Source organism: Variovorax robiniae (assembly GCF_037889955.1).
Classification (GTDB): domain Bacteria; phylum Pseudomonadota; class Gammaproteobacteria; order Burkholderiales; family Burkholderiaceae_C; genus Variovorax; species Variovorax robiniae.
Genome location: NZ_JBBKZS010000006.1, coordinates 1 through 444,929, shown reverse-complemented (window position 1 = coordinate 444,929; position 444,929 = coordinate 1). Strand labels below are relative to the sequence as shown.

368 protein-coding genes, 2 tRNA genes and 3 pseudogenes are annotated in these 444,929 nt (G+C 66.4%); 170 read left to right on the top strand and 203 right to left on the bottom strand.

The window, feature by feature from the left end; translation table 11 throughout:
* Positions 1-685, top strand: a 685-nt coding sequence (locus WKW79_RS17330; RefSeq protein WP_340336411.1) for a TetR/AcrR family transcriptional regulator, incomplete at its 5' end; no start/stop codon positions are given.
* 160 nt (positions 686-845) lie between these two features.
* On the opposite strand, the gene WKW79_RS17325 is transcribed toward WKW79_RS17330, so the two are convergent.
* From WKW79_RS17325 to WKW79_RS17305, 5 genes are all read right to left on the bottom strand, one after another.
* The gene (locus WKW79_RS17325) at positions 846-1,181 is read right to left on the bottom strand and encodes an SMI1/KNR4 family protein (protein WP_340336410.1); all 336 of its coding nucleotides are present in this window, start codon (positions 1,179-1,181) and stop codon (positions 846-848) included.
* 190 nt (positions 1,182-1,371) lie between these two features.
* Positions 1,372-1,752 (bottom strand): RidA family protein, encoded by a 381-nt coding sequence (locus WKW79_RS17320; protein WP_340336409.1) that lies wholly within the window; start codon positions 1,750-1,752, stop codon positions 1,372-1,374.
* 173 nt (positions 1,753-1,925) lie between these two features.
* Positions 1,926-4,196, bottom strand: coding sequence for a xanthine dehydrogenase family protein molybdopterin-binding subunit (locus tag WKW79_RS17315; protein ID WP_340336408.1), 2,271 nt, complete (start codon positions 4,194-4,196; stop codon positions 1,926-1,928).
* Positions 4,197-4,198: 2 nt separating this feature from the next.
* Positions 4,199-4,669 carry a (2Fe-2S)-binding protein gene (locus WKW79_RS17310; protein ID WP_340336407.1) on the bottom strand — a complete coding sequence of 157 codons (471 nt, stop codon included), beginning with the start codon at positions 4,667-4,669 and terminating at the stop codon, positions 4,199-4,201.
* Positions 4,670-4,759: 90 nt separating this feature from the next.
* On the bottom strand, positions 4,760-5,260 hold the full coding sequence (locus WKW79_RS17305) for a DUF2306 domain-containing protein (RefSeq protein WP_340336406.1): 501 nt from the start codon (positions 5,258-5,260) through the stop codon (positions 4,760-4,762).
* A 122-nt stretch (positions 5,261-5,382) separates the two neighbouring features.
* On the opposite strand from WKW79_RS17305, the gene WKW79_RS17300 reads away from it, so the two are divergent.
* Together WKW79_RS17300 and WKW79_RS17295 are read left to right on the top strand one after the other, a co-directional pair.
* Positions 5,383-5,715 (top strand): hypothetical protein, encoded by a 333-nt coding sequence (locus WKW79_RS17300; protein WP_340336405.1) that lies wholly within the window; start codon positions 5,383-5,385, stop codon positions 5,713-5,715.
* 112 nt (positions 5,716-5,827) lie between these two features.
* Entirely contained in the window at positions 5,828-6,658 is an 831-nt protein-coding gene (locus WKW79_RS17295; protein ID WP_340336404.1) for an urease accessory protein UreD, read from the top strand.
* Between the two features lie 19 nt (positions 6,659-6,677).
* On the opposite strand, the gene WKW79_RS17290 is transcribed toward WKW79_RS17295, so the two are convergent.
* The 3 genes from WKW79_RS17290 to WKW79_RS17280 form a co-directional block, all read right to left on the bottom strand.
* Positions 6,678-7,193, bottom strand: a complete 516-nt coding sequence (locus WKW79_RS17290) for a DUF4124 domain-containing protein (protein ID WP_340336403.1) — start codon at positions 7,191-7,193, stop codon at positions 6,678-6,680.
* 87 nt (positions 7,194-7,280) lie between these two features.
* Positions 7,281-8,150 carry a plasmid replication/partition related protein gene (locus WKW79_RS17285; protein ID WP_340336402.1) on the bottom strand — a complete coding sequence of 290 codons (870 nt, stop codon included), beginning with the start codon at positions 8,148-8,150 and terminating at the stop codon, positions 7,281-7,283.
* Between the two features lie 65 nt (positions 8,151-8,215).
* Complete coding sequence (locus WKW79_RS17280; RefSeq protein WP_340336401.1) at positions 8,216-9,442, bottom strand: MFS transporter; 1,227 nt, start codon at positions 9,440-9,442, stop codon at positions 8,216-8,218.
* 140 nt (positions 9,443-9,582) lie between these two features.
* Between WKW79_RS17280 and WKW79_RS17275 the strand changes: the two genes are divergently transcribed.
* Complete coding sequence (locus WKW79_RS17275) at positions 9,583-9,966, top strand: tautomerase family protein (RefSeq protein WP_340336400.1); 384 nt, start codon at positions 9,583-9,585, stop codon at positions 9,964-9,966.
* A 3-nt stretch (positions 9,967-9,969) separates the two neighbouring features.
* On the opposite strand, the gene WKW79_RS17270 is transcribed toward WKW79_RS17275, so the two are convergent.
* Together WKW79_RS17270 and WKW79_RS17265 are read right to left on the bottom strand one after the other, a co-directional pair.
* Positions 9,970-11,097, bottom strand: coding sequence for a zinc-binding dehydrogenase (locus WKW79_RS17270; RefSeq protein WP_340336428.1), 1,128 nt, complete (start codon positions 11,095-11,097; stop codon positions 9,970-9,972).
* A 46-nt stretch (positions 11,098-11,143) separates the two neighbouring features.
* The gene (locus tag WKW79_RS17265) at positions 11,144-12,154 is read right to left on the bottom strand and encodes an aldo/keto reductase (protein ID WP_340336399.1); all 1,011 of its coding nucleotides are present in this window, start codon (positions 12,152-12,154) and stop codon (positions 11,144-11,146) included.
* A gap of 183 nt (positions 12,155-12,337) precedes the next feature.
* Between WKW79_RS17265 and WKW79_RS17260 the strand changes: the two genes are divergently transcribed.
* Complete coding sequence (locus WKW79_RS17260; protein WP_340336398.1) at positions 12,338-13,174, top strand: amidohydrolase family protein; 837 nt, start codon at positions 12,338-12,340, stop codon at positions 13,172-13,174.
* Between the two features lie 6 nt (positions 13,175-13,180).
* Here the strand turns inward: WKW79_RS17260 and WKW79_RS17255 are convergent, their stop codons facing one another.
* Positions 13,181-14,206 (bottom strand): HAD family hydrolase, encoded by a 1,026-nt coding sequence (locus WKW79_RS17255; protein ID WP_340336397.1) that lies wholly within the window; start codon positions 14,204-14,206, stop codon positions 13,181-13,183.
* Between the two features lie 261 nt (positions 14,207-14,467).
* Between WKW79_RS17255 and WKW79_RS17250 the strand changes: the two genes are divergently transcribed.
* Positions 14,468-15,001, top strand: coding sequence for a hypothetical protein (locus tag WKW79_RS17250; protein WP_340336396.1), 534 nt, complete (start codon positions 14,468-14,470; stop codon positions 14,999-15,001).
* Positions 15,002-15,026: 25 nt separating this feature from the next.
* Here WKW79_RS17250 and WKW79_RS17245 read toward each other — a convergent pair whose 3' ends face one another.
* Both WKW79_RS17245 and WKW79_RS17240 read right to left on the bottom strand, forming a co-directional pair.
* Positions 15,027-16,181 (bottom strand): hypothetical protein, encoded by a 1,155-nt coding sequence (locus WKW79_RS17245; RefSeq protein ID WP_340336395.1) that lies wholly within the window; start codon positions 16,179-16,181, stop codon positions 15,027-15,029.
* A gap of 246 nt (positions 16,182-16,427) precedes the next feature.
* Entirely contained in the window at positions 16,428-17,399 is a 972-nt protein-coding gene (locus tag WKW79_RS17240) for a LysR family transcriptional regulator (protein ID WP_340336394.1), read from the bottom strand.
* 74 nt (positions 17,400-17,473) lie between these two features.
* On the opposite strand from WKW79_RS17240, the gene WKW79_RS17235 reads away from it, so the two are divergent.
* The 9 genes from WKW79_RS17235 to WKW79_RS17195 all read left to right on the top strand — a co-directional run bounded on the left by WKW79_RS17235 (position 17,474) and on the right by WKW79_RS17195 (position 25,235).
* A complete protein-coding gene (locus tag WKW79_RS17235; protein ID WP_340336393.1) occupies positions 17,474-18,043 on the top strand; it encodes a GAF domain-containing protein in 570 nt (189 codons plus the stop codon).
* 2 nt (positions 18,044-18,045) lie between these two features.
* Complete coding sequence (locus WKW79_RS17230; protein WP_340336392.1) at positions 18,046-18,453, top strand: VOC family protein; 408 nt, start codon at positions 18,046-18,048, stop codon at positions 18,451-18,453.
* Complete coding sequence (locus WKW79_RS17225; RefSeq protein WP_340336391.1) at positions 18,450-19,241, top strand: alpha/beta fold hydrolase; 792 nt, start codon at positions 18,450-18,452, stop codon at positions 19,239-19,241. Before WKW79_RS17230 ends, WKW79_RS17225 begins: the two co-directional genes overlap by 4 nt.
* Positions 19,238-20,056, top strand: coding sequence for an ABC transporter ATP-binding protein (locus WKW79_RS17220; protein ID WP_340336390.1), 819 nt, complete (start codon positions 19,238-19,240; stop codon positions 20,054-20,056). The genes WKW79_RS17225 and WKW79_RS17220 overlap by 4 nt, the downstream gene beginning before the upstream one ends.
* A gap of 16 nt (positions 20,057-20,072) precedes the next feature.
* Positions 20,073-20,975, top strand: a complete 903-nt coding sequence (locus tag WKW79_RS17215) for an ABC transporter permease (RefSeq protein ID WP_340336389.1) — start codon at positions 20,073-20,075, stop codon at positions 20,973-20,975.
* An 87-nt stretch (positions 20,976-21,062) separates the two neighbouring features.
* Positions 21,063-22,160: an ABC transporter substrate-binding protein gene (locus tag WKW79_RS17210; RefSeq protein ID WP_340336388.1), complete on the top strand. Its 1,098-nt coding sequence runs from the start codon at positions 21,063-21,065 to the stop codon at positions 22,158-22,160.
* Between the two features lie 26 nt (positions 22,161-22,186).
* On the top strand, positions 22,187-23,329 hold the full coding sequence (locus WKW79_RS17205) for an FAD-dependent monooxygenase (protein ID WP_340336387.1): 1,143 nt from the start codon (positions 22,187-22,189) through the stop codon (positions 23,327-23,329).
* A gap of 128 nt (positions 23,330-23,457) precedes the next feature.
* The gene (locus WKW79_RS17200; protein ID WP_340336386.1) at positions 23,458-23,907 is read left to right on the top strand and encodes a MarR family winged helix-turn-helix transcriptional regulator; all 450 of its coding nucleotides are present in this window, start codon (positions 23,458-23,460) and stop codon (positions 23,905-23,907) included.
* A 20-nt stretch (positions 23,908-23,927) separates the two neighbouring features.
* Complete coding sequence (locus WKW79_RS17195; RefSeq protein WP_340336385.1) at positions 23,928-25,235, top strand: MFS transporter; 1,308 nt, start codon at positions 23,928-23,930, stop codon at positions 25,233-25,235.
* Here WKW79_RS17195 and WKW79_RS17190 read toward each other — a convergent pair.
* Both WKW79_RS17190 and WKW79_RS17185 read right to left on the bottom strand, forming a co-directional pair.
* On the bottom strand, positions 25,232-25,651 hold the full coding sequence (locus tag WKW79_RS17190; RefSeq protein WP_340336384.1) for a type II toxin-antitoxin system VapC family toxin: 420 nt from the start codon (positions 25,649-25,651) through the stop codon (positions 25,232-25,234). The genes WKW79_RS17195 and WKW79_RS17190 overlap by 4 nt on opposite strands.
* On the bottom strand, positions 25,648-25,941 hold the full coding sequence (locus WKW79_RS17185; protein WP_340336383.1) for a hypothetical protein: 294 nt from the start codon (positions 25,939-25,941) through the stop codon (positions 25,648-25,650). The genes WKW79_RS17190 and WKW79_RS17185 overlap by 4 nt, the downstream gene beginning before the upstream one ends.
* A gap of 57 nt (positions 25,942-25,998) precedes the next feature.
* On the opposite strand from WKW79_RS17185, the gene WKW79_RS17180 reads away from it, so the two are divergent.
* A complete protein-coding gene (locus tag WKW79_RS17180) occupies positions 25,999-26,589 on the top strand; it encodes a GNAT family N-acetyltransferase (RefSeq protein WP_340336382.1) in 591 nt (196 codons plus the stop codon).
* On the opposite strand, the gene WKW79_RS17175 is transcribed toward WKW79_RS17180, so the two are convergent.
* Entirely contained in the window at positions 26,586-27,563 is a 978-nt protein-coding gene (locus WKW79_RS17175) for a Bug family tripartite tricarboxylate transporter substrate binding protein (RefSeq protein ID WP_340336381.1), read from the bottom strand. The genes WKW79_RS17180 and WKW79_RS17175 overlap by 4 nt on opposite strands.
* Positions 27,564-27,670: 107 nt before the next feature.
* On the opposite strand from WKW79_RS17175, the gene cuyB reads away from it, so the two are divergent.
* From cuyB to WKW79_RS17155, 4 genes are all read left to right on the top strand, one after another.
* On the top strand, positions 27,671-29,125 hold the full coding sequence (gene cuyB, locus WKW79_RS17170; RefSeq protein ID WP_340336380.1) for a cysteate racemase: 1,455 nt from the start codon (positions 27,671-27,673) through the stop codon (positions 29,123-29,125).
* 103 nt (positions 29,126-29,228) lie between these two features.
* Positions 29,229-29,591, top strand: a complete 363-nt coding sequence (locus WKW79_RS17165) for a hypothetical protein (protein WP_340336379.1) — start codon at positions 29,229-29,231, stop codon at positions 29,589-29,591.
* The gene (locus WKW79_RS17160; RefSeq protein WP_340336378.1) at positions 29,591-30,688 is read left to right on the top strand and encodes a serine hydrolase domain-containing protein; all 1,098 of its coding nucleotides are present in this window, start codon (positions 29,591-29,593) and stop codon (positions 30,686-30,688) included. The genes WKW79_RS17165 and WKW79_RS17160 overlap by 1 nt, the downstream gene beginning before the upstream one ends.
* Before the next feature lie 115 nt (positions 30,689-30,803).
* Positions 30,804-31,043: a hypothetical protein gene (locus WKW79_RS17155; protein WP_340336377.1), complete on the top strand. Its 240-nt coding sequence runs from the start codon at positions 30,804-30,806 to the stop codon at positions 31,041-31,043.
* Here the strand turns inward: WKW79_RS17155 and WKW79_RS37050 are convergent.
* A complete protein-coding gene (locus WKW79_RS37050) occupies positions 31,027-31,197 on the bottom strand; it encodes a tripartite tricarboxylate transporter substrate-binding protein (protein WP_422823906.1) in 171 nt (56 codons plus the stop codon). The two genes, WKW79_RS17155 and WKW79_RS37050, sit on opposite strands and share 17 nt — an antisense overlap.
* 51 nt (positions 31,198-31,248) lie before the next feature.
* Positions 31,249-31,587: pseudogene (locus WKW79_RS37045) on the bottom strand (enoyl-CoA hydratase-related protein); the annotation flags it as partial.
* Positions 31,588-31,804: 217 nt separating this feature from the next.
* On the opposite strand from WKW79_RS37045, the gene WKW79_RS17145 reads away from it, so the two are divergent.
* The 5 genes from WKW79_RS17145 (at position 31,805) to WKW79_RS17125 (ending at position 37,482) form a co-directional block, all read left to right on the top strand.
* Positions 31,805-32,695 carry a helix-turn-helix domain-containing protein gene (locus WKW79_RS17145; protein ID WP_340336375.1) on the top strand — a complete coding sequence of 297 codons (891 nt, stop codon included), beginning with the start codon at positions 31,805-31,807 and terminating at the stop codon, positions 32,693-32,695.
* 123 nt (positions 32,696-32,818) lie between these two features.
* The gene (locus WKW79_RS17140) at positions 32,819-34,474 is read left to right on the top strand and encodes a flavin-containing monooxygenase (RefSeq protein ID WP_340336374.1); all 1,656 of its coding nucleotides are present in this window, start codon (positions 32,819-32,821) and stop codon (positions 34,472-34,474) included.
* Between the two features lie 41 nt (positions 34,475-34,515).
* Positions 34,516-35,568 (top strand): alpha/beta fold hydrolase, encoded by a 1,053-nt coding sequence (locus tag WKW79_RS17135; protein ID WP_340336373.1) that lies wholly within the window; start codon positions 34,516-34,518, stop codon positions 35,566-35,568.
* Positions 35,569-35,782: 214 nt separating this feature from the next.
* A complete protein-coding gene (locus WKW79_RS17130; protein ID WP_340336372.1) occupies positions 35,783-36,196 on the top strand; it encodes a helix-turn-helix domain-containing protein in 414 nt (137 codons plus the stop codon).
* Positions 36,193-37,482, top strand: coding sequence for a type II toxin-antitoxin system HipA family toxin (locus WKW79_RS17125; protein WP_340336371.1), 1,290 nt, complete (start codon positions 36,193-36,195; stop codon positions 37,480-37,482). Before WKW79_RS17130 ends, WKW79_RS17125 begins: the two co-directional genes overlap by 4 nt.
* 125 nt (positions 37,483-37,607) lie before the next feature.
* Here WKW79_RS17125 and WKW79_RS17120 read toward each other — a convergent pair whose 3' ends face one another.
* On the bottom strand, positions 37,608-38,621 hold the full coding sequence (locus WKW79_RS17120) for a LacI family DNA-binding transcriptional regulator (protein ID WP_340336370.1): 1,014 nt from the start codon (positions 38,619-38,621) through the stop codon (positions 37,608-37,610).
* A gap of 111 nt (positions 38,622-38,732) precedes the next feature.
* Between WKW79_RS17120 and WKW79_RS17115 the strand changes: the two genes are divergently transcribed.
* The 15 genes and pseudogenes from WKW79_RS17115 to WKW79_RS37040 all read left to right on the top strand — a co-directional run.
* Entirely contained in the window at positions 38,733-39,755 is a 1,023-nt protein-coding gene (locus WKW79_RS17115) for a Gfo/Idh/MocA family protein (protein WP_340336369.1), read from the top strand.
* Positions 39,756-39,763: 8 nt separating this feature from the next.
* On the top strand, positions 39,764-41,455 hold the full coding sequence (locus WKW79_RS17110) for an acyl CoA:acetate/3-ketoacid CoA transferase (RefSeq protein ID WP_340336368.1): 1,692 nt from the start codon (positions 39,764-39,766) through the stop codon (positions 41,453-41,455).
* Complete coding sequence (locus WKW79_RS17105; RefSeq protein WP_340336367.1) at positions 41,448-42,227, top strand: enoyl-CoA hydratase/isomerase family protein; 780 nt, start codon at positions 41,448-41,450, stop codon at positions 42,225-42,227. The genes WKW79_RS17110 and WKW79_RS17105 overlap by 8 nt, the downstream gene beginning before the upstream one ends.
* A gap of 22 nt (positions 42,228-42,249) precedes the next feature.
* Positions 42,250-43,758 carry an aldehyde dehydrogenase family protein gene (locus tag WKW79_RS17100; RefSeq protein ID WP_340336366.1) on the top strand — a complete coding sequence of 503 codons (1,509 nt, stop codon included), beginning with the start codon at positions 42,250-42,252 and terminating at the stop codon, positions 43,756-43,758.
* Positions 43,759-43,803: 45 nt separating this feature from the next.
* Complete coding sequence (locus WKW79_RS17095; RefSeq protein ID WP_340336365.1) at positions 43,804-45,048, top strand: ABC transporter substrate-binding protein; 1,245 nt, start codon at positions 43,804-43,806, stop codon at positions 45,046-45,048.
* Between the two features lie 8 nt (positions 45,049-45,056).
* Positions 45,057-45,923, top strand: coding sequence for a carbohydrate ABC transporter permease (locus WKW79_RS17090; protein ID WP_340336364.1), 867 nt, complete (start codon positions 45,057-45,059; stop codon positions 45,921-45,923).
* Positions 45,924-45,966: 43 nt separating this feature from the next.
* Positions 45,967-46,824, top strand: coding sequence for a carbohydrate ABC transporter permease (locus WKW79_RS17085; RefSeq protein WP_340336427.1), 858 nt, complete (start codon positions 45,967-45,969; stop codon positions 46,822-46,824).
* A 24-nt stretch (positions 46,825-46,848) separates the two neighbouring features.
* Positions 46,849-47,970, top strand: coding sequence for an ABC transporter ATP-binding protein (locus tag WKW79_RS17080; RefSeq protein ID WP_340336363.1), 1,122 nt, complete (start codon positions 46,849-46,851; stop codon positions 47,968-47,970).
* Positions 47,971-47,975: 5 nt separating this feature from the next.
* A complete protein-coding gene (locus tag WKW79_RS17075) occupies positions 47,976-48,743 on the top strand; it encodes a 3-ketoacyl-ACP reductase (protein WP_340336362.1) in 768 nt (255 codons plus the stop codon).
* Positions 48,740-50,359, top strand: coding sequence for a GMC family oxidoreductase (locus WKW79_RS17070; protein ID WP_340336361.1), 1,620 nt, complete (start codon positions 48,740-48,742; stop codon positions 50,357-50,359). Before WKW79_RS17075 ends, WKW79_RS17070 begins: the two co-directional genes overlap by 4 nt.
* Before the next feature lie 34 nt (positions 50,360-50,393).
* The gene (locus tag WKW79_RS17065) at positions 50,394-51,563 is read left to right on the top strand and encodes a dihydrodipicolinate synthase family protein (protein WP_340336360.1); all 1,170 of its coding nucleotides are present in this window, start codon (positions 50,394-50,396) and stop codon (positions 51,561-51,563) included.
* Positions 51,564-51,570: 7 nt separating this feature from the next.
* Complete coding sequence (locus tag WKW79_RS17060) at positions 51,571-52,062, top strand: heme-degrading domain-containing protein (protein WP_340336359.1); 492 nt, start codon at positions 51,571-51,573, stop codon at positions 52,060-52,062.
* Positions 52,063-52,899: 837 nt separating this feature from the next.
* Positions 52,900-54,153 carry a lactonase family protein gene (locus WKW79_RS17055; protein ID WP_340336358.1) on the top strand — a complete coding sequence of 418 codons (1,254 nt, stop codon included), beginning with the start codon at positions 52,900-52,902 and terminating at the stop codon, positions 54,151-54,153.
* A gap of 81 nt (positions 54,154-54,234) precedes the next feature.
* Positions 54,235-55,821, top strand: a complete 1,587-nt coding sequence (gene nadB, locus WKW79_RS17050; RefSeq protein WP_340336357.1) for an L-aspartate oxidase — start codon at positions 54,235-54,237, stop codon at positions 55,819-55,821.
* Positions 55,822-55,910: 89 nt separating this feature from the next.
* Positions 55,911-56,042 (top strand): annotated as a pseudogene (locus WKW79_RS37040) (DUF1090 family protein); the annotation flags it as partial.
* Positions 56,043-56,287: 245 nt separating this feature from the next.
* On the opposite strand, the gene WKW79_RS17045 reads toward WKW79_RS37040, so the two are convergent.
* A complete protein-coding gene (locus WKW79_RS17045; protein ID WP_340336356.1) occupies positions 56,288-57,139 on the bottom strand; it encodes a class I SAM-dependent methyltransferase in 852 nt (283 codons plus the stop codon).
* A gap of 161 nt (positions 57,140-57,300) precedes the next feature.
* Between WKW79_RS17045 and WKW79_RS17040 the strand changes: the two genes are divergently transcribed.
* Positions 57,301-59,307 carry a transcriptional regulator gene (locus tag WKW79_RS17040; RefSeq protein ID WP_340336355.1) on the top strand — a complete coding sequence of 669 codons (2,007 nt, stop codon included), beginning with the start codon at positions 57,301-57,303 and terminating at the stop codon, positions 59,305-59,307.
* Positions 59,308-59,364: 57 nt separating this feature from the next.
* On the opposite strand, the gene WKW79_RS17035 is transcribed toward WKW79_RS17040, so the two are convergent.
* The gene (locus WKW79_RS17035; RefSeq protein ID WP_340336354.1) at positions 59,365-59,706 is read right to left on the bottom strand and encodes an MFS transporter; all 342 of its coding nucleotides are present in this window, start codon (positions 59,704-59,706) and stop codon (positions 59,365-59,367) included.
* An 89-nt stretch (positions 59,707-59,795) separates the two neighbouring features.
* Between WKW79_RS17035 and WKW79_RS17030 the strand changes: the two genes are divergently transcribed.
* A complete protein-coding gene (locus tag WKW79_RS17030) occupies positions 59,796-60,743 on the top strand; it encodes a GlxA family transcriptional regulator (protein ID WP_340336353.1) in 948 nt (315 codons plus the stop codon).
* Positions 60,744-60,866: 123 nt separating this feature from the next.
* Here WKW79_RS17030 and nadA read toward each other — a convergent pair whose 3' ends face one another.
* Both nadA and nadC read right to left on the bottom strand, forming a co-directional pair.
* Complete coding sequence (nadA, locus tag WKW79_RS17025; RefSeq protein WP_340336352.1) at positions 60,867-61,988, bottom strand: quinolinate synthase NadA; 1,122 nt, start codon at positions 61,986-61,988, stop codon at positions 60,867-60,869.
* Positions 61,989-61,991: 3 nt separating this feature from the next.
* On the bottom strand, positions 61,992-62,867 hold the full coding sequence (gene nadC / locus WKW79_RS17020) for a carboxylating nicotinate-nucleotide diphosphorylase (RefSeq protein ID WP_340336351.1): 876 nt from the start codon (positions 62,865-62,867) through the stop codon (positions 61,992-61,994).
* Between the two features lie 203 nt (positions 62,868-63,070).
* On the opposite strand from nadC, the gene WKW79_RS17015 reads away from it, so the two are divergent.
* A complete protein-coding gene (locus WKW79_RS17015; protein ID WP_340336350.1) occupies positions 63,071-64,495 on the top strand; it encodes an MFS transporter in 1,425 nt (474 codons plus the stop codon).
* A 78-nt stretch (positions 64,496-64,573) separates the two neighbouring features.
* Complete coding sequence (locus tag WKW79_RS17010) at positions 64,574-64,933, top strand: SPW repeat protein (protein WP_340336426.1); 360 nt, start codon at positions 64,574-64,576, stop codon at positions 64,931-64,933.
* A 34-nt stretch (positions 64,934-64,967) separates the two neighbouring features.
* Here the strand turns inward: WKW79_RS17010 and WKW79_RS17005 are convergent, their stop codons facing one another.
* Positions 64,968-67,868 (bottom strand): TIR domain-containing protein, encoded by a 2,901-nt coding sequence (locus WKW79_RS17005; protein WP_340336349.1) that lies wholly within the window; start codon positions 67,866-67,868, stop codon positions 64,968-64,970.
* A 106-nt stretch (positions 67,869-67,974) separates the two neighbouring features.
* On the opposite strand from WKW79_RS17005, the gene WKW79_RS17000 reads away from it, so the two are divergent.
* Positions 67,975-68,157, top strand: a complete 183-nt coding sequence (locus WKW79_RS17000) for a DUF3606 domain-containing protein (protein WP_340336348.1) — start codon at positions 67,975-67,977, stop codon at positions 68,155-68,157.
* Positions 68,154-68,642, top strand: a complete 489-nt coding sequence (locus tag WKW79_RS16995) for an NUDIX hydrolase (RefSeq protein WP_340336347.1) — start codon at positions 68,154-68,156, stop codon at positions 68,640-68,642. The genes WKW79_RS17000 and WKW79_RS16995 overlap by 4 nt, the downstream gene beginning before the upstream one ends.
* Positions 68,643-68,662: 20 nt before the next feature.
* Here the strand turns inward: WKW79_RS16995 and WKW79_RS16990 are convergent, their stop codons facing one another.
* Genes WKW79_RS16990 through WKW79_RS16980 form a run of 3 tightly spaced genes read right to left on the bottom strand, consistent with a single transcriptional unit; the run spans position 68,663 to position 71,953 of the window.
* Positions 68,663-69,994 (bottom strand): MFS transporter, encoded by a 1,332-nt coding sequence (locus WKW79_RS16990; RefSeq protein ID WP_340336346.1) that lies wholly within the window; start codon positions 69,992-69,994, stop codon positions 68,663-68,665.
* An 18-nt stretch (positions 69,995-70,012) separates the two neighbouring features.
* Positions 70,013-71,131, bottom strand: a complete 1,119-nt coding sequence (locus WKW79_RS16985; RefSeq protein WP_340336345.1) for a M14 family metallopeptidase — start codon at positions 71,129-71,131, stop codon at positions 70,013-70,015.
* Between the two features lie 24 nt (positions 71,132-71,155).
* On the bottom strand, positions 71,156-71,953 hold the full coding sequence (locus WKW79_RS16980; RefSeq protein ID WP_340336344.1) for a gamma-glutamyl-gamma-aminobutyrate hydrolase family protein: 798 nt from the start codon (positions 71,951-71,953) through the stop codon (positions 71,156-71,158).
* Between the two features lie 103 nt (positions 71,954-72,056).
* Between WKW79_RS16980 and WKW79_RS16975 the strand changes: the two genes are divergently transcribed.
* Together WKW79_RS16975 and WKW79_RS16970 are read left to right on the top strand one after the other, a co-directional pair.
* A complete protein-coding gene (locus tag WKW79_RS16975; protein WP_340336343.1) occupies positions 72,057-73,049 on the top strand; it encodes a LysR family transcriptional regulator in 993 nt (330 codons plus the stop codon).
* Between the two features lie 69 nt (positions 73,050-73,118).
* Positions 73,119-74,282 carry a cytidine/deoxycytidylate deaminase family protein gene (locus WKW79_RS16970; protein ID WP_340336342.1) on the top strand — a complete coding sequence of 388 codons (1,164 nt, stop codon included), beginning with the start codon at positions 73,119-73,121 and terminating at the stop codon, positions 74,280-74,282.
* A 137-nt stretch (positions 74,283-74,419) separates the two neighbouring features.
* Here WKW79_RS16970 and WKW79_RS16965 read toward each other — a convergent pair whose 3' ends face one another.
* On the bottom strand, positions 74,420-75,319 hold the full coding sequence (locus WKW79_RS16965; protein WP_340336341.1) for a LysR family transcriptional regulator: 900 nt from the start codon (positions 75,317-75,319) through the stop codon (positions 74,420-74,422).
* A gap of 96 nt (positions 75,320-75,415) precedes the next feature.
* Here WKW79_RS16965 and WKW79_RS16960 point away from each other — a divergent pair, with 96 nt between their 5' ends.
* The 4 genes from WKW79_RS16960 (at position 75,416) to WKW79_RS16945 (ending at position 79,704) form a co-directional block, all read left to right on the top strand.
* Entirely contained in the window at positions 75,416-76,429 is a 1,014-nt protein-coding gene (locus tag WKW79_RS16960; RefSeq protein ID WP_340336340.1) for an aldo/keto reductase, read from the top strand.
* A 234-nt stretch (positions 76,430-76,663) separates the two neighbouring features.
* Positions 76,664-77,221 carry a dihydrofolate reductase family protein gene (locus tag WKW79_RS16955; RefSeq protein ID WP_340336339.1) on the top strand — a complete coding sequence of 186 codons (558 nt, stop codon included), beginning with the start codon at positions 76,664-76,666 and terminating at the stop codon, positions 77,219-77,221.
* Between the two features lie 32 nt (positions 77,222-77,253).
* Positions 77,254-78,627 (top strand): amidohydrolase family protein, encoded by a 1,374-nt coding sequence (locus WKW79_RS16950; RefSeq protein WP_340336338.1) that lies wholly within the window; start codon positions 77,254-77,256, stop codon positions 78,625-78,627.
* 33 nt (positions 78,628-78,660) lie between these two features.
* Positions 78,661-79,704 (top strand): AraC family transcriptional regulator, encoded by a 1,044-nt coding sequence (locus WKW79_RS16945; protein ID WP_340336337.1) that lies wholly within the window; start codon positions 78,661-78,663, stop codon positions 79,702-79,704.
* Between the two features lie 101 nt (positions 79,705-79,805).
* On the opposite strand, the gene WKW79_RS16940 is transcribed toward WKW79_RS16945, so the two are convergent.
* From WKW79_RS16940 to WKW79_RS16930, 3 genes are read right to left on the bottom strand one after another with little or no spacing between them, the layout of a single operon-like run.
* The gene (locus WKW79_RS16940) at positions 79,806-80,864 is read right to left on the bottom strand and encodes a beta-keto acid cleavage family enzyme (protein ID WP_340336336.1); all 1,059 of its coding nucleotides are present in this window, start codon (positions 80,862-80,864) and stop codon (positions 79,806-79,808) included.
* A 39-nt stretch (positions 80,865-80,903) separates the two neighbouring features.
* The gene (locus WKW79_RS16935; protein ID WP_340336335.1) at positions 80,904-81,746 is read right to left on the bottom strand and encodes a TauD/TfdA dioxygenase family protein; all 843 of its coding nucleotides are present in this window, start codon (positions 81,744-81,746) and stop codon (positions 80,904-80,906) included.
* Positions 81,747-81,779: 33 nt separating this feature from the next.
* Positions 81,780-82,748: a Bug family tripartite tricarboxylate transporter substrate binding protein gene (locus WKW79_RS16930; protein ID WP_340336334.1), complete on the bottom strand. Its 969-nt coding sequence runs from the start codon at positions 82,746-82,748 to the stop codon at positions 81,780-81,782.
* Between the two features lie 750 nt (positions 82,749-83,498).
* Here WKW79_RS16930 and WKW79_RS16925 point away from each other — a divergent pair.
* Both WKW79_RS16925 and WKW79_RS16920 read left to right on the top strand, forming a co-directional pair.
* A complete protein-coding gene (locus tag WKW79_RS16925) occupies positions 83,499-85,301 on the top strand; it encodes a sensor histidine kinase (RefSeq protein ID WP_340336333.1) in 1,803 nt (600 codons plus the stop codon).
* Positions 85,301-86,005, top strand: coding sequence for a response regulator transcription factor (locus WKW79_RS16920; RefSeq protein WP_340336332.1), 705 nt, complete (start codon positions 85,301-85,303; stop codon positions 86,003-86,005). Before WKW79_RS16925 ends, WKW79_RS16920 begins: the two co-directional genes overlap by 1 nt.
* Here the strand turns inward: WKW79_RS16920 and WKW79_RS16915 are convergent.
* Together WKW79_RS16915 and WKW79_RS16910 are read right to left on the bottom strand one after the other, a co-directional pair.
* Complete coding sequence (locus tag WKW79_RS16915; RefSeq protein ID WP_340336331.1) at positions 85,920-87,110, bottom strand: hypothetical protein; 1,191 nt, start codon at positions 87,108-87,110, stop codon at positions 85,920-85,922. The two genes, WKW79_RS16920 and WKW79_RS16915, sit on opposite strands and share 86 nt — an antisense overlap.
* Complete coding sequence (locus tag WKW79_RS16910; protein ID WP_340336330.1) at positions 87,107-87,493, bottom strand: response regulator; 387 nt, start codon at positions 87,491-87,493, stop codon at positions 87,107-87,109. Before WKW79_RS16910 ends, WKW79_RS16915 begins: the two co-directional genes overlap by 4 nt.
* Before the next feature lie 214 nt (positions 87,494-87,707).
* Between WKW79_RS16910 and WKW79_RS16905 the strand changes: the two genes are divergently transcribed.
* Positions 87,708-90,002: an arylsulfatase gene (locus WKW79_RS16905; protein WP_340336329.1), complete on the top strand. Its 2,295-nt coding sequence runs from the start codon at positions 87,708-87,710 to the stop codon at positions 90,000-90,002.
* A 193-nt stretch (positions 90,003-90,195) separates the two neighbouring features.
* On the opposite strand, the gene WKW79_RS16900 is transcribed toward WKW79_RS16905, so the two are convergent.
* From WKW79_RS16900 to WKW79_RS16870, 7 genes are all read right to left on the bottom strand, one after another.
* Positions 90,196-91,533, bottom strand: a complete 1,338-nt coding sequence (locus WKW79_RS16900; RefSeq protein WP_340336328.1) for a DUF1254 domain-containing protein — start codon at positions 91,531-91,533, stop codon at positions 90,196-90,198.
* A 50-nt stretch (positions 91,534-91,583) separates the two neighbouring features.
* Positions 91,584-92,579: a DUF1254 domain-containing protein gene (locus tag WKW79_RS16895; protein WP_340336425.1), complete on the bottom strand. Its 996-nt coding sequence runs from the start codon at positions 92,577-92,579 to the stop codon at positions 91,584-91,586.
* A 346-nt stretch (positions 92,580-92,925) separates the two neighbouring features.
* Positions 92,926-94,566 carry an AMP-binding protein gene (locus WKW79_RS16890; RefSeq protein WP_340336327.1) on the bottom strand — a complete coding sequence of 547 codons (1,641 nt, stop codon included), beginning with the start codon at positions 94,564-94,566 and terminating at the stop codon, positions 92,926-92,928.
* Positions 94,567-94,593: 27 nt separating this feature from the next.
* A complete protein-coding gene (locus tag WKW79_RS16885; RefSeq protein WP_340336326.1) occupies positions 94,594-96,054 on the bottom strand; it encodes a coniferyl aldehyde dehydrogenase in 1,461 nt (486 codons plus the stop codon).
* An 82-nt stretch (positions 96,055-96,136) separates the two neighbouring features.
* Entirely contained in the window at positions 96,137-97,060 is a 924-nt protein-coding gene (locus WKW79_RS16880; RefSeq protein WP_340336325.1) for a sterol desaturase family protein, read from the bottom strand.
* Between the two features lie 30 nt (positions 97,061-97,090).
* Positions 97,091-97,618: a hypothetical protein gene (locus tag WKW79_RS16875; protein ID WP_340336324.1), complete on the bottom strand. Its 528-nt coding sequence runs from the start codon at positions 97,616-97,618 to the stop codon at positions 97,091-97,093.
* Complete coding sequence (locus WKW79_RS16870; RefSeq protein ID WP_340336323.1) at positions 97,615-98,703, bottom strand: 2Fe-2S iron-sulfur cluster-binding protein; 1,089 nt, start codon at positions 98,701-98,703, stop codon at positions 97,615-97,617. The genes WKW79_RS16875 and WKW79_RS16870 overlap by 4 nt, the downstream gene beginning before the upstream one ends.
* 118 nt (positions 98,704-98,821) lie before the next feature.
* Here WKW79_RS16870 and WKW79_RS16865 point away from each other — a divergent pair, with 118 nt between their 5' ends.
* A complete protein-coding gene (locus WKW79_RS16865) occupies positions 98,822-99,730 on the top strand; it encodes a LysR family transcriptional regulator (protein ID WP_340336322.1) in 909 nt (302 codons plus the stop codon).
* A 92-nt stretch (positions 99,731-99,822) separates the two neighbouring features.
* Positions 99,823-101,022 carry an NO-inducible flavohemoprotein gene (gene hmpA / locus WKW79_RS16860; RefSeq protein WP_340336321.1) on the top strand — a complete coding sequence of 400 codons (1,200 nt, stop codon included), beginning with the start codon at positions 99,823-99,825 and terminating at the stop codon, positions 101,020-101,022.
* Positions 101,023-101,050: 28 nt separating this feature from the next.
* Here hmpA and WKW79_RS16855 read toward each other — a convergent pair whose 3' ends face one another.
* Entirely contained in the window at positions 101,051-101,599 is a 549-nt protein-coding gene (locus WKW79_RS16855) for an RrF2 family transcriptional regulator (protein ID WP_340336320.1), read from the bottom strand.
* A gap of 92 nt (positions 101,600-101,691) precedes the next feature.
* Between WKW79_RS16855 and WKW79_RS16850 the strand changes: the two genes are divergently transcribed.
* Positions 101,692-102,159 carry a DUF3565 domain-containing protein gene (locus WKW79_RS16850; protein ID WP_340336319.1) on the top strand — a complete coding sequence of 156 codons (468 nt, stop codon included), beginning with the start codon at positions 101,692-101,694 and terminating at the stop codon, positions 102,157-102,159.
* A 308-nt stretch (positions 102,160-102,467) separates the two neighbouring features.
* Here WKW79_RS16850 and WKW79_RS16845 read toward each other — a convergent pair whose 3' ends face one another.
* Positions 102,468-103,361, bottom strand: a complete 894-nt coding sequence (locus WKW79_RS16845) for a LysR family transcriptional regulator (RefSeq protein WP_340336318.1) — start codon at positions 103,359-103,361, stop codon at positions 102,468-102,470.
* A gap of 125 nt (positions 103,362-103,486) precedes the next feature.
* Here WKW79_RS16845 and WKW79_RS16840 point away from each other — a divergent pair, with 125 nt between their 5' ends.
* On the top strand, positions 103,487-104,485 hold the full coding sequence (locus WKW79_RS16840) for a Bug family tripartite tricarboxylate transporter substrate binding protein (protein WP_340336317.1): 999 nt from the start codon (positions 103,487-103,489) through the stop codon (positions 104,483-104,485).
* Positions 104,482-105,792, top strand: coding sequence for an FAD-dependent oxidoreductase (locus WKW79_RS16835; protein ID WP_340336316.1), 1,311 nt, complete (start codon positions 104,482-104,484; stop codon positions 105,790-105,792). Before WKW79_RS16840 ends, WKW79_RS16835 begins: the two co-directional genes overlap by 4 nt.
* 23 nt (positions 105,793-105,815) lie before the next feature.
* Here the strand turns inward: WKW79_RS16835 and WKW79_RS16830 are convergent, their stop codons facing one another.
* The 5 genes from WKW79_RS16830 to WKW79_RS16810 form a co-directional block, all read right to left on the bottom strand.
* Entirely contained in the window at positions 105,816-106,661 is an 846-nt protein-coding gene (locus tag WKW79_RS16830; protein ID WP_340336315.1) for a tetratricopeptide repeat protein, read from the bottom strand.
* Positions 106,658-107,611, bottom strand: coding sequence for an MlaD family protein (locus WKW79_RS16825; RefSeq protein WP_340336314.1), 954 nt, complete (start codon positions 107,609-107,611; stop codon positions 106,658-106,660). Before WKW79_RS16825 ends, WKW79_RS16830 begins: the two co-directional genes overlap by 4 nt.
* 211 nt (positions 107,612-107,822) lie before the next feature.
* Positions 107,823-108,455: a glutathione S-transferase family protein gene (locus tag WKW79_RS16820; protein WP_340336313.1), complete on the bottom strand. Its 633-nt coding sequence runs from the start codon at positions 108,453-108,455 to the stop codon at positions 107,823-107,825.
* Entirely contained in the window at positions 108,452-109,336 is an 885-nt protein-coding gene (gene yghU / locus WKW79_RS16815) for a glutathione-dependent disulfide-bond oxidoreductase (RefSeq protein WP_340336312.1), read from the bottom strand. The genes WKW79_RS16820 and yghU overlap by 4 nt, the downstream gene beginning before the upstream one ends.
* Before the next feature lie 26 nt (positions 109,337-109,362).
* Positions 109,363-109,611, bottom strand: a complete 249-nt coding sequence (locus WKW79_RS16810; RefSeq protein WP_340336311.1) for a DUF1272 domain-containing protein — start codon at positions 109,609-109,611, stop codon at positions 109,363-109,365.
* An 80-nt stretch (positions 109,612-109,691) separates the two neighbouring features.
* On the opposite strand from WKW79_RS16810, the gene WKW79_RS16805 reads away from it, so the two are divergent.
* Positions 109,692-111,275: a cation:proton antiporter gene (locus WKW79_RS16805; protein ID WP_340336310.1), complete on the top strand. Its 1,584-nt coding sequence runs from the start codon at positions 109,692-109,694 to the stop codon at positions 111,273-111,275.
* Between the two features lie 51 nt (positions 111,276-111,326).
* On the opposite strand, the gene WKW79_RS16800 is transcribed toward WKW79_RS16805, so the two are convergent.
* From WKW79_RS16800 to WKW79_RS16785, 4 genes are all read right to left on the bottom strand, one after another.
* The gene (locus WKW79_RS16800) at positions 111,327-112,577 is read right to left on the bottom strand and encodes an MFS transporter (protein ID WP_422823903.1); all 1,251 of its coding nucleotides are present in this window, start codon (positions 112,575-112,577) and stop codon (positions 111,327-111,329) included.
* A 121-nt stretch (positions 112,578-112,698) separates the two neighbouring features.
* Positions 112,699-114,246 carry an alkaline phosphatase D family protein gene (locus WKW79_RS16795; protein WP_340336309.1) on the bottom strand — a complete coding sequence of 516 codons (1,548 nt, stop codon included), beginning with the start codon at positions 114,244-114,246 and terminating at the stop codon, positions 112,699-112,701.
* Positions 114,247-114,295: 49 nt separating this feature from the next.
* Entirely contained in the window at positions 114,296-114,970 is a 675-nt protein-coding gene (locus tag WKW79_RS16790) for an anti-sigma factor family protein (protein WP_340336308.1), read from the bottom strand.
* A gap of 2 nt (positions 114,971-114,972) precedes the next feature.
* Entirely contained in the window at positions 114,973-115,545 is a 573-nt protein-coding gene (locus WKW79_RS16785; protein WP_340336307.1) for a sigma-70 family RNA polymerase sigma factor, read from the bottom strand.
* Between the two features lie 143 nt (positions 115,546-115,688).
* On the opposite strand from WKW79_RS16785, the gene WKW79_RS16780 reads away from it, so the two are divergent.
* The gene (locus tag WKW79_RS16780) at positions 115,689-116,939 is read left to right on the top strand and encodes a YVTN family beta-propeller repeat protein (protein WP_340336306.1); all 1,251 of its coding nucleotides are present in this window, start codon (positions 115,689-115,691) and stop codon (positions 116,937-116,939) included.
* Here the strand turns inward: WKW79_RS16780 and alaC are convergent.
* Together alaC and WKW79_RS16770 are read right to left on the bottom strand one after the other, a co-directional pair.
* Positions 116,917-118,119: an alanine transaminase gene (alaC, locus tag WKW79_RS16775; protein WP_340336305.1), complete on the bottom strand. Its 1,203-nt coding sequence runs from the start codon at positions 118,117-118,119 to the stop codon at positions 116,917-116,919. The two genes, WKW79_RS16780 and alaC, sit on opposite strands and share 23 nt — an antisense overlap.
* A gap of 221 nt (positions 118,120-118,340) precedes the next feature.
* Positions 118,341-119,573 (bottom strand): alpha/beta fold hydrolase, encoded by a 1,233-nt coding sequence (locus WKW79_RS16770; protein WP_340336304.1) that lies wholly within the window; start codon positions 119,571-119,573, stop codon positions 118,341-118,343.
* A 205-nt stretch (positions 119,574-119,778) separates the two neighbouring features.
* Here WKW79_RS16770 and truD point away from each other — a divergent pair, with 205 nt between their 5' ends.
* Positions 119,779-120,792, top strand: coding sequence for a tRNA pseudouridine(13) synthase TruD (truD, locus tag WKW79_RS16765; RefSeq protein WP_340336303.1), 1,014 nt, complete (start codon positions 119,779-119,781; stop codon positions 120,790-120,792).
* 142 nt (positions 120,793-120,934) lie between these two features.
* On the opposite strand, the gene WKW79_RS16760 is transcribed toward truD, so the two are convergent.
* Complete coding sequence (locus WKW79_RS16760) at positions 120,935-122,590, bottom strand: 2Fe-2S iron-sulfur cluster-binding protein (protein WP_340336302.1); 1,656 nt, start codon at positions 122,588-122,590, stop codon at positions 120,935-120,937.
* A gap of 359 nt (positions 122,591-122,949) precedes the next feature.
* Here WKW79_RS16760 and WKW79_RS16755 point away from each other — a divergent pair, with 359 nt between their 5' ends.
* A complete protein-coding gene (locus WKW79_RS16755) occupies positions 122,950-124,077 on the top strand; it encodes an OmpA family protein (RefSeq protein WP_340336301.1) in 1,128 nt (375 codons plus the stop codon).
* A 115-nt stretch (positions 124,078-124,192) separates the two neighbouring features.
* Here the strand turns inward: WKW79_RS16755 and WKW79_RS16750 are convergent, their stop codons facing one another.
* A complete protein-coding gene (locus WKW79_RS16750) occupies positions 124,193-124,429 on the bottom strand; it encodes a hypothetical protein (protein ID WP_340336300.1) in 237 nt (78 codons plus the stop codon).
* 54 nt (positions 124,430-124,483) lie between these two features.
* On the opposite strand from WKW79_RS16750, the gene WKW79_RS16745 reads away from it, so the two are divergent.
* Positions 124,484-125,545 (top strand): class I SAM-dependent methyltransferase, encoded by a 1,062-nt coding sequence (locus WKW79_RS16745; RefSeq protein WP_340336299.1) that lies wholly within the window; start codon positions 124,484-124,486, stop codon positions 125,543-125,545.
* Between the two features lie 88 nt (positions 125,546-125,633).
* Here WKW79_RS16745 and WKW79_RS16740 read toward each other — a convergent pair whose 3' ends face one another.
* Genes WKW79_RS16740 through WKW79_RS16730 form a run of 3 tightly spaced genes read right to left on the bottom strand, consistent with a single transcriptional unit; the run spans position 125,634 to position 128,653 of the window.
* Complete coding sequence (locus WKW79_RS16740) at positions 125,634-126,602, bottom strand: Bug family tripartite tricarboxylate transporter substrate binding protein (RefSeq protein WP_340336298.1); 969 nt, start codon at positions 126,600-126,602, stop codon at positions 125,634-125,636.
* A gap of 23 nt (positions 126,603-126,625) precedes the next feature.
* The gene (locus tag WKW79_RS16735) at positions 126,626-127,393 is read right to left on the bottom strand and encodes an SDR family oxidoreductase (protein ID WP_340336297.1); all 768 of its coding nucleotides are present in this window, start codon (positions 127,391-127,393) and stop codon (positions 126,626-126,628) included.
* A gap of 12 nt (positions 127,394-127,405) precedes the next feature.
* Positions 127,406-128,653, bottom strand: coding sequence for an enolase C-terminal domain-like protein (locus WKW79_RS16730; protein ID WP_340336296.1), 1,248 nt, complete (start codon positions 128,651-128,653; stop codon positions 127,406-127,408).
* 181 nt (positions 128,654-128,834) lie between these two features.
* Here WKW79_RS16730 and WKW79_RS16725 point away from each other — a divergent pair, with 181 nt between their 5' ends.
* The gene (locus WKW79_RS16725; protein ID WP_340336295.1) at positions 128,835-129,629 is read left to right on the top strand and encodes a GntR family transcriptional regulator; all 795 of its coding nucleotides are present in this window, start codon (positions 128,835-128,837) and stop codon (positions 129,627-129,629) included.
* 61 nt (positions 129,630-129,690) lie between these two features.
* Here the strand turns inward: WKW79_RS16725 and WKW79_RS16720 are convergent, their stop codons facing one another.
* The 12 genes from WKW79_RS16720 to ppk2 all read right to left on the bottom strand — a co-directional run bounded on the left by WKW79_RS16720 (position 129,691) and on the right by ppk2 (position 142,903).
* Positions 129,691-130,623, bottom strand: a complete 933-nt coding sequence (locus tag WKW79_RS16720) for an alpha/beta fold hydrolase (protein ID WP_340336294.1) — start codon at positions 130,621-130,623, stop codon at positions 129,691-129,693.
* Positions 130,624-130,721: 98 nt separating this feature from the next.
* Positions 130,722-131,414, bottom strand: coding sequence for an urea ABC transporter ATP-binding subunit UrtE (urtE, locus tag WKW79_RS16715; RefSeq protein WP_340336293.1), 693 nt, complete (start codon positions 131,412-131,414; stop codon positions 130,722-130,724).
* A gap of 626 nt (positions 131,415-132,040) precedes the next feature.
* Positions 132,041-132,916: an urea ABC transporter ATP-binding protein UrtD gene (urtD, locus tag WKW79_RS16710; protein WP_340336292.1), complete on the bottom strand. Its 876-nt coding sequence runs from the start codon at positions 132,914-132,916 to the stop codon at positions 132,041-132,043.
* The gene (gene urtC, locus WKW79_RS16705; RefSeq protein ID WP_340336291.1) at positions 132,913-134,163 is read right to left on the bottom strand and encodes an urea ABC transporter permease subunit UrtC; all 1,251 of its coding nucleotides are present in this window, start codon (positions 134,161-134,163) and stop codon (positions 132,913-132,915) included. The genes urtD and urtC overlap by 4 nt, the downstream gene beginning before the upstream one ends.
* A complete protein-coding gene (urtB, locus tag WKW79_RS16700) occupies positions 134,160-135,749 on the bottom strand; it encodes an urea ABC transporter permease subunit UrtB (RefSeq protein ID WP_340336290.1) in 1,590 nt (529 codons plus the stop codon). The genes urtC and urtB overlap by 4 nt, the downstream gene beginning before the upstream one ends.
* 174 nt (positions 135,750-135,923) lie before the next feature.
* Positions 135,924-137,192: an urea ABC transporter substrate-binding protein gene (gene urtA, locus WKW79_RS16695; protein ID WP_340336289.1), complete on the bottom strand. Its 1,269-nt coding sequence runs from the start codon at positions 137,190-137,192 to the stop codon at positions 135,924-135,926.
* Between the two features lie 132 nt (positions 137,193-137,324).
* Positions 137,325-137,696 carry a type II toxin-antitoxin system VapC family toxin gene (locus WKW79_RS16690; RefSeq protein ID WP_340336288.1) on the bottom strand — a complete coding sequence of 124 codons (372 nt, stop codon included), beginning with the start codon at positions 137,694-137,696 and terminating at the stop codon, positions 137,325-137,327.
* Complete coding sequence (locus tag WKW79_RS16685; RefSeq protein WP_340336287.1) at positions 137,683-137,892, bottom strand: type II toxin-antitoxin system VapB family antitoxin; 210 nt, start codon at positions 137,890-137,892, stop codon at positions 137,683-137,685. The genes WKW79_RS16690 and WKW79_RS16685 overlap by 14 nt, the downstream gene beginning before the upstream one ends.
* Before the next feature lie 69 nt (positions 137,893-137,961).
* Positions 137,962-140,394 (bottom strand): DNA/RNA helicase domain-containing protein, encoded by a 2,433-nt coding sequence (locus WKW79_RS16680; protein ID WP_340336286.1) that lies wholly within the window; start codon positions 140,392-140,394, stop codon positions 137,962-137,964.
* 15 nt (positions 140,395-140,409) lie between these two features.
* Positions 140,410-140,760, bottom strand: coding sequence for a nucleotide pyrophosphohydrolase (locus tag WKW79_RS16675; protein WP_340336285.1), 351 nt, complete (start codon positions 140,758-140,760; stop codon positions 140,410-140,412).
* 54 nt (positions 140,761-140,814) lie between these two features.
* Entirely contained in the window at positions 140,815-141,882 is a 1,068-nt protein-coding gene (locus WKW79_RS16670) for an extracellular catalytic domain type 1 short-chain-length polyhydroxyalkanoate depolymerase (RefSeq protein WP_340336284.1), read from the bottom strand.
* A gap of 109 nt (positions 141,883-141,991) precedes the next feature.
* A complete protein-coding gene (gene ppk2 / locus WKW79_RS16665; RefSeq protein WP_422823905.1) occupies positions 141,992-142,903 on the bottom strand; it encodes a polyphosphate kinase 2 in 912 nt (303 codons plus the stop codon).
* Between the two features lie 160 nt (positions 142,904-143,063).
* Between ppk2 and WKW79_RS16660 the strand changes: the two genes are divergently transcribed.
* From WKW79_RS16660 to WKW79_RS16625, 8 genes are all read left to right on the top strand, one after another.
* Positions 143,064-144,695 carry an inorganic phosphate transporter gene (locus WKW79_RS16660; protein WP_340336282.1) on the top strand — a complete coding sequence of 544 codons (1,632 nt, stop codon included), beginning with the start codon at positions 143,064-143,066 and terminating at the stop codon, positions 144,693-144,695.
* A 3-nt stretch (positions 144,696-144,698) separates the two neighbouring features.
* A complete protein-coding gene (locus WKW79_RS16655; RefSeq protein WP_340336281.1) occupies positions 144,699-145,730 on the top strand; it encodes a transporter in 1,032 nt (343 codons plus the stop codon).
* A 100-nt stretch (positions 145,731-145,830) separates the two neighbouring features.
* Positions 145,831-146,685 carry a 3',5'-nucleoside bisphosphate phosphatase gene (locus WKW79_RS16650; protein WP_340336280.1) on the top strand — a complete coding sequence of 285 codons (855 nt, stop codon included), beginning with the start codon at positions 145,831-145,833 and terminating at the stop codon, positions 146,683-146,685.
* A 92-nt stretch (positions 146,686-146,777) separates the two neighbouring features.
* Positions 146,778-147,701 carry a DMT family transporter gene (locus WKW79_RS16645; RefSeq protein ID WP_340336423.1) on the top strand — a complete coding sequence of 308 codons (924 nt, stop codon included), beginning with the start codon at positions 146,778-146,780 and terminating at the stop codon, positions 147,699-147,701.
* Positions 147,702-147,731: 30 nt separating this feature from the next.
* Positions 147,732-148,367, top strand: a complete 636-nt coding sequence (locus WKW79_RS16640) for an L-threonylcarbamoyladenylate synthase (RefSeq protein ID WP_340336279.1) — start codon at positions 147,732-147,734, stop codon at positions 148,365-148,367.
* Positions 148,368-148,380: 13 nt separating this feature from the next.
* Complete coding sequence (locus WKW79_RS16635; RefSeq protein ID WP_340336278.1) at positions 148,381-149,052, top strand: site-2 protease family protein; 672 nt, start codon at positions 148,381-148,383, stop codon at positions 149,050-149,052.
* Between the two features lie 6 nt (positions 149,053-149,058).
* Positions 149,059-150,387, top strand: a complete 1,329-nt coding sequence (locus WKW79_RS16630; protein ID WP_340336277.1) for a tryptophan--tRNA ligase — start codon at positions 149,059-149,061, stop codon at positions 150,385-150,387.
* A 75-nt stretch (positions 150,388-150,462) separates the two neighbouring features.
* On the top strand, positions 150,463-151,074 hold the full coding sequence (locus tag WKW79_RS16625; protein ID WP_340336276.1) for a response regulator transcription factor: 612 nt from the start codon (positions 150,463-150,465) through the stop codon (positions 151,072-151,074).
* 181 nt (positions 151,075-151,255) lie between these two features.
* Here WKW79_RS16625 and shkS read toward each other — a convergent pair whose 3' ends face one another.
* The 3 genes from shkS to serS all read right to left on the bottom strand — a co-directional run bounded on the left by shkS (position 151,256) and on the right by serS (position 154,495).
* Positions 151,256-152,692 (bottom strand): surface-behavior sensor histidine kinase ShkS, encoded by a 1,437-nt coding sequence (shkS, locus tag WKW79_RS16620; protein WP_340336275.1) that lies wholly within the window; start codon positions 152,690-152,692, stop codon positions 151,256-151,258.
* Positions 152,693-153,022: 330 nt separating this feature from the next.
* A tRNA-Ser gene (locus WKW79_RS16615) sits at positions 153,023-153,112 on the bottom strand.
* 51 nt (positions 153,113-153,163) lie between these two features.
* Complete coding sequence (gene serS / locus WKW79_RS16610; RefSeq protein WP_340336274.1) at positions 153,164-154,495, bottom strand: serine--tRNA ligase; 1,332 nt, start codon at positions 154,493-154,495, stop codon at positions 153,164-153,166.
* A gap of 122 nt (positions 154,496-154,617) precedes the next feature.
* On the opposite strand from serS, the gene WKW79_RS16605 reads away from it, so the two are divergent.
* Positions 154,618-155,034, top strand: a complete 417-nt coding sequence (locus tag WKW79_RS16605) for a VOC family protein (RefSeq protein ID WP_340336273.1) — start codon at positions 154,618-154,620, stop codon at positions 155,032-155,034.
* 3 nt (positions 155,035-155,037) lie between these two features.
* Here the strand turns inward: WKW79_RS16605 and WKW79_RS16600 are convergent, their stop codons facing one another.
* From WKW79_RS16600 to WKW79_RS16590, 3 genes are read right to left on the bottom strand one after another with little or no spacing between them, the layout of a single operon-like run.
* Positions 155,038-155,952, bottom strand: a complete 915-nt coding sequence (locus tag WKW79_RS16600) for a threonine/serine dehydratase (RefSeq protein ID WP_340336422.1) — start codon at positions 155,950-155,952, stop codon at positions 155,038-155,040.
* A 53-nt stretch (positions 155,953-156,005) separates the two neighbouring features.
* Positions 156,006-156,980: a 4-hydroxy-3-methylbut-2-enyl diphosphate reductase gene (gene ispH / locus WKW79_RS16595; protein WP_340336272.1), complete on the bottom strand. Its 975-nt coding sequence runs from the start codon at positions 156,978-156,980 to the stop codon at positions 156,006-156,008.
* Positions 156,977-157,432 (bottom strand): FKBP-type peptidyl-prolyl cis-trans isomerase, encoded by a 456-nt coding sequence (locus WKW79_RS16590; protein ID WP_340336271.1) that lies wholly within the window; start codon positions 157,430-157,432, stop codon positions 156,977-156,979. Before WKW79_RS16590 ends, ispH begins: the two co-directional genes overlap by 4 nt.
* 163 nt (positions 157,433-157,595) lie before the next feature.
* Here WKW79_RS16590 and radC point away from each other — a divergent pair, with 163 nt between their 5' ends.
* A complete protein-coding gene (gene radC, locus WKW79_RS16585) occupies positions 157,596-158,273 on the top strand; it encodes a RadC family protein (RefSeq protein ID WP_340336270.1) in 678 nt (225 codons plus the stop codon).
* A 63-nt stretch (positions 158,274-158,336) separates the two neighbouring features.
* A complete protein-coding gene (locus WKW79_RS16580; RefSeq protein ID WP_340336269.1) occupies positions 158,337-158,996 on the top strand; it encodes a Smr/MutS family protein in 660 nt (219 codons plus the stop codon).
* 12 nt (positions 158,997-159,008) lie between these two features.
* Here WKW79_RS16580 and WKW79_RS16575 read toward each other — a convergent pair whose 3' ends face one another.
* Positions 159,009-160,241, bottom strand: a complete 1,233-nt coding sequence (locus WKW79_RS16575) for an NAD(P)/FAD-dependent oxidoreductase (protein ID WP_340336268.1) — start codon at positions 160,239-160,241, stop codon at positions 159,009-159,011.
* 24 nt (positions 160,242-160,265) lie between these two features.
* On the bottom strand, positions 160,266-160,685 hold the full coding sequence (locus WKW79_RS16570) for a group II truncated hemoglobin (RefSeq protein WP_340336267.1): 420 nt from the start codon (positions 160,683-160,685) through the stop codon (positions 160,266-160,268).
* Between the two features lie 146 nt (positions 160,686-160,831).
* Here WKW79_RS16570 and WKW79_RS16565 point away from each other — a divergent pair, with 146 nt between their 5' ends.
* A complete protein-coding gene (locus WKW79_RS16565) occupies positions 160,832-161,659 on the top strand; it encodes an ABC transporter substrate-binding protein (protein ID WP_340336266.1) in 828 nt (275 codons plus the stop codon).
* A gap of 52 nt (positions 161,660-161,711) precedes the next feature.
* Here WKW79_RS16565 and WKW79_RS16560 read toward each other — a convergent pair whose 3' ends face one another.
* Complete coding sequence (locus WKW79_RS16560; protein WP_340336265.1) at positions 161,712-161,864, bottom strand: hypothetical protein; 153 nt, start codon at positions 161,862-161,864, stop codon at positions 161,712-161,714.
* 329 nt (positions 161,865-162,193) lie between these two features.
* Between WKW79_RS16560 and WKW79_RS16555 the strand changes: the two genes are divergently transcribed.
* Genes WKW79_RS16555 through WKW79_RS16535 form a run of 5 tightly spaced genes read left to right on the top strand, consistent with a single transcriptional unit; the run spans position 162,194 to position 166,645 of the window.
* Positions 162,194-162,889 (top strand): amino acid ABC transporter permease, encoded by a 696-nt coding sequence (locus WKW79_RS16555; RefSeq protein ID WP_340336264.1) that lies wholly within the window; start codon positions 162,194-162,196, stop codon positions 162,887-162,889.
* Positions 162,890-162,917: 28 nt separating this feature from the next.
* Positions 162,918-163,628, top strand: a complete 711-nt coding sequence (locus tag WKW79_RS16550) for an amino acid ABC transporter permease (RefSeq protein ID WP_340336263.1) — start codon at positions 162,918-162,920, stop codon at positions 163,626-163,628.
* Positions 163,625-164,368 carry an amino acid ABC transporter ATP-binding protein gene (locus WKW79_RS16545; RefSeq protein ID WP_340336262.1) on the top strand — a complete coding sequence of 248 codons (744 nt, stop codon included), beginning with the start codon at positions 163,625-163,627 and terminating at the stop codon, positions 164,366-164,368. Before WKW79_RS16550 ends, WKW79_RS16545 begins: the two co-directional genes overlap by 4 nt.
* Before the next feature lie 16 nt (positions 164,369-164,384).
* Entirely contained in the window at positions 164,385-165,398 is a 1,014-nt protein-coding gene (locus tag WKW79_RS16540; RefSeq protein WP_340336261.1) for an isopenicillin N synthase family dioxygenase, read from the top strand.
* 14 nt (positions 165,399-165,412) lie between these two features.
* Positions 165,413-166,645 carry a trans-sulfuration enzyme family protein gene (locus WKW79_RS16535; protein WP_340336260.1) on the top strand — a complete coding sequence of 411 codons (1,233 nt, stop codon included), beginning with the start codon at positions 165,413-165,415 and terminating at the stop codon, positions 166,643-166,645.
* 8 nt (positions 166,646-166,653) lie between these two features.
* Here the strand turns inward: WKW79_RS16535 and WKW79_RS16530 are convergent, their stop codons facing one another.
* From WKW79_RS16530 to WKW79_RS16440, 19 genes are all read right to left on the bottom strand, one after another.
* The gene (locus WKW79_RS16530; protein WP_340336259.1) at positions 166,654-169,170 is read right to left on the bottom strand and encodes an ABC transporter permease; all 2,517 of its coding nucleotides are present in this window, start codon (positions 169,168-169,170) and stop codon (positions 166,654-166,656) included.
* Between the two features lie 56 nt (positions 169,171-169,226).
* Positions 169,227-170,138, bottom strand: a complete 912-nt coding sequence (locus WKW79_RS16525) for a formate dehydrogenase accessory sulfurtransferase FdhD (RefSeq protein ID WP_422823901.1) — start codon at positions 170,136-170,138, stop codon at positions 169,227-169,229.
* A 41-nt stretch (positions 170,139-170,179) separates the two neighbouring features.
* Complete coding sequence (locus WKW79_RS16520; protein ID WP_340336257.1) at positions 170,180-170,473, bottom strand: hypothetical protein; 294 nt, start codon at positions 170,471-170,473, stop codon at positions 170,180-170,182.
* A 252-nt stretch (positions 170,474-170,725) separates the two neighbouring features.
* Positions 170,726-171,850: a serine hydrolase domain-containing protein gene (locus WKW79_RS16515; RefSeq protein ID WP_340336256.1), complete on the bottom strand. Its 1,125-nt coding sequence runs from the start codon at positions 171,848-171,850 to the stop codon at positions 170,726-170,728.
* Between the two features lie 13 nt (positions 171,851-171,863).
* Complete coding sequence (locus tag WKW79_RS16510; RefSeq protein ID WP_340336255.1) at positions 171,864-172,265, bottom strand: hypothetical protein; 402 nt, start codon at positions 172,263-172,265, stop codon at positions 171,864-171,866.
* A complete protein-coding gene (locus WKW79_RS16505) occupies positions 172,262-173,425 on the bottom strand; it encodes a formate dehydrogenase subunit gamma (protein WP_340336254.1) in 1,164 nt (387 codons plus the stop codon). The genes WKW79_RS16510 and WKW79_RS16505 overlap by 4 nt, the downstream gene beginning before the upstream one ends.
* Before the next feature lie 11 nt (positions 173,426-173,436).
* The gene (locus WKW79_RS16500; protein WP_422823900.1) at positions 173,437-173,673 is read right to left on the bottom strand and encodes a hypothetical protein; all 237 of its coding nucleotides are present in this window, start codon (positions 173,671-173,673) and stop codon (positions 173,437-173,439) included.
* A 5-nt stretch (positions 173,674-173,678) separates the two neighbouring features.
* Positions 173,679-174,302 carry a formate dehydrogenase FDH3 subunit beta gene (gene fdh3B, locus WKW79_RS16495; RefSeq protein ID WP_340336252.1) on the bottom strand — a complete coding sequence of 208 codons (624 nt, stop codon included), beginning with the start codon at positions 174,300-174,302 and terminating at the stop codon, positions 173,679-173,681.
* Between the two features lie 11 nt (positions 174,303-174,313).
* Complete coding sequence (locus WKW79_RS16490; RefSeq protein WP_340336251.1) at positions 174,314-177,283, bottom strand: formate dehydrogenase subunit alpha; 2,970 nt, start codon at positions 177,281-177,283, stop codon at positions 174,314-174,316.
* A gap of 14 nt (positions 177,284-177,297) precedes the next feature.
* Positions 177,298-177,537: a formate dehydrogenase gene (locus tag WKW79_RS16485; protein ID WP_340336250.1), complete on the bottom strand. Its 240-nt coding sequence runs from the start codon at positions 177,535-177,537 to the stop codon at positions 177,298-177,300.
* Between the two features lie 148 nt (positions 177,538-177,685).
* Complete coding sequence (locus WKW79_RS16480) at positions 177,686-178,309, bottom strand: TorD/DmsD family molecular chaperone (RefSeq protein ID WP_340336249.1); 624 nt, start codon at positions 178,307-178,309, stop codon at positions 177,686-177,688.
* Positions 178,306-180,396 (bottom strand): 4Fe-4S dicluster domain-containing protein, encoded by a 2,091-nt coding sequence (locus WKW79_RS16475; RefSeq protein ID WP_340336421.1) that lies wholly within the window; start codon positions 180,394-180,396, stop codon positions 178,306-178,308. The genes WKW79_RS16480 and WKW79_RS16475 overlap by 4 nt, the downstream gene beginning before the upstream one ends.
* The gene (locus tag WKW79_RS16470) at positions 180,356-180,982 is read right to left on the bottom strand and encodes a DUF3306 domain-containing protein (RefSeq protein ID WP_340336248.1); all 627 of its coding nucleotides are present in this window, start codon (positions 180,980-180,982) and stop codon (positions 180,356-180,358) included. Before WKW79_RS16470 ends, WKW79_RS16475 begins: the two co-directional genes overlap by 41 nt.
* Entirely contained in the window at positions 180,975-181,565 is a 591-nt protein-coding gene (locus tag WKW79_RS16465) for a DUF3305 domain-containing protein (protein WP_340336247.1), read from the bottom strand. Before WKW79_RS16465 ends, WKW79_RS16470 begins: the two co-directional genes overlap by 8 nt.
* 195 nt (positions 181,566-181,760) lie before the next feature.
* Complete coding sequence (locus WKW79_RS16460; RefSeq protein ID WP_340336246.1) at positions 181,761-183,164, bottom strand: MFS transporter; 1,404 nt, start codon at positions 183,162-183,164, stop codon at positions 181,761-181,763.
* Between the two features lie 60 nt (positions 183,165-183,224).
* Positions 183,225-185,126, bottom strand: a complete 1,902-nt coding sequence (locus WKW79_RS16455; RefSeq protein ID WP_340336245.1) for a bifunctional sugar phosphate isomerase/epimerase/4-hydroxyphenylpyruvate dioxygenase family protein — start codon at positions 185,124-185,126, stop codon at positions 183,225-183,227.
* 234 nt (positions 185,127-185,360) lie between these two features.
* Entirely contained in the window at positions 185,361-186,074 is a 714-nt protein-coding gene (locus WKW79_RS16450; protein WP_340336244.1) for a YebC/PmpR family DNA-binding transcriptional regulator, read from the bottom strand.
* Positions 186,075-186,123: 49 nt separating this feature from the next.
* Positions 186,124-187,227 (bottom strand): M14 family metallopeptidase, encoded by a 1,104-nt coding sequence (locus WKW79_RS16445; RefSeq protein ID WP_340336243.1) that lies wholly within the window; start codon positions 187,225-187,227, stop codon positions 186,124-186,126.
* Positions 187,228-187,488: 261 nt separating this feature from the next.
* Positions 187,489-188,448, bottom strand: coding sequence for an AraC-like ligand-binding domain-containing protein (locus WKW79_RS16440; RefSeq protein WP_340336242.1), 960 nt, complete (start codon positions 188,446-188,448; stop codon positions 187,489-187,491).
* A gap of 167 nt (positions 188,449-188,615) precedes the next feature.
* On the opposite strand from WKW79_RS16440, the gene WKW79_RS16435 reads away from it, so the two are divergent.
* The gene (locus WKW79_RS16435; protein WP_340336241.1) at positions 188,616-189,647 is read left to right on the top strand and encodes a carbon-nitrogen hydrolase family protein; all 1,032 of its coding nucleotides are present in this window, start codon (positions 188,616-188,618) and stop codon (positions 189,645-189,647) included.
* Here WKW79_RS16435 and WKW79_RS16430 read toward each other — a convergent pair.
* The 8 genes from WKW79_RS16430 to apbC all read right to left on the bottom strand — a co-directional run bounded on the left by WKW79_RS16430 (position 189,628) and on the right by apbC (position 199,867).
* Positions 189,628-190,023, bottom strand: coding sequence for a hypothetical protein (locus tag WKW79_RS16430; protein WP_340336240.1), 396 nt, complete (start codon positions 190,021-190,023; stop codon positions 189,628-189,630). The two genes, WKW79_RS16435 and WKW79_RS16430, sit on opposite strands and share 20 nt — an antisense overlap.
* A gap of 143 nt (positions 190,024-190,166) precedes the next feature.
* Positions 190,167-191,090 carry a fatty acid desaturase family protein gene (locus WKW79_RS16425; RefSeq protein WP_340336239.1) on the bottom strand — a complete coding sequence of 308 codons (924 nt, stop codon included), beginning with the start codon at positions 191,088-191,090 and terminating at the stop codon, positions 190,167-190,169.
* Positions 191,090-191,398, bottom strand: coding sequence for a Dabb family protein (locus tag WKW79_RS16420; RefSeq protein ID WP_340336238.1), 309 nt, complete (start codon positions 191,396-191,398; stop codon positions 191,090-191,092). The genes WKW79_RS16425 and WKW79_RS16420 overlap by 1 nt, the downstream gene beginning before the upstream one ends.
* Positions 191,395-194,385 carry a formate dehydrogenase subunit alpha gene (gene fdhF, locus WKW79_RS16415; protein WP_340336237.1) on the bottom strand — a complete coding sequence of 997 codons (2,991 nt, stop codon included), beginning with the start codon at positions 194,383-194,385 and terminating at the stop codon, positions 191,395-191,397. Before fdhF ends, WKW79_RS16420 begins: the two co-directional genes overlap by 4 nt.
* 79 nt (positions 194,386-194,464) lie before the next feature.
* Positions 194,465-196,309, bottom strand: a complete 1,845-nt coding sequence (locus tag WKW79_RS16410) for an NADH-ubiquinone oxidoreductase-F iron-sulfur binding region domain-containing protein (protein ID WP_340336236.1) — start codon at positions 196,307-196,309, stop codon at positions 194,465-194,467.
* Between the two features lie 49 nt (positions 196,310-196,358).
* Positions 196,359-196,739 (bottom strand): hypothetical protein, encoded by a 381-nt coding sequence (locus WKW79_RS16405; RefSeq protein WP_340336235.1) that lies wholly within the window; start codon positions 196,737-196,739, stop codon positions 196,359-196,361.
* A 52-nt stretch (positions 196,740-196,791) separates the two neighbouring features.
* Complete coding sequence (locus tag WKW79_RS16400; RefSeq protein ID WP_340336420.1) at positions 196,792-198,438, bottom strand: OFA family MFS transporter; 1,647 nt, start codon at positions 198,436-198,438, stop codon at positions 196,792-196,794.
* Between the two features lie 337 nt (positions 198,439-198,775).
* Positions 198,776-199,867, bottom strand: coding sequence for an iron-sulfur cluster carrier protein ApbC (apbC, locus tag WKW79_RS16395; protein ID WP_340336234.1), 1,092 nt, complete (start codon positions 199,865-199,867; stop codon positions 198,776-198,778).
* A 144-nt stretch (positions 199,868-200,011) separates the two neighbouring features.
* Between apbC and WKW79_RS16390 the strand changes: the two genes are divergently transcribed.
* Positions 200,012-201,193 (top strand): patatin-like phospholipase family protein, encoded by a 1,182-nt coding sequence (locus tag WKW79_RS16390; protein WP_340336419.1) that lies wholly within the window; start codon positions 200,012-200,014, stop codon positions 201,191-201,193.
* Positions 201,194-201,244: 51 nt separating this feature from the next.
* Here WKW79_RS16390 and WKW79_RS16385 read toward each other — a convergent pair whose 3' ends face one another.
* The 5 genes from WKW79_RS16385 to WKW79_RS16365 all read right to left on the bottom strand — a co-directional run bounded on the left by WKW79_RS16385 (position 201,245) and on the right by WKW79_RS16365 (position 206,598).
* Positions 201,245-202,612: a UDP-glucose dehydrogenase family protein gene (locus WKW79_RS16385; protein WP_340336233.1), complete on the bottom strand. Its 1,368-nt coding sequence runs from the start codon at positions 202,610-202,612 to the stop codon at positions 201,245-201,247.
* Positions 202,613-202,809: 197 nt separating this feature from the next.
* Positions 202,810-203,379, bottom strand: a complete 570-nt coding sequence (locus WKW79_RS16380) for an LbetaH domain-containing protein (protein WP_340336232.1) — start codon at positions 203,377-203,379, stop codon at positions 202,810-202,812.
* A gap of 108 nt (positions 203,380-203,487) precedes the next feature.
* Positions 203,488-204,714, bottom strand: a complete 1,227-nt coding sequence (locus tag WKW79_RS16375; protein WP_340336231.1) for an AI-2E family transporter — start codon at positions 204,712-204,714, stop codon at positions 203,488-203,490.
* Positions 204,715-204,745: 31 nt separating this feature from the next.
* Positions 204,746-205,495: a LytR/AlgR family response regulator transcription factor gene (locus tag WKW79_RS16370; protein WP_340336230.1), complete on the bottom strand. Its 750-nt coding sequence runs from the start codon at positions 205,493-205,495 to the stop codon at positions 204,746-204,748.
* Positions 205,496-205,509: 14 nt separating this feature from the next.
* Entirely contained in the window at positions 205,510-206,598 is a 1,089-nt protein-coding gene (locus tag WKW79_RS16365) for a sensor histidine kinase (RefSeq protein WP_340336229.1), read from the bottom strand.
* A 46-nt stretch (positions 206,599-206,644) separates the two neighbouring features.
* Here WKW79_RS16365 and argH point away from each other — a divergent pair, with 46 nt between their 5' ends.
* The gene (gene argH, locus WKW79_RS16360; RefSeq protein ID WP_340336228.1) at positions 206,645-208,042 is read left to right on the top strand and encodes an argininosuccinate lyase; all 1,398 of its coding nucleotides are present in this window, start codon (positions 206,645-206,647) and stop codon (positions 208,040-208,042) included.
* Positions 208,043-208,633: 591 nt separating this feature from the next.
* On the opposite strand, the gene WKW79_RS16355 is transcribed toward argH, so the two are convergent.
* Positions 208,634-209,617 (bottom strand): flavin reductase, encoded by a 984-nt coding sequence (locus WKW79_RS16355; protein ID WP_340336227.1) that lies wholly within the window; start codon positions 209,615-209,617, stop codon positions 208,634-208,636.
* A gap of 73 nt (positions 209,618-209,690) precedes the next feature.
* Positions 209,691-210,656 (bottom strand): LysR substrate-binding domain-containing protein, encoded by a 966-nt coding sequence (locus WKW79_RS16350; protein ID WP_340336226.1) that lies wholly within the window; start codon positions 210,654-210,656, stop codon positions 209,691-209,693.
* Positions 210,657-210,821: 165 nt separating this feature from the next.
* On the opposite strand from WKW79_RS16350, the gene WKW79_RS16345 reads away from it, so the two are divergent.
* Genes WKW79_RS16345 through WKW79_RS16330 form a run of 4 tightly spaced genes read left to right on the top strand, consistent with a single transcriptional unit; the run spans position 210,822 to position 215,049 of the window.
* Complete coding sequence (locus tag WKW79_RS16345; protein ID WP_340336225.1) at positions 210,822-212,222, top strand: acyclic terpene utilization AtuA family protein; 1,401 nt, start codon at positions 210,822-210,824, stop codon at positions 212,220-212,222.
* Positions 212,219-212,530 (top strand): DUF4387 domain-containing protein, encoded by a 312-nt coding sequence (locus WKW79_RS16340; RefSeq protein ID WP_340336224.1) that lies wholly within the window; start codon positions 212,219-212,221, stop codon positions 212,528-212,530. The genes WKW79_RS16345 and WKW79_RS16340 overlap by 4 nt, the downstream gene beginning before the upstream one ends.
* 25 nt (positions 212,531-212,555) lie before the next feature.
* Entirely contained in the window at positions 212,556-213,971 is a 1,416-nt protein-coding gene (locus tag WKW79_RS16335) for an LLM class flavin-dependent oxidoreductase (protein ID WP_340336223.1), read from the top strand.
* The gene (locus WKW79_RS16330; protein WP_340336222.1) at positions 213,883-215,049 is read left to right on the top strand and encodes a 3-hydroxyacyl-CoA dehydrogenase; all 1,167 of its coding nucleotides are present in this window, start codon (positions 213,883-213,885) and stop codon (positions 215,047-215,049) included. Before WKW79_RS16335 ends, WKW79_RS16330 begins: the two co-directional genes overlap by 89 nt.
* A 42-nt stretch (positions 215,050-215,091) precedes the next feature.
* On the opposite strand, the gene WKW79_RS16325 is transcribed toward WKW79_RS16330, so the two are convergent.
* The 3 genes from WKW79_RS16325 to hisD form a co-directional block, all read right to left on the bottom strand.
* Complete coding sequence (locus WKW79_RS16325) at positions 215,092-216,057, bottom strand: Bug family tripartite tricarboxylate transporter substrate binding protein (RefSeq protein ID WP_340336221.1); 966 nt, start codon at positions 216,055-216,057, stop codon at positions 215,092-215,094.
* A 264-nt stretch (positions 216,058-216,321) separates the two neighbouring features.
* Entirely contained in the window at positions 216,322-217,098 is a 777-nt protein-coding gene (locus tag WKW79_RS16320; protein WP_340336220.1) for an SDR family NAD(P)-dependent oxidoreductase, read from the bottom strand.
* Complete coding sequence (gene hisD / locus WKW79_RS16315; RefSeq protein ID WP_340336219.1) at positions 217,095-218,417, bottom strand: histidinol dehydrogenase; 1,323 nt, start codon at positions 218,415-218,417, stop codon at positions 217,095-217,097. The genes WKW79_RS16320 and hisD overlap by 4 nt, the downstream gene beginning before the upstream one ends.
* A gap of 221 nt (positions 218,418-218,638) precedes the next feature.
* Between hisD and WKW79_RS16310 the strand changes: the two are divergent.
* From WKW79_RS16310 to WKW79_RS16285, 6 genes and pseudogenes are all read left to right on the top strand, one after another.
* Positions 218,639-219,393 (top strand): annotated as a pseudogene (locus tag WKW79_RS16310) (ABC transporter ATP-binding protein).
* Positions 219,386-220,114 (top strand): ABC transporter ATP-binding protein, encoded by a 729-nt coding sequence (locus WKW79_RS16305; protein ID WP_340336218.1) that lies wholly within the window; start codon positions 219,386-219,388, stop codon positions 220,112-220,114. Before WKW79_RS16310 ends, WKW79_RS16305 begins: the two are co-directional and overlap by 8 nt.
* Before the next feature lie 50 nt (positions 220,115-220,164).
* A complete protein-coding gene (locus WKW79_RS16300; protein WP_340336217.1) occupies positions 220,165-221,391 on the top strand; it encodes an ABC transporter substrate-binding protein in 1,227 nt (408 codons plus the stop codon).
* A gap of 9 nt (positions 221,392-221,400) precedes the next feature.
* Entirely contained in the window at positions 221,401-222,285 is an 885-nt protein-coding gene (locus tag WKW79_RS16295; RefSeq protein WP_340336216.1) for a branched-chain amino acid ABC transporter permease, read from the top strand.
* A gap of 8 nt (positions 222,286-222,293) precedes the next feature.
* Positions 222,294-223,298, top strand: a complete 1,005-nt coding sequence (locus WKW79_RS16290; protein WP_422823899.1) for a branched-chain amino acid ABC transporter permease — start codon at positions 222,294-222,296, stop codon at positions 223,296-223,298.
* Between the two features lie 171 nt (positions 223,299-223,469).
* Positions 223,470-224,522: an amidohydrolase family protein gene (locus WKW79_RS16285; protein WP_340336215.1), complete on the top strand. Its 1,053-nt coding sequence runs from the start codon at positions 223,470-223,472 to the stop codon at positions 224,520-224,522.
* 643 nt (positions 224,523-225,165) lie between these two features.
* Here WKW79_RS16285 and WKW79_RS16280 read toward each other — a convergent pair.
* Complete coding sequence (locus tag WKW79_RS16280) at positions 225,166-225,720, bottom strand: DUF3455 domain-containing protein (protein WP_340336214.1); 555 nt, start codon at positions 225,718-225,720, stop codon at positions 225,166-225,168.
* 189 nt (positions 225,721-225,909) lie between these two features.
* Here WKW79_RS16280 and WKW79_RS16275 point away from each other — a divergent pair, with 189 nt between their 5' ends.
* The 3 genes from WKW79_RS16275 to WKW79_RS16265 are packed head-to-tail and all read left to right on the top strand — an operon-like array spanning position 225,910 to position 228,069.
* Complete coding sequence (locus tag WKW79_RS16275; protein WP_340336213.1) at positions 225,910-226,485, top strand: RNA polymerase sigma factor; 576 nt, start codon at positions 225,910-225,912, stop codon at positions 226,483-226,485.
* Between the two features lie 13 nt (positions 226,486-226,498).
* A complete protein-coding gene (locus WKW79_RS16270; RefSeq protein WP_340336212.1) occupies positions 226,499-227,263 on the top strand; it encodes an anti-sigma factor in 765 nt (254 codons plus the stop codon).
* The gene (locus WKW79_RS16265) at positions 227,260-228,069 is read left to right on the top strand and encodes an SGNH/GDSL hydrolase family protein (protein ID WP_340336211.1); all 810 of its coding nucleotides are present in this window, start codon (positions 227,260-227,262) and stop codon (positions 228,067-228,069) included. Before WKW79_RS16270 ends, WKW79_RS16265 begins: the two co-directional genes overlap by 4 nt.
* A 62-nt stretch (positions 228,070-228,131) precedes the next feature.
* Here the strand turns inward: WKW79_RS16265 and opgC are convergent, their stop codons facing one another.
* The gene (opgC, locus tag WKW79_RS16260) at positions 228,132-229,247 is read right to left on the bottom strand and encodes an OpgC domain-containing protein (RefSeq protein WP_340336210.1); all 1,116 of its coding nucleotides are present in this window, start codon (positions 229,245-229,247) and stop codon (positions 228,132-228,134) included.
* 121 nt (positions 229,248-229,368) lie between these two features.
* Between opgC and WKW79_RS16255 the strand changes: the two genes are divergently transcribed.
* The 5 genes from WKW79_RS16255 to WKW79_RS16235 all read left to right on the top strand — a co-directional run bounded on the left by WKW79_RS16255 (position 229,369) and on the right by WKW79_RS16235 (position 236,589).
* Entirely contained in the window at positions 229,369-230,028 is a 660-nt protein-coding gene (locus WKW79_RS16255) for a response regulator (protein WP_340336209.1), read from the top strand.
* Positions 230,025-231,371, top strand: a complete 1,347-nt coding sequence (locus WKW79_RS16250; RefSeq protein ID WP_340336208.1) for an ATP-binding protein — start codon at positions 230,025-230,027, stop codon at positions 231,369-231,371. Before WKW79_RS16255 ends, WKW79_RS16250 begins: the two co-directional genes overlap by 4 nt.
* A 142-nt stretch (positions 231,372-231,513) precedes the next feature.
* Positions 231,514-233,031: a DegQ family serine endoprotease gene (locus WKW79_RS16245; protein ID WP_340336207.1), complete on the top strand. Its 1,518-nt coding sequence runs from the start codon at positions 231,514-231,516 to the stop codon at positions 233,029-233,031.
* Between the two features lie 214 nt (positions 233,032-233,245).
* Positions 233,246-234,706 carry a rhomboid family intramembrane serine protease gene (locus WKW79_RS16240; protein WP_340336206.1) on the top strand — a complete coding sequence of 487 codons (1,461 nt, stop codon included), beginning with the start codon at positions 233,246-233,248 and terminating at the stop codon, positions 234,704-234,706.
* Positions 234,707-234,858: 152 nt separating this feature from the next.
* Positions 234,859-236,589 (top strand): dipeptidase, encoded by a 1,731-nt coding sequence (locus tag WKW79_RS16235; RefSeq protein WP_340336205.1) that lies wholly within the window; start codon positions 234,859-234,861, stop codon positions 236,587-236,589.
* 14 nt (positions 236,590-236,603) lie between these two features.
* Here WKW79_RS16235 and WKW79_RS16230 read toward each other — a convergent pair whose 3' ends face one another.
* The 6 genes from WKW79_RS16230 to WKW79_RS16205 form a co-directional block, all read right to left on the bottom strand.
* On the bottom strand, positions 236,604-237,155 hold the full coding sequence (locus WKW79_RS16230; RefSeq protein WP_340336204.1) for a hypothetical protein: 552 nt from the start codon (positions 237,153-237,155) through the stop codon (positions 236,604-236,606).
* A gap of 96 nt (positions 237,156-237,251) precedes the next feature.
* A complete protein-coding gene (locus tag WKW79_RS16225; protein ID WP_340336203.1) occupies positions 237,252-238,109 on the bottom strand; it encodes an HpcH/HpaI aldolase/citrate lyase family protein in 858 nt (285 codons plus the stop codon).
* Between the two features lie 28 nt (positions 238,110-238,137).
* Positions 238,138-239,133: a tripartite tricarboxylate transporter substrate-binding protein gene (locus tag WKW79_RS16220; RefSeq protein ID WP_340336202.1), complete on the bottom strand. Its 996-nt coding sequence runs from the start codon at positions 239,131-239,133 to the stop codon at positions 238,138-238,140.
* A 20-nt stretch (positions 239,134-239,153) separates the two neighbouring features.
* Positions 239,154-240,344: a CaiB/BaiF CoA transferase family protein gene (locus WKW79_RS16215; protein WP_340336201.1), complete on the bottom strand. Its 1,191-nt coding sequence runs from the start codon at positions 240,342-240,344 to the stop codon at positions 239,154-239,156.
* An 11-nt stretch (positions 240,345-240,355) separates the two neighbouring features.
* Positions 240,356-241,516, bottom strand: coding sequence for an acyl-CoA dehydrogenase family protein (locus WKW79_RS16210; RefSeq protein ID WP_340336200.1), 1,161 nt, complete (start codon positions 241,514-241,516; stop codon positions 240,356-240,358).
* A 24-nt stretch (positions 241,517-241,540) separates the two neighbouring features.
* Positions 241,541-242,395 carry an HTD2 family dehydratase gene (locus WKW79_RS16205; RefSeq protein ID WP_340336199.1) on the bottom strand — a complete coding sequence of 285 codons (855 nt, stop codon included), beginning with the start codon at positions 242,393-242,395 and terminating at the stop codon, positions 241,541-241,543.
* A gap of 103 nt (positions 242,396-242,498) precedes the next feature.
* On the opposite strand from WKW79_RS16205, the gene WKW79_RS16200 reads away from it, so the two are divergent.
* The gene (locus tag WKW79_RS16200; RefSeq protein WP_340336198.1) at positions 242,499-243,437 is read left to right on the top strand and encodes a LysR substrate-binding domain-containing protein; all 939 of its coding nucleotides are present in this window, start codon (positions 242,499-242,501) and stop codon (positions 243,435-243,437) included.
* Between the two features lie 53 nt (positions 243,438-243,490).
* On the opposite strand, the gene WKW79_RS16195 is transcribed toward WKW79_RS16200, so the two are convergent.
* The 3 genes from WKW79_RS16195 to WKW79_RS16185 form a co-directional block, all read right to left on the bottom strand.
* Positions 243,491-247,198: an AAA family ATPase gene (locus WKW79_RS16195; protein ID WP_340336197.1), complete on the bottom strand. Its 3,708-nt coding sequence runs from the start codon at positions 247,196-247,198 to the stop codon at positions 243,491-243,493.
* Positions 247,199-247,793: 595 nt separating this feature from the next.
* A complete protein-coding gene (locus WKW79_RS16190; RefSeq protein WP_340336196.1) occupies positions 247,794-248,705 on the bottom strand; it encodes a protein NO VEIN domain-containing protein in 912 nt (303 codons plus the stop codon).
* A 121-nt stretch (positions 248,706-248,826) separates the two neighbouring features.
* Positions 248,827-250,134 (bottom strand): tetratricopeptide repeat protein, encoded by a 1,308-nt coding sequence (locus tag WKW79_RS16185; protein ID WP_340336195.1) that lies wholly within the window; start codon positions 250,132-250,134, stop codon positions 248,827-248,829.
* 85 nt (positions 250,135-250,219) lie between these two features.
* On the opposite strand from WKW79_RS16185, the gene WKW79_RS16180 reads away from it, so the two are divergent.
* The 4 genes from WKW79_RS16180 (at position 250,220) to WKW79_RS16165 (ending at position 258,648) form a co-directional block, all read left to right on the top strand.
* Entirely contained in the window at positions 250,220-256,198 is a 5,979-nt protein-coding gene (locus WKW79_RS16180) for an alpha-2-macroglobulin family protein (RefSeq protein WP_422823898.1), read from the top strand.
* A gap of 204 nt (positions 256,199-256,402) precedes the next feature.
* Positions 256,403-257,419, top strand: coding sequence for a hypothetical protein (locus tag WKW79_RS16175; RefSeq protein ID WP_340336194.1), 1,017 nt, complete (start codon positions 256,403-256,405; stop codon positions 257,417-257,419).
* A gap of 51 nt (positions 257,420-257,470) precedes the next feature.
* Complete coding sequence (locus tag WKW79_RS16170; protein WP_340336193.1) at positions 257,471-258,103, top strand: hypothetical protein; 633 nt, start codon at positions 257,471-257,473, stop codon at positions 258,101-258,103.
* A complete protein-coding gene (locus WKW79_RS16165; protein ID WP_340336192.1) occupies positions 258,100-258,648 on the top strand; it encodes a cysteine hydrolase family protein in 549 nt (182 codons plus the stop codon). Before WKW79_RS16170 ends, WKW79_RS16165 begins: the two co-directional genes overlap by 4 nt.
* A gap of 36 nt (positions 258,649-258,684) precedes the next feature.
* On the opposite strand, the gene WKW79_RS16160 is transcribed toward WKW79_RS16165, so the two are convergent.
* From WKW79_RS16160 to WKW79_RS16145, 4 genes are all read right to left on the bottom strand, one after another.
* Positions 258,685-260,418 (bottom strand): cation acetate symporter, encoded by a 1,734-nt coding sequence (locus tag WKW79_RS16160; RefSeq protein ID WP_340336191.1) that lies wholly within the window; start codon positions 260,416-260,418, stop codon positions 258,685-258,687.
* Positions 260,415-260,723 (bottom strand): DUF485 domain-containing protein, encoded by a 309-nt coding sequence (locus WKW79_RS16155; RefSeq protein WP_340336190.1) that lies wholly within the window; start codon positions 260,721-260,723, stop codon positions 260,415-260,417. Before WKW79_RS16155 ends, WKW79_RS16160 begins: the two co-directional genes overlap by 4 nt.
* A 155-nt stretch (positions 260,724-260,878) precedes the next feature.
* Positions 260,879-261,625, bottom strand: a complete 747-nt coding sequence (locus WKW79_RS16150) for a response regulator transcription factor (RefSeq protein WP_340336189.1) — start codon at positions 261,623-261,625, stop codon at positions 260,879-260,881.
* A 10-nt stretch (positions 261,626-261,635) separates the two neighbouring features.
* Entirely contained in the window at positions 261,636-263,606 is a 1,971-nt protein-coding gene (locus WKW79_RS16145) for a hybrid sensor histidine kinase/response regulator (RefSeq protein ID WP_340336188.1), read from the bottom strand.
* A 153-nt stretch (positions 263,607-263,759) separates the two neighbouring features.
* Between WKW79_RS16145 and acs the strand changes: the two genes are divergently transcribed.
* The 9 genes from acs (at position 263,760) to WKW79_RS16100 (ending at position 269,833) form a co-directional block, all read left to right on the top strand.
* Positions 263,760-265,745 (top strand): acetate--CoA ligase, encoded by a 1,986-nt coding sequence (acs, locus tag WKW79_RS16140; RefSeq protein WP_340336187.1) that lies wholly within the window; start codon positions 263,760-263,762, stop codon positions 265,743-265,745.
* Positions 265,746-265,833: 88 nt separating this feature from the next.
* Positions 265,834-266,340 (top strand): hypothetical protein, encoded by a 507-nt coding sequence (locus tag WKW79_RS16135; protein WP_340336186.1) that lies wholly within the window; start codon positions 265,834-265,836, stop codon positions 266,338-266,340.
* A gap of 78 nt (positions 266,341-266,418) precedes the next feature.
* Positions 266,419-266,853 carry a GNAT family N-acetyltransferase gene (locus WKW79_RS16130; protein WP_340336185.1) on the top strand — a complete coding sequence of 145 codons (435 nt, stop codon included), beginning with the start codon at positions 266,419-266,421 and terminating at the stop codon, positions 266,851-266,853.
* Between the two features lies 1 nt (position 266,854).
* Entirely contained in the window at positions 266,855-267,436 is a 582-nt protein-coding gene (locus WKW79_RS16125; RefSeq protein ID WP_340336184.1) for a GNAT family N-acetyltransferase, read from the top strand.
* A gap of 3 nt (positions 267,437-267,439) precedes the next feature.
* Positions 267,440-267,913, top strand: coding sequence for a GNAT family N-acetyltransferase (locus tag WKW79_RS16120; protein ID WP_340336183.1), 474 nt, complete (start codon positions 267,440-267,442; stop codon positions 267,911-267,913).
* Complete coding sequence (locus WKW79_RS16115; protein ID WP_340336182.1) at positions 267,913-268,323, top strand: PaaI family thioesterase; 411 nt, start codon at positions 267,913-267,915, stop codon at positions 268,321-268,323. Before WKW79_RS16120 ends, WKW79_RS16115 begins: the two co-directional genes overlap by 1 nt.
* Before the next feature lie 45 nt (positions 268,324-268,368).
* Positions 268,369-269,202, top strand: a complete 834-nt coding sequence (locus tag WKW79_RS16110) for an SRPBCC domain-containing protein (protein ID WP_340336181.1) — start codon at positions 268,369-268,371, stop codon at positions 269,200-269,202.
* Positions 269,199-269,531 carry a DUF1161 domain-containing protein gene (locus WKW79_RS16105; RefSeq protein ID WP_340336180.1) on the top strand — a complete coding sequence of 111 codons (333 nt, stop codon included), beginning with the start codon at positions 269,199-269,201 and terminating at the stop codon, positions 269,529-269,531. The genes WKW79_RS16110 and WKW79_RS16105 overlap by 4 nt, the downstream gene beginning before the upstream one ends.
* A 26-nt stretch (positions 269,532-269,557) precedes the next feature.
* Positions 269,558-269,833 (top strand): DUF2277 domain-containing protein, encoded by a 276-nt coding sequence (locus WKW79_RS16100; RefSeq protein ID WP_340336179.1) that lies wholly within the window; start codon positions 269,558-269,560, stop codon positions 269,831-269,833.
* Positions 269,834-269,852: 19 nt separating this feature from the next.
* Here WKW79_RS16100 and WKW79_RS16095 read toward each other — a convergent pair whose 3' ends face one another.
* From WKW79_RS16095 to WKW79_RS16085, 3 genes are all read right to left on the bottom strand, one after another.
* Positions 269,853-270,170 (bottom strand): DUF1330 domain-containing protein, encoded by a 318-nt coding sequence (locus tag WKW79_RS16095; RefSeq protein WP_340336178.1) that lies wholly within the window; start codon positions 270,168-270,170, stop codon positions 269,853-269,855.
* 48 nt (positions 270,171-270,218) lie between these two features.
* Entirely contained in the window at positions 270,219-270,773 is a 555-nt protein-coding gene (locus tag WKW79_RS16090; protein ID WP_340336177.1) for a hypothetical protein, read from the bottom strand.
* Positions 270,774-270,923: 150 nt separating this feature from the next.
* Complete coding sequence (locus WKW79_RS16085; RefSeq protein WP_340336176.1) at positions 270,924-271,115, bottom strand: hypothetical protein; 192 nt, start codon at positions 271,113-271,115, stop codon at positions 270,924-270,926.
* Between the two features lie 93 nt (positions 271,116-271,208).
* On the opposite strand from WKW79_RS16085, the gene pbpC reads away from it, so the two are divergent.
* Together pbpC and WKW79_RS16075 are read left to right on the top strand one after the other, a co-directional pair.
* Entirely contained in the window at positions 271,209-273,416 is a 2,208-nt protein-coding gene (gene pbpC, locus WKW79_RS16080; protein WP_340336175.1) for a penicillin-binding protein 1C, read from the top strand.
* Between the two features lie 113 nt (positions 273,417-273,529).
* Positions 273,530-275,002 carry an MFS transporter gene (locus WKW79_RS16075; protein WP_340336174.1) on the top strand — a complete coding sequence of 491 codons (1,473 nt, stop codon included), beginning with the start codon at positions 273,530-273,532 and terminating at the stop codon, positions 275,000-275,002.
* 17 nt (positions 275,003-275,019) lie between these two features.
* Here the strand turns inward: WKW79_RS16075 and cynS are convergent, their stop codons facing one another.
* The gene (gene cynS, locus WKW79_RS16070; RefSeq protein ID WP_340336173.1) at positions 275,020-275,463 is read right to left on the bottom strand and encodes a cyanase; all 444 of its coding nucleotides are present in this window, start codon (positions 275,461-275,463) and stop codon (positions 275,020-275,022) included.
* A gap of 236 nt (positions 275,464-275,699) precedes the next feature.
* Between cynS and WKW79_RS16065 the strand changes: the two genes are divergently transcribed.
* Complete coding sequence (locus tag WKW79_RS16065) at positions 275,700-278,288, top strand: PAS domain-containing protein (protein WP_340336172.1); 2,589 nt, start codon at positions 275,700-275,702, stop codon at positions 278,286-278,288.
* Positions 278,289-278,333: 45 nt separating this feature from the next.
* Here the strand turns inward: WKW79_RS16065 and WKW79_RS16060 are convergent, their stop codons facing one another.
* Entirely contained in the window at positions 278,334-279,260 is a 927-nt protein-coding gene (locus WKW79_RS16060; protein WP_340336171.1) for an aminotransferase class IV, read from the bottom strand.
* Between the two features lie 94 nt (positions 279,261-279,354).
* Between WKW79_RS16060 and WKW79_RS16055 the strand changes: the two genes are divergently transcribed.
* From WKW79_RS16055 to WKW79_RS16045, 3 genes are all read left to right on the top strand, one after another.
* A complete protein-coding gene (locus tag WKW79_RS16055) occupies positions 279,355-280,146 on the top strand; it encodes a TetR/AcrR family transcriptional regulator (RefSeq protein ID WP_340336170.1) in 792 nt (263 codons plus the stop codon).
* Between the two features lie 38 nt (positions 280,147-280,184).
* Complete coding sequence (gene yccS / locus WKW79_RS16050) at positions 280,185-282,350, top strand: YccS family putative transporter (protein ID WP_340336169.1); 2,166 nt, start codon at positions 280,185-280,187, stop codon at positions 282,348-282,350.
* Positions 282,351-282,423: 73 nt separating this feature from the next.
* Positions 282,424-283,581, top strand: coding sequence for an alpha-hydroxy acid oxidase (locus tag WKW79_RS16045; protein ID WP_340336168.1), 1,158 nt, complete (start codon positions 282,424-282,426; stop codon positions 283,579-283,581).
* Positions 283,582-284,238: 657 nt separating this feature from the next.
* Here WKW79_RS16045 and WKW79_RS16040 read toward each other — a convergent pair.
* The 3 genes from WKW79_RS16040 to WKW79_RS16030 all read right to left on the bottom strand — a co-directional run bounded on the left by WKW79_RS16040 (position 284,239) and on the right by WKW79_RS16030 (position 286,881).
* Positions 284,239-284,871: a hypothetical protein gene (locus tag WKW79_RS16040; protein ID WP_340336167.1), complete on the bottom strand. Its 633-nt coding sequence runs from the start codon at positions 284,869-284,871 to the stop codon at positions 284,239-284,241.
* A gap of 223 nt (positions 284,872-285,094) precedes the next feature.
* A complete protein-coding gene (locus WKW79_RS16035) occupies positions 285,095-285,946 on the bottom strand; it encodes a class I SAM-dependent methyltransferase (protein ID WP_340336166.1) in 852 nt (283 codons plus the stop codon).
* 374 nt (positions 285,947-286,320) lie between these two features.
* Entirely contained in the window at positions 286,321-286,881 is a 561-nt protein-coding gene (locus tag WKW79_RS16030) for a putative glycolipid-binding domain-containing protein (RefSeq protein ID WP_340336165.1), read from the bottom strand.
* A gap of 59 nt (positions 286,882-286,940) precedes the next feature.
* Between WKW79_RS16030 and WKW79_RS16025 the strand changes: the two genes are divergently transcribed.
* Genes WKW79_RS16025 through WKW79_RS16015 form a run of 3 tightly spaced genes read left to right on the top strand, consistent with a single transcriptional unit; the run spans position 286,941 to position 289,531 of the window.
* Positions 286,941-287,561 (top strand): YiiX family permuted papain-like enzyme, encoded by a 621-nt coding sequence (locus WKW79_RS16025; RefSeq protein ID WP_340336164.1) that lies wholly within the window; start codon positions 286,941-286,943, stop codon positions 287,559-287,561.
* 22 nt (positions 287,562-287,583) lie between these two features.
* Complete coding sequence (gene dinB, locus WKW79_RS16020) at positions 287,584-288,846, top strand: DNA polymerase IV (RefSeq protein WP_340336163.1); 1,263 nt, start codon at positions 287,584-287,586, stop codon at positions 288,844-288,846.
* A gap of 7 nt (positions 288,847-288,853) precedes the next feature.
* Positions 288,854-289,531, top strand: coding sequence for a TIGR02117 family protein (locus WKW79_RS16015; protein ID WP_340336162.1), 678 nt, complete (start codon positions 288,854-288,856; stop codon positions 289,529-289,531).
* Between the two features lie 136 nt (positions 289,532-289,667).
* Here the strand turns inward: WKW79_RS16015 and WKW79_RS16010 are convergent, their stop codons facing one another.
* Complete coding sequence (locus WKW79_RS16010; RefSeq protein WP_340336161.1) at positions 289,668-290,816, bottom strand: acyltransferase family protein; 1,149 nt, start codon at positions 290,814-290,816, stop codon at positions 289,668-289,670.
* 247 nt (positions 290,817-291,063) lie between these two features.
* Here WKW79_RS16010 and WKW79_RS16005 point away from each other — a divergent pair, with 247 nt between their 5' ends.
* The gene (locus WKW79_RS16005; protein WP_340336160.1) at positions 291,064-292,209 is read left to right on the top strand and encodes a DNA topoisomerase IB; all 1,146 of its coding nucleotides are present in this window, start codon (positions 291,064-291,066) and stop codon (positions 292,207-292,209) included.
* On the opposite strand, the gene WKW79_RS16000 is transcribed toward WKW79_RS16005, so the two are convergent.
* The 15 genes from WKW79_RS16000 to WKW79_RS15930 all read right to left on the bottom strand — a co-directional run bounded on the left by WKW79_RS16000 (position 292,155) and on the right by WKW79_RS15930 (position 339,597).
* Positions 292,155-292,835, bottom strand: coding sequence for a hypothetical protein (locus tag WKW79_RS16000; protein ID WP_340336159.1), 681 nt, complete (start codon positions 292,833-292,835; stop codon positions 292,155-292,157). The two genes, WKW79_RS16005 and WKW79_RS16000, sit on opposite strands and share 55 nt — an antisense overlap.
* Positions 292,832-293,203 (bottom strand): response regulator, encoded by a 372-nt coding sequence (locus tag WKW79_RS15995; RefSeq protein ID WP_340336158.1) that lies wholly within the window; start codon positions 293,201-293,203, stop codon positions 292,832-292,834. The genes WKW79_RS16000 and WKW79_RS15995 overlap by 4 nt, the downstream gene beginning before the upstream one ends.
* Positions 293,204-293,277: 74 nt before the next feature.
* The gene (gene queF / locus WKW79_RS15990; protein WP_340336416.1) at positions 293,278-294,126 is read right to left on the bottom strand and encodes an NADPH-dependent 7-cyano-7-deazaguanine reductase QueF; all 849 of its coding nucleotides are present in this window, start codon (positions 294,124-294,126) and stop codon (positions 293,278-293,280) included.
* 5 nt (positions 294,127-294,131) lie between these two features.
* Complete coding sequence (locus WKW79_RS15985; RefSeq protein WP_340336157.1) at positions 294,132-295,028, bottom strand: alpha/beta fold hydrolase; 897 nt, start codon at positions 295,026-295,028, stop codon at positions 294,132-294,134.
* The gene (locus tag WKW79_RS15980; RefSeq protein ID WP_340336156.1) at positions 295,025-295,873 is read right to left on the bottom strand and encodes a 2OG-Fe(II) oxygenase; all 849 of its coding nucleotides are present in this window, start codon (positions 295,871-295,873) and stop codon (positions 295,025-295,027) included. The genes WKW79_RS15985 and WKW79_RS15980 overlap by 4 nt, the downstream gene beginning before the upstream one ends.
* Positions 295,870-296,655 carry a peroxide stress protein YaaA gene (yaaA, locus tag WKW79_RS15975; RefSeq protein WP_340336155.1) on the bottom strand — a complete coding sequence of 262 codons (786 nt, stop codon included), beginning with the start codon at positions 296,653-296,655 and terminating at the stop codon, positions 295,870-295,872. Before yaaA ends, WKW79_RS15980 begins: the two co-directional genes overlap by 4 nt.
* Positions 296,656-296,801: 146 nt before the next feature.
* Entirely contained in the window at positions 296,802-306,842 is a 10,041-nt protein-coding gene (locus WKW79_RS15970) for an Ig-like domain-containing protein (protein WP_340336154.1), read from the bottom strand.
* 70 nt (positions 306,843-306,912) lie between these two features.
* On the bottom strand, positions 306,913-311,910 hold the full coding sequence (locus tag WKW79_RS15965; protein WP_340336153.1) for a DUF4347 domain-containing protein: 4,998 nt from the start codon (positions 311,908-311,910) through the stop codon (positions 306,913-306,915).
* A 324-nt stretch (positions 311,911-312,234) separates the two neighbouring features.
* Positions 312,235-320,973: an Ig-like domain-containing protein gene (locus tag WKW79_RS15960; protein ID WP_340336152.1), complete on the bottom strand. Its 8,739-nt coding sequence runs from the start codon at positions 320,971-320,973 to the stop codon at positions 312,235-312,237.
* A 439-nt stretch (positions 320,974-321,412) separates the two neighbouring features.
* The gene (locus WKW79_RS15955; protein ID WP_340336151.1) at positions 321,413-323,581 is read right to left on the bottom strand and encodes a site-2 protease family protein; all 2,169 of its coding nucleotides are present in this window, start codon (positions 323,579-323,581) and stop codon (positions 321,413-321,415) included.
* Positions 323,582-323,585: 4 nt separating this feature from the next.
* Entirely contained in the window at positions 323,586-325,190 is a 1,605-nt protein-coding gene (locus WKW79_RS15950) for an efflux RND transporter periplasmic adaptor subunit (RefSeq protein ID WP_340336150.1), read from the bottom strand.
* 7 nt (positions 325,191-325,197) lie between these two features.
* The gene (locus WKW79_RS15945) at positions 325,198-326,124 is read right to left on the bottom strand and encodes an efflux RND transporter periplasmic adaptor subunit (RefSeq protein ID WP_340336149.1); all 927 of its coding nucleotides are present in this window, start codon (positions 326,122-326,124) and stop codon (positions 325,198-325,200) included.
* A 22-nt stretch (positions 326,125-326,146) separates the two neighbouring features.
* A complete protein-coding gene (locus WKW79_RS15940) occupies positions 326,147-327,694 on the bottom strand; it encodes a TolC family protein (RefSeq protein WP_340336148.1) in 1,548 nt (515 codons plus the stop codon).
* A gap of 804 nt (positions 327,695-328,498) precedes the next feature.
* On the bottom strand, positions 328,499-330,034 hold the full coding sequence (locus WKW79_RS15935; RefSeq protein ID WP_340336147.1) for a TolC family protein: 1,536 nt from the start codon (positions 330,032-330,034) through the stop codon (positions 328,499-328,501).
* Positions 330,035-330,531: 497 nt separating this feature from the next.
* Positions 330,532-339,597, bottom strand: a complete 9,066-nt coding sequence (locus WKW79_RS15930) for an Ig-like domain-containing protein (RefSeq protein ID WP_340336146.1) — start codon at positions 339,595-339,597, stop codon at positions 330,532-330,534.
* Between the two features lie 375 nt (positions 339,598-339,972).
* On the opposite strand from WKW79_RS15930, the gene WKW79_RS15925 reads away from it, so the two are divergent.
* Positions 339,973-342,858, top strand: a complete 2,886-nt coding sequence (locus tag WKW79_RS15925; protein ID WP_340336145.1) for a valine--tRNA ligase — start codon at positions 339,973-339,975, stop codon at positions 342,856-342,858.
* A gap of 137 nt (positions 342,859-342,995) precedes the next feature.
* Positions 342,996-343,883, top strand: coding sequence for a UTP--glucose-1-phosphate uridylyltransferase GalU (galU, locus tag WKW79_RS15920; RefSeq protein ID WP_340336144.1), 888 nt, complete (start codon positions 342,996-342,998; stop codon positions 343,881-343,883).
* Here the strand turns inward: galU and WKW79_RS15915 are convergent.
* The 5 genes from WKW79_RS15915 to cysM form a co-directional block, all read right to left on the bottom strand.
* Positions 343,864-344,985, bottom strand: coding sequence for an SGNH/GDSL hydrolase family protein (locus WKW79_RS15915; RefSeq protein WP_340336143.1), 1,122 nt, complete (start codon positions 344,983-344,985; stop codon positions 343,864-343,866). The two genes, galU and WKW79_RS15915, sit on opposite strands and share 20 nt — an antisense overlap.
* 239 nt (positions 344,986-345,224) lie before the next feature.
* Positions 345,225-346,304, bottom strand: a complete 1,080-nt coding sequence (locus WKW79_RS15910; RefSeq protein WP_340336142.1) for an SGNH/GDSL hydrolase family protein — start codon at positions 346,302-346,304, stop codon at positions 345,225-345,227.
* 72 nt (positions 346,305-346,376) lie between these two features.
* Positions 346,377-346,604, bottom strand: coding sequence for a sulfurtransferase TusA family protein (locus WKW79_RS15905; RefSeq protein ID WP_340336141.1), 228 nt, complete (start codon positions 346,602-346,604; stop codon positions 346,377-346,379).
* 93 nt (positions 346,605-346,697) lie between these two features.
* Entirely contained in the window at positions 346,698-347,243 is a 546-nt protein-coding gene (locus WKW79_RS15900) for an NUDIX domain-containing protein (RefSeq protein WP_340336140.1), read from the bottom strand.
* Between the two features lie 9 nt (positions 347,244-347,252).
* Positions 347,253-348,155 (bottom strand): cysteine synthase CysM, encoded by a 903-nt coding sequence (cysM, locus tag WKW79_RS15895; RefSeq protein ID WP_340336139.1) that lies wholly within the window; start codon positions 348,153-348,155, stop codon positions 347,253-347,255.
* Between the two features lie 43 nt (positions 348,156-348,198).
* Between cysM and WKW79_RS15890 the strand changes: the two genes are divergently transcribed.
* A tRNA-Leu gene (locus WKW79_RS15890) sits at positions 348,199-348,283 on the top strand.
* A 25-nt stretch (positions 348,284-348,308) separates the two neighbouring features.
* On the opposite strand, the gene WKW79_RS15885 is transcribed toward WKW79_RS15890, so the two are convergent.
* The gene (locus WKW79_RS15885) at positions 348,309-349,244 is read right to left on the bottom strand and encodes an SDR family oxidoreductase (RefSeq protein WP_340336138.1); all 936 of its coding nucleotides are present in this window, start codon (positions 349,242-349,244) and stop codon (positions 348,309-348,311) included.
* Between the two features lie 35 nt (positions 349,245-349,279).
* Here WKW79_RS15885 and WKW79_RS15880 point away from each other — a divergent pair, with 35 nt between their 5' ends.
* Together WKW79_RS15880 and WKW79_RS15875 are read left to right on the top strand one after the other, a co-directional pair.
* Positions 349,280-350,344 carry a CDP-6-deoxy-delta-3,4-glucoseen reductase gene (locus WKW79_RS15880; RefSeq protein WP_340336137.1) on the top strand — a complete coding sequence of 355 codons (1,065 nt, stop codon included), beginning with the start codon at positions 349,280-349,282 and terminating at the stop codon, positions 350,342-350,344.
* 131 nt (positions 350,345-350,475) lie between these two features.
* Complete coding sequence (locus WKW79_RS15875) at positions 350,476-351,447, top strand: Bug family tripartite tricarboxylate transporter substrate binding protein (protein ID WP_340336136.1); 972 nt, start codon at positions 350,476-350,478, stop codon at positions 351,445-351,447.
* A gap of 115 nt (positions 351,448-351,562) precedes the next feature.
* On the opposite strand, the gene WKW79_RS15870 is transcribed toward WKW79_RS15875, so the two are convergent.
* The 8 genes from WKW79_RS15870 to WKW79_RS15835 form a co-directional block, all read right to left on the bottom strand.
* Positions 351,563-352,327 (bottom strand): ABC transporter ATP-binding protein, encoded by a 765-nt coding sequence (locus WKW79_RS15870; protein WP_340336135.1) that lies wholly within the window; start codon positions 352,325-352,327, stop codon positions 351,563-351,565.
* Position 352,328: 1 nt separating this feature from the next.
* Positions 352,329-353,099, bottom strand: coding sequence for an ABC transporter ATP-binding protein (locus tag WKW79_RS15865; protein WP_340336134.1), 771 nt, complete (start codon positions 353,097-353,099; stop codon positions 352,329-352,331).
* A 19-nt stretch (positions 353,100-353,118) separates the two neighbouring features.
* Positions 353,119-354,324, bottom strand: coding sequence for a branched-chain amino acid ABC transporter permease (locus tag WKW79_RS15860; RefSeq protein ID WP_340336133.1), 1,206 nt, complete (start codon positions 354,322-354,324; stop codon positions 353,119-353,121).
* A 12-nt stretch (positions 354,325-354,336) separates the two neighbouring features.
* Positions 354,337-355,266, bottom strand: a complete 930-nt coding sequence (locus tag WKW79_RS15855) for a branched-chain amino acid ABC transporter permease (RefSeq protein WP_340336132.1) — start codon at positions 355,264-355,266, stop codon at positions 354,337-354,339.
* A 246-nt stretch (positions 355,267-355,512) separates the two neighbouring features.
* Entirely contained in the window at positions 355,513-356,826 is a 1,314-nt protein-coding gene (locus tag WKW79_RS15850) for a replication-associated recombination protein A (RefSeq protein WP_340336131.1), read from the bottom strand.
* A 279-nt stretch (positions 356,827-357,105) separates the two neighbouring features.
* A complete protein-coding gene (gene lolA, locus WKW79_RS15845) occupies positions 357,106-357,741 on the bottom strand; it encodes an outer membrane lipoprotein periplasmic chaperone LolA (protein WP_340336130.1) in 636 nt (211 codons plus the stop codon).
* Positions 357,742-357,758: 17 nt separating this feature from the next.
* Entirely contained in the window at positions 357,759-360,152 is a 2,394-nt protein-coding gene (locus WKW79_RS15840) for a DNA translocase FtsK (RefSeq protein ID WP_340336129.1), read from the bottom strand.
* Between the two features lie 101 nt (positions 360,153-360,253).
* Complete coding sequence (locus WKW79_RS15835) at positions 360,254-360,928, bottom strand: Crp/Fnr family transcriptional regulator (protein WP_213955000.1); 675 nt, start codon at positions 360,926-360,928, stop codon at positions 360,254-360,256.
* Between the two features lie 162 nt (positions 360,929-361,090).
* Between WKW79_RS15835 and trxB the strand changes: the two genes are divergently transcribed.
* From trxB to rpmG, 3 genes are all read left to right on the top strand, one after another.
* Positions 361,091-362,041, top strand: coding sequence for a thioredoxin-disulfide reductase (trxB, locus tag WKW79_RS15830; protein WP_340336128.1), 951 nt, complete (start codon positions 361,091-361,093; stop codon positions 362,039-362,041).
* Positions 362,042-362,329: 288 nt separating this feature from the next.
* Complete coding sequence (rpmB, locus tag WKW79_RS15825) at positions 362,330-362,563, top strand: 50S ribosomal protein L28 (RefSeq protein WP_007830293.1); 234 nt, start codon at positions 362,330-362,332, stop codon at positions 362,561-362,563.
* Positions 362,564-362,574: 11 nt separating this feature from the next.
* Positions 362,575-362,748 (top strand): 50S ribosomal protein L33, encoded by a 174-nt coding sequence (gene rpmG, locus WKW79_RS15820; protein ID WP_007830291.1) that lies wholly within the window; start codon positions 362,575-362,577, stop codon positions 362,746-362,748.
* Positions 362,749-363,045: 297 nt separating this feature from the next.
* Here the strand turns inward: rpmG and WKW79_RS15815 are convergent, their stop codons facing one another.
* The 3 genes from WKW79_RS15815 to WKW79_RS15805 all read right to left on the bottom strand — a co-directional run bounded on the left by WKW79_RS15815 (position 363,046) and on the right by WKW79_RS15805 (position 367,574).
* Positions 363,046-364,260 carry a DesA family fatty acid desaturase gene (locus WKW79_RS15815; protein ID WP_340336127.1) on the bottom strand — a complete coding sequence of 405 codons (1,215 nt, stop codon included), beginning with the start codon at positions 364,258-364,260 and terminating at the stop codon, positions 363,046-363,048.
* Positions 364,261-364,400: 140 nt separating this feature from the next.
* Complete coding sequence (locus WKW79_RS15810) at positions 364,401-365,672, bottom strand: RsmB/NOP family class I SAM-dependent RNA methyltransferase (RefSeq protein WP_340336126.1); 1,272 nt, start codon at positions 365,670-365,672, stop codon at positions 364,401-364,403.
* Between the two features lie 45 nt (positions 365,673-365,717).
* A complete protein-coding gene (locus WKW79_RS15805) occupies positions 365,718-367,574 on the bottom strand; it encodes a M48 family metallopeptidase (RefSeq protein ID WP_340336125.1) in 1,857 nt (618 codons plus the stop codon).
* A gap of 19 nt (positions 367,575-367,593) precedes the next feature.
* Between WKW79_RS15805 and WKW79_RS15800 the strand changes: the two genes are divergently transcribed.
* Complete coding sequence (locus WKW79_RS15800) at positions 367,594-367,830, top strand: DUF1653 domain-containing protein (protein ID WP_340336124.1); 237 nt, start codon at positions 367,594-367,596, stop codon at positions 367,828-367,830.
* Positions 367,831-367,962: 132 nt separating this feature from the next.
* Here the strand turns inward: WKW79_RS15800 and purN are convergent, their stop codons facing one another.
* The gene (gene purN, locus WKW79_RS15795) at positions 367,963-368,547 is read right to left on the bottom strand and encodes a phosphoribosylglycinamide formyltransferase (protein ID WP_340336123.1); all 585 of its coding nucleotides are present in this window, start codon (positions 368,545-368,547) and stop codon (positions 367,963-367,965) included.
* A 163-nt stretch (positions 368,548-368,710) separates the two neighbouring features.
* Between purN and WKW79_RS15790 the strand changes: the two genes are divergently transcribed.
* The 6 genes from WKW79_RS15790 to WKW79_RS15765 all read left to right on the top strand — a co-directional run bounded on the left by WKW79_RS15790 (position 368,711) and on the right by WKW79_RS15765 (position 376,911).
* Positions 368,711-369,892, top strand: coding sequence for an acyl-CoA dehydrogenase family protein (locus tag WKW79_RS15790; RefSeq protein WP_340336122.1), 1,182 nt, complete (start codon positions 368,711-368,713; stop codon positions 369,890-369,892).
* A gap of 13 nt (positions 369,893-369,905) precedes the next feature.
* A complete protein-coding gene (locus WKW79_RS15785; protein ID WP_340336121.1) occupies positions 369,906-371,021 on the top strand; it encodes an acyl-CoA dehydrogenase family protein in 1,116 nt (371 codons plus the stop codon).
* A gap of 347 nt (positions 371,022-371,368) precedes the next feature.
* A complete protein-coding gene (locus WKW79_RS15780) occupies positions 371,369-371,905 on the top strand; it encodes a fimbrial protein (protein WP_340336120.1) in 537 nt (178 codons plus the stop codon).
* A gap of 154 nt (positions 371,906-372,059) precedes the next feature.
* Positions 372,060-372,776: a fimbrial biogenesis chaperone gene (locus WKW79_RS15775; protein WP_340336119.1), complete on the top strand. Its 717-nt coding sequence runs from the start codon at positions 372,060-372,062 to the stop codon at positions 372,774-372,776.
* Between the two features lie 167 nt (positions 372,777-372,943).
* The gene (locus WKW79_RS15770) at positions 372,944-375,604 is read left to right on the top strand and encodes a fimbria/pilus outer membrane usher protein (protein ID WP_340336118.1); all 2,661 of its coding nucleotides are present in this window, start codon (positions 372,944-372,946) and stop codon (positions 375,602-375,604) included.
* A gap of 5 nt (positions 375,605-375,609) precedes the next feature.
* Positions 375,610-376,911 (top strand): fimbrial protein, encoded by a 1,302-nt coding sequence (locus tag WKW79_RS15765; protein ID WP_340336117.1) that lies wholly within the window; start codon positions 375,610-375,612, stop codon positions 376,909-376,911.
* Here WKW79_RS15765 and WKW79_RS15760 read toward each other — a convergent pair whose 3' ends face one another.
* On the bottom strand, positions 376,912-377,469 hold the full coding sequence (locus tag WKW79_RS15760; RefSeq protein ID WP_340336116.1) for an HNH endonuclease: 558 nt from the start codon (positions 377,467-377,469) through the stop codon (positions 376,912-376,914). It lies immediately after the preceding gene.
* A 172-nt stretch (positions 377,470-377,641) separates the two neighbouring features.
* On the opposite strand from WKW79_RS15760, the gene WKW79_RS15755 reads away from it, so the two are divergent.
* From WKW79_RS15755 to WKW79_RS15740, 4 genes are all read left to right on the top strand, one after another.
* A complete protein-coding gene (locus WKW79_RS15755) occupies positions 377,642-378,652 on the top strand; it encodes a bifunctional riboflavin kinase/FAD synthetase (RefSeq protein ID WP_340336115.1) in 1,011 nt (336 codons plus the stop codon).
* Between the two features lie 97 nt (positions 378,653-378,749).
* Positions 378,750-381,593, top strand: a complete 2,844-nt coding sequence (gene ileS, locus WKW79_RS15750) for an isoleucine--tRNA ligase (protein ID WP_340336114.1) — start codon at positions 378,750-378,752, stop codon at positions 381,591-381,593.
* Positions 381,593-382,102, top strand: coding sequence for a signal peptidase II (lspA, locus tag WKW79_RS15745; protein ID WP_340336113.1), 510 nt, complete (start codon positions 381,593-381,595; stop codon positions 382,100-382,102). Before ileS ends, lspA begins: the two co-directional genes overlap by 1 nt.
* A 184-nt stretch (positions 382,103-382,286) precedes the next feature.
* Positions 382,287-383,951: a Na/Pi cotransporter family protein gene (locus WKW79_RS15740; RefSeq protein WP_340336112.1), complete on the top strand. Its 1,665-nt coding sequence runs from the start codon at positions 382,287-382,289 to the stop codon at positions 383,949-383,951.
* A gap of 15 nt (positions 383,952-383,966) precedes the next feature.
* Here the strand turns inward: WKW79_RS15740 and WKW79_RS15735 are convergent, their stop codons facing one another.
* The 3 genes from WKW79_RS15735 to WKW79_RS15725 all read right to left on the bottom strand — a co-directional run bounded on the left by WKW79_RS15735 (position 383,967) and on the right by WKW79_RS15725 (position 386,629).
* Positions 383,967-385,004 carry a bile acid:sodium symporter family protein gene (locus WKW79_RS15735; RefSeq protein WP_340336111.1) on the bottom strand — a complete coding sequence of 346 codons (1,038 nt, stop codon included), beginning with the start codon at positions 385,002-385,004 and terminating at the stop codon, positions 383,967-383,969.
* Between the two features lie 71 nt (positions 385,005-385,075).
* A complete protein-coding gene (locus WKW79_RS15730) occupies positions 385,076-385,468 on the bottom strand; it encodes a response regulator (protein ID WP_340336110.1) in 393 nt (130 codons plus the stop codon).
* 174 nt (positions 385,469-385,642) lie between these two features.
* On the bottom strand, positions 385,643-386,629 hold the full coding sequence (locus WKW79_RS15725) for a quinone oxidoreductase family protein (protein ID WP_340336109.1): 987 nt from the start codon (positions 386,627-386,629) through the stop codon (positions 385,643-385,645).
* A gap of 125 nt (positions 386,630-386,754) precedes the next feature.
* Here WKW79_RS15725 and WKW79_RS15720 point away from each other — a divergent pair, with 125 nt between their 5' ends.
* The gene (locus tag WKW79_RS15720; RefSeq protein WP_340336108.1) at positions 386,755-387,402 is read left to right on the top strand and encodes a nucleoside/nucleotide kinase family protein; all 648 of its coding nucleotides are present in this window, start codon (positions 386,755-386,757) and stop codon (positions 387,400-387,402) included.
* A gap of 42 nt (positions 387,403-387,444) precedes the next feature.
* On the opposite strand, the gene WKW79_RS15715 is transcribed toward WKW79_RS15720, so the two are convergent.
* Positions 387,445-388,239 carry an SDR family oxidoreductase gene (locus tag WKW79_RS15715; RefSeq protein ID WP_340336107.1) on the bottom strand — a complete coding sequence of 265 codons (795 nt, stop codon included), beginning with the start codon at positions 388,237-388,239 and terminating at the stop codon, positions 387,445-387,447.
* Positions 388,240-388,482: 243 nt separating this feature from the next.
* Here WKW79_RS15715 and WKW79_RS15710 point away from each other — a divergent pair, with 243 nt between their 5' ends.
* From WKW79_RS15710 to WKW79_RS15690, 5 genes are all read left to right on the top strand, one after another.
* Complete coding sequence (locus WKW79_RS15710) at positions 388,483-394,095, top strand: discoidin domain-containing protein (RefSeq protein WP_340336415.1); 5,613 nt, start codon at positions 388,483-388,485, stop codon at positions 394,093-394,095.
* A gap of 209 nt (positions 394,096-394,304) precedes the next feature.
* Positions 394,305-399,941, top strand: coding sequence for a PA14 domain-containing protein (locus WKW79_RS15705; RefSeq protein WP_340336414.1), 5,637 nt, complete (start codon positions 394,305-394,307; stop codon positions 399,939-399,941).
* A gap of 90 nt (positions 399,942-400,031) precedes the next feature.
* Positions 400,032-400,481 (top strand): hypothetical protein, encoded by a 450-nt coding sequence (locus tag WKW79_RS15700; RefSeq protein WP_340336106.1) that lies wholly within the window; start codon positions 400,032-400,034, stop codon positions 400,479-400,481.
* Complete coding sequence (locus WKW79_RS15695) at positions 400,478-401,056, top strand: SCO family protein (protein WP_340336105.1); 579 nt, start codon at positions 400,478-400,480, stop codon at positions 401,054-401,056. Before WKW79_RS15700 ends, WKW79_RS15695 begins: the two co-directional genes overlap by 4 nt.
* Before the next feature lie 223 nt (positions 401,057-401,279).
* The gene (locus tag WKW79_RS15690; RefSeq protein WP_340336104.1) at positions 401,280-401,576 is read left to right on the top strand and encodes a hypothetical protein; all 297 of its coding nucleotides are present in this window, start codon (positions 401,280-401,282) and stop codon (positions 401,574-401,576) included.
* A gap of 71 nt (positions 401,577-401,647) precedes the next feature.
* Here the strand turns inward: WKW79_RS15690 and WKW79_RS15685 are convergent, their stop codons facing one another.
* The 3 genes from WKW79_RS15685 to WKW79_RS15675 all read right to left on the bottom strand — a co-directional run bounded on the left by WKW79_RS15685 (position 401,648) and on the right by WKW79_RS15675 (position 405,239).
* Entirely contained in the window at positions 401,648-402,547 is a 900-nt protein-coding gene (locus WKW79_RS15685) for a DMT family transporter (protein ID WP_340336103.1), read from the bottom strand.
* A 105-nt stretch (positions 402,548-402,652) separates the two neighbouring features.
* Positions 402,653-404,266, bottom strand: coding sequence for a gamma-glutamyltransferase family protein (locus tag WKW79_RS15680; protein ID WP_340336102.1), 1,614 nt, complete (start codon positions 404,264-404,266; stop codon positions 402,653-402,655).
* A gap of 10 nt (positions 404,267-404,276) precedes the next feature.
* Positions 404,277-405,239 (bottom strand): Bug family tripartite tricarboxylate transporter substrate binding protein, encoded by a 963-nt coding sequence (locus tag WKW79_RS15675; RefSeq protein WP_340336101.1) that lies wholly within the window; start codon positions 405,237-405,239, stop codon positions 404,277-404,279.
* Between the two features lie 133 nt (positions 405,240-405,372).
* Between WKW79_RS15675 and WKW79_RS15670 the strand changes: the two genes are divergently transcribed.
* Positions 405,373-406,275 carry a LysR family transcriptional regulator gene (locus WKW79_RS15670; protein ID WP_340336100.1) on the top strand — a complete coding sequence of 301 codons (903 nt, stop codon included), beginning with the start codon at positions 405,373-405,375 and terminating at the stop codon, positions 406,273-406,275.
* Between the two features lie 59 nt (positions 406,276-406,334).
* On the opposite strand, the gene WKW79_RS15665 is transcribed toward WKW79_RS15670, so the two are convergent.
* The 5 genes from WKW79_RS15665 to WKW79_RS15645 form a co-directional block, all read right to left on the bottom strand.
* The gene (locus tag WKW79_RS15665; protein ID WP_340336099.1) at positions 406,335-407,852 is read right to left on the bottom strand and encodes a tripartite tricarboxylate transporter permease; all 1,518 of its coding nucleotides are present in this window, start codon (positions 407,850-407,852) and stop codon (positions 406,335-406,337) included.
* A gap of 16 nt (positions 407,853-407,868) precedes the next feature.
* Positions 407,869-408,357: a tripartite tricarboxylate transporter TctB family protein gene (locus tag WKW79_RS15660; protein ID WP_340336098.1), complete on the bottom strand. Its 489-nt coding sequence runs from the start codon at positions 408,355-408,357 to the stop codon at positions 407,869-407,871.
* Between the two features lie 106 nt (positions 408,358-408,463).
* On the bottom strand, positions 408,464-410,266 hold the full coding sequence (gene tfpB / locus WKW79_RS15655) for a type IV pilus assembly ATPase TfpB (RefSeq protein ID WP_340336097.1): 1,803 nt from the start codon (positions 410,264-410,266) through the stop codon (positions 408,464-408,466).
* A complete protein-coding gene (locus WKW79_RS15650) occupies positions 410,263-411,018 on the bottom strand; it encodes a class I SAM-dependent methyltransferase (protein ID WP_340336096.1) in 756 nt (251 codons plus the stop codon). The genes tfpB and WKW79_RS15650 overlap by 4 nt, the downstream gene beginning before the upstream one ends.
* Positions 411,015-411,563 carry a DNA-deoxyinosine glycosylase gene (locus WKW79_RS15645; protein WP_340336095.1) on the bottom strand — a complete coding sequence of 183 codons (549 nt, stop codon included), beginning with the start codon at positions 411,561-411,563 and terminating at the stop codon, positions 411,015-411,017. Before WKW79_RS15645 ends, WKW79_RS15650 begins: the two co-directional genes overlap by 4 nt.
* A gap of 48 nt (positions 411,564-411,611) precedes the next feature.
* On the opposite strand from WKW79_RS15645, the gene WKW79_RS15640 reads away from it, so the two are divergent.
* Entirely contained in the window at positions 411,612-412,448 is an 837-nt protein-coding gene (locus tag WKW79_RS15640; protein ID WP_340336413.1) for a mechanosensitive ion channel family protein, read from the top strand.
* A gap of 49 nt (positions 412,449-412,497) precedes the next feature.
* Here WKW79_RS15640 and WKW79_RS15635 read toward each other — a convergent pair whose 3' ends face one another.
* Complete coding sequence (locus WKW79_RS15635; protein WP_340336094.1) at positions 412,498-413,091, bottom strand: hypothetical protein; 594 nt, start codon at positions 413,089-413,091, stop codon at positions 412,498-412,500.
* Between the two features lie 132 nt (positions 413,092-413,223).
* Positions 413,224-414,087, bottom strand: a complete 864-nt coding sequence (locus WKW79_RS15630) for a TatD family hydrolase (protein WP_340336093.1) — start codon at positions 414,085-414,087, stop codon at positions 413,224-413,226.
* 88 nt (positions 414,088-414,175) lie between these two features.
* Here WKW79_RS15630 and WKW79_RS15625 point away from each other — a divergent pair, with 88 nt between their 5' ends.
* From WKW79_RS15625 to WKW79_RS15605, 5 genes are read left to right on the top strand one after another with little or no spacing between them, the layout of a single operon-like run.
* A complete protein-coding gene (locus tag WKW79_RS15625) occupies positions 414,176-415,159 on the top strand; it encodes a S1C family serine protease (RefSeq protein WP_340336092.1) in 984 nt (327 codons plus the stop codon).
* A 15-nt stretch (positions 415,160-415,174) separates the two neighbouring features.
* Positions 415,175-416,176 carry an AAA family ATPase gene (locus WKW79_RS15620; protein WP_340336091.1) on the top strand — a complete coding sequence of 334 codons (1,002 nt, stop codon included), beginning with the start codon at positions 415,175-415,177 and terminating at the stop codon, positions 416,174-416,176.
* 13 nt (positions 416,177-416,189) lie between these two features.
* On the top strand, positions 416,190-417,170 hold the full coding sequence (locus tag WKW79_RS15615) for a DUF58 domain-containing protein (protein WP_340336090.1): 981 nt from the start codon (positions 416,190-416,192) through the stop codon (positions 417,168-417,170).
* Positions 417,167-418,210 carry a VWA domain-containing protein gene (locus WKW79_RS15610; RefSeq protein ID WP_340336089.1) on the top strand — a complete coding sequence of 348 codons (1,044 nt, stop codon included), beginning with the start codon at positions 417,167-417,169 and terminating at the stop codon, positions 418,208-418,210. The genes WKW79_RS15615 and WKW79_RS15610 overlap by 4 nt, the downstream gene beginning before the upstream one ends.
* A gap of 8 nt (positions 418,211-418,218) precedes the next feature.
* On the top strand, positions 418,219-418,977 hold the full coding sequence (locus WKW79_RS15605) for an SDR family NAD(P)-dependent oxidoreductase (RefSeq protein WP_340336088.1): 759 nt from the start codon (positions 418,219-418,221) through the stop codon (positions 418,975-418,977).
* Between the two features lie 18 nt (positions 418,978-418,995).
* Here WKW79_RS15605 and WKW79_RS15600 read toward each other — a convergent pair whose 3' ends face one another.
* The 4 genes from WKW79_RS15600 to WKW79_RS15585 form a co-directional block, all read right to left on the bottom strand.
* Complete coding sequence (locus WKW79_RS15600; RefSeq protein WP_340336087.1) at positions 418,996-419,958, bottom strand: Bug family tripartite tricarboxylate transporter substrate binding protein; 963 nt, start codon at positions 419,956-419,958, stop codon at positions 418,996-418,998.
* 173 nt (positions 419,959-420,131) lie between these two features.
* Complete coding sequence (locus WKW79_RS15595; RefSeq protein ID WP_340336086.1) at positions 420,132-421,115, bottom strand: NAD(P)-dependent oxidoreductase; 984 nt, start codon at positions 421,113-421,115, stop codon at positions 420,132-420,134.
* 19 nt (positions 421,116-421,134) lie between these two features.
* Positions 421,135-421,890 (bottom strand): SDR family NAD(P)-dependent oxidoreductase, encoded by a 756-nt coding sequence (locus WKW79_RS15590; protein ID WP_340336085.1) that lies wholly within the window; start codon positions 421,888-421,890, stop codon positions 421,135-421,137.
* Positions 421,883-422,671 (bottom strand): HpcH/HpaI aldolase family protein, encoded by a 789-nt coding sequence (locus WKW79_RS15585; RefSeq protein ID WP_340336084.1) that lies wholly within the window; start codon positions 422,669-422,671, stop codon positions 421,883-421,885. The genes WKW79_RS15590 and WKW79_RS15585 overlap by 8 nt, the downstream gene beginning before the upstream one ends.
* Before the next feature lie 172 nt (positions 422,672-422,843).
* Between WKW79_RS15585 and WKW79_RS15580 the strand changes: the two genes are divergently transcribed.
* From WKW79_RS15580 to WKW79_RS15560, 5 genes are all read left to right on the top strand, one after another.
* Positions 422,844-423,845 carry a TRAP transporter substrate-binding protein gene (locus WKW79_RS15580; protein ID WP_340336083.1) on the top strand — a complete coding sequence of 334 codons (1,002 nt, stop codon included), beginning with the start codon at positions 422,844-422,846 and terminating at the stop codon, positions 423,843-423,845.
* Positions 423,846-423,909: 64 nt separating this feature from the next.
* Complete coding sequence (locus WKW79_RS15575; protein ID WP_340336082.1) at positions 423,910-424,389, top strand: TRAP transporter small permease; 480 nt, start codon at positions 423,910-423,912, stop codon at positions 424,387-424,389.
* Positions 424,386-425,705, top strand: a complete 1,320-nt coding sequence (locus tag WKW79_RS15570) for a TRAP transporter large permease (RefSeq protein WP_340336081.1) — start codon at positions 424,386-424,388, stop codon at positions 425,703-425,705. The genes WKW79_RS15575 and WKW79_RS15570 overlap by 4 nt, the downstream gene beginning before the upstream one ends.
* On the top strand, positions 425,702-426,589 hold the full coding sequence (locus tag WKW79_RS15565) for a TauD/TfdA dioxygenase family protein (protein ID WP_340336080.1): 888 nt from the start codon (positions 425,702-425,704) through the stop codon (positions 426,587-426,589). The genes WKW79_RS15570 and WKW79_RS15565 overlap by 4 nt, the downstream gene beginning before the upstream one ends.
* A gap of 45 nt (positions 426,590-426,634) precedes the next feature.
* Complete coding sequence (locus tag WKW79_RS15560) at positions 426,635-427,330, top strand: hypothetical protein (RefSeq protein ID WP_340336079.1); 696 nt, start codon at positions 426,635-426,637, stop codon at positions 427,328-427,330.
* A gap of 13 nt (positions 427,331-427,343) precedes the next feature.
* Here WKW79_RS15560 and WKW79_RS15555 read toward each other — a convergent pair whose 3' ends face one another.
* From WKW79_RS15555 to WKW79_RS15520, 8 genes are all read right to left on the bottom strand, one after another.
* On the bottom strand, positions 427,344-428,810 hold the full coding sequence (locus WKW79_RS15555; RefSeq protein WP_340336078.1) for an N-acyl-D-amino-acid deacylase family protein: 1,467 nt from the start codon (positions 428,808-428,810) through the stop codon (positions 427,344-427,346).
* Positions 428,807-429,739, bottom strand: coding sequence for a MurR/RpiR family transcriptional regulator (locus WKW79_RS15550; RefSeq protein ID WP_340336077.1), 933 nt, complete (start codon positions 429,737-429,739; stop codon positions 428,807-428,809). The genes WKW79_RS15555 and WKW79_RS15550 overlap by 4 nt, the downstream gene beginning before the upstream one ends.
* A gap of 5 nt (positions 429,740-429,744) precedes the next feature.
* Positions 429,745-431,043, bottom strand: a complete 1,299-nt coding sequence (locus WKW79_RS15545) for an alanine racemase (protein WP_340336076.1) — start codon at positions 431,041-431,043, stop codon at positions 429,745-429,747.
* A 5-nt stretch (positions 431,044-431,048) separates the two neighbouring features.
* The gene (locus WKW79_RS15540; RefSeq protein WP_340336075.1) at positions 431,049-432,020 is read right to left on the bottom strand and encodes an ABC transporter ATP-binding protein; all 972 of its coding nucleotides are present in this window, start codon (positions 432,018-432,020) and stop codon (positions 431,049-431,051) included.
* 133 nt (positions 432,021-432,153) lie between these two features.
* Positions 432,154-433,194 carry an ABC transporter ATP-binding protein gene (locus WKW79_RS15535; protein WP_340336074.1) on the bottom strand — a complete coding sequence of 347 codons (1,041 nt, stop codon included), beginning with the start codon at positions 433,192-433,194 and terminating at the stop codon, positions 432,154-432,156.
* Complete coding sequence (locus WKW79_RS15530) at positions 433,194-434,033, bottom strand: ABC transporter permease (protein ID WP_340336412.1); 840 nt, start codon at positions 434,031-434,033, stop codon at positions 433,194-433,196. The genes WKW79_RS15535 and WKW79_RS15530 overlap by 1 nt, the downstream gene beginning before the upstream one ends.
* 11 nt (positions 434,034-434,044) lie before the next feature.
* Complete coding sequence (locus WKW79_RS15525; RefSeq protein WP_340336073.1) at positions 434,045-434,992, bottom strand: ABC transporter permease; 948 nt, start codon at positions 434,990-434,992, stop codon at positions 434,045-434,047.
* Between the two features lie 12 nt (positions 434,993-435,004).
* Positions 435,005-436,570, bottom strand: a complete 1,566-nt coding sequence (locus tag WKW79_RS15520) for an ABC transporter substrate-binding protein (RefSeq protein ID WP_340336072.1) — start codon at positions 436,568-436,570, stop codon at positions 435,005-435,007.
* 149 nt (positions 436,571-436,719) lie between these two features.
* Between WKW79_RS15520 and WKW79_RS15515 the strand changes: the two genes are divergently transcribed.
* On the top strand, positions 436,720-437,112 hold the full coding sequence (locus WKW79_RS15515) for a RidA family protein (RefSeq protein WP_340336071.1): 393 nt from the start codon (positions 436,720-436,722) through the stop codon (positions 437,110-437,112).
* A 251-nt stretch (positions 437,113-437,363) separates the two neighbouring features.
* Here WKW79_RS15515 and lolD read toward each other — a convergent pair whose 3' ends face one another.
* Together lolD and WKW79_RS15505 are read right to left on the bottom strand one after the other, a co-directional pair.
* A complete protein-coding gene (lolD, locus tag WKW79_RS15510; RefSeq protein WP_340336070.1) occupies positions 437,364-438,101 on the bottom strand; it encodes a lipoprotein-releasing ABC transporter ATP-binding protein LolD in 738 nt (245 codons plus the stop codon).
* Complete coding sequence (locus WKW79_RS15505; RefSeq protein WP_340336069.1) at positions 438,094-439,350, bottom strand: lipoprotein-releasing ABC transporter permease subunit; 1,257 nt, start codon at positions 439,348-439,350, stop codon at positions 438,094-438,096. The genes lolD and WKW79_RS15505 overlap by 8 nt, the downstream gene beginning before the upstream one ends.
* Before the next feature lie 149 nt (positions 439,351-439,499).
* Between WKW79_RS15505 and WKW79_RS15500 the strand changes: the two genes are divergently transcribed.
* The 3 genes from WKW79_RS15500 (at position 439,500) to WKW79_RS15490 (ending at position 442,744) form a co-directional block, all read left to right on the top strand.
* Complete coding sequence (locus tag WKW79_RS15500) at positions 439,500-440,462, top strand: hypothetical protein (RefSeq protein WP_340336068.1); 963 nt, start codon at positions 439,500-439,502, stop codon at positions 440,460-440,462.
* Positions 440,459-442,171 (top strand): single-stranded-DNA-specific exonuclease RecJ, encoded by a 1,713-nt coding sequence (recJ, locus tag WKW79_RS15495; protein WP_340336067.1) that lies wholly within the window; start codon positions 440,459-440,461, stop codon positions 442,169-442,171. Before WKW79_RS15500 ends, recJ begins: the two co-directional genes overlap by 4 nt.
* 81 nt (positions 442,172-442,252) lie before the next feature.
* Positions 442,253-442,744, top strand: a complete 492-nt coding sequence (locus WKW79_RS15490) for a Spy/CpxP family protein refolding chaperone (RefSeq protein WP_340336066.1) — start codon at positions 442,253-442,255, stop codon at positions 442,742-442,744.
* A gap of 4 nt (positions 442,745-442,748) precedes the next feature.
* On the opposite strand, the gene WKW79_RS15485 is transcribed toward WKW79_RS15490, so the two are convergent.
* Complete coding sequence (locus WKW79_RS15485) at positions 442,749-443,450, bottom strand: hypothetical protein (RefSeq protein ID WP_340336065.1); 702 nt, start codon at positions 443,448-443,450, stop codon at positions 442,749-442,751.
* Between the two features lie 198 nt (positions 443,451-443,648).
* On the opposite strand from WKW79_RS15485, the gene WKW79_RS15480 reads away from it, so the two are divergent.
* Positions 443,649-444,929 (top strand): type VI secretion system Vgr family protein (locus tag WKW79_RS15480; RefSeq protein WP_340336064.1); only part of this gene is annotated, 1,281 nt, incomplete at its 3' end.

Here is a 444,929-nt window from a genome sequence, read left to right as displayed (position 1 = left end):
GGCCGTGGAACTGGCGATGGACGAGCCCCTGAGCGACCTCTCGATCGTTGGACTCGCGCGCCAGTTCGGTGTCACGCCGGCGCTGATCCACTACTACGCAGGCAGCCGGGATGACCTGATCTCGGGGGTCATCAACCGCTACTTCATGGAGCGGGTGGAAAAGCTCAAGCCTCTCAATCGTGAGAACTGGCGAAGCAACGTCGAAGACCATGCGCACGCAATCTTCGATGTGATGCTCAAGTACGGCGGCGTACTGCGCTACCTCATGTCGCACAACCGGTTCCGGCTGTTCCAGCAGGTGGGCCCCGGTGAGACCGACTACGGCATGGTCTACCTCAATCGCATCGCGGACATTTTTCGAAGCGGGGGCTTCAGCCCGGAGCAATGCGCCCTCGGCTACCACCTCTTGATGCAGTACGTGATGACCTCCGCCTATGCCGAGGTGAACCGCCAGATGCCCGCGAAGCACGGCGACTACATCCTGGGCCGGATCCGCGCGACGTCTTCGGACCAGTACCCTGCCGCGCACTACTTCGCCGAAGCGTTCTCCCGACTCGACACCGATACAGCGTTCGACGCCGGGCTTCACATACTCCTTGATGGCATGCAAAGCTGGTTGCCTGCCGCGTCGGGAAACGACTCGACGGCGAAGAAGAGGGTCAAGATCCGCGGCGCCTCGGCTTGACGTTGTCGTACTTCAACCCATCGCAAGCACGCTGCAGCAGCGCCCGAGTAATCGCACACCACGCCGGTTGACCGCTTCACCCCGTATTGCTGCCGCGCGTTTCGGTCATCTGTCAGGCCGCAATGGGCCCAAACCGGCTGTACGGTTTTCTCCAAAGCAGTCACCTGCCAGGCGAATCCGTTCGCTGAAAGCCTTGCGCAAGTTCGAGAAAGTCGACTGCAACTTTGAACGCAGCGCCTGGCTCCATTCCGATCATAGGCAGCATGAAAACGGCGCCGGCTTCGTCGAAGGCGTAGATGTCGCCGCCGCCGTTTCCGGCGAAGGCCACGAAGCCTGGGGCGTACACGCCAACTTCCATCTCGGTGTTGGAGGTAGCCACCTCGTCCTCGCCCCAGAGGATGACGTACTGCTCCTCACCCGCCAACGAAATAAAGCCCTCGAACAACCCATTCGTGTCGATGAAGTCTCGGTAGATGGAGGGCAGTGGAATGGTCATCGGGAACGTCTCGTTATGGCCGTGCTCGCAAGGCAACGTGCGTCACCCGAACGGCAACTCCCGCTGCGCTGCTGCACTTGGCTGCGCGACAAGCACAGGCGTCATGGGCCCATCTGTGACAGCCGCTGCAACCGACAGGCAGATACGTTTCCGGACTGAAGCGTTCGCTTCCCGCGGCTGCCTGCCAGGACTATGCCTCAGCGATCGCTGCAATGGACACTTTAAGTCCCGGAATGCGAGCGGGTAGCTTTGCACCTTGGCGAGCAGGCGGGTCGGAGGGAAACCATCTCAGCCATTCCTCATTCATGCCAGCAAAATCGTCTTCATCGGCGAGCACCACTGTCATGCTCGCCACCTTGTCCATCGAGCTGCCGGCTTCTTCAAGGATGGCACGTATGTTCGTCAGGCATTGGGCAGTCTGCTCCTGGATGGTGGTGCCCCTGATTGCGCCGGTGTCGGCATCGATCGGCGCAGTTCCGGAGACGAACACGAGCCCGGCCGCCTTGACCGCTTGGCTGTAGAGCGCCGGCGGCTTGGCAGCCTTGGTGGTGAAGACAATTTGACGCGCCATCTCTTACTCCTCTTCGAAGGCAAAAGTCCTTGTAGGTTGACTCGTCGAACTCGTTCGCGCAAGGCTACCTGTCGTCCAACTGAAGGGGCTCAGGTGCCGACCAACCTTTGCGATCAACAGGATTCTGGCCGGGCAGCCACGAGTCGAAGCCAAAGACCAGAGCAGTTGCGAGATCAAGCCATCAACGCCTTCAACTTGTCGCTCAGGAACGGAACGCTCCGAATCCTCACCCCCGTCCCATCGAAGATCGCATTCCCCAGCGCCGCTGGCACCGGACTCGACGCGGCCTCGCCGGCCCCCAGCGGTGGATCGTCAGGACGATCGATCAATGCGATCTCGATACGCGGCACGGCAGGAAAGCGCAGCAGCGGATAGCTCTGCCAATCGACGCTCGTGACGCGCGAGCGGTCGAAGGTCGTCTCCTCGTACAAGGTGCGCGACAAGGTCTGCAGGATGTTGCCTTCCACCTGCGCACGCACCGCGTCGGGGTTGATCATCAGCCCGCAGTCGTGCGCGCAGCAGACGCGGCGCACGGCGATCCTTCCACTGTCGCGCTCCACCTCGACCTCCATCGCCACGGCGACATGGGTCTCGTTGTTCTTGTAGTGGATGAAGGCCATGCCGCGGCCCACCGCGACCTTGCCGCGCGCCGATGCGTTGCCGGGCGAAGGCCGCGGCTTCCAATCCATCATCTGCCCGACACGCCGAATCACCTCCGCGCTGCGCGGATTCGAGACCTTTCGCAGCCGGAATGCCAGCGGATCCACCTTCGCCTTCGCCGCCAACTCATCGACAAAGCTCTCCACTGCAAAGCAATTCGCCACCTTGCCCGGCGCGCGGATGTTCGAGGGCCGCAGCGGCGCCGGCCCGAGCCAGTGCGCCTTCACGGCCACGGCCTTCGGCGCATAGGGCGGATCGCCGTTCTGCGACACCAGGCCCGTCGCCTGGCCCACCGGCTGCCGCAGGCCTGCCGCGAGTGGCGACAGCAGCGGAATCCACTCGAGGTTCGCGGTTGCGCGCGGCACCCACATGTCGGTCTGCCAAGCGTCGATGTCGCCTTCGGGCGTGAGCGTCGCGGCCATGTCCAGCAGTTGCGGCGGACCCTTGGGATCCCAGCCGAGTTCGTCCTCGCGGCTCCACTGCACGCGCACCGGTTTGCCAACGGCGTTCGACAGCAAGACCGCATCGGCGGCGGCATCGTCGCTGCCGTTCATGCCGTAGCAGCCCGGGCCGTCGAGGTAGATCACCCGCAGCTTGTCACGCGGCACGTCGACCAGCGCGGCGAAGATGTTGAGGAAGCGGTGGCTGGCCTGCGATGCGGTCCAGACCGTGCCGGCGTCGGCGCGCACGTCGGCGACCGCGCATGACGGGCCGATGGAGCCGTGCGACTGGATCGGCCACGAATAGGTTGCGCGCAACACATCGGGCGCATCGCGCAAGGCATCGACACGCGCGGCATCGCCCTTGGCCGTGATGACTTCCTCGGCCACGAAGGGGCCGCTACGCGCCCAGTCGACGAGCGCCGCATGGCCGACCAGCGGCGCACTGTCGCTCCACTGCACCTTGAGCTCGCGTGCCGCGCGCACCGCCGGCCATTCGTCGGGACTCACGACGCCGACGAAGTCCACGATGCGAACCACGCGCACGCCTGGCAGCTTCGCGACGGACGACTCGTCCACGGCCAGCACCCTCGCGCCCACCGAGGGCGGACGCACGACGCGCCCGTGCAACATGCCCTGCACCACCAGGTCCTGCACATAGACATGGCGGCCCGTCACCTTGGCGGGCACGTCCGGACGCGGCAGCGACTGGCCGACCAGCTTGTAGTCGGCCGGCTTCTTCAACGGTGCCTTGGGGTTCATCTTCACGTCGAAGCTGCGACCGCCGACCAGCGTTGCGATGCCGACGCTGCGGCCATCGGCCGCCCGCACCTCGCCGCCGCTGAGCAACAGTTGCTCGGCCGGTGCTTGCAACTGTTGCGCGCCCAAGGCCAGCAGCGCCTCGCGCGCGGTCGCCGCGGCCTGGCGCAGTTCAACGCCGCCGCGCATGACGCCGGTGCTGCCGGCGGTCGGGCCCTGGTTGGGCGTGAGCGCGGTGTCGCCTTCGATGAGTTCGATGCGATCCACGCCGATGCCCAGTTCCTCGCCCACCATCTGCCGCATCGCGATGCGATGGCCGGTGCCGAGGTCGACCTTGCCGGAGTAGATGACCACGGTGCCGTCGGTGCCGACGGCCAGGAAAGAGTCGACGTTGTCGAGCGCCAGGCTGCGACCGGCGCCAGCGGATGCGGCAGCAGTCTGCGCCAGTGCTGCGCCCGCGGGTGCCAGGCAGAAGCCGACGAACAGCGCGCCGGCCTGAAGCGCGGCTCGGCGCGACAGCACGCCGAGAAGCATGGAGCCGTCTGCTGCGGCGTGCACTTCACGGGGTGCAAGGAGATGCGCCATGGTCACGCCCTCCCCGCATCCGCCGCGCGCTGCACCGCGCGCAGCACGCGGTCATGCGACCCGCATCGGCACAGGTTGCCGGCCAGCGCTTGCTGCGCCTGCTCGCGCGTCGGCTTGGGCGTGCGCGCAAGGAGTGCGACAGCGGACATCACCATGCCGTTGGTGCAATAGCCGCACTGCGCGGCCTGCTCGGCGATGAAGGCCGCCTGCACGGCATGCGGCTTCGCGGGCGAGCCCAGGCCCTCAGCGGTGACGATGCGCTTGCCGGCCGCGGAACCGACGCTGGTGAGGCATGAGCGCACCGCCGCCCCATCGATCAACACGGTGCAGGACCCGCATTGCCCCAGCCCGCAACCGAACTTGGCTGCGTGCAGGCCGAGGTCGTTGCGCAGGGCATGGAGCAAGGGCATGTCCGGGTCCCACGCGTCGATGGTTCGCGCGGCGCCATTGATGTCGAGCGTGATGTTCGGCATGAACCCACTCCTTCGTTGTTCATCGGGGGAGAGGCAGCGTGCCACGCTTCAACACCACCGGCAATGGCGCTTTCGAGCGCAGGGTTGTTGCTAGGCAGGCGCCGCCGCGCGCCCCGCGCCGCGCAGGCGCAGCACCTGCAGCACCACGCCGATCAGGAACAGCACGAACACCACGCCGATCACCGGTTGCAGGCCCGGATCATCCGCGCTGGAAAACACTGGCGAGCCGGCCGGCAGCCGCGTCAATGACTCGGTGAAGCCCGGGATCATGTGGAAGAAGAAGGTCGTCGAGTAGCAGATCGTCTCGACGTACTTCGACGAGCGCCCGAACAGCGCGGTGCGCCCGGCCACGGCGGCGATTGCCAGCACGAGCAAGGTCAGGATGCCCAGCGCATGCGGCTTGCCGAAGCCGCCATGCTGGAAGATGCCGAAACCGGTGAGGCAGGTCAGCACGGTGGTCCAGATGTAGATTTGCCCGGCCCGGGTGCCGGGCGGAATCTCCTTGTAGCGAAAGAAGGCGAGCACGCCCGCTCCCACCGCGACCAGGCTGATGGCGGTGTGAACGATGCCGAGGGAAGTCAGTCCGAACATGGGCAAGCTCCTGTCGTTGAGTGACCGGGGGATTGGAATCGGTCCGTCGGCTTCATGCAAATATCGCGCCGACGTGCGGGTTTTCCGGCGATCATCCGGACGAATCAGCGAGGCAGGAGATCATGAGAAACGGCATCTACGAATCGAGCTTCACCACCGACAAGGGCATGCTGGGCACCGGCGCCGTGCTGATCCGCAACCAGCAGGTCTACGGCGCGGACGACCTGCAGTTCTTTCGCGGGGAGATCACGCAGGACGGCGAGGACCTGCGCGTCATCATGGAAGTCAGCCGCCACAACTTCGCGGCCTCGTCCGCGTTCGGCGATGCGACGGTGTTCACCCTGCATTGGGTCGGCAAGTCGCTCGCCGACACGGGGTTCAAGATGAGCTGCCAGCCCGAGGGTGTGGGGGTGACGGTCTACGTGTCCGGACGCTTGCTGAAGGAACACGAGTAGGCCAACGCGGGCGGCGTGCCGCGCGCGAGGCGAAGCTGACGTGCCCCGGAGTCTGGTTACATTCGATCGGGCCCGATTCGCGCTTCGCTCAACGCTCCAGCCTCCCCTACCCATGCCTTGGCACGCCCGCCTCCAACTCGACTACCAACACGAATCCGGCCGCAGCGTCGCCCGCCATCGCCATGACGGACCTTTGCGCATCCTGCAGAGCCTGTACCCCGAAGGCGACGCAATCTGTCACAACGTGCTGGTCCATCCGCCGGGCGGCCTGGTCGGCGGGGACACGCTGACCCTCGACATCCACGGCGCGACGGGCAGCCACGGCCTGCTGACCACGCCGGGCGCCACGCGCTTCTATCGCTCCGAGGGCGAGGTCGCGCTGCAGGACACGCGCATCCGGCTCGACGCCGATGCGCGCCTCGAATGGCTGCCGCTGGAAGCGCTCTGCTACAGCGGCTGCAAGGCCGAGAACCGCCTCCGCATCGAGGCCGCGCCGGGCGCGGAGCTGATCGGCTGGGACGTGACCGCGCTGGGCCTGCCGAATGCGAAGCTGCCCTTCGAGCGCGGCTCGCTGCTGCAGCACATCAAGGTGCCGGGCGTGTGGCTGGAGCGCGGGCGCATCGACGCGAGCGACCAGCGCCTGCTGGCCAGCCCGATCGGACTGGCGGGGCATCGCTGCATGGCTTCGCTGTTCGTCGTGTCGGGCACGCCGATGGGCAAGGCGCGGCGCGATGCGCTGCTGGACATCGCTCGCCAGTTGGCCGATGCCGATGTGCTCGCGGAGAGCGCGGGTGCAACGAGCCCGCATGCGGAGATCGTGGTGTTGCGCGTGCTGGCACCGATGGTCGAGCCTGCCATGCAACTGTTGCGCCGTGTCTGGCAGGCGTGGCGTGCCGAGCTGTGGAAGCTGGCGGCATCGAGCCCGCGCATCTGGGCGATGTAGCTGCCGCTCTTGATCCGGCTCAGCGGCAGACGACCGTGGTGCCCGTCGGCGTGCAGGTCCTGCCGTCGAGGCTCTTGTAGCGGTTCAAGGTGCCCGTGCGGTCGTAATGGTTGCCTTGCGTGTCGCTGCAACCGGAGGCATCGCACTTGCGGAAGCGCGGGCCCAGGTTGCGCGGAGGAGCGGGCCGGTAGCCACCGGCGTAGGGATAGCCGTAGTCGGCCACGACCGGGTCACCGCCGTAGTCGCCAATGACGGGGGCTGGCGGTGCGGGCGCTGCGGCCTGCGGCGGTGACATGGGGGTGGGCGGCGGGGCCGTGGGACGGGGCTCGGCGGGTCGGACGAGCGGCACGACATCGGAATCGCCTCGGTTCACCACCATCGGTTCCGGCAAGTTCAGGCGCGTGACCTTGGTGCTCGCGGGGCACTTGCCATCGGTGTAGCTGACCTGCCCGGCAGCGTCGGTGCAGCGGTTCACCTCGGCACTGCACAGTGGGCCGAAAAGACTCAAGGCAACTATGACCAGGAAGCGTCGCATCGGAGCACGATTGTGCGCCGGGGCAACGCACCATGCATACCGTCAGGGGCATTGGACACGCCGCTCGGCGGCGCAGCGCTTGGGCGATCAGAACGGCGCGGACGTGTCCTCTGGCTCCGCCGCCGGCGCATCGGCACCACCCGGCCGCGCCAGCAGCTGGTTCAGCAGGTTCGCCACCTGCTTGCGCAAGGCGGTGTTCTCGCTGGTCAGTTCGGTCACGCGCTTGCGCAGGGATTCGACGGTGTCCTCGGAAGGGTCGGCCTGCTCCTGCTCCGCGTCCGCGGGCGCTTCCTCACGCGGCTTGCGCTTGGCCTCGCGCACCCGCTTGGCGGCCTGCTTGAGTTCGTCCTTGCCGGCCGCTGCAGCAGCGACCTGTTCTTCCGCCGGCAGGCTCGCGACGGCCGCGCCGGCGCTCAGCGAAATCGTGCCGGACTTGATCGCCTCCACCAACTCCGGCGTGGCCTGCTTGTGGATCTTCTCGATCATCACGACCTGGCTGCTGCTCAGGCGCGCGGCCCGGGCCAGGGCCTCGCGGGAATCGAGCGGCTCGGGCGGCGGCACCGCGTGGTCGGCGGCGGGCGCTTCAGGCGCCTTCGCTTCTTCCGTGGCCGGCGCCGCAGCCGGTGCTGCCCGTCGCGCGGCCACGATCTCGCGCTTGCGCAGCGCCAGCACGCCGCGCTGGAAATCGGAGATGCTGCGCCGTCCCAGGTGCTGGTCGATCATCCACAGGTGCACGTCCTCCATCGACTGGAAGCGCGTGTTCTGCACCGTCTGGAACGGCAGGCCGTGCTTCTGGCAGATGCCGAAGCGGTTGTGGCCGTCGACCAGCACATCGCCCCACAGCACCAGCGCGTCGCGGCAGCCCTCGGCCAGGATGCTGCGCTCCAGCGATTCGTATTCCTCCGGGGTCAACGGGTCGATATAGGCTTTGAGTTCTTCGTTGACGACGATGTCCATGGGGCGCGCGATCCGGGCAGTTGCAAAGGGGGCGCAATTGTAGAGAGACGCGCGGGACGGCCGTCTCAGGTGGCTGCCAGGGCGGGCCGGCGTCGCAGGAATTCGGTGGCATAGAAGACCAGGGCGACGGCCACGTAGCCCCCGCCCAGCAGGCACAGCCCCGTCCATCCATGGAACGCGTAGACCCCCGCTGCCAGGGCCGAGGCGATGGCCGCGCACAGGAAGATGAAGGTCATGAACAGCCCGTTGAGCCGGCCGCGCAACTCGGGCGCCAGCATGTAGAGGCTGCGCAGGCTCAGCACCTGGCACAACTGCACCGCACCGTCGAGCAGCACGCCGGCCGCCACAAGGCCGGCCATCGAGTGGAACCGGGCGGAGAGCCCGCCCAGCACGAAGGACAGCAGCGCCACCGTCATCGCGATGCCGGTCGCAGGCCGCGTCAGGCCACGGTCTGCCAGGCGGCCCGACAAGGGCGCGGCCAGCGCGCCCGCCGCACCCGCTAGCGCAAAGGCCGCGATGCCGCCCTGCCCCAGGCCGAACCCCTGCGCCAGCAGCAAGGGCACCGCGGTCCAGAAGGTCTGGAAGGCCGCGAACATCATCCCCTGGTACGCGGCGCGACGACGCAGCACCGGTGTGCGCCAGGCGATGCCCGGCAGCGAGGCCATGGTGCGTGCATAGCCGACCGAGCCATGCGGCTCGCGCCGCGGCAACGCGCGCCACAGCACGACGATCAGCACCGCCATCAGCACGGCGGAGATCGCGAACACGGCGCGCCAGCCGAACGCCGCCGCCACGATGCTGGAAAACGGCCGCGCCAGCATGATGCCGGCGAGCAGCCCTGCCATGACATTGCCCACCACCTTGCCGCGCGTGGCCTCGGGCGCGAGGTGCGATGCGAAGGGCACCAGCACCTGGGCCGCCACGGCACCCGCGCCGACCAGCAGCGAGGCCGCAAGGAATTGCGTGGCCGAAGTGGAGAGCGTGATGCCGACCAGCCCCAGCACCGTGCCCACCAGCGCCGTGGCGATCAGCCGCCGGTTCTCCACCACGTCCGCCAGCGGCACGATGAGCAGCAGGCCGAGGCCGTAGCCCAACTGCGTGAGGGTCATGATCAAGCCGGCAAGGCCCGCATGCAGGTCCAGGCTGAGCGCGATCGGACCGAGCAGCGGCTGCGCGAAGTAGATGTTGGCCACGCAGAGGCCGCAGGCGACGGCGAACAGCCAGGAAAGGCCCGCGGAGAGGCCGCTGTGAGCCGCAGCGCGGCCGGAATCGAGGGAGGGGGAATGGGACACGGGTGGCTTGTGGATGCGTTTCCGGGGGTTCACCTCGGGGGCGGCGACCTTATCACCGGTGCGATGACGACGCAGCGCGCGGGGAATTCACGCAAGGTCGCGCCCGTCGCCATAATTTCCTCCCACCCGAAGGACTCGTCATGCCACTCGTTCGCATCGACCTCGCCGCTGGCAAGAGCGCCGACTACCGTCGCACCATCGGCGACGTCATCTACGACGCGATGGTCCGCACCATCAACGTGCCGAAGGACGATCGCTTCCAGATCATCACGGAGCACGCGGCTGCGGATTTCATCATCGACCCGAGCTACATGGGGATCGTGCGATCGCCGGACTGCGTCGTCCTGCAGATCACGCTGAGCGACGGGCGCACCGTCGAGCAGAAGCGCGCGTTCTACAAGGCCATCGTCGATGGCCTGCACGAGCGGCTCGGCCTGCGCCGCGAGGATGTGTTCATCAACCTTGTCGAGGTGCGCAAGGAGAACTGGTCCTTCGGGAATGGCGAGGCGCAGTACGCCGTGTGAGGATTACGAGCCCTTGGCCGGATTGATCAGGTACTTCGTCCCCGTCGCCCGTTGGTTGTAGACCGCGATCGTGCCGAGGTCCAGCACTTCGGCCAGCGAGATCTCCTTCGAGTAGTGGCTCGCGAAGGTCGTCTTCAGTTCCGACGCCACGCGTTGCTTCAGCACCTCCGCCGCGGCCGGCCCGATCTTGTTCAGGAACGGGAACAGCAGCCAGCCGCCCATGCCCCAGGCCATGCCGAAGTTGCGCACGAACTCGGTCGGGCGCATGTCCAGGCCGCCGTAGAGGTACACCTGCTTGTGCGTGGCCGAGCCGTAGCGGCTGTATTCCTTGGCGGTGCGGTTGATCGCGGCTTCCATGCAGCCAAGGATCTGACCGCCGAGCTTGCCGCCGCCGGTGGCGTCGAAGGCGATGGTGGCGCCGGTCTCGGCCAGGGCGCCGGTCAGGTCCTGCAGGAAGGTGGGCGCGCTCGAATCGCAGATGTACTTCGCGCCCATGCCCTTGAGCAGGTCGACCTGCTCGGGCTTGCGCACGATGTTCACGAGCGCGATGCCGTCCTTCATGCAGATGCGGTTCAGCATCTGGCCGAGGTTGGACGCCGCCGCGGTATGCACCAGCGCCTTGTGGCCTTCGCGGCGCATCGTCTCGACCATGCCAAGGGCTGTGAGCGGATTGACGAAGGACGACGCGCCATCGACTGCCGTCGCGCCTTCAGGCAGCAGCAGCGTCTGCGCGACGGGCACGGCGCGGTACTGCGCATACATCGCGCCGCCGATGGCCGCCACCGTCTTGCCGAGCAGGGCCTGCGCGGCCGGCGAGGAACCGGCCTCGACCACCACGCCCGCGCCTTCGTTGCCGACCGGCATCGACTCGTCGAGCCGCGCCGTCATCGCGCGCAGCGCGGCGCCTTCGGGTACGGTCGCCGTGACGACGGGTCGTTCAGGCGTGCCCGATGCCTTGGCCGTTGTCATGTCGGCCGCGCCGAACAGCAGGCCCAGGTCGGAGGGATTGATCGGAGAGCCCTCGATGCGGATCAGCACCTCGTCGGGTCCGGGTGCGGGCACCGGCACGCTCGCCAGTGAAACTTCAAGCTGCCCGCTCTTGCTGATGAGCGAGCGGAGTTGCAGGGCCATGCGGTCTTTTGGAATGCTCATGAAACGTCTCTTGTGCTGAAGGAAATCAACGGGGGGCATCGCCCTTGCGGTATTCGGCGGTCAGCTCGTCGAGCTTCTGCTTGAGGTCGGCGGGCAGCTTGTATTCGGCCGCGGCCAGCGTGGCGTCGAGTTGCTCGGGCTTGCTGGCGCCAAGCAGCGGCGCGGTGATGAGCGGGTTGGCCATGACCCAGGCCACGGCCAGCGTGGACAGCGGCACACCGGCCTCTTCCGCGAGCTTCTGCAACTGCGAGACGGTGTTGAAGCTGCGCTCGTTCCAGTAGCGGTCCTGGTACATGTTGCCGGCGGTGCCGAGCGTGAAGCGGGTGTTGTCCTCCGGCTTGGCGCCGGGCGTGTACTTGCCGGTGAGCAGGCCGCCGGCGAGCGGGTTGTAGGGGATCACGCCCAGGCCTTCTTCGTTCGCCAGCGGCAGCAGTTCGCGCTCGATCTCGCGGAACAGCAGGCTGTAGCGCGGCTGCACCGACACGAACTGCGTGAGCCGGTTCAGCGCCGCGCGGCCGATGGCACGCGCCAGCCGGTACGACAGGAAGTTGGACACGCCGATGTAGCGCGCGCGGCCCGAGCGCACGATCACGTCGAGCGCCTCCAGGCTCTCGTCGAGCGGCGTGTTCGGGTCGTCGTGATGCAACTGGTACAGGTCGACGTGATCCATCTGCAGCCGCTTCAGCGAGACGTCGATGGCGTCGAGCAGGTGCTTGCGCGAGTTGCCCTGGTCCCAGGGGTTCGGCCCGACCTTGTTGGCGGCCTTGGTCGCGATGATGAATTCATTGCGGCGGCTCGCGCCCTTGTCGCGCAGCCAGCGGCCGATGATCTCCTCGGTGCGGCCGGTGGTCTCGACCGTTCCGCCGAGCGGGTACACGTCGGCCGTGTCGAGGAAGTTGATGCCGCCGTCGGTGGCCTTGTCGAGGATGCGGAAAGAGGTGGCCTCGTCGGTCTGCAGGCCGAAGGTCATGGTGCCCAGCGCAAGGCGCGAAACGGTCAGGCCGGTGCGGCCCAGGCGGGTGGTGGGAAGGCTCATGGGTTTGCTCGCAGTGGGAGGGGCGGCCATCTTAGTCAGCGCGGCGAAATCATGCTGGCGTCGTGCGAATCCGGGGACACGCATCCATGCGGCAGATGTACACGAACGCATTGTTCGTATGGAATTGTCCGGCCATGGCGACGGCACGATGTATTCGAGGGAAGATGTTCCCAAGGAGCGCAAATGAGCATCTTCAACGAACCCAAGATCGACTGTCACAACCACATCTTCGACCCCGTTCGTTTTCCGTACCGGCCCGACACGCACTACCGCCCCTCCGGCCAGGAGTGCGGTTCGGCGCAGCTGTTCATGCAGGTGCTCGATGCCTACGGTGTCGGGCATGCGCTGGTGGTCGGGCCCAACTCGGGCTACGACACCGACAACCGTTGCCTGCTCGATGCCATCGCGCAGAGCGGCGGGCGCTTCAAGGGCATTGCGGTGGTGGAGAACGACTGCACCTTGGAGACGCTGATGTCGCTGCAGGCGCAGGGCATCGTCGGCGTGGCCTTCAACCCGGCCTTCCTGGGCGTGTCCTACTACACCGGCACCGCGCCGCTGCTGAAGATGCTGCAGCAGTTGGGCATGCTGCTGCAGGTGCAGGTGGAGAAGGACCAGTTGCCGGACCTGCTACCCCTCCTGAACGAGTCGGGCGTGCGGATCCTGATCGACCACTGCGGCCGTCCCGAGCCGCGCGACGGGCTGTCGAACCCCGCCTTCCAGGCGCTCTTGACGCTGGGCCGCAGCGGGCGCGCGTGGGTCAAGCTGTCGGGACTCGCCAAGTTCTCGCACGAGCCGCATCCGCATGCGGACACCTGGCCCTTCATCCACGAACTGGTGCGCGCCTTCACGCTGGAGCGCTGCGTGTGGGGATCGGACTGGCCCTACCTGCGCGCACCGGAACGCGTCGAGTACGGGCCGCAGCTCAAGTTGATCGAGAAGCTGTTTCCGAACACGGTGGATCGCAACAAGCTGCTGTGGGATACGCCACGGCAATTGTTGGGATGGGCTTCGGACACCTGATCGTCGTCAGGGTTTCGGCTGGGCGAAGACGCGCTTCCAGTCGTTCTTCATGCTGACCACGACCCAATTCCTGCGCACCGCTTCATCCCAGGCCTTGTCGAGCTTGCCGAAGGGCGAGGTGCGGTCGTAGGCGAATTCGCGCGCGGCGTCGTCGTGGTGCACCAGCAGCGCCAGGCTGCGGCCGGGACCGGACACGGTGTACTGCAGCATCTGCAGGTCGCCGTCGGAATTGCCGAAGGCCAGGATGGGCCGCTGGCCGATGTGCATGTAGATGCCCACCGGCTTGCCCGGGCCGTCGTTGAGGAAGGCGAGGCTGGGTTCGCGCATCAGCACGCCGTTGTTGTCGAACTTGATGCCCTGCGACGAGCCGACCACCTGCTCGGGCGGAATGCCATACGCGGCCTGGGTCCAGGGGCGCATCACTTCCATCGTGCCACCGGAGACGATGAAGGTCTTGAAGCCCTTGGCGCGCAGGTAGGCCAGCAGTTCCAGTTGCGGCTGGTAGACCGTCTCGATGTAGGGCCGCTTGAGCACCGGATGCCGCGCCGTGGCCAGCCACTGGCGCACGGACTTGTCGTACTCGTCGACCGACATGCCGCTGTTGCCCTGCACCAGCAGTTCCAGCAGCGGCTTCTCGCCACCAGCCAGCGCGCCACGCAGGTCGTTGGCGGCCAGCGCCTTGTAGACGGCGTTGTTGGCCCATTCCGGATGCCTGGGCGCGGCGGCCTTGACCTGGTCGATCATGAAGGCGAACTGCGTGTACATGGGCTGCTCGGCCCACAGCGTGCCGTCGTTGTCGAAGGTGGCGATGCGCTGCGCCGGCGGCACGAAGCCTGGCGAGCCTTCGCGCGTCACGTCGTCGACAAAGGAGACGATCGCTTTCTTGGCCGGGCCATCGTTCCAGGACGGCAACGGGTCGCCGCCGGGAACGCTTGCACAGCCCGCCAGGAGCAGCGCGACACACGCCGCCGCAAACGCCGAAGCGGCGCGATGCCAGCCACGGGCCAATGGGTTGGAGCTTGTCGGGGTCATGTCGCAGACTAGCCCGCACGGAAAGTTCCGCCCATTGCCCTTTGGGGCAGAGCCGCGTCGTATCCCTTTGCCCTGGCGGGCCGAAGCGCCAGGCGCTATCACCCGGGCGCATCGCGGGAACATAATGCCAATTTCTTACTTGCATCAGCCTGGAATGCGCGCCTCCTGTGCCTGTCAATCGCCTGGTGAACAACACATTGCGGCGAGCGAGCCGGTGTTGAAGGCCGCGCCTGCACGTGCATCGTTCGCGGGACTTGCGCGATGACCAAGTTCTGCGAAGCGTGCCACACCCCCAACAGGGACAGCGCGAGGCACTGCGTCGGTTGCAAGGGCAGGTTCTCGGGCTTTCGTTTCTCCGCCAGCACCGTGGCCGCCGAGTTCGCCGATTCGCACGAGCCGACGACGGCGATGTACCTGCCACCGTGGAAGCCGGAAGATGAGCCGGACAGCGGCGGCATCCTCAAGGGCAAGGGCCTACTGGTGCTGTTCGTGCTGCTGGTCGTGGGCGCCTTCGCCTACTGGTATGCGCTGCGCCCTGAAGGCGGCCGCCTGCCTTCTCTCAAGAACCTCACCACCAACCTCGGGCAGACGACGACAACGCCGTCATCGGAACCCGGCCGCCCCGTGGTCATCATCGAGCACCGGGCCACATCGAGCCGGCTCGTGGAAGGCCCCGCGCCGGTGGATGCCGCGTCGGCTGCCCCTGCGCCAGCGAGTGTGGCTGCGCCGCCGCCGCCCAAGCCAAGACCTTGCACCGAGGCGACGGTGGCGCTTGGACTTTGCCCGAAGCGTTGAGCGGGCCTTCCTGCAGCAGCCAGGCCTAAACCTTCTTGGTCCTTTGCCGGTCCTCCGAGGATTCCTCCGGACTCTTTTCGTGCGGCTTCACCGTCGAACGGATCACCATCAGCTTGTTCATGACGTCGAACCAGAACGGCGCCCCGAACGACAGGGCGAACGCCGTCAAGAACCAGCCGACCACTGACCATGCGATCACCTGCCACTCCCGGGCTCTGAATTCTTCCCACCGAGTATGCGTCCAACCGATCGGCAGGCTCAATTTCACAAAGCGGTCGATCGCCTTGGTCACGTTCGCATCCGGGTCCGATGGCTTTGCTTGCTCGGCGGGCGTCCCCGGCTTGCCTTGGGCCTCCGGGGAAGCGCTCGCCGGCGCAGACGGCGTTTCCGCGACCCGAAGCCTTTCGACGCTGGCTTTCAACTCCGGAGACTTCCCACTGTCGACGGCAGTTGCGACCAGCCGGGTCCGAACCGCCTCATCGGAGGCCAGGAACTTCACCATGAAGATCGCATCGACGTTCAGGCCAACGGCCACGACCAGGCCCAGCACGAAAAGCATCTGCTGGGTCTCCCGCTTGAACCAGCCCGATACACGGTCCATCGAACCGTCATACCAATCCTGAACCGCCTTCACTCCCTTCTCCACATCCTCGCCGGACTCCGCCAGCGCTGCGAGCAGTGCTCGCGCAACCCTGGAATCCTTTTGTTCCTGCAGCGCCAAGCGCACCTCGCCCAGCTTGAGCTCACCGATGGCCACCACTGTGGGGTCGGTGCCGTTGCCTTGACCCAGCCGATGTGTACGCGCGAGATCCAGCAACGCGAGCGCTGCCGAGCGCGCAGGAATGTAGGCCGGCATCTTTGTCCGCCCCGTGACGAAGCTCATGAGGTACTTGGGGATCCAAAGGCCCAAGGTATTGCGCTTGTACTTGAGGAGGTTCTCGTCGAATGGTCCCGAGTAGAGCGACTCGATCAGCGGATGCCTGTAGAACTTCGCAATGAGTTCATCGCCCTGCACGCCTTTGCCTGTCTTCGACGGGTAGTCGCCGCCCAGCACCTCTTTCAGGCCGCGTCCCAGCAACTTGGCGCGATCCTGGAGTCGCGCCTCGATGGCCTCTCGAATCGCGGAGACCACAAGACTGAGCAGCAGGAAGATGAACACCATTCCGATGGCCATTTCCAAGGTGGCGGATCCAAGCATTTCGAACCTCCATCAAGACAGACGGGACTCCATTGGCGGACACAGCTTCCTTCTGATCGAAGCGTGCCTTCGCTTCTCCAGTGCGAGGCCATCATGCGCACCTTCCTTCCGGTACGCCTCCCCAACTGATGTGAGAGTCGCTGGCCAGGAGCCACATGAGAGCCGACGAGCAGTCCGGGAAACGAATGGGACCCTGAACCGCCCCGGATATTCAGGGGGCTCGCTTGATCAGGCCGCCGTGCCCTGCATCGACCGCGCGGTCTCGGTCACCGCGCTTCGCAGCGAGCGCACCATCGGGTGCCCCTCCAGTTCCTTGAGCGTGAAGAAGCTCACCGGCGGCAGGTTCCAGCTCATGCGGTAGGGCAGCGCCGCGCAGTTCCCTGAGAGCTCCATTTCGGCCACGACGTCGCGCGCCAGGATGGAGACCGCGTTGGGCTCCGTGCGCAACACCATCTCGATGCTGCGGATCGACGTGGTCTCCAGCATCGGCAGCGGCGGTTGCACGCCGGCGCCGACGAAGATCGCGTTGTAGGTGCGGCGCATGGGCGTGTTGGGCGGCGGCAGGATCCAGTCGAGCTTCGCCATCCGCGCCCAATCGAGCGGCCCGCGCGACAGCCGCTTGACGCTCTTGGCGCACACCACCAGGCAAGGCGCCTGCTCGTAGATCGCCTCCTGCACCAGGCCGGTCGCGTCGCCGTCGTAGGAACGCCCGATGGCGCAATCGAGTTCGCGTGCGACGAGGCCTGCGACCAGTTCATCCGTGGTGCCTTCACGCGTCATGACGGCCATGCGCGGCGTGCGGTCCAACAGATGCGTCAGTGCGGAGGACAGCAAGCGTTGCGGCACCTGCTGCGTCAGGCCCATGCGCAGGCGCCCGCTTTGGCCGGCCCCGAGCGAGGTGAGCACGCGCGAGGTGGCCTCCAGTTCGGCCAGCCATCGTTGGGCGTAGTGCAGCACGGCCTCACCGCTCGGCGTGGGCACCAGGCCCCGGCTGGTGCGCTCGAACAGCCTGCTGCCGAAGATGTCTTCCGCCTCGCGCAGCGCCTTGGTGATGGCCGGCTGGCTCAGGCGCATCTCCGCGGCCACGCGGCCGAGCGTGCGATGGCGGTCGATGGCCGCCAGCAAGGAAAGCTGGCGCAGCTTCAGGCGGGACAGCAAGGCGTGCTGCAGGTCGGAGGCGGGGTCGCGGACGGTCGGCAAGGCCATAACTCCCAGGTTATCGGGCTATCAGAATTTAGTGCATTTTGGTGATTCGGGATGCCTAGACTTTGTCCATGCCTTCAGACAACCCATCCACTCTCACGACCCGGATCGCCGGCCTGCTCGACGCGCTCGCCGATGCGCGTAACGCCGACGATGCCCTGCGCGAGGTGGACCGTTGCCGCCGCCAGATCGCAGGCGAGAGCATCTTCAGCATCCAGCAGAACGTGACGACGGCGCAGGACCCTGCCGACGAGATCCGGCTGAGCCGCTTCTACTCGTCGGAAGCCGAGCGTTACCCGGTGAACGGCGCCAAGCGCAAGACGCTCACGCCCTGGACCGAATGCCTGTTCGTGCAAGGCCGCGTGTTCGTCGGCGAGGGCGCGGACGAACTGGCGCGCCACTTCGATGACTTCGAGCTGATGCATGCCCATGGCCTGCAGAGCGTGGTCAATGTGCCGCTGCTGCAGGGCAATCTCTGCTACGCCACCTTCAACGTCTTCGGCACCCGCGCCCGCTGGCAGCCGCAGGAAGTCCTCGGCATCCGCCTGCTGGCGCTGGCCGCGGCGCGCTGGGTTCCTGTGGCGCCCGACCTGGCGCCGCGATTCATCGGCGCATCGCTGCGCAACCCCGTGGAGGCTTGACCATGCCTGTCACCGCACTGCACCACTTCACGATCCGCTGCACGCCGGACGAACTGCCGCCGCTGGTCGACTTCTACACGCGCGTGATGCGCCTGCAGGTCGGCGCGCGGCCGGAGATCCCGGCGCCGGGCGCATGGCTCTATGCGGACGGCCAGCCGATCGTTCACCTGTACGCACACCTTGCGAAAGCGGACGCGGCGGTGCAGCCCGTGACAGGCCACGTCGATCACATTTCTTTCCGCTCCCGCGGACTGAAGGAGATGCGCGAGCACCTTGCAGCGCTGGACGTTGCGTTCGCCGAGGCACCGATTCCCGGCTGGGACATCCACCAGTTGTTCCTGCACGACCCACGCGGGCTGAAGATCGAGATGACCTTCTGGATGGACCAGGAAGAAGGGAGCGCACGATGACCAACTTTGTCCAGGCCGGCGAGGTTCGCATCGCCTTCGAACGCACGGGCCAAGGCCCCGCGCTCGTGCTGATGCACGGCGCGGAAGCCTCGCGCACCATGTTCGCCGCGCTGGTGCCGCACCTGTCGAAGCATTTCACCGTGATCTGCTACGACCAGCGCGATTGCGGCGAGACCGAGGGCCCCGAACGCGCCGCCACGCTGGCCGATCTCGCCAACGATGCGCAGTTGTTCATCAAGGCGATGGGCTTCAAGCGGGTGCATGTGTTCGGCTCGTCCTTTGGTGGACGCGTGGCGCAGGCGCTGGCGCTGCTGTATCCGCGAGCGGTCGATCACCTGGTGCTCGCCAGCACCTGGCCGCTCCCGCGCCCCTACGAGGAACTGTGCCCGGATGCGCGCCGCTTGGCCGAGTTGCGCGGCGGCTTGCCTGGCACGGCGGAGGAGCTGGCGACCTGGTTCTTCCCTGAAGCCTTCCTCGCGCAGCGGCCGGAACTTCGGCGCATCTTTGCGAACGCACGACCCGCGACGGCGCGTTCCGCTCGCCGCGCTGCAACCGTGGCCAGCACGCTGGAGAACGGCGTGGCGGACATCGTCGCGCCCACGCTGGTGCTGGCCGGCGAACTGGATCGCGTGGTGCCTGCATCGGTGACGCTGGCCATGGCCGGCCGCATTCGTGGCGCGGATGCCGTGCTGCTGCCGGCCATCGGGCATGTGACCTCGATGCAGGCGCCCGAAGTCCTCGCACATCACATGGTTCGCTTTCTGAGCCCTCAAGGAGTCAAGGCATGAACACCACCCTACTGGAGCCCTCGCCCGCACGGTCCGCAGCCGGGAAGTCGGACTACATCCGCATCGAAGGCCTGTCCAAGAACTTCGGCGCAGGCAACGACGGCGTGCTCGCGCTGAAGCAGATCGACTGCACCATCCAGCAAGGCAGCTTCGTCACCATCGTCGGCCCCAGCGGCTGCGGCAAGAGCACGTTGCTGCGCATCCTGGCCGGTCTGCTCGACTACAACGTCGGCAACGTGATGCTCGACGGCCAGCCGATCCACGGCACGCGACGCGACGTGGGCGTGGTGTTCCAGAGCTCCATCCTGCTGCCGTGGCGCACCATCCTCGACAACGTGATGCTGCCCGCCGAAGTGCTCGGCATCGACAGGAAGCAGGCGCGCGAACGGGCCATGCAACTGTTGCAGATGGTCCGCCTCGAAGGCTTCGAGCACAAGCTGCCGCGCCAGTTGAGCGGCGGCATGCAGCAGCGCGCCTCCATCGCGCGGGCGCTGCTGCACGACCCCAAGATCCTGCTGATGGACGAGCCCTTCGGTGCGCTCGACGCGATGACGCGCGAGCGCATGAACATCGAGCTGCAACGCATCTGGATGGAGAGCGGCAAGACCGTGGTGCTGATCACGCACTCGATTCCCGAAGCCGTGTTCCTCGGCGACAAGGTGTTCGTGATGTCGCCGCGACCCGGCACGCTGGAGCGGGTGCTGCCCATCGACCTGCCACGACCGCGAACGATGGAGGTGATGTCGCACCCGACATTTGCCGCCGCGACCGCGTCGATCCGCGAGCGCTTCTCGCATGCGGCTTCGTTTGATTGAAGAAAGAGGTGCAGCCATGACCACTGCCACGATGATGAACGCCGAATCCGCCCCACAGCCTGACATCCGCAAGCCGAGCGCGGCAGTCTCCACGGCCACGCCGCAACGGCCGCGCCGCGCCAACCCGCTCGCCTCCACGCGCGTTCAATCCATCCTCCTGCTGTTCACGCTACTCGGCTCATGGGAAGCCGCCGTGCGCGTGTTCAAGTTGCCCAGGCATCTCGTCCCGCCGGTGAGCGACATCGCGGTCGCGCTGTGGCGCGGCTTGGCCACCGGGCCGATGGCCAAGGACGGCTTCTGGTACCACGGCGGCGTCACGCTCGCGGAGATCCTGCTGGGCTTCGTGATCGGCAGCGGCATCGGCCTGGCCATCGGCATCATCGTGTCGCAGATGCCGAAGGTGGAGGCGCTGGTGGAACCCTATGTGGCCGCGCTGCAGAGCGTGCCCAAGGTGGCGGTCGCGCCGATCATCGTGGTGTGGCTGGGCTTCGGCATCAGCTCCAAGGTGGTGATCATCTGCCTGCTCACCTTCTTCCCGGTGCTGGTCACGAGCATCGCTGGCTTCAAGGCGGTGGACCCGGACCGCATCGACCTGCTGCGCTCGCTGTCCGCCACGCCGTGGCAGATCTTCCGCAAGGCCAAGTTCCCGAGCGCCCTGCCCTACGTCTTCGCCGGCCTGAACATGGCCGCCGCCTTCAGCGTGGTGGGTGCGGTGGTGGGCGAGTTCGTCGGTGCGCAGGCGGGGCTCGGCGTGCTGATCCTGCAGATGGAGGCGCAGGCCGACACCGGCGGCAGCTTCGCGGTGTGCGTCGTGCTCTCGGTGATCGGGATCGCGCTGACCAGCATGCTGCGGCGTGTGCAACGGCGGGTGCTGCACTGGATGCCGGCCGACGCCTCGCAGCGCACCGTCAACGCTTGATCTCGCCTCGGAGCGGCAGGCGATCCAAGCCGCACGACTTGTTTTCTTGAACACATGACCGGTGCAGTACCGGCGAAGGAGTGGACCATGTTGACACGACGCAATTTCGGATTGGCCCTGGGCGCCCTCGGACTCACGGGCGGCCTGCCGGCCCTGGCGCAGAACGTGCGCATCATGCGGGTGGCGAACACCGCGGCGGTGAACGATCCGCAGCAGTGCTTCGTCACCGCCGGCCAGTCCCCCAGGCTCAACTTCTACAAGTCCGGCGGGGTCGATGTGGAATACGTCAACATGTCGAGCATGACGCAGGCGCTGCAAAGCCTGCGCGCGGGCCATGTGGAATTCGGCCCCGCCGTCCCCGGCATCCTGCTGCCCGCCATGGCCAAGGACCCGTCGCTGGACCTGGTCAGTGTCTACAAGTGGCTGCCGCGCAATGCCAACACGATCGTCGTGAAGCCCGGCAGCCCGATCAAGACCGCAGCCGACCTGGCCGGCAAGCGCATCGGGGTGCGCAGCCAGGGCGACGCCGGCGTCGTGATCACCAAGACCATGCTCGCCGAACTGGGCCTGAAGGACGACAAGTGCGAATACATCGCCATCGGCGACGGCGCGCCGGCCGGTGCGGCCATCGACAACGAGCGCGTCGATGCGATGGTGGCTTTCGACACCGCCACGGCGCGGATCGAACTGGTCGGCACCAAGCTGCGCTACGTGCCCCTCACGCCCAAGTTCGCCCAACTGGGGTCGGGCTGGATGTGCGTGCCGCGCAAGATGCTGAAGGACGAGCGCAAGAACCTCGTGGCCTTGTTTCGCGGCATCGCCAAGTCCACCATCTTCTCGAATGCCAACCTCGACGCCGGCATCGACCTGCACTGGTCCGTGTACCCCGAGAGCAAGCCCAAGGGGCGCACCGAAGAAGAGGCGCGCAAGGAACTGGCCTTCATCCTGAAGGATCGCAAGAACAGCTGGATGCGCCGCCCCGACGACCCGGACCAGCGCATGGGCGCTTCGTCCCTGGCCGAGTGGAAGGCCAACATCGAGATGGCGGCCGAGAGCAGCAAGAACCCCAAGCTGGCCGAAGAGCTGGGCGATCCCAACCGCCTGTTCTCCAACGAACTGATCGACGAGATCAATGCCTTCGACAAGCAGGCCATCGTGGAAATGGCCAAGTCGTTCAAGGGGTAGAAAAAATTCTATTAAGGAGCTGCACCATGAACGTCCTCATTTCCGGCGCCAGCATGGCCGGCCTTTCCGCCGCCTGGTGGTTCGCCAGTCTCGGCCACCGGGTGACGGTGGTGGAGCGTGCCGATGGCCTGCGCCCCGGCGGTGCGCCGATCGACGTGCGTGGGCGCGCGCTCGGCACGGCGCAGCGCATGGGCATCCTCCAGCAGATCGATGACCAGAAGGTCGTCATCACGGACCCTGCGCCGGTTCTCGATGGCACGGGAAAGCAGGTCGCGACCCTCGACCTGCGCTGGTTCGCCAACGAGACCGACGAGGACATCGAGATCTCGCGCGACCGGCTCAACCAGATCCTGCTGCGCGCCCTGCCGGACGGCGTCGAGTTCCGTTTCAAGACCTCCATCGCCTCGCTCGTCGACGGTCCCGATGGCGTGGACGTCGCCTTCACGGACGGCGTGCAGGGCCACTACGACCTCGTCGTGGGTGCCGATGGTCTTCACTCCAACGTGCGCAAGCTCGCCTTCGGCCCGGAGAAGAACTACGTTCGGCACTTCGGCTACTACGTTGCGCTCCTCGATCTCCCCAACGATCGTCCATGGAAGCGCGGCATGCTCAACGTGCCCGGCCTGACCATCGCGGTGCGTGACGCGGGCGACGGTCCGCAGGCCTTCGTGCTCAGCGCCAGTGCCGAGATCGACTACGACTACCGCGATGTGGCCAGCCAGCGGCGCGTCATCGATGGCCTCCTGTCGCGCGTCGACGCCTGGCAGGTGCGCGACATCCGAGCCGCATTCGCGGACCCCGATGCCAGGGGCTTCTACTTCGATTCGGTGAGCCAGACCCACATGCCCAGTTGGATCAAGGGGAACGTGGCCGTGATCGGCGATGCGGGCCACTGCGCCGCGCTGTTGTCGGGGATGGGCACCACGCTGGCCATGGTGGCCGCGGAGACACTGGCGACCACCTGGACGGACTGCGGCGGCGACATGGCCGCTGCATCCCCGACCTACCACGAGCGCCTGCGTCCCTATGTCGACCAGTGCCAGGCATTCGCGCACGAGGGTGGGCCGATCATGGTGCCCGCGACACAGGAAGCGCTTGACGAGCGCAATGCGACTTTTCGGGCGTATGCCGAGAAGTTTGCGGGAGGCTTGGAACCGGCTGGCGCCTGAAGGGTTGCCCAGAGGTTCGGGTTGCAGGGGGTGGCCGAGGGCAATGGTCGAGTGCCGGCCAAGGTCAATTTATGAAGTTAAACTTCGTAGTTGCCCTGTCCAACAGCCATTCGACCCAACCCAAGCGAATGCCCACCCCACTGGCCGATCCGTCAACCGAAGCCGCCCACGCCCTGGCGGTCGACCTGCGAATGCTGGCATCGCAGTTGCGGCGCCGGTTGCGCCAAGAAGCTTCCGTCGCCGGCTGGACGGAATCCCAGCGTGCCGTCCTGTTGCGACTGGAGCGGCAGGAAGCCGCCACCGTGACCGAACTGGCCACGGCCGAAGGTGTGCGCTCCCAGTCGATGGGCGCCACCGTGGCATCGTTGATCGAGGGCGGCTGCGTCAAGGGCGCACCGGACCCGGCCGACGGCCGGCGCACGCTGCTCTCGCTCACTCCGCAGGCACGCAAGATGATCCGCCAGGTGCGCGCCGCGCGCGAAGACTGGTTGCAGCGCACGATCTCCGCGCGCTACGCGCCGGCCGAGCAGAAGCAGCTCATTGCCGCGGTGAAGCTGCTCCAGCGCCTGCTCGATTGAACCCGCAATCGAAAGACCCCTTGAGCCAGACCTTCCGCTCGCTGCGCATCCGCAACTACCGGTTGTGGGCCGCCGGTGCGCTGGTGTCCAACATCGGCACCTGGATGCAGCGCACGGCGCAGGACTGGCTGGTCCTGACGCACCTCACCGACCACAACGCAACGGCCGTCGGCATCGTGATGGCCTTGCAGTTCGGTCCGCAGTTGGTATTGCTGCCCTTCACCGGTCTCGCCGCCGATCGGTTGAACCGGCGCAAGCTGCTGATGGTCACGCAGGCTTCAATGGGGGCGCTCGCGCTCGGCCTGGGGCTGCTCACCCTCAGCGGCATGGCGCAGCTGTGGCATGTCTACGTCTTCGCGCTGTTGATGGGTTGCGTGGCGGCATTCGATGCGCCGGCGCGCCAGACCTTCGTGGCCGAGCTCGTGTCGGACACCGAGCTTTCCAACGCGGTGGCGCTCAACTCGACATCCTTCAACGCGGCGCGCATGGTGGGTCCGGCCGTGGCCGGCCTGGTGATCGCGGCGACCGGCCCGGGCACGGCCTTCCTGCTCAATGCACTGTCTTTCGTGGCGGTGCTGATTTCGCTGGCCTGCCTGCGCAAGAGCGAGTTCTTCTCGCGGCATGAAGCGGCGGGGCGCCGGAGCGCGGGCCTGATGGAAGGCTTTCGCTACGTGTGGGCGCGGCCGGACCTGCGCGCGGTGCTGGCGATGCTGTTCCTGGTCGCGACCTTCGGGCTGAACTTCCCGATCTTCATCTCCACCATGTCGGTCGGCGCCTTCCATGGCGGACCCGGTCAGTACGGCCTGCTGTCCTCCACGATGGCGATCGGCTCGGTCACCGGCGCGCTGCTCGTGGCGCGCCGGGCGCAGCCGCGCCTCTGGCATCTGGTGGTGGGCTCGATGCTGTTCGGCTGCGCCACCTTCGCGGGCGCGTTGATGCCGAATGCCGTCGCCTTCGGCATTGCCCTCGTCGTCACCGGCGTCGCGGCGCAGACCCTCACCACGACTACCAACAGCCTGGTGCAACTCTCGACCGAGCCCGCGCTGCGCGGCCGTGTCATCGCGATCCTGATGGCGACGCTGCTGGGCAGCACGCCGATCGGCGCACCGGTGGTCGGCTGGGTCGCCGACACCTTCGGCCCGCGCTGGGCACTGGGCGTGGCCGCTGTCGCGGGGCTGGCGTCGGCGGTCATCGGGCTGCGTTACCTGATTCGATACCACGGACTGCGGCTGTGGGTGGAAAGGTGGCGGCTGCGCTGGAGCGTGCAGGCTGTGGCAAGCGCAGGGGCGACGGGACTGCAAGGCGCGCGGGCCCTTGCGGATCGCTAGTCAGTCCACGGGTTGATCACCCGCGCGTCCATCGCCCTGAAGGCTGCCTCGTCGCGCGTGGCGACCGCGAAGCCGCGTACTGCGGCGATGGCCGCAATCATCGCGTCCGGCGTTCCGACGTTGTACCCCGCCCGACGCGTGCGCTCCATGATCTGCGCGTAGCCCACAGCGGCCGTGTAGTCGAAGGGCAGGATACGGCCGTCATACAGTTGGATCGCGCCCGACATGATGGCGTCGAGTTCGGCCCGCGACTTTCCGCCGGGCGTGAGCCGACCAATGCCGTCCATGACTTCCATGACGGTGATGGCACTGATGAACAGGCTGCCGGGAAGCTGCGCGTCCACCCACGCCCGCACCTGCGATTCGGGCGTTCTCTTGTTGACCTCGGAAAGGACGTTCGTGTCGAGCAGGATCATTCTTCAAACGTTGCCGGAGGGAAGACTTCCTGCGAGCGCTTGAACAAGGCGTCCATCTCGTCATCGGTAACAGACTGCCCGCCCTGCACGGCGAACTCGGCTCGGATGCGCTCGGCGCGTTCAAACATCTGGGTGCCCAGGCCCTTCTTCGGCTGCGCGGCTTCGACCAGGAACTTGCGCGCAAGACCCTCGACGCTGCCGCGCCCACCTTTGGCCTTTTCGAGCTCGGCCAGCGAGCGCAGCGCCGTGAGCGTCTCGTCGGGCAGGTCTCGGATCAGAAGATTTGCCATTGATATCATTCTTTAAAAAATTGATCTCAAATATCATGATAGCAATGTGAGTGAGAAATGCAATCAAAAGCCGCGCGGCCGTCCGAAGCCTGCAAACTCAAGCAAACACAAGTGCAAGTCCTTCGAACAAAACGACTGGTGATTGGGCCTTACGGGCTCGCCTTGCGCAGCACGTTCCTGGCATGGATGCAGCACGCCGCCATCGAGTCGTTCCTGAGCCGCTCCTTCCCCGATCTGCCAAAGGGCGAACTGCTTTTCGATCGGCTGATTCGCCGTGGTTCGGCCGCACTGCCGGAAGCGCGTGTGTGGGCAGTGACGGATGCCGCCGATGGCGAATTAGTGGCGCATGTCGAGTGCAAGGCAACGCCGAAGACCTCCGGCGCTGAACGAGAACTCATCTACGCGGTGCGACGAGACTTCGAGGGCAGAGGCATCGCGACCGAAGCCGTGATGGCCATCGTATCCGACCTCATCGCGACGGGTGTGGACCTGGTGGCCTATGTCAACCCCGCCAACAAGGCCTCCCGGCGCGTTCTCGCAAAGGCTGGGTTCGACCTGACAGGCGAGGCAGTGCAGGGACAGGGCGAGCGATGGGTTCTTGCGAGGCGAGCATCGATGCAATCACCGAGCCCGCCACGACCAACCTAAAGCTTGATCCCCGCCCCCTTGATCGTCGGCCCCAGCACGCTCACCTGCTCCTTCACGAAGTCGTTGAACATCCCGACGGTCTCAGGCTTGGCCACGATCCCCAGGTCATTCAGCTTCTTCTGGATCTCGGGCATGACCAGCACCTCGTTGCACGCCGTATTCAGCCGCGTCACGACATCCGCAGGCAGCTTGGCGGGGCCCGACAGTCCGAAGAAGTTCTCGAGCACCAGCTTGGGCTGCTTGAGTTCCACGATGGTCAGAACATCCGGCATCAGAGGCGAGCGCTGGGTACTCGTCACAGCCAGCGGCACCAGTTGTCCGCTCTTGAAGAAGGGCACGTAGGACGTGATCACGTCGATGCCGATCGGAATCGTGTTGGCGATCAGGTCGGTGGTCATGGGTGCGCCACCCCGGTACGGCACATGCACCAGATTGGTCCCCGTCGTTTTCCTGAGCAACTCGCCGTAGATGTGGCCGATGGAGCCGGGACCGCCGGAGCCGAAATCAATGCGGCCGTCCTTGCGCGCGAGCGCCTCGAACTCCGCGAAGGTCTTGATGCCCGAAGGCTTGCTGGCCATGATGACCAGCGGCGCGGCACCCAGGTAGGCGATGTGGCTGAAGCCGGTCGCAGGGTCGTACGGTGGCTTGTCCAGCGTGAACGGGCCGAGCGCGATGGGCGTGGTGTTCGAGAGCATCAGGGTGTAGCCATCGGGCGCCGACGTGGCGACTTGCACCCCGCCGATGGTGCCACCCGCGCCGGGCTTGTTGTCGACCACCACAGGTTGGCCCAGCTTCTTCGTCAGTTGCTCCGCCATCAGTCGCGCCAGCACGTCGCTGGAGCCACCCGGCGGAAAGGTCACGATGATCTTGATCGGCCTGTCGGGCCACTGGGCGAACGCGGGGAGCGTCGCCGCGGCGGCGCCGGCGGCCAGGAACTGCAGCGCGGTGCGCCGCGTGGGGCGGAAGATGGGCATGGGGTTCTCTGCGGCAATGGAATGGGCATCGCCAAGCAGGAAGCGCGCCCGATCGCCCTCTGCTCTCTAAGATCGGACGGTCGCCACTTCATTCGCCCCCCCTCGACATGAACCCTCAGCGCAAACGAATCGGCATCATCGGCGGATTGGGCGCGCTGGGCGCAGCCGACATCTTCTTCAAACTGGTGCAAGCCACGCCGTCCGCGAGCGGTCGCGACCAGTACGACCTGATGTTCGAGCAGCGTCCCTTCGACGAGCCCGAAGCGGCCGGCTCCGACGAGGCGAGCCTGACGGCGCGCAAGCTGTATGTGTTCGACATGGTCCGGCACTTCGAGGCGCGCCAGGCCGATGCGGTGCTGCTGCCCTGCTTCATCAGCCACACCTTCCTCGACGAGATCGCCGGCGAGGTGCGCGTGCCCCTCCTCGACATGCGGGATGCACTGGTTTCGCACGTGCAGCGACGCCATCCGGAAGCGCGTCGCATCGGCGTGCTCACCTCGGACCGTGTGCGGCGGCATCGGCTATTCGAGATTGCCTTCGAGCGTGCCGGGCTGGCAGTGATCCAGCCTGCGCCGGATTTGCAGCGCACGGCCCTAATGCCCGCCATCTATGGCGCGAACGGCATCAAGTCGGGGCACCTGCAAGGCGAGGCGATCGACCTGCTGGAAGCCGCGTGCCGCAGCCTGCTGGACCAGGGCGCCGAATTGATCGTGCCCGGCTTCACCGAAATCCCGATCGTGATCGAGGCCTTGCGCGAGCGCGGGCTTCCGATCGTGGATTCCAACCGCGTGTACGCCGGCCATGCCGTCACGGATGCCGGCAACACCAAGGCGAGGCCGTTCAAGGTGGGCGTGGTGGGCGGCGTCGGGCCGGCGGCCACCGCCGACTTCATGCGCAAGATCGTGCTCAACACGACGGCGGCGCGGGACCAGGACCACATCAAGATCGTGGTCGAGCAGAACCCGCAGATTCCCGACCGCACGGCGAACCTGATCGGCGACGGCCCCGACCCGACCGTGGCGCTGTACGCCACCTGCAAGAAGCTGGAAGCGGGCGATGCGGACCTGATCGCGATCCCCTGCAACACCGCCCATGCCTTCGTCGAGCGCATCCAGCCCTACCTGTCGATACCGATCGTGAACATGCTGCACGAGACGGTGCGACACCTGCGCGAGCACCATCCCGGTTGCCGGCGGGTCGGCCTGCTGGCCACCTCCGGCACGCTGGGCAGTCGCGTCTACCACGAGGCCGTGGAAGGCGCCGGGCTGGAGGCCATCGCACCCGACGAGGCGAACCAGGCCCGGGTGATGAACGCGATCTACGGCGAGAAGGGCGTGAAGGCGGGCTACACCGAAGGCGAATGCCGTGACGACCTGATGCTGGCCCTCGCGCACCTTGTCGAGCGGGGCGCGCAGGCGGTGATCCTCGGCTGCACGGAGTTGCCGCTGCTGCTTGCGCAATCGGCGGCCTTCCCTGTGGCCCGAACGCACGTGGTGCTGCTCGACCCGACGGACATCCTTGCGCGCAAGTGTGTTGCGCTTGCGCACGGTGACTCGCCGTAGTCACCATCCCGGACGGCGCGTGCTCGATACCGGTCAAACCCGGGATCCGGGCCGACCATCGGCGGCATACAGTCGGCATTCAAACCTCCTGGAGAAACGAGCTTTGAACACGCTGCGCACCGCCGCCATGAGTGCCCTTGCCGTCCTCGCGATCGGCAGTGCAGTCGCCCAGCCTGCAACCCCGCCGGGGCCAGGGTCACAGGCACCCACGACGGTGTTCACGCGCGCACGCGTCACGTCCTTCCTGCAGGAGGCGGACAACAGGTTCTATGTCCGCCTGAAGCTCTTGCCACTCGCGAAGCTGCCCTTCACGACGCAGGCCTTCCGGGTGACCGACCGCTCGTTGCTGGCCGACATCCCCGAGGGCGCATGGGTCAAGTTCACCTCTCGGCGTGTCGACGGCGAGAACGTGTTGACGGCCATCCACGTGGTCGACGAGTGCAAGCGCTTCGATCCATGCGACTGATGCAGGCCCTTGCCCTGCCCCCACGAGTCGGCGGCCTGGCACGCAGGGCCGCCCGGGTGCTGGCAGCGCTCTGCATCGCCGCGCCCGCGCTCGTGGCCGCGGAGCCGATCTTCCCCGGCGCCTCGTGGAGCACGCCCGCCACCACGGGGCAGCCGAGTGGATGGTCCGCAGAGAAGCTCAAGCTCGCGGATGACTATGCCGACTCGGTTCGCTCCGACGCCTACCTCGTGATCCACCGTGGCGTGCTGGTGCATGCCTACGGGGACATCGATCGGCCGATGAACCTCGCGTCGGTTCGCAAGAGCGTGCTGAGCGTGCTCTACGGCATTCAGGTGGACCGCGGCGCCATCGACCTGAACCAGACCCTGGCGGCGCTCGACATCACGGACAAGGGCGGGCTGTCGGACGTCGAGCGGACCGCCACGGTCCGGCAACTGCTGCAATCGCGATCGGGGGTCTACCACGAGGCGGCCTACGAAACCCCTGATGCGAAGAAGCGGCGCCCCGAGCGCGGGAGCCATGCACCCGGCACCTGGTGGTACTACAACAACTGGGACTTCAACGCGCTCGGCACCATCTTCCAGCGCCGCACGGGCAAGGACGTCTTCCAGGCGCTGAAGACCGACCTGGCGGAGCCGCTGCAGTTCGAGGACTTCCGCTACCCGCGGGACACCAGGTTCGAGCAGGAGCGCGCCTCGGACCACCCCGCCTACCTGATGTTCCTGTCGGCGCGGGACCTGGCACGTGTCGGCCTGCTCGTGAGTCGCGATGGCCAGTGGAACGGTCGCCAGATCGTGTCGACAGCCTGGCTGCGCGAGAGCACGAAGTCGTACAGCGGGGTCTCGGGCGGCAACGGTTACGGCTACATGTGGTGGGTGCCGTTCACCGCCTTCGCCGCGTGGCGGCCCGCCAGCAACCCGCTGGTGCTTGCGGACGGGACTGGCGGCCAGTTCATGCTGGTCGATCGGACACGAGAAATCGTGGTCGTCCATCGTGTCGACAACAGCCGGCTCTGGTTCAAGCGCAACGCCGTGGATGTGGGGCAATTCAATGTGCTTGCCGCGCGCATCCTCGCTGCGGCGCCGGATGAGAAGTAGCCAGCGGCGCGCCACTCTTGCGCGCAGGGTGAACGCCGCATGTCAACCGCTGGCTTGCACGGCGAATTGATCAAAGCATCACCAACCAGACAGGGGGAATTGCATGAGAGCCATCGTGATCGCAGCCTTGCTTGCCACTGCGGCAGGTTCAGTCCTCGCTGCCGATGCAGCAGAGCGAAAATTCATCCGGGAGGGCATGGCCGAAGGCGAGGTCCTGGTCAAGATCGGCAAGCCGGACTATGAGAGCGTAGTCAGCGGCGGCGCGGCCACGGTGGTCGAGAAGAAGTGGACCTACATGCCGGCCCCGCGCGATGAACAGACGCTGACCACCGTGACCATCAAGAATGGACGGTGAGCGAACCCATGGTGGCGAACAACAGGGTGTAGACGTCGGGTGCCGAGGTCGCCACCGCTTCGGCGCCGATGCCGCCACCTGCACCGGCTTGTTTGTCGATGATCACCGCCTGGCCCAGTCGTTCTGCCAGCTTCTGGCCCACGGTGCGTGCCATGAGGTCTGTCGCGCCGCCGGCGGGGAACGGCACGACGAGGCGAATCGGCTTGGCCATCGCAACGCCGGAGCCCAGCGCGGCGCCGTTGATCGCGCAGATCACCGGCTTGGCGCATTCGCGGACCGCATGAAAGCATTCACGCGTGCGGCGCGAATGCGCGGGCAGGTCACCGGGGCCCTTGATGACCGACGCACGGCCCTTGAGGTCGGCGCCGGCACAGAACACCTTGCCTGCGCCGGTCAGCACGACGACACGCACTTCGTCCATCTCGGAGATACGGTCGAGCGCGAGCGTGAGTTCGTCGTTGAGCGCGTTCACTGGCGGCGCGTTGAGCGTGAGGGCGGCGACGAAGTTGTTCAGTTCGTAGTTCAGTTGGGTCAGGTCGTTCATCGTCTCCGTTCCGGCGCGAAGCGCGCTCGTCTTGTTCGGTAGGGCCAGTCCATGGACCGACCTGCCGCGACGAAGCCATGGCGTCGACAGGGCTGATATGCGGTTTTCGGCAAGTCGCTACGCCCGCATGCGCCTTGCAACCGCGTTGAAACGTCGAGCGCTCCCTCCTAGGGTTGTCCCTAGACGGACATGCCACCTCGCGCTCAAGAATCCGCCGGTGTCGCAGTTGCTCACTCCAGACGAACTCCCCAAGTGGGTGCCGGGGAAGCTGCTCGCGTGCAGCGACGACCTGGGCTGGAATGGCGTCGCGCTCCGCGCGTATCGCTACACGCCGCTGGATGTGCCCGTGCCGGCGCTGGCCGACTTCATGATCGTGTCCTACCGACGAGGCTGCACGCAGATGGAGCGTCGCTTCGAGGGGCGATGGACCCGGACCCAATGCCAGCCGGGCGACATCTCGTTGCTCACGCGTTCCCAGGGCTCGCACTGGCACTGGACCGAGGAGATCGACGTCGCACATGCCTACCTTTCCGAGGCGCTGGTCTCCAGGGTCGCGACCGAAATGCTCGAGCGCCAGGTTGCGGACATACGACTGCACGACCTGCTCCAGACACAGGACCCGGTGGTCTCGTGCATCGTCGACATCATGTTTCATGAATCGGGCAATCGGGGCGTGGGCGGCCCGCTGTACGTCGAGGCCTTGAGCACCCAGCTTGTCGTTCACCTGATCCGCAAGTACGCGTCGGTGACGTACCGGGAGGCGGCCGTTCGTGGCGGGTTGCCGCAGGCCGTGTGCCGCAGGCTCGTCGAGTACATCGAGACGCACCTGCACGAGGGCGTCACCATCGCGGACCTCGGCCGCGTCGCAGGCATGGGCACCTGGACGCTGGGGCAGCGCTTCCGACAATCCTTCGGCAAGGCGCCGCATGCCTGGATCATCGACCAGCGCGTGGCGCGCGCCCAGGGCCTGCTTGCGCAAGGAACGCTGCCGGTCAAGGCCGTGGCTGCGGCCTGCGGGTTCGCCGACCAGGCACACCTCACGCGCGTCATGCAGAGCAGGCTCGGCTTGACGCCCGCGGCCTTGCGGCGCGGCACAGCGGGAGATTGAAGGCCGACGGCTACACCACGCTTTTGTTCAAGAGTTTCACCGGGTCGTTCAATACCTCGCCGGACGCAATCGGTACCTTTGCTCCACGGTCGTCGCCCTGACCGGAACAAGGAGACAAAGCTCATGAATGCCCCCGTTCACCCGTCCCACCTTTCAGACCCGAACAGCCCCGATGGCGTGACACGGCTCGATGCCGTCGTCATCGGCGCCGGTGTCGCCGGCCTGTACCAGTTGCATCGCCTGCGCGAGATGGGTCTGGCCGTTCGTGCCTACGATGCCGCATCCGGCGTTGGTGGCACCTGGTACTGGAACCGGTATCCCGGCGCCCGCTTCGACTCGCAGGCCGAGGTCTATCAGTACTGGATCTCCGAGGAGTTGTACAAGGCGTGGAAGCCCAGCGAACGCTTCCCGGCCCAGGCCGAGACCGAGCAATGGCTGAACTTCGTGGCCGACCGGCTCGACTTGAAGAAGGACATCCAGTTCAACACCCGCATTGCCTCGGCGCACTTCAATGAAGACACAGAGCGCTGGGCCATCACCACCGAGCAAGGTGAGCGCATCGATGCGCAGTACCTCGTCGCCTGCTGCGGCATGCTGTCGGCGCCGTTGACGGAGCGATTCCCCGGGCAGGCCAGCTTCAAGGGCCGGATCGTCCACACGGGCCTCTGGCCGAAGGAAGGAATCGACTTGAAGGGCAAGCGCGTCGCCGTCGTGGGCACGGGCGCGACCGGCATCCAGGTGATCCAGACGATCGCCTCCGAGGTCGGCGCGATGAAGGTCTTCACGCGCACGCCGCAGTACGTGGTGCCCATGAAGAATCCCAAGTACAGCCAGGCCGACTGGGACCATTGGAGCCGCCAGTACGAATATCTCAAGCAACGCGTGCAGGGCACCTTCGCGGGCTTTCACTACGACTTCGAGAGCGGGCCTTGGATCGAGAAAACGCCCGAGGAACGCATCGCTGTCCTGGAGAAGTTCTGGGACGACGGATCGCTGTCGATGTGGCTCGCGACCTTTCCGGAGATGTTCTTCGACGAGGGTGTGAGCCACGAGGTGTCGGAGTTCGTGCGCGCCAAGATGCGCGTCCGCCTGAACAACGACCCGGACCTGTGCATGAAGCTGATCCCGAGCGACTACGGCTTCGGTACACACCGCGTCCCGCTGGAGAACAAGTACCTCGAGGTCTACCTGCAGGACAACGTCGAGGCGATCGACTGCCGCGCCGCGCCGATCGAATGCGTGGTGCCCGAGGGCATCCGCACGGCAGACGGAAAGGTGCATGAAGTGGACGTGATCATCCTGGCCGTGGGCTTCGACGCGGGCTCGGGTGCGCTGATGCGCATCGACATCCGGGGCCGCGATGGTCAATCGCTCAAGGCGCAGTGGACAGAAGAGATCCGTACCGCGATGGGCCTGCAGGTGCATGGCTTCCCGAACCTGTTCACCACCGGCGCGCCGCTGGCGCCATCGGCGGCGCTGTGCAACATGACGACCTGCCTGCAACAGCAGGTGGACTGGATCACCGGCTGCATCGCCTACGCTCGCGCGCACGGCAAGCACGTGGTGGAAGCCACGAAGGAATTCCAGGACGAATGGGTGGCGCACCACGACGAAACGGCAGCCCCGACGCTGGTGGTCAAGACGGACTCCTGGTACATGGGCTCCAACGTCGAAGGCAAGCCGCGGCGCCTGCTGTCGTACATCGGCGGCGTTGGCAACTACCGAAGCCGCTGCGACGATCTGGCTGCCAATGGCTATCCCGGATTCGCGATGCATTGAGCACACGGCAGCACTTCATTCAAACACCAGAAGGAGACGTCATGACCATCAACACCTACTACGGCCCGGAAGGGCATGGCCCGTACGAGCTGTACGACATCGGCACGCTGGACCTCGAGGAAGGCGGCGCCATCCCCAACTGCCAGCTGGCCGTCGCCACGCACGGCACGCTCAATGCGGCGAAGGACAACGCGATCCTGGTGCCCACCTGGTACTCCGGCACCAGCAAGATCATCGAGCAGGTCTACATCGGAACCGGCCGCGCGCTGGACCCGGCGAAGTACTTCATCGTCGTGGTCAACCAGATCGGCAATGGGCTTTCAACCTCTCCGCACAATGCCAGCGGCGATCAGTCGGGTCCCCGCTTCCCGCGCGTGCGCATCGGTGACGACGTTCGCGCGCAGCACAAGTTGCTGACCGAGCGCTTTGGCATCAACTCGCTGGCACTCGTCGTCGGTGGGTCGATGGGCGCCCAGCAGACCTACGAATGGGCGGTGCGATACCCGGACATGGTCAAGCGCGCAGCACCGATCGCCGGCACCGCGAGGAACACCGAGCACGACTTCCTTTTCACGGAAACGCTGGTGGACGCCATCACCACCGACCCGGGCTTCAAGGACGGGAACTACGGCAGTTCCGCCGAGGTGGCGGCGGGATTGAAGCGGCACGCCAAGATGTGGACGGTCATGGGTTGGAGCACCGAGTTCTTCCGCGCCGGCCGCCACCGGGCACTGGGCTTCGATTCGATGCAGGCTTTCGTCGACAACTTCATGACCGGCTACTTCGCGCCGATGGACCCGAACGACCTGCTGGCGATGGCGTGGAAATGGCAGCGCGGCGACGTCAGCCGGAACACGGGTGGCGACCTGCCGGCGGCACTGGGGCGGATCAAAGCCAAGACCTTCGTCATGCCGATCAGCCACGACATGTTCTTCCCGCCCGCGGACTGCCAGGCCGAACAGGCGCTGATCCCCGGCAGCGAGTTCCGTCCCGTCGCGAGCATCGACGGGCACCTGGCGCTGTTTGGAACAGACCCGGAGTTCCTGGCGCAGGTCGATACGCACTTGCGCGCGTTGCTTGCGATTTCCGATTGAGGTTGCCGCGTCCTGGACGTTGTCGAATCCCGTGAGCGCGAAGTCCGTCCCGGCGCGCATGCCGCGTTCTCTCGTGACTGACAGGGCGCCGAAGGCGAGGTTTCCCCTGCCGTGCTGGCTTGGCCTCGCTTCGACGCTCTTGGGAATTAAGGTGTCTCATAAGAGCGATATCAAATATTAAGCACTCTGTAAGGATCGATAAACATTCACATCCTTGCTTGATCCAATCGCTTTTGTGATAATCACTCTCATGGGAACTCTAAAGTCAATTAGTGGTTCTGAAAAGAACGCAAAAGCGGCAAACGTCTCACCGATTCCGCTGCCGGTCGAGCGCGCCCTCCTGAAGTTGGGAAGCGACATCAGCCTGGCCCGCCGTCGTCGGCGGCTGTCCCAGGAATCGCTGGCTGTGCGCATCGGCGCATCGCTGTCGACGGTGCGTCGCATGGAGAAGGGCAGCGCCAGCACGCCATTGGTCTTTCTGGCCAGGACGCTGCATGTGTTCAGCGAACTCCCCCGGTTCGAGAGCCTCCTTGACACGGCAAAGGACGACATCGGGCTCACACTCATGGACAAGGACTTGCCGCAGCGCATCCGGACGCGCAAGAAGCCGACAAGCGGGGCGCTGTGAAGGCCACCACGGACATTCGCGAGACAGTCGATATCTGCGTTGGCCAGGCGGGCATTCCCGTCGGCTCGCTGATCTATTCCCGCCAAGGCCGGCGGGAGAACTCGGCATTCGCCTATGGTCAGGGATGGCTTGCCAGTTCCGACCGATTCACAGTGTCTCCCGACCTCGAGTTGATTGCGGCACACCAGTTCCGAAAAGCACCCACGAAGGACGACTCGCCGTTCTTCCTGGCCCTTGCCGACACCGCGCCGGACGCATGGGGCCGTCGGGTCATCCTGCGCGACCATGCCAAGCGCCGCCAAAGTGGTGAAAGGCTGCGTGACCTGAACGAACTGGACTTTCTGCGAGCCGTCGACGACTTCAGCCGCGTTGGCGCGCTGCGCCTGCGCGACGGTGAGGGCACATACCACCGCTCAGTCGATGCCGGCAAGCGTGCCACGCCCCCTTTCGTGGACCTGGGCAAGCTCTATTCGGCCAGTCGCGCTGTGGAGACTGGCAGCGAAACTGCGCAAGACCTGCGCTATCTGCGCGGTAACGGTACGTCCCTGGGCGGCATGCGGCCCAAGGCAACCGTCATCGACCACAGCGGTCTCCTCGCCATCGGCAAGTTTCCGAGCATCAACGACGATCGAAGCATCACCTGCGGGGAAGTGCTGGCGCTGCGCCTGGCGGCCCTTGCCGGCATCGATGCGGCTCGCGCACGCATCGAGCTCATCGAAGATGCCCCGGTTGCGCTGATCCAGCGGTTCGACCGCACTGCCGATAGCGGCCGCATTCCGTACATGTCGGCAGGTTCGTTGCTCCAGGCGTCGCGCCAGGACGAGCATTCATATACCGAGATCGTTGATGCCATGCGCGCGAATTCCGCGGACCCCGTCGCGGACGCGCGGCAGTTGTGGCGCCGCATGGCCTTCAACCATCTCATCACCAACGTCGACGACCACTTGCAGAATCATGGCTTCCTCCATGTCGGCAGCGGGTTCTGGCGAATGGCCCCGGCGTTTGACATCAATCCCTTCCCGGACAAGGCGCGTGAGTCGAAGACCTGGCTCTCGGAGGCGGACGGGCCCATCGTGTCCATCGAACAACTCATGGGCAGAAGCGACTACTTCCACCTGAGCGCGAAGCAGGCCCATGCGGCACTGGCGGATATCTATGGGACGGTGATTCACTGGCGAGAGCTTGCGATGAGCGCAGAGGTCGGGCTGACCGCAGCCGAGCTTGAAGCCTTCGCGCCGGCGTTCGAGCATGAGGCGCTTGAAGAAGCGCGCCTGTTGTTGCGCTGAATGCGCCTGCGGCGCTCTCAAGGGGGCGCACTCAAGGGGGCGCACTCAGCGGCCCGGCGAAGCCGATTCCGCGGGTGCGCACGAACAAGCCATGCTCGCCTTGGTTTCCCTCTGGACCGCTGCATTCATCCCGACTGCCGAAGCACCAGTTGCGGATCCGCCAAGTACGTCTGCCGCGCACGCGCCGGCGTCTGGATGCGGTCCAGCAGGATCGCGGCCGCATGCTCGCCGAGCTCGCCGGGCCGGATGTCGATGGTGCTCAACGGCGGATTGGAATGGGCCGCGTCCTGCACGTTGTCGAAACCCATGAGCGCGAAGTCCTGGCCGGCGCGCAGGCCGCGTTCCCCCAGCGCTGACAGCGCGCCGAAAGCGACCACGTCGTTGTAGCAGACGGCCGCGGTGGGCCGCGGCTTCTTGTCCAGCAGCGCGCTCATGGTTTCATGGCCGCCTTTTCGTGTTGGCTGGGCAGCAACCAGCAGGTCTTCGTCGAACGCGATGTCGCGCTCCGCCAGCGCCGCCCTGAAGCCCTTGAGGCGCTGTTCGAGCACCACGCCCGTGCGCCCGCCAAGGAAGCCGATGCGCGTGTGCCCGGCGTCCAGCAGGTGCCGCGTGGCCGCATAGATGCCGCGCTCGTTGTCGGCCCCGGCGAAGTCGTACTTGCCTGGCCCGAGGGTGCGGACCATGACGACCAACGGCATGCCCCAGGACTCGACTTCCTTCGTCAGCGTCTTGGGCGTGCCATAGGCCGGGCACAGGACCAAGCCGGCGGCTCCCTGCTCGCGCATCGTCCTCAGCACCGTGTTCTGGCGCTCGACATCCTCGTTGGTGTGCGCCATCAGCACGATGTACCCCGCCTCGACGAGCTTGCGCTCGACGCCCACGAGGATCTCCGCAAAGAACGGATTGGTGAGGTCGTTGACGATGACGCCGATGGTCTTCGAGGTCTTGCCGCGCAGTTCGCCCGCACGGCTGTTGTAGACGTAGCCGATCTTGCGTGCCGCCTCACGGACGCGCTCCGCCGTTTCCGCCGGGATCAACGGGCTGTTCTTCAGGACCAGCGACACGGTGGACTTGGAGACCTCCGCTGCCGCGGCGACATCGAGGATCGTGACCGCTCGGGTCGTTTTTTCTTTGCCCATGGTCATTTCTAGGTGTTTTCCCGCACTTAAATAAAAGCGCTTGATCTTTTACTGGAACGTTCCAATAATTCATTCAACCGTTCCAACGAATGTATCCGCAAAGGGGACAACATGGTTAACAAAGCAGTGACTGGATGGGGCCTGATCGGCGCCAGCACGATCGCTTCCGAGTACATGATCGAGGCGATCCGCGCGCAGCCGGGCCATGAGGTCGTGGCGGTCGCCAGCAGCAATGCCGATCGCGCCAAGGCCTTCGCCGCGAAGCACGCCATCGCTGGCGCGTACGACAGCGTCGCGGACTTGCTGGCCAATCCCGCCGTGCACGTCGTCTACATCAGCACGACCAATGAATTGCACCGCGACCAGGTGATCGCGGCAGCAGCGGCCGGCAAGCATGTGCTCTGCGAGAAGCCGCTGGCCTTGAATCTCGCCGACGCGCAGCAGATGGTGCAGGCCTGTGCCGACGCCGGGGTGGTGATGGCCACCAACCATCACCTGCGCAACGCGGCAACACATCGCCAGATCCGCGAACTGGTCCAGGGCGGCGCCATCGGCCGGCCCCTCTTCGCCCGCGTCTTCCATGCCGTCTACCTGCCGCCGCACCTGCAAGGCTGGCGCATCGACAAGCCTGCGGCGGGCGGCGGCGTCATCCTTGACATTTCCGTGCACGACGCGGACACGCTGCGCTTCATCCTGGGTGCCGAGCCTGTCGAAGCGGTCGCCCTCGCCCAGTCCGCATCGCTGGCCCGCGAAGGCCTGGAAGACGGCGTGATGGCCGCCCTGCGTTTCGACAACGGCGTGGTGGCCCAACTGCACGACGCCTTCACGGTGCCCTTCGCCGGCACCGGCATCGAGATCCACGGCGACAAGGGAAGCGTGGTCGGCCGCAACGTCATGACGCAGAAGCCGATCGGCGAGGTGCTCCTGCGCGACGCGCAGGGCGAGCACGCCGTGCCGGTCGAACACGAAAGCCTCTACGAACGCGGCGTGGGCCGCTTCTGCGCGGCCCTGCGCGGTGAAGGCGAACCGGCCGCGACCGCACTCGACGGCGTGCGCTCGCTCGCCACGGCATTGGCCATCGCCGAAGCCAGCCACAGCGGTAAAGCCACCCGCGTGGCCACCCTCCAACCCTAGGAATCTCCATGAAAAAAGTAATCACCGCCGAGCAGGCGGCGGGACTCGTTCGTTCCGAAGATGTCGTGAGCATCAGTTCATCGAGCGGCCTGGGCTGCCCGGACAAGGTGCTGGCGGCCATCGGCGCACGCTTCGACAGCGAAGGCCAGCCCCGCAACCTGACCACACTGAACCCGATCGCCGCCGGCGACATGTACGGCATCAAGGGCATCGACCACATCGCCAAGCCGGGGCTGCTGTCCCGCGTGCTGGCCGGCTCCTACCCGAGCGGCCCCTCCTCCCTGCCGATGCCGGCCATCTGGCACATGGTGGTCGACAACCAGATCGAGGCCTACAACATCCCGAGCGGGATCCTCTACGACATGCACCGGGATGCGGCGGCCAAGCGCCCCGGTGTGCTGACCAAGGTCGGCCTCGGCACCTTCGTCGACCCTGAACTCCAGGGCTGCGCGATGAACGAGGCCGCCGCGGCCAACCCGGTGGTGCGCAAGGAGACCTTCGACGGCCAGGAGTGGCTCTACTTCCCGGCCATCGTGCCCGACGTGGCCATCATCCGCGCCACCACGGCGGACGAGCACGGCAACCTGACCTACGAGCATGAAGGCGCGCTGCTCGGTGGCCTCGACCAGGCGCTGGCCGCACGCAACAACGGCGGCATCGTCATCGCCCAGGTCAAGCGCGTGGTCAAGGAGGGCAGCCTGCGCCCGCATGACGTGCATGTGCCCTGCAACCTGGTGGACTACATCGTGGTCGATGCGGAGCAGTGGCAGACCACGCAGACGCCGTATGACCCGGCCATCAGTGGCGAGATCGCGCAGCCGCTGGCGACCTTCGAGCCGCAGGTGTGGGGGCCGGAGAAGGTGATCTCCCGCCGTGCAGCGATGGAACTGGCGCACGGCCACGCGGTGAACCTCGGCTTCGGCATCTCGGCCAACGTGCCGCGCATCCTGCTGGAAGAAGGGCTGCATGGCGAAGTGACCTGGGCCATCGAGCAAGGCGCCGTCGGCGGCATGCCGCTGCTGGGATTCGCCTTCGGATGCGCATCGAATGCAGACGCGATCATGGCCTCGCCGAACCAGTTCACCTACTTCCAGGGTGGCGGCTTCGACGTGACCTTGCTGTCCTTCCTGCAGGTCGATGGCAACGGCAGCGTCAACGTGTCGAAGCTGGGAGCCAAGCCGTATCTCACCGCGGGCTGCGGTGGCTTTGTCGACATCACGGCGCATGCCCGGCGCATCGTGTTCTCAGGCTTCTTCACGGCTGGCGCCAAACTGGAAGTCGGTAACGGCAAGCTGACCATCCTCAAGGAGGGAAAGACCCGCAAGTTCGTCCGGTCGGCCGAGCACATCACCTTCAGCGGTGTGATCGGGCGCCAGCGCGGGCAACGCGTGACCTACGTGACCGAGCGCTGCGTCATCGACCTGGAGGACGACGCGCTGGTCGTGCGCGAGATAGCGCCGGGCATCGACCTGCAACGCGACGTGCTGGACCAGGCGGAGATCCCGCTGCGTGTGGCGAAGGACCTGCGCGTGATGGACGCCGCGTTGTTCACCGATGCGCCCTTCGGGCTTCGGCTCAAGGCGGAGGAAGTGCGGCGCGGGGCATCGCTTCAGGTGGCAAAGGCGTCGCACCCAGTGGATGTGGCCTTGGCTGCTCCAGTGGTCAAGGAAGTCCTGGTGGCGGAGCTGCATCGTGGCTGAGTCGCTGATCCAGGTCGAGCGCGACGGCGCCGTTGCGACTGTCATGCTCAACAGGCCGTCCAAGCTCAACTCGCTGACGCCTGCCATGCTGGACCAGCTGGAACTGGCAGCACGTGAGCTGGATGCCGACACAACTGTGCGCGTCGTCATCCTTCTGGGCGGCGGCGAGAAGTCCTTCTGCGTCGGCGCCGACATCAACGAATGGGCGGCCCTGCAACCACTCGACATGTGGCGCCGTTGGGTGCGCCGCGGCCACCAGGTGTTCGACCAGTGGGCACGCCTGCGGCAGCCGGTCATCACGGCCATCAACGGACACGCCTTCGGCGGCGGACTCGAACTTGCAATCACGGGGGACATCCGCATTGCAGTCGACAGCGCGCAGTTCGCCCTGCCTGAAGCCTCCATTGCGACCTGCCCCGGATGGTCGGGTACGCAACGGCTGGTCCAGTTGATCGGTGCCAGCCGCGCGAAATATCTGGCGGTGAGCGGCATGCGCCAGTCGGCTGCCGAAGCCCTGAGCGCCGGACTGGTTCACGAAGTCGTGCACGCGTCCGAACTCAGGAGCCGCGCAAACGGACTGGCGCGCGAGATGACGACCAAGGCGCCCGTCTCCCTGCAACTCACCAAGCAACTCATCAACGCCGCCGCTGGCGAGGACGCCGCCGCCACGCTGGAAGCGATGGCCGGTGCGCTCGCCGCCACCACGCAGGACGCCAGCGAAGGCATCCGGAGCTTTCAAGAGAAGCGGGCTCCGAGCTACGCAGGCCTCTGACCCATCGACACAGGACAACGCAATGAACACCTCGACCCTCTCCCCCGCCGACGCGCTGACCCGCAAGCCGTATCAAGGCAAACTGCTCATCGACGGCGCCTGGTCCGAAGCCGCCGATGGCTCGACGCTCGACCGCAAGTCGCCCGCGCATGACAAGCTGGTCGCGGTCTACGCCCAGGCCGGCGCGGCCGATGCCGAGCGGGCAATCGCCGCCGCGCGCAAGGCCTTCGACAAGGGCCCGTGGCCCCGCATGAAGGGCGCAGAGCGCGCCCGCATCCTGCGCACGGTCGCCGAAGGCATCCTCTCCCGCAAGCACGAACTCGCGCTGATGGAGACGCTGGAGAACGGCAAGCCGATGGCCCAGTCTCTGGCCGAAATCGAAGGCGCCGCCGACCTGTGGCACTACGCAGCGACGCTGGCGCGCAACCTGCACGGCGACAGCTACAACACGCTCGGCGAGAACACCCTCGGCGTCGTGCTGCGCGAACCCATCGGTGTGGTCAGCATCATCACACCCTGGAACTTCCCCTTCCTCATCGTCAGCCAGAAGCTGCCCTTTGCACTGGCCGCAGGTTGCACCACCGTCGTCAAGCCGGCCGAGGTGACCTCCGGCACCACCGTGATGCTCGGCGAGATCCTCCAAGCCGCAGGCATGCCGAGCGGCGTGGTGAACATCCTGGTCGGGCGCGGCAGCGTGGTCGGCGAAGTGATGGTGACGCACGCCGATGTCGACATGCTGTCCTTCACCGGCTCCACGGCCATCGGCAAGCAGGCCGTCGCCAAGTCTGCGCAGACGTTGAAGAAGGTGTCGATGGAACTGGGCGGCAAGAACCCGCAGATCATCTTCCCCGACTGCGACTGGGACGCTGCAGTGGACGCGGCCGTGTACGGCATCTACTTCAATGCCGGCCAGTGCTGCAACAGCGGCAGCCGCATCCTCGTGCATGAGTCGATCGCGGAGCGCTTCACCGTCGCCGTCGTCGAGCGCTCGAAGCGGGTGAAGGTCGGCGACCCGCTCACGCAGGGCGTGCAAGTCGGCGCGATCACGACCGACAAGCAGCTCGAGACGATCCTGTCGCACGTCGAAGGCGCTCGTCGCGACGGTGCGACGGTCGCACTCGGCGGCGCACGCATCTCCACGACAGGCATGTACGTCGAACCGACTGTCGTGACCGGCGTCACCCGCGACATGGCCATCGCCAAGGAAGAGGTCTTCGGCCCGGTGCTCGCCGTCCTCACCTTCAAGGACCTCGACGAAGCCGTGGACCTCGCCAACAGCACCCTCTACGGCCTTTCGGCTGCCGTCTGGAGCCAGGACTTCAGCACCTGCCTCAGCGCCGCGCGCCGCATCCGGGCCGGCACGGTCTGGGTCAACACCTTCCTCGAAGGCCATGCCGAACTTCCCTTCGGCGGCTATCACGAAAGCGGCATCGGCCGCGAACTCGGCCGCTTCGCGACCGAGGACTACACCGAGACCAAGACCCTGCACATGCACCTCGGCGGCCGCACCGACTGGTACCTGCCGCGCTGATCCCTTCCCTCACCTTCACCACCCTCACTCATCCGGAGACACACCATGAAGAAGCAACTCACCAGCCTCGCGATCGCGGCGACCCTTGCAGTCCCCGCACTGGCCCAGCAACAGAGCGTCGAAGTCCTCCATTGGTGGACGTCCGGCGGCGAAGCCTCGGCGCTCAACGTGCTCAAGCAGACGTTGGAGAAGCAAGGCGTCACCTGGAACGACATGCCCGTGGCCGGCGGCGGCGGCGAGGCGGCGATGACAGCCGTGCGCGCACGCGTCACCGCTGGCAACCCGCCGACCGCCGTGCAACTGCTCGGCTTCGACGTGCAGGACTGGGCCAAGCAGGGCGTGCTGGCCGACCTCAACGACATGGCGGCCAAGGGCAACTGGGACAAGGTCGTCCCGCCGCAACTCCAGAAGTTCACCAAGTACAACGGCAAGTGGATCGCGGTGCCGGTCAACCTGCACACCACCAACTGGCTCTGGGCCAACAAGGAAGTGCTGGCCAAGGCCGGCGTGACCGGCGAGCCGAAGGACTTCGATGACTTCATCGCCGCCGCCGAAAAGGTCCAGAAGGCCGGCTTCATCGCCATCGCGCACGGCGGCCAACCCTGGCAGGACGCGACCGTGTTCGACAGCGTCGTGCTCTCGACGGGCGGAGTCGACTACTACAAGAAGGCTTTCATCGACCTGGACACCAAGACACTGAACTCGCCCACCACGCTGAAGGTGTTCCAGCGCATGTCGCAGATCCGCAAGCTGGTCGACAAGGACTTCTCGGGCCGCGACTGGAACGTGGCCTCCGGCCTGGTCATCAGCGGCAAGGCCGGCTTCCAGATCATGGGCGATTGGGCCAAGGGCGAGTTCGTGAATGCGAAGAAGGTGCCGGGCAAGGACTTCTTTTGCTACCGCTTCCCGGGCACGCAAGGATCGGGCGCCTTCAACACCGACAACTTCGCGATGTTCAAGCTGAAGGATCCGGCCAAGACCGCAGCGCAGATGAAGATGGCCGAAGACGTGATGGACCCCTCATTCCAATCGTCCTTCAACGTCATCAAGGGCGCAGCGCCCGCGCGCAACGACGTGTCGGATGCGGCCTTCGACGACTGCGGCAAGAAGGCCATCAAGGACGTTGCAGAGGCCAGCAAGAACAACACGCTGGTCGGCTCCATCGCCCACGGCCACGCGGTGCCGGCCTCGATGAAGAGCGCCTTCTATGACGTGATCACGCGCCACTTCAACGGCCAGATCGACGACAAGAAGGCCGTCGCCGAGTTGGTCTCCGCCGCCAAGAACTGAGCCCTGCCATGAAAGCCGGTTTCCTCCCCAAGTTGCTGTTCAGCCCCAGCGTGTTCCTCGTGCTGGTGTGCGTGTACGGCTACATCATGTTCACGGTCTACCTGTCCTTCACGACGTCGACCATGCTGCCGACTTTCGAGTTGGCAGGTACCGCCAACTACACGCGCCTGCTCGGGTTGGAGAACTGGCAAGTCTCCCTGTCCAACCTCGCGACCTTCGCCAGCCTCTACATCCTGATCGCGATGGTCATGGGCTTGGGCCTCGCCATCCTGATCGACCAGAAGATCCGCTCCGAAAGCGCCTTCCGCTCGATCTTCCTCTACCCGATGGCGCTGTCCTTCATCGTCACCGGCACGGCCTGGAAGTGGCTGCTGGACCCGGGGGTCGGGCTGGAGCGCACCGTGCACTTGCTGGGCTGGGAGAGCTTCTCCTTCACCTGGATCAAGGACAGCGAGATGGCGATCTACTGCGTCGTCATCGCCGCGGTCTGGCAGACCAGCGGCTTCGTGATGGCGATGTTCCTGGCCGGGCTGCGCGGCGTCGACAGCGAGCAGGTCAATGCGGCCAAGGTCGATGGTGCGAAGACCTGGCAGGTCTACCTGCGCATCATCCTGCCGCAGCTCGGCCCGGTGTTCGTCTCGGCCTTCGTGATCCTGGCGCACATGGCGATCAAGTCCTATGACCTGGTCATCGCGCTGACCAACGGCGGCCCTGGCCGCTCCACCTGGCTGCCCTCGGTGTTCATGTACCAGTACACCTTCACCCGCAACGAGATGGCGGTCGGCGCGGCGAGCTCCGTGCTGATGCTGCTGGCCATCGGTGCGGTCGTGCTCCCTTACCTCTTCAGTGAAATGCGGAAGGTCAAAAATGGCTAATGCAACTGCCCACCCGGCCGTGCATGTGCACGGCGCCAGCGGCATCGCGCCCAAGCTGGATGTCGCGCGCATCGCGCTCTACATCGTGCTGTTCGTGTTTGCGGTGGCGTTCCTGATGCCCGTCTACGTGATGGCCGTCAACTCCTTCAAGCCGCTCGACGAGATCCGCAACGGCAACATGATGTCGCTGCCGATCGACTGGACGATTGCACCGTGGCTCAGCGCCTGGAGCACGGCGCAGATCGGCGTGCAGCCCACGGGTCTCAAGCCCTTCTTCATCAACTCCTTCCTGCTGGTGATTCCGTCGGTGGTGCTGTCGACGCTGATCGGTGCGCTGAACGGCTACATCCTCACGCAGTTCAAATTCCGCGGTGCGAACCTGATGTTCGCGGCGATGCTGTTCTCGGTGTTCATCCCGTTCCAGATCGTGCTGATCCCGATGGCCAAGACGCTGGGCTTCCTGGGGCTGGCCGGTACGGTGAAGGGGCTGATCTTCGTGAACACGGTGTACGGCATCGGCTTCACCACGCTGTTCTTCCGCAACTACTACGCGGCCTTCCCGGCGGAGCTGATCCGCTCGGCCCGCATGGACGGCGCCGGCTTCTTCGGCGTGATGGGCCGCATCCTGCTGCCCAACAGCACGCCGATCATCGTCGTCACCGTGATCTGGCAGTTCACCAACATCTGGAACGAGTTCCTGTTCGGTGCGTCCTTCAGCGACTTCAGCTCGTATCCGCTCACGGTGGCCTTGAACAACCTGGTCAACAGCAGCACCGGCGTCAAGGAATACAACGTGCATTTCGCCGGCGCCTTCATCGCGGCCATCCCGACGCTGGTGGTGTACCTCGTGTCCGGCAAGTATTTTGTTCGTGGCCTCATGGCCGGCTCAGTCAAGGGCTAAGCGCCCAACCCCAAGGAGATAAGCATGGCATCCCTCGACCTCGTCAACGTGCAGAAGAGCTTCGGCCCCGTCAAGATCCTGCACGACATATCCATCGGCCTGCAGGACGGCGAGTTCCTCGTGCTCGTCGGCCCCTCGGGCTGCGGCAAGAGCACGCTGATGAACATCATCGCGGGCCTGGAAGAGCCGACCGCCGGCACGCTGAGCCTGCAAGGCCGCGACATCACGACGGTGGCGCCTGCGGAGCGCAACATCTCGATGGTGTTCCAGTCCTATGCGCTGTACCCGAACATGACCGTCGCCAAGAACATCGAGTTTCCGCTGGAGATGCGCAAGGTCGAGAAGTCGCAGCGTGCCGAGCGGGTCAAGTCGGTGTCCAAGCTCTTGCAGATCGAGCACCTGCTGGACCGCAAGCCGCGCCAGCTCTCGGGCGGCCAGCGCCAGCGCGTGGCGATCGGCCGGGCACTGGCGCGCGAGCCGCAGCTCTACCTCTTCGACGAACCGCTCTCCAACCTCGACGCGCAACTGCGGGTCGACATGCGCACCGAGATCAAGAAGCTGCACCAGCGGCTGAAGGCGACCATCGTCTACGTCACGCACGACCAGATCGAGGCCATGACGCTGGCCACCCGCATCGCGGTGATGAAGGGCGGCGTGCTGCAGCAACTCGGCACGCCGTACGAGGTCTACAACAAGCCGGCCAACACCTTTGTCGCGAGCTTCATGGGATCGCCGCGCATGAACCTGGTCAAGGCGAAGGTGTCCGGCACCGAAGGCGCGTTGAGCCTGGACATCCAGTCCGGCAACAGCCCGCGCGTGAGCATCCCGCTGCCGTCTTCCGTGGCACCGGCAGGCTTGCGGGCCTATGCCGCCCAGGAAGTCATCGCCGGCATCCGCGCCGAGGCCGTGAGCCTGGCGCGCGAGGGCATGGTGGCGGGTCCGATGCACTGCTTCGTTGATGCGCGTGTCGAGGTGATCGAGCCGACCGGCGCCGACACGCTGGTGGTGCTGAACCTCGGCGGCAGCGAATTCACCGTTCGCCTGGAACCCGACGCGCCGCTCAAGCCGGAGCAGAACGCGCGCTTCCTGGTGGACCTGTCGAAGCTCGTGTGCTTCGATGCGAAGACCGAATCGCTGATCGCCTGAGCGCCATGACGACGCCCCGCCCCCTGGCCGTGGTGACCGGCGCCCGACGCGGCATCGGCGCCGGCATCGCCATCGAGCTGGCCTCGCGCGGCTTCGACATCGCGCTCACCGACATCGACAGCACGGGCGCCGAGTCCACGCTGGCCGACATCACAGCACATGGCGCGTCATGCAAGCTCTTCGAATCCGACCTGGGCCGGGTCGAGGATCACGGCGCCGTGGTGCAACGCATCGTCGAATGGCACGGCCCCATCGCGTGCCTCGTCAACAACGCAGGCATTCCCGCGCCCAGCCGCGGCGACCTGCTCGACGTGACGCCGGCATCCTTCGACCGCGTGCTCGATGTCAACCTGCGCGGCACCTTCTTCTTCACGCAGGCCGTGGCGCGGCACATGGTCGGTACACCCTCGACGCTTCGGCGCGCCATCGTCACCGTCTCCTCGGTCAGCGTCGAGATGGCCTCGATCGAGCGCGGGGAATACTGCGTTTCCAAGTCCGGCCTCGGCATGCTGACCAAGCTCTTCGCGCTGCGCCTCGCACCGCTCGGCATCGGCGTGTTCGAAGTGCGGCCCGGCGTCATCCGCACGCCCATGACCGAGGGCGTGGCCGGCAAGTACGAGCAACGCATCGCCGACGGCCTGGTGCCCATGGGCCGCTGGGGCTACCCGGAAGACGTCGCGCATGCCGTGGCCGCATTGGCCAGCGGTCAACTGGGCTTCTCAACCGGCAGCGTCCTCCACGTGGATGGCGCACTTTCCGTTCCGACGCTATGACCACCGAAAGCTACGACTACATCATCACCGGCGGCGGCTCGGCCGGCTGCGTGCTGGCCAATCGCCTGAGCGCCGATCCGACCGTGAAGGTGCTGCTGCTCGAAGCGGGCGGCTCGGATCGCCATCCCTTCTTCCACATGCCCGCGGGCTTCGCGAAGATGACCAAGGGCATCGGCTCCTGGGGCTGGCACACGGTACCGCAGAAGCACATGAAGGACCGCGTGCTGCGCTTCACGCAGGCCAAGGTCATCGGCGGTGGCTCGTCGATCAATGCGCAGCTCTACACGCGTGGCGTTCCGGCCGACTATGACGAATGGGTCAGCGAAGAAGGCGCCACCGGCTGGTCGTACCGCGAGGTACTGCCGTACTTCAAGCGCTCGGAAAACAACCAGCGCTTCGCCAACGAATTCCATGCCTATGGCGGGCCGCTCGGCGTGTCGAATCCGATCAGCCCGCTGCCGATCTGCGAGGCCTTCTTCCAGGCGGGACAGGAGCTGGGCATCCCGTTCAACCCGGACTTCAATGGCGCATCGCAAGGCGGCCTCGGCTACTACCAGCTCACGCAGTTGAACGCGCGCCGGTCATCGACGTCGACTGGATTCCTGGACAAGCAAGTCCGCGCCCGCTCGAACCTCACGGTGATGATGCAGACGCGTGCCCTGCGCGTCGTCGTGGAAGGCGGTCGGGCCGTTGGCGTGGAAGTCGTGAGCGGGAGCAATGCGACCCCGCGGGTGATTCGCGCCGATCGTGAAGTCATCGTCTCTTCCGGCGCCATCGGATCGCCCAAGCTGCTCATGCAGTCCGGCATCGGGCCTGCGGCGCACCTGCGCTCGGTCGACGTGCGGGTGGTCCACGACCTACCCGGCGTGGGCGGCAACCTGCAAGACCACCTGGACCTGTTCGTCATCGCCGAGTGCACGGGCGACCACACCTACGACAAGTACAACAAGCCGCAGCATGCGGCACTGGCCGGCTTGCAGTACCTGCTGCTCAAGACCGGTCCGGTCGCATCCAGCCTCTTCGAGACAGGCGGCTTCTGGTATGCCGACCCGAAGGAAAACGCGCGCTCGCCGGACATTCAGTTCCATCTCGGCCTGGGCTCCGGCATCGAGGCCGGCATGGCCAAGCTCAACAATGCCGGCGTCACGCTGAACACGGCCTACCTGCGGCCCCGCTCGCGCGGCACGGTGCGCCTCGCCAGCAAGGACCCCGCGGCGGCGCCGCTGCTCGACCCCAACTACTGGTCCGATCCCTACGACCGCGAGATGTCGATCAAGGGCCTGCGGTTGGCGCGAGACATCATGCGCCAGCAGGCCATGGGCCGGTATGTGCAAACGGAGGTGCTACCCGGCACGCGCCTCGAAACCGACCAGGAACTCTTCGACTACGCCTGCGCCAATGCGAAGACCGATCACCACCCGGTCGGCACCTGCCGCATGGGCCTCGCAAGCGACCCAGACAGCGTCGTCACGCCGGACCTGCGCCTCATCGGCCTGCAGGGCCTTCGCGTGGTCGATGCCTCCGTCATGCCGCGCGTGCCTTCGTGCAACACCAACGCGCCCACCATCATGGTCGCGGAAAAGGCGGCCGACCACATCCTGGGCCGCATCGCCTGACGCGCCTACCCACTTCCACATCCAGAGACCCATCATGCAGATCACCCTCCCCCAAGCCGATGGCACGCTGATGCCCTACTCGCTCAAGGCCCGGCCGATCGTGCCGACCGGCAAGCCAGCGCCCTTCAACCGCACCGTGTTCGCTGCGGCGCATGTGGTCGTGAACCCACTGGCGACCGTCGACCCGTGGGACGCATCGCCCGCGATCGATTGGGAGCGCACGCTGGCCTTCCGCGAGCACCTCTGGTCGCTCGGCTTCAAGATCGCGGAGGCCATGGACACCGCCCAGCGCGGCATGGGCGTGGACTGGCCCGTCGCCCGCGAACTGATCCAGCGCAGCCTGCGCCATGCGAAGACCATTCCCGGCGCCGACCTCGCCTGCGGTGTCGGCACCGATCAACTGTTGCCAGGGCCTGACGTGACGCTGGCGCAGGTCGAAGCGGCCTACCGCGAGCAACTCGAAGTCGTCGAGGCCGAAGGCGGCCGCGCCATCCTGATGGCCAGCCGGGCCCTCGTGCGCTGCGCCCGCAGCGCCGATGACTACCTCGCCCTCTACGGCCGCCTGCTCAAGGACGCGTCCAAACCGGTCGTGCTGCACTGGCTCGGCGAGATGTTCGACCCCGCCCTGCGCGGCTACTGGGGCTCGACCGACCTGCCGACCGCGCTCGACACGGTCGCCCAACTCGTGCGCGACAACGCCTCGCATGTGGAAGGCATCAAGGTCTCCCTGCTCGATGCCAAATGGGAACTCGACCTGCGCCGGCGCCTGCCAGCCGGCGTGAAGATGTACACCGGCGACGACTTCAACTACGCCGAGTTGATGGCCGGCGATGAGCAAGGCCATTCGCACGGACTGCTGGGCATCTTCGACCCGATCGCACCGGTGGCCGCTGTCGCGCTCGGCGAGCTGGCCGCCGGCCGCACCGAGCGCTTCCGCGAACTGCTCGACCCCACCGTGACGCTGTCGCGCGAGATCTTCCGTGCGCCGACGCGCCACTACAAGGCCGGCGTCGTCTTCCTCGCCTGGCTGAACGGCCACCAGGACCACTTCTCGATGGCCGGCGGCCTGCAATCGGCACGCGGCGCGGCGCACTTCGCCAAGCTCTTCGAACTGGCCGATGGCTGCGGCGTGCTGACCGATCCGGAGTTGGCCGTGCTGCGCATGGAGCGCTACCTGTCGGTGGCCTGCGGCATCCAGAAATGAGGCCCGCATGAACATCGAACAGGACCTGGAGCGCATGGCGCTGCAGGAGCAACGCCTGTGCCTTTCGCATTTCGACCACGCGATGGCATGGGACCTCGGCACTCGGATCAAGACACGCAGCGAAGCGATGGGCATGGCGCTGACCATCGAGGTTCGGGTGGCACGGGAGACGGTCTTCCTGTTCGCGATGCCAGGCACCACGCCCGCCAACGCCGACTGGGCCCGGCGCAAGCGCAACACGGTCGAGTTGCTGCACCAAAGCTCCTACGCGGTCGGCAAGTCGCTTGAACGCGAAGGCAGGACCCTTGAACAAAAGATGGGGCTGGCGGTGCGCGACTACGCCGTTCACGGCGGCGCATTTCCGATCCGGGTGGCCGGAACCGGCTGCGTGGGCGTCGTCACCGTGTCCGGCGCGCCGGATCGGGAAGACCATGCGATGGTGGTCACGGTGTTGGCGGAGTTGTGCTCGGTGCCGCCTGCGGACTTGGCGTTCGACTGAAGAGAAAGCCCACAACCGAAGCGCCTGCGGCGCTCCAGGCGGCCGCCAGAGGCGGCTGCTCTTGCGGGCCGTCCGAGCCTGCGCAGGCAGGCTCGGAGCCGCGGCCCTCAGCCCTCAAGGGGGCGCACCCAGCGGCCCGGCAAAGCCGGCTCCGCGGGTGCCCACGAACAGGCACTGCCCGCGCCGGTTTCGATCCCGCCGGACCCGCCAGTCCTTGCCTTCTTATTTGGTACTGCATCGGTTGTTTTTCGAGACCAGCCTTCGCTTTCCGGAGAAGTGAGCAACAACAAATTTTTCAGTGCGCTGCGGGTTGTGGTCGTTAGACTTGTTCACATTCATTGACTTTTGCACTTGCAGGAGCCCGATGCCATGGACGAGCTTTTCATGCGGCGCGCCCACGCCGCCATCGGTGAGCGTTCGGTGTCCCCGTGCCCGAGCCCCCTCAGCTACGCCCTCGTAGCCGGCGCGACGCTGGCGCTGGCCGCGTGCGGCGGTGGAGGGGGCGGCTACTATTTCCCGGTGCTCCCGCCATCGTCCGCGGCGCCTGCCCCGGCCCCGGCCCCTGCCCCCGCGCCGGCGCCGTCTGCTGAACCGCCAGCGCCGGCACCCGCACCGTCGGCAGAACCGCCAGCACCGCCAGCGCCCCTACCGCCTGCCCCGCCGGCACCTGTGCCGCCGCCCCCTCCTGCACCCGTACCGCCGGCGCCTCCAGCACCTGTCCCGCCGCCACCTCCAGCGCCCGTGCCACCAGCCCCGGCGCCGGTACCGCCACCACCTCCAGCACCGGTGCCAGCCCCTCCGGCGCCCGTCCCCCCACCGCCGCCTCCAAGCTTCCCCGTGAGCGGCAACGTCACCGGCCTGCTCGGCACCGGGCTGGTGCTCCAGGCCAACGCCGCGGATGACCTGGTCGTCGCGGCCGACGGCAGTTTCAGTTTCGCGACGCCGCTGGCCGATGGCGCCAGCTACTCCATCACCGTCAAGTCGCAGCCCAAAATCCTGACCAAGGTCTGCACCGTCACCAACGGCAGCGGCACGATCTCCACGGCCGCGGTGACGAACGTGGAAGTGACCTGTGCCGCACCGCCGGCCCGCTTTGCCTATGTCGCGAATTCCGGCGACAACACCGTGTCGGTCTTCACCCTCGATCCCACCTTGGGCGCGCTCAGCCCGTTGGCCGTGCCGACGATCGCGGCAGGGCTCTTCCCCAGCGCCGTCGCGGTAGACCCCGGGGGCCGATTCGCCTACGTGGCGAACCGTGACGCCAACACCCTGTCGGCCTACACCATCAACATCGCCACGGGCGCCCTCGGCCCAATGGCCGTGCCGGCGGTAGCGACAGGGGGGGCGCCCTATGCCATCGTCGTGGATCCCACGGGCCGCTTTGCCTACGTCGCGAATGCCGGCAGCAACAACGTGTCAGCCTTCAACATCGACGCCTCCGGCGCCCTCAGCCCGATGGCCGTCGCAACGGTGGCGACAGGGATCAGTCCCCAAGCCATCACCGTCGATCCCCTGGGACGGTTTGCCTACGTCGCGAACTACATGTCCTCGACCGTGTCCGTCTACGCCATCGATGCCAACACAGGCGCGCTCAGCCCGATCGCCACACCGCCGGTGGCAACAGGGGTCAATCCCATCCACGTGGCCGTGCACCCCTCGGGCCGCTTCGCCTACGTCGCGAACTCCTCCGACAACACCGTGTCCGCCTACGTCATCGACGCTACGACCGGCGCTCTCACCCCGATGGCCGTGCCGACGGTACCGACGGGGGACCGCCCCTACACCGTCGCCGTGGAGTCGACGGGTCGTTTCGCGTACGTGGCGGATGCCAACGGTGGCGTCGTATCGGCCTACACCATCGATGCCAGTTCTGGCGCGCTCTCCCCAATGACCCCGCCGACGGTGCCGACAGGCGGTTCGCCCTACTCGCTCGCCGTGGACCCCACCGGCCGGTTCGCCTATGCGCCGAACATCGATGCCGGGACCGTGTCGGCCTTCACCATCGATCCCGCATCGGGCGCCCTCACCCCAATGGCCGGGTCACCCGTGACCGCAGGCGGCAATCCATTGGGCATCGCCTTGTCGAGGTAAATGCACGACGGCGTCACTCTGAAGTCCGGTATCGTTCGCCCCTTTTGACGGCATCTGGCCCGTCCTTCCAAGGGTTGAGTTTTGGCGCTTCACGACTTCGACGTTCTTATCGTTGGCAGCGGACTCTCCGGCCTCAGCGCCGCGGTCCACCTGGCCCGCACGCATCGCGTGGCCGTCATCACCAAGCGCGCGCTCAGCGATGGCGCGAGCCAATGGGCCCAGGGTGGCATCGCCGCCGTGCTAGCCGAAGGCGACAGCATCGAATCGCATGTGCAGGACACGCTGGTCGCCGGTGCGGGCCTGTGCGACCTCGCGGCCACGCGCTTCGTCGTGGAACACGCGCCCGAGGCCATCGCCTGGCTGCAGACACTGGGCGTCCCGTTCACCGAGGAAAACGGCCTGCTGCACCTCACGCGCGAGGGCGGCCACAGCGAGCGGCGCATCGTGCATGTGACCGACGCCACCGGCGCGGCGGTGCAGCGCTGCCTCATCGACGTGGTGCGGCGCACGCCCAACATCACGCTGTTCGAGGGCCACATGCTGGTCGACCTGATCACGGGCGCCAAGCTCGGGCTCGCCGACGACGCATGCCTGGGCGTGCATGTGCTGGACGTGGCGGCCGGCGAAGTCCTGACCTTTCGTGCGCAGCACACCATCCTGGCCACGGGCGGCGCAGGCAAGGTCTACCTCTACACGAGCAACCCGGACACGGCCACCGGCGACGGCATCGCCGCCGCGTGGCGCGCGGGCTGCCGCGTGTCGAACATGGAATTCATCCAGTTCCATCCCACCTGCCTGCACCACCCTTACGCCAAGTCCTTTCTCATCAGCGAGGCGGTGCGCGGCGAAGGCGGCCAGCTCAAGCTGCCCGCGTCGGCGGGCGGCACGCGCTTCATGCCCGAGCATGACGAGCGGGCCGAGCTCGCGCCGCGCGACGTGGTCGCGCGCGCCATCGATTTCGAGATGAAGAAGCACGGCCTGGACTGCGTGCACCTCGACATCTCGCACCAGAGCCCGGACTTCCTGGAGACGCATTTCCCCAACATCCTGGCGCGCTGCGCGACGCTCGGCATCGACATCACGCGAGAGCCGATTCCCGTGGTGCCCGCAGCCCACTACACCTGCGGCGGCGTGGTGGTGGACCTGGACGGACACACCGACCTGCCCGGCCTCTTCGCGATCGGCGAGACCGCCTGCACCGGCCTGCACGGCGCCAATCGCCTCGCCAGCAACTCGCTGGTCGAATGCATGGTGTTCGCGCGCGCGGCGGCGCAGGCCATCGCCGCCGAGGCGCCACGCGCCCTGCCCGACCTGCCGCCCTGGGACCACAGCCGCGTCACCGATGCCGACGAGGTCGTCGTCATCTCGCACAACTGGGACGAGTTGCGCCGCTTCATGTGGGACTACGTGGGCATCGTGCGCACCAACAAGCGGCTGGAGCGGGCGGCGCATCGCATCGCCCTGCTGTCGCGGGAGATCGACGAGTTCTACGGCAACTTCCGCATCACGCCGGACCTGCTCGAACTGCGCAACCTCGTGCAGGTGGCGGACCTCATCGTGCGCTGTGCGCAATCGCGGCATGAGAGCCGCGGGCTGCACTTCAGCCGCGACTATCCGGGGCTTACGGATACCGCCAAGCCGACCGTGCTGGTGCCTGGCGAGCGCTGACCCTGCTTTTGCCTCCCTCACGGCGGCAAGACGTCTTCCCAATTCCACCGAAAGGAAGTCCATGCGTGTCCTGATCCCGCCAGGAGAAGAAGGTCGCCGAGCGACAGCGTGATCTCGACAAGGCGAAGGCCCAGGGCAAGGCGGACAAGATCGCCGACCGCGAGGCCAAGCTGGCCAAGGAACAAGCCGAGCTTGTGGAACTGCACAACGGAGCGCGATGAGTGAATTCGCGGACGTTCGCTACCACGTGGCGGGCCACGGCCGGTTTTATCCGTAGCATCGCATCCCGCAATTTGCCTGTTCGTGGGCACCCGCGGAACCGGCTTCGCCGGGCCGCTGGGTGCGCCCCCTCGAAGGGGCTGAGGGCCGCGGCTCCAAGCCTGCCTGCGCAGGCTTGGACGGCCCGCAAGAGCAGCCGCCTCTGGCGGCCGCCCCGGCGCCGCAGGCGCTTGGGGGTGGGCTTCATTCACGCGCGCGTGACCACGACCTCGAGGTACTCGCTGGGGATCACCAGCGTCTGGCTGCCCTTGCGGGAGAACTGCTTCATCAGCGCCACGAGGTCTTCCGCCAATGCATCCTGCCCCGGCGCATCCAGCGCACCGAAAGCCTTGAGCATCGGCCCGTAATAGCTGCGGAACACTTCCAGCATGTGCTCTGGCGAGCGGTAGCGGAAGTTGAACTCGCGCGATTGCGTTTCCACCTGCGCTGCCGCCGCTCCGAACCAGTCGACGACGTGGCTGCGGCTTCCCCACAGCGCGGGCGAACTCACGCCGGCCGGTGGCGGCACATGCTTGCCGATGGTCTTGAAGACCTGCCCGATGAAGCCGGTCGGCGTCCAGTTGGCCATGCCGATCCGGCCGCCGCTGCGGCACACGCGCAGCAACTCCGAGGCCACGCGCGGCGGGTTGGGCGCGAACATGCAGCCGAAGGTCGAAAGCACGGCATCGAAGCTCGCGTCGTCGAAAGGCAGCGCCTCGGCGTCGGCCTCGCGGAAGTCGATGCCGTGCAGCCGTTCGGCCGCGGCACGCTCCCGTCCGCGCTCCAGCAGGGCCGGGACGTAGTCGGTCGAGGTCACCTCGCACCAGCGGCGCGCGGCGGCCAGCGTGGCGTTGCCGTTGCCTGCGGCCACGTCGAGTACACGCGCGCCGGCCTGCAGGTCGACGGCCTCGCACAGGGTCTCGCCGACGATTTGCAAGGTGGTGCCGACCACGGCATAGTCGCCCGAAGCCCAGGTGGCCTTCTGGCGGATCTTGATCGCGGCGAAGTCGGGTGCGGCGGCGGGCTCCGGGGTGGCAACGGCGGCGGACGATGTGCTCATGACGTGGCTCCAGGGTTCAGGGTTGAAGTGTGCGGCCCGGTCGGGCCAGCTTGACGGCCGTTGCGCTGGCGTGGTCCGGCCGTCGCGATCGACTTTGAAACGCGGGCGTGGAAGCCGGCGTGGTAACCGGCGTGGAAATTCAGTTGGAGCGACCAACGCAGATGCAAACGGACCGCGATCCCGTGCTGACGCTGCAACTGCTCGGCCCCCTGGCGGTGCATCGCGCCGGCGCGCCGCTCGCCCTTCCTGCCTCGCGCAAGGTGCGCGCGCTGCTGGCCTGGCTGGCGCTGGCGAGTCGCGACACGTCGCGCAGCCACCTGTGCGAACTGCTGTGGGATGTGCCCGGCGATCCGCGCGGGGAACTGAGGTGGTGCCTGAGCAAGCTGCGCGCCGTGCTGGACGAGCCCGGCCGGACGCGCGTGGTGACGAACGGCGACGGCGTGTCACTCGACCTTGCAGACTGCGGCGTCGATGCGCTGCAGGTGAGCGAAGCCCTGCAGCAGGGTGTCGCGGCGCTCCCGGCCGACCGGCTGCAGGCGCTGTCGGCCCTGTTCGGCACGCGCGATTTCCTGGAGGGTCTGGACCTGCCGCATTCGCCGGTTTTCACCGGCTGGCTGGTCGCCCGGCGGCGGCACTTCCGCGCGGCCCATGCGGCAGTGCTGGAGCATTGGGTGCGGGCACTGCCGCTGGCCAGCGACACCGCGACGGCGGCACTGGAACGCTGGCTCGCGATCTCGCCGTTCGACCGCCATGCCCACGAGCAACTGTTGGAGGCACTCGCTTGTCGCGGGCGCCTGCGCGAGGGCGACGAGCACCTGGCCGAAACCGCGCGCCAGTACGAAGCCGAGGGGCTGGACTGGGTACCGATCGGGCGCGCCTGGCAGGCTGCGAAGGCACGCCATGCCGTCAAATCCCCAGCGCCTTCCGTCGCCGCTGCGACCCACCCGGACGCAGCACTCCAGGAAGCCCCGTCAGTGGCCCGCCGCGCATCACTCGCCATCACGCCCTTCGTGGACCAGGCGCCGGGCGCCACGCTGCGCGGCGGCCTTGGCGACGGCATGACGCACGACATCATCACGCGGCTCTCCAAGCTGCGCAGCATGTTCGTGATCGCCGAGGGCACGATGTTCGCGTTGGCCGATCGGCGCGTGAACACCGAAGACGCCGGCCGACGGCTGGACGCGGACTACGTCGCCAGCGGCTGGCTGCGGCGCGGGCCCGGCTCGCGCCTCGCGGTGAGCGTGCAGCTCACGGCCACGCGCAGCGCGCAAGTCGTCTGGGCACAGGAGTTCGAAAGCAGGCTCGACGACACCTTCGCGGTGCTCGACGAGATCGGCAACCGCATCGTCACCGCCATTGCCAGCCAGATCGAGATGGCGGAGCGCAATCGGGCCATCCTCAAGAACCCCAGCTCGCTCGATGCCTGGGAAGCGCACCATCGCGGCCTCTGGCACATGGTGCGATTCAATCGCGAGGACAACGAACAGGCACGGCACTTCTTCCAGTCCGCAGTGCGACTGGACCCGACCTTCGCGCGGCCGCACGCCGGCCTGTCCTTCACGCATTTCCAGGACGCCTTCCTGGATTGGCGCGAGCGTGGCCCTGCCATCGAGCAGGCGTACCGCGCGGCGGCCGAAGGCGTCATGGCCGACGAGCTCGATCCCGCTTCGCACTGGGCACTCGGGCGCGCGATGTGGCTGAAGGACCGGCAAGGCGAGGCGCTCGGCGAGTTGCAGACCGCGATCGAGCTGAGCCCGAATTTCGCGCTGGGCCACTACACGCTGGCCTTCGTGCACGCGCAGTCCGGCGATCCGCACGCCGCCATCGGCGAGTCGGACCACGCGCGCGCGCTGAGTCCGTTGGACCCCTTGCTCTTCGCCATGCTGGCCTCGCGCGCGCTGGCACTGGTGCGCCTGGGCCGCCACGAGGAGGCGGCCGACTGGGCCGTCAAGGCCGTGGCGCGCCCGAACGCGCATGTGCACATCCGTGCGATCGCGATGTTCTGCCTGGCACTGGCAGGCCGCATGCCGGAGGCCAGGGCGCTCGCGGCGGCGATCCACGGCACACATGCGGCCTACGGCATCGAGGATTTCCTGCGAGCGTTCAAGCTCGACGCGCAGGCAGAGCTGTTGGTGCGCGAGGCGGCACGCCTTGTGGCAGCGCACTGAAAGGAGACGATCCCATCGAGGCAGACTTCGGCTTGACATCGCCCCTGCCGCAATCGCTCAGGCGCCAACAGCCGAAGAAACGTTGATCCGCCGCCCGGAGATCTCACGGCCAGCCATGTGCGACGTCCAGATGGCAAGCATGAAGACGCCGACGCTCAAGAGGCTCAACCAGTGCGCGCCGACGAGGTGAACCCCGATCGCGCCGAGAATGCCGGCCGTCGTGACGCCCAGGTACGTCGCCGCGGTGTTCAGGCCGAGCAGGACCGGCGCAATGGTTGGCGCGATGTTCACGAGCCGATATTGCTGCGGCCCCTGGATGCCCCAGCCCGTCGCGCCCCACACCGCGATGGCCAACACGGCGGGCCACAGCGAAGCGCTCGACCAGGGCAGGAACGCCATGTCCACCGCTTGAACGACATCTTCACGATAAAGTGCAATGGCGTTAAGGTCGTGTTTCCGTCTTTTCAAGCCATCGGCGAGGTGCTCCCATGATTCGTGTCGGCGTGGTGATCTATCCGGGTTTCCAGCTTCTCACCCTGGCCGTCATATCGGTGTTCGAGTACGCCAACATGTCGCTGGACAAGCCGCTCTACGAGCACACCTTGCTGTCCGAACATGGGGGACCTGTCGCGTCGTCCTGCGGCGTCGAGGTCGGCTCGGTCCCCTTCGGAAACGCGCGCTACGACACGGTGCTGGTGGTCGGCGACACGGTCGTGACCGTGGGCACGCCAGGGCTTCTCGGCTTCCTGCGCAAGTCCGCACGGCGCTCGCGGCGCCTGGGTGCGGCATGCACGGGCGCGTTCAACCTCGCGCAAGCCGGGCTGCTGGACGGCAAGCGAGCCACGACCCACTGGGCCCACGCGCTCAAGATGCGGCGCGACCATCCGGAAGTCCGGCTGGAAGAGGACAGCATCTTCGTGCAGGACGGCAGCGTCTGGACGTCGGCCGGGGCGACCGCGTGCATCGATCTTGGATTGGCGCTCGTCGAAGAAGATTGCGGCGCCGACATCGCCAAGTTCGTGGCAAAACGGATGGTGGTGTATCACCGGCGCACCGGGGGCCAGTCCCAGCATTCCGCACTGCTGGAATTGCTCCCCCGGACCGATCGCATCCAGAAGGCATTGACCTATGCGAAGAGCCACCTGACCAACGAACTGTCGGTCGAGGAGCTTGCGGAAGCCGTGCATCTCAGCCCGCGTCAGTTCGGCCGCGTGTTCCGGGAGGAAACCGGACAGACGCCTGCCAAGGCCATCGAGCGACTGCGAACCGAAGCAGCGCGGCTGATGATCGAATCACAGCTCCTGCCCATCGAAACGGTTGCCAGGGACACCGGCTTCGGCGACCCCGACCGGATGCGCCGGGCGTTCCTGCGGGCGTACGGCCAGCCGCCTCAGGTCATCCGCCGGGCCAATCGCTCCGAGGCACGGCACGACTAGCAGCAAGTCCTGGATGGGGGCGCCATGACTGGACAGTCGACAACCCGCGCTTGCAATGGGCGTTCGCCCCCGCATTCGACGAGCGGGGCGACATCGGTCGGGTCGAGGTCTCGGAAAGGGCGCTCAGGCCGCGCCGATTCCAGCCACAAGGGCCCCAGCCGGCAACCCCTTCTTGAGACCCGCGGTGAACGCCAGCATGCGGTCGATCGGCACCCGCGCACGCAGGCCCAGCGCCGGATCCACCTGGACTTCGCCGGCGCCGGTTTCGAGCGCATGCGCCACGCCGGCCAGACCGTTCATCGCCATCCAGGGGCAATGCGCGCAGCTCTTGCAGGTGGCGCCGTTGCCGGAAGTGGGTGCCTCGATGAAGGTCTTGCCCGGATTGAGCGTGCGCAGCTTGTGCAGCATGCCGGTGTCGGTCGCGACGATGAATTCCTTCGCATCCATCTGCCGCGCCGCATTCAGGATCGCGGAGGTCGAGCCGACCGCGTCCGCCAGCGCGATCACGTCGGCCGGCGATTCCGGATGCACGAGCACGCGGGCTGCGGGATGGTCCTTGATCAGCAGTTCAAGTTCGAGCGCCTTGAACTCGTCGTGCACGATGCACGCGCCCTGCCAGCTCACCATGTCGGCGCCCGTTTCGCGACGGATGTAGTCGCCCAGGTGGCGGTCGGGCGCCCAGAGGATCTTCTGGCCGTCCGCGTGCAATGCGCGCACCACATCCAGCGCGCAACTGGAAGTGACCAGCCAGTCGGCCCGCGCCTTGACTGCCGCGCTGGTGTTGGCATAGACGACCACGGTGCGATCGGGGTGCGCATCGCAGAACGCGCTGAACGCATCCGCGGGACAGCCGAGATCGAGCGAGCAGTTCGCGTCGAGGTCAGGCATCAGCACGCGCTTGTCGGGCGACAGGATCTTCGACGTCTCGCCCATGAAGCGCACGCCGGAGACCACCAGCGTGCGAGCCGCATGGTCGCGGCCGAAGCGCGCCATCTCCAGCGAGTCGCTGACCAGGCCGCCGTTCTCTTCCGCCAGGTCCTGCAGGTCCGGATGCACGTAGTAGTGCGACACCATCACCGCATCGCGTTCGCGCAACAGGCGGCGGATGCGCGCTTTCAGTTCCTCGCGCTCGCCAGGCGTCGGCTCGGCCGGCACGCGCGCCCATGCGTGGCGCGTGCCGCAGGCGCTGCCCTCATCCAGCGCCACGGGTTGTTCATAGTCGACGTCGATCACTTCCGCATCCATCGGTCAGTCCTCCTTGAAACGCATCGAGTAGTCGATGGCCTTCACGTCCTTCGTGAGCGCCCCGACCGAGATGCGGTCGACGCCCGTTTCCGCCAGTGCGCGGATGCTGTCCAGCGTCACGCCGCCGGAGATCTCGAGCACGGCACGCGCGTCGCCAACTGCCTCGTTGCGACGCACGGCTTCGCGCAGGGTCGGCAGGTCCATGTTGTCGAGCAGCACCATGCGGGCACCGTGGGCCAGCGCCTCGTCGAGTTGCGCCAGCGTCTCGACTTCGATCTCGACAAAGCTGGCGCGTTCCGCGACCTGCGCTGCGGCGCGCAGTGCGTGCGCGACGCCGCCGGCCGCAGCGATGTGGTTCTCCTTGATCAGGATCGCGTCGTAGAGGCCGATGCGGTGGTTCGTGCCGCCGCCGGTGCGCACGGCGTACTTCTGCGCCAGGCGCAGGCCGGGCAAGGTCTTGCGCGTGTCGACGATGCGGGCGCGCGTGCCCCGCACCGCGTCGACGTATCGCGCCGTGCACGTCGCCACGGCGCTGAGCAGTTGCAGGAAGTTGAGCGCGGTGCGCTCCGCGGTCAGCAGGCTGCGCGCATGACCCGAGATCGTCAGCACGGTCTCGCCAGCCGCGACATGCTGGCCCTCCACGTGGTGCCAGGTCACTTGCGCCTGCGGGTCGAGTTGCCGCAACACCGCTTCCACCCACGGCGCGCCGCACAGCACCGTGGCTTCGCGTGTCAGCACCTGCGCCGTGGCACGCTTTTCGGCATTCACGAGGCTGGCGGTCAGGTCGCCATCGCCGGCGTCCTCGTTCAAGGCGCGGCGTGCATCGGCCATCGCGAGTTCGGTCACGCTTGCGATGGAGAAATCAAACAGATCGGTCATGGGTGAGTGTCGCGCGGATGCGGCAACATGGCTTGGAGGGTCGACATTCTGACGCCTCGCAAAGTGCCGGCGACGTAGCTTTCTCATCGGCCCTTTCACCACCCATCCCACCGAGCGCGCTCCTTCGTGCCGACGAAGTCATTGCGTGAGCAATCGGCGCCTTTTCGTACACGCGCAAAGGGCACGCAGGCGCAACATAAGCCGTGCTCCAAACCGACATCCCCGCCCGCCTCGACCGCCTCCCCTGGTCGCGCTGGCATTGGCGCGTCGTGATCGCGCTGGGCGTGGCCTGGGTGCTGGACGGATTGGAAGTCACGCTGGTCGGCTCGGTCGGCAGCGTGCTGGAACGCCCCGACACGCTGGGCCTCTCGGCCGCGCAGATCGGCGGGGCGGGCTCGCTGTACATCGGCGGCGCGGTGGTCGGCGCGCTGCTGTTCGGCCGGCTGGCGGACAGGCTCGGGCGCAAGCGGCTGTTCCTGGCCACGCTGGCGGTCTACACGCTGGCGACGCTGGCCACGGCCTTTTCACCGAACTTCGCCTTCTTCGCGCTGTGCCGCTTCGTCACCGGCCTGGGCATCGGCGGCGAGTACGCGGCCATCAACTCGGCCATCGATGAACTGATCCCGGCGCGCGTGCGGGGCCGCGTGAACCTGGCGATCAATGGCAGCTTCTGGATCGGCGCGGCGCTGGGTGCGGGCGCGAGCCTGGTGCTGCTGGACCCGCACGTGCTGGGCCCGGTGTGGGGCTGGCGCGCAGGCTTCGCGCTGGGCGCGCTGCTGGCCATCGCGATCCTGCTGGTGCGTCGCGACGTGCCGGAAAGCCCGCGCTGGCTGGTGTCGCATGGCCGTGCCGACGAGGCCGAGGCGATCATTGCGCGCATCGAGGCGGAGGTGTCGGCGCAGCATGGTCCGCTGCCGCCCGTCACCACGCGCCTGAGCTTCGTGCAGCAGGCCGCGCCGACGATCCGGCAGGTGGCCGATGTGCTCCTGCATCGCTACCGCCGCCGCAGCGTGGTGGCGCTGTCTCTGATGATTTCGCAGGCCTTCTTCTACAACGCGATCTTCTTCACCTATGCGCTGGTGCTGACGCGTTTCCACGGCGTGCCGGAGGGGCGCGTGGCGCTCTACATCTTTCCGTTCGCGCTGGGCAATGTGCTGGGGCCCTTGCTGCTGGGGCCGCTGTTCGACCGGGTCGGTCGGCGGCGGATGATCGGGGCGACCTATGTGCTTTCCGGCGTGGGGCTGGCGCTGACCGGTGCGGCCTTCATGGCCGGGTGGCTCGATGCACTGAGCCAGGCGCTGTGCTGGTCAGCGGTGTTCTTCCTGGCGTCGGCGGCGGCGAGTTCAGCGTATCTCACGGTGAGCGAGGTGTTTCCGCTGGAGATGCGGGCGCTGGCGATTTCGGTGTTCTATGCGGTGGGCACGGGCGCTGGGGGATTCGCGGCGCCGTGGCTGTTCGGTGTGCTGATCGAGACGGGCAGCCGGGGCGCGGTGACGGTGGGCTATGCAATCGGCGCGGTGCTGGTGATCGTGGCGGGGCTGATCGCCTGGCGGCATGCGGTGGATGCGGAGCGGAGGCCGCTCGAAGATATTGCGCCGCCGATGGGGTCGGCGCCCGACACCCGCTGAACTCGCGAGTTTTCCAACGGTCCAACGCCTGTCGCCGCGAACATCGCTTTCATGCGGCGGCAGGAGGTCAACATCATGATGAAGCACGTGAAGCACTGGCAGGATCCGCTGAACGCGGCGCTCGGCGTCTGGCTGATCCTGTCGCCCTGGTTGGTGGGATTCCAGGACCTGGACACGCCGACGATGAACGCCGTGGCCGTCGGGATCCTGCTGGTCGCGGCTGCATTGGGCGCCACCTTCGTGCCCCGTGCATGGGAAGAATGGACCGAAGGTGCGTTGGGCCTGTGGATGGTCATTTCTCCGTGGGCGCTGGGCTTCGAAGCCATGCGCGATCCGATGATGAACGCCGTGGTCACGGGGATTGCCGTGATGGCGCTCGCCATCTGGGTGCTGGCGACCGACAAGGACTATGTGCACTGGCGCAAGCCGGCGCATTGATCGATGAGATTCGATTGAGACAGGGCGCCCGGCGTCAACGCTGGCAGGCTGCGGCCGGGAGCGCCGGGCAGGTCGCACGGTAGGGCTCGTCGCGCAGCCAGGAGCGCCATTCGCCGCAGTCCAGGTTGCGGCCGAGGCGCGTGCAGGCCTGGGCCACGACGTCATCGGCACGCCATGACACGACGCGCAGGCGGCGCCCCTCGGAGAAGGCCAGGCGCCGCCCGTCGGGGAGGAAAACCAGCGGCCCATCGTCTCCGGGCCGGGGGAAGCGCGCGACCTCCTCGCCGTCGGCCAGGCGCCAGAGCACGACGCGGTTCTTGGCACGCGAGACCGGGTCGGTCAGGCCGGCTGCCAGGTATTGCCCGTCCGGCGACAGCGCGAGGTGCGGCACCCATCCCTCGTGCCCGATGCCGCGCAGCTTGCGGCCCGCCAGGTCGACGATGTCCACGAACCCACCCGCCGTGGGGGCGACGAGCAGGCGCTCCGGCGTGAGCACGATGTGGTTGGCCTTCTGCGCCGGCAGGATCGACTCGCCCGTGCCAAGCGTGTCCCACACGCGCAATGAGGACTCGCGATTCGACGTGGCGTCGAAGGCCAGCTGCTTGCCATCGGCGCTGAAGAAGGGCTTGGCCTCGGTGAACGGGTCGAGCGGCAGTTCGCGGGTGACGCATGGCTGGTCGTCACCGCTGTTCGCAGGGACGGTGCACCGCTCGAGTCGCAGGTAGCCGCGCACGGATTTGCCGGTGGTGGCGACGAGCAACTGCCCATCCGGCGTGAACGCGCTCCCCACGATCGCCGAATACGGGAAGTCGCTCACGCGGCGGCTGACCGCTGCTTCCCCACCTGTCACCGGCAACACCTCCAACTGGCGCCCTTGCGGCACCGCGAGCAGTCGGCTGTCGGGACTGAAGGCCAGCCGGGCGACCCGCTGCGCAGGATGCGCCAACTCCCGTGCCTGTCCATCCGACACCCGAACCGCGATCACCTGCGCCTGCGGCTCCACGCCCGCGGCGGCGATCCATTGCCCGTCGGGACTCGCCGCGAGTGCCCAGATCGGCCCCGGAATCTCGGCCAGCAAGTCCGCCTGTTGCGCCAGCGGCCACAGGTACATGCCACCCATGCCGGCCGCCAGGATGCTTTGCTCGTCCGGCGCGAAGATGGCCTGGGTCATGTAGCCGGCGTGCGCGGCCCGCCAGACCTCTTGCCGATCGGCGATGCGCCAGATGCGCACGGTGGCGTCGTAGCTCGCGGTCAGCAGGCGATCGCCCTCGCGGCTGAAGTGCAGGCTGTTCACCGGCCGGTCGTGCGCGAGGTCGGCGAGCACGCTGCCGGTGCGGGCGTCGTGCAGGCGCGCGGCATTGCCGCAGGCCGTGGCCAACACCTTGCCATTCGGGGAGAACGCGGCATCGGCGTACGGGCCGTCGCAAGTCAGCTCGAACAGGCGCTGGCCGCTGTTCGTGTCGAAGAGTTCCAGCGCCTGGTAGCCCATCGCGACCAGCAAGTTGCTGTCAGGGCTGAAGCGCGGTTTGGCTTCGCGCGCGAGTTCCAATTGCTTCAGTGGCTCTCCTCCGTTCGCATTGAACAGTGCAAGCGCGCCACCGCGGTGCCGCGCCAGCAACTTGGCGGACGTGTCGAAAGTGATGTGTGCCTGCGGCTCCGGCGCCGCGTCGCGCAACACGGCGCCCGTCGTGACGTCCACCCTTTGCGGTCCTGCAGCGAGCCATCGCCCGTCCGGGCTGAATTCGAGGCGCCGCACACGCTCCGTCGGCAGCGACTGCAGCACCGGCAGGTAGGCGGGTGGCGGCTGCGTCTCGCCACCCCCGTCAAGGCGCAGCGCGCGCCAGCGCTTGCCGGCATCGAAGAACAGCACGCAGCATCCATCGGGCGTGGGCAGCGGCTTGCTGTCGTAGTGCTTGGCGGCGTCCCACAGGCGACGCCCCTCGGGCACGCTGAAGGCGCCCAGGCGATCCCCCTGGTCCGTCAGCGCGACACGGCCATCGCGGCTGTAGGCGACTGCCGCATTGGATGAGCCTTCCGCCAGGCGCACCGGACGTGGCGGCAGCAGCCTTTGCGCGGCCTGCAGTGCCTGTTGGGTCTCCAGCGTGTCCAGCCTCCGCGCGGACTCGATCGCGAGCAGGCTCGCGAGTTCGATCGCCGCGGGTTGCTCGACCCGGATGCGCGCGGACTGGGCCGCCAGTTGGCGAGCGAGCGCGATCTGCTGTCGGGTGTCGGCGAGATCGCGCTGGCGTTCGGCCTCCAGCCGCTGCGCATTCGAGTACCAGACGCCCGCGCTGAGCAAGGCGATCAATGCCGCCGCCGCAACGCCCCAGGCCTGGTTGCGGCGCCTGCGCCGTTGCTCGTCGCGGCGGCGCAGGACATCGAGTTCGACACCCAGCAGGCCGGCGAGCAGCTTGAGCAGCGCGCCGTGGCGGCCATCGGCAGCCGGGCGCGCATCGGCCGCCAGCGGCTCCGCGGGTTCATCGGTCAGTTCCCCATCGGCGCCCACCCTGAAGCGGATGGCCTCCGGAAAACATTCGCGCGCCGCGCCGCCCTCGACATCGCTGGCATGCGGCTCGCCATCGACGATGAGGCAATGGACGTGCTCCTCGCCATGCGTCGCCTTGAAGCTGCGGATCTCCTGCGCGACCCAGCGCGAGGTGGCTGCACGCGGCGAGCAGATGACCACCAGCGCCTGGGATTCGGCCAACGCCTCCCGGATGCGCGCCGGCAGGTCGGCTGAACTGGCGAGTTCCTCCCGGTCGCGGAACACCGGGAACAGGCGCTCCGGTAGCGCGCCGTGCCTGCCCGTGCCGCCGGCCAGTTGACGCGGCAGGCGATAGCCTTCCAGCGCGCGATGCAGCCACGCCGCCCAGCGCTCGTCCGCGTGGCTGTAGCTGAGGAAGGCCCGGTAGCGGGCCGAGGGGTGTTCCGGCACAGCATGGCACCTTGTTCAAGGGTGGCACGCTACCACCGAACGCGTGCTTGCAAGTGCGCGAATGCAGTCCTATAAGACTCGGAACGTATCGACCCAAGGAGATGCCATGTCAGACGATCTGAGCCATTTCAAGCCGCTCGACCCCGGCCGCGTCAACGGCCACGACCCGATCGAGATGCAGTACTGGTGCCAGCAGCTTCACTGCACCGAAGCGCAGTTGAAAGCCGCATTGACCCAGGTCGGCGACCACGTCACCGCGGTGCGCCAGCAGTTGGCCGAGCACAAGTGAAGGAGGGGTGGCCCGGGAAGCCAAGGTCTTGCGGCATCGTCATCCTGAACACCGCGCAACAGGTCCTGGTCTGCCGTGCGACCGGCAGGGGCCGATGGGACCTGCCCAAGGGGATGCCTGAACCCGGTGAGACGCCGCGCGCGACGGCGGTCAGGGAAGCGTGGGAAGAAACCTCCCTGGACTTCGAACCGCACGCCATCGAGGACCTGGGTCTCTTCGACTACCTCCCGCAAAAGAGGCTGCATCTTTTCGGATTGAAGGTGGCCGCGGAGGCGATCGACCTGGACGCCTGCCGCTGCCATTCCACCTTCCCCGACCACATCACCGGCCGGCCGGTGCCGGAAGTCGATGGCTACGCCTGGAAGCCTGTCGCCCGCCTGGAGGAATGGTGCGGCAAGAACCTCACCCGCGTCCTCCAGCGCATCGATTGGGCCCATCTCGAGGGGATGCCAAGCGTGATGGCGGTGGCTGTGCGAGGTTCTTGAACCGGCAAGCTTTTGGCGCCCTACTTCGTCACGTCCACGTCGCGCGACTCGGGCAGCATCCACATCGCGACCACGCTGACAGCGCACATCGCGACCACGTACCAGGCGGGCGCCATCGGGTTGTGCGTCACGGCAATGAGCCAGGTCACGACGAACTGCGTGGTGCCGCCGAACACCGAGGTGCCGATCGCGTAGACCAGCGACAGGCCCGTGCTCCGCACCGCGATAGGCAGCAGTTCCGGCACGGCTACCAGTCCTGCCGCGCCGAACATCGCCGTGAGTGCGGCCAGGATGGCGGAGACCGTCAGCAGCGTCGTGGCACTCGGTGCACCCGACATCCACATGAACAGCGGAACGATGGCCACCATCAGCACGATGCGCGGGAACTGGTTGGTGACCTTGCGGCCGAAGCGGTCGCACAGGATGCCGCCGGCCAGGCCGAAGACGAAGGTCATGAGGCCGCCCATCAGCACGCTGCCTTGTGCCAGCGCCGGCGGCAGCTTCAGCACCTGGACCGCGTAGGTCACCATGTAGTTGCCGACCTGCGATGCCACCGCCGTGGCGGCGGTGAGCAGAACGCCCAGCACCAGGATGCGGCGATGCTTCCGAAACACGGCGCCGACGATCTGCGAGCTGGTGCGTTCGCTGGTGCCTTCGTGGGTCTCGGGAAGGCTGCGGCGGATGTAGATCGCGATCGGGATCAGCACCAGGCTGAACAGGAAGGGCACGCGCCAGCCCCAGGACGCCAACTGTTCCTGCGTGAGCATCAGCGACAGCACCACGCCGAAGATGCCGCCTGCTGCAACAGCAAGCCCCTGGCTCGCGATCTGCCAGCTCGAATAGAACCCGCGCTTGCCGGCCGGCGCCGCTTCCAGCAGCAGCGCAGTCGCCGGGCCCACTTCGCCGCCGAGCGCCAGGCCCTGCAACAGGCGGCAGAACACGACGATGATCGGCGCCGCGATGCCGATGCTGGCATAGCTGGGCGTCGCGGCGAGGCCCAGTGTGCCGATCGTGATCAGCGCCACCGTGAGGATCATGGCCGGCTTGCGCCCCGCCCGGTCGGCAAAGGAGCCGATCAGGATGCCGCCGAGCGGCCGCGTGAAAAAGCCGACGCCGAAGGTGGCCACGGCCACCAGCAGGCTGCCGAATTCCCCGCTCACCGGGAAGAAGGTGCGGCCGATGTACACCGCGAAGTAGGCGTAGATGACGAAGTCGTAGAACTCGAGGGCGTTGCCCGCGACGGCGGCGGCTACGGCCTTGCGGCTGATGGTGGTGTTGGGTGCGGCATGCGCATTGCGGGCAGCCGCGGTGCCGAGGGGCATGCGCGCGGAGTTGAGGGTGGTCGTGTTCATGGATGTCTCCGTTATTCGTTATGCGGGGATCGCCTGGGGCGCGTCCTGCTGCAAGCCTTCGAGCGCACGCAGGCAGGCCTGCGAGCCCTGCCGCCACACCGCGAGCTTCCAGTCGGCGGCATCGGGGTAGAAGGCGTCCTTGAGTTCCTGCTTGATCGCGGCCGACTGGGCCGCATCGCCGTGCCCGTGCCGATGCAACCAATGCTCCGCGCGCAGTGCGGGGGTGACCCGCTCGCTCGGGTACGTGCCGTATTCCAGGCAGATGCCCACGTGCTGCGCGTCGGCGCACTCTTCGGTGATGGCCGTCTGGATGGGGCCGGTCAATGGAATGCTGGTCGAGGTGCCGGTGGTGACCGAGGTCAGTTCGCCCCACCAATCCCTGGCGCGTGCGAGCACGGCGGGGTCGTTGTCGAAGCTCGCGAAGATGCGCTCGCCGACGCCGTAGGGGCCGAGGCCGGTGTGGATGTCGATCGAGGCCAGCTGGCGCACTTGCGGCGCATGGCGCCGCAGGATCGCGCGGAAGGTGTCGTTGCTCCAGGTCGGCGCATGGCCGCCGAAGAACATGCCATCGGCAAAGACGTGTTGGCCGAGCCCGATGGCGCGTTGCAGGCCGCGTGCGCCGTGGCGCTCGCGGTACGCGGCCAACCCGGCTTCGACGTCTTCCTGCGGCGGCCATTCCCTGGGCAGCAGCAATTCGTGGATCTCCGCGTAGCCCGCGTTCACCGGCAGCGGCTTCGAGAAGTCGACGAAGTTGCGGTTGAGGTCCACGTTCTCCTGCGTGACGCGGCGCAGGTGCGAAAAGCCGAAGGGGTTGATCGCATGCACATGCAGCACGGCGGTGTCGCGCAGTGCGGCTGGCCGCTCGGCGGCATCCAGCAACAGCATGCCCGTCTGCACCGCCGAGCCGCAGAAGCCCTCGACGCCATGCACGCCGCTGATGACCAGCAGCATCCGCGATGCGTCGGCGGGGCCGTCCAGCACCACGTCGGTGGCCAGCGTTTCGCCGTGGGCACCGGTCATCGGCAGCACGTGCGACTCCACGGGCAGGCCACGCCGCGATGCAGCATCGAGGAATTTCCGGCGCGCTTCCGCGTAGCTCTGGCTGAAGAGCGCGTTGATCCAGTGGGGGTTGTCCATTTGTCTCCTTTGGTTGTGTAGGGGTCAGGCGAAGGCGCGCCGGCGCAGTTGTTGCCGCGCCCGGCAGGCATCGCCGAAGGCCTCGAAGATGGCGCGTGCGAACGGGCTGTCGTCGACGCGCATTTCGGGATGCCACTGCACGGCCAGCGTGAACTGGGAGGCGCCGGCGATGGAGAAGGCCTCCACCAGTCCGTCGGGCGCCGTGGCCTCGATGCGCAAGCCGGCACCCAGGCGCTCGATGCCCTGGTGGTGGAGGGAATTGACCTGCGTGCGCGTCGCGCCGGCCAGTCGTGCCAGCACGCCGCCTTCGACCAGGTGGATGTCGTGGCTGTCGTCATACCAGCGCTCGATCGGGCGATCGTGATCGCCTTCGCGATGGTCCAGCCGGCCCGACTGCTCGTGCACCGCCGGCTCCAGCGTGCCGCCCCAGGCGACGTTGACTTCCTGGAAGCCGCGGCAGACCGCCAGCAGCGGCACGCCGGCCGCCACCAGCGCCGGCAGCAAGGGCAGGATCGCGGCATCGCGATGTATATCGAGCAACATTTCGCGGTGCGGCGAAGGCGAGCCGTAACGCTGCGGCGAGACGTTCGACGGACTGCCGGTGAGCACGATGCCGTCGATCGACGCGGCCAGCGTGTCGGCATCCAGGCCGTCGGCCAGGGCCGGCAGCACCAGCGGCAGGGCTTGCGAAATCTCGCTGGTGGCGCGAACGTAGCCGTGCAGCGCCGCATGCGCCGGATGGCCATGCCGCTCGATCCGATCGGACGAGATGGCGACGATGGGTCGCAGGGTTGCGCGGGGGTTCGGGTGCGGGGTGTTCATGGCGGTTTCCGGGCTGTAGGAGGCAGTCTAGGAATTCGCCACGATTGCGTAAATTGCATAATATTCAGCATCAACTTGCATAACCCGCAAGTGAAAGGCCAGCATGAACATCCGTCAGTTGAAGCACTTCCTGGCCGTCATGGACCTCGGCTCGCTGGCCGCCGCAGCCGAGGTGGTGCACCTGAGCCAGCCTGCCCTGTCGCGCAGCCTGCGTGCGCTGGAGGACGTCCTGCGGGTGCCGCTGTTCGACCGGCAGGACCGTCGCCTGCGCCCGACGCCCTATGCCCTGGCCTACGTCGAGCGCGCACGGCGCATGGTGTTCGACGAGAACGAAGGGGCGCGCTCGCTGGCGCTCATGCGCGACGGCGAACTCGGTTCGCTGGCCTTCGGCATGGGTTCATCGATCGCGAAGTTCCTGCTCGCGCCGTTGATGCTGGAGATGCTCGCCAAGGCGCCGGGCCTGCGCATGAGTGCCATGGTGCAGAGCACCGACGTGCTCCATGCCGCCCTGCTGAAGGAACAACTCGATTTCTTCATCGGCGACGTCCGCATCGCGCGGCACGATCCCGACATGGCGACCGAGGCGCTCTACCCGTGCACCTTCGGCTGGTTCGCGCGGGCGGGGCATCCGCTCGCGGCAAGCCGCAACATCACGATGGCCCGCCTCACCGCGTATCCGCTGATCTCCGCGGGCTATGCCGACGAGACGGTCGAGCGCAGGATTGCCGACCTCTATGGACTGCACATGCCGATCAGCCAGCACTTCGCGCTCAGCACCAGCGATCTCTCCACGGTGCACGCCCTGCTCGCATCGAGCGACGCTGTCACGCCGTCGACGGCCATCGCGGTGCTCGACCCGCTGAAGGCCGGCGTCGTGGTGCCACTCGACGTGACGCCGGCGCTGGACCTGGACCTGACGCTCGGGATCATCCATCGGGCCGGGCGTACGCTGGCGCCTGCGAGTTCCCGCGCGTTCGAGTTCATCCGGGAGAGCTTTGCCAGTGCGGCCGTGGAGATCTCGCGGCTGGATGGACGCCGGGGCGCGTCGGGGGCGGCGCCGGCCCTCAGGAAGCGGGCACTCCGGGCCCGACGTTGAGGCCCGTGGCAGCGGCATATGCCGTCGGATACATCGCCGGCCGCGTTGTGCTGCGGGACACCTCGTGGCATGCTCTGCGCCTTCCGCAGGTTGAAGCGGCGCCCGGCCCCTACGAGGAGGACAAAAATGGACGTGAAAGGTGAGTTCGCGCGGCTCGAGCGCGAGAATCCCGGCAAGTCGATCGCGGCCTACCTCGAGCCTCCCGGCAGCGGCACCGCGTTGCCGGCGAACGCGGTGTTGAACTACTACGTGTCGACGAACGACAGCGTGCCGGCTGCGGCACATCTGCTGGATTCGGTCGTGGACAAGCGGGTTGTCTACACGAACCTGGCGACCGACCACTGGCTGACGACTTACATGTCGTCGCAGCTTGTGCACATGGGGAACCCGGGCGAATGCAAAGATCTGCGCAAGTGGCAGCGTGACTCGGCCGACTGGGTGATTGCGCGCACGGCGCTGGCTCCCGTGACGGCGCTGCGCATCGCCGGCCGCTTTCTCGGCGACGCCCCGGGCCCGATCGGCGGAGGTGGCCTCGGCGCGATGGCGAAAAAGGTCGCCGCCCGGTCCGCGCTCGCCGACGCGGGCGGCGGGCGCGACAAGGCGCTCGAGCGCGCCCTGCGCTACTACACGCTTGCGGCCTACGCCGTGATCTCTCGCGCGCGCTACAAGAGCACCATGCTTGGCAACTACGTCGGCGCGATCCTCGTCAGCGACAGCGGTCGCATCCTCGCGTGGGGTTTCAACAGCTCGGGCTTCCATCATGCCGAGGTCAACCTGATGCTCGCCTACTTCACCGCCAAGCCGGGCGAGCCGAAGCTGCCGGCGAACTCCGTCGTTTTCTCGAGCCTGACGCCGTGCCAGCAGTGCGCGAAGCTGCTTGAGACAGCGCGCGGCGAGTCGAACTCGATCTTCTACGGCCAGTTCGACAGCGGCGACTTCGGCAAGGCCGGCGCAGCGACGAGCGCGAAGATCGACGCCGTCACCAAGCCGGTCTCGGTCGGCCCCAAGGCGTCGCGCACATTCGTTGCCGGCAAGCTCGACACCGAGGTCGCGAAGAAGAACATCGCGGCGAAGATCGGCGAGTCGGAAGTGGCAAAGTCCCTGATTGACAGCACGTTCGACGAGATCGGGCGCCGCTCGTCGAAGGACAGGAAGCTCGATGACGAGGTACAGACGATGAAGGCGGCGGTGCTGAAGCACATCAAGGAAACGGTCGACGCGATCGCGATCTGAAGGCGCTTCACGCGAAGTCCACTGAAGTCGCCCTTGCCGATAGCGGCGTCACGTCGGCGAAGCGTGCCAGATCGGCGGCTCCGTGCCCCTGAGCGGCGCTGCGAGTTTCCCTTACGCGCGCAGCAGTAGCGGTTCACTCACAGCGACCCAGCCACCTCCGCCACCAGATCGCGCAGCCACACATGCGCCGGATCGTGCCGATAGCGCACATGCCAAGCCATCTGCATCGGAAAAGTGCCCAGGTCGACCGGCGCCGGCAGCACCTTCAACCTCGCATCGCCCGCCAGGCGCCGGCAGATCAGCTTCGGCAGCGTTGCACAGTAGTCCGTGGCGGCCACGATCTCAGGGATCGACATGAAGTGGGTGACGGTCACCGCCACGTCCCGCTTGAGCCCTCCCCGCTCCAGCGCCTGGAACAGCCCCGCGCGCAGGCGCCCGCCCGCCGGCAGCAGGTTCACGTGCTTCATCCGCTCGTATTGCGCCTTGGTGATCTTCGTGCCGACCTTCGGATGGTCGGCACGCACCACGCAGGCCAGGCCGTCCTCCGCAATGTGCTGCACGACCAGGTTGTCCGGCGCATCGGTGATGCGGCCGAGCACCATCGCCGTGGTTCCGGAAGTGACCCCCGTCGCGGCGATGTCGGCACCGAAGGGCAAGGTGCGCAGGCGAATGCCCGGCGCCAGCTCGCGCAGCCGCGCTGTCAGGGCCGGCACGAACACGAACTCCACGTAGCTGTTCGGCGCGATCGTGACCAGCTGATCGGCGCGGGACGGGTCGAAGGCCTGCTGGCCAAGGACCACGGTGTCCAGCGCCGCCAGCGCCGATGTCAGCGCCGGTGCCAGCGCTTCTGCCTTGGCCGTGGGCCGCATGCCGTAGCGCTCGCGGATGAACAGGGGGTCCTGCAGCATGGTGCGCAGGCGCGTCAACGCGTTGGACAGCGCCGATTGGGTCATGCCCAGGCGATCCGCCGCACGGGTCACGCTGCGCTCTTCCAGCAGGGCCACGAAGATGGGCAACAGGTTCAGGTCGTATCGCATCCAGAATTATTGTGAGCCATAAATCTGGAATGGAGAAAATACATTGGATCAATTTCTTGCGGACGGCCATCATTGCGCCATTCACAGGAGATCACCATGACTTTGAAGAGCCTTCTTCCCGGCAAGCTGGGTTTCGGTACCGCCCCCCTGGGCAACATGTTTCGCGCGATTCCCGAGGCGGAAGCACGGGCCACCGTGGATGCTGCGTGGAACGACGGCATCCGCTTCTTCGACACCGCGCCCTTCTACGGCGCGGGCCTGGCGGAAGCGCGACTCGGCGAGGCGCTGGCCGCGCGCAACCGCGACGAGTTCGTCATCAGCACCAAGGTCGGTCGCCTGATCCTCGATGAGGTGGAAGACGTCAACGCCCGCGACCTCGGCGAGAAGGGCGATGTGTTCCGGCATGGCCGCGCCAACCGCATCGTGAACGACTACTCGGAAGACGCGACCCTGCGCTCGATCGAAGACAGCCTGAAGCGCCTGAAGACGGACCGCATCGACATTGCCTGGGTGCACGATGTCGCCCAGGACTTCTATGGTGACGAGTGGCTCGGCGTGTTCGAGACCGCCCGCAAGGGCGCCTTCAAGGCGCTGGACCGGCTGCGCGACGAAGGCGTGATCGGTGCCTGGGGTCTGGGCGTGAACCGGGTGGAGCCGATCGAGCTGCTGCTGGGTCTGGAAGGGCCTCGTCCGGATGGCTTCCTGCTCGCCGGCCGCTACACGCTGCTGGACCACGCGCGGGCCCTGCAGCGCGTGATGCCGCAGGTGGCGGCGCGCGGCCTGGGCATCGTCGTCGGCGGTCCCTACAGCTCGGGCGCGCTGGTCGGCGGGCCGAACTTCGAATACGCGCCTGCCACGCCGGAGATCCTGGCCCGGGTCCAGGCCATCAAGACGATCGCGGATCGCCACGGCGTGACGATGAAGGCTGCCGGGCTGCAGTTCGCACTGGCGCACCCCGCGGTGGCCGCGGTCATCCCCGGGGCCAGCCAGCCGGGGCGCATCGTGGAGGACCGAGCCGCGCTGGAAGCGGTGGTGCCGCAGGACTTCTGGCGCGAGCTGCGACTGGCCGGTCTGGTGCAGATTGACGCGCCTCTGCCGCACGGGATCTGAGCCTGGACGTTTCACCTTCAGGACCACAGGACATGCTGAACGAAGCCTGTCAACCGCAGTGCGACTCGGTGGAAACACATTGCCCCGACACGCGGCAATCGATATCTATCGTTGCGCCGGACTCGAGCTGCTGGCAGAGTCGCTCCGACGGACGCCGCTGTCTGCATCAATCGGGCGCATGCCCTTGAAGCCAGACGACGAACGGCTCGTCGCGTATCTCGATCGGAGGACACCATGGGTCTCCTGACCTTCAGCATCAACGTCACCCTGGACGGCTGCGTCGACCACCAGGAAGGCATCGCCGACGACGAGACGCACGCCTTCTTCACCCGCCTCATGGACGAGGGCGGGGCGATGCTGTGGGGCCGCGTCACCTACGAGATGATGGAGAGCTACTGGCCAGCGGTCGCCCGCGGCGACGTGGAGGCACCGCCGGCGCTGCGCGAGTGGGCGGTGAAGCTGGAGGCCAAGCCGAAGTACGTGGTGTCCTCGACGCGAAAGCACTTCCCGTGGACCCACAGCCACCACATCGCCGGCGACCTGCGCACGGGTGTACAGAAGCTCAAGGACGCGATGCCGGACGGCGTGCTCCTCGGCAGTGGCAAGCTCGCGACCGAGCTGGACCGGCTGGACCTGATCGACGAGTACCAGTTGCTCGTCCACCCCAGGATTGCCGGCCACGGCCCGACCCTGTACGGGAGCGGGCTGCCCAACACGCGACGGCTCGAGTTGATCTCGGCGAAGGCGCTGCGCAACGGCGCGGTCGCCATGCACTACCGGCGCGCGCGCTGACTTCTGCTTCTCGATCAAACCGGGGGACCACCATGCATGACAGCGACCCTGAGGGCAAGCGCCTTCCCATCAAGCTCGACAGCGCCTCGAATGGCGAGTTCGCACCGGTGGCGCTGTGGCCGGCGAACATCGAGGCCAACCGCCTCGCGCACGAGGCCGCGGCAACCAACGCGAAGCGGCTGGGATGCTCCAAGCGAGCGTTCCTGACCTCGTCCTGTGGGGCAGCCAGCACACTGCTGGCCTTCAACGCGGCCAACGCCGCGGCCGGAAGGGCCGGCGGCTTCTTCGAACTGCCCCGCGACGCCGCGCAGGACATGCAGCTCGCGCGCGCGCAGGTCGGCCCCGTCAAGCAGGAGTTCATCCTCGACGTCCAGGGCCACTTCATCGACACGCCGAAAGGCAACTCGAAGAACGCGGAGGTCTTCCTCAAGGACGTGTTCATGGACAGCGACACCGACGTGATGGTGCTGTCCTTCGTGCCCTCCGCCCGGGACGCCGAACCGGTCACGATCCAGGCCGCCGACGAGGTCCGCAGGCTGGTCGACAAGCTCGAGGGAACGCACCGGTTGCTGTTGCACGGGCGCGTCAACCCGAACCAGCCCGGAGACCTCGAGGGCATGGACGAGTTGCACGAGAAGTGGCGCATCAGCGCCTGGAAGACCTACACGCAGTACGGACCGGAGGGCAAGGGCTACTTCCTGCACGACGACGTCGGCATCCGCTTCATCGAGAAGGCTCGCGCACTGGGCGTGAAGAACATCTGCATCCACAAGGGCCTGCCGTTCGGACAACGCTCCTACGAGCACAGCCAGTGCAGCGACATCGGCGTCGTCGCCAAGCTTTATCCGGACGTCAACTTCCTGATCTATCACTCGGGCTTCGTCACCACGGTGACCGAAAAGGCCTACGACGCGAGCGGCAAGAGCGACGGCATCGACACGCTGATCACGTCCTTGCGCAAGAACCAGGTCCAGCCGAACAGCAACGTCTATGCGGAGCTGGGCAGCACGTGGCGCTTCCTGATGCGTGACCCCGAACAGGCGGCGCACGCCCTGGGGAAACTGATCGTCGCATGCGGCGAGAACAACGTGCTGTGGGGCACGGATTCGATCTGGTACGGCTCGCCGCAGGACCAGATCCAGGCCTTCCGGACCTTCCAGATCTCGGCGGAGCTGCGCGAACGGCACGGCTATCCCGAGATGACGCCTGCGCTGCGGGCCAGGATATTCGGTCTCAACGCCGCGAAGGTGTACGGCTTGACGCCGACGGAAGTGAAGCGATACACCGCCCGCGACCCGGTCGCCCAAAAGCGCATGGCCTACCTGGAGAAACCCGACCCTCACTTCAGGACCTACGGGCCCAAGACGCGACGCGAGTTTCTCAGGGTGTTCGATCCCGCAGGATGAGCAGGAGAAAATCGGCGTCGACGTGACACCCCCATGAAGCATCTCGGTCGACTCATACGCAGCGCCAGCCTGAGCGGCTATGAGGAGCTGGTGCGATCACTCGGCCGGGATCCCCAAGCGTTCATGCGCACCGTGGGCCTGCAGGCCAGGCTGCTGGAGCATCCCGAGACGCTGATCCCCGGCGACGCCGTGCGCGAGCTGCTCGAGATCACTGCGCGCGCCACGCGCACTGAAGATTTCGCTCTGCGCCTGGCTGCCCACCGCAAGCTCTCTGCGCTGGGGCCGATCAGCGTCGTGCTGAAGGAAGAGCCCACACCCCTGGCTGCGCTCGACACGCTGGGCCGCTACCTGAAGCTGGTCAATGCCTCGCTGATCTTCCGGCTGGAGCAAGCGGGCGACACGATCATCCTCCGTGAAGACCTGGTGCCGAGCGCCGGGCTGCCGATGCGCCAATCGATCGAGCTCGCCGTCGGCATCATGTTCCGCATCCTGCGCGAGTTGACCGACCCGAACTGGCGACCGCTGCAGGTCTGCTTCACGCACCGCCCGCCGGCAGACCTGTCGGCGCACCGGGCCTTCTTCACGCGCAACGTCAAGTTCAACCAGGACTTCAACGGCCTGGTCTGCGCCGCGTCCGATCTGCGCAAGCCGCGCGGTCCAGGGGATGAGGGTGCAACGCGGTTCGCGCGCGAGTACCTCGATGCGGCCTTGAAGCGCCGTGGCGAGAGCACGCGTGACGCTTGCCGGGAACTGATACTCGCCCTGTTGTCCGGCGGTGGCTGCACCGTGGAGGAGGTGGCACGGCACCTGCGTGTCGACCGTCGCACGCTGGCCCGCCGGCTGGACGCGGAAGGGCTCACCTTCAGCGGTTTGCTCGACGACGCGCGCTCCGAGTTGGCCAGGCGCCACCTTCGCGACAGCGACCTGCCGCTTGGCGAGGTGGCCGAACTGCTGGGCTTTTCGGGACCCAGCAGCTTCAGCCACTGGTTTCGCAAGCACTTCGATTGCAGCCCCTCGCAGTGGAGCCGCAATGAGGCCGCCGGCGTGGCGGCTCAAGGCTCCGCCGTCGCCCTCTGAATGAGCGCTTCAAGGCGCATGGCGTGTGCCATGCGCTCTACGAGGCGCCAGAAGGTGTGGATGAAGGGGTGGGCGGGCATGGTCGGTCCGTTCACGACTGTTCAGGCGGCCTTCCGCAGGAACCCCTGGTTCGCCCCATGGCGATTGGGCGCGAAGCCGTTGGCCTGCAGCGATTCTTCCGCCGTGTCGTAGAAGACGCCGATCTTCGAGATCTCGCGCGCCTGCTGCGCCGTCGCGATCGGGCGGCCGAACTCGCGTGCGATGCGCACGAGTTGCTCGATCTGCGCGACGGTGCCGATCTTGGCCGAGCGCGTCTGGTTCCACAGCACGTCTTCCGTCCCGCAGCGCACGTGCAAGCCCATGGCAATCCCAAACATGTTCACGGGCAGCACGTTGCGCACCGAGCTTTCCACCGTGAGCACCGCGCCGTCGGGCACGGCGCGCACGAAGTTGGCCAGGTTGTAGATGTTGGGTGCATCCATGCCACCGCTGATGGCCACCCAGTTCATCACCAGCGGGCCCTTGTAGACACCGCGGCGCATCAGTCGCTCAACCGACTCGAAGCTGTTGATGTTGTAGCACTGGAAGGCACTCTGGATGCCGGCCTTGCTGAGGCGGCGGATGTGTTCCTCGACCCAGCCGGGTTGGGCCGGCACCGTCATTTCCTTGTAGGCCTCGAAGATGGCCGGGATCTCGCGCGAGGTGCCCTTGAAATCGGCCAGCTCGGCATGTTCCGTCACGTTCATCTGCGAGGTGTTGACGGTCACCGTCACCTGGTCGGGTGTCGGCTCGAGTTCCGCGAGCATGTGGCGCGTGTCGTCGCTCAGCCACTTGGCGGCCGCGCCTTCGCTCTCGGGCGCGAAGGAGATGGAGCCGCCGACCTGGATGATCATCTCGGGCACGGCCTTGCGCACACCGGCGATGAGTTCATTGAATTTCGACAGCCGCTTGCTGCCCTTGCCGTCGAGTTCGCGGACATGCAGGTGCAGCACGGTCGCGCCCGCGTTGTAGCAGTCCACCGCCTTCTGGATCTGCTGCTCCATCGTGACCGGGATCTCTTCCGGGAAGTCCGAAGGAAGCCAACCCGGCGCATAGGGGGCGGCGGTGATGATCAGCGGCTGCTGGTTTTCCGGGAACAGGTGGCCGTCGAGGAAGTTCATGTTCTTGCGTCTCCAGGTTGCAATGCGGATGTCGAAGTCTCAATACGGCACATCGCCGACGATGCCGGCACGTTCCATCTTGCGTGGCGCGGGCCAGTAGTCGTTCAGCGCGTAGTGCTGCGTGCTGCGGTTGTCCCAGACGACCACGTCGCCGGGCTGCCAGGACCAGCGCACCTGGTACTCGGGAATGCTGGCTCGGCTGACCAGGTAGTTCAGCAGCAGGGCCGCGCCCGGCGTCTTGTCGATGCCGTGCCGCACGTTCTCGGGCGTGCTGTAGTTCGCGAAGTGCGTGGTGAAGCTGCCGACGAAGAGCACCTTCTCCCCCGTCTCCGGGTGCGTGCGCACCACCGGATGCTCCACCGGCGGATGGTCCTGGCCCAGCTTGATGCGGGCCTCGGGCGCCATGACGGCACCGAAGGAATGCTCGATGCTGGCCTTGGCGCGCAGCTTGCCGATCTTCTGCTTGATCTCGTCCGGCAGTTCGTCGTGCGCCTGCACCATGTTGACCCAGATGGTGTCGCCACCGATCTCGGGACACTCGATGCAGCGCAGCACCGCGCCCATTGCGGGGGCGGAGCGCCACAGCCCGTCGCTGTGGTAGGTGTTCTCGTAGCTGTGCTTGTTGTCGCTGCGGTAGATGCGGACCAGGCCCGGATGCTCGGGGTCGCTGCCGACCACGGGGTGGTCTTCAAGCTCGCCGAAGCAGCGCGCAAAGGCGACGTGTTCGGCACGCGTGATGTCCTGTCCCCGGAAGAAAAGCACCTTGTGCTGGAGCAGCGCGGCGCGGATCTGCGCGAAACGTTCAGGGTCGCGCGAGGCCTCGCCGATGTGGATGTCCGAGACTTCCGCCCCCAGCGAAGGGGTGATGGGTCTGATCTTCATGAAAGGGTCTCCGGTGGAATGGGATGGCGCAAGTCAGTTCGCCTGGATGTGGAACTTCCGGACGATGGCGGCATTGCGCTCGAACATCGCCCGGGTCTCGCTGAGCAGCGCGGGCGTGTCGATGCTGAGTTCGGGCTCCAGGCCGACATCCGCCAGCTTCTGCTGCACCGCGGGCGCCTGCGCAGCCTTCTGGATCGTGGCGTGCAGCTTCGCAAGCACATCGGGCAGCAGCTTGCTGGAGCCGATGAAGCCGACCCAGCCGCGGAACTGAAGCTCCGGGTAGCCCAGCTCGGTGGTGGTCGGCACGTCGGGCAGGTAGTTCGAGCGCGTCTTGCCGCTGAAGGCATAGGGGCGCAGCTTGCCGGCCTTGATCAGCGGCATCGAGGTCAGCATGCCGTCGAACATCATGTCGACCTGGCCACCGAGCAGGTCCTGCAGCGCGGGCGGCGAGCCGGCATAGCCGACATGCTGCATGTCCAGCCCGGCGCGGTCGCTGAGGATCAGGCCGGCGTACTGCGACACGGTGCCGGGGCTGTAGCTGGCGAAGCTGGACTTGCCCTTGCGCGCCTTCAGTTCGGCGACCAGGCCCTGGAAGTCCTTGGCGGGGAAGCCGGCTGCCGTCACGAGCACCACGCCCGAGCGCGCCACCGCCGCGATCGGCACCACGTCCTTGAGCGGATCGAAGGGCATCTTCACCACCTGCGGCGTTTCCGCCAGCACGTTGCTGGCCGCCATCACGAGGGTGTTGCCGTCCGGCGGCGCCTGCAGCATGGCTTGAAGTCCAATGGAGCCGCCGGCGCCCGGGCGGTTCTCGACGACCACCGGCCGACCGATGTCCAGCGCCATCTGCTGCCCGACGACGCGAGCGACGATGTCCATCGTTCCGCCCGCTGGCGCAGGGACGACAAGCCTTACGGGCTTCTCGCCCAAAGCCCAGGCGCCGAGGGCCAGCGAGCATCCGACGAGTGCGACGGCAGCGCGTGCAAGGTGCGGCATTTTCATTTTCCTGTCTCCGGTGTTGGTGATGCGGGCCTGGGGAGCGACAACGCGAGTGTCCTGCGGATCGCGCCTTTGGTTCTTGCTTATCCGGGACATCGATTTGTCGATCCGGGACAGCGGTGCCTTCGCCATTCCTGTTGCCGCAGCCCGCTGCACGGTGCCTCCCGCCCGCCGCCGCTGCCGTCGTTCGCGCGTCGCCTTTGCCCGCTGATGGCGCTCAATATCGCCGGCCGACTGTCGAGACCTGCGAGTACGGCCATTTGCGGGTGTTGGGGCGAAGGCCGCGAACTAGCGCCGCGGACTGCTCTGCTGTCCTTCGAATTTTGCTACCCAATGACAGAGGTCGGCGATGCCAGAACTTGGCACTCTTCTCGACGAACGGGCCGATCTCACTTGGAACCCGACCGTCGCAGAGGTCGTCAGTTCGGATCGCAGGCGACAAAGTACGACCATGACGAAGTCGCGCGTGAGCGACTGCTTCTGAATGTCACGGAGAGCGATCTGGGCCCGAAGATGCGAGCAGTCACACTCGCTGTCGTGGCCGTTGCACCAAAGTGCGAAAGCCCGTGCACTGACGACCCATAGCCGACGCGATCCGAGGCCCTTAAGGTTCAGGCTCGAACCCAATCCACCATGACGGCCCTCGAGCGGACCCGCAATCACCGGTTTGGCTTTTGCGCGCGCGCTCTTTTCGCACTTCTGTTCGGAGCGATCGTTCTCGTTTCCGGCACCAGAGCCGAGCCATCAGCCCCCGTGCGCGTGCTTGTCATCCAGGGCGGAGACCCCTACCTGCCGTCGGCGGTCGAGCAGGTGAAGGGCCTTCGCCGCGTCTTCAACGAACGTTTGCCCAACGGCTTCGAGATGACCAGCGAGCCGCTCCAGGCGCTGCAAGCCGGTGCGCCGTACGACTCCGACGCACTGCTCGCGCCTCAACTCAAGACGCGCTACGGCAGCCAGCCTCCCGATGTCGTCATCGCCCTGCGCCGGCCTGCCATCGACTTCCTTCTCCGCACGCGCCAGTCGCTGTGGCCGTCAGCGCCCATCGTGTTCTGCGGCATTCCGGAAGACGAGATCAGTGACTTGACGCCAGGCCCAAACATCTCGGGCGTTGCGATGCGCTTCGATGTCCGCGGCACACTGGCTTTGGCACGCCTGCTGCAACCCGATGCGCGCAGGATCGCGGTGGTGGCCGGCAGTTCGACCTATGACAGGACCTGGGCCAACCGCGTCAGCAAGGCCCTTGCCACGGACGCGCGCGGCCTCGACGTGGTGTGGCTCGGCACGGGAGCGATCGAGGAGACTCTCGGCGACGTGGCACGCCTGCCGCCCGACACCATCGTGCTCTACACCAGCATCTTCAGGGACGGGCGCGGCAACGTCTTCATTCCGCGCGATCTGATCCCGCAATTGGCGGCCGCCTCGCGTGCACCGATCTACAGCTTCTTCGACACTTACTTCGGGCAGGGCATCGTCGGCGGCGCCATCTCCAATTGGCAGCAGCAAGGCGAAGAGGCTGCGGAGCTCGCGGTGCAGATGCTGGCTCACCCGGGCTCGGAAGCGCGCGGGATGGTCCGGCCGGCCCCGGCCGCCATCACGATGGTCGATTGGCGCGCAATGAGCAGGTATGCGCTCAAGGAGCAGGCACTGTCGCCAAGTACCCTGGTCGAGTTCCGAGAGCCAAGCTTCTGGTCGCGCTACAGGTGGCAGATTGCCATCGCGGTGGCGCTCACCGCGTTGCAAGCCGCGATCATCTCGGCGCTGCTGGTCCAGCGGGCTCGCGCCCGCCGCGCCGAGCGCCTGACGGTCACGCAGCGCGAGGCCCTGAGCCAGGTCGCGCAGCTGTCGGCCCTGGGCGAACTCACGGCGAGCATCTCGCACGAGGTGAATCAGCCGCTGGGTGCCATCGTCACGAGTGCCGACACGGCAGACCTGCTGCTGAGGCAACAGCCGCCCAATGTCGACGGCGCGCTCAGGCTTGTCGGCAACATCCGCAAGGCTGGAATCCGGGCGGGCGAGGTCACGCACCGCGTGCGCTCGCTGGTGCGGCGGCACCAGGTCAATACCGTGGCGCTGGACCTCAATGCGCTGATCACCGAGATGTGGCCGCTGGTCGAAGGCACCATCACGCGTGCCGGCGTGAGCTCCGAGCAGCAACTCGACAGCGCATTGCCGCTGGTGCTGGCCGACAAGGGTGAATTGCAGCAGGTGTTCCTCAACCTGATCCTGAACGCGCTCGACGCGATGCGTGCCTCGAACGGTCGCCGCCACCTGCTTGTCTCGACGCGGCGATTGAACGATGATTTCGCGCTGGTCGGCATCGACGACAGCGGACATGGCCTGAAGGTCGAGGAACAGAAGCTCTTTGAATCCTTCTTCACCACCAAGCCCGACGGCATGGGGCTCGGCCTGCCGATCGCGCGCTCCATCGTCGAGGCGCATGGCGGGACCATCACGGCGGCGAACAACGCGCAGGGCGGTGCCAGTTTCCGCTTCACCTTGCCCATTGCCAGGACGGAGATCGGTTCGGCGGGAGGCCTTCAGGAGCATGGACTGTGATGAAGAACCAATGTGTACACGTCGTCGATGATGACGACGACATGCGCGATGCCCTTCTAAGCCTGTTGCAGGCGCTGGGGCATGACGCGACCGGGCATCGCAGCGCCGGCGAGTTCCTGTTCTCTGCCTGGCAGTCCTTGCCGGGCTGCCTGCTGCTCGATGTCGACATGCCGGGCCAGAGTGGCCTTGACTTGCAACGCGTGCTGAACGAGCGCGGCCTTCGCATTCCGATCATCTTCCTGTCCGGCAAGGCGGATGTGCCCATGTGCGCGCGGGCGCTCAAGGCTGGTGCGGTGGACTTCCTGACCAAGCCGTTCCGGCGGGAAGAAGTCGAAGCAGCGATCGCCGCCGCCTTTGCCATGGCCGATGAGCGCCAGGCCATCGAGGAAGAGTCCGAGTCCCTGCGACATCGCTTTCTCACGCTCTCGCAGCGAGAACAGAGCGTGGCCAGGCAGATCGTGCAAGGGCGCCTCAACAAGCAGATCGCCGCCGACTTTGGCGTCTCCGAACGCACGGTGAAGAGCTACCGTGCACAGGTGATGGAAAAGATGAGCGTTCATTCGGTGCCTCAACTCGTGGAGGCATTGCTGGGCCTCCCCCGCATCCAGCCCGAGCCTTTCACAGGAACAAGCCGACCAACTGCTGAAGCACCTGGTCGAACGGCACCAGCGCAAGGGCCACCAGGCCGAACGGCAACGCGGTAGCCCCTGTCAGCGCCAACAGGCTGCGCAGGTCGATGGCGGTCAACCGTTGCGAGAAAGCCTTGTCGGCCGTTTGGAAGAGATCGGTTGCGGCCGAAAAGTCGCCGGTCGACAACGGATCGGTCGCGGACGGGTCCTGCGGTCTCCGCATCCACTTGTCTTCCAGCGCGACGCCGACGCGTTGCACCAGCGCGCCGTAGTCGACGGTCCCACGCTGCCAGTTGTGCAACAGTTGCCCGCTGAAGGCCAGCAGCGGCGCCACGCAGGCCACGAGGACGATGATGATGGTCACGAGGGCAAGGCGCGCGAGCATCTCCGGCCCACCTGCTCCACCGGCCCAGATGTGCGCGAGTGCCGTGGCCGCGACAACGGCGCCGGCTGCCGCAGCCGGAAGCGTGAAAGCGCGCAACGAATAGCCGACGAACATCAGCCCCGCAGCGCCATCCGGATGCGGCGCCAGCAGGCGCAGCGGCAAGCGCGAGACGAGCCACAGGTAGCGTGCCCAGAGGAACAGTCGCCAGACCCAGCCAACGACCAGCACCAGCAGCAGCGGCAGGCTGACCATCGCATGCCACCAGCTCGCCAGCGAGCGCGCGAGCGGCGCGTTGGCATCGCCGCGGTGCCAGTCGGGCAGGAAGCTCGCAGGCACATAGCGAACGATCAGCAATGCCGCCAGGTACGCCGCCAGCACGGCGAATGCCTCGACAAACCAGCTGTCACGCAAGCGCTGAATTCTGTTGACCGCGACGCGATAAGCAGGGACCACGGCCGCAGGCACGATGCCTCGCTCGCAGAAGGTGGAGGCCAGCGCGCCGAGCCTTGGAATGCAGATCGCCTCCGCCAGCACGAGCAGCGGCGCCGCAACCAACGACCGCGCATGCACCGACGCGTCGCGCAGGAAGGCCCGCCACACACCGTCCTGCCCGTTCGCCAGGGCAAGCGCGGCAAAGGCCAGCAAGGGTAGCCAGCCAAGGCACACGATGACCAGCGCGCGGCGCCAGAAGCGAGGGCGATGGTGGCCAAAGCGCCCCCAGAGACGAAGCAACCCGAGCGGCGGGCCGCCATCGAAGAGACGCGCATCGTCGCGCGGGTCGTCGCGAGGGGTCATTTGGAAGCAGCCCTGCCGGCGGTGGCGCGATCCACCGCATCGCGCAACGCGGTGGCGGTAAATGGCTTGAGCAGGTATTCGCCATGCAATGCGGCAGCCGCCGCACGCCCGCTCGCGTCGTCGCGGCCCGTGATGAACACCGCCGGCACGGCCGGTCGATCCTTGCAGAGGGACTTGTACAGTTCAAAAGCTGTCACGCCCGGCAAGCCGATGTCGAGCACCAGGCAGTGCGCATCCGGCGGCGGTGTCAGTCGCATCAGGCTTTGCGGCTCGGCGAAGCCACGCGCCTCGAACCCGAGCACGTCCAGCGCAACCAGCACGGCCGACCGAACGTCATCGTCGTCCTCGACGACGACCACCAGCGGACGCTCTCCAGATTCCACGCGAGCCCCTGTATTTGAATGCGTCAGGGTTATGGCGCCTGCAATCAATTTAGACCCTCGCCGCGCAGGTGCCAACCGGCAAATGGGGAAGGCCGCCCTTCCCCTTGGGGAAGCGTGGGATTCCCCCATGGACATTGGCACCGTGACATCGGCTGGCTAAGGTAGCCGATGGACGCCTGCGTGGGCGACCACCTTTCTGCAAAGGAGATCTACCGTGAGCTTTGACTACTCGAAGTACAAGCATGGCGAAGTGCTGCCGTTCCTGCCTCCGAAGCACGACCCGATCACGGAGCCGGACTGGCGCAAGGTGCCCCAGCCCAAGCCCTTCATCGTGCGCCCGCCCAAGGGCGCACCGAACGTGCTGATCGTGCTGCTGGACCAGACTTCCTACAGCGACCCCTCCACATTCGGCGGGGCGATCAACTTCCCTACCCTCGACAAGCTCGCTTCCGAGGGCCTGACCTACACCAATTTCCACTGCAACAGCCTGTGCTCGCCGAGCCGCACCGCGTTGTTGACCGGGCGCAACCAGCATCAGAACAGCCAGTCCGCCGTGGTGGACGGCGCGACCTCCTATCCCGGTGACACCGGCATCCGACCCAAGACCGTGGCGCCCTTGGCGGAGATCCTGCGCCAGTGGGGCTATTGCACGGCGATGTTCGGCAAGAGCCACGAGACCCCGCCGTGGGAAACCAGCGTGGCCGGACCGTTCGATCACTGGCCGGCACGCCAGGGCTTCGAGAAGTTCTATGGCTTCATCGGCGGCGAGAAGAACCTGTTCTCTCCATACCTCGTCGACGGGACGACCGAACTGGGCGTGCCCAGAGACCCTGACTATCACTTCAGCGTCGACATCACCAACAAGGCGATTGCATGGATTCGCGCCACGCGCTCGCTCGCGCCCGACCGTCCATTCATGATGTATTACGCCGCTGGCGGCTCACACCCGCCGCACACGCCGCCGAAGGAATGGCTCGACGTCTACAAGGGGAAGTTCGACCAGGGCTGGGACAAGCTGCGCGAGGAAATCCTGGAACGCCAGCTCAAGATGGGCGTGATACCACCCGGTACGAAGATGGCGCCTAATCCGCCGGACATCGCCAAATGGGATGACTTGCCCGATGACGCCAAGGAAGTGCTGTCGCGCCAGATGGAGGTCTACGCGGGCTACTGCGAGCACACCGACCGCGAGATCGGACGCTTGGTCCAGGCCATCGATGACCTCGGCGACAAGGACAACACCATCATCGTCTACATCGCGGGCGACAACGGTGGAACCGCCATCGGTGCGCTGAACGGGACTTTCAACGAGTGGTCGAACCTCAACGGCGCGCCTGAAGACATCGAGTACCTCAAGACGCGCATGCACGAGTACGGCGGGCCCAAGTCCTATCCGAACTACGCGGTGGGCTGGGCCATGGCCGGCTCGACGCCCGCCACCTGGTGCATCAACGCGTGCCAGGGCGGCGGCCAGAACCAGGGGATGGTGATCCGATGGCCGAAGGGCTTCAAGTCCAAGGGCGAGTACCGCACGCAGTACGCGCACTTCATCGACATCGCGCCGACGATCCTCGAGGCAGCCGGCATCCCTGAACCCAAGTGGGTCAACGGCGTCGAGCAGATACCGATTGCCGGGACGCCGATGGCCTACAGCTTCGACGATGCCAAGGCGAAGGATCGCCACACCGTGCAGTACAACGAGTGCACCGGCAACCGAAGCATCTACAAGGACGGCTGGATGGCCTGCGTGATGCACCGTGCACCGTGGGAGGACCGTCCGCGCGTGGACAGCTACGACAAGGACACGTGGGAGCTGTACTACCTCCCCGACGACTTTGGCCAGGCCAACGACCTCGCGAAGAAGGAGCCGGCCAAGCTCAAGGAATTGCAGGAGCTGTTCCATCAGGAGGCCATCAAGTTCGGCGTCTATCCGATGGACGACCGCTCCTTCGAGCGGCTGAACGCGTCGGTCGCCGGGCGGCCGGACATCATGGGGGACCGCAAGGAAATGGTTCTCTACGCCGGCATGGGCGGCATGGCCGAGAACGTCTTCATCGACACATTGAGCCGCTCGCTGACGGTGACTGCCGACATCGTGATACCCAAGGGCGGAGCCAAGGGCGTGCTGGTGTCACAGGGCGGGCTCTTCGGCGGATGGAGCCTGTACGTCAAGGACAACAAGCCCAAGCTGGCCTACAACTGGCTGGCACGCGAACTCTACGAGATCGAGGGGTCGGAAGCCCTGCCGGAAGGCAAGGTGCAGGTGGTCTACGACTTCGACTACGACGGGGGCGGGCCCAACAAGGGCGGCACCGGATCACTTTCGATCAATGGCAAGAAGGTGGGCGAAGGCCGCATCGAGAAGACGCACGGCGCGGTGTGGTCGCTCGCGGGCGAGACGGCCGATGTCGGTGTGGACGCGTATTCGCCGGTGACCGAGGACTACGACCCCTGGGACAACGCCTTCACCGGGGAGATCGTCGAGATTCGCATCCGGCACAAGGACTGACGCCGGTCAAGACCGCTGCGCGTCGAGGGGCTCGCAAGGGCTGCTCGGTCGCCATGTCATCAGTCATGCGCAACCGCACGACTGGAAGCTGCATGTGTTCGCGGTGCACCCCGTTCTGGACGTGTTCTATCCGCAGCTCTATGACGGCACGACTTTCATCGGCGTTCCGCCCGAAGCAAAAAGCGAACTCGTTCTACTGCGCGACCGGCGTCAACGGCGGCAGCTTCCAGGCACCGCTCATCGCAGCCTTGCTCGGTCCGTAGACCCGGGCGACAGCGCTGTACTTGCCCTCGGGCGTGGGCAACCAGTTCGATTCCTTATCCGCGCCAGGCGAGGCATGACCCAGATAGAGCGTGAGGCCGCCGTCGGCATCGCGCTTCAGGCCGGGCGTCCGGTCGCCGATCGAGTAGCGCTTGAGGTTGTTCGCATAGAGGAATCGATCGGGCAACGTGTAGAGCGTCATCGACCAGAAGAACTTTGCCGGCGGCAGTTGACCTGGCGCGAAGTGGACGGTCGAGAGCTTGCTGCCGTCGCCAACGTAGCCGCCATACCAGGCCTCGATCAGCGAATTGCCATACAGGCCCTTCTGCGCGCCGAGAGCCCGCTTCATGTAGTCGTTCTTCATGTCGGCGCGCGTGCCGAAGAGCCCGTTGGAAGACAGCGTGACTTTCCCCTGTTCGGCCATTGCCGTCTTGGCGTCCGCCACGCCGGCATCGATGGCGGCCAGCGAGTCCGGCGACAGCTTCGAAGCATCGAAAGGCACGCCAGGTCCGATACCGATCTCTGAAAAGCGCTTCATCAGGCCGACTTCGCTCGCATTCGGCGGCTGCGTGAACTGCAGCAGGAAGTTCAGGTAGCCAATGAAGTCGTGCGAGTGCCCTTTCGCCGGGTCATATGCAGGGAATTCGATCTGTGGGGCGGCCGGCGGCGCGGGCTTGCGGAGGAAGGCCGAAAGCGTTTGCAGCTTCATGCCCGCTTGCACCGCCTTCACCGCGGCTACGTCGTCCGGGCCATTCAATGCGGTGCGGGTCAGCGTCAGGATGATGTCGGTCTCGGACCTGAACACCTTCTTGATGCCGGCCGGCGTCTTGCCCTTCCAATGTGGGCCGACGAACATGTAGCTGCCGGCCTGGTTGCCAGTAGCGCGCGAGCCGATATAGGCGAAGTTGTAGGTGAACAGGTCGATCCACTGCTGCACGTAGTAGCGTTGATTCGGCACTGCCGGCACGCTCACCACCCAAGGTTCGGCCCGCAGATCCATCCATGCCCATGAATAGGGCGTGTCGTTGTTGGGCGTCACGATGTCGTGGTTGTCCGGGGTGAACGCCTCCGAGTAATGTCGGAACTTGCCCAAGCCGCCGACGTATTCGGGTGCCTGTGGACTTGCCACCTGCTTGTACATCGTGTTGTAGTTCTCGATCATCGGGAAGGCGTAGATGTAAGCCTCCTTGGCGATGGCTCGCACCTCGGAAGCCGAGGGAACTGAGTTCTGCGCAGTTGCCGGCTGCACCATGAAGGCGATCGTTGCCATTGCCCATGCCAACGAGGTTTTGAATAATTGCCGCATGGTGCTGCTCCGGTTCAACTTTGCGGTTGCGGTTCGGGGAATTTCCAGGCGCCGGAAAGGATCTCTTGCCGTGGCCGATAGAGCCGCACGGTGTAGTTCCAGCCCTTGACGATCGGCAGGCAGTTCGCCACCTGGGCGTCGCAGCCACCAAACTGGATTGCGATGCTGCCGTCCGCGCTCTTCTTTGCAGTCAAGTTGTTGAGCGAGTAGGCGTTGGTGGCATTCTTCTCGTAGTAGCCAGCGGCGTTGTACACGCTGACCGACCAGAAGCCGTCCACCGGGACATCCTTCACCGACAGCTTGTAGACCGTGCTGCCATCGTTCTTTGCCGGCGTGAAGTTCAAGTAGGTCGCATCCTTGTCCGGGTTGCCGCCCCAAGCCGCTGCAGCACCGACAAGCCGCCGCACGGGATCGACTTGCTCCTTGGTGCCGAAGGCGCCCTTGAAGTCGGGGATAGTGGTAGCGAGCACCAGCAGGGCATCGCGCACCTTCTTTTGGCTCACCGGATCCCAATTGGGCAACTCGAGAGTGCCGGGCGCCTTCTGGCTGACCTTGATCGCATCCTGCAGGCCGTGGACCTTCTGGATGTCCTGCGGGTCATTCGGGTCCACCAAAGTTCGGATCGCGGCAACGACGTAGCGCGTGCCAACGTTCTCGCGGGTCAGGGTGTAAGTGCCGGCGCCGTAGTAGACATTGGGCGTGTAGTGATCCTCGTTGATCACCTGGAGCGCCATGTAGCGTGCGCCCGAATCGGGCATGGTGATGGTGACAGGCCCGGCGTCGAGGTCGAAGGTGCCCGATGAATAAAAGGTGTCGCGGTTGAGCCGGATCACCGTCTGATGATCGATGGACGCCGGCTCGCGACGATGCAGCAACTTGCCGAGACCACCACCCTGTTTCGTGAGAGCGGCAACATATGTGTCACTCTCGGCGCGGACGAAGTTGTCCACTGTGACCGGGACCGCCGAAGTGGCGGCGGTCGCGGATTGGGCGTTTGAAGTGGTTGCCATGGCGAGGCCTCCCGATAGCAGCCACACGCAGATGGCGGCTCGCGCTGTGTTTGAAGATTGCATCGCACGATTCTGTGCGACAGCAAACGACTGCTAGGTAGGCAGTCTCCTACGACGAGTGCGTGTGAGAGGTGTCTTAAACGATGCGCCTCGCCAAAAGCCGCCGCCCCGTGGCCCAGATCCAACGAGTCATCGTCAGTCAAGGGGGATTCCCGGACGCTTGCGGCGAGCCACCCTTCTTTGACGAAGCGGTCCCCACCACGTTCAGCCGGTTGAATGCCTTCATCACGGTAGGGGCTGACGTCACATGGACAAGCGCCGACTGCAGGCTGCCGCCATTTGAGCCTCAGGCTGTGTCGCGCAGTTCCCGCCGCAAGATCTTGCCGACCGTTGACTTTGGCAGCGCGTCGACGAAGCGAAAATGCCGGGGCACCTTGTAGGCCACCAGCTCGCGCCGGCAGTGCTCGGCCAGTTGCTCCTCGGTAAGCGTTGCACCGGGCGCCGGCACCACGAAGAGCTTCACGGCCTCGCCGGTTCTCTCATCGCTGACGCCGACGCAGGCCGACTCCAGAACGCCGGGGCATCCGGCAACGACCGCTTCGATCTCGTTGGGGTAGACGTTGAAGCCGGACACCAGCACCATGTCTTTCTTGCGGTCCACGATACGCAGGAAGCCGCGATCGTCGAGCACGCCGACGTCGCCGGTGCGAAAGAACCCGTCATCGGTGAAGGCGCTTGCGTTGGCCTCAGGCTGCTGCCAGTAGCCACGCATGACCTGTGGGCCGCGCACGCACACTTCGCCCGCTTCGCCGATGGCCACCTCGTGGTCCTTGTCGGCCACCAGCTTGACCTCGGTCGAGGGCAAGGGCAGCCCCACCGTGCCAGAAAAGCCATCGACCATCTGCGGGTTGAAGCTCACGACCGGCGAGGTTTCGGAAAGTCCATAGCCTTCCTGGATGTCGAGCCCCGTCAGCTTTTTCCACTTCGCCGACGTGCTCGCCAGGATTGCCGAGCCACCACCAGCTGCCAGGCGCAGGTTCGAGAAGTCCACCTCGCCAATACGGGGGTGGGCCAGCATGCCGCCAAACAGTGTGTTCACCCCGGTGATCACGCTGCAACGGGCCTTGGCGAGGATGGCTACAAAGCCGTCCATGTCACGCGGATTGGCCACGAGCCAGTTCTGCGCGCCCAGCGAGAAATAGGTGATCAGGTTCACCATCAGCGCGAAGATGTGATAGAGCGGCAGGGCCGTGACCACCACCTCTTCGCCCGGGCGCATGGCATCCGGCATGAAGGGCTTGAACTGCTCGGTGTTGGCGACGACGTTGCGATGTGACAGGGCTGCGCCCTTCGACACACCCGTGGTCCCCCCGGTGTATTGCAGGAACAGCAGGTCGTCGCCTGCAAGCTCGACGCGGTCGAATTCGAGCATCGCGCCCAGTGCAAGCGCCTTGGAAAAAGGCATGGCGCCTGCAAGCCGCGTGTCGACGGGCGGGCTGGGCAAGTTGCCGGTGCCGCCATCGCCCACGTCAACCGTGATCACGGTCTTGACGCCGGTGTTGCCGATGATGTCGCCGAGCGTCGGCGTGCTGCCGCTGAAGATCACCAGCACTTCGACACCTGCGTCATTGAGCTGGTGCTCCAGTTCGCGCGGCGTGTAAAGCGGATTGATGTTGACCTGCGCCGCACCGGCCCGCAGGATGCCCATCATCGCGATCGGGAAGGCCAGCAGATTCGGCATCATCACGCCGATGCGGTCGCCGCGACGCACGTCGAGACGCTTTTGCAGATAGGCCGCAAATGCGCGCGAATGGCACTCGCAGTCAGCATAGCTCAGCGTGTGACCGAAGCTATGGAAGGCGGGCTTGTCGGCATAGCGCCGCATTGCATCTTCGAACAGGTGCACGACGGATGCATAGCGGTTGGGGTCGATTTCGGCGGGAATGCGGCTGCCATAGCTGGCGAGCCAAGGTTTGCTGGAAGTCATGGGATTCGGTCGTCTTGTTGGATTTGCTTACCTGCCCTTGAGCGAGCCGTCGGCGTCGCCGACGAACACCTTCATCACCAGGCGCTGCACGAAGGTTCCATACGGCGGATAGAACAGGCCGATCGGGAAGAAGCGGTGGCGCTTGAACACTGTCTTGGCATGCGACAGTTCGCGAAAGCCTTCTTCACCGTGGTAATTGCCCATGCCCGAGTTGCCGGTGCCCCCAAAAGGCGCGTCGTGGTTGATGAGGTGCCAGCCCCAGTCGTTGATGGTCACGCCACCGGCGTGCGTTCGGCGCAGCAGGTCCTGGCGCTCGGCCGCGTCGTGGCCAAAGCAGTACATCGCCAGCGGGCGCGGGCGGCTCTGGATCTGCGCCACGACATCGTCCATGGTGTCGTAAGGAAGCACGGCCAGCACGGGACCAAAGATTTCTTCCTTCATCACCAGCATGTCGTCCGTGCAGCCGGTCACGATGTGCAGGGGCATCTGACGGCCGTGTCCGGCGTCCGCGCATGAGAGCACCGTGGCGCCCTTGGCCCGCGCGTCATTGAGAAGCGCGAGTACGCGCCGGTGCTGGCGCTCATTGGCCACCGCCGTGTAGTCGTGGTTGCCCTCCACGTGCTCGCCATAGAGGGAGCGAAAGCCGTTCCTCACCTCGACGACGAAGGTGTCCAGCGATTCACGCGGCACAAGCGCATAGTCAGGCGACACGCAGATCTGGCCGGCATTGGCGCCCTTGCCGTGCACGATGCGCATCGCGGCTTCCCGCAGGGAATAGTTGCGCGTGACGACGGCAGGCGACTTGCCGCCCAGCTCCAGCGTGACGGGCGTGAGGTTCTCCGCGGCCGTGCGCATCACAACCTTGCCGACGGCTGGCGAACCGGTGAAAACGATGTGGTTGAAAGGCAGCGAGGTGAAGACGTTCGGGTCGCTCAGTTCCTCGCCGACCACCGCCACCTGCTCCTCGTTGAAAACTTCACCAAGCAGGCGCGCAATCACTGCGTTGGTGGCCGGTGTCACTTCCGGCATCTTGACCATGACCCGGTTGCCGGCCGCAAGCGCCGCGGTGATGGGGCCCATCGCCAGGTAGATCGGAAAGTTCCACGGCACGATGACGCCCACCACGCCCTTGGGCTGGTATTCCACGCGCAGGCTGTTGGACATGAACAGCAGTTCCGTGGAGCGGCGGCTCGGCTTCATCCATTTGCGCACGTGCCCGAGCGCATGGTTGATCTCGAGGATGGCCGACAGCACGTCGAGCATGCGTGTCTCGGCCGGCGAGCGAAAGCCGAAGTCCTTGCTGGCCGCCTCCGCCAAGAGGTCCTGGTAGCGGCGCAGCTGGTTCTTGAGCGCCTTGAGTTGCGCTCTCCGCTCGTTCAAGGAGGGATAGGGGTTGGCGTTGAATGCGGCCTGTTGCGCCGCGAATAGCCGCGCGACGCGCTCGGTCGCGCCCACGGCACGCCGTGACGCCAAAGTGGTGTCGTTCATGTTGTCTTGCTTGCTGTTTTGAAGTGCGAGTCGGCGCAGGCGCGGATTGCACGCCTGCGCCTTGTTGCGAGGAAGGTGTTGGTCAGCGCGCCGCAGCGCCAGCGACGACGACCGGCCGGCCGTCCGGCAGGTAGATCACCGCCTTGGCACGGGCCACTTCCTCCGCGCTGAACCTCGGCAGCTCGAAGGCACTCGCCGCCACGGTAGCCACCCGGCGCGAACCCCGGAACAGCGGCCACCACACCTGCTCGTACCAGGGCTCGGCCTCCACCCCCACCGGCAGCCCGTAGGCGTCCTGGTGCTTGCGCGGCGAACCCATGCTGGTGCCATGCAGGTGGTCCCAGAACACGAACATGTTCGCGTAGTTGGACGACGCATTGCCGTAGCGCCCGATGCCGTGGTGCACGTGGTGGTAGTCCTGCAGCACGAAGATCTTCTCAAGACCGTTGAGCAGCCAGCCCGTCGGGGCGAACTTGCGCAGCCACAGGTCCCAACGCACGCCCGTGTGCTGCAGGTTGAGGATCACGATCTTCAGGCCCAGGACGCCCATCGCCGCCTCGGTCGCGCCGAGGAAGTAAAGCAACGCCGCCATCGTCGTGTTGGGGATCAGCGCGTAGAAGATCCAGTTGTTGCGCATCGTCGCCAGCACGTTCAGGTTGGTGGCCGTGTGGTGCGCCTTGTGCAGTCGCCACATCCAGCGCACCGTGTGCCCCATGCGGTGCACCCAATAGTTGCCGTAGTCGTCGATCAGCATCGCGATCGGGAAGATCAGCCAGGGGCTGACGCCGCCAAGCGCGCCCTTCCAGGTCGGCAAGAAGGCATTGAGCAGCCAGGTGAGTCCGGCAAGCTGCGTCGCACGCACGAGCGCGAGGTTGGCGAAGCTGATGAGGCTCACACCGAGCTCGCCCATGGAGAAGGTGCGCGGCTTCCTGTACTCGCCGGCGGCAATTTCTGCCACCAGCAGCAGGACGAGCATCAGCAGCCCGAGTTTCATGTCAATGGTCATGGTGTCGTCCTCGTGGAAGCAGTCGCCGGCTTACTTGTCGCTCAACTTGCCCTTGCTGGAGGCACCGAAGACCAGCTTGCCACCGCTCAACGGCGGGCTCATCTCGACGCGGGCCGGGAGAACGCCCTTGAGTTCTGCCAGTTCACCGGTGCCGCCGGTGATCGTGAAATGACCGATCTGGTTCCAGCTGCCATCGGCTTCGAAGACCTTCTGGAAGTGGAAATACACATCGCCCGACTTGACGGTGCGCGCCTCGCAATCGGCAAAACCGTCGACCAGCTTGTTCTGGCCCAGCATGATGTCCGTGCCGTCGCAGCTGACGTACACCGGCAGTTCGCGGCCTGCGAGGATCAGCTTGCCCGCGCCTTCGGCGTTGTAGGTCATGCGCTGCTTGCCGCCGGGAATGCCGACGCGTGCGATGGTCTTGATGCCGACGCCCACGTCGAGGCTGGCATCCACTTCCTTGGCAGAAGCCTGGGTTACCGCCGCAGCGGCAAGGGCAAAGACGGCGAGGGCTGCTGCGCGGCCGCGGAAGGTCTTGAAGTTGTTGATGATCATGCAGTTGTCTCCTGGAGGTTGAGGGTGCTTCTGTCTAGGAAGCGGTCGTAGTGAATGTGGCGTGCGTCCGCCTGGCCTTCCAGCCGATGCACGAGGGCATCGACCATGGGCGGCGGACCGCAAAAGTAAAAGCTGCTGGAGGGCAAGTCGCAGAACTTGTCGAGGTGCTCGCCGCAGTAGCCTGTGAGGCCGCTCCAGCCGGAACTCACAGGCTCCAGCGACAGCACTGGCACGAAGATGAAGCGGCCGCGCCAGCGCGTTTGCAGCGTCTCGATCTCTTCGAGGCAGTACAGATCGGCCTGCGTACGGGCGCCGAAGAAGAGCGTGAGATCGGGCACTTGCGCCTGCGTTGCGAGTTCTTCGATCAAAGCCTTGATCGGCGCCAGGCCGCTGCCGCCGGCCACGCAGACCATCGGCCGCGTGGCGCTGCCGTCATGCGCGAAGTCGCCCAGCGGGCCGCTCACGTCGAGTGCGTGTCCGGTGCGATCGGATGCAAAGAGCCATTCGGTGAGCAGCCCGCCGGGGACGCGGCGTACATGAAAGGTGACGCGGGTCGAGCCACCCGCAACAGGCGCCTCGGAGAACGAATAGCAGCGCGGTTCGTCCGCCAGTCCATCGTGGCCGGGAACGGTGACCTGTGCATACTGGCCGGCGCGGTATTGCATCGGGGCCTCGAGTTCGACAACCACTTCGCGAATGTCGTGGTTCATGGGATCCGTCGACACGATGCGCCCCTTGAGATTGCGAAAAGCCAAGGCGTCCGAAGCCATGGGAGACAGTCCCGGCACCTCGAGCTGCACGTCGCTGCCTGCCAGTGCCTGGCAGGCCAGCAGATGGCCAGACGCGATGTCGCCCAGGTGGATGTGATTGCTGATGTCCTTCTTGAGCTGGACCTGCCCCGACACCAGCCGGCAGCGACATGAGCCGCAATCACCGACGAGGCATAGATGGGGGATGCGCAAGCCCTGGCGCAGACCGGCCTTCAGCAGCGTCTCGCCCGCCTCGACCATGACGGGGCAGTCCACTCCGTCGACCGAAAGGGTGAAGGCGCCCCGCGTTGCGCTGCTTGCTGTGGTGCTGTCCATGATGTCTTGTCTCCTCGTAGTCTTTTGAACAGTCAGGAGAATAAAAACTGGCGACCATTAACACCACTGCATTGTTGGTATTCAATACATGCATCAAGTGGATGATTCAAGGAAGACCATGTCCCTTCGCGCGCTCGACCTCAACCTCCTCACGCTCTTCGATGCCATCTACAAGGCCCGCAGCCTCACACGCGCCGCAGAAAATGCAGCCATGAGCCAACCGGCCATGAGCCGGGCGCTCGCGCGCATGCGCCACCAGTTCAAGGATCCGCTCTTCCTGCGCGACGGTCGCTCGATCAGTCCCACGCCGCGCGCCGACGAACTCGCGCTGAGCATCGACCGCATCCTGCGCGACGTTGGCGATACGCTTGCCGCCCGGCCGGCCTTCGACCCGGCGAAGAGCACTCGCGAGTTCAACCTCATGCTGACCGACTACGGCGAGACGGTCTTGTTGCCGCCGCTCATGGAGAAGCTGGAATCCCTGAATTCCACGGCGCGCATCAACGTGATTGCGCAGAACCATGCCGAGGCGCGCGAGCTCCTGCACTTCGGCAAGGTGGACTTTTATCTGTGGGCCTCCCCCATTCCAGACAAAGGCTTCAGGAGCCAGCTCGTCATCGAAGAGGAGTTGTGGTGCCTCGTGCGCGGCAACGGCAAAGAGCGCCGCCGGCGCCTGACCCTCGATCAATATCTGCGCTTGCCGCACATCGTGCTCGACTGGCCCGGCTGGCAAGGCCCGAGGCCGATCGAGAAATTCCTTCAAGACCGCGGTCTGAAGCGCGATGAGTACCTGTCGGTGCCGACCTTCTTCGACATGCCGCTCGTGGTAGCACGCACCGCCCTTGTAAGCACGATGCCCTCGCGCATGGCCCAGGGCTTTGCCGCGACGCACGCGCTGCAATGCTTCAAGGCGCCCCTGGACGGCCTCGAAGTGCCTGTCCACCTGCTATGGCACAGCCGGCAGGACAGCGACCCGGCGCACAGGTGGATGCGCGAGTTGCTGGTGGATCTGTGCGCCCACGTCTAGCCATGACGGCGCAAGCCGCATAACCAGTATGTGATTTGTTGCTTTAAAGCCGTGGCGGTTTTAAGATGCATGTTTTTTACATCTTTAAAGCCATGCTGACCGTTGCCCAAAAAGCCATCATCACCGCCACCGTTCCGCTGCTCGAAACCGGCGGCGAGGCGCTGACCACGCACTTCTATCGCATCCTGCTGGGCGAGCATCCCGAGGTTCGGCCGCTGTTCAACCAGGCGAGCCAGGCCAATGGCGAGCAACCGCGTGCACTGGCCAACGGCGTCTTGATGTACGCGCGGCACATCGACAGGCTCGAAGCGCTTGGCGATCTGGCGGCACAGATCGTCAACAAGCACGTCGCCTTGCAGGTCTTGCCCGAGCACTATCCGATCGTCGGCGCCTGCCTGTTGCGCGCGATCCGCGAAGTGCTGGGTGCCGAGGTGGCGACCGACGCCGTGATCGACGCCTGGGCTGCTGCCTACGACGAGTTGGCAAACCTGCTGATCGGTGCGGAGGCCGCTGCCTACGACCGCAACGCGAGCGCACCCGGCGGCTGGCGGGGCGCACGACCCTTCCGCGTCGCGCGCAAGGAAGCCGAGAGCGACGAGATCACATCGTTCTACCTGGAGCCTGTCGACGAACAACCGGTCCTCGATTTCGAGCCGGGGCAATACATCAGCCTTTGCCTGCAAGTGAACGGCCAGGAAGTGCGTCGCAACTACTCCCTTTCGGCTGCGCCGAACGGCCGCAGCTACCGCATCAGCATCAAGCGCGAGCCCGGCGGCGTGGTCTCCAACCACCTGCATGACGAAGTGCACGAAGGCAGCACGCTCGACGTTTTCCCGCCTTCGGGAGCCTTCACGCTGGCGCACAGCGAGCGGCCGCTGGTGCTGATCAGTGGCGGCGTCGGGATCACGCCCACCTTGGCCATGCTGGAATCGGCGCTGAGAACGGCGCGGCCGATCCGCTTCGTCCATTGCGCGCGTTCACACAAGGTCCACGCGTTTCGCGCGTCGATCGACGCGCTCGCCAAGAAGCATCCCCAATTGGAGCGCTTCTACTGCTACGAGGAAGCACCGCAGCCGCGTTCGGACGCGCAGCCGCATGCCGTCGGTCGACTTGATGCGCAAACGCTTTCGCAATGGATGCCCGCTGCCAAGCAGGACGTGCGCGACGTCGATGCTTACTTCCTGGGGCCCAAGCCCTTCATGCGGCAGGTCAAGCGCTCCCTCAGGGAGTTGGGGGTGCCAGAGCACCAGGTGCGCTATGAATTCTTTGGACCTGCGAGCGCCCTGGATTGACTTTGTACGCGGCGCCGGCGCGCTGGGCTTATTCCGATCGCCCTGCCTTTCGCCGTTTCGATGGCACGGGTTCGCTCAAGAGCGCTTGCGCCACGGCCGGCACGACCTCGATGCTCGGGCGCGTCATGCGGGGCTGCCACGTAACCTCCTGCCACAGCGGCAGCACCATCAGCGCAGGGCTCCCGTTGGCGATGTCTGCCAGGCTGTAGCGGTCGAGTTCGTCCAGGAAGGCCTGCATGGCGCGGGCCAGCACCGCGGCGAGTTCACAGCCGCCTGTCAGCACGCACCGGTTGTCTTCGCCGAAGCACTCGACCAGGGCGAAGTCGGTTTCAAGGTGGCGGACGATGGTGCCGAGCTTAAGCTTCGAGGGATGCATGGACAAGCGCATGCCCCCGTTTCGACCGCGCACCGTTTCCACCCAGCCGGATTTGCCCAGCATGTGGGTGACCTTCATCAGGTGGGCATGGGAGATGTCGAAGGCCTTCGCAAGATCGGCGATCGTGACCAGCGACTCGGTGCGCGTGGCCAGCACGAGCAGCACGCGCAGGGAGTAGTCGGTGAACAGCGTGAGTCGCATGGGTCCTTGAAAGCAATACGGTACATCCATTTTATCGGCCCACCGTTCGCGCAAAGTCCCGGGCGCGCGAGCCCCCTCTCGGGGAAGATGGCATGAAACGCCCGATCACCGGCTACACGCAGGACGAAGAAGGCCATTGGGTCGCGCTGCTTTCCTGTGGTCATCCACAGCATGTACGGCACGATCCGCCGATGGTGTCGCGGCCGTGGGTCGTCGGCGAGGAAGGGCGCCAAGCGCACCTGGGCTCGATGCTCGACTGCGTGCGCTGCGAACGCTTCGAGTTGCCAGAGCATTTCCAGGCTTACCGCAGCACCCCTGTGTTCACGCAAGACACAGTGCCCGGCGGACTGCGCAAGGACCACACGACACGCGCCGGTACCTGGGGGAAGATCCATGTACTGGAAGGTCAACTGCGCTACCGCGTGGACGAATGGAAGGTCGACACGGTGGTGACGCAAGCTGCGCCCGGCATCGTCGTGCCGGAAGTGCTGCACAACGTCGAGCCGCTCGGTGCGGTGCGCTTCTTCGTCGAGTTCTATGGTGCGCCAGAAGGAGAATGAACAAGCAACTCGCACAGATCACCGCTCGATGAGCGAGACCAGCATGCGCCTCGTGCGACGGCCGTGTAGGGATGCGACCGGCTACGACTCCAATACCTTCGAACCGGTCTTTCATACCGAGGCCGTCTTGGCCTTGGACGACAGGAATGGGCCTCACAGCGTGAGTTCATCGAGCGACTCGCAAATACGGCAGCCGCTGCGGACCCGCCGGACAGCGGTCGATCCCGACTGGCTGAGTTGGGCCCATGTGAGCCGCCCGCGAACTGCAAGCGAGGGTCCCCCTTCAGTATTGAAGCGACCTACATTCTTCAATCGCCGACGACCAACTTCAGCGAGGCAGTCACCAATTCGATCATCCGCTTGCAAAGAATCGAGGGCGCGAATCCCTTGTGCGTGAGCGCGTAGATACCCAGCGACTGGGTGCCGGCGATCGGCCGAAAGTCCAGTTCGTCGCTGCGGAACGCGCGTGCCGTCAAGTCGTCGACGATGGCGACGCCTACGCCGTTGCTGGCCAGGGCACAGGCCATCTGGCCCGCGCGCACTTCGACCGAGAACGCCGCTTGCACCTTGCTGGCGACGCACCATTCGTCAATGATTCGGCCTTGCGGCGTGTCTCGGCTGAAAGAAATGAGACGCTCGTTGAGCACGTCGCGCGGATGCAGCACGACTTTCGACGACAGCGCATGGCCCTTGGGAAACACGCAGACCAGGCGCCACTTGCCCACCGTCTTGGAGGCGAGCAGCGCGTTGTCGGTGGGAATGGTTGAAATCGCGAGATCGGCTTCGCGATTTGTCAGGCGCGACAGCATCTCACGCGTTGGCAATGTCTCGATGTAGATCCTGGCTGCCGGATATTCGTTCGCCAGCAGTGCCACGGCGCGCGGCACGGCGACGAGCCCCGTGCTCGGACTGGTCAGCACACGCAGCGACAGCCGCGCGCCGGACTTGAGTTCCTCGGCGAGTTCGGTCACGCGACGTATGCCGCCGTATACCTCGCAGACTTCCGCGTAGAGGGCTTGCGCTTCGGGCGTCGGCAACAGCCGGCCCTTCTTTCGCTCGAACAGCACCAGGCCGCCCTGCAATTCGATGTGCGCGAGCATCCGGCTGATGCCCGGCTGCGACACGTTGAGCAGTCGCGCCGCATCGGTCACGGAGCCCGCCAGCATCACGGCGCGAAATACCTCGATCTGTCTCAGGTTCATGGAAACCTCCACATAACGCGATGTTATGGGAGAGGCCCATCTTGGTATTGGCAATTCCTGAGGGCGCTTCCTAACATCCCTCCATCGATCAATCAATCAATCAATCAATCAATGGAGACAGGCAATTGAACAACACGCTTTCTGGAATCAACCGGCGCACGGTCATTTCGGGCATTGCGCTCGCCCTCGCATCGACGCATATCGGACAAGGCTGGGCAGCGGACGCGTGGCCGACCAAGACCGTGCGCATCATCGTGCCCTTCGCTCCGGGCGGCGGTGCGGACAGTTCGGCGCGCGTCCTGGCCGAAGTGCTGGCACCCAAGCTGGGCCAAAGCGTCATCGTGGAAAACAAGCCGGGCGCCGGCAGCGCCATCGGCGTGATGGCCGCAGCACAGAGCAAGGACGGCCACACGCTGCTGATGGGCAGCAACAGCATGGTGATCAACCCGGTCCTCAATCCTGCGATCGCCTATGACGTGGCCCGCGACTTCGACGCGGTGGGCATGGTGTCGGCCCAGCCGCTCGTGCTGGTGGTGCCGGCCTCGTCGAAGATCACGAGCTATGCCGAACTGGTCGCCGAGGCGAAGGCGAAGCCCGGCACGGTGACGGCGGGCAACAGCGGCAACGGGACGCTGGCCCATCTCACGGCCGAACTCTTCGCGGTGGAGACCAAGACCTCAATCACCAGTGTTCCGTACAAGGGCGAGAGCGCGCTGCTGCCCGATCTGATCGGCGGGCTGGTGTCGTGCGGGTTCCTGAACCTGCCCAGCGTCATCACGCACATCAAGTCCGGCCGGCTGCGTGCGCTTGCCGTGTCGTCGCCGACGCCGGTGGTCGAGCTTCCGAACGTGCCGACGTTGCGCTCGCTGGGCCAGCCGAGCCTCGAGGTGCAAGGCTGGGCAGCGCTCGTCGCACCGAAGGGCACGATCCCGAAGGACGGGCTGGCGCGACTGGAGGCGCTGCTGGCGCAGGCGCTCGCGACCGACACCGTGAAGACGCGCTTCGCCGCCATGAGCCTCCAGCCCGTGGCACGGTCGCGTGACGACACCGCCCAGTACCTGAAGGCAGAAGCGGCACGCTGGCAGCAAGTGATCAAGGCGCGTGGCATCAAGGCGGACTCATGATGGACAGCAAGAAATTCGGCTACGCGATTGCGTCGACGATCGAGGCGGAAGTCGTCGTTTGCGGCGGCGGGGTGGCGGGCGCCATGGCGGCGGTTGCCGCCGCGCGCGCCGGTGCGTCGGTGGTGCTGGTCGAACGCTACGGTTTCCTGGGTGGAAATGCCACGGCCGGTGCTGTCGCGCAGTTCAACAGTTGGCAGACCGCCAATGGGCGAAGGGTGGTGGCGGGTCTTGCCGATGAAGTCGTCGACCGGCTGCGACACCATGGCGGCGCCGGCGAGCATGCCACCTTCGTGATGTCGACCGGCCACAAGATGGACCGTGTCGAGTACGCACCTGAAGTGCTCAAGCTGGTGCTCGACGACATGCTCCAGGAGAGCGGCGTGCGCCCCCTGTTGCACGCTTCCGTGCTCGACGTCGCGGTGACCGGTCGGCAGATCGACGCATTGCACGTCCTGACCAAGAGCGGCGTCGTCGAACTTCGAGCGCGGGTGTTGATCGATGCTTCCGGCGACATCGATGCGCTGAAGCGCGCAGGCGCGACCTTCCTCGAGCTCGACGACGGAGAGGCGTTGCAGCCGGCCACGATGATGTTCCGATTCGGTCCGATCGACTTCGAGCGCTTCGATGCGTTGTCGAAGGACGAGATCGCGGCCCTGGCGCGGCGCGGCTACGACGACGGGCAACTCGCCCGAGCGGCCTTGCATTCCAGCCGTGATCCGTTCAGCAATGATGGCTGGTTCAACATCAGCCGCCTCGGGATCGACGCGACGGATGCGATGGCGCTGGGCGCTGCGGAGATCGAAGGCCGGCGCCAGGCCTGGAAGGCCGCCCAATACCTGCGCCAATGCGTGCCGGGTTGCGAGGAAGGCCAGTTGCGTGCGTTCGGCACCCAGGTCGGTGTTCGCGAGACGCGGCGCATCGTCGGCGATCACGTGCTGACGAGCGAGGAACTGCTGTTGCCGAAGCAGTTTCCGGATGCGATTGCCGCGGGTGCCTACCCCATCGACATCCATCCGGCCGCTGGCGGAGAGCTGCGCTACGAGGGGCTTGGCGACGATCATGCGTACCAGATCCCCTACCGCAGCCTGATCCCGATCGGCTTCGACAACGCTTTGGTCGTGGGACGCGGCGTCTCGGCCACGCACAGTGCGCACGCGGCGATCCGGGTCATGACCATCTCGATGGCCGTGGGGCAAGCGGCCGGCGTGGCAGCTTCGATCGCGGCGAAGGGCGACGGAAAGGTTCGCGCAGTGCCAATGCCGGTGCTGCGTGAACGATTGCTGGAAGATGGGGCGAAACTGGGCTGAGGAGCTCTGGCCAAGCGTTGATGCTATTGCGACGGCGCCGCCAGCCATGGCGGCTCCTTCTCGGACTCCGCCCCGTTGCCAGCCGCCATCGCCACGTCGCGCGCCCGGGTCCAGTAGTCCCTCGCGAGTTCCGGTTTGTCCGCAGACGCCTGGCCGAGGAGCAGCAGGTCCTGGTGGATCTTGCTGCTCGCGCCCGCGGCCTTGTCGATCTTGAGGGCTTCCTGCAGCAGGGGCACGGCCGCGGCGGGCGTCTTCAGGGCGATGTGGGCGCTTGATTGCAGGCGCAGCGCATTGGCCTTTTCCAGCAAATCGTTCTTGGCCAGCGCGGACTGCGCCTGCTGCGCGTAGCGCAAGCCCACCGCCGGGCTGCCGGCATCCAATGCCAGCCAGGCCTTCAGGTTGAGGATCTTCCCCCTGACGCTGCAACTGTTGCCACACAGCACGAGAGCGCGGTCCAGCGATTGACCGGCGCCTGCGCGATCGCTGGCCTGCAACGCCATCGCACGCCGCAAGGCGGCTTCGGCGCGCCGGTCGGGACTGAACGCCAGTCGGCGCTCGTCCATCACCAGGTCCAGTTGATTCAAGCCCTCGTCCTGATGGCCCATGCCGAGATGGACCATGGCCAGGTTCAGCCGCGTGGCGGCGATGGCGTCCTCGTCCTCGATGGACCGTGCGACCACCAGCGCCTGCTCGAAGTAGCCGAGCGCACGTGGCAAGTCGCCCGCCTTGTAGCGATCCAGCCCCTGCGTGTTGAAGCCCTGGGCACGGATGTCGGCCGCCGAGCGCGGAGGCGGCGTCGAGCATCCGCCAAGCAGACCCATGACCACCGCGAGCAAGCCACAGGTCATCAGTCGGCGCATGCCCTTCATCGCGTCTCCCCCGGCAGCGGCAGGCCGCCAATGCTGTCGATCGGCAAGGACTGCGGCGTGGTGGCGGTGCCAGTCAGCATGCTGATCGGCCAGGTCTGCCGCGCGTTGCTCACCATCTGGTTGGCCTGCGCCGCAGCGGCCTGCACCTGGTCCAGCACCGCGGGCAGTCTTTCCTGAGCCTGCGCGGCCATGGCCTGCACGTCGGCGCTGGCCTGTTGCGAGGTGGCCGCCGCCTGCTGCACCTTCTCGATCACGGCGGGCGCGGACTGCTCCACGACGTCGATGGTGCGGCCGGCCTTCTGCAAGGTCGCCCGCGCGCCGCTCTCGATGGACTTCACGCCTTCCTGGGCCTGGTCGATCACTTCACGCGTCTTCTCGGCCAGGGCGGGCAGCTTCTCGACAACCTCCTGGCCCGCCTTCAGCGATTGCTGCAAGGGCCCCTCGGGATCGTTCAGGCTGTCGGTCAGCTTGCGCGCATCGGCAATCACCGGCATCAACGCGGCCTGGATCTCCTCGACGATTCGGCTGTTGTCCTTGCCGCGTTCGAAGGCGATGACATCGCCGGGACTCACGGGCTCCGCCGGACCGCTCGAGGGCTGCAGGTCGATGGCCTGCTTGCCGATGTAGTACTCGCGCACCAGCTTTGCCGTGCTGCCCTTCGGGATGCCCTGCATGTGCTCGCGGCCGATGCGCAATTCGATCCGTGCGCCGTAGTCGGCAGACTGCTTCGCTGACGTGAGGGCAATGTGCCGAACGCTGCCGACCACCACGCCGCGGCTTGTGACCTGCATGCCCTCGGTCATTCCTGCGGCATCGGGGGCCTCGACGTAGAGCAGGTCATGGCGATCGAACCAACCGCGCTGCTGGGCCATCCAGGCCAGGCATGCGGCGATGACGACCAGGAGCGCAATGACGGCGACACGCGAGCGTCTGGAATCGGGTTTCAACATCGACATCCTCCAGCCAGGAACGAATGAGAGGGACGGTACGAAGAACGGGTTCACTGTAACGGGCGATCCCGACTAAAGCACCGAACACCTGCGGCGTCAGGCGTTCCGCGACGGCATGGCTCCAATCCGCGTCGTCCAGCAATTCGACCCTGCCCGCGGCGAGCGAATCCGGCGCTTCACAGCCGTCGAGGACGGCGTTTCACTGGTCGTACTACAGCGCAGTCGCCGGCCGCTGCGCCATGGCCTCCCGCCAGCGCTGCAGGTGCGGGTGCTGCTCCCCCGGCTTGACCTTCACGATCCGCGCGAAGTCGACGGCCACCACCGCCGTGATGTCGGCGATGCTGAATCGATCCGAGGCGATGAACTCGCGGCTCGCGAGGCGATCGTTCAACGTGACGAAGAACTGCTGCACGCGGGCCAGGCCGCGCTGCGCCAGCTCGGGAATCTGCCCGTAGTCGACCGGCCCCGGCAGCGCCCGGTTGGCCATGGCCGGCACGCTGTTGCGCAAGGCCTCGGCGATGGCGACCAGGCCCTCGAATTCCACGCGCCAGTTCCAGCTCGCGATCTCGGCCTTTTCCGCGGGCGTGCGGCCCAGCAGCGCAGGCTCCGGAAAACGCGCCTCCAGCCATGCCGTGATCGACGCGTTGTCGGTCAGCAGCAGTCCGTCGTCGGTCTTCAACACGGGCACGGTGCATTGCGGGTTGAGCTTGCGGAAGGCCTCGCCCAGTTGCTCGCCATTGCGCAGGTCCACCTGGACCGTCTCATGGGTCACGCCCTTCTCGGCGAGCAGGATGCGGGCGCGGCGCGGGCTGGGGGCGGTGGAACAGTCGTAGAGGGTGATCATGGTGCGTCCTGTGGGGTCAGCTTGTCCTGCGTTTGCGTGTCGAAGTCGGAAGCCTCATGGCGCTCGTGCAACTGGCTGGCCGGCTGGCCCCAGGTGCGGTTGACCATGCGTCCGCGCTGCACGGCCGGCCGCTTGGCGACCTGGTCGGTCCAGCGCAGCACGTTCTTGTATTCCTGCACTTGCAGGAACTCGCCCGCCTCGTAGAGCTGGCCCTTGACCAACGTGCCGTACCAGGGCCACACGGCCATGTCGGCGATCGTGTACTCGTCGCCGGCGAGGTACGGGCTTTCCGCAAGGCGCCGGTCCAGCACGTCGAGCTGGCGCTTGGTCTCCATCGCGAAGCGGTCGATGGCGTATTCGATCTTGCTCGGCGCATAGGCGTAGAAGTGACCGAAGCCGCCGCCAAGGTAAGGCGCGGCGCCCATCTGCCAGAACAGCCACGACAGGCATTCGGCGCGCGCCGCGCCATCGGCCGGGATGAAAGCGCCGCCGAACTTCCCGGCCAGGTACAGCAGGATCGCGCCGGATTCGAACACGCGCACCGGCGTCGTGCCGCTGCGGTCCAGCAGCGCCGGGATCTTGGAGTTGGGATTGACCGCGACAAAGCCGCTGCCGAACTGCTGGCCCTCGTTGATGCGGATCAGCCAGGCGTCGTACTCCGCGCCCTGGTGACCCAGCGCCAGCAGTTCCTCCAGCATGACCGTGACCTTGACCCCATTGGGCGTGGCCAGCGAATAGAGCTGCAACGGATGGCGACCCACTGGCAGGTCCTTGTCATGCGTGGCGCCGGCGATCGGGCGGTTGATGTTGGCGAAACGGCCGCCGCTGTCCTTGTTCCAGGACCAGACGGAGGGCGGCGTGTAAGGGACGTTCATGTTCATGCGGGTAGCTCTCTCTGGCGAAGAATTCAGGGTGTCCTGGCGCAGCCTTCTGGCTTGAAGACGCGCGTGGTCGAAGCCGGAAACTTCGCCAGCTTGTCGGCCGCCCGGCGTGGGCGCGGCAGCAGTTCACCGCCACAGTTGGGGCAGCGTCCGGCTAGGCGCTTGTCGGCGCAATCGCTGCAGAAGGTGCATTCGAAGGAACAGATGCGGGCGGTCGCATCGTCGGGTGGCAGGTCCCGGTCGCAGCATTCGCAACCTGGGCGCATTTGAAGCATGGCAGGCACTCCGGTCAGTGGGGTCGCTGCATTCTGCCTTTCGTTCGCGCAGCTTGCCGGAGCGCTTGGCAAAGCGGCGGATGGCTGCTACACAAGGCCGCATGGCCACCTTCGAATGGATCATCGTGCTGCTGCTCGGCGCCGCGATGCTCGCCGCGCTGGCACGCAAGCTCGGCGCACCTTACCCCACCTTCCTCGCACTCGGCGGCACGCTGCTCGCGTTCGTGCCCGCGAGCCCGAACTGGACGCTCGATCCGCACCTGGCGCTGACGCTGTTCGTCGCGCCCGTGCTCGTCGACGCGGCCTATGACACCTCGCTGCGCGACCTGCGCCTGAACTGGCGGCCCGTGGCGGGGCTGGTCATCGCGGCGGTCGGCACCACGGTGCTCGCGGTCGCGTTCGTCGCGCGCTGGCTGGTGCCCGACATGCCGTGGCCGGTGGCGATCGCGCTGGGCGCCATCGTCGCGCCGCCCGATGCGGCCGCGGCCACCGCGGTGATGCGACAGGTCAAGCTGCCGCACAAGCTGCTGAAGATCCTCGAAGGAGAAAGCCTGCTCAACGATGCAAGCGCCCTGCTCATCTACCGGCTCGCGATCATGACGATGATGGCCGGGCATCTCGGCTTCGGCAGCTTTGCACCGGTGTTCCTGCTGACGCTGTTCGGCAGTCTGGCAGCGGGCGTCGCATGCGCCTATGTGCTGCGGCCGATGATGGCCCTGATCCATGAAGTGCCGATCGCGCTGATCGTGCAGTTCGCGTTGGTCTTCGGCGTGTGGATCGCGGCCGAGGCGATCGGGCTCTCCGGCATCCTGACCCTCGTCGCCTACGCGATGACGGTCGCGCGGCGCGGTCCGCAAATGCCGGCGCGGATGCGGGTGCCGGTGTTCGCGGTGTGGGAGTCGGTCGTGTTCGTGTTGAATGCCTTTGCCTTCGTGCTGATCGGCATGCAATTGCGGCCGATCTGGACGCGGCTGGAGGCCAGTGGCGGGCAGGTCGGCGCGTTGATCACGGCCGCCGTCGTGCTGGGCGTGACGATCGCGGCGCGCTTCGCGTGGGTGATGGTCTATTACGCGTTCAAGCGTCGGCGGGCCGCTGCACCCGCCGACCCGCTGCGCCCCCGGCCCACCGTGGGTGGCGGCATTGTGCTGTCTTGGGCCGGGATGCGCGGCATCGTCACGCTGGCCGCGGCCTTTGCGATCCCGGAGACGCTGCCCGACGGTACGCCCTTCCCCTTCCGCGACCTGGTCTTGCTGTGCGCCTTCGCGGTCGTGCTCGGCACGCTGGTGCTGCAGGGCCTGACGATGGCGCCGCTGATCCGCGCGATGGGGCTGACCGACGACGACCCGGTCGGCCGCGAGATCCGGCTCGGCCGCACGCATGCGTACCGCACGCTGCTCGATGCGATCAAGGACGACGACACGCTGTCCGCCAAGCTGCTGCGCAAGGAATACGGCGCGGTGGTCGAGCTGAATTCGAGCGAGGCGCGCGACGGGCCGGTCGATGAGGTGCCCGGCGGGCCGCTGCGGCGCCGCGCGATTGCCGTGGCGCGGCAGCGCGCCTTCGAACTGCGGCGCGACGACGTGATCGGCGACGACGCCTACCGGGTGCTGGTGCAGGAACTGGATTGGGCGGAGCTGAGCGCGGGGGGCGGCCGGATGGGTTGAATGCCAACGGCACCGCCCCAGAGATTCGCCGCGACCGCCCTCGGCGCCTTGTCAGCCCGCCGAAGCTTCAGGTGCGGCCTTCGCCACCGGCCGCCCCGCAGCCCGCGCGCTGGTGATCGACCACCAGAAGATCCCCATGCCCACCACGGCCAGGAATGCACCGACCCAGCCCGTCGAAGTCCATCCGAAGCCCGCGCTGATGGCGAGTCCGCCAAGCCACGCGCCCAGCGCATTGGCCATGTTGAAGGCCGAATGATTCAGCGCCGCGGCCAGCGTCTGCGCATCACCCGCCACGTCCATCAGGCGGATCTGCAATGCCGGCCCGATGGCCACCGTGGTCCCGATCAGGAACACGCAGATACCGGCCGAAACCACGTGATGCGCCGCAAAGGTGAAAGCCACGAGCACGAAGAAGGCATACACCAGCAGCCCGCCGATGGTCTTCAGCAGCGACTTGTCCGCCAGCCGCGAACCCACCAGGTTGCCCGTGACCATGCCCAGCCCGAACAGCGCCAGCACGAAGGGCACGCCCGCCACCGACATGCCGGCCACTTCGGTCAGTGTCGGCTTGATGTAGCTGAACACCGAGAACATTCCACCGAAGCCGATGGCGCCGATGCCGAGCGTGAACCAGACCTGCTTGCGCTTCAGCGCGCCCAGCTCGCGCCACGGACTCGCGCCGATGGCCGGCTGGATGTCGGGAATGTCGCGCCGCAGCAGCGCCACCCCGATCAACGCGACCACGCCGACGAACACGAAGGCCGCGCGCCATCCGAATACCTGCCCCAGCCAGGCCGCGATCGGCACGCCGACCAGCGTGGCGCTGGTCAGTCCCAGCATCACCAGCCCCACCGCCCGTGCACGCCGGCCCGGTGGCGCCAGCGCCGCGGCCACCAGCGCGGCCACGCCGAAGTAGGTGCCATGCGGCAGCCCGCTCGCAAAGCGCAGCACGTTCAACGAGAAGTAACCCGGCGCCACCGCGCTCGCAAAGTTGCCGAGCGCGAAGAACGCCATCAGCGCGATCAGCAGCGTGCGCCGGTGCCAGCTCGCCGCCGCCACGGCCAGCACCGGCGCGCCGATCACCACGCCGAGCGCATAGGCGCTGATCACATGGCCGGCCTGCGGAATGCTCACGCTGATGTCGCGCGCCACTTCGGGCAGCAGGCCCATGATGACGAACTCACCCGTGCCGATGGCGAAGCCGCCGACGCCGAGCGCCAGGATCGCGCGCGTGAAATTGACCTTGTCGGGATCGATGGGCGGGGTTTCCACGCCGTCAGGCATGGGGTTGGCAGCGTTCAAGACCGGAGTCCTCCTGGAGGGCCCGGCCGACGTGGAGCGGGCAAGGCCCGAGTCTAGGGAGAAACCCTAGTCCCTTGCTTTTCCTCGGACAAGGCCCGCGGCGGCTTCCGCGCCAAAGTCCTCAAGTCGATTCGACATGCACACCCGGCGCACCCGGCTCGACAGAGAAACGCACGATGCGGTTCACCGGCGAATCCGCCAGCTTCACGTCATCGACCGCGCGGAAATCCACCGTGCATCCCCGCGCATCCAATGACATCAGCGCATAGCCGCGCACATCGCCGCGGCCGTAGCGCAGGTGCGGGTTCTTCGCGAGCAGGTTGGCGACGTTCGAAAGACTCGGGCCTTCGGAGGTGATGGAGCCGCCGACGAACTCGGTGGCCACGGCCTTGCCATCCGGCTCGCGCTTCAGCTCGGCCGCGAAGAAGGCATGCACGTCGCCGCTGATCACCAGCGGATTGCGGCGCGGGTCGGCGGCCAGCGCATCGAGCAACCGGGCACGGGCTACCGCATAGCCGTCCCATCCATCCATCCAGTAGCCATGCTCGGGGCCGGTCTTGCGATCGGCCTCGGCCATCAGGGTCTGTTGCGCGACAACCGTCCATCGCGTCGGCGGCTGCTGCAGTTCCTGCGCGAGCCAGGCCTCCTGCGCCATGCCGAAGTAGGACCGCCCCGGCGCCAGCCGATCGGCGCAGTCGGTCAGGGGCGAGGCGCTGCGCTTGAGCAGGCAGGCGTGATGCGAGCGGTACTGGCGCCCGTCCATCAGCAAGACGTCGAGCATCTGGCCGAAGCGGTAGCGGCCATGGATGGGCATGGCCGGGCCGCGCGGGCGCATGCGCATGGGCACGGGCATGTGCTCGAACCAGGCCTGGTAGGCGGCGGCGCGCATGGCCAGGAACTCCTCGGGGTCGACGGTGCGCGGGGAGACGTCGTCGGTGTAGTCGTTGGCAACCTCGTGGTCGTCCCAGGTCACGAGCCAGGGGTGCGCGGCATGCGCGGCCTGAAGGTCGGGGTCGGTCTTGTAGAGCGCGTGGCGGCTGCGGAAGCCGGGCAGGTCGACAGGGATGCCGCCCGGGTGCTTGCGCACGAGGCGCTTGCCCCAGGAGCTTTCGTAGATGTAGTCGCCGAGGTGGATCACCAGGTCGAGCGGTTGTGCGGCCATGTCGCGGTAGGCGGCGTAGAAGCCTTGCTCGAATTGCTGGCAGGAGGCGAAGGCGAAGCGCGCGGGCGTGGCGGTGTCGTCCTCTGCCGGCGCCGTGCGGCTGCGGCCGACGGGGCTGCGCGCATCGCCCGCGGTGAAGCGGTACCAGTAGAAGCGCGCGGGCGACAGGCCCTGCAACTCCACGCGCACCGAATGTGCAAGCTCGGCCGTGGCACGCACCGTGCCGCGTTGCACGATGCGACGGAAGCGTTCGTCCTCCGCGACTTCCCAGGCAACGTCCACCGGTGCATCGCCCATGCCGCCGACTGGCTGCAACGGGTCGGGCGCGAGGCGGGTCCACAGCACCATGCCGTCCGGTCGTGGACAGCCCGAGGCCACGCCGAGCGTGAAGGGGTCGCGCCCGCGCCATGCCTGGGCGTGCAATTGCAGGAAGGGTTGGCCGAGCGAGGCGGCTGCGAGGGCGCCACCGAGGACGCGTCGGCGCGAGAACTTGGGGAATGTCGTCATGGTGGATCACACCGGCGGGATGCCGGCAGCGCCAGTGTAGGGATCCGCTTTACTGCGGCGCCGTCACCATGCGCGCACGCACCAGATCGACGAAGGTCTGCAACTCGGTGGCATCCACATCCGAGACGGCCCAGGCGTTCATGCCGGCCACTGTCCAGTGGGCCAGGTTGTAGCCCTGGCGCGTCATGCGTCGCATGGGCTGGTCGCGCTGGCCCGGCGTTGCGGGCCAGACAAACAGGTTGATGACATGCGAACCATGCCCGTAGACCAGCGCGGCCACTGTCCGGCCATCGATGTAGTCGAGCCGGCCACCCGTCATCGGAAAACCCTGCTCGGCCAGGTCGATGACCGGCGGCGAGAAATCGATCTTGCCGGCGAACCACGGCTTGACGGTGTGATGGTTGGTGGCGCGGATGTCGGCCAGGTGATCGGCCAGCAGCGAGCGCACGTGGCTGGCGGTGACTTCATCCGGGATCTCGTTCGTTGGGGGGGTGACGAACAGGATGCTTGCGGCGATCCAGGCGGTGGCCAGGCCGGCGCCGAAGAGCGCCAGCGACTCGAGCGCGCGGCGCCAGCGCGTGAACAGGCCGGGTTGCGCTTGCACCGCCTGCGTCGCTTGCGGCAGGCTCGCGCGGATGCGCTCGGCCAGCGCCTCGTGCGGTGCATGGCGCACCGCATGCTGGCGAAGCAGTTGCGACAGTGCGGCGTCTTCGGCGGGTTCCATGTTCAGGCTTTCCTTTCGCGCAACGCGTTCGCACTTGCCGTCGGCGCGGGTCGCTCGCCTTGCAGGGACTTGCGCAACATCGCGCGCGCCCGCGACAGGCGCGACATGACGGTGCCCACCGGCACGCCCGCTACGCGGGCGATGTCCTCGTAGCTCATCTCCTCCAGCTCGCGCAGCACGATCACCTCGCGGAAGGCGGGGGCCAGGTCGGCGATGGCCTGGTTGACGCGCGCGGCCTGGTCGCGGTGGTCGAGCAGGATGAGCGGATCGGCATGGCTCCTGTCTTCGGACGAACCCAGCGTTTCGCTGTCGCGCACTTCGTCGAACTCGACCTGGTCGTCGAGGTGGCGGTTCTGCCGAAGCCAGTCGTGGCAGGCATTGCGCACGATGCCCAGCAACCAGGGCCGCACGTCGTCGCCCCGCACGTCCTTGAAGAAGCGGAAGGCGCGCAGGTAGGCCTCCTGCACCGCGTCCTCGGCGCTTCGGTCGTCGCGCAGCAACCAGCGCGCAAGGTTGTACGACGCATGCAGGTGCGGCATGACGGCGGTCTCGAAGGTTCTGGCGGTCGGGGTCAACGGCGGCTCTCGTTCTGATGACTGAGCGCAGCGCCGTTTTATTCCAATCCCGATCAAGGTGCACGGGCTTTGCACAGGCTGGGAATGCGGCGCGCTCGGGGCGCGTCATGCATCGGGTCCATCAACCACTGCGGGATTCACTCATGCGCTTCATCTCACATCCCTCTGTCCTGCTGCGCGGCGCCGTGGCCGCGAGCCTTGCCGCGCTGGCCGCGACTGCACTTGCCGCCGGCCCCAAGGTCTACGTCGGCAATTTCAAGGACAACACGGTCAGCGTCGTGGACATCGACACGGCCAAGGTCGTCGCGACCGTGCCGGTGGCGGCCGGGCCCGACGGCATCGTGGTCAGCGCCGATGGCAAGAGCGTGTTCGTGAGCGGCTCCAGTGCTTCATCGCTGAGCGTGATCGACGCAGTGAAGGACAGCGTGAGCAAGACCATCGAAGTCGGCAACGGACCGCAAGGCCTGGCGCTGGGTCCAGGCGGCAAGCAAGTGCTGGTAGCGGTCAACGGGGCGGACCGTGTCGCCTTCATCGAGACTGCATCCGGTGCGATCACCGACACGGTGCCCGTTCCCAAGCCTCACACGATCGCAATCAAGCCCGATGGCAGCCAAGCGTATGTGTCATCGCAACAGCCAGGCAGCTTCGCGGTGGCCATCGTCGACATGACGACACACAAGGTCAGCGGCAGCATCGCGCTCGACAAGCCGCCGCGCGACCTGGAGTTCGCGCCTGATGGCAAGCGGGTCTATCTCACGCTCGCCGGCACGCCCGCGGTGCAGGTGGTCGATGCCGTCGCCAACAAGATCGTCGCGCAGATCCCCACCGGCGTCTCGCCGCACATCGCGCAGCACTTCGCCTCGTTGGCGCAGGGCGTCGTCGTGGTGCAAGGCCCGGGCGAACTGCAGTTCTTCGACCCGGCGACGAATGCAGTGGCGCGCAGCATCGCGGTCGGCAAGCAGCCGCACTGGGTCGACATCTCGCCGGACGGAAAGCGGCTGGTCGTGAGCAACGAAGGCGGCAACAGCATCCACATCGTCGACCCGGCGAGCGGCCAGTCGCAGACCGTCGACGTCGGCAATGCGCCGCGCAAGGTCGCGATGCAGCATGCGCCGACGGCCGCCCAAACGGTTGGCGCCAAGGTGTCGATCGCCAACTTCGCCTTCGTGCCGGGCCCGACGACCATCACCGCCGGCCAGAGCGTGACCTGGCGCAACGACGACGGCGCGCCGCATGGCGTCGCCTTCAAGGACAACGCACCCGGCGCGCCGCTGCTGTTGCCCGGAGAGCAGTTCAGCCGCCGCTTCGACAAGCCCGGCAGCTACGAGTACGTGTGCTCCGTGCACGCGTACATGACGGGCGTGGTGGTGGTCAAGCCGGAGCGTCAGCTTTGAACATCTGCTTGATGCCGCGCACCGCCTGGCGGATGCGCGCCTCGTTCTCGATCAGGGCGAAGCGCACGTGCCCGTCGCCATGGTCGCCGAAGCCGATACCGGGCGAGACGCAGACCTTGGCCTCCTCCAGCAACTTGCGCGAAAAGGCCAACGAGCCCATCTCGCGGTACTGCGGCGGGATGCGCGCCCAGATGTACATCGAGGCCTTGGGCAGGTCGACCTCCCAGCCCGCTTCGATCAGCCCCTTATAGAGCACGTCGCGCCGCCGCTGGTACTGAGCGGCGATGTCCTTCACGCATTGCTGGTCGCCTTCCAGTGCCGCGATGGCCGCGACCTGCAGGGGCGTGAAGGTGCCATAGTCGTGGTAGCTCTTGATGCGTGCCAGCGCGGCCACGAGGTCCGGATTGCCGACCATGAAGCCGATGCGCCAGCCGGCCATGTTGTAGCTCTTGGAGAGCGTGAAGAACTCGACCGCCACGTCCTTCGCGCCGGGCACCTGCATGATCGACGGCGCCTTCCAGCCGTCGAACACGATGTCGGCATAGGCCAGGTCGTGCACCACGAAGATGTCGTGCTTCCTCGCGAGCGCGACGACGCGCTCGAAGAAGCCGAGCTCCACGCACTGCGCGGTCGGGTTCGACGGAAAGCCCAGGATGATCATCTTCGGCTTGGGGTAGCTGCCGCGGATGGTCTTCTCCAACTCGGCGAAGAAGTCGACATCGGGCGACACTGGCACCGAGCGGATGTCGGCGCCGGCGATGACCGCGCCGTAGATGTGGATCGGGTAGCTGGGGTCGGGCACCAGCACGGTGTCGCCGCGGTCCAGCGTGGCGAGCATCAGGTGCGCCAGCCCTTCCTTGGAGCCGATGGTGACGATGGCTTCGCTGTCGGGGTCGATGTCGACGGCGTAGCGGTCCTTGTACCAGCGCGAGATCGCGCGGCGCAGGCGCGGGATGCCCTTGCTGGCCGAGTAGCCGTGCGTGTCGGGCCGCTTCGCGACCTCGGTGAGCTTGGCCACGATGTGCGCGGGCGTCGCGCCATCAGGGTTGCCCATGCTCATGTCGATGATGTCTTCACCGCGTTGCCGCGCCTCGAGCTTGAGCTCGGCGGTGATGTTGAAGACGTAGGGAGGAAGGCGGTCGATGCGCGCGAAGCGGCGCCTGCCGGAAGAAGCAGTCATTGGATGGAACTCTCACGTAAGCGCCCGGAACCGTCCGAGCGACGTGGCCTGCCGTGAGGGCGGGCCCGGGACCATGTTAGTGCAGGGTTTCGCTTTGCGGTGCACGAAACCGCTTCTTTGTCGGCATGGTGTTGTTGCAAGTCTCACGCGGCTACCTGGCCCGACAAGCAGGCCTGGCAGTTTTCAGGTTTGCAGGGTCCGCGAAGGCCGCGCCCAACGGCTCACGCCCGGCCGCGGACCATGTCGAGCAGGCGACCCACGATGCGCTCGCCATCGGCCCGCAGGCCGTTGTGGGCGTACTCGTTGGTCACCCAGGCCCGCAGTCCACGAACGCCACGGGCCGTCTCCTCGGCAAATGATCGCTCCACGTAGACGTCGTCGACGTACACGGTCGCTGCCACCGGGACCTCATTGCGTGCGAGGCGGTCAGCGTCGTACAGGCGCGGCCATGGATGCTCCGCCAGAAGCTGCGCCACCTCGCGATGCGCGCGCAAGCCCGCGTAGTCGTCCCACATCCAGGGGAAGACATGCTCTGCGCCGAGGAGGTCGCCGGTCATCGCCTCCTCGGGCGCGAGCCGGTGTGCCGACCAGCGGGTGGCACCCCCGTCGGCGTACGAGGACTCATGGAGCGTCGCGTAGATCGGATTGCGCTCCCAGGATGAGGCCATCTGCGCGTCGACCATGAATGCGGCCGAGTCGAAAGGCAGCTCGAGCAGGTGGTGAAGCCGTTCGAACCCGGCGCTGTCGCCGAGCCACATGCCGGTCTGCCGGAACCGGCGCGATGTGAGGCGGTCGCCGTTGGGCAAGCGGACATCTTCCTTGTCGAGCCGGCGCAGGATCGTCCGCAAGCGATCGAGATCTCCGGGGTACCGCGCGTGATAGCGCTGGTTCGCTTCGCGCACGCGCGCCCATGTCGCCGCGTAGACCTCGTCGACCGGCCGATTCGTGATCGGCGCGAGGCCGCCGGTGATCAGTACCTCCCGCAGGCTCTCGGGCGCCAGCGACAGATAGGTGAGCGAGGTGAATCCCCCGAAGCTCTGACCGAGCAGGCTCCAGCGCTCGACGCCGAGTTCAGCGCGGATCAGTTCGAGGTCGCGCACGATCGAGTCGGCGCGGAAATGCGTGAGGTACTCGGCCTGGTCGGCAGGCCCTGCCCCTGGGATGACAGGCCCGACGGGCGTGGAGCGCCCTGTGCCCCGCTGGTCAAGCAGCAGGACCCGGAAGTCCACAAGGGCACGCGCCATCCACCCCGAGGGCGGGCTCGTCGGGCGGGTGGCCTCGAAGCCCGGGCCGCCCTGCAGGAACACGAGGTAGGGGCGATCAAGACCGTCCGGGGCAGCAAGCTCGCGCGTGAACACGCTGATCGTGCCGCGCGTCGGGTCGCCGTGGACCAAGGGAATGGAGTGCTCGCGCTCGGTCAGGACGGCCCCGGGCATGCGGTAGGTCGTATTCATGGCTCGCATTAGAACCCGAACGTACGACTGCTTCCGGCGCGACCGGGTGGCGCGGTAGCGCATGACGCACAGACGCCTCCCATTGAAGTCGCATTTGCAGACGCTCGGCACGGCATGCAGGTAAGGCGAGAATCTCTGTCCGCACCATCCCTGGTCGGCCAGACAGCCTGTCCCTATCTACCGCTGTGGTGCCGTCAGACTGCTCATGACCGACACTCGATACACGACCTTGCCCCGGTGGCCCAACGCCTATCCGGCCAGCGGCGCCAGCGCCACCCTGAAACTCCTCAACGAGGATTTCTCCGTGACCGAACTTCCGCTTCAACTGCCCTCCGGTGAGGGCGAACACATCTGGCTGGACGTCGAAAAGAACGGTGCCAACACCGTCTTCGTCGCCCAGCAACTGGCCGAGGCCGCCGGCGTGCAGGAAAGGGACGTGGGCTATGCCGGCCTCAAGGACCGCCATGCCATCACCCGCCAGTGGTTCAGCATCTATCTGCCGAAGGGCGAGACGCCCGACCTGACCCTGCTTCAGCACCCGGAATTCAAGGTGCTGAATCAAAGCCGCCACGTGAAAAAGCTGCGCCCCGGTGATCTGCAGGGCAACCGATTCCGCATCGTGCTGCGAGACGTGACCGCCGACCGCGACGCCATCGAGGCCAATCTCAAGGCCGTGGCGTCACAGGGCGTGCCCAACTACTTCGGCGCCCAGCGTTTCGGCCATGACGGCGGCAACGTCGAGCAGGGCCGCGCCATGCTGGCGCGCGAAATCCGCGTGCGCAACCCGAAGAAGAAGGGCATCTACCTGTCGGCGGTGCGCTCCTTCGTCTTCAATGAAGTGCTGGCGCTTCGAATTCAACAGGGACTCTGGGGCAAGACCCTGCCCGGTGACGTGATGGACGAGGCGGGCCGGCCCACCGGACCGCTCTGGGGACGGGGCCGCGTGATCACCACCGATCAGGCGCAGGCCCTGGAAAACGGCGTGGCCGGACGTCACGCCACCCTGTGCGACGGCATGGAACACGCCGGCCTGGATCAGGAGCGCCGCGCCCTGGTGGCGAGCCCGGCGGAAATGTCATGGGAATGGCCGCAAGCCAATCAACTGGTGCTGACGTTCTCCTTGCCCGCCGGGAGTTACGCCACTGGCGTTCTGAACGAAATCCTCCGCACCACAGAGCCTGGCCGGCACAGTGAGAGTGAGTCTGCGGCTGTCGAATGACGGTGAAGCGCTCTTCGGTGCAACCGGCGGTCCACGACCGCTGATCGAATTCGCTGTCGTCAAGGGGGCTGGCCGCGAGTGACTCAGTTCACCGACAGCCGCCTGTCGCGGTCTTCGGCAGGCCGAGGCGCTGCCGGTGCCTTCAGTGATCCGGCAGGCGCATTTCAGCCCACGCTTCGCCGTGCGTGGTCCCACTTTCTCCACGCTGGCCCGGATCCCAAGCGAGCCCATCCTGCGACATGCCTGCGGAACGGGCCGCGCTTCTGGAGACGAGCAGACTGCCGCTCGGCGCCAACCGCCCGCCGCGAACACGTTCGAGGTCCTCGACCGGCCCGCCAACGACTGCCATCGTCGCGGCGCCAAGCGTCCCGACCACGACCCGGCCAGCATGCATGGCCAGCGATGCGCTCGCATGCAGTCCCAGGTCCCGGTCAAGCTCCTGGCACAGGCCAGCCGCATCGGCGTCGACCTGGCGAGCCACCGACAGCGCGTTGGCCGAGGCCGCCGACGGATCGTTGCCGCAGCGGAACAGCAGGATCCAGCTCGACGCCGCGTGCCTGAAGACTTCGGCACGCGAAACCGCCGCCGCCTCCGCGATGGCCTGGTAGTGGCTCAGCGCATAGATCGCATCGTGCGCGGCTGCGCTCGGTGCGACCGAGCCGGTGTCGAGCCGGACCTCCAGCAGCAGCAGGAGCGCCTCCAGCTCCGTCGTATCGGATGACGGCTGGGCCACGGGTCGTCCCACGCGCGTGCCGGAGAGGATCGGCACCACTTCCACGTTGCCCGTGGGCCGCAACTGGCACGCGAGCCGGATCGTCCCCTTCGCCCCGGCCAGCCGGTGCAGCGCCCGTGACTCGTCGACCTGTGGATCGGGGCAGTGCGACCCGCCCTCGACGACGCGCACCCGGCATGTCGTGCATCGGGCGCGCCCGCCGCACAGGGCCTGGTGCGGAATGCCGAAGCTGCGGCTCGCCTCCAGCACCGTCCAGCCGCGCGGCACGCTGACGGTCCGGCCGGGATACGAAATCCAGACCACCGACTTGCGCCGACGCTCGTTCAGGCTGCGCGCGATGCGGGCGGCCACGATCAGCAGCAGCAATGCGAAGTAAGTCGAGCGCGCGTCATGGCCCGACCTATCCAGCCTGGCCTCCTGGGCGGCATCCCCGTACGGTGGCGGGACGACATGCGCCGACGCCGGTGCGTACAGTTCCCGGCCCATGTTGATGAAGCCCAGCGCGGCCAGCACCGGCAGCAGCAGCGCCGCACCGAACAGCCCGAGCTTCACGCGCTGCGACGAGACGCGGTGGCCGAATGCGAAGCGAAGCCCCAGGCATCCGTGGATCCATCCGGGCGCCAGCAGCCCGAGCGCCAGGCCCGAGGCACCGCCGACCCAGAGCCCGCCCGCCACGCGCGCGTACTCCGCCGACAGGCCGAACCTGTCATGCGCATAGCGAGTGGCCACGAAGTGCGCGATCAATCCGATCGGCATCACCAGCCCCAGGATGATGCGTATCCCCTGGACAGGCGGCATGCGGAAGGTCCGCCGCTCGTAGACAGCGAACAGCGCCAGCGAGACATGAACGGCCGCTGCCGTGTACAGGAGCACCGTACCCGGCAGGCTGTGCCAGAAGCGCACCGTGATCCGCAGCGCTTCCTCCGCCGTATCCAGCGACACCAGTCCCAGCGCATGACAGGAGAGGTGCACGGCCACGTAGGTGAAGAGCACCAGGCCGCTCGCCAGGCGCAGGTCGCGGCGGCTGTGTGGAAGGAAGCCCAGGACGCGTCGTGAGAGATCCACCGGATTCGTCCGCTTGGTGAGTGAAGGGAGTATGAATGCATCGGATTCGTTCGCGCAGAAGACCTCGATTTCCTCCGGCAAGCACTACAAGTCTTCGGGTTCAGATTGAAGCTCTGAACAGGCATCCTCGATAAGCGCACGAAAGTAGTACTTCCCTTACCGAGCCCGCCCAATTCAACGTTGCCGCCCCACGACTGACCCGGTACGAACGCTGCAAGTTTTGCAACCGCAGGTGCTCGCATTCCACAAATAGTCACACTTGGTTGCGAGTCCCCGACCGACGCGAGGGGCCGCCGGAATTTTTGGGCTTCAATGGGCTTCCGCTGCGGTTTCATCAACCCTTCATTCGTGAGGCTCTTATGCTCGACCGACGCACTCTTGCGGCCTGCCTCGTGCTGGCCGCCCCGTATGCCGCCTGCCTTGCGCAGACCCCCTACGGAGCCGACCAGTACTTCGACAACCGCTGGTACATCACTCCCTTCGGAAGCTACACCTTCCCGGACAGCGGCCGCCATGCCAAGGATGGCTGGGGCGGCGGACTGGCGATCGGCAAGCCGATCAACCCCTGGTGGAACATCGAACTGCGCGGCGGGTACGAGCAGATGGATACCAAGCGGGACTTCCTGAACAACCTGAGCCTGGGCACCATCGGCAACCAGGGCGAGTACAAGAACTGGAGCGCATCGCTGGACGCGCAATGGTTCTTCCTCGGCCGCCAGGGCATGCGCGCCTGGTCGATCAGCAGCGTGCAGCCCTACCTCGTCGCCGGCATCGGCGCCATCAACGACAAGGTGACCACGCAATTCGGCGGCAGCGCCAGCAAGACCAGCTTCATGGCCAATGCGGGCATCGGCGTCGTCTGGCCCTTCGCCTCCTGGGGCCGACTGACGGCCGACGTGCGCTACCGCTACGACGACAACCGCACCCGCTTCATCAACAACCAGAGCCACCTGGACGAATGGCTGGTCACCGTGGGCCTGCAGATCCCCCTCGGGCCCGCCCCGGTGGTGGCGCAGGCGCCGCCGCCACCGCCCCCGATGGCGGTCGCACCGCCCCCGCCGCCGCCGCCACCACCCCCGCCGGTGCGCAACTTCAACCTGGCCGCCGACGGCACCTTCGAGTTCGACAAGGCCGTGCTGACACCGACAGGCCGCAGCCGCATCGACGGCATGCTGCAGGAACTGCGCTCCGCCAACTTCCGGCCCCGCGCGATCCAGATCGTCGGCTACACCGACCCGCTGGGCGGCGTCGACTACAACCAGCGCCTGTCCGTCGCGCGTGCCAATGCAGTGCGCGACTACATGGTGAGCCGCGGCGGCGTGCCGGCCAACGTGATCCAGACCGAGGGCCGCGGCAAGACGGAACTCAAGGTCACGGAGGCCGATTGCAAGGCGCAAGGCAAGGCCAAGCGGCGCTCCGACCTGATCGCCTGCCTGCAGCCGGATCGGCGTGTCGAGATCCGCGCCACGGGCGAGCAAGGGCCCTGAGGAAACACGCCCTCTTTCCAAGTCCAGGGCTCTGCGTGGCCAACGGGTCACGCAAGTGCCTGGAACGATCAGGAAACTGATTCGCCGCGGCCAGCGCATGCTGGCCGCAGCCATTTCAGTCCGCCTCGAACAGCCGCTGCCGCGCCCCTCCATCAGCCGCCTGCTGCGTGAACGCATGTTGCAGCCGTTGATTGTTGTAGTCCGCGCGTAACCGCCGGCCCTCCTTGTTCGAATAATCAGCGCAGGCCAACGCAACCGGGCTGCTTCCCGACCGGCACTCCGCCGGTTGGCGCGGCAGAGCGGTGGCCTGGCCTTGCTGTCGTTTGATCGGACCAGAGACCGGTGCGCGCATGACCTTTCAATGCGAACCGCCATGCGGCGACACGCCAACAACAGGAGTGATGCCATGCAGATCAATGAAGACAAGCTCAATGCCCTCATGGGCCGGATGGTCGGGGAATTCGGTGCGCTCGCCAGTGCGCCGCTGGTCATCCTTGGAGACCGGCTCGGGTTGTACAAGGCGATGGCCGGTGCGGGCCCGATCACGGTCGACCAGTTCAGCGAGAAGACGGGGCTGCGCCTGCGCTATGCCCAGGAGTGGCTCAATGCGCAGGCCGCGAGCGGATTCGTCGACTACGACCCGAAGGCACAGACCTTTGCGCTCTCGCCCGAGGCGGCGATGGTGCTGGCCGACGACAACAGCCCGGCCTTCATGGTGGGCGGCTTCGAAGTCCTGGCATCCTTGTTCCATGACCTCGACAAGGTCCAGAAGAGCTTCCGCGACGGCACGGGCCTCGGCTGGCACGAACACCATCCCAGCCTGTTCAGCGGCACCGAGCGCTTCTTCCGCGCAGGCTACAACGCGAACCTGGAACCGAGCTGGATTCCGTCGCTCGACGGCATGCGCGAGCGACTGCAGGCCGGCGCACGCGTGGCCGATGTGGGTTGCGGCTTCGGCGCCTCGACCATCGTGCTGGCACAGGCCTATCCGCAATCGACCTTCGTCGGCTACGACTACCACGAGCCCTCGATCAACGCCGCGCGCGAACGTGCCGCGGCGGCGGGCGTCGGCGACCGGATCCGCTTCGAGGTGGCGGGCGCCAAGACCTATCCGGGCAAGGACTTCGACCTGGTGGCCTTCTTCGACTGCCTGCACGACATGGGCGACCCGGCCGGCGCGGCGCGCCATGTGCGCGAGACGCTGAAGCCGGACGGCATGTGGATGATCGTCGAGCCCTTCGCCAACGATCGGCTGGAGGACAACCTGAACCCGGTCGGACGCATCTTCTACTCGGCCTCGACGATGGTGTGCACGCCCTGCTCGCTGTCGCAGGAAGTGGGGCGCGGGCTGGGTGCGCAGGCGGGCGAAGAGCGGCTGCGTGAAGTGGTGGTGGACGAAGGCGGCTTCACACGCTTCCGCCGCGCCACGCAGACGCCGTTCAACCTGGTGTTCGAGGCGCGGCCGTAGTTGAGCGACCACCCGAACAACATCACGCGCCGGTGGACCCAAGCGAGCGTCCGCCTTTCCTCCCGGAAGGCGAACGTCCCCACTGCCTCTACTTCTTCAGATCGACACTCGCCAGCAGTGTCTTGAAGTAGGCCGCCTGGCTGTTCATGAAGGCCTGGAACTGCTCGCCCTCCATGTACGCCGGCTGGAGGTTGGCCTTCACCAGCGCATCGCTGAAGGCCGGGTCCTGCGCCGTCTTGCGGGTGGCGTCGCGCAGGTACTTCACGACTTCGGGCGGCGTGTTGAGCGGCACGCCCAGGCCGCGCCAGGTGCCGAGCACGAGGTCGATGCCCTTCTCCTTGAAGGTCACGACCTTGTCGTAGGGCGGCGGCAGGCGCTTGTCGGCCATCGCGGCCAGCACGCGCACCTTGCCCACCGCAACGTGCGGGCCGATCTCGGCCGGGCTGACGGTGATGGCATCCACGTGACCGCCGACCAGCGCCAAGACGCTGGGCGCCGCGCCCTGGAACGGTACGTGGTTGAACTTGACGCCCGTCTTCTGCTCGACCGCTGCGGCGGCCAGGTGCCAGATCGTGCCGCTGCCGGCGTTGCCCATCGACACGACGCCTTCCTGCTTGCGCGCGGCGGCCAGCAGGTCATCGATGGTCTGGTAGGGAGAGTCGGCCCGCACTGCAATCAGGCCCGGATCACCGTTGAGCCGCGCGATCGGAATGAAGTCAGCCGTGGTGACCTTGGTCATGTTCAGGTACGGAATGATCGCGAGCTCCGAGATCAGCACGCCGATCTTGTAGCCGTCCGGCGTGGCACGCTGGGCCTCGGTCATGCCGATGCCGCCGCCCGCGCCGGGCTTGTTGGTCACGATGAAGGGCTGCGGGACGCTCTTCTTCGCGGTCTCGGCGAACAGGCGCGCCATCATGTCGGTCCCGCCACCCGCGGAAGACGGCACGACGATTTCGATCGGGTGATTCGGATAGTCGGCCGCATGGGATGCGACGGGGGCCAGCAGCGTCGCGGTCATCGACGCCACGGCCATGCAAAGGGTGCGAAGGTTCTTCATGTCATGTCTCCTGGATGTGAAGTTCAGAGCACCGACACCATGCCGCCGTCGACATAGATGATCTGGCCGCTCACGTAGTTGGACGCTTCGGATGCGAGGAAGATGGCGGTGCCGACGAGTTCCTCGGGCTTGCCCCAGCGGCCCGCGGGTGTGCGCCCCTTGACCCATGCATCGAAGCTCGGGTTGTCGATCAGCGCCTGGTTCATGTCGGTCAGCATGTAGCCCGGGCCAATGGCATTGGCCTGGATGTTGTGCGCGGCCCATTCGGCGGTCATCGCGCGCGTCAGCATGCGGATGCCGCCCTTGGCCACGGTGTAAGGCGCCACCGTTGCACGCGCCAGTTCGCTGGTGAGCGAGCCGATGTTGATGACCTTGCCGCGTTGGCGCGGGATCATGCGTTTGGCTGCTTCGCGGCCGACGACGAAGGCGCTGGTCAGGTTGGTCTCGATCACGCGGCGCCAGTCCTCCGTGGCCAGTTCGACCATCGGCTTGCGGTACTGCACGCCCGCGTTGTTGACCAGGATGTCGACCTCGATGCCCTGCGCATCGAAGCTCTCGAAGGCCTTGACGACAGCCGCCTCGTCGCACACGTCGAAGGCGAAGGCATCCACCTGGTAGCCGCGCTCGCGCAGCATGGCCGCCGATGCCTGCAGACGCGCTTCGTCGACGCCATTGAGCAGCAACCGTGCCCCGGCCGCGGCCATGCCCTCGGCGATGGAATAGCCGAGCCCGCGCGAGGAGCCGGTGATGAGCGCGGTCTTGCCCGCGAGACTGAAGAGTGAGGTGGACATGTAGTGATCTGTTCAGGGGGTTTGCAGCGTGCCGTCCACCAGGCGCGTCTGCGTCCAGGTGGTGACGGTCTTCTCGCAGGGGTACTTGCGTGCCTGCGCCTCGTCGATCTCGATGCCGAGGCCCGGCTTGTCGTTGGCATAAACGTAGCCATCGCGGAACTCAGGCAGCCCCGGGAACACATCCAGCAGCGCGCCATGCGGCCCCTTCAATTCCTGGATCACGAAGTTCGGCGGCTCGATGCCCGACCATTCCTGCACGCCGAAGTTGCGCGCGGCCAGGTCGATGTGGATGTTGGCCGCATGGCCCAGCGGCGACATGTCGCCCGGCCCGTGCCACGCGGTGCGCACACCGTACTGCTCGGCGAAGAGCTGCAACTTGCGGCCCGGCGTGATGCCGCCGATCTGGCTCAGGTGCACGCGGATGAAGTCGATCAGCTGCTCGGCGATCAGCGTCTTCCATTCGTAGGGATTGGTGAACAGCTCGCCCTGCGCCAGCGGGATGTTGGTCTTCTCGCGCAGCTGGCGAATCCACTTGCCCTCCTCCAGCGGAATCGCATCCTCGAGGAAGAACAGGTCGAACTTCTCCATCTCGCAGGCAAAGCGGATCGCGTCGATGGGGCTCAGCCGCTCGTGCACGTCATGACACAACTGGATGCCGAAGCCGACCTTGGCACGGATGCCCTCGAAGAGCTTGAGGGTGTCGCGCATGTAGGCACGGCTGTCGAGGTAGATGCCCTCGGGCGCGCCCTTCGGCGCCGTGGAAGGCGCAGCGCCGAAACCGCCGCCACCGTAGCCGCCGTTCTGGCAGCGGATGTGCGTGATGCCCTGCGCCTGGTACTTCTGGATGTTGTCGCAAAGTTCCGCGAGGTCGCGGCCGTCCGCATGGCGGTACACCGGCACGCCTTCGCGCACCTTGCCGCCGAAGAGCTGATACAGCGGCATGCCAGCCATCTTGCCCTTGATGTCCCACAGCGCCATGTCGACGCCGGAGATCGCGCTGTTCTCGATCGGGCCGTGGCGCCAGTAGGCGTTCTGGTGCATCAGTTGCCACAGCTCCTCGATGGCGCCCACGTCGCGGCCGACCAGCAGCGGCTTCAGATACTCCTCGACGAGGCATTGCACGACGAGGTGGCGGTACGCGAAGGTCGCACAGCCCAGGCCATGCAGGCCCGGCTGGTTGGTCTCCACCTTGACGACCACGAGGTTGATGCCCTCGGGTGCGGTGAGGATGACCTTGACGTCGGTGATGAGGGTAGCCATGTGGATCAATCGAAGTTCAGTCGACGGGACGAAGAATATCGTGATATTTCACAATAATCATAAGTGGATACCCTATGGATTGCTTTGCCGCCTTGGCATCGCACTCCGTCAATGAATGGAGGACAATGAAGGCGATATTCATTGGTATTTCAGTGAAAAAGCGATAGCCTGAAGGAACCCCATGCCCACCCGCTCCCAGCCCTCACGGCCCAAGCTCGTCTCCGTCGACGCAGGAGCGCCGGCCGCACCGCGCCGCAGTGACGCCAACCTTTCCCAGCAAGCCTATGAGCGCATCGAGGAATTGCTGGTGACGTGTCAGCTCGCGCCCGGCCGCTTCCTCGCCATGCATGAGTTGCAGGCCATGGTCGGCTACGGCCGCACGCCCGTGCACCAGGCCGTGAGCCGGCTGGCCGCCGACACGCTGGTGCAGGTCACGCCGCGCCACGGCCTGCGCATCGCGCCAATCGACCTCACCCGCGACCGCCTGCTGCTGCGCCTGCGCCGCGACATGGAGCGCTTCGTGATCCGGCTGGCGACCGAGCGTTCCGGCGCGTCACAGCGCAACCGCATGCAGCACATCAAGCGCCAGTTGATCGAGCACGGTGGAGACATGACGGTGGAGCAGTTCAACGTGATCGACCGGCACATCGACCAGCTGTTCCTCGCCGCCGCGCAAGAACCCTTCGTCGAGGGCACGCTGCGTCCGCTGCACACGATCTTCCGGCGCATCGGCTGGATCTATCACATGCAGACGCCCGGCCACACCGACCTCCAAGACACGGTGCAAGGCCACATCGAGGTCATCGACGCCGTGGCGGATGGCAAGGTCGACGATGCCATCCTGGCATCGGATCACCTCATGGATTTCGTCGACACGATGTTCGAAACGCTGGAGCGCGACGTGGCGCCGAGCCTGCTGGACTGCAGCCTGGACAGCGACGCTAGCTATCTGGCGCTGTCAGCGCCTCGCACCTGAGCGACTCTCTCAGACGCAGCGATCAACGGTTCACAAGCGCCCCGATCAGGGGGCGTTGCCGCTATCGCGCACCCGCCAGGAAGTTGCCGACCAATCCAACGGTCGTCGCCGTGCTCTCTTCCATCAGCCAGTGCCCCGCGCCCGGCACGACCTCCTGCTGCACATTGGTGGCCGCGTTGCGCATGACGACCGCCATGTTGGCGCCGAAGGACTTCTCGCCGCCGATGGCCAGCACCGGCATCGGCAGCTTCCTGTCCTTCGAGAAGGCGATGTTGTCGGCCACGTCCTTGGTGGCGATGGTGTTGAACTGCGCGAAGGCTGCGCGCATGGCGCCGGGTTGTGCGTACAGCTTCGTGTAGTGCCGCCGCGTCGCCTCGTCGATCCTCGACGGGGTGCCGGCGAACTCGTTCCAGAAGCGGTCCAGGTAGATGCGCTCGCGGCCGGCCACCAGCCGTTCGGCATTGGGGCCGCCGAAGTTGAAATGCCACAGCGCGGGCCACAGGATGATCTCGTTCCACGGCGCGATGCCCGGCACGGGCGCATCCATCACGACCAGCTTGTCGACCTTGTCGGGATAGCTCGCCGCATAGGCATACGCGACCATCGTGCCGATGTCGTGGCCGACGACGTCGGTGTGATCCTGCTTGAACGCGGTCACGACGGTGCGGATGTCGACGGCCTGCGACTTCTTGTCGTAGCCGCCCGGCGCCTTCGATGATTTGCCCATGCCGCGCAGGTCGGGGACGATGACCAGGTGCGTCTTGGCCAGCTCCTGCGCCAGCGGCGCCCACATGTCGCCGGTGTCGCCGAAGCCATGGATGAGCACGACCGCCGGGCCGCTGCCGCCGGAGCGCACGAAGATCGTGGCGCCATCGGTCATGGCGACGTTGCGGGTCTTGAAGCTGCTGGGGAACGCCGGCTCGGCGGCGGAGGCGCTGCCGATGCACAGGGCAGCGATCAACAGTGCCAGGAACGGCACAAAGCGAATCTTCATGAGGAGAACTCCAGTGGTTGCGACCGGATGGTCGGACGCAGTGTGATGGCTCGCGAGGCCGAGCGCCAGCCATATTCGCAGGAGGTGGTCGACCTCCTTCAGATCGCGACCAGTTGCCGCACGCCCTGCGCTTCCATGTCCTTGCCGAGGCCACGTGCAATCACTTCCCCGCGCTCCATCACCATGTAGTCGTCGGCCAGTTCCTGCGCGAAGTCGTAGTACTGCTCGCACAGCACGATGGCCATGTCGCCGCGGTCGGCCAGCATGCGGATGACGCGGCCGATGTCCTTGATGATGCTGGGCTGGATGCCTTCGGTGGGTTCGTCGAGGATCAGCAGCTTGGGCTTGGGGGCGAGCGCACGCGCGATGGCCAACTGTTGCTGCTGGCCACCGGAAAGGTCGCCGCCGCGGCGGTTGATCATCTGCTTGAGCACGGGGAACAGGTCGAACAGTTCCGACGGAATGGGCGTGCCGCCGCTCTTGTAGGCCAGGCCCATGCGCAGGTTCTCTTCCACCGTGAGGCGCGCGAAGATCTCGCGCCCTTGCGGCACGAAGCCCATGCCGGCGCGTGCGCGTTCATAGGGCGTCTTCTTCTGGATAGCATGACCGTCGAACTCGATGCTGCCGCTCTTGATGGGCACCAGGCCCATGAGCGATTTCAGCAACGTGGTCTTGCCGACGCCGTTGCGGCCGAGCAGCACCGTGACCTTGCCGAGCGTGGCGGTGAAGCTCACGTCGCGCAGGATGTGGGAGCCGCCGTAGTACTGGTGGACGTTCTTGACTGTGAGCATGTCTTGTGTTCCTGCTGCGTTAGATGCGCGTCGATCGATGGGACGCCCGGCAGGCGATGCGAGCCGTTCGACCCCACTGTGCCGGCCCCTTCGGGGCTCCCCTGCGGTGCTCGTCATTCGCGGGGTCTGGCTCGAACTCGCTGCGCTGCGCTCCGCTCAAACAATCGCCAGCCCTGATCCGCAAATGACTGCGCTCCTCGGCGCCACAGAGGGGATCGCCCGACTCGCACCGCCTGCCGGGCTTGGGGTGGATCGAGCGACATGCCCTCTTTGGGGGGCGGCTGCCCTCACCCCGGCCCTCTCCCGGAGGGAGAGGGAGGAAGACCCCGGCACGTCCATGGCGGCGCGAGTGAATTTGACCGCGGCACGACCCCACAGCGTCCACGTCGGCGGGCGGCATGCGGTGCGGGTTGGTCGATCCCTTGTGCGCTGCCGAAGCGCGCAGCGTTTGGCGGATCAGGGCCACATGCTGTCTGAGCGAAGCGAGTTCATGTGGACCCCGCCAAACGCGAGCACTGCAGGGGAGTCGCGAAGCGACCAGTGCAGTAGGGTCGGCCGGCCCGTACCGCATGCCGACCGCCGACGCAACCCCGGCCACAACACCGCTGAACACCACAAGCGACAAGTCAGCGCCCAAGATAAACCTCGATCACGCGCTCGTCAGCCTGCACCTCATCCAGCGTGCCTTGGGCCAACACAGACCCATCGCACAGCACCGTCACGATCTCCGAGATGGTCTTGATGAAGCTCATGTCGTGCTCCACCACCATCAACGAATGCTTGCCCTTCAGCGTGAGGAACAACTCCGCCGTGCGCGCCGTCTCCTCGTCCGTCATGCCCGCGACAGGCTCGTCCAGCAACAGCAACTTCGGGTCCTGCATCAACAGCATCCCGATCTCCAGCCACTGCTTCTGCCCATGGCTCAGGTTGCCCGCCATGCGCGACACGCTGTCGCGCAAGTGGATCGTCTCCAGCACTTCGGCCAACCGGTCGCTCTGCTCCGAATCGAGCTTGAACAGCATCGAATGCTTCACACCCTTGTTCGTCTTCAGCGCCAGTTCCAGGTTCTCGAACACCGTCAACTGCTCGAACACCGTCGGCTTCTGGAACTTGCGCCCAATGCCCAACTGCGCGATCTCGGCCTCGCGATGCCGCAGCAGGTCGATCGTGCTGCCGAAGAACACCGTGCCCGAGTCCGGCCGCGTCTTGCCCGTGATGATGTCCATCATCGTCGTCTTGCCGGCGCCGTTGGGCCCGATGATGCAACGCAACTCACCCGGCGCGATATCGAGCGACAGCTTGTTGATCGCCTTGAAGCCGTCGAAGCTCACGCTCACGTCTTCCAGGTACAGGATGCGGCCGTGCGTGATGTCGACTTCGCCATCGACCACATGCCGGCCAAAGCCCGCCTCGCGGCCGCCCGATTCCGTCATGCCTTCGATGTCGATGCCCTCGTGGCGGGCAATGCGCCTTGCGCCCTCTTCCATCAAGTCTGGCGTCATGCGCGTGCTCCTTCAGGTTCGCCAACGGCCGCGCCGGGAGGCGGCATCTTCGGCAGCGCGGCAGGCTCCACGCCTTCCGATGCGGCCAGCGAACGTTGTGCTTCCAGGCGCCCTTCACTCAGTTCGGGCGCCACGCCCTTCGGCGCCTTCATGCGCGCCACCCACTTCTTCACCAGGCCCACCACACCATCCGGCAGGAACAGCGTCACCGCAATGAACAGCGCGCCCAGGAAGTACAGCCAGTACTCCGGCGCCACCACCGTCAGCCAACTCTTCGCGCCGTTGACGATGAAGGCGCCGATGATCGGCCCGATCAGCGTGGCGCGTCCACCGACGGCAGCCCAGATCGCGATCTCGATCGAGTTGGCCGCGCTCATTTCTCCGGGGTTGATGATTCCCACCTGCGGCACATACAACGCCCCGGCCACGCCGCACATGACAGCCGAGATCACCCAGATCGTCAGCTTGTACGGCAACGGGTTGTAGCCCGAGAACATCACACGCGTCTCCGCATCGCGGATCGCCTGCAATACGCGGCCGAACTTGCTGCCGATCAACCACTTGCCGAACAGGAAGAAGCCGAGCAGTGTGCAGCCGGTCATCACGAACAGCGTCATGCGCATGCTCTGCGTCGCGATCGGGATGTCCAGGATGCGCTTGAAGTCCGTGAAGCCGTTGTTGCCGCCAAAGCCCGTCTCGTTGCGGAAGAACAGCAGCATCGCCGCGAAGGTCATGGCCTGCGTGATGATCGAGAAGTACACGCCCTTGATGCGCGAGCGGAAAGCGAAGAAGCCGAACACGAAGGCGATCAGGCCCGGCACCGCGACGATCAGGATCAGCGTCATCACGAAGCTGCCGCTGAAGGTCCAGTGCCAGGGCAAGGCCTTCCAGTCCAGGAACACCATGAAGTCCGGCAGGTCGCTCTTGTAGTTGCCGTCGCGGCCGATCTGGCGCATGAGGTACATGCCCATCATGTAGCCGCCCAGCGCGAAGAACATGCCGTGGCCCAGCGACAGGATGCCGGTGTAGCCCCAGATCAGGTCCATCGCCAGCGCGCAGATCGCGTAGCACATGATCTTGCCGAGCAAGGCCACGGCGTAGTCGCTCATGTAGAACATGCTGTCGCGCGGCACCCAGAGGTTCAGTACCGGCGCCACCGCGCACACCGCGATCAGCGCGATGCAGAAGGCCGTCCAGCCCTTGCCGCTGAGCAGGGGGCCTTTGGAAGGTAGTACGACTTGGGTCATGCCTCTGCGCTCCGGCCTTTCATTGCAAAGATGCCCTGGGGCCGCTTCTGGATGAAGATGATGATGAAGACCAGCGCCGCGATCTTCGCGAGCACCGCGCCGGCCCAGCCTTCGATGAACTTGTTGAGGATGCCCAGGCCCAGCGCCGCATAGACGGTGCCGGCAAGCTGGCCGACGCCGCCCATCACCACCACCATGAACGAGTCGACGATGTAGCTCTGCCCGAGGTCCGGGCCCACGTTGCCGATCTGGCTCAGCGCACAACCCGCCAGGCCGGCAATGCCCGAGCCGAGCGCGAACGCATAGGTGTCGATGCGCGCCGTGTTCACGCCCATGCAGGAGGCGATCGGCCGGTTCTGCGTCACGCCGCGCACGAACAAGCCGAGGCGCGTCCTGCCGATCAGCCAGGCCATCGCCAGCAGCACCAAGCCCGCGAAGATGATGATGCAGATGCGGTTCCAGGGCAGCGTGACGTTGCTCAGCATGGTGAAGCCGCCGCTCATCCAGCCGGGGTTCTCCACGCCGACGTTCTGCGCGCCGAAGAAGGTGCGCACCAGTTGCTGCAGCATCAGGCTGATGCCCCAGGTGGCCAGCAAGGTCTCCAGCGGGCGGCCATACAGGAAGCGGATCACCCCGCGCTCCAGGATCGCGCCGACCAGCGCGGAAGCCAGGAACGAGGCCGGGATCGCCGCCACCAGGTAGAAGCCGAACATCGACTCGGGCAGGTATTTCTGGAAGATGCCCTGCATCACGTAGGTCGCGTAGGCGCCGATCATCATCAGCTCGCCGTGCGCCATGTTGATGACGCCCATCAACCCGTAGGTGATCGCAAGGCCCAGTGCGGCCAGCAGCAGGACAGAGCCCAGACTGATGCCGCTGAAGATCGCGTTGATGCGATCGCCCCACACGAGCGCGTCGTCGATGCCGGCGATGGCCTTCTTCAGCGCGGCCTTGGCGTCGGCTTCAGGCTCCTCGCTCAGGCGTTCATTGAGCAGGAGCTTGGTGTCGGGGCTCTTGCTTTCCGCGAGCGCGCCCGCGGCGGCGATGCGCTTGGCCTTGTCCGTGCTGTTGAGCAGCGATGCCGCGCGCACCAGTTCCAGCTTGGCCTTGATGCCCTCGTTGGTCTCCACCGACAGGGCCTTCTCCACCATCGGGATGCGCGATTCGTCCGGATTCTTCAGCAGCGCATTCGCGGCTTCGAGGCGCACCGCTACGTCCTTGCTGCCGACCAACTTGAGCACCGACTGCGCGGCGTCGAAGGCGCCGCGCATCATGTTGTTGTTGACCACGTCTTCCGCATCGTCGGGCACCTTGAGTTCGGCGCCGGTGACGGGGTCGTAGCCCTTGTCGCCCTTCATCACGAAGACCTTGTCCGCGGTGAACTTCACGGCATCGTCGGACATGGCCTGGATGAAGGCCGCGGTCTTCTCGTCGGCCGTGGCCACGGCCTTGTTGAGCGCCGCGACGCGCTCCTCGGTCTCGCCCGAGGCGATGGCCTTCGCTTCCTGGGCCGTCAACGCATGGGCACCGGCGCTGAGCAGGAGCGCACCGGTCACCAACAAGCCATGAATCGAGCGTCTGAGCATTGGATAAGACATGCAATAAATCCCCCTGGATGGCACCCTCTCACCCGGAGGAGGGCAGTGACGAGGGCTCCTGCCAGTCACTAGCAAGCAACGGGCCAAACAAGAACGGCGATCGATCCGACCGCCGCCCGACCTCGCCCCGCCCTCTCCCCGAGGAGAGAGGGAAAGCGACACTTACATCGACTTGCCAGCTGGGAAGTCCGGCTTCTTGTCGTTGCCTTCGATGTACGGGCTCCACGGCTTGGCCTTCACCGGGCCCGGCGTCTTCCACACCACGTTGAACTGTCCGTCGGACTTGATCTCGCCGATGAACACGCTCTTGTGCAGGTGGTGGTTCTTCTCGTCCATCTTCGACACGATGCCCGAGGGCGCCGTGAAGGTCTGGCCGGCCATCGCCGCGATGACCTTGTCGGTGTCGGTCGACTTGGCCTTCTCGACGGCCTGCTTCCACATGTGGATGCCGATCCAGGTGGCTTCCATCGGGTCGTTGGTCAGCGGCTTGTCCATGTGGCCGGCGATCTTCTTTTCCTTCGCGTAGTCGCTCCACTGCTTGATGAAGGCGGTGTTGGTCGGGTTCTTGATCGACATGAAGTAGTTCCATGCAGCCAGGTGGCCCACCAGCGGCTTGGTGTCCACGCCGCGCAGTTCCTCTTCACCCACGGAGAAGGCGACGACCGGCACGTCCTTGGCCTTCAGGCCGGCGTTGCCCAGTTCCTTGTAAAAGGGCACGTTGGAGTCGCCGTTGATGGTCGACACCACCGCGGTCTTGCCGCCGGCCGAGAACTTCTTGATGTCAGCCACGATGGTCTGGTAGTCGCTGTGGCCGAAGGGCGTGTACTTCTCGTCGATGTCCTTGTCGGCCACGCCCTTGCTCTTCAGGTAGGCGCGCAGGATCTTGTTGGTGGTGCGCGGGTACACATAGTCCGTGCCCAGCAGCACCCAACGCTTGGCGCCGCCGCCTTCCTTGCTCATCAGGTAATCGACGGCCGGGATGGCTTGCTGGTTGGGCGCGGCGCCCGTGTAGAACACGTTCTTCGAAAGCTCTTCACCCTCGTACTGCACGGGGTAGAACAGCAGGCCGTTCATTTCCTCGACGACCGGCAGCACCGACTTGCGCGACACCGAGGTCCAGCAGCCGAAGATCACCGCGACCTTGTCCTGACCCAACAGTTGCTTGGTCTTCTCGGCGAACAGGGGCCAGTTCGAAGCCGGGTCGACGACCACGGGCTCGAGTTGCTTGCCCAGCACGCCGCCCTTCTTGTTGATGTCGTCGATCGCCATCAACACGGTGTCCTTCAGCACGGTCTCCGAGATCGCCATCGTGCCCGACAGCGAGTGCAGCACGCCGACCTTGATGGTGTCGGCAGCGAATGCGGGCGCAGCGCCAAGGGCGGCAAGCGCGACGCTGGCAGTGAGCGCCTTGAGTGTGAAACGACGTTGCATGAGCATCCTTCTCCGGTGGTGGTTGAGTTTTGTCGCCAGCGCTGTTGCTGACGATGGAGAGGAGTCTGCGGATGGGGGGCGAATCGAGAAATACGCCGGGTGGCGTACAGGGTGCCAGTGGCGGGGCGCGTGTCAGTGCGGGGCGAAGGCCGCCAAGTCGAGCTTGATGGCAGCCTGCTGAAGTCGCTTGTCGCGCGTCCACAAGCGCGCCTCGGGCTCGAGCCGGGTCGCCGCCAGAAGATGCAGGTCGACATAGCCAATGCCCATCCCAAACAACTTCTCGTTGTGAAGAAAGGCCAGCGCCTCGTCCGTGCTGGCGACTGCTATCGCTGGCAATGCCTGGAGTGCACCAACGGTTTCGCGCCGTTGCGGCAGGCTACCAAGAGCGATTTCACCGATCACGTAGGGATGCGTGAGCACCTGGCCATCTTCAAGCAGCGCCTGGAGTTGGGCATCTCCGCGCGCGAGGTGATCGATCCAGACCGAAGTGTCAACGAGGATCACGGAAAGGCCTTGCTTGCCGACGCGGCACAGACGCCAGGCCTGGGGCGGAGCCGCCCAGCAGCGCCAGCCGCCGCGCAGCCTCACGCTGCACCAGGCTCTTGAGTGCCTGCTGGATCAAGGCCGAGTTTTCCTGGATACCGGTGTATGTCCGAGCTTGCGCCAGCAAGTCGTCATCGAGGGTTACGGTCGTGCGCATGGCGGCTCCCAATTTATGCATCAATTATAGCATCGCTTGATGCAAAATAATGCACAAGAAACAATCGCTTCAGAGCACAGCAATCAACTCTGCAACGATCCGGACGCCTTCAGCGTTCTCCGGTTCAAACACCAATGCGGCGAATTGCGCGTCATCGCTATCCGGTCGAAGGTGAATGCGAACGTGCTGCCAAGACCCGTCCGCGCCTTCAGCTTTCTCACTGAAGTAGACCTTTACCGTATAGGAGCCCCCAAGGTCAGGATCTTGAATTGATCTGTGCTCCGCGACGACTACCTTCCCCGCTCGGGTCCCCGGCGGGTCCAACCGGAAAAGACACCAAGCGCCGTTGGGTATTCGGCGATTCATCGACTCTCCGATCACCTGTGCAACAAACAACCCTACCCTCGGTCGAAACAAGTCAGGAAGTTCAACCCACTCGGCAGCAGCAGGATCAAAGGACTGGAAATCTCCGAACGCGCCAGCCGCGAACTTGAGGTCAATCAACGGAACAGAATTGACGAATGGCTTGGCCTCGGCGCTCGACAACCTTCGGAAGGGCAGCACGTTGTCAAATCGAGCGTCATTGTTGGCTACGCTTGGCTCCGCCTTCGCCTGCGAACGGACTGCGACAGGCGTCTTCGCAATCAGCCGCGACCGAAAATATGCTGCGGTCTCCGGATCAACGCAGTACACATAGCAGCCTTTCATCCCTCGCGTCAGCAACGTTCGATAGGTGTTCTTGATGATCCGTTCGACGCGCTGAGTGGTGATATCCGAACTGGACTTCTCAAGTCGCTTGTAGCCTCTGAGCGATTGATCAGACTTGGCGCGATTGTCAGGACGAGTCGCCACGACACCATCGCGAACGACGAAGTCCGGCCCAATGATTACGCCCACATAGTCGAGCTCCAAACCCTGGCTTGTGTGGATGCAGCCTATCTCCTCGACTGAATCGGGCGCGACAATCCAGAGACTTCCATCCTTCGAGAGATTCCATCGCTTCTTGAAGTCGAAGCCGGGCAACACGATGTCGTATGCATCCGGATTGCGTTTGCTGATCCAGTCCCAGCAGTAACCAGCGACCAAACGAGCCTTGTTATGCGCGCCATTTTTCTCGCGAATCAGGGCGTCAAGCGCCACGGGCGACTCAAGTACCCTGAAATCGAACTCGGCCACATCCAACATGACATTCGCCGTCGGCCTGACGGCGAGCGTGTTGTCCAACCAAGCAAGGTAACCATCCGACCCGTTGCAACGAAATTGGGATGCGAGTTCTTGATGCGTCACTCGCGCGCCCATCACCGCGGCCCACCGCTCAATCGCCGAGATGCTTCCAATGTCCTTCAATGTGACAAGTTGATCGTCATCGACAAAGAAGATCGTGCATCTAGCCGCGGACATCAATTCCTTGATCTGATTGACCCCCAGATTTCCGTACAACCCAGATTTTTCATTCAACCGATGCGCCTCATCAACGACCAGCACGTCGAAGGCGTCGTTTGCCTGCGTGAATGCGCCCGAACCCGAAAACAGGTTTGATATTTCTGACTTTCTCAGGTGTCCCGTGAGCTTGCTCTCGTAGACAGCGCGTGGCGCAGCATTCTTCGACACGTATCGACAGTTCAATCCTAGCTTCGTCAGCCCTACCAGAAGATTGATCGCCACAACGGTCTTGCCAGTGCCAGGGCCACCTTTCACGATGACAGCCTCCTTGTTGGCAAGAGTTCCGGCGCCGCGCGCCACCGCTAGCGCGGTTTCGTAGACGACCTTTTGGTCGTCAATCAACACAAACTCCTGCTTTCCCTGCATCAGGCCCACCAAGCTGTCCGCCAACATCTTGGAGGGTCGTATCGCCCCGTTGTCAATCCTGTAGAGCAAATTGCAGTCATCCCCGAACTTCACAAATTTTTTGATGAAATCACGGAGCTTCTTTTTTTCCGCTACGCCCTGCAAGAACAGTGGTGCCCGCTCGATATGGGGCGCGTAGAAGGCGTGCGATATGACTCCGTCATCCTTGTAGTTGTGCAGATAAGCGCAAGGCTTTAACTGCATGTCCCCAGCGTAGACCGCTTCGTTGAATCCTTGCAGTAACGCAGCGTATGACCATGCCTGATAGGAAGGGTGACTGACCTCCTGCGCGCCCGCGGCGAACCTCGTTTCGACTACGCCATCCTTGTTCGTCAACTTGGCCTTGGTCCATTGCTTCAGTTCAACGATGATTACGTTGGAACTGGAGTCTTCGCCTCGCCCTGTGACGATGAAATCGACGCGCTTGGCCATCTGCGGCAAGTGATACTCGATCGCGACACCGGCGTCAGCAGGAATTTGTTCGTCATCCAGTACTTCGGCCATGTATCGCAAGGAGTGCTGCCAGGACTCAATCTCCGCGAGGCCAACGCCATGGCCGGTTCGTTGCGTGTAGGCCGACAAGATCACGTCTTCGATGTCGCAGTGCTCGATGTGTTCAAGAAATTCGGACTTGCTGCTTTGATAGACGATCACGTAGTGCTTCCTGGACTAGAGCTTGTCGTACTTCTTGCTGTTGCCACGAGACAAGTCGACTGGATACTTCGACTCGTTGATGGCCAACTTTCGGTCTGCGGCGTCGGCCAGATCGATTCCCAGTTTGTCGGCCAGTTGAAGCAGATATAGAAATACATCCGCCACCTCGGCACTGATTTCGGCTCGTTTATCCAAGGAAAGGGTACGGCTTTGCTCATCGCTTATCCACTGGAAGTGCTCAAGGAGTTCGCCAGCCTCGACAGCCAACGCAGAGGCAAGATTCTTTGGCGAATGAAATTGCTCCCAGTCCCTTTCGTGTGCGAACTGACGCAAGCGCTGAATCAGAAAATCCGTGTCTACTTTCATGGCACCCTCGTTCTGCGATGGACGAGTTTGGCATGCCCTCGAGCAGAAAGTGGGTCAGTCGTTTTTCATTTGTCGGGGCACTGCCGCCCGGAAAGCCCGCGCCGCAAACGCCCACACCAGCTTCGACGCATCCGGCCCGCCCGCATCGCTGAACGCCAGCTTCGACGCACCTCCACTCCATGCATGCCCCAGCGACTCGACCTGGTACAGCGTGACGCAGATGCGCCCCGATCGCTTGAAGTCCGTCACGCGCGCCGGATAGCGCTTGCCGCGTTGCAACAGCCGCTCGACACCGGGCCGCGCACCCGTGGCCGTGGCCCACACCGCGGCAGCGTTGGCCGCATTGCTGGCCGCGACCACCGCGTCGTGATCGCCATGCAGCACCAGCATCGGCGGCAGGGTCGTGCCGACCGCCGCGGCGCCAAAGGCCTTGCCCACGGCCACTGCCGGCACCAGCGGTACGCGCCGACCGCTCATCGCGCCGATGGCCGTCGCGCTCGACCGCGCCGCGCCGGGTGCCACGCCGGAATGCATGGCCACGGCGGCAAAGCGGGTCGGATAGCGCGTCGCCAGCAGTGCCGCCATGCCCGCGCCGGCCGAGAGCCCCGCCACCGCCACCCGCTCGCGATCAACCGGGTACAGCAGGCTCACCTGATCCAGCGCCGCCATCAAGGTCGCAGCCTCGCGATTGGCCTGGCCGGAGCGCGTGTCGTACCAGTTCCAGCAGCCCTGCGGATGGTGCAGCCGGTCCTGCTCGGGGTAGAGCACCATGAAGCCTTCGCGCGCCGCGATGCGGTTCATGCGGGTGCTCGCGGCGAAGTCGCGCCCGGTCTGGCCGCAGCCGTGCAGCATCACCATCAGCGGCATCTTCTCGCCGGCGGGCAGTTCGATATGCGGCTTGAACAGGTGGTAGCCGCGCGTGCCGCCCGGCCCCATCGCCATGCCCGTGAGCCAGTCCCCGGCACCGGGCGGCGGCTTGAGTTGCCGCTCGGTGGCGCGCGCCACTTGCTGGCCCACCTGCTTCGCCAGGCGCTTGCTGTTGCCCACGGCAACCTTGGTCAGCGCCTTCAGGTTGCGCTGATAGGCACGCGTGAGGGCGGAGGTAGAAGATCGTCGTGCCACACAAGCACCGTAGCAGCTTCCGCGCCTCAACGGCGTTCCGCTATGGTCCTGATAGCACGCTGCGCCCGGGGGACGGGCGCTTCCGCAAGATTCGACGCGACAAACGAGCTCAATAGATTTCCGGCACGTACATCTCCGCCGGCACCGGCTGGCGCAAGTAGTCTGCATTGCGCACCCGCGGCGGCAGCACCACCGGCGCATGCGGCACCTCTTCGTACGGAAGCTGCCCCAGCAGGTGCGTGATGCAGTTGAGCCGTGCGGACTTCTTGTCCACGGCCTGCACCACCCACCACGGCGCCTCGGGGATGTGCGTGCGCTCCAGCATGATCTCCTTCGCCTTGGTGTATTCCTCCCAGCGGCGGCGGCTCTCCAGGTCCATCGGGCTCAGCTTCCATTGCTTGAGCGGATCGTGGATGCGCCCGAGGAAACGCATGTGCTGCTCCTCGTCGGTGATGGAGAACCAGTACTTGATCAGCTTGATGCCGGATCGCACCAGCATGCGCTCGAACTCCGGCACGGAGCGGAAGAACTCCTCGTACTCCTCGTCGGTGCAAAAGCCCATCACGCGCTCGACGCCGGCGCGGTTGTACCAGCTGCGGTCGAACATCACGATCTCGCCGGCCGCCGGCAGATGCGACACATAGCGCTGGAAGTACCACTGCGTGCGTTCCCGATCGTTCGGCGCCGGGAGTGCGGCGACACGGGCCACGCGCGGGTTGAGCCGTTGCGTGATGCGCTTGATCACGCCGCCCTTGCCGGCCGCATCGCGGCCCTCGAACAGGATCACCACCTTCTGCCGGGAGTGCTGCACCCAGTCCTGAAGTTTCACCAGTTCACCTTGCAGCCGGAACAGTTCCTTGAAGTAGTGCTGGCGCGCGGCCTTGTCGGTGCTGGCGGGCGCACCGTCCTCATCGATCTCGCGGTCCTCGATCTCGAGTTCCAGTTCCTCGTCGTAGCTGTCGATCAGGTCGCGGGCGATGCGGTCCATGAGCGCATCTTGGTCTTGCAGGCTGGCGGGCATCGTCGTCATGGCGGTATCTCCGGGGAAAGCGGGCGAATCCCCGATGCTGACGGCGCCACATGACCGATCCGTGACAGACAAGGCCGCGAACACCCGCCGTCACACCGCTGTCACACCGCGGCGAGACGATCCGGCCCAACTCCTTTCAGGGAATAAGGCCATGTCCTCGCTCGCCGACAAAGCACCCCTTCCGATCTATCCACCCGCCCCGGCGCGCCCCGCCCTCGACACCCGCCCCAGCCCGGTGACGATGATCGTGTTCGTCGGCCTGCTGGCCGCCGGCCTGCTCTACACAGCCTGGAGCCTGGTCGAGGACGTCAGCAACTCCGGCGCGCCGATGACCACCTGGGTGCCCTACCTGCTGCTGGGCGTGGCGCTGCTCATCGCGCTGGGCTTCGAATTCGTCAACGGCTTCCACGACACCGCCAACGCGGTTGCCACGGTGATCTACACCCACTCGCTGCCGCCCAACTTCGCGGTGGTGTGGTCGGGTGTCTTCAACTTCCTCGGCGTGCTGGTGTCCAGTGGCGCAGTGGCCTTCGGCATCATTTCGCTGCTGCCCGTGGAACTGATCCTGCAGGTCGGCTCCAGCGCCGGCTTCGCGATGGTGTTCGCGCTGCTGATCGCCGCCATCCTCTGGAACCTCGGCACTTGGTGGCTGGGCCTGCCGGCTTCTTCCTCGCACACGCTGATCGGCTCGATCATCGGCGTGGGCGTTGCCAACGCGCTGATGCATGGCCGCGACGGCACCAGCGGCGTCGACTGGGCGCAGGCCACCAAGGTCGGCTATTCGCTGCTGCTGTCGCCGCTGGTCGGCTTCGTTTGCGCCGCCCTGCTGCTGCTGGCGCTGCGCGCCTTCGTCAAGAACCGCGAGCTGTACGAAGAGCCGCGCGGCAACAAGCCGCCGCCGTGGTGGATCCGCAGCCTGCTGGTGCTGACCTGCACTGGCGTGTCCTTCGCGCACGGCTCCAACGACGGCCAGAAGGGCATGGGCCTGATCATGCTGATCCTGGTCGGTACCGTGCCGATGGCCTATGCGCTGAACCGCGCGATGCCGGCGGACAAGACGATCCAATTCGTCGCCGTGGCCGAACTGGCGCAGGGCGCGATGAACCGCACCGTCCCCACCGTACTGCCGGCCGCCAGCGTACCGGCCGCACGCGAGACACTGTCCACCTATCTGCGCACCCGCGAATACGGCCCGACGGTCGTGCCCGCCATTTCCCAGCTGGCCGGCAGCATCGCCGCCCAGGTGCGGGAGAACGGCTCGCTGGCCCAGCTTCCGGCCGCCGCCGTGGCCAACGTGCGCAACGACATGTACCTGAGCTCCGAATCGATCCGCCTGCTCGACAAGAGCGGCGCCGTGAAGTTCGAAGGCGAAGCCAAGGCCGCCGTGACCGCCTTCCGCCAGGAACTCGACGACGCGACCCGTTTCATCCCGCTGTGGGTGAAGGTGGCGGTGGCGATCGCGCTGGGCCTCGGCACCATGATCGGCTGGAAGCGCATCGTCGTCACCGTCGGCGAGAAGATCGGCAAGACGCACCTGACCTATGCGCAGGGCGCCTCGGCGGAACTGGTCGCGATGCTGACCATCGGTGCGGCAGACATCTACGGGCTGCCGGTGTCGACCACGCAAGTGCTGTCCTCGGGCGTGGCCGGCACCATGGCCGCCAACCGCTCCGGCCTGCAATGGAGCACCGTGCGCAGCCTCGCCATGGCCTGGGTGCTGACGCTGCCGGCGGCCATGCTGCTGTCGGGCTGCCTGTACTGGCTGTTCACCAAGCTGTTCTGATCCTTGCCCTTGTTCCATGAACTCGCCGCCGCCAACTACGGCGGCGACGAAGCCGGCCTGATCTGCGGCTATCTTTTCGACGCAGGCTCGGGCGAGCCGCCGCGCGAAGTCGATTCGGCGCAAGCCGCGCAGTGGCTGGATTCGACAGCGCAAGCCCCCGCCGGCGCCTACCTCTGGCTGCACTTCAACCTGAGCCACGCCCAGGCCGAACGCTGGCTCCTCCGCCACGCCGCCCTGCCCGACACCTTCTACGAAACGCTGCGCGACGGCCTGCATTCGACGCGCATCGAGCGTGCCGACGACACGCTGGTCGCGGTCATCAACGACGTGCATTTCGAGTTCGGCTTCGAACCCTCCGACATCTCGACCTTGTGGATCAGCGTCGGCCCGCGCCTCGTGGTCACCGCGCGCACCAAGCCCCTGCGCTCGGTCGACACGCTGCGCACCGCAGTGAAGGCCGGCGACGCGCCGCGCTCCAGCACCGAACTGCTGGAGCACCTGCTGCGCACCCAGGCCGAGGTGCTCACGAACATCGTGCGCGACGTCACCACCCGCATCGACGAGATCGAGGACAAGCAGCTCGCCGGCCGCCTCGACCACAAACGCGTACGCCTCGGCGCGCAACGCCGCCTGCTGGTGCGCCTGCAACGGCTGCTCGCGCCCGAGCCGGCCGCCCTGTTCCGCCTGCTGCAGCGCCCGCCCCGCTGGATGGCGCCGGCCGACACCGACGAACTGCGCAGCGCGACCGAGGAGTTCTCGCTCGTGCTGCACGACATGCAGGCCTTGCAGGAGCGCATCAAGCTGCTGCAGGAAGAGATCGCCGCCAACGTCAACGAGGACAACAATCGCAGCCTGTTCGTGCTGACCGTGGTCACGGTGCTGGCCCTGCCGATCAACATCATGGCCGGCCTGTTCGGCATGAACGTGGGCGGCATCCCGCTGGCCGAACACAAGCACGGCTTCTGGATCGTGGTGGCCATCATCGCCACTTTCACCGGCCTCGCGGCTTGGCTCGCGGTGCGCAAGAAGCGCTGAAAACACCAGTGCACGGCGCTTCGATGCTATCTTTTTCATAGCATACGGTATAGCGGCCATGCGCCCTGCACGCTCATTCGATCCGAAATAGAATCGATGCGTGCCCTCCATCCTCAACGCCGATCTTCACTGCCACTCCGTGGTATCCGACGGCACCCTGACCCCTGAAGCGCTTGCCGAGCGCGCCGCGGCCAACGGTGTCGAACTCTGGGCCCTGACGGACCATGACGAGATCGGCGGCCAGCATCGAGCGGCCGCCGCCGCCCATGCCAACGGCATGAAATACCTCACCGGCACCGAGATCTCCGTCACCTTCGCCAACGAGACCGTGCACATCGTCGGCCTCGGCTTCGACCCGGACGACGAAGGCATGAAGAAGGGCCTGGTCGCCACCCGCGGCGGTCGTGGCGTGCGGGCGCAGGAAATGTCAGAAGGCCTGGCCAAGGTCGGCATCCATGGCGCTTATGAAGGCGCGCTCAAGTTCGTCGGCAACCCTGAACTGATCTCGCGCACCCACTTCGCACGCTTCCTGGTCGAGAACGGCCATTGCAAGGACACGCACGAGGTCTTCCGCAAGTTCCTCACCGAGGGCAAGCCCGGCTACGTGCCGCACCGCTGGGCCTCGCTGAAGGACGCTGTGCACTGGATCACCGCCGCCAAGGGTATCGCCGTGATCGCGCATCCGGGCCGCTACAAATTCACCGCCAACGAGGAGTACGCGCTGTTCCTCGAATTCAAGGCGCATGGCGGCCAGGCGATCGAGGTCGTCACCGGCAGCCATTCGGCGGCCGAGTACGTCGAGTACGCCGACAAGGCCCTCGAATTCGGCTTCGCCGCCTCGCGCGGCAGCGACTTCCACAGCCCCGACGAAAGTCACATCGACCTCGGCAAGCTCCCCCTGCTGCCCGGCAAGCTCACGCCGGTCTGGGAACTGCTGGAAGACCGCATCCAGTGAGCGCCCGCGAGCGCACGGCAACCGCCACATCGCTGCCCCTCGAAGGCACGGGTCCGCTGGACATCGGCGACGCGGCAGACGAAGTCGCCACCCTGCCAACCCCCACCGCACGCCCCCAGCGCGACATCGAATCGGAGCGCATCCTCGGCGCGATCGGCCTGGTGCTGCTGGCCATCGCCTGCTTTGCCACGCTCGACACCGCGACCAAGATTTCCGTCACTGCCGTGCCGATCCTGATGGGCGTGTGGGTCCGCTACGCCTTCCAGGCCGTCGCCACCACCGCCGTGCTCTTGCCCCTGCACGGCACCAGGCTGCTGCGCACGGCCCAGCCCGGCTACCAGGTGCTGCGCGGCGCATTGCTGCTGGTCACCAGCGTGCTCGCCTTCCTGAGCCTGCGCTACATGCCGCTGGCGGAATTCACCGCCATCGTGCTGATCGCGCCGCTGGCCGTCACGCTGCTGGCCGCCACCACGCTCAAGGAACATGTGTCGCCGCTGCGCTGGGCGCTGGTCGCGGGCGGGTTTGCCGGCACGCTGGTCATCCTGCGTCCGGGCGGCGGCACCTTCAGCTGGGCCATCCTGCTGCCGATCGGCCTGGTCATGACCAACGCCTGCTTCCAGGTGCTGACCAGCAAGCTCGCGCGCACCGAGAACCCGTTGACCATGCACTTCTACACCGGCTGGGTCGGCACGCTGATCGCCTCGTTCGCACTGCCCTTCGTCTGGACCGCGCTGCCCTCCTGGCAATGGTGGGCGCTGCTGCTGATGATGGGCCTCGGCGGCACCATCGGCCACTTCCTGCTGATCCTGGCCTACCAGCGCGCACCGGCCTCAACGCTCACCCCCTACCTCTACGCGCAGATCGCCTTTGCCATGCTCGGCGGCTGGGTCATGTTCTCGCACATCCCCGATCACATCTCGCTCATCGGCATGGGCATGATCGCGGCCTGCGGCGCCGCCGGCGCATGGCTCACCGTGCGCGAACGGCGCATTCCGATCGAGCCGGCGGAGGCATGATGCCGCCCCTCGCGTGAGCAAGAATCTTTTATGGCCCAGTACTTCGAAGTCCACCCCGAGAACCCGCAGCCGCGCCTGCTGAAGCAAGCCGCTGCGCTGCTCGCACGCGGCGAGATCGTCGCGGTGCCAACCGACTCCAGCTACGCTCTCGTCTGCCACCTCGACGACAAGGACGCGGTCGACAAGCTGCGCCGCATCCGCCAGGTCGACGAGAAGCACCATCTCACGCTGCTGTGCCGCGACCTCAGCGAACTGGCCAACTACGCCCGCGTCGACAACAAGCAATACCGCCTGCTCAAGGCGGCGACACCCGGCGCCTACACCTTCTTGCTCGAAGCCACCAAGGAAGTGCCGCGCCGCGTGAGCCATCCGCAGCGCAAGACCATCGGCCTGCGCGTGCCGGACTGCACCGTGCTGTGCGAACTGCTGGCCCTGCATGGCGAACCGCTGCTGGCCACCACGCTGATCCCGCCGGGCGAGACCGAGCCCATGAACGACGCGCAGGAAATCCGCGATCGTTTCGAAAAGCAGATCGGCGCCGTCATCGACGCCGGCGCCTGCCCTTCCGAGCCCACCACCGTGGTCGATCTCACGCCGATGGGCGCGGGCGAGGAGCCGGTGCTGGTGCGGCGCGGTCGCGGACCCTTGGGACCGCTGGGCCTCTGAGACAATCCCCCGGGTGGATATACCTAACCTGATTCAAACCGTCCTGATCTACGCCCTCCCGGTGTTGTTCGCGATCACGGTTCACGAGGCCGCGCATGGCTATGCAGCGCGCCATTTCGGCGACAACACGGCGTGGGCGATGGGCCGCATCACGCTGAATCCGCTCAAGCACATCGACCCGATCGGCACCATCCTGATGCCGCTGATGCTGTACTTCGCGACCTCCGGCACCTTCCTGTTCGGGTATGCGAAGCCGGTGCCGGTCAACTTCGGCGCGCTGCGGCATCCCAAGCGGGACATGGTCTGGGTCGCGCTCGCCGGTCCGGCATCGAACTTCGTGCAGGCGCTGCTGTGGGGCATCCTGCTGGTCGGGCTGGCCGCCAGTGGCGTCCAGGAAGAGTTCTTCGTCCGCATGGCGCAGGCCGGCATCCTGGTGAACCTGGTGATGTGGGCCTTCAACCTGTTCCCGCTGCCGCCGCTGGATGGCGGCCGCGTGCTGGCCGGATTGCTTCCCCGCGGCGGCGCACAGCAACTGCTCGCGCGCATCGAACCCTTCGGCTTCTTCATCGTGATGGGCCTGGTGCTCGCGGGCATCGTCAGCAAGTACTGGCTGAGCCCGCTCATCGATGTCGGCTACTCCTTCATCCGCACCGTGCTCAGCCCCCTGGTCTCATTGCTCAGCTAGTTTTCCATGGCGACGATTCCCTCCCCCCTGCGCGTCCTCACCGGCATCACCACCTCCGGCACGCCGCACCTCGGCAACTACGTCGGCTCGATCCGCCATTCGGTGCGCCAGAGCGTCGCGCCCGGCGTCGAGACCTTCTTCTTCCTGGCCGACTACCACGCCCTCATCAAGGTCAATGACCCGGCCCTGATCCAGCGCTCCACGCTGGAGATCGCCGCCAGCTGGCTGGCCTGCGGCCTCGACCCCGAGCGCGTCACCTTCTACCGCCAGTCCGACATCCCCGAGATCCCCGAGCTGACCTGGTTCCTGACCTGCGTCACCGGCAAGGGCCTGCTCAACCGCGCGCATGCCTACAAGGCTTCGGTCGACAAGAACACGGCCAAGGGCGACGACCCCGATGCCGACGTGAGCGCCGGCCTGTTCATGTACCCGGTGCTGATGGGCGCCGACATCCTGATGTTCAACGCGCACCAGGTGCCCGTGGGCCGCGACCAGATCCAGCACATCGAGATGGCGCGCGACATGGGCCAGCATTTCAACCACCTCTACGGCGAGCACTTCACGCTGCCCGAGGCGCTCATCGACGATGCCGTCGCCACGCTGCCCGGCCTCGACGGCCGCAAGATGAGCAAGAGCTACGGCAACACGATCCCGCTGTTCGCGCCGCGCGCGCAATTGCAGAAGCAGATCGCCAGCATCGTCACCGACTCGCGCGCCCCCGGCGAGCCCAAGGACACCGAAGGCTCCGCGCTGTTCCAGATCTACCAGGCCTTTGCCGACGAGCAGGAGACCGAAGCGCTGCGCAAGGCCTACGCGGAAGGCATCGGCTGGGGCGATGCCAAGCAACTGTTGTTCGAGCGCATCGATCGCGAGATCACGCCACTGCGCGAGCACTACGAAGCCTTGATCAAGGACCCCGCCCGCATCGAGGCCACGCTGCTCGCCGGCGCGGCCAAGGCACGCGCGCTCTCGCAACCTTTCATGGGCCGGCTGCGCCATGCCGTGGGCCTGCGCAACTTGGGCGCCGGGCAACAGGCCGCGGGCAAGGCCAAGTCGGCGAAGTCCGCCGCCTTGCCAAGCTTCAAGCAATACCGTGAAAGTGACGGCCAGTTCTATTTCAAGCTGCTGGACGCGCGTGGGGAGTTGCTGCTGCAGAGCCTTGCATTCGCCACGCCGCAAGAGGCCGGGCGCGCCATCGGCCTGCTGCAGCAGCAACGCGCCGCGGCGCTTTCCACCTTGGCGGATCGCCTTCCATCCCTGACTCCGGAATCCGCCGATGCAGTCGTCGACGCGCTCGATGCGCTCTCCGCCGCAAGCGAAGATAAGAAGAAATAGCTAGTTTTTACGCGCACTTAAACGCCGTAATTGAGGTAGTGCGCAAACCAATGCACACGTACACTTGGACGCATCATGAGCATTTATGTAATCGACGACCACCCCCTGATGCGTGACGCAATCGTCATGGTGCTGAGGCGCCTGCGTCCGGCCGAAAACATTGTTGAGCTCGACAGACTCGACAAACTTGCGGGGGCTGTGAAAACGCATGGCAAACCCGATCTCTTCTGCCTCGACCTGAAACTGCCGGACATCACCGGCGTGTCGGGCGTGGTGTCGGTCAAGCAGCTGTACCCCGATGTGCCGATCGCCGTGTACTCCGCCTCGCCCGCGGCCGACATGGAAGAGGCCTGCATCGAGGCCGGCGCCGACATCTACATCGAGAAGTCCGCCGGCTCCAGCGAACTGGCCGCCGCCCTGCGCGGCCTGCTGATGGCCGACACGGAATCCGAAGAGAGCGCCGCCGCCAGCGCCAGCACCGGCAAGCTGTCCAAGCGCCAGACGCAGTTGATCGCCATGCTCGACAAGGGCATGAGCAACCGCGAGATCGCCACCGAACTCGACATCAGCGAACACACGGTCAAGGTCCACCTGTGGCGCCTGTTCCGCCGCCTTGGCGTGAAGAGCCGCACGCAGGCGCTGCACCACGCACGCAGCCACGGCCTCCTTTCCTCGGGCGCAATCTAACAACCCCAAGCCCCGGTCGCTGCGCACTTCGCGTGGCGGCCATTTCCTTCCGCCGCCTGCCCGCGTTCTGCGGCACGGCAAATCCCAAAATCCCGGTCTGTAGCACGCAACGCAGTCTTCTGCGCAGCCCATCACTCGGTTGCGCCATGCGCCGGTGCCGGTCGATCTACCAGCGCGTCTCTTAGCCCACAGAGCCTGAGATCCTCGTCTGCGCCTGCGACTCATCCGCGTCGTGAAGTGCCACGCGGAACACGCTGCCGCGTCCCAGCCTGGACCGCACGCTGATCGGATGCCCCAGCGCATGCGACAGCCGCGCAACGATGGCCAGCCCCAGGCCGAAGCCATCGGATGTGCCCGCATGATCGGCCACCTTGTAGAACTCCAGGAACACGTCGCGCAGGTGCTCGCGCGCAATGCCGATCCCGGTGTCCCACACCTCGATGCGCACCCCTTCGGGTGTGGCGCGTGAAGCCAGCAGCACGCCGCCCTCGGCCGTGTACTTGATGGCGTTGGCCAGCAGGTTGCCAATCATGCGCCGGACGCGGATCGGGTCGGTCAGCACGGCGCCGCCCGTGGAATGCACCCGGAATCGCAGGCCCTTGGATTCGGCCACCGGCCGGTACTGCAGTTCGAGGTCGTGCAGCAACTGCGTGATGTCCACGCGCTCGATGTGCAGGCGCACCTGGCCGGAATCGATGCGGGCCAGGTCGAACAGCGAGTCGAACAAGGCATTGACCGCATGCGTCGCGCGCACGATCTTCGGCGCGATCTCCTCGACCAGGTCGGGTTCGTTGCGCAACCAGTCCGCATACAGCGACAGGGCCAGCACCGGCTGGCGCATGTCGTGCGCGGCGCTGGCCAGGAAGCGGTTCTTCATCGCCACGGCCGATACCGCGGCCTGGCGCTGCTGCGTCAGCGAGTTGATGAGGATGTGGTTGTGAAACAGCAGCTCGAAGCTGTTGCGCGAAGTCTCATGAATGCGGCGGCCGGCGCGCAGCAGCAGCCACCAGTGAAGAATCGGCAACAGCAGGAAGCCGTAGCTGAAATGCAGCTCGACAAAGCGCAACTGCACCACGCGGAACACCAGCGCAATCATCATCGTGATGAACAGCGTGTTCACATAACGCTGCAGCAGCGGCGGATGCAATGCGAGGCCGTTCAAGGGAAAGGTCGCGACACCTGCGACCATGAGCCAGCACATGAATTGACTGACCACCGGAACACGCTCGAAAAATATCAGTACAGATAGCCCCCAGGCGAACGCACTGGCGCTCCACAGGTACCGGTAGCGATGAACGAAGCGCTCCTGCGATGCGGCATCGGTCTCGGCAAAGCGCAGCGCATAGAGCCGCTCGCCCCAGACCCGGCAGCCTGTCGCGGCGATGCCGATTGCCAGCCAGGCGATGAGTTGCCAGGTCGGCACATAGCCCCAACAGAGGCTGACCATTGCCGGCATCAACGCCGCGCCGAACAGGTGCGACCCGCGCGCGGAGCGCATCAGGCTGCGGATCAGTTCGCCACGAACCCACGGCTCGGCCTCGTCCGCCGTGGCGGGTGCCGGCGTCAGGCTCGCAAACGAGGAATTGCCGAGTCCGGCGAAGGTAGATCCTCCTCTCATGACGAAACCCTGTTCAATTCGACAGCCACAAAAAAGCCCCGATGAGGGGGCCCTTGGTAACGGCACAACGACCCATTGGATCCATGGTTCTCCTGTGCAAATCGCGGAGCGTTTGATCAAGTTTAACGCTGCGAATTCGTCGGCAACAAAGGCAAACGACAAGATCGACTCGCTGTGTGCGAATTGGCCAAGGCCCTGTCAGGCAAAAGAATTCACCTTGGACGATTCACTTCAAGCCGCGACGTGCAGTCGAAAAAAACTGACACAAAAAAGCCCGCGGAGCTTGCGCTTGCGGGCTTTCAGGGAATTGCGACGGTGGCATCGCATTTCTGGAGGAGAGGGAGGGATTCGAACCCTCGGTACGTTCGCACGTACGCCTGATTTCGAGTCAGGTACATTCGACCACTCTGCCACCTCTCCGGTGTCTGTCGAGCCTCCAATTATAGCAGGCACTTTTGCCGCGTTTGTAGCTCAAGCGCGCAAAACCGCCAGGCCACAGAGGTACGGCTGCAACGCAGCCGGCACATTCACCGAGCCGTCTTCGTTCTGGTGGTTCTCCAGCACCGCCACCAGCGTGCGACCGACGGCCAAGCCGGAGCCATTGAGCGTGTGCACCAGTTCGTTCTTGCCCTGCGCGTTCTTGAAGCGCGCCTGCAGGCGCCGCGCCTGGAAGGCTTCGCAGTTGGAGACTGAGCTGATCTCGCGGTAGGTGTCCTGCGCGGGCAGCCACACTTCGAGGTCGTAGGTCTTGGCCGAGGCGAAGCCCATGTCGCCGGTGCACAAGAGCACCACGCGGTAAGGCAGTTCCAGTGCCTGCAGCACCGCCTCGGCGTGGGTCGCCATTTCCTCCAGCGCCTCATGGCTCTTATCCGGGTGCACGATCTGCACCATCTCGACCTTGTCGAACTGGTGCTGGCGGATCATGCCGCGCGTGTCGCGCCCGGCGCTGCCGGCCTCGGAGCGGAAGCATGGCGTGTGGGCGGCGAGTTTCATCGGCAACGCGGACTCGGCCACCACCTCGTCGCGCACGAAGTTGGTCAGCGGCACTTCGGCCGTCGGGATCAGGTAGAGCGCCGAATGATCCGGGGCCGGCTCGCCGTCCTGGCCGCCTTTCTTTGCCGCAAAGAGGTCGCCCTCGAACTTCGGCAGATTGCCGGTGCCGCGCAAGGTGTCCGCATTGACGATGTAAGGCACGTAGCACTCGGTGTAGCCGTGCTGCTGCGTCTGCAGGTCGAGCATGAACTGGGCCAGCGCGCGATGCAGGCGGGCGATCGGGCCCTTCATCGCAGTAAAGCGGGAACCCGAGAGCTTGACGCCCATCTCGAAGTCCAGGCCAAGCGGCTCGCCGAGGTCGACGTGGTCCTTGGGTGTGAACCCGAGCGGCGTCGCCGAGGCGCCGGTGCCGCCCTTGGGCGCCCAGCGGCGCATCTCGACGTTGGCATGCTCGTCCTCGCCAACCGGCACGCTGGCATGCGGCAGGTTGGGCACGGCCATCAGCAAGGCCTGCAGTTCGGGCTGGAGCGCGTCGAGGCGCTTCGATCCGGACTCCTGCTCGGCCTTGAGCGCGTTGACCTCGGCCATCAGCGCATCGACCGATTCGCCCTTGGCCTTGAGCGGCCCGATCTGCTTGTTCAGCGTGTTGCGGCGAGCCTGGATTTCCTCGGTGCGGGTCTGCAGGACCTTGCGCTCGCTCTCGAGCGCGGTGAACGCCTCGACGTTGAGGAAGGTCTGGTTCTTCTTGCGGGTTTCAAGGCGGGCGACAGCCGAGGCCAGGTCCTTGCGTAACAGTGTGATATCGAGCATGGCTGGATTTTAGGGAGCATTGCTGTCAGGCCCCGCACTCGCGTACGTCAGATCGCGCGTACACGCCGATGTGGCCCGCGGACTTACCATCAGCGCCCAACCAACTCACAAGGGGACACCACATGGAAGCCTATCTGTCATTCAACGGCAATTGCGCCGAGGCCTTCGATTTCTATGGCAAGTGCCTGGGCGGAAAGACGCTGTTCAGCATGACCTTCGGCGACAGCCCGATGGGTGCGCAGACGCCGGACGACTACAAGGGCAAGATCATGCATGCGACCTTCGAGGCGCGCGGCCAGCAGATCATGGGCTCGGACATGCCGCCTGGCATGCCCTTCGACGGGTACAAGGGCTTCTCGCTGTCCGTGCAGGCCGACACCGTGGACGAAGGGCGCAAGCTGTTCGATGCGCTGGCCGACGGCGGCAAGGCCACGATGCCCTACGCACCCACCTTCTGGGCCGCGGGCTTCGGCATGCTGGTGGACAAGTTCGGCGTGCCGTGGATGGTCAATGTCCAGCACGCAGACTTCAAGCCCTGATCCTCAAGCCAGGCTGGCCGGATCGACGTTGGCGCCGCAGATGACCAGGCACACCTTCTCGCCGGCGCGCGGCACGTAGGCGCCGGTCTGCAGCGCGGCCAGCGGCAATGCGGCGGCTGGCTCGACGGCCAGTTTCAATTCTTTCCAGAGCCACAGTTGCGCGGCGCGGATCGCTTCGTCGGACAGCAGCAAGGCATCGCGCACCTGGCGTTGCGTGATCTCCCACGCAATGGCGCCGATGCGCCTGGCGCCCAGCGAATCGGCCGCGACGCCGCCGACTTCCACATCGACCGGTTCCCCGGCCTGGCGCGCACGGAACAGCGTGGGTGCGCGCTCGGGCTCCAGCGCGACGACGCGGCTGCGTTGTTCGAACCACGCGGCCAATCCGCCGATGAGGCCACCGCCGCCCACGCTGACGAGCACCGAATCGGGCAGGCCGCCCTGCTGCTCGATTTCGCGGCCCAGCGTGCCGGCGCCCGCGACGACTTCAGACTGGTCATAGGCATGTGTGAGCAAGGCGCCGGTCTCTCGCTGGCGCGCGAGGCAGGCGGCGAGCGCATCGGCGTATTGCTCGCCCACGACCACCACTTCGGCGCCCAGGGCGCGCAGGCGGGCGCGCTTGGCCTCGGGCGAGACGCCGGGCAGGAAGACTTCGCATCGGACGCCGAGCGCACGAGCCGCCGCCGCGGTCGCGATGCCGGCATTGCCGCCCGAGGCGACCACCACGCCGCTGGCAGGAATGTCGTGGGCCAGCAGGCGATTCATCATGCCGCGCGCCTTGAAGCTGCCGCTGACCTGCAAGTGCTCCAGCTTGAGCCAGAGTTCGATGCCCTCCGCGGCTTTCAAGCCGAGCGTGGGCGCTTGCAGCTTCCAGAGCGGGGTCTCGCGCAGGAATCGGGCGGCACGGTCGTCGCACAGCCGCTGGGCGGCAGCGTCGACTTCGTCGCGCCAGCGAATGTCGGCGGGCGCGCTCAACCGAGGTGGCCCGCGAGCGGCGGGTCAAGCCTGAGTCCCTTCGGCAGGGGAAACTTGGTGGTCTCTTCGATGCCGCCCATCTTGCGCACCGACACGGCGCCGAAGCCGCGGATCCGTTCGATCACCTCGCTGACAAGCACTTCGGGCGCCGAAGCGCCGGCGGTCAGGCCGATGCGGGACTTGCCTTCGAACCATTCCGGCTTCAACTCGGTCGCGTCGTCGACCATGTAGCTCTCGGTGCCCAGGCGCTGCGCCAGTTCGCGCAGGCGGTTGCTGTTGGAGCTGGTCGGGCTGCCGACGACGATCACCAGGTCGACCTGCGGGCTCATGACCTTGACCGCGTCCTGCCGGTTCTGCGTGGCATAGCAGATGTCCTGCTGCTTGGGTTCGCGCACAGAAGGAAAACGCGCGCGCACGGCGGCGGCAATCTCGGCGGCATCGTCCACGCTCAGTGTGGTCTGCGTGACCACGGCGAGCTTGTCGGTCTGGCCCGGCTGCACGCGGGCCACGTCGGCCACGTCTTCGACCAGGTGAATGCCGCTCGACAACTGCCCCATCGTGCCCTCGACCTCGGGATGCCCCTTGTGGCCGATCATGATGAATTCGTAGCCTTCCTTCGCGAGCTTGGCCACCTCGACGTGCACCTTGGTGACCAGCGGGCAAGTGGCATCGAAGATGTCGAAGCCGCGCTCGCGGGCCTCCTGCTGCACCGCCTTGCTCACGCCGTGCGCGCTGAAGACGAGCGTGGCGCCCGGCGGCACCTCGGCCAGGTCCTCGATGAAGATCGCGCCCTTGTCCTTGAGGGTGTTGACCACGAAGGTGTTGTGCACGATCTCGTGGCGCACGTAGATCGGCGCGCCGAACTTGGCGAGCGCGCGCTCGACAATCTCGATGGCGCGGTCGACGCCCGCGCAGAAGCCACGCGGCTCGGCGAGCAGGACTTCTTCGAGCGTCCGTTTTGCTCCGCTCACAGCACGCCAATCAACTGCACCTCGAAGGTCACGGGCTGACCTGCGAGGGGATGGTTGAAGTCGAAATGCACGGCCGTGTCATTCGAATCGATGACCGCGCCGGCATAGCTGCCCATGCCGTCGGGCGTCGGGAACTGGACCACGTCGCCGACGGCGTAACGCTCATCAGGGTCGCCCATCTGGGCAAGCAGCTTCTTGGCGACCCACTGCTGCATCTCGGGGTTGCGCTCGCCGAAAGCCTCGCCGGCGGCGAGTTCGAAGGTGGCATGCGTGCCCTCTTCCAGGCCGATCAGGCGCTGTTCCATCGCAGGCGACAGTTCGCCGGTGCCGAGCGACAGCGTTGCGGCCTTGTCGGCGAAGGTGTTGATGATGTCGCCCGCGGGGCCGGCCAGCCGGTAGTGCAGCGTGAGGAAGGAGCCGGCGGTGACGACGGCGAGTGTGGGCGCAGACAAGGTGGGGAGTCCCGATAAACTGAACCCTGCATTTTAGTTTTTTGACCGCCCCGTCGCGCCAAGGGTCGACAAAGAGGCGGATTTCAATGCGGGAAACACCGCAGGACCGGGTTTTCCGGGGCAAGCGACTACAGGGAGTGGGGTCCAAAGACCCCTGGAAAAAATGTCTTTCAAGGATCTGCCGGCCGAGATGCGCCCGCGAGAAAAGCTGATCGCGCGAGGCGCGGGTGCACTGGGCGATGCCGAACTGCTCGCGTTGCTGCTGCGCACCGGCATCGCCGGCAAGAACGTGCTGCAGCTGTCGCAGGAGCTGCTGGACCGCTTCGACGGCATCGCCGGGCTGCTCAACGCCAGCCTGGACGACCTGAAGGGCATCAAGGGACTCGGCGGCAGCGCAAAGCGGGCCGAGCTCAGCGCGGTGCTGGAACTCGCGCGCCGCGGCCTGGCTGAGCAACTCAAGGCGCGCGCCGTGTTCGATTCGCCGGAAGCCGTCAAGCACTACCTGCAACTGCACCTGGGGGCGCGTGCGCACGAGGTCTTCGCGGTGATCTTCCTGGATGCACAGCATCGGCTGATCGCAATGGAGGAACTGTTCCGCGGCACCCTGACGCAGACCAGCGTCTATCCGCGGGAGGTCGTGACGCGTGCCCTGCACCGGCAGGCCGCCGCCGTGGTGCTGGCGCACAACCACCCGAGCGGCTGCGCGGAGCCCTCGCGCGCGGACGAGTTGCTGACGCAGACACTCAAGGCCGCGCTGGCGCTGATCGACGTGCGGGTGCTGGACCATGTGATCGTCGGCAAGGGTGTGTCGCTGTCCATGGCCGAGCGCGGACTGGTGTAGGGCCGCGACTCCGCCTTTCGCACGCTCACAGGCGCATCGCGGGAAGCTCGTAGGATGGAGGCAATGGCCTCCAAATCCTCCAGCAGTCTCAAGACGCTTTCCGACCTGAAGACGATCCAGCGCACGCTGGCCGAGCAGCGCGAGCGCGAAGCGGCCGAGGCGGCGGCACGTGCGGCTGCCGAGAAAAAGCGACTGGCCGAAAGCGACCTGTTCTCGCGGGCCATCGGCGCCACGCAACCGCTGCGCCGCAAGGCCGCCGTGGCGCTTTCGCCCGAGCCGCCCGCACCCATTCCCGTCCAGCACCAGCTTGACGAACAGCGCGTGATGCGCGAGTCGATCAGCGACGACTTCGACGTGACGACGCTGCTCGACGTGGACGATGCGATGAGCTTCCGCCGCCCGGGCATCGGCACCGACGTGACGCGCAAGCTGCGCGCTGGCGAATGGTCGATCCAGCGCGAAGTGGACTTGCACGGCCTGCGCAGCGACGAGGCGCGCGATGCCCTGGGCGCGTTCGTTCGTGCCGCACACAAGGCCGGTGTGCGCTGCGTGCGCGTGGTGCATGGCAAGGGGCTGGGCTCGCCGGGCAAGCAGCCGGTGCTCAAGACCAAGACGCAACGCTGGCTGATCCAGAAGAACGAGGTGCTGGCCTTCGTGCAGGCCAAGCCGGCCGAAGGTGGGGCCGGGGCGCTGGTGGTGTTGTTGGCGCCCGTGGGGAAATAGGCTCGCGCGCCCCTAGGCCAGCAACGTCTTCAACGCTACGGTCGCATCAGCCACTACTGCGGCATCCGGATTCTTGCCGGCCTCCAGCAGCTTGCGGCTCATCATGTGATCGACCGGCGCGTTGACCGATTCGACGCACACGAGCTGGCCGTCGACGTAGTGAAACAGCGAGAAGGCATTCGGGTTCGCGCCGGGTCCGGGGCGACGCACCGTGCTCAGGCCTGGCGTGCCCTCGGCGGGCATCAGGCCGGCCATCTGCAGGCGCAGGTTCAGTTGATCGGACCAGAACCAGGGCAAGGCGTCATGCGGCTTCGGCGCGCCGGTGAGCGTGGCGACCGCGGTGCGGGCCTGGTCGTTGGCGTTCTGCACGGACTCCAGCCGCAGCGCGCGGCCGGCGCGGCGATCGGGGAAGCGGGTGCAGTCGCCGACGGCGAGCACGTTGGCATCGCTGGTCTGCATGTGTGCGTCGACCACGATGCCGTCCGCGCATTCGATGCCGGCGGCTTGCGCGAGCGCGGTCTCGGGCACGGCGCCGATGCCGAGCAGCAGCAGGTCGACCTCCTGTTTCACGCCATCGACTTCAATCGACGCGAGGCGATTGCCGTCGATCTCGATCGCGCCCACTTTCGCACCAAGCACGATGTCCATGCCCGCGGCGCGGTGCGTGGCGAGTACATGCGCCGACAATTCCGGCGACACCGCACGGCCGAGCAGGCGCGGCGCCACCTCGACCACGCGCACGGTCTTGCCAAGGCCCTTTGCGGTGGAAGCGACTTCCAGTCCGATGAATCCGCCGCCGAGCACGGTCACGTCCTGCGCCGCGAGCAGGCGGGTGCGCAGGCGTTGTGCCTCGTCGGCAGCGCGCAGCGAGACGACGTTGTCGAGCGCGGTGGTCGACAGGCCCGCGAGTTGCCGCGCCCTCGTGCCGGTGGCGAGCACCAGGCGTTCGTACGGCAGCACCGCGCCGGAGCGCAGCGTCACGGTCTTCGCCTCGCGATCGATCGCTTGCGCCGCATCGCCCAAGTGCAGCGCGATACCAGCATCGCGGTACCAGTCGGCTGCCTTGTGGGGCTGCGTGGCTTCTTCTGCGCTCTTGAGGAAGGTCTTGGACAAGGGCGGGCGGTGGTAGGGCTCGCATGCTTCCTCGCAGACCAGGTGCACGCGCGCGCCCTGCCCCGCTTCCACGAGTCCTGCGCAAAGTTGTGCAGCGGCGTGGCCGCCGCCGATGATGACGATCGAGTTCATTTGGATGGGTTGATTTGATGCGGACTATCCGGCGCGGTTGCGCATCCAGTCCGCAGTCTGGAAGAAGGATGTGCGAAGGCGTTCACGCAGTGCGTCGGGCACGCCGGTCTCGCCCATCGCCTGGTCCATGCAGGCCAGCCATTCGTCACGCTCCCTGATGCCGATGCTGTGGCCGCCGATGCTCTGCGGCAGGTGACGCGCACGCAGCATCGGATGACCGAAACGATCGGTGTAGTGCTGCGGGCCGCCGAGCCAGCCGCACAGGAACCAGTACAGGCGTTGGCGTGCGTTGTCGAGCGAGGTGCCATGCACGGCGCGAAGTCGTGCGTAGGCGGGTTCGAGGTCCATCAGGTCGTAGAAGCGGTCGACCAGCGCATGGACCTTCTCTTCGCCGCCGATCCATTCGAAGGGCGTCGCGAACGGGGCTTTTTCTTCAGTCTGCATGGGGAGGGAGTATCCCTCGGCACGCCGGGGCCGGGTCGGCGGCGACGATGCCGCGCATATGGATATGCGAACAGGCGATTTCATGGCGCGGCGTTTTGTTGATAAGGTTCCGCCCCGTATTCATTTTCCCGAGTGGAGAGAACAACATGCGCCTTACCTTCATTGCCGCGGCCCTGGCCGCTTCCACCTTCATGCTGGGCACCGTCGCCCATGCCGACCAACTGGCCGACATCAAGAAGAAGGGCGAACTCGTCGTCGGCGTGCTCGGCACCGACGAGCCTGCCACCTTCGTCGATCCGAAGACGCGCCAGATCGTCGGCTACGAGGTCGACCTGGTCGATGCCATCGCGAAGAAGATCGGCGTGAAGCCGGTGCTCAAGCAGATCGCCGTCGCCGCGCGCATTCCGGAACTGCAGCAAGGCCATGTGGACCTGGTGGCCGCCGGCCTCACGCACAACAAGGAACGCGAGGCGCAGATCGACTTCTCGCTCACCACCTTCGTGACCGGCCAGAAGGCCATCGTGAAGAAGGACAGCGGCATCACCGAGGTGCCGCAACTCGCCGGCAAGAAGGTGCTGACCATTCGTGGCGGCACGCAGGAGCCGAACATCCGCAAGGCCGTGCCGAACGTGGAAGTGGTGACCTTCGACACCAGCCAGCAGGCCTTCCAGGCGCTGCAGCAGGGCAAGGGCGTGGGCTATGTGGACGACGAGGCGGCGCTGCTGCGCAGCTATGCCAAGCTGGGTCCGGCAAAGGCCCAGTACGTGGTGCTCAAGCAGAACCTGAGCACCGAGTCGCTTGCCATCGGCATCAAGAAGGGCGAGGCCGGGCTCAAGGCGGTAGTGGACGAGACGCTGCGCGATCTCGAGAAGTCGGGCGAGGCGCAGAGGATCTTTGTCAAGTGGTACGGGCCGGACACCGCGTCGGGCTTCCAGTCACGGGACTTCAAGTTCAATACCGACAAGATCGAGTAGGCCTCGAGCTATCAACATGTGCCCGGCATGGCGCTGTCGGGCGGCCCGACTCCTACTTGGAAGTCGACGCCTTGGTGCCTTCCTTCGCCGCCGGATGCTTCGGGTTGTTGTCCGTCGCCATCGAGTCCTTTGCCGTGGGCTCCGGTGTGGCGTTCGCGGAATTCTTGCCAGTCCCATCCTTGGTGACGGCCGGATGATCAGACAAGGGCTTCGTGTCCTGGGAAGTGCTCGCCGTGGGGGTCGGGGGTGCTGCGGCGCTGCCCTTTCCCGAACTGCCGCCGGCAGGTGGGGCGACGGCTTGTGCCATCGCGGAAGCGGACGCAAGTCCGAAGCAGATTGCGCACAATGTTGCTGTAAATCTGGTCATGGTGTCTCCTTCAATATCGAGACCCCAACTTCGCGCCACCGCATCCCGCTGCCTGCACGCGCTCGTCGCCGTCGCCTGTGGGCCTGCGCCTACGATCGATGCCATCCGTCGCGCCTGCGTAACATCATGTCTTGGCCGGCGCCCTTCGACACGCCGCCGAACGCCCGATGCCCTTGTTCGATTACTCCCTTCTACTGACAGGCAAGTACCACGACATGCTGGTGGCGGGCCTGCTGCTGTCGCTGCAGCTGCTCGCTGTCGCGCTGGCGCTGGCGCTGCCCATTGCGCTGCTGGTGGCGCTGTTGCGGCTGTCGCCGATTGCACCGCTGCGGTGGCTCGGCTTTGCGTACGTCGAATCGATCCGCAACATCCCGCTGCTTGCGCACATGCTGTTCTGGTACTTCGGCGCGCCCGAGTTGCTGCCGGAGGGCATCAAGCAACGGCTCTACGCGGGCCATATCGAGGCCTACAGCGCGGTGATCGCGCTGGCGCTGTACACGGCGGCCTTCATGGCCGAAGACATGCGCAGCGGCATCCGCGCGATTCCACCGGTGCAGTTCGAAGCCGGGCGCGCGCTGGGCTTCAGCTACCTCGCGACCATGCGCCGCGTGGTGCTGCCGCAGGCGCTGCGCGTGACTGTGCCGCCGCTGATCTCGCAGACGCTGAGCCTGTGGAAGAACACGTCGATCGCCACCGTGATCGGCGTGGCCGAGCTGATGTACCAGGCCGGCCAGGTCGAGAGCGCGAGCTTTCGCAGCGCCGAGTCCTTTGCCTTCGCGAGCGCGGCCTACCTCACGGTGTCGCTGGCCATCACAGGGCTCGCGACCTGGTACCACCATCGCTTTCCGGTGAGGACGATATGAACGCCGCAACACATCGGGGCGATCGCTGATGCTGGACGTCATCCGCGACTACTGGGTCTACTTCCTCATCGGGCAGTACCCGAACGGCCCGCTCGGCGGGTTGGTTCTCACGCTGCTGCTGGCCTCCTGCGGGCTGTTGCTGGCGCTGCCGCTGGGCATCGTGTTCGGGCTGGCGCGCGTGAGCCCGTGGCGCTGGCTGCGCTGGCCGGTGACGGGTCTCGTGTTCGTGGTGCGCGGGCTGCCGCTCCTGATGGTGATCTTCTGGGCCTACTTCTTCCTGCCCAGCGTCACCGGCGTGAAGACCGACCAGTTCACCACCATGCTGATCGCGCTGGTGGTGTTCGATGCGGCCTACCTGGCCGAGATCGTGCGCGCCGGCATCCAGGGCCTGCCGCGCGGGCAGATGGAAACGGCCCGCGCGCTCGGCCTGAGCTATGGCCGCGCGATGCGGCTCGTGGTGCTGCCGCAGGCGCTGCGCAGCATGCTGCCCTCGCTGGTGAACCAGTTCGTCTCGACCATCAAGGAGACCTCCCTGGGCTACATCATCGGCCTGGCCGAGGTGTCCTTCATCGCGACGCAGATCAACACGCAGGTGTTCACCAAGCCGGCGCAGATCTACCTGATCCTGGGCGGCACGTATTTCATCCTTTGCTTCGGCTTGTCGCGCGTTGCCTACTGGCTGGAACGCCGGCTCGCGCGCCGCGGCATACCCAACGTCACCCGCAAGGTGCCCACATGATCGAGCTTGAAAAAGTCAACAAGTGGTATGGCAGCTACCACGCCCTGGCCGACGTGACCGAGACCATCCGCAAGGGCGAGGTGGTGGTCGTGTGCGGGCCTTCGGGCTCGGGCAAGTCGACGCTGATTCGCACGCTCAACCGGCTGGAGCCGATCCAGTCGGGCCGCATCACGCTCGACGGCCAGGACATCCATGCGCGCGGGCTGGACGTGAATGCCTTCCGCTCGCGCATCGGCTTCGTGTTCCAGCAGTTCAACCTGTTCCCGCACCTCACGGTGCTGCAGAACTGCACGATGGCGCCGATGCAGTTGCGCGGCCTCGGCCGCAGCGAGGCCGAGGAACGCGCCATGGGCTTGCTGAAGCGCGTGGGCCTCGCGAACAAAGCCAACGCCTGGCCGAGTGAACTGTCAGGCGGCCAGCAGCAGCGCGTGGCCATTGCACGCGCGCTGGCCATGCAGCCGCCGCTGATGCTGTTCGACGAGCCCACCAGCGCGCTGGACCCGGAGATGGTCGGCGAGGTGCTGCTGGTGATGCGCGACCTCACGCGCGACGGCATGACCATGGTCTGCGTGACGCACGAGATGGGCTTCGCCCGCGAAGTGGCCGACCGCGTGCTCTTCATGGACGAAGGCCGCGTGCTCGAACGCGCCACGCCCGACGATTTCTTCAACCGCCCGCAGCATCCGCGAGCGCAACAATTCCTCTCCGACATCCGCTCGCCGTTTGCGCGCGATGCATGACCCGCTGTCCACAACCATGACCACCTCTCCCGACCTTCTCTCGCTGCCCGTGATCGACGTTGCGCCGCTCGTGACCGGCACAGCTGAACGCGAAGCCGTCGCCACGCAGATCGGCCAAGCCTGTCGCGCGCATGGCTTCTTCTATGTCACGGGTCATGGCGTCGATGCGGCGCTGGTGCGGCGGCTGGAAGACCTGAGCCACCAGTTCTTCGAGTTGCCCGAAGAGACCAAGATGCAATGGCGCATGGCGCTCGGCGGGCGCGCCTGGCGCGGCTTCTTCCCGCTCGGCGGCGAGCTGACCTCCGGACGGCCCGACTGGAAGGAAGGCCTCTACCTCGGCACCGAGTTGCCCGCCTCCCACCCGCTCGTGCAGGCGAAGACGCCGGTACATGGGCCCAACCTGTTCCCCGAAGTGCCGGGCTTCCGCGAGGCGATCCTCGAGTACATGGCCGCGGTCACGGCGCTGGGCCATCGGCTGATGGAAGGAATCGCGTTGAGCCTCTGCCTGCCGGCCACCTACTTCGCCGAGCGCTACACCGCCGACCCGCTGATCCTGTTCCGCCTCTTCAACTACCCGTCGCAAGCCGTGCCGCAAGGCATGGACGTGCAATGGGGCGTGGGCGAGCACACCGACTACGGCCTGCTGACGATCCTGCACCAGGACCACATCGGCGGCCTCGCCGTGCACACACCCGCCGGCTGGATCGATGCGCCGCCGATCAAGGGCTCCTTCGTCTGCAACATCGGCGACATGCTCGACCGCATGACCGGTGGCCTCTACAAGTCCACGCCGCACCGCGTGAAGCGCAATACCTCTGGGCACGATCGCCTGTCGTTCCCGCTGTTCTTCGATCCGAACTTCGAAGCGCGGGTACAGCGCATCGAAGGGCTCGCGGGTGCGGATGCGCACGACGACAGCGCGGAGCGCTGGGACCGGGCGAACGTGCATGCATTCAATGGGCGTTATGGCGACTATCTGCTGGACAAGGTGTCGAAGGTCTTTCCACAGTTGCGGGATGAAGTGCTCTGAGGCCAAGGCAATTCATGAACAACACCCCTGCACAACGGCCTGACAAGAGGCGCCCCGAAACCCTCTCTTTCGACAGCCAGGCCGTTCACGCTGGCAACAGCCCCGATGCCACCACGGGCGCGATCCAGACGCCGATCGTCATGGCCAACTCCTACCAGTTGCCCGACGACCCTTCGGCGCTCGACTGGTCGGACTCGCAAACGCTGTTCTACACGCGCAACTCGGGTCACAACCAGATGTGCCTGGAGCGCAAGCTGGCGGCACTCGAACGCGGTGAGGCATGTGCCGTGTTCAGCACCGGCGTGGCCGCGCTGCATGCGATCTTCTTCACCTTCCTGAAGAGTGGCGACCATGTGGTGGTCAGCGATGTCACTTACGAAGCGGTCGCCCGTCTGTTCCGCGAGCTGCTGCCGCAGAAGTACGGCATCGAGGCGAGCTTCGTGGACATCGGCGACCTCGCCGCGGTGCAGGCCGCGATGCGCCCCAACACGCGGCTCGTGCATGCGGAGACGATCGCCAATCCGACCACGAAGGTGGCCGACGTCGGCGCGCTGGCCGCCATCGCGCACGCGGGCGGCGCCATGCTGTCGATCGACGCGACCTTCACGCCGCCGCCGATGTTTCGCGGCCTCGAACATGGTGCGGACTTCGTCGTGCACGCGTTGACGAAATACATCAACGGGCATGGCGATGCGATGGGTGGCGCCGTGATAGGTCGCGCGGATCTGGTCCGCGATTTGAAGAACGACGCGCTCGTCGACGTTGGCGGCTCGATCTCACCCTTCAACGCGTGGCTCATCATGCGCGGCGCCATCACGCTGCCGCTGCGCCTGGCGAGGCATCTTTCCACGGCGCAGACGGTGGCCGAGTTCCTGGAGCAAGACCCTCGCGTGGCTTTCGTGGCGTTCCCGGGACTCGCGTCGCACCCGCAGCATGAATTGGCATCACGCCAGTTCCAGGGCTCGGGCTACGGCGCGGTGATGGCCTTCGCCGTCGACGGTGGGCCGGAACTACAGAACCGCTTCGTGGCGAGCCTGCGTCTCATCACCTCGGCCGTGTCGCTGGGCCACGATGCGACCCTGATCGTGCATGTCGGCAAGGATGCACGTCGCGGTTCGGAGTGCTATCCGGAGGCATTCCGGACCTACGGGCACATGCGCCTGTCGATTGGCCTGGAAGACCCGTCGGACCTGATCGCGGATATCAACGCTGCGCTTGACGACGCGCTGGGTCCGCGCGTCACCTGAGACCAAGCCTATTCCGCCGCCCTTCGCAGCGTATCCACCACCGGCCGCCGCAACACCTCCCGCAGTCCCCACCAACCCGCCGCCAGCGCCAGCACCGCGCCCGCCAACGAGCCGAAGAGCGGCACCAGCGGCGACGCGGTCCAGGTGAACTCGAACACGTAGCGCGCCAGCGCCCAACCGACCGCCGAGGCCACGATGCTGGCCAGGAAGCCGGCCAGCAATCCCACGCCCGCCAGTTCCGCGCGCTGCACCTGCCGCAGCAAGGTCCCGCGTGCGCCGACCGCACGCATCACCGCGAACTCGCGCGCCCGCTCCTCGCGCGTGGCGGTGACCGCGGCGAACAGCACCACCAGCCCGGCCGCGAGCGTAAAGCCGAACAGGAACTCGACCGCGCGGATCACCTGGTCGAGTACGCGCTGCACCTGCACGATGGTCGCGCTCATGTCGACATTGGTGACGTTCGGGTACGCCCGCACCAGCGCGTTGTCGAAGCCCTTGGTCTCCGGCGCGCGGAAGGCGCCCATGTAGGTGATGGGCACGTCGGCCAGCGTCGACACCGTGTACATCACGAAGAAGTTCGCATGCAGCGAGCCCCAGTCCACCTTGCGCAGCGAGGTGATGCGCGCCTCGCTCGGGATGCCGCCGATGTCGAAGCGCAGCTTGTCGCCGAGCTTGAGACCCAGCGTCTCGGACAGGCCCTCCTCCACGCTGACTTCGCCTTGCGCCTCGGGCGTCCACTTGCCGGCGACGATGCTGTTGTGCGGTGGTGACTCGGCGCTGTTGCTGAGGTTGAATTCGCGGTCGACCAGGCGCTTGGCACGGTCTTCCGTGTAGTCGTCGGGCGAGACGGGCTTGTCGTTGATGGCCACCAAGCGGCCGCGGATCATCGGGTACCAGTCGAACTTCTGGATGCCGGCATCGCGCAGCGATTTCTGGAAGGCGTCGCTCTGGTCCGGCATCACGTTGATGACGAATCGATTCGGCGCATCGGGCGGCGTGGCACGGCGCCAGCTTGCGACCAGGTCGGTGCGCAGAAGCACCAGCAGCACCAGCGCCAGCAGCCCCACCGCCAGCGCGCTGACCTGCACCACCGCATACACCGGCCGCGCCGAGATCTGCCGCGTGGCCAGCACCAGCCAGCGCGGCGCGGTGCTCTCATTGACGCTGCGCCGAAGCACCTTCACGGCCAGCCAGCTCAGCAGCGCGAACACCGCCACCGCGCCCGCGAAGCCGCCCACCGCGATCAGCCCCAGCTTGATGTCGCTGCTGGCCGCGATGAGCAGGGCCGCGAAGCCGAGCACGCCCACGCCCAGCACCGTGATCGACGCCGGCTTGAGCCCGCCCACATCGCGCCGGATCACGCGCAGCGGCGGCACCCGGGCCAGTTGCAGCACCGGCGGCAGGCCGAAGGCGAACAGCAAAGTCAGCCCCATGCCGAGCCCGAAGCCCACCGGCCACAAGGTCGCGGCAGGCAAGGCCGTCTCGACCAACCCGGCCAGCAGCACGACGAAGACGTAGTGAATGGCGAAGCCCGCCGCCACGCCCAGCGAACTGGCCACCAGCCCGACGATGGCGAACTCGAAGGCATAGGCGCCGGCGATGGTGCGCTGGCTCTGGCCCAGCACGCGCAGCATGGCGCAGTCGTCCAGGTGGCTGGCCGCGAAGCCGCGTGCGGCGAGTGCAACCGCGACGGCACTGAGCAAGGCCGCGAGCAGCGCCACGAGGTTGAGGAATTTCTCGGCCCGGTCCAGCGTCTGCCGCATCTCCGGGCGCCCGCTCTCGAAGGACTCCAGCCGCATGCCGCGCAGCTCGCCCTTCTTGATGCCGGCGTCGACCTCGTCGCTGAACTGCTTGACGGCACGCGCCTCACCCGCCACCGCGAAGCGATAGCTCACGCGGCTGGCCGGTTGCACGAGGCCGGTGCGCGACACGTCGGCCTGGTTGAGCATCACGCGCGGCGCGAAGCTCATGAAGCCGGCGCCACGGTCGGGCTCCAGCGTGATGATGCGGGCGATCTTCAGGTCCGTATCGCCGAGCAGCATGCGGTCGCCGATCTTCAGGCCCAGCGATTCGAGCAGCGACGGGTCGACCCAGGCCTCGCCCGGGGCCGGCACGTCGCGCGTGTTGGCGCCGGGTGCGTCGGGCGCCGTGGCGGTCTGCAGGCTGCCGCGCAGCGGATAGCCGGTGGTCACGGCCTTGAGCGCGACGAGCTTGGTGGCGCCGCCCTGCGCATCGTCGGCGCGGGCCATGGTCGGGAAGCCGTAGTTGATGGTGGACTGCAGGCCGAGCGCGCGGGCGTGGTCGATGAACACCTTCGGCGTGGGGTTGTCGCTGACCAGCACGGCATCGCCACCCAGCAACTGGCGTGCGTCGCGCTGCAACCCGCCCTTCAACCGGTCCGCAAAAAAGCCGACCGCCGTGAGCGCCGCAACGGCCAGCAGCACGGCAACGATGAGCAGGCGCAACTCGCCGGCGCGCAAATCGCGCCATAGCGTGCGCCAACCGAGGCGTAGGGATGCATTCATGGCCCGGACGATAGCCGACTCGTGACGGGCTGATGAAACCCGGGCTTTCGCAGGGACTATTCGCGCGACGGCCCGGCCAGCTCCGGCTGCAGCTCCAGCCGCCCTTCCCCCGCATAGCAAAGAAAACGCCGATTGGTCGCCCGCCCGATCGCGCAGAGCCCGACGCGCTGCGCCACCGCATGCCCCATCTGCGTGATGCCGCTGCGCGAGACCACGATGGGCACGCCCATCTGCGCCGACTTGATGACCATCTCGCTGGTGAGCCTTCCCGTCGTGTAGAACACCCGGCCCTGCGCGAGCGAGGGGGTCGGCTGCATCGCGATCCAGCCGGCGATGGTGTCGATGGCGTTGTGCCGGCCCACGTCCTCGACGAAGCATTGCATCGTCACGCCCTCGTCCGCCTCCAGCGTGAACAAGGCGCAGCCATGCACCGAGCCGGCCGACTTGTAGGTGCTCTCCTGGAGCCGAATGGCGTTGACCAGCGCATAGAGTTGCGCCTGCGTGAATCGTGTGTCGGGCAGCTTCAATGCGTCGATGCCAGCCATGAGGTCGCCGAACACGCTGCCCTGTCCGCAGCCCGTGGTCACGACCTTCTTCGCGGTGCGCTCCTCGATGCGGTCGATGCCGGCGTGCGTGCGGACGGCCGCGGCGTTCACCTCCCAATCCACCGTGATCGATTCGACATCCGACGCCGACTCGATCAGCCGCTGGTTGAGCAGGTAGCCCAGCACCAGCAACTCTGGATGCGCGCCGAGCGTCATCAGCGTGACGAGTTCGCGCCGGTCGACGTAGACGGTGAGATCCCGCTCGGCGGGGATGGAGACGGTGCCGTGCTCGCCGTGCTCGTCGATGACGGCCACTTCCCGCGTGAGCGGCGCGTGGGCAGCGGTCAGGCGAGGCAAGGACTGTGCAGGGAGCCCGTGAGACGTTGCGGTATCGGGAAGCGTTGTGGCATGGGGCAGGGACATGCCGGGCACGATAGCCCAAAAGCGATGAGCAGCGCCTCAGGTCAACTCAGCTTGGGGCAATCCCGCTGGGTGACCGAGAAATCGACTTGCTGCTCTCCCACCATGTAGAGGTGCCTGAAGGTGACGCCGCGCGCCAGTAGCGCGCGCACGTTGGGCGTGCCGCAGTTCTTGGCGGTGATACGGCTGCGCAACGCGGAAGCATCTGCGCCGGCCGGCCGGATGTAGTGGTACGTGGCGACGCGCGAGCGTGATTCGTATTCGGCGCCGATCAGGGTGGCCTGGTCTTCCATGCGGATCGGCACCTGTTGCAGCACGCGTTGCACGCCGCTTTTCATGCCCGCATCCAGTTCCGAATCGCTTAGTTTCGCGAGGCGGGCCGGTTCATCCGCCGCGATGGCGGGTGTTGCGCCAAACAACCAGGCGAGTGCAAGCGCAAGGAGCGGGAGGGGACAGGGTGAGCGGCGCATGTGCAGGCTTTCGTGTGCGCGGTGGCGACATGAAGCCGACTATGACTTTTGTATTCATCTGCGTCATCAATCGGTCGGCATACGCCGGACGGCCAAGCCGCCGCTCTACGGAGTCTTGCGTCAGCCCGTTGAACCCGAACCCGTGGCCCGGACCACCTGCGCGACCAGCGCCATCACCGCGTTGTTCTGCGCCGGCAGCGCGTCGACACTGCGCGGCGCCAGCGCAGCCGTGGCGATGGCCAGCTGCAACTCCGGTACCAGCAGCGCGAACTGCGCACCGTAGCCCCAGCCCCATGCCACGCGCCGGCCGTGCAGCAAGCCGGTGAACCACAGGTAGCCATAGCCGATGTCAGTGACCGGACTCACGCGCCACGCTGCCGCGCCGCGAGGCCGGATGCTCTCGGCCACCCAAGCCGCCGGCAGCACCTGCGCGCCGCGCCACTTGCCGCCATCGGCCATCGTCCACGTGAGCTTCATGAGGTCGCGCGTGCGCAACACGAGACCACCCCAGGACGTCGGATGGCCGGCACGATCGCGCCACCACGCGAAGCGCTCGATGCCGAGCGGCGCAAACAGGTCGCGCGAGGCTACAGCAGCCATGTCGAGCCCATGCGCGCGCTGGAGGATCGGGGACAGCAGGCCGACGGCCGCGTTGTTGTAGCTCCAGGCAGCAGGTGCGATCTTGTTCGCACTCAAGTTCAAGGCGAATCGCACCGGGTCGGCAGCACTGGTAAATGAACCGTCTTCCGCGCTCCAGTCATAGTCCAGGCCGGTGCGCCCGCTGAGAATCTGCTGCAAGGTCACCCCGGTGACTGCCGAGCCGGGCACCCTGGCAGCCGCCTCCGGCAACAAGCTACCCACCGTTGCCGACAGCCCGGGCAATTGGCCCTTCTGCAAGGCCTGCCCCACCAGCATCGAGCAGACGCTCTTGGTGACCGAGTTGATCCGGAGCAACGCGTCGACCGTGGCACCGCCGTAGTAGCGTTCGCCGACCAGCATGCCGTTGCGCACCACCAGCAGGCTGCGCATGGCGGGCAGGCGTGCGCCGGCGTCCAGCACATCGGCCAGGGCGGCGGCGTCGATGCCCTGGCTTTGCGGCGTGGCGGTTTGCCAGTCCGACGGGATGGCGCCCGCCACCGTTTGCACTGGCGGTAAGTCGACGCGCATGGAGCGGCAACCGGGCGCCAGCGCCGCGGCTGCGGCGGCGAGCAGCAACTCGCGTCGGGTCGTGGAGGGCGGCGGCACGTTCAACGTGCTGCTACGGCTTGGGCGTCGGATTTGTCGCCGCGGCCGGCGTGGTGGTGCTCGGCGGCGAGGCGGCGGTGGCCGGTGGCGAATGCGCGCCCGCTGCTTCCAGCGGCTTCGCCGGCTCGGCCGCCGCATACACGAAGGGGCCGGGATCAGTACACGGCGGCGTGGCCGTCGCGGCAGGCACCGTCTTGCCGGCGGACGTGGCGCTGGCCCGGTACTTGGCGGCGACCTTGTCCTGCGCCACGCAGAGCATGTAGTTGTCCGTCTTGCCGACCCATGCGGTGCGGGCCGCGGCCTCGGCCGCCTTGGCCTGCGCTTCGGGCGTCGCGGCCGGCGTCGGCAACCGGGCCGCAGCCGAGGAGGTCAGCAGCGCCAGCGAGACGCAGAGGATCGGAACCGAATGCTTCATGTGCTGAGTCCTTCCACACCGGGTGGGCGCGCTGCCGGCTGGGCGCCGGAGCGTTGCGCCGGGATCTTGCCGGCGACGATGTCGTCGTACCAGAGCTTGTGATGTTCGCGTGCCCAGGTCTCGTCGACCTCGCCATGGCGCATCGCCTTGAACGCGCCCTTCATGCCCAGTGTCCCCAGGTAGATGTGGCCCATGATCAAGGCCATCATCAGGAGCGCGGCGGCCGCATGGATCATGTGGGCGACCTGCATGTTGCCACGCAGGTAGACCACGCCGGGCACCAGCTTGTCCAGGTACAGGCCCGAGCCGATGACGATGCTGCCGAGGAACAGCACGCCGCCCCAGAACACCACCTTCTCGCCGGCATTGAAGCGGTGCGAGGGCGGCTCCGTGCCGCCGAACAGGCCGCCGCCCTTCTTGAACCAGCGCCAGTCCTCCGCGCTCGGCCAGTTGCTGCGGATGAAGGTCACGATCATGAACACCGTGGTCAGGACGAACAGCGGCCCCATGAAGTTGTGGATGTTCTTCAGCCCGTAGGTGAGCCAGCCGAACAGCGCGCCGCCCATCCACGGCAGCAGGAAGAACTTGCCGAAGGCCATCACGATGCCGCTCAAGGCCAGCGTGACGAAGGCGATCGCGTTCGACCAGTGCGTGGCGCGCTCGAAGGGCGTGAAGCGTTCGATCTTGCGGCCCGTCTCGGGGCTGTGCAGCGTGATCGGGCCATGCGCGAAATGGAAGATGAGCGCCGCCAGCAGCGTGACGAAGAGCAGCGCCGCGCCATAGGGAATGAGCAATTCATTGCGCACCTGGCGCCAGGCCTCGCCGGCATTGGTGAAGCGCGAGCCGGGGTACTGCACGAAGCGCTGGATCAAGTTGCCGGCCTCGGGCGCCTCGCTCGCGGGCAGGCTGCTGTAGCCGGTGACGCCCCCGCTCACCTGCCGCCACATCGGGGCGTTGTTGCCGGGCTGGACCTTGTTGCGTTCACCATTGCTCTGGCTGAGATAGCCGGGTGCTGCGCTGGCTTCGGGCTTGACCTCGAAGATGTTCTGGCTCTGCACGCCGGCCGGCGCGGCAGCCGGCTGGGCGCTGGTCTGAGCCACGGCGGTGCCAACGCCGAGCAGCGTCAGCGACAGGAGAAAGGCATTGAGCACCTTGCGCATGGGCGGCCTTCTCAGTTCCTGGTGTATTCGTTCTGTCCGTATTGCGCGCGGCTCTTGAGCTCCTGCTCCCATGCCGTCTTGTCACCGACCTTCCAGCCCGGCGCGGAGAACGCAGTGCCGGTGTTGGCCGCCGTGCCGGTGCCCGACCAGGGCACGGCGTCGTGCTTCACGCCCTCGGCATTGGTCTGCGGCTTCTCGGAGCAGGCGGCCACCGCGGTGGCCGCCAACACGAACATGAGCAACCTCACGGCGCTCATTTCTTCACCCCGTTTGTCGGCGCTTCCCCCGCCACCTTCGAGCCGTAGGCGGTGCCCCAGCCCCACACTTCAGCCCCCTTGCCACGCTGCACGACGCGGGTGCGGAAGATGTCGGCCACCACGTCGCCATCGCCGGCGATCAGGGCCTTGGTCGAGCACATCTCGGCGCAGGCCGGGAGCTTGCCTTCCGCCAGGCGGTTGCGTCCGTACTTCTCGAACTCCGCCTGCGAGCCGTTGGCCTCCGGGCCGCCGGCGCAGAAGGTGCACTTGTCCATCTTGCCGCGCATCCCGAAAGTGCCTTGCGACGGGAACTGCGGCGCGCCGAAGGGGCAGGCGTAGGAGCAGTAGCCGCAGCCGATGCACACGTCCTTGTCGTGCAGCACCACGCCTTCGTCGGTGCGGTAGAAGCATTGCACCGGGCACACCGCCATGCAGGGTGCGTCGGAGCAATGCATGCAGGCCACCGAGATCGACTTCTCGCCCGGCACGCCATCGTTGAGCGTGACCACGCGGCGGCGGTTCACGCCCCATGGCACCTCGTTCTCGTTCTTGCACGCGGTGACGCAACCGTTGCACTCGATGCAGCGCTCGGAGTCGCAGACAAATTTCATTCTTGCCATGTCGTGTTTCCTTACGCTTTTTCTATGTTGCAGACGGTGGTCTTGGTCTCTTGCATCATGGTGACGCTGTCGTAGCCGTAGGTCGTGGCCGTGTTGACCGCTTCGCCACGCACCACCGGCGCCGCACCCGTCGGGTAGTACGCCAGCATGTCGGCCCCTTGCCAGCGCCCCGAGAAGTGGAAGGGCAGGAACACCGTGTCTGGCCCCACACGTTCCGTCACGAGCGCCTGCACGTTGAGCTTGGCGCCGGTCGGCGTGTGCACCCATGCGCGCTCGCCGTTGCGGATGCCTTTTTCCGCCGCGACCTTCGGATTGATCTCGACGAACATCTCCTGCTGCAACTCGGCCAGCCACGGATTGGAGCGCGTTTCCTCGCCACCGCCTTCGTATTCGACCAAGCGCCCTGAAGTCATGATCAGCGGGAACTTCTCGTGCAGCTTGTCCGCGATGTTCTTCTGCTGCACCGACTTGTACAGCGTGGGCAGGCGCCAGAACGCGGCCTTGTCGTCATGCGCCGGGTACTTGGCCACGAGGTCGGGCCGGATGCCGTAGAGCGGTTCGCGGTGCTGCGGAATCGCATCCGGGAAGTTCCACACCACCGCTCGCGCCTTGGCATTGCCAAAGGGGTGGCAGCCATGGCCCTTCATGAACACGCGGATCATGGCGCCCGTTGGGTCGGTCTTCCAGTTCTTGCCTTCCGCGGCCTTCTTCTCGGCCTCGCTGAGTTCGTCCCACCAGCCGAGCTTCTTGAGCAGCAGGTGGTCGAGTTCAGGATAGCCAGTCGTGATGTCTGCCCCCACGGAGTGCGAGCCGTCCTCGGCCAGCAGGTTGACGCCCGCACGTTCCACGCCGAAGTTCGCGCGGAAGTTGCCGCCGCCATCCATCACGTGCTTGCTGGTGTCGTAGAGGTTGGGCGAGCCCGGGTGCTTCAGCTCCGGCGTGCCGTAGCAGGGCCACGGCAGGCCGAAGTAGTCGCCACTGATGTCGTATCCGTTGACCTTGTCTTTCAGCGGGCCTTTGGCCTTGAGCGTGCGAACGTCGAAGGCGCCCATGTTGCGCATGTGGGCCTGCAGGCGCTCGGGGCTCTGGCCGGTGTAGCCGATGGTCCAGCAGCACTTGTTGATCTCGCGCAGGATGTCGTCAGGCACGGGCTCGTCCAGGCCCTTGACCTTCTGCATCTTGTAGTTCTTGACCAGCTCCGCGCCGAAGCCGAGCTTTTGCGCCAGCTGGTACATCAGCATGTGGTCGCTGCGGCTTTCCCACAGCGGCTCGATGACCTTCTCGCGCCATTGCAGCGAACGGTTCGAGGCGGTGACGGAGCCGCTGGTTTCGAACTGCGTGCAGGCCGGCAGCAGGTACACCGCGCGCTTGGGGTTGACGTCCGTGCCGGGCATGGCCGCCATCGCCGCCGTCGCCGATGGATAGGGATCGATCACGACCAGCAGGTCGAGCTTGTCCATCGCCTTCTTCATCTCCAGCCCGCGGGTCTGCGAGTTGGGCGCGTGGCCCCAGTAGACGACGCCGCGCAGGTTCGAGTCCTGGTCGATGAGTTCGTTCTTCTCCAGCACCCCGTCAATCCATCGCGAGACCGTGATGCCGGGCTTGCTCATCATCGCGGGCGAGGCGAACTGCTTCTTGATCCACTCGAAGTCCACGCCCCACGCATTGGCGAAGTGCTTCCACGAGCCTTCGACGATGCCGTAGTAGCCGGGCAGCGAGTCGGGGTTGGGGCCGACGTCGGTCGCGCCCTGCACGTTGTCGTGGCCGCGGAAGATGTTGGTGCCGCCGCCGCTCTTGCCCACGTTGCCCAAGGCCAGTTGCAGGATGCACGATGCGCGCACCATCGCATTGCCGATGGTGTGCTGCGTCTGGCCCATGCACCACACGATGGTGCCGGGTCGGTTTTCATTCAGCCACGTCGCGCACTTGAGCACCTGCGCTTCGCTGACGCCGCAGGCTTCCTCGACCTTGTCGGGTGTCCACTTGGCCAGCACGTCCTCGCGCACCTTGTCCATGCCGAAGACGCGGTCGTTGATGTACTTCTTGTCTTCCCAGCCGTTCTTGAAGATGTGGAACAGGATGCCGAAGAGGAAGGGAATGTCGGAGCCCGAGCGGATGCGCACGAACTCGTCGGCCTTGGCCGCGGTGCGCGTGAAGCGCGGGTCGACCACGATCATCTTGCAGCCGTTTTCCTTGGCATGCAGCATGTGCAGCATGCTCACCGGATGCGCCTCGGCCGCGTTGGAGCCGATGTACAGCGCCACCTTGGCATTGCGCATGTCGTTGTACGAATTGGTCATGGCGCCGTAGCCCCATGTGTTCGCGACGCCGGCCACCGTGGTCGAGTGGCAGATGCGGGCCTGATGGTCGCAATTGTTGCTCCCGAAGAAGCTCACGAACTTGCGCAGCAGGTAGGACTGCTCGTTGCTGTGCTTGGACGAGCCGATCCAGTAGACGGAATCAGGGCCGCTGGCCTGGCGCAGTTCCTTGAGCCTGGCGGTGACTTCGTCGAGGGCCTGGTCCCAGGTGATGCGTTCGTACTTGCCGTTGACCAGCTTCATCGGGTAGCGCAGCCGGTACTCGCCATGGCCGTGCTCGCGCAGCGCGGCGCCCTTGGCGCAATGCGCGCCGAGGTTGAGCGGCGAATCGAACACCGGCTCCTGGCGCACCCAGACGCCGTTCTCGACCACGGCATCGGAGGCGCAACCGACGGAGCAATGCGTGCACACGGTGCGCCGGACTTCGACCTTGCCGGCGCCGATGGCCGGCTGCGCGCCGTCGGCGGCGATCGCCTTGCGCATCAGCGTCAACTGGCTGGCCGCGAGACCGACGCCGACACCGATGCCAGAGCGGCGCAGGAAGGTGCGCCGGTCCAGCGTGGGCAGTGCGTTGGCCAGGCCGCGGCGCAGGCTGTGGATGAAGGGGGATGCGGGCGCGGAGGCACCGGCGCCGGAACCGCTCTTCCTGGGTGTCAACAACATGGTGGGGGCCTCCTTCAGGTCGAGGCGGTCTTGTAATAGTGCTTGACGTGCTCGCTCAGCGAATAGCCGCCACCCTTCTCGGGCGCGGGTGGGAGCACGGGGGAAGCCGGGGCGTCGGCGAGAGGTTCGCTGCCGCGGGGCAGGACCACGGCGGCAGTGGCCACCGCGCCCACGGCGGCGGCGCCGGCAAAGAAGCGTCTGCGTGATGCGGGTACCGCGACAGGGACGTCACCACCAGAAAGACTTTGGCTCATTCCGCACTCCACGAAATTGGCTGAAAGTCGATATGACCCGATTTGGACTTGTTCGGATATTAGTCCTGACCCTAAGCTGACAGTCCAATCAAGCGCCATGCGATGGCCGCTGGTGAGTCAACACTTCGCGCAAGACCGCGCCCGATCGCTACCTTCCATCCATCATGTCGAAGCCCTGCGCCTCCACCTCGATGAACGCCTGCGTGAAGCGGGCCAGCGACGCATAGAGCCTCGCCTGCGGTTGCTGCACCACCGCATCGCACATCGTCGCCGCCCACGGCTGCAGGTGCCTGGCGAAGAAGTCCTGCTGTTCCTTGAGGTTGGCGATGGCCGCGTCATCGCCGGCGATGAGGTAGCGCATCACTTCGCAAAGGCAGGCGATGTGATCCTCGGTCTCGCCGAGGGACTCGTCGCGCGCCAGGCCATAGCGGGCCAGGTCGGCGCGCAGGGCGGCCAGCGGCTTGTCGTTGAGGAAGCCGCTGAGGTAGTGCGATCCGTAGAGCAGCACGGACGGCCTTCCGACGCCGCCGAACAGCGCCTCGTATTCCGCGTGTGCCGTGGCAGGCGTCATGCCGCGCGCCGCGCCGACCAGGTCGCGCCACGGCGCTTCGAGGAAGCCGCCCGGCGACGGCGCATCGGTCACGGCGACGCCCAAGGCGTCCAGCAGCGCCGCATCCGGCGCGGCGATCCAGAGACGCGCCAGCAGGCCGTAGAGTTCGGCGCGGGCGATCTCCTCGTCCAGCGCGGACGATGCGAAGGGCGGCTGGCTCATAGGTCGGTGATCTTCAATTCGTTCGGCGTGCTGAACAGGTCGACGACGCGGCAGTCGCTGCACATCTTGAGGCGCTCCAGGGCCTCGCCCTGGAACATCGAATGGCCAGACAGCCGGCCCAGCATGGCCTCGATCGCCTTCTGCGTGCCGAAGGGCTTGCCGCAACGCACGCAGGCCCAGGGCTTGGCCTCGTTGAGCACGACCTGCTGCTTGCGCTCCGGTGCGGCCAACAGGCGCGGGAGCAGAGCGATGGCGTTCTCCGGGCAAGTGGTCTCGCACAGGCCGCATTGCACGCAGTTCTTCTCGATGAAGCGCAGTTGCGGCGCGTTCAGGTTGTCGAGCAAGGCACCGGAGGGGCAGGCGCCGACGCAGGCCAGGCACAGGGTGCAGGCATCCTTGTCGACGGTGATGGCGCCGAGGGGCGAACCGGCGGGCAATGGGATCGCCAGTGGATGGGCAGGTGGCGAGCGCAGCGCAGGCGCTTGGTCCATCAGGTGGTCGAGCATCAGGTCCAGCGTGGTCCGCTTCTCTGCTGCGACGGCGAAGCGGGCGACTTGCGCGGGCAGGGTCCGACGCGTGTCGCGCAGGCCGGCCAGTGCGGTGTCCAGCACCGCGGGCGTGCCTGCCTCGACCAGCGCGAAGTGACTGCCCTGGTAGCCCAGCCCGCGCATCAGCGTCTGCGCCACATCCATCTGCTGGCGCAGCGCCACGATGTAGTCCGGCGCTTCATCGCCCGTGGCCAGTACCACGACCTGCGATGCGCCGAAGGCGATCGCACTCAGCCACACGTCGATGCCGACGCTGGCCACATGCGTCAGCGCCAGCGGCAGCACGTTGGCCGGCACGCCGTGTGCGCGCCCCAGTTGCGCGGCGCGGCCGAGTTCGCCGATCAGGCGCTGGCCGCTTTCATCGCTGTGCAGCAGCAGCGTCGCGTCCTTGCCGCCGGCTTGGCGATAGGTCGACAGCAACGTGCGCATGCGCAGGCCCTGCTCCGGCGCGCGCGGGTAGACGTAGCCGAGTGCGCCGGTCGGGCACACCGTGGTGCAGGCGCCGCAACCGACGCAGAGGTTCGGGTTGACGACGATGCGCTGGCGCGCCTTGTCGCCGGTGATCGCGTGGGCGGAACAGACCTCGACGCAGGCATTGCAGCCGACGACTTCGTTGCGGCTGTGGGCGCAGAGCTTCTGCTTGTAGTCGAAGAACTTCGGCTTGTCGAACTCGCCGACCAGCTCGTGCAGTCGCAGCATGGTCGGGACGCAGTCGGCATTCGCCAGCCCGCCCGGACATCGCAGATAGCCCTGCGGCGGCGCATGCCAGTCGATCAGCGGCGCGGCGCCAAGGTCGAGCACCAGGTCGAAGGCGGCATCCAGCGATTGCGCAGGCCGGTCGAAGCGGATCGCACCAGCCACGCCGCAGGCGCGTTCGCAGTCGCGGTGTGAGGTGCACTTGCTGTCGTCGATCTGGTAGTCCAGGCCGATCGCCTGCTCCGGGCAGGCCACCACGCAGGCGTTGCAACGCGTGCAGAGGTCGAGGTCGATCGCGTTGGTGCGCGTCCAGGCGAGCTTGAAGGCGCCGAGCCAGCCGGTGAGCGAATCGATGCGCCCGGCCAGCACCGGATAGCGACGCTCCTGCGCGCCGCCCGTGCGGCCCGGCCCTTGCGAAAAGATCGTGACGGCCATCGCGTCGCCCAGCAGGGCCGCGACGCGCTCGGCTTCGTCCAGCGGACCGACGATCAGCAGGCGGCCCTGGCTCGCGTCGTACGCGACGGTGGGCACCGGCTCGGGCTCGGGCAGGTGGGCGGCGGCCAGCAGCGCGGCGATCTTTGGCATCGCGCCGCGCGCATCGCGGCTCCAGCCGCCCGTCTCGCGGATGTTGACGAAGCGCACCACGGCGCCGGCCTCGGCCGCGCCGGGGGTTTGCTCGGCCAGTTCGGTGAAGAGGCGTTTTTCCTGGGTGCAGGCCACGACGATGTCGTCGCCACTGGCGAGCGCCCGCTGGAACGCGGGGGCCTCGCGGCGACACAGGCCGGTGTGAAGCGTGAGCGGCTCAGCCAGTGCCGCGCCGAGCGTCTTCGGCTCCAGCGGCATTGTCTGGTTGCAGTCGCAGATCAGGGTCTTGCGGGTCATCGGGTAAATGGCTGGCGGGTTGTGCTTCGGCGGCTTCTGCCGAAGCGACAACGGGCGTGGCTGGGATATCGGTCGGGCCAGCGCTCGCTGGCGCCTCTGTCTCTTCCTCTTCGAACAGGTTCAGGAACTTCGCACTCGCCATCTGGCGCAAGACGCTCGTCGGCAAGGGCGACGGATTGGAATAGTCGTCAACGTAGATGTCCATGCCGTCCATGACGTTGAAATGCGGATCGGCGAAGAGCTTCTTGAAGGCGGCGTTCTTGACTTCAGGCGCGACGTTGGAGGCCAGGAAGGGCTTGAAGTCGGACTCCAGCGTGAGCGATTCGGTGTCGGCCAGGGTGAGGGGCGAGGGCTCCTGCGCCGCCATCGCGACGCCTTCCTTCGGCGGAAGAACAGGCCGCGCACCAAGCGCTTCCTGCGAAGGTGCAGGCGCGACGATCGCTTCCTGCGATGGCGCAGGCGCCGCAACCACGGCCGCCTCCTGCTTGCGCCGCGACCAGCGCTTCAGGAAGCCCTCCTCCGTCGACGTGGCGCGCTTTTCAGACATCGCCCGCTCCCCTGCCCTTGGGCTTCTCCGTCGAGACGCTCGCCGCATTGCCATTCCGGTCCACCAGCGGCTGGAAGCTTTGTGGCCGATAGCGCCGTTTCGGCTCGACGACGTAGTTCGCATCGATGAACGCACCGAGCCAACCGACGACTTCCAGCGGCGCGGGCACCTGGTCGACTTGCTCCTGCGCATCGAGCCAGCGCCCGGCATCGTGGTAGCTCAGGCTCACCGCCACAGGCCGCGCGATCGGCACCTCGGCCAGCGTCGGCTGCTCGTCCATGCGCCACAGCACGAACCAGCAGGGCGCGGAGGTGGTGGCATTGAGGTAGTAGCCCTCCAGGTCGTCGCGGAACAACTGGACCTGGAAGCCGGGATGCAGCCAGCGCTGCGCATCGTCGCCCGATGCCAGCAGCCGAACGTGGCGGCCGAAGTGCGGCTGGTCGCGCAACACGCTGTCGAGCACCCAGCGCCACTGCTGCCACCGGCTGGCCGGTCCGCGGATCCGCTCGCGCCGCATCACCACGGCCACGTCGAGCGTGGGGTGCGGGTCGTCGGCAACGGTAACCGGGTGCGTGGCGGACATGCACCCACCATAGCCCAAATCCCCGGCCTGGGACCCTTGCGATTACCCGAGGGCATGACGCACGAAGGGCTGCGGGCGGCACATGAAAAAGCCCCGCCATCGGGCGCCGGCCGGTTCGCTGCGTGCGAACCGCCATTGCCGATGGCGGGGCTGGAGGGGAGTCGGGTTGCTTGTCTTGGCTATTGCCGGCTTCGCTCAGGCAGAAGCTGGTTGCAGCTTGCCGCCAGCCATCGACTGCTCACGCAAGCGGTCGTATTCGGCCTTGGGCACCGGCACCGCGTTGACGTCGCCCAGGTCCTTCATCCGCACCCGGTAGGTTTCACGGGCAGTGAAGGCCGCGATGGCTGCGACGACGCAGATGGCCAGCGTGATGGTGCCGATCAGCATCGGGATGCCGGTGGCGCCGGGAGGGGCGACGGCGACGAACAGGGCCGGCAGCAGCGCGGTGATCAGCGTGCCGAGGTTCTGCGAGATGGCCATGCCGGAGACACGGGTGCGGGTCGGGAACATTTCCGGGTAGAAGCTCGGGAAGATCGCGTTGTAGCCCTGGTAGACCACGCCCCACATCAGCAGCGAGAACACGATGGCCAGCGGGACGTTGTGGATGCTGATGGCATACAGGTAGCCGAAGGACAGCAGGCCTGCACCGATCGCGCCGACCATGATCGGGATGCGGCGGCCGATCTTGTCGGAGAGGTTGCCCACGAACGGGATCACGATCACGGCGACGATGTTGCCCATCACCGGGATCCACAGGTAGACGTCCTTGTCGAAGCCGATGCCGTAGCCCGGTTGCACTGCATACGCCGCGCCGAAGATGGTGGTCACGACCGGGATCACGTTCATCAGCGAGCAGCACATGACGCGCAGCATGTCGCGCCAGCTCTCGACCACGGCTTGCACCATCGGCGCCTTGGGCTTTTCACCCTTGGCATCGACGTCCACGAAGGCCGGCGTCTCATCGACTTCCTTGCGGATGATGTAGCCCACCACGATCACGATGAAGCTCAGCAGGAAGGGAATGCGCCAGCCCCACGAGTTGAAGGCGTCCTTGTCCATGAAGTGCGCCAACGGCAGGAACACTGCGGCCGCCAGGATCTGGCCGGCCTGCACGCCCTGCAGCGTGAAGCTGGCGAAGAAGCCACGGCGTCCGAAGGGGGCGTGCTCCAGGATCATCGAGCTGGCGCCCGAGATCTCGCCGGCCACCGCGAAGCCCTGGATCAGGCGCATCGCGACCAGCAGCGCCGGCGCCCAGAGGCCGACCTGGTCATAGGTCGGCAGCAGGCCGACGGCGATGGTCGAGAAGCCCATGAGGAACATGCACATGACCAGCACGTTCTTGCGGCCGTGCGTGTCGCCCCAGTGGCCGAGCACGAAGGCGCCGATGGGGCGAGCGACATAGCCCACGCCGTAGGTCGCGAGCGACGCGATGATGGCCATGCGCGGATCGCCCTTGGGAAAGAAGATCTGCGGAAAGATCAGCGCCGCGGCGGTGGCGTAGATGAAGAAGTCGTAGTACTCGAGGGCCGAGCCGATCCAGCCACTGGCGGTGGCTTTCTTCGACTGGTTGCCGTGAGGCGAGGTGGCGGTTGTTGTCATTGGGAGTGTCTCCGGGGGTTTTCTGCGGGCGAGGTTTTGAGGTGGTGGCGGTGGGAAGGTCTATTGCTGCTGGGCCTGTGATGCCATGCGTGCGGGCGCGTTGCTGGCGCCATAGGCGTCATAGGCATCGATGCGCTGCACCACCTCGAAGAACAGGCCGTTCTCGAAGCTTTCGGTATAGATGTGGAGGTAGCTCCCGGCGGCCGAGCGGTCGTACAGCACGCCGGCTGCGCGCATGTTGGCGAGCAGCGTGGGGTCGATGTCCATGCGCGTGGGCAGGTCGTCGTAGTAGTTGTCGGAGATCGGCACGAAGCGCAGGCCGTTGGCGCGCAGCCTGGCGACGGTCTCAAAGATGTCTTCGCAATCCAGCGCGATGTGGTGCACCGCGCCGCCGCCGGTGCGGCTCACCGTCTGCGCGGTGCGGGTGCGCTGGCTCATCGAGACGTTGAGCACCAGGCGCACGCTGCGGTCCGCATTGGCGACGCCGCGGCTGCGGATCAGGCCGAAGGGGTCGGCCAGTTCCAGGCTCTCGCCGGTTTCGAGGCCGAGCACCGCGCGCGAGAACAGCACCCAGGTGTCGAGCTGGTCCAGTTGCAGGCCGAGCGCGACATGGTCGATCGTCTTCAGGCCGGCGCCGGGCACGGCGGTCGTGTCTTCGAGGATGAAGTCGGCTTCGTACAGACCGCTGTCGCCGAGCGCCGAGGAGACGAAGTGGATCAGGTTGCCGCCCGGCGCGATCATCGCGGGCACATGCAGTTCGTTGGGGCCGACCGGGCTGTCATGACGCTGCGACATCATCGCGGTGGCGCGCTCGACAGCGGCGGCCGGATCGGCGGTGCGCAGGCCGAGCGCGCAGACCGAGGTGCCGTGCAAGTCGAAGCGCCCACGCGCAAAGGACGCCGGCTGCGCATTGACGATCATGTGGATGTCGCCCTGCCGATAGAGCACCACGGCCTTCGAACGATGGCGGCCAACGCGCTTGAAGCCGAGCTGCTCCAGCATCTTGCCCAGGGTCACGGCCGAGGTCTCGTCGGCGGCGAATTCGAGGAAGGAATAGCCCGACAGCCTGGGCGCGGCCGGCGGGTTGAACAGGTCGATGGTGTCAAGAGCGCGCCGCGCCTTGGCGTCGGTCGCCGGTGCCTTGGCGAGACGGTCACGCACCTGGCTTTCGAGGTACAGAAGCGAACGCATCGCATCGACGGCGGTGCGCTTGTTCGGCGTCTCGCGGAACACGTCGTTGAAGATCTCCAGCGACAGCGGCCCGGTGTAGCCGGCCCGCAGCGTGTTCTCGAGGAAGGTCGCCATGTCGAACTCGCCCTGGCCCGGGAAGGAGCGGTGGTGGCGGGCCCATTGCAGCACGTCCATCGCCAGCAGCGGCGCGTCGGCCATCTGCAGGAAGAAAATCTTGTCGCCGGGGATGTCGGCGATGCCGGCCGGATTGTCCTTCAGCGAATAGGTGTGGAAGCTGTCCAGGATCAGGCCGAGGTTCGGATGGTCGGCGCGCTTCACGATCTCCCAGGCCTGGCCGTAGAGCGAGGTCTTCTTGCCCCAAGCCAGCGCCTCGAAGCCGATGCGCAGGTTGCGCTGCTTCGCGCGCTCGGCCAGTTCGTGGAGTTGCTCGGCCGCCAGCTCCGGGCTGTCGATGACCAGTGGCGAGGTGTTGGAGCAGCACAGCACCAGTTCCGCGCCCATCGCCTGCATCACGTCGAACTTGCGCTCGGCACGCTCCAGGTTGCGCAGGTGCTGCGCCGGCGGGCTGGCTTCGAAATCACGGAAGGGCTGGTACAGGTCGATGCCCAGGCCCAGGTCTTCGGTGATCTTGCGCAGGTCGGTGGCGGTGCCGTTGAAGTTGATGAAGTCGTTCTCGAACAACTCGATGCCGTCGAATCCGGCGGCGGCGATGGCTTCGAGCTTCTGGCGCAGCGTTCCGCTGAGCGATACGGTGGCGACGGACCGGCGCATGATTTCAGCCCCGGCGGCGGCAGCCGCGGCCAACGATCACGCCAACATCAGCGCCAATTTCACCGGCGGCGCCGGCGACGAGTGCTTCGCGGTTTGTCTCTTGTTTGTGCATGGGAGCGACTGTGAAACCAGCCGCCCCCGTTCACAATCTCTCTCAACCCTCGCACGATCGATGATCGAACACACTCGATCATTATTCGCGCCATTTAGGGGTTAGCCCCTAGCGTCGCAATATCACGACCGCAGTCCGACAAACACGTTCTGCACGTCGTCATTCGCATCGATCGCGGCCAGGAAGCTCTCGACTTCCTCCAGGTCCGCGGCAGCGAGGCTCGCAGGATCGATCGGGTTCTTCGGCCGGTAGCCCAGCTTGGCCGTCAGCACCGTGAAACCCTGCGCCGGCAGCGCGCGGCTCACGATGTCGAGGTCGGCATGTTCGGTGATGAACAGCGTGACGCCATCCTCATTGGCCGCCTCGAAGTCCTGCGCGCCCGCCTCGATCGCAGCCACCTCCGGGTCCGCGCCGGCCTGCGCAGGCTCGGCCTCGATCATGCCGACATGGTCGAAGTCCCAGGACACGGAGCCGGACGACCCGAGTTGCCCCTTGCGGAACAGCACCCGCATCTCCGGCGCGGTGCGGTTCACGTTGTCGGTCAGGCATTCGACCATCACCGGTACGCGGTGCGGCGCGAAGCCTTCGTAGATCACGTGGTCGAAGTGCACGGCGTCTCCGCCGACGCCAGAGCCTTTCTTGATGGCCCGGTCGATGGTGTCCTTGGGCATCGACACCTTGCGGGCCTGCTCCAGCACCAGCCGCAGCTTCGAATTGCCGGCCGGATCGGCCCCGGCGCGTGCCGCGACCATGATGTCCTTGGCCAGGCGGCTGAACAGCCGACCCTTGGCGTTGGCGGCAATTTCCTTGCCCTTTGCTTTCCACTGTGCGCCCATGTCATGTTCCTCATTGAAGGGGGCACATCATGACACCAGTGCACAGACCCTAATGACTTCGCGCGCCCGCGCGCGACAAGCCGTACACCGCCTGCAGGATCGCCCCGCGCGACTGTCCCAGCGTGAGGCCCATCCAGCCCTCTTCCTCGCAACAGAATGCGGCGCGGATCTCGTCGCGCAGCGCCTGCTGCTGCGAGGCGGGCGCATCGGGGTGGCGGCGCAGCCACATGTCGGCGCGCAGCATGTGCAGCATGTCGACCAGCGGCACGGTGCCGAACTCGATCGCGATGGCGGCCGTCTCGGCATGCGGGCAGGCCGAGCGGAGCGGGTCGGGTACCGGTCTCCAGGCGTTCGTCGCGGCTGCCGTGCCTTCGCCCGGACATGCGACGTCCGCACCCCACCAATCGCGTGCGCGCTGGAGTTCATCGACGCCGGCCTTGCCGATGCAGATCTTCTCGCCATGCCCGTACGGTCCGAGCCCCGCGTGGAAGTCGATCCAGCCGACGCGCTCGCAACTGCCGCCGAACTGGGCGAACACGCTCTGCAGCACCTGCGTGCTCCAGGCCTTGCGGCGTCCTCCGAAACACACGCCGTCGGCATGGGTGTACTGCCCGGCCGTCACGGCCTGCTGGTAGGCGCGTTCGCCGCGTTCGGCGATGTAGCGCTCGATGGCCCGCTCGTTGGCGCGCGAGGGCGGCCAATCTTCCGGCACCAGGAACTCGTCCAGCAGATCGTAGGCCTCGTTGCGCGGGAGGGGCTCGCCGAAGTCGACGCCGTTTCGGTTCAGGTCGATGTTGTCTTCCGTCGTCCGGCTCAGGTGCGAGAAGCCGTAGGGATTGATCGCATGCACGATGAGGATCGCGACGTCGAGCTTGCGCAGCAGCGCCTGCAGCGGCTTGTCATGCAGCAGGGCCAGTTGCACCGCCGCGCCGCAGAAGCCTTCCACGCCGTGCGTGCCCGAGGTGGTGATCAGGAGGCGTGTCGCATTCGGGGGGCCGAGGCGCACGACATCGGTCGCGAGTTGCTCGTCCTCCAGCCCGCGATGGGTGGCCAGCAGGTGGCTTTGCACCGCGCTGTCGCTGCGCGCCGCGGCGCGAAGGAAGCGCGCACGCGCCTCGCCATAGGACGCTGAAAACCAGCGAGCCGCATTCATGCCTGCCAGCCCGGTCAGGGATGAGCCGTGGAAATCCTCGGGGTTTGCCTGCGGGCGCGTGGCACCGGGTCGCAAGGGCGCTGTGCGCAGTGTGCGGATGGGCTCATCGTGTTGTCTCCCGTTGTCTCTTGTATGCGCCGAATGTGCAGCCACTCGCATTCGGGTCGTCTGGCGTGTCCTTTTTCATTATGTTGGAAGGCCGACGACATGGGCAAGCGCGGGCGTACGCATGGGCATGCGGGTCGACTTCAAGGCAGCGCTTTACGCCTTCTGGCGGCGCCACTCCGTTGGCGAGCAACCGAATCGTTCGCGAAACGCCCGGCTGAAATGCGCCGCATCGTTGAACCCGCGGCCATAGGCAATCTCCGCCACCGGACGGCCCGCAAGGCGCGGTTCCAGCAGGTCGCGGCTGCAGGCATCGAGCCGGCGTTCCCAGAGGTACTGGGCGGCCGTCATCGGCTCGTTGCGAAAGAGTCGATGGATGTGCCCCGCCGACATGCCAAGCGTGGCCGCCACGCTGCCGATGGAAAGCGTCGGATCGGCCAGCCGCTCGTCGATCGATCGCTTGACGCGCGCCAGCTGGTACGCCGTGAGCTGGCTCACGCCCCGCGTGCGAGCCGCCGGCAAGGTCTGCAGGCCCGCGACCAGGATGCTCTGCACGCCATGCGCCACCGCGCAGGCGGATGCGGGCTGCAGCGTGTCGATGTCCTCGCGCAGCGTGCGAATCATGCTCATCATGAGGTGGCCCGCGCCCTCGCGGCCGGAGACGGTCGTCGCCGTCAGCTTCTCTGTATCGCGCAACGCGCTGCGCAGCTGCTGGCCCGGCACCTTCAACACGATCTGCTCGAAGTCCGCGTCGAAGACCAGCTCGTACGGCCGCGTCGTGTCGTAGATCGCGAAGTCACCGACCTGCAGCAGCGCGTCGCGTCCATCCTGGCGCACGATGCCCGTGCCACGCGACTGGAAGGCGGCGAGGAAATAGTCGTCCGACGAACGCGCGATGTGCGAGGGCGTGCGCGTCACATGCTGCGCGCCGGAGGACACGACCGACACGTTCAACCCCGGCAGGTCATGCTGAAGGATGCGGCCGTCGAAGGCGCCTCGCTCCGGCTGCTTCACCGGGTCGCAGCCCAGTTGCACGTAGACGTTGCAGATCATGTCGGTCCAGTAGGCCAGCCGCTGCGAACGCGGCACCACGTCGGTGCTGAGCAGGTGGTTCATGGAGAAAGGCTCCAAGGTTGCGGTTGCGACGACACGCTGGAACAAGAACGCCGCCAGTTTTGGACAAGGCGATCCAGGGCCGTCAATTTACGCTCGACGCAACCCGCATGCCACGGCGCCAACCCGCGGCCACGGCGCCCGTTCCACCGTTTCTGGAGACCGAGACCATGCCCAGCAAGACCCATCCCAAGCTTCGCGTCGCCGCCGTCCAGGCGGCCCCAGTGTTCCTGGACCTCGACGCCACCATCGGCAAGACCATCGACCTGATGGGCCAGGCGGCGGCGCAGGGCGTCAAGCTCATCGCCTTCCCGGAGACCTGGATCCCCGGCTATCCGTGGTGGATCTGGCTCGATTCGCCGGCCTGGGGCATGCAGTTCGTGCAGCGCTACAACGACAACTCGCTGGTGCTCGGCTCACCCGAGTTCGACCGCCTGCGCGATGCCGCGCGCCGGCACAAGATCTGGGTCTCGACCGGCTTCAGCGAGAAGGCCGGCGGCAGCCTCTACATCGCACAGGCGCTGATCGACGACCAAGGCGACGTGGTGCAGACGCGCCGCAAGCTCAAGCCCACGCACGTGGAGCGCACGGTGTTCGGCGAAGGCGACGGCTCCGACCTGACGGTGTGCGAAACACCCATCGGCAACATCGGCTCGCTGTGCTGCTGGGAGCACCTGCAACCGCTCTCCAAGTACGCGATGTATGCGCAGAACGAGCAGATCCACTGCGCCGCCTGGCCGAGCTTCTCGCTGTACCGCGGCGGCGCCTACGCGCTGGGCGCCGAGGTCAACAATGCCGCCAGCCAGATCTACGCCGCCGAAGGCCAATGCTTCGTGATCGCACCCTGCGCGACGGTCTCCCCCGCCATGAGCGAACTTCTGTGCACCGACCCAGGCAAGCAGCAGATGCTGCTCAAGGGCGGCGGCTTCGCGCGCATCTACGGCCCCGACGGCTCACCGCTGGGCACCAACCTGCCGGAGGACCAGGAAGGACTGGTCATCGCCGACATCGACCTCGGCATGATCTCGCTGGCGAAGGCGGCCGGGGATCCGGGTGGCCACTATTCACGGCCCGACGTCACGCGCCTGCTGCTGAACAAGACGCGCAGGGAGCCCGTCGTGCTCCAGCGCACCGCCGTTCCGGAGTCCACCGGCTTCGAGACGCTGCAGCAGGACGAGGTGTTCAGAAGTTCTGCGGCTTGAGTTCGCCGGCCTTGTTGGCCTTGGCGGCCGCGGCCCGGCGCGCCTGACGGGCCGCATCGCGGTCGGCCTTGGACACCTTCGGCTTCGCGGCAGGATGGTCCTCGATGCCCTCCGCAGGCAGCGGGTTCTTCGATGCCTCGGCGCCCTCGGTCCTGCGCTCGGTCCTGGCAGCGGCCTTGTCGCCGGGCGAGGACTTCCGCCTCGCGTCCGGAATGGGATTGATCCCCTCGGCCGGCAGCGGGTTCTTCGCCGCCTCGGCGCCCTCCTTCCTGCGCTCGGCCTTGGCGGCCGCCTTGTCATCGGTGGTCTGCGCCTGGGCGCCCAAGGCCAGCAGTTGGCTGGCAGCGATTGCAACTGACAGAGCAAGCATCTTCATCTCGAACTCCTGGGTGGGGACATCGACTTGATACGCGCGGAACCGGCCGTTGGATGCACTGTGCACGACCGGCGTGCCCAAAGAGGGCCGGAGATTCGCAACGATGCGTTACAGTCGTCGCCCCGCCTGGCGCCCCCAAGGCGTCAAGCCGCCGTCGCCAGCGTCATCAAGCGCACGTAACCGGGCTGCGTTTCCAGCCGCGCGGCGATGCCCTTGCGTTGCAGCAGCCGGTGCGCCTTCGGCAGGCTCCAGCACGGCAGGCTGGTGAACATGTGGTGCTCGCAGTGGTAGTTGACCCAGTACGGCGCCACCAGCACGCGCTCCAGCCAGCTCGCATACGTGGTGCGGGCCTGCCGCATGGGGTCGGATTCGTTCTGCCGCACGAGTGCATGCTCGGCGATGTTGCGGATGCGGCTGATGAGCGGCAGCCAGGTCATCATCGGCAGCAGCCACATCGCGACCCACACCCACCAGAAGCCGGCCGCGGCGAAGAGCGCGAGGAAGATGCCGTTGCCGATGAGGAAGCGGCCGTCCTTCCTGAGTTCCTGCGAGAGCAGTGCCGCCACGGATTGGCCGGGCTGACGCGCCTTGAAGGCTTCGCGCCAGTGGCCGAAGCGCTGCTTGACAAAAGTCTGGCCGCTCAGGTCGCGCACCACCTTGCGCCACAGCGAATCACGGGTGATCGGGAACGGCGCGGACAGCCCCAGGTCCGGATCCTCCGTCTGCTGGACGAAGCGGTGGTGTTGCAGGTGATAGGGCCGGTAGGCATGCAGCGTCGAGGAGCACAGCCAGTACGCCAGCCAGTCGTTGACCTTCCGGTTGCGATGCAGCACCGCATGCGCGCCGTCGTGCATCAGGATGAACAGGCCCAGTTGCCGCGTGCCGATGACGAGGATGGCGAGCGGAATGGTCACCGGCCACAGCACGCCCACGGCCATCGCCAGCCCGATGACGCCCCAGCAGTGCGCGACCAGCCACAGGCCGCGCCAGGAGGAACGCTCCGTCAATGCGGCCCATTCGGCATCGGTGAAGAAGTCCTCCGGTTTGGCCCGGGGCGCGACGGCCATCAGTGCTCTCCGGGCTCGTCACCCACCATGTAGTCCAGTTCCACGAAGGCCTCCACCTCCAGTTGCCAACGCTCGGTGACGAACATCTCGAAGACGGGATGCGCGTTGTAGCGGTCGTAGGCCTCCTGGTCGACGAAGTCCATGAGCAGGCCCCAGTCGTACTCGCCCTTGCCGACCTGCCGCACGCACTGGAAATTGCGCACGTCCGGAATCGCCGGGCCGAGCTTCATCGCCCGACTGAGGAAGTCGGCCTCCGCGATGGAGCCGTGTGGATGTTTCAGCCTGAAGAAAACGGTGTGCCGGATCATTGCGCCAGGTTGGTTCTGGCCCCTCCGGTTCCTGTTCCGTAACCCGCCGCCGCCATCGGCGTGCCGCCGTGCCGGATGCGCACCGCGCAGTACTTGAATTCCGGAATCTTCCCGAAGGGGTCAAGCGCGGCATTGGTCATGAGGTTCGCCGCGGCCTCATAGTAAGCGAAGGGCACGAAAACCGCACCCTGCGGCGTGCCGTCGTCGCGACGAATGTGAATGGCCACCTCGCCGCGGCGGGATGCGATGGTGATCACGTCGCCGGCCTCCAGGCCCAGCGTGGCCAGGTCGGCCTGGCACATCGAGGCGGTGGCCATCGGCTCCAGCGCATCGAGCACGGTGGCGCGGCGCGTCATGCTGCCCGTGTGCCAGTGCTCCAGCTGGCGGCCGGTGATGAGCACGAAGGGGTAGTCGGCGTCGGGGCGCTCGTCGGCCGGGATGATGTCGGCCGGCACCAGCTTCACGCGGCCGGTCGCGGTCGGGAAGTTCTCGATGAACACGGTCGGCTGGCCGGGGTCGTCCTCGGTCAGGCAGGGATAGGTCACGCTGGATTCGCGCTGCAGGCGCTCCCAGGTGATGCCCTTGATGGCCGCGTGCATGGCCAGGCGCATCTCGTCGTACACGGCCGCGACGCCGGCTTCCTCGCCTTCGTAGTTCCATTGCAGGCCCATGCGGTGGGCGATCTCCTGGATGATCCAGAGGTCGGCCTTGGCATTGCCCGGGGGGTCGAGCGCGCGCTTGCCGAGCTGCACCATGCGGTCGGTGTTGCTCACCGTGCCGGTCTTCTCGGGCCAGGCGCTGGCAGGCAGCACCACGTCGGCGAGCCAGGCGGTCTCGGTCATGAAGATGTCCTGCACGACCAGGTGCTCCAGGCTGGCCAGCGCATGGCGCGCATGGTTCAGGTCCGGGTCGCTCATCGCGGGGTTCTCGCCCATGATGTACATGCCGCGTATCTTGTGCGGATCGCTGTCGGGCGCGAGCGCCTTGTGCATGATCTCGACCACCGTGTAGCCAGGCTTCTCGTCGAGCTTGGTGTCCCAGAAGTTCTCGAACCACGCATGCGCATTGGCGTTGTCGACGCGCTGGTAGTTGGGGAACATCATCGGGATCAGGCCCGCGTCGCTGGCGCCCTGCACGTTGTTCTGGCCACGCAGCGGATGCAGGCCGGAGCCGGGCTTGCCGATCTGGCCGGTGACGGTCACCAGCGCAATCAGGCAGCGCGCGTTGTCGGTGCCGTGCACGTGCTGGCTGATGCCCATGCCCCACAGGATCATCGCGCCCTTGGCGGTGGCAAAGGCGCGTGCCACCTCGCGCAGCGTCTCGGCCGGGATGCCGCAGATGGGCGCCATCGCCTCGGGGCTGTAGCCCTTGACGTTGTCGCGCAGGGCCTCGAAGTTGCTGGCCCGGTTGCGGATGAATTCCTCGTCGACCAGGCCTTCGTCGATGACCGCATGGATCAGCGCGTTGAGCATGGCCACGTCGGTGTCGGCCTTGAACTGCAAGGTGCGCCAGGCATGCTTGCCGATGTCGGTGATGCGCGGGTCGGCCAGCACGATCTTGGCGCCGCGCTTGGCGGCGTTCTTCATCCAGGTGGCGGCGACCGGATGGTTGGCGGTCGGATTGGAGCCGATCACCAGGATCAACTCTGCGTGCTCCACGTCGTTGACCTGGTTGCTCACCGCGCCGGAGCCCACGCCTTCCAGCAGCGCCGCCACGCTGGACGCATGGCACAGCCGCGTGCAGTGGTCGACGTTGTTGCTGCCGAAGCCGGTGCGCACCAGCTTCTGGAACAGGTAGGCCTCCTCGTTGCTGCCCTTGGCCGAGCCGAAGCCGGCCAGCGACTTCTTGCCGTGCGTGTCGCGCAGGCTGCGGAGCTTGCCGGCCGTCAGCGCGAGCGCCTCGTCCCAGGAGGCTTCGCGGAAGGTGTCGTGCCAGTCCTCGGGGCGCGGCGTGCCTCCGTAGGCCTTGGGCACGCCGGCCTTGCGGATCAGCGGCACCGTGAGGCGCTGCGGATGGTGCGCGTAGTCGAAGCCGAAGCGGCCCTTCACGCACAGGCGGCTGTGGTTGGCCGGGCCGTCGCGACCGTCGACGCTGACGATCTTCTCGTCCTTGACGTTGTAGGTGATCAGGCAGCCGACGCCGCAGAAGGGGCAGACCGAATCAACCTTGCGATCCACGATCTGCGAGCCGATGTGGCTCTTGGGCATGAGCGCGCCGGTCGGGCAGGCCTGCACGCATTCGCCGCAGGCCACGCAGGTGCTGTCGCCCATGGGATCGTCGAGGTCGAACACGATCTTGCTGTGCTCGCCGCGCATCGCATAGCCGATGACGTCGTTGACCTGCTCCTCGCGGCAGGCGCGCACGCAGCGGTTGCACTGGATGCAGGCGTCGAGGTTGACGGCCATCGCGGGGTGGCTGACGTCGGCCTTGGGTTGTTCGCGGCGCAGGGCTTTGAGCTGGGGGCGGACATGGATGCCGAGTTTGTCGGCCCAGGCGCTGAGTTCGCCGTGCTGGCCGATGGAGGTGTCCGTGTCCCCACCCCGACCCTCCCCCAGCGGGGGAGCGAGGAAGTCCGCATGGGCTCCCTCCCCTTCCGGGGGAGGGTTGGGGTGGGGGCTCGCGCCCGCCGAAAGCATCCCATCATTCCACTTGTACCCCTTGTCCGGCATGTCGGACAGAAGCATCTCCACCACCATCTTCTGGCTCTTGAGCGCCCGCGGGCTGCAAGCCTGCACTTCCATGCCGGCCGTCACGTTGCGGCAGCAACTCGGCGCCAGCGTGCGTTCGCCCTTCAGCTCGACGACGCAGGCGCGGCAGTTGCCATCGGGCCGCAGCCCTTCCTTGTAGCAAAGGTGCGGGATGTCGACGCCCGCGCGCTTGGCGGCGACCAGGATGGTTTCGCCTTCGATGGCTTCCACTGCACGCCCGTCGAGCGTGAACTCGATGACCTGCGGCAGCAACTCCGCGAGATGGGTCGGCGCGTTCATGCGGCCCCCACGCTTGTCACTTCGTGTACTGCGCTGCCCCCCGAGGGGGTGTTCACTCCTTGGAGCGGTCCGGCGGCGCTCATGCCGTCTCCACTTTCATGCCAATCTCCTGCGGAAAATACTTCTGCACACAGCGAATCGGATTCGGCGCAGCTTGCCCGAGTCCGCAAATCGACGCATCCCCCATGACCTGCGCAAGGTCTTCCAGCGTCTCGTTGTCCCACGCCGGGGCATCCATCAGCGCGGCGGCCTTGGCCGTGCCGACGCGGCAAGGCGTGCACTGGCCGCAGCTTTCGTGCTCGAAGAAGCGCATCACGTTCAGCGCCGCATCGCGCGCACGGTCATGCTGGCTCAGCACCATCACGGCGGCCGAGCCGATGAAGCAGCCGTGCGGCTGCAGCGTGTCGAAGTCGAGCGGGATGTCGTTCATGCGCGCGGGCAGGATGCCACCCGAGGCACCACCGGGCAAGTAGGCGTACAGCGTGTGTCCGTCCAGCATGCCGCCGCAGTATTCGTCGATGAGTTCCTGCACCGTGATGCCGGCCGGCGCCAGCTTCACGCCCGGCAGCTTCACGCGTCCGCTGACGCTGAAGGAGCGCAGGCCCTCGCGTCCATGGCGACCGAAGCCGGCGAACCATTGCGGGCCCTTCTGGACGATGTCGCGCACCCAGTAGAGCGTCTCGAAGTTGTGTTCCAGAGTGGGCCGGCCGAACAGGCCGACCTGCGCGATGTAGGGCGGGCGCATGCGCGGCTCGCCACGCTTGCCCTCGATGCTTTCGATCATCGCGGACTCCTCGCCGCAGATGTAGGCACCGGCGCCGCGGCGCAGTTCGATCTTCGGCAGCGCGCACGGCGGGTCGGCTTGCAGCGCCGCCAGTTCGGCTGCGAGCAGGCGGCGGCAGTCGTGGTATTCGTCACGCAGGTAGAGATAGCAGGCATCGATGCCGACCACCTGCGCCGCGATCAGCAGGCCTTCGAGGAAGCGATGCGGATCGCGCTCCAGGTAGACGCGGTCCTTGAAGGTGCCCGGTTCGCCCTCGTCGAGGTTCACCGCCATGAGCTTGGGCGCGGGCTGGTCGCGCACGATGCGCCACTTGCGCCCGGTCGGAAAACCTGCGCCGCCCAGGCCGCGCAGGCCGGAGTCTTCCATGACCTTGATGATGGCCTCGGGATCCTGCTGGCCGGAAGTCAGCGCGGCGGCCAGCGCATAGCCGCCGTGCGCGCGGTAGGTGGCGTAGTCGGTGTGGGCCGGGATGGCTTCGATCGCATGCGCGGGTGGCGAAACGCCTTGTTCGGCGAAGGCTGCCGGTTCGAAATGGATGGGCGCTTTCGCCGACTGGGTCTCTGTCGCTTCCTGGATGAGGCCGACCGCCTCCACCAGCTTGTTGACGGTGGCCATCGGCACCGCGCTCTGGTGCACCATCGCGGCCGGCGCCTGCTCGCAGCGCCCGATGCACGGCACCGGCACCACGCGCACGTCGCCATGGCCGGCGGCGCCCAGCAGCCGCGGCAGGCGCGTCAGCAGGTCGCCGGCGCCCGCCAGTTCGCAGGACAGGCTGTCGCAGACCCGCACCGTCAGGCCTGGTGCCTGCTCGTCGCCGCGCAGCACCTCGAAGTGGTGATAGAAGGTCGCGACCTCGTAGACCTCGGCCATCGGGATCTTCATCTCGGCGGCCAGCGCGACCAGGTGGCTGTCATGCAGGCCGCGGTGCGCGTCGTTGAGGATGTGCAGGTACTCGATCAGCAGGTCGCGCCGGTGGCCGCCTTCGGGCCGTGGCCCGATGAGCTCGCGCACGCGTTGCAGCGCGCCCTCCTCGGGCTGGCGGCCCTTGAGCTTGCTCTTGCGGCGGATGCGGTCTCGCAACTCGTCGGGCGTGGCGAGCGGGATCGCCCTGGGTTCTGCCTGGGTGGCTGGGTGTTGCATGTGCCTTGCCTTGCGCGCCGGCCATCATGGACGGCGCTTGCCTCACTGATCAGTCTATCGTTTGCCGTGCTGCGCTGCGCGCCGCCTTGCTGCCGGGACGGCAGCCCAATGGCAGGGGCCAGGCCTCGGCGCTCTTGAGCCCCATGCCGAATGCCGCGCCAATGCCGCCAGCAATGCCGGCCGCGACGGGCCCGCTCAAACCGAGGACGATGGCCGCGATGGCGATGGGAATGAAAGCCAGCACAAACCTGGTGTGAACGAGGCCCAGCTTGACGCCCTTTCCGCAATGAGGGCAAGTCCTGGACTTTCCGAGCTCATTCATCTCTTTCGAGAGCAGGCCGATGCGGGCTTCGCAGTGCGGGCATTTCATTCCGATCGCTTCCGTTGGATATCGCAGTCGATCGTTCGGCTCCCGGATGCCGAGTTGCACAACGTCGTGAAGGCGCGGCGCAACGATCTCCGAGGCCGAACGATCTACAGCCTCAGCTGAAGAATTTCGCCGCGCTGAGCAGGGTGCGGTACACGCCCCAAGCCAGCGGAATGCCGACCGCTGCCCAGGCCAGCATCACGACGACCGGGCTGACAGCGCCCGTTGCGCCGCCCATGGCCGAGCCGACTTCGGTTGCTGCCGCGCGTTCATGTGCCAGGCGCTTTTCGTTGGCGAGTTCCGCCTCCGTCATGAAGTGCTTGTCCGCCACCGGACGAATCATCAGGTTGCAGATCAGGCCGATCACCAGCATGCCCACCAGGATGTACATGGTCTGGTTGTAGACCTGTTCGCGCGGGATGCCCAGGCCGAGCTGGTATTCGCGCATGTAGTTCACGACCACCGGGCCCAGGATACCGGCCGTGGCCCAGGCCGTCAGCAGGCGGCCGTGGATCGCGCCCACCATCTGCGTGCCGAACAGGTCGGCCAGGTAGGCCGGCACCGTTGCGAAGCCGCCGCCGTACATCGACAGGATGATGCAGACCGCGCCCACGAACAGCAGCTTGCTGCCCGCCGCGGCGGAACCCGGGATGCTCGCGTACAGGATGCCGCCCAGGATGAAGAAGATCGTGTAGGTCAGCTTGCGACCCAGCTTGTCCGACAGGCTGGCCCAGAAGAAGCGACCGCCGATGTTGAACAGCGACAGCAGCGCCGCGAAGCCGCCGGCCACGGTCGCGATGGCCGCGAGTTGCGTCTTGTCGAGTTCACCGAACTTCTTCGCGACACCGATCAGGTTGCCGCCGAAGACTTCCTGCAGCATCGGCGAGGCCATCCCGATCACGCCGATGCCGGCGCTCACGTTCATCGTCAGCACCATCCACACCAGCCAGAACTGCGGAATGCCCCAGACCTTGCTCACGTGCACGTGGCGCTGCGTGATCATGGTGTTGGCGGTCTTGGCGACCGGCGGCGTCCAGCCTTCCGGCTTCCATCCCGTGGCCGGCACGCGGTAGCCGAAGGCGCCGCCCAGCATGAAGACGAAGTAGACGAGCGCCATCACGACGAAGGTCTGCATCACGCCGACGTCGGTCGCCGTGCCGAAATACTTCATCAGGTCCACCGCCAGCGGCGAACCGATCATCGCGCCGCCGCCGAAGCCCATGATGGCCATGCCGGTCGCCATGCCGCGACGGTCGGGGAACCACTTGATCAGCGTGCTCACCGGCGAGATGTAGCCCAGGCCCAGCCCGATGCCGCCAATCACCCCGGAGCCCAGGATCATCATCCAGAACTGGTGCGTGTGAATGCCGAGCGCCGAGATCAGCATCCCACCGCACCAGCACACGGCCGACACCACACCGGCCTTGCGCGGGCCGGCATGTTCCAGCCAGCCGCCCCACAGCGCGGCCGCGCAACCGAGAAACACGAAGAACAGGGTGTACATCCAGCCCAGCGTGGCCACGTGCCAGTCGCAACCGGTCGCGAACAGTTCCGCGAAGAAGCTCATGTCCTTCGGGCAGGCAGCGCCCGCGCCGGCCGCGGTGAGCTGCTTGGACAGCGGCAGCCAGAACACGGAGAACCCATAGGCCATGCCGATGCACAGGTGGATGGCAAGGGCAGCCGGCGGCACGAGCCATCGGTTGTAGCCCGGGCCGGCGATGATGCGCGCCTTGTCCAGAAGGCCGGGCTCGCCGCCCGTCATGCCATTGCTGCGATCTCCATCGAGAACGCCTGCGGAAGAACCTGCCATGTGTCGATACTCCTGTTGCCATCAAAGGCCGCCCCGGGAAACGGAACAGCACCGCGAAGGCATTCTTGTAACAGAATGTTCAAGAATGATTCACAAATAGAAACATTCAATGAGCATCCGATCGGGCACGCAATGGGGTGTTGCGGCCAAGAGGCGGCCCGGCCCGCTGTGAGCGGGCTTTGGCCGGGACACTCAGTGGGCAGGCGCAGGCGCTGACGTGCTGTGACTTTTCAGCAACATCGGGGTCAGGAATGGGTCAGTGAGTGAGGCCGCGAAGCAAAGGAGGGCTTCAGGTGTTCTTGCTGATCGTGATGGTCGGGAACTTCGCGGAGAAGTCCTTGGCCTTCTCCGCGATCCCGACCGCCACGCGCCGCGCGATGTCCTTGTAGATGGCGGCTACCGTCCCGTCCGGATCGGCCACCACGGTCGGCTTGCCGCTGTCGGCCTGCAGGCGGATGTTGATGTCCAGCGGCAACGCGCCGAGGTAGTCCATGCTGTATTGCGCCGCCATCTTCTTGCCGCCTTCCGCGCCGAAGATGTGCTCCACATGGCCGCAGTTCGAGCAGACGTGCACCGCCATGTTCTCGACGATCCCGAGGATCGGCACGCCAACCTTCTCGAACATCTTGATGCCCTTCTTCGCGTCCAGCAGCGCGATGTCCTGCGGCGTCGTGACGATCACTGCGCCGGTCATCGGCACGCGCTGCGACAGCGTGAGCTGGATGTCGCCGGTGCCGGGCGGCAGGTCGATGATGAGGTAGTCGAGGTCCTTCCAGTTGGTCTGCCGAAGCAACTGTTCCAGCGCCTGCGTGGCCATCGGGCCGCGCCAGATCATGGCCTCGTCCTGGTCGACCAGGAAGCCGATCGACATGACCTGCACGCCGTGGTTTTCCATCGGCATCATCGTCTTGCCGTCCTCGCTGGAAGGGCGGCCCTCGATGCCAAGCATCATCGGCTGGCTCGGCCCGTAGATGTCGGCGTCGAGCAGGCCGACGTTCGCGCCTTCGGCCGCCAGCGCCAGCGCCAGGTTGGCCGCGGTGGTGCTCTTGCCGACACCGCCCTTGCCCGAGGCCACGGCGATGATGTTCTTGACGTTGGGCAGCAGTTGCACGCCGCGCTGGACCGCATGCGAGATGACCCGCGTCTGGATGTTGACCGACACGTTGCCAACGCCCGGCACCTTGCGCGCCGCATCGACCAGCGCCTTGCGCAAGGCCGCATGCTGGCTGCGCGCGGGATAGCCCAGTTCGATGTCGAAGGACACGTCGCCGCCCTCGACCTGCACGTTCTTGAGGGCGCGGGTGCTGACGAAATCCTTGCCGGTGTTCGGGTCCTGGACCGACTGCAGCGCCGCAGCCAGGGCCTCATGTGTTGTTGCCATTGCTCAAACTCCTGAATGGCGGGTAGTCTAGGGCCTGTCACACATCACCAATGGAGATCGGGTTGCCAGCCTACCGGCTGCTCAGCCCAAGGGAGGCATGAATCAGGTAAACCGGCGTTGCACGCCCGGCGCGTGCTGTTGCACATGGCCCGGCCGACCGGCCTGCTGCTGACGGGGGGCGGCGCGCGGGCCGCCTACCAGGTCGGCGTGCTGGAGGCCATTGCCCACCTCCGCCGCAGCGCGGGCGCGGGTCACGCGGCCAACCCGTTCCCGATCATCGCCGGCACCTCGGCCGGCGCCATCAATGCCGCCGCCCTGGCCTGCGGCGCCGACGACTTCGATGCCGTGGTGCGCCGCATCGCCGAGCTCTGGCACAACGTCAGCGTCGAACAGGTCTACCAGGCCGACGCCCTGGCCATGCTCGGCAGCGGCGCGCGCTGGCGCCAGATGCTGGGGCTCGGGCGCTTCGTCAGATCCATCCTGCATATCCAACCACGCTCGCTGCTGGACAACGCGCCGCTGGCCGAATTCCTGAAGCGCAAGGTGCCGCTGGACCGCTTGCCGGCCCTCATGCAGGCCGGCCACGTGCAGGCCCTGGCCGTGACCGCGTCGAGCTACAGCTCGGGGGAGCATGTCACCTTCTTCCAGTCCGCCGTGCCTGTCGATCCGTGGGTGCGCTCGCAGCGGCATGCGGTGTGCTGCCCCCTCACGCACGAGCACCTGATGGCATCGTCGGCCATCCCCTTCGTCTTTCCGGCGACGCCGTTGAAGGTGGCCGACCATGTCGAATACTTCGGCGACGGCGCGATGCGGCAATCCGCGCCGCTGTCCCCGACCATCCACCTCGGCGCCGAACACATCCTGGTGATCGGCGCCGGGCGCATGACCGAGCCGGACGAGCAACTGGCGCCCAATACGCACACCGGCTACCCGACGCTGGCGCAGATCGCCGGCCATGCCATGTCCAGCATCTTCCTGGACTCGCTGGGCGTGGACATCGAGCGCGTGGACCGCATCAACGCCACGCTGGCCCTGGTCCCGCCGGAGCTACGCACCACCGCCGCGCTGCGCCCCCTGGAGCTGCTGGTCATCTCACCGTCCGAGCGCCTCGACGTGATCGCCTCGCGCCACGTCGCCGCCCTGCCCGCCGCGGTACGCCACCTCTTCGGCGGCATGAACGCCGACGGCATCCATCACGTGAAGGGCGCGGCGCTGGCCAGCTACCTGCTGTTCGACCCGGGGTTCACGCGCGAGCTGATGGCGCTGGGGCGGACGGATACGCTGCACAAGCGGGAGGCTGTGCTGCGGTTCTTCGGGTGGGCATGAAACACCGCAGGCCCGAGATCGGCGGCCGCAGCAGCAGACAGATTCATGCCTTCAATAGCTGTTGCGCCCGATGCCAAGGTAGGTCACGCCCGCCTCGCGCATCGTCTCCGGCTCGTACAGGTTGCGCCCATCGAAGATCACAGGCGCCTTCATCACCGCCTTCAGCCGTTCGAGGTTGGGGCTGCGATAGGCCTTCCACTCGGTCATGATGACCAGTGCGTCGGCGCCATCCAGCGCAGCCACCGGATCGTTCGCGAATTCGATCTGCTCGATGCAGGAGGGCGCATCTGCAAAGTCCAGCGGCAGCACGCGTTTCGTCTCCTGCACGGCCACCGGATCGTGCGCCACAATGCGAGCCCCCGCACGAGCGAGTGCGCCCAGCAGCACCCGGCTCGGCGCCTCGCGCATGTCGTCGGTGTTGGGCTTGAACGCCAGGCCCCACACGGCGAAAGTCTTGCCTTTGAGGTCATTGCCGAAGCGCTCGAAGATCTTGCGCACGAGCACATGCTTCTGCGCATCGTTGACGGCTTCCACCGCTTCCAGCACCTGCAACTGTTGCCCGTACTCTCCGGCTGAGCGCATCAGCGCCTGCACGTCCTTCGGGAAGCAGCTGCCGCCGTAGCCCGTGCCGGCATAGAGGAAGCTGTAGCCGATGCGCGGGTCGGAGCCGATGCCCTGGCGCACCATCTCGATGTCCGCGCCCACCTTGTCGGCCAGGTTGGCCAGTTCGTTCATGAAGCTGATGCGCGTGGCCAGCATGGCGTTGGCCGCGTACTTGGTGAACTCGGCCGACTTCACGTTCATCACGCGCATGCGCTCGTGGTTGCGGTTGAAGGGCGCGTAGAGCTTGCGCATGACGGCGAGCGCTTCGCGGCCGGTGTCGTTGTCGTCCACGCCCAGTACGATGCGGTCCGGCCGCATGAAGTCCTCGACGGCCGCGCCTTCCTTCAGGAACTCCGGATTGCTGACCACGGCGAAGCGTTGGTCGGTCAGGCCGCGCTTTTCCAGTTCATCGCGGATGGCCGCTCCCACCTTCTCCGCGGTGCCCACGGGCACGGTCGACTTGTCGACGACGACCTTGAAGCCCTTCATGCTGCGCCCGATGCTGCGGGCCGCCGCCAGCACGTATTTCAGGTCGGCGCTGCCATCTTCGTCAGGGGGCGTGCCAACGGCGATGAATTGCACGTCGCCATGCGCTACGGCCAGTTCGACGTCGGTCGAGAAGACCAGCCGCCTGGCCGCCACGTTCGAATGCACCAGGTCGGCCAGCCCGGGTTCGTAGATGGGGATGCCGCCGCTGTTGAGGGTCGCGATCTTGACCGGATCGAGGTCGAGGCAAAACACGTGGTTGCCGAGGTCGGCCAGGCAGACGCCGGTGACGAGACCGACATAGCCGGTGCCGATGATGGTGATGTTCATGGATGAAATTGTCAGGCGCGGGGTGCGCAACCTGCATATTGTCAAACGGTTGCAAACCAAGCGACGCGCCGACTTGCTGCGCAACCGTACACCCCGAAGATGACAACGACGTCGGCGCCAGCGCGCCAACGCGCGAAGCGCCTGTCAAGCCAGCGTCATTGCCCCAGGCCGGAGGTCAGCGGCGCCAGCAGAAAGACTCAGCCGGTCTCGAAGCGCCGCCGCTGGCGGATCACCCGAGCCGGATTGCCTGAATACACTGTCCAGGGCTCCAGTTCCCCGAAGGCCACGGCGCGCGCGCCAACCACCGCCCCTTCGCCGATGCGCGTGCCCGGTCCGACGAAGGCTTCCGCCGCGACCCAGGCGTGGGCACCGATGGTGATGGGCTTGGCAACGAGCTGGAACAGGGGCGTGTCGAAGTCGTGGGTGCCAGCGCACAGATGCACGCCCTGCGACACCAGCGCCTTGCGACCGACCGTGATCTTGCCCATCGAATAGACGTTCACGCCGGGGCCGATGATCGCGCCCTCTTCCATTTCCAGGTTGGCCGGATACCAGACCTTGGCGCTGCCGCGCACGTCGCTGCCGGGCGCCATCTTCGCGCCGAAGGCACGCAGCAGGAAGCGGCGCCACGGGTGCAACTGGCGCGGCGTCCAGCCGGCGCCGAGGCGCCAGATCGGAATCCAGAGCGCACGCACGAGCCGGTTCCCGAGGGAGAAACTCGGGCCGCCGTTGGCAAGCCCCGATTGGCGGGCGTCGAGAATGGTCACTGGATGAGGTGCCGGGGCAACCGGGCGTAGTTCGAAGGTTTGCGTCGCTGCGTATTGTTTGCGCAATCCCCTGCGCAATGCCACCGACCAACAGTCATAGCCGAACGGTCAGTCGCCAAGTATTTCCCCCAGCGGCCGCAAATCTTCGACCCGGTCGCACACCGCCTTCACGACCATCATGATCGGGATGCCGAGCAGCAGGCCCCAGATGCCCCACAGCCAGCCCCAGAAGATCACGCCGACGAACACCGCCACGGCGTTCATGCTGCTGCTACGGCTGGTGAGCCAGGGTGTCAACAGGTTGCCGACCAGCGTGTGGATGACCAGCGACACGCCGCCCACCAGCAGCACCATGTCGATGGTGTTGAACTGCATGAAGGCCACCAGCGCCGAGAGCGCCATCATGAGGATCGAGCCGATGTACGGGATGAGGTTGGTGACCCCCGCGATGATCCCCCAAACGGCCGCGTTCTCCATGCCCAGCGCCCAGAAAGCCAGCCCGGTCGCCACGCCGACGATGGCACTGGTGAGGATCTGAACCAGCAGGTAGCGTTGGATGTGGCCGGTGATGTCGTCGAGCACCTGCACGGTGATCTTCTTCTTTTGCAGGCTGGGCCCGGTGATCTTCACCAGCTTGCGCCGGAAGGTGTCGCCGGAGGCCAGCGCGAAGAAGGTCAGGAAAGCCACCAGCGTGAGTTGCCCCGCCGCACCGAGGAGGCCGACGGTGCCGCTCCACAGGTAGTCGCGCACGTTGAAGGCCGGCTTCTCGACCACGACACGGGCCACGCCCTTCTGGGCCGCGACCTTGGCCGAACTCTCGTTGGCCGCCTGCTCCAGTTGCGCGGCAGCCTGCTGCACGTTGTCGAGCGTGCCGGGCTTCACGGGGCCATGCGGGCGCATCGACATGCGCAGCTTCTGGGCCGCGACCGGCAGGGAGTCCACCAATGCCCCGGCGCTGTCGGCCAGCGAATAGACGGTGGTGCCGAACGCGCCGCCGATGGCCAGCAGCACCACCGCCGCGCCCAAGGCGCGCGGCAAGTGCCAGCGCGCCAACTGCTCAACCACCGGCGCCAGCGCATAGGTGAGCAGCAGGCTCAGCATCAGCGGAATGAAGACAGCCGCGGCCCAGCGCAATGCGAAGACCGCGGCCAGCACGGCGAGTACGGCGAGCGACAGGCTGCGCACGTCGACCGGCATGTGCAGCATCACGCGCTCCTGTGGCGTCTCCGCGAGTTCGGCGGGTTCGATGGGCTGGGTCGACTCGACAGACGCCGTCACCGTCACCGGCTCGGGCTGCTCGTCGCCAGGCGGCGTCGGCACCGGCAAGGCGCTCATGACAGCCCCCACGCGCGACCTGCCGCAGTGCTCATCTCAAATCCTTGAGCGCATCCCGCACCACCGACAACTGCCGGCGCGACACCACCACCGGCTCGGCAATGCCGCGCAGGCGCAGCGCCCAGCCGTCGATGTCCTCGCCGTCGTCGTATTTCTCCAGCGCCCGCATCGCCGAGCGCGCGACCAGCGCGTTGCGATGGACGCGCACGAAGCGATCCGGGTAGCGCTCCTCGATCTCGGCCAGGCTGGCGTCGTAAATGTGGCTGCGCGAGGAGGTGCGTACGGTCAGGTACTTGAACTCGGACTTGAGGTACACGACTTCCGACACCGGCACCCGCTCGGCCCGGCCGCGGTCCTGGATCAGGAACACTTCCTCGTTCGGGTCGGGCAACGCGGCGCGCTTTTCCTTGAGGTAGCGCTCGGCCTTCTGCAGCGCCTGCTGCAGGCGCTCGGCGCGCACGGGCTTTGTCAGGTAGTCGACCGCGTCCAGTTCGAAAGCGGTGACGGCATGGCCCGAATGCGCCGTGACGAAGACGATGGCCGGCGCATCGGTCCGGCCGCGCAATTGCCGCGCGAACTCGGTGCCGTCGACGCCAGGCATGTGGATGTCGAGCAGCACCAGATCGGTCGGTGACTCGTCCAGCCGCTGCTCCGCTTCCCTGGCCTGCGCGGCCTCGCCGATCACATCGGCGGCCGGCGCGTCGCATTCGGCCAGCAAGGTGCGCAGGCGCGAGCGGGCCAGCGGTTCATCATCGACGATCAAGGTACGCAACGAGTTCATCAATCAATTGCCCTTCAAGATTTGGCCGGGATGTCGATTCGCACCCTGTAGCTCCCCTGATCCACGCCCGCACGAAACTGCGCCTGCACGTCGTGCAGCAGCCGCAAGCGATCGCGCACATTGGCCAGTGCAATGCCGTGGCCGCGCGGCAACGGCTCGTCGGCCCAGCGCAACGGCGGCAGGCTGTTGATGACTTCGATCACCACCATGCCGCCGCGCCGCTCCGTCCGGATGCGCAAGTTGGCGCCCTCCGGGCTGGGCTCGACGCCATGCTTGACCGCGTTTTCCACCAATGGTTGCAGCAACAGGGGCGGGAGTTTCGCGCCGCTCGCACCGGGGTCCAGCTGCCACTGGATGCGCAGGCGGTCGCCGAAGCGTACCTGCTCGATGGCCAGGTAACGCTCGGCCAGCGCGATCTCGTCGGCCAGCGTCACCGGTTCGTGCGGATCGGCCAGCGCGCGGCGGAACAGCTCGGCCAGGTCTTCCAGCATGGTCTCGGCCTTGGCCGGTTCCTCGCGCACCAGGGCGATGGCGGAGTTGAGCGTGTTGAAGAGGAAGTGCGGCCGGATGCGGGCCTGCAGCTCCTCCAGCCGCGCCGTCGTGGCCGCCGGGGTGCGGCCGCGCGCACGCAACACCAGCACCGTGATCGCAACGCCCGCCAGCAACGCGCCCGCCAGGCCGCTCGCCAGCCAGGGCGCCACCGGCAGCACGCCCGTCAAGCGCAGCAGGCCACAGCCATACAGCGCCGACAGCACGCCCAGCAGCACCCCGACCGAATACTGGGCCAGCCGCGGCAAGCGGGCCAGCGGCTTCTTGAGGGCGCAGGCCAGGATCAACCAGAGCAAGGTGGCCGGCAGCGCCCCGCCAGTCATCGTTGCCAGCAGCCCGAGCCAGTCCTGCGCGCTCGCCGCCACGAACATCGCGCCGACCGCGATCACCGCCTCCACGAACAGCACCGCCCGGAACACCGTGCCCACCTGGCAGGCGTCGAACAGCACCACCCGCGAATGGGCGGGCGCGTGCTTGGAAGCCGGCGAGCCGCTCGATGGGGCCGCCGATGGGCTGGCCGCAGGTGCGGCCGATAAAATCGACAGGTTGCGCATCACTGATACATGGCGTGACAACCATTATTGCCTCCACCTGCCCGCCATGACCCAAAACCAACTCGACAAGAAATCCGAAGCCTGGTCCGCCCTGTTCTCCGAACCGATGAGCGACCTGGTCAAACGCTACACCTCCAGTGTCGGATTTGACCAACGACTTTGGCAGGCGGATATCGAGGGTTCGCTGGCGCATGCCGGCATGCTCGCCGCAAAAAAGATCATCAGCACGCAGGACCACGCCGCAATCGAAAGCGGGATGAAGCAGATTCGCAACGAAATCGAGGCCGGCCAGTTCGAATGGAAACTGGACCTGGAAGACGTGCACCTCAACATCGAAGCCCGCCTGACCCAGCTCGTCGGCGATGCCGGCAAGCGCCTGCACACCGGCCGCAGCCGCAATGACCAGGTCGCGACCGACGTGCGCCTGTGGCTGCGCGGCGAGATCGACCTGATCGGAGACCTGCTGGGCGACCTGCAAAAGGCGCTGCTGGACATCGCCGAGAAGAACGTCGAGGTGATCCTGCCGGGCTTCACGCATTTGCAAGTCGCTCAGCCAGTGAGCTTCGGCCACCACATGCTGGCCTACGTCGAGATGTTCTCGCGCGACGCCGAGCGCATGGCCGACGTGCGCAAGCGCCTGAACCGCCTGCCGCTCGGTGCCGCGGCGCTGGCCGGCACCAGCTACCCTCTGGACCGCGAGATGGTCGCGAAGACGCTGGGCATGGACGGCGTCTGCCAGAACAGCCTGGACGCGGTGAGCGACCGCGACTTCGCGATCGAGTTCACCTCGGCCGCCTCGCTGGCGATGATTCACATCAGCCGTTTCAGCGAGGAGCTGATTCTCTGGATGAGCCAGAACTTCAGTTTCATCCAGATCGCCGACCGCTTCACGACTGGCAGTTCAATCATGCCGCAGAAGAAGAACCCGGACGTGCCCGAGCTTGCCCGCGGCAAGACCGGCCGCGTGGTCGGCCACCTGATGGGCCTGATCACCCTGATGAAGGGTCAGCCGCTGGCCTACAACAAGGACAACCAGGAAGACAAGGAGCCATTGTTCGACACGGTCGACACGCTCAAGGACACGCTGCGCATCTTTGCCGAGATGGTCGGCGGCATCACGGTCAAGCCGCAGGCGATGGAACAGGCTGCGCTGCGCGGCTATGCCACGGCGACCGACTTGGCCGACTACATGGTGAAGAAGGGCCTCCCCTTCCGCGATGCGCATGAAGCCGTGGCGCATGCGGTGAAGGCCGCGATCTCGCACAACGTCGATTTGTCGGAGTTGCCGCTGAAGGTGCTGCAGGAGTTCAATCCGAAGATCGAGAAGGATGTGTACGAGGTGCTGAGCCTGCGCGGGTCGCTGAATGCGCGCAATACGCTGGGCGGGACGGCGCCAGCGCAGGTGCGGGCGCAGATTGCGCGGCATCGTCAACGACTGGGGTGACCCGTTGCTGGGGACGATGTCGTTCCCACTGCGAAGGCCGCCCGGCATGCCAAGCGCGCTGGTCGCCTTCACTGTGCCGGCCCCTTCGGGGCTCCCCTGCGGTGCTTGTCATTCGCGGGGTCTCGCAGAACTCGCTCCGCTGACGCTCCACTCAGACAGCTGCGAGCCCTGATCCGCGAATGGCTGCGCTCCTCGGCGGCACAGAGGCGGCGCCCAGCGCGCTTGGCATACCGGGCTCAGGGGTTGTTTGACGGACTTGTTCTCGTCTCAACATTGAAACGCGCGCCCTGTTGGAGATTGCGCCAACCGGCGCGAGAGTGCGACAGTCAGCTCGAGTCTGTCCGGACCGCAACGCGAAGGGCCATAGAACACCCCTTGAGCCTGGCATGCGGTGCGCGTCGGGCGCCGCCTCTGTGCCGCCGAAGCGCGCAGCGATCCGCGGATCAGGGCCACGTGCTGTTCGAGCCGAAGGCGAGTTCATGTGGACCCCGCGGATCGCGAGCACTGCAGGGGAGCCCCGCAGGGGCCGGCACAGTGAAGGCGCCCGGCGCGCACCGCATGCCGGGCGGACTTCAAAGTGAGCGCGATCGCCTACGCCTCTACCGCGCTCAACGCCTTCGCCACCGCCGCCCGCGACGAGGCCACCAATCCAAAGTACTCCGACATCGCCGCAGCCGCCCCGTCCGAATCGCGTGCCCGGATGCATGACAGCACCTGCCAGCGCAAGGGATTCAGCGCCGGCAGATAGATCGTCGGCGCCTGCGAGCGCGCCAGGTGTTCCGACACCGTGTACTCCAGGATCGTCGTCAGCGATTGCGCCACCACCGCCAGCATCTCGTTGTGCGCGGCGGTGGTCAGCTGCTTGAAGAAGGTGATGGCCGCCTCCGTGCGATGCACCATGTCGCCTTCGGCGGCGTAACGATCGAGCGCGCGCAGGTTCCGCTCGATGGCCTCGATGTCGGCAGGCTGCGCCGCCTTGCAGGCCAGCCGCACCAGGCTCACATGCACGGCAGCCCGCGCCTCCACGAGTTCCGCTTCGGAATCGCTGCTCTTCTGGGCCAGGGCTCGCAGCGATTGCGCCAGCATCATGTAGGCGCCCTTGTAGAACACCAACGCATCCTCGTCGCTGCTCTGCTCGAAATTCTCCACCTGCCCGATGAAGACCACATGGTCCCCCGCCTCGTGCCGGGCGAACACGCTGCACTGGAAGTTGGCGATGCAATCGTCCAGCACCGGCGAGCCGCCCCAGCCCCTGGCATAGGACACGCCGTCGAACTTCTCGGCCATGGTCTTGCTGCTGCTCGCGAAGCGCCCCGACAAGCCGTCCTGCCGGTGCGACAGCACGTTGATGGTGAACTGTTCGGTCTGCCGGAAGATGTCGATGGACTTGCTGTTGTTGCGCAGGCTCCAGAGCACCAGCGGCGGGTCCAGCGAGACGGAACTGAAGGAGTTGCAGGTCAGCCCCACCGGTTGCCCCCGCGCATCGGAAGTGGTGATGACGGCGACGCCGGTCGGGAAGCATCCCAGGGCGTGGCGGAAGCTCTTGGCTGTGGGGTCTTGCTGCGTTGCGCTCATGGCTTGATGTCTCCAGGGGATCGGTCCTGGAAAGTGTAGGAGTCGCCTCCGACACTGAAAGGCATAGCAGATATCAAGCAGCCTTCGGCGGATCGGTCGCGGACGCTTCCGCTGGCGGCCTGTGGAGCTGCCAGACCTCGGTCTCCACCAACCGGCCGACGTCTTCGCGGATGTAGCGGAACAGCTGCTTCATGGCCTTGGTCGCGGGCCGCTTCGTCGACATGGCCACCGACAGCACGCTGGGCACCGTGGGGTTGACGATGGGGCGCGCGCCCAGCAGGCCACGCGACACGTGGTACGACACCGAGCCGAAGGGCAGGAAAGTGTAGGCATAGCCCTCCTCGGCGAAGCGGATCAGGGAATGGATGCCCTCGACCTCCAGTGCGATGTTGGGCTGGACGGCGATGAGCGCCGCCGAGGAATCGATCACGTCGCGCAGCCCGTGCAGCGGGCTCGGAAGCACGAGCGGCAGCTTCAGGGCCTCGGCCAGGTCAATGGGTTCGTCCGTCTGCATGGCGCCCTGCCCGGCGGCGCCGACCAGCATCAACTCGTCCGAGATCAGCGTCTCCAGCGCCAGCTTGGCGCGCTTGGGCGCGTTGTAGACGACCGCCACGTCCACCTGACCGGTGATCAGCCATTCGAGGACATAGCCGCTGATGGCGTCACGCACGCGCAGCGACACCTCCGGAAAGTCCTGCTTGAAGCGCGTGACCAGCGGCACCAGCAGTGTTTCGGCCAGCATCGGCGGAATGCCCAGCACCACGCTGCCGGCGGTGGTCTTGCGCAGGGCCTGCATGTCGCGCACCGCGGCATCGGCCCGGTCCACGATGTCGGTGGCCGACCCGAGGAAGCGTTCGCCAGCCTCGGTCAGCGTGACGCCATGGCCCGTGCGGCGCAGCAGCGGCAGGCCCAGTTCTTCCTCCAGCAATTGCAGTTGCCGGGTCAGTGCCGACTGGGTGACGCCGACGGCCACCGATGCGCGCGACAGGCTCTCGGCCGAGGCGATGGCGATGAAGTAACGAAGTTGGCGCAGGTCCATTGCTACAGGGTGGCGTGTTGGCGGAGGGTGGGCGGAGAGTGGCCGGGTCCGCGCATGGTAGGGCCTGCGGACCATTTGCGACATCGGACGCATACCTGTTATCCGTTGTCGCGCACCGGGGCATCGACAGATAGTTGCCGCACCCGATCCAGGAACCTCAAGCCCATGAACCCATCCAGAGACAAGAATTCGCCGAAGGAGGTCCGACTGCTGTCGGTGACTTCCATCCTCGGCTACGGCTTCCCCGAATCCGCGCTGCAGGCCGGCATGGCCCGCGACCCCGACCTCATTGGCGCGGACGCCGGCAGCACCGACCCCGGCCCCTACTACCTCGGCGCGGGCAAACCCTTCTGCTCGCGCCTGTCCATCAAGCGCGACACCCGGCTGATGCTGCTGGCAGCCGTGCCGCGCGGCATCCCGGTGCTGATCAGCACCTCGGGCGGCGCCGGTGGCGAGCCGCACCTGCAGTTCATGGCCGAGCTGGTGCGCGAGATTGCCCGCGAGGAGAAGCTTGACTTCAAGCTCGCGCTGATCCATGCCGAGCAGGACCCGGGATTCATCAAGCGCCAGTTGGCCGACGGCAAGGTGAAGCCCGCTTCGAAGCGCCCGCCGCTGACGATCGAGCAGGTCGACCGCGCCGAGCGCATCGTGGGCCTGATGGGACCCGAGCCCTACATCCGCGCGCTCGACGAAGGCGCACAGGTGATCCTGGCCGGCCGCAGCACCGACCCGGCGCCCTGGGCCGCCGGCGTCCTGCGCGGCGGCCTGCCGCCGGCCGTCGCCTGGTATGCCGGAAAGATGCTGGAATGCGGTGCCGAGCCGGCCGCACCCAAGCGCGACGGCTGCCTGCTGGCACGCGTCTTCGAGGACCATGTGGACCTGGAACCGACCAACCCCGAGCAGGCCTGCACCCGCCTGTCGGTCGCCAACTTCGCGCTGCATGAGAACCCCAGCGCGGTCCACCACTACGAACCGGGCGGCATGCTCGACACCTCCGCCTGCAAGTTCGAGCAGTTGACCGATCGCATCGTGCGGGTCAGCGGCATGCAGTGGAAGCCGGCCGACGTCTACACGGTCAAGATGGAAGGCGTCGAACGCGTCGGCTATCGCGCCATCGCCATGTGCGCCACGCGCGACCCGGTGCTGATCCGCGGCATTGACGACTACCTGGTGCGCGTGCGCGGCATCGTCGACGAGAAGACACGCAACTTCGGCGTGCCCGAAGGCGGCTACCAGCTGGCGATCCGCTGCTACGGACTCAACGGCGTGATGGGCGAGCGCGAGCCGGTCAAGACGACCTCGGCCCACGAACTCAGCTTCATCGTGGAGGCCATGGCGCCGACGCAGGAAGTGGCCAACGCGGTGATCGCCATCTCGCGCACCACCATCCTGCATGCTGACTTTCCGGGGCGGCTCTGCAAGGAAGGAAACATGGCCATTCCCTTCTCGCCGGCCGATGTGGAACTGGGCGCGTCCTACGAGTTCGGCGTCTATCACATCGTCGACGCCGAAGACCCGTACCACCTGTTCCCCATCGAGCATGCCCACGTGAAAGGCCAGCCATGACCCGCCTGCGCGACCTCGCCAGCGTCTGCAAGAGCAAGAACGCCGGCCCCTTCGAGTTGACCATCGACATCATCTTCGGCTCCGACGAACTGTTCGAGCGGGTGGAAGGCACCGGCATCCTGAATGCCGCCCTCTTCTCCAGGCTCTACCAGGTCGAAGAGTCGCAGGTGCTGTTCATGCCCTACGCACCGGCACGCGCCTTCAAGGCGACGCTGCCCCGGCTGATTCCCGCGGGCGCCTTCGGCGACAGCGACGTCTACGGCGCGCAGCAGCACGGCCCGATCCTCGAAGTCGACATCCCCGACTGAACACCTACTCCCAGGAGACCTACAGATGACCCAGGACCGCAAGATCAGCCTCATCGGCTTTATGCAGGCGCAGAACTGCTCGACCTACCCCGGCAGCTGGCGCCACGTCGCCACCGACCCCGGCTACCTCACGCCCGAGTACTACCAGAACATCGCCCGCGTGCTGGAACAGGGCATGTTCGACATGGCCTTCTTCGACGACCGGCTGGCCATGCCCGACATCTATTCCGGCGACCATGCGCAGACGGTGGCCGCCGGCGTGCGCGCCATCAAGCTCGACCCGCTGGTGGTGCTGTCGGCCATGGCCGCGGTGACGACCCGGCTCGGCCTGGGCGCGACCTACTCGACCACCTACTACGAGCCCTACCACGTGGCCCGCACCTTCGCCACCTTCGACCTCATGAGCAAGGGCCGCGCCGCATGGAACGTGGTGACATCGCTCAACGATTCCGAGGCCGCCAACTTCGGCCATGCGGAGCATCTGGAACACGACCTCCGCTACGACCGCGCCGACGAGTTCCTAGAGACCACGCTGGGCCACTGGGACACCTGGCAGGAAGGCGCGCTGATCAACGACAAGGAGACCGGCGAATTTGCGCATCCCGACAAGGTGAAGCGGCTCGACCATCGCGGCGACTTCTTCAACTCGCGCGGCCCCTTCACCGTGCCGCGCTCGGTGCAGGGCCAGCCGGTGCTGATCCAGGCCGGACAGAGCGGCCGCGGCCGCGAGTTCGCGGCGCGCTGGGGCGAGTTGATCTTCGTGGTCTATCCCAACCTGGCCATGGCGAAGAAGCAGTACGCCGAGATGAAGGGCGCCATCGCCGAGGCCGGGCGCGACCCGCCCAAGGTGCGCATCGCGACCGCCTGCCATGTGGTGGTCGGTGAAACGGACGAGATCGCGCGCAAGAAGTTCGAGTACATCGACTCGCTCGCCAAGCCCATCGACGGACTCGCGCTGATCTGCGAAGTGCTCAACACCGACTTCGCCACGCGCGACATGGACGCGCCCTTCTCCGACGAGGACATGGCCGCCATCTCGGGCTGGCAGACCTTCCGCGATCGGGTGGTGACGCTGTCCGGCAAGAAGAACCCCTCGGTGCGCGACTTCGTGGACTACTCCAAGCGCGCCCGCCTGAACGAGTTCAACGTGTTCATCGGCTCGCCGAAGACCGTGGCCGACGAGATGGAGAAATGGTTCACCGAAGGCGGCTGCGACGGCTTCGTGCTGTCGCCCACCCACATGCCCGGCGGCTACGAGGACTTCGTGCGCATGGTGGTGCCGGAACTGCAGCGCCGGGGCCTGGTCCGCACCGAATACGAGAGCACCACGTTGCGCGGCCACCTGGGCCTGGATGCGCCGAAGAGCGGCGACTGGAAGCGGCTCAGCGGACCGCAATCGAAGGCTGCAACCGGCAAGGATGCCAAGGCGGTCGCCGCTTGAGGCAGGCACCTTCCGCCTTTCCTTTTGCCCCGGGGCTGCCGCATCGTCGATGACGCTTGCGGCCGTCCGGGGCTTTGACTTTTTTCACAGAGACAACCAACAGGAGCAGAACGAGATGAAGGACATTCAACAGGTCGCCGGCCGCAAGGTCGCCATCGTCGGCGCCGGGCTGGTGGGCGCCGGCTGGGCCGTGGTCTACGCGCGCGCGGGCATGACGGTCAAGGTGTACGACGCCAACCCGGACATCACCCGCAAGTCGATCCCGCTCATCGAGGGGCAACTTGCCGGACTGCATCGCCACGGGCTCATCACGGAGGACCCCGCCACCATCCTGTCGCGCATCAGCACGGCATCGACACTGGCAGAGGCCGTCGAGGGCGCGGTCTATGTGCAGGAATCGGTGCTGGAACGCGTCGACGTGAAACGGCAACTGATGATCGACCTCGACGCGATCGCTTCGACTGACCTGATCGTGGGCAGCTCCACCTCGGGCATTCCGGGTTCTGCCTTCGCACTCGGGTTGTCGCTGTCTCCGAGGATCCTGATCGTGCATCCGGTCAACCCGCCGTACCTGGTGCCAGTGGTCGAGCTGGTGCCTTCGCCCGAGACCTCCCCGGCGACCGTCGAATTTGCCGAAACCCTGATGCAGGCGGTCGGCCAGACCGTGGTGCACGTTCGCAAGGAGGTCGAGGGCTTCGTGCTGAACCGCCTGCAGGCCGTGCTCCTGCGCGAGGCCTGGGCGCTGGTCAGCGAAGGCGTGGCGAGTTGTGAGGACGTGGACAAGACGGTGCGCGACGGGCTGGGCTGGCGCTGGTCCTTCATGGGCCCGTTCGAGACCATCGACCTGAATGCACCCGGCGGCGTGGCCGACTATGCCGTGCGCCTGGGGCCGCTCTACCAGCGCATTGCCGCTTCACGCGAGCACGAACAACCGTGGGATGAAGCCTTGATCAAGCAAGTGGAAGCGCAGCGCCGCGAGCATCTGGAGCATGCGGAACTGGAATCGCGCCGCGCCTGGCGCGATGAGCGCCTGATGGCCTTTGCAGCCGCACGTCGCGGCGCGCATCCGGAAGGTTGAGGCGCTGCAGGATCCGCTCGGCCGGGCGGATCCTGCAAGTGATCAGTTGGCGCTGATCCTGGCCTTCTTGACGATCGCATCCCAGCGCGTCAGGTCGGCCTTGATCTGGCCCGTGAACTGCTCCGATGTATTGCCCACCGGCTCCAGGCCGGCGGCCACGTAGCGCTCCTTGTAGGCTGGCGTCTCGACCACGGTCTTGATGGCGCCCTGCAACTGGTCGACGACCTGCTTGGGCGTGCCGGCCGGCGCCAGGATGCCGAACCACGAGTTGAGGTCGAAGCCCGGCACGCCGGATTCGGAGAAGGTGGGCACGTTCGGCAGCGCGGCGGCACGCTTGGGCGCGGAGACGCCCAGCGCCTTCACCTTGCCCGACACCACGAAGGGATAGGCGGTGGCCACGGCCGTGTAGACCATCTTGACGTGGTCGCCCATGACCGCCGTCATGGCCGGCGCGCCGCCTGCATAGGGGATGTGGCGCAGGTCGATGCCGTACTGGATGTTCATCATCTCGCCAGCCGCATGGGGCGTGCTGCCCACGCCGGTGGTGGCGTAGTCGAGCGCACCGGGCTTGGCCTTGGCGAGCGCGATCATTTCCTTCACGTCCTTCGCCGGCAGGTTGTTGTTGGCCACCAGCAGCAGCGTGGAATCGGCGATCTTGCTGACCGGCACGAAGTCCTTCAGCGTGTCGAAGCCCACGTTCGGATAGACCGAAGGATTGATGGTCAGCGTGCCGTCATAGCCGAGCAGCAGCGTGTAGCCGTCGGGCTTGGCCGCGGCCACCATGCGCGTGCCGATGTTGCCGGCCGCGCCGGGGTGGTTCTCGACCACGATCGTGTACTTGAATTGCTGGGTCAATCCTTCGGCCAACCAGCGCGCGGACAGGGCCGCCGCGCCGCCGGGCGAATACGGGACGATGAGCTTGATGGGCTTGTTCGGGAACGCCTGGCCTTGCGCCATCGTGGCGAACAGCAGCATGGCGGAAGCGACGGCAGTCTTGAGGTTCTTCATGTCTTTCTCTGTCTCCGTGAGGTGAGCGCGGGCATGAACTTCGGCACGCGCTGAAATGAGTATCTGCAGTTGCCGTTTGCGGCTGGGCGATACCTGATATGCGTCGTATATCAGTTTTTCACCACGCTATTGCGTAACGACGACGCATGAAACCAGTGCGGGCAATGCCTGTTCGTGGGCACCCGCGGAACCGGCTTTGCCGGGCCGCTGGGTGCGCCCCCTTGAGGGGGTGCGCCGAAGGCGCTGCGGGGGTGGGCTCTCATTTCATGCGGCGGTCCATCCGCCGTCCAGCATGAGCGAGCTGCCGGTCATGAGGCTGGAAGCGTCGCTGGCCAGGAACACGATCGGTCCCATGACCTCGTCGATGCGGCCAAGCCGGGCCAGCGCGATCCGCTCCAGCACGAAGCGGCGGAACGCGGCGTCCTCGAACATCGGCGCGGTGAGGGCCGTCTCGATGAAGGTCGGGCACAGCGTGTTGACGCGGATGCCGGTCGACCCCAGTTCCCATGCAAGTGCCTTGCTCATGCCTTCGACCGCGTGCTTGCTCGCGCAGTAGAGCGTGCGGCGCGGACTGCCCACATGGCCCATCTGCGACGAGACGTTGATGATCGAACCGGCCTGCCCCGCCGCCTGCAACGAGCGCGCGACTTCCCGGCTGACGTAGAACGTGGCCTTCACGTTCAGCGCGAACACCGCGTCGATATCTTCGTCCTGCGTGTCGACCAGCAGCTTGGGCCGGTTCATGCCCGCGTTGTTGACGAGGACATGGAACGGCGGCCGCGCCCTGATTTCCCGAGCGACCGCATCGGAATCGGTGACGTCGAGCACGATGAAGTCAGCCGCGCCGCCCTCGGCGCGGATCGCGGCGCAGCCCGCTTCCAGTTCGGCCAGCGAGCGTGCGGCCAGCGTGACCGCCGCGCCCGCACGGGCCAGTGCCGCGGCGGCGGCCAGGCCCAGGCCCCGGCCCGCGCCGGTGACCAGCGCACGCTTGCCCTGGAGCCGGAAGCCATCGAAAGCCGGCAATGCCGATGCGGCACTCATGCGTGCAGTGCCTGCACCGGTTCGTACCAGGGCACTTCGGCGCGCGTGCCATAGCGGCGCACACGGATGTTGGCCTGCTCGCCATGGCCCGCGAAGTTCTCCATGTGGCACAGGCGCGAGCAGTACTCGCCGATGGTGGCGCTGGCCTCGTCGGTCACGACGCGCTGGAAGGTGCAGGTCTTCAGGAACTTGCCGACCCACAGGCCGCCGGTGTAGCGCGCGGCCTTGTTGGTGGGCAGCGTGTGGTTGGTGCCGATCACCTTGTCGCCGAAGGCCACGTTGGTGCGCGGCCCGAGGAACAAGGCGCCGTAATTGCTCATGTTCTCCAGGAAGTAGTCGGGGTCGCGGGTCATGACCTGCACATGCTCGGACGCGATCTCGTCGGCCTTCTGCAGCATCTCCACGTCCGTGTCGCAGACAATGACCTCGCCGAAGTCGGCCCAGCTGCGTGCCGCGATCTCCGCCGTCGGCAGGATCTTCAACTGGCGCTCGACTTCGGCGATGGTGTCGCGCGCGAGCTTTTCGCTGGTCGTCAGCAGCACGGCCGGCGTCGTCAGGCCATGCTCGGCCTGGCCGAGCAGGTCGACCGCGCAGAGTTCACCGTCGACCGAGTCGTCGGCGATCACCAGGGTCTCGGTCGGACCGGCGAACAGGTCGATGCCCACGCGCCCGAAGAGCTGCCGCTTGGCTTCTGCCACGAACATGTTGCCCGGCCCGACCAGCATGTCCACCGGCGCAATGCTCGGCGTGCCGACGGCCATCGCCACCACGGCCTGCACCCCGCCGAGCACCAGGATCTCGTCGGCGCCGGCCAGGTGCATCGCGGCGACGATGGCCGGATGCGGCTCACCGTGGAACGGCGGCGCCGTCGCCACCACGCGCTTCACGCCCGCGACCTTCGCCGTGAGCACGCTCATGTGGGCCGATGCCAGCAACGGGTACTTGCCGCCGGGGATGTAGCAGCCGACCGCGTTGATCGGGATGTGCCGGTGCCCGAGGAAGACGCCGGGACGGGTCTCCACCTCGACGTCGAGCATCGAGTTGCGCTGGATCTGCGCGAAGTTGCGCACCTGCTGCTGCGCGAAACGGATGTCATCGAGTTCGCGCGCCGACAGGCTCTTGATGGCCTTCTCGATCTTCGCCTGCGACAGCCTGAAGTCGGCCGGGTCCCAGTTGTCGAACTTGCGGCTGTACTCGCGCACGGCCTCGTCGCCGCGCGTCTCGATGTCGCGAATGATGTTCTCGACGGTGCCGCGGACCTTGGCGTCGTCGTCGGCGCGGGCCTGGACATCGCGTCCGCGCTTGAGGTAGCGAATCATGGGTATCTCCGTTGGTTGAACGGCCCGATTGGACGGTCCAACAGAACGCGATTCGCGCATATCAGCTATCGGTTGCGGGCAACGCCAGGCGATTTCTACACTTTTCTCCACCAGCGCAAACCGGCTGGACAACGAACGGAGACATGCACATGCGACACCGACTGCCTGCAGGCCCACAACCCTGCTCTTCAACCCCTGCAACCGTGATCCGTCGCTGAGCCATGGACGACCTGATCCTGGAAACGAACGGACTGTGCAAGCAGTTCAAGGGCTTTGCCGCCGTGAGCGACGTGGGCTTGCGCGTCAGGCGCGGCACGATCCACGCCGTCATCGGGCCGAACGGCGCCGGCAAGACGACCCTGTTCAACCTGCTGACCAAGTTCCTGCCACCCAGCAGCGGGACCATCCATTTCAACGGGAAGGACATCACCGGTGACAACGCCGGGCAGATCGCACGCCGGGGCATCGTGCGTTCGTTCCAGATCTCCGCGGTGTTTCCCAAGTTGACAGTGCTGGAGAACGTGCGCGTCGCGCTGCAACGCAAGGCCTGCCTGGCGACCCAGTTCTGGCGCTCCGAGAAATGCCTGCGCAAGCTCGACGACACCGCCATGCAACTGTTGCACGACGTGGACCTCGCCGGCTTCGCCGATGCCTCCACCGTCAACCTCGCTTACGGCCGCAAGCGCGCGCTGGAGATCGCCACCACGCTGGCGATGGATCCGGAGCTGATGCTGCTCGACGAGCCGACCGCAGGCATGGGCCACGAAGACATCGACACCGTGACCGAGCTCATCCGCAAGGTCGCGGCCAGCCGCACCTCGTGATGGTGGAACACAACCTCGGCGTGGTGTCGACGCTGTCGGACACCATCACCGTGATGCAGCGGGGTTCCGTGCTGGCGGAGGGACCGTACGAGGTGGTCTCGCGCAACCCGCAGGTACTCGAAGCCTATGTGGGGGTGCAGGAAGATGACTAGCCCGAGCGCGCGGCAGGATGCCGCCATCCCTCTCGTCATTCGCGGCCTGCATGCCTGGTACGGCGAATCGCACGTGCTGCACGGCGTCGACCTGGAGGTGCGCCGCGGCGAACTGGTGACGCTGCTGGGCCGCAACGGCGCGGGTCGCAGCAGCACGCTGAAATCCATCATGGGCATGGTCGGCGAGCGACGTGGCTCGATCGTGGTCAACGGCACCGAGACCATCGCCATGGCCCCGCATCGCCTGGCGCCGCTGGGCGTGGGCTACTGCCCGGAGGAGCGAGCCATCTTCTCCTCGCTGTCGACCGAGGAGAACCTGCTGCTGCCGCCCGTGCTGCAGGGGGGCGGCCTGAGCCTGGCCGAGATCTACCAGATGTTCCCGAACCTGCTCGAGCGGCGCCACAGCCCCGGCACGCGGCTGTCCGGCGGCGAGCAACAGATGCTCGCGCTGGCCCGCATCCTGCGCACCGGCGCCAACCTGCTGCTGCTCGACGAGATCACCGAAGGGCTGGCGCCGGTCATCGTGAAGGCGCTGGGCCGCGTGCTGCGCGTTTTGAAGGAGCGCGGCTTCACGATCGTGCTGGTGGAGCAGAACTTCCGCTTTGCTGCCGGCCTCGCGGACCGGCACTGCTTCATCGAGCACGGCCGCGTCAAGGCCGTGCTCGACAAGAAGGAACTGGCGCAACGCGCCGATGAGCTTCACCAATGGCTCGGCGTCTGAGCCGGCATCTCCCGCGATCCACGACTTCCAGAAAGAAAGAGACAACCATCATGAAACCCAATGCCTTGCGAACCCTGGCTGCCGGCCTGGCCACCGCCTCCCTGGCGCTTTCGCTGCATGCGCAGCCCGCGTCGAAGCTTTCCGATGGCGTGGTGCGCCTCGGTGTGCTCACCGACATGTCGGGTGTCTACTCCGACCTCGCCGGACCGGGCTCGCTGATTGCGGCCCAGATGGCGGTCGAGGACTTCGGCGGCAAGGTGCTGGGCGCGCCGGTGGACGTGATCTCCGCCGATCACCAGAACAAGCCCGACCTGGCCGCCAACACCGCGCGCCAATGGTTCGACACGCGCCAGGTCGATGCCATCTTCGACCTGGTCAGCTCCCCCATCTCGCTGGCAGTAATGGAGATCGCGAAGCAGAAGAACAAGATCGCCTTCGTGAACGGCTCCGGCACGTCGCGCGTCACGAATGACAGTTGCAATGCCAACACGGTGCATACCTCCTGGGACAGCTATTCGCAGTCGTACAGCCTGGTCGACGCCATTGCCAAACAGGGTGGCGACAGCTGGTTCTTCGTCACGCTGGACAACGCCGGCGGCCAGAGCGTCGAGAAGGACGGCATCGATGCCGTGAAGGCGGCGGGCGGCAAGGTCGTCGGCAGCGTGCGCTTCCCGCTCAACACGCCGGACTTCTCCTCCTACGTGCTGCAGGCGCAAGCGTCGAAGGCCAAGGTGATCGGGCTGATCGCGTCGGGCGCGGACACAGTCAACGCGGTCAAGGCCATCAACGAATTCGGGCTCACGAAGCAGCAGAAGGTCGCGGCGCTGGTGACCTTCCTGCCCGAGATCCACAGCCTGGGGCTGGACGCGGCACAGGGCCTGATCCTCAACGAAGCCTTCTACTGGGACACCGATGCCGACACGCGGAAGTTCTCGGAGCGCTTCTTCGCCAAGGCGAAGAAGATGCCGGACTCGGTCCATGCCGGCGTGTACTGGTCGGTGACCAACTACCTGCGCGCGGTCCAGGCGGCAGGCACCGACGACACCGCCACGGTGATGAAGAAGATGAAGGACACGCCGGTCAACGACTTGTACGCGCGCCACGGCGCCGTTCGCGAAGACGGCCGGCTGATCTACGACATGCACCTCGTGCAGGTGAAGAAGCCCTCCGAGTCGAAGAAGCCCTGGGACTACTACAACGTGCTCGCCACGATTCCCGCGGCGACGGCGTTCCAGCCGCTCGCGAAGAGCGGCTGCAGCCTGGTCAAGAAGCCATAGGCACCGGGCATGGAAATCCTTGGCGTCCCCTACCAGGCACTGCTGGGGCAGGTGTTCATCGGGCTGGTCAACGGCTCCTTCTACGCCATCCTCAGCCTCGGCCTGGCCATCATCTTCGGCCTGCTGAACGTGGTGAACTTTGCCCATGGCGCGCTCTACATGCTGGGTGCGCTGGTCACCTGGATGGGGCTGAACTACCTCGGCCTGAACTACTGGTTGTCGTTGCTGGCCGCGCCCCTGGTGGTCGGCTGCTTCGGCATCCTGTGCGAGCGGACCATGATCCGCCGCCTGCGAAAGCTCGACCCGATCTACGGCCTGCTGCTGACCTTCGGCATGGCGCAGGTGGTGCAGAGCCTGGCCAGCAACTCCTATGGCGTGACGGGCCTGGCCTACAGCCCGCCGGCGCTGCTGCAGGGCGCGACAGATGTCGGCTTCATGCGGTTGCCCAACTACCGCGCCTGGGTGGTGCTCGCATCGATGGCGGTGTGCCTCGCGACCTGGTACGGCGTCGAGCGCACCCGGCTGGGCGCCTACCTGCGCGCCGGCACGGAGAACCCCGGCATGGTGCAGGCCTTCGGCATCAACCTGCCGCTCATCGTGACGATGACCTACGGCTTCGGCGCAGCGCTGGCCGCCTTTGCCGGCGTGCTGGCGGCGCCCGTGATGCAGGTGAGTCCGCTGATGGGCGCCGACATCGTGGTGGTGGTGTTCGCCGTGGTGGTGGTCGGCGGCATGGGGTCGATCCTCGGATCGATCGTCACGGGGCTCACGCTCGGTGTGGTCGAGGGCCTGACCCGCGTCTACTACCCGCCCGCATCGAATGTCGTGATCTTCGCGATCATGGCCGTGGTGCTGATGTTCCGACCCTCCGGCCTGTTCGGCCAGCAGAAGTGAGAACCGAGATGACCTTGACGACAAGCTCCGACGCATCCCTGCACCGCCTGCGTGCCCCTGGGGTGGCCTTGCTGCTGGCACTGGGGCTGCTGGCGCCGCTCGCGGTGTACCCGGTCTTCATGATGAAGATCTACTGCTTCGCGCTCTTTGCGATGGCCTTCAACTTGCTGTTCGGGTTCGCGGGACTGATGTCCTTCGGACATGCCGCCTTCCTGGGGAGTTCAGCCTACGTGACCGGCTATGCGGTCAAGAGCCTCGGCCTCCCGCCCGAGCTCGGCATCCTCGCGGGCACCGGGGCTGCGGCACTGCTGGGCCTGGGCGTCGGCCGGCTCGCGATCCGGCGCGAAGGCATCTACTTCTCGATGGTGACGCTGGCGCTGGCGCAGATGGTCTATTTCATCTGCGTGCAGGCGCCCTTCACCGGGTCCGAGGACGGCATGCAGGGCATTCCACGCGGACGCCTGTTCGGCTTCATCGACCTGGACAACATGCTCGCGATGTACTACTTCGTGCTGGCGATCTTCCTGTTCGGCTTCTTTGCCGTGTACCGCATCGTGCATTCGCCCTTCGGGCAGGTGCTCAAGGCGATCCGCGAGAACGAGCCGCGCGCCATCTCGCTGGGCTACGACGTGCAACGCTACAAGCTGGTGACCTTCGTCCTGTCCGCGGGGCTGGCGGGCCTGGCCGGCGCGACAAAGACGCTGGTGTTCCAGCTCGTGACCCTGACCGACGTGCATTGGGCCACGTCAGGAGAGGCCGTGCTGATGACGCTGGTGGGCGGCCTGGGCACGATCTTCGGTCCCTTCGTCGGCGCGGTGGTTGTGGTGTCGCTGGAACACCATCTGGCGGGCCTGGGGTCATGGGTCACGTTGATCATGGGGCTCATCTTCATGGCCTGCGTGCTGACGTTTCGCGAAGGTATCGTGGGCACCTTGAATTCGCTGCGCCATCGGCGCAAGGTGCAGCCGCAGCCACAGGGCATGGCGGCGGCACCCGTGACAGCAGAGGCTTGAGAAGGTGTGAAAGAACCCGCCATGCCCGCTCGGTCCGCCAAAACACGCCCGCTCTGCGTTGCAAATGCTCGCCATGGGCCGAGCCATGGCTGTGCTTTGCGCCTTGATCGGACGCGTTGTGACGGCCCGCTCGACCACGCCGGATTCATTCACACCTTCTGACCGAACGACATGGAAAAATTCGACCCCCAGTACAAGAAGAGCAACTTCCCGCAGATCCGACCGGCATGGCTGGCGCTCCGGCAGGAAGCCGTGCTTCAGCCGGAGCAGCGGATCGTCGACGCCCACCATCACTTCTGGGACGAGGAGACCGCGCCCTACCACGCGGACGATCTGCTGGCCGACATCGACGGCGGGCATGCGGTCGAGGCGACCATCCTCGTCGAAGGCAAGGCGCGCTACCGCGAGAGCGGACCCGAGCATCTGCGCCCTGTGGGCGAAACCGAGTTCGCGGCGGCCCAGGCCGAGCGTGCGGCACGTCGGGGCAAGGGCCTTTGCCAGGGCATCGTGGCATGGGCGGACTTGCGCCTGGGTGCGAAAGTCGAGGAGGTCCTGCATGCCCATGCGGATGCGGGCAAGGGCCGGTTCCGCGGCATCCGCAGCCGCGCCGCCTGGAGCAACGACCCTGCGCTCGCCGGTCCGGCCGACGGCCCGCCGGAGGGCTTGCTGAGAGACCCGGTCTTCCAGGCCGGCGTGGACGTCCTGACACGCATGGGCCTGAGCCTGGACGTGTGGGCCTACCACACGCAACTGGCCGACGTGGTGCAGCTCGCACGCGACTGCCCCGGTGCCCGGATCGTGCTGAATCACGTGGGCGGCCCCTTGGGCATCGGGCCGTTTCAGGGCCGTCGCGAAGAGGTCTTCGGCGTTTGGCGTGCGGCCATGCGCGAACTGGGCCGCTGCGAAAACGTCACGGTCAAGCTGGGCGGCCTGGCCATGCCCCGCACCGGCTTTCCTTTTGCGTCTGCGGATGCGCCTGTGTCATCGGAAGTGCTCGCGTCCGCCTGGCGACCGTATGTCGAAACCTGCATCGAGGCCTTCACGCCATCGCAATGCATGTTCGAAAGCAACTTTCCCGTCGACAAGGGCATGTGCGGCTACACCGTGATCTGGAACGCCTTCAAGCGCTTGGCGGGCGGCTGTACGCCTGATGAGCGGAACGCGCTGTTCCATGGGACGGCGGCGCGCGTCTATCGGCTCGACCTGAATGCCGCCAACCGGTAGATAGATATCAGGCAATCGCAAACCATCCGTCCCGCTGCGGGAGCCGCCCGGCATGCCAAGCGCGCTGGTCGCCTTCACTGTGCCGGCCCCTTCGGGGCTCCCCTGCGGTGGTCGTCATTCGCGGGGTCTCGCAGAACTCGCTCCGCTGACGCGCCACTCAGACAGCTGCGAGCCCTGATCCGCGAATGGCTGCGCTCCTCGGCGGCACAGAGGCGGCGCCCAGCGCGCTTGGCATACCGGGCTCTGGGTTGGTTCAAAAGACTTGTTCCTCTCCAGACGTCGAAATGCGCGCCCTATTGGCAGCTTGTGTGCAACTCAGGGCCAGTGTCCTATTCGATCCGGTCACGACGCAGCGAGTGTGTCATCCGCCGGAACCAGCGCGGGCTCGGCTGATAGCGAAGGAAACGGGCCATCGAACGCCCCCTGAGCCCGGTATGCGGTGCGCGCCGGGCGCCGCCTCTGTGCCGCCGAAGCGCGCAGCGATTCGCGGATCAGGGCCACGTGCTGTTTGAGCCGAAGGCAAGTTCACGTGGACCCCGCGGATCGCGAGCACTGCAGGGGAGCCCCGAAGGGGCCGGCACAGTGAAGGCGCCCGGCGCGCACCGCATGCCGGGCGGACTCTGAAGCAAGCGCGAATTCGAACCTACATCGCCCGATAAAAGATGTAATCCGCCTGGTACTTCACAACCTGCTTTTCCCCCATGTTGCCCCCGGCGCAAGGCATGGCAGGCGCGACGCCGCCGCGCGTGGCCACACGCTGGATGTAGCTCACGCCCTGCATCTTCCCGGCACCCGTCGCCGGGTTGGCCTTGACCAGCTGGTACGGGATGTTGTCCGCCCCATTGGGCGCCACCGCGACCTGCGTGGCCGTGATCTTCGAGCCGTCCATGCTCTCCCACGTGGCCGGCGGCCCGTAGTACTTGCCCACCTGTGCCCCCATGCGATCCCACAGCTTCGCATCCGGTCCGACGAAGGCCCACTCGTGCTGGCCGGGCATGTTCGCCTTCACGCGGCATTCGTAAGTGATGTCGCCGGTGCCGACGGTCTCCATGGCCACGACGTGGCCGGCCGGCACCTTCACCGGCTCGGGCAGCATGGCCTGCGAATACATCATGGGCTTGGCGCCCATGCCCGAGCAGGCAGCGAGGCCGGCCAGGCTTGCGATGGCCAGCGCGGCGGGGACGGTACGGAATTGCATGATCGAATCCTTCAGGGTTGGGATGAACGGGAAATGGCGTTGGCCGGCGCGGCTGTTGTCTGCGTTGTGGCCGCGCCTCCAACACCCGGTACGCACCGCCCTCGCCTCTGGATTCAAACTGACGCCCGAATCTGTTTGCGCCTACAAGGCGTACCCCTCTCATGTCCCTGCCTGCGCCACAATCCGCCGATGACTCCCGCGAGCCCCGACGCCGAACTGATGGCGCTGATCGACCGTGTCGGCCAGCGCGACGAGGCGGCGCTGCGCCTGCTCTACGAGCGCACCTCGCCGCGCCTGTTCGGCCTGGCGATGCGCGTGGTGCGCCAGCGCGAATGGGCGGAGGACGTGCTGCAGGAGACCTTCCTCACGATCTGGCGCGTGGCCGTCGACTACCGCGCTTCCCTCAGCCCGCCGATGGCCTGGCTGGGCCTCATCGTGCGCAGCCGCGCGCTCGACCTGCTGCGCAAGCGCACCGCCGATCGGAGCCGTATCACCGACGAGTTCGACGATGTGATGAACGAAACGCTGCCTTCCGACGCCCCTTCGCCACAGGACCTGGCCGATGCCAGCGAGCAGGCCTTCGCCCTGCACCAATGCCTCGGCCAACTCGAAGGCCGGCAGAGGGAAGTGGTCAGCCTGGCCTACCTGCGCGACCTCACGCATGGCGAACTGGCCGAGCAGCTCAAGCTGCCGTTGGGCACCGTCAAGACCTGGATCCGCCGCGGCCTGGAGAAGCTGCGCGATTGCATGGCGCGCATCGCGTGAAAACGGGGCCGCCATGAACATTGCCGCCCATCCCGAACTGCTGGACCTGCTGGCCGCGAGCCATGCGCTGGGCACCATGCGTGGCGGCGCCCGGCGCCGCTTCGAGGCCATCGCCCGCGAGCAGGCGCCGGTCCGCGCGGCGGCGCTGATGTGGCAGGGCCGGCTCGCCAGCATGGCCGAACTCCAGCCCTCGGTGGTGCCCGATGCCGCCGTGTGGACACGCATCCGCAACCTGATCGAGGCCGAACAGGCCAGCGACACCATGGCGCGCCAACGCGCCGCCGCACCCGAAGCGGCGCCCGCGCAGCCCACAACCACCGGCGGCTGGCTGCGCAGCCTCGCGCTGTGGCGCGGCGCCAGCCTGGCCGGCGCGCTCGCCACCGTCATCGCGGTCGTCGCCGGCCTCGACCTGCAGCGCCAATTGCAGACCACGCCCGCAGTCCAATACGTCGCCGTGCTGGCCGACGACAAGGCCACCGCCTCGATGCTCGTGACCTTCGACCCCAAGCACAACCAGCTCGTGCTGCAGCGCCTCGGCAATTTCCAGCCGGGCGCCGACAAGTCGCTGCAGCTCTGGGCCTTGCCCCCCGGCGCGGCGCCGCGTTCGCTCGGCGTGCTGGGGGACGAGCCCGCCTTGAAACTGACCGCCACCGAGGCCAACCTGCGCGCCATCCCCGCGCTGGCCATCAGCCTGGAGCCGCGCGGCGGCGTGCCCAGCGAACGCGGCCCGACCGGCCCCGTGCTGTTCCACGGCCCGCTCATCGAAAAGACGCTTTGACCCTGCAGATGCTCGACGCGCTACCGACTCCCGCCCGCCCGGTTTCCCGCCTGACTGCCACCGCGCGCCTGCGCAGCCTCGCGCTTTGCGCTTCGATGCTGGCCACACTGGCCGCATGGGCCCCAGAAGCCGCGCGCGCGCAGGACTTCCCCCCGCCTCCGCCTGCAGCGGGCGCCCTGTCCGCGGCGGAGACCCGCTGGCACGCCGCGCTCGCCGCCTTCGCGCAGGCGGACAAGGAGGCGCCTCCCGCACCGGACGGCATCGTGTTCGTCGGCAGCTCGACCATCCGCATGTGGAAGCATCTCGCCGCCGATTTCCCCGCGCAGCCGAACGTGCTGAACCGCGGCTTCGGCGGCTCGACGCTGTCCGATTGCAGCCTGCTGGCCCGCGAACTGGTGCTGCGCTACAAGCCGCGCCAGGTGGTCGTCTACGCCGGCGACAACGACCTGGCGGAAGGTCAGACGCCGCTGCAGGTGCTGACGAGCTATGTACGCCTTTCCGCCGCGGTGCGCGCCGAGTTGCCGAACGCGCGCATCAGCTTCATCTCGGTCAAGCCCAGCCCCTCCCGCGCCGCGCTGCTGCCGCAGATCCGGGAAACCAACGACATCGTGGCGGCCTACCTGCGCACCCAGGCCAACAGCGATTTCATCGACATCTACACCCCCATGCTCGGCAGCGATGGCCGTCCGCGCACGGAGCTGTTCCTCCCCGACATGCTGCACATGACCGACGCCGGCTATCGGATCTGGCAATCGGCGGTAGCGCCGCACCTGCTTCCGCCAGAGACGATCGGCGCCAGGCATTGAGCGGGCAGGAATACGGGATCGGAACCCTTGCGACTTCTGCGTTCGGCTTTCCGCTCCCGTCTTCAGGACGTCCGCCGCTCCCACCAATGCGTGACCCGCGCCACCGCGTACAGCCACGCGAACACCACGGCGAGCAGCACCGCGTCGCCCCACGCGGGCCGAGCCAACTGGTTGCTGCCGTAGAACGCGAGCGTCAGCAGCACCGCGAGCAGGTGCGCGCAGAACACCGGCAATGAAGCCGAGCCCATGGCCTCCAGCGGTCGCAGCCAGCTTCGCGGCAGCCGCTCGATCACGGCGGGCCCGAAGCGCACTGCCAGCACGCCGAGGGCCGCGAAGTTGATGACCCGGAACGGCCCCAACTGCCACTTGTCGAACAGCAGGTTCATGGCCACGTCGCCACCGTACGGCGCCTGTCCATCGTCGCCGAAGTGGCGCCACACGAAGCAGTACACCGCCACCACGATCGACGACACCACGATCCACCACGGGAAGTGCAGCGGCTTCGCGCCATGCGCCTGCCGCCCCATGCCGATCCACATGCCGGTGAACCACACGAACTGCCAGGCGAAACTGTTGAACGAACCCATTTCCTCGTAAGGCACCGACAGCCCGAACTCCCGCACGGCCACGCCATAGGCCCATTCGCTCAGCCCGAACTGCGCCATGCCCCACAGCCCGACGCTCGCCAGCATCACCAGGCCCCACCCGTGCCGCAGCGCAAAGCCCAGCACCCACGGGCTCACCAGCATGAAGAAGATGTACATCGGCAGGATGTCGAGCAGCGGCGGCTCGTAGACCAGCAGCAGCCCGCTCACGAAGGCGTCACGCGGATGTGCGAGGTAGTAGGAGACCAGGTCGGTCACGGCCGGCTGCTCGAAGCGCACGCCCAGGCCGGCGATCACGGTGAACAGCAGCAGCAAGGTCGCCGCCTGCGCCCCCCACACCTTCAAGGCCCGCCGCCCGAAGGCCCATCGCATGGCCGTGATGCCCTGGCGCTGCGCCAGCCGGCTGTAGACCAGGCCCGACACGTAGGCCGAGAGCAGCACGAACCCCTCCGCCGCCGAGACGAAACCGAAGGGCTGCCCCAGCGGGTCGGTCAGGCGCGACGGCAGGTGCGTGAGCGTCATCAGCACGAGCATGAGCCCGCGCAGGGCGTCGATTTCCCATTGACGCTTCATCGTGTTGGCTGGCAGGGTCCGGAAGGAAAAACGAACGATGCTACAGGCTTCGCACGTCAATTCAGCCCGGCTTAAGCGACGAAAGCACAATGAAGACCTTCGTTCCACATCCTCGACCACCATGCGCCTGCTGCTCGTAGAAGACGACACCATGATCGGCGAGTCGCTGCTCGATCTGCTGCGCGGCGAGCACTACGCAGTCGACTGGGTGCGCGACGGCGAGATGGCCGACACCGCCCTGCGCTCGCAGAGCTACGACCTGATGCTGCTCGACCTGGGCCTGCCGCGCCGCGACGGCATCGACGTGCTGCGCAGCCTGCGCGCGCGGCGCGACAGCGTGCCGGTGCTGATCGCCACCGCGCGCGATGCGGTCGGCGACCGCGTGGCCGGCCTCGATGCGGGCGCCGATGACTACGTCGTCAAGCCCTACGACATGACCGAGCTGCTGGCCCGCATCCGTGCCCTGATCCGCCGCCGCGCCGGCCACGGCGAGCCGGTGTTCTCGCACATGGGCGTGACGCTCAACCCGGCCACCAAGGAGGCCACGCTCAACAATGTTCCCGTACTGCTGTCCGCGCGCGAATGGGCCGTGATCGAGCCGCTGATCTCGCGTCCCGGCGTGCTGCTGTCGCGCGCGCAGCTGGAAGAAAAGCTCTACAGCTGGAAGGACGACATCAGCAGCAATGCCGTCGAGGTCTACATCCACGGCCTGCGCAAGAAGCTCGGCGCCGGGCTCATCCAGACGGTGCGCGGCCTCGGCTACATGGTGCCGCGCGAATGAACGCTGCAGCGCGTGGCCCCCGGCACTCGCTGCGAGGGCGGCTGCTGCTTTTCGTGCTCGCGTCGATCCTGCTGGCCGGGCTGGGGCTTGGCATCACGACGTATCGAGGCGCCTTGCGCGATGCCGATGCGCTGTTCGACATGCACCTGCAGCAGATGGCGCACACCTTGCGCGGCAGCACCCTGCTCGGCACCAATGCCGATGGCGACTACGGCGAGGAAGGCTACGACGTGTTCGTGCAGATCTGGGGGCCGGACGGCACGCAGGTGTTCCGCTCCGCACGCGCCGAGTTGCCGCCGCAAGCGGTGCTGGGCTTTTCCGATGCGACGGTGAACGGCACGCGCTACCGCGTCTATTCGCTGCAGACGCCGTTGCAGACCGTGCAGATCGCGCAGGACATGGACGCGCGCCTGGCCCGCGCAAGGGGCTTGGCCCTGCGCGCGACGCTGCCCCTGGCCTTGATGGCGCCGCTGCTGATGCTGGCGGTCGGCTGGATCATCACGCGCTCATTGGCGCCGGTGCAGCGCATGCAGCGCGAGGTCGCGGGCCGGGCCGACGACGACCTCTCGCCCCTGCCCGAACAGGGCCTGCCCGACGAGGTGCGACCGCTGGTGCGGGAGCTGAACCTGCTGTTCCAGCGCGTGGGCAATGCCTTCGATGCGCAGCGCAACTTCGTGGCCGACGCGGCGCATGAACTGCGCTCGCCGTTGACCGCGCTCAAGCTGCAGGCCGAATCGCTGCGTCGCGCCGCCGACGACACTAGCCGCGAGCAAGCCACGGTGCGCCTGCAGCAGGGCATCGACCGGTCGATCCGGCTCGTGGGCCAGTTGCTCGCGCTGGCGCGGCAGGAGTCGTCGTCGATGCCGCCGGACGACCCGAGCCAGACGGTAGACCTGGAGGCGCTGGTCGCCGAAGCCATCGCGGCCGTGCTGCCGCAGGCGCAGCAACGCCACATCGACCTTGGCCTCGCAGAGTCCGTGCCGGCGCGCGTGCAGGGCCAGCCCGCCGCGCTGCACATCCTGCTGGGCAACCTGCTCGACAACGCGGTCAAGTACACGCCGGTGAATGGGCGCATCGACGTGACGATCGCGGCGGAAGGCGACGCGACGGTGCTTCGCGTGGAGGACAGTGGGCCGGGCATTCCCGAAGCGGACCGCGAGCGCGCCTTCGACCGCTTCTACCGCGCAGCGGGCGTCGAGGCCAGCGGCAGCGGACTGGGCCTGGCGATCGTGCAGGCGATCGCGCAGCGGCATGGGGCCACGGTGCGGCTGGAGAAGTCGGATCGGCTCCGTGGCCTGAAGGTCAGCGTGTCCTTTCCTGCGGCGTCGCATTCGGCTGCTTGAGGCATCGCCTCAAGCCAGCAGAAGCTCGTCGCGCGAATCGCGCAAGCGGTTCGGGGAGCGCAATCCAATCGCCGCCGCAGATTAAGCCCCTCCTAAGCCCCCCTCCTCATCATTCCGTCATCCACTTCACAAGGACCGAATCATGAGTCTCCAATCCCTCACCCCCACCCGCCTGATGCTGGCACTCGTGACGGCCGGCGTCATTGGCGGCGTCAGCGTCCAGGCGCTGGAAGGGACACACGCTTTTGCGGCAACGCCACCGGTGGCCACGGCGACCACCACCACCGGCATTCCGGTGGCGTTGCCCGATTTCTCCCAGATCACCGCCCAGAACGGCCCGGCCGTGGTGAACATCAGCGTGGTCGGCACGCGCTCGGCGGACGAAACAGCCAGCAACGACGGCGGCAACCCGTTTGCCGACGGCGATCCGTTCAGCGAGTTCTTCAAGCGCTTCGGCGGCGTGCCTCCGGGCATGCAGCAACCCGGCAAGCGTGGCCAGCGCGGCATGCCTTCGCAACCTGACGCGCAGACCGTGCGCGGCCAGGGCTCGGGCTTCATCGTGAGCGCGGACGGCATCATCCTGACCAACGCGCACGTGGTGAAGGGCGCCAAGGAAGTGACCGTCAAGCTCACCGACCGGCGCGAACTCAAAGCCAAGGTGCTGGGCGCCGATCCCAAAACCGACATCGCGGTGCTCAAGGTCGAGGCGAAGAACCTGCCGGTGGTCAAGATCGGCAGTGTCGATGACCTGAAGGTCGGCGAATGGGTGCTGGCCATCGGCTCGCCTTTCGGCTTCGAGAACACGGTGACGGCCGGCGTGGTGAGCGCCAAGGGCCGCTCGCTGCCCGACGACAGCGCGGTGCCCTTCATCCAGACCGACGCGGCGGTGAACCCCGGCAACTCCGGTGGCCCGCTGTTCAATTCGCGCGGCGAAGTGGTCGGCATCAACTCGCAAATCTACAGCCGCACCGGCGGTTACCAGGGCGTGTCCTTCGCGATCCCGATCGACCTGGCCAACAAGATCGAGAAGCAGATCGTGGCGACCGGCAAGGTCGAGCATGCGCGGCTGGGCGTGTCCGTGCAGGAAGTGAACCAGACGCTGGCCGATTCCTTCAAGCTGGACAAGCCGGAAGGCGCGCTGATCGCCAACGTCGAGAAGGGTGGCCCCGGCGACCAGGCCGGCCTGCAGACCGGGGATGTGATCCGCAAGGTCGATGGCAAGCCGATCGTTTCGTCGGGCGACCTGCCGTCGGTGATCAGCATGGCCACGCCGGGCTCGAAGGTGCAACTCGACATCTGGCGCAAGGGCTCCGCCGAGACGATCACGGCCAAGCTCGGCAATGCCAACGACAAGGCCGAGAAGGTCGCAAGCGCGAACGATGCGGCCGGCCAGGGCAAGCTGGGCCTGGCGCTGCGTCCGCTGCAACCCGATGAGCGGCGCGAAGCCGGCATCGACAGCGGCGGCCTGGTGGTCGAGGCGGCGCGCGGCCCCGCAGCGCTGGCGGGCGTGCAACCCGGCGACGTGGTGCTCGCGGTCAATGGCACGCCGGTTCGCAGCGTGGACCAGGTGAAGGACGTGATGAGCAAGTCGCCGGCGTCGGTGGCACTGCTGGTGCAGCGCGGGGACGACAAGATCTTCGTGCCGGTTCGAATCGGCTGAGATCACGCAGGTCCGGGGAGCAAGGCCGAGGGGCGACACGTGGCTCCTTCCGCGGAATTCCCCCGGCCTGCGGCCTTTTGAATTACTGCGCTGGCGGCGGCAGGCGCCAGCCGCACAGGATTTCACGAAAGCCCATGGGCGACCTTTGAAAGCCCGTGGCAAAACTGTTACACAGCGTCAATCCTGCCGGGTGGTTTCGGCTACGCTCACCCGGGTGTTCTACGCCATCCCTCTCGAAAGCAAGCCGACATGGCGCAATCCGCCATGGCTCACGATCCTGTTGATCCTCATCAACGTCGCGATATTCTTCGGCCCCCAACGCACGGAAGAAAAGGCCGAGGCCCGCGCGACGGCCCGCTACCTCTCGACCCAGCTGCCCGACTGGGAGCTGCCTCCCTTCGTGGCCCATCTGGAGCAGAGCGGCCACCGCTTCGCGAAGCAGGCGCGCCAGGCGCTGCGCCGCAAGGACCAGCGTGGCGAACTGGTGGAACTGATGCGCAGCGAGCGCAAGTTCGAAGACAAGCTCCATGCCGACAAGGTCATCACGCCCACCGACCCGCATTACGCCGACTGGAAGTCGCAACGCGCCGACTACGAGCGCATGCTGCCGCCCTCCTTCACGCGCCGATGGGCGATGGATTTCAACGAGGGCGCTCAGGTCGAGCCCGTGACCTGGCTGACTTCGGCCTTCCTGCACAGCAGCACCAGCCACCTCATCGGCAACATGGTGTTCCTGTTCCTGTTCGGCTTCACCGTTGAACTGGCGCTGGGCCGCGCGACCTACCTGGGCTTCTATGTGATCGGCGCGCTGGGCGCATCGGCCATGGCGATGTGGGCCTATGGCGGCAAGGGCAGCTACGGCCTGGGCGCCTCGGGTGCGATCGCCGCGTTGATGGCGATGTATGCCTTGATCTACAAGCTGCGCCGGATCCGCTTCTTCTACCAGTTCTTCTTCTACTTCAACTACATCACGGCGCCGGCGCTGATCCTGCTGCCGATCTGGATGGTCAACGAGGTGGTGCAGCACGTCACGGGCCACACCGGCGTCGGCTACATGACCCACTTGGGCGGGCTGCTCACCGGCACGCTGTTGATGCTGCTGTGGCCCGCCGCGCGTCGCAGCGAGCCCGTGGTGGCACCGACGGCGCCGCCCGATCCGTTCCATGGGCATGTGGAGCGAGCCACGCAGTTCAGCGCGCGCCTGCAGTTCGACCGCGCCGCCACCGAATGGGCCGCTGCCGCCAAGCTGCGGCCGGAAGACCAGCCGACCCTGCGCGCCTTCTTCAACACCGCGCGCCTGCATCCGTCGAGCGATGCCTTCCATCGTGCGGCCAAGCAGATCTTCCGGATGAAGGACGCCGGCCAGGCCACGGTCGATTTCCAGCACGAGAGCTACAAGGTCTACCTCGACCAGGCGAAGCCTTCGGTTCGGCTGAAACCGCGCGACATGGGCCGGCTGGTCACACGCTTCGCGCGCGGCGGCTACATGGACGATGCGCGCCGCCTGTGCCAGGCCTTGTTGGCCAGTGCGCCAGATGACGGCGCGACGGTCGAGGCGCTGACCATGATTGCGTCCTGCGAATGGCAGACGGGGAAGCGCGAGCAGGCATTGAGCTGGTTGCCGCAGTTGCAGAAGCTGGCGCCTGCGCATCCCGTGACACGCATGCTCGGTTAGACAGCCCGGCAAAGGGGTGCCGAGCGACGCCCGCCAGTGGCCGTTGCTTTTGAAGACGCTCGTCGCTACGGAGTTGAGTTAAAACAAGGGTGCGTCCAACGCACCCCTTGTGGGTCGCATCGTCGAGACAAGAACGTTCAGCGGAGCCCCTCATGAAGAAATTCACCCTCCTCCCACTCGGCATTGCGCTTGCGCTCGTTGCGTCGGCAACCGTGGCAGACACGATCAAGAAGCCCGGACTCGACAAGCTCGCCACAGCACAGCACGCCTCACCGCCGACCGACTTCAACGCCCTCCTCGACGCCGCAGCCAAGGCCGACCCAACGCTCCAGGCGGCCATCGATGCGTATCGCAAGAAGGCCCCGCTCGCCGGTGACGACCTCACCAACATCAGCCGCCTGCTCGGCCTCTACAACCGCCTTCGCAACCATGACGCGGTGATCGCCACCACGGCGCGCATGGTCGCGATTCCGACCGTGCGCGACGACAAGATCCCGCCGCACGAGAACAAGGCCATCATCGCGTTCGGCACGCTGGTCGAGGGCATGGCCAAGGACTTCGACTTGCAGTTCCGCAACGTCGACAACCGCATCTTCGAAGTCAAGCTGCCCGCCAACACCGCGACGACCGGCGGCGAGTTCGGCATCCTCACGCATGCCGACGTGGTGCCGGTCGTGGCCGACGAATGGGTGCTGGACGACGGCACCAAGCTCGACCCCTTCAAGCTCACGCGCGTGGGCGACTACCTCTATGGCCGCGGCACCATCGACGACAAGGGCTCGATCGCGGCCGTGCTGTTCGCGATGAAGACGGTGAAGGAAAGCGGCCTGCCGCTGGATCGCACCATCCGCCTCATGATCGAGACCACCGAGGAAACCGGCGGCGATGCGATGAAGTACTACCGGGGCAAGACTGCCCTGCCCGACTACAACATCGTGCTCGACAGCAAGTACCCGGCCGTGGTGGCGGAGAAGGGCTCCGGCGCCCTGAAGGTGTTCTTCCCGGCCGAGCCCACCGACGGCTCGACGGTGGCGATCGTCGCGATGGCGGGCGCCGCGGCCGCCAACACGGTCCCGCAGAACGCGACAGCCAAATTGAAGGGCGGCGACCTGGCGACAGTCGCCGCGAAACTGAACGCCACCAAGGCCGCTTTCATGCAGAAGTACGAAAGCCAGGGCGGCAAGTTCTCGATCGATGTGACGCAGGGCGCCGACAGCGTGGACGTCAAGCTCACGGGCGTCTCGGCCCACGGTTCTCGTCCCGAGGAAGGCGTGAACCCCCTGCCGCGCCTGGCGTTGTTCCTGCAGGAATCCGGCGTGCCGCTCGCCAACAACCACTACGCGAAGGCGACGAAGTACCTGGTCGACCTCTACGGCACCGGCTACCTCGGCGAGAAAATGGGCCTTGGCTACAAGGACGACTTCATGGGCCCGTTGACCTTCTCGCCCAACCTCATCCGCGAGAACGACGGCAAGCTCGAAGTCACGGCCAACGTGCGCATGCCACGCGGCCGCACGCCCGAGGAACTCCAGAAGGCTGTCACCGCCAAGGTCGACGCCTGGGCCGCATCCAATTCCGCGAAGATCACCATCGACTACGACCAGGGCGACTGGATGGCACGCGACCCCAAGGGTGCATGGCTGTCGACGCTGCTCAACATCTTTGGCGACACCACTGGCCTCGAGGCCAAGCCCGTGCCCACCGCCGGCAGCACCACGGCCAAGCTGATGCCCAACGCCATCAACTTCGGGCCGGCCATGCCGGGCAAGAAATACACCGCGCACAACGCGAAGGAATTCAAGGAAGTGGTCGACTTGGATGCCGACATGCAGATGTTCACCGAGATGCTCGTGCGCATCGGGAACCTCAAGCAGATGCAATAGATGCCAATCACGGTTCAGGTTGGCCCAACAGGTTGCGGCTGGCCAGTCAACTCGCGCACCTTTCCGTCGGCGATGAACGCGCCGCCCACCAGCATCCTGAAGGCCGCATCGCGCTGAAACCTCGGCATTGCCAGGGCGGGCGCCAGGAACTCGATCTGCACCGCATGCGGCTGGCCGCGCCGCACGGTTTCGCCGGGGCGCACGAACCAGCGCGCGGTGAAGCCATCGTTGCCGACGACGAGTGCGCAACGATGCTCGCCGATGGCGGCCGGCACGTCCTCGCTCGGCACGGATGTCGATCGCAATGTGAGCTCCACCCACACATGCGGCGCGAAAGTCTCCGGCCCGCCGAAGGTTGGCGGCTCCGGCGCGGGCGGACGCCGCAGCCGACCGATGAGCCACCCGATGATGTTGCCGACGATCGGCAGCCACAGCAGCATCAGCAAGGTGCCGATGTCGCGCAGCATGGAACCCTGCGCCGCGAAGTGCCGCAACAGCGCGCCCGCCACGGCGATGCACAGCAGGACGATCACGATCAGCTTGCGCCGGGACTGGATGGTTGTCATGCCTCGATCGTATCGGGCTACGACAGCACCTCTGCGGCAAGGGGCTCGGGCTGAACTGGCCACCGCTCTCGACGAGAGCCGCCAGCTCCCCGCTGGTCAGGGCTGCACTGTGCTGGCGCCCGCAGCCCGCGCCATCGTGCGACGCGCCTGCAGCACGACGGGCAGGTCCACCATGCAACCATCCAGTTGCACCGCTGCGCCCTCTGCCGCGGCATCGGCGGCGATCACGCGGCGTGCCCAATCCAGCTCAGGTTCGGTCGGGGCGAGCGCCTGGTGGATCAAGGCCACCTGGCGTGGATGGATGCAGAGCTTGCCGCCGTAGCCGAATCGCAGTGCGCGCTGGGCATCGATGCGCAGCCGTGCTTCGTCGTCGATCTGCACCGTCACGCCGTCGACGGCGGGTGCGAGCCGGTTCAGACGCGTGGCAATCGCGACCGCGAAGCGCAGCGGCGCCAGTTCGCTCTCCTGTTCGTCGCCGCACTGGATGCCCATATCGGCCATGAAGTCGATGTGCCCGACCGCGAGGCGAAGCACGCCGGGCGCTGCGGCCAGGGAAGGGAGCGCGGCATAACCCGCTGCGCTCTCGATGATTGGCAAGGTCGCGATGCCATCCAGGCGCTCGTGCACAGCGGCGAGTGCCTGGAGCAATTCGGCCTTGGGCACCATGATGGCGGCGGGCCGTGGATTCAATCCCTTGAGCCACACCAAGTCGTCTTCACCGGCGGCCGTGTCGGAGGCGTTGATCCGCACCACGAGCGGCACGTCGCAGGCCTGGAGCGCGACCCACTCGCGCGCGATGGCCTCGCGCGCCGTTGCCTTCTCCGCGGCGGGCACGCTGTCTTCCAGGTCCAGGATGACGGCATCTGCGCCGCTGCGCGCGGCCTTCTGGAAGCGCTCTGGCCGGTTGCCCGGTACGAAGAGCAGGCTGCGCGCCTGGGCGCAGCGTTGGGTCATGGCGTTCATCGTCATGGTTCGCCTCGCATCAATCGGCGAACTGACCCGCCGCCTTGATCGCAGGGGCGTAGCGCGCAGTCTCCTGCACGAGCCAAGTCTGCAAGCCCGCCGGCGTCTGCTTCGCTTCTGGCACGATGACCGCACCCAGCTCGTCCATGCGTTTGACGACGGCCGGGTCGGCCAGGGCCGCACGCAGCGCCGCGCCGAACTTGTCGACCGCTTCCTTGGGCGTGCCCTTGGGCGCATAGATGCCGTGCCAGACGACGATCTCCGCGCCCTTGAGCCCTTGCTCCGACAGCGTCGGTGCATCGGGCATCGACTTGATGCGCGCGGGCGTCGTCACGCCGTACAGCTTCACCGAACCGGCCTTGATGTATTGCGTGGTCGAGGTGGTCTGGTCGCACAGCAGGTCGACCTGGCCGGCCAGCAGGGCATTCATCGCCGGGCCCGTGCCCTGGTAGGGCACCGTGGTGAGGTTGACGCCCGTCGCCTGGCGGAACAGCATGCCGCACAGGTGCGACACCGCGCCGAGCCCCGCATGCGCCAGCGTGACCTTGTCGCCGTTGGCCTTGAGGTAGGCGCGCAGTTCGTTGAAGTCCTTGGCGGGCAGGTCCTTGCGGCCGAGCAGCGTCATCGGCACGTCGATGACCTGGCTCACGTACTCGAAGTCGGTGAGCGGGTTGTAGGAGAGCTTGCGGTACAGCGCGGGCGCCGTCGCCATGCCGTTGTGGTGGATGAGAAAGGTGTAGCCGTCGGGCTTGGCCCTGGCGGTGTAGGTGGCGGCGATGGTGCCGCCGGCGCCGGTCTTGTTCTCGATGAGCACCGGCTGGTGCAGCGTGCGGCTCATCGCGGCGCCGAGCGTGCGTGCCACGAGGTCGGTCGGGCCGCCGGCCGAGAAAGGAACAACGAGGGTCACGGGCTTGTCGGGATAGGACTGCGCCAGGGCGACTGGCGCCGCGAGCGCAGTCACTAGGGCGAGCGCGCAGGCGACGGCCGCGCGGCGGCGCTGGAAGAAGGTTTGCATCGATGTCTCCTGGATTCTGTTCAGATGGCTTTTTCAGTGCGCATGGCTTCGATCGCGTCCGGGCTGAAGCCCAGTTCGGCGAGGATCGATTCGGTGTGTTGCCCAAGCGCGGGCACGGCGTCCATGCGGGGCGCGAAGTTGCCGTTCTGGCCGGGCGGCAGCAGCGCGGGAACGGGGCCGGTCGGCGTCTCGACCTGCGTCCAGCGTCCGCGCGCCTGCAACTGTTCATGGCTCCAGACGTCCTGCATGTCGTTCATGTGTGCGTTGGCGATCTGCGCGTCGTCGAGGCGCGCGATCACCTGCTCGGCGCTGAGCGATGCAAAGGTGTCGACAATGAGCTGCCGCAGTTCCTGTCTGGCCGCCGTGCGCTTCGAGTTGGATGAGAAACGCTCGTCGGTTGCGAGCGCCGGGCTTTGCAGCACGAGGCGGCAGAAGGCCTCCCATTCGCGCTCGTTCTGCAGCCCCAGCATCACGGTCTTGCCGTCGCCCGCCGGGAACGGGCCATAGGGATAGATGGTCGCGTGCGCGGCGCCCGCGCGCGGCGGCGGCATGGCGCCGTCGAAGGCGTAGTACATCGGGTAGCCCATCCACTCGACCATGCTTTCCAGCATCGACACATCGATGCGGCAGCCCCTGCCCGTGCGTCCGCGCTGGATCAGGGCCGACAGGATGTTGGTGTACGCGTACATGCCCGCCGCGATGTCGGCGATGGAACAGCCGGCCTTCGCGGGTTCATCGGGCGAGCCGGTGATCGAGAGGAAGCCCGACTCGCTCTGGATCAGCAGGTCGTAGGCCTTCTTGTCGCGGTATGGCCCCTTGTTCTGCGTGTCGTCGCCGTAGCCCGAGATGTCGCAGACGATGAGACGCGGATGCTTCTCGCACAAGTCTTCGTACGACAGGCCGAGACGCGCCGCCGCGCCCGGCGCCAGGTTCTGCACCAACACGTCGGCGCCTTCGATCAGCCTGGCCAGCACGTCCTGGGCTTGGGCCTGCTTGACGTCCAGCGTGAGACTTTCCTTGGAGCGATTGGTCCAGACGAAGTGCGAGGCCAGGCCGCGCACGCGCTCGTCATAGGCGCGGGCGAAGTCACCGCTGCCGGGGCGCTCGACCTTGATGACGCGCGCGCCGAGGTCGGCCAGTTGCCGGGTGCAGAACGGCGCCGCGATGGCGTGCTCCAGCGTGACGACGGTGATGCCATCGAGGGGTCGCATGGTCATTCGCCTTAGAAGGAGCGCGGGAGGCCCAGCAGGTGCTCGGCCACGTACGAGAAGATGAGGTTCGTCGAGATCGGCGCCACCTGATACAGCCGCGTCTCACGGAACTTGCGCTCGATGTCGTATTCGTTCGCAAAGCCGAAGCCGCCGTGCGTCTGCATGCACACGTTGGCCGCTTCCCACGAGGCCTTGGCCGCAAGGTACTTCGCCATGTTGGCCTGCGCGCCACACGCCTGGTTGGCATCGAACAACTCGGCCGCCTTGAAGCGCATGAGGTTGGCCGCCTCGATCTCGATGAAAGCATCGGCGATCGGGAACTGAACGCCCTGGTTCTTGCCGATGGGCCGGTCGAACACGATGCGTTCGTTGGCGTACTTCGTGGCGCGGTCGATGAACCAGTAGCCGTCGCCGATGCATTCGGCCGCGATCAGCGTGCGCTCGGCGTTGAGGCCGTCGAGGATGTACTTGAAGCCTTTGCCTTCCTCGCCGATCAGGTTCTCCTCGGGGATCTCGAGGTTGTCGAAGAAGAGCTCGTTGGTCTCGTGGTTGACCAGGTTGGGAATGGGCCGCACGGAGAGGCCGTTATCGATCGCGTGCTTCAGGTCGACGATGAAGATCGACATGCCTTCCGACTTCTTCTTGACCTCGGCGATCGGCGTGGTGCGCGCCAGCAGGATCATCAGGTCGGAGTGCTGCACGCGCGAGATCCAGACCTTCTGGCCGTTGACGACGTAGCGGCCGTCCTTCTTCACGGCGGTGGTCTTGATCTTGGTGGTGTCGGTGCCGGTGGTCGGCTCGGTGACGGCCATGGACTGGATGCGCAGCTTGCCGGCGGCGATGGGCGGCAGGTACTTGTCCTTCTGTGCCTTGCTGCCGCTGCGCAGCAGCGTGCCCATGTTGTACATCTGGCCATGCACGGCGCCGGAGTTGCCGCCGCTGCGATTGATCTCTTCCATGATGACGCTCGCGGCCGTGAGGCCCAGGCCGGTGCCGCCGTATTCCTCCGGGATCATCGCGGCGAGCCAGCCGGCTTCCATCAGGGCATCGACGAACTTCTCGGGGTAGGCGCGTTGCTCGTCGACCTTGCGGAAGTATTCGTCGGGGAATTGCGCGCACAGGCTGCGGACGGCATCGCGGATTTCCTGGTGCTGGTCGGATTCGTTGTACATGGGTGTCTTGCTGTGAAGTGATGGTCAGGCGAGGGTCGCGGTGGCTTCCATGGCCAGCGCGCCATCGGTGTGTTGGGCCCAGAGCTGGACGGCGCGGCCGTCTTCGCTGCGCTGTCCGCAGACCTCGAAGGGCGTGGTGTCGAAGGTGGGCTTCATCGCGCGGAAGACGAAGCGCGTGACCTTCGCATCCGGCAGGTTGCGGCGCAGCAGGTCCAGCAGCAGCGTCGCGATCAGCGGGCCGTGCACGACCAGGCCCGGATAGCCCTCGACCTCGGTGACATAGCGGCGGTCGTAGTGGATGCGGTGGCCGTTGAAGGTCAGGGCCGAGTAGCGGAACAGGAAGACGTCGTCGGCCTGGATGGGGCGGACCCAATCGCGTTCGGTGGGCGCGGCCTGCGCGGGCGGCACCGGGTCGCCGGGCTTGGGGTTGTCGCGGTAGACGATGTCGTGCTCTTCGTGGATCACCACGCCGTGTTCATCGGAGATCTCGTGGTGCACGCGCACGAACACCAGCGAGCCGCTGCGCCCTTCCTTGCCGCTGACATCGGCGATGCGCGAGTCGCGGCGGATGCTGCTGCCGATGGCCAGCGGGCGCAGGAAGTCGATGCGGCTGCCGGCCCACATGCGGCGCGGCAGCGGCACCGGCGGCAGAAAGCCGCCGCGCTGCGGATGGCCGTCGGGTCCGATCTCCGATTGCCGGGCTATCGGCAGGAAGTACAGCCAGTGCCAGCACGGCGGCACCGGATCGCCGGGCTGCGGTGCGGCGTCGTCGCGGTCCAGCGTGGCCGACAGGGCCTGCACCGGCATGGCGGCGGCGATGTCGGTGCGCGATTCGGTGCGGCCGATCCAGCTGCGCAGGTGTTCGATGTCTAGGGTCATGCGGGGTCTCCTTGCCTGTTCTCTTGAAGACCGATTCTGGTTGGCGCGCCGCTATTTGTGAAATACATTGTCAGCCTACAAGCTATATGACAAACACCTAGCCATGGAACTGCGCCAGTTGCGCTACTTCGTCGGGGTCTGCGAGGCTGGCAGCCTGTTGCAGGCGGCCAGCCGGTTGCATGTGGCGCAGCCGGCGCTCGGGCAGCAGATCGCCGCGCTGGAGCATGAGGTCGGCGGCAAGCTCTTCGATCGGTCCAGCCGCGGCATGGCGTTGACCGATGCGGGACGGGCCTTCCTGGAACATGCGCGGGTGGTGCTGGCCGACGTGGAACGTGCGCGCCTCTCGGTGCGCGACGCCAATGCCGTGCCGCGTGGCGATGTCGCCGTCGGGTTGCCGACGACCATCGCGCTGTCAGTCACGGTGCCGCTGGTGCAGGCCTGCCGCGAGCGCCTGCCGCATGTGCGGCTGAAGGTGGTCGAGGCCTACAGCGGCTTCCTGAGCGAGTGGCTGCGAGGTGGACGGCTCGACCTCGCGATCCTCTTCGGCGATGCCTCGGAGCCCGCGCTGGCCAAGCGTGCGCTGCTGGAGGAACGGCTGGCGCTGGTGACGCCTGCCAACGGACCGCGTCTCGCCACGCGCATCCCCTTGGCCAAGGTAGCGGCCTATCCGCTGGTCCTGCCCGGCCGCGAGCACGGGCTGCGCCGCATCATCGACCAGGCGTGCTCGGCCGCATCCATCGAACTCGACGTGATCGCCGAGATCGATTCGCTGACGAGCGTGAAGAAGGCGGTCGAGGCGGGCATCGGCAGCACCATCCTGTCGATGTCATCGGTGGCCGAGGAAGTGGCGGCCGGCAAGTTGCGCGCCGCGACCATCACGGATGAAGGCATGACGCGGCGCGTGGTGAGTGCGACCAACTTTGCGCGGCCGTCGACGCCTGCCGCGGCTGCGGTCATCGCGCTGGCGACGGAACTGATTCAGCAGATGGTCAAGTCAGGCGTGTGGCCCGCACGGTGGATCGACGTAGGCACTGGCCGGTGAGTCAAACGTCTCGGGAAGTACCGCGACTATCAATGTCGATGCTTGCCGATTGCTCACACCTTCTTGCCCAGGATCCGGTACATCGCCTGGCTCCGAATTTCGTCGGCATACACCACACCCCACCGCTCGCCAGGATAGTCCTTCGACGTCAGCAGTTGTCCGTGGAAACCATTCTCTCGATACCACTCTTCCTTCTCTGCCCAGTCGTCTCGATAGGCCTTGCTCGACAGCATTCCGAGATGCTCCCAATACCAGGTGCGCCCTCCGTGTCTGACCGTGAAGTCCGGAAGCCGATAGTCATCCTTAGACCCCGGAGCAAAGAGACGTTCCTCGTACCTAGGCGATAGGCCGCAGCGCTTGAGCACCTCGTACACGATTACCTCGCTTTTGGAGCGCATCGGAGTGCCATCCTCTGCGCGATGGATCAGGCCATCGGGACGAAATCTCTCCGATACCCTCAGCTCGTTTGCAGTCTCTCCAAGTAGCAGGTCGAACATGAATGTGCTACGTCGCGCAGTTTCTGAGTACGCTGGACTACGCAGCGCATCGAGAACCTCAGTATCACGCTCCAGCAGGACGATGAGGCGTCGGCGAAAGCGCGTTAGTGCCGTATACAGCAATTCGCGCGTAAGTGTCTGGGCCTTGCGAGGAAGGACAAAGATCGCGTCACCGAAGTCGCTACCTTGCGCCTTGTGCACGGTGATCGCGTAGGCCAACTCCAGGCATTCCTTTACCTCGCTTTTCAGGAAGCTGTATCGCGCGGTCGGTTGCGTTGAAAAGAAAACGACTGCACGATCTTCACGATCCTGCGGGCGCTTCTTCCAGGTCTCCGCGACGATGCCGATCTCCCCGTTGGCCACGAAGCGTAGGCCCGCGCTGTCCTTGGGAAGCCACCGCGGCATGTTGACCGTCTGAAGCACTTTGTCTCTGTAAACGATGCCTTGGTCACCCATCGGTGCAGGCCAGCGCGATCTCGCGACGACTGCATTGGCAATCTCTGCGGCGCGAAACTGGCCTTGCAACACTCGATTGATCTCGCTTGTTCCGAATGCGTGGATTCGCGTCGGCGAAAGAATCTGCCATGCCTCGGACTCGCTCCACTTCTCGGCACTGATTCCCAGCGAACGATCGAATGCCTTCGTGTCACCCACAGGCACTCCGATCAACTCAAGCGCTTGTTGAGTCCGTGCGAGAAGTTCTTCGTGATCGTTCCAAGTCAGGAATGTCACATCGCCGAAAGTTCCCGCGCGCGCCGCCTCGGCGGCGATACGGTCATCGGCTGGCGCAGCATAGTCGCGGTATCCATTGGCCAACTGCAGACCCGCACTTACACTTTCTTTGTCACCTACTGTCTCGACTCGCATGCATGTCTGGAGTTCGGCTACTGCGCTGGGGTGGTTGCCTTGCAGCCAGCGGATGATGTCGATAAACGGCCGTCCGGGGCCGATCGGGGGTAGTTGAAAGGGGTCGCCGACGAAGATCAGGCGCTCGATTGATTTGGCATCGACCGCGCGGAACAATGCCGCAAGCAGTTCGACCGATGGCATCGAGCTCTCGTCGATAACCAGTGTCGTCGCGAACCGCTTTCCTTTGGTCGGCTCATCCAAAACGCGGAAGTTTGCGCCCAACATGCCCGCGTCGTTGAGTATCTGATGGATGGTGTTGGCTTGCCGACCGGTGCTTCCCTGTAAGCGAACGCGCGCCTTCCCGGTGGGTGCTGTGAGAATCATCGAGCGCGGGCCTTGAAGCTCGTTCAATTTGCGCAGGAACGTCTTGAGCACGGAGGTCTTTCCGGTTCCAGCGCCTCCTGTAAGGATGCTCAGGCGGTGCGTGAATAAAATCTCCAGCGCAGCGGCCTTCTCCTGAATTGCCTCTTGCTGTCGATCGGTCTTCGGTTCTCCGAAGCCGCCTTGTTCGACTGGCGCCGTCAAAACGGCAACCCAGTCGGGCGAGTCGCCGATGTCAGGAATCTCTCCCGCTTGACTCTTGATGACTTGGGCGATCTCGATCTCGCATCGGCGCACGCGCTTGAGCGCGACTAGTTGAATCTCGTCGGGGCTTTGGCCAGCGCCGCCATCTGCTCCCTTATCCTCTCGGAGCTCAGCCAGCTCATCGTCCTCGGCCGGCGTCTTGTCGACAGCTTCCCATGAGGTTGGCACTGGGATGGCCTTCATCCAAAGGATCTGCTCATGAAACCGACGGTCTTCGCTGCTCCACGCAACATCGGCATTCACTGTGCAGCGACGCTTCTCAGAATGAAAGTTGCTTGCTCGCAATACGAGTGCTTCAAAGGGCAGAACAGTGTCCCCTGCGTCTGCTGCTCGGCGAAGGACGGCACACATCGTCGCTCGGATACGTCGTCTGTCGTTGGGAGCCATCTTCGGCTCGGTGCGAAAACGTGCGGCATGTCCCTCCGGCATCATTCCCTGATCGATGACTTCAAGGCTTACAGCGGCGCTGCGCGCGGTGCCATGGTCCTGTTCGTAGATGAGGTAGGGATTGGCGATGAGATTGTCTACTGAGGCCTCAATGCCTCGGTCCTTGCGCGTTCCGGTGACCACGATGTCGGTGAACTGATCCGATGTCAATTCGAAGCGGATCAATGTTTCGAGCAACGTATGCGAGGGTGCAAGCTTTCGCCACTCTGCAGCGGCAATCAGTAAGCCTTCTGCGAACTGCGGCTTGAGCGACTGCCGCCCCTCAAGGATTGCCTTGAGGTATGCCCAGGAGTTCTCTCCCGACTCTTCGACCGCTCTCAAGACTGTCGCGTGGTACGCGACACCCCGGGCGAACTGAAGGTGATGCAGCAAAGCTCCGATGCCAGGAAATGCGCCACGCCCTCCCCACACCTCGTCGAGGGCCCCACTCAGCCAAGAGAGAGCGCCGTCCCAGTCGCCCTTTACGCCGCGCCCTTCGCGCTGATCGGCTCGTACCTTCTCAAAGGCTGAGGTCAGTGCCAGAAGCGCCGACACGGCGTGCCCGTCGGACAGATGCTCAGCCACGTAGGAAAATGGCAGTGCCAGATCCGCCGGCGGCCGGCATGCGATGGACTCAACTGGAAGGTTGCGAGCGATGTACTCCTGATACGGGAGGCGCACACCTTCGCCAGGAAAGTTGTGAGTCACGCGCCGTGACCACACTGGGAAACGGCCGGGGGTCCGCGTGCTCTTGCCGAAGTAAAGCTGCTCGCCGACTTCGGCGATTCGAGCTACGCCAACTAGTAGTCGATTTGTCGCGTCATCTACGGCATTGCCGCGATTGCAGTAGAAGAAGACAAATGACTTGCCCTCGTCCAATTTGCCCCAGAAGCGTTCAAGCATCGCGCGCTGGCGATCGTCTTCTTGAACCCAAGTTCCTGGTTGCTCGCGCGGTGAGCCTCGCAAGAGGAGGTTTTCCGCTTCGCAGATATCCCGAAAATTGGCCTCGAGCATCCATCGATACGGTGTCGGGCAGATCGTTGCGGGTGGAACTTCTTCGTCCACCGGAGGCAGGCCGCGCTCGGCGAGGGGATCGTGGTGGCGGACCGTATAGCGACGCTCGCCGAAAGCGTTGGCATCTCGTTGACACGGTGGCAGGTAGCCCGTGGCAGCTGCGAGCGTATCGAGCGCGCAACCGGAATTCGACTCTTCAACTTTCAGCTTTCGACCGTCGCGGACATGCTCATGTTCCATACAGGCAGCATTGGTCGATGGGCTCCGGCACAGATGACCGTTCCAAGCGCTGTCGTGCCAGGTCAGGCGAGCAGAGAGATGGGTGGTCAAGGCTTCCTCCGAGCGATGTGTTGGTTAGTGTCTCTGAATTTGGTGCAAGTCTTCTATAACTGCTGCAAGGCAAGGCGCGTATGGCATAGCCCGAAGCGGCATGCCGCCCAGCGACCGCTCTTATTGGGGGGCATCGTGAGGCCCGGAGAAGTTTGAGTGCGGCCCACCAAACTTGCCTTGAGGGAATTCAAAATGACCAACGCTACTATGGCATTGACGACCTCGCAAATGAGGGCATCGACGTCGCCGTACTGCGCCAGTCGATGCAATTCATGGCCCCGCGCCTCATATAGCTTTACGTCGAAGGCTGCGGCGCCGCCTGCGACGAGAGCAGTTTCGGGCGCTTCGGCAGCCGCAATGGCTACCGAAGCGCCCGCGACACCAGGAAGCACCGAGTTGAAGATTCCCAGGCTGCGCCAAGGCAGTTACTTCCCTACTTCCTTCAACCCCGGCGCAACCCTGGCAAGGCGCTCATCGCCTTCATGCAGGATGCATCGTGCAAGCCATCGCCACCTACTCGGTAGACGACATAGTCAGGCCTTTCGGCATGAGAGAACCTCGGACGCTTCAATTGCAAACTCATACAGGCAGCAAACTACGATTCGAGCCCAGGCACCTTCTCCACCTCTTCCGGCTTGTAGATCTTGTGCTGCGCCGCCGGCCCGATCGCATCGGTCACCACCACCAGCCGCCAGAGATCGCCCTTCCTGGCGCCGGCACGTTCCTCGTCCGAAAGCTTGAAGGTCTTCACCTCCGGCGCGGTGCCCTTCACCGCGAGCTTGAGCAGGGTCTTGCCCTTCTTGTCCGTCACCTCGATGTCATAGCCCAGTTTCTGGCTGGACACGTTCTCGGGCTTGTAGCCGTAGCCGGCGAAATGCTTGGTCAGGTACTCCATCGCAGCGGCATGCACCGATTCCGGCGTGATGTCGCCAACGGGAACGGCCTGCACCGGCGCCGCCGGAACACTGCCCCGCGCCCGTGCGGCTTTCACCTCATCCTCGCTCGGCAACCAACCCTGCGGCCCGCGCACCAGCACGGCCAGCTTCTGGTCGGCATCCCAGGAGGCAACGTGCCATTCCTGGTCGTCCTGCACGCGCACCGACACCTTGGCCGCCTTGTCGGTCTCCAGGCCGGCGATGGCGACCCGGTTGGTCTGCAACACGGCCCGCACGCTGAGGCCCAGGTCCAGCGAACGCTTGAGCAGTTGGGCCCGGTCCTTGGCGCGTTGCGATTGCAACGCGGTGCGCTCGCCGCCGCCACCGAGCCGGTGGTGCGTGTCCAGCGACTCCAGGTAGAACCAGCGCCCGCCCGTGCCGACGCTCACGAACTCGGCCCAGATGGTGATGATGACGTTGTCGCCCGATGCGAGCCAGGCCTGGTCGGAGGCCTTCTCGCGCGCATCGAACACACCCATCCGGGAGATGATGTCCACGGGCGTGCGCTTTTCGCCCGTCAGGCGTTTTTCATTGATGACCGCGAGGACCGCGGAGTCGACTTCTTTGTCCATGGGAATGACTGCTGGCTGGATTGGGGGGCGGCCTCGACATGCAGCGGGCCGCGCGGACGCGTATTGTCGCGGCCCGCGTCGCGTGTCGACGTGCCCCACCCCGGAAATCGCGCTTTCGGGGTCAGCCGGCGAGCGTGGCCCCGCGCGTCGTCGGATCGTCATCCCGCAGCAGCCAGCGCACTTCCTCGGTCTGCGGCGTCTTCGGGTAGCGCTTTTTCATGACGTCGAGGATCGGCTTGGCCAGGTCGCGCCGGTCCATGCCCTGGATCAGCACCCGCGCGGCCAACTCGTAGGCATCCGGAATCGCCGCATGCCCGGCGTAGCGCTTGTCGAAACCCTTGAGCAGGGCCAGCGCGGCCCGCGCATCGCCGGCGCGCCATTGCAGTTGCGCAAAGCTCACGATGTTGGACGGGTTCAGGCAAAGGAAGCTCGGGTCCTTCGCGACGCAGGTCGCATGGACCGACATCGCCTCCGACTCCAGCTTGCCGCGCATCAGCAGCTCGATGAAGCTCTTGCCGTGCCGCAGCAGGTCCTCCTGCTTGCCCGCGACGGCCAGCACACGGTGGTAGCGGCGCTGCGCATGCAGGTCGTTCTCGGCCACGCGGGCCGCGTCGTAGGCGATGCCGATGGCGATGTCGGCCTCGCCGTGCTCGATCAGGTCGGCCACGTGGGCGTCGATCTCGCGCGCCTCGTCCGAGGCATCGCGCTCGGCCGGGTTGGCCCGCGAGACGAAACGCAGGTCGATGCCCAGCGCATCGTGGTACTGGTACATCGCATAGCCCAGCAGCGCCGCCATGGCCCAGCTGAAATAGATCAGCGCGAAGTTGATCAGCGGCAGCAGCATCCACGGCTTGACCAGCGGCACCAGCATCGGCACGGCGATGTCGGTGCCGCCGCTCAGGAAGAACAGGAAGGCCCACAGCGACAGGTAGGGCCAACCCATGGCCCGCATCACGCTCCACCACTGCCCCGGATTCAGCGACTCGCCGATGCTGGCGGTCTGCACCAGCGTCACGACCACGGCCGGCAGCGCCAGCGACATGACGGCCCAGGCCAGGATCGACAGGTTCTTCGACAGCAGGCCGCAAGCAGCCGTCACCGCGCCCATCACCAGCAGCACCGCGAACAGCTTCCAAGGCAGTCCGACCAGGTCCGGGTCCGACTGCGTCGGAAAGTCGCGCGTATGCAGGAAGCCTTGCGAGCTGAAGTGGATCACCTTGAAGGCATAGCGGCTCGCCGCCAGCAGGATGCCGATCTCCACCAGAATGGCGACGAAGGGCAGCGGGACGACGAAGACAATCAGGCTCGCGAGCGCCAGCACCGCCGCATACAAGAGCGGTTCCGCTTGCAGAGGGAACAGGAAAAACCGAGGCAATCGCAACCAGAATGGCGTGATGGCGGCGTCGGCCCGCCCGCGCGTTGGAGTCATGGCACTGTGTCCTTTGGTACTCGTACACAAGTGTATCTTTGTGTGAACTGAGCTTGCCAACCTTTGGTCGTCGAGGAGTGACCGTTTGAATATTCATCACAAGGTCGTGGCCGCCACCGTGCTGGCCGCCGTCGCGTTCGGTGCCCAGGCACTGCAGCTCACCGGGCTCACGCCGCAGGGCGAAGTGGCCCGCGTGCGGCAGATCTCCGCCCGCTTCGACCAGGCCGCCGTCAACTTCGGCGACCCGAAGGCGCCAGCGCCGCTGACCGTGAGTTGCACCGATGCGGCGGCGTCCAAGGGCACGGGCCGGTGGGTCAACGAGAAGCAGTGGGTGTACGACTTCGAGAACGACCTGGGCCCGGGCGTGCGCTGCACGGTCACGCGGGTCGCGGGTTTCAAGTCGGCTTCCGGCGCGGAGTTGACCGGCGCCGCGAGCTGGCAGTTCAACACCGGCGGCCCCTTCGTGCGCAGCGTGCGCCCGGGCGGCGGCAGCATCGACGAGCAGCAGTTCTTCCTGCTCGAACTCAACGGCGCCGCCACGTCGCAGAGCCTCCTGGCCAACATGTGGTGCCAGGCCGAGGGCATCGGAGAGCGCATTCCGGTCGTGGCGCTGGCCGACGCCGACCGCGCCGCCCTGCTGCAATCGATGAACGCCACCGAGCGCGCCGCCAGGGAACCGCTGCGCTTTGCGACGGTGCGCTGCAACCGCACACTGCCGCCGTCGGCCAAGGTGCAACTGGTCTACGGCGTCGGCGTGGCGACGCCATCGGGCGTGGTCAACAAGGTGGAGCGCCGCTTCAACTTCCAGGTTCGCGAACCCTTTGCCGTGTCCTTCACCTGCGAGCGCGAGAACGCACAAGCCGCCTGCCTGCCGCTGCGGCCGATGACGCTGACCTTCAATTCGCCGGTGTCGCGGGCCCTTGCCGCGCAGATCGCGCTGAAGGGCGGCGGCAAGACGATCACGCCCAAGTTCGACGACCAGGGCCAGGCCAATGCGGAGACGCTGGTGGACTCGGTGAGCTTCCCCGCGCCTTTCCCCGAGCAGACGCCCTTCACCATCGAACTGCCCGCCGGCTTCAAGGACGCGTCGGACCGCACCATCGCCTCGCCCGGCGCCTTCCCGATGAAGGTCGCCACGGGCGCGATGCCGCCGCTGGCCAAGTTCGCGGCGGCGCCCTTCGGCGTGGTCGAGCGCTTTGCCGAGCCGGGCGGCATGGCCGTGATGCCGGTGACCGTGCGCAACGTGGAGCCGGCCCTGCACCTGCAGGCCCTCACGCCCGGCAAGGTGAGCGACCTCAACCCGCAGACCGACGACGAAATCATCGCGTGGTTCCGCAAGGTGCGCCGCTACGACAACAGCTACACCGTCACCCGCAAGGTGGCCGCGCGCGATGTGAAGGGCCCGCTGCCCAGGATCATCGACAAGGACGACAAGGACAGCGTGCAGACGCGCATGCTGTCCCTGCTCAACGGCCAGACCGGTGTGAAGACGCTGGACATGCCCAAGAGCGAAGGCGCCGGCCCGCGCCCCTTCGAGGTGGTCGGCATTCCGCTCACGCCCGGCTTCCATGTGCTGGAGATCGCCTCGCAGAAGCTCGGCGGTTCGCTGCTCGACGAACGCTTCGGCGCCGACCGCACGATGTACGTGCGCACCAGCGCGCTGGCCACCAACCTGGCCGTGCATTTCAAGCTCGGCCGCGAGAACGCCGTGGCCTGGGTGACCACGCTGGACAAGGGCAAGGTCGTGGCCGGCGCGAAGGTGCGCGTCTCTGGCTGCGCCGGCAAGGAGGTGGCCAGCGGCGTCACCGATGCCAACGGCCTCGTCACGCTCAACGGCATCTCGCCCGAAGCGCCCAAGTGCCCCGGCGACGGCGGCGAGGACGACGTGGACTACAGCAATGGCGCGTACTTCGTCAGCGCACGCGCCAAGGACGACAAGGGCGCCGAAGACCTCGCCTTCACCTGGAGCGACTGGCAACGCGGCATCGAGCCCTGGCGCTTCAACGTGCCGACCAGCCTCGACCCGGAACCCGACCGGGTCGCCCACACCATCTTCGACCGCACGCTGCTGCGCGCGGGAGAGACGGTGTCGATGAAGCACCTGATCCGCACCCAGACGCGCACCGGTTTCGGCCTGCCCGACAGCGTGCCCGACACCCTGGTCATCACGCACACCGGCAGCGGCCAGCAGTTCACGCAAGACCTGAAATGGCGCAAGACCGCGACCGGCGGCCAGAGCGCGGAGAACACCTTCGCCATCCCGCCCGCCGCCAAGCTGGGCGTGTACGAGGTGGTGCTGCGCAACGGCAAGGAACAGGCCGAGGGCGACAACGAGGACGGCCGTCGCCAAAGCTACAACTCCGGCAGCTTCCGCGTCGAGGAGTTCCGCCTGCCCGTGCTGGAAGGCCGCGTCGCGCCCGCCGACAAGAACCCGTTGGTGGCCGTCGCTTCGGTGCCGACAGACGTGCAGATCAACTACGTCGCCGGCGGCGGCGCGGCCAACCTGCCGGTGCGCGTGTCGGCCCTCACGCGCAGCAAGTCGATCGGCTTTTCTGACTACGAGATGTTCAGCTTCACGCCGCCGCGCAAGCAGGACAGCGCCAGCAACGCCGACGAGGAAGCCGCCGCCTCCGACAACAACCGCATCGTGGCCGACAAGCTGCCCGTGACGCTGGACCGCAACGGCGCCGGCAAGGTCACGGTCGACAAGCTGCCCGCCACCAAGGCCCCGCGCGAACTGCTGCTCGAAGCCAGCTATGCCGACCCGAACGGCGAGGTGCAGACGATCCGCAGCACGCAGACCCTCTGGCCCGCCGCCGTCATCGCCGGCATCAAGGCCGAGAACTGGATCTCCACCGACAAGAAGCTCAAGTTTCAGGCGCTCGCGCTCGACCTCGCGGGCAAGCCGCTGGCCGACGTGCCCATCGACGTCAAGGCCACCGCCGTCATCACCACCAGCAGCCGCAAGCGCATGGTCGGCGGCTTCTACACCTACGACAACAAGACCGAGACCAAGGACCTGGGCAGCGTCTGCAAGGGCAAGAGCGACAGCCGCGGCCTGCTGCTCTGCGACGCCTCGCTGTCCGAGCCCGGCCAGGTCGAACTCGTCGTCAACGCCAGCGACAAGGATGGCCGCACCAGCCTGGCTGCCAGTTCCGTCTACGTGACGAAGCAGGGCGAGATCTGGTTCGGCGGCGAAGACAACGACCGCATCGACGTGCTGCCGGAAAAGAAGAGCTACCAGCCCGGCGAAGTCGCCCGCTTCCAGGTGCGCATGCCCTTCCGCTTTGCGACGGCGCTGGTCGCGGTGGAGCGTGAGGGCGTCATCGAGACGCAGGTCGTGCAGCTCAACGGGCAGGACCCGACCGTCACGCTGCAAGTCAAACCCGAATGGGGTCCGAACGCCTACGTCAGCGTGCTGGCCCTGCGCGGCCGGCTGCGCGAGGTGCCGTGGTACAGCTTCTTCACCTGGGGCTTCAAGTCGCCGCGCGAATGGTGGACCGCCTTCTGGTACGAAGGCCGCGAATACGTCGCGCCGACCGCGCTGGTCGACCTCAGCAAGCCCGCCTTCCGGATGGGCTTGGCGGAAATCCGCGTCGGCACCCAGGCCCACCAGATCACGGTGAGCGTGGCCAGCGACAAGCCAAGCTACCCGGTGCGCAGCAAGGCCGAGGTGACCATCACCGGCAAGCTGCCCGACGGCAAGCCCGCGACCGGTGCCGAAGTGGCCCTGGCCGCGGTCGATCAGGCCCTGCTGGAACTGATGCCCAACACCAGCTGGAACCTGCTCGACGCGATGTTGCAGCGGCGCAGCTGGGGCGTGGGCACGTCGACTGCGCAGATGGAGATCGTCGGGCGCCGACACTATGGCCGCAAGGCGGTGCCGGCCGGTGGTGGCGGCGGCAAGGGCCAGACGCGCGAATTGCTCGACACGCTGCTGCTGTGGAACCCGAAGGTCGTGCTCGACGCGAATGGCCAGGCCAAGGTGACAGTGCCGCTCAACGATGCGCTGACCACCTTCAGGATCGTCGCCGTGGCCGATGCGGGCACCGGAATGTTCGGCACCGGCCAGGCCAGCATCCAGGCGACGCAGGACTTGCAGATCATCAGCGGCCTGCCGCCGCTGGTGCGCGAGGACGACCAGTTCCGCGCGCAGATCACGCTGCGCAACACCACGCAGAAGCCGATGAAGGTGGTGGCCACGCCGCGCGCGACGCTGCTCACGATGGAGCCGCAGACGGTCGATATTCCCGCCGGGGAATCTCGCGAAGTGGCCTGGAACGTGACGGCGCCTGCGCAACTGGCGCAGACACGTGCCGAAGCCATCCTCTGGGAGATCTCGGCCAAGGACTCGCTCAACGGCGCGGCCGATGCGCTCAAGGTGCGCCAGCGCATCGTCCCCGCCGTGCCGCTCACGGTGCAGCAGGCCACGCTGGTCCAGGTCGATGGCACCTTCACGCTTGACGTGGCGCCACCGGCGGACGCCCTGCCCGGCCGCGGCGGCCTGCGCTTGGCCCTGCAGCCCAAGCTCGCCGAAGGCCTGCCGGGTGTGCGCGACTGGTTCGCCAACTACCCCTTCATCTGCCTCGAACAGAAGACCAGCAAGGCGGTCGGCCTGCGCGACGCGAAGTTGTGGCAAACCGTGCTCGCGCAACTGCCCACCTACCTCGACGGCGATGGCCTTGCAAGCTACTTCCCGCCGCGCGACGGCGAGTCCAATCGCGGCAGCGACACGCTCACCGCCTACCTGCTCGCGGCCACGCATGAAGCCTCTGCCATCGACCCCGGCTTCGCCATTGCCGACGACGTGCGCGCGCCGATGGAAGCTGGCTTGATCGCCTTCGTCGAGGGCCGCATCCAGCGCGACTTCTGGAGCCCGCGCAAGGACCTCGACGTGCGCAAGCTGGCCGCGCTCGAAGCCCTCTCGCGCTACGGCAAGGCGCAGGGCCGCATGCTCGGCAGCATCACCATCGCGCCCAACCAGTGGCCCACTGGTGCCGTGATCGACTGGCTGCAAATCCTGCAACGCGTGAAGGACGTGCCCAAGCGCGACGAGCGCATGGCCGAGGCCAGCAACATCCTCAAGGCGCGCCTGAGCTACCAGGGCACCAAGCTGATCTTCAGCACCGAGCAGGACGACTACTGGTGGTGGCTGATGACCAACGGCGACGTCAACACCGCCCGCCTGATGCTCGCCGTGATGGACGACCCCGAATGGAAGGAGGACATGGGCCGGCTGGCCAACGGCTTCATCGGCCGCCAGCAGAAAGGCGCATGGCTCACCACCACGGCCAACCTGTGGGGCGGCCTGGCGTTGGAGAAGTTCTCGAAGAAGTTCGAGGCCACGCCAGTCACCGGCCTCACCGCCGCGACCCTCGGCGCGATGAAGGCGCAGGTCGACTGGGGCAAGGTCGAGCGCATCAAGACCAGCGACGCGGGTGGTGCGCCCAACCAGACCACGGCCTTCGGCGCGCCGGCCTCACCCGGCAACCTGCGCAACAACAGCATGTTCCTGCCGTGGCCCGATTCGCCGGCTGCGCGCGACACCTTGCAGGTCACGCAGACCGGCACCGGCAAGCCCTGGCTGACGATGCAGTCCGTGGCCGCCGTGCAGTTGAAGGCGCCCTTCGCGGCCGGCTATGCGATCAAGAAGAGCATCACCCCGGTCGAGCAGGCCACGGCCGGCAAGTACACGCGCGGCGACGTGCTGCGCGTGTCGCTGGAGATCAATGCCAGCGCCGACATGACCTGGGTCGTCATCACCGACCCGATCCCTGGTGGCGCCACGATCCTCGGCGGCGGGCTGGGGCGCGATTCGCAGATCGCGACCCAAGGCGAGAAGAAGTCCGGCACCGGCTGGGCCGCCTTCGAGGAACGGTCCTTCGAATCCTTCCGCAGCTACTACGAGTACCTGCCGAAGGGCGTGGTGAAGATGGAATACACGGTGCGGCTCAACAACGTCGGCGACTTCGCGCTGCCACCGAGCCGGGTGGAGGCGATGTATGCGCCGGAGATGTTCGGGGAGGTGCCGAATGCGCGGGTGAAGGTGGAGGCCGGGAAGTAGTCGGCCGCCTGCTTTTCATTCCAGTTCATCTCGGCTGTTTGGACGGCGAGTACCCGACCCATTTTTTCCGATGCGAACAGGGGCTTGCAATTGTGGAAAAGAGCAACGTGGCCTGTCGCCCAGCCAGCACATACGTGCCGAAATACCTGGGATCGGAATGCAGCGCTGGCTACGATCGCCCCAGCCAATTTTCCAGACCTCCGAATGTCTTCTACCGATACCCCTGCTACTCCCAAGATCAAGCAACCCCCGGTCCTGTTCGCCCGCACGCAGGCCGTCATCGAGCAGGCCGCATCGCTCCTTGGCGGCCCGCTGATCACCTACTGGAACAACCAGCGCGGCTCGGTCTGTTCCAGTGACGTCATCGCGCTGAACGAGGTGCTGGAGCGCATCGGCTCGCACGAGACGATCTACCTATTCCTCAAGTCGGATGGCGGCAGCGGCCAGGTCGCGCTGCGGATGGTCAACCTGCTGCGCCAGCACTGCAGGAACCTGGTCGCGCTGGTGCCGCTGGAATGCGCGTCCGCCGCCACCATGATCACGCTGGGCGCCAACCAGATCCAGATGGGGCCCACGGCCTACCTCACGGCCGTGGACACCTCGCTGAACCATGCACTGTCACCGCTGGACCGGGACAACGACCGCGTGAGCGTCAGCCTGGACGAACTGAACCGCGTGATCCGGCGCTGGCGCGCCGAGCAGGGCGACGCCACCGAGAACCCGTACAAGAGCCTGTTCAGCTACGTGCATCCGCTGGTCATCGGCGCGGTCGACCGGGCCGAGTCGCTGTCGGTCATGCTGTGCCGGGAATTGCTGGCGTACCACATCGCCGACGAAAAGCAGGCGCACGAGATTGCCGCGGCGCTGAACTCCAAGTACCCCTCGCACAGCTATCCGATCCTGCTGAACGAGGCGCGCAAGATCGGCCTGAACGTGGCGCCGCTGCAACCCGACGTGAACGCCCTGCTGCTCGAACTGAACCGCCTCTACAGCGAGATGGGACAGAAGGCGACGACCGACTTCGACGAGATCCGCGCCCACGGCAACGAGATCCTGAACATCCTCGAAGGCAAGGACGTGCAGGTGTTCTTCCAGAACGACAAGGACTGGTTCTACCGCAGCGAAGAGCGGCGCTGGATCACGATGAACGACAACAGCAGCTGGCGGCGCATCGACCGCGTGCGCGGCAAGCTGCGTCGGAGCATCATGCACGTCTCCTGAGGGCGCGCTCCGGCCGAGCGTGCCCGGTTTCCTTCCGAGAGGCGAGACCGCATGAACCTCCGCTCACTGCACAAGACTTCGGCGATCGTCGTCGCCGCCTTCGCATGCCTGCACCTTGCGAACCACTTGGTCTCGCTCTCGGGCGTGCCGGCGCACATCGCGTTCATGGAGAGCGCGCGACACATCTACCGGCAGCCCGTGGTCGAAACGCTCCTGCTCTCTTGCGTCGCATTCCAGGTTGGCAGCGGGCTCTGGCTCGTGCTGCGCGGCTGGCGGCAAAGGCGGGGCGCGGTGGCTTGGCTGCAGGCACTGTCCGGCTTCGTCATTGCAGGCTTTCTGTTGATCCATGTGGGTGCGGTCCTGTATGCGCGCGGCGTGCTGGACCTCGACACGAACTTCTACTTTTCTTCGGCGGGCTTCCACGTCTGGCCGTTCCCGCTCTTCTTCGTGCCCTACTACTTCCTCGCCGTGCTGGCGCTGTTCACGCACATCGGTTGCGCGTTCTTCTGGCGAATGCAACCCGCGTCCTTGCGTGCCCGGCGATGGGTCCTCGCGCTGCCGATGCTGGTCGGCACGGTCATCTCATCGCTGCTCGTGCTCTCCCTCGCCGGCAAGATCCAGCCGGTCGAGGTTCCAGCCAAGTACAAGGCAACCTACACCGGCTTCTTCACGTCCGCACCATGAACGACACGGCACTCCTCATCATCGATGTGCAACAAGGCCTGTGCGAAGGCGCGCATGAGGCCTTTGAGTCGGCACTCGTGATCGACAGGATCAACACGGTTTCCGCGAAGGCCCGGGCAGCGGGCGTTCCAGTGATCTTCATTCAGCATGAAGACGGCGGCCTGCTGAAGCACGGAACGCGCGAATGGCAACTTGCGCAAGGACTTCATGCGGAACCGGCGGACCTGCGCATCCGAAAGACAACGACCGACTCATTCCTGCGCACCGGCCTGGAGGCCGCCTTGCAAGAACGCGAAATCAGCGAACTGGTCATCTGCGGCATGCACACCGAGTTCTGCGTCGACACGACCACACGCAAGGCCCTCGCGCTGGGCTATCCGGTCCTCCTGGTCGAGGACGCGCACACGACCGAGGGCAATGCCTTCGTGACGCCCCGGCAGGTCATCCAGCATCACAACGCGACGCTCACCATCATCTCAAGCTTTGGCCCCAGGGTGCGGACGGTCGCGAGTCACGCAATCAACTTCGGGCTCACGGAAGGCTGAACGCGGAGGCAGACCGGATCTGCCCCCTCGCCGCCCTCAATGCGCAGAAGCCGCCGCAGCCCCCAGCCCCGTCTCCGACCGCACCTGCTGCGCCGGAAACGCGTTGCGCTCCTGCTGGGCATTCCTGCTGCGATCCAGCAACGAGAACAGCCAGATGCCCACGAACCCGATCGTCATCGAAAACAGCGCCGGCGAGGCATACGGGAACAGCGCCGACCCCTTCGGATAGCCCAGCGTCGCCTCCCACACCGAAGGCGACACCACCGTCAGCACAACGGAAGACACCAGCCCCAGGAAGCCGCCGATCACCGCGCCGCGCGTCGTGCAATCCTTCCACAGCACCGACATGAACAGCACCGGGAAGTTGGCCGACGCCGCCACCGCGAAGGCCAGCGACACCATGAAGGCGATGTTCTGCTTCTCGAAGGCGATTCCCAGCAGCACGGCCACGACACCCAGGCAGACCGTGGTGATGCGCGACACCTTGAGCTCCGACGCGCTGTCGGCCTTGCCCTTCTTGACCAGCGTGGCATAGATGTCGTGCGACACCGCCGAGGCACCCGACAGCGTCAGGCCCGCCACCACCGCAAGGATGGTCGCGAAGGCCACCGCCGAGATGAAGCCGTAGAACACGTTGCCGCCGACCGACTTGGCCACCAGCACCGCCGCCATGTTGGCCGCGCCGCCGCCGCCCTTGATCGTGCCCGTCGCGGTGTCGGCGAACTCGGGGTTGGTCAGCACCAGCGTGATCGCGCCGAAGCCGATGATGAAGATCAGCAGGTAGAAGTAGCCGATCCAGGTCGTCGCCCAGAACACCGACTTGCGGGCCTGCTTGGCATCGGGCACGGTGAAGAAGCGCATCAGGATGTGCGGCAGCCCGGCCGTGCCGAACATCAGCGCCATGCCGAAGGAGATGGCCGAGATCGGGTCCTTCACGAAGCCGCCCGGTCCCATGATGCTGAGCCCGATGGCCGCCGCCTCCTCGGGGCTCTTGCCGCCGTTGGCCGCGATCTGCGAGCGCACCTGCACCGACTTGGCGAACAGCGCCTCGGGGCTGAAGCCGAACTGCGCCAGCACCATGAGCGCCATGAAGGTCACGCCGGCCAGCAGCATCACCGCCTTGATGATCTGCACCCAGGTGGTCGCGGTCATGCCGCCGAAGAGCACGTACACCATCATCAGCACGCCGACGATGACCACCGCCACGATGTAGTCGAGCCCGAACAGCAGCTTGATCAGTTGCCCCGCGCCCACCATCTGCGCGATCAGGTAGAAAGCCACCACCACCAGCGTGCCAGAGGCCGCGAAGGCGCGGATCGGCCCGGGCTGGAAGCGGTAGCCCGCCACGTCGGCGAAGGTGAACTTGCCAAGGTTGCGCAGGCGCTCCGCCATCAGGAAGGTGATGACAGGCCAGCCGACCAGGAAGCCGATCGAGTAGATCAGCCCGTCGTAGCCGGTCGCCATCACCGCGGCTGAAATGCCGAGGAAGGAGGCTGCCGACATGTAGTCACCCGCGATCGCCAGCCCGTTCTGGAAGCCGGTGATGCCGCCGCCGGCCGTGTAGAAATCCGATGCCGACTTGGTCCGACCCGCAGCCCACTTGGTGATGTAGAGCGTCAGCAGCACGAAGGCCGAGAACATGCCGATGGCGATCCAGTTGGTCGGCTGCTTTTCTGCCTGGCCGACATCGCCGCCCGCGGCCATCGCCGCACCGGTGCCCAGCAGCAGCGTTGCCGCCAGCGCGAATGATTTGAGGTTGCTGCGGTTCATGGCTTGGCGTCCTCGATGATTTCCGCGGTCAGGCGGTCGAACTCGCCGTTGGCGCGGCGGATGTAGACCGCCGTGATGACGATGGTGAAGACGATCACGCCGAGGCCGATCGGGATGCCGATGCTGGTGACCCCCGCACCCAGCGGCTGTGCCAGGAAGGGCTTGTTGAAGGCGATCAGCGCGATGTAGCCGTAGTACACGATCATCATCAGCGCTGCGAGCAGCCAGCCGAACGCGTTGCGTTTTCGTCGGAGTTCGAGGTACTTGGTATTCGACTGGATCTTCTGGACGGCAGGATCGAGCATGCGTGATTCCTCGGTTGGATGTGAACGTCGGCGCGATTCTGGGTCGACGTTTCCACCCGAGGGGACGGACGCAAAGATTCGTCACATTGCTGGTACTTCTCGCGCGAAATCCCGCCTATGGCGGCGGCCTGTTCGCTCAATCCTCATGCACGGTATCAAGTCCAGGTCACTGCCGCCGCGAACATGTACCCCGCCCCATAGACCGTCTTGATGATCACCGGGTCATGCGGATCGACCTCGATCTTGCGGCGCAGGCGCGAGATGCGCACGTCGATGCTGCGGTCGGTGGGCAGCAGGTCGCGCGCACCCATCAGTTGCTCGCGCGTGAGGATCTGGTGCGGGCGTTCGACGAAGCAACGCAGCACCTGCGTCTCGGCGGTGCCCAGCAAATGCTCGCTGCCGTCCGGCGCGCGCAGGATGTTGGCGGCGCAATCGATGCGCCAGCCCAGGAAGCTGGCATAGCGGCGCTGCTGCGCGCCGGGCGCCCCGTTCGCAGCCATCCGCCGCCGCAGGATGCTGCGCACGCGCGCCACCAACTCGCGCGACTCGAAGGGCTTGGTCATGTAGTCGTCGCCGCCCAGCTCCAGGCCCATCACGCGATCGGCCGTGTGGCCGCGCCCGGTGAGGATCAGCACGCCCGCGCTGGTCTGCGTGGTGATGCGGCGCACCAGGTCGATGCCGTCCATGTCCGGCAGGCCGAGGTCGACGATGCAGAGGTCGGGCTTTTCCGCTTGCAGTCGGCGCAGCATGGCGGTGCCGGTCTGGAAGCCTTCGGCGTTGAAGCCGAATTCCACCAGCGCATTGAGTACGAGCTTGGTCACGGCCGGATCGTCCTCGACCACGAAGATCAGGGACCGGGGGGCGCTCTCGTCGCGCGGGGGGTGGGCTGCGTGTGTGCTCATGGGTAATCGCTCATGCGCGGCATGCCTCGATGGCATCGGCCAGTTGCGCGGGGGTGAAAGGTTTGACGAGCCACGGCACGCCGGCCACGGCGCGATCGCCGGCGGCATTGCCGCTCATCAGGACCACGGCCTGCGCCAGATGCAGCTGGCGCGCGGTGGCAGCGACTTCGCGCCCGTCGACGCCGCCCGGCATGGCCACGTCGGACAGCAGCAGCGCGATGTCGGAAGTCTGTTGCAGCAGGGCCAGCGCCTCGACGCCGCTGTCGGCCTCCAGCACGGCGTAGCCCATGTCAAGCAGGGTGCGCCGCACCACGCGGCGGACCTGCGCATCGTCATCCACCAGCAGTGCCAGGCCGCGCCGGCCCGCAGCCTCGGGCGCGGCTGCCGGCGCGGGCCGCGGATCGACGGCACGCTCGCTCGCCGGCAGCCAGAGCGAGATGGTGGTGCCGCGGCCCGGCTGGCTGCGCACGTCGATCGCGCCGCCCGACTGCTTGATGAAGCCGTAGACCATGGCCATGCCCAGGCCGGTGCCGCTGCCCGGCTGCTTGGTGGTGAAGAAGGGCTCGAACATGTGGGCCATGGTGCGGGCGTCCATGCCGCAACCGTTGTCCTGCACGTCGATGCGCACGCAGTTGCCCGGCGTGGTCTGGAGGGCGGCGGCGGCATTGGCATCCAGGTGCGCCGGCCGCGCCCGCAGCGTCAACTCGCCGCCCGAGGGCATGGCGTCGCGCGCATTCAGCACCATGTTGAGGATGGCCTGTTCCAGCTGGGCGGCATCGATCCAGATGCCCAGCGGCTGTGCCTCCACGTCCACGCCGAGATGGATGCGCTCGGGCAGCGAATGCCGGACCAGCCCTTCGACCGAACGCAACAGCGCCGCCGCATCCGCCGCCCCCGCCTGCAAGGGCTGGCGGCGCGCAAAACGCATCAGTCCCTTCACCAGGTCGGCGCCGCGCCGCGACGCATCGAGCGCGGGCTGGATGTACTCGGGCACGTTGGGGTCGCCGGGGCAAGCGTCCTTCAGCGCCGCGAGGTTGCCGATCACGACGGTGAGGATGTTGTTGAAGTCGTGCGCGAGCCCGCCGGTGAGATGGCCCAACGACTCCAGCTTCTGGGTGCGTGCCAGAAGCTCCTGCGCGCGCTTCTGCTCGGTGATGTCGAAGGTCAGCTCGAAGCAGCCCGCCACCGTGCCGTCGCTGGCGAATTCGGGGACCAGCGAGGTGCGCACGGACCGGCGCTCGCCGGTGTGGATGAACAGCTCGTACTCGAAGGTGACGGATTCGCCCGCCACCGCGCGCAGCACATGGGGCTTGACCAGTGCGTAGACCTCGTCGCCGAGGAAGGCCCGGGCGCTGACGGTCTCCGGCCGCGTGGTGTCGATGCGGAACCACTCGTGGTAGCCGCGGTTGAGATAGCCGTACACCCGGCGGCGGTCGAAGTACGCGACCAACGCCGGGATGGAGTCCATCACCAGGCGCATGCGCTGCTCGCTGCTGACCAGTTCGGCGGTGCGGGCTACCACGCGGCTCTCCAGTTCGGCGTTCTGCTGCCGGATCGTGCGCTCCGCGTTGCGTTGGGCGGTGACGTCGGAATACAGCGTGACGAAGCCGTGGCCGGGCAGCGGCTCGCCGTGGATGTGGAGCACACAGCCGTCTGGCCGCGTGCGCTCCAGGTCGTGCGCCCGGAAGGTGCGGGCCGCGGCCACGCGCTCGGCGACCAGCGCATCGGGGTCGCCGGGTCCGTATTCGCCACGCCGGGCGTTGTAGAGGATGAAGGTCTCGAAGGGCGTGCCGAGGCGCGCCATGCCCGGGGGGAAGTCCAGCAGCCGCTCGTAGGCGCGATTCCACGCGACCAGGCGAAGGTTGGCGTCGAAGATCGACAGGCCCTGGTCGAGCCGGTCGAGCCCGGCCTGCAAGGTCTGGTATCGGGCCAGCGGGGCGGCCTCCTCATCCGTGGCGGCGGCGAATTCGTTGTCTCTCAAGTTGTCTCCCAGCCGTGCGTCGGCGACGCGGGCGCCGAGTCCGATTTATAGCCCAGCGAAGGCTTGCAAACATTCGTCATATTTCGAGCCGACTGCTGCAACGTTGATCGCGGATGCTTCGGGCCATTGTTGAACGCTTCCAAGGAACACATCATGGACCTCGCAACGACCGCCGTCTCATCGCCCTCGGCTTACTCGCCCTCGAAGGACACCGTGCGCAACGCGCACATCTCCGGCCGCGCCGCCTACGACCGCCTGGTCGCCGAGGCCGAGGCCGACCACGAGGGCTACTGGGCCCGGCTGGCGCGCGAGTTCATCACCTGGAAGACCCCCTTCACCCAGGTGCTGGACGACAGCAACGCGCCCTTCTTCAAGTGGTTCGCGGACGGCACGCTGAACGCTTCCTATAACTGCCTGGACCGCAACATCGAACGCGGGCTCGGCCAGAAGACGGCGCTGATCTTCGAGGCCGACGACGGCGCCGTGACGCAGGTGACCTACGCGGAATTGCTCGAACGCACCTGCCGCACCGCCAACGCGCTGCGCTCGCTCGGCGTGCAGAAGGGCGACCGCGTCGTCATCTACATGTCGATGTCGGTCGACGGCGTGGTGGCGATGCAGGCCTGCGCCCGCATCGGCGCGATCCATTCGGTGGTCTTCGGCGGCTTCTCCTCGCAGGCGCTGCGCGACCGCATCGCCGACACCGGCGCGGTGGCGGTGCTCACCGCCGACCAGCAGGTGCGCGGCGGCAAGCACCTGCCGCTCAAGGCCGTGGTCGATGATGCGCTGGCGCTGGGCGGCTGCGACAGCGTGCGGCACGTGCTGGTTACCAAGCGCACCGGCGCCGAGGTGCCGTTCAACGCGCCGCGCGACCTGTGGATGGCGGACCTGCTGGCCGTGCAGCCGACCACCTGCGAGCCCGAATGGGTCAGCGCGGAGCATCCGCTGTTCCTGCTCTACACCTCCGGCTCCACCGGCAAGCCCAAGGGCGTGCAGCACTCGACCGGTGGCTACCTGCTGCATGCGGCGCTGACCTGCAAGTGGACCTTCGACCTCAAGCCCGAGGACGTGTTCTGGTGCACCGCCGACATCGGCTGGGTCACGGGCCACACCTATATCGCCTACGGCCCGCTGGCGCTCGGCGCGACCGAGGTGGTGTTCGAGGGCGTGCCCACCTATCCGGACGCCGGCCGCTTCTGGAAGATGATCCAGGACCACCTGGTCACCGTGTTCTACACCGCGCCGACCGCCATCCGCTCGCTCATCAAGGCCGCGGAAAGCACGCCGACGGCGCATCCGCGCAACTACGACCTCTCCAGCCTGCGCATCCTCGGCTCGGTCGGCGAGCCCATCAATCCCGCCGCCTGGGAGTGGTACCACCAGCACATCGGCGGCGGCCGCTGCCCCATCGTCGACACCTTCTGGCAGACCGAGACCGGCGGCCACATGATCACGCCGCTGCCCGGCGCGCATGACTTGGTGCCCGGCTCCTGCAGCCTGCCCTTCCCCGGCATCGCCGCCGACGTGGTCGACGAAGCCGGCAACCCGGTCCCCTGGGGCCAGGGCGGCATCCTGGTCGTGAAGAAGCCCTGGCCCGCGATGATCCGCAACGTCTGGGGCGACCCGGAACGCTACAAGTCCAGCTACTACCCGCAGGACTTCCAGGGCCGCTACTACCTCGCCGGCGACGGCGCGATCCGCGACGCCGTGACCGGCAACTTCACGATCACCGGCCGCATCGACGACGTGCTGAACGTCAGCGGCCACCGCATGGGCACGATGGAGATCGAATCGGCGCTGGTGTCGTGCACCACGCTGGTGGCGGAAGCCGCCGTGGTGGGCCGGCCCGACGACACCACCGGCGAGGCGATCTGCGCCTTCGTGGTGCTGAAGGGCGCGCTGCCCGCCGGCAAGGAGGCCGCCGCCGTTGCGGGCGAACTGCGCAGCTGGATCGCCCGCGAGATCGGCCCGATCGCCAAGCCGAAGGACATCCGCTTCGCCGAGAACCTGCCGAAGACGCGCAGCGGCAAGATCATGCGGCGCCTGCTGCGCTCGGTGGCCAAGGGGGAGACGTCGACGCAGGATACGTCGACGCTGGAGAACCCGGCGATCCTGGAGCAGCTCGGGCAAGCGTACTGAGAGGTTCATCCATCGCAGAAGTGATTTCAATTTGCCGCGCGCGGCGCATGCTCGGGCCAACTGAACTCCCATTGCAAAGGAGAACACCATGGCCACCGGCAATCCCGCAAACGGCAAAGTCACCTTCGGCAAGAAGCTCGCGTTTTCGAGCAAGCGAAGCGCCAGCTTCGAGCTGACGGACGACAAGAAATCATTCCTCATCCGCTTCGACCCGGCGATGGCCGCCGCGGTCGGCGCGGTGGTGTTCGAAGGCGTGCCGAAGTCGCGCGCGCCGGTGAGCACCAATGTGTATTCGGCGGTCATCCCGGCGAGCGGCGGGCGCGTCAAGACCTCGATCGTGGCGAACGGCTTCGGCAGCACGGAAGCAGGCGCCAGCACGGCCATCATCCTGTCGGCCAACGGACAGCAAAGCGTCACCAACTTTGCACCGGGCAAGGACGACGCGGCCTTCACCGCTTCCATGACGCTGGAAGACGATGCGCTCACCGACATCCGGCTCACCATCGCGCTGATCGCCCGCCGCGACGCCGCGCACCCGGGTGCGGCCGCCATCATCGCGGTCAACGACCTCAGCGTGGACCTGGCCTTGCCGTAACACCTTGTCGCCTCGCAGCGCCGCGAGGGCCGGGTTGCTATAAACGCAACTGGCTCACGCTTTCAATCGAGGCAATTCGTGGCACTGCAATGGTCGCATTCGATCGAGGACATCGACTGGGATGAACTCTCGGCGCTCTACCGCGCCGCACCGCTCGGCGACAAACGTCCCGACTGGCTGAAGGGCGTCTTCACGCACAGCATGTTCCGCTGCTTCGTGCGTGACGACGGTCGCCTGGTCGGCGCGGGCCGGGCGCTCGCGGATGGCGCTGACTGCTCGTACATCTGCGACGTCGCGCTGCTGCCGAGCCATCAGGGCCAAGGCCTCGGGCGGCAGATCCTGTCGACGCTGGTGGAGCTTTCGAGGGGGCACCGCAAGATCATCCTTTACGCGGTGCCGGGCAAGGAGCCGTTCTATCGATCGTTGGGCTTCCGTCGCATGACGACGGCCATGGCGATCTTCGAGGACCAAGGGCTCGCCTCGCGGCGCGGGTACCTGGAAGAAGACAGCTGACATGCATCCGCTGGTCGGCCCGCGCGTCCGCTTGCGGCCCTTGCAGGCATCGGATGCCGGCGCGCTGGTCCGCGCCGCATCCGACGGCGAACTCTGGAAGCTGCCCTTCACCGTCGTGCCCTCAGCGGCCACCGTCGACGCATGGATCGCCACCGCGCTCGCGGGCCGCGACGCCGGCACCGTGCTGCCCTTCGCCATCGAGCTCGTCTCGACCGGCGAGGTCGTCGGCTCCACCCGTTTCTGGAAGGTGGACCGCGCGAACCGAAAACTGGAGATCGGCAGCACCTGGCTGGCTGCGTCATGGCAGAAGAGCTTCGTCAACACCGAGGCCAAGTACCTCATGCTGCGATACGCTTTCGAGGAACTGCACTGCGTACGCGTGCAACTGACGACCGACGAGACCAACCAGCGATCGCGCGCCGCCATCCTCCGCCTCGGCGCCAAGCAGGAAGGCATCGTGCGCAACGAGCGGATCATGCCCAATGGACGCAAGCGCAACTCGGTGCGCTTCAGCATCATCGACGACGAATGGCCGGCCGTCCGGCTGAACCTGGAGACGCGTCTGCAAGCCCACGCCACCTGAACCATGCACATCCGAACCGACGACCTCCGCGGCCCCGAGATCCACGCCCTGCTCGACGAACACCTGCGCAACATGCGGGCGATCTCGCCGCCGGAAAGCGTTCACGCGCTGGACCTCGATGCGCTGCGCCGGCCCGACATCACCTTCTGGACCGCCTGGGACGGCGACGAACTGCTGGGCTGCGGCGCCCTCAAGGAACTCAGCCCGACCCACGGCGAGATCAAGTCCATGCGCACCCCCGAAGCCCGCCGACGCAAGGGCGCCGGCCGCGCCATCCTCGCGCACATCATCGAGGAAGCACGCCGGCGCGCCTACGTTCGCCTGAGCCTGGAGACCGGGCCCATCGCGACCTTCCAGCCCGCGCACAAGCTGTACGCCAGCTTCGGCTTTGCCTACTGCCCGCCCTTCGGCGACTATGTCGAAGACCCGCACAGCGCCTTCATGACCCGACTGCTCACAACGACCCAGGAGACTTGATGCTCGACCTCGCCACGCTACAGAAATTCCTCGACCCGGTCTTCCCGGGCCTCATGGGCGTCAAGCTCGTGGAGGTCGCGCCCGAGCGCGTGCTCGCGACGATGGAAGTCCGGCCCGACCTCTGCACCACCGGCGGCATCCTGCATGGCGGCGCGTACATGGCCTTCGCCGACACGCTGGGCGCCGTCGGCACGGTGCTGAACCTTGCGCAGGGCAAAAAGACGACGACCACCGATTCCAGCACCAAGTTCATCGCCGGGGCACGCGTCGGCACGGTGGTCACCGGGGAGAGCCTGGCGCTGCACCGGGGGCGCACGACGATGGTGTGGCAGACCACGATCAAGAACGCCGATGGCAAGCTGTGCGCGGTGATCACGCAGACGCAATTGGTGCTCGACGGCGGGGGTTGAACCACCCACGTCTTGCGGCGAACCGAGGAAGCCAAGGAGACCCCAATGCCCATCGAACTCGACCACACCATCGTCCCCACGCGCCACAAGCTCGAATCGGCGAAGCAACTGGCCGACCTGCTCGGCGTGCCGTGGGCGGAAACTTCCCTCGGCCCGTTCTCCCCGGTCTTCGTCAACGACGGCCTGACGCTCGACTTCATCGACACCGATGAAGACTTCCCCGTCTACCACTTCTGCTTCCGCGTGAGCGAGCAGCAGTTCGACGCCATCCTCGGGCGCATCCAGGCCGCCGACATCCCGTTCCGCAACACCGTGACCGGCCCGATGAACAACCAGATCAACACCGAGTACGGCGGCCGGATGATCTACTGGAACGTGCCCGACGGCCACCAGTGGGAGATGCTGACGGCAAGCTATGCACGCCCCGCTCCCAACTACTTCCTGCACACGCGCCTGATCGACGCGCCGCGCGAGTTGGTGTTCAGTGCCATCAGCCATCCCGAGCATCTCTCGCGCTGGTGGGGGCCCCGAGGCTTCTCCAGCACCTTCCGCGGTTTCGATTTTCGCAAGGGCGGCGCGTGGCGCTTCACGCTGCATGGCCCGGACGGCACCGACTACCCGAACGAGAACACCTTCGCCGACATCGTGCCTCAGCAGCGCGTGGTGATCGAGCACATCGCCTCGCCGCATCACTTCATCCTGACCATCGACCTGGCCGACCAGGGCCAGCGCACGCTGGTCACCTGGCGCCAGGTCTTCGACACGCCGGAGGAGCGCGAACGCATCGCCCACGTGGTGCCCGAGGCGAACGAGCAGAATCTGGATCGTCTCGCCGCCGTGGTGCGCGACATCCAGACCACTCCACAGGGAAAGCCATGACCAGGCTGATTGCATTTCTTGTAGCCCTCCTCGCCGCATCGGCGTCGAGCCACGCACTCTCGTGCGACGAACTCAAGGCCGAGATCGACCAGAAGATCAAGGCGGGCGGCATCGTCAGCTTCACCTTGACCATTGCCGATGCCGCGTCGACCGAACCCGGCCGGGTGGTGGGCACCTGCGGCAACGGCAAGAGCAAGATCCTCTACGTGCCGGCCGCCGGTTCGGGCGGCAGCGCTTCGCCCCCTTCATCGACCGTCAAGCGGCCTGCTGTCCTCACCGAATGCAAGGCGGGCTTCACCGGCCCGGATTGCTCGATGCGGGTCCAGTAGACGCCCAATGCATCGGGAGCACGCCCATGTGCAGGAACATCAAGACCCTCTTCAACTTCGAGCCGCCGGCCACCGAGCAGGAGATCCGCGACGCGTCGCTGCAGTTCGTGCGCAAGCTCAGCGGCTTCACCGTGCCCTCCAAGAGCAACACCGAAGCCTTCGATCGCGCGGTGGAAGAAGTTGCGTCCACGGCGCGGACGCTGATCCAGTCGCTGGTGACCACGGCCGAGCCACGCGACCGGGAAATCGAGGCGCAGCGGGCCAAGGCCCGTTCAGCCGCGAGGTTCGGCCAACGGGCTTGAATCTCGCCCCGCGCGAGTCTCAAGTCTTCGCGTCCGCCGGCTGCGGCCCCTCGTAGCCTTCGATGATCACCAGGTCGCTGGTCGCCACCGAGGTGCGCAGCTTGATCGCCGCCTGGTACTCCGGCGACTTCCAGCAGTCGAGCGCGGCCTGGTGCGACGGGAACTCGATCACGACGTTGCGCGAACGGCTGGTGCCTTCAGGGTTCTCGAACGCGCCCGCCCGCACCAAGAAGTGCGCGCCGTACTTGCGGAACGGCTCCGCGTTGGCGGCGACGTAGGCCTTGTATTGCTCCGGGTCGGAGACGTCGACGCGCGCGATCCAGTAACCCTTGGGCATGAGGTGCTCCGATCCATGAGGTGCGTTGGGGAGAGCCCGACGATAGGTTCAGCGCTCCGGCGTGGCAAGTCCGGACGTCGGCAGTGCCGGCGACTCGCGACGCGAGGCGAGGTCTTCGGTCAGCTCGGTGCGCAACGCACTGCAGGCCTTGCGCAAGGTTTCATAGTGAGCCTTGCCGACCGCACCAGTGCGCCCTTCGGCCAGCACCGCATGGATGCGCTCCTGCGCGTTGCCGTAGACCTTGCGCGCCGACTCCGACAGGTAGATGCCGCCGGTCTGGAAGTACCAGTCGCGCAGGTCTTCGGAAAGCTTGCGCAGGTCGCTGTATTGCAGTTCGTCATTGCGCGGCCACTGCGGCAGCTTGCCGGTGAGCGACCACAGCAGGATGTAGGCGGCCCTGCGCTGGGTGCGCAACTCGGTGTCGACCGTTGTAGCCAGCGTCAGGGCGGCGCGGTGGTTCTCCTCCGCCAGCTTCAGCGTGTGCTCGAAGCGCCGAAGCGCCGCGTCGGCGCTCTTCTCGGCGACCAGCTTGGCGAACAGCGTGAGACCCGCCGCGACACCGGCGACGCCACCCAGGGCCAGGAAGATTTCGTTCCACGACATCGCGGCTCCTTCCGAAGCGGTTTCCCGTTCCGCGGGATGCTACGAGGGTTGTCGTATGGGCGGAAGGAATTCGGACAGCCGAACGCGGATGTCGCAAAAAAGTACAGCCAAGACAGTTCTTGGCTGTGTTCATTTGCGCGGCTGCGGCGTTCAACGATAAGCCGGGTTTTCGGGCGCGCGGTCGTAGCGGTTCGGTATGCCGTCGCGGTCGCGGTCACCCCGGCCGCGTGAATGCGGTGGCGGCGGTTCGGCGCGCGAGTAGCCGGCGTCGTAGGGCACGGCGACGCAACCCGACAAGGCGGTGACGGCCGCGGCGGCCAGCAGAAGGACTGTTTTCTTCATGATGTTTCCTTTTCCTTTTCAGCCTTCACAATGGCCGGCGTGCCGGTGGCTCACAACGCCGCTTCCGCCCGTGTCCGAGTAGGCCCACGCCCCATGCGCCCCGTCCTTCTTCGCCGTTCATTGCCCTGCCTCGCGTTTGCCGTCCTGTGGGTGGCGGCGATGCCGCGCGCGCAGGCGGTACCGGCCTTCGACGAAGTGCGACGCGATTTCCATCCCTCCGACGTGCGCGTGCTCGACCGCGACGGCGAACTGCTGCAGCGCGTGCGCACCGACGCCGCCGTGCGGCGCGGGCAATGGATCGCGCTGGCCGACGTATCCCCGGCCTTGCGCAGCGCGATGCTGCTGTCGGAGGACAAGCGCTTCTACGAGCACAGCGGCGTGGATTGGCGCGCGGTCTCGGCGTCTGCGTGGGGCAACCTGTGGAACACGCGCACGCGCGGCGCCTCGACCATCACCATGCAACTGGCCGGCCTGCTGGACGAGGACTTGCGCCAGGGTGCCGGTGGTCGCAGCCTGTCGCAGAAGCTCGGTCAGACCGTCGATGCGCAGCGCCTGGAGCGCAGTTGGCGCAAGGACCAGATCCTCGAGGCTTACCTCAACACCGTGCCGTTTCGCGGGGAGGTGGTCGGTATCGATGCCTTGTCGCGCACGCTGTTCGGCAAGGCGCCGAGCGGGCTCGACATGCGCGAGGCCGCGCTTGCCGCTGCGCTTGTTCGCGCGCCCAACGCCAGGCCCGCGCAGGTGGCACAGCGTGCCTGCGAGGTGTTGCGGACGATGGAGGCGACTCAAGCCTCGAAGGCCGACTGTGACGCGATGGACATGTTCGCCAGCGCGGCCTTGCAGCGGCGCGTGTTCGATCCGAGCGAAGGCATCGCACCGCATCTCGGGCGCCGCGTGGCGAAGAGCGCGAACGGCGCGGAAAGCGTCCGCACCACCTTGCGCGCGCCGCTGCAACGCTTCGCGCTCGGGAGCCTGCAACGCCACCTGCGCGAGTTGCGCGGGCGCGAGGTCCAGGACGGCGCGCTGGTCGTGCTCGACAACGCCACCGGCGAGGTGCTGGCATGGGTCGGCTCGTCGGGCCCGCTGAGCCAGGCCGCCGAGGTCGATGGCGTGCTGGCGCAGCGTCAACCCGGTTCCACGCTGAAACCGTTCCTCTATGCAGAGGCAATCGCCGAGCGCAGGCTCACCGCCGCATCGCTGCTGGACGACTCCTCCGCGCAGATCAGCACGGCCAGCGGGCTCTACATCCCGCAGAACTACGACCGGCAGTTCAAGGGCCATGTGTCGGTGCGCACGGCGCTGGCCTCCTCCATCAACGTGCCGGCCGTGCGCACGCTGGTGATGGTGTCGCCCGAGGCCTTCGCGCGGCAGTTGCGGGCAGCAGGCGTATCGCTGCGCGAGAGTGGGGACTACTACGGCTACAGCCTCGCGCTCGGCAGCGCGGAGGTGACTTTGCTGTCGTTGACCAACGGGTACCGGACGCTGGCCAATGGCGGCCGCTTCAGTCCGACGCGGGACGTGGTGCAGGCTCAACCAGGAACCGGCCCGGCGGTTCAGGTCATCGACGCAGGCGCGGCCTTCATCGTCGGCGACATCCTCAGCGACCCCAACGCGCGTGCACTTACGTTTGGCCTCGATAGCGTGCTGGGTACCCGCTTCTGGACCGCCGTCAAGACCGGCACCAGCAAGGACATGCGCGACAACTGGGCCATCGGCTGGTCTCAGCGCTACACCGTCGGCGTGTGGGTCGGCAATGCCAGCGGCGCGCCGATGCGCGACGTGAGCGGCACCAGCGGCGCGGCGCCGGTGTGGGCCGAGGTGATGGGCTTCCTGCACCGGCGCGAACCCAGCCGCGCGCCCTCGCCGCCGCCCGGGCTGGTGCAGGCGCGGGTCACTTTCGGCGCAGGTGCCGACAACGGGCCGCTCGAAGCGGCGCGCAGCGAGTGGTTCCTGCCAGGCACCGAGCAATCGCTGTTCGCCGTCGAGCCGGCGATGGGCGGCGGCGTGGCGGCCCGCATCACCGCACCCGCCGACGGCACCATCCTCGCGCTCGACCCCGATATCCCGCCCGAGCGCCAGCGCGTGCGCTTCGAGGCCACCGGCCGCGCCGTGCGTTGGCGCATGGACGGCAAGCCCTTCGCGCGGGAGAACAGCGTGCAATGGCTGCCCTGGCCCGGCCGCCATGTCGTGCAACTGACCGATGCGCAGGGCACGGTGCTGGACGAGATCCGGCTGGAGGTTCGCGGCGCCGGCGTCAGGGCCGGAAACGCCGTCAACCCGGGCATGGCACGAAGGCAGTAGCCCCACCCCTGCGCGGGTGGCGCCGTTCGCCGATCATCCGGCGTCCCGCATCGGGAAGTTCGCAGATCGAGACACACAGAAATTGCAGCGCGGTTGTTTCCGCGCGCCGCTCCATGAACAAGAACACCCACCGTCCGCTGGTCATCGCCGCGGTCATGGCCTCGATGGCCATGGTCGCGATCGAGGCCACCGTCGTCTCCACCGTGATGCCCCGCATCGCCTCCGACCTCGGCGGCCTGAGCCTCTACAGCTGGGTGTTTGCATCCTTCCTGCTCGCGCAGACGGCGATGACCGTGGTGTTCGGCAAGCTGTCCGACCTGTATGGACGCAAGCCGGTGATGCTCGTGGGCATCACGATCTTCCTTGCGGGCTCGCTGCTCGCCGGCTTTGCCTGGTCGATGCCCGCCATGATCGCCTTCCGGCTGCTCCAGGGCATAGGCGCCGGCGCGGTGCAGCCGATGGCGCTGACCATCGTCGGCGACCTGTACCCGGCGCGCGAGCGCGGCAAGGTGCAGGGCTACCTGGCCAGCGTGTGGGCCGCGTCGTCGGTGCTGGGGCCGCTGGTGGGCGGGCTGATCGTGGGCAACGTGGACTGGGGCTGGATCTTCTGGATGAACGTGCCCGTCGGCATCGCGGCCGCGGCGGGCTTCTGGTTCTTCCTGCACGAGGCGCCCGCGGTCCGACGGACATCGATCGACATCGCCGGCGCAATCCTTTTCACGGTGGGTATCGCGGCGCTGATGATCGGCCTCACCGAATTCGGGCTGGGCCACGCGGGCGTGGGCTGGGCCTGGTCTGGCGTGTTCGCCGTCGTGGCGCTGCTGTTCATCGCGCAGGAGCGGCGCGCGGCCGACCCGATGGTGTCGCTGCGGCTCTGGGGCACGCGCATCATGGCCACACTCAACGGTTCTGCGCTGCTCGGCGGCATGGCGCTGATGGGCGCGACCAGCTTCGTGCCGATGTATGTGCTGGTGGTGCTGGGCCAGACGCCCGTGGTCGCGGGGCTGATGCTCACGATGGTGACGCTGGGCTGGCCGATCGGCGCGACGCTGGCTTCGCGCACCTTCCTGCGCTTCGGACTGTGGCGCTTGATGATCGTGGGCGGAACGCTGTTGCCGCTGGGCACTGCCGTGTTCGCGCTGCTGGGCCCGGGCCATCCGCCGATGGTGGCCGGCGTGGGCTCGTTCCTGCTGGGCCTGGGCATGGGGCTGCTGAGCCTCTCGTCGCTGATCATCATCCAGGAATCCGTCGACGTGGCGCAGCGCGGCATCGCCACGGCATCGAACGTGTTCTCGCGCAACCTCGGTAGCGCGCTGGGCGCCGCGTTCTTTGGCGCGGTGTTCAACTTCGGGCTGGCGCGGCTGCATGGCGGCCAGGCGATCCCGGAGGATCAGCTTCGCCATCTGCTGCGCGATTCGACGGTGCAGGCCGCGGCCGATGCGGGGACGCGGCTGGCACTCGGCGGCGCACTGCATCTGACCTTCATCGCCCTGCTGCTGACCAGCGTGGGAACGATCGTGCTGTCGCTGATGCTGCCCAAGGGCGGCGTCATCGGGAGCATGCGCGAAATGCCCAAGGCATCCTGAGCCGCGCGTGAGCAGGCTCAGTACGTCTTGTAAGGCAGGAACTTCCCCGACAGCACCACGTTGACGCGGTCGCCCTTCGGATCCGGCGTACGCGTGATGTCCATGCTGAAGTCGATCGCGCTCATGATGCCGTCGCCGAATTCCTCGTGGATCAGTTCCTTGATCGTGGTGCCGTAGACGCTGACGATCTCGTACCAGCGGTAGATCAGCGGGTCGGTCGGCACGGCGGTGGGCAGCGAGCCCTTGTACGGCACGACCTGCAGCCACTTCTGCTCCTCGGCGCTGAGGCCGAAGATCTTGCCGACGACCTTGGCCTGCGCGGCATCGAGCGTCATCTGGCCGAGGCAGGCGGCCGTCACCCATTCCTTCGACAGGCCGACCTTCTTCGCGACATCGGCCCACTGGATGCCTTTGGCGACCTTGGCGGTGATGATCTTTTCGGTGACGTCGTTGCGGTTCATGGCTTGGCTCCTTTGGGATTGAACTCGCTTCGAGTGCAAGCAACTGGCGTGCCGTCCCGGCCGCTTCCTCCGGAGAGTACGCCCGGCAGGCCATGCCCTCCGATCGCCTTCACCGCGGCGGTCGCTGCGCGGCACGCCACTGGCAACTATTGCACCCCACCACATTTCGCAATCTCAACCGCAATCGCCGGGACGCGGTATCCTGCGCGCGAACGCATTCGAAGGAATCCAACAACTTGCCGGCATTCCAAGCAACTGGCTCAGATGACCCGCGCATCCAGGGTTCCGATGACGGAACGGACCCGTTCGTTGCCGCCGTGCGTGCCACGCGGATGCCAATGGTCATTACCGACCCTCGCCAGCCGGACAACCCCATCGTCTTCGTCAACGATGCGTTCTGCCGCCTGTCCGGTTACGAGCGCGCCGAGATCCTGGGCCGCAACTGTCGCTTCCTCCAGGGACCCGGGACCGACCGCGAGGCGGTGAGGCAGATCCGCGAGGCAATAGAGGCTCGAAGGTCGGTCCAGCTCGATCTTCTCAACTTCAGAAAGAACGGCGAAGCGTTCTGGAACCGGCTTCTGCTGGGCCCGGTGACCGGGCCGGATGGCGAGGTTGCCTATTTCTTCGCGAGCCAGGTCGACGTGACGCTGGAGCGCGAGCGCGTGCAAGGCCTGGAGAGTTCCAACGCCGCCCTGACCGCGGAGCTGGCAGACCGGGTGCGCGCTGTTCGCAATGGAGAAGCGCGCCTGCTGGCTGCGACTTCGGCGGGGGAGCTGGGCATTTGGGACCTCGACCTCTCGACTCGGGAGCTCTCCGCGTCGGAACACTGCAAGCTCAACTTCGGCCGGGATGCGGCGGCGCCCTTTACATACAGCGAGTTGCTCGAGGCGGTTCATCCGGACGATCGGGCACGGATGCGGGCTGCGGTCGCGGAGACCGTGGCCTCCGGCAAGGACTACCGCATAGAGTACCGCGTCGTCCGCCCCGATGGCCGGCTCGGCTGGGTGCGCATCCACGCCCGGCTTGAACGATCCATCGACGGGCAGCCCTTGCGAATGGCCGGTGTCTCTCAAGACATCTCGCAAGAGATGATCGCCCGGCGTCGTGCCGAACTGCTGGAGTCGCTGGACCGGTATGCGTACGCGGTGATCGACGACCCGGCCGAAATTGCCTTTCGCGCGGCCGAGGCGCTGGGTCGTACCCTGGACGTGAGCCGCGCCGGCTATGGAACGATCAACAAGCAGCAAGAGACCATCACCATCGAACGCGACTGGAACGCGCCGGGAATCAAGACCCTGGCGGGCACGTTGCGTTTCAGGGACTACGGCAGCTACATCGAAGATCTCAAGCGCGGTGAGACGGTGATCTTTGCCGACGCCCGCGTCGATCCCCGCACCCGCGCCACGGCAGACGCGCTGATCGCCATCAGCGCACAGTCAGTGGTCAACATGCCAGTCAGCGAAGATGGCGACCTGGTCGCCCTTCTGTATCTCAATCATGCAACTGCACGCCCCTGGACACCCGATGAGCTGTCACTCGTGCGCGAAGTCGCTCACCGGACCCGGCAGGCCGTGGAGCGCCGCCGCGCGGAGCAGAAGCTGCGCGAACTGGCGGCGTCCCTCGAAAGCCAAGTCAAGGAGCGCACCACCGACTTGATGAAGATCGAAGCGGCATTGCGCCAGTCGCAGAAGATGGAGGCGGTCGGGCAACTGACAGGCGGTCTGGCGCATGATTTCAACAACCTGCTGGGCGCCATCTCGGGCAGCCTTGAAATGCTGAAGCGTCGGCTGCAGGACGACCCGGCTGTCGCGCGCTACGTCGATATCGGCCAGACTGCCACCAGGCGCGCGGCCGGACTCACGCACCGTCTCCTGGCGTTCTCGAGGCAGCAGACGCTGGAGCCACGAATCATCTGCGTCAACGGGCTGATTGCAGATTTCGAGGACCTGGTCAGGCGAACGATTGGTCCGCAAGTGGTTCTGGAAGTGCTGCCCGGCACGGAGGTGTGGACCGTGAGTGCGGATCCGGGACAGCTCGAGAACGCGATACTCAATCTGTGCATCAATGCCCGGGACGCGATGCCCGAAGGCGGCCGGCTTGTCATCGAGACTGCCAATCGTTCGCTCGACGAGCACACGGCCAGCGCGCAGGAGATGCTGCCGGGCCAGTATGTCTCGGTGTGCGTGAGCGACAACGGTTGCGGCATGCCGGCAGATGTGATCGCGCGGGCGTTCGACCCTTTCTTCACGACCAAGCCCATCGGCCTGGGTACCGGACTTGGCTTGTCGATGGTCTATGGCTTCGCCCGCCAGTCCGGGGGGCACGCGCGGATCTGCTCTGAAGTCGGCCGCGGGACGACGGTGTGCGTGTACCTGCCTCGCCATGACGGCGAGATGGAGCCGGGGGCGCGCGCGGCCAGGCCTCTCGAGAGTTTCAACGTGAGCGGGACTGGCGAGACCGTCCTGGTCGTCGACGATGAATCCTCGATGCGCATGCTGATGGCCGAGGCGCTGCGGGAACTGGGCTACACAGTCCTGGAAGCAGCGAACGGACCTCGCGCCATCGAGATCGTGCAGGCGAATCGCTCCATCGTGCTGTTGGTGACCGATGTGGGTCTGCCCGGCGGCATGAATGGCAGGCACGTGGCAGATGCAGCGCGTGCCATGATTCCAAAGCTGCAGGTCTTGTTTGTGACGGGTTATGCCGAAACCGCGGCGCTCAGTCATGGGCACCTGCCGACCGGCATGCAAGTCTTGACCAAACCCTTTGACTTGACGGCGTTCGGTCAACGGGTGCAAGCACTGGTGGGTTCCACGAAACACTGATCCTCGGAGCCCGCAGCGCGCCCAACTGAAACCACGGCAACGGACTCAGCCCTCGCTGCCGTAGTCCACCGGATCGTTGAAAGCCGGGTCATCGTGCAACGCCCAATACCCTTCGTAGAGCCGTGTCGTCACCGGCCCGGGGAACGGCGGCAGCGGCTTCCCGTCGATCTTGCCGATGGGCAGGACGCCGCCGCCGCTCGACGTGAGGAACACCTCGTCGGCATTGCGCAGCGCATCGACCGGCAGCGGTCCCACATGCAACGGAATGTCCAGCTTCCCGCACAACTCCAGCACCGTGCGTCGCGAGATCCCTTCCAGCACGCCCCGGTCCGCCGTGAAGACCTGCCCGTCCTTCACCGCGAACACGTTGAAGCCCGGCCCCTCGGTCACGTTGCCCTCCGCATCGACCACGCAACTGGTGTCGTGCCCGCGGTCGTAGGCGTCGAACATCGATTGCACCAGGTCGATCCAGTGGTAGTTCTTGACGGTCGGGTCGACCGAGGCCGGCGAGATGCGCTGGCGCTCGCTGATGTGCAGGTCGATGCCGGCCAACTGCTTCTCGCGCGAGGCGATCCATACGTACGGCAGCGCATAGGCATAGAAGCGGTTCTGCGCCATGCGCGGGTCCCGGGCGCCGCGCGGCGGCACGCCGCGCGTGCAGACCATCGCGACGTAGCCATCCTGCAGGCCGCCGGCGCGCACGCAACCGTGCAGGATCTCCCGCAACTCGGCGCGCGAGTACGGGATGGCGAGGTGCATCTTCTGCAGGCTGCTGAAGAAGCGGTCCATGTGCGCATCGAGGCGGAAGAAGCTGCCCTTCCAGGTGGTGGCGACGTCGTAGGTCACGTCGGAGCGGGTGAAGCCCCAGTCGAACAGGGAGACCTTGGCCTCCGACAGCGGCGCATACGCACCATCGATGAAGACGCAGCCGCCTTCGAACTGGGCGACGGGCGGGGTGGCAGGAATCGACACGTTGGATCTCCTTGAAGGCTTTGGAACGGCAAGTTGGCAAATTAATTGTACGTCGTTCAATTAAAATTGAACACCGATCAACGACAATGCGCCGATGCCCCCTCCGCGCAAGACCGCCGCTTCCCGCAAGGCCCCGCCGCCCGCAAAAGCGCGCCCCGGTCGCCCGCGCAAGCAGGACACGGCAGGCGGCGGCAACCCGGCGCTGGGCCGCGATCGCATCCTGCAAGCCGCCCTCGCCCTCATCGATCGCAAGGGCCTCCAGGCCTTCAGCATCCGCGAGCTCGCCGCCGACCTCGGCGTGTTCCCGGCCGCGATCTACTGGCACGTGCCGAGTCGCGATGCCCTGGTCTCCGGCGCCATCGCGCTGGCCCTCGCCGACGTCGCCGCCGACCTGTCCGACGGCACCTGGCAAGCCCGCCTGCGTGCCGTGCTGCTGCGCTTCCGGGGGGCCCTGCGCCAGCATCCGAACCTCGCGCCCGCCGTGGCCAGCGAACTGGCCTTCAACGCGGCCTTCGATGCGCCGCTGCTGCAGCATGTGGTGGAAGCGCTGGAGGACGCCCGCTTCGAGGGCGATTCGCTGGTCGACGCCTTCAACGTCGTCATCGCCGCGATGTGCGGCTTTGCCACGCTGGAACTGTCCAGCGCGCCCATGGACGACACGGCCCACTGGGAAGCCGCCTGCCGTGCGCAGATCGACGCGGTGGACCCTGCGCGGCACCCCCACCTCGGCCGCAACCTCGACGCCCTGCGCAACCGCGCCTTCCTGCTGCGCTGGTCAAGCGGCAAGACGCGGCCGCTCGACAGCGGCTTCGAGGCGTGGGTCGACGTGGTGCTGCGCGGGCTGGAGTCGCGCAGCCGGGCGTTGCGTGCCGCACGGCGTGCCTGAACGTCCCGCAGTCGGCACGATCATTGCGGCAGGCGACCATGTTCTCCCTGGACCTGTCCTCCACGCTGCGCCGCCTCTGGGCGATCAACAGCCTGGCGTACAGCATTCGCGTGGCGATCGCGCTGACGGTGCTGGTGGCGGGCTGCTGGTCGCTCGACCGGATGCCGTTGCTGGTGCCCTTGTTCCTTGGCGTGGTGGCCAGCGCGCTGGCCGAGACCGACGACAACTGGCGCGGCCGCGCCCAGACGCTGATGCTGACGCTGGCGTGCTTCGCGACCGTGGCCTTCGCGGTGCAGGCCGCTTTCGCGCATCGCACGGTGTTCGTGCTCGGGCTGATGGGGGGCACTTTCGCGCTCACGATGCTCGGCGCCATCAGCCGGCGCTACCAGGCCATGGGCTTCGCCACGCTGATCCTGGCGCTGTACACCGCCATCGGCATGGACCAGCGCGGCGATGCGGGCCAGGCCTTCTGGCTGGAGCCGGCCCTGCTGCTGGCCGGGGCGAGCTGGTACGGGCTGCTGTCGGTGATCTGGTGCGCGCTCTTCGTCCATCAGCCGGTGCAGCAGTACCTGGCGCTCGTGATGCGCGAACTGGAGGACTACCTGCGGCTCAAGTCCACGCTGTTCGAGCCGGTGCGCGACGACCAGGGCGAGGTGCGCCGGCTGCGGCTCGCGCAGCAGAGCGGCCGCGTGGTGATGGCGCTGAACCAGGCCAAGGAAGGCCTCTTCAACCGCATCGACGCCACGCGCCCCAGCCAGCGCATGGAAGCGTACCTGGGCCTCTACTTCATCGCGCAGGACGTCCATGAGCGGGCCAGTTCCTCGCACTATCCGTACGACGCGCTCATCGATGCCTTCTTCCACAGCGACGTGCTGTTCCGCTGCCAGCGGCTGCTGCGCGTGCAAGGGCGCGCATGCGGCAAGCTGGGGCGGGCCATCCTGTTGCGCGTGCCCTTCGCCAAAGGGAAGGAGAGCACCATGGCCCTGCGCGACCTGCGCAATGCCATCGACCACCTCCACACGCATCCGGATGCGCAGCAGGCCGCGCTGCTGACCTCGCTGCAAGCCCTGGCCGGCAACCTGGCCACGCTCGATGCGCAACTCGCTGGCGCGAGCCATCCGGCACAGCAACTCGGCGTCAACGACGGTGCGCTCTACGACCGCACGCCGCGCTCGTGGGCCGATGCCTGGGGCCGCGTGCGCGAACAGTTCCGCCTCTCGTCGCCACTGCTGCGGCATGCCTTGCGCCTGAGCCTGGCATTGGCCGCGGGCTACGGGCTGATGCGTGCGATCCATGCCCACCAGGGCTACTGGATCCTGCTGACCACCATCTTCGTCTGCCAGCCCAGCTTCAACGCGACGCGGCAACGCATGCTGCAGCGTGTGGCCGGCACCTTCATCGGCCTGGCCCTGGGCTGGGCGCTGTTCGACCTGTTCCCGAGCCTGCTGCTGCAAGCCATGTTCACCGTGGTGGCCGGGGTCCTGTTCTTCAGCACGCGCACCACGCGCTACACCATCGCCACCGCCTCGATGACGCTGGTCGTGCTGATGTGCTTCAACCAGAGCGGGGACGGCCAGGTGCTGATCGTTCCGCGCATGGTCGACACGCTGATCGGCAGCGCGCTCGCCGGCGCGGCCGTGTTCCTGGTGCTGCCCGACTGGCAGGGCCGACGGCTCGACGCCCTGGCCGGCCGCTGCCTCGCGGCGCTGTCGCAGTACCTGCGCGCGCTGGCGCGGCAGTTTCGCGACGGGCGGGTCGACGACCTGGCCTATCGCCTCGCGCGGCGCAACGCGCACAACGCGGATGCCGCGCTCTCGACGGCACTGAACAACCTGATGACCGAGCCCGGCCGCCGCGCGGAGGAAGGCGAGCGCGGCCTGCGCTTCCTGGTGCATTCGCACACGGTGCTCAACTACCTTTCGGGCCTGGGCGCGCACCGAGAGGCATTGGCCGCCGGCGAGCGGTCGAGTGCGCTGCTGGCCGATGCCGAGCAGGTCGCGGATTTCCTGCAGGCGCTGGGCGGCAGCCTGGTGCAGGGCAAGGCGCCTTCGGCCGAGGGTCTGCCGCCGGGCATACCGACGGACCAGGGCGGCGGCGCGAACAGCATCCAGGCGTCGTCTCAACACCTGGTGGCCGAACAACTTCGCCTGATCCACGGCCAACTCGCACCGCTGCACCAGGCCGCGCAATCACTGGTGGGATAGATGCATCGCACAAGTTCCAGCCCACCTGCCGATAATGCCGGCTGCAATCGTTAACCAGCCAGGAAACCGCGACGTGACCGACCTTTCCAAGATCACCTGCATCGAAGACCTGCGAGTGATCGCCAAGCGCCGTGTGCCGCGCATGTTCTACGACTACGCCGACTCCGGCGCATGGACCGAGGGCACCTACCGCGCCAACGAAAGCGACTTCCAGAAGATCAAGCTGCGCCAGCGCGTGGCCATCAACATGGAAGGCCGCTCGACCCGCACCACCATGCTCGGCCAGGAGGTCGCCATGCCGGTGGCCATCGCGCCGACCGGCATGACCGGCATGCAGCATGCCGACGGCGAGATCCTTGGTGCGAAGGCGGCCAAGGCCTTCGGCATTCCGTTCACGCTGTCGACCATGAGCATCTGCTCGCTGGAAGACATCGCCGCCGCCACCAATGGGCATCCGTTCTGGTTCCAGCTCTACGTGATGAAGGACCGCGACTTCGTCGAGCGCCTGATCGACCGGGCCAAGGCCGCCAACTGTTCGGCGCTGCAGATCACGCTCGACCTGCAGATGCTCGGCCAGCGCCACAAGGACATCAAGAACGGCCTCACCGCGCCGCCCAAGCCGACCATTGCCAACCTCATCAACCTGGCCACCAAGCCGCGCTGGTGCATGGGCATGCTGAATACCAAGCACCGCACCTTCGGCAACATCGTCGGGCATGCGAAGAACGTGGGCGACGTGTCCTCGCTCTCGTCATGGACAGCCGAGCAGTTCGACCCGGCCCTGAGCTGGGCAGATGTCGAATGGATCAAGAAGCGCTGGGGCGGCAAGATCATCCTCAAGGGCATCATGGACGTGGAAGACGCGCGGCTGGCCGTCGCGAGCGGCGCGGATGCACTGATCGTGTCGAACCATGGCGGGCGCCAGCTCGATGGCGCGCAATCCTCCATCGAGGCGCTGCCTGCCATCGCGGATGCCGTGGGCCGTGAAATCGAGGTCTGGATGGATGGCGGCATCCGCAGCGGGCAGGACGTGTTGAAGGCCCGTGCCCTCGGCGCGCAGGGCACGTTGATCGGCCGCACCTTCCTCTATGCGCTCGGCGCCTTCGGCGAGGAAGGCGTGACGCGGGCGCTGCAGATCCTGCACAAGGAACTGGACATCACGATGGCCTTCTGCGGGCGGACGAAGATCGACCAGGTGGATTCGAGCATCCTGGTGCCGGGGACGTTCTGAGCCTGACCCGATTGGGCCTGTTGCGGGAATGTGGCGCACTGCCAAGTCCGCCCGGCATGCGGTGCGCGCCGGCTGCCTTCACTGTGCCGGTCGCTTCGCGACTCCCTTGCAGTGCTCGCGTTCGGCGGGGTCCATGTGAACTCGCTTCGCTCAAACAGCACATGGCCCTGATCCGCCAAACGCTGCGCGCTTCAGCGGCACAGAGGCGGCATCCGTCGCGCACCGCATGCCGGGCTCCGGGGTTGATCGACGGGCTCTGGCGCCGCTGAGCGGCAACACGCTGCGCCGCTTCACTGCACCGTTGCTTCGACTTCGGCTTCACGGCCGCGGGGGCTGCAACGGGCCCACGGTCAGCGGCGATTGCATGGCGCTGTTTTGACTCTTCGAGACGCTACAACCTCCGATCACGCCAAGCCCGGCAGACCATGCCCTCCGGTCGCCGCCTCTGTGGCGCCGAGGAGCGCAGCTTTCCGCGGGTCAGGGCCACATGCTGTCTGAGCCGAAGGCGAGTTCATGTGGACCCCGCGGAAAGCGAGCACCGCAGGGGAGTCGCGCAGCGACCGTCACAGTGAAGGCGACCGGAGGGCATGGTCTGCCGGGCGCTCCCCGCGAAGTACAGGGACAGCGCGACATGCGCCGGTTCCTCGCCAGACCGCTTCAATCGTCGCGCTGCGGCGTCGCCGGAAGCGGCTTCAGGTTGGTGAAGCCCATGTACGCCGTCGGCGCGTAGCTGTCGGGTTCCGGGCGAGGTTCCGGCACGACGAAATCCTGGAAGTCGGTCGGCTCGAAATGCGTGTCGCGCTTGACGGGCGCCAACGTGTGACGCTCCTTGGCACTCGCGCGCAGTCGCGCCAGGTCAGCCCGGACTTCCTCGAGCGAACGCATCGGCTTGGCGACCGCGGGCACGGCCACGGGCGCGGCGACGACTAGCGGCGGCTCCGGCTTGGGTGCGGGGGGCTTGCTGAGTTGCTCTTCCCAGTCGACCGGGACCACGGAAACGGCCTTCTTGACGGGCGCTGCGGCCATCGGTGCCAGTGGTGGCGCCAGGGTCGGTTCGATGCGAGGCGTCGATTCCGGTTGCGAGGGTGCGGCCGCCGCAGGCGCAACGGGTTTGACTGGGGCATCTGCCAAGACCGTCGCCGCAGGGACCGCGGTCGCGACGGCCACCGCCTTGGCCTGCGCCGCGCGCACCGCAGACGCCAATGGCGCTGTCGGCGGCACGTTCCGCGCGGGCGCCCGCGACGCGGTGGTCTGCGGTGGCACCGCGGTCGGCCCACCCTCGAACGACATCACGCGAGGCGCCGGCCGCGCGAGCCTGTGTCTTCTCGGGCCTCTCCAGAAACCACTCAGGTAGCGACGGACTGATCTGATCCAGCGAGAAGCATTCATCACGATTGGGCCTCGAAAATTTACCCAATTGTTAACTTATGTTTCAGTGAACTGAATCGGTGACAACACCCGCTGTCGCGCGAAGTGCACACAAATGCACGAAGCGCGACCCGCCGTGATGCCTTCAGACGCGAACGGTCATCATGTGCCCCAGCCCGCCGGCCATCAGCTGGTCGGGCCGGTCCGGGAAGTACATCGCGTTCAGGTCATCCGGCCCCAGGTCGCTCACATGCGCGAAGTCCAGCGCCTCCAGCGCTTCCGCAAGCTCTCGCGGATCGAAGTAGGACTTCCACGGCTCCCCCATCCAGGCCAGTTGCACGGTCAGCATGCCGATCAGGATCTGGCGCACGTAGCCCAGGCTCTCGACCGGCGCCAGGTAGTCGAACACCACGCCGCTGCCCGCCGGCAAGGACCGGAAGAAGCGCATCATGTCCATGACCACCTCGTGCTCCAGGTACATCGAGACGCCGAGCCACGAGAAGAAGGCCGGCTGGTCGCGCTTGAAGCCTGCGGCGCGCAGTTCCGTCGCCAGGTCCTGGTGTTCGAAGTCGCAGCTCACATAGCGCAGCGGGCCAGGCTCGGCGATGCCAGCCTCCGCCAGGCGCTCGCGCTTCCAGGCCTGGGTGTTCGGATGGTCGACCTCGAACACGCGCAGCTTCGAAGCCGGGTACGGATTGCGGTAGGCGAAGGTGTCGAGCCCGGCGCCGAGCACGACGAACTGGCCGACGCCCCGCTCGACCGCCGCCGCCAGCTCCGCCTCCGCGAACCGGGCGCGCGCCACCACGAAGGCCCGCAGCGCGCGTGCGGCCTCGTTGTCGAAGAAGCGCCCGCCGAGCGCGATGCGGTCGGCATCCTCGCGGCCGATGATCGGCACCGCGATCGGGTCGTCCATGACCACGGGTCGGTCGAGCAGTTGATGGGCGGCACGACTGGCGGCGACGCCGCGGGCGGTGAGACTGGGTCCGGTTCGCTTCATGGATTCCGTTGGGATGGGCGGGCGGTTCGTCCGCTCGATGAGGAACGCCACAGTATCCACGCGGCCTGCGCGCGGAGGCCTGACGAAGCGTAGGGAAAGGAGCTAGCAGGCTGTTGAAATACGTTACGGGGTCGCGTTTGCGAGAGAAAGGGCCTGATGGTAGGCGCGAGGCGAAGCGTCGTACCGCGCGTACGACCGAGCCTCGTAACGCCCCAGCAGGCCCTTTATCTCGCAAACCCTTCGGGGCGGTGCCTTTGCGGGCGATCTGCGGCGTTGCAGCGCTTGCATGGGCATAAGCCCATGCGGCGCACTGCGCCTTGCATCTCATCCCGCAAAGACACCGCCGCGACCCCGAAACGTATTTCAACAGTCTGCTAGCGCTCCGCCATCCACAGCCGCGGGTACTCGCGCACGAAGCCTTCGCTCGTCACGTGCAGCAGGTCGGCGTAGTCGAAGCGCGGCGCCTGGTACCAGTAGCTGTTGTTGTCGCGGCGCTCATAGCGTTGCGCGAGCAGGGTCAATCCACCGTCCTCCACGTCGAGCCAGGCGGCCGGCGCATCGGCGGCCTCGCCGGGCTTGAGGTTCAGCCGGCGCAGCTGGATCAGGTTGGTGGCCGGCGTGAAACCCAGGTCGAGGTCCACGCAATGCGCCAGGTCGTGCGCCGGCACGTCGTTGAGCTTCCACTCGCCATGCGCGCCGCGCGCCACCGAGAAGTCGATCGCGCTGCCGCCCATCCAGCCCCGCACCGTGCCCCATTGGGTGTGCCAGTTCTTGTCGCAGCGCACGCGGTAATGCAGTTGCGCGATGCGGCCATCGGACTGCCGGAACAGGGCCGTTCCGTCCAGCTGCCACGAATCACCCTGGCGATCGAGCCGGCAGGCATCGTGGCCTGGAAGGTCGAGTCGGTGCCAGAGGGTGGAGGCAACGGGTTGCATGCGTTGATGATGACCTGTGCCATCGCGCAGCGCAAGCCGCCCGAAGCACAATTCGTCCCATGTCGAGATCGCAAACTTCCGCCGCCGTTGCACTGGCCACGGCTTTTCTTGCCGGCGGCGGCACTGCCCAGGCTGCCGTGCTGAAGGACGGCGATATCATCTTCCACACCTCGCGCTCGGCCCAGAGCGTGGCCGTACAGCGCGCCACGGGCTCGCGCTACAGCCACATGGGCATGGTCCTGTACCGGGACGGCAAGCCCTTCGTGTTCGAGGCGGTGGACACGGTGCGTTACACACCGCTGGCGCAATGGACCGCGCGCGGCAACGGCGGGCATTACGTGGTCAAGCGCCTGGGCGATGCCGACGCTGTGCTGACACCGGCCACCCTGGCCCGCCTGCGCACGGAGGCGGGTGCCTTCGAGGGCCGTCGGTACGACCTCACCTTCGAATGGTCGGACCAGCGCATCTACTGTTCCGAACTGGTCTGGAAGCTCTACCAGCGCGCCACCGGCGTGCGCATCGGCGAGTTGGCCCGCATCCGGGACTTCAACCTCTCCGATCCTGCGGTGCGCGCCAGGATGCGCGAGCGCTACGGCGATCAAGTGCCGCTGGACGAGCCAGTGATCTCCCCCGTGGCGATGTTCGACTCGCCCCTGCTCGTCACCGTCGAGCGACGCTAGGAAACACCGGCATCGCGCGAAAATGCCCGCAGTGCCGCCGCCCGACTCCACCACCCCGCCCATTCGCCGCATCGCCCATCTCGACATGGACGCCTTCTTCGCGTCGGTCGAGTTGCTGCGCTATCCGCAGTTGAAGGGCCTGCCGATGGTGATCGGCGGCGGGCGGCGCAAGGTGGACGAGATCCTGTCGCGCGACCATGCCGGCCTGCCCTTGCACGAGGTGCCGGTCGCAGCCTTTCCGCTGCTGAAGGACTACGTCGGCCGCGGCGTCATCACCACGGCCACCTATGCGGCGCGGCAGTTCGGCGTCGGCTCGGCGATGGGCATGATGAAGGCGGCCAAGCTGTGCCCGCAGGCCATCGTGCTGCCGGTGGACTTCGACGAGGTACGGCGCCTGTCGCGCCTGTTCAAGAGCACCATCCGCGAGATCGCGCCGGTGATGGAGGACCGCGGCGTGGACGAGGTCTACATCGACTTCACCGACGTGCCCGGCGGCCAGCGCGAAGGCGGGCGCGTGCTGGCGCGGCTGATCCAGAAGTCGATCCTGCAGGCCACCGGCCTCACCTGCTCCATCGGCGTGGCGCCCAACAAGCTCATCGCCAAGCTGGCGAGCGAGTTCAACAAGCCGAACGGCATCTCGATCGTGTACGAGAGCGACCTGGAATCGAAGATCTGGCCGCTGGCCGCGCGCAAGGTCAATGGCATCGGACCGAAGGCGGACGAGAAGTTGAAAGGCCTCGGCATCCACACGGTCGGCGAGATCGCGGCGAAGGAGCGCGACTGGCTGATCGCCCACTTCGGCAAGTCCAGCGGCGCCTGGATGCACGAGGTCTCCTGGGGCCGCGACAACCGGCCCGTGGTGACCGAGAGCGAGCCCGTGTCGATGAGCCGCGAGACCACTTTCGAGCGCGACCTGCACGCGGTGCGCGACCGGGCCGAGCTCGGCACGATCTTCACGCAGCTCTGCGAGAAGGTCGGAGAGGACTTGCAGCGCAAGGGCTATGTCGGCAAGACCATCGGCATCAAACTGCGCTACGACGATTTCAAGACCGCCACGCGCGACCACACCATGCCCACCTTCACCGCCGACGGCAAGACGATCCGCCAGGTCGCCGGGCAATGCCTCAAGCGGGTGCCGCTGGAACGCCCGCTGCGCCTGCTGGGCGTGCGGGTGGGCACGCTGGTTCGCGCCGGCGAGGCCCTGACGGCCAGCACCGTGACGACGGCCGGCAAGCGGGTGCGCACCGACGACGATGCGCAGGCCACGACGGCCTGGCTGTTCTGAAGCCCCCATGTGGCGCCCTCTCCTCTGGTTCGCGCTGGTGCTGCTGGCGCCGTTCGTCATCGCGTTGGTGTACGTTGCGGTAGCGGGCGCGCTGATGTTCTGGCCGGCCAACGCATCGCCGCCCGCTGAAGACCGCAACATCGAAGCCTGGGTGCTCAGCAATGGCGTGCACACCGATATCGTGCTGCCACTGCGCGGCCATGGCACCGACTGGTCGCAGCTGTTCCCGCCCGCCGATGCCCGCGCTGTGCCGCCCGACGCCGACTACATCGCCATCGGCTGGGGCGACCGCGACTTCTACCTCTACACACCGACCTGGGCCGACCTGACCGTGAAGCGCGCGCTCGGTGCGCTGGCAGGCATCCACCGATCGGTGCTGCACGTGACCTGGCTGCGCCGCGCTGAACTCGAGAAGCAGGCCCACCGCCTGCCGCTCTCGCAGCGCCAGCACGACCTGTTGCGCGACTACGTGCGCGCCTCCCTGCCGCAGGGCCGCGCCACGTTGGTCGCCGGGGTGCGCTACGGCCCCAACGATGCCTTCTACGAGGCCGAAGGCCGCTACAGCATGATCGAGACCTGCAACAACTGGACCGGCCGCGGCCTGCGCCAGGCCGGTGTCACGGTGAGCCGGTGGACGCCGTTCGACTTCAACGTGGTGCGGCACCTGCAACCCGTGCAGCGCTAGCCCTGCCGAGCGCAAGCCGCACCGGCAATACCCGTCGCGTCCTACGTCGACGGATTCGATTCAGCGGCATATCGGCAGCATGTCCACAGCCGTCCGCCTGTCCATCGCTCGCGCCCTGCCCCGCGCGCCGTGCGCTTCAACGCGCAGCCGGCTCGTGCCCCCGCAGTCCGATCGAAGCGGAAGTCCGCTGCTTCGGCCTGCACGGCGCCAGCCCCTTGAGCAGGGGACGCTCGATCCACTGGTGAAAGGCGATGGCCACCGCCACGCAAGCCGCCAGGATGAGCACGAAGGTGACCAGCATGCCCCCCACGCCATGCAGCCCCGCGCCCACGGCCACCCTGGTCAACAGCGCCAGCAATGGAAGGTGAAGCAGGAAAAGCGCATAGGAGGCATCCCCGACGAGCGCGGTGAAACGATTGCCGAAGCGCCGTCCGGGCTGGCGCTGCTGCTCTGCCTGCACCAGCGCCACGATCAGGATGGCGGCGAACAGGCCGTAGCCCATGTGCAGCAGCGGCAGCGGCACGGCGCCATCGAGGATCTCGGCCAACGCCCCGATCCCGAAGAAACTCCCACCGGCCGCCGCGGCCACCCAACCCGGACGGCGCAGGCGCCAGTCGTCGCGCTGCACCACCCAGGCCGTTGCCGCACCGATGCCGAACAGCAGCAGCAGGTCGTTGGCGAAGAAGCTCCCCGGGAAGGACGTGCTGCCGGTGAACAGGTGCCACGCCATGTTCAACACGAACAGCAGCAAGGCGCCGGCCAGCAGCATGCGATGAACGATGGCGAGAGCCATTGCCGCATAGAACACCATCTCGTACTGGAGCGACCAGACCACGTAGAGGACCGGCGCCCCGGTGCCGCCGACCACGGCCGGGTCCTGCGGCAGCAACAGCAGCGACTTGAGCAGCACGCCCAGGTCCGTCGGTGCACTGTCGCGCAGCGACGGCAGGCTCAAGGACGCCAAGTATGCGCAGGAAAAGACCAGCAGGTAGGTCGGATAGATGCGCGTCACCCGCTTGCGCAGGTACGGCAGCAGCCGACCCGGCGTGCCGATGTCCTTTCGATGCATCAGCGTGATGATGAAGCCGCTGAGCACGAAGAAGAACGCGACGCGGGCATGCCCGCCGAGGGCGAAGAACTGCTCCAGCGGCGCGGCATCGCTGCCGAAGTACTTGGGTCGCGCAAGGTTGTCGGAAAGGTGGAAGCACACCAGCAGGATGGCCGCGACGGCCCTGCAGGTTCGCAGCGACTCGTAGCGCCCGGGTGCCTCGTGGCCTGCGCTCATCGGGCAACCTCCGCGCTGCGCGCTGCGGTGCGAGCGCCTTCGGGCGGCCGGGCGGCGCTCATGGCGGGTTCGCGCCAGGGACGGAAACAGGGAAATTCAGGCGCGTGGCGTCTGGCGGTGGTATCGACATGGAACGCTCCCGTGAGTTTCTGAGGCAGAAACGGCACGCAGCGGTAACTTATTCCAATACCACAACTCACGCCGTTTTTTTGATTTCTCCCAAAAAAGTATCCGTGAATAACGTGACATGAAGAGCGAACCTAGACCTCTGATGGCCGATGGTCGGAGCCTTGTCTACGTAAGGCCAGACATGCCGGGCTTCTCGCGCGTCAAAACCGGTACCAAATTCCGCTACCGGGATACGAATGGGGAATGGATCGGCGATGCGGAGGAAATTGCGCGCATCCGCCAACTGGCGATCCCGCCGGCCTACGAGCGCGTGTGGATCTGCCCGCTGGCCAACGGCCACCTGCAGGCGACCGGCCTGGACGCGCGCGGGCGCACCCAATACCGCTACCACGCCGGCTGGCGCGCGCTGAAGGACCAGGCCAAGTTCGAGCGGCTGGAAGCCTTCGGGCGGGCGCTGCCGCGCATTCGTGCCCGCGTCGAGCGGGACCTGCGCCCTGGCCGTGGCGCCCCGCTGGCGCGTTCGCTGGTGCTGGCCACGCTGGTGCGCTTGCTCGACACCACCTTCCTGCGCGTGGGCAACGAGGAATACGCCTGCAGCAACGGCTCCTACGGCCTGACCACCTTGCGCAACCGCCATGCCGAAGTGCGCGGCGGCGCCCTGAGGCTGCGCTTTCGGGGCAAGGGCGGCGTGATGCACGAGGCGCGCGTCGACGATCCGCGCCTGGCCGGCGTGGTGCGGCGTTGCCAGCAACTGCCGGGGCAGGAACTTTTCCAGTACGAAGACGCGGACGGCACGCCGCGCAGTGTTTCCTCCACCGATGTGAACGACTACCTGCGCGAAGCCGCGCCCGACGGCCAGTTCACCGCCAAGGATTTCCGCACCTGGCATGGCACCGTGCAGGCGCTGGAGCTCACGCGGCTGGCATGCAACGCGCAGTCATGCGGCACGCCGGGCGCCACGCGCCAGGGCACCAAGGAAATACTTGCCGCGGTGGCCGCGCGACTCGGCAACACGCCGGCCGTCTGCCGCAAGGCCTACGTCCATCCCGCGGTGCTGGCGCTGGGCAGCAGCCTCGCAGCCGATGCGGGCGCGATGAACGACATCTGGAAGGAGATCGCTGGCCGCACGTCCAGCGTGCGCCGGTTGCGTGGCGCGGAGACGCGGTTGCTGGCATTCCTGCGGCTGCAACGCCGCCGCACGTCGCGAACTCAGGCCGTGCCGAAATCGAGGCGCAAGGTCGAGTCGTCTCGCGTCACCGCATAGCCCAGGTCGTCCGCCAGGCTTTGCAGCGCGATGGCATCGATGGCCAAGGCGCGGGGTGCGCGGTGCGCGTCTGCGCTGTCGCGCGGCGCGCCTTCCTGGTCATGCGTGACGGCGGTCAGTCGCAGCGCGTGCGCACCCTCGGGCGAGATGCGGACCGCGCCGAGGCCCTGGATGCTGTCATGCAAATGGCCCATCGCGCCCAGCAGCAGGTAGCGCAAGGCGGCCGACTGGGGCCAATGCGTCTCACCTTCGACAGGCTCCAGCGCCGGGTCGACATCGAGCGCGATACCCTGCATCTCATAAGCCGCGCGCATCAGCGAAACGCACTGCGCAACGAGTGCCGAACGCGTGATGCCCTCGTCAGTGGTGGCCAGTTCCCAGTCACGCAGGGAGCGCACACCGGCCACCAGCGCGCCGACCTGGCTTTCCACCAGTTCCAGGCGCTGGGCGCAGGTCGAGGCATCGATCGGGTCCGCCGTCACCTGGCGCTTGAGCATCAGCAAGCCCATGCGGATGACCGACACCGGCGCCACCATGTCGTGGCGCAAGGCAGGCAACGCACGCGTCAGCAACTCGTGCCGAACGCCCGCCGCGATCCAGCTCCTGGCGCTGGGCGAAGCCTTCATGCAGAAGCGGGCACGCGCGGCGCCGCGAGGATGCGGTCGAGCGCGTCGAAATCGATCGGCTTCTGCAGGTAGTGGTCGAACAGTGCGCGTGCGTTCGCGCCGGTCGAGTCCTGCTCGGAGTAACCGGATATCGCGACCAGCAGTGGCGGGCGTGCACCGGCGGTGCTGCGCAGGTGGCGGGCGACCTCGCTGCCGGGCAGGTCGGGCAGCGAGAGGTCGATGAGCGCCGCGTCGAACTGTTCAGCCGCCGAGGCATCGAGCGCCTGCCGCGCGTTGTAGCAGCAGCGGGCAGTGTGGTCCTGCAACGAGAGCAGCTCCTGCAGCAGGTCGGCCGCAGACTCGTTGTCGTCAACGATCAAGACGTTCAAGGGCGGCCCTCCAGGGGAAATTGTCGAAGCCGTGAGTATGGTCCCGCCAGCGCGCGGGGGCTGTAGGAGCGGGCCTACTGTCGCGCGGTGCGGATGTTGGCAGGCAAGTCCTGCGGCCAGCTGGTACGAAAAGGGTTGATGTCCAGGCCGCCGCGCCGGGTGTAGCGCGCATGGACGGCCAGCTTGGTCGGCTGGCAGCGCTGCCAGATGTCGATGAAGATGCGCTCGGCGCAGGGCTCGTGGAATTCGTTGTGGTTGCGAAAACTCACGATGTACGCGAGCAGCCCGGCCTGGTCGATGGGCGCACCGCTGTAGCGGATCTGCACGCTGCCCCAGTCGGGCTGGCCGGTGACCAGGCAATTGCTCTTGAGTAGGCGGCTGGTCAGTGTTTCGTTCACATGCACCTCGTCCTGGTCGGCGCGCAGCAGCTCCGGCGCGGGCTGGTAGTGCGTGCATTCGATGTCGAGCCGGTCGAGGTTCAGGCCGTCCAGCTCATGCACCGGCTCCTGGTCGAAGGCATCGGGCAGGACCAGGCGCACGCCGATGGTGCCGCTGCGATCGCTGCCGCGCCAGGTGGCCTCGGACAGGTCGGCGCGCAAGCGGTCGCGCACCGCATCGGCGCTCGCGAACACCGTGCTGTTGAAGCTGTTGAGATAGAGCTTGAAGGACTTGCTCTCGATGATGTTCGGCGTCTCGCACGGGATCGTGAAATGCACGATGGCCAGTTGCGGCTTGCCGCGCGGATTGAGCCAGCTCAGCTCGAAGCCGGTCCAGAGGTCGGCGCCGAAGAAGGGCAAGGCACCGTCCTTGATGCCCATGGCCTCGCGCTGGGTGGCGCGTGCGATGGGGAACAGCAGGCTGGCGTCGTACTGGTCGATATAGGCCGAAGCCTTGCCAAGCTGTGATTCCTGCGGCGTGTTCAACAGGGTCATGCCGGCCCCCGCAAGAACGGAATGATGTGCCCCATCAGCACATCCGACAACTTCGGCGAAAGGTCGTGCCCCATGCCCGGCACGGACACGAAACGCGAGCCCGGGATGCGCCGGGCCGTGTCATGCCCGCATTCGATGGGCACCAGCTTGTCGGCGTCGCCGTGAATGACGAGGGTCGGGCTCTTGATGTTGGCGAGCACTGTCGGGCGCTGGTTGTCGGCGCCGATGGCGAGCATCTGTCGCACCAGGCCGTCCGGCCGGTAGGCGCGCCGGATGCCGGTGCGCACGCGCCTCGCCAGCGCGGCGGGTTCGTTCGGGTAGGCCGGGCTGCCGATCAGGTTCACGAACTTGACGCTGAAGTCGACCAGCGCATCCTCGTCGCGGCTGGTGGGCCGGCTGAACAGCCCCCGCGCCACCTCGGGCCGCGGGCCGGGCAGCCCGCGCGCGCCGCTGGAACTCATGATGCTGGTGAGGCTCAGCACACGCTGCGGCGCGGTGGCCGCGACACGTTGCGCGATCATGCCGCCCATGGACGCGCCGACGATGTGGGCCTTCTGCACGCCCAGCGCATCGAGCACGCCGAGCGCATCGTTGGCCATGTCCTGCAGGGAATAGGCCGACTGCACGCGCAGGCCGATCTTCTGGCGGATGCTCTGCCACACGATGCTGCGCTGGCCGGTGTGCTCGAAGCCCTGGCTCAGGCCGATGTCGCGGTTGTCATGGCGGATCACGCGGAAGCCCGCATCGACCAGCGGCTGCACGAAGTAGTCGGGCCAGCCGATCAACTGCATGCCCAGGCCCATGATCAGCAGCACCACCGGGCGCTCGTTCTGGCTGCCGTCGGCGCCGCTGTCATCGACCTCGATCTGCAGGCCGTTCGCTTTCACTTTCATTTGAACTCTCTTTCACGCAGCCACTTGGTGGCCACCCATTTTTCGCCGGCCAGCACGGGGGCGCCGCCATGCAGCGTCTTTGTCGTCGGATGCGGTCGGTCGTAGCTGAAGAAGACGCCGGTGCCGCGCACGGGCGCGACCTCCAGGCCGACGTCTGGGAAGGTGGTGCCGCCGCCGCGCTCGGGCGACTGCAGGTACATCACCAGCGTGGCGACGCGTTGGCCGCCGCGCTTGAGGATGGTCGGCGTGCCGGGCTCGACCGGGTCGAAGTAGTCGTAGTGCGGGCGGTACTGCGCCCCCGGCGCATAGCGCAGGATCTGCAGGCCTTCGCCGTATTCGATAGGCCAGCGCAGCAGCGCGGCCAGGCGCGACTCCAGCGCCTTGACGATGTCGTTCTCGCCGCGCTCGAAAAACATGCCGTCGCTGGTGCGGTCGACGTTGAGCACTTCACCACCGGTCTTGGTCTCCACGGTGAGCGAGCGCGCGAGGCGCACGCGTGCGGCGGCGATGAGGCCTTCGCACTCCTCGTCCGTAAGCAGGTTGCCGAACACCACCACGCGCGGGTTCTGCATGGTCTGCAGGATCGTGATCTTGCGGCCGTCGGCCTCGACTTCCAGCGGGGAGTCGGTGAGGTCGGGCCCGGGCATCTGGCGCGGCGGCTCGGGTGCGGCGGCCACGCCCATGGGCGCCAAGGGCCCGAGTTCGGCCAGCGCCGCATCGGCCACGTCGTCATGCCAGCCCGCCTCGCGCATCGAGATGCGCAAGGCCGGGATCGAATGGCCAGCCGCGAGTTGCGCCACCATCCACTGGCGCAATTCGGGGCTGATTGCTTGCCCACTGCTCATTGCGTTTTCCTCCGAAAGACCAGGCGATCGGGCTTCGATGCGCCGGCGTCAAAAGAATAACCCTCGAGATCGAACTTCTCGAGCGCCTTCGGCGTTGCGGCCTTGTGCAGGATCGCCCAGCGCGCCATGAGGCCGCGCGCACGCTTGGCGAAGAAACTGATGACCTTGTAGCGGTCGCCCTTCCACTCCTCGAACACGCATTCGACGACGCGCGCCTTCAGGGCCTTGCGATCGACCGCACGAAAGTACTCGTTGGACGCCAGGTTGATGACCACCGGTGTGCGGTCCGCCGCGGCGCGCTCGTTGAGGTACTCCGAGATGCGCGTGCCCCAGAAGTCGTAGAGATTGTGCCCGTGCCGGTTGGCCAGCGGCGTGCCCATTTCCAGGCGGTACGGCTGCAGCCGGTCGAGTGGCCGCAGCACGCCGTAGAGGCCGCTGAGGATCACGACGTGTTCCTGCGCCCATTCGAGCTGCTTCGGCTTGAGCGTCTTGGCGTCGAGGCCGCCGTAGACGTCGCCGTCGAAGGCCAGCGCGGCCTGCTTTGCGTTCTTCGCCGTGGATTGGCTGGACCAGGCTGCGTAGCGCGCGAAATTGAGCGCGGAGAGGTTGTCCGACAGATGCATCAGCTCGGCGATCTGCTGCGGCGACTTCTTGCGCATCAGGGCGATCAGCTCGTCGGACGGGCCCTTCGCGCCTTCGAACACCGGTTGCGTGGCGGGGAGGCTGGCGGGAACGGGGGTTTCGTAGTCGAGCGACTTGGCGGGGGACAACAGGAAGAGCATCGATCGATTATCGGACGAGGGCAAAAGCGCACTTTCGGGGCAAAAAAATACCCGCCCGTCGCACCGCGATGAGACGGGCGATGGGCGGGTGAGGGCCGGGTGGTCCAGCCTTTCTTCAGCAGATTTGCTTCTTGTTGTGAGTCGGATCAGCCCAGGAGTTCCATCAGCGCCGAATCGACCGTTTCCGCGGGGCGGCTGGCTTGCGCCACCTGTTGCGAGAAGGGCAGCGAGGCGCTGCGATCGGCCGCCTTGGCGGGCTTGTCCTTGCCCCAGGCCTTGTGGTCGATGCTCTTGCCCAACTGGCGCATTTCGGCGGCGTTGTTGTCGATCTCCACGGTGTGCGTGCGCGACGCGCCGTCCTTGCGCGTCACGGTGATGCGCAGGGTCAGCTGGTCGGTGCCCACCGGACGCTCGATCGCGATGTGGCCACGGCCATCCACGCGGATCCAGCTCGGCAGCGCCTTGCCGTCGGCCAGCGTGGCGCTGACGGAGACGATGGCCGTGCGGCCCTTGCCCGCATCGCTCACGTCGAGCCAGGACTGCTGACCGCGCGAGACGAGTTCCAGGTGCAGGTCGGTGCCGATGGGCAGCGACGCGATAGCGCGCACTGGCGTGTCGAAGCCGTCGCGTCCATGCAGCGCCGAGCCTTCGACCTGCTGGTGCAGCGCGTTGTCTCCGCTGGCGCTGGAGACCACCTTGCTGCCCGTGGCCATGCCCAGCGAGTGGCCCGTGCTCTCGAGCGAGCTGCCGTGCAGCGAGTCGATGGCGTTGACGGCCTGGAGCACCACGCCGTCGGCGTCGAGCGACGCGTTGCCTTCGAGCGAGCTGATGGCGTTGACGGCATCCAGTACCGCGCCCTGCACGCTGAGGCGTTGCGACTCGACGGTGTGGCCGTTGTCGTCCGTCGGCTCGAAGACGAAGGGATAGTCGCCGCGGTAGGGCACGTCGCCCGCCGCGATCGCAGCGCCGGGCGCAGCGCTGGCGGGATCAGTCGCCTTGCCGAAGGCGACAGCGTTGCCGACCGCCGACTTCACATGCAGCGTCAGCGCGCCGGTCGTGGTACCGCCCTGCCCGTCGCTCACCGTGAAGGCCACCTGAAGGTCGCCTGCGTAGTGCGCGTCCGGCACGAAGCTGTAGCTGCCATCGCGGTTGATGGTCAGGACACCCACGCCGGGGATGTTCATCGGCTCGCCGGCCGTGACGGGGCCCTGGACGCCAGGCACCGTGAAATCGGTGACCGCGAGCGGGCGGCCTTCGGGATCGCGGGCGTTGACGAGCACGCCCTTGTCGCCAGGGACGTTCAACGGCTTGCCGCCATCGACCGTGTTGACCAGGCCGCCATCGATGACCGGCGGCAGGTTGGGCACATCCGCGATCTTCAACGTGCCTTGGCCCGTGGCCGTGCCGTCGGTGACGGTGTAGACCACCTGGGGCACCGGGCCGCTGAAGCCGGTATCGACGGTGAACTTGAAGGAACCGTCGGAGCCGATGGTGATCGTGCCGATGGGGTTGCCTTCGGCGTCCCTGATCGTCGTCGTGGTCGGCGCGCCCGGGGTCACCGTGAAGGTGTCGGGGATGCCGTCGCCGTCGACGTCGACGGTGAAGCCGATGACCGTCAGCGTGTCGCCGTCCGGGTCGGTGTCGCCGGTGAGCAGGTTGCCCTTGGCAGACTTGTCCTGGCCGGCGGTTTCGACCGGGGGCTTTTCGGCCAGAACCGGCGGCGCGTTGCGAACGTCCTGGAAGCTGAGCCTGGCGGTGCCGGTGGCTTCGCCGTCGGTCACGGTGTAGGTCGCCTCGGGCACCGGGCCCTCGTAGTTCTTCGCCGGCGTGAAGGTGTACGCGCCGTCGGAGCCGATGGTGAGCGTGCCGATCGAAGCGCCACTCTTGTCGGTCAGCTCGACGCTGGCCGTACCGTTGGCGGGCACCGTGATGACGTCGGGGATGCCGTCGCCGTCGCGGTCGATGCTGATCTGCGTGACCGTCAGCACGTCGTTGTTGGCGTCCGAGTCGTTGGCCAGCACGTTGCCGGACACCGGCGAGTTGCGGGTGGTGGCGACCGGGCCGTCGTTGGCCGCGACGGGCGCCGTGTTGGGCACGTCGACGAAGGACAGCGTGCCCCGGGCTGTGGTGGTGCCGTCGCTGACCGTGTAGGTCACCGGCAGCACTTCGCCGTGATAGGACTCGGCCGGCATGAAGACGAAGTCGCCGTTCGAGCTGATCGTGAGCGAGCCGATGAGCGAGCCGTCCTTGTGGGTCATCTTGACCGTGACGGAACCGTTGGCGGGCACGTCGATGGCTTCGTCGGTGTCGTCGCCGTTCAGGTCCACGCGGATCTGCGTGACCGTCAGCTTGTCGTCGTCGGCATCGGTGTCGTTGGCCAGCAGGTTGCCGATTTCAGGGTAGTTCGGCGCGGTGTCGAAGGGGCCGTCGTTCCTGACGACCGGGGGCGTGTTGGGCACGTCCTGGAAGCTCAGGGTGCCGGGCACGCTCACGGTGCCGTCGCTGACCTGGTAGGTCATGGTGGGCACCTTGCCGTCATAGGCCGTTGCAGGCGTGAAGGTGTAGTCACCGTCGGAGCCGATGGTGATCGAGCCGATCGCCTTGCCACTCTTGTCGGTGAGTTCGACCGTGACGCTGTCGCCAGCGGGCACGTCGATGAGGTCCGCAATGCCGTCGCCGTTCTTGTCGATGCTGATCTGCGTGACGGTCAGCTTGTCGTGGTCGGCGTCGCTGTCGTTGGCCAGCAGGTTGCCGGACACGGGCGTGTTCGGGGTCGTGGCGATCGGGCCTTCGTTGGCCACTGTGGGCGCATTGTTCGGCACGTCTTGGAAGGTGAGCGTGCCGGTGGACGTGTCGGTGCCGTCGCTGACCGTGTAGGTCACCGCAGGCACCTTGCCGTCATAGGCGTCGGCTGGCGTGAAGGTGTAGTCGCCATTGGCGCCCACCGTGATCGAGCCGATCGCCTTGCCGGCATTGTCGGTCAGTTCGACCGTGACGCTGTCGCCAGCGGGCACGTCGATGAGGTCGGCAAGGCCGTCGCCGTTCTTGTCGATGCTGATCCGGGTCACCGTCAGCTTGTCGCCGTCGGCGTCGCTGTCGTTGGCCAGCAGGTTGCCGGAGACGGGCGTGTTGGGCTTCGTCTCGACCGGGCCTTCGTTTGCAACCGTGGGCGCATTGTTCGGCACGTCCTGGAAGCTCAGCGTGCCGGTGCCGGTGGTAGTGCCGTCCGAAACGGTGTACGTGGTCGCGGGTACCTTGCCGTCGAAGCCGGCAGCCGGCGTGAAGGTGTAGGCGCCATCGGAGCCGATCGTGATCGAGCCGATCGCGTTGCCGTCCTTGTCGGTGAGGTCCACCGTGACGCGGTCGCCAGCAGGCACGTCGATGAGGTCGGCAATGCCGTCGCCGTTCTTGTCGATGCTGATCTGCGTGACCGTGAGCTTGTCGCCGTCGACGTCGCTGTCGTTGGCGAGCACGTTGCCGCTGGCGGGCGTGTTGGGCAGTGTTGCCACGGGGCCATCGTTGGCGATCGTGGGCGCATTGTTCGGCACGTCCTTGAACGTGAGCGAACCGGTGGACGTGTCGGTGCCGTCGCTGACGGTGTAGCCAACCGCGGGAACCTGGCCGTCATAGGCCGTTGCCGGCGTGAAGGTGTATGCACCGTCGGAGCCGACCGTGATCGAGCCGATCGAGGCGCCCTTCTTGTCGGTCAGTTCGACCGTGACGCTGTCGCCAGCGGGCACGTCGATGAGGTCGGCAATGCCGTCGCCGTTCTTGTCGATGCTGATCTGCGTGACCGTCAGCTTGTCGCCGTCGGCATCAGAGTCGTTGGCCAGCAGGTTGCCGGACACGGGCGTGTTCGGGGTCGTTGCGATCGGGCCTTCGTTGGCCACTGTCGGCGCATTGTTCGGCACATCCTGGAAGCTGAGCGTGCCATCCACCGTGTCGGTGCCGTCGCCGACCGTGTAGGTCACAGCAGGCACCTTGCCGTCGTAGGCGTCGGCTGGCGTGAAGGTGTACGCACCGTCGGAGCCGACCGTGATCGAGCCGATCGACTTGCCGTTGTCGGTGAGGTCGACCGTGACGCTGTCGCCAGCGGGCACATCGATGAGGTCCGCAATGCCGTCGCCGTTCTTGTCGATGCTGATCCGGGTCACCGTCAGCTTGTCGCCGTCGGCGTCGCTGTCGTTGGCCAGCACGTTGCCCGACACGGGCGTGTTGGGCTTCGTCTCGACCGGGCCTTCGTTGGCAACGGTCGGCGCATTGTTCGGCACGTCCTGGAAGCTGAGCGTGCCATCGACCGTGTCGGTGCCGTCGCTGATCGTGTAGGTCACCGCTGGCACCTTGCCGTCGTAGGCCGTTGAAGGCGTGAAGGTGTACGCACCGTCGGAGCCAACCGTGATCGAGCCGATGGAAGCACCGCTCTTGTCGGTGAGATCCACCGTGACGCTCTTGCCAGCGGGCACGTCGATGAGATCGGCAATGCCGTCCCCGTTCTTGTCGATGCTGATCTGCGTGACCGTCAGCTTGTCGCCGTCAGTGTCGCTGTCGTTGGCCAGCAGGTTGCCGGAGACGGGCGTGTTCGGGTCGGTCGCCACCGGGCCTTCGTTGGCCACCGTGGGCGCGTTGTTCGGCACGTCCTGGAACGTGAGCGAACCGGTGGACGGATCTGTGCCATCGCTGACCGTGTAGGTCACGGCGGGCACCTTGCCGTCGTAGGCGTCGGCAGGCGTGAAGGTGTAGTCGCCATTGGCATCCACGGTGATCGAGCCGATGGCCTTTCCGGCCTTGTCGGTCAGTTCGACCGTGACGCTGTCGCCAGCAGGCACGTCGATGAGGTCGGCAATGCCGTCGCCGTTCATGTCCACGCTGATCCGCGTGACCGTCAGCGTGTCGCCATCGGCATCGCGGTCGTTGGCCAGCAGGTTGCCGGAGACCGGGGTGTTGGGTTGCGTGGCGACCGGGCCTTCGGGCTTCACGACCGGGGCGTTGTTCGGCACGTCCTGGAACGTGAGCGAGCCATTGGCCGTGGTGGTGCCGTCGCTGACCGTGTAGTTCACCGCGGGAACCTTGCCGTCGTAGGCGTCGGCCGGCGTGAAGGTGTAGTCCCCGTTGGCGCCCACCGTGATCGAACCAATAGCCTTGCCGTTCTTGTCGGTCAGTTCGACCGTGACGCTGTCGCCAGCGGGCACGTCGATGAGGTCGGCAATGCCGTCGCCGTTCTTGTCGATGCTGATCTGCGTGACCGTCAGCTTGTCGCCGTCGGCGTCGCTGTCGTTGGCCAGCACGTTGCCGGAGACCGGAGTGTTGGGTTGCGTGGCGACCGGGCCGTCGTTGACCAGCGTGGGGGCCGTGTTGGGCACGTCCTGGAACGTGAGCGTACCGGTGCCGGTGGTGGTGCCGTCCGTGACCGTGTAGCCCACCGCGGGCACCTTGCCGTCATAGGCGTCGGCCGGCGTGAAGGTGTAGTCGCCGTTGGCGCCCACCGTGATCGAACCGATGGAAGCGCCGCTCTTGTCGGTCAGTTCGACCGTGACGCTGTCGCCGGCAGGCACGTCGACGAGGTCGGCAATGCCATCGCCATTCATGTCGATGCTGATCTGCGTGACCGTCAGCTTGTCGCCGTCCGCGTCGCTGTCGTTGGTAAGCACGTTGCCAGACACCGGGGTGTTCGGTTGCGTGGCGATCGGGCCGTCGTTGACCAACGTGGGCGCCGTGTTGGGCACGTCCTGGAACGTGAGCGATCCGCTGGCCGTGGTGGTGCCATCGCTGACCGTGTAGCCCACCGCGGGCACCTTGCCGTCATAGGCGTCGGCCGGCGTGAAGGTGTAGTCGCCGTTGCCGTCCACCGTGATCGAACCAATGGCCTTGCCGTTCTTGTCGGTCAGTTCGACCGTGACGCTGTCGCCAGCAGGGACGTCGATGAGGTCGGCGATGCCGTCGCCGTTCATGTCCACGCTGATCTGCGTGACCACCAGCGTGTCGCCGTCGGCGTCGCTGTCGTTCGTGAGCACGTTGCCAGACACCGGGGTGTTCGGTTGCGTGGCGATCGGGCCGTCGTTGACCAACGTGGGCGCCGTGTTGGGCACGTCCTGGAACGTGAGCGATCCGCTAGCCGTGGTGGTGCCGTCGCTGACCGTGTAACCCACCGCGGGCACCTTGCCGTCATAGGCGTTGGCCGGCGTGAAGGTGTAGTCGCCGTTGGCATCCACCGTGATCGAACCGATGGAAGCGCCATTCTTGTCGGTCAACTCGACCGTGACGCTGTCGCCAGCAGGCACATCGATGAGGTCGGCAATGCCGTCGCCGTTCTTGTCGATACTGATCTGCGTGACCGTCAGCGTGTCGCCGTCGGCGTCGCTGTCATTGGCAAGCACGTTGCCGGAGACCGGGGTGTTCGGGGTGGTGGCCACCGGGCCTTCGTTGGCCACCGCGGGGGCGTTGTTCGGCACGTCCTGGAACGTGAGCGAGCCATTGGCCGTGGTGGTGCCGTCGCTGACCGTGTAGGTCACCGCGGGAACCTTGCCGTCATAGGCGTCGGCCGGCGTGAAGGTGTAGTCGCCATTGGAGCTCACCGTGATCGAGCCGATTGAAACGCCGTTCTTGTCGGTCAGTTCGACCGTGACGCTGTCGCCAGCGGGCACGTCGATGAGGTCGGCAATGCCGTCGCCATTCTTGTCGATACTGATCTGCGTGACCGTCAGGGTGTCGCCGTCTGCGTCGCTGTCGTTGGCGAGCACGTTGCCGGACACGGGCGTGTTCGGGGTCGTGACGACCGGGCCGTCGTTGACCAGCGTGGGTGCCGTATTGGGCACGTCCTGGAACGTGAGCGAGCCATTGGCCGTGGTGGTGCCGTCGCTGACCGTGTAGGTCACCGCGGGAACCTTGCCGTCATAGGCGTCGGCCGGCGTGAAGGTGTAGTCGCCGTCGGCGCCCACCGTGATCGAACCGATGGCCTTGCCATTCTTGTCGGTCAGTTCGACCGTGACGCTGTCGCCGGCAGGCACGTCGATGAGGTCGGCAATGCCATCGCCGTTCTTGTCGATGCTGATCTGGGTCACCGTCAGCGTGTCGCCATCCGCGTCGCTGTCGTTGGTAAGCACGTTGCCAGACACGGGCGTGTTCGGGGTCGTGACGAGCGGGCCTTCGCTGGCCACCGTGGGCGCCGTGTTGGGCACGGCCTGGAACGTGAGCGTACCGGTGCCGGTCGTGGTGCCGTCGCTGACCGTGTAGCCCACCGCGGGCACCTTGCCGTCATAGGCGTCAGCCGGCGTGAAGGTGTAGTCGCCGTTGGAGCCGACCGTGATCGAGCCGATGGCGTTGCCGTTCTTGTCGGCGAGGTCGACCTTGACACTGTCGCCAGCGGGCACGTCGATGAGGTCCGCAATACCGTCGCCGTTCATGTCGATGCTGATCTGCGTGACGGTCAGTTTGTCGCCGTCAGTGTCGCTGTCGTTGGCCAGCACATTGCCCGACACCGGCGTGTTCGGGGTCGTGGCGACCGGGCCTTCGTTGGCCACCGTGGGGGCGGTGTTCGGCACGTCCTGGAACGTGAGCGAACCGGTGGCCATGTCGGTGCCGTCGCTGACCGTGTAGGTCACCGCGGGAACCTTGCCGTCATAGGCCGGCGCGGGCGTGAAGGTGTACGCGCCATCCGGGCCGACCGTGATCGAGCCGATCGCGTTGCCACTTTTGTCGGTGAGCGCGACCGTGGCGCTGCCGTTGGCCGGCACATTGATGACGTCCGCCACGCCGTCGCCGTTCTTGTCGACGCTGATCTGCGTGACGGTCAGCTTGTCGCCATCCACATCGCTGTCGTTGGCCAGCACATTGCCGGAGACCGGCTTGTTGGGCGCGGTGGCCACCGGCCCGTCGTTCACAACCACCGGCGCGTCGTTGACCGGCGCGACCTGGATCTGCACATGCGCCGTGCTGCTCAGGCCGGAAGGATCGACCACCGCGTAGTCGAAGCCGACCGTGCCGTTGTAGTTGGCATCCGGCACGAAGCTCATCGTGCCGTCTGCGGCCACATTGACCTTGCCGTTCGGCACGGCGATGGATTGCGCGACGCCCGGCGTCAGCGCGACGCCGTTGACCGAGGTCACGTGCAGTGTGTCGCCGTCGACGTCGGTGTCGTTGGCGGTCAGATTCAACACCAGCGTCGCATCCTCGTTCACGGACAGCACGTCGTCATGCGCCACGGGGGCATCGTTCACCGGGATCACGGTGATCCGCGTGTGCGCCACATTGGATCCCGCGCTGCCGTCGCTGACCTGCACGGTGATGTCGCGCACCGGGTTCGCGGCCGGGTTGTCGGTCGAGTTGAGGAAGGTGATCGACTCGATCGCGTCGGCATAAGCCGCCTTGCTCGCGGCACCCGTCAGCGTCACCGTGACGGTGCCGCCGTTGTCCACCAGCGTGTAGGCCAGGCCGTTGACGGTGCCCGATGCGGCCGAGCTGCCGTTGACTTGCAGCAGATCGCCGGCCTGCTTGTTGGTCAGGGTGATCGTGGCCGACTGCATGTTGGCGCTGTCCACGTCGCTCACCATGGCCGCGGGTGCGGCGATGGAAACGCCGGCGCCGTTTTCGGTGTAGCTGGCGGCGTAGTCGTGCGGCCTGTCGGCCACGGTGACCGTGCCGGACGCCGTGGAGTCACCGATGTCAAAGAACGTGAGGGCGATGTGGTTCACGCCCTCGACGAAGCCGGGCGCGGCGAAGGTGCCGCTGGCCGGCATCATGCGTTCCAGCGTGGTGGACGTGGGGGTGGACGTGCCCCAGAACTCGATGCCGTCGGCGGTGATGCGGACCTGCACGCGTGGCAGGCCGTTCGCGTTGGGCTCCCAGAACTCGGTCATCTGCACGCTCGGGTCGGCGACGAACTTCAGGCCCGTCGATGTCGGCAACATGTTGGCCGACATGAACTCGACCTCGAACTCCGTGGCGCCCGACCAGATGTTCTGGCCATTCACGGTGATCCGGAAGGTGCTGTCGATGGTGTTCAGGTTGATCACCGATTCCACCGAGCTGGCAGCGCCGGCCGTCGGCGTGAACGCGAAATCGAAGGTCGACGGGGCGCCGCTGGACGTGGCGCCGTCGGGCGAATTGAAGGTGCCCGTGGTGGTGCCATTGCCACCGAACGTGTTCGGCGCGGTGGGGTCGTTGTTGCCGCCGCTCGTGCTGCCGGTCAGGCTGAGGGGCTCGGCGGCGCTGCCGCCGGCGTCGAGGTCCAGCACCGGCGCATCGTTCACCGACATGACCACGAGGTTCAGCGTGGCCGTGGCGGTGCCGCCCTGGCCGTCGCTCACGGTGTAGGTGATGGTGGGCACCGCACCGTTGAAGTCCCTGGCGGGCACGAAGGTGTAGCCGCCGTCGGCGTTGATGGTGAGCACGCCGACGTTCGGGATCGACATCGCCTGGCCGGGCGCCGTCGAACCGGCGATGCCGGCGACGGTGAAGCCACTGACGGCCAGGGTGTCGCCGTCCACGTCGCGGTCGTTGGCCAGCAGGCCGGAGGACGCCGGGACCGTGAGCTCCTTGTCTTCCGCAATGGTCCCGGTGTCCGCGGTGGCGACCGGTGCGTCGTTGACTGGCTTCACGGCGATCGCCACATGGCCCGTGCCCGTCGCGCCCGCGGTGTCCGCCACCACGTAGTCGAAAGCGACCGGGCCGTTGTAGTCGGCATCCGCCACGAAAGTCATGCTGCCGTTGGCCGCGACCTTGACCGTGCCGTGCGGCACCGCGATGTCCTGTGCCGCGCCCGGCGTGATGGCCACGCCATTGATCGAAGCGATGTGCAGCGCGTCGCCATCGGCGTCCGTGTCGTTGGCGAGCAGGTTCAACGCGAGGGCCGTGTCTTCATTCGTGCTCAGCGAGTCGTCGCCCGCGACCGGTGCATGGTTGCCCGGCACGACCGAGATCTTCGCCACCGCCGCGGGCGACACCGCGCCGCCGACGTCCGTCAGCGTGAAGGTCAGCGTGCGATCGCCGGCCGTCGCGGTGCTGCTCGCTTGGCGGTACGTGATGCCACGGATCAGCGCGTCCAGGCTGGCCTGCGACATCACGCCGCCGCCCGACTTCGTGATAACGAAGCCGCCCGCCGTCGTGTGGGCCACCGACAGGCTGTCGCTGCCCACCGTGATGACCTGCGTCTTGTTGGCATCGAGCGCGAAGTCCACGCCGCCGATGCTCACGATTTCGTTCGGGCCATCCACATTGCCCGCGACCTTGATGCTCAGCGTGGCAAGGTCGTTGTCGCCAAAATCAGTGACATCCGCTGTCGGCTTGGCGACCGCGATGGCGCCCGTGCCGGCGGTGTAGGACGACGCGTTGTCGCGAGGTGTCGCTGCCGGTCGCCGTCGAGTTCAGGTCGATGAGCGGCGCGTTGACGGCATCGCGGTAGTCGAAGTCCTTCGTCAGCGGGATGGCGCCCACGCCGTTGGCGGCAACGTCGCCATCGCTGTCGGCCAGGTTGAAGTTGGAGCCGATCAGATTGTTGCCATTGACCACGAAGCCGTTGTTCGGATTGCTGCCCTCGAAGATGTCCAGCAGACCGTCGCCGTCCGAGTCGGCCGTGCTGGTGATCGACGTGGGCGCGCCGTCGCCACGCTCGACGATGTCGAGCTTGCCGTCGTTGTCGCTGTCGCTGTCGAGGAAGTCGGGCGTTGCGTCGCCGTCGGTGTCGGCCGGCGTCAGGCCCTTGCTGCCGGCCGCCGTCTTGTTGCCGACGTTGGCGTCATAGCGGTCATCCAGCCCGTCATGGTCCAGGTCGATCATCGCCGCACCGCTGCCCGAAGGTGCGATGTACGAGCCGGTGCGCTGCGCCTCGACGTTGTCGGTGATGCCGTCGTTGTCGCTGTCGATGTCCAGTCGATTGGGAATGCCGTCGTGGTCCGGATCGCGCAGGGCCTGGACGTCCGCGACCTTGAAGATCTTGAACGAGTCGAAGCCGAGATAGTTCCCATCGCCGGTGGAGGTGATGGACACGATGATCGTGGGCGTTGCCGATTTGGCAATGAAGGTGAAGCTGGCCTCGGACCATGATTTCACGACGTTGCCCTCGTACGTCAGGGCCGGACCGACATAGTCGACGCCGTCGATCGTGAACACGAAACTCGCCTGGCGCCCCACCGGGGTCAAGCCATTGACGCCGCCGAAGATCTGCGCGTAGTTGATCTGGATCGCGTCCCCGACCTGAATGCCCGCGGACGCGGGGATCGTGCGGAAGACGGATTCGTTCGTGAACCCGTTGTAGATGGCCATGAACACTTCGCCGTCGGCAGCGCCGGGTACGCCGTTCATCGCACCGCCCCAGTAGCCTGAGCCGTTGAGCGAAAAGGGACCCTTCCAGGTGTCGGGCGATCCCTCATACGGATTCCAGCCCGTGCCGGCCACGGTCGAATTCAGGGAACCGGTGTTGGTGTCCTCCGTCCATGCAACGCCGATGGCACCCTCGTTGGTGCCGTCGACAAGCGATGGCGGCAGCAGGTCCTCATTGATGTCGAGGATCCCGTCGTTGTCGTCGTCGATGTCGATCACGTTGGCGACGCCGTCGCTGTCCGTGTCCAGGATCCTGACGGTCGTCCGGGCGATGTTCGATGGCATCGGCGCAACGCTCGAGAAGGCCTGCACCTCGATGACGCGATCCGCCAGCGAACCCGAGGTCGTCGAGAACTGGATCAGCGAGAGTGCCGTCTGGTAGTTGGCGGGGCTGGCGTAGCCGGTGATGGTGTAGACGCCGGTCGCAGGGTTGTACGTGCCGGTCAGGCCGGACGGCAGACCACCCGCCGACAGCACGTCGCCCGCCTGAACATTCGTCAGCTTCACGGTCATGGAGGTCAGCGACTCCGCGCCGTCCGGGTCGACCAGCGAGACCATGCGGCCGATCGCGATGGGGGCCTGATCGAAGACAGCCGCGTAGTCGGTGCCTGGCGTGCTCGTGTCCAGGTCGATGCGCGGCGCATCGGCCACGGGCGTGACCGTGATGTTGATGTTGGCCGTTTCGGTCGCGCCGCCGCCCGACGTGACCGTGTAGCTGAAGACGGCCGTGCCGTTGTAGTCGGGGCTTGGCGTGAAATTCAGCGTGCTGCCATCCGCGGCCAGCGAGACCATGCCATTGGCCACGGCCACAGCGGGGCCGCCAGCCGTGATGGCCGTGCCGCCGACCGCGGTGATGATGCGGCCCGGGTCTTCGAAATTGTCGGCGCCGCTGCTTTCGCCTGCGCCCGTGATCGGGTTGAAGGTGACGGGCGTGTCTTCCACCGTGGTCACGTAGTCGGCCACGATGTCGGCGACCGGATTGACCGTCTGGGATACCTTGGCCGTTGCCGCGGAGAAGGCCGTGCTGCCGCCGTTGACGGTGGTGTCCGCACGGCCGCCTTCGACGCCACTGGTCTTGTCCCAGGCGCGGATGGTCAGGCCGGCGGGCAGCGTGCCATACCAGTCGGCATTCGGCTGGAAGTAGACGCGCGAAAAGGTGCTGCCGTGCGACAGCAGCAGCGCGTTGGCATCCGACACCGGGCCCATGACCTTCCAGGTCGTGCCGTTGTCGATCGAGTACCACCAGGTGCCATGGCTGCTGTCGGCACCGGTGATCGCCACGCCGCTGACGGCGCCGGTGTCCACGTCGGTCGTGTTGCCGGCGCCGGTCGTCAGGTAGTACACATACTGGCCCACGCCACCGACCGGCGGGCCGGCGTCTTCCTGGACGGCGGGGAGCGTCAGCGCGATGGACGGATTCAGCACCGGCGCATCGTTGACCGAGGCCACGTTGATGGTCGACCAGTCGCTGTCCGTCAGCGCACCACCCGAGCCCGTGTTGCCGTTGTCGTTGGTCTGGACCAGGATCGAGACCGAACCGTTGAAATTGGCGACCGGGTTGAACACCGGCGTGCCGGCCGAGGCCAGGTAGGCATTGATCGCGTCGCGCGTGCCCGTCAGGTACAAGTCGCCCGTGCCGGAGCCGGTGACGGCGACGCCGCTGCCCGAGTTCGCGGTGAGCGTGCCCGAGTTGACATAGATGCGGACCTGCATGCTGCCCGTGCCGGCATCCACGTCGGCGATCGACAGGCCGGTGATCGGCATCGCGGTGTCTTCGTTGGTCGACCAGCCGCCTGCGGGCAGGTTGTTGACCGGCGCATCGTTGACCGGCAGCACCTTGGCGGCGATCGTGTCCGAGGCCGATGAGAAGGCGCTGGTGCCGCCGTTGACCGTGGCATCCGCGAAGCCGCCGTTGACGCCACTGGTCGTATCCCAGGCGCGCACGGTCAGGCCGGTATCCGTGCCGTTCCAGTCGGCGTTCGGACGGAAGTACACGCGGGCATTGCTGGAGGCCGAGAGCAGCAGCGCGTTGGCATCCGACACGCCCATGATCGCGCTCCAGGTCGTCCCGTTGTTGGTCGAGTAATACCAGGTGCCGTGGCTCGTGTCCACGCCGGTGACGGCCATGCCCTTGACAGCGCCGGCATCCACGTCGGTCACGTTGCTTGCGGTCATCAGGCTCGAAACGAGCTGGCCGACGCCGCCCGCGGGCAGCGGCGCATCTTCGTTGACGTCGGGCAGGGTCAGCACGGCGGCCGGATTCAGCACCGGCGCGTCGTTGACCGGCGTGATGGTGAGGTTGACGGTGGCCGTGGATTTCGCGCCCATGGGGTCGGCCGCAACATAGGTGAAGCTCGAGGTGCCGTTGTAGTCTGCATTCGGCCGGAAGGTCATGGCGCCGCTGGCCGCCACGTCGACGGTGCCGTTGGGCACGGAGATGGACTGCGCCGTGCCGGGGGTCAGCGTCACGTTGTTGAGCGAGTAGACCTTCAGCGTGTCGCCGTCTGCGTCGGTGTCGTTGGCCAGCAGGTTCAGCGCGACCGGCGTGTCTTCCGCGGTGACCACGGTGTCGTTCACGGCCACCGGTGTCGTGTTGATGTAGGGGCTCGTGTAGACCTGGACGTTGTCGAAGGTCATGTCGTCGGCGGCGTTCGTCGAATTGCCGACCAGGCGCAGCTGGCTGCCATCGGCGATGCCCTTGGGCAGCGAGACGAGGATGGTGGTGTAGGCCCATGAACCCCAGGGCGTCGCTGCGATCGTCGACACGTTGCCGGAGGCGCCATTGAGGTAGGTGACCGTGGCGGTGCCGGCTTCGTTGCTCGCGCCGCCCGGCGGCGTCGTGACGCGCGCATAGGTCACGCCACCGACCTGGATGTCGAATGTGCAGCTGGTGAAGCCGTTGGTGGCGGCCACCGCGGGGTTGTCGCCATTGTTGAATGCGAAATCGACGGAGACGGTGGCCGCGCCGTTCGTGCCCGGCCCGAAGTTCCAGCCGTTGATCGGCGCGTTCCAGGTCACGCTGGACTTGGCGTTTTCCGCATACATCAGCATCGTGTTGCCCGACAGGTACCAGCCGCTGCCCGAGGCAAAACCCGTGTCGCTGGTCCAGCCGGTGGTGCCCGTGAAGCCCGGATTGGTGATCTGCCCCGAGGGCGCGCCAAGGGCGAGGTCATGGTGCCAATCGCCGGCGGACACCACGTCCGCTTCCACCGAGCCGACCTGGCGCTCCAGCACCCAGTTGCCGCCCAAGTCGGCGGCGCCGGTGATGTCGGCCGAAGCGCCCACGTCGGCGCCGGTGATGTCGCTGAGCAGTTCCATGGCATGCAGGCCGTCCGCGCCCGCGCCGAAGTCGCAACCATAGATCAGGATGTCGCCGTCGGCGGACAGGCTGTGGCCGATGGCGACGAGCAGGTCGTGGTACTGGCCCTGCATGCTGGCCGCATCGAGCGTGGCGGTGCCCAGTTGCACGGTGGCTTCGCTGCCGTGGCTGAGGATCTGGATCGAGGCGACATCGGTGCGGCCTTGCAGGACGTCGGCGATGGCCTGGATGCCGTCCTGGCCGGGTTCGATGAAATGCACTTCGGCGTTCGGGCCCAGGTCCTTCACAAGCGTGTCGACGTCGGGCAGCGAGCGATCGATGAAATAGACGTTGGCCGGATGGGCTGTGTCGGCGCTGCGGGCGCCGCCAGCGTCGACGGGCGCCACGGCTTGGGCGTTCGCGCGTTGCAGCGCCTGCATCAGGTCGGCGTTGTGTGCGTCGGGCGCATCGTGCACGGCCTGCGGCTGGGCCTGCTCGGCCATCGCCGTCGCGGTGGCTGCGGCGGCGGCATCGAGCAGCACGCGCGGCTCGAGGGCTTGCAGGCGCATCTTCTTCGGCTGTGCGGCCGGCTTGCCTTGAATGACGGTGGATTGACGCTTCTGGGTACGCGAACGCTTGAACATGGTTTCCTTTTTCCGGTGATTTCAAGGCGTTGCGACGATGGACTTGCGCGACCTTGAAGAGCTGTTTTCTTGATGCGGATTGCGAGGGATCGGAGGTCTCTCGCTGCATCAATTGACAGTCAATTGACACTTGCATCCATTAGAAAAGATCGACGCTTTCGGGTCTGCCGCGCACTTCCGACTGCCGATGGGAAAGCTCAGGGCCCGGCGTGGGAAATTTCCCGCCATGGGTGAAACGTGCTGTTGTTCACGAAAAAAGGCCCGACCACCGCCCGCCGGGAGGCGAGAAGTGATCGGGCCAGGGCCGGGTGCTCCGGTCCTCGATCAGCCGAGGGCTTGCATCAATTCGGCATCGACCGTGGGTGGGGCCGCCTGGCGGCTGGCCTGGGCAAGTTGCGCGGAGAAGCCCAGCGAGGCGGACTTGGCGCCAGCCTTTGTGCTCGCCTTGTCGCCGGCCGCCTTGTCCTTGCCCGCCGCCTTGTCGAGCGTGCCGTGGCCGATTTCGCGCATCTCGCCGGCGTTGTTGTCGATCTCGATCGTGTGCGAGCGCGTTTCGCCATTGCTGCGTTCCACCGTGATGCGCAAGGCGATCAGGTCCTCGCCCACCGGGCGGTCGATCGCGATGTAGCTGTGGCCGTCCAGGCGGATCCAGCTCGGCAGGGCTCGGCCATCGGCCATCGTGGCGCTGACTTGCGAGATGCCGGCCCGGCCGGCAGGGGCATGGTCTTCCACCAGGACCCAGGTCTGCGGACCCCGCGAGCTGACTTCCAGCCGTACCTCGCCTTGCACGCGCAGCGACGCGATGGAGCGTACCTCGGTGTCGAAGCCGTCATGGTCACGCAGGGCCGAATGGCTGAGGCGATCGCCGAACGCGTTGTCCTGGCTGACCTGCGACACCACCAGTTCACCGGCCAGCCCGCTGCCGTGCAGCGAGGCCACGCCGTTGACCGCCTTGAGCACCGCGCCCTCCCCGTCCAGCACGGGCGTGCCGTTGAGCGAGTCCAGGCCGTTGACCGCGCCGAGTACCCGGGCGTCCGCCGCGACCTGCGAGGTGCCCGTCGCGAAGCGCGATGCGCCGGCCGTGCCCTGGCCGAAGGATGAATCCGAAGGGCGCAGGACGAAGACGTCATCGCCACGCCAGGGCATCTCGGTCGCGGGCGGCACGAGGCCAGCAGGCAGTGTCGGGCCTGCGGGTGGCACCAGGCCAGCCGGCGGCTCGACGGCATCGGGTCCGTCGACCTTTCCCAGGTCGCCCGTGCCATCGCCCTTCAGCGGCGGCTTCGGCACGTCCTGGAAGCGCAGGGTCGCGCTGTCGCTGGCGATGCCGTCGCTGACGGTGTACGTCACGTCGGGCACCGGACCGTCATAACCCGGCGCGGGCGTGAAGGTGAAGCTGCCGTCGGCGCCGATGGTGATCTGGCCGATGGTCTCGCCCGCGGCGTTGGTGAGCTGCGCGGTGGCGGAACCGCCCGGGGGCACGGAGAAGGTGTCGGGCACGCCGTCGCCATCGATGTCCACGCTGAACTGCGTGACGCAGAGCGGGTCGCCATCGGCGTCGAAGTCTGCGCCGGGGCCGGTCAGGACGTTGCCGGAGACCGATGTGCCCGGCTGCGTCGCGATCGGGCCGTCGTCGTGGGCCACGGGGGCGTCGTTCACGGCCGTGACGTCGACGCGCACATGGCCGGTGCCGGTGGCGCCGGAGGTGTCGGCCACCACGTAGGCGAAGTCGACCGGGCCGTTGTAGTCGGCTTTCGGCACGAAGGTGATGCTGCCGTCGATGGCCACGTGGACCGTGCCGTTGGGCACGCCGATCTGCTGGGCGGTGCCCGGTGTGATCGCCACGCCGTTGATTGACACGAGGTGCAGCACGTCGCCATCGGCATCGCTGTCGTTGCCCAGCAGGTCGAGCACGAGCGGCTTGTCTTCCGCGGTGGTGAAGGTGTCGGGTGCAGCGACGGGTGCATCGTTCACCGGAACGACATCGATGCTCACATGCCCCGTGTCCGTCACGCCCGAGGGGTCGGCCACGACATAGTCGAAGGCGACCGGGCCGTTGTAGTCGGCGTCGGGCACGAAGGTGATGGTGCCGTCCGCGGCCACGTTGACCGTGCCGTTGGGCACGTCGATGGATTGCGCGATGCCGGGGGTAATGGCCACGCCGTTGATCGAGACCAGGTGCAGCACGTCGCCGTCGGCATCGGCGTCGTTGCCGAGCAGGTTCAGCGTCAGCAGCGCATCCTCGTTCGTGACGAGATGGTCGTCGCCGGCCACCGGTGCATCGTTGACCGGCGTCACGTTCACGTGCACGCGACCCGTGCCGGTGGCGCCGTCAGGGTCGGCCACGACATAGTGGAAGTCGACCGGGCCGTTGTAGTCGGCGTCCGGCACGAAGGTGATGGTGCCGTCGGCGGCGATATTGACCGTGCCATGCGGCACGTCGATGGCCTGCGCGACGCCCGGGGTGATGTCCACGCCGTTGATCGAGACCAGGTGCAGCGCGTCGCCATCCACGTCACGATCGTTGCCGAGCAGGTCGAGCGTGACGGGCTTGTCTTCGGGCGTGGTGAAGCTGTCGTTGCCGACGATGGGTGCATCGTTGACGGGCGGAACAGCAATGCGCACGTGGGCCATGTCCGAGGCGCCCGTGGGGTCTGCAACCACGTAGTCGAAGTCGATGGTGCCGTTGTAGTCGGCCTCGGGGACCAGCGTCACGGTGCCGTCGGCGGACACGAGGATCTGGCCGTGCGGCACGTCGATGACCTGCGCGGTGCCGGGGGTGATGTCCACGCCGTTGATCGAGACGAGGTGCAGCGCATCGCCGTCCACGTCGATGTCGTTGCCGATGAGGTTCAGCTCGATGGGCTGGTCTTCGTCGGTGCTGTAGTTGTCGTCCCTGGCGACCGGCGCATCGTTCACGGGCTTCACGCGGATGTCCACGTGGCCGGTGTCGGTGGCGCCCTTGGCGTCGCCCACGACGTAGTCGAAATCGACCGGGCCGTTGTAGTCGGCATTGGGCACGAAGGTGATGGTGCCGTCGGTGGCGATGTCGATCCTGCCGTTGGGCACGGCGATGGATTGCGCCACGCCCGGCGTGATGGCCACGCCGTTGATCGAGACGAGGTGCAGCGCGTCGCCGTCCACGTCGGTGTCGTTGCCGATGAGGTTCAGCTTGAGGGGCGTGTCTTCGTTCGTGACGAGGTGGTCGTCGGACGCCACCGGTGCGTCGTTGACCGGCTGCACCGCGACCGTCACATGGCCGATGTCGGTGAGGCCGGACGTATCCGCCACCACGTAGTCGAAGTCGACCGGGCCGTTGTAGTTGGCATTCGATACGAAGGTGATGGTGCCATCGATGGCGATGTTGACCTTGCCATTGGGCACGTCGATGGATTGCGCGATGCCCGGCGAGATGGCCACACCGTTGATCGAGACCAGGTGCAGCGCCTCGCCATCGGGCTCGCTGTCGTTTCCGAGCAGGTCGAGCACCAGCGGGGTGTCTTCGTTGGTGACGAGGTGGTCGTCCGCCGCGCGGGGCGCGTCGTTGACGGCTGCGACGGCCACATGCACATGGCCTGTGTCGGCGGCACCGGAGGTGTCGGCAACGATGTAGTTGAAATCGACCGGACCGTTGTAGTCGGCCTTCGGGATGAAGGTCAGGGTGCCGTCGACGGCCACGTTGACCGTGCCGTTGGGCACGGCGATGGATTGCGCGGTCCCGGGCGTGATGGCTACGCCGTTGATCGAGACCAGGTGCAGCGGGTCGCCGTCCCTGTCGTTGTCGTTGCCGAGCAGGTCCAGCACGATCGGTGTGTCTTCGTTCGTGGCGAAGCTGTCGTCCGAGGCGAGCGGCGGGTCGTTGACCGGGTTCACGGTGACTTTCACATGACCGGTATCGGTGAGGCCGGCGGCATCGGCCACCACGTAGTCGAAGTCGACGGGACCGTAGTAGTCGGCCTTCGGCACGAAGGTGATAGTGCCGTCGCCTGCGATGTCGACCGTGCCGTTGGGCACGTCGATGGATTGCGCGATGCCGGGCGTGATGGCCACGCCGTTGATCGAGACCAAATGCAGCGCCTCGCCATCGGGATCCGTGTCGTTGCCGAGCAGGTCGAGCGCGAGCGGCGTGTCTTCGTTGGTGACGAGGTTGTCGTCTGCTGCGTGGGGCGCATCATTGACGGCTGCGACGGCAATGCCCACATGGCCGGTGTCGGTGGCGCCGTTGGCGTCGGCCACGACATAGTCGAAGGAGACGGGACCGTTGTAGTTGGCGTTCGGCACGAAGGTGATGGTGCCGTCCGTGGCGATGTTGACCATGCCGTTGGGCACGGCGATGGATTGCGCCACGCCCGGCGTGATAGCCACGCCGTTGATCGAGACCAGGTGCAGCGCGTCGCCGTCCGCGTCGGTGTCGTTGCCGATCAGGTTCAGCACCAGCGACGTGTCTTCGTTGGTGCTGAAGTTATCGTCGGAGGCAACAGGCGGATCATTGACGGGCGTTACCGAGACCTTGACGTGGCCGGCGTCGGTGAGGCCGGAGGTATCCGCCACGACGTAGTCGAAGTCGACCGGGCCGTTGTAGTTGGCATTGGGCACGAAGGTGATGGTGCCGTTGGCGGCGATGTTGACCTTGCCGTTGGGCACGTCGATGCTCTGAGCGGTTCCGGGCGTGATCGCCACGCCGTTGATCGAGACCAGGTGCAGCGCCTCGCCATCGGGCTCGCTGTCGTTGCCGAGCAGGTCGAGTACCAAGGGCGTGTCTTCATTCGTGACAAGGTTGTCGTCCGCCGCGCGGGGCGCATCGTTGACGGCCGCGACAGCCACGTGCACATGGCCGGTATCGGCGTCACCGGAGGTATCGGCGACCACATAGTCGAAGTCCACCGGGCCGGTGTAGTCGGCCTTGGGGATGAAGGTCAGCGTGCCGTCGGCAGCCACGTTGACCGTGCCGTTGGGCACGGCGATGGATTGCGCGGTGCCCGGCGTGATGGCCACGCCGTTGATCGAGACCAGGTGCAGCGGGTCGCCGTCCTTGTCGATGTCGTTTGCAAGCAGGTCCATCACCAGGGACGTGTCTTCGTTGGTCGTGAAGTTGTCGTCGGAAGCCATCGGCGGATCGCTGACCGGATTCACCGTGATGTTCACATGACCTGTGTCCGTGAGGCCGGCGGGGTCGGCCACCACGTAGTCGAAGTCGACCGGGCCGTAGTAGTCGGGGTTCGGCACGAAGGTCACGGTGCCGTTGGCAGCGATGTTGACCTTGCCGTTCGGCACGTCGATGCTTTGCGCGGTGCCGGGCGTGATGGCCACGCCGTTGATGGAGACCAGGTGCAGCGCGTCGCCGTCGGCATCGGTGTCGTTGCCGAGGAGGTTCATCACCAGCGGCGTGTCTTCGTCGGTGCTGAGCTTGTCGCCCTTCGCGACCGGTGCATCGTTGACCGGCGTCACGCTGACATTGACGTGCCCGGTGGCCTTGCCACCGAAGGCGTCGCCCACCACGTAGTCGAAGGCGACCGGACCGTTGTAGTCGGCCTTGGGCACGAAGGTGATGGTGCCGTCGGCGGCCACGTTGACCTTGCCGTTGGGCACGGTGATGGATTGCGCGGTGCCCGGCGTGATCGCCACGCCGTTGATCGAGACCAGGTGCAGCGCATCGCCGTCGGCATCGGTGTCATTGCCGATCAGGTCGAGCACGATCGGCGTGTCTTCCGGCGTCACGACCGTGTCGTTCTGCGCCACGGGTGCGTTGTTGACCCGCGTGACGTTGACGGTCACGTGCCCGGTGTCGGTGGCGCCATCGGGGTCGGCCACGACATAGTCGAACTTGGCCTGGCCGTTGTAGCCCGCGTCAGGCACGAAGGTGATGGTGCCGTCGACGGCCACCTCGACCTTGCCATGCGGCACGTCGATGACTTGCGCGATGCCTGGCGTCAGGTCCACGCCGTTGATCGAGACGATGTGCAGCGGGTCGCTTTCCTGGTCGGTGTCGTTGGCGAGCGGGTTGATCACCACCGGCTTGTCGCTGCTGGTGAAGGCAACATCGTCATGCGCGACAGGCGCATCGTTCACCGGCAGCACGGTGACGCTGACATGGCCGGTGGTCTGGGCGCCCGAGTTGTCGGCCACCACGTAGTCGAAGGCGGACGGGCCGCTGTAGTCGGTGTTGGGCACGAACTTCATCGTGCCGTCCCAGTCGATGTGGACCTGGCCGTACGGCACGAGGATCACCTGGTAGCCGCCCGTGATGGCCACCCCGTTGATCGAGACGATGTGCAGCGGGTCACCTTCGGGATCGGTGTCGTTGGCGATCAGGTTGATCGGCAGGTCGGTGTCTTCATTGGTGACGAGCACGTCGTCCCTGGCGACCGGGGCATCGTTGACGGGCGTCACGGACAGCGACAGCTTGGCCGTCGTGCTGGCGATGCCGTCGCTCACGGTGTAGGTGGCCACGGGCACCGGGCCGTTGTAGTCGTGCGCCGGCTCGAAGCTGTAGCTGCCGTCCACGTTGATGGTGAGCACGCCGACGCCAGGAATGGTGGCGGCGGTGCCGGGCGCGAAGGTGCCCGTGATGCCGGCGATGCTGAAGCCGGTGATGCTGAGCGCGTTGCCATCCGCATCGGTGTCGTTGGCCAGCAGGCCGGCACTCTTCGGCACCACCAGCGGCGTATCTTCCGTGGCAACGCCCACGTCGTCCTTGGCGACCGGCGGCACATTGGCCGCCACGATGTCCAGCAAGACCTTGGCATCGGCACGACCGCCCTGCCCGTCATCCACCGTGTAGCCGAAGGTGGCCGGGCCCGAATAGCCCGCCTCCGGCACGAAGGTGAGCGTGCCGTCGCGTGCCACCAGCACCGTGCCGTGCTCGACCGCGATGCTCTGCTCCGTGCCGCGCACAATCTGCACACCGTTGATGGCCGAGACGCGCAGCAGGTCGCCGTTGGCGTCGGTGTCGTTCTGCGTGAGCTTGTCCAGCACCAGCGATCCGCTGTCGACCGTGTAGACGCCGTCGTCGCGCGCCACCGGCGCCACGTTGATGAGCGACAGCTCGCGGTTGGAGAAGCCGTCCGCACCGGTGACGATGCCCACGGAGGAATTCGGCAGTGCGGTGCCCGCACCGGTGTTGAGGTCGAACTGGTAGACCTGCCCCGTGCTGTTGGCGAAGCCGTAGATGTTGCCGGAGACGTCCGAGAACATGCCGCCGAAGGCGACCGCCGGACCGACGCCGGTGGCGCCGATCACGCGGGTCGCACCCGTGCTGCGGTCGATGGACAGCAGGCCGCCGCCGGAAGCGGCCGGCAGCACGCCATAGAACTTGTCGTCCTTCGCGTTGTAGGCGATGTCGGCGATGTTGGCGCCGCCCGTGGGCACGGTGAAGTCGACCGAGTGATCCCACTTCATGGTCTGCACGTTGATGGCTTGCAGCGTGCGATAGGAATTGCTGTAGACGTACAGCATGCCGTCCGGGCCGAAGTCGCCCGAGGTGAAGCCGCCGGCCGAGAAGGACGCGGGCGCGCCGGTGGCGTCGATGGTGCCGAGGATGACCATCGAGCCGTCGCCGCCGATGCGAACCAGGTTGTTGCCGTTCATGCCGTAGGCGAAACCATCGGCCGTGTTGAAGCCCATCGCGTTGACGTTGATGCCGGCCGACCATTCGGAGCGATGCAGCTCGGCGTCGCCGAAGGCGATGGTCACCATCTGGCTGGACCGGTTGGCCGCGTAGGTCTTGCCGTCGCTGCCGACGACCGGCGCCGTGTTGGCGATGACGACGTAGGCATTGCCCTGGTCGTCGAAGCGCTGCTGCGCCACGACGTTGATGGTGGTGAAGCGGGCGGCCGAGGTGCTGGCGCCATCGCTCACCGTGAAGCCCACCGTGCGGTTGCCCACGGCCACGCTCGCGGTGGTCGCGTCGTTGAGGTAACCCACCGTGCGCAGCAGGCCGTTGAGCTCGGCCGCACTGATGTTGCCGCCGCCGCTGCGCGAGACGGTGATGGAGGAGCCGTTGTAGTTGATCTCGAACTGCGTGCCGCCGACCGTGACCTTCATCGGATCGTGGGCCACGCCGTCCATGCGCACGAATTGCATGGCGTTGCCGCTGCCGAAGGTGATGCTTTCCTTGGCGCCGTTGGCGAAGCCGCCCAGCGAAAGCGTCAGCGACTGGATGTCGTTGTCGGCGTCGGAGACGAGCGCGTCCACGTCGGCCAGGTGCGTGGGCTCCGTGCCGCCGGGGCCGGAGGTGATGCGGTAGTTGCCGCCCGTGCCGCCGGAGGAGCCGTTGGCGTCCAGCGTCAGCGTGGGCGCGACCATCAGGTGGTCCCAGTCGCGTGCCTCGATGGAACGGGCCTCGATGGCGCCGGTACGACTTTCGAGCGTCCAGTTGCCGCCGCGCGATTCGGCCCCGGTCGGGTCGATGGAGGCGGCCACGTCGGCGCCGGTCAGGCTGGCGAGCAGTTCGCTCGCGTGCTGGCCGACCGTACCTTCCGCGAAGTCGCAGCCGTAGATCAGGATGTCGCCATCCGCGGAGAGGCTGTGGCCGATGGCGGCCAGCAGGTCGCGGTACTCGCCCTGCATGCTGCCCGAGGTGAGCGTGGCCGTGCCGAGGTGCAGTTCGCCCTCGCCGCCATGGCTCACCAGGTGGATCGCGCCGATGTCGGTGCGGCCTTGCAGCGTGTCGGCGATGACCTTGACGCCGTCCTGGCCGGGCCCGATGAAGTGGATCTCCGCGTTTGGCCCCAGGTCCTTGACCAGGGCGTCCACGTCGGAGAGCGAGCGGTCGATGAAGAAGACGTTGGCCGCGGGTGCGGCGGCATCGCCGGCATGCGCGTCGCGGGCATCGACCGGGGCCATGTGCGTGTTGGCATGGGCGAGGGCCTGCATCAGCTCGGCATTCGACGCATCGGGTTGCGCGTCGACCGGGGCATGGCCTTGGTCGGCCATCGCCTCGACCGTGGCGGCCGCGGCGGCATCCAGCAGGACGCGAGGTTCCAGCGCCTGCAATCGGATCTTCGGGGCGGCCTTGCGGGCCGACTTGGTGGAAGAAGATTGACGTTGCGAATGGCGCTTGAACATGGGGACTCCGATCTGAGGTGGGCAATCGAATTCACGGGATCGGCTGGCGCGATGAATTTCGCGCAACCAATTGACTTCCCGTCAATTCAATTCAAAAACAACCCAATTTCCGCCTGGAAATCCCGGAGCCATCCTGCTCCAATTGAATTCAAAAAACTCCTGCAGTCTCACTCGGGAGATGTCTCGAAGAAGGCTTTTTCAATGCCCGATCGATATCGCAATTCCTGTTGCGCCGAACACCTTTAAGGGTTAACCCTGAATATACCGAAGCGAGCAATGATTGGCTTCGCGAGACGTCCCGCTCCGGCATGGGAAATTTCCGAGTCGGGGCACGTTCGGGCCTGAATTTCCCACGCATGGAGGAAAAGCCTTTCGAATGCGCCAATGAAAAAGGCCACCTCGAGAGGTGGCCGTTGTCGTATCCGAGGACCGGGGCGCCTTACGCCGCGCCTTCTCGAACCAGCACATGGGTCACGCGCTTGAACACGCGCCAAGCCATGCTCTGGAAGTCGCCGCGCACATGCATCTCGCCCCGCAGCTCGGTGCGCGGCGCCGCGCCTTCCGGGCTGCTCGCCGAGGCGGCGATCTCGAACATCGCATGCTCCGGCCGCGCCTTCTTGCCTTCGGCGCGCGCATCGACCGGGCCGCCGAAGGTGGAGGCCAGCAACCAGTTGTCCAGCGTGTCCGAGGCCGCGGCGCCGATGCGCTTGATCTCGATGTCGCGCGAAGCGGCCACATGGTGCTCGTCGACGAAGCTGCCCTTGTCGCCTTCGTGGATGCGCTCCAGGTCTTCCGAGTCGATGTAGCCGCGTGCTTCCAGCGTGCCGGGCTTGCCGACCAGCACGAGCATGGTCGTCGCGTTGATCCAGCGGCCCGAATGCAGTTCCGGTGCGATCTCCATCACGACGCCGTCCATCGGCGCCTGCACGACCAGGCGTGCCTTCTCGCGTTGCAGGCCTTCGATGCGGTCGCGCTCCAGGCGCAGTTCACGCACCAGCACCAGGCTGTCGGAGAGGTCGCGCGAGTCGGCGGCACGGCGGCCCATGCGTTCTTCCAGCAGCGCTGCGCGGTCGAAGGCGGCTTGCAACTGTTGCTCGATCTCGGGCGCGGAGAGCTTCATCATCACCTGCCCGGCCTTCACCGGATCGCCGGTCTTCACCAGGATCTGCTCGATGCGCGCCGGACGCGGTGCGAAGGAAGGCGCCTGCTCGGCGGCCGTCAGCACAGCGGGGATGCGCACCATGTACGGGAACGGCACCAGGAAGGCAAACACCAGGGCCAGCGTGACCACCGCGGTGACACGCACGCGCGCACCCGTCTCCTCGCGGCGCTTGAGCCACACCTTCACTTCACGCCAGATCGGCATCACGATGAACCAGCCCATTTCCACCGCGAACATGAAGATGCCGAGCACCTTGAAGAAGAAGTGATAGACCAGGAACGCGATCCCCATGAACAGGAAGAAGCGGTAGACCCAGGTGGCGTAGGCAAAGCCGATCAGCAGCAGCCGTTGGCGGCCTTCCGCCGGCTCGGGTTGCTCGTCGCCGTAGCCGAAGAGCTGCTCGCGCAGGAACCAGCGGCCCATCGCGAAGGAACGCTCCTGCAGGTTCGGCTCGCCGATCAGGTCGCTGAACAGGTAGTAGCCGTCGAAGCGCATCAGCGGGTTGCAGTTGACCGCGATGCTCATGACCCAGCTGGTCGTCGCCAGTGCGAACACGGCATGGCGCAGCGCGCCTTCGGGCGTGAAGATCCAGATGTAGGTGGCGATGACGGCGATGATCAGTTCCACCGCCATGCCGGCGGCATCGATGAACACGCGCTGCCGACGGTCCGGCAGGCGCCAGGCATCGGTGGTGTCGGTGTAGAGGATGGGCGTCATCACGACGAAGGCCACGCCCATGGTCGTGACGCGCGAACCCATGCGCACGGTCGCATAGCCGTGCCCCAGTTCATGCAGCGTCTTGACCACCGCCAGGCTGATGCCGAAGGTGGCCACGCCGGCCACCGAGAACATGTCGGGGAAGGTGTGCAGGAAGGTGTCCCACTGGCGCGAGACCAGATAGAGGCTGAAAAGACCCAGCCCGGCCAGCACGTACCAGAACACGGGCTGGAAGCACATGCCCACCAGATGCTGGGTCTTGCGCAGGAAGGCGTCGGGGCGGGCCAGCGGTACCTTGAAGAACAGGTAGCTGTGCAGCAGCTTGTTGCCGAAGGAGCGCTTCGCGCCCTCGACCTGGCGGCGCACGCGTGCAAAGGTCTGTTGCGGCGCGGGGCGCACCAACTCGTGGCGTTGCAGGAATTCCAGCAGCGCGGCGATCGACTCGTCGGAGACTTCGCGGCCCGTGTTGGCCACCACCTGGGCACGCATCGCGCCGACGCTGCCCGCGTCCCAGCAGGACAGCAGGTCGACCGCATCGCGCTCGATCTCGAAGAAGCGCTGGGCCATCGGATCGTGGATCTTCCACTGGCCTTCATGGCCGGCCTTGGCGCCGCCGGCGCCGCCTTCGATCAGGCGCAGGTCCTGCCGCAGCGGCGGCAGCATCTGGTCGTCGAACTTGGGCTTCTGCGCAGCGGCTTGCAGACCGGGGAGGACGGTTGCTTGTTCCATGGCATCAGACTCCTGTCCATTGACGCAGTGCCGTCAAGGGACGCCGCATCAGGTAATAGAACAGCGAGACGGGCTCGCCATAGACGCGGGCCGTGCCGCGCAGGCCCAGGCGCTCGGCCGGTGCCTTGAGGTCGTCGGCGCGGGCCGTGACCGTGAAGCTGGCCACGCCGGCCGCATCGGCCTCGGCCTTGTAGGCGGCGCGGACCACGGTGGCCTTGATAGGCGACAGCGGTGCCGCATCGAGGAAGACCTTGGCTTCGGCGCCATCGCGCAGGTTGACCGCATCGGCCACCGGCATCTTGATCTGGAACTCGACCTCCTTCGGATTGGCGACGCGCATGATGGCCTCGCCCACGGCCACCGGACGGCCGACCCAGTCGCGCGGATCGCCATAGAGGGCGACGCCGGCTTCCTTGGCCTTGATGATCGACTTGTCGAACTGGGCGCGGGCGAATTCGAGTTCGGCGCTGGCCACGGATTCTTCGCTCTGGGCCACCGCGAGTTCGCGCTTGGCGCTCTGGTCGTCCACCGCGGCTTGCTGGAAGCGCAGCATCTTGGCGCGCGCCACTTCGAGCTTCTGCGTGGCGACATCGAATTCGCTGCGCAGCGTGGTGTCCACGAGTTGCACCAGCGGCGTGCCTTCCTTCACCTGGGCGCCGGGGGCGACCAGGATGCGCTCGACCACGCCGGCCACCGGTGCGGCCACGACGAAGGGGTCCTGCGGCGTGACTTCGACCGGCGCCAACGTCGTCAGCGGCACCGGCACGAAGGCCAGCAGCAGCGCGGCCACGGCCGAGCCGATCGCCGCCTTGCGGTAGTGCTGGCGCCAGTTGCGCACGGGCTTGGCGCGACCGGCGATGGCGCTCGCGCCATGCGCATAGGCCTGCGCCAGGCGCTCGGCCAGTTTCTGGTGCGACTCTTCCCATTCGGTGTCGCGGGCCAGCAGCCAGCCGGCCCGGATGGCTTGCTCGCCGTCGACCAGAGGCACCCACAGCATGTGGCGCAGGGGCGCTTCCTCGGTGCAGGGGTCGGCCGGATCGGCATACGACGGCAGGCTGAAGATGTGCGGCTTGCGCGCGACTTCACCCTGGCGCCACAGCGTGGCGGTCAGGTTCTCGTACCAGCGCAGCATGGGCGCGTCGCGGTTGACCTTGGCCAGGCCGGAGACGGCGGCGACGGACCATGCGGTCGCATCGGATTCCGACGCCGGGGCTTGTGCCTTGAATTTTTCCAGGTACTTCGACCTGGCGACCTTCGCGAGCGACTCGCGCGATTCGAGCACCAGCGCCTGGCCGAAGGGCAGCAGCGCCACGGCTTCGTTGGCCAGGTGCTGCCACAGGGCTTCACGCGTGGCGATGCGGCGCAGTTCACCCTCGATGCGGATCAGGTGGGCGATGCTGGGGCTCATCGCGGCATTGGCATTGGCCGCCGCGACTGTGCCCGCGACGACCTTGGGCGCTTCCGCGACCGGCCTGGCCGCGGCGGCGGGCTGTTGTGAAGCCGGTTGCGATGCCGCGACACGGCTGTCACGGGCGACGAGGCGGGGACGCAGCAAGGGCTTGGCTGTCTCGCCGACCATGGCCGGCTCGATCTTCTGGGCGTTCGTCATGACGTCTTCAGCGGGCGCGAGCCGCTGCCGTGGATTGCGCGACGGAGGTGGCCTTCGCGCCGTTGGACATGGCGACCGCAGGCGCCGCAGCCGTGGCGCTGGAAGCGACAGGCGCGGCTGACACGGCGGCAACCGGCGCGGCCGGCATGGCAGCCACAGGCGCCGCGCCGCCGAGGGTCGCGCGGCCGCTCATGCCGGGCAGGACTTGCGATGGCACCTTCGGCACCGCGGCAATCACCTTGACCGTCTGGCTCACCGCATCCACGCCGCCCGAGATGCGTTGCACCTTGGCCTTCAACACGTCACCGGTCTCATCGACCCTGAAGTCGAAGTCGGAGCCGGCCTTGAGCCAGGACAGCCACTTCGACGGCACGACCATGTGCAGTTCCACCGGACCGTCGCTCACGACGCGCATCAGCTTCTCGTTGGCCTGCGGCGATTCATGCACGCGGGTCATCGTTTCGACGACGCGACCGGCAAAGGGCGCCACGATGCGGCAGCCCGACATGCGTTCCTGGATCACTTGCGATTGCGCTTCGCGCTCTTTCTGCTTCAGGCCGGCGATCTCGGCTTCGGCGCGGCCGGTGGCTTCCATGCCGAGCAGGGCGGCCTGCACTTCGGCATTGCGCGCCTCGGCCTTCTGGCCGGCGCGTGCCGCGGCGAGTTCAGCACCGAGGCGGGCGCAGTCGAAGCCGACCAGCACGGCGCCCTTGGGGAAGTGGTCGCCTTCGCGGAAAGGCATGCTCGTGATGCGCTCGGAAACGCTGGAGGACAGCACGGCTTCCTGCTGCGCACGCAGCACGCCGCGTGCAACACCGGCATCGGCGCCGGGAGCGGTCTGGGCCATCGCGAAAGGTGCGGCAAGGGCCAGGCAAAGGAGGCTGAGGCGACCAGCGCGCTTGAAGGAGCCGACTTGGGAGGGGAAGTGGGACATGGCGTGTACTCGTTTCTAAGGTTCAGGAATTGGAGGAAGTCGCTGCGGCGGCTGCGACGGGATCGAGGCGCTTGGCCCACATGCCGCGCAGCTGGCCGGCCAGTTCGTTGACGGGTTGGGCGCTGCTCATGTCCTTCTCCACCGGGTCGATGCCCAGCGAGGAGTACACGTTGGCATACGCGTTCTGCAGGTCGGCCAGCGCCAGGTCGTAGCGCACCTCCGAGACGAGCGTGTTCATCTGCTCGCGGATCAGCGTCTGGCGGCTGAGCTTGTCGCTCTTGAAGCCCGCATCGATCTGCTTCTCGATCTTTTCTTGCACCTTGAAATAGTTGCCCGCCGTGTCCAGTTCACGCACGCGGAACTCGTAGCGCGCGCGCGCCACTTCCACCTGCGTGCCGACAGCCATCGTCAGGGCGAGGGCTCGCTGGTCCAGCAACTGGCCTTGCGCCTTCACCTTGGCTTGCGCGGCCGGCAGGCTGAACACGTTCAGTAGGTTCCAGCTCGCCCGGGCGCCGAAGCCCAGCCAGTTGGCGTTGTAGAGGAAGCTGTTGCTGCTGTTGTCCAGGCCCGCGAAGATGCGCAGGCTGGGCAGTGCACGCAGGTACGCTGCGGTTTCTTCCCGGTCGTTGTTGCGCAGTTGATAGGCCACTTCACGCAGCTCCGGACGGTTCTCGATGGCCGTCTGCAGCATGTCCTTGCCCGGCAGGCTGAAGGGCTTCCACTGCATGTTGCGCGTGGGCATGGCGACCTTGTATTGGGTGTCGGCCGGCAGGTTCATGAGAGCGGCGAGTTGCTGCTTGGCCACGCTCAGTTCACGGCCCAGGCTTTGCGCTTCGCGGCGGATGCTCAGCAGTTCGCGCTGGTAGGTCAGCGGCGCCAGCGGAGCGGACAGGCCGGCCTTTTCCTGCTTCTCGGCCTGCTCCAGCGCTGTCTTCGTGACGACTTCGAGTTCGTTGATCTTGCCCAGCAGGCGCTCGGCCGAGACGGCACGCCAGTAGGCGGTGCGCACGTCCTCGATGATGCGGTTGACGACCTTGCGCTTGCGCTCTTCGGCGATGTTGACTTCGTCTGCGGCCTGCTTGGCGCGCACGTACGAGAGGCCGAAGTCCAGCACGTCCCAGCTCATGGTCAGGTCGCTGGCCAATACGTTGCGGTCGGAAGAAGTCGAGGGCTCCAGCGAGACGCGGCCGGTGGTGATGGAGCGGCTCACGCCACCCGAGTCGTTGTCGCGCCCGGCGTAGTCCATGGTGGCGACCAGCTTGGGCAGCATGTCGTAGCTCTTGAGGTCCAGGTCACGCTTGGACAGCGCCAGCGACATGAGTTCGACACGCGAGTCGAGGTTGTACTTGATGGCGCGCGCCATGGCTTCGTACAGGTCGATCGGGCCAGAAACGGGCTCCTGGTCGGCGGCCACGCGCTGGATCAGGTCGGTGGCGCGGTCCTTGTTCTGCTGCGCCTCGAAGGGCTGGGGCGAGACCGCGCAACCGGTCAGGGCGATCGCCAGCAGCGCGGCGGCCGCCGGGCCCTTGAGGATCCACTGGGCGGGCTTGAGGGAATGGGCTTGTTTCATATCGTCTGGAACTCCGTGTTTGCCGTGGCGCAATTGCGCGTTACTCGAATCAATCAACATCTGCCGTTTTTTCAAGGACGCGGATTGAATGGATCTTCAATTCACGGCCAATTAAATTCGACCCGAAGGCAGCAACTGGTCGCTGCAAGAGCTATTCGGAGACATCGTTTTCATTCGGGGAACACTGCTCGACGAAGTCCTGAATTGCCGGTCATTTGCGGGTTCCAGCGCTTCGGCACGCTGGGAGCTATTGACCGGGTTCAATGTTAAAAGTCGAGGCAATTCCGGTCTGCGAGTTCATTCCCACGGCGCCGCTGACATTTCTGATTGGGCGTGAGGAATATTCGGACGGGAAGTAAATCGGGGGCTCGGCGGGCCGTTTGCGGCGATGGGGCTGCAAACCGCCATGCGCGCGCCAAGGGCGACGCAATGCAATCGCATGCCGGCCCGTGGCATGCGAAGGGAGGCGATTGCCGGGCTGGGATGGCCGGCGGAGAAGTGCCCGGACCACACACCGCGTCCTGGCGGCGCCGAGAGGTCAAAAAAAGATCCGCGGATGCGGGGTGGCGCCCCGCAGCAGGTGCGAAGGCCGTCAGGCGCACCAGAGCGGGTGCGCCGGCCAGCGAAGGCTGGGGCGGACCGAGCCCAAACAGGGCCCGGGGCTCTCAAGTCGCTCGGCTTGCGACCGACTTGCCCCCTGGATGGAAGGGCCCGGGGCCAGCCCTGGTGCTCTCCAGTCGATATGGATCTGTCTCGACCAAGTCCGCTCGGGGGTCGGGCCGGGCGCAGCCCGACCCTCGGGGCTCAGCCCCTGGACGCCATGGCCACGGCATCCTGCCGCTTGGCCCACATGCCGCGCAGCTTGCCGGCCAGTTCATTGACGGGTTGGGCGCTGCTCATGTCCTTCTCCACCGGGTCGATGCCCAGCGAGGAGTACACGTTGGCATACGCGTTCTGCAGGTCGGCCAGCGCCAGGTCGTAGCGCACCTCCGAGACGAGCGTGTTCATCTGCTCGCGGATCAGCGTCTGGCGGCTGAGCTTGTCGCTCTTGAAGCCCGCATCGATCTGCTTCTCGATCTTTTCTTGCACCTTGAAATAGTTGCCCGCCGTGTCCAGTTCACGCACGCGGAACTCGTAGCGCGCGCGCGCCACTTCCACCTGCGTGCCGACAGCCATCGTCAGGGCGAGGGCTCGCTGGTCCAGCAACTGGCCTTGCGCCTTCACCTTGGCTTGCGCGGCCGGCAGGCTGAACACGTTCAGCAGGTTCCAGCTCGCCCGGGCGCCGAAGCCCAGCCAGTTGGCGTTGTAGAGGAAGCTGTTGCTGCTGTTGTCCAGACCCGCGAAGATGCGCAGGCTGGGCAGTGCGCGCAGGTACGCTGCGGTTTCTTCCCGGTCGTTGTTGCGCAGTTGATAGGCCACTTCACGCAGCTCCGGACGGTTCTCGATGGCCGTCTGCAGCATGTCCTTGCCCGGCAGGCTGAAGGGCTTCCACTGCATGTTGCGCGTGGGCATGGCGACCTTGTATGGGGTGTCGGCCGGCAGGTTCATGAGGGCAGCGAGTTGCTGCTTGGCCACGCTCAGTTCACGGCCCAGGCTCTGTGCTTCGCGGCGGATGCTCAGCAGTTCGCGTTGATAGGTCAGCGGCGCCAGCGGGGCAGAGAGACCGGCCTTTTCCTGCTTCTCGGCTTGTTCGAGTGCGGTCCTGGTGACGGCTTCGAGTTCGTTGATCTTGCCCAGCAGGCGCTCGGCCGAGACCGCACGCCAGTAGGCGGTGCGCACGTCCTCGATGATGCGGTTGACGACCTTGCGCTTGCGCTCCTCGGCGATGTTGACTTCGTCTGCGGCCTGCTTGGCGCGCACGTACGAGAGGCCGAAGTCCAGCACGTCCCAGCTCAGCGTGAGGTCGCTGGCCAGCACGTTGCGGTCGGAAGAAGTCGAAGGCTCCAGCGAGACGCGCCCGGTGGTGATGGAGCGGCTCACGCCACCCGAGTCGTTGTCGCGCCCGGCGTAGTCCATGGTGGCGACCAGCTTGGGCAGCATGTCGTAGCTCTTCAGGTCCAGGTCGCGCTTGGACAGCGCCAGCGACATGAGTTCGACACGCGAGTCGAGGTTGTACTTGATGGCGCGCGCCATGGCTTCGTACAGGTCGATCGGGCCAGAAACGGGCTCCTGGTCGGCGGCCACGCGCTGGATCAGGTCGGTGGCGCGGTCCTTGTTCTGCTGCGCCTCGAAGGGCTGGGGCGAGACCGCGCAACCCGTCAGGGCGATCGCCACCAGCGCGGCGGCCGCAGGGCCCTTGAGGATCCACTGGGCGGGCTTGAGGGAATGGGCTTGTTTCATGTTCACCTGGAATTTCGTGTTGCGGTGACGCGCACCTGCGCGTCGCTTCATTTAATAAGTGGCTTGTGCCAGTCTTCAAATCGTTGATGAATGAATGCCGATTTCGCTGAAATGGGCCATTCGAAGATATTGATCAATTACTTTCGAGATGACACCTCGACAAATAAAACATGTCGCACGGGCCTCAAAACCGCCCCAGGCGAACGAAATAATGGATTGATCGCAATGTTAGGAGCCATGAAAATCGGGGTCTGCAAGACCATTCCGAAGGCGACACCGATATTTCGCATCAGCAGCCGGAATTCGCCCGGTCAGCAACACCGCGATGAATCGGCGCGATCCCGATCCGGACTTGCAAGACTTGCGGGGGCAGCGGCGAATACGGCGGCGGACAAAGCCTGTACTTGCGCGCATTCCCGCATTCCCGCATTCCCGGTTCTGGCGCCGCGTTCTTGCGGGGCCGGAACCGGGACGCTCCGGTTCAGGTCCAGCCTGGTTCAGCAACCGCCCCCCAGCGCCTTCATCAATCCCTGCTGGTCCGCCGATGGACTGCGGCTGGCCTTCGCGAGTTGCTTCGCAAAGCTCACCGGCCGCTTGGCCAGGGGCTTGGTGCCCTTGCCCTTGGTGGCGTCGTGGTGGACCTGGGCCTTGACCACGATGCGCGCCTTCATGTCCTTCTGGACCGTCGGCTTGTTCGGCTTGTCGTTGGCGCGTGGAACGTCCTCGGCCACTGGCGGGCGCGAGGGCGCCAGCTTGCAGGTCCCGAGACCTTGCGCCTGCTCGCCCTCGCCCTCTTCCTCCGGCAGCGCGTTCTCGAAGCGGCCGAACTGCTCGCGCAGGCGGTTGTCGGCGGCCACGCGGGACACCACGTTGCTGCCCGTGTCCGTGCCCAGCGAGCGGCCAGAGCTTTCCAGCGAACTGCCATGCAATGTCTGCACGCCATTGACCGCCTGGAGCACCGCGCCATTCGCGTCGAGCATCTGCGTGCCATTGAGCGAATCGATGCCATTCACCGCGTCCAGCACCGCGCCTTCCGCCGTGATCCGCTTGTCGGTCCCGCGGTGTTCGAACAGCGAGTCCGAGGGCTCGAAGACGAAGGGGTAGTCGCCGCGGTACAGGTCGCCCTTCACCTGCAACGTGAGCAGGCCGGGGGTCAGCCCGCCATGGCCGTCGCTGACGGTGTAGTGCACCTTCACGTCGCCGGTGTAGCCACGCTCCGGCGTGAAGCTGTAGCTGCCGTCCTCGTTCACCAGCAGCACGCCCTTGCCGGGGATCTGCACCGGCGTGCCGGTCTTGATCGGACCGGGCAGGCCGTCCACGGTGATGTCCTTGACGGTGAGCGGGTCACCTTCCGGATCGCGGTCGTTGGGCAGCAGGCCGTCCTTGGGGCCCGCATGGACCGGGTGGCCGTCGATGACCTGCACGGTCTCGTCCTGCACGACCGGGGGATCGTTCACCGGTGTGACGGTGATGTTGACCGTGCCCGTGTCCCTCGCGCCCGAGGGGTCGGCGATCTCGTAGTCGAAGCTGACCGGGCCGTTGTAGTCGGGCGCCGGCATGAAGGTGATCGTGCCATCGGCGGCCACGTTGACCGTGCCGTTCGGTACCGGGATCGACTGTGCCGTGCCCGGCGTGAGATCCACGCCGTTGATGGAGACGATGTGCAGCGTGTCGCCATCGACATCGGTGTCGTTGCCCAGCAGGTTCAGCGTGACCGGCTTGTCTTCCGGCGTCGTGACGTTGTCGTCGATCGCCACCGGCGCGTCGTTCACCGGGGTGACGACGATGTCCAGCTTGCCTTCGACGGTGCCGCCATGGCCGTCGTCCACCGTGTAGGTGATCTCGGGCACCGGGCCGTGGTAGTCGACCACCGGGGTGAATTTGTAGCCACCGTCCGGATCGATGGTGACGGTGCCGACGCCGGGGATGGTCGCTGGCTCGCCGGCCTTGATCGGGCCAGGCACCCCCGGCACCGTGTAGTCCTTGATGACCAGCGGATCGCCATCGATGTCGGTCACGTTGGACAGCAGGCCGTCCTTCGGGCTGACCACCAGAGGGGTGTCCTCGGGCGTGGAGATGGCGGTTTCCACCGCCTCGCCGGGCTGGCCGGGCTTGGCGGGATTGCCCGGGTCAACGGGATGGCCGGGCGTGCCGGGGCCCGCGGGCTTGGTCGGCACGCTGATCACCGGCGCATCATTCACCGGCGTGACGGTGATGTTCACCGTGCCCGTGTCCGTGGCGCCCGAAGGATCGGCGACCACGTAGTCGAACTTGACCGGGCCGTTGTAGTCCGGCGCGGGCATGAAGCTGATCGTGCCGTCGGCGGCCACGTTGACCGTGCCGTTGGGCACAGGGATCGACTGGGCCGTACCCGGCGTGAGGGTCTCACCGTTGATCGAGACGATGTGCAGCGTGTCACCGTCCACATCGGTGTCGTTGCCGATCAGGTTCAGCACGACGGCCTCGTCTTCGGGCGTCGTGAACTGGTCGTCCACGGCCACCGGCGCGTCGTTCACCGGCGTGACGACGATGTCCAGCTTGCCTTCGGCGGTGCCGCCGTGGCCGTCATCCACCGTGTAGGTGATCTCGGGCACCGGGCCGTGGTAGTCCACCACCGGGGTGAATTTGTAGCCACCGTCCGGGTCGATGGTGACGGTGCCGATGCCGGGGATGGTCGCTGGCTCGCCAGCCTTGATCGGACCTGGAAGACCCGGCACCGTGTAGTCCTTGATGACCAGCGGATCGCCATCGACATCAGTCACGTTGGACAGCAGGCCGTCCTTCGGGCTGACCACCAGGGTGGTGTCCTCGGGCGTGGAGACTGCCGTCTTGGCCGGATCGCTGGGCGTGCCCGGCGCGCCAGGGATCACCGGATGGCCCGGCTCGCCAGGAACGTCCGATTGGCCCGGCTCGCCCGGGGTGACGGGGTAGCCGGGCGTGCCGGGGCCCGCAGGCTTGGTCGGCACGCTGATGACCGGCGGGTCGTTCACCGGCGTGACGGTGATGTTCACCGTGCCGGTGTCCTCGGCGCCCGACGGGTCGGCCACCACGTAGTCGAACTTGACCGGGCCGTTGTAGTCGGGCGCCGGCATGAAGCTGATCGTGCCGTCGGCGGCCACGTTCACCGTGCCGTTGGGCACCGGGATCGACTGGGCCGTGCCCGGGGTGAGGGTCTCACCGTTGATCGACACGATGTGCAGCGTGTCACCGTCCATATCGGTGTCGTTGCCGATGAGGTTCAGTGTGACCGGCTTGTCTTCGGGCGTCGTGACGCTGTCGTCGATCGCCACCGGCGCGTCGTTCACCGGCGTGACGACGATGTCCAGCTTGCCTTCGGCCGTGCCGCCATGCCCGTCATCCACCGTGTAGGTGATCTCGGGCACCGGGCCGTGGTAGTCCACCACCGGGGTGAATTTGTAGCCACCGTCCGGGTCGATGGTGACGGTGCCGATGCCGGGGATGGTCGCTGGCTCGCCAGCCTTGATCGGGCCGGGCAGGCCAGGCACCGTGTAGTCCTTGATGACCAGCGGATCGCCATCGACATCGGTCACGTTGGACAACAGGCCGTCCTTCGGGCTGACCACCAGGGTGGTGTCCTCGGGCGTGGAGACTGCGGTCTTGGCCGGATCGCTGGGCGTGCCCGGAGCGCCCGGGGTCACCGGATGGCCCGGCTCGCCAGGAACGTCCGGTTGGCCTGGTTCGCCCGGGGTGACGGGGTAGCCGGGCGTGCCGGGGCCTGCGGGCTTGGTCGGCACGCTGATGACCGGCGGGTCGTTCACCGGCGTGACCGTGATGTTGACCGTGCCAGTGTCCTCTGCGCCCGACGGGTCGGCGACCACGTAGTCGAACTTGACCGGGCCGTTGTAGTCGGGCGCGGGCATGAAGGTGATGGTGCCGTCGGCGGCGACATTCACCGTGCCGTTGGGCACCGGGATCGACTGGGCCGTGCCTGGGGTGAGGGTCTCACCGTTGATCGAGACGATGTGCAGCGCGACGTCATCGACATCGGTGTCGTTGCCGATCAGGTTCAGAACGACGGACTCGTCTTCCGGCGTCGTGAAGCTGTCGTCCACGGCTACCGGCGGGTCGTTCACCGGCGTGACCGTGATGTTCACCGTGCCCGTGTCCGTGGCGCCCGAGGGATCGGCGACCACGTAGTCGAAGGCGACCGGACCGTTGTAGTCGGGCGCGGGCATGAAGCTGATCGTGCCGTCGGCGGCGACATTCACCGTGCCATTGGGCACCGGGATCGACTGCGCCGTGCCAGGTGTGAGAGGCTCGCCATTGATCGACACGATGTGCAGCGTGACGTCATCGACATCGGTGTCGTTGCCGATCAGGTTCAGAACGACGGACTCTTCTTCCGGCGTCGTGAAGCTGTCGTCCACGGCCACCGGCGGATCATTCACCGGCGTGACGGTGATGTTCACCGTGCCCGTGTCCTCGGCGCCCGAAGGATCGGCCACCACATAGTCGAAGGTGACCGGTCCGTTGTAGCCGGGTGCCGGCATGAAGGTGATCGTGCCGTCGGCGGCGACATTGACCGTGCCATTGGGCACCGGAATCGCCTGTGCCGTGCCCGGTGTGAGAGGCTCGCCATTGATCGACACGATGTGCAGCGTGACGTCATCGACATCGGTGTCGTTACCGATCAGGTTGAGCGTGACCGACTTGCCTTCCGGCGTGGTGGCCGTGTCGTCGACCGCCACCGGCGGATCATTCACCGGCGTGACGGTGATGTTCACCGTGCCCGTGTCCGTGGCGCCTGAAGGATCGGCCACAACGTAGTCGAACGTGACCGGTCCGTTGTAGCCGGGTGCCGGCATGAAGCTGATCGTGCCGTCGGCGGCGACATTCACCGTGCCATTGGGCACCGGGATCGACTGCGCCGTGCCAGGCGTGCGGGGCTCACCGTTGATCGAGACGATGTGCAGCGTGACGTCATCGACATCGGTGTCGTTGCCGATCAGGTTCAACGTGACCGACTTGCCTTCCGGCGTGGTGGCCGTGTCGTCGACCGCCACCGGCGGATCATTCACCGGCGTGACGGTGATGTTCACCGTGCCCGTGTCCTCGGCGCCCGAAGGATCGGCCACCACATAGTCGAAGGTGACCGGTCCGTTGTAGCCGGGTGCCGGCATGAAGCTGATCGTGCCGTCGGCGGCGACATTGACCGTGCCATTGGGCACCGGAATCGCCTGTGCCGTGCCCGGTGTGAGAGGCTCGCCATTGATCGACACGATGTGCAGCGTGACGTCATCGACATCCGTATCGTTGCCGATCAGGTCCAGCGCAACCGGCTTCCCTTCCTGCGTGACGGCCGTGTCGTCCACGGCCACCGGCGCATCGTTCGCGCCATGGATCGTGATGGTGAGCGTGGCCTGCGCGGCGTCGCCGTCGCCATCCTTCACGCTGTAGCTGAAGACTTCGGTCAGCGTCTGGCCGGGCTTGAGCGCATCGACCTTCGGGTTGGCGTTGTCCACCGCATAGCTGTAGCTGCCGTCGGCGTTGAGCTTGAGCGTGCCGTAGGTTCCGGGCACGCCGCTGCCCACGTTGCCCTCGGGCGCCGTGGCGAGGCCCGCGGCCACGCCCGTCACCGGGCCGGAGAGCGCCTTGCCGTCCGCGCCGAAGGTGTCGTTGCCGATGACGTTGCCGGTCACCGGCGCCGCGTTCTCGTTCACATCGGCGGTGTCGGGCTTCGCGACCGGGCTGTCGTCCAGGATGTCGACGGCCAGCACGCCAGCGTTGTGCGTCGTGGTGCCGGCGCTGTTGGTGATGTCGATGACGAATTCATCGCTCGCCGGGCCGGCGTGCTGGTCGGCCGGCTTCGTCAGCGTGTAGACATAGTCGACCGTGCCACTGTTGGGGTCGAAGCCGGTGATCGACAGCGTCCCGTAGTCGCCCACGATGGTGATTGGCGCAGCAGGCGTGGCCGCCATCAGTTGGTTGATCGTGATGGGGTCGCCGCCGTTGAGGCTGATGCTGCCGACGTTCCAGCCCGGCGACATGTTGAAGCTGCCGCTGGCGACTTCGCTCGTGGCGTCCGGGTCGGTGCCTGTCGCCAGGCCGGCCTCGCGGACCTGCGCGTCGGTGCCCGTGCGCGGGCCATCGTCCAGGCCGGTGATGAAGACTTCCGGCGGCACCGGCTGGATGACCTGGTTGTTCTGGAGCACGATGGTCAAAGTGGCCGTCGCGTTGTCGCCATCGCCGTCGGTGATCTGGTAGGTGAAGGTCTCCGTCAGGGTCTGGCCGGCTTGCAGTGCTGCCACGCTCGGGTTGAGGCTGTCCACCGTGTACGAGTAGGTGCCATCGGCATTCAGCACGAGCGAACCGTAGCTGCCCGCCACTGGCGTGCCCACGCCGCCCACCGGCGCGCCCGCACCTGCTGCCACGCCGGTGACCGGGCCGTTGGCGGCCTTGCCGTCCGCGCCGAGCTTGTCGTTCGACGTGACGTTGCCGCTGACCATGGCGTCGTGGATGTCCACGGAGTCCACGTCGTCGCTGGCCTTCGGCGCGTCGTCCACGATGTTGATCAGCAGGTAGGAGGTCTTCTCGTATTGGATGCGATCGATGTTGGTGACGTCGATGCGGAACGAGTCGTTGATGACGTACTGGCTCTGGTCGGCCGGCTTGGTCAAGGTATAGGTGTAGCTGACCGTGCCCGTGGCTGCGTCGTAGCCGGTGACGCGCAACTGGCCGTAGTTGCCGTTCGACACGAGCGGCGCGTCCGGCGTGGCTGCCTCGAGCTGGGCGCGCGTGAAGAGCGTTCCCTTGCCGAGCGTGAAGTCGACCAGGTTTTCCACCGGGCCGATCGTGAAGGTGCCGCCGGTCGTGCTTTCGGGGCCGCCCGCATCGGTGCCGCCCGGCAGGCCGCTCTCGCTCACCTGCGCATCCGTGCCGGCGACGACGCCGTCCTTGAGGCCGCCGACGTTGACGCGGTCGGCCACGGGATTGACGGTGATGGTCACGTGACCCGTGTCGCGGGCATCCGCGGCATCGGCCACGACATAGTCGAACTCGACCTTGCCGTTGTAGTTGGGGTTCGGCACGAAAGTGAGGGTGCCGTCGGCCGCCACCGTGACCTTGCCGTTCGGCACGTCGATGCTTTGCGCGGTACCGGGCATGAGCTCCACGCCGTTGATGGAGGCCACATGCAGCGCGCCGCCGTCGACGTCGGTGTCGTTGCCGACGAGGTCCAGCGCGACCGACTTGTCCTCGTCCACGACGAAGCTGTCGTCCACAGCCACCGGCGGATGGTTCGTCGCGGTGACGTCGATGTGCACCGTGCCCGTGTCCGTGGCATTGACATCGTCGGAGACGACGTAGTCGAAGGTGACGGGGCCGCTGAAGCCGGGCGTTGGCATGAAGCTCAGGGTGCCGTCGGCCGCCACGTTCACCGTGCCGTTGGGCACCGGGATCGCCTGTGCCGTACCCGGAGTGATGGGCGTGCCGTTGATGGACGCAAGGCGCAGCTTGTCGCCGCGGTCCACATCGGTGTCGTTGCCGATGAGATCCAGCGGGACCGCGGTGCCTTGCGGGGTGGTGAAGTTGTCGTCCACGGCCACCGGCGGATCGTTGACGGGCTTGACCCCGACCCGCGCCGTGGCCGTGGCCGTGGCGCCCGAGGGGTCGGCCACGACATAGTCGAAGCTGGTGTAAGTGCCGCTGAAGTTGGGCGCCGGCGTGAAGATCATGGAGCCGTCGGCCGCCACGTCCACCTTGCCATTGGGCACATCGATGGATTGCGCGGTGCCCGGGGTCAGCGTCATGCCGTTGATCGACTGGATCGTCAGCGCGTCGCCATCCGGGTCGGTGTCGTTCGCCAGCAGGTTGATCGCGAGCGGCTTGTCCTCCTCGGTGAAGTAGAGCTCGCCCACCGCCACCGGCGGATGATTGACCGGGGTCACGGTCAGGCTCAGGGTCGCGGTCGTCGAGGCCTCGCCGTCCGTCACCGTGTAGGTCGCCACCGGCACGTCGCCGTGGTAGTTCTTCAACGGCGTGAAGGAGTAGCTGCCGTCGGCGTGGATTGTCAGCGTGCCGACGCCGGGGATTTCCGCCGGGTTGCCCGCAGCGATGGGATCGGCAATGCCTGGCACCGTGTAGCTGGTGATGGTCAAGGTGTTGCCGTCGGGATCCTTGTCGTTCGACAGCAGGCCGGACTCCATCGGCACCACGAGCGACTCGTCCTCGGCAACGGTGCCCGTGTCGTCGGCCGCGACCGGCGGCCTGTTCTGCGGAAGGCTCGTGTAGACCTGGATGTTGTCAACGGCCATGTCGTCCGAACTGGCCTGGGTGCTGCCGACGATGCTCAGCTTGCTGCCGTCCGCAATGCCCTTGGGCAATGAAACGACGACGTTGGTGAAGGTCCAGGACTTGTAGATCCCGGCCGCGATCGACGCCACATTGCCCGAGGCGCCGTTGAAGTACGTCACCGTCGCATCGCCCGGCGAGTTGACGGCGCCGCCGATGGCCGTTTCGATCCGCGCATACAGCACGCCGCCCACCATCACGTCGAACTTGTTGCCGGCGAGATTGGTGGCGGGATTGGTCCCCCAGCCGTTGTTCCAGGCGAAGTCGAAGGCCACCGTCGCCGCCCCGTTGGCGCCGGGACCGTCGTTCCAGCCATTGATGGGGGTGTTCCAGGTCAGCGTGCTGGCGGGCTTGTTGTTCACGTCCATCATCAGGTAGCCGCCGACCGGGTTCCAGCCCACGTTCTGGATGAAGCCCGTGCTGTTCGTCCATCCGGCGGTGGTGTCGAAGGTCGAGTTGGTGATCTGCGGCGTCGGTGGGTTGTCGCCCAACTCGTGCTGCCAGTCGGCCGCGACGAAGGTCTGCGCCTCCACGGTGCCCACCTCGCGCTCGAGCACCCAGTCGGCGCCCAGGGCCGCCGCGCCGGTGTCGTCGGTGGAGCTGGCCACGTCGGCGCCCGTGAGGTCGGACAGGAGCTGGGCCGCCGCCAGGCCGTCTGCGCCGGCGCCGAAGTCGCAGCCATAGATGCGGATGTCGCCGGTGGCCGAGAGCGCGTGGCCGATGGTGACCAGGTCGTCGTGGTACTGGCCCTGCATGCTGGCAGCGGTGAGCGTCGCGCTGCCCAGGTGCAACTCGCCTTCGCTGCCGTGGCTGACGATCTGGATCGATGCGATGTCGCTGCGGCCTTGCAGCGCCTGGGCCATGGCATGGACGCCGTCCGTGCCGGGCTCGATGAAATGCACTTCCGCACCGGCCGGCAGATCTGCCACCAGCGTCTGCACGTCAGGCAGCGAACGATCGATGAAGAAGACATTGGCGCCCGTGGCCGCTGCCGCACGGTCGGCCGGGCGCCCGGCATCGACCGGCGCCGCCTGCGCCTTCTCCAGCGCCTGCATCAACTGGGCGTCGGCGGCATTCGGCTCGGCCACGGCGTGGGGCTGGGCCTGTTCGGCCATCGTCGCGGCTGTCGCGGCGGCAGCGGCGTCCAGCAGGACACGGGGTTCCAGGGCCTGGAGCCGCAGGGTGGAAAGTGTCTTGGCGCGAGGGCCGGCCAGTGCGGAAGAAGGGAATTGGCGACGCGAACGGTTGAGCATGAAATTCTCGATTCGGAGAGGAAATAGACCGCCAGCGCCTTGCATGAATCGCCGTCGGACTTGTTGGCTCAATTCAACCGCGCCGTGCACAAACGGGATGCAAGGCCCTTCGACTGCGAGCCGCCGGAATTTCCAATCAGCAGGTGGGAAATTTCCGTTGTTACAAGGGAAATCTCTGGCTGTGATTTATTCGCCAGAAAGACCGATGTGGCGCGTCACCGGTCTGACGCCTTGCATCCGGGCTGAGTCGGTCCCGTTTCATGGCGACCGCAGGGGCCGTCGCGCGGTCGAATAAAATCGCAGGCTCCCTTCTCACCCCTCGAACGGCATCCCACCGGGCGCCGTCTCGTACCTTGCACCGCCTGCACCCCCGCCATGAGCGACACCCTGCACCAACCCGGCCTTGAAAGCCTCTCCAAATCCTTCGAACCCGCCGCGCTGGAGGCGCACTGGGGGCCGGAATGGGAAAAGCGCGGCTATGCCAGGGCCGGCTATCGCGGCACGCAGGCGCCCAGGGAAGGCGCCCCGGCCTTCTCGATCCAGCTGCCGCCGCCGAACGTCACCGGCACCCTGCACATGGGCCATGCGTTCAACCACACGATCATGGACAGCTTCACGCGCTACCACCGCATGGCCGGCGCGAACACGGTCTGGGTGCCCGGCACCGACCACGCCGGCATCGCCACGCAGATCGTGGTGGAGCGCCAGTTGCAGGAGCAGAAGCAGGACCGTCACGAGCTCGGCCGCAAGAACTTCGTCGCGCGCGTGTGGGAGTGGAAGGAAAAGTCCGGCAACACCATCACCGGCCAGATGCGCCGCCTCGGCGACACGGTGGACTGGAGCCGCGAATACTTCACGATGGACGACAAGCTGTCGAAGGTCGTCACCGACACCTTCGTCAAGCTCTACGAAGAAGGCCTGATCTACCGCGGCAAGCGCTTGGTCAACTGGGACCCGGTGCTCAAGACCGCCGTGAGCGACCTCGAGGTCGAGAGCGAGGAAGAGAACGGCTTCCTCTGGCACATCGCCTACCCGCTGGAAGACGGCTCCGGCTCGCTCACCGTCGCGACCACGCGCCCCGAAACCATGCTCGGCGACACCGCCGTGATGGTGCACCCCGAGGACGAGCGCTACACGCACCTGATCGGCAAGAACGTCAAGCTGCCGCTGGTCGACCGCCTGATCCCGGTGATCGCCGACGAATACGTTGACAAGACCTTCGGCACCGGCGTGGTCAAGGTCACTCCTGCACACGACAACAACGACTATGCCGTCGGCCAGCGCCACAAGCTGCCGATGATCGGCGTGCTCACGCTGGACGCCACCGTCAACGAGAACGCGCCCGAGAAATACCGTGGCATGGACCGCTTCGTCGCGCGCAAGGCCGTCGTGGCGGACCTCGAAGCGCTGGGCCTGCTGGTCGACACGGTCAAGCACAAGCTCATGGTCCCGCGCTGCACCCGCACCGGCGCCATCATCGAGCCCATGCTGACGGACCAGTGGTTCGTCGCCATGAGCAAGCCGGATGCCAAGGGCCAATCCATCGCGCAGAAGGCCATCGACGCCGTGCAATCCGGCGAGGTCCGCTTCGTGCCCGAGAACTGGATCAACACCTACAACCAGTGGATGAACAACATCCAGGACTGGTGCATCAGCCGCCAGCTCTGGTGGGGCCACCAGATCCCGGCCTGGTACGACGAGGACGGCAAGGTCTACGTCGCACGCAGCGAGGCCGATGCGCAAGCGCAAGCCGGCGCCGGCAAGACGCTCACGCGCGACGAGGACGTGCTCGACACCTGGTACTCCTCCGCGCTGGTGCCCTTCTCGACCATGGGCTGGCCCGAGGTCGATGACGCCCCCACCTCCGACTACAACCTCTATCTCCCCTCCTCCGTGCTGGTCACGGGCTACGACATCATCTTCTTCTGGGTCGCCCGGATGATCATGATGACCAAGCACTTCACCGGCCGCGTGCCCTTCCGCGACGTCTACATCCACGGCGTGGTGCGCGACTCGCACGGCCACAAGATGAGCAAGTCCGAAGGCAACGTGCTCGACCCGGTCGACCTCATCGACGGCATCGCGCTGCCCGAGTTGCTCGACAAGCGCACGCAAGGGCTGCGTCGCCCCGAGACCGCACCGCAAGTCCGCAAGAACACGCAGAAGGAATTCCCCGAAGGCATCCCCGCCTTCGGCGCCGACGCGATGCGCTTCACCTTCGCATCGCTGGCCTCGCTCGGCCGCAGCATCAACTTCGACCCGAAGCGCTGCGAGGGCTACCGCAACTTCTGCAACAAGCTCTGGAACGCCACGCGCTTCGTGCTCATGAACTGCGAAGGCCAGGACTGCGGCCTGATGGAGCACACCAAGGAAGAGTGTGCCGTCGGTGGTCCGGCCCATGGCTACCTCACCTTCAGCAAGGCCGACTACTGGATCACCTCGCAGTTGCAGCGCGTGGAAGCCGCCGTCGCCAAGGGCTTCGAGGAATACCGCCTCGACAACGTCTCCACGGCCATCTACCAATTCGCGTGGGACGAGTTCTGCGACTGGTACCTGGAGATTGCCAAGGTCCAGATCCAGAACGGCAACGACTCGCAGAAGCGCGCCACGCGCCGCACGCTGATTCGCGTGCTCGAAGCGCTGCTGCGTCTCGCCCACCCCATCATCCCGTTCATCACCGAAGAGCTGTGGCAGAAGGTCGCGCCCGTCGCAGGCCGCACCGGCGAGTCGATCATGATCGCTGCCTACCCCCAGTCGCAGCCCGGCAAGGTCGACGAAGCCGCCGAGGCCCACGTCGCCAAGCTCAAGCAACTGGTCGACGCCTGCCGCACCTTGCGCGGCGAGATGAACGTGTCCCCCGCCACGCGTCTGCCGCTCTACGCCGTCGCCGACAACGCCGACGAAGCCGCCTTCATCCGCGAAGCCGCACCGGTGCTGCAAGCGCTGGCCAAGCTCAAGGAAGTGAAGCTCTTCGACGACGAGGCGGCATGGTCCGCCGCAGCGGAAGCCGCACCCGTGGCCGTCGCCGGCGCGGTGCGTTTCTGCCTGCACATGGAAATCGACAAGGCCGCGGAGAAGGCACGTATCGGCAAGGAGACCGCACGCATCGAGGGCGAGATCGCCAAGGTGCATGGCAAGCTCGGCAACGAGTCCTTCGTCGCCAAGGCTCCGCCGGCGGTGATCGAGCAGGAGCGCAAGCGCCTGGTCGATTTCAGCGCCAACCTGGCAAGGTTGCAGGACCAGCTCGCGCGCCTGGGTTGAGCGGAAACGCTCACGGCACCAGACCCGACTTAGTTCACATGTCCGATCGGGCTAGGCGCGTTGGCTGACAGGAACCGGGCAGCAGGGCCACTAACATCCAACAGTTGCCCGCTGCTACTTTCTTCTTCATACACCACATGTCTTCTTCCACCCCCATTCGCAAAGCCGTGTTCCCGGTTGCTGGCTTCGGCACCCGCTTCCTGCCCGCCACCAAGGCCCAGCCCAAGGAGATGCTGCCGGTGGTCGACAAGCCGCTGATCCAGTACGCCGTCGAGGAAGCCTACGCCGCGGGCATCCGCGACATGATCTTCGTCACCGGCCGCAACAAGCGCGCCATCGAGGACCACTACGACACCGCCTACGAACTGGAAAGCCAGCTCGAGGCCAGCAACAAGACCGCGCTGTTGAACATCGCCCGCTCGGTCAGCCCCGACGACATGACCTGCTCCTACGTGCGCCAGCCACGCATGCTGGGCCTGGGCCATGCGGTGCTCTGCGCGGAACACCTGGTCGGCAATGAGCCCTTCGCGGTCCTGCTGGCCGATGACCTGATGGTCGGCCCGCAAGGCGGCGAGCCCGTCCTCGCCCAGATGACCCGCGCTTTCGCCACGCTGCAAAGCTCCTTGCTCGCCGTACAGGAAGTGCCGCTCGACCAGGTCCGCCGCTACGGCATCGTGGCCGGCGACGCGGCCGGAGACGGGCTCACCAAGGTCACGCGCATGGTCGAGAAGCCCAAGCCCGAGGAGGCTCCTTCACGCCTCGGCGTGGCAGGCCGCTACATCCTCACGCCGGCCGTGTTCGAGGAAATCCGCAACCAGCCCACCGGCGCCGGCGGCGAGATCCAGTTGACCGACGGCATCGCCGCGCTGTTGAAGAAGGAATCGGTCTACGCCTATGCCTACCAGGGCACGCGCTACGACTGCGGCAGCAAGGAAGGCTTCCTGCAAGCCACGGTTGAACTGGCGCTGGCCCACCCCGAGGTCGGCGACGAGTTCCGCGCCTACCTCAAGAGCCTGGCGCTCTGACCGGGACGAGCTGCGACGCGACGAAACGCGCCAGCTCGTCGTCGCCGATCGGCGTCAGCGGCAGGTCGAATTCCGACTTCAGGTGCGCGACCAGGGATTGCGCCCAAATGGCGTTCCAGGCCAAGCCAGCGTGGTTGTCCGCCAACTGCGCATGGTCCGGCTCGTCGCCAATCGTGTTGGTGACCCGGAGCACTGTGCCAATGTTCACCGCGGTTGGCTTGTGCAGCGCATCCAGGCTGCCCCATCGTTCGTCAAACCACGCAGCATCGTCGAAGAAGGCCAGGTAGGGACCGCTTGCCACGGCCCGCAACGCGCGGTTGAACCTGTCGGTCGCGGCCTGCAGGTTTGCCGTCTCCCTCGCCGAGGGTTGCGGGCGCAGCGGCGAAGGATCGATCGCCAGGCCGATCACGCCGACGACCATGATCCGCGTGGTCGGATGCCGTGAGTGGATGAGGTGGATCGCCGCCTCGACCTGGCCTGCACAGTAGTCGGTCACCTTTTGCAGTTCGGGCGACGCGGGGTCACGGCGCTGTATGTCGCGCACGCCCGCCCAGTCGTTGTCGCCGATGCGAATCACCACCACGCCGTTCCGCCAGCGCTCCGGATGCGCGTCCATCAAGGCCACGAGGCGAGGCGCCTGCCGGAATCGCTGTCCGAGCCGTTCGCCCATCACGTGCTTGCAGGTCGCGCCGGAGTTGGCGAAGTTGTAGAGATAGTCCTCCTTGCGCGGCGCGCGGCCCGCGGAAAGACCCATCAACTCCCGCAACCACGCCACGTCGCCAGGCCGGCCCCAAGTCACCCAAGGCCCCGGATCGAGTTGAGCTTGCCGCAAGCGCGCGATGACTTCGATCCACTGGAAGGTGTGGCTGCGCAACGCACCGCCGCGCTCCTCCGAGCCGGGCGGAAAAGTGATGCTGTCCTGGTACGAGTGACTGTTGGAATCGCCGATCACGGCGATCGGCATCGACCCAGCCGGCGCCATGGCCGCATGGGATGCCGCCGTTCCATCCGCCATGCCATCGCCCCAGACGGCCACCACCGCAACTACGCAAGCGAGACCCAGTGCGACGGCCAGCGCAAGGTCGCGCCAAGCCTTGCGCATGCGGCCTACCGCCGCGCCGTCGGCTGGCCGAAGACGCTGCCCCACACGCGTTCTCCCAGCGTCGGCAGGAAGCGGTAACAGCCGCAGGCATGGTGCGCTTGGCGGGATTGCATTCGAGCCCCTCTAAAGAATGATTCGTTCACAAATGTGTCTGACTCGATTGTCCATTGGGAGTTGCGGCGCAACCGACGCTCGCCGCGCCTGGAATCAAGCGAAAGCGTGACCCAGTCCTCGCATCATCATTGCGCGAGAAAATGCACCACTTCCTCGTCGCTGATCGGCGTCAGCGGTGCCCCGGTCAGTGCCCGAATGCGCTCGAGCAGGTATTGCGCCCACAAGGTGTTCATGGCGGTGCCCGCATGACCGTCGCCAAGCCAGACGTTGTCCGGCCCGTCGCCAGCGGTGTTGGAGACATGGTGGGGTCCGATCGTGACCTCCCGATAGGCCGGCTCGCCGTTGGGCCTGCGCTCGCCCCAGCGCTGCCGGAACCAGGTGCCCATGTCGACGAAGCCGACAAATCCAGGATGGCGTGTCGCAATGCCACGCAGCGCCGCGCTGAACGACTCCACGGCGGTGCGGATGTTCGCCCTTGCATTGGCATCGCGGAACCTGTCGAAGGTGCCCGGATCGTCCGCATCGCTGGCCGGGCCGACCACCAGCACGCGCGTCGACGGATTCGCGGCATGGATCGCATCGACGGCACGCTCGATCTGGTCCCGGCAGTAATCAATGGTGGCCTGGAGTTCCGGCGCGGCGGGATCCTCCGCCTGCAGGTCCAGCAGCCGATTCCAGTCGTTGCCGCCGACGTTGATCACCACGACGCCCCGGCGCCAGCGCTCGGGCTCCTGCGCCATCAGCGCCACCAGCCGCGGAACCTGCCGATAGCGCTGCCCGAGGCGGTCGCCCATGATGTTCTTGCAAGCCGCGCCGGTGTTGGAGAAGTTGTAGAGGTAGTCCTCCTTGAGCGGAGCGCGCCCGCCGCCCAGGCCCACCATGTCCCTCAGCCATGCGATATGGCCGGTGCGTCCCCAGCGCACCCAGGGCCCCAGGTCGATTTCCGATCCGCGCAGGCGGGCCAGAACTTCCGTCCACTGGAAGGTGCGATCGCGCAGCGCGGCGTCGCGCAATCCGCCTCCAGAGGGAAAAGTGATCGGGTCCTGGTAGGAATGGCTCCCCGAATCACCGATCACCGCCAACGGAATGGCCGTCGTGATCGGCAGATGCCGCGCCGAAGCAGGCAGGTTGTCCGGCCAGAGCACTGCCCCAAGCAAGGCCGCGAAGCCCGCCCCCAACGCGATCCATATCACTCGAGCAATCACCGGACACGCCTCCCCAGGCAGATTCAACCTCATCCCGGCCCGTCAAGGCCCCCGCCGCTGAGCGGCCGTAACTCAGCGTCTTCGCAACACGTGAATGAAATCGTCGCCCTGCGTCTGCTGCTCCACCAGGTCATTGCCGGTCTGGCGCGAAAACGCCTGGAAGTCACGCACCGACCCTGCATCGGTCGAGACGACCCTCAGCAACTGGCCGCTCGCGAGTTCGTTGAGCGCCTTCTTTGCCTTGAGGATCGGCAAGGGGCAGTTGAGGCCGCGGGTGTCGAGCTCTTTGTGGATGTGCATGCGAATCCTTGAATCAGTCTTGGATTCTAGGATTTGTCCGTGCGTTCCGTGGCGTCGCGAGAGACGCGACGCACGCCCGACAATGCTTTCGATCTAGTTCGCCGGCGCGGGATTCGCGGGCTTCGGCCATTCCAGGAAGGTCGGCTCGTGGCCACGCGTGCGCAGCCAGTCGGCCAGCGCATAGCCGGTGCCGGCCGGCCAGCAGCGCAGGTCCGGCAGGTCGTAGAGGCGGTAGTCGACCAGCTCCGGCGACAGGCTCACCTCACCGTCCGCCACCGCGTGGTAGGCGATGATGACCTGGTTCATGCGCTGGAAGTCGTACACGCCGACCAGGTTGAGCTCGCTCGCGTCGAGGTTGGTCTCTTCCTTGATCTCCCGCGCGATGCCTTCCTGCGGCGTCTCGCCGGCCTCCATGAAGCCGGTGATCAGCGCGTACATCTTGTGCGGCCAGGCGGCATTGCGCGCCAGCAGCACCTGGCCGCGGTACTCGATGATCGCGGCCAGCACCGGCGTCGGGTTGTTCCAGTGCGTGTGGCCGCAGGCCGGGCAGCGCAGGCGCGACTTGGGGCCGCCGTCTTCATGCTGCGCGATCCATTCGAGTGGCGTGGCGCAGGCGGGGCAGAACTTGGGATCAGGCATGGTGGGCAATCAGGCTGGAAAGACGCCGGTGGAAAGATAACGATCGCCCCGGTCGCAGACGACAAACACGATCGTCGCGTTTTGCACCGTCTTTGCAATCTCCAAGGCGACCCAGAGCGCGCCGGCCGCCGAGATGCCGCCGAAGATGCCCTCCTCGCGCGCCAGGCGCCGGCACATTTCCTCGGCGCTGTCCTGGCTCACGTTGACGACCTGGTCGACACGGCTCGGGTCGTAGATCTTGGGCAGGTAGGCCTCGGGCCACTTGCGGATGCCCGGGATGCGCGAGCCCTCGTCGGGCTGCGCGCCGACGATCTGGATCGACGGGTTCTTTTCCTTCAGGTAGCGCGAGACGCCGGTGATGGTGCCGGTCGTGCCCATCGCACTCACGAAGTGGGTGATGCGCCCGCCGGTGTCTTCCCAGATCTCGGGGCCGGTGGTCTCGTAGTGGATGCGCGGGTTGTCGGGGTTGGCGAACTGGTCGAGCACCCGGCCCTTGCCCTGCACCACCATGCGGTCGGCCAGGTCGCGGGCGTATTCCATGCCGCCGCTCTTGGGCGTGAGGATGAGTTCCGCGCCGAAGGCCTTCATGGTCTGCGCGCGCTCCACCGAAAGGTCCTCCGGCATGATCAACACCATGCGGTAGCCCTTGATGGCCGCGGCCATCGCGAGCGCGATGCCGGTGTTGCCCGAGGTGGCCTCGATGAGCGTGTCGCCAGGCTTGATCTCGCCACGCTCCTCGGCGCGCTTGATCATCGACAGCGCGGGCCGGTCCTTCACCGAGCCGGCCGGGTTGTTGCCCTCGAGCTTGCCGAGGATCACGTTGCCCCGCTTGTCGTTTTCCTCGGCACCGATGCGCCGCAATGCAACCAGCGGCGTCTTGCCGATCGCGTCTTCAATCGTCGGGTAATTCATGGGGAGTCACTGTGCCATAATTTCGGGCTGCACTTCTCGCGATGCCCGGGTGGTGAAATTGGTAGACGCAGGGGACTCAAAATCCCCCACCGAAAGGTGTGCCGGTTCGATTCCGGCCCCGGGCACCAGCCGCCTCATGCAGGCGCTGGCTTTTCATCCTTGCGCTCCCCCGCTTCGCAAGCCGCTTTCCACTGTCGGATAGCGCAGCCGGACGCGCAGTTCGCGCTTCATGCGGTCGTTGGCCAGCCGGCGTGATTCACCCATGAAACTCAGCAACTGCGCAGGCAACTGTTGCTTCGCCTCCTCGCGCGAGATCCGTGGCGGGCGCGCCATGCCGTAGATATCCGCCGCCAGGTCGAAGTAGTCGCCCATCCGCATGTCGCTGTCGTCGCTCGCATGGAATATGCGCTGCGGGCCGCCGCGCCACAGCGCCGCCACACAGGCGCGCGCCAGGTCGTCGGCATGGATGTGGTTGGTGAAGACATCATCCTCGCGCCGCAGAACCGGCGTGCCCTTGCGGAGCCGTTCGCGTGGCGTTCCGCCCTCGCGGTCCGGCGCGTAGATGCCGGGAATGCGCAGGACGCGCACGGCGGGGCCCAGCCGGCCGAACCAGCGCACGGCCCGTTCGGCATCGACGCGGCGGTGCGCACGCGGTGTGCCGGGTCGCACCAAACGTGCCTCCGTGACCCGCTCGCCGCCGCAATCGCCATACACGCCGCTCGTGGAACCGTAGACCAGCGACGCGGGCAAGGAGCGCGCCGCCAGCGCGCGCACGAGCGCGGTGGTTCGCGCATCGCGCCACCAGGGCGCGCCTTCCCGCACGGGCGGCGCGAGGTGCAGCACACGTGTCGCGATGCCGGCCAGGCGCCGCAGCGTGTCCGGTGCGTCAAGGTTTCCGGTGATCGGCGTCGCGCCGGCCTCACGCAAACGCTGAAACTTTTCCGGCGAGGAAGTCAACGCGATCAGCCCGACCCGGCCTCGCAATGCACGCGCTGCGCGCAATCCGACATCGCCGCAACCGACGATCAAGACGCGTTCGCGGCGGAAGCGCGCTGGCAGCGCGCCGAGGGGGCTCTGGTTTGAGGGCAAAATCCGGTTCCTTTTCGCGATTCCGAGAATACCCAATGACGAGCGCCGCCCCGCACGAGACGGGCTTCCACATCACCGTCGAGCCCAGCGGGCGCCACTTCACGGCCCACGGCGACGAAACCATCCTTTCGGCCGCCATCCGCCTGGGCGTGGGCCTGCCCTATGGCTGCAAGGACGGCGCCTGCGGCTCCTGCAAATGCAAGAAGCTCTCGGGCGAGGTCACGCTCGACGCGCACCAGAGCAAGGCCCTGAGCGCCGAGGAAGAACTCAAGGGCTACATCCTGACCTGCCGCGCCCATGCGAAGACCGACGTGGTGCTCGAATCCCGACAGGTCACCGAGGCCGGCGCGCATCCGATCCGCAAGATGCCGGCACGCGTGCTGGCCCTGCAGAAGAAGTCGCATGACGTGGTGTTGCTGCGGCTGCAATTGCCTGCCGGCGAGCCGTTGCAGTTCCATGCAGGCCAGTACGTCGAATTCATCCTGCGCGACGGCGCACGCCGCAGCTATTCGATGGCCAACGCGCCGCACACCTTGAGCGAGCCCGGCACCGGCCTTGAACTCCACATCCGGCACCTGCCCGGCGGCAAGTTCACCGACCACGTGTTCGGCGCGATGAAGGAGAAGGAAATCCTGCGCATCGAGGGGCCGTACGGGAGCTTCTTCCTGCGCGAGGATTCCGACAAGCCCATGGTGCTGCTGGCGTCGGGCACCGGCTTCGCGCCGATCAAGGCACTGCTCGAGCACATGAAGTTCAAGGGCATCGACCGGCCGGCCACGCTCTACTGGGGTGGCCGTCGTCCGGAAGACCTCTACATGGACGACTGGATCCGCGAGCAACTCGCCGAACTGCCGAACCTGCGCTACGTGCCCGTCGTGTCCAACGCCGTGCCGGAGGACAACTGGACCGGGCGCACCGGCTTTGTCCACCGGGCGGTGCTCGAAGACATTCAGGATCTTTCCGGCTATCAGGTGTACGCGTGCGGCGCGCCCATCGTCGTCGATTCGGCCAAGCGCGACTACGTGGCCGAGGCCGGTCTGCCCGAGGAAGAATTCTTCGCCGACGCATTTACCACCGAAGCCGACAAGGCCCTCCCCTAGAAGTGGCGGATAAACCTACTGCGCGGTCCGATCTCGCGCCTGCGGTCCTCGCCGTACGGGAGTACGGCTCCGGTCCTCGACGCGACCTCGGGCCGCTCGCTACGGTTTCTCCGCCACTTCTCCCGCCGCTTATGAAAACCAGACACTTTCTCCTTTCATCCCTTGCCGCCTTCGCTTTGCTCGGTGGCGGACACGCCTTGGCGCAGCAGAAGCCAATTCGGCTCATCGTTCCTTACGCGGCAGGCGGGCCGATCGACGTCACGGCGCGCGCGTTGGCCGAGCGTGTGCACGATTCGCTAGGCACGGTGATCATCGACAACAAGCCCGGCGCGGGGGGCAACATCGGGGCGGACATGATCGCCAAGGCGGCGCCGGACGGACTCACCATCGGCATTGCGGCCACGGCCACGAATGCAGTAAATCCGTGGCTCTACAAGAAGATGCCGTTCAATGCGGCGACCGACTTCGCCCCCATTACGCAGATGGTCCGCGTGCCCAACGTGCTGGTGATGAACGCGCAGACGGCCGAGCGCCTGGGCATCCACAACCTGGCGGAACTGATCGCCTACGCCAAGAAGAACCCCGGCAAGCTCAACTACGGCAGCGGCGGCAACGGCAGCGCCGGCCACCTGGCGGGCGAGATGTTCAAGAAGGAAGCCGGCATCTTCGCGCTGCACATTCCGTACAACGGCGGTAATCCTGCGCAACTGGCGCTGCTGTCGGGCCAAGTCGATTTCAACTTCGACAACCTCGCGACCGCCGCCCCGAACATCCGCTCCGGCAAACTGAAGGCGATCGCCGTGACCACACTGCAGCGCAACGCCGCACTGCCCGAGGTGCCGCCCGTCGCCGACACGCTCAAGGGTTTCTCGATCGACACATGGTGGGGCCTGGTCGCACCGGCCGGCACGCCGCGCGACGTGGTCATGAAGCTGAACCAGGCCTTCGTGGCCGCGCTGAACGCGCCCGAGACCAAGACCCGCTTCGCCAACCTGCTGGCGGAACCCGTGCCGACCTCGCCCGAGCAATTCGGCCAGTTCATGAAGAGCGAACTCGCCAAGTACGAGAAAGTCGTCAAGGCGACGGGCGCGCAGGTCGACTGACACGGTTCTGTTCGTGGGACACCGTGGAACCGGCTTCGCCGGGCCACTGGTGTCGCCCCCGGTGAGGGGGTGGGAGTCGCGCACGAAGTGCGCAGCGACCTGGGGGGGGAGAGCCTTACTCGCCGAGGTACGCCGCCCGCACCTTCGGATCCGTCAGCATGACTTTCGCATTCCCGTTCATCGAGATCACGCCGGACTCCATCACATAGCCCCAATCGGCCAGTTGCAGCGCGCGGTTGGCGTTCTGCTCCACCAGCATGATGGTCACGCCCTGCGCCGCCACCGTTTGCACCACCTCGAAGATCTTGTCGCACATGATCGGCGACAGGCCCATCGTCGGTTCGTCCAGCAGCAGCACTTTGGGGCGTGCCATCAGGGCTCGGCCCATGGCCAGCATCTGTTGCTCGCCGCCGGACATGGTGCCGGACAGCTGATCCTTGCGTTCACGCAGGCGCGGGAAGGTCGCGAACACCTTCTCCATGTCCTCGGCGATGCCCGCCTTGTCGTTGCGCAGGTAGGCACCGATCTGCAGGTTCTCGGTGATCGTCATGCGCGTGAACACGCCACGGCCTTCCGGCACCATCACCAGGCCTTCTTTCACCAGGTCCCAGGCGCCACGGCCCTTGATGCTGTGGCCGAGGAACTCGATCTCGCCGGCCACCGCCGGCTGCGTGCCGGTCACGGCCTTCATGGTGGTCGTCTTGCCGGCGCCGTTGGAGCCGATCAACGAGACCAGTTCGCCTTCGCGCACTTCGAAGTCCACGCCCTTGACGGCCTGGATGCCGCCGTAGGCCACCTTCAGGCCCTTGACCTGCAGCAGTACCTTGCCGTTGGTGCGTGCGGGTGTGGTCGCCGGCGCTGTCATTTCCGCGGTCGTCATCTCAATGTCCTCCGGTGCCGAGGTAAGCCTCGATCACCTTTTCATTCTTCTGCACGTCGGCGGGGACGCCTTCGGCGATCTGCTTGCCGTAGTCGAGCACCGTGAGGCGGTCGCACAGGCCCATGACGAGCTTCACGTCGTGCTCGATGATCAGCACCGTGCGGTTGTCGGCACGAATGCGGCTGATCAGCTCGCGCAGTTGGAGCTTCTCGGTCTGGTTCATGCCCGCGGCCGGCTCGTCCAGCGCAATGAGCTGCGGGTCGGTGGCCAGGGCGCGCGCGATCTCGAGGCGGCGCTGGTCGCCGTAGCTCAGCGTGCGCGCCTTGAAGTCGGCGTACTTGCCCACGCCGACATAGTCGAGCAACTCCTGCGAACGCTTCTTGATCGCGGCCTCCTCGGCCTTGAAGGTACCGGTGCGCAAGATGGCGCCGACCACACCCGAATGCGTGCGGATGTGGCGCCCGACCATGACGTTCTCCAACGCCGTCATGTCGGCGAAGAGACGGATGTTCTGGAAGGTGCGCGCGATGCCGGCCTTGGCGACCTCGTGCACCGCCGTCGGCTGGTAGGGCTTGCCGGCCAGTTCGAAGCTGCCGCTGTCGGGCGTGTAGAGCCCGGTGATGACGTTGAAGAAGGTGGTCTTGCCCGCGCCGTTCGGACCGATCAGGCCATAGACCTGGCCGCGCTTGATGGTGATGCCGACGTCCGACAGCGCCTGCAGGCCGCCGAAGCGCTTGGAGATGCCGCGGACATCGAGGATGGTGTCTGTCATATCTTTGTTCTCGTGCCGCTCAAGGGTTGATCGACATCGGACGGCCGGGCTCGCCCGGCACTTCGTCGGCGGGGGTGTCCAGGATCACGCCAGCATGGTGATGGGCCGGTGGCCCGCCGTTTCCGCCGTTTCCGCCGTTTCCGCCATTGCCGTTCTTGCGCACCTTGCCGTGCTCCGGCGAAGGCCACAGGCCGCGCGGACGGACCAGCATGATCACGATCATCGCCAGCGCGATGAACAACTGGCGCAGGATCGAGGAGTCGAGTCGGCCGCCGGTCATTTCCTGCAGCGGGCCTGCGACGTAGCGCAGCACTTCCGGCAACGCCGACAGCAGCACCGCGCCCAGGATCACACCCGGCAAGTGGCCGATGCCACCGAGCACGACCATCGCGACGATCATCACCGACTCCATCAGGCTGAAGGATTCCGGCGAGACGAAGTTCTGGAACGACGCGAACATCGCACCCGACACGCCACCGAAGCTCGCGCCCATGCCGAAGGCCAGCAGCTTCATGTTGCGGGTGTTGATGCCCATCGCCTTGGCGGCAATTTCGTCTTCACGAATGGCCATCCAGGCACGGCCCACGCGCGACAGTTGCAGCCGATGCGAGATCACCACCGTGAAGATCACCAGGATCAGGAACAGGTAGTAGTACAGCGACACCGACGAAACGGTGAAACCATCGAACAGCTTGTGCGGCTTGCCGAAGCTGAAACCCAGGATGCTCACCGGATCGATCGCGTCCAAGCCCTTGGGGCCGTTGGTCACGTTGACCGGATGGTCCAGCGTGTTCAGGAACACGCGGATGATTTCACCGAAGCCGAGCGTCACGATGGCCAGGTAGTCGCCGCGCAGGCGCAGCGTCGGCGCACCGAGCAGCACGCCGAACAAGGCCGCCAGCACCAGCGCCATCGGTATCACCGCAAACAGCGAGACATGCAAGCCATTCGGGAACATGGCCTTGATGGCCGGGAAGGTGTCGGTCAGGTGCGGCGACGCCAACAACGCGTACATGTAGGCGCCGATGGCAAAGAAGGCCACGTACCCCAGGTCGAGCAGGCCGGCATAACCGACCACAATGTTCAGGCCCAGCGCCAGCAGCACGTACAGCAGCGCGATGTCGACGATGCGCACCCAGGCATTGCCTTGGGTCTGCAGCAGCAGCGGCAGCACCAGCAAACCGAGCCCGGCGACCAGGAACCAGATGATGTTCTTGTTTTTCATGATGGCGGCTCCTTATGCGCGGTCCGCCACACGTTCGCCGAGCAGGCCCGCGGGCCGCACGGTGAGCGTCAGGATCAGGATGACGAAGGCGAAGATGTCGCTGTGCTGGCTGCCCAGCACGCCGCCGGTGACGGTGCCCAGATAGCCCGCGCCGATGGCTTCGATGAGGCCCAGCAGGATGCCGCCCACTACCGCACCGGCCAGGTTGCCGATGCCACCGAACACCGCGGCCGTGAAGGCCTTGAGGCCGGGACCGAAGCCCATCGCATGTTGCGCGATGCCGTAGTTGGACGCGTACATCACGCCGGCGATCGCGGCCAGCACCGCGCCGATGATGAAGGTCGCCGAGATCACCATGTCGGGACGGATGCCCATCAAGGAGGCCACCCGCGGGTTCTCCGCCGTGGCGCGCATCGCGCGGCCCAGCTTGGTGTAGTTCACCAGCCAGGTCAGCACCGCCAGCGAGATCGCGGTGAGCACCAGGATCATGATCTGCGTGGGCGAGATCGACGCGCCACCAACGATGATCGGATCGCTCGGCAACAAGGTCGGATAGGCCTTGTTGGTCGGCCGCCAGATGATCATCGCGATCGTCTGCAGCAGGATCGACATGCCGATGGCCGTGATGAGCGGCGCCAGCTTGGGGCTGTTGCGCAGCGGCCGATAGGCCACCTTCTCGATCACGAAATTCAGCGTGGCGGCCACCACGCAAGCAATGATCAGCGCGATCAGCAGGACCAGCCAACCCGGCATGCCGGGTGAAGCGTCCCTGATCAGGCCGATGATCGTCCAACTCGTCAAAGCCCCCACCATGAGCACTTCGCCGTGGGCGAAATTGATGAGGTTGATGATGCCGTACACCATGGTGTAGCCAAGGGCTATCAAGGCGTACATGCTGCCGAGAACCAGACCATTGATGATCTGCTGCAGCAATATTTCCATAAAGATTCCCTTATTTGAAGCGCCGGTTGTGCAGCGCCGCTCGTTTTGCATTCACGCCGATCAGGCGCCATGCACGACTAGCAAAAAGTCAGCCAGCCTGTTGAGTCGGCGACGGAGTGGGCGGGATTTTAGTCACGCTCATTCCCCGAATCGGTGCGCGCTTACCCCGAGATGACCTTGCGCCTCGGTAGGGATTAGATTCCTGGACTTGCTTGCGGTCTCGGAAGACCCTCGCGAAGTCAGCTTTCAATCAGGCTCGCCGTCGTTGAGACGACGCAATTCACGCAGCTTTTCGCCGATGCGAATCTCCAGGCCGCGCTCGACGGGCTCGTAGAAGCGTTGGCCTTCCAAGCCATCCGGCAGATAGCGCTCGCCAGCCGCGAAGCCGCCTTCCTCGTCATGCGCATAACGATAGCCCTTGCCGTAGTCGAGCTGCTTCATGAGCTTCGTCGGCGCATTGCGCAGGTGCATCGGCACGGGCCGCGTGGTGTCCTGTTTGATCAAAGCACGCACCGCGTTGTAGGCCTTGTAGACCGCGTTCGACTTCGGCGCCATCGCGAGGTAGATGACGCATTCGGCCAATGCCAGTTCACCCTCTGGCGTCCCCAGCCGCTCGTAGACCTCGGCCGCATCCAGCGCCAGGCGCAAGGCACGCGGATCGGCCAGCCCGATGTCCTCGCTCGCCATGCGCACCAGCCGGCGCGCCATGTAGCGCGGATCGGCCCCGCCATCGAGCATGCGCACGAACCAGTACAGCGCCGCGTCCGGATCGCTGCCGCGCACCGACTTGTGCAGCGCGCTGATGGTGTCGTAGAACTGCTCGCCGCCCTTGTCGTAGCGGCGCATGCGCTCGCCGAGCACACGCAAGAGCCACTCGTCGCTGATCTGCGTGAGCTTCTCGGCCGATGCCGCAACGGCCAGGGTTTCGAGCGTGTTGAGCAGGCGCCGTGCATCGCCATCGGCATAGGCCACGAGTCGATCGATCGCCGCATCGTCCAGACCCGGCACTGCGTTGATCTGCTGGGCCCGGGCGATGATCTGCTTCAGGTCGCCCTCGTTGAGCGGCTGCAGGACATAGACGGCCGCACGCGACAGCAGCGCCGAGTTGACCTCGAAGGAGGGGTTCTCGGTCGTCGCGCCGATGAAGGTGAAGAGCCCCGATTCCACATGCGGCAGGAAGGCGTCCTGCTGGCTCTTGTTGAAGCGGTGCACCTCGTCGACGAAGACGATGGTGCGCTGCTGCTCCAGGCCGTCGCGCGCGGCAACGGCACGGTCCACCGCTTCGCGGATGTCCTTTACCCCGCCGAGCACCGCGCTGATGCTGAGGAACTGGGCATCGAATGCATCGGCCATGAGCCGCGCAATCGTGGTCTTGCCGGTGCCGGGTGGTCCCCAGAGGATGCAGGAATGCGGCTGCCCCGACTCGAACGCGATGCGCAGCGACATGCCCGGGCCGAGCAGATGCTGCTGGCCGATCACCTCGCCCAGCGTCTTCGGGCGCAGGCGTTCGGCAAGGGGTTGATGGGATGCCGCAGCGGCGGCTCTGGAATTGACGGCCATGGGATCATTTTGCGATGCCTCGCTACAAGAACCTCGCAGGGAATTCAGGTGTCGCCGCGTACGAGTGTGCGCCGGGCGCGATTGCGGTCCGGTTCGTGGACGGCGACGCCTATGTCTAAACGGACGCAAGCACCGGTCGCGCGACGATCGAAGTGATGCAGGTGTTGGCCCGGCGTGGCCGCGGACTCAGCACCTTCATTTCGCACCATGTGCGGGAGCGTTATGCGGAAAAAGTGGAGCGCGGCAAGCCAATTGCCCCGCCCGTCCCTCGAGCACGACTTATTGCTTCAGCACGTCCGCGCCCTTCGGCACCTTGAAGTTGAAGGTGTCCGCAGGCAAGGCTGGATTGACTTCGACCTTGCTGAACTTCAGCACCGAGCGCTGGCCAAAGCTGTCGAGGATCTCCAGCGCGGAGAGGCTCTGTCCGTCGAAGCCGACGAGCACGCTCTGCAACTGGCCGTCCTTGCTCTTCGGCGTGGCCTTGACCCATTCGAGGCCATCTTGCGCCGGTGCGCCTTCGAGCGTGAAGTCGGCCTGCAATGCGCGAAGGTCCGGCGCGGAGGCAATCACAGCCGCCGGCGTCGAACCCAGCGCCTGCGCCTGTGCCCGCTGCGTGACTTGGTTGAGGTCGGCGTCATAGAGCCACAAGGTCTTGCCATCCGCCACGATCACTTGCGCAAAGGGCTTCTGGTAGTCGAACTTGAACTTGCCCGGACGTTGGAATTCGAAGGTGCCGGTCGAAGTCTTGCTGCGCGGCGGCGCACCGTCTTTCGACGGCGAGGTCACGGTCTGCGTGAACTCGGCGCGACCAGACTTCACGCCCTTCACGAAGGCTTCGAGGCTTTCCATGCCGCCCGCCCACGCGCTGCCCGCCACCAGGCTCCAACCCACGACCACTGCCAACAGTTTCTTCATTCAACTTTCCTGTTCGATCACTCGGCGCGCGCCGGCACCAGGATCTCGCGCTGCCCGGCGCCGCTCATCGCGCTCACCAGGCCTGCCTTTTCCATGTCCTCGACCAGCCGCGCGGCGCGGTTGTAGCCGATCTTCAGGTGACGTTGCACCAGCGAAATGCTGGCCTTGCGGTTCTTCAACACGACCTCGACCGCCTGGTCGTACATCGGGTCCTTTTCCGCGTCGCCACCACCTTCGCCCATGAGACCGTCCTCGCCATCGACGGTTCCACCTTCCAGCACGCCATCGATGTAGTCCGGCTCTCCCTGCGATTTCAAGTACGCCACCACGCGATGCACTTCCTCGTCGCTCACGAACGCACCATGCACGCGAATTGGCAAGCCCGTACCACTCGGCATGTAAAGCATGTCACCCATGCCCAACAAGGCCTCCGCGCCCATCTGGTCGAGGATGGTGCGCGAGTCGATCTTGCTCGACACCTGGAAGGCGATACGGGTCGGGATGTTGGCCTTGATCAAGCCGGTGATCACGTCCACGCTGGGCCGCTGCGTCGCCAGGATCAAATGGATGCCGGCCGCACGCGCCTTCTGCGCAAGACGGGCGATCAGTTCTTCGATCTTCTTGCCGACCACCATCATCAGGTCGGCCAGTTCGTCGATCACCACCACGATGTGCGGCTCGCGCTGCAACGGCTCCGGTGATTCGGGCGTGAGGCTGAAGGGGTTGTAGACGAACTCCTCGCGCGCCTTGGCTTCGTCGATCTTGGTGTTGTAGCCGGCCAGGTTGCGCACGCCGAGCTTGCTCATGAGCTTGTAGCGACGCTCCATCTCGGCCACGCACCAGTTGAGCCCGTGTGCGGCCTGCCGCATGTCCGTGACCACCGGCGCCAGCAGATGCGGGATGCCTTCGTAGACCGACATTTCCAGCATCTTCGGGTCGATCATCAGCAGGCGCACGTCGCGCGCCTCGGCCTTGTAGAGCAGGCTCAGGATCATCGCGTTGATGCCCACCGACTTGCCCGAACCGGTGGTGCCGGCCACCAGCACGTGCGGCATCTTGGCCAGGTCGGCCACCACCGGGTTGCCGATGATGTCCTTGCCCAGGCCCATGGTCAGGAAGGACTTGCCGTCGTTGTAGACCTGCGAGCCCAGGATCTCGCTGAGCTTGATCGACTGGCGCTTGGCATTCGGCAGTTCCAGCGCCATGTAGTTCTTGCCCGGGATCGTCTCGACCACGCGGATCGAGATCAGCGACAGCGAGCGCGCCAGATCCTTGGCCAGCCCGACGATCTGCGAACCCTTGACGCCCGTCGCCGGCTCGATCTCGTAGCGCGTGATCACCGGCCCCGGCGAGGCCAGCACCACGCGCACCTCGACGCCGAAGTCCTTCAACTTCTTCTCGATCATGCGCGAGGTCATCTCGAGCGTGTCGGACGAAACGGTCTCCTGCCGCGCCTGCGCCGCGTCGAGCAGATCGACCTGCGGCAGCTTGCTGTCAGGCAGTTCGCGGAACAGTGGCTTCTGGCGTTCCTTGGCCACGCGGTCGCTCTTGGGCACGTCATGCACGGCCGGCTCGATCTGCACCGGCGGCGATGCCGCGCGGCGCTTCGGCCGCGGCTCGATCCGCAACTCCTCGTCAGGCGCCTCGACGCCATCGGGCTGCAGCGCACGTTCGTCGGAACTCAGCTCGCGGCGCTCGCGCACCGCCTTCTTGCCCAGCGCGATGTCTTCGGCAATCTCGCGCTTTTCACGGCGCGACTCGAACAACGAATAAACCCGGGCGCCGATGCGTTCAGCCAACTGGCTCCACGAGAAGCGGAATACCAGCGCCGTGCCAATCACCAGCACCGCAATCGCGATCAGCGCCGACCCCGTGAACCCCACCCACTTGACGAAGAACGGCCCGAGCACGGTTCCCAGCACACCGCCGCCATGACCTCCCGGCAGCCGGAATTCTTGCGAGTAGAGCCGCGACCATTCGAGCACAGCGCTGGCCGCCAACAGCAGCACCAGGCCCACCCAGAACGCGATGCGGCTGCGATTGAAGCGCCCCGGCGGCGGCGCATCCGGCGCCCCCGCCTCACCGCCACGCAACCAGGAGGCCAGTGACGACAGCCACACGCGAACCCCGGCTGCAAAGCACCACCAAATCGTGAAGCCCGCGAGGAAATAACTGCCATCGGCCAGCCATGCGCCGAACCGGCCGCCCCAGTTCTTGATGTCGCCGCCGGTGCCCGATGTAGACCATGCCGCATCGGACGCGGTGTAGCTGAACATCGCAAGCAACCAGAACAGCAAGACGGCAAAGCCGGCGATCAAGCTGATCTCGTGCGCGAAGCGCATGGCGCGCAAGCGGACCGGCTGACCGCCAGCCGCGGACGAAGAGTGGAGTGTGTTCAACGAATAGGTCATGCAGTAGAGAGCGCCTGCGCCGCACCTGTGTGCGGGCAGCAACCCATGACGATAACGGAAACTGGCGCGGCTGCGTTGTCAGTCCGGCGCCTGCAACACCATCAGGTGAGCGAAGAGAGACGGTCCTTGACGATCATCGAGCCATCTGGCTGGGTCTGGACGAAACCCCGCTCTTCGAGGTCCTTCATGACGCGGCTGACCATTTCGCGCGATGCGCCGACCATCTTGGCCAGGTCCTGGCGCGAGATCTTGTCGCGCACCTTCAGGTTGCCGGCGCCATCGTCGACAGCAAATTCGAGCAGGGAGCGAGCAACACGGCCGTAGACGTCCATCAGCGCCAGGGATTCGATCTTGCGGTCGGCATGGCGCAGGCGCCCGACCAGGCCGCGCATGATGTTGTACGACATCGAGGCGTTCTCCGGCAGGCAGCGCGAGAAGGCCTCGCGCCCCAGCGTGAGCACGTCGGTCTGCACTTCGGTGCGCACGGTTGCCGAATGGGGCTCGTCGTCGATCAGGCTCATTTCGCCGATATAGTCGCCCGGGTGCAGCGTCGCCAGGATCACTTCGCGGCCACGGCTGTCGGTGCTCATGACCCGCGCCCTGCCGGTGAGGATGATGTAGAGCGCATCGGATTTCTTGCCCTGCTCCACCACCACCTCGGCCCGCTTGAAGCGCTTCTTGATGATCGCATCCGCAATGCTTGCCGATTGCGTGGGCGTCAGCGCGGCAAAAAGCGGCACACGCCTCAACAATTCAAGATTCGAAAGCATCGACATTCACTAACCCCCGTATGGCACGCGTCGCATCCCAATTCCATGGATTCATACAATCGCGCGCATTGAAAACGCCATCCCGCTTGGTCTCCCCGAACGGTGGTACTTTTGTTTATCACCCCAAAATGTACACGCTAAGACCGTGTAAATCATAGGCTTTCCAACATGTCATCGACTCAACACGCCAAGGTCCTGATCCTTGGCTCCGGCCCTGCCGGCTACACCGCGGCCGTCTACGCGGCCCGCGCCAACCTCCAGCCCATGCTGATCACCGGCATCGCGCAAGGCGGACAACTCATGACCACCACCGAGGTCGACAACTGGCCGGCCGACGTGCATGGCGTGCAAGGTCCGGAACTCATGCAACGCTTCCTGGAGCATGCGGAGCGCTTCAAGACGCAAGTGGTGTTCGACCACATCAACAAGGTCGACTTCACCAAGCGCCCCTTCACCCTCACCGGTGACAGCGGCACCTACACCTGCGACGCGCTCATCATCGCCACTGGCGCCTCCGCGAAGTACCTGGGCCTGCCTTCGGAAGAGGCCTTCATGGGTCGCGGCGTGTCGGGCTGCGCCACCTGCGACGGCTTCTTCTATCGCGAGCAGGAAGTCTGCGTGGTCGGCGGCGGCAACACCGCCGTCGAGGAAGCGCTCTACCTCTCCAACATCGCGAGCAAGGTCACGCTGGTGCATCGCCGCGACAAGTTCAAGGCCGAGCCGATCCTCGTCGACAAGCTCAACGAGAAGGTCGCCGAAGGCAAGATCGAGCTCAAGGTGCACAACACCCTCGACGAGGTGCTCGGCGATGCGTCCGGCGTGACCGGCATCCGCGTCAAGAGCACGCTGACCGGCAACACCGAGGACATCGACCTCAAGGGCTGCTTCATCGCAATCGGCCACCACCCGAACACCGACATCTTCGAAGGCCAGCTCGACATGAAGGGCGGCTACATCGTGACGCGCTCGGGCTTGCAGGGCTTTGCGACGATGACCAGCGTGCCCGGCGTGTTTGCCGCGGGCGACGTGCAGGACAACATCTACCGCCAGGCCATCACGAGCGCCGGCACGGGCTGCATGGCCGCGCTGGACGCGCAACGCTTCCTCGAGCAGGAATAGGCTCGACCCAGGCCTCGCACGCCCGTGCGTCGTACTCGCACGTCCTGCGGGGCGATGTCAGCGGGTCGGCATACCCGGTTCCCCTGCATGCAACGCGCCGCGCGACGTTCCGGGCTATAATCTTTGGCTTTGCTGAATCTGGCGCCTTGGCGTCGTGTGCGGCAATCCGGGGTACCGCCACCCGTTTCTGGCGAGGTCAAGCTGCAAAACACCCCCGCAACGCCCTGTTGCGCGTTTCTCGATGCTTCGGGTTCTTTGGGTGCCAGCTGTTCATGAAAGAGTGTCCACATGGCACGCGTATGTGACGTAACGGGCAAGGGCCCGATGGTCGGGAACAATGTTTCCCACGCCAACAACAAAACCAAGCGCCGGTTCCTGCCGAACCTGCAATACCGTCGTTTTTGGGTCGAAACGGAAAACCGTTGGGTTCGCCTGCGGGTTTCAAGCGCTGCCCTGCGCCTGATCGACAAGAACGGCATCGACGCCGTGCTCGCAGACCTGCGCGCACGCGGCCAAGCTTAAGGAACTGAATCATGGCAACGAGCAAAGGCGGACGCGAAAAGATCAAGCTGGAATCCACCGCGGGTACCGGCCATTTCTACACGACCAGCAAGAACAAGAAGACGATGCCTGAAAAGATGTCGATCATGAAGTTCGACCCGAAGGCGCGCAAGCACGTCGAATACAAGGAAATCAAGCTGAAGTAATTCGGCCTGATTCTCTAAAAACCCGCTGTGATCCAGCGGGTTTTTTTGTTGTCCGGATGGCGCGAGTGTTTCACCGTCCCACGAGGGCACCCACCTTCGCCCACACCTCGCAAGTCGGTGTGGCTTTGCCGGCTCGACATTTAGCCCCCCGTCTGCAGGTCTGTGCAAGGCACGGCCCGAAACAGGGGCTAAAAAGTGGCACGCAGCAAAAAGCCGGCACTGGGCCGGCTTTGTCTTGAGGGGCAGCGACCGAGGCCGCTTGCCATTCAGGTTTCGCTCGCGTCGTCCGCGCGCTGATCAACCGCGCGCAGCGCGCAGGCGAATCGAGAATTCCTGCAGCGCCGCGATACCGCTGGCTTCCGCGCGACGGCACCAGCCGGCCAGGTCGGCCGCCAGTTGCTCGCGCGACTGCGTGGTGTTGAGCCACAGTTGGCGCAGTTCCTCGCGCATCGTGACCATCTTGTCGATCACGGGAGACGCAGCACGGGCCTGAACCAGGTTGGGACGGGCTTCCGCCGGCACCTTGTCGTCGTCGCGATGCAACCAACGGTTGGCCGCCTTGAGCACCGACAGGTCGGCGCCCTTGGCCTTGAGCTGGGCCAGTTCCTCGTTGACCGTGCGGCGCATCTGGCTGGCGTAGCCGGCCATGACTTCGTAGCGGTTGGCGATGACGGCCTCGAGCGTCTTCTCGTCGGCCACGGGCTGGATGTCGCCCATCAGCATCTTCGGCGGCACCTTCTTGACCTTGGCCCAGCCGATCTTCTGCATGGCCTGGATGTAGATCCAGCCGATGTCGAACTCGTACTTCTTGACCGAGAACTTGGCCGAGGTCGGATAGGTGTGGTGGTTGTTGTGCAGCTCTTCGCCGCCGATCAGCAAGCCCCAGGGCGAGATGTTGCGGCTGGCGTCGGGCGCCTCGAAGTTGCGATAGCCCCAGTAGTGGCCGATGCCGTTGATGACGCCGGCAGCCGTGACCGGGATCCAGAGCATCTGGACGGCCCACACGGCCATGCCGAGCGCGCCGAAGAGCGCCAGGTTCAGCACCAGCATCAGGCCGACGCCTTGCCAGCTGTAGCGGCTGTAGAGGTTGCGTTCGATCCAGTCGTCCGGCGTGCCATGGCCGTAGCGCTCGATGGTTTCCTTGTTCTTTGATTCGGCGCGATACAACTCGGCGCCGCGCCAGAACACTTCGTCGATGCCCTTGACCTGCGGGCTGTGCGGATCGTCCACGGTTTCGCACTTCGCGTGGTGCTTGCGGTGAATGGCGACCCATTCCTTCGTCACCATGCCGGTGCCGATCCACAGCCAGAAGCGGAAGAAATGCGACGGGATCGGACCCAGATCCATGGCGCGATGGGTTTGCGTGCGGTGCAGGAAGATGGTGACCGCTGCAATGGTGATGTGCGTGGTGGCGAGCGTGTACAACACGATTTGCCACCATGTGAGGTCCCACAATCCGTGTCCGAGCCAGTCGATGGCCGCGCTCAGAACGGCAGAGTCAGGAAGCATCATTGAATCAGTTACTCCGTAGCCGCACGAAGGTGCAGCTTGCTTGGTAGCCTTCGATTTTAAGGGTTTGTGCCCAAAAAGGGAGCTAAATCCTTGATTTACCGCATGGTTCCGGCATCTTTGGGTTTACTTCCCTAACACAATTACTTACGTTCCCACACCGCCGCGAAGAAGCCGTCCGTCGAATGCAGGTGCGGCCAGAGGCGCAGGTAGCGCAGGCCGGAATCGCCGCCGGCGCACAGATTGGCCGCGTTTTCCACCTTGAGACTGGTCAACAGTTCGCCCGCTTCCCGCACCTCGAAATCCGGGTTGGCGGCCGAAAACGCCTCGGCGATGGCCTCGTTTTCCTCGGGCAAGACGCTGCAGGTGGCATAAATCAGCCGGCCGCCCGGCTTGAGCAGCCGCGCGGCGCTTTGCAGGATGGCCGCCTGCTTGACCGTCAACTCGGCCACCGACTTGGCCGATTGGCGCCATTTGAGGTCGGGGTTGCGGCGCAGCGTGCCGAGGCCGGAGCAAGGCGCGTCGACCAGCACGCGGTCGATCTTGCCGGCCAGGCGCTTGATGCGGTCGTCGCGCTCGTGCGCAATGGCGGCGGGGTGGACGTTCGACAGCTTGCTGCGCGCCAGGCGCGGCTTCAACGCGTCGAGGCGATGCGCCGAGACGTCGAAGGCATAGAGCCGCCCGGTGTTGCGCATGGATGCGCCGATGGCCAGCGTCTTGCCGCCGGCGCCGGCGCAGAAGTCCACGACCATCTCGCCACGGTGCGCGTCGAGCAGCAGTGCGAGCAACTGGGAACCTTCGTCCTGCACTTCCACGGCACCGCGGGCAAAGGCGTCGACCTTGTTGATGGCCGGCTTGCCGTCGATGCGCAGGCCCCAGGGGGAAAAGGGCGTGGGCTTGGCCGGAATGCCGGCCAGCTTGAGTTCCTTCTGCACGTCGGCGCGCTTGTCGTTGAGCATGTTGACGCGCAGGTCCAGCGGCGCGGGCTGCTGGAGGCTTTGCACCAGCGGCCAGAAGCCGTCGCCGAGTTGCGCCTTCAGCGGACTCACCAGCCACTCCGGCAGGTTATGGCGATGGCGTTCGAGCAGGTCCGCCTCGTTGACCGCGTCGCAGTTGTCGAGCCAGCGCTTCTCGGTGTCGTTGAGCGCGCTTTTCAGGAAGTCGCGCGGCCCGTGGAAGCCGAGGATGGCCATGCGACGCTCCTTCGGCCCGCTGCCCGAAGGCGACAGGTGGTCGAACAGTTGCTTCTTGCGCAGCACGGTGTAGACGGTCTCGGCCAGCGTGGCGCGCTCGCGTGGACCGAACTCGCGGTGCTCGCGGAAGAAGCGCGAGACGACGGCGTCGGCGGGATGATCGAACTTGAGGACGAGGCCGACCAGATCGGCGGTCGCCTCCAACAGGGCTTTGGGGTGCATGGGGCGATTGTCCCATTGCGCCCCATTCGCCCCGGATCTGCGATATCAGAGGCCGCGGGCCCAGACCGGTTCGAAGGCCTGTCGCTCGATCTCGTCTAGCGTGGGTGAATGACCGGCCCAGAGCACCAATGACGTTCCGGGGATGCTGGCCGTGCGCTCCAGCGAGCGACACAGGTCGTAGCGGTCGCCGTCGTCCAAGTCTTCCGGCAGTTGGAGGAACACGATGTAGCAGCGCCGCCAGGGGAACTCGCGCAGGTTCTTGCGCACCACCCAGGCCTTCTGGATCGGCTTGCAGCGCACGAAGTCGGCGCGCAGTTCGCCCAACTCGAAATCGCTGAGGTCGTGCCGCGCGATCTGGCTGAAGTACTGGGTGTCGACGACTTCTTCCCAGGCGCGCTTCTCCGCCTCTTCCGCTTCCTTGCGGCGGGCGCGCCAGTGCTTCAGAGCCATCGCATCATGGTGGCCGCTGTCGGGGTTCTCGAGCAGTCCGACCGCGTGTTGCGCGGCCCACCAGCGGCTCGGGGCGTCAGAGGCGTGCAGGTCCTCGAGCAGTCGCATGCTGCCCGCGCGATCCTGCACCGGCCGCAGCTGGATCAGCCCGCGCAGGGCACCGGCATGGTTCGGCGTGAGCGCGAGTGCGCGTTCGTAGCGGTCGCGCACCGGCACATTGCGGTCGAGCCTGCGTTCCAGGTCGGCCCACTCGACCATTTCGTTGGCGTTGTGGCGCGCAGCGCTGGCTGCCAGTTCCGCCACGCGTTCGCGGATGCGGCCGAGCCAGGCGTGGTGCTGCTTCCAGTCCTCGGCATGGCGACTGCACCATTGGCGGTCGAAATGCGCGATCCAGCGCTCCGGATCGGCGAGGAGGTGCAGCGCTGACTTGCCCGACCAGGACGGTAATTCAGGCCGGCGGTCGAAGGCTTCCAGGCGGTCACGCAGTGCCGGGTGCGTGTCGTCGACGTCACTCACGCGGCTCAGCACATTGCGCAGGGCCTGGCTCGCGAAGGCGGGCGCGGGCGCCTCGGCCATGCGTTCGCGCAGGGCGACGAAGGGGCCGACCACGACATGGTCCTGCGCGGCGCGGGACCAGTGCTCGGCCCAGAAATGATCGGCATACCACTGGCCCTTGATGGCGATCTCGGTCAGTGCATACGCGGCCACCTTGCTGCCCAGCAGCCAGGAGGAGATGCGGTCGGCTTCGTATTCGTCCTGCCGGGCCAGCGCGAAGGTCCGGGCGGCAAAGCGGGGGAAGTACCAGCGGAAGAAGGCCTGCGAGGCCAGCGCCATCACGCCTTCGTCGCGCTGCAGGCTGGCGTCGAGCTTGAGCCAGGACAGGCGGGTGCGGTAGATCCAGGCGCTGAGCCGGCCATGGTTGCCGCGCAGGTGGCCATATTCATGCGCCAGCACTGAAAGCACCCGGCGCCGGTCCAGCGCCATCAGCAAGGGCAGCCCGATGCTGAGGCAGTTGACCGCGCCGCCGAAGATGCCGTAGCGCGGCGTCTGCTGGATGCTGGCGTTGAATTGGTCGTCGACGTAGACCTCGTGGATCGGCGGGCCGCCGATCTTGTGGCGGATGCGATCGAGTGCCTCGAACAGGCCGGGGGCATCCGCGCGCTCCAGGCGCATGCCCTCGGGCGCATCGAAGCGCACCCACAACGCACGCAAGGTGACCCAGAACAGGCCCGCGCCAAAGGCCAGCGCCCACAGGCGGCCGACCTGAAATCTTCCGTGGGCCACCGAGCCGAGCGCCCAGACGAACACCGCAACGGCGAGCAGCAGGCAGGCGATGACCCACAGGTACCCGAGCGACGCGAACAGCGCCACGCCGCGCCGGTAGCGCACACTGTCTTCCGCACTGGCATGCTCGCTCAGTCGGACGAGGTGAATGAAATCTGCCCGTTCCACAAACCGCCTTCACTCAACAATGCAAGACACAGACCTGCCCCCCCTCATCGAAACCCCACCCGGCCGCTACCGCCACTACAAGGGCGGCGAGTACGAGGTCATCGGCACCGTTCGCCACAGCGAAACGCTGGAGCCCCTGACGCTCTATCGCGCCCTCTACGGCAGCCATGGCCTCTGGGTGCGACCGGCGGCGATGTTTGGCGAGACGGTCGAGATCGATGGCGTCACGCAAGCGCGCTTCGCCAGGATTCCATGAAGCAATCGCCGGACGCCCGCCGCTGTGCGGGCGAATCCAGCGGTGGATTGCATGGGGTGCGATCTCGATGTTTCCCGGTCAACACCCGGCGGCCTTCATAGGTCCGCCGGGGGATTGAAACATTCTGTCACATTACCGGCCCGCCAGCCATCCCTCGATCGCGTGAGCGTAGATGCGGTGTTCCTGGGTGAGGACGCGTGCGGCGAGCGTTTCGGCATCGTCGTCCGGCAGGACCGGGACCACGGCCTGCGCGAGGATCGGCCCGTGGTCCAGTTCCGTCGTGACCTGGTGAACGGTCACGCCGGCCACCTTGCAACCGGCCTCGATGGCGCGCCGGTGCGTGTGCAGGCCGGGAAACGCGGGCAGCAAGGATGGGTGGATGTTGATGAGCCGCCCTGCGTAGTGGTTGACGAAGCCCGGCGTGAGGATGCGCATGAAACCGGCGAGCACGATGAGCGCGGGCGAGTGCTTGTCGATTTCGGTCGAGAGCGCGGCGTCGAAATCCTCGCGCGCAGCGAACCCGCGATGGTCCACTGACGCCACGGCGACGCCCAGTTCCTTGGCGACCTGCAAGCCGCCCGCCCCCGGCTTGTTGCTGATCACCGCAGCGACGCGCGCATTGAATCGTTCGGCCCAACGGCCCTGCGCCGCCGCGCGCACGATGGCCGCCATGTTGGAGCCGCCGCCGGAAATCAGGATCACGATGTTCTTCTGCATTGGGCGCGGATTATCCCGGCACGGCATCGGGCAAAAATCCGGACGCCGTCCCGGGCTCTTGTCGCCGCGCGGACACCTCGTCTTCGCACGATCGTGCTAAAACTCCGGCCGGCACGGAGACAGCCGCCCTTCGGTGGCACCGGAAAAATTTAGCGAGGCACGCATGGATTTGAGCTTCACGCCCGAGGAACAGAAGTTCCGCGAGGACATTCGCGCATGGGTCAAGGAAAACCTGCCCAAGGAAACCGCCCACAAGGTGCACAACGCGTTGGAACTGACGCGTGACGACATGCAGAATTGGGCCAAGATCCTTGGCAAGAAGGGCTGGCTCGGCTACGGCTGGCCCACCAAGTTCGGCGGCCCCGGCTGGACCGCGGTGCAGCGGCACCTGTTCGAGGAAGAATGCGCGCTGGCCGGTGCGCCCCGCATCGTCCCCTTCGGCCCGGTGATGGTCGCACCGGTGATCCAGGCCTTTGGCAACGAGGAGCAGCAGAAACGCTTCCTGCCCGGCATCGCCAGCGGCGAAGTCTGGTGGAGCCAGGGCTACAGCGAGCCGGGTTCCGGCTCCGACCTCGCCTCCGTCAAGACCAAGGCCGAGCGCAAGGGCGACAAGTACATCGTCAACGGCCAGAAGACCTGGACCACGCTCGGCCAGCACGGCGACTGGATGTTCAACCTGGTCCGCACAAGCAACGAAGGCAAGCCGCAGACCGGCATCAGTTTCCTGCTGCTCGACATGAAGTCGCCCGGCGTGACGGTGCGCCCGATCAAGCTGATCGACGGCGGCCATGAAGTCAACGAGGTGTTCTTCGACAACGTCGAAGTGCCGGTCGAGAACCTGATCGGCGAGGAGAACAAGGGCTGGACCTATGCCAAGCACCTGCTCTCGCATGAACGCACCAACATCGCCGACGTGAACCGCGCCAAGCGCGAACTGGAGCGCCTGAAGCGCATCGCCAAGCAGGAAGGCGTGTGGGACGACCAGCGCTTCCGCGACGAGATCGCCAAGCTCGAAGTCGACGTCGTCGCGCTAGAGATGATGGTGCTGCGCGTGCTGTCGGCCGCGACCTCGGGCAAGAACTCGCTCGACGTGGCCGGCCTGCTGAAGATCCGCGGCAGCGAGATGCAGCAGCGCTACACCGAACTGATGATGCTGGCCGCCGGCCCCTATGCGTTGCCGCTGATCCGCGAAGCGATGGAAGCGGGCTGGCAAGGCAACTTCCCGGGCGGCCACCCGAACCTGGCGCCGCTGGCGTCGACCTTCTTCAACATGCGCAAGACCACCATCTACGGTGGCAGCAACGAAGTGCAGCGCAACATCGTTGCGCAGACCGTCCTGGGCTGAGGAGAGCAAGACAATGGATTTCAATTTTTCTGACGACCAGGAACAACTGCGCGACGCGGTTCGCAAGTGGGTCGACAAGGGCTATGACTTCGCGCGCCGCAGCGCCACCGAAGCGGCCGGCGGTTTCTCGCGCGACGCGTGGGAAGAGTTGGCCGAGCTCGGGCTGGCTGGCCTGTACATCCCGGAAGACGACGGCGGCATGGGCATGGGCCCGGTCGAAGGCATGGTCGTGATGGAGGAACTGGGCCGCGGCATCGTGCTGGAGCCACTGGCGCAGGCGCTGATCTCGGGCGCCGTGTTGTCCGCCCATGCCGACGAGGCGACGAAGGAAAACTGGCTGCCGCGCATCGCCGGCGGCCAGGCCATCGTGGTGCTGGCCTACCAGGAGCGCAAGGCGCGCTACCGGCTGGACCAGTGCGCGGCGCAAGCGGCCGCTTCTGGCAGCGGCTACACGGTGACCGGCGAGAAGAGCGTCGTGCCGGTGGGCGACGAAGCGGATGCCTACATCGTGCCGGCACAACTCGACGGCAAGATCGCCCTCTTCCTGGTCGAGCGTGCGGCCAGCGGTGTCGAATCGCGCGGCTACGGCCTGCAGGACGGCAGCCGCGGCGCTGAAGTCGTGTTCGACAAGGCAGCCGCCACGCTGATCACCAAGGACGGCCTGGCCGCGCTGGAACATGCAGTGGATGTCGGCATCGCAGCCACCTGCGCTGAAGCCGTCGGCGTGATGGACAAGACCATGGACATCACCGTCGAGTACCTGAACCAGCGCAAGCAGTTCGGCGTGACCATCGGCAGCTTCCAGGCCCTGCGTCACCGCGTCGCAGACATGAAGATGCAGCTCGAACTGGCGCGCTCGATGAGCTACTACGCCACGCTCAAGCTCAACGCCCCGACGGCCGAACGCCGCCAGGCGATGGCGCGCGCCAAGTACCAGCTGGGCGTGGCCATGCGCTTCGTCGGCGCGAACTCGGTGCAACTGCATGGCGGCATCGGCGTGACCGATGAATACATCGGCAGCCATTACTTCCGCAAGTTGACGCAGATGGAGATGAGCTTCGGCGACACGATGCATCACCTGGGCGAGGTGTCGGCACGCATGCAGGACACCGCAGGGGTGTTTGCCTGAGCGCCTGACCCGTCCTTCCCTCACCGTCGCGCCCGACAGTCCTGCACTGTCGGGCGTTTTCATTTCCGCAGGCGCCTGCGTCCAAGGCATCGCCTGCGGCCATTGCAGCCATTTCCCAGGCCGCGCGGGAAGATTCCCAATTGAATTGGCGACCCGTCCTATTTCATTAATTCAATTGCAAATTCCCGTGTGAAATAGTTAACAATTCATCAACAACGGCTGTTCGCAATACTTTTCATCCGAGGGTTTTTACCTATAATTCGCTCCAAGCCAATTCGACAATGCATTCAAATTAAAAAGAATGTCGGCTTGAAGAATTTATTTAACCAACCCTTTAGGAATTGAAAATGCGCAAGACCCTCCTGATTTCCGTCCTCGGCACCACTCTCGCCCTGGTGGCTGGCACCGCTTCAGCCGCCAATGGCACCGTCAATTTCAACGGCGAAGTCGTCGCCAGCACCTGCGCCGTGGCCAACGCCGACGGCACGGGCGCCATCAACGTCACGCTGCCGAAGATCACGGCTTCGCAGTTGAACGGCGGCGAAGGCAAGCGCGCGGGCCAGACCTTGTTCACCATCGACCTGGCCGACTGCGTCCCCGCGTCCGGCCAAGTTGGCGTTCGCTTCGTTGGCAATGCCGCCCAGCTCGACCAGGTTCGCGGCCTGTTCAAGAACACCGGCTCGGCGTCCAATGTCGAGGTCGGCGTCTGGGATCAACTGGACACGCAATTGCGTCCGGCAGAGAACACCGGCGGCTTCACGGCGATCGACACCGGCACGGGCGCCGCGTCGATTCCGCTGAACGCCTATTACGTCTCGACCGGCTCGGCCGTCGGCGCCGGCACGGTGACTTCTTCCGGCAGCTTCGAACTGGAGTACAAGTAAATCAACCCGCCGCCCGGAGTGCATCAAAGCCTCCGGGGCCGGCAAATACCCAAGAGGCCGGCTGCGGCCTCGCCCCCCAATTTCATTTGTTGCGGAGTTCATTCGTCGACAAGCCCCCATCTTTCCACCTCTCTTTTGAAATGGGCGACCTTCCATGATCAAAGTCCTCCGGCGCGCTGCACTGTCCCTGGCACTGGTTGTCGCGGCACTGCCCTCATTTGCCAACATCGTCGTCACCGGCACCCGCGTCATCTATGACGAAGGTGCACGCGAACAAACGGTGCGCATGACGAACCGCGGCACGAGTCCGGTGCTGGTACAGGCCTGGATCGATGAGAACGCCGGCAACAAGAACCCGGAAGACGCCCGCTCCCCATTTCTCATGACCCCCTCGGTCTTTCGCCTGGACGGCGACAAGGGCCAGAGCCTGCGCATCAAGCAGATCGAGTCGAAGATGCCCACCGACAAGGAATCGGTCTACTGGCTCAACATCCTCGAAGTGCCGGTCAAGCCGAAGGCGGAAAACTACCTCCAGATGGCGATCCGCACACGCCTCAAGCTGTTCTACCGGCCCAAGGGCGTGGCGCAGCAGGCGGACGAAGTCGGCAAGCGCCTGACCTGGCGCATGGTGAAGGAGGACGGCAAGACCTTCATCGAAGGCAGCAACCCCACACCGCTGCATGCCTCGCTGACCCAGCTCAAGCTCAAGACCGGTGCGGTCGAGAGCGAACCGGTCGAAGCCGACATGATCGAGCCCTTCGGCAAGCGCCGCTGGCCCGTCGATGTGAAGGGCACGCCGGCCACGCTGAACTTCGGCATCGTCAACGACTACGGCGCCGTGCTTCTGCAAGACGCGACCATCGCCCCCTAAGCCCCCGCCCCTGTCTCCTGCCCCGCGTGCCCATGAACCGGCCACGCCGGCGCAGCCATGCCCACCTGATCGAGGAGTCTCCTTTGAAAGCATGTGTCGTCCCAACCATCGAGCACGCTCGACGCAGCCCCATCGCTGCGGCCGCGCTGGTGCTTGCCTTGGTGGCAATGACACAGGCTTCTCCTGCGGCGGCCGTGTCGGCACCATCGAGCGCCAAGCCCGCGGCCGGCGCGGCGGCCACCGACGATCTCGCCGAGTTCAACAGCGCCTTTGTCAGCGCCGGTGTCGACACCGCACGCTTCGCCGAAGGCAATCCGCTCGACCCGGGCGTCTACTCGGTGGACGTGTATCTCAACGACCGGATGCTCCAGCGCGCGGACATGCAGGTGGTGCTCAGCGACACCGGCCGCAAGCAGATCGTGCTGCCGGCATCCGTGCTGCGCGCGGCCAATGTCAAGGAAGAATTCATCGCAGCCGCTACGGGCACGACGCCCGTCGGCGTGGCCGACACCAATGCCTCGACCGATGAAAGCCCCTCGGCCGATGCCGACACCTCCGCCAAGGGCGCCCCACAGGTCGCCAACGACACGCTTGTCCGCATCGAAGGCCTGGGCGAAGCCGCCAAGGCCACCTTCGACGCCAACGAATACCGCCTCAACCTCAGCCTGCCGCAGATCATGCTGCTCAACCAGCCGCGCGGCTATGTCGATCCCTCGCTCTGGGATGCGGGCAGCTCGGGCCTGCTGGTCAACTATGTGGCCAACGGCTATCACAGCAGCGCCCGCGGCATCACGAACGACAGCGCGTACCTGGGCTTGCGCGCCGGCTTCAACCTGGGGCTCTGGCAGTACCGCAACAACTCGTCGTTGAGCTGGGGCACCCGGCAGGGCGTGACCTTCCAGTCCAACGCCAATTACATCCAGCGCGCATTGCCGAGCATCGGCTCGGTCGTGCGCATGGGCGACAGCTATTCCAGCCCGCGCTTCTCGACTTCCATGCCGATGCGCGGCGTCGTGCTCACCAGCGACGAACGCATGCTGCCCGATTCGCAGCGCGGCTTCGCGCCGGTGGTGCGTGGCGTGGCGCGCAGCAACGCCCGCGTCACCGTGCGCCAGCATGACGCGATCCTCTACGAAACCACCGTCTCAGCCGGCCCCTTCGAAATCACCGACCTCTATCCCACCGGCTACGGCGGCGACCTGAAGGTGACCGTGCTCGAGGCCGACGGCAGCCAGCAAGCCTTCACCGTACCCTATGCGGCCATCCCCGACCTGCTGCGTCCGGGCCATGCCAAGCACGAAGTCGCGATCGGCAAGGTCAAGGACAGCGCGCTCAAGGACGCGCCGTACTTCGCGGAAGCCGTCTACCAGCGCGGCCTGACCAACTCCGTGACCGGCACCGCCGGCGTGCAGGTCGGCAGCAACCGATATGCCTCGGCCATGGGCGGCGTCGCCTTCAACACACCCATCGGCGCCTTCGGCTCCGACCTCACCCTGTCGCATGCCGCGCTCGGCGACGAAGACCGCAATGGCTGGAGCCTGCGCACCTCGTACAGCAAGTACCTCGCGTCCACCGGCACCAACCTCGGCCTGGCGGTCTACCGTTATTCGAGCGGCGGCTTCGCCTCGCTGCGCGACGCGGCCTACCTGCAACAGGCCCGCGACGACGTGGCCGCGATGCCCCTCGAATTCGACAGCACCATCAACCAGCGCCAGAGCTTCCAGCTCTATGCCAGCCAGCCGATCGGCTCGGGCAGCCTCTACGCCTCCGGCTCGGTCAACGACTACTGGGGCGATGCCCAGCGCACCAGCACCTTCCAGGTCGGCTACAGCAATTCGATCGGCAGCGCGAACTACAGCGTCAACCTGGCGCGCACCTACGACCCGATCCGCGGCCAGGCCAGCAACGGCATCAACTTCACCCTCAGCATCCCGCTGGGCAAGGATGCAGGCGCGCCGCAGATGAGCGCCTCGCTCGGCCACACGGCCGACGGCCACAGCACCGCGCAGACCCAGGTCTCCGGCGCGATGCTGGACAACCGCAGCCTGTCGTATTCCGCCTATGCGGCGGCCGGACGCGACAACGCCAGCAACAACGCAAGCGTCGGCGGCAGCCTGGCCAAGACCACCGGCGTGGGAACGCTGCAAGGCACGGCCTCCGCTGCGCGCGGCTTCAAGCAGGCGTCCGCCGGCATGAGCGGCTCGCTGCTGGTCCACGGCGGCGGCGTGACCTTCGGCCAATCGACGGGCGACACCGTCGGCCTGATCGAGGCCAAGGGCGCCAAGGGCGCGACCGTCACCGGTCGCACCAACGTCACCGTGGACGGCAACGGCTACGCCATCGTTCCTTCGCTGTCGTCTTACCGCGAAAACGAGATCGGCCTGGACCCCAAGGGCACCTCCGACGACGTCGAGTTGCTGGAAACCACCCGACGCGTCGCGCCTTATGACGGCGCCGTGGTCAAGCTGCCCTTCGAAACCTCCACCGGCAAGCCCACGCTGCTGGTGCTGGAAAGCGGCGACTCGCGCGTGCCGCTGGGCGCCACTGCCCGCGACGCCAAGGGCCGCGAGCTGGGCGTGGTCGGCGGCGAAGGCCGGTTGCTGTTGCGCGACCTGGCCGACAGCGGCACAGTGCGAGTGAGCTGGGGCACCGACAAGGAGGAACGCCAGTGCAGCATCGACCTGGCCCGCCTCGGCAAGCCCACGAAGGATTCGACGCAGACCGGCGGCATCGAGGTGCATGAATTGCCCTGCGAGCCGACGACCGGCCTGCTGGTCACCGAACCCGCGCGCAAAGGCACTGAGGCCAACGCGGCGCACAAAGGATGAATGCCATGACCGACCTCCGTCTTCGGTCGCCGGGCAGGATGTCCGGCCTGCCCCGGCGCTGGCTCGCCGCGGTTGCGCTGTGTCTCATGGCGTTGGGCGCCGCCTCGTCGGCGCATGCGGGCTGTTCCAAGTACTCGCCCTTCAACGACTTTCCGCTGCTGTTCGACTTCGGCAGCCAGATCGTGATCGACCAGAACACGCCGGTCGGCTCGCCGATCGCGCAAGTCACGATCAGCGGCGACGTGCTGCGCGCGCAGAACGGCGGCTACTTCGGCTACTGCGACAACGCCAGCAATCGCATCAGCTACTGGTGGCTCGAACAGCACTGGTCGCGCAGCGCCAACAACGGCCCGGTCGCGGGCGTGACCTCGCCCACGCCGGGTGGCGGGATGTACGTCATGCAGGACAGCGGCAGCGGCAACCCCTACGGCGACGGCACCGGCAGCGGCACCGTGGGCTACACCACCGAATTGATCAGCGCCGGCGCGCCCGACCAGTCCTTCACCTGGACCACCAGCGGCACGCGCAAGAACATCCCGCCGATGCCGACGCCCATCGTCGGTATCCCGTGCGCGGATGCCAAGGCCTCGACCGGCGCCGCCGCGGGCTACCCCGCCTACACAAGTTGCTCCAACGGCCAGTACCTCTTCAACTGGCGGCAACTGCCCCAGTTCTCGATCCGCGCGACCTTGTACAAGCTGGCGGGCAACCCGCCGGCCGCGGGCGTGCAGTTGCAGAACAACGGCGGCAACGGCTTCAGCCTGTTCTCGGTGATGAACAACGAATCCACGCCGCCGGCCAACAACACGCAGCTGTTCAACCTGGTGCGGCTGCAACTCACGCAGAACACCCGCATCACGATGACGCCTTGCGGCAGCTTCGGCCAGGTCGACGTCAACATGGGCAAGGTTCCGGCAGGAAGCTTTCCCACCGTCGGCCAGCCCGCCAAGGGCGATTCGACCCGCCCGGTGCAGATCACCGCGCAATGTGCGAAGAACACGGCCGTGAACTGGGCCGTCGTTGGACAGGCCGACGGCTACGACAGCACCGGCGCGCAGGGCGTGCTCAAGCTGGACAGCACGGCCAACCCTGCCAAGGGCATCGCCGTGCAACTGCTGCAATCGAACGATGCACCGTTGCCGCTGACGCAGCCGGGCGCGGTGCAATACAAGTGGGTGGGCAGCGGCAGCACCGCGGATGCCAGCGGCAACCTGCAACTGAACTTCAAGGCGCGCTACCTGCGCACCGGCACCGTGACCCCCGGCGTCGCCAACTCGCACGCGACGCTGGTGATCGCGCCGAAGTAGCTACCCGTGCAGCCGCGAGCTGTGCGGCAGGTGCGCCATGAGGAACTCCATCTGGTCCGCCAGGATGCGGCGGTTGCGCAGGATGAAGTCTTCCCACAGGCTCGGCACGTAGGGCGCGTACAGCAGCGGCATGTTGGCCTGCTCGGGCGTGCGGCTGCTCTTGCGGTGGTTGCAGGGCTTGCACGCCGTGACCACGTTCATCCAGACGTCCACGCCCTTCTGCGCGAACGGAATGATGTGCTCGCGCGTCAGGTCTTCCTCGTGGAAGTGGCCTCCGCAGTAGGCGCAGATGTTGCGGTCGCGCGCGAACAGCTTGCTGTTGGTGAGGCCGGGGCGCTGGTTGAAGGGGTTGATGCGCGGCACGCCCTTGGTGCCGATGATGCTGTTGATCACGATCTGCGACTGCAGGCCCGTCCGCGCGTTGTGTCCGCCGCGGAACAACGCGATTTCGCCGCCGGCTTCCCAGCGCACCTCGTCGGCGGCGTAGTGCGTCACCGCCTGTTCGAGCGAAATCCACGATTGGGGCAGCCCTTGGGCTGACAGCTTCAAGACCTTCACCACACACGCCTCCAGAAAGACGGACCACGGAGAGAGACCAGCTACCAGTGCAAGGATCGGGCCGTCACGCGCCGCTTTCGTTGCACTGCGTCACAATATACCGGCTTTATGACAATATGCCCTCTGTAAGCCCATACCGTGGGCGCAGCGTGCTATCAAAAAGATACCAACCATGCAGGTTTTCCGCGGGTTCCGGCATCCCGGCATCGCGCCGGCATGCGCCCTCACCATCGGCAATTTCGACGGCGTGCACCGGGGCCACCAGGCCATGCTCGCGCTGCTGACGACCGAGGCCCGCCATCGCGGGCTGCCGAGTTGCGTGCTGACCTTCGAGCCGCACCCGCGCGACTACTTCGCGGCGCTCACCAAAAAGCCCGAACTCGCGCCCGCCCGGGTGGGCACCTTGCGCGACAAGCTGACCGAATTGGCCGCGTGCGGTGTCGACCAGACGGTGGTGCTGCCCTTCGACGGCCGCCTCGCTGGCCAGACGCCGGATGAATTCGTCGACCGGGTGCTGGTCAATGGCCTGGGCGCGCGCTATGTGCTGGTGGGCGACGACTTCCGTTTCGGCGCCAAGCGCGCCGGCGACTACGCCATGCTCGACGCGGCCGGCGATGCCCGCGGCTTCGACGTGGCCCGCATGCAGAGCTACGAGGTCCACCAGACTCGCGTATCGAGCTCGGCCGTGCGCGAGGCCCTGGGCAAGGGCGACATGGCCCGGGCGCAGGCGCTGCTGGGCCGGCCCTACAGCATCAGCGGTCACGTCGTCCATGGTCGCAAGCTGGGCCGCACATTGGGCTTCCCCACGCTCAACATGCGCTTCAAGCACTGGAAGCCCGCGGCCAACGGCATCTTCGCGGTGCTGGTGCATGGGCTGGTGGATCGGCCGATCCAGGGCGTGGCCAACCTCGGCGTCCGCCCTTCGCTCGATGCCAACGACGTCAACGCCGGCCGGGTGCTGCTGGAGACGCACTGCCTCGAATGGCCTGCGGAGCTGGCCGGCGAAGGGGCCTACGGTAAAATCGTGCGCGTGGAACTGCTGCTCAAACTGCACGACGAATTGCGCTACACCAGCCTCGAGGCCCTGAAAGCGGGCATCGCCAAGGACGGTGACGACGCACGTGCGTTCTTCGCTTCCACCCATCGCCAGACCACGCGCGACCGAATTCAGAGCGGAGCCTGATCCGCCGCGTGCGGCGCGCGCCTCCATTCGGCGCGCCTCACGCCCCATCGATTGTTCGAGCGTTGCAAAGTGAGCAGCGCAGATTTCTGGAACCCCCATGTCCGACACCAAATCCGCTGGCGCCACCGACTACCGCGCCACCCTCAACCTGCCCGACACCCCCTTCCCGATGCGCGGCGACCTGCCCAAGCGCGAGCCGGGCTGGGTCAAGGCCTGGGAAGACGAAGGCCGCTACCACCGCCTGCGCGATGCCCGCATCGGCGCACCCAAGTTCATCCTGCATGACGGCCCTCCGTACGCCAACGGCCAGATCCACATGGGCCACGCGGTCAACAAGATCCTGAAGGACATGATCACCAAGGAGCGGCAGCTCGAAGGCTTCGACGCGCTCTACGTGCCGGGCTGGGACTGCCACGGCCTGCCGATCGAGAACGCGATCGAGAAGAAGCACGGCCGCAACCTGAGCCGCGACGACATGCAGGCGAAGAGCCGTGCCTTCGCGACGGAGCAGATCGCGCAGCAGATGGTCGACTTCAAGCGCCTGGGCGTGCTGGGTGAGTGGGACCATCCGTACAAGACGATGGACTTCGCCAACGAGGCCGGCGAACTGCGTGCGTTCAAGCGCGTGATCGAGCGCGGCTTCGTCTATCGCGGGCTGAAGCCGGTGTACTGGTGCTTCGACTGCGGCTCCTCGCTCGCCGAGTTCGAGATCGAGTACGCGGACAAGAAATCGCAGACGCTCGACGTGGCCTTCAAGGCGCACGACCCCGCGAAGCTGGCCGCGGCCTTCGACCTGCCGTCCCTGACCAAGGACGCCTTCGCCGTCATCTGGACCACGACCGCGTGGACCATCCCGGCCAACCAGGCCATCAACCTGAACCCCGAACTGGACTACGCACTGGTCGACACGCCGCGCGGCCTGCTGGTGCTGGCCGCCTCGCTGGTCGAGATGTGCATGAACCGTTGGGCACTCGATGGCCAGGTCATCGCCACGGCCAAGGGCGAGAAGCTGGGCGGGCTGGAGTTCGAGCATCCGCTGTACGACGTCGATGCGGGCTACAAGCGCCTGTCACCGGTCTACCTGGCCGACTACGCCACCGCCGACGACGGCACCGGCCTGGTCCACTCCTCGCCCGCGTACGGCGTGGAAGACTTCAACTCCTGCATCGCTCATGGCGTGGCCTACGACGACATCCTGAACCCGGTGCAGGGCAACGGCGCCTATGCGCCCGACTTCCCGCTGTTCGGCGGCGAGCACATCTGGAAGGCCGTGCCGCACATCATCCAGGCGTTGCGCGACGCCAACCGCCTGCTGACCACCGAGGCCATCACCCACAGCTACCCGCATTGCTGGCGCCACAAGACGCCGGTGATCTACCGTGCCGCCGCGCAATGGTTCGTGCGCATGGACGAGGGCGAAGGCGTGTTCACCAAGGACAAGGCGCCGAAGACGCTGCGACAGACCGCGCTCGAAGCGATCGAGCAGACCAGCTTCTATCCGGAGAACGGCAAGGCGCGCCTGCACGACATGATCGCCAACCGGCCCGACTGGTGCATCTCGCGCCAGCGCAGCTGGGGCGTGCCGATCCCCTTCTTCCTGCACAAGGACTCGGGCGAGCTGCATCCGCGCACGATGGAGATCCTGGACCAGGCCGCCGACATCGTCGAGGAAGGCGGCATCGAGGCCTGGAGCCGCGTGACCGTCGAGGAAATCCTCGGCGCCGAGGACGCGCCGCATTACACCAAGAGCACCGACATCCTGGAGGTGTGGTTCGACTCCGGCTCGACTTTCTGGCATGTGCTGCGCGGCACGCACCCGACGGTGCACCACGCGACCGGTCCCGAGGCCGACCTGTACCTCGAAGGCCATGACCAACATCGCGGCTGGTTCCATTCCTCGCTGCTGATCGCCTGCGCGCTGGAAGACCGCGCGCCCTACCGCGGCCTGCTGACGCACGGCTTCACGGTCGACAGCCAGGGCCGCAAGATGAGCAAGTCGCTCGGCAACGGCATCGATCCGCAGGAGGTCAGCAAGAAGCTGGGCGCGGAAATCATCCGGCTGTGGGTGGCGGCCAGCGACTATTCGGGCGACATCGCGGGCGACGACAAGATCCTCGCGCGCGTGGTCGATGCCTATCGCCGCATCCGCAACACGCTGCGCTTCCTGCTCGCGAACACCAGCGACTTCGACATCACGAAGGATGCGGTGCCGCTGGACCAGCTGCTGGAGATCGACCGCTACGCGCTCGCCCGCGCGGCGCAGTTCCAGGCCGAGATCCTGGCGCACTACAAGGTCTACGAGTTCCATCCGGTGGTGGCCAAGCTGCAGGTCTACTGCTCGGAAGACCTGGGCGCCTTCTACCTCGACATCCTGAAGGACCGCCTGTACACGACCGCCGCCGGCTCGCATGCGCGTCGAAGCGCGCAGACTGCGCTGTGGCACATCTCGCAAGCGATGCTGCGCTGGATGGCGCCCTTCCTGAGCTTCACGGCCGAAGAGGCGTGGGCACTCGTGGGCGACGGCCATTCGATCTTCGCGCAGAAGTTCAGCCAGTTCGACGCGCCCGACGAGGCGCTGCTGGCCAAGTGGAACCGCATCCGCGAGATCCGCGACGACGTGAACAAGCAGATCGAGGCGGTGCGGGCCGAGGGCAAGGTCGGCTCCTCCCTGCAAGCCAACATCGAACTCACCGCAGGACCGGACGACCACGCGCTGCTGGCCAGCCTCGGCGAGGACCTGAAGTTCGTGTTCATCACCTCGGCCATCAAACTGGTCGCGGGCGCCGCCGTGTCGACGCAGGTCATGGTCAGCACCGACACCAAGTGCGAGCGTTGCTGGCACTACCGCGCCGATGTCGGCCACGATGCGGCCTACCCGACGATCTGCGGCCGTTGCACCAGCAACCTGCATGGCGCCGGTGAAGCACGGAGCTTTGCCTGATGCCCGCCAAGCGATCGACTTCGTCCTCCTCCGCATTCGGCGCCGGCGTCTGGCCCTGGCTGGGACTGGCGGCGATCATCCTGATCGTCGACCAGTTCACCAAGACGCTGATCCTCGGCTACTACCAGTACGGCGGCGTCACCGAGATCACCAACTTCTTCAACATCGTGCGGGCGCACAACACGGGCGCTGCGTTCTCCTTCCTGGCCGATGCGGCGGGCTGGCAGCGCTGGTTCTTCACCGCCATCGGCGTCGGGGCGGCCGTGTTCATCTTCTGGATGCTCAAGAAGCACGCCGGGCAGAAGCTGTTCTCCTTCGCGATGGCCTGCATCCTGGGCGGCGCGATTGGCAATGTGATCGACCGGATGATGCACGGCTACGTGGTCGACTTCCTCGACTTCCACCTGGGCGGCAAGCACTTCCCGGCCTTCAACGTGGCCGACAGCGCGATCACCATTGGCGCGATCTGCCTGGTGCTCGACGAGTTGCGCCGCGTGCGCAAGAGCTGAAAGGCGACCCACCCCCGAATGCGCCTGCGGCGCTCCCCCTCAAGGGGGCGCACCCAGCGGCCCGGCAAAGCCGGTTCCGCGGGTGCCCTGGAACAGGCATTGCTCGCCTTGGCTTCATGCGTCGCGTGCCCGCAGACGCCCGGCAAACACCGCCGGGCGGCGTGCCCTATAGTGGCCCTGCTACATGAAACATTTGTTGAACTTGTTGGCAGCGGTTGCGCTGCTGGTCTGGGGGACCCATCTCGTTCGCACGGGTGTGCTGCGGGTGTTCGGAGCCAACCTGCGCAAGTTCCTCGCGCGCAGCATGCGCAACCGCTTCACTGCCGCCCTGTCGGGCATCGGGGTGACGGCATTGGTGCAGTCGAGCACGGCCACCTCGCTGATGACATCGTCCTTCGTCGGGCAAGGGCTGGTGACCTTGCCGGCTGCGCTGGCCGTGATGCGCGGTGCCGATGTCGGGACCGCGCTGATGGCGGTGCTGTTCTCCACCGACCTGTCGTGGCTGTCGCCCTTGTTCATCCTGGTGGGCGTGGTGCTGTTCATCACCCAGTCGGCGAGCGCAGCCGGGCGCATCGGGCGCGTGCTGATCGGGCTGGGCCTGATGCTGCTGGCGTTGCAACTGGTGGTGCAGGCGACGGGGCCGCTGTTCTCCGCTCCGGCGGTGCGTGCGCTGCTGGCCTCGCTCAACAGCGACGTGCTGCTGGAGATCACCATCGGCGCGGCCTTCGCCGTGGTGGCCTATTCCAGCCTGGCGGTGGTACTGCTGGTCGCGACCATGGCCAGCTCGAACCTGGTGCCGCTCGACGTGGCGCTGGGTCTGGTGCTCGGCGCCAACCTGGGCAGCGGCATCCTGGCGGTGTTGACGACCGCGAAGTCCAGCGTCCAGGTGCGACACGTGACCATCGGCAACCTGCTGTTCAAGCTGCTGGGCGTGGCTGTGGCGGCGCCGCTGGTCGGGCTGTATCTGCGGCATGTGCGGCCCTATGTGTCGGACGCGACGCACCTGGTGGTGCTGTATCACCTGGCCTTCAACGTGGTGGTGAGCATCGGCTTCATCGGCCTGACGAACCGCGTGGCGGCGCTGGTGACGCGGCTGATGCCGGTGCCGGTGGAATCGGTGGCCACGCAGCGGCAGCATCACCTGGACCCCTCCGCGCTGTCGACGCCCAGCTTGGCCATCTCCAACGCGGCGCGCGAGGCGCTGCACCAGGCCGACATCGTCGAGACCATGCTGATCGGCATGCTCAACGTCATCAAGCACAACGACCTGCAGCTCGCGCAGGAACTGCGCAAGCTCGACGACACGGTGGACGAGCTGTACTCGTCGATCAAGTACTACATGACCAAGATTTCGCGCGAGGCCCTCGGCGAGGACGAGAGCCGGCGCTGGACCGACATCATCAGCTTCACCATCAACATGGAGCAGATCGGCGACATCATCGAGCGCGTGATCATCGACATCGAGGACAAGAAGATCAAGCCGCAGCGCAACTTCTCCGAAGCGGGGATGGCCGAGATCGTCGAGCTGCACCAGCGCCTGGTGGCCAACCTGCGGCTGGGCATGAGCGTGTTCCTGAATGGCAATGTGCGCGATGCGCAGAGGCTGCTGCATGAGAAGGCGCGCTTCCGCGACCTGGAGCGGACCTATGCGGGCACGCACCTGGATCGGTTGTCGGAGCAGACTGCCCTGAGCATCGAGACCAGTTCGCTGCACATCGACCTGATCAGCGACCTGAAGCGCATCAACTCGCACATCTGCTCGATCGCCTACCCCATCCTTGACCTGGTGGGCGCGCTGTCGCCGAGCCGGCTGCGGACCTCGCGGCTTGGAGAACTCGAGCAGTCCTGAGCCGGCGCGAAAGGCTCAATCTGCCGTAGCTTCAGCCGCCGCTTCCGCCGGGTTCACAAGCGGCGCCGTCGCAATGGCTGCCGGCTCGACGCGCCTCGCATAGCGCTGCGCCAGCACCGCGCACACCATCAACTGGATCTGGTGAAACAGCATCAGCGGCAGCACGATCGCGCCCACCGCATGCGATGCGAACAGCACCTTGGCCATCGGGATGCCGCTGGCCAGGCTCTTCTTGGAGCCGCAGAAGACGATGGTGATCTCGTCGGCCTTGTCGAAGCCGAGCTTGCGTGCGATCCAGGTGGTGCTGGTGAGCGCCAGCGCCAGCAGCACCACGCACACGACGACCAGGCCCAGCAGCGCACTGATCGGCACCTGCTTCCACAGGCCTTCGATGACGGCCGCGCTGAACGCGGTGTAGACCACCAGCAGGATCGAGCCCTGGTCGACGAACTTGAGCACCGGGGCGTGCTTCTTCGTGAAGCCACCGATCCAGGGCCGCGCGAAGTGGCCGACCGCAAAGGGCAGCATCAGTTGCAAGAGGATGCGGCCGATGGCATCGAGCGCGCTGCCGGCGCCGCCGCCGCCATGCGGCACGACCAGCAGGTTGACGAGGATCGGCGTGACGAACACGCCCAACAGCGTCGAGGCCGAGGCGCTGCACACGGCCGCTGGGATATTGCCGCGCGCCATCGAAGTGAAAGCGATGGCCGACTGCACAGTCGCCGGCAGCACGCAGAGGAACAGCACGCCGGTGTAGATCTCCGGCGTCACCAGCGGCGACAGCACCGGCTTGAGCGCAAAGCCCAGGAACGGGAACAGCGCAAACGTGCAGGCGAACACCAGCAGGTGCAACCGCCAGTGCGTGACCCCCGCCACGATGGCCTCGCGCGAGAGCTTGGCGCCATGCAGGAAGAACAGCAGGCCGATCGCGAAGGTTGTCAGCCCTTCGAAGAACCGGCCCGGCCCGCCGCTGGCCGGCAGCAGGCTGGCCAGGACCACCGTGGTGACAAGGGCCAGCGTGAAGTTGTCGGGGAGAAAGCGTGAACGAGCCATGGGCGCCATTGGACGCCCATGCCATTCAAAAGTGAAATGGATTTATCTGATAGATATATTCATCTGCCGCATCAATACATGCTGTGCGGCACTTCGCGGCGACGCAGGCAGAAATCGACGAGGTCGTCGAGTTCGCTGGCCTTGTCAAACACGGCGTCGGCGCCGAGTTGGGCGCATTTGCGGCGCATGTCCGTGGAAGCATGGTTGCTGAGCACAACGATTTTGCGCGCGGGGTCGCGATCCTGGAGGGCCTCCAGGATGCGCAGGCCACTGCCTCGCTTGAGGAACAGGTCGACGATGGCCAAGTCCCATTCATCGACATGGCTGAGTAGCCAATGAACAGCCTCGGCCTCAGCATCGGCTGTGCCGACCGGATCGACATACGCCACTTCGCGCAGCGTATCGATGAGGTTGTGGAGGATCGTCGGGTTGTCCTCGGCGATGAAAACTCTGACTGCTGTCATTTGCGACGGAGGCTATGACCCGGTGGCACAGGGATACGCAGTCCCCGTGCGCTACCGACCGTAGGAAAACTCCCTGCACGAACCCACCCCCGAATGCCACCGTTTTCGCGGGCGCCCACGAACGGTCAGCGCTTTGCCTGCTCTGGCGTCGGGACTCGCGGAAGGCTCCCCGCCTCAGAGCGTCAATACAGTACAGCCGGTGGTCTTGCGCGCCTCGAGGTCACGGTGCGCCTGTTGCACGTCCGCCAGCGGATACCGTTGGTCGACCGGAATCTTCACCGCGCCGCTCTCCACCACCGCGAACAGTTCGTCGGCCATGGCCTGCGTGGCCTCGCGCGTGGCGATGTGGGTGAAAAGCGTCGGCCGCGTCACATAGAGCGAGCCCTTGGAGGCGAGCAGGCCCAGGCTCACCGGCGGAACCGGACCCGAGCCGTTGCCGAACACCGCCAGCAGGCCGAAGGGCCGCAGGCAATCGATCGAGCCCTCGAAGGTGTCCTTGCCGACCGAGTCGTAGACCACCTTCACGCCCTTGCCGCCGGTGATCTCCCGGACCTGCGCGGCGAAGTTGCCGGTGCTGTAGTTGATGGCATGCGCGGCGCCGTGGTCCAGGGCGAGCTGGCACTTGGCATCCGTGCCGGCCGTGCCGATCAGCTTCAGCCCGAGCGCCTTCGCCCACTGGCAGGCGATCAGGCCCACGCCGCCGGCTGCGGCATGGAAAACGAGGTGGTCGCCGGGCTGCAAGCCCTCCACGGGCAAGGTCTTCTTGAGCAGGTAGTGCGCCGTCAGACCCTTCAGCATCATGGCCGCGCCGGTCTCGAAGGAGATGCCGTCGGGCAGCTTGCAGACGCTTTTGGCCGGCATCACGCGCAGCTCGCAGTAGGCACCCGGGGGCTGGCTCGCATAGGCGGCGCGATCGCCCGCTTTGAGGTGCATGACGCCCTCGCCCACCGCCTCGACCACGCCGGCAGCCTCCATGCCCAACTGCAGCGGCATCTGGAACGGGTAGAGCCCGCTGCGCTGGTAGGTGTCGATGAAATTCAGGCCAACCGCCTTGTGCCTGATGCGGATCTCGCCCGGACCCGGATCGCCCACGTCGACCTCGACGATCTTCAGTTCTTCCGGGCCGCCATGGCGGTCGATGCGAACGGCTTTGCTCTGCATGTGCGTGAATCCTCGCAGTGGGTCGGGTGAAAGGGGGATGGATCGTGCCATGAAATGGAAAGCAATGTCGCACGCTCGAGACAGACCCCGGCACCCGGCAGCGCCACAGGCTGTACGCTGCAACGATGAACACCACGCCGAATCTGCCCGCCCTTCCCGCCGACGCGCTATTTCGCCTGCAGGCCCTGATGGCCAGCGGCCAGCGCAAGCTGCTGGGCGTGATCGGCGCACCCGGCGCCGGCAAGTCGACGCTGGCGGCCGCGCTACTCCAGGCCGTCGGCACCGAGCGCGCCCAGGTCGTGCCGATGGACGGCTTCCATCTCGCGAACGTGGAACTCCAGCGCCTCGGCCGCGCCGGGCGCAAAGGTGCACCCGACACCTTCGACAGCGCCGGCTATGTGGCCCTGCTTCAACGGCTGCGTGACCAGCGCGCGGATGGCGACATCGTCTACGCCCCCGAGTTCCATCGCGACATCGAAGAGCCGATCGCCGGCGCCATCGCGGTGCTGCCCTCCACGCAACTGGTCATCACCGAGGGCAACTACCTGCTGCACGACGTGGGGCCCTGGGGCGGCGCGGCCCCGCTGCTCGACGAGACCTGGTACGTGGACATCGACGATGCGCTGCGCGAAGAGCGCCTGATACAGCGCCATCGGCAGTTCGGCCGCAGCGCCGAGGCCGCGCGGGCCTGGGTGGACAGCACCGATGCGCCGAATGCACGGCTCATCGCCGCCACGAAATCGCGCGCCGACTACGTGCTCGCATGGTCCTGAGCCTCCCTCCCGCAATCCGCGAGGCCCGCATCGGTGCTGGACTCAGTACGTCCCGGGATACGCCCCGCCATCCGTCAGCACGTTCTGCCCGGTGATGTAGCCGGCCTGCATGCTGCAGAGGAAAGCGCAGGTCGCACCAAACTCCGCCGCGGTACCGAAGCGCCCCGCCGGTATGGTCCTGGCGCGGGCCGCGCGAATGGTGTCGATGTCCTGGCCGGTCTTCTTCGCCGTGCCTTCCATCGTGCCCTTGAGGCGGTCCGTGTCGAAGGCGCCCGGCAGCAGGTTGTTGATGGTCACACCCTTGGCAGCGATGGACGTGCGCGCCACGCCCGCGATGAAGCCGGTGAGCCCGCTGCGCGCGCCGTTCGACAGGCCGAGGATGTCGATCGGCGACTTCACCGAGCTGGACGTGATGTTGACGATGCGTCCGTAGCCACGCGCGGCCATGCCGTCGACCGTGGCCTTGATGAGTTCGATCGGCGTCAGCATGTTCGCATCCACCGCCTTGATCCACGCGTCACGGTCCCAGTCGCGGAAGTCACCCGGCGGCGGCCCGCCTGCGTTGGTGACGACGATGTCGTAGTCGGCATGGGCCGCGAAGGCCGCGGCGCGGCCTTCGACCGTGGTGATGTCGGCGGCCACCTGCTTGACGAAGGGAGCGTCGGCGCCGGGGCGAAGCGCGGAGAGATGCGCCGCCGCAGCCTGCAACACGTCGGCGCCGCGCGCCACGATCACCACGTTCACGCCCTCGCGCACCAGCGCTTCCGCGCATCCCAAGCCGAGGCCCTTGCTCGCCCCACACACCAGGGCAGTCCTGCCCGCGATTCCGAAATCCATTGTTGACAACCTCTTGTTTAAGGAAAAAGTTCCGCATGCCGATCCGCTGATCGCGCAATAGTGCAGCGATGATCGTCGGAACGTGGTCGTGTGTCGACACGACGCGCCACATGACAGAAACGTATCAGTGCTCTGCTCAACGATTCGTTAGCATGTGAAATTAGTCACGAACCTCGACCTTTGATTGCAGCAGGTCAAAAGGTTTGGTGCTAGTCAAAAATCATTCAGGGAGAACGCGTGAATATGCGATGGGTGGGCCTGGGCGCCGGCGTGGCCGCGGCGGTGTTGTTGGGTTCCTGCGGGGGCTCGTCGGGCCAGGGAGACGGCCAGTTCGGCGCAAGCTCAGGGTCGCCGACTTCCGCCGGTTTTGCAGCGACCTTCGAGAAGCAGCGCGAACTCCGCCGCAAGATCGCCGCCCCGGCGCAAGCCCAGTGGTCCGCCGTGACCGACCTGTCCCTGGTGCCCGCCTCCGCCTCCACCCTGCCCGATGGCAAGGTGCTGTTGTGGGCCGGCGAGAACCGCTTCACCGTCTCGAGCGACAGCAACCGCACGTACTCGACGCTGTTCGACCCGGTCGCGATGACCGCGACCGATCGTCTCGTCAGCGAGACCGGGCACAACATGTTCTGCTCGGGCACGACCAACCTGGCCGATGGCAGCCTGCTGGTCGCCGGCGGCAGCGGTGAATCGAACACCAGCATCTACAACCCCGGCACCGGCCAGTGGAGCACGGGCGCCAAGCTCAACATCAGCCGCGCCTACAACGCCAACACCCTCCTGTCGGACGGCTCGGTGCTGACCATGGGCGGCTCCTGGGACCTCGGCCCCGCCAGCAGGGGCGGCGAAGTCTGGAGCGCCGCCGCGGGATGGCGCACCGTGTCGGGGCTGAAGATCGATTCGATGCTGTCCCCCGGCGCCGCCGAATCGTGGGTGGCCGACAGCCACTTCTGGCTGCATCCGGCCGGCAACGGCAAGGTGTTCCAGGCCGGTCCAGGCCGTCAGATGCACTGGCTCGACACGCGGGGCGAGGGCTCGGTCGAACCCGCCGGCCCGCGCGGCGACGATGCCTTCGCCATCACCGGCAGCGCCGTGATGTACGACACCGGCAAGATCCTGAAGGCCGGCGGCGTCGACATGGCCGTGACCGACAAGTCCAGCAGCCAGAGCTACGTGATCGATCTCAACGCCGGTGTCTCGGTGCGCAAGATCAATCCGATGGCCTACCCGCGCGCGTATAACAACGCGGTGGTGCTGCCGAACGGGCAGGTGGTCGTGATCGGCGGCCAGACCATCGCGCTCGGCTTCAGCGACAGCAACGCGGTGATGGTGCCCGAGCTGTTCGACCCGATCACCGAGACCTTCACGCCGCTGCCGGCGATGTCGGTGCCGCGCAACTACCACAGCGTCGCCTTGCTGCTGCAGGACGGTCGCGTGCTGTCGGCCGGCGGCGGCGTGTGCGGCGAAGGCTGCTCGGCCAACCACGCCGACCTGCAGATCCTCTCCCCGCACTACCTGTTCAACGCGGACGGCACGCCGGCCACCCGCCCGGTGCTGCTCAACGCACCGGCCCGCGCTGGCTACGGCAGCACGATGACGGTCGGCACCGACAGCCCGGTCGCGTCCTTCTCGCTGGTGCGCATGTCCTCGACCACCCACACGGTCAACAACGACCAGCGCCGGCTGCCGCTGGACTTCACCAGCCTCGGCGACAACAACTACCGGCTCTACGTGCCGAGCAATCCGGGCTGGGCGCTTCCCGGCGTCTACATGCTGTTCGCGATGAACGCCAACGGCACGCCCTCGGTCGCGAAGATGGTCACCATCGATGGCACCGGTGCACCGCAACTGAGCGCACCCAACGACCAGCTCAGCGCGGTTGGCTCGACCTTGACCCTGCCGGTTCGCGCCACGCATGCCGGCGGCATGACCATCAGCTACAGCGCCGATGGCCTGCCCGAAGGCCTGCGCATCGACCCCGCCACGGGCGTCATCAGCGGCAGCCCGAGCCGCACCGGCAACTACGTGGTCCGCGTGTCTGCCGCCGTGTCCGGCAGCAGAGTGAGCTGGCAGTTCCAGTGGGTCGTCAACGAGTCGAATCCGGCGTCGCGCTACGTCAAGCTGGTGTCGAACAGCTCGTTCAACGACAGTCCGCTGGCCTCGATCAGCGACTTCGACCTGTTGAACGAGCAAGGCGCCGTCCTGTCCCGCGCCGGCTGGAAGGCCAGCGCAAGCAGCGCCGAGACCCGCGGCGAATACGCGCCGGCCGCGCTGGCGATCGACGACAACCCCGACTCCTACTGGCTCACGCAGTGGTCCGATCCCCTGGCGGTGCAGCCGCATGCCTTCGTGATCGACATGGGCACGATGCAGCACGTCGGCGGCTTCGCCTACCGGCCGCGCCAGAACAGCGACAACTCCACCATCGCCCGCTACGAGTTCTACGTCAGCGCCGACGGCGTGAACTGGGGCCCACCGGTCTCTCAAGGGGACTTCCGAGACTACGGACCCAACCTCGGGCGCAAGACCATCTATTTCAACAACGTCGCGCGCGGCAGGCCCGCCAGCGCGTCGTCAGAACAAGCCGGCGGCGCCGCCGCGCGCGCCGTCGACGGCGTGAATGACGGCAACTGGGCCGTCAACTCGACCACCTTGACCGAAAGCACCGCGAACCCGTGGTGGGAAGTGGACCTCGGCGCCGACTTCCGCATTCATGCACTGCGCCTGTGGAACCGCACCGATTGCTGCGCCGACCAGTTGAGCAACTTCCAGGTGTTCGTCTCGTCCACGCCCATGACCGGCAGGAGCTACGAGGCGTTGATGGCGGACGACAGCGTCAGCAAGACGCAGGTGCCCGGCACAGCCGCACGCCTGACCACCTTGCAGCCCGGCGCCACCGGGCGCCATGTGCGCGTGCAACTGGCCGGCACCGGCGCGCTCAGCCTGGCGGAGGTCGAGGTGTTCGGCGTGCCGGCCTCCAACCGGCCGCCATCGCTCGCCGCCGTGGCGCCCCCTTCCACGCACCAGGGTGAGCAAGCCGCCTTTGCGCTCGCCGCCAGCGACCCGGATGGCGACCCGCTCGCCTTCGAAGTGAGCGGCCTGCCCGAGGGCGTCAGCTACAACCCGGCCAGCGGCATGATCGCCGGCTACCCCTCGCAGAGCGGCAGCTTCACCGTGACCGCTACGGTCAGCGATGGCCGCGGCGGCACGGCCGCCACCCGCTTCGACTGGCGCATCCTCAACCCGCTGCCGGTGATCGAACCCATCGCCGCACCAGCGGTGAACGCGGGCGGAAACGCCAGCTATGCGGCCAGCGCGGGCGCCGCCGCGGGCCTTCAATACAGCTGGGTGTTCGGCGATGGCAGCCCGTCGACCGGCTGGATCGCCGACGGCGGTGCCGACATGACCCATGCCTTCGCGGCGCCGGGCGTCTACAACGTCACCGTATCGGCCCGCAGCGCGGACGGCACCGTCGTCACGCGCAGCTTCATGCAGGCCGTCACCACCTCGGACGGCGCACCGGCCGGCGCGCAAGGCAGCGCACCCGGTGGGCCGCGCGCAAGCGCCAGCGCCATCCTCGCGGTCGAACCGCGCGCCGGCGCCAGCGAGCGCGTGTGGGTACTCAACCAGGACTCGGACACCGTGTCCGTCTTCAATTCCGATGATGGCTACCGCCTGGCCGAAATCGCGGTCGGGGCCCAGCCGCGCAGCGTGAGCATCGGCAATGGCATCGCCGTTGTCGCCAACAAGGAAGCGGCCAGCCTCAGCGTGCTGAGCACCAGCACCTTGAAGGTAGTGCGCACGGTGCCCTTGCCGCGCGGGTCGCAGCCCTACGGCGTGCTCATCGCGCCCGATGGCAGCACCTACGTGGCGCTGGAGGCGACCGGCCGCGTGCTCAAGTTCGACACCACCTGGACCCAGAGCGCCGAGGTGGCCGCACCTGGCGTGCGCCACCTCGGCATGAGCGCCGACGGCAAGCGCCTGCTGGCCACGCGCTTCATCACCGCCCCCCAACCCGGCGAAGGCACGACCACCGTGCGCGGCGACATCGACGGCGTGAAGACCGGCGGCGAAGTCACCGAATTCGACCCCGTGACGCTGTCCGTGGTCCGCCGCTTCGTGTTGCAGCATGGCGACAAGGCGGACGGCTCGGTACAAGGACGCGGCGTGCCCAACTACCTGGGCGCGCCCGCCATCGCCCCGGACGGCAGGAGCGCATGGATACCGTCCAAGCAGGACAACATCCAGCGCGGCAGCCTGCGCGACGGCCAGCCGCTGGGCTTCGAGAACACCGTGCGCGCCATTTCCTCGCGCCTGGACCTGATGGCCAACACCGAGGACTACCCGGCGCGCATCGACCACGACAACAGCGGCGTGGCGAGCGCCGCCGTCTACCACCCCAATGGCGCCTATCTCTTCGTGGCGCTGGAAAGCTCGCGCGAAGTGGCGGTGCTCGATGCCGCCGGCAAGCGCGAACTGATGCGACTGGCGGTGGGCCGGGCGCCGCAGGGCGTGGCGCTGTCGCTGGACGGCACACGCCTCTATGTCAGCAACTTCATGGACCGCACGGTCGGCGCCTACGACCTGGGCCGGCTGCTGCAATACGGCGAGCCCACCATCGGCCTGATTGGCGCCGTGTCCGGCACGGACACCGAACGGCTCACACCCGAGGTGCTGCGCGGCAAGCAATTCTTCTACGATGCCAAGGACCCGCGCCTCGCTCGCGACGCCTACCTGAGTTGCGCGAGCTGCCACAACGATGGCGCGCACGACGGCCGCACCTGGGACTTCAGCAGCCTGGGCGAAGGCCTGCGCAACACGATCTCCTTGCGTGGTCGCGCCGGCGGACAGGGCCGGCTGCACTGGAGCGGCAACTTCGACGAAGTACAGGACTTCGAGGGCCAGATCCGCAACCTCGCCCGCGGCACCGGGCTGATGTCCGATGCCGCGTTGAACGCCGGCACACGCAGCCAACCGCTGGGCGACCCCAAGGCCGGCCAGAGCGTGGACCTGGATGCGCTGACGGCCTACCTGCGCTCGCTCAACGCCTTCAGCGCCAGCCCGCTGCGCAATGCCGATGGCAGCCTGACGACGCAGGCCGTCAACGGCAAGACCGTGTTCGCCGCGCAGTGCGTCGCATGCCACGGCGGCCCCGACTTCACCAACAGCGCAACAAATCGCCTCGACAACATCGGCACCCTCAAGCCCAGCAGCGGCAAGCGCCTCGGCGCGCCCTTGACCGGCCTGGACATCCCCACCCTGCGCGACGCCTGGGCCACCGCCCCGTACCTGCACGATGGCTCGGCAGCCACGCTCGAGGAGGCCGTGCGCGCACACACCAACCTGAGCCTCACCGACGAGGACGTGCTGGCGGTCAGCGCCTTCGTCAAGCAGATCGGCAACGAGGAAGTCCGCGCCCCCCATATTCCGGCCACCGGCACCGGCCTGCTGGGCAACTACTTCAACAACATCACGTTGAGCGGCCCGCCGGCACTGGTGCGCGTCGAACCGGTGAACTTCGAATGGGGCCTGGGTTCGCCCGGCGCCCCGATCGGGGTCGACTTCTTCTCGGTGCGCTGGACCGGCACCATCGAGGCGCCCACCACCGGCAGCTACCAGTTCCGCACCCTGCTCGACGATGGCGTGCGACTGTGGATCGGCGACAAGCTGCTGATAGACCACTGGACCTACCACCCTGACTACGACACCACCGCCCCGCTGGAGTTGGCAGCCGGGCTCCATCGCATCCGCATCGAATACTTCGAGTGGACGCATGGCGCGAACATGCGCCTGGAATGGAAGCCGTCCGGCGCAGGCGACTTCTCCGTGACGCCGGTCGAACGGCTCTATCCCAATTGACGACACGCGCGGGCCGCATCCGCGCCGCGGTCCCTGCGTACTGAAGGGAATCCTCCACACAAGTGGTACTTGCAGTATGTAACTGCCTTGCGGGACTTGTTACGATGAAAACTTAATCGTTCATTTCACCTCTGCGTCGCACTATCGATGCCGAGCCGTGCAATGAACCAAGAGAGTTCAGGGAGAACAAGTGAAGCTACGTTCAATTGGTGGGAGCCAGTCTGGCCGTGTCGTTGCTGCTGGCATCGTGCGGTGGCGGCGACAGTGGTGGCGGCATGGTCGCAGCCGGTGGTGCCGGCGAAGGCAGCAGCGGGTCGAACGACACCCTCGACAGCTCGACCGACAGGGCCGCCGGCAAGGATTCGCCGGCCGACTTTGCGTCCAAGCTCCAGCGCCAGCGCGAACTCCGGCGCAAGATCGCGGCCCCCGCCCAGGCGCAATGGTCCGCCGTCACCAAGCTGCCGATCGTGCCGGCCGCCGCATCCAGCATGCCCGACGGCAAGGTGCTGTTCTGGGCCGCGGAAGACCGCTTCAGCTTCAGCGCCGGCGGCAATCGCACCTACTCGGCGATGTTCGACCCGGTCACGTCGACCTCCGCCGAACGACTCATCTCCGAAACCGGGCACAACATGTTCTGCTCGGGCACGACCAACCTCGCCGACGGGAGCCTGATGATCACGGGCGGCAGCGGCGACTCCAACACCAGCATCTACAACCCCGGCACCGGCGCCTGGAGCACCGGCGCCAAGCTCAACATCCCGCGCGCCTACAACGCCAACACGCTGCTGTCCGACGGCTCCGTGCTCACCCTGGGCGGCTCCTGGGACGGCGGCGTCGGCAACAAGCACGGCGAGGTCTGGACCGCCGCCGGCGGCTGGCGCAAGCTCCCCGGCCTGAAGATCGACTCCATGCTGTCGCCCGACAGCGGCATCGGCTGGGTCGGCGACAGCCACCTGTGGCTGATCCCGGCCGGCAACGGCAAGGTATTCCACGCCGGCCCGGGCCAGCGCATGCACTGGCTCGACACGCGCGGTGACGGCGCGGTCGAAGTGATCGGCCCGCGCGCCGACGACCAGTTCAGCGTCCTCGGCAACACGGTGATGTACGACACCGGCAAGGTCCTGAAGGTCGGCGGCGCCATCCACAACGCCGGCGCCACCTCGAACAACCTGTCCTATGTGATCGACCTGAACGCCGGCGTCTCGGTGCGCAAGATCAATCCGATGGCGTATGCGCGCGCCTTCCAGAATTCGGTCGTCCTGCCCAACGGCCAAGTGGTCGTGCTCGGCGGCCAGACCATCGCCACCGCCTTCAGCGACAGCAATTCGGTGATGGTCCCCGAACTCTTCGATCCGGTGACCGAGACCTTCACGCCCATGCCGGCCATGTCGGTGCCGCGCAACTACCACAGCGTGGCCCTGCTGCTGCCGGATGCGCGCGTGCTGAGCTCGGGCGGCGGCCTCTGTGGCGCCAGCTGTGCGGCGAACCACGGCGACGTGCAGATCCTGTCGCCGCACTACCTGTTCAACCCCGACGGAACGACCGCCACGCGTCCCAAGCTGTTGAGCGCGCCGGCGCAAGCCTCGTACGGCAGCACGATGAACGTCAGCGCCGACTCGGCCATCGCCTCCTTCTCGCTGGTCCGCATGTCCTCGACCACGCACACGGTCAACAACGACCAGCGCCGCCTCTCGCTGAGCTTCACCGGCGTGGGCGACAACAACTACAAGGTCGATGTCCCGAGCAACCCCGGCTGGGCCGTGCCCGGCATGTACATGCTGTTCGGCATGAACGCCGACGGCACGCCCTCGGTCGCGAAGATGGTGACCATCGGTGACGCCGGCGCGCCACGACTGGTCGCGCCCAACGACCAATCCGCCACCGTGGGCGGCGCCGTGCGCTTCGCGGTGCAGGCCACGCCGGCCGGCGGCACGGCCACGGGCTTCAGCGCCGATGGCCTGCCCCAGGGTCTGCGCATCGACCCCGCCACCGGCGTGATCAGCGGCACGCCGAGCCAGCCCGGCAACTACGCGGTGACCGTCTACGCCGCCAACTCCGCGGCCAAGGTGAGTTCGCAGTTCCTCTGGCGGATCACAGACGCCAACGCCGGCGTGCGCTTCGTAAAGCTCGTGGCCACGAGCGAGGTCCGGGGCAATCCCTACATCTCCATGGCCGAATTCAACCTGCTCGGGGAAGACGGCGCCATCCTTCCGCGCACCGGCTGGACGGCCCAGGCCAGCAGCGCGGAAACGGCCGGTGAAGCCGGCGCCGCGGCCAGGGCCATCGACGGCAATCCTGGCACCTGGTGGGTCACTCAGTGGAGCGCCGGCGCCACACCGTTGCCGCACGCGTTCATCGTCGACCTCGGCACGCCCCAACGGCTCGGTGGCTTCAGCTACCTCCCGCGCCCCGGCGATACCAACTCCACCATGGCCGGCTACGCCTTCTACACGAGCACCGATGGCGTGAACTGGGGCAACCCGATCTCGCAAGGCGACTTGCGCGACTTCGGCAGCAATGCCGAGCAGAAGACCGTCTACTTCAACAACCTGGCGCGGGGCAAGACCGCGAGCCAGTCGTCCACCGGCTGGGGGGGCGAGGCGACGCGCGCTGTCGATGGCGTGATTGACGGCAGCTTCTGGGGCGCCAACTCGGTCATGCACACCAACTACGAAGCCACGCCCTGGTGGGAAGTGGACCTCGGCGCCGACTACCGGATCCACACGATGCGCCTCTGGAATCGCACCGATTGCTGCACCGACCGACTCGGCAACTTCAACGTGCTGGTCTCGCGCACGCCGATGACCGGCAGGAGCCTGGCCCAACTGCAGGCCGACGGCAACGTGGCCAAGCTCCAGGTGCCGGGCGCCGCGGCGCGGCTGACCACGGTCGCGCCGGGCGCAACCGGTCGCTATGTCCGCGTCCAACTGTCGGGCACCAACTACCTGAGCCTGGCGGAGGTCGAGGTGTTCGGCGCGCCTGCACTCAATCGCGCGCCATTGCTGGCGGACGTGACACCACCCGTTGCGCGCCAGGGCGAAGAAACGGTCATCACGCTGGCGGCGAGCGACCCCGACGGCGACCCACTGAGCTTCGCCATCGCCGGATTGCCGCCCGGCGTCAACTTCAATCCCGCCAACGGCGTGATCGCCGGGTACCCGTCGCAAGGCGGCAGCTACACCGTGAACGTCACCGTCAGCGACGGGCGCGGCGGCTCGACCGCGAAGAGCTTCGCCTGGCGCATCCTCGACCCGATCCCCGTGATCGCACCGATCGCCGCGCCTGCGGTGGCGGCCGGCAATACCGCGAGCTACGCGGCCAACAACGGCACGGCCATTGGCCTGCAATACAGCTGGGTGTTCGGCGACGGCAGCCCGTCCACCGGCTGGGTCGACGGCAACAGCCCCAACGCGAGCCATGCCTATGCCGCGCCCGGCGTCTACACCGTCACCGTGTCGGCCCGCAATGCCGACGGCACCATCACCACGCGCAACTTCATGCAGGCCGTGACCAGCGCGGGCGTCCAGCCAGGCACCGGCGCCATCGCGAGCACCAACGTGGAGCTGGAAAAGCGGACCGGCGCCAGCGACCGGCTCTGGGTGGTCAATCCCGACGCCGACACCGTGTCCGTGTTCGACGCCGGCAGCGGCGCGCGCGTCGCGGAAATCGCGGTCGGCGCGCAACCTCGCAGCGTGAGCGTGCGCGGCGGCGTGGCGGTCGTGGCCAACAAGGAGACGGCCAGCCTCAGCGTGCTGAGCACCGCCAGCCTCGGCGTGGTCCGTACCGTGCCGCTGCCGCGCGCATCGCAGCCGTATGGCGTGCTGACCGGCGCCGACGGCAGCAGCTACGTGGCGCTGGAGGCGACCGGCCGTGTGCTCAAGTTCGACAACGCCTGGGCGCAAGTGGGCGACGTGGCGCTTCCGGGCGTGCGTCATCTGGCGCTGAGCGCGGACGGCCAGCGCCTGCTGGCCACCCGCTTCGTCACCGCGCCGCAGCCCGGAGAGGGAACCGCCGCCGTGCGCACCGACATCGCCGGCGTGAAGACCGGCGGCGATGTCACTGAACTCAATCCAGCGACCCTGGCCGTGGTGCGCCGCTTCGTGCTACAACACAGCGACAAGCCCGACTCGACAGTGCAGGCGCGCGGCGTCCCCAACTACCTCGGCGCACCCGCCATCGCGCCCGATGGCCGCAGCGCCTGGGTGCCGTCCAAGCAGGACAACATCCAGCGCGGCCGCCTGCGCGACGGCAAGCCGCTCGACTTCGAGAGCACCGTACGCGCCATCTCCTCACGCCTCGACCTGACGGCCAACGCCGAGGACCATGCGGGCCGCGTCGACCATGACAACAGCGGCGTGGCGAGCGCGGCGATCTACCACCCCAATGGCGCCTACCTGTTCGTGGCACTGGAAGCCTCGCGCGAAGTGGCCGTGCTCGACGCCGCCGGCAAGCGCGAGTTGTTCCGTCTGGCCGCGGGCCGCGCGCCTCAGGGCCTCGCGCTGTCTTCGGACGGCATGCGCCTGTACGTCCACAACTTCATGGACCGCAGCATCGGCGTGTACGACCTGACGCGCCTGCTGCAGTACGGGGAATCCACCGCCAACCTCGCCGCGACCTGGACCACGGCGGGCACCGAACGCCTGAGCGCCGAGGTGTTGCGCGGCAAGCAGTTCTTCTACGACGCCAAGGACCCGCGCCTGGCCCGCGACAGCTACATGAGTTGCGCCAGTTGCCACAACGACGGCGCGAGCGACGGCCGCACCTGGGACTTCACCGGCCTGGGCGAAGGCCTGCGCAACACCATCAGCCTGCGCGGTCGCGCCGGCGGCCAGGGCAAGCTGCACTGGACCGGCAATTTCGACGAGGGGCAGGACTTCGAAGGCCAGATCCGCAATTTCGCGCGCGGCACCGGCCTGATGACGGATGCCGCCTTCAACACCGGCACGCGCAGCCAGCCGCTGGGCGATCGGAAGGCCGGCCTCAGCGCCGACCTCGACGCGCTCGCCGCTTACATGGGTTCGCTCAAGGCCTTCAGCGAAAGCCCGCTACGCAATGCCGATGGCACTTTGACCACGCAAGCCGTCACCGGCAAGAACGTGTTCGCCGCGCAGTGTGCCACCTGCCACGGCGGCGCCGACTTCACCGACAGCGCGACCGGCCGGCTCAACAACGTCGGCACGCTCAAGCCGAGCAGCGGCAAGCGCCTGGGCGCCGCCCTCACCGGCCTGGACACGCCGACGCTGCGCGACGTGTGGGCCACCGCGCCGTACCTGCACGACGGTTCGGCCGAGACGGTGGAAGACGCTGTGCGCGCGCACACCACCCTCACGCTGACAGAAGCCGACGTTCTCTCCGTCAGCGCCTTCGTCAAGCAGATCGGCAGCCAGGAGCTGCGCGCACCCAACAATCCAGGCACCGGCACCGGCCTGCTGGGCAGCTACTTCAACAACACCACCCTGACCGGCACACCGGCGCTGGTGCGGGTGGAATCGGTGGACTTCGACTGGGGCAACGGCGCACCGGGGGCGACAGTCAACGCCGACTACTACTCGGCGCGCTGGACCGGCATGATCGAGGCGCCCGCCTCCGGCAGCTACCAGTTCCGGACCCTGAGCGACGACGGCATCCGCGTCTGGATCGACGGAAAGCTGGTCATCGACAACTGGACGCTGCATGGCCCGACCTACAACGAGTCCGCAGCCCTGAACCTCGTCGCCGGCCAGCTCTACAGCATCAAGATCGAGTTCTACGAAGCAACGGGCTGGGCCGTCACGCGGTTGCAGTGGAAGACGCCCGACGCGGCCGACTATGCAGCGACGCCTGCCGCACGGCTCTATGCGAATTGAGGCCACGCCAGCAAATGCAGCCGCGTGTCGCGTGACGGCACCGTGGGCAGTGCGTGCCCTTGCGGACTCACGCCGAGGTTTCAATCCACGATGAAGACCGCCCTCATCGCCTCGGGCCTGATGCTGGCCATGATCGCCATGGCAAGCGGCCCCGGCGCAAGAGCCGACGCACCGACGCCGCCTTCCGGTGTGGCTGCCTCCGGCCGCAGCGCGTTCGTCGGCGAAAAGCCGTTGGTGGCCCGCCTGCCGGGCCACAGCCTGGACCTGCCGGCCGAAGCCGTGCGATGCGTGAACTGCCATTCGCCCTCCACCGGCACCTCCGGACAGGCGGCGTTCGCGCCGCTCCTCACGTCGAAGTACCTGAATGAGCTGCGCTCACGGCGCGGTGGCCCGGGCAGCCGCTATGACCCCGCCTCGTTCTGCCGCCTGCTGCGCGAGGGCCTCGACCCGGCCGGCGTGATGATCAACACCGCCATGCCACGCTACAGCCTTTCGCCCCAGGGTTGCGAAGACCTGTGGGCCTACCTGGGCACGCAATGAAGCGCCGCGCCCTCCTGCGCGCCGGCATCGCAGCAGCGCTTCCCGCGCTGTGCATCGGAAAGGCACGCGCGCACAACGCAGCCGGCGAAGTGCGCCCACCGCTGCTGGCACCCGATATCAAGGTGACGTCGAACACCGGTAGCACCGCGCGCCTGCGCGACCTGCTCACCGGCAAGGCGACCGCGCTGCAACTGATGTTCACAGGTTGCAGTTCGATCTGCCCGATCCAGGGGGCGTTGTTCGCGCAGGTGCAGGCCGCGTTGCCGCGCAGCGATTCGTCGCTGCAATTGCTCTCGGCCAGCATCGACCCGTTGGGGGACGACCCCAAGGCATTGACTGCATGGCTCGCCCGCTTTCAGGCCGGATCGCGCTGGCGCGCCTTCTCGCCTGCGCCGGCCTTACTCGACACCTGGCTGGACTTCCTCGCCGGCCGCGCCGTCGGCCCCGACAAGCACACCGGCCAGGTCTACTTCTTCGACCGCCAGGCCCGGCTGGTGCTGCGCACCGTGGACTTTCCGCAGCCGGCGGAAGTCGCGCGCCTGCTGGCCCAGTTGGCGACCACGACCCTGAGGTAGATGACGTGCGCGCCATTCGAAAGACAGGCCGGCGACCGATTGAGGGGGTGGTCGGCTTCTGTCATTCCAACCAAAGTTTCAGCTTGATGAGAAGCGGGGAAAGCCTAGTCCAAAGGTGTTAGCCTGTGCATTACTTCACGAATTCTCCAACCAAGATGGGAAGGATGCCATGAATGTGCAGTAATTGCGTGCGCGAATCCGTCGCTTTCCCTAAAGTACCGGCATGGCCCTTTACATCACCGATTTCTTCACCGCGCTCGCTTCGGCTGACCAAGTCCATGTCGACAATCACGCCGTTTGCGAGTTCCACCTGATTCGAAACGCGCTTGCCGTCGTGGTTCTTGAGAACGGCGACGAGCTGCGCATTCACCGCCAGGTCGTCAAGATCATCGACGGCCTGAGTTCGTGCCGCAGCGAAGATTTCGGGCCGCCCCATGCGCTCGATTTCATGATGAATGGGCCGCGTCCCATGGCCGAAAGCGACCTGCCACAGAAGGTCACAGAGGCCGACGAAGACTGAGTAGCCCCGCCGGGGAAAAGTCCGCTCTCCTCAGCGTCGCCTTCGGACGACGGCCGGAAGGATTCGCACCTTCAGCGACCGGTACGCGTGAAGACGAAGATCCCCGCGATCACCAGCAGCGTGCCCACCGCGATCCACACGGTGAAGGGCTCGCCCAGGATGACGATGCCCATCAGGATGGTCGACATCGGGCCGATCATCCCAGTCTGCGCCGCCACCGCCGCACCGATGCGCTCGATGGCCATCATCACCATCAGCACCGGCACGGCCGTGCACAAGGTGGCATTGAGTACTGACAACCACACCACCTCCGGCGCCACCGCGAAGGCCGCGCTCATCGGCCGAAGCACGGCGAACTGCGCGATGCAGAACAGGCAGGCCGCGCTCGTCGCCAGGCCGACCAGGCGCAGCGAGCCCAGTCGCTTGACGAACTCGCCGCTGTACACGAGGTAGCCCGCATAGCTCACCGCGCTCAGGAAGCAGAGGAACGCACCCCACGCCGCCATGCCGCCGCCCGCGCCCGTGCCACCCCAGATCTCGTGGCCGAACACCAGCGCGACGCCGGTGTAGCTGATCGCCATGCCAACCAGTTGCCGACGCGATGCGCGACGCCGGTACAGCACCCAGCCGAACAGCAGGACCAGCGTCGGATTGAGGTACAGGATGAGCCGTTCGAAGCCGGCGCTGATGTAGGCCAGTCCGGCGAAGTCGAGAAAACTCGCGAGGTAGTAGCCAGAGAAGCCAAGGCCCAGCACGCCGAGCCGGTCGCGCATCGTGAGTGCCGGCTTGCCGTGTCCGGCCCACCACGCCATGAGCGCGAAAAGCGGTAACGCGAACAGCATGCGCAGCATGATGAGCGTGACCGCGTCCACGCCATGCCGGTAGGCGAGCTTGACGATGATGGCCTTGCCGCTGAAGGCGATCGCACCGACGGTCGCCAACGCCAGCCCCGCCGCGCGTTTGGAACGCATGGCTTTCTCGGAAAGCACCGCAGGACCGGCTTCTGCCGTCTGCGATTGCTGCCCCCTCGAAGGGGGTGGGACGGGCGACACGAAGTGCGCGGAGCCGGGATGGGCCTAGTAGCCCGCGGCCAGTCCGTCGCGCCGCGGATCGCTGGCGGCAACGTAGCCTTCGACACCCGGATCGCCCTTGCGCCAGATGAACTGCCCGGCGCCGAAGTCCTGGTACGAATCGTTGATGACGTCCATCTCGTGGCCCAGGTCACTCAAGCCCTGGATGGTGTTGGCGTTCATCGCGGCCTCGACGTTGATGTTGAGCCCCGCGTTGAAACGCCAGCGCGGCGCGTCGCAGGCGGCCTGCAGGTTCTGCCGGTAGTCGATCATGCGCACCAGCGTCTGCATGTGCCCCTGCGGCTGCATGTTGCCGCCCATCACGCCGAAGCTCATCACCGGCTGCCCATCCTTGGTGAGGAAGGCCGGGATGATCGTGTGGAAGGGTCGCTTGCCGGGCGCCACCACGTTGGGGCTGTCGGCCTTGAGGCTGAAGCCGTGGCCGCGGTTCTGCAGGCTGATGCCGAACTCGGGCTCCACGCAACCGGAGCCGAAGCCCATGAAGTTGCTCTGGATGAAGCTGACCATCATGCCGCTCTCGTCCGCCGCCGTGAGGTAGATGGTGCCGCCCTTGACCGGGTTGCCCGCCTTGAAGTCCTGAGCTTTCTTGATGTCGATGAGCCGGGCACGCGAAGCCAGGTAGGCGTCATCGAGCATCTGCGCGGGCGTCACGGTCATCGTCGATGGCTCGGACACGTAGCGGTAGACGTCGGCGAAGGCCAGCTTCATCGCCTCGATCTGCAAGTGCTGGGAGGCGACCGAGTCGACGGGCAGCGACGCGATGTCGAACTTCTCGAGGATGCCCAGCGCGATCAATGCCGCGATGCCCTGGCCGTTCGGCGGTATCTCGTGCAGCGTGTAGCCGCGGTAGTCGCGCGAGATCGGCGTGACCCATTCGGGCTGGTAGGCCGCGAGGTCGGCCACGGTGAGCGCGCCGCCGTGTTCCTTGGCAAAGGCCGCGATGGCTTCGGCGATCTCGCCGGTGTAGTAGGCCTCGCCCTTGGTCCGTGCGATGGCCTCGAGCGCGCGTGCGGCGGCGGCAAAGCGGAACAACTCGCCCACCTCCGGCGCGCGGCCCCAGGGCAGGAAGGCCTGCGCGAAGCCGGGTTGCGCTTGCAGCAGCGGCGTGGCGGCAGCCCACTTCTGCTGCACCACCGGCGGCATCAGGTAGCCGCGCTCGGCGATGTCGATGGCCGGCACCATGAGGTTGGCGAAGGGCAGCTTGCCGAAGCGGTCGCTCATCGCGACCCAGCCGCGCACCGCGCCCGGGACCGTCACCGAGTCGATGCCGCGCTGCGGCGGCGTGGTCTTGTCGGCGCCGTACTTCTTGATGAAGTAGTCGGGCGTCCAGGCCTTGGGCGCCGGACCGGAAGCGTTGAGGCCGTGCAGTTGCTGTCCGTCCCACAGGATGCAGAAGGCATCGCTGCCGAGGCCGTTGCTCACCGGCTCGACCAGCGTCATCACGGCGGCCGCGGCGATCGCGGCGTCCACCGCGTTGCCGCCTTGGTAGAGGATGCGCAAACCGGCCTGCGCGGCCAGCGGATGCGATGTCGACACGACGTTGCGGGCGAACACCGGGATGCGAGTGGAGGGATAGGGGTTCGCGTAGTCGAATTTCATGGGTCAGCCTTTAGTCGCTCGTGATCTTGCGCTCGACGATGATCTTCTTCCACTTGGCGGTGTCATCGGCAATGGTCTTGGCGAGTTGCGCCGGCGTGCTGGTGACCGGCTCGATGCCCAGGCGCGACAGCTTTTCCTTCATGTCGGGATCGGCCAGCGCTGCGTTGGCGGCGGCGTTGAGGCGCGCCACCAGCTCAGGCGAGAGGCCCTTGGGACCGTACAGGCCGAACACGGTGTTGGACTCGTAGCCGGGCAAGGTGTCGGCCACGGTCGGCAGGTCCGGCGCCAGCGGGCTGCGCTTCAGCGAGGTGACGGCCAGCGCGCGAAGGCGGCCGTCGCGCACATAGGGCAGGCCGGTGGGCAGGGAATCGAACAGCAGGTCGACCTTGCCGCTCATCAGGTCGGGCATGGCGAGCGCGGTGCCCTTGTAGGGGATGTGCGTGATGTGGACGCCGGCCTGCGCCTTGAACAGTTCCGCGGAGAGCTGAACGATGGTGCCCGGACCGCTCGACGCGTAGTTGAGCTTGCCGGGGTTCTTCTTCGCGTAGTCGATGAATTCCTTCACCGTCTTTGCGGGCGAGGTTGTCGGCACCAGCATGATGCTCGGCGCATTGCCGACGTGGGCGATGGGCGTGAAATCGGCCACCGTGTCGTAGGGCAGCTTGTTGGCCAGCGCCGGACCAATCGAGTGCGTGCTGGTGGTGGCCAACAGCAGCGTGTAGCCGTCGGCCGGGGCCTTGGCGGCCGCGTCGGAACCGATCGAGCCGCCGGCGCCGGGCTTGTTGTCGACGACGAAAGTGGCGCCCAGCTTCTCACCCATCGTGTGGGTGAGCGTGCGCGCGAACAGGTCGGTGGCGCCGGCCGCCGGAAAGGGCACGACCAGGCGAATCGGCCTGGACGGATAGTTCTGCGCCCAGGCGGGCAGGGTCGCCAACACCAGTGTGGTGGCCAGCGCGAAGCTTCTGCGTTTCATTTGGATCGATCTTTCGTGGGCATCTGAAGGGCGGCATGCGCACTCGCCTCCCCGCGAGCCGCAGGCATGGATTTGACACGCGGCGCATTCAAACGGGAAATGGATTTATCTGATAGATATATGATCCGATCGCATGAATGTGACCCTGCGCCAACTTCGCGTCTTCCTGGCCGTGGCCGAGACCCGCAACTTCAGCCGCGCGGGCGACCAGATCGGCCTGACGCAACCTGCCGTCAGTCGGTCGATCCTGGAATTCGAAGCGCAATTCGGCCTCAAGCTGCTGGACCGCACCACGCGCGAAGTCGCGCTCACCGAGGCCGGGCAATCCCTGGCGGCGCGGCTGCACCGGGTGCTCGATGAACTGGAGCAAACCCTGCTCGACGTGCAGGGCATGTCGAATGCGCGCCGCGGCAAGGTGCGCGTCGCCAGCAGCCCGACCTTGTCGGCCAACCTCATGCCCGCCTGCATCGCGGCCTGCGCGCGGGTGGAGCCCGACATCGAGCTCGTGCTGCTCGACCGCATCCAGCAGGACGTGCTCGACAGCGTGCGGGCCGGCGAGGTCGACTTCGGCGTGGTGATCGAGCCCGCGTCGCAGGACGACCTGCAGTGCGAGACGATCCTGTCGGACCCGTTCTGCCTCGTCGTGCCGCCCGATCATGCCCATGCAGGGCGCAAGCAGCTGAAGTGGTCGCAGCTCGATGGCGAGGCCCTGGTGCTGCTCGACCATGCCTCGGGCAGTCGCCGCCTGATCGACCAGGCGCTGATCCGCCACGGCGCCCACTGCATCGTGCGCCAGCAGGTGGGCCATCCCACGACGGCCTTCCGCATGATCGAGGCCGGCCTCGGCATCAGCGTGATGCCATCGCTGGCCGTGCCGCCCGCGGGCTTTCGCAGCCTTCGGGTGGTGCCACTCGTGCCGCAGGTCGAGCGCGCCGTGATGCTGGTGCATCGCCGCAACCGCGCGCCCTCCCCCTTGGCCCAACGCGTCTGGCAGCTCATCCACGAGACCGCCATCGCGCTGCCCGCCGCGCCATAGAAAACGGCGTCCGAAGACGCCGTGTCGTCCAAGAGCGCCGCAGGCGCTTCGGGGATGGGTTACTCCTCTTCTTCGTGGAACGCTTCCTCGCGCTTGGCCTTGATCGAAGGCATCAGCACGATGATCAGCAGCAGCGCGGCGCAAGCCAGCAACACGGCAGAGATCGGGCGCAGCACGAACACGCTCCAGTCGCCACGCGACAGCAGCAGCGCACGGCGCAGGTTCTCTTCCATCATCGGTCCGAGGATGAAGCCCAGCAGCAACGGTGCCGGCTCGCAACCCAGCTTGTAGAACATGTAGCCGATGAAGCCGAAGCCGCCCACCATCCAGATGTCGAAGGTGTTGTTGTTGGTCGAATACACGCCAATGGCGCAGAACAGAACGATCGCCGGGAACAGGTACTTGTAGGGCACCGACAGCAGCTTGATCCACATGCCGATCAGCGGCAGGTTCAGGATCACCAGCATCGTGTTGCCGATCCACATCGAGGCGATCAGGCCCCAGAACAGTTCGGGGTTGCTGGTCATCACCTGCGGGCCCGGCTGGATGTTGTGGATGGTCATGGCACCGACCATCAGCGCCATCACGGCGTTCGGCGGAATGCCCAGCGTCAGCAGCGGGATGAAGGAGGTTTGCGCACCGGCGTTGTTGGCCGCTTCCGGCGCCGCGACGCCGCGGATGTTGCCCTTGCCGAAGGGCACTTCGCCCGGTTGCAGCTTGGTCTTCTTCTCGATCGTGTAGGCCGCGAAAGCCGCCAGCAGCGCGCCGCCGCCGGGCAGGATGCCCAGTGCCGCGCCGAGCGACGTGCCGCGCAGCACCGCGGGCAGCATGCGCTTGAAGTCCTCGCCGGTGGGCATCAGGCCCGACACCTTGGCGGTGAACACTTCGCGTTCGTGCTCCGGACGCGAGAGGTTGGCAATGATTTCACCGTAGCCGAACACACCCATGGCGATGGCGACGAAGCCGATGCCGTCGGTCAGTTCCGGGATGTCGAAGCTGAAGCGGGCCACGCCCGAGTTCACGTCGGTGCCGACCAGGCCCATGCACAGGCCCAGCACGATCATCGCGATGGCCTTGAGCAGCGAGCCCGAAGCCAGCACCACGGCGCCGATCAGGCCCAGGATCATCAGCGAGAAGTATTCGGCGGGGCCGAACTTGAAGGCCAGTTCCGTCAGCGGCGGTGCGAACGCGGCCAGGATCAAGGTGCCGACGCAACCGGCGAAGAACGACCCCAGGCCGGCGGCGGCGAGCGCAGGTCCTGCCCGCCCCTTTCGCGCCATCTGGTAGCCGTCGATCACGGTCACCACCGAAGAAGATTCCCCTGGCAGGTTCACCAGGATGGCGGTGGTCGAGCCGCCGTATTGCGCGCCGTAGTAGATGCCGGCCAGCATGATCAGCGCCGACACGGGTGGCAGCGCATAGGTGGCGGGCAGCAGCATAGCGATGGTCGCGACTGGACCGATGCCGGGGAGCACGCCGATGAGGGTGCCCAGGATACAACCGACCAGGCAATACAGCAGGTTGGTGAAGGTGAATGCGACGCCGAAGCCCAGCGACAGATTGGTAATCAAATCCATGGTCTGCTTTCTTCTCTCAACCCGTGATGAAGGTCGGCCAGACCTGGATCTGGAGCTTGAGGGCCCAGATGAATGCGATGTAGCTGCCGATGGCCAGCACGGTGGCGAGGATCAGCACCTTCTTCAGGTTGAACTCATGGCCGGCCAGGCTGGCGATGAGGACCAGCGCATAGATCGCGATGATCAGCCCCATGGCCGGGATGCCGATGCTCGGCAAGCCGCCGAGCAACACGCCGAACGCGAGGTTGGCGCCGATGATGTAGATGATCTGCTTCCAGGCCCACGAGCCGATGGGATCGCCGCCTTCGGTCTCCGCCGTCATGCTGGTGAACATGATGACAAGGCCGATCAAGGCCATGACGATGCCCAGCATCAACGGAAAGTAGCCCGGTCCCATGCGCGCGCCGTTGCCGACGTTGTAGGTACTGGCCCCCCATGCGAATGCCACCCCCATGACGGCAAACATCAGCCCAGAAAAGAAGTCTTTCTGACTCTTGATTTTCACGAACAGTCTCCTCGAATGAATCGAGTGGACATTGTCGAGTCAGCCTCCCGTCAGTTCGATGTGGATTTCACTAACCGAGGGGCTAGGGATTACCCCGAGCGTGCACTCACTCCAGGGGCGGCGTGGCTGCCAGCACTTCCTCGATGGTGGTCACGCCCTCGGCGACGCGCAGCGCACCGGCCAGTCGCAAGGGACGCATGCCGTCGGCCACGGCCTGGCGGCGCAGGCCTTGGAGGTTGGGCTCCTTGTTGACCAGCCCCTTGAAGGTCTCGCTGATGGTGAGCAGTTCGTACAGGCCCATGCGCCCCATGTAGCCGGTCATGCGGCAGTCGACGCAGCCGACCGCCTTGCAGGCGCGCACCGAGCCGCTGATCTGCCAGGGCGTGACGAATTCGGCGAGCTTCTCGCGCGTCATCGACTCGTCGGGCTTCTTGCAATGCGGGCACAAGGTACGCACCAGGCGCTGGGCCAGCACCCCGAGCATCACGGCGTTGATGAGATAGGACGGCACGCCCAGCTCCATGAGCCGCGTGATGGCGCTGGGCGCATCGTTGGTGTGCAGCGTGCTGAACACCAGGTGGCCGGTGAGCGCGGCCTGCACCGCCATGTCGGCGGTGGCCAGGTCGCGGATCTCGCCGACCATGATGATGTCCGGGTCCTGCCGCATCAGGGCGCGCAAGCCCTCGGTGAAACCGAAGTCGAGTTGCGGCTGCGCCTGCGTCTGGTTGAAGGAGGGCTCGATCATCTCGATCGGGTCCTCGATGGTGCTGACGTTGACCTCCTCGGTCGCGACCCGCTTGAGCGTCGAGTAGAGCGTGGTGGTCTTGCCGGAGCCGGTCGGGCCGGTCACGAGGATGATGCCGTGCGGCCGCGTGACGAGTTGCTGCCAGCGCTGCGCATCGTGCTGCGCGAAGCCGAGTGCGTCGAGATCCTTCACCGCGGTGTCGGGGTCGAAGATCCGCATCACCATCTTCTCGCCGAAGGCGGTCGGCAAGGTCGACAGGCGCATTTCGACTTCGTCGCCGCGCATGTTGCGGGTCTTGATGCGGCCGTCGAGCGGGCGGCGTTTCTCGACCACGTCCATGCGGCCGAGCAGCTTGATGCGCGCGACCATCGCATTCATCACGCCCATCGGCATCTGGTAGGCCGGATGCAGCACGCCGTCGATGCGGAAGCGGATCACGCCCTGCTCGCGGCGCGGCTCCAGGTGGATGTCGCTCGCGCGCTGGTCGAAGGCGTATTGCCAGAGCCAATCGACCACCTGCACCACGCTCTGGTCGTTGGCGTCGAGTTGCTTGTTGCTCTTGCCGAGCTCGACCAGTTGCTCGAAGCTGGCGCTGGCACTCGCGCCGCCGCTGCCGGCCTTCTGCGCGGCCCGCACCGACTTGGCCAGCGCGAAGAACTCGGCCCGATAGCGCAGGATGTCGGCCGGGTTGGCGACCACGCGGCGCACCGTGCGGCGGGCCTGGCGCTCGACTTCGGGCACCCAGTCGGTGATGAAGGGCTCGGCCGTGGCGACCACCAGTTCGGTTGGCGAGACCTGCACCGGCAGCACCTTGTGGCGCTCGGCATAGGCGGCGCTCATGGTGTCGGCCACCTTGCCCACGTCGACCTTGAGCGGGTCGATGCGCAGGTAGGCCAGGCCGGCGCGACCGGCCAGCCATTGGGTCAGCATTTCCAGGTCCAGCGGCTTGCCGTCCTGCTCGCGCGTCATCGCGACATTGGCCAGCCGCACCATGGGCGCCTGCTTGCTCTCGGCCTGGGCGCAGCGCGCGATGGTGCGCTTGGCTTCGTCGCGCGAGATGACGCCGTCCACCGCCAGCCATTCGATGAGCTGGCGCAGTTCGAGCGGGCCTTCGTAGGCGGGACGTGCGGGATTGGAAGGATGCAACGGCGTAACTGCGCTCATGGATTCAATGCCTTGAACACCCGCAGCCATTTGGTGGCGGGCAAGCGCCAGCGAGTCTGGATGGTTTGGGCGCGCTCGGCAAGCACCGGACGCTTCGGATGTTGCGGCGTGCGATGCGCGAGCACCACGGTGTTGCCTTCGCGCGTCGGCTTGAAGGCCCAGACGGCGTCGGCGCCGAAGACATTGACGATCTGCTCCAGGCTGCGCGCGTAGCTGGACGAGCGGCCGAACAGGTTGACCGTCATCGCGCCGTCCTCGGTGAGCAAGGCGCGGCAATCGGCGTAGAAGTCCTCGCTGTCCAGCACGGGTGCGGCGGCTTCATGGTCGTACAGGTCGACCTGCAGCGCGTCGACGGTGCCGAGCCACTGCGGCTTGCGGATTTCAACGCCGGCATCGGCGATGACGACGCGCAGCTTCGCATCGTCGGCCGGCAGCTTGAACCAGCCACGGCAGGCCGCGACCACCTGCGGGTTGAGTTCGATCGCCGTGGTGCGCATGCGCAGGGTCTTGCGGCTGAACTTGGTGAGCGTGGCGGCGCCGAGGCCGAGCTGCATCGCATGGCGGTTGACCACGCTCGATGACTCGACGAACAGCAGCCAGGCCATCATGCGCTGCACGTACTCCAACTCGATCTCGTAGGGCGCATCGAGCTTCATCGAGCCCTGCACCCATTCGGTGCCCAGGTGCAGGTAGCGGATGTCGCCCCAGTCGGAGAAATTGACTTCGGGCAGGTCGATGGCTTTGGGTTTCATGAACGATCTTTGGCGATGCCGTGGCGCACGAACACTTCGCGCCAGGCATCGAGTTTGCGCTGGAAGCTCCAGCTCGCGTTGGCCGGGCTGGTGGAGGGCAGCTTGTAGACGGGCACGCCGAGTTGCGATGTGTGGCGGGAATGGCGAAAGCTCTCGCCGCCGTTGTGGGCGATGGCGGCGAGCCGGGGCAGTTCAAGGCCGGCGATGTCGTTGACGACAGCGTCGCGGATCGCGGTGTCGAGGCTGCCTTCGCGGCGGCAGGCGCCGTAGACGTCCCACAGGCCCAGGCCGCGGTCGAGCAGCCAGGCGCCGCGCTTCGCATAGCCATCGGCGCCGTCATCAGGCAAGGGATCCTTGGGCCAGACGGCCTGCAGGATTTTCCAGAAGTGGTTTTGCGGGTGCGCATAGTACTGCTGACGCGCTATTGACCGCGCCCCGGGAAAGCTCCCTAAGATGAGGATGGCGGTGTTGGTCGAGACCAGCGGCGCCAGCCCCGTGAGCATGGCACCGGCCTCGTCGTCGCGTCCTGCTGCCAGCTTGTTCATGACGTCTGCCGGCCCGCCGAGTTCGGCGCCCTCGAGGAGTAGGACATGATGAATACGGAAGCGATCTGGTTGTTCCTGACGACGCAAGGCGTGGATTTTGGCCTGAAAGTCATCGGGGCCATCGTTGCCTGGGGGATCGGGCGCTGGCTGATCCAGCTTGCGCAGAAGCTGCTGGGCAAGGCGCTGGATCGCGGCAAGCGCATGGATGCCACGCTGAGCAACTACATCGTCTCGATCGTCGGCGTGCTGCTGAACATCCTGCTGATCCTGTCGATCCTGGACATGTTCGGCATCAAGACCACGTCCTTTGCCGTGCTTCTTGCGGGCGCGGGCCTTGCCATCGGTACGGCCTGGGGCGGCCTGCTCACGCACTTTGCGGCGGGAGTGTTCCTGCAGGTGCTGCGGCCCTATGGCGTGGGCGACTACGTGACCATCGGCGGGGTCAATGGCACGGTCAGCGAGTTGGGCCTGTTCGGCACCACCATCATCACGCCCGACAACACGATCGTCGTCGTCGGCAACAACAAGGTGCTGTCCGACAACATCCAGAACTTCAGCCGCCTCAAGTTCCGGCGCGTCGACGTGACGGCCAAGGTGGCCAACGGCGTGGACGTGCACCAGGCCATTGACCTGTTGAAGGCGGCGGTCGCCAAGGTGCCCAATATCTCCCCGGACCAGCCGCCGGATGTGGAGATCCTGCAGTTCACGCCGGAGGGTCCGCTGCTGGCCGTGCGGCCCTATACCCATACCGACAACTATTGGCAGGTCTACTTCGACACCCACCGTGCCATCGTGCAGACCTTTGGCGCGGCCGGCTATCCGACGCCGGAAACGCCGATCGTGCGGCGCAGCATCGTGCCGCCGGCGGTGCCGCAGCCCCAATAGAAAAGGCCCGCATGGCGGGCCTTGTTCATTCGTTGCGCAGAGTCGAGGCTCAAGGCTTTTGAGCCGGAAGCTCCGAACCGATCTTGTCGCCGACCTTGCGCGTGGCATCGGCAGCCGCCGTACCGGCATTGCTCACCGCCTTGCCGGTGGCATCCAGGGCATTGCCCGTGGCATCCACCGCCTTGCTGGTGCCCGACTTGGTCGCATCCACCGCCTTGCTCGTGCCCGACTTCGTGGCATCCCAGCCCTTGGCGGTCGTGCTCTTGGTCGCGTCCCAGCCCTTGGCCGTCGTCGACTTGGTCTTGTTCCAGGCCTTCTTGGTACCGGACTTGGTCGAGTTGTAGGCCTTCTTGGTTCCGCTCTTGGTGGCGTCGTAGGCCTTGACCGTGCCCTCCTTGGTCGCGTCGTAGGCCTTCACGGTGCCCTTCTTGGTCGCGTCGTAGGCCTTGACGCTGCCTTCCTTGGTGGCGTCCACGGCCTTTTCGGTGCCGCTCTTCGTGGCGTCCCAGGCCTTCTTGCTGGCGTCCTCGACCTTTTCGGTGGTGCTCGGCGTGGCCGCCGTCTGCGCGCCGGCCGGTACGCACACCGATGCAACGGCCAGGACGAGTGCCGCGGGCAACAGGCGGATGTTGAGCATGTTCATTTCAGTAACTCCTTCAATGTTGGATCTCAGCGGACGTGACGGTTGCCACCTCGCAGCAACGATCCCCGAGAACCCGAGGATGACACCAAACACCGGCCTTGTAACCCGTCTGTCGCAAATCGGGCACTTGGCCTACCCGGGCGCCGGCGCGAAGCCTGACGAGCACGTCAGGATTTGCAGACGAGGCAGTGCGTCCAGCGCGTTTCGGGTGGTGGCGAGCGCCAGCGCATCCGTCTCGATGCCCCGCAGCGCGGCCAGTTCGGCGGCGATCCTCGGCACTTCGGCAGGCTCGTTGCGGCCCTGCGGATGGCCCTCCGCGCGCTCCGCCTGCGTCCGGTAGAGCCAATGCGGCGGAATGTCGGGCGCATCCGTCTCCAGCACGATGGACTCCAGAGGCAAGGTAGCGGCCAGCCGGCGCAACTGCAGCGCCCGCTCGAAGGTCAGCGCCCCGCCGAAGCCGAGCTTCAGCCCCAGCGCGATGCAGGCGCGCGCCTGCTGTTCGCTGCCGTTGAAGGCATGCGCGATGCCGTGCCAGCGCGCCCCAGGGCCGCCGGCCAGCCTCAGATGCTTCAGCACCTGGTCGACGGAGCGGCGCACATGGATGAGCACCGGCAAGTCGTGCCGCCGCGCCAACTGCAACTGGGTGTGAAAGAAATGCGCCTGTTTTTCGGCGTCGAGCCCCTCCACAAAGAAGTCGAGGCCGATTTCCCCAACCGCCACCAGGCGCGGATCGTCATGGCGCGCCTGCAATTCGCCGGCCAGTGTCTCGAGATCAGCCTCGCTCGCCTGTCCGGTGCACAGCGGATGGATGCCCAGCGCGTAGGCGTCGCCCTGGCGTTGCGCCAGTTCGCGCACTGTGTCGAAATTGAAGGACGCCACGGCCGGAATGACACACAGGCCCACCCCCGCGCGCGCGGCTCGGGCGCGAACGGCCGGCATCTCGGTGCCGAACTCGGGCGCGTCGAGGTGGCAGTGGGTGTCGATGTAGGCGGCCATCGCACCATGATGCCCGAAGGGATGCACGGCGGCACAAAGCGTGCTACCGTGAAACCTTCCACGCATCATCTTTGCCGGAGGTGTATCAATGCGCAGGCCCGCCCTCTACAGCAGTTCGCCACGCGCTGCGCCCGAATCCGCAGGCGAGCCAGCCGCTGCCGATGCGCCCGGCGCCGACGCGGCGGCGGTGGCCGCTGCCCCCCCGCCCAAGGCCCGCTGGAAGCCCGGCGCATGGAGTTTCGCGGTGCTGGTGCTGCTGAGCGCCTGCCTGGTCAGCGGGTCTTATTGGTACGGCGGTCGCCATACCCCTCAGAAGCTGACGCAGAAGGACATCGATTCGGCCGTCCTGCGCACGCTGCAGACCAACACCCTGCCCTCCCCGGCCGCCAAGGCGGCCGAAATCATCCGTCCCTCCGTGGTACGCGTGGTCGGCTACGGCCCTGAAAAGGCGACGCCCGAGGCCAAGACCGAGAAGCGCGGCCGCAACCTGGCCAAGGGCAAGCCGCCGGAGGCGCCCGACCCGCCCGGCGAAGTCGAGCGCGGCGTCGGCACCGGCGTGGTGATCGTCGACAAGGGCCTGATCCTGACCAACCTGCACGTGGTCGCCGGCTCGGAAAAGATCAAGGTCACCTTCTACGACGGGCTCGAGGCCGACGCCGCCGTGGTCAGCGTGCAACCGGAGAACGACCTGGCGGTGCTGCAGGCCAAGAAGATCCCGGACGACCTGATTCCCGCCACCATGCGTTCCACCGACGACCTGCAATCGGGCGACCAGGTGGTGGCAGTGGGCTTTCCATTCGGCATCGGGCCGTCCGTTTCCGCGGGCGTCGTGTCCGGCCTGAAGCGCGCGTTCCGCTCGCCGGAGGGCAAGCAGGAATTGAGCAACCTGATCCAGTTCGACGCCGCGGCCAATCCCGGCAATTCGGGCGGGCCGCTGGTCAATATGGACGGCGAGGTGCTCGGCATCGTCACCGCCATCCTGAACCCGACGCAGGCGCGCACATTCATCGGCATCGGTTTTGCGGTGCCCATCGAGAACGCGGCGTCGGCCGTCGGCACTTCACCCTTCTGAAAGGCGAGCAACAGCATGAGCACCGAGAGCAATACCGCCGAGTTGATGGAACAGATCCTCTACCAGGTCAAGCGCGTGGTCGTGGGGCAGGACCGCTTCCTGGAGCGCGTGATGGTCGGGATGCTCGCGGGCGGGCACTTGCTGGTGGAGGGCGTGCCGGGCCTGGCCAAGACGCTCACCGTGAAGACGCTGGCCGACACGGTGCAGGGCCAGTTCAAGCGCATCCAGTTCACGCCCGACCTGGTGCCGGCCGACCTCGTGGGCACGCGCATCTACAACCAGAAGACCGGCGACTTCAGCACCTCGCTGGGGCCGGTGTTCACCAACCTGCTGCTGGCCGATGAAATCAACCGCGCACCGGCCAAGGTGCAGAGCGCGCTGCTCGAAGTGATGCAGGAGCGCCAGGTGACCATCGCCGGCGAGACCCACAAGGTGCCGAGCCCCTTCCTCGTGATGGCGACGCAGAACCCGATCGAGACCGAAGGCACCTATCCGCTGCCCGAGGCGCAGGTCGATCGTTTCATGATGAAGGTGCTGGTCGACTACCCGAGCGACGAGGAGGAATTCGTGATCGTGGAGCGCGTGATCGGACCGCCGGTGACGGCTCAGCCGGTGGCCACCACCGAGCAGTTGGCGATGTTGCAGGCCGAGGCGCGCCGCGTGTATGTGGACCCGTCGCTGATCACCTACGCGGTGAAGCTGGTGTCGGCCACGCGCACGCCGGAGAAGCACGGGTTGAAGGACATCCGCCGCTACATCACCTTCGGCGCCAGCCCGCGTGCCAGCATCAATCTGACAGAAGGCGCACGCGCATTGGCGCTGCTGCGTGGACGCAGCTATGCGCTGCCAGAGGACATGACCGCGCTGGTGCCCGACGTGCTGCGCCATCGCGTGACGCTGTCCTACGAAGGTCTGTCGGAAGGCATGACGCCGGACAGCCTGGTCGACAAGATCATGCGGGCCGTACCCGCCCCACCGAAGCCGCTCGAACACGAGCAGCAGCAACAAGCAGCCTGAGATCGGACCCGCCATGAAAAGCTGGTGGCGCAAAAGTCCCCCGACTGACCAAGCGGCCAATGACGCGCCGCCGGCGATGGGGGCGGAGCGCGCGCTGCGCCGGCTCGAATGGACCGTGATTCGCCGCCTGGACGGACTGCTGCAAGGCGACTACCGCACGCTGATGCGTGGCACCGGCCTCGACCTGGCCGACCTGCGCGAATACCAGCACCATGACGACGTGCGCCACATCGACTGGAACGTCACGGCGCGCCTTCAGGTGCCGCATGTGCGCGTATTCACCGAAGACCGCGAGATGGCCGCGTGGTTCATCCTCGACCTGAGCCGCTCGGTCGATTTCGGTTCGGGCGAGAAGGCCAAGCGCGAGATGTCGGCCGGCTTCGTCGGCGTGCTGGCGCGCTTGTTGACGCGGCACGGGAATCGCGTCGGCGCGCTGGTCTACGGCAACGACCTCGAAGCCGTGATCCCGCCGCGCAGCGGGCGGCGCCATGTGCTGCACCTGCTGCATTCGATGGAGCGGCGCGCGGCCGAATTGCGCAATGACAAGGGCATGACGCGGCTGGCGAAGATGCTGAGTTCGGCCGCGACATTGATGCCGCGTCGGTCCACGGTCTTCGTGGTGTCCGACTTCCTCAGCGAACCCGGCTGGGAGAAGCCCTTGGGCCATCTCGCGCAGCGGCACGAGGTGCTGGCGGTGCGGCTGTACGACCCGCTGGAACTCAACCTGCCCGACCTCGGCCTGGTGCCCTTGACCGATGCCGAGACCGGCGAGCAGTTGTGGGTGGACACGCATGATGCGGGCTTTCGCAAGCGCTTCGCCCGCATCGCGGCCGAACGTGAGGCTGTCCTGCGCGCTGCGCTGGCCAAGGCCGGCGTCGATGCGCTGGAGTTGTCGACCTCGGATGACCTGGTCGAATCGATCGTGCGCTTTGCAGACATGCGCAAGCGCCGCGTGCGCAATGGCGCGGGTAACGTGAAGGTGGTGGCAGCATGACTTTCCTTTGGCCACAGTTCCTCTGGTTGCTGGCCGCAGTGCCGGTGTTGGTGTTGCTCTATGTGTGGCTGATGCGGCGCAAGAAAAAGCTTGCGATCCGCTATGCGAGCCTGTCGATCGTGCGCGAGGCGATGGGCGCGGGGCAGAGCATCAAGCGCCATGTGCCGCCCTTCCTGTTTCTGCTGGCGATGGTGGCGCTGCTGATCGCGGCGGCTCGCCCGCTGGCGGTGGTGATGCTGCCGACCAACCAGCAGACCATCATCCTGGCGATGGACGTGTCGGGCAGCATGCGCGCGACCGACGTGCTCCCGAACCGGCTCGTGGCGGCGCAGGAGGCGGCCAAGGGCTTCATCAAGGATCTGCCGCGCAACGTGAAGGTGGGCATCGTGGCCTTTGCCGGCAGCGCGCAGGTGGCGCAGCTGCCGACCGTGAATCGCGAAGACCTGGTGACCGCCATCGATGCCTTCCAGTTGCAACGCGCCACCGCCACGGGCAATGCGATCGTGGTGTCGCTGGCCACGTTGTTCCCGGACGCGGGCATCGACGTGTCGCAGTTCGGCCCGCAGAGCAAGCAGCGCGGCAACTCGATCGACCAGGCCGGCAAGGAAGGCGGCCCCAAGCCCTTCACGCCGGTGGCGCCGGGCTCCTACACCTCGGCCGCGATCATCATGCTGACCGACGGCCAGCGCACCACTGGCGTCGATCCGCTCGATGCCGCCAAGGCCGCGGCCGAACGCGGCGTGCGCGTGTACACGGTGGGCGTGGGCACCGTGGACGGCGAGACGATCGGCTTCGAAGGATGGTCGATGCGCGTGCGCCTTGACGAAGAGACGCTGAAGGCCGTGGCCAACAAGACGTCTGCGGACTACTTCTATGCCGGCACGGCGGCGGACCTGAAGAAGGTGTACGACACGCTGAGCACGCGGCTGACGGTGGAGAAGAAGGAGACGGAAGTCTCTGCCCTGTTCGCGATGGCGGCGGCTGCGCTGGCGCTGCTGTCGGCGGGGTTGTCGCTGTTCTGGTTCAACCGGATTCTCTGACTCGCCGGATGTTCGATCTGGCAGGCAAGGTCGCGCTCGTCACGGGCGGCAACGGGGGCATCGGGCTCGGCATGGCGAAGGGGCTGGCGCAGGCCGGGGCGCGCGTGGTGATCGCGGCGCGAAATGCGCAGAAATCGGCGGCGGCGGTCGAGGCGTTGAAGGCGCTGGGCAGCGATGCCTTCGCGGTGGCCGCGGACGTGAAGGACGAGGCTTCGGTGACGGCGCTGATGGCCGAGGTGGTCCAGCGCTGCGGTCGGCTCGACATCCTGGTCAACAACGCGGGCACCAACATCCGCAAGCCGGTGGAGCGACTTGAACTGGCCGAGTGGAACCAGGTGATGGACACCAACCTCACCAGCGCCTTCCTCTGCAGCCGCGCGGCCTATCCGCATTTCAAGGCCGCGGGCGGCGGCAAGATCATCAACATCGGTTCGATGATGTCGATCTTCGGCGCGTCCTTCGCGCCGGCGTATGCGGCGAGCAAGGGCGGCATCGTGCAGCTGACCAAATCGATGGCTGCCTCGTGGGCGGTCGATGGGATCCAGGTGAACGCGGTGCTGCCGGGGTGGATCGAGACCGAGTTGACCGAGGGTGCGCGGGCGCAGGTGGCCGGGCTTTACGAGCGCGTGGTGGCGCGCACGCCGGTCGGCAAGTGGGGGCAGCCGGAACATCTCGCGGGCATCGCGGTGTTCCTGGCGAGTGCGGCTTCGGACTTCATCACCGGTACGGCGATACCGGTGGATGGCGGGTATTCGATCGCGGGCTGAACCGCGAACAAAAGTGGCCTATTCGATCGTCGCGCCGGACGCCTTGACGATGTCGCGCCACGCCAGGTAGTCAGTCTTCAGCAGCGTGCCGAACTGTTCGGTCGTCATGCTTTCCGGCTCCGCACCCTGGGCAATGATGGCGGCCTTCATCTCGGGCGAGGCCAGCAGCTTGTTGACCTCCGTGTTGACGGTGGCCACGATGTCCTTGGGCGTGCCGGCCGGCATGAAGAGGCCGTACCAGGTGCTGACGTCGAAGCCCTTGTAGCCCGATTCGGCGACGGTCGGCACCTCGGGCAGGGAGCTGCTGCGCTTGGCGGAGGTCACGGCCAATGCACGCAGCTTGCCGGACTTGATCTGGGCCATTGCCGAGGGCAGCGAGGACACCATCAGGTCCACGTTCCCGGCCAGCACGTCCATCATGGCCGGGTTCGAGCCCTTGTACGGCACGTGGCGCAGCTTGACGTCGGCGGCGCGGCCGAAGATCTCGCCCGCGAGGTGGATGGTGGTGCCGTTGCCGGGCGAGCCGTAGGTGATGCTGTCGGGCGCGGCGCGTGCGGCCGTGACCACGTCCTTGAGCGTCTTGAACTTCGATTCGTTGCGGGTCACGATGACCACCGGCGTGTAGGCCACGTGCGCCACGGCGACGAGGTCTTTCGTCGGGTCGTAGCTGAGGCCCTTGTAGAGCCAGGGCGCGACGACCATGTTGTCCTTCTGCCCCATCACCATCTCGTAGCCGGTGTGCGGCGCGCGCGCAGCCTCCGCGATGCCGATGGTGCCGCCCGCGCCGGCGCGGTTGTCGGGCACCACGGTCCACTTGGCCACCTCGGTGAGCTTTGTGGCGACCAGGCGCGACAGGATGTCGGTGCCCCCACCCGGCGGGAACGGAACGATCAGGTGGATGGGCTTGGACGGAAAGGGCTGGGCCTGCGCGGCGGTGAAGGCGAGCGCGAGGGCGAGGGCGCCGAACAACTTGCGGATCATGGGTGTCTCTTCGTGGATGAGGCCGGGTCGCGGTGGGTGATGGGACCGTCGCGAGGGGCAAGGCCCGGGGCCGGCCGTGGAAAGCGGCCGATTATCCGCGGCGGCATCGGGCCGCGACGCCGTGATTGGCGAGGAGGCTCATCGGGAATGGAGAACGGGGCGGTGCGAGGGGCCTATGGGTTGACCACATAGGGCGGCGTCCGCCCGCCGGCCACGTCCAGCACGGCCCTGAAGGCACTCTCCGCCAGGCGCCGCATGCACTCGTCGGTGAAGCAGATGCCGTGCGGCGTGGCGATGACGTTGTCGAACTGCAGCAGCGGATTCGAAACCGGCGTCGGTTCCTCCTCGAACACATCGAGGCCGGCACCGGCCAGCCGGCCATTCGCCAGCGCATCATGGAGCGCGCGCTCGTCGACGATGGGTCCGCGCGCGGTGTTGATGAGGAAGGCGGTCGGCTTCATCAGTCCGAGCAGGCGGGCGCTGACCAGCCCGCGGGTCGCATCGCTGAGTGGACAGTTCACGGCGAGGAAGTCGGATTCGCGAAAGAGCGTCTCCATGTCGACCAGACGCACGCCCAACGATGCAGCCAGGGCCGGATCGGCGAACGGGTCGTGGGCGATCCCGTTCATCTCCAGCGGCCGAGCCAGCCGGAACAGCTCGGCGCCGATGTTGCCCAGGCCGATCGAGCCCAGGGTGCGCCCGGTGAGGCCGGTGCCGATGTGGTCCAGCTTCTCGCTCCAGCGTCCGGTGCGGGTGAGGCGGTCCTTGATGAGCACCTTCTGGGCGAGCATCAGCACGAAGGTCAGCGCCGAGGTGGCGACCGGGCGGCGCACGCCGTCCGGGGCGATGGTCAGCAGGACACCGGCGGCCGTGCATGCGGGCACATCGATGGTGTCGTAGCCGACGCCGAAGCGCGCGATCAACTTCAGGCGGCGGTCCGGCCCTGAAAGGCTTTCGGCCCTGACCCGGGTCAGCATTGCGCAGATCGCGTCGTAGCGCGCCGCCTGGGCGGGCGTGACGACGCCGCCCTCCTCCTTCGCCATGTATTCCCACGTGATGCCGTCCGCGTCCAGCAGGCCGAGCACCTCGCGGCCGAAGATCGGCTCGCCGTTGGAGCCGAGGACATCAGGGGTGATACCGACCCGGAATTCACTCATGGGGAAGTTCTCCCGTTGTTCACATCGCGGCGGTGAAGCCGCCATCCACCGGCATCACCAGACCGGTGACGTACGAAGCCTCGTCCGAGGCCAGGAACACCGCCGCCGGGCCGATCTCCTGCAAGCGGCCCCAGCGCCCGGCCGGGGTTCGCTTGCAGACCCAGTCGTTGAACTTTTCGTCGGCCAGCAGGGGCGTGTTCATCTCGGTGGCGAAGAAGCCCGGCGCGATGCAGTTGACGGTGATCTGGTCGGGCGCCAGTTCCACGGCAAGTTGCCGGGTCAACGCATGCACTGCGCCCTTGCTGGCGACGTAGGCCGAGATCGTGGGACGCGCATTGAGGGCGCTGATCGAGCCGGTCATGATGATGCGGCCGGCGCGCCGCGGCGCCATCGCCTTGGCCGCGGCCTTGCACAGCACCCAGACGGATGTGAGGTTGGTGCCCATCACGCGCTCGAAGTCGTCGCGCTCGAAGCTGCCGATCGGAGAACGGTGGTTGATGCCGGCGTTCGCGACCAGGATGTCGAGTTGCCCGTGGCGCGCGACGATGTCGGCCACGCAGGCTTCGGCGGCGTCCGAGTCGTTGACGTCGAACGCGGCCGCCTCGCCGAAGAGCCCTTTCGCTTGCAGCTCTGAAGTCCGCTCTGCGAGGGCAGCACCGTCGCGAGCGTTCAGCACGACGTGGGCTCCGGCGCTTGCCAGCGATTGCGCCATCGCCCAGCCGAGCCCGCGCGAGGCGCCGGTGACGAGTGCGATCTTGCTTGTCAGATCAAACATGGCGATCTCCTGGGCGGCCGTTGATCTGCTCGACGAGGCCGGCAAAAGCCTGCTGCAACAAGCCGCTGTCGGTGCCCGCGGCAAGCATCGTGAAGCCCATGTCGCGCGCCCGGTCGATCCAGGCCGGGTCGGTCGCCATGAAGCCGGCCGCCTTGCCATGCCGTCGCGCGACCTCGGCCACCCTGCGCATCGCGGCGTCGAAGCGCGGGTCCTGGAACTGCCCCGGGATGCCCATGAAATTCGAGAGGTCGAAGTGGCCGACCCAGAGCACGTCGATGCCGTCGACTGCCGCGATCGCCTCGACATCCTCGAGCCCGCGCTCCGTCTCGATCTGCGCGATGACCGTCGTGCGCTCGTTGGCCTGCGCGATCTTCTGCCCGACATCGCCGCCGAGGTAGTCGCACTGCGCGAAGCCGAATGCCGCCCCGCGCCGGCCGACCGGCGGATAGCGGCACGCCTCGACGATGGACCGCGCCTGTTCGGCCGACTCGACCATCGGGATCATCACGCCGCGCGCACCCAGGTCGAGCGCCCGCGCGAGCCATGTGTACTCCCCTCTCGGCACGCGCACCATCGGCTCGATCGGCAGGCCACGGCACGACGCAAAGAGCCACTTCAGCGTCTCGTAGCCCAGGCCGGTGTGCTCCATGTCATAGAGCACGAACTTGCAACCCGCATTGGCCAGGATGCTCGACATGCCCGGCGAGAAGAACTCGAACACCATCGCACCGGCGACGGTCTTGCCGGCAAGGACGTCCTTCTTGATCGCGTTCGGTGTCATCGGTTGTTCTTTGGTTGCGCCGCGACGGAGAGGCAGCGAGCTTGCGGGCCACCGTCGTTTCAAGACACAGGAGAAACACTCGGTTGACACTTTCACGCTTAAACGAAAAGATGTACACGACCCAGTTCATCGACCCGCAGAGGTCGACGCGGAGGCCATCCAGGAGACAACCATGTACTTGCAGGTTTCGACTCGTGCGCTTCGGCGCGGGCTGATGGTTCTGGCACTGGCGCTGCCGGCCCTCGCGTTCGGGCAGGCGCCGATCACGCTGCACGGCGCGGTGCAGTTCAACGACGACCACGCCTTCAACAAGTCGCTGCTCAAGTTCGAGGAACTGGTCAAGAAGTACTACGGCAAGCCGGTCAACTTCGTGCTCCATCGCAACAGCGAGCTGGGCCTGGAGAAGGACTACTTCGCCTACATGAACCAGGGCATCTCGGTCGACTACGCCATCGTGTCGCCGGCCCACATGTCGACCTTTGCCAAGGCCGCGCCGCTGCTGGACATGCCCTTCCTGTTCCGTGACCTCGCCCACTGGAACAAGGTGCTCGACTCCGACGCCTTCCAGCCGATCGTCGACGAGGTGAACAAGAAGGCCGACGTGCTGATCATCGGCTACGCCGGCGGCGGCACGCGCAACATCTTCTCGAAGTATCCGGTGCGCAACATGGCCGAGCTGAACGGCCTGACGATGCGCGTGATGGGCGCGCCGATCCAGACCAAGATCTTCGAATCGGTGACGGCCAAGCCCAGCGTCATCGCCTACAACGAGATCTACAACGCCATCCAGTCGGGCGTGATCCAGGGGGCCGAGAACGAGGCCGCAGGCATCGAGCAGATGAAGTTCTACGAGGTGGCGCCTTCCCTCTCGCTGACCCAGCATGCGATCACGGTGCGGCCCATCGCCTTCTCGGGCAAGACGCTCAAGAAGCTGCCGCCGGACCTCCAGGCCGCCGTGGTCAAGGCCGGCAAGGAAGCCGGCAAGTTCGGCCGCGACCTCGAATCCGGCGAGGACGCCGGGAAGATCGCCGCGCTGGAGAAGGCCGGGCGGCTCAAGACCTACCCCTTCACCGAACGGCCCAAGCTGCTGCAACTGGCCGAGCCGGTGAAGCAGGCCTATGCCAAGGAAGTCGACGCGGTGGCCATCCTCAACCGGGTCGACGCCATCAAGTAATCCACCCTACCCAAAGCCCCGGCGCCATGCGCTGGGGTTTTTTCATGCCCGTCAGGAGCCCACGTTGAGCAAATTGATCGATGCCTGGTACAAGTTGCTGAACGTGCTGATCGTCCTCACCGTGGTGATCCTGATCATCCCGGTGATGCTGCAGATCCTGTCGCGCTTCACCGGAATCATCCCGCGCTACATCTGGACGGAAGAGATGGCGCGCTTCTTCTTCATCTGGATGGTGATGCTGGGCGCGATGGTGGCGGCGCGTGAAGGGACGCACTTCGACGTCGACGTGTGGCCGGAGCTCAAGCCGCGCGCCAACGCGATCCTGCGGCTGGTGTCGTCGGTGTTCATGCTGGTGACGGCCATCGTGTTTCTCTGGTGGGGTGTGCAGTTCACCTCCTTCGGCTGGTACCAGACCTCCGAGATCGCCGACCTGCCGATGTGGCTCATCTTCATCGCTTGGCCGCTGCTGGGCGCGACCTGGCTGCTCTTCATCTGGCAGGGCTGGGTGCGGGACGTGCGCGTGCTCAAGGAGGACCAGGCATGATGTCCGCCGCCCTCACGCCGGGGATGGCGGCCATCGTGCTGTTCGGCAGCTTCTTCCTGCTGCTGGTGCTACGCGTGCCGGTCGCGGTGTCGCTTGCACTGGCCTGCCTGCCGGTGCTGCTGTTCGAAGACCGGCTGTCGCCGATGGTGCTCTTCAACGAGATGTTCAAGGCCTACAACTCGTTCATCCTGCTGGCGGTCCCGTTCTTCCTGCTCACGGCCAACCTGATGAACGTCGGCGGCATCACCGACCGGCTGGTGACGCTGTCGCGAACGATGGTCGGCAACCTGCCCGGTTCGCTGGCGCAGATCAACGTGCTGTTGTCGGTGTTCTTCGCGGGCATCTCGGGCTCCTCGACCGCCGACGCGGCGAGCCAGGGCAAGATCTTCATCGAGGCGCAGGTCAAGGAAGGCTACGACCTCAGCTTCTCGATCGCCATCACTGCCGTGTCGGCCGTGCTGGCGGTGATCATTCCGCCGTCGATCCTGATGGTGGTGTGGGGTGGGGTGCTGTCGGTGTCGATCGGCGCGCTTTACCTGGCCGGTGTGATTCCGGGGCTGTTGATCGGCTTGGCCCAGATGCTCACCGTGCATGCGTACGCGAAGATCCGCAAGTACCCGACCTACCGGCGGGCGACGCTGCGCGAGTTCATTGCCGCTGCTGCGATTTCGGTGCCGGCGCTGATGACGCCTTTCATCATCGTCGGCGGCATCCTGCTCGGGTGGTTCACACCGACCGAGTCGGCCGCGGTCGCGGTGGTCTACGCCGCTGTGCTGTCGCTGCTGTTCTACCGCGAAATCAGTTCGCAGCAACTCTGGAACGCGCTGCTCGACACCGGCAAGCTTGCGGGTGTCGCGCTGTTCTGCGTGGGCACCGCGTCGGTGTTCGGCTGGCTGCTGGCCTACTACCAGATCCCGAGGGCGTTGCTGCAGGGCGTGCAGGCGTGGGGGCTCGGCATCGTGGGAGTCGGCTTCTTCGTCGCCTTCGTGTTCCTCGTGGTCGGCTGCTTCCTGGATGCCATTCCGGCGATCATCATCGTCGGCACCACGCTGCAGCCGTTGACCGAGGCGGTGCACATGCACCCGGTGTCCTTCGCGATCATCGGCATCGTCGCCCTCGCCTTCGGGCTGGTCACGCCGCCGTACGGCATGTGCCTGATGATTTCGTGTGCGATCGCCAAGGTCCGGCTGCGCTACGCGCTGAAAGATACGATGATCATGCTGGTGCCGATGCTGCTGGTGCTGGCGATGCTGATCATCTGGCCCGACATCGCGCTCATCCTGCCCAAGATCGTTTCGCCTGAGTTCCTCAAATGATTCGCTTCTCACCCCTGCCTGGTTTCGGTGTGGAGGCCGAGGGTGTCGACTTGGCCGCGCTATCCGATGAGGCCTTCGCGGAACTGGAGCGCGCGTTCTACGAACACCATGTGCTGGCCGTGCGTTCGCAGTCATTGAGCGCCGCGCAGTTCGTGGCCTTCGCGCGCCGCCTCGGCCCGCCGCAGCCGCACGTCATCGATCAGTTCCATCACGCTGAAGATGCCAACATCCTGATCCTCTCGAACGTCAAGGTCGATGGCCAGCCGACCGGGTTGCAGGATGCGGGCAGCTATTTCCACACCGACTACTCCTACCTGCAGGTGCCAGCGCGCGCGACCACGCTGTATTCACGCGTGGTGCCGAAGGTGGGCGGCAACACGTTGTTCGCCGATCAGCAGGCCGCCTATGAGGATTTGCCGGAAGCGATGAAGCAGCGCATCGAGCCGCTGCGGGCGATTCACCACTACGGCAACCGCAACGACCTCGACGAAAGCAGCCGAACCGCGGCCTCCGTGCTCAACGCCGAGCAGAAGGCAAAGATGCCGGTCATCACGCACCGGATTGCGCGGCCGCATCCGGTCACTGGCAAGAAGGCGCTCTATGCCGTTTCAGGCAGCTCGTTCGGCATCGTGGGTATGCCGGATGACGAGGCGCGCGACCTGCTGGACGAACTGGCGGCCCATTCGACGCAACCGCGCTACCAGCTGAGCTTTCGCTACGGGCCGGGCGACGTGGTGGTGTGGGACAACGCGGCGCTGCTGCACTCGGCGACGCTGATCGACCCGGAGGATGCGCGCACGCTGTGGCGGGTGACGGTGCTGGAGCCGGCGGCGGATGCGGTCGCGCCGGAGGTGCTGGCGCGGTCGTTTGTCGGGCCGGGCTGAAGTCGGTCGCGCGGGGACGCGAGCGGCCCTGGCCTTTCGAGAGAAATGACCTTGGGATCGGCCGCAGCGGCCGCTACGATGCCGGCGATCCACTCCCAGGTCTCACCGATGACGCTATCGCCAGGCGAACAGCCGCGCACACAATCGATCAGCTTTCTCCGCATGGCGCTTGCCACCCTCGCGGGCCTGGTCATCGTCGCGCTTTTGCTGTCCCAGAAGGGCAAGCTCGAAGAGTACCGCCTCTACTTCACGCAGGACCGCAAGCCCGCTACGTTTGCCTTCACTGATCTCTCGGAAGACTGGACGGAGAAGACGCTTCAGGAAAAGTTCACCGGCTTCCCCATCAATTGCAGCGCCTATCGCGGGCCACTGCCTGTTCAGCGGGCTTGCGGCGTGGATGTCGCCTCCCACAACGGGGTGCCGGCCCTGTTCGTCTCGTTCTTCTTTTCCGGCGGGCGCCTCCACCAGGCGATCGTCAACGTGCCCTGGTGGTCTCGGGGCGCGGCGCAGGACAGCCTGGTGGCCACGCTGGGCCAGCCAGCGGCTTCCCAGATCTTTCCCCACGCGGGCGTTCGCCTTCACGGATGGAAGCTCCCGGGCGGCGCAGCCGTCTTCCTCAACCGGGACCGTCCGTTGAATCCACTGGAGTGGAACGGGATCTACTGGAGCAGTCCGTCGGCCTGTGCCGCGGCCGGTTGCATTCGGACCAAGGCGCTGCCCGCAGGCGCGGCCTCCACGTAGCACCGCTCGAAAGTCAATCGGCAGCGCCGGCCCGCGTCAGCATCCGCCCCGCGCGCGCCAACACCCGCGCCTCATCGCCGCGATAGGCACACACGCCATTCACGAACACCTGCGCAATCCCTTCGCTCACCCCATGCGGCTTGTCATACGTCGCCGTATCGCGAATGGTCTGCGGATCGAACACCACCACATCGGCCATCTGCCCCACGCGCAGCAACCCGCGCTCTGCGATGCGCATGTTGCGCGCGGTCAGGCCGGTCATCTTGTGCACCGCCTGCTCCAGCGAGAACAGTCGCCGCTCGCGCCAGTAGCGCGCAAACACGCGCGGGAAGGCGCCCCACAGGCGCGGGTGCGGATGACGGTCGTGCGGCAGGCCATCGCTGCCGATCATCGTGCGCGGATGCGAGATCACGCGTTCGACGTCCTCTTCCTTCATCTGGAAGTAGCAGGCGCCGCCAGGCTTCAGGCGCAGGCAGGCCTCCTGCTGCGTGACGCCCCATTCGGCGGCGATGTCGGACAGCATTCGGCCGGTGACCTCGGGATGCGGGTCGGACCAGGTGAGCATGACGTCGATCACGCCGTCGACCAGGTCCTCGCGCAGAACGGTCGAGCCCGCCACGTAGGGGTACACGTCCATCGAGATTTCCTGGCGCCGCGCCAAGGCATCGACCAGCGGCAGCGTCTCCAGCGTGCGGTCCCAATTGGCCGGGCCGGCGCACTTGTGGTGCGAGATCACGAGCGGTACGCCGGCATTGAAGGCCGTGTCGCCGGCCTCGTGCATGGCCTCCAGGATGGCGGCCATTTCGCTGCGCAGGTGCGTGGCGTACACGCCGCCGTGGCGCGCGACGACGCGTGCCAGCGCGGTCACTTCCTCGGCGGGGGCGGGGAAGGCTTCCTCGTAGAACAGGCCGGAGGACATGCCGTGCGCGCCCTCGGCCATCGAGGCATCGAGCAGTTCGGCCATGCGCGCGGCCTCGTCGGCATTGGCCGGGCGATCGAGCGATTGCATGGCTGCGAAGCGCAGCGTGGTGTGGCCCACTAGCGCGGCCACGTTCAATGCGGGCTGGGCCTGCGTTACCGCCTCGCGGTACGAGCCCATCGACGCATGGCGGAACGAATCGATGCCCAGCAGCGTGAGCGGTGGCTTCGACTGCGGCACGGCATAGGGCGCCAGCGAGATGCCGCAATTGCCGGTCACCACCGTCGTGATGCCCTGCGAGACCTTGGGCAGGCATTCCGGGTCGCGCAGCACGATCGCGTCGTCGTGCGTGTGCACGTCGATGAAGCCCGGTGCGATGACCTTGGCGCGGCAGTCGAGCACATCGATGTCGTCGATCGACATGCCCTGCGGCAGCCGCGTGCGCAGGCCCTCGCCCATGGCGATGATGCGGTCGCCCGAAAGCAGCACGTCACCGGGCCAGGACGGGCCGCCCGAACCATCGATCACCAGCCCAGATTCCAGCAATACCGGCTTGCTCATGGTGTGGCTCCCGTGTCGTTGGCAGCGTTTTTCTCCACGCCGATGCCGCCGCCATCCCAGCTTTGCAGCGGGTGCGTGCTGGCATCGATGCCGTGGCGTTGGAAGGCTTCGCGCGCGCGTTGCAGGCGTTGCATCGCCGGGTCGCCCATGCACTGCGCGACCAGCACCGTGATGATCTCGATCACGGTGAGATGCGTGAGGTAGGCGTCGATGCCGACATGCATCACCGCATCGTCCGGCACGCTCAGGCCGAGCAGGAAATCGGCCTTGGCCGCGAGCGCGGTGCCGGGCCGCGTCAGCGCGACGACCTTGGCGCCTTGGGCGCGGGCGATCTCGACCGCATCGAGCAGCGAGGGCATGCCGCCGACATGCGAGATGGCGATGATCACGCCGCCCGGCCGCTGCGCCGCGCCGGCCACCTGTTGCAGGTGGTAGTCCGACCACGCATTGGCCGACAGGCCCAGGCGGAAGAGGCGCGCCTGCAAGTCGCTGGTCATGAACCACGAGGTGGCGCCGGCGCCGAACAGGTCGATGTGCGGCGCGGCGGCGATGGCGCACACCGCGTGGTCGAGCACGTCCATGTCGAGTTGGCCGCGCACACCCGACACGGTGGCGGCAGCGCTGCGCGAGATCTTGGCCACGACCTCGCTGGCCGCGTCCTCGATGCTCACGCGCCGGTGCAGCGGCGAGCCGCCGACGGCCAGTTCCTGCGCCAAGGCCAGCTTGAACTCGCGCAGGCCCGCGAAGCCGAGGTCGCGCACGGTGCGCATGATGGTGGGCACCGAACTGCGCGAGCGCTCGGCCAGGGTTTCGAAGCTTTCCTCGAGCACACGGTCCGGGTCTTCCAGCACCAGGTCGAGGATGGCGCGGCGCGTGGCCGGGGCGCTGCCCCGGTTTTCCGCGACGCGCTGAAGAAGGGTCAGGGTCATGCTGTTCAAAAGTGCATCAGCACCGCATCGCTGACGCGGTAGTCGTTCTCGACCACGGGCATCCAGTGCCACTTGTCGAAGGTCGTGCAGGGGTGCGAGATGCCGAAGGCGATGCGTTCGCCGACGACGGGCGCCAGCGCCGCGTCGGCATCGCTCCAGCGCAGGTAGCCGTGCTGGTCGTTCAGTGCGGTGATCTCCCAGCTTGCGGGGACGCCGGTGGGCACGGTCGCGCCGCGTGCCGCGCGCGCAAGCGGCGTGGGCATCGACAGGTCGAAAGAGATGTCACGCTTGCCCATGGCGACGATGGCCAGGTTGGACTCGTTGCAGGACTGCACCGTGGCCCAGATTTCCATCGCCGGGCGCAGGCTCTCGCCGGGCGCGCAACCGAGGCGCGCATCGAGCGGCTTCTGGAAGCGCTGGTAGGTGCCGTTGTCATGCGTGAGGTAGCAACCCGAGCGCAGCAGCCCGCGCACCGGCACGCCGAGCGTGGGCTTGAGGCGCAGCGCGACCAGGTCGTAGATGGCGGAGCCGCCGGCCGAAACCAGCACCTCGTCGGTCTCGAACAGGCCGTTGGCGACGCAATGGCGCGCGACGGCATCGACGCGGTCCATGAGGATGTTGGTGTAGTCGGTGTCGGGGCCGCTCTCGCCGGTGGCGCCCTGCCCTTCATAGGTCTCGATGCCGACCAGCTTCGCGGCCTTGCCGGCGCGCACGCGCTTGGCCAGTGCGATGGCCTGTTCATGCGTGCGAACGCCGGTGCGCCCGTTGTCGACGCCGATCTCGATCATGACTTCGAAGGGCAGGCTGTCGGGGTGGCGCGCGGACCAGGCCTCGATGAGATCGAGCTGCGCCAGCGAATCGACCAGGAACACCACGTGCAAGTCGCCATGCTCGTGCAGCATCTGCTGGATGCCGGCCAGATCCTGGTCGCTCACGACCTGGTTGGCGATCAGTCCGCGACGCGCACCGGCGGCCACCGCCACGGCCAGTTGCGTGACGGTCGCCACGGTCATGCCCCAGGCGCCCGCATCGAGCTGGCGGCGGAAGAGCTGCGGCGACATCGTCGTCTTGCCATGCGGCGCGAGGTCGATGCCCCAGCCGCGGACCTGCGTCTGCATCCATGCGACGTTGTGCTCGATCGCCTCGCGCTTGAGCACCGCGAGCGGCAGCGGCAGGTCGCCGGCCAACACGTTCCATCCCGCCTTGGCCACCTCGCTGCGGCGCATCGGCGCCAGCGTGCGGGGGAAGCCCTTGAAGCTGTTGTCCAGCAAGGGGTCGGTCAGCGTGTCGAGGAGATTCGTCATAGGTTTCAAACTGGAGTCAGCAGGTCCTTGCGGATGCAGGCAGAAAAATGGCCGGTCGACAGTTCCTCGAGCGGCGGCACGGTCTTCGAACAGGCGTCGATCGCATGCGGGCAACGGGTGCGGAACACGCAACCGGAGGGCGGTGCGATCGGGCTGGGGATGTCGCCCTTCAATGCGATGGCCTCGTTGACTTGCAGCGGGTCCGGCTTCGGGCTCGCTGCCAGCAGCGCCTGAGTGTACGGATGCAGCGGGCGCTCGAACAGTTCTGCCGTGGTCGCCACTTCCATCACCTTGCCGAGGTACAGCACCACGACGCGGTCGCAGAGGTACTCGACCACGTCGAGGTCGTGCGAGATGAACAGCATCGTCAGCGACAGGCGCTCGCGCAGGTCGGCCAGCAGGTTGATGACCTGGGCCTGGATCGACACGTCGAGTGCGGACAGTGGCTCGTCGGCGACGATGAATTCGGGCTCGACCGCGAGGGCGCGTGCGACGCCGATGCGCTGGCGCTGGCCGCCGGAGAACTCGTGCGGGAAGCGGCTGGCATGCTCGGGGCGCAGGCCGACCGTTTCGAGCAGTTCGGCGATGCGCTTTTCGCGTTCGCCCGGACCCTTGCACAGGCCGTGCGTGGACAGTGCTTCGTGCAGGATGGCGCTGATGCGCATCTTCGGATTCAGGCTCGCATACGGGTCCTGGAAGATGATCTGCAGCTTGCTGCGCAGCTTGCGCATCTGCTCGCCGGACGCCTTGCCGAGGTCTTCGCCGCGGTACATCACCGCGCCGTCGGTGCGCTCGAGCAGGCGCAGCACGGTGCGGCCGATGGTGCTCTTGCCCGAGCCCGATTCGCCGACCAGGCCCAGCGTCTCGCCCTTGCGGATGGAGAAGGACACATCGTCCACCGCGCGCACGGGGCGGGTGCCGGAGCCGAAGTACTTCTTGAGGTTGCGGACCTCGATGAGGGGGGTTGCGGTGGTCATCGTGCGGGTCTTGTTTTGGCCCCTTCTCCCGCGAGCGGGAGAAGGCGGGGGATGAGGGTCTCGGCGAGGGGAAGCACCCTCACCCCGGCCCTCTCCCGCAAGCGGGAGAGGGAGGAAGAAAGCGGCGTGCGGGTCATGCGGCTTGCTTCAGGGCGAGGTTCTCGCCCACGCGAATGCAACGCGCCTGGCGGCCTGGCAGGTTGGTCAGCAAGGGCGGCATGGCCTTCTGGCAATCGGCGATGGCCCGGTCGCAACGCGGCTCGAAGGCGCAGCCGGGTGGCGGTGCCAAGGGGCTCGACACCTGGCCGCGAATCGCGAACAGGCGCTTGGGCTTCGGCTGCCCCGGCGTGTGCGCCGCCTTGCCCGGCAGGCAGGCGAGCAGGCCCTGCGTGTAGGGATGCTCCGGCTGCGCGAACATCGGCCGCACGGGCGCGCTCTCGACCACGCGTCCCGCATACATCACGACCACGTCGTCGGCATGGTGCGCGACCACGCCGAGGTTGTGCGTGATGAACAGGATGCTCATGCCGGTCTCGCGTTGCAGGCGGCGCATCAGCAACAGGATCTGCGCCTGGATCGTGACGTCGAGCGCGGTGGTCGGCTCGTCGGCGATCAAGAGCGTCGGGTCGCAGGCCATGGCCAGCGCGATCATCACGCGCTGCCGCATGCCGCCCGAGAGCTGGTGCGGATACTCGTGGATGCGTTGCGCGGCGGCCGGGATCTCGACCAGTTCCAGCATGCGCAGCGCCTGCGCCATCGCGGCCTTGTGGTCGACGCCCTTGTGAAGGCGCACGCTTTCGGCGATCTGCTCGCCGATGCGGAAGACCGGATTCAGGCTGGTCATCGGCTCCTGGAAGATCATCGACAGCTCGTTGCCGCGCAGCCGCCGCATGTCCTGCGTGCCGAGCGACAACAGGTCGACGGTGCTGCCGTTGCGCGTGACGAAGGCCGTCTTGCCGCTCACCTGCGCATTGGCCGTCTTCGGCAACAGGCCCATCAGCGTGAGGCTGGTGACCGACTTGCCCGAGCCCGACTCGCCCACCAGTGCGGTGGTCTTGCCCGGCATGATCGAGAAGCTGACGTCGGCGACGGAGCGGACGAGGCCGTCTTCGGTGGGGAAGGCGGTGCTGAGGTTGCTGACGCTGAGTCGCGGTGCTTGAATTTGCGTCGTCATCACGCAGCCTTCTTCAGTTTGGGGTCCAACAGGTCACGCACGCCATCACCCAACAGTTGCAAGGAAAGCGCCGTCAGGATGATCGCCAGCCCTGGGAACAGCACGACCCAGAAAGCCTTGTCCGCATACTGCTGGCTGCCCGCGACCATGGTGCCCCAGGTCGGGATCTCGGGCGGCACGCCAACACCGAGGAAGGACAGGCCCGCCTCGGCCAGGATCGCGTAGGCGAAGATGAAGGACACCTGCACCAGGATCGGCGACATCAGGTTGGGCAGGATGTGACGCCACAGGATGCGCGAGGTGCGCACGCCGAGCGCCCGCACCGCCTCGACGAACAGCAGCTCGCGCACCACCAGCGTCGAGGCGCGCACCACCCGTGCCACGCGCGGCGTGTAGACCAGCACCAGCGCCAGCACCACGTTGCCGAGCGAGGCGCCGAGGATGGCCACGAGCGCGATGGCCAGCAGGATGTCGGGGAAGGACATCATCGCGTCGACCACGCGCATCAGCGGTGCATCGAGCTTGCGGAAGAAGCCGGCGACCAGGCCGAGGATCGTGCCGAAGACGACCGCGCCGAGCGCGGTGAGCGCCGCGATGCTCAGCGAATAGCGTGCACCGTGGACGATGCGCGCATACATGTCGCGACCCAGTTCGTCGGTTCCGAGCAGATGCTCTGCGCTCGGTCCCTTGAGACGTTCCAGGACGGCCGTGTCGTTCGGGTCGGCCGATGCAAAGATCGGCGCGCCGATGGCGAGCACCGCGATGATCAGCAGCACGATGGCCGAGACCATCACGATGCGACGGTGCAGCAGCTGGCGCACCATGCGGGGAAGCTTGATCGTCATGATGGTCAGACTTTCACGCGCGGATCGACCACGGCATAGAGCAGGTCGATCGAGAAGTTGATGAGCACGTAGATGCCCGCGATCACCAGCAGCGCGCCCTGGATCACCGGGTAGTCGCGGCGCAGCACCGCATTCACCACGAGGCTGCCGACACCCGGCAGGCCGAACACGGTCTCGGTCACCACGGCGCCGCCGATCATCAGCGCGACCGTGAGGCCCAGCACCGTGACGATCGGCACCAGCGCATTGCGCAAGGCATGCTTGAGCACGACGGCCCTTTCCGACAGGCCCTTGGACCGCGCCGTCCGCACATAGTCCTCACCCAGCACGTCCAGCATCGAGGCCCGCGTGAAGCGAATGATCAGCGCCGAGTTCAGGATGCCCAGCACCGTGGCCGGCAGGATCAGCGCATGGATGCGCTCGGCAAAAGGCGCATCCGGCGCGCCGTAGCCCGACACCGGGAACCACCCCAGCGACACCGCGAAGATCTGGATCAACACGATGCCGAACCAGAAGCTCGGGATGCTCGCGCCCAGCATCGCGATGCCGGTGAAGAACTGGTCGACCGCCTTGCCGCGGAACACCGCGGAGATGATCCCGCACGGCAGCCCGATGAGCGCCGCGATGGCCACCGCCATCAGCGACAGCAAGGTGGTCGGCTCGGCACGCTCGGCGAGCGCCTGCGTCACGGGCCGTTGCAGGAAGATCGACTGGCCGAGGTTGCCCTGGAGCACCTCGCGGATCCAGTAGCCGAACTGCACGGGCAAGGGCTTGTCGAGCCCGTACTCCTGCTGCACGCGGGCGATGTCGGCCGCGGTGGCCTGGTCGCCCAGCAGCACCGACACCGGGTCGCCCGAGGCGGCACGCGTCAGCACGAAGACGAGCACCGCCACGATGGCGAGCACGACGGCCATGCCGGCGGCGCGCGAAGCGATGAAGCGAAGTGCGTTCATTTCTTTACGCGTTTACTTGATCTTCGCGTTCCAGAAGAACGGCCAGGTCGCAGGCTGGTAGTTGTCCAGCGCGGGGCTCTTGGCGGAGAGGCCATTGAACTTGCCGACGTTGATGTACGGCACTTCGGTGTAGACCACTTCCTGCACCTTGCCCCACAGCGCGCCGCGCTTGACCGGATCGCTCTGCGTGTTGAAGGCGTTGAGCGCCGCCTTCTTGGCCGGGGTGTCCCACCAGCCCGGTGCACCGTCACCCAGTTGCGGCGGCGACAGCATCGGCTCCGGGAACTGGCCCGAATGCGTCACATAGATGTCCCACAGCTTGGAGTCGTTGCGGCGCTGCACCAGCGTGGCCCAGTCGACCACGTTCATCTCGACCTTGAAGCCGGCGCGCTTCAACTGCTCCTGCATCAGCAGCGCCATGTTGTAGTGGAAGTCGTACTGGCGGCTGGTGAGGATGCGGATCGGCTCGCCCTTGTAGCCGGCCTTGGCAGCGGCTTCCTTGGCCTTCGGTGCGTTCTTCTGGTTGTACTGGTCGGCACCCGCCGTCGAGAAGAAAGGCGAGCCCTTCGGGAAGTGGTTCGGCTCGACGACGAAGAAGCGCGTGTCGCCAAAGCCCGCGGCCAGCATCTCGCCTTCGCCCAGCGCGGTCTGGATCGCCTGGCGCACGGCCTGGTTGGCGGCCACGCCTTCCTTGGTGTTGAGCACGAGGTACGGGAAGCCGAAGGACGGCGTCATGATCGGCACGGTCTTGCCGGCGGCCTTCTCCAGGCGCGGCAGCGCTTCCACCGGCAGCAGGTCGGCGAAGTCGTACTGGCCGGCCAGCGAGCCTTCGACGCGCGTGCTGGCATTGGGCACCGGCACGAAGCGCAGTTCCTCGATGAGCGCCTCGCGCTTGCCGCCGTAGCCGCTGGCGGGCTCCTTGCGCGGGCTGTACTTGTCGAAGCGCGACAGCAGCACGAACTGGTCCGGCTTGCGCTCCTTGAACTTGTAGGGGCCGGTGCCGACGAAGTCCTTCAGCGGCGTGGCGATCGAGTCCTTGGCCATGATCGCGGCCATGCCGCTGGGGAGTGCAAGCTGCGACACCAGCGGGGCATAGGGTTCCTTCAACACGATCTCGACGCCTTGCGGGCCCTTGGCCTTGATGCTGTCGATTTCCTTGCTCACGGCCTTGCCGCGCGGCGACTGTTCCATCCAGCGTTGCAGGCTGGCCACCACGTCGTCGGCGTTGAGTTCACGGCCGTTGTGCAGCATCACGCCCTTGCGCAGGGTGATCGAGTAGCTCTTGCCGTCGGCCGAGACCTTGGGCAGCGACTCGGCCAGCATCGCCACCACGTTCCACTTCGCATCGAAGGTGTAGAGCGTTTCGTAGACGTGCTGCATGATGGTGCCCACCAGGTCGGCGGTCGATGCCATCGGGTCGAGCGTCTGGGGCTCGGCCACCATCGCCAGCGTGGCAAAGTTCCGCGGCGCCTGGGCTTGCGCGGGCACGGCCACGCAGAGCGCGGCAAGCAGGGACGCACCGAGGAAGGCACGTTTGGTGGGCGCGTGCACTGCACGCAGAAAGCTGACATCGAGCATCGGGAACTCCTTGGTGGGGGTGCTTGTTCTGAAAAAAACTTTCACGACACGGACTTTGAAGCATCATTCAGCCCGAAACATGCGGATTTACGCTATGTCACCCTTGAAATCGTGAAATATACTTTCAATTCCATCAACCGGAGACTTCCATGCCCCTCGAATTCCTCGGCGGTTCGCCCACCGCCTCCGACCGCCAGGTCCGCCCCCTGTCCCCCGCCGTGCGCGCAGGCGATTTCATATATGTGTCGGGCCAGGTGCCCGTGAATGCCGATGGCGAGATCGTGGTCGGCGGCATCGAGGCGCAGACGCACCAGGTGATGGAGAACCTGAAGGCCGCCCTCGCGCTCGGCGGCGCCACGCTCGACGACGTCTGCAAGACCACCTGCTGGCTGCACGACGCGCGCGACTTCGGCGCGTTCAACCGGGTCTACATGAGCTACTTCAAGGGCGAAGGCCGGCCGGCGCGCTCGACGACCGAGGCGCGGCTGATGGTGGATGCGAAGGTCGAGATCGATTGCATCGCGTACAAGCCGAAGGGCTGAGAAGGTACGAATCTTTCTACTGCGGCCACCGATCTCGGGCCTGCGCTGCTCGCCGCACGGGAGTGCGGCTGCGCTGCTCAACCCGACCTCGGCGCCCTCGCTACGAAATCTTCGCGCCTTCTCTCGTCGCCTCGTTGCGGTATCGCTGAAAGGTCAGCTTGTCTGCGGCGCCGGGCGTTGGGTTCGAGGCCCCGCCCGCCGACATCCAGTTGAACGCGGCGGAGTTCGGCGAATAGTCGGCGAAGGCAAGCCTACGCCAGCCGCCCCTGCACCAGTCGAAGCACCCGATCGCAGCGCTTCGCCAGCGACTCGTCGTGCGTCACCATCACGAACGCCGTCTGGTGCCGATGCGCGAGATCGAGCATCAACGCGAACACGCCATCGGCGGTGCCGCGGTCCAGGTTGCCGGTCGGCTCGTCGGCGAGGACGCAGTCGGGCTGCGTGACCAACGCGCGTGCAATCGCCACGCGCTGGCGCTCGCCGCCTGACAGTTCCGCCGGGCGATGTTGCACACGCTCGGACAGGCCCACCGCCGCCAGCATCTTCGACGCCGCATCGTGCGCCGCGGCCGGGTCCATGCGACGGATCCGCAGTGGCATCGCCACGTTGTCCAGCGCGCTGAACTCGGGCAGCAAATGGTGGAACTGGTAGACGAAGCCAAGGTGCATGTTGCGCAAGCGCCCTTGCTCAGCCGCATCGACCTTCGCGATGTCCTTGCCATGCAGTTCGACGCTGCCGCTGGTCGGCGCATCGAGCCCGCCCATCAGGTGAAGCAAGGTACTTTTGCCCGAGCCCGAGGCGCCGACGATGGCCAGCGTTTCCCCGGCACGCACGTCCAGGTCCACGCCATGCAGCACGGTCAGGTCGATGCGGCCTTCGTGGAAGCGCTTGGTCAGGCTGCGGGTCTGCAAGACCACGCGTTCGGTGTCGGACGCGGACACCAAGGCGCCGGCGCTGCCGAGCGTGGTGGCGCTCACGTTCTTATTCATAACGCAGCGCCTCCGCCGGATTCACGCGGCTCGCGCGCCAGCTCGGATACAGCGTCGCGGCAAAGGCCAGGATCAGCGAAATGATCGTGATCGGCAGGATGTCGCTGCGCTGCGGGTCGCTCGGCATCTTGCTGATGAGGTAGATGTCCTTGGGCAGGAAGCTGGCATGAAACAATTGCTCCAGCCACGGCACGATCACGTCGATGTTGTAGGCAATCCCCAGGCCCAGCAGCAGGCCGCCGAGCGTGCCCATCACCCCCACCATCGCGCCCTGCACCACGAAGATGCCCATGATGCTCTTCGGGCTGGAGCCCAACGTGCGCAGGATGGCGATGTCGGCGCGCTTGTCGGTCACTGTCATGACCAGCGTCGACACCAGGTTGAAGGCCGCCACCGCGACGATCAGCGTGAGGATGACGAACATCATCCGCTTCTCGACCTGCACCGCCGCGAACCACGTCTTGTTCTGCCGCGTCCAGTCGCGCACAAGGAACTGGCCGGGCAGCGTGGCGGCAAATTCATCGGCCACCTCGCGCGCCTGGTTAAGGTCCTTGAGCTTGATGCGGATGCCGCTCGGGCCGTCGAGCCGGAACACGCGCTGCGCATCCTGCTCGTGGATCATGGCCAGCGCCGAGTCGTACTCGTAGTGGCCGGAATCGAAGGTGCCGACCACGGTGAACTGCTTCAGCCGCGGCACCACGCCGGCCGGCGTCACCTGCCCGCCCGGCGCCACCAGCGTGACCTGGTCGCCCTCGCGCACGAAGAGCGAACGTGCCAGTTCGCCGCCGAGCACGATGCCGAATTCACCCGGCACCAGCTTGTCGAGCACGCCCTGCTGCGCGGTGGTCGCGAAGTCCGTGACCTGCGGCTCCAGCTTGGGTTCGATGCCGCGCACCAGCGTGCCCTTCATGTCCTCGCCGCGCGCGATCAGCGCCTGCGTGGCGATGAAGGGGGCGACGCCGATCACCTCGGGGTTCTTGCGCGCGGCCGCCATGATCTGGTCGATGCCTTGCAGGCCCTGGCCGTCGCGCGACAGGATCTCGATGTGCGACACCACGCCGAGCATGCGGTCACGCACCTCCTTCTGGAAGCCGTTCATCACCGACAGCACGATGATCAGCGCCGCCACGCCCAGCCCGATGCCGAGCATCGACACGCCGGAGATGAAATTGATGAAGCCGTTGCGCCGCGTCGCCCGGCCGGCACGCGTGTAGCGCCAGCCGAGTTGCAGTTCGTAGGGAAGACTCATATAGGGTGTGTTGCGCCGGGCGTTTCACGCAATGCCAGGCGGGGTGTAGATGATCGCGTGAATTGTGGCATCCCGAATGAAAGGCCCTTGTCGTCCAGCGCCCCGCGGACGCTCCGGGATGGGCTTCATTTCAGCGGGACAATGTGGGCATGGCCGAACCCACCCATTTGTTGATTCCCTTCGCCGGTCGCGGTTCCCCCGCCTGCTGTGCCGTATTGCCCGGCCTTCGCCTGCCCAAACTGGAAGCCTTGCTTGCGCGGCTGGCACCGGCCGGCACCGATGCCCAGGACGACAGCACCTTCTCGCCCCCGCACGAACGCGCCCTGGCCGCCGCGCTGGGCCTCCAGGCCGCCGATGGCTGCATCCCCTGGGCCGCCCGCGACGCGCGCCGGCTCGGCCTGCCGGGCAGCGAAGCCGATGCCGCCTGGGGCTGGATCGACCTGTGCAACTGGCAGGTCGACGTCAGCGACGTGGTGCTCGGCGATCCTGCTCACACGCAACTCGAAGCAGACGAGTCGCTGGCCCTGCTCGATGCGGCTCGTCCGCTGTTCGAGGAAGACGGCATCCGCCTGCATGCGACGCCGGAGAAGCCCGGTCGATGGCTCGCTTCCGGCGACCTGTTCCGCGCCTTGCCAAGCGCCTCGCTCGACCGCGCGATCGGCCATTCGATCTCGCAGTGGTCGCACATCACCGATGCGGGACGCCCGCTGCGCCGCCTGCAGAACGAGGTGCAGATGCTGCTGTACACCGAGCGGGTCAACGACCAGCGCACGGCGAAGGGCCTGCCGCCGATCAATTCCTTCTGGCTGAGCGGCACTGGCGCGATGCCGGCACAGGCGCAACCGGCCGGCGCAGGACCGGTCGTCGTCGATGCCTTGCGCGATGCGGCATTGCGTGACGACGGCGATGCCTGGGCTGCGGCCTGGCACGCCGTCGACGCCGGGCCGGTCGCCGAATTGCTGGCCACTTGCGAAGGCGGCGCCGACGTGGCCCTCACGCTGTGCGGCGACCTGGCCGCGCAGCGCTTCTCTGTGCAGCAACGCGGTTTCTCCGGCTGGGTCAAGCGCACGTTCAGCCGTCCGCGCGCGGCCCCGGTGCTGGAGGCGCTATGAGGATCGTCGCCAGGGAGATCCCCCCGCGCAGTGTCTGGGCGCTGGAGAAGGCCGGCGTGCATCCGTTGCTCGCGCGGCTCTATGCGGCGCGTGGCGTGCTCGGCAAGGACGAACTCGACGATGGCCTCGCCCGGCTCTTGTCACCCGCCACGCTGCGCGGCACGCAAGAGGCCGCCGTGCTGCTGGCCGACGCCATCCGCGACAACAAGCGCCTGTGCATCGTGGCCGACTACGACTGCGACGGCGCGACCGCCTGCGCCGTGGCCGTGCGCGGCCTCAAGCTGCTCGGCGCTGCTCATGTGAGCTATCTCGTGCCCGACCGCGTGGTCGACGGCTACGGCCTGACGCCGCCGATCGCGGAGCGCGTGGCGGACACCGGTGCCGACATGCTGATCACGGTCGACAACGGCATCGCCAGTGTCGAAGGCGTGGTGGCGGCCAAGGCGCGCGGCCTGGCCGTGCTCGTCACCGACCATCACCTGCCCGGTTCCGAACTGCCCGCGGCCGACGTGCTGGTGAATCCCAACCAGCCCGGCTGCGGCTTCGAGAGCAAGAGCATCGCGGGTGTGGGCGTGATGTTCTATGTGCTGCTCGCACTGCGGGCCGAGTTGCGGGCGCGCGGCGTGTTCGATGCGGCCAGCCAGCCGAAGCTCGACGTCCTGCTGCCCCTGGTGGCATTGGGCACCGTCGCCGACGTCGTCCGGCTCGATGCCAACAACCGCCGCCTTGTCGCGCAAGGCCTGCGCCGCATCCGCACCGGCCAGATGCCGGCGGGACTGGCCGCGCTGTTCAAGGCCGCCGGCCGGGCCTCCGCCGTGGCCACGACCTTCGACTTCGGCTTTGCGCTCGGCCCGCGCATCAACGCGGCCGGCCGGCTGGCCGACATGACGCTGGGCATCGAATGCCTGCTCACCGACGACGCCGGCCGCGCCGACGCGCTGGCCCGCACGCTCGACGGCATCAATCGGCAGCGGCGCGACATCGAAGGCGACATGCGCGATCAGGCGCTGCGCCTGGCCGAGTCGCTGATCGACGCGGGCGCCCTGCCGCCGCCGGCCATCAGCGTCTTCGATGCCAAGTTCCATGAAGGCGTGGTCGGCATCGTGGCCTCGCGCCTCAAGGACCGCTTTCATCGGCCGACTTTCGTCTTCGCGGCCAGCGCCGCCGATGGCAAGTCCCATGAACTCAAGGGCTCGGGCCGCTCGATTCCGGGCTTTCACCTGCGCGACGCGCTGGACCTCGTGGCCAAGCGGCATCCGGGCGTGCTGCTGCGCTTCGGCGGCCATGCGATGGCGGCGGGTTGCACCATTGCCGAGGAGCACTTTCACACCTTCGAGCAGGGCATGGCGCAGGTGGCACGCGAGTGGCTCGCCGCCGCAGCGCTGACGCGACAGATCGAGACGGATGGTCCGCTGTCGCGCGAGTACATGCGTGTGGACATGGTCGACACGCTGCATCGCGAGGTCTGGGGGCAAGGCTTCGCGCCCCCGACCTTCAGCGAAGAGGTGGAGGTGATCTCCCAGCGCCTTGTCGGCGAGAAGCACCTGGCGCTGAAGCTGCGCCACCAGGGCCAGCCGGTCGACGGCATGTGGTTCAGCCATACCGAGCCGCTGCCGTCGCGGGTGAAGCTGGCATTCCGGCTGGACGCGGACGAGTGGCAGGGCGTGCGGCGCGTGCGCTTCCTGGTCGAGGGCGCCGAGGTCGACTGACCTGCTGCGCCCAGAGGCTTTACCGCGCCTTTACCGCTGCGAAACCGGCGCGATCATTCGGCGCAATCCAATCGCCGGACGATGAAGAATCTCCAGAAATCGATCACCGTCGCGCTCCTGCTGGCGGCCCTCGGCGGCCAGGTGTTGGCGCAGTATGGCGGCATGGGCGGTGGCGGCATGGGCGGCGGGCGTCGCGGCCACGGTGGCGATTCGACCACCGGCACCTCGCGCACCGGCGACGCACCACCCGGCCCGCAAGCCCGCGCGAGCCAGGTCAATGACAAGCTCTACGACCTGCGCTCGCGCATGCAACTCACGCCGGAACAGGGCAAGCTCTGGGACGCGATGTCGGACCAGCTCTGGGACATGACAGTTCACTCGGGCACGGCGCGCGCACCGGCCGACGACGACACACCATCCGCGTTGCTGGTCGTGCAACGACACACCGCCGACGCACAGGACCGCGCCACGCGCATGCAGAAGCTGGGCGAGACGATCGGCAAACTGTATGCAGCCCTGACGCCGGAACAGCAACGCATGGCCGACCAGTCCCTGCCGGCCCTCATCCCATGAGCCATCAAGGCCGCTTGAATTCGTAGTTCAAGCCGACGAAGAACGAGTGCACTGCATCTGACCCGTTGCCGATGCGCGCCGCCGTCACATCCACGCTGACCAGCGGCGTGAAGCTGTAGCGCACGCCGCCGCGCGTGGTCCACAGGTTGAAGGCGCGGTTGTGCTCGGCGATCACGGACCAGGTGGGGTTGAACGCGTACTCGATCTGCGCACCGCCGCGCCCGGTTCGCTTGCCGGTGAAGGGCGCCCAGTCGACGCCCAGGTTGAAGTGAAGGAACAAGGGCTCCGTCACATGCCATGTCACGGGCAACAAGATCTGGCCGCCGGTGCGTGAGCCGTGTGTCACGTCAAAGACCAGGTTGCCTTCGATCGCGGCGGCCAGCGGCGCGTCGGCGGCCTGTCCGTAGAAGGTCCACTTGACCTGCGGACCCGCGAAGACCTGGGTCCGCTCCCCGGAGAGTGAGAACCGGTCCAGGTTCAACCCCAGTTCGACCGGGCCGACCCGGCAGGCCGGTCCCAGGTGCTGGCCATTGAGCGCTGGCTTGGTGTCGGTGTGGCTGGCCCAGACCTCCACCAGGCATTGGCCGGGGTCCAGCGTGCCGGCATCGTCCACGTCGAAGTGGCCGCCGGCATGGGCGTGGCTGGCCAGCCACAGGCTGGCGCCGAAAAGTAGTCCGCCTCGAATCATCGTGCGCTTGTTGTTCATCGTCGCCTCCGCCCTTTTTTGATTCATTCTAGGGACGGCAAATGGCAGGTCGATGAACGGCGTAGTCCTGCGGTCCCTTCCATCAAAGCGTTGGCCTTTCCTCAGACGAGCTCGGAGCCTCAAGCTGGCGGACAGAATAATGAGAACTTTTTGGTTATGATTGCCGCTCCAAAAAAGATTCACAGGGAGTGATTTCACATGGCCACCAGCGCCCGGACGCTGCGCGCGCTCATCCAGGACCGCCAGCACGCCCGCCTCCTGCGCCTGTCCTTCCCCCAGGGTGGTGAGCCCGCCAACGCCGAACTGGTCGTCAACAGGCTGCACGCCCGCGAAGGCCTCTCCCGCGACTTCGAGTTCACCGTCGAACTCCTCAGCGACAACGCCGATCTCCCCCTGAAGGACCTGCAGGGCAGGATGCTGTGCATCTCCCTGGTGCGCCCCGACGGCAGCCTGCGCCACTTCACCGGCATCGTCTTCGCCTTCCGGTTCGTGCGCACCGACGGCAACCTGGCCTTCTACGAAGCCGAACTCGGCCCCTGGCTGCGCTACCTGCGCCTGCGCACCAACAACCGCCTGTTCCACCGCAAGACCCTCCAGGAGCAGACCCGGCTCATCTTCACCGACTACGGCGTCCTGCCCCAATGGAAATGGGTCGTGCGCGGCGAAGACGCCCCCATCACCATGGCCACCCAGGGCGGGGGCACCGGCGAGAGCGACCACAACTACCTACACCGCCGCTGGGAGGCCGCGGGCTACAGCTACCGCTGGGAACACGACCACGAGGGCCACACCCTCGTCCTGAGCGACGACAGCACCCTGTTCCCGCCCATCGATGGTCTCTCGCCCGAGATCCGCTACCAGAGCGAAGGCGGCGCCGAGGAGGAAGACGCCATCCACCAGTGGAGCCCGGTGCGCGACCTCGTCTCCGCCCGCACCGCCGTCACCGCCTTCGACTTCAAGAACCCCCGACCCCAGCACCAGGCCACCCACAGCGGCAACCAGCAAGGCGACGTCCTCCCCCTGGAAGTCCACGAATACGGCGGCCACCGCCACTTCAAGACCAGCGACCAGGGGCAGGCACTCGCCACCCGCCGCATGGAAGAGATCGAAGCCGTCGCCAAACACTTCGATGCCCAGGGCAACAACCGCTTCACCCTGCCCGGACGGTGGTTCCGCCTCACCGACCACTTCGGCCGCATCGAGGGCAAGAGCGCGGACAGCGAATTCCTCATCCTGGCCCTCGAACACACCGCCAGCAACAACTACCTCCAGGCCGAAGGCGAACTCGCCGAATACAAGTCCACCTTCAGCTGCAGCCGCCGCTTCATCCCCTGGCGCCCGGGGCGGGGCTTGCACAGCCACGAGCAGCGCGTCATGGCCCCCCAGACCGCCACCGTCGTCGGCGCCGCCCCCGAAGGCGCCCTGCACACCGACGAATACGGCCGCATCCGGGTGCAATTCCATTGGGACCGCGAAGGC

Excerpts from the sequence above, each read along its gene's own strand:
- WKW79_RS17275 (WP_340336400.1), top strand. The coding sequence starts at position 9,583 with ATGCCACTCGTTCGCATCGACCTCGCCGCTGGCAAGAGCGCCGACTAC.
- lolA (WP_340336130.1), bottom strand. The coding sequence starts at position 357,741 with ATGAAGAAACTGTTGGCAGTGGTCGTGGGTTGGAGCCTGGTGGCGGGC.
- WKW79_RS15880 (WP_340336137.1), top strand. The coding sequence starts at position 349,280 with ATGACGAGCGCCGCCCCGCACGAGACGGGCTTCCACATCACCGTCGAG.
- WKW79_RS16780 (WP_340336306.1), top strand. The coding sequence starts at position 115,689 with ATGCGCTTCATCTCACATCCCTCTGTCCTGCTGCGCGGCGCCGTGGCC.
- purN (WP_340336123.1), bottom strand. The coding sequence starts at position 368,547 with ATGCAGAAGAACATCGTGATCCTGATTTCCGGCGGCGGCTCCAACATG.
- WKW79_RS16555 (WP_340336264.1), top strand. The coding sequence starts at position 162,194 with ATGCCCTTGTTCGATTACTCCCTTCTACTGACAGGCAAGTACCACGAC.
- WKW79_RS16430 (WP_340336240.1), bottom strand. The coding sequence starts at position 190,023 with ATGAAGATGCTTGCTCTGTCAGTTGCAATCGCTGCCAGCCAACTGCTG.
- WKW79_RS17190 (WP_340336384.1), bottom strand. The coding sequence starts at position 25,651 with ATGATCCTGCTCGACACGAACGTCCTTTCCGAGGTCAACAAGAGAACG.
- WKW79_RS17325 (WP_340336410.1), bottom strand. The coding sequence starts at position 1,181 with ATGACCATTCCACTGCCCTCCATCTACCGAGACTTCATCGACACGAAT.
- WKW79_RS15905 (WP_340336141.1), bottom strand. The coding sequence starts at position 346,604 with ATGCACATCCACAAAGAGCTCGACACCCGCGGCCTCAACTGCCCCTTG.
- lspA (WP_340336113.1), top strand. The coding sequence starts at position 381,593 with ATGCCCGCCAAGCGATCGACTTCGTCCTCCTCCGCATTCGGCGCCGGC.
- WKW79_RS16155 (WP_340336190.1), bottom strand. The coding sequence starts at position 260,723 with ATGCTCGATCCTGCCGTCCAGAAGATCCAGTCGAATACCAAGTACCTC.
- WKW79_RS16125 (WP_340336184.1), top strand. The coding sequence starts at position 266,855 with ATGCATCCGCTGGTCGGCCCGCGCGTCCGCTTGCGGCCCTTGCAGGCA.
- WKW79_RS16290 (WP_422823899.1), top strand. The coding sequence starts at position 222,294 with ATGACCTTGACGACAAGCTCCGACGCATCCCTGCACCGCCTGCGTGCC.
- WKW79_RS17065 (WP_340336360.1), top strand. The coding sequence starts at position 50,394 with ATGCAGATCACCCTCCCCCAAGCCGATGGCACGCTGATGCCCTACTCG.
- WKW79_RS16225 (WP_340336203.1), bottom strand. The coding sequence starts at position 238,109 with ATGACCCAACGCTGCGCCCAGGCGCGCAGCCTGCTCTTCGTACCGGGC.
- WKW79_RS17040 (WP_340336355.1), top strand. The coding sequence starts at position 57,301 with ATGCAAACGGACCGCGATCCCGTGCTGACGCTGCAACTGCTCGGCCCC.
- WKW79_RS16085 (WP_340336176.1), bottom strand. The coding sequence starts at position 271,115 with ATGAAGAAAACAGTCCTTCTGCTGGCCGCCGCGGCCGTCACCGCCTTG.
- shkS (WP_340336275.1), bottom strand. The coding sequence starts at position 152,692 with ATGAGAGGAGGATCTACCTTCGCCGGACTCGGCAATTCCTCGTTTGCG.
- WKW79_RS16945 (WP_340336337.1), top strand. The coding sequence starts at position 78,661 with ATGAAGCATCTCGGTCGACTCATACGCAGCGCCAGCCTGAGCGGCTAT.
- WKW79_RS16035 (WP_340336166.1), bottom strand. The coding sequence starts at position 285,946 with ATGAAGCGAACCGGACCCAGTCTCACCGCCCGCGGCGTCGCCGCCAGT.
- WKW79_RS15600 (WP_340336087.1), bottom strand. The coding sequence starts at position 419,958 with ATGATCCGCAAGTTGTTCGGCGCCCTCGCCCTCGCGCTCGCCTTCACC.
- WKW79_RS16975 (WP_340336343.1), top strand. The coding sequence starts at position 72,057 with ATGAACATCCGTCAGTTGAAGCACTTCCTGGCCGTCATGGACCTCGGC.
- WKW79_RS16250 (WP_340336208.1), top strand. The coding sequence starts at position 230,025 with ATGAACGCTGCAGCGCGTGGCCCCCGGCACTCGCTGCGAGGGCGGCTG.
- WKW79_RS16190 (WP_340336196.1), bottom strand. The coding sequence starts at position 248,705 with ATGGACAAAGAAGTCGACTCCGCGGTCCTCGCGGTCATCAATGAAAAA.
- WKW79_RS16345 (WP_340336225.1), top strand. The coding sequence starts at position 210,822 with ATGAACCCATCCAGAGACAAGAATTCGCCGAAGGAGGTCCGACTGCTG.
- WKW79_RS16740 (WP_340336298.1), bottom strand. The coding sequence starts at position 126,602 with ATGAAGAACCTTCGCACCCTTTGCATGGCCGTGGCGTCGATGACCGCG.
- WKW79_RS16330 (WP_340336222.1), top strand. The coding sequence starts at position 213,883 with ATGCGCCGAAGAGCGGCGACTGGAAGCGGCTCAGCGGACCGCAATCGA.
- WKW79_RS16890 (WP_340336327.1), bottom strand. The coding sequence starts at position 94,566 with ATGACTTCCAGCAAACCTTGGCTCGCCAGCTATGGCAGCCGCATTCCC.
- acs (WP_340336187.1), top strand. The coding sequence starts at position 263,760 with ATGGACCTCGCAACGACCGCCGTCTCATCGCCCTCGGCTTACTCGCCC.
- WKW79_RS16830 (WP_340336315.1), bottom strand. The coding sequence starts at position 106,661 with ATGAAGGGCATGCGCCGACTGATGACCTGTGGCTTGCTCGCGGTGGTC.
- WKW79_RS15930 (WP_340336146.1), bottom strand. The coding sequence starts at position 339,597 with ATGCTCAACCGTTCGCGTCGCCAATTCCCTTCTTCCGCACTGGCCGGC.
- WKW79_RS16450 (WP_340336244.1), bottom strand. The coding sequence starts at position 186,074 with ATGGGCGCACAGTGGAAAGCAAAGGGCAAGGAAATTGCCGCCAACGCC.
- serS (WP_340336274.1), bottom strand. The coding sequence starts at position 154,495 with ATGCTCGATATCACACTGTTACGCAAGGACCTGGCCTCGGCTGTCGCC.
- WKW79_RS17070 (WP_340336361.1), top strand. The coding sequence starts at position 48,740 with ATGACCACCGAAAGCTACGACTACATCATCACCGGCGGCGGCTCGGCC.
- WKW79_RS17135 (WP_340336373.1), top strand. The coding sequence starts at position 34,516 with ATGACCATCAACACCTACTACGGCCCGGAAGGGCATGGCCCGTACGAG.
- pbpC (WP_340336175.1), top strand. The coding sequence starts at position 271,209 with ATGCGCCCCGTCCTTCTTCGCCGTTCATTGCCCTGCCTCGCGTTTGCC.
- WKW79_RS16410 (WP_340336236.1), bottom strand. The coding sequence starts at position 196,309 with ATGCAACACCCAGCCACCCAGGCAGAACCCAGGGCGATCCCGCTCGCC.
- WKW79_RS16270 (WP_340336212.1), top strand. The coding sequence starts at position 226,499 with ATGAACATTGCCGCCCATCCCGAACTGCTGGACCTGCTGGCCGCGAGC.
- WKW79_RS16930 (WP_340336334.1), bottom strand. The coding sequence starts at position 82,748 with ATGAAAATGCCGCACCTTGCACGCGCTGCCGTCGCACTCGTCGGATGC.
- WKW79_RS15730 (WP_340336110.1), bottom strand. The coding sequence starts at position 385,468 with ATGACAGCAGTCAGAGTTTTCATCGCCGAGGACAACCCGACGATCCTC.
- WKW79_RS15775 (WP_340336119.1), top strand. The coding sequence starts at position 372,060 with ATGATCAAAGTCCTCCGGCGCGCTGCACTGTCCCTGGCACTGGTTGTC.
- WKW79_RS17205 (WP_340336387.1), top strand. The coding sequence starts at position 22,187 with ATGAACGTCCTCATTTCCGGCGCCAGCATGGCCGGCCTTTCCGCCGCC.
- WKW79_RS15565 (WP_340336080.1), top strand. The coding sequence starts at position 425,702 with ATGATTCGCTTCTCACCCCTGCCTGGTTTCGGTGTGGAGGCCGAGGGT.
- WKW79_RS15855 (WP_340336132.1), bottom strand. The coding sequence starts at position 355,266 with ATGGAAATATTGCTGCAGCAGATCATCAATGGTCTGGTTCTCGGCAGC.
- WKW79_RS16005 (WP_340336160.1), top strand. The coding sequence starts at position 291,064 with ATGAAGAGCGAACCTAGACCTCTGATGGCCGATGGTCGGAGCCTTGTC.
- WKW79_RS16980 (WP_340336344.1), bottom strand. The coding sequence starts at position 71,953 with ATGAACACCCCGCACCCGAACCCCCGCGCAACCCTGCGACCCATCGTC.
- WKW79_RS16875 (WP_340336324.1), bottom strand. The coding sequence starts at position 97,618 with ATGATCATCAACAACTTCAAGACCTTCCGCGGCCGCGCAGCAGCCCTC.
- WKW79_RS15950 (WP_340336150.1), bottom strand. The coding sequence starts at position 325,190 with ATGACGAACGCCCAGAAGATCGAGCCGGCCATGGTCGGCGAGACAGCC.
- WKW79_RS15625 (WP_340336092.1), top strand. The coding sequence starts at position 414,176 with ATGCGCAGGCCCGCCCTCTACAGCAGTTCGCCACGCGCTGCGCCCGAA.
- WKW79_RS17300 (WP_340336405.1), top strand. The coding sequence starts at position 5,383 with ATGAGAAACGGCATCTACGAATCGAGCTTCACCACCGACAAGGGCATG.
- WKW79_RS16280 (WP_340336214.1), bottom strand. The coding sequence starts at position 225,720 with ATGCAATTCCGTACCGTCCCCGCCGCGCTGGCCATCGCAAGCCTGGCC.
- WKW79_RS16165 (WP_340336192.1), top strand. The coding sequence starts at position 258,100 with ATGAACGACACGGCACTCCTCATCATCGATGTGCAACAAGGCCTGTGC.
- WKW79_RS16900 (WP_340336328.1), bottom strand. The coding sequence starts at position 91,533 with ATGGCAACGATCGCCTTCATGGTGCAGCCGGCAACTGCGCAGAACTCA.
- WKW79_RS16915 (WP_340336331.1), bottom strand. The coding sequence starts at position 87,110 with ATGACCCCTCGCGACGACCCGCGCGACGATGCGCGTCTCTTCGATGGC.
- WKW79_RS16365 (WP_340336229.1), bottom strand. The coding sequence starts at position 206,598 with ATGCGCAACCTGTCGATTTTATCGGCCGCACCTGCGGCCAGCCCATCG.
- WKW79_RS16750 (WP_340336300.1), bottom strand. The coding sequence starts at position 124,429 with ATGCGCGCACCGGTCTCTGGTCCGATCAAACGACAGCAAGGCCAGGCC.
- WKW79_RS15935 (WP_340336147.1), bottom strand. The coding sequence starts at position 330,034 with ATGAAACAAGCCCATTCCCTCAAGCCCGCCCAGTGGATCCTCAAGGGC.
- alaC (WP_340336305.1), bottom strand. The coding sequence starts at position 118,119 with ATGACTGCTTCTTCCGGCAGGCGCCGCTTCGCGCGCATCGACCGCCTT.
- WKW79_RS16115 (WP_340336182.1), top strand. The coding sequence starts at position 267,913 with ATGCTCGACCTCGCCACGCTACAGAAATTCCTCGACCCGGTCTTCCCG.
- WKW79_RS16745 (WP_340336299.1), top strand. The coding sequence starts at position 124,484 with ATGCAGATCAATGAAGACAAGCTCAATGCCCTCATGGGCCGGATGGTC.
- WKW79_RS16865 (WP_340336322.1), top strand. The coding sequence starts at position 98,822 with ATGTCCCTTCGCGCGCTCGACCTCAACCTCCTCACGCTCTTCGATGCC.
- WKW79_RS16850 (WP_340336319.1), top strand. The coding sequence starts at position 101,692 with ATGAAACGCCCGATCACCGGCTACACGCAGGACGAAGAAGGCCATTGG.
- WKW79_RS17270 (WP_340336428.1), bottom strand. The coding sequence starts at position 11,097 with ATGGCCCTGCAACTCCGCTCGCTCATCAGCAAGAGCGGGCAGCTTGAA.
- WKW79_RS16030 (WP_340336165.1), bottom strand. The coding sequence starts at position 286,881 with ATGCAACCCGTTGCCTCCACCCTCTGGCACCGACTCGACCTTCCAGGC.
- radC (WP_340336270.1), top strand. The coding sequence starts at position 157,596 with ATGTCTTTCAAGGATCTGCCGGCCGAGATGCGCCCGCGAGAAAAGCTG.
- WKW79_RS16275 (WP_340336213.1), top strand. The coding sequence starts at position 225,910 with ATGACTCCCGCGAGCCCCGACGCCGAACTGATGGCGCTGATCGACCGT.
- WKW79_RS16440 (WP_340336242.1), bottom strand. The coding sequence starts at position 188,448 with ATGAACCACCTGCTCAGCACCGACGTGGTGCCGCGTTCGCAGCGGCTG.
- WKW79_RS15640 (WP_340336413.1), top strand. The coding sequence starts at position 411,612 with ATGAATACGGAAGCGATCTGGTTGTTCCTGACGACGCAAGGCGTGGAT.
- WKW79_RS17305 (WP_340336406.1), bottom strand. The coding sequence starts at position 5,260 with ATGTTCGGACTGACTTCCCTCGGCATCGTTCACACCGCCATCAGCCTG.
- WKW79_RS16790 (WP_340336308.1), bottom strand. The coding sequence starts at position 114,970 with ATGGAACCCGCCGAAGACGCCGCACTGTCGCAACTGCTTCGCCAGCAT.
- WKW79_RS17230 (WP_340336392.1), top strand. The coding sequence starts at position 18,046 with ATGCCTGTCACCGCACTGCACCACTTCACGATCCGCTGCACGCCGGAC.
- WKW79_RS16870 (WP_340336323.1), bottom strand. The coding sequence starts at position 98,703 with ATGGACAGCACCACAGCAAGCAGCGCAACGCGGGGCGCCTTCACCCTT.
- WKW79_RS16630 (WP_340336277.1), top strand. The coding sequence starts at position 149,059 with ATGGCGACGATTCCCTCCCCCCTGCGCGTCCTCACCGGCATCACCACC.
- WKW79_RS16105 (WP_340336180.1), top strand. The coding sequence starts at position 269,199 with ATGACCAGGCTGATTGCATTTCTTGTAGCCCTCCTCGCCGCATCGGCG.
- WKW79_RS15870 (WP_340336135.1), bottom strand. The coding sequence starts at position 352,327 with ATGACGACCGCGGAAATGACAGCGCCGGCGACCACACCCGCACGCACC.
- WKW79_RS15700 (WP_340336106.1), top strand. The coding sequence starts at position 400,032 with ATGAAGACCGCCCTCATCGCCTCGGGCCTGATGCTGGCCATGATCGCC.
- WKW79_RS16375 (WP_340336231.1), bottom strand. The coding sequence starts at position 204,714 with ATGAGCGCCTTGCCGGTGCCGACGCCGCCTGGCGACGAGCAGCCCGAG.
- nadC (WP_340336351.1), bottom strand. The coding sequence starts at position 62,867 with ATGACCGATCTGTTTGATTTCTCCATCGCAAGCGTGACCGAACTCGCG.
- dinB (WP_340336163.1), top strand. The coding sequence starts at position 287,584 with ATGCCCGCAGTGCCGCCGCCCGACTCCACCACCCCGCCCATTCGCCGC.
- WKW79_RS15875 (WP_340336136.1), top strand. The coding sequence starts at position 350,476 with ATGAAAACCAGACACTTTCTCCTTTCATCCCTTGCCGCCTTCGCTTTG.
- WKW79_RS16580 (WP_340336269.1), top strand. The coding sequence starts at position 158,337 with ATGGCCTCCAAATCCTCCAGCAGTCTCAAGACGCTTTCCGACCTGAAG.
- WKW79_RS17320 (WP_340336409.1), bottom strand. The coding sequence starts at position 1,752 with ATGGCGCGTCAAATTGTCTTCACCACCAAGGCTGCCAAGCCGCCGGCG.
- WKW79_RS15785 (WP_340336121.1), top strand. The coding sequence starts at position 369,906 with ATGGATTTCAATTTTTCTGACGACCAGGAACAACTGCGCGACGCGGTT.
- WKW79_RS15715 (WP_340336107.1), bottom strand. The coding sequence starts at position 388,239 with ATGGATTTCGGAATCGCGGGCAGGACTGCCCTGGTGTGTGGGGCGAGC.
- WKW79_RS15670 (WP_340336100.1), top strand. The coding sequence starts at position 405,373 with ATGAATGTGACCCTGCGCCAACTTCGCGTCTTCCTGGCCGTGGCCGAG.
- WKW79_RS15635 (WP_340336094.1), bottom strand. The coding sequence starts at position 413,091 with ATGAACATGCTCAACATCCGCCTGTTGCCCGCGGCACTCGTCCTGGCC.
- WKW79_RS16940 (WP_340336336.1), bottom strand. The coding sequence starts at position 80,864 with ATGAACTTCCTCGACGGCCACCTGTTCCCGGAAAACCAGCAGCCGCTG.
- WKW79_RS16010 (WP_340336161.1), bottom strand. The coding sequence starts at position 290,816 with ATGAGCGCAGGCCACGAGGCACCCGGGCGCTACGAGTCGCTGCGAACC.
- WKW79_RS16660 (WP_340336282.1), top strand. The coding sequence starts at position 143,064 with ATGTCCTCGCTCGCCGACAAAGCACCCCTTCCGATCTATCCACCCGCC.
- WKW79_RS15695 (WP_340336105.1), top strand. The coding sequence starts at position 400,478 with ATGAAGCGCCGCGCCCTCCTGCGCGCCGGCATCGCAGCAGCGCTTCCC.
- urtB (WP_340336290.1), bottom strand. The coding sequence starts at position 135,749 with ATGCTCAGACGCTCGATTCATGGCTTGTTGGTGACCGGTGCGCTCCTG.
- WKW79_RS16055 (WP_340336170.1), top strand. The coding sequence starts at position 279,355 with ATGCCCCCTCCGCGCAAGACCGCCGCTTCCCGCAAGGCCCCGCCGCCC.
- WKW79_RS17095 (WP_340336365.1), top strand. The coding sequence starts at position 43,804 with ATGAAGAAGCAACTCACCAGCCTCGCGATCGCGGCGACCCTTGCAGTC.
- WKW79_RS16845 (WP_340336318.1), bottom strand. The coding sequence starts at position 103,361 with ATGAACCTGAGACAGATCGAGGTATTTCGCGCCGTGATGCTGGCGGGC.
- WKW79_RS15540 (WP_340336075.1), bottom strand. The coding sequence starts at position 432,020 with ATGACCACCGCAACCCCCCTCATCGAGGTCCGCAACCTCAAGAAGTAC.
- galU (WP_340336144.1), top strand. The coding sequence starts at position 342,996 with ATGTCTTCTTCCACCCCCATTCGCAAAGCCGTGTTCCCGGTTGCTGGC.
- WKW79_RS17260 (WP_340336398.1), top strand. The coding sequence starts at position 12,338 with ATGAGCATCTTCAACGAACCCAAGATCGACTGTCACAACCACATCTTC.
- trxB (WP_340336128.1), top strand. The coding sequence starts at position 361,091 with ATGTCATCGACTCAACACGCCAAGGTCCTGATCCTTGGCTCCGGCCCT.
- WKW79_RS16460 (WP_340336246.1), bottom strand. The coding sequence starts at position 183,164 with ATGACAACAACCGCCACCTCGCCTCACGGCAACCAGTCGAAGAAAGCC.
- argH (WP_340336228.1), top strand. The coding sequence starts at position 206,645 with ATGACCCAAAACCAACTCGACAAGAAATCCGAAGCCTGGTCCGCCCTG.
- ppk2 (WP_422823905.1), bottom strand. The coding sequence starts at position 142,903 with ATGCCCGCCAGCCTGCAAGACCAAGATGCGCTCATGGACCGCATCGCC.
- WKW79_RS16835 (WP_340336316.1), top strand. The coding sequence starts at position 104,482 with ATGATGGACAGCAAGAAATTCGGCTACGCGATTGCGTCGACGATCGAG.
- rpmG (WP_007830291.1), top strand. The coding sequence starts at position 362,575 with ATGGCAACGAGCAAAGGCGGACGCGAAAAGATCAAGCTGGAATCCACC.
- WKW79_RS17210 (WP_340336388.1), top strand. The coding sequence starts at position 21,063 with ATGTTGACACGACGCAATTTCGGATTGGCCCTGGGCGCCCTCGGACTC.
- WKW79_RS16210 (WP_340336200.1), bottom strand. The coding sequence starts at position 241,516 with ATGTACAACGAATCCGACCAGCACCAGGAAATCCGCGATGCCGTCCGC.
- WKW79_RS16960 (WP_340336340.1), top strand. The coding sequence starts at position 75,416 with ATGACTTTGAAGAGCCTTCTTCCCGGCAAGCTGGGTTTCGGTACCGCC.
- WKW79_RS16425 (WP_340336239.1), bottom strand. The coding sequence starts at position 191,090 with ATGGCCGTCGCGCCCCGGGCCAAACCGGAGGACTTCTTCACCGATGCC.
- WKW79_RS16485 (WP_340336250.1), bottom strand. The coding sequence starts at position 177,537 with ATGAGCCAAAGTCTTTCTGGTGGTGACGTCCCTGTCGCGGTACCCGCA.
- WKW79_RS15735 (WP_340336111.1), bottom strand. The coding sequence starts at position 385,004 with ATGGCTCGTTCACGCTTTCTCCCCGACAACTTCACGCTGGCCCTTGTC.
- WKW79_RS15835 (WP_213955000.1), bottom strand. The coding sequence starts at position 360,928 with ATGTCGATGCTTTCGAATCTTGAATTGTTGAGGCGTGTGCCGCTTTTT.
- WKW79_RS16730 (WP_340336296.1), bottom strand. The coding sequence starts at position 128,653 with ATGGCTACCCTCATCACCGACGTCAAGGTCATCCTCACCGCACCCGAG.
- WKW79_RS37050 (WP_422823906.1), bottom strand. The coding sequence starts at position 31,197 with ATGGCACGCACCGTGGGCCAGAAGCTGGCAGAACGACTGGGCCAGGCG.
- WKW79_RS17140 (WP_340336374.1), top strand. The coding sequence starts at position 32,819 with ATGAATGCCCCCGTTCACCCGTCCCACCTTTCAGACCCGAACAGCCCC.
- WKW79_RS16475 (WP_340336421.1), bottom strand. The coding sequence starts at position 180,396 with ATGCCGCTGGAGCCGAAGACGCTCGGCGCGGCACTGGCTGAGCCGCTC.
- WKW79_RS15585 (WP_340336084.1), bottom strand. The coding sequence starts at position 422,671 with ATGACACCGAACGCGATCAAGAAGGACGTCCTTGCCGGCAAGACCGTC.
- WKW79_RS17220 (WP_340336390.1), top strand. The coding sequence starts at position 19,238 with ATGAACACCACCCTACTGGAGCCCTCGCCCGCACGGTCCGCAGCCGGG.
- WKW79_RS16685 (WP_340336287.1), bottom strand. The coding sequence starts at position 137,892 with ATGCGCACGACCGTAACCCTCGATGACGACTTGCTGGCGCAAGCTCGG.
- WKW79_RS17090 (WP_340336364.1), top strand. The coding sequence starts at position 45,057 with ATGAAAGCCGGTTTCCTCCCCAAGTTGCTGTTCAGCCCCAGCGTGTTC.
- WKW79_RS16520 (WP_340336257.1), bottom strand. The coding sequence starts at position 170,473 with ATGAAAAGCGGCGTGCAACGCGTGCTGCAACAGGTGCCGATCCGCATG.
- WKW79_RS16550 (WP_340336263.1), top strand. The coding sequence starts at position 162,918 with ATGCTGGACGTCATCCGCGACTACTGGGTCTACTTCCTCATCGGGCAG.
- WKW79_RS16325 (WP_340336221.1), bottom strand. The coding sequence starts at position 216,057 with ATGAAGAACCTCAAGACTGCCGTCGCTTCCGCCATGCTGCTGTTCGCC.
- WKW79_RS17160 (WP_340336378.1), top strand. The coding sequence starts at position 29,591 with ATGCAGGCCCTTGCCCTGCCCCCACGAGTCGGCGGCCTGGCACGCAGG.
- WKW79_RS16015 (WP_340336162.1), top strand. The coding sequence starts at position 288,854 with ATGTGGCGCCCTCTCCTCTGGTTCGCGCTGGTGCTGCTGGCGCCGTTC.
- WKW79_RS17080 (WP_340336363.1), top strand. The coding sequence starts at position 46,849 with ATGGCATCCCTCGACCTCGTCAACGTGCAGAAGAGCTTCGGCCCCGTC.
- WKW79_RS17180 (WP_340336382.1), top strand. The coding sequence starts at position 25,999 with ATGCAATCAAAAGCCGCGCGGCCGTCCGAAGCCTGCAAACTCAAGCAA.
- WKW79_RS15630 (WP_340336093.1), bottom strand. The coding sequence starts at position 414,087 with ATGGCCGCCTACATCGACACCCACTGCCACCTCGACGCGCCCGAGTTC.
- WKW79_RS16545 (WP_340336262.1), top strand. The coding sequence starts at position 163,625 with ATGATCGAGCTTGAAAAAGTCAACAAGTGGTATGGCAGCTACCACGCC.
- rpmB (WP_007830293.1), top strand. The coding sequence starts at position 362,330 with ATGGCACGCGTATGTGACGTAACGGGCAAGGGCCCGATGGTCGGGAAC.
- WKW79_RS16230 (WP_340336204.1), bottom strand. The coding sequence starts at position 237,155 with ATGACAACCATCCAGTCCCGGCGCAAGCTGATCGTGATCGTCCTGCTG.
- hisD (WP_340336219.1), bottom strand. The coding sequence starts at position 218,417 with ATGATTCGCTACCTCAAGCGCGGACGCGATGTCCAGGCCCGCGCCGAC.
- hmpA (WP_340336321.1), top strand. The coding sequence starts at position 99,823 with ATGCTGACCGTTGCCCAAAAAGCCATCATCACCGCCACCGTTCCGCTG.
- WKW79_RS15515 (WP_340336071.1), top strand. The coding sequence starts at position 436,720 with ATGCCCCTCGAATTCCTCGGCGGTTCGCCCACCGCCTCCGACCGCCAG.
- WKW79_RS15720 (WP_340336108.1), top strand. The coding sequence starts at position 386,755 with ATGAACACCACGCCGAATCTGCCCGCCCTTCCCGCCGACGCGCTATTT.
- WKW79_RS15915 (WP_340336143.1), bottom strand. The coding sequence starts at position 344,985 with ATGCGCAAGGCTTGGCGCGACCTTGCGCTGGCCGTCGCACTGGGTCTC.
- tfpB (WP_340336097.1), bottom strand. The coding sequence starts at position 410,266 with ATGAGCGCAGTTACGCCGTTGCATCCTTCCAATCCCGCACGTCCCGCC.
- WKW79_RS15560 (WP_340336079.1), top strand. The coding sequence starts at position 426,635 with ATGACCTTGGGATCGGCCGCAGCGGCCGCTACGATGCCGGCGATCCAC.
- WKW79_RS16735 (WP_340336297.1), bottom strand. The coding sequence starts at position 127,393 with ATGTCCACCTCACTCTTCAGTCTCGCGGGCAAGACCGCGCTCATCACC.
- WKW79_RS17010 (WP_340336426.1), top strand. The coding sequence starts at position 64,574 with ATGAAGCACGTGAAGCACTGGCAGGATCCGCTGAACGCGGCGCTCGGC.
- WKW79_RS15555 (WP_340336078.1), bottom strand. The coding sequence starts at position 428,810 with ATGAGCAAGCCGGTATTGCTGGAATCTGGGCTGGTGATCGATGGTTCG.
- WKW79_RS16245 (WP_340336207.1), top strand. The coding sequence starts at position 231,514 with ATGAGTCTCCAATCCCTCACCCCCACCCGCCTGATGCTGGCACTCGTG.
- WKW79_RS16490 (WP_340336251.1), bottom strand. The coding sequence starts at position 177,283 with ATGTTGTTGACACCCAGGAAGAGCGGTTCCGGCGCCGGTGCCTCCGCG.
- WKW79_RS15770 (WP_340336118.1), top strand. The coding sequence starts at position 372,944 with ATGACACAGGCTTCTCCTGCGGCGGCCGTGTCGGCACCATCGAGCGCC.
- WKW79_RS15740 (WP_340336112.1), top strand. The coding sequence starts at position 382,287 with ATGAAACATTTGTTGAACTTGTTGGCAGCGGTTGCGCTGCTGGTCTGG.
- WKW79_RS16795 (WP_340336309.1), bottom strand. The coding sequence starts at position 114,246 with ATGACGACATTCCCCAAGTTCTCGCGCCGACGCGTCCTCGGTGGCGCC.
- WKW79_RS16370 (WP_340336230.1), bottom strand. The coding sequence starts at position 205,495 with ATGAACTCGTTGCGTACCTTGATCGTCGATGATGAACCGCTGGCCCGC.
- WKW79_RS16990 (WP_340336346.1), bottom strand. The coding sequence starts at position 69,994 with ATGAACACGACCACCCTCAACTCCGCGCGCATGCCCCTCGGCACCGCG.
- WKW79_RS17250 (WP_340336396.1), top strand. The coding sequence starts at position 14,468 with ATGACCAAGTTCTGCGAAGCGTGCCACACCCCCAACAGGGACAGCGCG.
- WKW79_RS16445 (WP_340336243.1), bottom strand. The coding sequence starts at position 187,227 with ATGAATGCGGCTCGCTGGTTTTCAGCGTCCTATGGCGAGGCGCGTGCG.
- WKW79_RS15620 (WP_340336091.1), top strand. The coding sequence starts at position 415,175 with ATGAGCACCGAGAGCAATACCGCCGAGTTGATGGAACAGATCCTCTAC.
- WKW79_RS16160 (WP_340336191.1), bottom strand. The coding sequence starts at position 260,418 with ATGAACCGCAGCAACCTCAAATCATTCGCGCTGGCGGCAACGCTGCTG.
- WKW79_RS16640 (WP_340336279.1), top strand. The coding sequence starts at position 147,732 with ATGGCCCAGTACTTCGAAGTCCACCCCGAGAACCCGCAGCCGCGCCTG.
- WKW79_RS16505 (WP_340336254.1), bottom strand. The coding sequence starts at position 173,425 with ATGCGCAAGGTGCTCAATGCCTTTCTCCTGTCGCTGACGCTGCTCGGC.
- WKW79_RS17235 (WP_340336393.1), top strand. The coding sequence starts at position 17,474 with ATGCCTTCAGACAACCCATCCACTCTCACGACCCGGATCGCCGGCCTG.
- WKW79_RS16335 (WP_340336223.1), top strand. The coding sequence starts at position 212,556 with ATGACCCAGGACCGCAAGATCAGCCTCATCGGCTTTATGCAGGCGCAG.
- WKW79_RS17310 (WP_340336407.1), bottom strand. The coding sequence starts at position 4,669 with ATGCCGAACATCACGCTCGACATCAATGGCGCCGCGCGAACCATCGAC.
- WKW79_RS15610 (WP_340336089.1), top strand. The coding sequence starts at position 417,167 with ATGACTTTCCTTTGGCCACAGTTCCTCTGGTTGCTGGCCGCAGTGCCG.
- WKW79_RS16350 (WP_340336226.1), bottom strand. The coding sequence starts at position 210,656 with ATGGACCTGCGCCAACTTCGTTACTTCATCGCCATCGCCTCGGCCGAG.
- WKW79_RS16605 (WP_340336273.1), top strand. The coding sequence starts at position 154,618 with ATGGAAGCCTATCTGTCATTCAACGGCAATTGCGCCGAGGCCTTCGAT.
- fdhF (WP_340336237.1), bottom strand. The coding sequence starts at position 194,385 with ATGAACGCGCCGACCCATCTCGCGGAGTTGCTGCCGCAGGTCATCGAG.
- WKW79_RS16305 (WP_340336218.1), top strand. The coding sequence starts at position 219,386 with ATGACTAGCCCGAGCGCGCGGCAGGATGCCGCCATCCCTCTCGTCATT.
- WKW79_RS16340 (WP_340336224.1), top strand. The coding sequence starts at position 212,219 with ATGACCCGCCTGCGCGACCTCGCCAGCGTCTGCAAGAGCAAGAACGCC.
- WKW79_RS17075 (WP_340336362.1), top strand. The coding sequence starts at position 47,976 with ATGACGACGCCCCGCCCCCTGGCCGTGGTGACCGGCGCCCGACGCGGC.
- WKW79_RS16400 (WP_340336420.1), bottom strand. The coding sequence starts at position 198,438 with ATGACGGGCGGCGAGCCCGGCCTTCTGGACAAGGCGCGCATCATCGCC.
- WKW79_RS16570 (WP_340336267.1), bottom strand. The coding sequence starts at position 160,685 with ATGCAGACTGAAGAAAAAGCCCCGTTCGCGACGCCCTTCGAATGGATC.
- WKW79_RS15490 (WP_340336066.1), top strand. The coding sequence starts at position 442,253 with ATGAAGAATCTCCAGAAATCGATCACCGTCGCGCTCCTGCTGGCGGCC.
- WKW79_RS15965 (WP_340336153.1), bottom strand. The coding sequence starts at position 311,910 with ATGTTCAAGCGTTCGCGTACCCAGAAGCGTCAATCCACCGTCATTCAA.
- WKW79_RS17100 (WP_340336366.1), top strand. The coding sequence starts at position 42,250 with ATGAACACCTCGACCCTCTCCCCCGCCGACGCGCTGACCCGCAAGCCG.
- WKW79_RS15580 (WP_340336083.1), top strand. The coding sequence starts at position 422,844 with ATGTACTTGCAGGTTTCGACTCGTGCGCTTCGGCGCGGGCTGATGGTT.
- WKW79_RS17110 (WP_340336368.1), top strand. The coding sequence starts at position 39,764 with ATGAAAAAAGTAATCACCGCCGAGCAGGCGGCGGGACTCGTTCGTTCC.
- WKW79_RS15590 (WP_340336085.1), bottom strand. The coding sequence starts at position 421,890 with ATGTTTGATCTGACAAGCAAGATCGCACTCGTCACCGGCGCCTCGCGC.
- WKW79_RS17200 (WP_340336386.1), top strand. The coding sequence starts at position 23,458 with ATGCCCACCCCACTGGCCGATCCGTCAACCGAAGCCGCCCACGCCCTG.
- WKW79_RS15680 (WP_340336102.1), bottom strand. The coding sequence starts at position 404,266 with ATGAAATTCGACTACGCGAACCCCTATCCCTCCACTCGCATCCCGGTG.
- WKW79_RS16825 (WP_340336314.1), bottom strand. The coding sequence starts at position 107,611 with ATGTTGAAACCCGATTCCAGACGCTCGCGTGTCGCCGTCATTGCGCTC.
- WKW79_RS16525 (WP_422823901.1), bottom strand. The coding sequence starts at position 170,138 with ATGTCCCTGCCCCATGCCACAACGCTTCCCGATACCGCAACGTCTCAC.
- WKW79_RS17215 (WP_340336389.1), top strand. The coding sequence starts at position 20,073 with ATGACCACTGCCACGATGATGAACGCCGAATCCGCCCCACAGCCTGAC.
- WKW79_RS16820 (WP_340336313.1), bottom strand. The coding sequence starts at position 108,455 with ATGATCACCCTCTACGACTGTTCCACCGCCCCCAGCCCGCGCCGCGCC.
- WKW79_RS15520 (WP_340336072.1), bottom strand. The coding sequence starts at position 436,570 with ATGCTCGATGTCAGCTTTCTGCGTGCAGTGCACGCGCCCACCAAACGT.
- WKW79_RS16885 (WP_340336326.1), bottom strand. The coding sequence starts at position 96,054 with ATGAACGACACCACTTTGGCGTCACGGCGTGCCGTGGGCGCGACCGAG.
- WKW79_RS16455 (WP_340336245.1), bottom strand. The coding sequence starts at position 185,126 with ATGCGCCGGTCCGTCGCCACCGTATCGCTCAGCGGAACGCTGCGCCAG.
- WKW79_RS17290 (WP_340336403.1), bottom strand. The coding sequence starts at position 7,193 with ATGCGACGCTTCCTGGTCATAGTTGCCTTGAGTCTTTTCGGCCCACTG.
- opgC (WP_340336210.1), bottom strand. The coding sequence starts at position 229,247 with ATGAAGCGTCAATGGGAAATCGACGCCCTGCGCGGGCTCATGCTCGTG.
- cynS (WP_340336173.1), bottom strand. The coding sequence starts at position 275,463 with ATGAACCGCAACGACGTCACCGAAAAGATCATCACCGCCAAGGTCGCC.
- urtD (WP_340336292.1), bottom strand. The coding sequence starts at position 132,916 with ATGACGCCAGACTTGATGGAAGAGGGCGCAAGGCGCATTGCCCGCCAC.
- WKW79_RS16110 (WP_340336181.1), top strand. The coding sequence starts at position 268,369 with ATGCCCATCGAACTCGACCACACCATCGTCCCCACGCGCCACAAGCTC.
- WKW79_RS16755 (WP_340336301.1), top strand. The coding sequence starts at position 122,950 with ATGCTCGACCGACGCACTCTTGCGGCCTGCCTCGTGCTGGCCGCCCCG.
- fdh3B (WP_340336252.1), bottom strand. The coding sequence starts at position 174,302 with ATGGCAAGAATGAAATTTGTCTGCGACTCCGAGCGCTGCATCGAGTGC.
- WKW79_RS16200 (WP_340336198.1), top strand. The coding sequence starts at position 242,499 with ATGGAACTGCGCCAGTTGCGCTACTTCGTCGGGGTCTGCGAGGCTGGC.
- WKW79_RS16920 (WP_340336332.1), top strand. The coding sequence starts at position 85,301 with ATGAAGAACCAATGTGTACACGTCGTCGATGATGACGACGACATGCGC.
- WKW79_RS16025 (WP_340336164.1), top strand. The coding sequence starts at position 286,941 with ATGTCGAGATCGCAAACTTCCGCCGCCGTTGCACTGGCCACGGCTTTT.
- WKW79_RS17035 (WP_340336354.1), bottom strand. The coding sequence starts at position 59,706 with ATGGCGTTCCTGCCCTGGTCGAGCGCTTCGCTGTGGCCCGCCGTGTTG.
- WKW79_RS15980 (WP_340336156.1), bottom strand. The coding sequence starts at position 295,873 with ATGAGCAGTGGGCAAGCAATCAGCCCCGAATTGCGCCAGTGGATGGTG.
- WKW79_RS16075 (WP_340336174.1), top strand. The coding sequence starts at position 273,530 with ATGAACAAGAACACCCACCGTCCGCTGGTCATCGCCGCGGTCATGGCC.
- WKW79_RS16300 (WP_340336217.1), top strand. The coding sequence starts at position 220,165 with ATGAAACCCAATGCCTTGCGAACCCTGGCTGCCGGCCTGGCCACCGCC.
- WKW79_RS15725 (WP_340336109.1), bottom strand. The coding sequence starts at position 386,629 with ATGCAGAGCAAAGCCGTTCGCATCGACCGCCATGGCGGCCCGGAAGAA.
- WKW79_RS16540 (WP_340336261.1), top strand. The coding sequence starts at position 164,385 with ATGACCACCTCTCCCGACCTTCTCTCGCTGCCCGTGATCGACGTTGCG.
- WKW79_RS16295 (WP_340336216.1), top strand. The coding sequence starts at position 221,401 with ATGGAAATCCTTGGCGTCCCCTACCAGGCACTGCTGGGGCAGGTGTTC.
- WKW79_RS15765 (WP_340336117.1), top strand. The coding sequence starts at position 375,610 with ATGACCGACCTCCGTCTTCGGTCGCCGGGCAGGATGTCCGGCCTGCCC.
- WKW79_RS16625 (WP_340336276.1), top strand. The coding sequence starts at position 150,463 with ATGAGCATTTATGTAATCGACGACCACCCCCTGATGCGTGACGCAATC.
- WKW79_RS16575 (WP_340336268.1), bottom strand. The coding sequence starts at position 160,241 with ATGAACTCGATCGTCATCATCGGCGGCGGCCACGCCGCTGCACAACTT.
- WKW79_RS17295 (WP_340336404.1), top strand. The coding sequence starts at position 5,828 with ATGCCTTGGCACGCCCGCCTCCAACTCGACTACCAACACGAATCCGGC.
- truD (WP_340336303.1), top strand. The coding sequence starts at position 119,779 with ATGACCGACACTCGATACACGACCTTGCCCCGGTGGCCCAACGCCTAT.
- lolD (WP_340336070.1), bottom strand. The coding sequence starts at position 438,101 with ATGAATAAGAACGTGAGCGCCACCACGCTCGGCAGCGCCGGCGCCTTG.
- WKW79_RS17255 (WP_340336397.1), bottom strand. The coding sequence starts at position 14,206 with ATGACCCCGACAAGCTCCAACCCATTGGCCCGTGGCTGGCATCGCGCC.
- WKW79_RS16040 (WP_340336167.1), bottom strand. The coding sequence starts at position 284,871 with ATGTCGTTCGAGGGTGGGCCGACCGCGGTGCCACCGCAGACCACCGCG.
- WKW79_RS16135 (WP_340336186.1), top strand. The coding sequence starts at position 265,834 with ATGGCCACCGGCAATCCCGCAAACGGCAAAGTCACCTTCGGCAAGAAG.
- urtA (WP_340336289.1), bottom strand. The coding sequence starts at position 137,192 with ATGCAACGTCGTTTCACACTCAAGGCGCTCACTGCCAGCGTCGCGCTT.
- WKW79_RS17060 (WP_340336359.1), top strand. The coding sequence starts at position 51,571 with ATGAACATCGAACAGGACCTGGAGCGCATGGCGCTGCAGGAGCAACGC.
- WKW79_RS15650 (WP_340336096.1), bottom strand. The coding sequence starts at position 411,018 with ATGAAACCCAAAGCCATCGACCTGCCCGAAGTCAATTTCTCCGACTGG.
- WKW79_RS16205 (WP_340336199.1), bottom strand. The coding sequence starts at position 242,395 with ATGACCCTAGACATCGAACACCTGCGCAGCTGGATCGGCCGCACCGAA.
- WKW79_RS15685 (WP_340336103.1), bottom strand. The coding sequence starts at position 402,547 with ATGCGTTCCAAACGCGCGGCGGGGCTGGCGTTGGCGACCGTCGGTGCG.
- WKW79_RS16320 (WP_340336220.1), bottom strand. The coding sequence starts at position 217,098 with ATGAGTGCCGCATCGGCATTGCCGGCTTTCGATGGCTTCCGGCTCCAG.
- WKW79_RS17285 (WP_340336402.1), bottom strand. The coding sequence starts at position 8,150 with ATGGACATCGTCGTCAACGAAGAACTCAAAGCCTATATCGACCCGTTG.
- WKW79_RS16535 (WP_340336260.1), top strand. The coding sequence starts at position 165,413 with ATGAACAACACCCCTGCACAACGGCCTGACAAGAGGCGCCCCGAAACC.
- WKW79_RS16355 (WP_340336227.1), bottom strand. The coding sequence starts at position 209,617 with ATGAGCGCAACGCAGCAAGACCCCACAGCCAAGAGCTTCCGCCACGCC.
- WKW79_RS17185 (WP_340336383.1), bottom strand. The coding sequence starts at position 25,941 with ATGGCAAATCTTCTGATCCGAGACCTGCCCGACGAGACGCTCACGGCG.
- WKW79_RS16465 (WP_340336247.1), bottom strand. The coding sequence starts at position 181,565 with ATGTCCGCCACGCACCCGGTTACCGTTGCCGACGACCCGCACCCCACG.
- cuyB (WP_340336380.1), top strand. The coding sequence starts at position 27,671 with ATGAACCCTCAGCGCAAACGAATCGGCATCATCGGCGGATTGGGCGCG.
- WKW79_RS16150 (WP_340336189.1), bottom strand. The coding sequence starts at position 261,625 with ATGAGCACACACGCAGCCCACCCCCCGCGCGACGAGAGCGCCCCCCGG.
- ileS (WP_340336114.1), top strand. The coding sequence starts at position 378,750 with ATGTCCGACACCAAATCCGCTGGCGCCACCGACTACCGCGCCACCCTC.
- WKW79_RS16285 (WP_340336215.1), top strand. The coding sequence starts at position 223,470 with ATGGAAAAATTCGACCCCCAGTACAAGAAGAGCAACTTCCCGCAGATC.
- WKW79_RS17315 (WP_340336408.1), bottom strand. The coding sequence starts at position 4,196 with ATGGCGCATCTCCTTGCACCCCGTGAAGTGCACGCCGCAGCAGACGGC.
- WKW79_RS15545 (WP_340336076.1), bottom strand. The coding sequence starts at position 431,043 with ATGACGAATCTCCTCGACACGCTGACCGACCCCTTGCTGGACAACAGC.
- WKW79_RS16725 (WP_340336295.1), top strand. The coding sequence starts at position 128,835 with ATGCCCACCCGCTCCCAGCCCTCACGGCCCAAGCTCGTCTCCGTCGAC.
- WKW79_RS15525 (WP_340336073.1), bottom strand. The coding sequence starts at position 434,992 with ATGAACGCACTTCGCTTCATCGCTTCGCGCGCCGCCGGCATGGCCGTC.
- WKW79_RS16170 (WP_340336193.1), top strand. The coding sequence starts at position 257,471 with ATGAACCTCCGCTCACTGCACAAGACTTCGGCGATCGTCGTCGCCGCC.
- WKW79_RS16235 (WP_340336205.1), top strand. The coding sequence starts at position 234,859 with ATGAAGAAATTCACCCTCCTCCCACTCGGCATTGCGCTTGCGCTCGTT.
- WKW79_RS16510 (WP_340336255.1), bottom strand. The coding sequence starts at position 172,265 with ATGAAGCATTCGGTTCCGATCCTCTGCGTCTCGCTGGCGCTGCTGACC.
- WKW79_RS16720 (WP_340336294.1), bottom strand. The coding sequence starts at position 130,623 with ATGAAGATTCGCTTTGTGCCGTTCCTGGCACTGTTGATCGCTGCCCTG.
- WKW79_RS15850 (WP_340336131.1), bottom strand. The coding sequence starts at position 356,826 with ATGGCCGTCAATTCCAGAGCCGCCGCTGCGGCATCCCATCAACCCCTT.
- yccS (WP_340336169.1), top strand. The coding sequence starts at position 280,185 with ATGTTCTCCCTGGACCTGTCCTCCACGCTGCGCCGCCTCTGGGCGATC.
- WKW79_RS16215 (WP_340336201.1), bottom strand. The coding sequence starts at position 240,344 with ATGCGACCCCTCGATGGCATCACCGTCGTCACGCTGGAGCACGCCATC.
- WKW79_RS15790 (WP_340336122.1), top strand. The coding sequence starts at position 368,711 with ATGGATTTGAGCTTCACGCCCGAGGAACAGAAGTTCCGCGAGGACATT.
- WKW79_RS16965 (WP_340336341.1), bottom strand. The coding sequence starts at position 75,319 with ATGCGATACGACCTGAACCTGTTGCCCATCTTCGTGGCCCTGCTGGAA.
- WKW79_RS16985 (WP_340336345.1), bottom strand. The coding sequence starts at position 71,131 with ATGGACAACCCCCACTGGATCAACGCGCTCTTCAGCCAGAGCTACGCG.
- yghU (WP_340336312.1), bottom strand. The coding sequence starts at position 109,336 with ATGAACATGAACGTCCCTTACACGCCGCCCTCCGTCTGGTCCTGGAAC.
- WKW79_RS15755 (WP_340336115.1), top strand. The coding sequence starts at position 377,642 with ATGCAGGTTTTCCGCGGGTTCCGGCATCCCGGCATCGCGCCGGCATGC.
- WKW79_RS16480 (WP_340336249.1), bottom strand. The coding sequence starts at position 178,309 with ATGAGCCAGCCGCCCTTCGCATCGTCCGCGCTGGACGAGGAGATCGCC.
- WKW79_RS16175 (WP_340336194.1), top strand. The coding sequence starts at position 256,403 with ATGTCTTCTACCGATACCCCTGCTACTCCCAAGATCAAGCAACCCCCG.
- cysM (WP_340336139.1), bottom strand. The coding sequence starts at position 348,155 with ATGAATTACCCGACGATTGAAGACGCGATCGGCAAGACGCCGCTGGTT.
- WKW79_RS15550 (WP_340336077.1), bottom strand. The coding sequence starts at position 429,739 with ATGACCCTGACCCTTCTTCAGCGCGTCGCGGAAAACCGGGGCAGCGCC.
- WKW79_RS15800 (WP_340336124.1), top strand. The coding sequence starts at position 367,594 with ATGCAAGACACAGACCTGCCCCCCCTCATCGAAACCCCACCCGGCCGC.
- WKW79_RS17120 (WP_340336370.1), bottom strand. The coding sequence starts at position 38,621 with ATGGGCAAAGAAAAAACGACCCGAGCGGTCACGATCCTCGATGTCGCC.
- WKW79_RS16950 (WP_340336338.1), top strand. The coding sequence starts at position 77,254 with ATGCATGACAGCGACCCTGAGGGCAAGCGCCTTCCCATCAAGCTCGAC.
- WKW79_RS15955 (WP_340336151.1), bottom strand. The coding sequence starts at position 323,581 with ATGGAACAAGCAACCGTCCTCCCCGGTCTGCAAGCCGCTGCGCAGAAG.
- WKW79_RS15860 (WP_340336133.1), bottom strand. The coding sequence starts at position 354,324 with ATGAAAAACAAGAACATCATCTGGTTCCTGGTCGCCGGGCTCGGTTTG.
- WKW79_RS15810 (WP_340336126.1), bottom strand. The coding sequence starts at position 365,672 with ATGCACCCCAAAGCCCTGTTGGAGGCGACCGCCGATCTGGTCGGCCTC.
- WKW79_RS15690 (WP_340336104.1), top strand. The coding sequence starts at position 401,280 with ATGGCCCTTTACATCACCGATTTCTTCACCGCGCTCGCTTCGGCTGAC.
- WKW79_RS16895 (WP_340336425.1), bottom strand. The coding sequence starts at position 92,579 with ATGGCAACCACTTCAAACGCCCAATCCGCGACCGCCGCCACTTCGGCG.
- WKW79_RS16390 (WP_340336419.1), top strand. The coding sequence starts at position 200,012 with ATGGCCCGGCCGACCGGCCTGCTGCTGACGGGGGGCGGCGCGCGGGCC.
- WKW79_RS16880 (WP_340336325.1), bottom strand. The coding sequence starts at position 97,060 with ATGACCATTGACATGAAACTCGGGCTGCTGATGCTCGTCCTGCTGCTG.
- WKW79_RS16255 (WP_340336209.1), top strand. The coding sequence starts at position 229,369 with ATGCGCCTGCTGCTCGTAGAAGACGACACCATGATCGGCGAGTCGCTG.
- WKW79_RS16220 (WP_340336202.1), bottom strand. The coding sequence starts at position 239,133 with ATGCAAACCTTCTTCCAGCGCCGCCGCGCGGCCGTCGCCTGCGCGCTC.
- WKW79_RS16100 (WP_340336179.1), top strand. The coding sequence starts at position 269,558 with ATGTGCAGGAACATCAAGACCCTCTTCAACTTCGAGCCGCCGGCCACC.
- WKW79_RS16855 (WP_340336320.1), bottom strand. The coding sequence starts at position 101,599 with ATGCGACTCACGCTGTTCACCGACTACTCCCTGCGCGTGCTGCTCGTG.
- WKW79_RS17030 (WP_340336353.1), top strand. The coding sequence starts at position 59,796 with ATGATTCGTGTCGGCGTGGTGATCTATCCGGGTTTCCAGCTTCTCACC.
- WKW79_RS17175 (WP_340336381.1), bottom strand. The coding sequence starts at position 27,563 with ATGCCCATCTTCCGCCCCACGCGGCGCACCGCGCTGCAGTTCCTGGCC.
- WKW79_RS16530 (WP_340336259.1), bottom strand. The coding sequence starts at position 169,170 with ATGAATGCATCCCTACGCCTCGGTTGGCGCACGCTATGGCGCGATTTG.
- WKW79_RS17225 (WP_340336391.1), top strand. The coding sequence starts at position 18,450 with ATGACCAACTTTGTCCAGGCCGGCGAGGTTCGCATCGCCTTCGAACGC.
- WKW79_RS15840 (WP_340336129.1), bottom strand. The coding sequence starts at position 360,152 with ATGACCTATTCGTTGAACACACTCCACTCTTCGTCCGCGGCTGGCGGT.
- WKW79_RS16770 (WP_340336304.1), bottom strand. The coding sequence starts at position 119,573 with ATGAATACGACCTACCGCATGCCCGGGGCCGTCCTGACCGAGCGCGAG.
- WKW79_RS17000 (WP_340336348.1), top strand. The coding sequence starts at position 67,975 with ATGTCAGACGATCTGAGCCATTTCAAGCCGCTCGACCCCGGCCGCGTC.
- WKW79_RS15710 (WP_340336415.1), top strand. The coding sequence starts at position 388,483 with ATGCGATGGGTGGGCCTGGGCGCCGGCGTGGCCGCGGCGGTGTTGTTG.
- WKW79_RS15615 (WP_340336090.1), top strand. The coding sequence starts at position 416,190 with ATGAAAAGCTGGTGGCGCAAAAGTCCCCCGACTGACCAAGCGGCCAAT.
- WKW79_RS15945 (WP_340336149.1), bottom strand. The coding sequence starts at position 326,124 with ATGTCCCACTTCCCCTCCCAAGTCGGCTCCTTCAAGCGCGCTGGTCGC.
- WKW79_RS15780 (WP_340336120.1), top strand. The coding sequence starts at position 371,369 with ATGCGCAAGACCCTCCTGATTTCCGTCCTCGGCACCACTCTCGCCCTG.
- WKW79_RS16185 (WP_340336195.1), bottom strand. The coding sequence starts at position 250,134 with ATGACTCCAACGCGCGGGCGGGCCGACGCCGCCATCACGCCATTCTGG.
- WKW79_RS17045 (WP_340336356.1), bottom strand. The coding sequence starts at position 57,139 with ATGAGCACATCGTCCGCCGCCGTTGCCACCCCGGAGCCCGCCGCCGCA.
- yaaA (WP_340336155.1), bottom strand. The coding sequence starts at position 296,655 with ATGCTCTTCCTGTTGTCCCCCGCCAAGTCGCTCGACTACGAAACCCCC.
- WKW79_RS15535 (WP_340336074.1), bottom strand. The coding sequence starts at position 433,194 with ATGACGACGCAAATTCAAGCACCGCGACTCAGCGTCAGCAACCTCAGC.
- WKW79_RS15900 (WP_340336140.1), bottom strand. The coding sequence starts at position 347,243 with ATGCCTGATCCCAAGTTCTGCCCCGCCTGCGCCACGCCACTCGAATGG.
- WKW79_RS15940 (WP_340336148.1), bottom strand. The coding sequence starts at position 327,694 with ATGAAACAAGCCCATTCCCTCAAGCCCGCCCAGTGGATCCTCAAGGGC.
- WKW79_RS15605 (WP_340336088.1), top strand. The coding sequence starts at position 418,219 with ATGTTCGATCTGGCAGGCAAGGTCGCGCTCGTCACGGGCGGCAACGGG.
- WKW79_RS16000 (WP_340336159.1), bottom strand. The coding sequence starts at position 292,835 with ATGAAGGCTTCGCCCAGCGCCAGGAGCTGGATCGCGGCGGGCGTTCGG.
- WKW79_RS15815 (WP_340336127.1), bottom strand. The coding sequence starts at position 364,260 with ATGATGCTTCCTGACTCTGCCGTTCTGAGCGCGGCCATCGACTGGCTC.
- WKW79_RS16565 (WP_340336266.1), top strand. The coding sequence starts at position 160,832 with ATGCGCCTTACCTTCATTGCCGCGGCCCTGGCCGCTTCCACCTTCATG.
- apbC (WP_340336234.1), bottom strand. The coding sequence starts at position 199,867 with ATGGCAACAACACATGAGGCCCTGGCTGCGGCGCTGCAGTCGGTCCAG.
- WKW79_RS16675 (WP_340336285.1), bottom strand. The coding sequence starts at position 140,760 with ATGAAAGTAGACACGGATTTTCTGATTCAGCGCTTGCGTCAGTTCGCA.
- WKW79_RS15485 (WP_340336065.1), bottom strand. The coding sequence starts at position 443,450 with ATGAACAACAAGCGCACGATGATTCGAGGCGGACTACTTTTCGGCGCC.
- WKW79_RS15985 (WP_340336157.1), bottom strand. The coding sequence starts at position 295,028 with ATGAAAGTGAAAGCGAACGGCCTGCAGATCGAGGTCGATGACAGCGGC.
- WKW79_RS16470 (WP_340336248.1), bottom strand. The coding sequence starts at position 180,982 with ATGTCTGAAAAGCGCGCCACGTCGACGGAGGAGGGCTTCCTGAAGCGC.
- WKW79_RS16935 (WP_340336335.1), bottom strand. The coding sequence starts at position 81,746 with ATGAAGATCAGACCCATCACCCCTTCGCTGGGGGCGGAAGTCTCGGAC.
- WKW79_RS15595 (WP_340336086.1), bottom strand. The coding sequence starts at position 421,115 with ATGAGTGAATTCCGGGTCGGTATCACCCCTGATGTCCTCGGCTCCAAC.
- WKW79_RS15505 (WP_340336069.1), bottom strand. The coding sequence starts at position 439,350 with ATGAGTCTTCCCTACGAACTGCAACTCGGCTGGCGCTACACGCGTGCC.
- WKW79_RS16810 (WP_340336311.1), bottom strand. The coding sequence starts at position 109,611 with ATGCTTCAAATGCGCCCAGGTTGCGAATGCTGCGACCGGGACCTGCCA.
- nadA (WP_340336352.1), bottom strand. The coding sequence starts at position 61,988 with ATGGATGCGGAAGTGATCGACGTCGACTATGAACAACCCGTGGCGCTG.
- WKW79_RS15675 (WP_340336101.1), bottom strand. The coding sequence starts at position 405,239 with ATGAAACGCAGAAGCTTCGCGCTGGCCACCACACTGGTGTTGGCGACC.
- urtE (WP_340336293.1), bottom strand. The coding sequence starts at position 131,414 with ATGCTCACAGTCAAGAACGTCCACCAGTACTACGGCGGCTCCCACATC.
- WKW79_RS15500 (WP_340336068.1), top strand. The coding sequence starts at position 439,500 with ATGGCCGAACCCACCCATTTGTTGATTCCCTTCGCCGGTCGCGGTTCC.
- WKW79_RS16090 (WP_340336177.1), bottom strand. The coding sequence starts at position 270,773 with ATGTCGTGGAACGAAATCTTCCTGGCCCTGGGTGGCGTCGCCGGTGTC.
- WKW79_RS16970 (WP_340336342.1), top strand. The coding sequence starts at position 73,119 with ATGCTCTGCGCCTTCCGCAGGTTGAAGCGGCGCCCGGCCCCTACGAGG.
- WKW79_RS15645 (WP_340336095.1), bottom strand. The coding sequence starts at position 411,563 with ATGAACAAGCTGGCAGCAGGACGCGACGACGAGGCCGGTGCCATGCTC.
- WKW79_RS15925 (WP_340336145.1), top strand. The coding sequence starts at position 339,973 with ATGAGCGACACCCTGCACCAACCCGGCCTTGAAAGCCTCTCCAAATCC.
- WKW79_RS15665 (WP_340336099.1), bottom strand. The coding sequence starts at position 407,852 with ATGGATTTGATTACCAATCTGTCGCTGGGCTTCGGCGTCGCATTCACC.
- WKW79_RS16385 (WP_340336233.1), bottom strand. The coding sequence starts at position 202,612 with ATGAACATCACCATCATCGGCACCGGCTATGTCGGTCTCGTCACCGGC.
- WKW79_RS16120 (WP_340336183.1), top strand. The coding sequence starts at position 267,440 with ATGCACATCCGAACCGACGACCTCCGCGGCCCCGAGATCCACGCCCTG.
- WKW79_RS16095 (WP_340336178.1), bottom strand. The coding sequence starts at position 270,170 with ATGCCCAAGGGTTACTGGATCGCGCGCGTCGACGTCTCCGACCCGGAG.
- WKW79_RS16955 (WP_340336339.1), top strand. The coding sequence starts at position 76,664 with ATGGGTCTCCTGACCTTCAGCATCAACGTCACCCTGGACGGCTGCGTC.
- WKW79_RS16420 (WP_340336238.1), bottom strand. The coding sequence starts at position 191,398 with ATGATCCGGCACACCGTTTTCTTCAGGCTGAAACATCCACACGGCTCC.
- WKW79_RS17265 (WP_340336399.1), bottom strand. The coding sequence starts at position 12,154 with ATGAGCCTTCCCACCACCCGCCTGGGCCGCACCGGCCTGACCGTTTCG.
- urtC (WP_340336291.1), bottom strand. The coding sequence starts at position 134,163 with ATGACCCAAGTCGTACTACCTTCCAAAGGCCCCCTGCTCAGCGGCAAG.
- WKW79_RS15865 (WP_340336134.1), bottom strand. The coding sequence starts at position 353,099 with ATGACAGACACCATCCTCGATGTCCGCGGCATCTCCAAGCGCTTCGGC.
- WKW79_RS15570 (WP_340336081.1), top strand. The coding sequence starts at position 424,386 with ATGATGTCCGCCGCCCTCACGCCGGGGATGGCGGCCATCGTGCTGTTC.
- WKW79_RS16435 (WP_340336241.1), top strand. The coding sequence starts at position 188,616 with ATGCCCAGCAAGACCCATCCCAAGCTTCGCGTCGCCGCCGTCCAGGCG.
- WKW79_RS16805 (WP_340336310.1), top strand. The coding sequence starts at position 109,692 with ATGGCTGCTACACAAGGCCGCATGGCCACCTTCGAATGGATCATCGTG.
- recJ (WP_340336067.1), top strand. The coding sequence starts at position 440,459 with ATGAGGATCGTCGCCAGGGAGATCCCCCCGCGCAGTGTCTGGGCGCTG.
- WKW79_RS15960 (WP_340336152.1), bottom strand. The coding sequence starts at position 320,973 with ATGTTCAAGCGCCATTCGCAACGTCAATCTTCTTCCACCAAGTCGGCC.
- WKW79_RS17115 (WP_340336369.1), top strand. The coding sequence starts at position 38,733 with ATGGTTAACAAAGCAGTGACTGGATGGGGCCTGATCGGCGCCAGCACG.